This window comes from Modestobacter sp. Leaf380, from assembly GCF_001424485.1.
Lineage (GTDB): Bacteria > Actinomycetota > Actinomycetes > Mycobacteriales > Geodermatophilaceae > Klenkia.
In genome coordinates this window covers 1-453023 of sequence record NZ_LMQC01000012.1, presented here as the reverse complement: position 1 = coordinate 453023, position 453023 = coordinate 1, and the positions used below count along the sequence as shown (strand labels likewise).

The following is a 453023-nucleotide window of genomic DNA, read 5'->3' as shown; positions in this document are numbered from 1 at the left end:
TCCCGGTGCTCGCCGTCGGTTCGGTCGTCGAGGCCAACCTGCTCAACCTGGGCCACATCGACCTCAAGGCCAACGGCGCCCCCGAGGCCGACATGCCCGGTGACGTGAACCTGCCCGTCGACACCCTGGTCGTCCCCTCCGCCGGGGACACCTTCCGCATCCTGCGACCGGCCGGTCCGGTCGCCTCCCCCGAGGACCGCTCATGAGCTACAGCTCCAGGCTCGCCGCCCTGGCCGCCGAGCGCGGCCGTCCGGTCCGCATCGCCCTCGTCGGTGCCGGCCAGATGGGCCGCGGCTTCGCCGCCCAGGCGCACCGGATGACCGGCGTGCACGTCTCCGTCGTCGTGGACGTCGTCGCCGAGCGCGCGTCGGAGGCCCTCGAGGGCACCGGCCAGTCGCCGGTCGTCAGCCGGGACGTCGACGAGGTCGTCCGGGTCATCGAGTCCGGGGGCGCCGTCGCCCTCGACGACCTCTCGCTGCTCACCGAGCTGCCCGTCGACGTCGTCGTCGAGGCCACCGGCGTGCCCGAGATCGGCGCCCAGGTCGCCGTCCGCTGCCTGCTCGCCGGCATGGACATCGCCACCCTCAACGTCGAGTCCGACGTGACGATCGGCCGCCTGCTGCACGACCTCGCGACCTCGCAGAACGCGATCTACTCCATCTGCCGCGGCGACGAGCCGGTCGAGTGCAAGATCCTCGTCGACTACGCCCGGGACCTCTCGATGGAGGTGGTCATGGCCGGCAAGGGGAAGAACAACCCGCTGAACGCCCAGGCCACCCCCGCCTCGCTCGAGGAGGAGGCCGAGGCCAAGGGCATGAACCCGAAGATGCTCTGCAGCTTCGTGGACGGCTCCAAGGCCATGATCGAGATGGCCGCGCTGGCCAACACCACCGGCCTGGGCGTCTCCACCAAGGGCATGCACGGCCCGCCCTCCACGGTGGCGACCCTGCAGGACACCTTCGCCCTGGTCGAGGACGGCGGCGTGCTGGAGAAGGCCGGCGTCGTCGACTACTGCACCGGCCCGGTGGCCCCCGGCGTCTTCGTCGTCGTCCGCACCGACGACCCGTACGTCAACCACGAGCTCAGCTACCTGAAGATGGGCGCCGGCCCGTACTTCGCGCTGTACCGCCCGTACCACCTGGCCAGCGTCGAGGCGCCGCTCACGGTCGCCGAGATGGTCATCGACCGGCGGGCCAGCCTGACCTCGGAGTTCTGGACCGCCGAGGTCGGTGCGGTCACCAAGTCCGACCTCACCGCGGGCACCGTGCTCGAGGGCGTCGGCGGGTCACACGTGCACGGCATGATCGAGGACGCCGGCGACTTCGCCCGGGACGAGCGGGTGCCCCTCGGGGTCGTCGCGAACGCCCGGCTGGTCCGGGACGTGCCGGCCGGCACGTACCTGACCTACGCCGACGTCGAGCTGGCCGAGGACTCGGCCATCGTGGCGCTGCGTCGTCTGCAGGACGCGACCCCGGCCGGCACCGCGCCGTCCGAGGCCGACCTGGTCGCCGCGCTGGGCGGCGTCCGGGCCTGACCGGGGAGCCCTAGGCTGGCCGGGTGACCGGCCAGCCGACCCCGCCGCGGGCAGCCCTCGTGCTGCTCGCGGCGGGTTCGGGTTCCCGCACCGGCCACTCGACCAACAAGGTCTTCCTGTCCCTGGCCGGACGGCGGGTGTTCGTCTGGACGCTGGACGCCACCGCGGCCGACCCCGGCATCGGTCCGGTGGTGCTGGTGGTCCGGGCCGACGAGGTCGACGCGGCGCACGCCGTGCTCGCCCGGGAGGCCCCCGGCCGGGACGTGCGGGTCGTCGTCGGCGGGGCCAGCCGGCACGCCTCGGAGTGGAGCGCCGTCCAGGCGCTGCTGCCGATGATCGAGCAGGGGGAGGTCGACGTGGTGGTCGTGCACGACGCCGCCCGTCCGCTGAGCGGCCCCACGCTGTTCCGGCAGATCGTCGAGGCGGCCCGGGCGCACGGCGGCGCCGTCCCCGGCCGCCGGCAGTCCGTGCTGCTGGACCGGGCCGGGCTCTCGGTCCGCGACGGCGAGGCCGTCGGGGTGCAGACGCCGCAGGCGTTCGTGGCCCCGGTGCTGGTCGAGGCCTACCGGGCCGCGGCGCAGGCCGGCTTCGAGGGGTCGGACACCGCCGCGTCGGTCGAGCGGTTCGCCCCCGACGTGACCATCCAGAACGTGCCCGGCACGTCCACCAACATCAAGATCACCTACGCCGAGGACCTGTTCCTCGCCGAGGCCCTGCTGGCCCGGGTGTCCTTCGACCTGCGCCGGCTGGGCACTGCGTCGTCGGGTGGAGGGGGCTGACCGTGGAGCAGGAGTACGCCGAGCTGACCTGCACGGCCTGCGGACGCACGGTGGAGCACGAGCTGCGCCACGTCGGCCGGCTGCTGGCCACCACCACGTGCACCGCGTGCGGCCACGTGGTCGAGGTCGCCCCGCGCTCGATGGTGCCGGCCTACCTGCACGACCTGGAGCACCGGGTCACCAGCAAGCCGCAGCGGATGGTCCGCCGGGCCCGCCGCGACCCGGCCCGCTTCGTGCGCGAGCTGCCCGGTGCGCTGCTGCGCCAGCCGGCCAAGCTCACCGCCGAGCTCTGGGCGCTGGTCCGCGGCCGCTGAGCTGCCGCGGGTGGTTCACCGCTCCCGCAGGGTGCGACGCAGGCCGTGCAGGCACTCCATCAGGACGACGTCGTCGGCGTCGCTGAGCCGTCGTCCGGCCGAGGGCACCTCGTGCGGCACCAGCCTGGCCGACCCGTCCAGCGCGGCGAGCACCGCGGTGAGGTCGGTGAGCTGACCGGCCCGGGGCAGCCGCCGCGCGAGGCCGTCCAGCAGGTCCGCGCCGATGACCAGCGGGGAGGCCAGCGCGCTGAGCGCGTCCCGGTCGACGGTGCCCACGACGGCGCCGTCGACGACCTCCTTGATCGTGTCGGTGACCGGCCGGACGCCGACCAGCACCGCGCCCGGGCCCGCCGCGGACAGCAGCTGGACGGCCTCCCGGACCGCCGACCCGGGCAGCAGCGGGCAGTGCGCGTCGTGCAGCAGCAGCCCGCCGGTCGCCAGTTGCCGCCAGGGCCCGTCCGGGTCCAGTCCGCGGGCCCCGCCGGCGCCCCGGCCGAGCACCCGCACGTCCAGTCCGCGCACGGTGGCCAGCGCGTCGACGGCGTGCGCGAGCAGCGGGCGGCCCTGCAGCCGGAGCCCGTCGTCGTCAGGACCGGCCTGCACGACCAGTCCCAGCAGACCGGGGGACCGGTCGGGGCCGGGAGAGGGCGCGGGCGCGCCGGGTGCGGGCATCCCGTGCACGTTACCCAGGCGGCACCGGGGACCGGACGGGAGCGTCCGTACACTCCGCCCGGTGAGCCTCCGCCTGTACGACACGGCCGCGCGTGCCGTGCGCGACTTCACGCCCCTGCGTGCGGGACGGGTCTCCATGTACGTCTGCGGCCTCACCGTGCAGGGCCCCCCGCACATCGGGCACGTGCGTGCCGCGCTGGCCTTCGACGTGCTGCGGCGCTGGTTCACCCACGCCGGCCTCGACGTCACCTTCGTCCGCAACGTCACCGACGTCGACGACAAGATCCTGGCCAAGGCGGCCGCGGCCGGCGTCGAGTGGTGGGACTGGGCCTACCGCAACGAACTGGCCTGCACCCGGGCCTACGAGGTGCTGGGCACCCTGCCGCCCACCTACGAGCCGCGGGCCACCGGCCACGTGCCGGAGATGGTCGCTCTCATCGAGCGGTTGATCGAGCGCGGGCACGCCTACGCCGCCGGTGGCGACGTGTACTTCGACGTCCGGTCCTGGCCGGCCTACGGCGAGCTCACCGGCCAGGCGCTGGACGACCTGCTGCCCGCGGCGGACTCCGACAGCGAGGACCTCAAGAAGGACCCGCGGGACTTCGCGCTGTGGAAGGCGCACAAGCCCACCGACCCGGAGACGGCGTCCTGGGCGACGCCGTGGGGCCGCGGCCGGCCCGGCTGGCACCTGGAGTGCTCGGCGATGGCCGAGAAGTACCTGGGCGCCGAGTTCGACGTGCACGGCGGTGGGCTGGACCTGCGTTTCCCGCACCACGAGAACGAGCAGGCCCAGTCCAAGGCCGCCGGCGACGGGTTCACCCGGTACTGGCTGCACAACGGCTGGGTCACCCTGGGCGGGGAGAAGATGAGCAAGTCGATGGGCAACACCGCCCTCGTCGACGACGTCGTCACCCGCGTGCGGCCGGTCGAGCTGCGCTACTACCTGGTCGCCCCGCACTACCGCTCCACCATCGAGTTCACCGACGCCGCCCTGGCCGAGGCGGGACAGGCCTACCGTCGGGTGGAGTCCTTCGTCCGCCGCGCGGCCGAGCGGGTCGGGGCGGACGCCGGTCAGCCGGTGCTGCACCCCGACTTCACGGCCGCGCTCGACGACGACCTCGCCACCCCGGCGGCCATCGCCGCGGTGCACGAGGCCGTCACGGCGGGCAACTCGGCCCTGGCCGCCGGCGACGACGCCGCGGTCGCGGCTGCACTGGGCTCGGTGCGGGCCATGCTGGGGGTCCTCGGGCTCGACCCGCTGGACCCGCAGTGGACCGAGGCCGGCGGTGACGAGCGGCTCGCCGAGGTCACCGACGGCCTGGTCCGGCTCGCGCTGGACCAGCGCGCGGCCGCCCGGGCGCGCAAGGACTACGCGGCGGCCGACGCCATCCGCGACCAGTTGACCACCCTCGGCGTGAGCGTCGAGGACACCCCGTCCGGTCCCCGCTGGGAACTCACCCGGTGAGCGCGGCCGGACGGACTGCAGCACGGAGAGAGGTGACCCGCTGATGGCGGGCAACAGCCAACGACGCGGCCGCTCGGAAGGCGCCGGCAAGAAGACGGCGACCGGCGGGACCGGCGGCAAGAACCGGCGGTCCCTCGCCGGGCGGGGGGCGACCCCCAAGGCCGAGGACCGGCCCTACCACCCGGCGCACAAGAAGGCCCGGCAGGTCGCGGTCCGCCGCGAGGGCCGGGCCCGCGTGCAGCGGCGCAACGAGGAGACCCCCGAGCTGCTGCTGGGCCGCAACCCGGTCGTGGAGGCCCTGCGCGCCCGGATCCCGGCGACGGCGCTCTACGTCGTCACCGGCGACACCAGCCGCGGCGGCACCGACGAGCGCATCGCCGAGGCCGTGCAGCTCTCGGCCGCCCGCGGCCTCCCGCTGCTGGAGGTGGGCCGCGCCGAGTTCGACCGGATGAGCGACGGCGCCCTGCACCAGGGCATCGGCCTGATGGTCCCGCCCTACGAGTACGCGCACCCCGAGGACCTGCTCGACATCGCCCGGGACAGCCAGGTCGCCCCGCTGATCGTCGCCCTGGACGGGGTCACCGACCCGCGCAACCTGGGCGCCGTCGTCCGCTCCGCGGCGGCGTTCGGCGCGCACGGCGTCGTCGTCCCGCAGCGGCGTGCGGTCGGCATGACCGCCTCCGCCTGGCGCACCAGCGCCGGTGCCGCGGCCCGCATCCGGGTGGCCCGCGCGGTCAACCTGGCGCGCGCCGTCCAGGGGTACCAGGAGGCCGGCCTGCAGACCGTCGGCCTGGCCGCCGACGGCGACATGAGCCTGCACGACTACGACGGCCTGGCCGACCCGGTCGCGCTGGTCGTCGGCGCCGAGGGCGCCGGTCTCTCCCGGCTGGTCCGGGAGCGCTGCGACGTCGTCCTGTCGATCCCGATCACCAAGGACACCGAGTCGCTGAACGTCAGCGTCGCGGCCGGCATCGCCCTGTTCGCCGCGGCCTCCGCACGCCGCTGACGCCGGGGACGGCGGTGCGGCTCCGGCTGGAGCCGCACCCCGAGGGCGGCTGGTACCGGCGCACCTGGACCGGGCCGGCCGCCGAGGGCGGGCGGCCCGGGGCCACCGCGATCCTCTTCCTGCTGACGCCGGGGGAGTCCTCGGCCTGGCACACCGTCGACGCCGACGAGCTGTGGCTGTGGCACGGCCCCGGCCGGCTGGAGCTGCAGGTGGGTGACGACGTCCTGGTGCTGGGGCCCGACGCCGTCCAGGGTCTGGTCCCGGCCGGGGTCCGGCAGTGTGCTCGCCCGCTGGACGAGGACGAGGTGCTCGTCAGCTGCGTGGTGTCCCCGGGCTTCGAGTGGTCGGGTTTCGCGCTGGGCTGAGCCCGGTGCGCCTCAGCCCAGCAGCTGCGCGACCGTGTAGATGACCAGCCCCGCGAGCCCGCCGACGACGGTGCCGTTGACCCGGATCCACTGCAGGTCGCGGCCGACCTGCAGCTCGATGCGGCGGCTGGTCTCCTCGGTGTCCCAGCGGGCCACGGTGCTGCTGACCAGCTCGGCCAGGTCGCCGGAGAACCGGTCCACCACGTAGCCGGCGGCCCGGCGGGTCTGCCGCTGGACCTGGTCGCGGACGGTGGGGTCGGTCTGCAGCAGCGTCGCGGCCTGTCGGATCAGCCCGGCGACCCGGGCGCGCAGCTCGGAGTCCGGGTCGGCGGCCGCGGTGACGACGGCGTTCTTCGCGTTGGTCCACAGCGACCCCGACCAGGTGCGGACGGCGGGGTGGTCCAGCAGCTCGTCCTTGAGCGACTCGACCCGGGCGGCGGTGGCGGGGTCGGTGCGCAGGTCGTGCACGTAGGCGCGGAGGCGCTGGTCGTAGGAGACCCGCAGCTGGTGCCGGGGGTCCTCGCCGACCTCGGCGAAGAAGCCCTGCAGCAGCGAGAAGACCCGGTCGAACAGGCGGTCGTCGACCCAGATCGGCACCCAGGACGGCGAGGCGTCGCCGAGCTGGGCGCGGAAGACGGCCTGGTTCTCCTCCAGGAAGGCGGCCAGCGCCTTGAGCCCGGCGCTGAGCACCTCCTGGTGCCGGTCGCCCTCCACCACCAGCTCGATGGCCCGGGCCAGGGCGGGGGCGGCCGGGGTGTCCCGCAGTCGGCGGTCCACGAGAGCCGCGACCGCGGGCTGGACGTCCTCGTCGCGGAGCAGCTCGCCCAGGGCCCCGAGCGCCACCCCGGCGTCCCCGGCCAGCCGCTCGGCCCGGCCCGGGGAGGCCAGGAAGTCGCCCAGCTTCCCGGGCACGTCCACGGCGGCGACGCGCTCGTCGACGACGGCGCGGGTCAGGAAGTTCTCCTGCACGAAGGCGCCGAGGCTCTCCCCGATCTGGTCCTTCTTGCGCGGGATGATCGCGGTGTGCGGGATCGGCAGCCGCAGCGGGTGCCGGAAGAGCGCGGTGACGGCGAACCAGTCGGCCAGCGCGCCGACCATCGAGGCCTCGGCGGTCGCCCGGACGTAGCCGACCCAGGTGCGGTCGCCGCCGACGAGCACGCACGCCAGGAAGACCAGCGCGGCGACGACGAAGAGCCCGGTCGCCAGCCGCTTCATCTTCGCCAGGTCCCGGGCCCGGGCCGGGTCGTCGAGGGCGCCGGTCAGCGGGAGGGGGGCCGTCGTCACCGGGCCCAGCGTAGGAGGCCGGACACGCGAGGACCCCCGCACCCGGGTGGGGTGCGGAGGTCCTCGTCCGTCGTCGACGTCCCCGGCATGGGATCCCTCGCATACGGCAGGGAGCGCGCGTCGTATGCGAGGGATCCCATGCCGGGGCGGGCGGGGCCTCAGCTGGAGGCGGTGCCCAGCGTGACGTCGACGGTGCTGGTGCTGTCCCCGCGGCGGACGGTCAGGGTGACCTGGTCCCCCGGTGAGGCGCTGCGCACCGCGGCGGTGAGCTCGGTGGAGGTGGTGATGGCGCGGTCGCCGACGGCGGTGACGACGTCGCCGACCCGGATGCCGGCCTGGGCGGCGGGGCCGCCGTCGGCGACCTGCGCGACCTGGGCGCCCTCGCCGACCTCGGCGTTCTGGGCCGCGGTCTGGGCGCTGACGCCCAACAGCGCGTGGCTGGCCGACCCGGTGCGGATGATCTCCTGGGCGACCCGCTGGGCGGTGTTGGACGGGATGGCGAACCCGACGCCGATGTTCCCGCTCTGCGCGGACTCCTGGCCGGGCACGTCCGCGGCGGCCACCGAGGCGATCGCGGAGTTGATGCCGACGACCTCACCGGCGGCGTCGACCAGCGCGCCCCCGGAGTTGCCCGGGTTGATGGCGGCGTCGGTCTGGATGGCGTCGATGACGGTCACGTCAGTGTCCGAGCCGGTGGCGACGGCCCGGTCCGTGGCGCTGATGATCCCGTCGGTGACGGTGTTGGAGAGCCCCAGCGGGGCACCGATGGCCACCGCGAGGTCACCGACCTGGACGTCGTCGGAGTCGGCGAAGGCGGCCGGGGTGAGCCCGGAGGCGTCGGCCAGCTTCACCACCGCGAGGTCGGAGGAGGGGTCGGTGCCCACGACGCTGGCGTCGTAGAGCGTGCCGTCGGCGGTGCGCACCTGCACGGTGGCGTCCCCGGTGGAGCTGTCCAGGGTGACGACGTGGTTGTTGGTCAGCACGTAGCCGTCGTCGGTGAGGACGACGCCCGAGCCGGACCCGGCCCCCGAGGAGTCGGTGACGTAGACCGTGACGACGCTGGGGGCGGCCTTCGCGGCGGCGGCGGTGGCCGAGGTCGCCGTCTGCGGGTCGGTGATGACGACGTTCTGCGCGGAGGTGGCAGTGGGGGAGGAGCCGGCGCCCTGGTCGACCAGGCTCACCACGCCCGCCCCGGCGCCGCCGCCGATCAGCGCCCCCGCGACCAGCCCGGCGACGCCGAGCTTCCACCGGCCGGCCCGCCTGGTGGGCTGCGGCGGCTGGAAGGCGGGCGGCAGCTGGCCGCCGGCCGGGGCGCTCACGCCGGCGTGGGCCGGCTGCGGGTGCTGCCCCCACGCCTGGCCGGGGTGGGGGGTGGACTGCTGACCGGTCCAGCCCTGGTGCGGCGGCACCTGCTGCGGTCCGGGCGCCGGGAACTGCTGCGCCGGGAACTGCTGCGTCGAGGGCTGCTGGGCCGGGGGCTGCTGGGCCGGGAACTGCTGCGGCAGGCCCTGCGTCGGGTACCGGTCGCCGTTCTGCCCGGTCTCGTCCGCCGGGCGGTTCTGCTCGCTCACGTGGTTCCTCCGAGTCTGGCCGGGGGCCGGTGCCCCCGCTGGAGTCCACGGTGCGCCGCTGCCGTGGGCCGGAGCTGCACGTGGGCTGTGAGGTGTCTGGACGCGGTCAGCCGCCCGCGCGCACCCGGCCGGCGGCGACCAGCTCGGTGACCACCCAGACGGCGACGACCTCCGCGGCCAGCAGGCCCACGAGGACCAGCAGCTGGGCGGCGCCGGCCTGCACGGCGCTGCCGCCCCCGAGCAGGACGCCGACGAAGGCACCGGGCAGGGTCACCAGCCCGACCGTCCGGGTCTGGTCCAGCGCGGGCACCAGCGCGGTGGAGGCGACCGGGCGGGCCACCTCCAGCACGGCGTCGCGGCGCAGCAGCCCCAGGGCCAGGGCTGCCTCCACCTCACCGGCGCGCTGCTCCAGCTCGTCGAGCAGCCGCCGGCCGGCCAGCGAGGTGGCGGTCATGGTGCCGCCGATGACGATCCCGGCGATCGGCACGAGGGCCTCACCGCGCAGCGGCACGGCGCCGCTGGCGAGGACCAGGGTCAGCACGGGCAGCACGCCGGCCGCGATCGGCAGGCCCAGCAGGGCCGTGCGCCGGAGCAGTCCCGGCGAACGGACGCCGCGACCGGTGACCCGGCCGGCGGAGGTGGCCGAGGCGACGACCAGCATGACCAGGGCGAACGCCGCCGAGGACCACAGCGACCGCACCACGGCCACGACGAGCACCGACACGACGGCGAGCTGGACGGTGGCCCGCAGCGCGGCCTGGACCAGCGGCCGTTCCTGACCCAGCCCGGACACCCGTCCCGCCGCCGCGGCCAGCCCCACGAGCACGACGAGGACGACGGCCAGGCCCGGCCCCAGCTCCACCACCGACGACCCCACGGACGGCGATCCTGCCCGGTGCCGCCCCGGCGGGCGGACGAGGGCCACAGACCGCACCCTGGAGCCCATCCGGCGCGGGGGTCCGCTGCGAACACGGGCTGTCCCCGCAGGGTCCTCGGACCCTGCCCCGCGCCCCGACCGCCCCGGAGGTCCCGTGCCCGTCGCTGACCTCCCGGCACGGGCGCTGCGGGTGGTGCTGCTGACCCCGGCGGCGGCGGTGGCGGTCGTGGGTGGGCTCAGCCTGGCCGGTCACCAGCTGGTCACGGTGGGGCTGGCCGCGGCTGTGGCCGCGGTCGTCGGCGCCAGCATCGCCGGGGAGTCCCGGGTGCCCGACGCCCGTCGCCGCGCCGTCGAGGCCGCCTGGCGCTCGGCCGTGTGGACCGTGGGTGTGCTCCTGGGCCTGGCCGGGCTGGCCGCGATCGGCGGCGGCTGGCTGGCCGCGGTCGGGGGCCTGACCGGTGCGGGCGTGGCCCTCGTCGTCCTCGCGCTGCGGACCCGTCGGTCGGCGCCGGGGACCTCGGCGTCGCTGCCGCTGGGCCCGGGTGACGACGACGAGGCGCCCAGCCTGCCGCCGGTCGCCGAGCTGTCCACGGAGGCGCTGGGCCGGGAGTGGCAGCGCACCGCGAGTGCACTGTCCGCGGCGCTGGAGCCGACCACCCGTCAGCACGTGGTCCGACGGCGGCAGGACACCCTGGACGAGCTGGAGCGGCGCGACCCGGAGGGCTTCGCCCGCTGGCTGACCGCCGGTGCCCGCACCGACAGCGACCCGGCCGAGCACATCCAGGGTGACGCCGCCCCGGGCCCCGCCTGAGCGGGGTCAGGCCAGTCCGCGCACGATCCCGCCCAGGTCCACGGCGGAGGGGTCCTCGAAGCTGTCCGCGGCGGCGGTGAGGGTGTCCAGGACAGCGGCGGTCAGCCGGTCCTGCACGCCGGCCTCGCCGAGGGCGGCGACGATCAGCCGCGCGTCCTTCACGGCCCCGGTCAGCGCGAAGCTCACCGGGAACTCCCCGGCGGCCATCTGCGGGCCCTTGAGGTGGGCGTAGGGCGTGTCGACCGCGCCGCCCTCGATGGCCGCCAGCCAGTCGGCCGGGTCCAGCCCGAGCCCCTGGGCCATCGCGACGGACTGGGCGATGCCGGCGGTCACCGAGAGCACCCAGGCGTTGGCGACCAGCTTGAGCCGGCTGCCCCGCCCGGCCTCGCCCAGCCACAGCGTCCGGCTGCCGACCGCGTCCAGCACCGGGGCGAGCAGCTCCTCGACGTCGGCGCGGGGTCCGCTGGCCAGCATCACCAGCGTGCCGGTGTCCGCCGGCTGCCTGGTCCCCAGGACGGGGCAGTCGACCAGCACCAGGCCCAGCTCGCGGGCCACCTCGACGGTGCGGTCGGCGCCCTCGATGCCGACCGTGGTGGTCTGCAACCAGACCGTCCCGGGCGCCGGGGCGGCCTGCCGCACCACCTCGATCGCGGAGTCCGCGTCGAAGAGCATGGTGAGGACGACGTCGGCCCCGCGGACGGCCTCGGCGGCGTCGTCGAAGGCCTGCGCGCCGTCCCCGGCGAGGACGCGGGCCTTGGCTGCGTCCCGGTTCCAGGCCCGGACCGGGAGCCCTGCGCGCAGCAGCGAGCGGGCCATGCCGGCGCCCATGGTGCCGGTGCCCAGCACGGCCACGGTGGGGGTGGGGGAGGTCGTCATGCCCCGATCCTGCGGCGCCGCCGACGGGTCGGCCAGCGCGGGTGGGCCGGGGGCTGCCGGTAACCTCGGCGGCGCACCCGCCCCGTTAGCTCAGTGGTAGAGCACCCGCCTTGTAAGCGGAAGGTCGTCCGTTCAATCCGGACACGGGGCTCCGTCCGGGCCGGTCCGCGGGCCCGTCGTCACCGCGCGGACGCCGCGGTCCCGTGCCAGGGTCGGGGTCCCGCCACCGGGTCCGACCGGTGGCCCTGCGGTGGGAGAACCGTTGAGCGACCACGTGTACCGGCTGAGCGAGATCGTCGGCAGCAGCACCACCAGCGTCGACGACGCGATCAGGACCGCCGTCCGGAAGGCCTCGGAGACCGTCCGCAACATCGAGTGGTTCCAGACCCAGGAGATCCGCGGTCAGGTCGTCGACGGTGACGTCCAGTACTTCCAGGTGACGATGAAGATCGGTTTCCGCGTCGAGGACTGAGCTCAGCCCAGCACCACGTCGGCGCCGCGGACGGACACCGCCAGCGGCGTGAGGCCGGTGGTCGCCGGCCCGGCCAGCACGTCGCCGGTGTCCGGCGCGAACTCCGAGCCGTGACAGGGGCAGCCCAGACCGCCGCCCACGAGTGCCCGCACCCGGCAGCCCTGGTGCGGGCACTCGGCGTCCCAGGCCACGACGGCGTCCTCCCCGGTGCGCACCACCAGCACCCGGCGGCCGTCGACCTCGATGTCGAGGGCGCCCTCCTCGGGCACGTCGGCCAGGGCGGTGATCGGGTCCCCGGGGCCGGCCCCCTCGACGGAGGGGACGCCGCCGCACGCGGTGAGGGTCAGGGTCAGGCCGCCGGCGCCCAGCAGGGCTCGTCGGGACAGGCAGGGCGGGTGCACGGAGGACCTCCGGGGGAGCGGGCGGGGCCCCAGTCTGGCGGTCAGTCGTAGCTGCCGGCGCCGTCCCGGCGGTACCGGGCGTGCTTCTCCACCGAGTCGCGCTCCGCCCGCCGGGCGCGGACCCGGGCCGCGGTGCCCGGCGGCCAGCCGGCCTTCACCGCCCGGTGCTCGGTGGTCTCCACCATGTAGGCCGCGGAGAACAGCAGGCCCAGGAAGACCCCACCGCCGGCCGCGGCGGCCCGGAACCCGAAGGGCACCGGGACGGCGAGCAGGACCACCAGCAGGACCGGGGACAGCTGCACGAGCGCGCGGACCAGGTGTCGCACCGCCCAGGTGCGCCGGGTGGTGTCGGCGAGCACCCAGTCGCGGTGCTCCGCGGGCAGTCCACCGCCCAGGGCGTACCAGACCCACCGGACGGGGCCGGGACGCGTGGGCACGGGACCAACGGTAGGCGTTCTGTGCGCCCGCTGGGAGACCGGACGCGGGCCCATCCGGGCATGCCGGGGACCCCGAACGGCCCTCGGAGTTCCGCATCCGCCCGGTGCGGCTTGACTGAGCCCACTTGTGGCCGTAGACACACGCTGCATCGGTCGGTCGGGCGAGGAGGTCACGTGTACGCGGAGGAACGCCAGGAGCACATCCTGCGGGCCGCCCGGTCCGCCGGCCGGGTCGAGGTCACCGAGCTGGCGGCCGAGCTCGACGTCGCTCCGGAGACGATCCGCAAGGACCTCACCGCCCTGGAGCGGGTCGGCGTCGTCCGCCGGGTCCACGGCGGCGCCATCCCGGTCGAACGGCTGGGCTTCGAGCCCGCCGTCGCCGCCCGCGACGTGGTGCTCACCGCTGAGAAGGAGCGGATCGCCAAGGCCGCGATCGCCGAGCTGCCCGAGGACGGCGCGGTGCTGATCGACGCCGGCACCACGACCGCCCGGCTGGCCGACCTGATGCCGACCGACCGCGAGCTCACCATCGTGACCAACGCGCTGCCGCTGGCCTGCAAGCTGGCCGCGTTCCCCAACCTGAACGTGCTCCTGCTCGGTGGCCGGGTGCGGTCGCGCACGCTGGCCTCCGTCGACGCCTGGGCGCTGTCCGCGCTGGCCGGGGTCTACGTCGACGTCGCCCTGCTGGCCACCAACGGCGTCTCCGTCGAGCGCGGGCTGACCACCCCCGATCCGGCCGAGGCCGCGATCAAGACGGCCATGATCGCCGCCGCCCGCCGGGTCGTGCTGCTGGCAGACCACAGCAAGGTGGGCCACGACCACTTCGCGCACTTCGGCGACCTCGAGTCGGTCGACCTGCTCATCACCGACACCGGGCTCGACGAGCGCACCGCCGCCGAGCTCGCCGCGGTCGGGCCGCGCGTGACCCGGGTGTGACCCGTCGCGCACGGTGAGAGGCTGACGGCAACGCCGCACCACCCCAGACCAGAGGAGCGCCGTCCCATGGCGAGCATCGAAGGCAACGACGTCCGCAAGCTGGTCATCGCGTGTGACGCGGGCATGGGCAGCAGCGTGCTGCTGGCCAACCAGCTCAAGAAGCGGCTGCGGGGCAGCGACGTCGTCGTCGTGCACAGCCCGGTCGACTCGATCCCCGGGGACGCCGACCTGGTGCTGACCCACTCCAAGCTCGCCGACCGGGCCCGCGGCTTCGCCGGGCAGCGCCCCGTCGTCCCCTTCGACCTGTTCGTCGGTGACCCGGCCGTCGAGGGCGTCGTCACCGCGATCATCGCCGGCACCACCATCGAGGGCTGACCGGCGGTGACCGAGGACCTGGTCACCGGGCTGCTGCACCCCAGCCGGATCGTGCTGGACGGGCGCGCCGTCGACAAGGCCGACGCCGTCGGTCAGGCCGGGGCGATGATGCTGGCCGCCGGGGCCGTCGACCAGGCGTACGTGGACTCGATGCTCGAGCGCGAGGAGTCGGTCTCCACCTACATGGGCGAGGGCGTTGCGATCCCGCACGGCACCAACGCGGCCAAGGGCGGGGTCGCGGCCGACGTGCTGACCGTGGTCCGCTACCCGGCCGGGGTGGACTGGGGCAACGGCCGGGCCGAGATCGTCATCGGGATCGCAGCCACCGGCGAGGGCCACCTGCCGGTCCTCGCCGCGCTGGCCCACGTGCTGATGGACCCCGACCGGGCGGCCGCGTTGCGCGGTGCGACCACGGTCGACCAGGTGCTGGAGCTGCTCACCGCGTCGGAGGAGGACCAGGATTGACCGTCGCGGGGTGACCGCCGTCGGGTCCCGGGGGTGCCAGGATGCCGGCGTGCAGCCGCCCCAGCCCCCGTACGGCCAGCCCTCCGACGGCCAGCCCTCCTACGGTCAGCCCTCCTACGGCCAGCCGCCGTACGGGCAGTCGTTCCCCCAGCCCGCCCCGCTGGGACCCCCGCCGCGGGTGTCGGCCGGGGTGCGCGCGATCGGCCTGGTGGCCCTCGGCGTCGCCCTGGTCGGGCTGGCGGTCTTCGGCGGGTACGAGACCGCGCTGCACGAGGCCGGCAAGTTCGAGGCGGTGCTGTGGTTCCTGCCCGCGATCGCGGCGCTGCTGGCGATGACGGCGGTGTGGCAGGACACCGTGTTCGCCCTGCGCTGCGACGGGCGGGTCCTCGTCGGCACCGGGCTGCTGGGCAGGCAGGGCGTGGACCTCGCCCGGCTCACCGCGGTCACGTCCGCGGTGGCCGCCAGGTCGGTGACCGTGCAGCTGCGCGACGACGCCGGAGGGGTGTCCTTCGACGCCAAGCACCTCGTCAAGGCCGGGCAGCCGGCCTTCGACGCGGTCGGGCGCGCGGTGTGGGACGGCCAGCAGCAGCGCCGCTACGTGGTACCGGTCGGTGCGGCGGGGGTCTGGGGCATGCCGACGCTGCCGGGCGCACCGGCCAACGGGAAGAGCGGCGCCACGCCCAAGGCGCTGACGATCGTGGGTCTGCTGGTGGCCGGGCTCGTGGTCGGCCTGCTGCTGGGTCTCTGACACCCGGGGGTCAGAGCCGGCCGACCCAGGAGTTGGCGGTCGCGGCCTCCTCGTAGTCCAGCTCCTGCAGCACCGCCCGCATCACCTCGTCGTCCAGGTGGCCCTTGTCGCGCTCCTCCATCAGCACCCGGCGCTGCACCTCGATGATCTCCTGGCGCACCCGGTGGAACACCTGCGCGCGCGTGCGGCTGCGGTCGGCGTCCTCCCGCTCCTCGGCGCGGACCGAGGCCGACATCGACCGGGCCCGGGCCAGCAGCGGGCCGCGGATGCGCTCGGCCACGGCGTGGGCACGCTCGGGGCCGACCCGCTCGGCGAGCTCCTGCTCGACCTCGGCGATCCGCTCCATCGCCGCCGCGGTCGCCCGCTCGGCCAGGTGCACCTCGGCCTCGGCGTCCCGGCGGGCCTGGTCGGGGTCCTGCACGTCCAGGCGGCGGATCAGCCACGGCAGGGTCAGGCCCTGCAACAACAGGGTGCCGATCGCGGCGGTGAAGGCCAGCAGCTGCAGCACGTCGCGGTCGGGGAAGTCCGCCGGCACCGCGGCGGCCGCGGCCAGCGTCACCACCCCCCGCATGCCGGTCCAGGAGATGACCGCCTGGTGCCGCCAGCCGGGCCGGTGCGACCGGGAGGACCGCCGGGCCCACGGCCGGGGGAGCCGGCGCAGCGCCTCGACGGCGAAGACGAACAGCGGCCGGACGACGATCGCCGTCCCCAGCACCGCCAGCGCGGCCCCCACCAGGGCGCTGTTGGACCGCTGCGAGGCCTCCACCGACTCCACGACGTAGCGCAGCTGCAGCCCGATCAGCGCGAACACCACGGCCTGCAGCAGCAGGTCCAGCGAGCTCCACAGCGGGCGTTCCTGCAGCCGGCTGGCGTACCCGGCCTCGGGGGACTTGTGCCCCAGGTAGAGCCCCGCGGCGACCACCGCCAGCACACCGGACCCCTCCAGCTCCTCGGCGAGCAGGTAGGCGGCGAAGGGGACCACCAGACCCAGCACCGACGTCACCACCGGGTCGTTCAGGCGCAGCCGCAGGGCGTGCACGACGACGCCGATGAGCAGGCCGAGGGCGACGCCGACCCCGACCGCCAGCCCGAAGGTCTCCGCCGCCACGCCCCAGTCCAGCCCGAGCACCCCGCCGCCGACGCCGAACACCGCGGCCAGCGCCACCTTGTAGAAGGTGAGCGACGCGGCGTCGTTGATCAGGCTCTCGCCCGAGAGCACCGTCATCACCGGACGGGGCAGGCCCAGCTGGCGGCCGATCGCGGCGGCGGAGACGGCGTCCGGCGGGGCGACGACCGCGCCCAGCACCAGCGCCGCGGGCAGCGGCAGCCCGGGCACCACCCAGTGCGCGACGAGCGCCACCACCACCGCGGTGACGACGACGAGCACCACGCCCAGCTGCACGATCGGGCGCAGCAGGGCCCGGAAGTCGGCGTAGGAGACCTCGAGTGCCGCCGAGTACAGCAGTGGTGGCAGCACCACGGCCAGCAGCAGGTCGCCGTCGATGGCGAACTCCGGGACGCCGGGCACGTAGCTGGCCACGAAGCCGACCAGCACCAGCAGCAGCGGTGCCTGCCAGCCCAGTCGGCGGGCGGCCGCGGCCACCGCGATCGCACCCACGGCCAGTGCCAGCAGCTGTGCGCCCTCCACGGGGCCCCTCTCCTCGTGCGGTCGTGGCGCCGGGGCCGTCGTCGGGGGCGCCGCTGGTTTGGGGGTCCCCCTCGACGGTGCATCCCCGGGAGGAGTCCCGCAGCCCGTGGGGGCCACCGCCGTCAGGAGTCCAGCATGTCCGAGCACGAGCAGGTCCACGCGTGAGTGGTCAGGTGGTCGTCGTCACGGGCGCCAGCGGCGGCATCGGGCGGGCCACCGCGGTCGCGTTCGCCCGGCGTGGTGACCGGGTGGCGCTGCTGGCCCGCGGCGAGGTCGGGCTGGCCGCCGCGGCCGAGGAGGTCCGCGCCGCGGGTGGCACGCCGCTCGTCGTGCCGGTCGACGTCGCCGACGCCGACGCGGTCGAGGCCGCCGCGTCCCGGGTGGAGGCCGAGCTGGGCGAGATCGACGTCTGGGTCAACGTGGCCTTCACCGCGGTCTTCGCCCCGTTCGCCGAGCTCACCCCCGCCGAGTACGCCCGGGTGACCGAGGTCAGCTACCTGGGGTTCGTGCACGGCACGATGGCCGCGCTGCGCCGGATGCGCCCCCGGGACCGGGGCGTCGTGGTGCAGACCGGGTCGGCGCTGGGTCGCCGCGGCATCCCGCTGCAGAGCGCCTACTGCGGGGCCAAGCACGCGGTGAAGGGGTTCACCGAGTCGCTGCTGACCGAGCTGAGGGCGGAGGGCAGCAACGTGCACGTGACCCGGGTGGACCTGCCCGGGGTCAACACCCCGCAGTTCAGCTGGGTGCTGAACAAGATGCCGAAGCGGCCGCAGCCGGTGGCCCCCATCTACTCCCCGGAGCTGATGGGCCGGGTGATGGTGCACGCCGCGGAGCACCCGCGCCGGCGCGCCTGGTGGATCGGCACCCCGACGGTCTACACGGTGCTGGGCGCCGAGGTGTGGCCCCAGTTCATGGACTGGTACCTGGCCCGTGGCGGCATCGAGGGCCAGCTCACCGACGTCGACGCCTCGCCCGCGGACCCGGCGAACCTGTACGAGCCCGCCGACGGCGAGGGCGGCCGGGACTTCGGCGCCGAGGGCCGGTTCACCGACCAGCAGTGGACCTGGGACGCCCAGATCTGGGCCAGCAGGTACCACGGCACGGTCGCCGCGGTGGCCGGTGCGGGCCTGGCCGGGGGAGTGGCGGCGTTGCTGCGGCGGCGCCGCGGCTGACGACACCGGGCGCCTAGGGTGCGGCCGTGAGCGAGCAACGCGCCGGGGTCCTGATGGGCCTGGCCGCCTACGGGCTGTGGGGCCTCTTCCCGCTGTACTTCCCGCTGCTGGAACCCGCGCAGGGCGTGGAGATCGTGGCGCACCGGATCGTCTGGTCGCTGGTGTTCGTGGCCGTCCTGCTGACGGTGCTGCGCAAGTGGACCCTGGTGCGTCGGGCGGTGGTCGACCGGCGCACGATGCTGGTCCTCGCCGTCGCCGCGGTGCTGATCACCGGCAACTGGCTGACCTTCGTGATCGCGGTCAACTCCGGCCACGTGGTGGAGACCTCCCTCGGGTACTTCGTCAACCCGCTGGTGAGCGTCCTGCTGGGCGTGGCGGTCTTCCGGGAGCGGCTGCGCAAGCTCCAGTGGCTCGCCGTGGGGATCGCGGCGCTGGCGGTCGTGGTCCTCACCGTCGACCACGGCCGGCCGCCCTGGATCGCGCTGTTGCTGGCCGGCACCTTCGCCACCTACGGGCTGATGAAGAAGCTGGTCCGGGTGGAGGCCGCGCCGGGCCTGCTGCTGGAGACGCTGGTGCTCGTGGTCCCTGCGCTGGTGGTCATCGGGGTGCTGCAGACCCGGGGGACCGGCACCGTCGGCGACGCCGGGGGCGGGCACGTCCTGCTGCTGCTGAGCTCGGGGGTCGCCACCGCGATCCCGCTGCTGCTCTTCGCCGCGTCCACCCGGCGGGTCCCGCTGTCCACGGTGGGCCTGCTGCAGTACCTGACCCCGCTGATGCAGCTGGCCATCGGCGTGTTCGTCTACGGCGAGCCCATGCCGCCGGCCCGGCTGGTGGGTTTCGCCGTGGTCTGGCTGGCCCTGGCGGTCTTCACCGTCGACAGCCTGCGGGCGGCCCGCGCGCAGCGGCGGACAGCGCCCGAACCGGTGCCCGCCGGCCTCTGAGGCCGGAGTTGTCAGAGGGTCGTGGCACCGTCGTCAGCGGGTCGGGGACGGAGTCGTCCGATGGCTCTCGGTGACGCCACTGGGGGCCGTGGACCGGAGGGTGCGGGTGGTGCGGACGCGCACTCACCGGGTCCCTGCGGGCCCCCGCCGAGGGGGTTAGCGTCGGGTCTCACCCCCTCGGCGACCCCGGTCCCGCACGCCCTGCGACCGCCCGCCGAGCTTCCCCGCCAGACCTGGAGGACCCCCCACCGATGAGCAGCGACGCCGCCCCCGCCACCCCGCTCCACACCTCGCTCCACGCCTCGGACGCGACCGGTGACGTGGACGGCGACGGCCTCGTCGGCGAGTCCTCCGGGCTGCCGCGGCGGGAGCGCGACGTGCTGGCGTTCGAGCGGCAGTGGTGGCGGTACGCCGGGGCGAAGGAGGCCGCCATCAAGGAGCAGTTCGGCCTCTCGGCGACCCGGTACTACCAGGTGCTCAACACCGTCATCGACCGGCCCGAGGCGCTGGCCGCCGACCCGCTGCTGGTGCGCCGGCTGCGCCGGATGCGGGCCACCCGCCAGCGGCAGCGCTCGGCCCGCACCCTGGGCATCGACCTCTAGAGGCGACTAGGGTCGGTCACCGTGGGGAGGCATGGGACACCGGACGGTGAGCTGAGCCCGGCGGACGGTGACCCCGGTCGTCCGGTCGGCGACGACGACCCGTCCGCCCCTCGCCCCGACGACGACCAGCTGACCACCCTGGGGCGTCGCACCCGCGCCGAGCGGCGTCGCGAGGGACTGCTGCCCCCGGGGGAGGACCCGCTGTCCGGGCGTCCGGTGCGTGCTGTGCGGCCCACCCCGCCCCCGCCACCCTCCCGCAGCGCCGACGCCGCACCCGCCGTCCCCGCACCCGCCGTCCCCGCACCCGCCGGCCAGACACCGCCGCCGGGACGGCCGCCCGCCGCCGGTGGCCCGACCACCTCGGCCGTGCCGATCCCGCAGCCGGCCCCGCCGGGCCGCCGGGGCCCGGACACCACGCCGCCGGTGGCCGGCCCCAGCACCACGGTGGACCCGCTCGCCGCGGCCCGCCCCCCGGCCGGGCGCGCACCGGGCAGGTCGAGCCTGCCCACGTGGGCGGCGACCCCGGGGCCGCCCACCCCCGCCGAGCAGCCGGCGGCCACCGGCCCGGGCGGCCCGGGCACCCGGGCGACCGGTCCCCGGGCCGACGCGCGGCCCGCCCCGCCGCCACCGGCCCGAGCCGGTGGTGCCACCCGGGCAGGCGACCGGACCGCCACCACCGGTCCCACACCACCCGTGCCCCACCCCGCCTCCGGTCCCGCCACCGGTCCCGGCCCGGCGACGGGCCCCGGCCCCGCGACGGGCCCCGGGCCCTCGACGGGTCCGGGCACCGGACCGGTCGGCGGCCGTGCCGCGGGCCGGGCCGAGCGACAGGCCGCCGACGCCGTCCGGCGCCGCGAGGAACGCCGACGCGGCGTCACCGCGTTGCCGGTCCCGGACGAGGAGGACCGCCGCCGCGGGTCCCGTGGCCTGGTGATCGGGCTCGTCGCCGTCGTCGTCGTGGCCCTGGTGCTGCTGTCGGTGTGGTCGTTCTCCCGACCGGACACCGGCGAGGCCTCTGCCAGCCGGCCGGCGCCGACCACCTCCGCGGCCGCCACGACCACCCCGGCCCCGGCCGCCGCACCCGCACCGACCACGGCGGCGGCGCCGGTGGCCACCGGTCCGGTCTTCGCGCCGGTCTCGGTGCTCAACAGCGCCGGCATCTCCGGGTTGGCCGCCGACATCGGTGACGCCCTCACCGGCGGCGGCTGGGAGATCCGCACGCTGGGCGCCTACAGCTCGCAGGACGTCGCCACCACGACCGTCTACTACACCGAGGGCGACACCGCCCAGCAGCAGGCGGCGGAGTCCCTGGTGGCCCAGTTCCCCGAGGTCAGCGGCCCGGCGGTGCGGTTCTTCGAGATCCCCGACCTGCCCGACCCCGGGATCGTGGTCATCGCGACGGGCAGCTGGCAGCCCTGAGCGGGACCCTGCAGGCCTGACGCCGTCCCGCCCGAGGACGGGCCCGGCGCACAGTCCGGTCACAGGCTCGCCGTCCGCGGAACACAGCCCGTCCCCCGACCGTTCACCGCCCGTGCGTCCCACCCGCGGGCTCGTGCGACCCAGCCCGCGCCCCGGCGCACGCGCGACGGTCGCCGCCCTCACCACCGCCCTGCTCTCCGCCGCGCTGCTGGCCGTCCCGTTCGCGGGCACCGCCACGGCCGCCGACGACGTGACCACCGAGGACGCCACGGTGCCCTCGGGCACCGGCGCGGACGCCGTCGAGCTGGACACCACGGTCTACGTGCCGTCCTCGGCCACCGCGCAGGACCCGGCGCCGGCCGTCGTCCTGGCGCACGGCTTCGGCGGGAGCAAGGACTCGGTGGCCGGCGACGCCCAGGACCTGGCCGCCCGGGGCTACGTCGTGCTGGCGTACTCGGCGCGGGGGTTCGGCGACAGCACCGGGCAGATCGGCCTGGACGACCCGGACTTCGAGGTGGCCGACGTCTCGACCCTGCTCGACGTGCTCGCCGAGCGGGACGACGTGCTGCTCGACGGTCCCGGCGACCCGCGGGTCGGGCTGTCGGGTGTGAGCTACGGCGGGGCGGTGTCCCTGCTGGGCGCCGCCTACGACGACCGGGTCGACGCGATCGCCCCGCGGATCACCTGGAACTCCCTGACCAGCGCGCTGTTCCCCTCCCAGGCCGGTGCCGTGGACGGCAACACCGTGGCCGCGACCCCGGCCACCGGGGACGCCGGGGTGTTCAAGCGGCTGTGGTCCGGGCTGTTCTTCGGGGCGGGCTCCGTGCCCACCGGGGACGGCCTGCTGGCCTCGCTGACCGGCGGCGCCACCGCCGAGGGCGGGGCGGCCTCGCTGCCCCAGATCGACCCGAGCACGCTGGACTCCGCCGCTGTCGAGCAGGCGCTGACCTGCGGTCGGTTCCGCGCGGACGTCTGCGCGGCCTACCAGTCCGCGGCGGCCAGCGGCACGCTCACCCCGGAGATCGCCGCGATCCTGGACCGCTCGTCCCCGGCCGGCGTGCTGGACCGGATCACCGCGCCGACCCTGCTGGTGCAGGGCACCCAGGACTCGCTGTTCGGGCTGGGCCAGGCCGACGCCAACGCCCGCGGGATCGCCGCCAACGGCACCCCGGTGAGCGTGGTCTGGTACGACGGCGGCCACGACGAGAGCGCTTCGGAGGGCACCACCGAGGACCTGCGCGAACTCGTCGCCGGCTGGTTCGACTTCCACCTGCGCGGGCAGGGCGAGGACCCGGGCACCGGCTTCAGCTACCCGGTGCCCACCGGCGTCGGTGCCGCGGTCGGCAGCGTGCAGGGCGGGTCGCAGACCGAGGAGGCCGCGGCCTACCCGGGCATCGGTGACGCGCAGCCCGCCGAACGCGTCTCGGTGCCGTTGTCGGGCACCGTGTTCCCCGTCGTCACCCCGCCCGGGGGCAACCCGGCCGCGATCACCACGGTGCCCGGACTGGGCGCGGTGACCGCCGCCCTGGGCGGGACGACGGTGGAGATCCCCGGCCAGTTCGCCGCGTTCGACTCCGCGCCGCTCGACGCCGCCACCGACGTGGTCGGTGCCTCCACGGTGACGCTGGCCGTGTCCTCGCCGACCGGGACCGCGACGCTGTTCGCCAAGCTCTACGACGTGGCCGCCGACGGCTCGCAGACCCTGCCGTCGGGGCTGGTCGCTCCGCTGGCGCTGACCGGGCTGTCCACCGACCCGACCGCCCCCACCGAGGTCGAGGTGACGCTGCCCGGGATCGTGCACCGGTTCGAGACCGGTCACGTGATGCGCGTGCTGGTCTCCTCCACCGACCAGGCGTTCGCCGCCCCGGCCGAGGCCGGGGTCTACACCGTCGCGCTGGCCGACGGCGCGGCGCTGGCGGCACCGACCGTCGACGGCGCCGTGGTGGGGGAGTCCTCCTCCTCGCGCTGGTGGGTGCTGCTGGGCGTGCTGGCCGGCCTGGGCGTGCTGGGGGTGGTCGTGGCGAGGCTGTGGGGTGCCCGGCGCCGCCGGCAGCTCTCGGTCGTCGAGCCCGACGGTGAGGACGTGCCGCTGCGCTTCGAGGGCGTCACCAAGTCCTACAAGGACGGCTTCACCGCCGTCCGGGGCCTGTCCTTCGAGGTCCGCCGCGGCCAGGTGCTGGGCCTGCTGGGCCCCAACGGCGCCGGCAAGACCACCTCGCTGCGGATGCTCATGGGCCTCATCCGGCCGACGGAGGGCACCATCTCCGTCTTCGGCCACCCGGCGAGCCCGGGCGCTCCGGTGCTGTCCCGGCTCGGCTCCTTCGTGGAGGGCACCGGGCTGCAGCCGCACCTGAGCGGCCGGGACAACCTGGAGCTGTACTGGGCCGCGACCGGCCGGCCGGCCGAGGACGCCCACCTGGACGAGGCCATCGCGATCGCGGGCCTCGGGACGGCGCTGGACAAGCGGGTCCGGTCCTACTCCCAGGGCATGCGCCAGCGCGTGGCCATCGCCCAGGCCATGCTGGGGCTGCCGGACCTGCTGGTCCTCGACGAGCCCACCAACGGGCTGGACCCGCCGCAGATCCACGCCATGCGCGAGGTGCTGCAGGACTACGCGAAGACCGGTCGCACGGTCATCGTGAGCAGCCACCTGCTGGCCGAGATCGAGCAGACCTGCAGCCACGTCGTCGTGATGGCCAAGGGCCAGAAGGTCGCCGAGGGCACGGTCGAGGAGATCATCGGCACCGGCGGCGCCGTGCTGGTCGTGCTGGACGACCCGGCCGACACCGACCGCGCCGTCGAGGTGCTGGGCGTCCTGCCGGGGACCTCGGTCGAACGCTCGGACGAGGGCCTGGTGCTCGAGCTCGGCGGCACCAGCCGGGCGGCCGCCGTCACCGCCCTGGTGGGCGCCGGCATCGGCGTCGACCAGGTCACCCCGCGCCGCCGCCTGGAGGACGCGTTCCTGTCGTTGGTGGGGGAGAGCTCGTGAGCACCGTCCAGTCCACCGGGGCCGTCGCCGGCTACCGGCCCGAGCGCACCCTGCGTCTGTCGGTCGAGCTGCGCCGGCAGTTCAAACGGCGACGCACCATCGGCGTCTTCGCGCTGATGGTCGCGCTGCCGCTGCTGCTCATCGCCGCCCTCCAGCTGGGCGCCAGTGAGGACGCGCAGTCCAACAGCCGGCTCAACCTGGTGGACGTCGCGACGTCGTCCGGGCTGAACTTCACCCTCTTCGTGCTGTTCGCGACGACGTCGTTCTTCCTGGTCGTGGTGTACGCGTTGTTCTTCGGCGACACCGTGGCCAGCGAGGCCCAGTGGGGGTCGCTGCGCTACGCGCTGGCCACCCCGGTCCCGCGGATGCGGCTGCTCCGGCAGAAGTGGCTGGCCGCGTTGGTGATGTCGGTGGCGGCGCTGCTGACGGTGACCGTGGTGGCCGTCGTCGCGGGCGGGATCGCGTTCGGGTTCGAGGACATCCAGACGCCGATCGGCATCACCATCGGCCAGGGCGACGGGCTGCTCCGGCTGGCCGGGATGGTCGGCTACCTCGCCGTGCACCTGCTCGTCGTCGGCACGCTGGCGTTCTGGCTGTCCACGGTCACCGACGCGCCGCTGGCCGCCGTCGGCGGGTCGGTGTTCACGATGTTCGTCTTCGCGATCCTCGACCAGGTCGAGCAGCTGGGCAGCGTCCGGGACTACTTCCCGACGGCGGAGGAGTTCGCCTGGACGGACCTGCTGCAGACCCCGGTCGACAGCGGTGACCTCTACCGCGGCGTCATCCAGTCGCTGCTCTACGCCGCGGTGTTCACCGCGCTGGCCTTCCGGCACTTCGCCCGCCGCGACGTCACCAGCTGAGGGAGGGCCCCAGCGGGGTCAGAGCGAGGCGCGGACGGCCTGGGCCCAGCCCTCGCCCATCGGGGCGTGGGTGGCGGTGGCGTTCGGCAGGGCCGCGATGGCCGCCGGCATCCCCTCCACCGCGGCGCCGTTGGCCGTGATCCACAGCCGGCCGACCGACGGCGCCATCTCCAGGTCGCTGACGGAGTCCCCGACGGCGACGGCGTCGGCGGGGTCGATGCCCCGGCGGGCCAGGTCCCAGGCGATGGCCGCGCCCTTGTCGATGCCGCGCGGCATCAGGTGGTAGACGTGCGGGTCGGTGCCGTCGCCGTCGCCGTCGCCGTCGCCGTCGCCGTCCAGCGTCATCCGTGAGGTGCGCGGGACGCGGCCGTTGTCCTTGACCGTCAGCCAGCCCCAGCCACGTGCGGCCAGCCAGTCGTCGACCGCGACGGTGTCCAGCCAGCCGCGGAGCAGGGCGTCGGCAGAGTGCGTGGCGTGCCAGGGCGCGTGCCACTCCACCCGGCCGGGGTGCTCGGCCAGCAGGGCGTCGACCACCCCGAGCGAGGCGAGCACGTCCATCGGGGTGCGACCGGCGTGCTCCTCGGGCAGGGCACCGGTGAGCAGGTGGGTCTCCCGGCCGCCGTCCCAGCTGACCAGCGAGCCCAGCTCGGCGACGTGGCCGTCGACGGCGAAGACCCGGCCGGCCTCCAGCAGCTGGGCGTGGGTGCGCCCGGACACCAGCACCAGCGGCACCCCGGCCCGGTGCAGGTCCAGCAGGGCGGCGGCGGGGGAGTCGGTCAGCTCGCGGCCGGCGGTGTGGAAGAAGGAGCCCCGCGGCCCCACCATCGTGCCGTCGAGGTCGGTGTACACGATCGCGGCGGTCATGCAGGTCATCCTGCCGGAGTCCCTGGTCCGGTACGGTGGCCGACGTTCCACTCATCACGAGGGGCAGAGGGACACGGCCCGCTGAAGCCCCGGCAACCACCGCCCGCACCCACGCGGGCAGCAGGTGCCCCTTCCGTCCTGCGCGGCTCGACGGCCCGACGCGGGGAAGATGAGGAGGTAGTCGTCGTATGACCATGACCGCTCCCACTGCCACCGGCGCGATCGCGCAGCCGGTGCCCCCGAACCCCGCCCGCGGCCTGGTGTGCCGCAACTGCGGTGCCACGTTCGGCCTGATCGCCGAGCACGCGTGTGCCGAGTGCTTCGGTCCGCTGGAGGTCGACTACGACCCCGAGCTGATGCGCGCGGTGACCCGCGAGCAGATCGAGGCGGGCCCGCAGAACATCTGGCGCTACAGCGCGTTGCTGCCCACCGGTCAGGACCCGGACTCCCGGGTCAGCCTGGACCCGGGCATGACCCCGCTGGTGCGCGCCCAGCGCCTGGGTGACGAGCTGGGCTTCACCGCCCCGCTGTGGGTCAAGGACGACTCGGCCAACCCGACGCACTCCTTCAAGGACCGGGTGGTCAGCCTGGCCGCGACGGCGGCCAAGGGCTTCGGGTACGCCAAGATCGCCTGCGCCTCGACCGGCAACCTGGCGAACTCGGTGGCCGCGCACGCCGCCCGCAACGGGCTGCCCTCCTTCGTCTTCGTGCCCAGCGACCTGGAGCCGGGGAAGATCGTCCAGTCCGCGGTCTACGGCCAGGCGCTGATCGCCGTCGACGGCTCCTACGACGAGGTCAACCGGCTCACCAGCGAGCTCGCCGAGACCGACGAGTTCGAGGACTGCGCGTTCGTCAACCAGAACGTGCGCCCCTACTACGCCGAGGGGTCCAAGACCGTCGGCTACGAGATCGCCGAGCAGCTCGGCTGGCGGATCCCGGCCCAGGTGGTCATCCCGATGGCGTCGGGGTCGCTGCTGACCAAGGTGGACAAGGCCTTCCGCGAGCTGTCGGCCGCCGGGATCGTCGAGGCCACCGAGTGGAAGGTCTTCGGCGCGCAGTCCGCCGGTTGCGACCCGATCGCCACCGCGTTCGAGAACGGCTGGGACGTCGTCAAGCCGGTCAAGCCGACCGGGATCGCCAAGTCGCTGAACATCGGCAACCCCGCCGACGGGCCCTACGCCCTGGACGCCATCCGGCGCACCGGCGGCTCGGTCGGCCGGGTCGGGGACGCCGAGATCGTCGAGGGCATCCGGGACCTGGCCCGGACCACCGGGGTCTTCGCCGAGACCGCCGGCGGGGTGACGACGGCGGTGCTGCGCCAGCTGGTGGAGCGTGGCCTGCTGGACCCGGCCGCGGAGACCGTCGTGCTGAACACCGGGGAGGGTCTGAAGACCCTGGACCCGCTGATGCCCGTCGTGGGCCCCACCCACCGGGTGGACCCCTCGCTGCGCTCGCTGCGCCAGGCCGGCCTCATCTCCTGAGGTCGGCGGCACCCTCCCTCCTCGGGGGGAGGGTGCCCGCACTGCTCAAGACCGGCCTGCTCGTGTCGATGTAGAACGCATTCGTCCGGAATAGTTCCGGACGGTGAGGTGCGGGAGACGCGATGAGCATGTCCGGATGGTCCGTGGGCTCCACGCCCGTGCCGGCGCCGGTGTCCGACCGGCCCGGTCTGGGGCAGGCGTTCGCCGCCACCGCCGGGGTGGCGGTGTCCGACCTCGCCGGTACCGAGGACTTCGACGTCTTCACCGTGGCCCGGATGACCGACCGGTCCTGGACCGGTGTGACGTCCCGGTCCAGGACCGGGCCGGCCCTCGTGGGCCACCCGGTCCCGGTCGAGCAGAGCGCCTGCCACCACCTGCTGGTCGGCCGGCGGCCCGTGCTGGCCCGCGACCTGCGCCGGCACACCGACCCCGAGCTGCGGGCCGTCGGCCGCCAGCACGGCGTCTCCGCCTACGTCGGTGCCCCGCTCCGCCGGTTCGACGGGCAGCTGCTGGGCAGCGTGTGCGGGTACTCCGCGGCGCGCTGGACGGGCGTCGACCACGACCGGCTCGCGGCGCGCCTCGCGCTGGTCGCCGACGTCCTGGGCCGGGAGCTGGCCACCGCACTGGACGCCGTGGTCGACGACCGGCGGGCGGGCATCGAGCAGGCCCTCCGCAGCCGGGACGACGTCACCGGCCTGCCCGACCGGCGCGGCTGGGGCCTGCTGCTGCACGACGAGGCGGAGCGGGCGGTGCACCTGGCCGAGGACCTCTCCGTGGTGCTGGTCGACATCGGTCTGGTGCGCACCGCCCGCGGTCTGCGGCGCGCGGGGCACGTGCTCCGCGAGGCGCTCGGCGAGGTCGCGTTGAGCCGGGTCGGTGGCCGTCAGTTCGGCGTCGTCGGCGGGGACCTCGACGACCTCGACCCGGGCGCGACCGCCGTCCTCGCTCAGGACGCCCTGCGTGCGGCCGGGTACACGGCCACCGCGGGCTGGGCGGTCCGGGAACCCCAGGAGGACGTCGTCGGGACCTGGCGCCGGGCAGAGGACGCCCTGCTGCGGGTCCGGGCCGGGCGGGTCTCGGGCTGACCCCGCCACCCGGTGGTCGCACGCCCCGGATCACCTGCCGATAAGGCAGTTGTCGATCCGGAACGACGCGATACGGGAACAGAGGTGGGTCGTGGTGAGGCAGGTGCAGTCGTCCCCCGTGGCACCGGACTGGGACGACGACATGTCCGTCGCCCCGGCCGTGCAGGTGCTCGACACGAGATCGGCCGGTCCGGCGCTGCCGGTGTCGGGGTCGGTGTGGTCCCGTGGCGCGCTGCCCGGGGCCGACGCCGCCCTGGCCCTGCTGGGCAGCCTGGGTGGCGTCGACGCCTGGACCATCTGCCGGATCACCGAGGACACCTGGACCGGCCTCGCCGTCCAGCCGACGGCGCAGGCCACCGGCCCGCGGTCGGCGTGGTCGGGCACCCGGGCCGCCTCCTACCAGGCCGGCACCCCCGTGGCCCGGGACCGCTCCCTGTGCCACCACCTGCTCTCGGGTCCGCAGCCCGTCGTCGTCCCCGACCTCGGCCGCAGCCAGCACGCCGACCTGCGCCGGCTCGCCGACGGCTGGGGCCTCAACGGCTACCTGGGCATCGCGCTGCGGGCCCCGGACGGCCGGCAGCTGGGGTCGCTGGCCGGGTTCAGCGCCTCGCCCGTGGACCCGGGCCAGCGGGACTGGCCGGAGCTGCTGGCCGTGCAGGCCGCCGCCCTGCAGGCCTCCCTCAGCGCCGACATCGCCGCGCTGGACGACGCCCGCGAGGACGCCTTCGAGCGGAGCCTGGACAGCCACGACGACGTCACCCGGCTGCCCAACCGGCGCGGGTGGGCGATGTTGCTGGCCACCGAGGAGCAGCTGTCCACCCCGGTCGGCGACCCCGTCGGGCTCGCGCTGGTCGACCTGGGCGTCATCCGCACCGTGCGCTCGCTCCGGCGGGCCGTCTCGGTGGTCCGCGAGGCCGCCGGCGACGTCCGGCTCGCCCGCGTCGGCCCCCGCCAGATCGGCATCCTGGCCGGCGGGTACCAGACCTCCCAGGTGGCCCGGGTGGCCAACCTGGTGCAGGCCCGGCTCGAGGGTGCGGGCTTCCGCACCGCCACCGCGCACACCATGCGCGCCGGCCTGGAGCCGCTGGCCACGACCTGGGTCCGGGCCGAGAACGCCCTGGTGACCGCGCGCCGTGCGCAGGCCGGGAGCCGGAGCCGGTGAGCGCCGGCCCGGTGACCACCGGCGGGGCGGACGCCTGGGTGCTCTCCACCGACACCGACCGCACGCCCGACGTCGGCCTGGTCCGCCCCGGCATGATCGCCGGCGGCGTGCTGACCCTCGTGGCCATGCTCGTCGGGTCCTCCCGGCTGCAGGCCCTCGAGGCCGCGGCGGCCGTCCCGCTCGCCCGGGCGATCGGCCTGGAGGACGCCCGTCAGGTCGGCCGGTCGGTGCTGTTCACCGTCGACGGGCAGCCGACCGGCATCGACGTCACCGTCGGGTGCACCGCGGCCTTCCTGCTGCTGCCCTTCGTCGTCATCACCACCGTGCTGCTCGCCGTCCGCCGGATCCCCGTCCTGCGCGCGATGAGCGCGCTGGTCGCCGCCGTGCTCGTGGTCCTGGCGGTCAACCAGGCCCGGATGCTGGCCATCACCGCCGGGATGGCCACCTGGGGACCCGAGGTGGGGTACGCCCGCACCCACGTCCTCGTCGGGACCGCCGTCAGCACCCTGGGGGTGGTGCTCGCCGGCACCGCCTACCTGGTGGTCCTGTTGCACGGCACCTACCCCTCACCGGCGGTCGACCCCCAGGAGGGGGACCGCTGGTGAACCAGGACAACATCGCGCTGGCGGCGCTGAACACGACCGCGTTCATGCTCTGCGTCAGCTTCCTGCTCTACGTCGTGTTCATCATGCGGCCCTTCCTGGCCCGCGCGGACAGCGTGCCGGGCAGTCGGTACGGCTACGACTTCCACCTCGTCGTCCCCTGCCTGGACGAGGAGCTCGTCGTCGGCGGGACGGTCCGGCACCTGCTCGGGGCGTTCCCCGAGGCCACCGTCTGGGTCGTCGACGACGGTTCCACCGACCTCACCCCGGGCATCCTGGAGGACCTGCAGGACCAGTTCCCGCAGCTGCGCGTGGTCACCCGCACGCTCCCCGACGCCCAGCGCGGCAAGGGTGCAGCGCTCAACGCCGCGTGGCGGGCCATCGACGCCGCCCTCCCGGCCGAGGCCGACCGGCACCGCGTCGTCGTGGGCGTGCTGGACGCCGACGCCCGGCTGGAGCGGCTGGCCCCCGACGTCATCTGCGGCTACCTGGTCGACCCCCGGGTCACCGCCGTGCAGGTGCAGGTCCGGGTCACCGACGACGTCGACGGCCTCGCCGCCGCGGACCTGGCCTCCCTCGTCGACCTGGACGAGGTCCCGGTCCGGCGGCGGGACTCCTGGCTGGTGCAGCTGCAGGACCTGGAGTTCACCGGCCCCATCGCGGCGATGCAGAGCCTGCGCCGTCGGACCGGCAGCGTGGGCATGGGCGGCAACGGCCAGTTCACCCGCATGTCGGCGCTGGACCGGATCGCCGAGGAGTTCGGCACGCCGTGGCACGGCGCCCTGCTGGAGGACTTCGAGCTGGGCCTGCACGTGCTGCTCACCGGCGGTCGCACCGAGTACTGCGACGAGACCTTCGTGGCCCAGACCGGCCTCCCGCGCGTGCGGCCGCTGCTGCGCCAGCGCAGCCGCTGGGCGCAGGGTGGCATGCAGTGCTCGCGCTACCTGTGGCGCATCATCTGCTCCCCGCGGGTCAGCCTGCCCGGTGCCCTGGAGATCGCCTACTACCTCTGGGTCCCGTGGTCCCAGCTGCTGGGCTCGGTCGTGTTCCCGGCCGCGATGGCCGTGCAGGTCTGGTACATGACCCACACCGGGGACGGCGTCGGCTCCTGGTGGTCCGGCGGGGCCTGGGGCCTGGTGCCCCTCGCGGCGCTGTTCGGCGTCCTGCCGCACGTCGTCTGGGGTCCGGTCTACCGCTCCCGCAGCGGCGGGTCGGTGACCCGCCGGCGGGCCGTCGCCCTCGGGCTGCTCAACGTCGCCTACGCCTACCTGCTGCAGGTGGCCGTGTGGTGGGCGTTCACCCGGATCCTGCGCGGCCGCCGGGACTGGAAGAAGACCTCCCACGTCGCAGCCGCCGGGACGCCCCGGCCGGGCGCTCCGGCGCCGGGGCGGGCACCCGGACGGTCCGACGCCGCCGTGTTCGCCGCGCTGCCGGCCGAGGTGACCTGGCCCGGCCTGGACGTGCCCGGCCGGCACTCGACCGCCCGCCCGTCCTCCTCCCCGGGAGGAGCCGGCCGGGTGCAGACCCTGGACCCGGCGACCGCGGCCCGCCCCCCGGCGTCCGCCACCGACCGGCGTCGTCCGGCCGCCCGGCCCCCGTCGGCGGGGCCGACACTCGTCCCCCCGCTCGCACCCGCCCCGGTCCAGCGGGCCCGTCCGCCCGCGGAGCCCGCCGCGGCGCAGCCGGTGGTCGTCGCCACCACCGTCGAGCCCGCCCCCGCGCCGTCGGTCCCCGAGGGTCCCCGGACCGAACGCATCCCCGCGGTCCTCACCACCCGTCCCGAGTGGTCGGACGCCCCGCGACGTCGCCCCCAGCCCCCCGCGGCCACGCCCACCCCCGACGAGAGCGACGCACCGTGACCCGCACCTCCCTCCGCCGCCGAGCGGGCGTCGTCCTCGCCGCGACGACGGCCCTGGTGCTGCTGTGGACCGGCCCGGCGTCCGCCGACACCTCCCGGGCGTCGGCGATCGCGGCGTCCCTGGTGCTGGCCGGGGGCGGCGTCGCCTCCTCCGGGCAGGTCGCGGCCGACCACGACGGCCAGACCGGCACGTCGACCGGTGACAGCGCGCCCGCCCTGGGCGTCCTCGGCTCGCAGACGCTCATCACCTCCGGTGCGCTGGTGCAGAAGGCGGTGGCCCGGCCCGACGGGACCTCGGCCGCGTGCGCCGCGCTGGTCGGTGCCGGCGGCGGCATCACCATCGGTGCCGACGGTGCGTGCACCGTGGTCAAGGGCACCGGCGGGGTCCGGATCCGGCTGCTCGGGGTGGGTGGGGTGTCCCTGGGCGAGATCACCGCCGACGCCCTCTCCTCGCAGTGCACCGCCACCTCCGCCGGGGTCACGACCGCGAGCGCGGCCCTGGCCAACGCCAAGGCGACCGTCGTGCTGCCGATCGCGCTGGCCGCGAACCCGGTCGGCGGCGTCAGCGTGCCCCTGGGCGGGGTCGCCACCCTCCTGCTGGGTGGCCAGACCGCCCCGCAGGGCTCGGGCAGCGTCCGGGTCAGTGCCCTCTACGTGACACTGCTGGATTCGGTGGCCCGCATCGACATCGCCTCCGCGACCTGCGGGGTGAACGTGGCGACCCTGCCGGTCCCGGCCGTGCCCCTGTCGGGCTGGACCGCGGCCGCCGCCGGCGTGCTGGCCGTCTGGGGGGTGCTGGCGGCGCGCTGGGTACGCCGGCGCACCGGCGGTCCGGTGCTGCTCGCGTGACCCCCCGGGTGGCCGTGGTGATGGGCACCCGGCCGGAGATCATCAAGCTGGCCCCCGTCGTCGAGGCCCTGGGCCCCGCCGCGCGGCCGCTGTCCACCGGGCAGCACTGGGACGCCGACCTCACCGACGTCTTCTTCGCCGCGGTCGGCATGCACCGCCCGCCGCAGCCGGTGCGGGGCGTCGGCGGGCGGGACCGCGCCGACCAGCTGGCGCTGATGCTGACCGGGCTGACCGACTGGTTCCGGGCCGACCGGCCCGACGCCGTCGTCGTCCAGGGCGACACGAACTCGGCCAACGCCGGGGCGCAGGCCGCGCACCACCTGGGGATCCCGGTGGTGCACGTCGAGGCGGGCCTGCGATCGCACGACCGGGCGATGCCCGAGGAGGTCAACCGCCTGGTCATCGGAGCGGTCGCCGACGTGCACTGCGCCGCCACGGCGGGCAACGCCGAGCACCTGCTGCGCGCCGGCACCCCCGCCGGCGCCGTGCACGTCACCGGCAACACCATCGTCGAGGCCACCCGGCGTGCCCTCCCGGGGCCCGGCAAGCGGGCTGCGGTGCAGGCCGCCCACGGGGTGCTGGCGGGGGAGTACGTGCTGGCCACGGTGCACCGCCCGGAGAACACCGACGACCCGGTGCGGCTGCAGGCGCTGCTGGGCTCCCTCGGCGGGCTGGGCCTGCCGGTGCTGCTGCCGCTGCACCCCCGCACCCGGGCGGCGCTGCTCACCGGCGGGTGTCTCGTCCCGCCCGCGGTGCACTGCACCGGGCCGGTGGACCACGCGACGTTCCTGGCCCTGGCCGCCGACGCCCGGCTGCTCGTCTCGGACTCCGGGGGCGTCCAGGAGGAGGTCACCGTGCTGGGCAAGCCGCTCGTCGTGGTGCGCACCAGCACCGAACGCCCGGAGTCCGTGGACGCCGGGTTCAGCGTGCTCGCCGCCCCCGACGGCGTCCTCGAGGCCGCCCGGTGGCTGCTGCGGCCGGGCTGGGCGGCCGTGCTGGCCGGTCGCAGCAGCCCCTTCGGGGACGGCCGGGCCGCCGAGCGGATCGCCGCGCTGACCCTGGGCGCCGTCCGGGCCCGCCGGCCCCTGCCGCTGGCCGTCGCGGTCTGACCGAGCGGGCTCCGGGCCCCCCACTCCTTGCACTCACCGGGGTCGAGTGCCAGACTCGCAGCTGGCACTCGGAGCACCTGAGTGCCAATCAGGTCGGACCGGTGAGGCACCGGCGCGTGGGCCGCAGGAGCGTCCACGGCGCGGGTGTCGTCCGTCGCGGGCACCGCCCGGCCAGCAGCGAGCCACGCATGGAGGACACCACCACATGGCCAAGATGATCGCCTTCGACGAAGAGGCCCGCCGCGGCCTCGAGCGGGGCATGAACACCCTCGCCGACGCCGTCAAGGTCACCCTCGGCCCCAAGGGCCGCAACGTCGTGCTGGAGAAGAAGTGGGGTGCCCCCACCATCACCAACGACGGTGTGAGCATCGCCAAGGAGATCGAGCTCGAGGACCCGTACGAGAAGATCGGGGCCGAGCTCGTCAAGGAGGTCGCCAAGAAGACCGACGACGTCGCGGGTGACGGCACCACCACCGCCACCGTGCTCGCCCAGGCCCTCGTCCGCGAGGGGCTGCGCAACGTCGCCGCCGGCGCGAACCCGATGGCCCTCAAGAAGGGCATCGAGAAGGCCGTCGCCGCCGTCTCGGAGTACCTCCTCTCGACCGCCAAGGACGTGGAGACCAAGGAGCAGATCGCTGCCACCGCCTCCATCTCCGCCGCTGACCCGGCCATCGGCGAGCTCATCGCCGAGGCGATGGACAAGGTCGGCAAGGAAGGCGTCATCACCGTCGAGGAGAGCAACACCTTCGGCCTCGAGCTCGAGCTCACCGAGGGCATGCGCTTCGACAAGGGCTACACCTCGCCCTACTTCGTGACCGACACCGAGCGCATGGAGGCCGTCCTCGACGACCCGTACGTGCTCGTCGTCAACTCCAAGATCAGCTCGGTCAAGGACCTGCTGCCGCTGCTGGAGAAGGTCATGCAGTCCGGCAAGGCCCTCATGATCATCTCCGAGGACGTCGAGGGCGAGGCCCTCGCGACCCTGGTGGTCAACAAGATCCGTGGCACCTTCAAGTCCGTCGCCGTCAAGGCCCCGGGCTTCGGTGACCGCCGCAAGGCCATGCTCGGCGACATCGCCATCCTCACCGGTGGCCAGGTCATCTCCGAGGAGGTCGGCCTCAAGCTGGAGAACGCCGGTCTCGACCTGCTCGGCCGCGCCCGCAAGGTCGTCGTCACCAAGGACGAGACCACCATCGTCGAGGGCGCCGGCGACACCGACCAGATCGCCGGTCGGGTCAACCAGATCCGTGCCGAGATCGAGAAGTCGGACTCCGACTACGACCGCGAGAAGCTCCAGGAGCGTCTGGCCAAGCTCGCCGGTGGCGTCGCCGTCATCAAGGCCGGTGCCGCGACCGAGGTCGAGCTCAAGGAGCGCAAGCACCGCATCGAGGACGCGGTGCGCAACGCCAAGGCCGCCGTCGAGGAGGGCATCGTCGCCGGAGGTGGCGTCGCGCTCGCGCAGGCCAGCTCCGTCTTCGAGAAGCTCGAGCTCACCGGCGACGAGGCCACCGGGGCGAACATCGTCCGCGTGGCGCTCGAGGCCCCGCTCAAGCAGATCGCGATCAACGCCGGCCTCGAGGGCGGCGTCGTGGCGGAGAAGGTCCGCAACTCCGAGATCGGCTGGGGCCTGAACGCGGCCTCCGGCGAGTACGTCGACCTGGTCGCCGCCGGCATCATCGACCCGGCCAAGGTCACCCGCTCCGCCCTGCAGAACGCCGCCTCCATCGCGGCTCTGTTCCTCACCACCGAGGCCGTCATCGCCGACAAGCCGGAGAAGTCCGCGCCGGCGATGCCGGGTGGCGACGGCGGCATGGGCGGCATGGACTTCTGAGTCCCGCCGCACCACCGTCGGCGTGAGCTGACACCTGCACCACGCACTGCCCGGACGGGGCGGTCTCCGCGAGGAGGCCGCCCCGTTCGGCGTCTCCCGGTGCAGGAACCCCCAGAGCCGGAAGGGTGACAAGGGCAGGCTAACCTCACCTGGTATCCGTCGGACCCACCCTGGAGTGCACCCCCTCATGAGCCGTCGTCCCCTGGCTGCCCTCGCCACCGCCGCACTGGCGCTGACCCTGACCGCCTGCGGCAGCTCCGAGGAGGAGACCCCGGCCGCCGGCGGCTCCTCGTCGTCCTCCGACGGCGCCTTCCCGGTGACCATCGAGCACACCTTCGGCGAGACCACGATCGAGGCCGAGCCCGAGCGCGTGGTGACCATCGGCTTCAACGAGCAGGACTTCGCGCTCGCCCTGGGCGTCACCCCGGTCGGCGTCCGCGAGTACCTGAGCTACGACGCGAACACCCGCCCGTGGGCGGTGGACCTGCTGCCCGACGAGCCGCTGCCGACGGTCGGTGCCGAGGAGCTGGACCTCGAGGCGATCGCGGCCCTGCAGCCCGACCTGATCCTGGGCGTCTACTCCTTCATCGACGAGAGCACCTACGAGCTGCTGTCGGAGATCGCCCCCACGGTGGCCGAGTCCGCCGACTACGAGCTGGGCGCCACCCCGTGGCAGGAGCAGACCCGGATGGACGGCGCCGCGCTGGGCAAGGCCGAGGAGGCCGACGCGCTGGTCGCCGACGTCGAGGGTGCCTTCGCCGACGCCCGCAAGGCCAACCCCTCCTTCGAGGGCCAGACCCTCGCGCTGGACTACTGGTTCGAGGGCACGCACGGCGCGCTGCCCGACACCGACCTGCGCATGCAGTTCTTCACCGAGCTGGGCTTCGTGGCGCCGGCGACCACCGGTTCCCTGTCGGCGGAGTCCCTGGACGCCCTCGACGGCGACGTCCTGGTCGCGGCGGGCACCGACCAGGCGGCGCTGCTGTCCGAGCCGCTGTTCGCCGCGCTGCCCGTGGTCAGCGAGGACCGCACCGTCTTCGTCGGCGGGTTCGACAAGCAGTTCCCGGCCGCCCTGGGCTTCACCAGCCCGCTGTCGCTGCCCTACGCGCTGGACCTGATCGTCCCGCCGCTGGCCGCCGCCGCCGACGGCGACCCGGCCACCCCGGTGGAGCAGATCACCATCTGAGTCCATCACGCCGGCCAGGCCAGCCGGGCCGGGCCGGGCATAGGAACCTCTGCACCCCCTCCCACGCCGAGGACGGGGTGTAGAGGGCCCTATGCCCCTGCAGGGGCCTCGGCGAAGGTGACGCCGAGCTGGCCGGCGGCCTGCTCGAGCACCCGCATGACGGCGAGGGTGTCGGCCAGCGGCATGACGGCGGACTCGGTGCGGCCGGCCAGCACGCCTTCGTGCACCTCGGCGATCTCGTGGCTGTACCCGGTACCGGTGGCCGGCAGCGTGATCTCCTCGGGGTCCGCGCCGGCCCGGTGCAGCACGATCGTGGCCGGGTGGTGGAACCGGGGGAGCACGTCGACCCAGCCGCCGGTGCCGAACACCCGGGCCTGGCCGGGCAGGGCGTTGCGCAGCGAGGTGGTGAGGGTGGCGCTGCGGCCGTCGTCCCAGCCCAGCAGCAGGGCGGCCTCGGCGTCGACACCGGTGGGGAAGGTCGAGCCCACGGCGCGGACCTGGTCGGGGTCGCCGAGCAGCATCTGGGCGAAGGACACCACGTAGACCCCGAGGTCCAGCAGCGCGCCGCCGCCCAGCTCCTTGGCGAACAGCCGGTCCTCGGGGTCGAACTCGCGGGCCACGCCCAGGTCGGCCTGCACCGAGCGCACCTCGCCGATCGCGCCCTCGGCGATCAGCTCCCGCAGCCGGACGACGGCGGGCTGGAAGCGGGTCCACATCGCCTCCATGACGAAGACGCCGGCCTCGCGCGCGGCGTCCACGACCTGCTGGGTCCCGGCGACGGTGGCGGTGAACGACTTCTCCACCAGCAGCGACTTGCCCGCGGCGATCGCCCGCAGGGCGACGGCGTGGTGCTGGGGGTGCGGGGTCGCCAGGTACAGCACGTCGACGTCGGGGTCGGCGACCAGCTCGTCGTAGGAGCCGTACGCGGTGGGGACGTCGTGCCGGTCGGCGAAGGCCTGAGCCCGGTCCAGCGACCGGGAGCCGACGGCGGTCACCCGAGCGCCCGGCACGTGCGGGAAGTCCCGCACGACGTTCTCGGCGATCCGGCCCGGTCCGACGATGCCCCAGCGGGTCTCTGTGCTCACGGGGACGACGGTAGCGGGGACCCGAAGCGCAGGAGGTTCCCGTCCGGGTCGATGTGCCAGCCCTCGCGGATGCCGTAGTCGGTGTCGACCGGGCCGCCGGTCCGCGGCACCTGGGCCCAGCGCCGGACGAGGTCGTCGGCATCGGGCACGTGCAGGAACACCGCGGAGGCGCTCCGCAGCGGATCGTGGTCGGCCACGACGGACAGGTGCAGCTCCACCCCGGCCAGCCCGGCGAAGCCGTAGGTGTCGTCGTGCCGGCTCACCGTGCAGCCCAGGGCGGCGTAGTGCGCCAGCGCCCGGTCCAGGTCGGCCACCGGCAGGATCGGGCACGCCCGTACGTCGGTCATGCTGCGACGATGGCACGGTGGCCGTGCTGATCGACACCCCCGTGTGGCCCTGGCGTGGCCGGCTCTGGTCGCACCTGGTCAGCGACACCGACTACGACGAGCTGCACGCCTTCGTCGAGGCCGAGCTGGGCATCCCGCGGCGGGCGTTCCAGGGGGACCACTACGACGTCCCCGAGGAGCTGCACGCGGTCGCCGTCGCGGCCGGCGCAGAGTCGGTGTCGGCCCGGGAGCTGCTGTCCCGGCTGCTGGCCGCGGGTCTGCGGGTCAGGAAGCCGCGAGCGAGCGCAGCAGGGTGAGCTCGGCAGTCAGGTTGGCCCGGGCCGGCTCGGTCCACAGCGCCGCCGTCCGCTCCAGCCGGTACAGCCGGGGGAGGGCCAGCAGCTGCTCGATCACCGCGGTGCGCCCGGCGGTGAACACGTCGTCGTCCAGGTGCGCGTACTCCTCGCGGACCGCGGAGGCGTAGGCGGCGTAGTGCTCCGGGGGACCGGCCAGCACCGCCAGGTCGGCGTCGCACAGCACGGCGCCGTCCGCGTCGTCGTCGGCGGGGTCGTGGCTCGTGGTGAGCAGCACCAGTCGGACGACCTCCTCGACCACGGCGTCGGGCACCAGACCGAGCAGCCCGATCCTGGCCCGGTCGGCGCTGACCTGCTCGTTGTCCGAGCGGCGGGGGTCGTAGGCCACGTCGTGGTACCAGGCGGCGAGGGCGACGGCGGTCGGGTCGGTGGCCGCGTCCGCCAGCTCGCCGACGATGCCCAGCACCGCCGCCAGGTGCGCGACGTCGTGGTAGCGCCGGTGCGGTTCGGCCCAGGCGCCCAGCACGGCGGCCCACTCGGTGCGCGACGTCGCGGAGTCCCCGGCGAGGGCCGCCCAGTCCTCGAAGGTCACACCCACGAGTGCACCCCGCACTCCCGCAGCGCGGTCAGGGCCAGCACCCGGGCGACGTGCTCGACGTCGGCCAGCGGGACCTGCTCGCGGGGCGCGTGTGCCAGGGCCAGGTCGCCGGGCCCGTAGTGCAGCGTCGGGACGCCGGCCGCGGCGTACAACCGCAGGTCGGTACCGGCGGGGACGGCGCGCTCGGCCGGCCGGGGACGGCCGGCGTCCACGGCGGCCTGCTGGACGGCGGGCAGCAGCGGCGAGCCCTGCGGCAGCTGCCCGCTGGCGAAGCTGCCCCCGACCCAGTCGACCCGCACCGGGTGCTCGGCCAGCCAGGGGTGGCCCGCGCTGAACCGGGCCAGGTGGCTCTCCAGGACACCGCGGGCGGTCTCCACCGGCTCGCCGACCCGCACCCCGTAGCGGCCCTCGGCGACCAGCCGGTCGGGCACGGTCGAGGACCAGTCGCCGGCCTGCACCGTCCCGATGGAGATGCCGTAGGGCAGCCGGGTGCCCAGGAAGAGGTCGACGTCGTCCTGCCGCTCGGCCTCCAGGGCCCGCAGCGCGGCGTGCACCTCGGCGAACAGCTCGACGGCGCTGACCCCGGCGTCCCGCATCGCGCCGTGCGCGGCGAGCCCGGTGACGGTGAGCCGGAAGGTCAGCGCGCCGGCGTTGGCGGTCATCACCGACCCCGCGGTCGGTTCGGGGATGACGCAGGCGTCGCCGCGGTGCCCGCGCTCCAGCGTCGCCCAGGCGCCGAGCCCGCCGTCCTCCTCGCCGACCACGCTGTGCACCGCCAGCGGGCGGAGCAGCCGGACCCCCGCGGCGCGGACGGCGCGGACGGCGGCCAGCGCGGCCACCAGCCCGCCCTTCATGTCGCAGGTGCCGCGGCCGTGCAGGACGCCGTCGGCCAACCGCGGGGTGAACGGGTCACCGGGCCACAGGGCCGAGTCCCCGGCCGGGACGACGTCGGAGTGCCCGCACAGCACCAGGGCCGGGTCGCCGTCCTGCACCCCGGGCAGGGTGCCGACGACGCCCCACGCCTCGGACCGCACGACCTCCTGGCCGGGGGCGTCCGGCGCGGTCGCAGCGGCCACCAGGTCGATCGGCCAGCGGTCGACGTCGGTGCCGGTGTCCTCCAGCCAGCCGGCGACCAGGTGCTGGGCGTCGGACTCCGCGTCGGTGCCGCCCACCGAGGGCACTGCCACCAGCTCCCGGAGCCGGTCGAGCAGCCACCCGGTGTCCAGGGCGTCCAGGACCCGGGCCTCCACCTCGCTCAGACCGGTCACGCGCGCCAGTCTGGCAGCCGTCCGCGGCGGCACTACGGTGCCTGCCATGTCCTCTCCGCCGCCCCCGCCGGGCTGGTACCCCGACCCCGCAGGCACCCCCGGCACCCGCTGGTGGGACGGCAACGGCTGGACCGAGCACGTCCAGCAGGCGGCCGCGCCGCCGCCGCCGGCGGGCCAGCCGGCACCCGCCCCGGTGCAGGTGCAGCAGGCACCGGCACAGCCGCAGCCGGTCCAGTACGGCGGCGCGCCGCCCCGTTCGCCGCTCTTCGAGCAGCCGACGCTCGTGGTCAACCAGAAGACGAAGTTGATCGAGCTGACCAACGAGTACTCGGTCTTCGACGCCAACGGCCAGCAGATCGGCGCCGTCGTCCAGGTGGGCCAGTCCGCGGCCAAGAAGGCGCTGCGCTTCGTCTCCCAGCTCGACCAGTTCCTCACGCACCAGCTCGAGGTCCGCGACGCCCACGGGGTGGTGCTGCACCTGACCCGGCCGGCGAAGCTGGTGAAGTCCCGGGTGCAGGTCTCCCGCGGGGACGGCACCCCGGTCGGGGAGATCGTGCAGGCCAACGTCTTCGGCAAGATCCGCTTCGACCTCGTCGTGGGCGGTCAGGTGGCCGGGGCGATCCAGGCCGAGAACTGGCGGGCCTGGGACTTCTCGATCACCGACCACACCGGACAGGAGGTCGCCCGGATCACCAAGAAGTGGGAGGGCTTCCTGCGGACGTCGTTCACCACCGCGGACAACTACGTCGTCCAGGTGCACCGCCGGCTGGAGGACCCGCTGGCCAGCCTCGTCGTCGCCAGCGCCCTGACCGTGGACACCACGCTCAAGCAGGACGACCGCGGCTTCAACTGAGTCGAGGGCTCGGCGGGGCGTACCCTGGGAGACGTCCGGGCCGGGCGACCTGTGTCCCCGGGCTCCACTGGATAACTGCCGCCGGGGAATACCGCTCTCACGAGGCTGGAGCCCCGGATGCGCAACTCGCCGCGAGGCGACCAGCGTCCGGTCCGGACCCCACCGCACGACGAAGGCCCCCTCCCGCACCGGGAGGGGGCCTTCGTCGTCAGGCCATCTGCACGAGGGTCCTCTACTCGGTCTGGCCGAGCAGCCAGCCGTGCTCGCCGGCCAGCGCCGTCGCCTCGGCCGGACCCCACGAGTCCGGCTCGTAGGGGTGCACCTCGGGACGGTCGTCGAGGACCGGCTGCAGGGCCCGCCAGGTCTGGGCCAGGCCCTCGCTGGTGGTGAACAGCGACCGGTCGCCGGTGAGCACGTCGTGGATCAGCGAGACGTAGGGCGGCAGGGGGTCCCCGCCGGGGATCTTCGACAGGTCCAGCGAGACCCGGGCGGGGGCCATCGCCAGGTCGGGGCCGGGCCGCTTGGCCATCACGTCGATGTCGACGGCACCGGCGCCGGCCAGCGACAGGCTGATCACGTTGCCGTTGGCCGGCACGTCGTTGACCGGGCCCTTGGGCCGGTGCAGCACCAGGCTGACCCGCTGCTCCTTGGCCGCCATCCGCTTGCCGGTGCGCAGCAGGAACGGCACCCCGCGCCAGCGGCCGGAGTCGATGAACAGCCGCGCGGCCACGAAGGTGTCGGTGGTGCTGTCGTCCGGGACGCCGTCCAGGTCGCGGTAGCCCTCGAACTGGCCCAGGACGACGTCCTCGGGTGCCAGCGGCCGGAACGCGGCCAGCACGGACTCGCGGGCGGCGAGGATGTCGTCGGCGGCGAAGCTGACCGGCGGCTCCATGGCGACCTCGGCGGCGACCTGGAACAGGTGGGTGACCAGCATGTCCAGGGTGGCGCCGGTGCCGTCGTAGAAGTCGGCCCGGTCGGCGACGTCGAGGTCCTCGGGGACGTCGATCTGCACCTGGGCGACGTGCTCCCGGCTCCAGACGTGCTCGAAGAGGCCGTTGGCGAAGCGCAGCACGTGCAGGTCCTGGGTGCCCTCCTTGCCCAGGAAGTGGTCGATCCGGAAGACCTGCTGCTCGTCGAAGACCGAGTGCACGACCTCGTCGAGCTCGCGGAACCCGTCGGGGGAGGCGCCGTAGGGCTTCTCGTAGACCACCCGGGACCCCTCGGCGAGGCCGTGCTCACCCAGGGCCCTGGTGTAGTCCAGGAAGGCCTTGGGCGGCAGTGACAGGTAGTGCACCAGCTGCGCCTCCTCGCCCAGGTCGTCGCGCGCCGCGGACACCGCGTCGAGCAGTGCGCCGGGGTCCTCGACGGTGAAGCCGCCGCCGGCGAAGCGCAGCCGGGTGGCGAACTCGTCCCACGGGCCGTCGTCGGGCGAGGGGCCGAACTCCTCCAGGGCACCCCGGACGTGGTCGACGAAGTCCTCGTCGGAGCGCTCGCCGCGGCCGCTGCCGACCAACCGCCAGTCCGGGGGCAGCAGGCCGTGCTGGGCGAGCTGGAAGAAGGCCGGCAGCACCATCCGGCGCGCGAGGTCGCCGGTGGCCCCGAACAGCACGAAGACGGTGGGCGGGGACGTGCGGTCGCTCGTCGCGTTCTCGGTCACGGTGCTCCTCTCACGTCCACCGGCGGGCGGCCGGCGGACTCCGGGCCCACTGTGCCCCGCCCACCTGGGACTACGCGCAGCGCCTCCGATGAGACTGCTCTCATGTCGGGCTCATGTGGGTCTCGGGAGCGCTGCGCACGATCGGTGACATGACCTCCTCCCGCATGCTCCTCGCCCTGCCGGCCGTGGCCGGCCTGCTCGTCCTCTCCGCCTGCGGGTCCGACGACGACGCCGTGGGCGTCGCCTCCGTCGCCTCCAGCGGCTCCAGCAGCGCCTCCTCCGCGGCATCCTCGGCAGGTTCCTCCTCGGACGCCTCGGCCTCCCAGGGCGCCGGCGGCTCGGCCGCCGCCATCGACTTCCAGGACCAGTCCGGTGGCGGTGACACCGCCGTCGTCGCCCGTGTCTCTGCCCCCGAGGCCGGCTTCGTCGTCGTCCGCGTCGACGACGACGACCGCAGCGACGACAACACCGTGCTGGGCAGCACCTCCGTCGACGCCGGGGTGAGCACCGACGTGCAGGTCGACCTCGCCCCGCCGCTGGACGGTGACGCCGACCTCGAGGCGACCCTGTACGCCGACACCGACGGCAGCGGCAGCTTCGACGAGGGCACCGACCAGCCCGTCGCCGAGCCGGAGGACGCCGACGACGACAACGACGACGACGGCACCGACGACGACGTGGTCGACGACGGCGCGGAGTACGTCGTCAACTGAGCCACCCGGGCGGGAGCTGGGTCCCGTCGGTGAGCGAGCTGAGTCCTGGGTCACTACGGTGGCTCGCGACCCAGTGCCCACCGACGGGAGTCCCACCGTGAGCAGCACCGTCCAGCGGCAGCCCGACACCGAGCAGCACAAGCTGCCGGTGAAGACCCTGGTGTCGGCCAGCATCGGCAATGCCGTGGAGTGGTTCGACTGGACGGTCTACGCGACCTTCGTCGTCTACTTCGCGGGCCAGTTCTTCCCCGCCGAGAACGACGCGCTGGCCCTGATCGGTGCGACGTCGACGTACGCGCTGGCCTTCTTCTTCCGCCCGCTCGGCGGCTACGTGCTGGGCCGCTTCGCCGACCTCAAGGGCCGCAAGGCCGGCATGCTGGTCACGATCCTGCTGATGGCCGGCGGCTCGCTGGTCATCGCCGTCCTGCCGACCTACGAGCAGGTCGGCTGGCTGGCCCCGATCCTGCTGCTGCTGGCCCGCATCGCCCAGGGCATGAGCCTGGGCGGTGAGGTCTCCAACGCCTCGGCCTACCTCGCCGAGATCGCCCCGCCGGCCCGCCGCGGCCGCTACTCGGCGTTCTTCTACATCTCCACCGGCACCGCGCTGCTGCTGGCCTCGCTGATGGGCGTGCTGCTCACCACGGTGCTCACCGAGGACCAGCTGCAGGCCTACGGCTGGCGGATCGCGTTCGGCGTCGGTGGCCTGCTGGGCTTCGTGGGCCTGTGGCTGCGCCGGTCGCTGGCCGAGACCGACCAGTTCGAGGAGAACGCAGCCAAGGCCCGGGCCACCAAGAACCCGTTGATGCAGACCATCCGGGACCACCCGCGGGCGGTGTTGCAGCTGTGCGCCTTCACGCTGCTGTCCACGCTGAGCTACTACACGTTCTTCTCCGCGCTGACCCCGTTCGCTATCAACTTCCGCGGCGCCGACGGCAACCAGGTCTTCATCGCCCTCAGCATCGGCACGGCCCTGTTCGTCGCGTTGTGCTACCCGCTGGGCGCGCTGTCGGACCGGGTCGGGCGCAAGCCGCAGATGCTGGTGTGGTCCGGGGCGATGGCGGTGCTCATCATCCCGCTGTCGTTCCTGGTGCGCGACGACCTCTTCTCGCTGATCGTCGTCTTCTGCGTGGGCCTGGGGCTGTACGCGATGATGGCCTCGCTGGCCCCTGCGGTGATGAGCGAGCTGTTCCCCACGGAGCTGCGGGCCACCGGCATCGGGTCCTGGTACAACCTCACGGTCGCGCTCTTCGGCGGCACGGCACCGCTGGTGATCACGGCGCTGTCCGACGCCGGGCACCCGGTGTTCTTCTTCGTCTACGTGGCCGTCGCCGCAGCCATCGCCTTCGGCGTCATCCTCACCCTGCGCGAGACCAAGGGCACCGAGCTGACCTGACGCGGCATCGAGTGCGGAGCAGTGCCGGTCACGGGAGCCTGCTGACCGGCACTGCTCCGCACTCGACGACCGAGGGGACTGCCACCATGACGCGGTGAGCTCCCGGACGGCCGTGTGGGCCGGCACCCTGGCCGCGGCCCCGCTGTGGGCGGTCGTCGAGCGGGCCGAGGCCGGCCCGTACCTGCGCCGGGACGCCGACCGGTTCGCCGCCTGCCTGCGCCGTCCCGACGTCGCCGCGCTCTCGCCCCGCGCCCGGTTCGGCTGGCTGGTCGCCCGGCACCCGGAGTTCCGCTCGCTGGTGCACTACCGGCTGACCCCGCTGCCGTGGCCGGTGCGCGCCCTGCTGCGCGCGCTGTGGCGCCCGCTGCCCACGCTGCACCTGGGGGCCGCCGTCATCGGCCCGGGGCTGTTCATCGAGCACGGCTTCGCCACCACGCTGACCGCTTCGGCGGTCGGGGCCGACTGCTGGGTCAACCAGCAGGTGACCGTCGGGCACACCCGGCACGGTCAGCCCGTCATCGGCGACCGGGTGCGCATCGGGGCGGGGGCCGTCGTCGTCGGCCCGGTGCGCGTGGGGGACGACGCGGTGGTCGGGGCCAACGCCACCGTCGTGCAGGACGTGCCGGCCGGCGCCGTCATGCTCGCCCCGCTCGCCGTGCCCCGTCCCGAAAGCTGATCCGACGCGGGGAGGGAGCCGGGGTCAGAGCATCGTGCGCAGGCGCTCCCGGCGCATGCGCAGCACGTCCACCGACGCCGAGGCCGAGGGCGGCCCGGGCACCGACTGACGCAGCTGGGTGTGCACCACGGCGTGCGGGGTGGAGGTGCGGGCCGAGACGCGCGAGACCAGCCGGTTGATCTCGCGGCGGAGCTCGGCGGCGTCGCGCCAGCCCTTGGTCTCCTCTTCCAGCGGCTCGTCGACGACCATGAAGTCGCTGCCGTCGTCGTCCCGGTGGCTGGCCGCGATGCGGATCCGCAGGTCGTCGTCGCGCTTGCTCAGCAGCTCGGCGGTCTGCTCGGGGGTGAGCAGGCCGGGGATGCCGACGAAGTCCTCCTCGTCGGGGGCCAGCGCCGGCCGGTTGCCCGCCCCGGTGTGCGCGGTGCCGCCGTGCAGGACGTGCGCGAAGCGGGCGTCGGCCTCCAGGGCCTCCCACTTCTGCAGCTCGCCCTCGCGGGCCTCCTTCTCGGGGACGTCGAGGTCGAGGGCCTCGAGGTCCTCCTCGGTCCGCTTGGGCGGGGGCATGACGTGGTTGCGCTCGGTCTCCATCGCCGCGGCCAGCGCCAGCAGCGGCCGGACGGCGGGCAGGAAGACGGTGGCGGACTCGCGCGGGTCCCGGGCGCGGACGACGCGGCCGACGGCCTGGGCGAAGAACAGCGGCGTCCGGTAGGACGTCATCCAGGCCAGCACGGCGGCGCGGGGGATGTCGACGCCCTCGGAGACCATCCGCACGCAGACGGCGATCCGGGCCGAGCCGGTGGCGAACCGCTCGATCTTCTTCGAGGCCTTGGGGTCGTCGGACAGGATCAGTTCGGGCGCCTTGCCGGTGATCCGCCGGACGATCTTGGCGTAGGCACGGGCGTCGTCCTGGTCGGAGGCGAGCACCAGCCCGGCGGCGTCGGGGATGCCGTGCTCGCGCAGGTGGGTGATCCGCTCGTCCATCGCGGCGATGACGTGCGGCACCCACTGGCCCTTGGGGTCCAGCACGGTGCGCCAGGCGGCCATCTCGACGGACTTGGTGCCGGCCTCGGTGAGCGAGGCGGCGACGACCTCGCCGGCGGAGTTCCGCCAGCGCGCGGTGCCGGTGTAGGCGGCGAAGACGACCGGCCGGACGACGCTGTCGGCCAGCGCCTCCTTGTAGCCGTAGGTGTAGTCGGCGCGGGAGGCCAGCCCGACGCCGCGCTCGCCGTCATCGGCCTCGAAGACGTCCTCCTCGTAGCGCACGAAGGGGATCCGCTCGTCGGCCTTGGTGCGGAAGGGCGTCCCGGTCAGGCACAGCCGGCGGCGGGCGCTGCCGAAGGCCTCGGCGACGGCCTCGCCCCAGGACAGACCGTCCCCGGCGTGGTGGATCTCGTCCAGGATGACCAGCGTCTTCACCGAGGTGGACCGCGCCGCGTGCAGCATCGGCTTGCCGGCGACCTGGGCGTAGGTGGTCACGTAGCCCGAGGTGCCCGCGCGGACCGGGCCGACGGCGTTGGTCAGGCCGGGGTCCAGCACGATGCCCGCCCGGTCGGCGGCGTCGGCCCACTGCAGGCGCAGGTGGTCGGTCGGGGCGACGACGACGACCCGGGCGATCTCGCGGCGCTGCAGCAGCCGGGAGGCCAGCGTCAGGGCGAACGTCGTCTTGCCGGCGCCGGGGGTCGCGGTGACCAGGAAGTCCTTGGGGGAGGACTCCTCGTAGCGCTCGAGAGCCAGCTGCTGCCACGCGCGGAGCGGGCGTGCGCCGGCGGCGTAGACGGGTGCGGGGGAGGCCATGACGGCGTCCAATATGCCTGGCGATCGGGAGACACGCCCAGCCCGGGGCGGCCTTTCGTGTGCCGCCCCCGGTCGTGTACAGGCGTGCGCCGCAGCGCGCTGACCAGGCACTTCACCCGGGTCCCACCGCCGGTGTGGCCAGCGTCTCCTGCTCCCGGGCGAGCCGGACGGTCAGTCGGTGGTGGGCTCCTCCACCCAGTCGGGGCCGTTGACCTCGCCGCGGCCGGCCAGGTCGGCGGCGTCGACGATCGTGTAGGCGTAGCCCTGCTCGGCCAGGAAGCGCTGGCGGTGCGCGGAGTACTCGCTGTCCAGGGTGTCCCGGCTGACCACGGTGTAGAAGTGCGCCGTCCGGCCGTCGGCCTTGGGGCGCAGCACCCGGCCCAGCCGCTGGGCCTCCTCCTGCCGGGAGCCGAACGTGCCCGACACCTGGACGGCGACGGCGGCCTCGGGCAGGTCGATGGAGAAGTTCGCGACCTTGGAGACGACGAGGGTCTTGATCTCCCCGGTGCGGAAGTCGCCGAACAGGCGCTCGCGCTCCTTGTTCGTCGTCGACCCCTGGATCACCGGCGCGTCCAGCGCGACGCCGAGCTCCTCCAGCTGGTCCAGGTAGGCGCCGATGACCAGCTTCTGCTCCTCGGGGTGCCGCTCCAGGATGCGCCGGATGACCGGCATCTTGGACTGCGCGGTGGCCGCGATGCGGTACCGCTCCTCGGGCTCGGCGACCGCGTAGGTCATCCGCTCCTCGTCGTCCAGGGACACCCGGACCTCGATGCACTCGGCGGGGGCGATGTAGCCCTGCGCCTCGATGTCGCGCCACGGGGCGTCGTAGCGCTTGGGCCCGATCAGGGAGAAGACATCGTCCTCACGGCCGTCCTCGCGCACCAGCGTGGCGGTGAGGCCCAGCCGGCGGCGGGACTGCAGGTCGGCGGTGAGCCGGAAGATCGGCGCGGGGAGCAGGTGCACCTCGTCGTAGACGATCAGGCCCCAGTCCTGGGCGTCGAAGAGGTCCAGGTGCCGGTACTCGCCCTTCCGGCGGGTGGTGATCACCTGGTAGGTCGCGATGGTGACCGGCCGGATCTCCTTGCGCTCCCCGGAGTACTCGCCGATCTCGTCCTCGGTGAGCGTGGTGCGGGCGATGAGCTCGCGCTTCCACTGCCGCCCGGCCACGGTGTTGGTGACCAGGATCAGCGTCGTCGCCTTGGCCTGCGCCATGGCCGCGGCACCGACCAGGGTCTTCCCGGCCCCGCAGGGCAGCACGACGACACCGGACCCGCCGGCCCAGAAGCCGTCCACGGCCTCCTGCTGGTAGTCCCGCAGGTGCCAGTCGGCCTGGTCCAGCTCGATCGGGTGCGCCTGGCCGTCGACGTAGCCGGCGAGGTCCTCGGCCGGCCAGCCGACCTTGAGCAGCGCCTGCTTGAGCCGGCCGCGCTCGGAGGGGTTCACCACGAAGGTGTCGTCGTCGATGCGGTGGCTCAGCATCGGGGCGACCTTCTTGCTGCGCGAGACCTCGGTGAGCACAGCCCGGTCGGTGGTGGTCAGCACCAGGCCGTGCACCGGGTTGGTGGACAGCGTGAGCCGGCCGTAGCGGTCCATCGTGTCGGCGACGTCGACCAGCAGGGCGTGCGGCACCGGGTACCGGCTGTAGCGCACCAGGGCGTCCACGACCTGCTCGGCGTCGTGGCCCGCGGCGCGCGCGTTCCACAGCGCCAGCGGGGTGACCCGGTAGGTGTGCACGTGCTCCGGCGAGCGCTCCAGCTCGGCGAAGGGTGCGATCGCGGCCCGGCACTCCTTGGACTGGGGGTGGTCGACCTCCAGCAGCAGGGTCTTGTCGGACTGCACGATCAGGGGTCCGTCGCTCACGTGTGTCCTTCGGCTAGGAGCAGGTACTCCACGGTAACCACCGGTACCGACAGGTTGCTCCCGCCGCTTGCGGTGCCGCGGGTCACCGTGCCGTCATCGGGTCGCGTCACGACGCGACCCGATGACTGCCGAGTGACCCGCTGTGCGGTTCAGACCCAGGCGGTCCGGCGCAGCGGGGGCTGCGCCCCGCCGGGCTTGACCGCCAGCACCTGGTCCACGCCCATCGCGCCCTTCTCGAAGGCCAGCGCGCAGGCGGCCATGTACAGCCGCCAGACCCGGGCCCGCCCCTCGCTGGTGGCGGCGACGGCGGCGTCCCAGTGCTCCTCCAGCAGCGCCACCCAGGCGCGCAGGGTGAGCGCGTAGTGCCGGCGCAGCGCCTCGACGTCGACGACCTCCAGGCCGCCGGCCTCGACGGCGCCCACCATCTCGCCCAGCCCCAGCAGCTCGCCGTCGGGGAAGACGTAGCGGGCGATGAAGGAGTCCTCGTCCCAGGCGGCGTCCCCGGCGTTCCAGGCGATCGCGTGGTTGAGCAGCCGACCGCCCGGGCGCAGCAGCCCGGCCAGTCGCGCGACGTACTCGGGCAGTCGGGCCCGGCCGACGTGCTCGGCCATGCCGATGGAGCTGATCGCGTCGAAGGGGCCGTCCTCGACAGCGCGGTAGTCCTGCACCCGGATCTCGACCCTGTCGGTCAGCCCGGCCTCGGCGACCCGCTTGCGGGCCAGGGTGGCCTGCTCCTCGGAGATGGTGACGCCGACGACGGTGGCGCCGTACCGCCCGGCCGCGTGGACGGCCATCGAGCCCCAGCCGCACCCCACGTCCAGCAGCCGGCTGCCCTCGGTGAGCCCGAGCTTGCGGCAGACCAGGTCCAGCTTGGCCTCCTGCGCCGCGTCCAGCCCGACGTCGGGGCTGTCCCAGACCGCACAGCTGTAGACCATCGAGGGGCCCAGCACGAGCTCGTAGAAGTCGTTGCCGACGTCGTAGTGGTGGGCGATGGCCGCGGCGTCCCGGCGTCGGGTGTGCCGCCGGCCGTGCCGACCCAGGTCGGCCTCCTCGGCCGGGGGAGCGGGCTCCGGGCCGACGGCGCCGAGCCCCAGCGCGGTGCGCGCGAGCACCAGCCGGTCGGCCACCGTGGCCGGGCGCATCGTGCCGGTCTCGGACAGCTTGCCGACCGAGCTCAGTGCCGCGAACGTGTCGAAGACGTCGTCCTCGAGGTCGATGTCGCCGGCGACGTAGGCGCGCCCCAGGCCGAGCTGCCCGGGGGACCAGAGCAGGCGGCGCAACGCCCGTCGGTCGCGGACGGCGAGCACGGGCGCGCCGGGCGGCCCGGCCGTCGAGCCGTCCCACCCGCGCAGCCGCACCGGCAGCTCCGTGGTGTCCAGGACGGTGCCGAGCACCGTCGCCAACCGGTCTGCGACGGTCCGTCGCTGTGCCATGTCCGTGGTCCTTCGTCCGCGCTGGTCCCGCTTTGTTGCAAGCACCAACGACGTCCAAGTCGATCACGACCCCGGCCATTCCGACACCCGGTCAGTCGGTGGGGTCCTCCACCAGTGCGACCGAGGTGATCCGGTGGACGGCGAACGTCCGGGACTCCCCGCGGCCCTCGTCGAACCCCTGCAGGAACCCGCCCATCAGCGACGTGGGCCGCACGACGCGCTGGCTCCCGGTGCCCTGCGCGTCCACGTAGCCCAACCAGACCGCCAGCTGCTCGCGGACCGCGCGGGTCAGCAGCTCCAGCGTGCCCGCCGTCGTCACGCCCGGGGGGCGGCTCAGCGGCTCGACCCGCCGGGCGGCCAGTGCGGCGTCGCCGGCGCGGACCTCGCGGACGGTGGCCTCCACCTCGGCCGGGGCCAGTCCGCGCGGGCCGGCCGGCAGCGTCGTCCCGGGACGGCGGCCGGCGGCGCGCGGCTTGGCCGGCGGCCGGGTCAGGACCGCGCCGCCCGAGGACTCCCCGGCCGGGGCGTACCCGGCGGTGCGCAGCACGGCGAGCACCTCGTCGGCCTGCAGCCCGCTGACCAGCACGCCCGGGGCCAGCCGGCGCAGCTCGGCGCCGGCGCTGCGCTTGTCCGACAGCACCTGGGACAGCAGCCCGTGGTCGTCGCTGCGGACGTAGCACTCGATCGCACCGACCCGCAGCCGGCCGTGCTGGCGGGCGACGTCGTCGACGAGGAAGTCCAGCGCCTGGGGCACCGGGGTGCGGGAGGCGCGGGTGAAGAAGTCGTGCAGCTCGGTGGCCGACCAGCCGCTGTCCAGGGCGCGCCGGATGCTGGCGTCGCTGACCCGGTAGACCGTGGCGCCACCGGAGGACTCGACGTCGGCGACGGCGGACAGCGTGGTGGCCAGCTCCGCGACGAGCGGCCCCGGCGCGATGAGCGACAGGTCGGGTTGGGCGAGCACGTGGTCGACCGGCTCGGGCAGCAGGCCGCGCATGCCGTCGGCGGCGCCGTCGGCACCGCCGGTGAGCAGGCCCCGGCCACCGCTGGACAGCACCCCGCCCACGACGACGCCCAGGCGACCGGCCTCGGCCACCAGCGCGGGGACCGGGGCCAGCCGGTCGGCCCGCCGGGGGGTGCGCCAGCGCAGCATCGCGACCAGGTCGTCGGGACCCAGGCCGCGGCCGGGCGGGTACTCGGCCAGCGCGGCGAGGGCGGACCGGCGGATGGCGGGCGCCGTCTGCCGGACGACGTCGGGGGACAGCACGTTGACCGTCTTGCCCGCCACGTCCTTCTGCCCGACCAACGAGATCAGCCGGATCGAGTCCAGCCAGCCCTCGACGAGCACCGCCCACCGGTCGGGCAGGTCCAGCTCGCGCCAGGCGTCGTAGGCCCGGGTGGGCAGCCACTCGTCGCGCTGGGCGCCACCCACGTCCAGCAGGCCGGAGGCGTGCGCGAGCTCGACGTGGAACGCGGCCTCGGCCTCGCCGACGCCGAGCGCCTTGGCCAGCCGCTTGTGGTCGCGCACGCTGAGCCCGCCGCTGCGCAGCAGGCCGGCCGGCTCGTCCTCCAGGGCGACCAGCAGCTCGGTGACCCGCCCGACGACCTCCAGGGCGGCGCCGGCGGCCTGCCGGTCGACGACGGCGGGGTCCCGCTCCACGACGGCCGGCTCGGGGCGCACCCGGGGCGGGCCGTAGGGCCGGTCGCCACGCAGCGCCAGGCCCAGTTCGCGGGGCAGCTCCACGTTGACCGCGTCCACCCGGGCCAGCAGCCCGCGGCGCAGCAGCCGCCGGGCGGGGGAGTCCGCGCCCGCGCTGCGGTCCTCGGGCAGGTGGCCGACGGGTCGGTCGCCGGCCAGTCGCTCCAGCACGGCCAGCTCGTCCTCGTCGAGGGAGGCCAGCACCTCGGGGACGTCGGCCGGGGGCGGGGTGCGCAGGTCGCTGCCGCGCCGGCCCAGCCCGGCCGGGTGCCGGACCGCGCGGCGCACCGGCTCGGGGGCGTGCAGCTCGTCGTCGCCCCACAGCAGCGCGCGGTCGGTGAGCGTGGCCAGCGCGCCGTCCACGGTCGCGGCCGGGACGGCCGGCAGCGCGGCGGTTATCCCCGCCCGGGACAGCCCGTCGGTCTCGGCCAGCAGCACCACGTCGAGCACCTGGAGGGTGGCGGCGTCCAGGTCGTCCAGGGCGCGGTCCACCGACACCGGGACGGCGAGCCGGGTCGCCAGCGCCACGACGTCGGCCGGTGCCGGGCGGGCGACGTCGGGCCGCAGGGTCAGCAGGGTGGCCAGCTCGTCGTCCGAGCGGGTGCGCAGCCACGCGGCGAGCGTGGCGGGTCGGGCTGACTCCTCGGTCCTGGCCATCCCGTCCACGCTACGTGCCGGGCGGGGGTGACAGCATCGCGAGCGTGTCCAGCGCCCTCGACGACCCGCAGACCCGCACCGACCTGGCCGCCACCCGGGCCGGCGCGCTGCGCTGGCTCGGTGGCGGCGCGGTGGCCGTGGTGCTCGGGGTGCTGGTCGGCGTCGCCACGGCACGGGTGACCCGGGACGGCGGTGAACGCGTCCCCGGTGCCGGGCTCCTCGTGCTCGTCCTGGTGCTGCTGGGTCTGTGCGCCCTCGTGGTCGGCGTCGGCTCCTACGTCCGCGTCACCGCCTGGACCCGCGGCCTGGGCCGCACGACCTGGCAGCCGGGCCGGCTGCGGATCGCCGGACCCGCAGCCCTGCGCGTCGAGCCCACCGGCGGCGGCGAGGACGTCGACCTCCAGCTGCTGTCCACCGCCACCTGGCGCACCCGGGCCGTGCAGCGCCTGGCCGACGCCGACGTCCGGATCGCCCGGGTGGGGGACCGCCGGTGGGTGCTGACCGCGGACGGTGCGGGGACGGTCTACGGCGCGAAGGAACTGTGACCCGCCCCGGCGCGCAGGAGAAGGATGTGCAGGTGGATGCCGTGAGAGGGATCGTCACCGGGCTCGTCGTCTTCGTCGTCGTCTTCGTGCTGGCGGTCGTGATGAGCGTCGGTCCCGTGGGCACGGGCATCGCCGCCGCCGCAGCCCTCACCGCGGGGTTGATGACGGCCCGCGCGTCGCGCGGGACCGGCCGGGTGGACGGTCCCGACCCCGACTGAGCCGGTGTCCGGGCGTCAGCCGTCGCGTCTGCCGGGCGCGGGCGCCGCACCAGCGGGGTCTGGCACGCCCGTCCGACGGGCCTCTCGCCGCCGGGTCACAGGCCTGCGCAGCACGAGCACCGCGACGCCGATGAGCGCCAGGACGGTGAGGCCCACGACCAGGATCTCTCCGATGGGGACCATCGCCGCAGCGTAGGGCGCGTGCGCCGCTGCGCGGCCGGGCCGGCGAGGTCGTCGCCGTGCGAGTCGGTGGGGCCGCGCTCGGACCAGCACAGGCTGCCCGCGCTCGTCCCGGCCAGCACGACGCCGGCCTCCCAGCACCGCCGGAGCACCGACGGCAGGCCGTGCTCGCGTCAGGCGGACAGCGCGTGGGCGATGAGGTCCCAGACGGAGCCGTCGCCGGGGCGCGGGTCGAGCAGGCCGGAGAAGGCGAGGACCTGACGCCGCTCGGACTCCATGCCCGCATCCTCCGTCGCCTGGTGAGCAGCCGCACACCCGTCCGGCACGGGGATCCCCGCGCTGGCGACTTAGGGTCACCTAATGAAGTCGAGCAGTGCTCTGGTCCGTGTCTCGTCGGTCGCAGGTGTCGCCGTCGTCGTCCTCTCGGGGTGCTCGGCGGGCACGTCGGGGGAGAGCGCCGAACCGACGCGGACGGTCGCGACGAGCCTGGGGACGGTCCAGGTCCCCCTGGAGGTCGACTCGGTCGTGGTCGTCGAGGGCCGGCGTGACCTGGACGTCGTCCTGGCGCTGGAGCTGCCGCTGGTCGGCTTCCCGGTGGACAGCGACAGCGCGTCCTTCGACCTGGAGGCGCCCCTCGGGGACGCCCTGGACGAGGCGAGGGCCGAGGGCGCGCGAGAGCTGTTCAACCGCAACGAGGTCGACCTGGAGGCCATCGCCGCGGCCGACCCCGACCTGATCGTCGGCCGGGACGAGGACGTCGAGCGCGTCTACGACCAACTGAGTGCCATCGCGCCGGTCATCCCGCTGTCGTCGGTGGCCTCGGGCGGTGCCTGGCAGGACGACCTGCGCCTCGTCGCCGAGGCGACCGGCCGCGACGACCGCGCGGCCGAGCTCGTCGCCGCCTACGACGCCCGGGTGCAGGAGCTCTCCCGGCTGTACACGCAGCAGATCGCCGAGACCGTCGTGCTGCCGCTGGACTGGGCCCCGGAGGGCAGTGGTGTGGTCACCTCCCGCCTGCAGACCGAGGTCCTGACCGACCTCGGTGCCGTCTTCGGCTCGGCGGTCACCGCGGCCCGCGACGCCGGGGGGACGGCGGAGTACGGCCCGGAGGAGCTGGTCACCGCGGCCGGCGACGCCGATGCCCTGCTGCTGATCGTGGACACCCCGGAGGAGATGACGTCGCTGGCCGCGGACCCGCTGTGGCCGTTGCTGCCCGCGGCGGGCACCGACCGGGTGGTCCGCACCGACAAGTTCACGCACGAGGGCGGGCCGCTGACCGCGATGGCGGTGCTGGACCTGGCGGAGCAGCTGTACGCGGCCGGCTGACCGGGCCATCGACGACTTCGGCACCGGTCACTCCAGCTTCACCTACCTGAAGACCTCCCCGGTGGACGAGGTCGAGATCGACCGGTCCTTCGTCGCCGACCTGTGCACCGACGCCGGCGACCGGGCCATCGTCGCCAGCTGCATCCAGCTGGCCCGGGCGATGGGGGCGCGCTCGGTCGCCGAGGGCGTGGAGGACGTCGACCAGCTGCGCGAGCTGGTCGCCCTGGGCTGCGACCAGGCGCAGGGCTTCCACTGGGCGCCGGGGTTGCCGGCCCCGGAGCTGGCCACGTGGGTGGTCTCCCGCGACCACCCCTGACCGGGGGTGGCGTGGGGGCGTGCGCGGCCGGTCTACTGCGCGGGAAGATGTGTCCCGACGCGGCCCGCACCCTCGAGCGGGCTCGAGCACCGGAGGCGACCGTGGCCAAGAAGAACAGCAAGAACGCGCACCTGGTCGAGCCGACCTGGGGCCAGTCCGAGGACGGCGGCCCGCCGCTGACCGAGCTGGTCAGCGAGATGACCGGCTCGCTGTCCCCGTTCGGCGAGGACCACGCCTTCCCGCTGCCGGCCGACCGGCTGCGCTACGCCCACCCGACGGACAAGCCGAACCGGGCCGGCGTCCAGCTGCGCCCCGGCGAGCAGGCATGACCACCCCCGCGCTGCCGTCCTACAGCAGCGGCACCTCCACGGTGCCCCTGCTCGGCGACACCATCGGGGCCAACCTGGACCGGACGGCAGCGCGGGTGGGCGACCACGAGGCGCTGGTCGAGTGCGCCACGGGTCGCCGCTGGACCTACCCGCAGCTCGTCGACGACGTCGACGCCTGCGCGCTGGGCCTGGACGCGCTCGGCGTGCGCAAGGGCGACCGGGTCGGCATCTGGGCGCCCAACTGCGCCGAGTGGGTCTTCGTCCAGTACGGCACCGCCAAGCTGGGCGCCGTCCTGGTCAACATCAACCCGGCCTACCGCACCCACGAGCTGTCCTACGTGCTGGAGCAGGCCGGCATCTCCGTGCTGGTCGCCGCACCGTCGTTCAAGACCAGCGACTACCGGGCGATGGTCGCCGAGGTCCACGACAGCACCCCGGCGCTGCGCGAGGTGCTCTTCATCGGCGACCCGGGGTGGGACGCGCTGATGGCCACCGGTCGGGCCGCCGACCACGGGCTGCTCGCCGAGCGCGAGGCGCAGCTGTCCGCCGACGACCCGATCAACATCCAGTACACCTCGGGGACGACGGGCTTCCCCAAGGGCGCCACGCTCACCCACCACAACCTGCTCAACAACGGGTTCTTCGTCGGTGAGGGCTGCGGTTACACCGAGGCCGACCGGGTCTGCATCCCGGTGCCGTACTACCACTGCTTCGGCATGGGCATGGGCAACCTGGGCTGCACCTCGCACGGCTCCACGATGGTCGTCCCGGCCCCCGGCTTCGACCCCGCGCTGACCCTGCAGGCGGTGCAGGACGAGCGGTGCACGTCGCTGTACGGCGTCCCGACGATGTTCATCGCCGAACTCGCGCTGCCCGACTTCGCCGACTACGACCTGTCCAGCCTGCGGACCGGGATCATGGCCGGTTCGCCGTGCCCGGTCGAGGTCATGAAGCGGGTGGTCGACGAGATGGGCATGGCCGAGGTGACCATCTGCTACGGGATGACCGAGACCTCGCCGGTCTCCACCCAGACCGGTGCCGACGACGACCTGGACCGCCGCACGTCCACGGTCGGGCGCACGCACCCGCACCTGGAGAGCAAGGTCGTCGACCCCGAGACCGGGCTGACCGTGCCCCGGGGGACCACCGGTGAGCTGTGCACCCGGGGCTACTCGGTGATGCTGGGTTACTGGGACGAGCCGGCCAAGACCGCCGAGGTGCTCGACGCGGCGCGCTGGATGCACACCGGGGACCTCGCGGTGATGGACGCCGAGGGCTACGTGAACATCGTCGGCCGGATCAAGGACATGGTCATCCGCGGCGGGGAGAACGTGTACCCGCGGGAGATCGAGGAGTTCCTCTACAGCCACCCCGACATCGCCGACGTGCAGGTCATCGGCGTCCCGGACCAGCGCTACGGCGAGGAGCTGATGGCCTGGGTGCGGCTGCGCCCGGGTGCGCCCGAGCTGACCGCGGAGGGGCTGAAGGAGTTCTGCGCCGGCAAGCTGGCGCACTACAAGGTGCCCCGCTACGTCAAGGTCGTCGAGGAGTTCCCGATGACGGTGACGGGCAAGGTGCGCAAGGTCGAGATGCGCGAGACGTCGACGGCCGAGCTCGGCCTCGCCGAGGTCGCCACCGCCTAGGCCGCTCTCAGGCCTTCGCCGTGGTCCGGGGTGCCAGGCGGGTGATGGCCTTGGACAGCAGGCTGCCCACCAGCACCCAGACGATCGCGGCGATCAGCGCGTTGACCGTCTCGGCGATCTTCGGGTCCTCCGGGGCGAAGAGGCCGACGGTGAACGCGCCCAGGTCGTTGCGCACGCCGGCGGTGAACTCCACCAGCGGGTTGGCCGGGTTCGCCTCGAAGAGCACGAAGACCGCGTACAGCACGATCAGCCCGCCGACCACGGAGGACACCAGGCGCACCGCGGCGGCGAGGGAGGTGACGACGCGGGATGCTGCGTTGCGGGCGGCCATGCCGGAGATGGTCGCACCTCGGTGACCCACGTCGCTACCCGCCGGTAACTTGCCGGCGGCCCCGGTCAGCGGACCAGGAGCCCGGTCACCAGGCCCGCGCAGGCGGTGAGGACGACGACCGCGGTGACCGCCCGGGCCGCGGTGCGGGCACTGCCGGGGCCGCCCTGCTCTGCCGCCGCCCGGGCCGAGCCGGCCCGTCGCGGGGCCAGCACGCCCAGGACCGCCAGCCCCAGCAGGGCGACGGCGGCGGTCGGCACCACGGCGAGTGGTTCCCGGGCCACCGCGGCCGCCCGGGCCAGCAGGCCGGCGACGAGCAGCACGCCGAGCCCGGTGCGTTGCCAGGCCAGCGCCGTGCGCGCCGGCTGGGTCTCCCCGGCCCCACGGGCGGTGCTCAGCGCAGCGCCTCCACCACGACCAGGACCAGCACCACCGCGACCAGGACGGCCAGCCCGGCGGTGACCCGGCGGCCCAGCGGGCTGACCGGGAGCGGCAGGTCCGCGGCGATCGCCGCCTCGTTGCGCGACCACCGGCGGTAGCCGGCCAGCGCGGTCAGCAGCCCGCCCAGCAGCAGCCCGACCGACACCGCGACGCTCCCTCCGGGGATCCCCTGCTCGGGCACGAACTGGGCCACGGCGATGCCGCCGGCGACCATCGCCAGCGCCGTCCGCAACCAGGCCAGCAGGGTCCGCTCGTTGGCCAGGCTGAACCGGTAGTCCGGGTGCGGGGCGGGGTCCGGCGGGGGCACGGCGCCAGGGTAGGTGCGCCCTCCGCGAACTCGGGAGCCGTCGGGGGCCGGGCGCACTAGCCTGGTGGGTCCGGTGGGCCGAGCAGAGGCCCGCCGTCGTGCCCCGGCCACCGTCGGCCGGGGCGACCCCAGAGCAGAGCGAGGGACCGTCGTGCCCAGCGGCAAGGTGAAGTGGTTCAACCCGGAGAAGGGCTTCGGCTTCCTCTCCCAGGAGGACGGCCCGGACGTGTTCGTCCACCGGGACTCCCTCCCGGCGGGCACCACGGAGCTGACCCCCGGGCAGCGCGTGGAGTACGGGATCGTCCAGGGCCGCCGGGGGGACCAGGCGCTGCAGGTGCAGGTGCTCGACCCGCTGCCCTCGGCGGCGGCCGCCACCCGCACGGCGACCCGCAAGAAGCCCGAGGAGCTGGTCCCGATCATCGAGGACCTGATCACCCTGCTGGACTCCGTCGGCGAGGGCCTGCGGCACGGTCGCTACCCCGACCGGGAGTACGCCACCAAGGTCTCCTCGGTGCTGCGCGCGGTCGCCACCGACCTGGCGGGCTGAGCCCGCACGGACGACCCCGGTCGGCTCAGCCGGTCGGGGTCGGGGTGCTGCCGTCGGTCGGTGCGGTCTCCCCGGAGCGCACGAAGCCGACCGGCCACGCGCCGGACAACCCGTTGCAGTCGCCGTCGTCGGAGTCCTCGACCACGACCAGGTAGAAGGCCGCCGGGGCGACGTCGGAGCTGTTGATGCCGGTGAAGGTGCCGGTACCGGAGTCCACGTCGACCTCGCCGATGAGCTCGTCGAGCTGGTCGTCGAAGACCTGCACGCTCCACCCCTGCTCGGCGACGTCGCCGGCCACGGTGAGCCCGATCGTGCTGTCGGGGGAGACCTCGATGATCGGCGGCGTGCTGGTGTAGCGCTGGCCGTCGCCGTCCAGGCAGTACTGGGTGGGGGAGACCCGGACGTCCTGGCCGCCGGTCTGCACCCGCAGCGTGGGGGCGGTGTCCGAGCTGCCCGATGCGCCGCTGGCGCCGCCGGCGTTGCAGCCGGCCAGCAGGGCCGCCGCGCCCAGCACGGCTCCTGCGGTGCGTACCCGGCTCATGCCCACCCCTGCTCCTGCTGCTGTGTCCGGTCGGTCCGCCCGCCGCGGCGGCCCCGGCGGAGCAGGCCACGGCCCCCGGGGGCACGGTCCACCCGGGGGGCGGGCGCGTTCGGGCGGCCGCCCCAGAGAACCAGGCCGACCGCCAGCGTCAGCAGGGAGGCGGCCACGGTGAACCCCAGCCAGCCGATCGTGGGCAGCCCGATCCCCAGCGCGCCGCCGAAGACCCAGGTCAGCTGCAGCAGCGTCTCCGAGCGCGCGAACGCCGAGGCGCGCAGCTCCTCCCGCACCTCGCGCTGGATGATCGCGTCGAGGGCGACCTTGCCCAGCGCGTTCGCGATCGCGGACACCCCGGCGACGACGGCGGCCATCGCGAAGCTGTAGAACACCGCTGCCGCGACCGTGATGACCGCGGCCGACCCGGCGGCGGCGAGCACCAGCCTGTCCGGGCTGACCGCGTGCAGCCGGGAGCCGATCCCGGTGCCCACGACGCTGCCCACCCCGGCGGCCGCGGCGATCACGCCCAGCGACAGCGTCGCGTCCCAGGCGTCGGCGACGGTGGCCTGCACCAGGAACGCCGAGAAGATGGTGAGGAAGCCGGCCAGCCCGCGCAGTGCGGCCGTGGCCCGCAGCGCCGTCACCACGTGCGGGCCCAGGGCGCGCCTGGAGCGCCGTCCCTGGGCGTCGATCCCGTCGGTGAGGACGTCGGCCGGCAGCCCGGGCAACGGGGCGTCCACGTGTCCGGGCAGCCGGACGGCGAGCAGCCCGGACAGCACGAACACCGCAGCGGTGGCGTAGAGCAGCCAGTCGAACCCGGCGAACCGGGCGATCCCGGCGCCGATGCCACCGAGGACCCCGGCGGTGAGCAGGCCGAAGACCGACAGTCGGGCGTTGGCCGAGGTCAGCGACATCTGCGCCGGCAGCACCCGGGGGACGACGGCCGCGCGCAGCACGTTGAGCGCCTTGGACAGCACCAGCACGCCCAGCGCCGCCGGGTAGAGCGCGAGGTCGTCGTAGTGCGCTGCCATCACCACCGCCAGCACCGCGCGCCCGACCAGGGACCCGGCCAGCGCCCACCGGCGGCCGCGCTGCAGCCGGTCCAGCAGCGGCCCGATCACCGGCGCGACGACGGCGAAGGGCGCCATGGTGACCAGCAGGTAGAGCGCCACGTTGCCGCGCTGGGCGTCGGTGGAGGCGGCGAAGAAGAGGGTGCCGGCCAGCGAGACGGCGATCATCGCGTCCCCGGCCATGTGCAGGGCGTTGACCCACAGCAGCCCGGCCAGGCCGCTCTCCCCGGCTCCGTCGGCGCGGCTGGCGGCGTTCACCCGGCGGACCGCGGCGCCGGTGAGCTGGCGGGTGCGGTGCGCGGCGACCCGGGTGACGGTGAGCTTGGCCGGGCGGGCGCCGAGGCCGCGCACCGGTTCGGCGGGCGCCCCGGAGGGCGCCGCGGCGGGTGGCAGGACGGTGGTCGGCTGCGCGGGCTCGCGCGCGGCGGCGGGCACCGGCCGCCAGGTCTCGACCCGCGGGGAGGTGTCGCCGAGCGGGGCGACGACGGTGGGGGAGTCGTCCCCGGGCGGGGTGGTCGCTGCCGTCGGCAGCGGTCGGGTGTGCACCCGGGCGACCTGCAGCGGGCTCGTCGCAGCGCCTGCCGTGGACCCGGCGTCCCCGCGCCGTCCCCAGCGCCGCCGCGCACGGGGGGCGGGGTCGGCGGACACGGCGTCCATGGTGCCCCACCGTGGCGGTGCGACCGGTCACCCCGCGGGCGCTCCGGGCCCCCCGTGGGGGACGATGGTCACGTGTCCGACGCCGTGCCCGCCCCCGAACCCGACGCCCGCCCCGTCTCCGGGGAGTCGCTGGACGTGCTGACCGCCGCCGTGGAGACCGCCCGGGCCGCCGCCGTGGAGACCGCCGGTGCCGCTGCCGAGGTCGGCGCGCACCAGGGCACCCACCGCGAGCAGGTCACCGACCCCGGGGCGCTCGGTGAGGTGCTGACCCACTCCTTCGAGGCCGAGCTGCCCGGCTACGTCGGCTGGCACTGGGCCGTCACGCTGGCCCACGTCCCCGGCGACGCCGCGGTCACCGTCGACGAGGTCGTCCTGCTCCCGGGCGACGACGCGCTGCTGGCCCCGGCCTGGGTGCCGTGGCACGAGCGGCTGCGCCCGGGCGACCTGTCGGTCGGCGACGTGCTGCCCTCCACGGAGGACGACGTCCGCCTCGTCCCCTCCTACCTCGCCGACGACGACGCCGCGGACGACCCGGCCGGTCGCGTGGTCGCCGAGGAGATCGGCCTGGGCCGCGAGCGGGTGCTCTCCGTCGAGGGCCGCACGTCCGCGCTGGCCCGCTGGGCCGACGGCGACTTCGGGCCCCGCTCGGCGATGGCCCGGCACGCGCCGGGTCCGTGCGGCACCTGCGGGTTCTGGATGCCGCTGGCGGGCTCGCTGCGCTCCGAGCTCGGCGTCTGCGCCAACGCCTACGCCCCCGCCGACGGGCACGTCGTCACCGTCGACCACGGGTGCGGTGCGCACAGCCAGGCCTCCCTCGAGGTGCAGGACGGCCCGCCGGCCGAGGTGGTCACCTCCGCCCGCTACGACACCTCGGTGTACGACTCCATCTAGGCGTCGCTCAGCGCTGGTGCTGCCAGCGCATGATGCCCAGGCCGGCGACGGCGAGCACCACGCCGCAGACGCAGGTCCAGGTCCACACCCGGTCCAGCCGGTCGCCCAGCAGCAGCACGACGACCAGGGCCACCGCCCACAGGACCCCGCCGACCTGGACGACGCGGGCGGTGTCCACCCGCAGCGGGGGCGGTGAGGGGCGGGTCGGCGCGGGCACACCGGAGACTCTAGGAGGACCCGGGGGGCGCGGCGTGTGGCACGCTGTCGCCGCTCGTCGTCCGACGTGCCGGGTCGCGGTCAGCGTCCGGCGCCGCATCCGGGGGTCCACCTTGCCCGACACGTCCCGTCCCACCCCGCGCGAGACCGAGGACGCCGTCGAGGTGCCCCGCCCGGCGGGCAGCACCCGGCGCAGCCCCGGCCCGAGGGTCAAGCCGAAGAACGGCCTGGACCGGTACTTCTCCATCACCGAGCGCCGGTCGACCGTGGCCCGCGAGCTGCGTGGCGGGCTGGTCACCTTCTTCACGATGGCCTACATCGTGGTGCTCAACCCGATCATCCTGTCCGGCGTCGACGTCGACGGGAACAGCCTGCCCTTCGCCTCGGTGGCCGCCGTCACCGCGCTGGTGGCCGGGGTGCTGACCATCCTGATGGGCGTCGTGGGGCGGTACCCGTTCGCGCTGGCCGCGGGCCTGGGCATCAACGCGATCGTCGCGGTCTACGCCGCCACCCAGCTGAGCTGGCCCGAGGTGATGGGCCTGGTCGTGCTGGAGGGCCTGCTGATCACCGTGCTGGTGCTCACCGGGTTCCGGCGCGCGGTCTTCGAGGCGATCCCCGGTCAGCTGAAGACCGCGATCGCCGTGGGCATCGGGTTCTTCCTGACCATCATCGGTCTGGTGGACGCCGGCTTCGTCCGGCGGGCGCAGTCGGGCAGCGTGCCGCTGTCCTTCGGCATCGACGGGTCACTGGCCGGGTGGCCGCTGCTGACCTTCGTCGTCGGTCTGGCCCTGACCAGCGTGCTCGTCGTCCGCAGGGTGCGCGGCGGGCTGCTCATCGGCATCGTCGTGACAACGGTCTTCGCGATCGTCGTCGAGGCGATCGCGCAGGTGGGCGGGAGCAACGGTGGCACCAACCCGCGGGGCTGGGCGCTGCAGGTGCCCGCGCTGCCCGAGGACGTCGTGGCGCTGCCGGACTTCTCGATCATCGGGCACGTCTCGCTCATCGGCGGGTTCTCCCGCATCGGCGTCGTGGCCGCCCTGCTCATCGTCTTCGCGATCATGATCGCGGACTTCTTCGACACCGTCGGCACGGTCACCGCCGTCGGGGCCGAGGGCGAGATGCTCGACGAGGACCGCAACCTGCCCCGGTCCCAGCCGGTGCTGCTGGTGGACTCCCTGGCCGCCGCGGCCGGCGGCGCGGCGAGCGTCTCCTCCAACACGACCTACGTGGAGAGCACCGCGGGGGTCGCCGACGGCGCCCGCACGGGGCTGGCCAGCGTGGCCACGGGCGTGCTGTTCCTGGTCGCGGTGTTCTTCACCCCGCTGGTCCAGGTGGTGCCCTCGGAGGCCGCCGCCCCCGTGCTGGTCATCGTGGGCGCGCTGCTGATCAGCCAGATCCGGGACCTGGAGTGGGGCGACATGTCCCTGGTCATCCCGGCGTTCCTCACGATCACCCTGATGCCGTTCACGTACTCGATCACCAACGGCATCGGCGCAGGCGTGCTCAGCTACGTGCTGCTGCGGGTGGCCACCGGGCGGCGCCGCGACGTGCACCTGCTGATGTGGGTCGTCGCCGCGTTGTTCCTGGTCTACTTCGCGCTGGAGCCGCTCCAGCAGCTCTTCTGACCTGCTTTCCTTACCTCCTCTAAGTAGATAGGTTGTGCCCGTGGCTCGGACGACGCTGGACACCGCAGCGCTGGCCCACGACCTGCGGCTGGCGGTCATGCGGTTCTCCCGCCGGCTGCGGAACCAGCGGGTGGACACCTCGGTGACGCTGACCCACCTGGCGGCGCTGTCCACCCTCAAGCGGCACGGTGCGATGAGCCCGGGTGAGCTGGCCGGCCACGAGCGGGTGCAGCCCCCGTCGATGACCCGGGTCGTCGTCGCGCTCGAGGGCAAGGGACTGGTCACCCGCACGCCGCACCCCACCGACGGCCGGCAGGTCGTCATCGACCTCACCCCCGCGGCCGAGGCCCTGCTGACCGAGGAGGCCCGGGCTCGGGAGGCGTGGCTGTCCGGCCGGCTGCACGAGCTCTCGCCCGAGGACCGGGCCACCCTGCGGGAGGCCGCCCGGATCATGGACGACCTCGCCAGCGGGTGAGCCCAGGAGGAGACCCCCACGTCTGACACCGACAGCGCCCGCCCGGCCGGTGCGTTCCGCGCCCTCCGGGTGCACAACTTCCGGCTCTTCGTCTCGGCCAACCTGGTCTCGCTGACCGGGACCTGGATGCAGCGCATCGGGCAGGACTGGCTGGTGCTGCAGCTCTCGGGCGGCAGCGGGGTCGCGCTGGGCGCGATCACCGCGCTGCAGTTCGGGCCGACCCTGGTGTTCAGCTTCTACGGCGGGGTGCTCGCCGACCGGTACGACAAGCGCCGGATGCTGCTGGCCACCCAGGCGGTGATGGGCGTGCTGGCCCTGGGCCTGGCGGTCCTGGTGGCCACCGGTGGCATCGCGCTGTGGCACGTCTTCGCCCTGGCCCTGGGGCTCGGGGTGGTCAGCGCGCTGGACACCCCGGCCCGGCAGGCGTTCGTCTCGGAGATGGTGGGCCCGGCGAACCTGGCCAACGCGGTGAGCCTGAACTCGACGGTGTTCAACGGCGCCCGGCTGATCGGGCCGGCGGCCGCCGGCGGGCTGATCGCCGTCTCCGGCGGGGACACCGCACCGGCGTTCTTCGTCAACGCGGCCAGCTTCGCGGCCACCATCGTGGCGCTGTCGCTGATGCGCGACGCCGAGCTGCAGCACAGCCCGCCCGTCGCCCGGTCCCGCGGCCAGCTCCGGGAGGCCCTGGCCTACACCCGGGCGCACCCGGACCTGCAGCTGGCGATGCTGCTGGCCTTCGTCGTCGGCACGTTCGGGTTCAACAGCCAGATCACCATCGCGCTGATGGCCCGCGAGGTGTTCGGCCTGGGCGCCGGGGCGTTCGGGCTGCTGTCGACGATGTACGCCGTCGGCTCGCTGAGCGGGGCGCTGCTGTCCACCCGGCGCAGCCGCCGCCCGCTGCAGCGCTTCCTGCTGCTGGCCGCGATCGCCTTCGGGGTGCTGCTGGTGGTCGCCGGGCTGATGCCCACCTACTGGTCGTTCGCGCTGCTGCTGGTGCCCACCGGTGCGGCCGCGCTGGTGTTCAGCGTGGCCTGCAACTCCTTCGTCCAGCTCGGCGTCGAACCGCAGTTCCGCGGCCGGATCCTGGCCCTGTACTTCATGTGCTTCATGGGCGGGACGCCGATCGGTGCGCCGGCCATCGGCTGGGTCTCCGAGCACCTGGGCGCCCCGTGGGGGCTGATCTCCGGGGGCGTGGTCGTCGTGGTGGCCGCGGTGGTCGCCGGGGCGGTGCTGTCCCGTGGCCGCCACGTCCGGCTCGAGGCGCACGTCGCACCGCCCAGCGTGCACCTGCACGTCGACCCGCTGCCGGCCGCCCCGGCGCAGGCCGTCGCGGCCCGCCCGGCTGTCGCCGGCGTGGTCTCCGAGGCCGATGCGGAGGCGCCGGGCGAGCAGGTCGGACGGTCCCGGTGACGCTTGTGGCCCCCGTCACCGGGGCCTACCGTCGGCGCGTGCCCCCGCTCGCCGACGTGGTCCGCTCCTGGCCCGTGCAGCTGGGCCTCGTCGTCGCCATGGTGCTGGTCGGCGCGGCCCTGATGGACCTCGCGCTGCGCGCCTTCACCGGTCAGCTGCGCCGGCCCGTGCTGCGTCCGCCCGTGCTGCGGCTGCGGGCGCCCCGGCGGCGGCCGACCCGGGCCCGGTCCGCCGTCGGGAACGCCGTCCCCGAGCCGCGGCGCCGTCCCCTGCAGGCGGTCGCGCTGGACCTGCGGCGGCTCGGCCGGGAGATCGCCCTGGTCTCCGCCGGCACCCCGGCCGCGCACCGGGCCGGCCTGCAGGCCGCCTACGACGACGTGCTCGTCGAGGCCGCCGCCGCCCTGGAGGTCGGCCACCGGCTGCGCGGGTGCGCGCCGGGCGAGGAGCGCGAGCTGGAGCGGCTGCGCCTGGTCACCGCCCTCGTCGACGCCGGCCTCGTCCTCAGCCCCCCGGGAGCGCGCGGCTGAGCACCGGCAAGCTCTTCGTGGCGGTCAGCCCGCCGCCCCCCGTCGTCACCGCGCTGCGCGCCGCGGTGGACGACGTCCGCGACCTGCCCGGGGCGCCGCGCTGGACCGCGCCGGAGAGCTGGCACGTCACGCTGGCCTTCCTCGGCGACGTCCCAGGGTCCCGGCTGGCCGGGCTGCTGTCCGCGCTGGGCCCGGTGGTGGCCGGTGCGCCGCCGGTGACGGTGCAGCTGACCGGTGCCGGCCGGTTCGGGCGCCGTCGGCCGCGGGTGCTGTGGGCCGGGGTGGGCGGCGACGTCGATGGGCTCTCGGTCGTCGCCGACCGGCTGGCCGCGGCCGCCCGGCACGCCGGGGTGCCGGTGGACGAGCGCCCCTACGCCCCGCACCTGACGCTGGGCCGCTGGGCAGGGACCGGCGAGGCCGACCCGCAGCTGGTCGACCGCCTGGGCGGTGACCACGGGCCGGCCTGGCCGGTGACCGAGGTGGTGCTCTGGCGCTCCCCGCCGGGCCGTCCCCACGAGCGCGTCACCGGCTGGCCCTCAGCTCACCAGGCGTAGTCCTCCGGGGCCGTCCGGTGGCCCGGGAACACCTCGTCGAGCGCGGCGAGCTGGGAGTCGTCCAGGGTGATCTCGACGGCGGACAGCGAGGACTCGAACTGCTCCATCGTCCGCGGCCCGATGATCGGCGCGGTCACCGCCGGCCGGCTGAGCAGCCAGGCGATGCCGACGTCGGCGGGGGACAGGCCCCACTCGCCGCACAGGTCCTCGTAGCGCTGCAGCTGCGGGCGGACCTCCTCGATGCGGGCCTGGTTGCGCTCGCTGGTCCGGCGGTTGCCCTCCTGCTTCGCCAGGACACCGGCGAGCAGACCGCCCTGCAGCGGGCTCCACGGGATGATCCCGATGCCGTAGTGCTCGGCGGCCGGGACCACCTCGCGCTCGATGTCGCGGACCAGCAGGTTGTAGATCGACTGCTCGCTGACCAGGCCGGTGAAGTGCCGGTTGCGGGCGGCCTCCTGGGCGGCGGCGAGCTGCCAGCCGGCGTGGTTGGAGGACCCGACGTAGAGCACCTTGCCCTGCGCGACGAGGGTCTCGCAGGCCTGCCAGATCTCCTCCCACGGCGTCCTCAGGTCCACGTGGTGGAACTGGTAGAGGTCGATCCAGTCGGTCTGCATGCGCCGCAGGGACGCGTCGCAGGCCCGGACGAGGTTGCGGGCGGACAGGAACGTGTCGTTGGGCCAGTCGGTCATCGAGCCGTAGACCTTGGTGGCCAGCACGGTCTTCTCCCGGCGCTGCCCGCCTTGGGCGAACCAGGTGCCCAGGATCTCCTCGGTGCGGCCCTTGCCGGCGGCGAAGCCGTAGACGTTGGCGGTGTCGAAGAAGTTGACGCCCTCCGCGTGGGCGCGGTCCATGATCGCGTGCGAGTCGTCCTCGGGGGTCTCGGGTCCGAAGTTCATCGTCCCCAGGCAGAGCCGGGAGACCGAGAGACCACTGCGGCCCAGGTGTGTCTGATCCATGACGACCAGCCTGGCACCCTGTGGCCCGTGTCGCAGAGCTTCGAGACCGCCACCGCGCTGACCCCCGCCGAGGGCGGCTTCACCGCCACGCTGGACGCCGGCTGGGACGTCGGGGGCGGGGTGCTCAACGGCGGCTACCTGCTCTCCGTCGTCGCCCGGGCTGCCGTCGAGTCCTCCCCGCACGAGCACCCGGTCGCGCTGTCGGCCAGCTACCTGCGGGCCGCTGCGGCCGGTCCGGCGCAGCTGTCGGTCACCCCGGGACCCGGCGGCAGGACGCTGCAGCACGCCACCGTCGTGCTGTCCGACTCCGGTGGCCCGGCCGTCTCGGTCCAGGCGACGACGGCGACGCTCGTGCCCGGCGACTCGTCGTACTCGGTGCCACCGCCCGCGGCGACCCCGGTCGAGGACTGCTCCTCCATCGCCGAGCACGCCCACGTGGCTCCGCCCGGTGTCCAGGTGCCCGGGCTCTCGCAGCGGGTGGAGACCCGGCTGGACCCGGTGACGGCCGGGTGGGCGCTGGGGGAGCCGTCCGGGGAGCCGGTCATCCGCGCGTGGCTGCGCTTCGCCGACGGCCGCGAGCCCGACCCGCTGGGCCTGGTCGCGTTCGCCGACGCCCTGCCGCCCACCTCCTGGGCGACCGGCCGCTTCGGCTGGGCTCCCACGGTGCAGCTGCAGGTGCTGGTCCGCGCGCTGCCCGCGCCGGGCTGGTGCCTGGTCGAGGCCCGGGCCAGCGAGATCGCCGGCGGCTGGCTGGACGAGGACTACCGGATCTGGGACTCCACCGGCCGGCTGGTCGCCCAGTCCCGGCAGCTGGCCCGGGCCCCCCGCTAGACATCACAGCCAGGCGTCCTCGCGCAGGACGGTGGCGGGGTCGGCGCGGTCGGCGGCACGCTGGGCGTAGAGCGCGGCCAGCACCGCCGCGGCCGGCGTGAGGACGACGGTCGCGGCCAGCGCCGTCCACGGCACGTCCAGCAGCGGGGTGGGCGGCCGCAGCAGGTCGACGTCGAGCCGGCGGTACACCAGCGCCACGGCGCCGGCGGCCAGGACCCCGCCCACCACGGTGCCGGCCACGGCGACCCCGCCCAGCTCGACGACCAGCGAGGCCAGGTGCGTCCGCCGGGTGAGCCCGAGCCGGCGGGCCATCACGTAGCCCGACACGCGCACCCGGCTGCGGGCCTGCAGGTACAGCAGCAGCCCGCCCAGGGCGATGACGCCGACGAAGACGGCCAGTGCGGACAGGTAGCCGAACGTCCAGGTGATGCCGAGGAAGTCGGCCGTGGTCTGCACGTCGGCCGGCACGATCGTGCGGTTGCGCTGGCTGCCGGCGGCGGTGAGGGCCTCCTGCGCGGCGGCGGTCTCACCGTCGGTCCACAGCTCGGCGGTGCGGTCGGCCCCGGCGGTGCGGTCGACCTCGGGCAGCCGGTCGGCGTCCACGAGGACGACCGGGGCCGCGGTGCGCCGTCCGGGCAGCACGTCGGCGGTGCCGACCACCTGGGCGGGCACGGGCAGGCTGCCCAGTCGCAGGTCCGCGGGGCCGGCGGGCAGTCCGGCGGCGACCACGGGGAGCCGCCCGTCCACGTCGGGGCCCTCCAGCCGGGCCAGCAGGTCGGGCAGCGGCTCGTCGGCGAAGGAGTCCACCCAGGCGGCGGTGCCGGCGAGGTCGTCGGGGTCGACGGCGAGCACCTGGACGTCGGTGCGCCCGCCCTCGGGGTCGGTGACGCTCGCGCTGCCGTACCGCACGACGTACGCGCCGGCGGCGGTGACGGCCGGGGTGGGGTCGAACCGCGAGACGCTGAGCACCGCGGCGCCGGCGCCGATCTGGACGCCGACCTTCGCCTCCAGCGTGGCCCGCGAGCCGGCGGTCAGGGTCGCTGTGTACCCCAGCACGGCCACCGGCAGCGTGACGGCGACCAGCAGGGTCGCGGTGGCCGCGCGGGCGGCGGCCAGCCGGTTGACCGCCAGGAAGACCGTGGGGCGCCGGCGTGCGGCCCACCGCCTCAGCCGGGGGAGCAGGGCGGTGAGCAGCCGGGCCGTCAGCACGGCCGCGCCGGCGACGCCCAGCAGCGGGAACGCCACGAGCAGTCCGTCGACCTGGGCGACGCCGCGCTCGCTGACGACGGCGTCCCGGCCCTGCAGGAGCGCCCAGCACCAGCCCGCGGCCAGCAGCAGGCCCACCTCCCAGGGCACCCGGGCGGGCCGGTGGGGGGCGCTGCCCGGGGCACGCTCCGCGGTGCCGCGGGCCCGCAGCCCGGCGACGGCGGCGGCCGCGGCGAGCCCGGCGACGAACGCCGCGGCCCCGGCCCCGAGCGCGGTGGTGGTGGCGGCGGGGTCGAGGTCGTCGGCGGGGCCGAGTGCGGCGACGAGCAGCCGGGCGGCGCCCCAGCCCAGCGCGGCACCGGCGAGCGCGGGCAGCCCCAGCTCGAGCGCGGCCTTGCCGGCCAGCGGTACCGGGCCGACCCCGCGCGCGGCCAGCAGCCGCACCTCGGTGGCCCGCCGGTCGGCCCAGGAGCTGCCCGCGGCGGCGACCAGGACCAGGGCGAGCAGCGCCCCCGCGACGGCGACCGGGACGACCGGCCCGCGGAGCCCGGACTCGACGAGCTCGGCCCGGGCGACCGCCTCGGCCAGCCGGGTGCCGGGGACGGCCAGGTCGGCCGGGGCACCGGTCGCTGACAGGGCGGCGGCCTGGGCGCGGGCCTGGTCCCGGAGCAGGGCGGTGGCGTCGCTGACCGAGGTGTCGGCTGCGTCGACCGGCACCTGGCGGAGCAGCTCCGTGGCCGCGGTCCCGGGGGAGACGGCGTCCACCACGGCGGCGTCGGAGGCCAGGAGCAGGGCCGGCGGCGGGGTGTCCGCGCTGGCGTCGTTGGCGAACAGCGGGCGGTAGTCGCACCAGGTGGGGCCCGGGTCGTAGGCGAAGAGGTCGGTGTAGACGCCGACGACCGGCACGGTCGCGCCCCCCAGCCCGAGCGTGTCGCCCGGGGCGAGGCCGGCCGGCTCGGCCCAGCTGGCCGGGACGGCCACCCCTGCCGTCCCGGTCGCCGGGCCCTGCTCCCAGCGGACGTGGTCCAGGGCCCCGGTGCGGAAGAGGACCCGGGCCGGCAGCGACGTCCTCCCCCCGCCGGAGGTGGTGACCGGTCCCGGGGCCGTGATCGCGACGGCGACGGCCGCGTCCGCGCCCACGTCCGCCCAGCCGTCGGCCAGCGCCCGGTCGGTGCCGGCGCCGACCGGCTCGACACCGGTCGGGTCGCCGTTCTGGTCCAGCAGCCGGACGACGACGCCGGTCTGGCCCCAACCGGCCTCCGCGCAGCCGGCCGCCAGCTGCTGCTGCAGGGCCGCCGACCTCGCGGAGGACAGGAAGAGCGGCGCCGAGGCGAGCGCGCACGCCAGCACGGCCGTCGTCACCAGCACGGCGAGGACGGCGGCCGGCTGCCGCAGCCCCAGCAGCGGCGCCCGGGTCCACGGGGCGAGCCGCCACAGCGCCGGTCGGCTCACGAGGGCAGCCCGCCGGTGAGGCGCCCGTCGCGCAGCGTCAGCACCCGGTCGGCGCGCGCCCACGCGGTCTCGTCGTGGGTCGCCAACAGCACCGCTGAGCCCTCCCGGGTGGCGGCCTCGACGGCGTCCAGGAGCTGGTCGGCGTGCCCGCGGTCCTGGTGTGCGGTCGGCTCGTCGGCCAGCAGCACGGCGGGCCGGAGCAGCAGGGCCCGGGCGACGGCGGCCCGCTGCTGCTCGCCCAGCGAGCTCTGCTGCGGGTAGCGCCCGGCCAGGTGGCTCAAGCCGAAGTCGGCGAGCAGCAGCCCGGCCCGCGCGGTCTCGTCCTGGCCGCGCAACCGCGCGGGCAGCAGCACGTTGTCGGCGATGCTCAGGTCGGCGACGAGCCCGAGGGCCTGGGGCACGAGGGCCAGCTCGGGCCACCCCAGGTCGGCGGGACGGCGGCCGGTGAGCGGACCGCCCAGGGTCAGGCTGCCCTCGTCGGGGGTCTCCCAGCCGCACAGCAGCGCCAGCAGGGTGGACTTCCCCGACCCCGACGGGCCGACCAGGGCGACGAGCTCCCCGGCGGCGACGGTGAGGTCCACCCCGGCCAGCGCGGTCACCGTCTCGACGCCGCGGTGGAACCGCTTGGTCAGCCCGCGGGCGGCGAACCCGCTCACACCAGCCGCCCGTGGTCCAGGGCCAGCACCCCGTCGGCCACCGCCCGCACCCGCGGGTCGTGGCTGGAGACGACGAAGCCCACCCCACCCGCGGCCAGGTCGGTCATCGCGGCCAGCACCCGCTCGGCCGCCGCGGTGTCCAGCTCCGCGGTCGGCTCGTCGGCGACGACGAGGGCGGGGGAGCCCACCACCCCGCAGGCGACGGCGAGGCGCTGCTGCTCCCCACCCGACAGCCGGCCCGGGGTGTGGTCGGCCCGGTCGGCCAGCCCCAGCCGGTCCAGCAGCGCGAGCACCTCCTCGTCGGTGGTCGCGGTGCCGCGCAGCCGGGCCGCCAGCCGGACCTGGCCGACCGCGTCCAGGTAGGGGAGCAGGTTCTCCCCGGGGCGCTGGAAGAGGTAGGACACCTGCTGGCGGCGCAGCAGCCGGCGGCCGCGGGCGCCCCGGTCGTCGACCCGTCGTCCGCCGACCTCGACGTGCCCGGAGTCGGGGGTGTCCAGGCAGGCCAGCAGGCGCAGCAGGGTGGACTTGCCCGACCCGGACGGCCCGACGACGACGGTCACCCGGCCCCGGGGGAGGGACACTGAGACCCCGTCCAGCGCGGTGACCGACCCGGTCGCCGTGTGGTGGGTCTTGACCACCTCGTGGCAGCTCGCGGCCGCCCCGGGGCGCCCAGGGCCGGCCGCGGGTGCCTCGTCCATCGTCGGCAGCCTAGGGCCGCCCGCCCTGGGGCAGGCCCACCCGCGCGGGTGAGGAGCCCGCCGCTGGACCACAGCCGGGCCGGGCGGCGGCCGATGGTCACCCGACTCCAGCCCGCGGGTCGCCGCCGCCGATCGCTGGAGCGACCGTGTCCCTCCCGTCCCGTCACACCGCCGTCCGGGCGGTGTTCGTGCTGCTCGCGGTCCTCGCGGTCGGCCGCGTGCTGCTGCCCGGCGGTCAGCTGGCCCCCCTCGGCTACCTGACCGTGGTCGTCGGGGCGGCCGTGCTGGCCTGGACGGCGGTGCTGCGTGGGTGGCGGGCCGGGGTGTGGACCGCCGCGGGGGTGACCCTGTCCGCGGTGGGCGACGTGGTCTGGCAGGTCCGCGCCTGGGCCGGGCTGCCCGAGGTCGACGTGTCGGTCGCCGACGCCGCCTACCTGGCCTCCTACGTGGCCGTGGGCATCGGCCTGCGCAAGCTGCTGGGCCGGGTGCCCGGGGGGTCGCCGTTCGACCGGTTCGTCGACACCGCCGCGGTCTTCCTGGTCGTGGTCTACCTGGAGTGGGTGCTGGTGCTCGCCGACACCCTGGGCGACGACAGCCTGCCCCCGCTGGTCCGCACCGTCTGGGCCGCCTACCCGGTGCTCGACGCCTGGCTGCTGGCCCTCGTCGTCCGGGCGTGGTTCGTGCGGGCGGCGCTGCGTGCGGAGGCCGTCTGGGTGGCGGCCGGGGCGGTGACCTGGTTCCTCGCCGACCTCGGCTACCTGGTGGTCGCCGGGCAGAGCCTGCTGCTGGACACCGGGTGGTCGCTGGGCTCCCTGGCGCTGGCGGCGTCGCTGTGGGCGGCGCTGGGCGCGCGGCCGGCCCCGGCCCGGCCGTCGGCCCGGCCCGAGCGCCCGGTCTCCCGTGCCCAGATCGCCCTGGCGCTCTTCCCGCTCGCCCTGCCCGGTCTGGTCGAGCTGGTCTCCTGGAGCCGGGGCGTCGACGTGGACCCCACCGCCGGTCTGGTCGTCACCGTGGCGGTGCTGGTGCTGGCCTTCGCCCGGGCCGCCCGGCTGGCCCACCAGCAGGGCGAGCTGCGCCAGGCCCTGGAGCGGCGCGCCCGGCGGGCCGCCGCCCTGGCCGCCGACTCGGCCGACGCCCTGGTCGTCGTCGACGCGCTGGGCGTGCCGCTGACCGGGGTCGACGAACGGCCCCCGTCGGTGTTGTGGGCCGGGGTCGGGTCCGCCGACCCGGTCGGACGGCAGGAGCTGCTGGACCGGGCCCGGGCACACCCGGGGCGGGTCTGCCAGGCCGAGCTCCGCACCACCGAGGCCGACACCTGGGTGGAGGTCCGCGTCGTCGACCGCACCTCGGCCACCGACGTCGGCGGCCTGGTGGTCACCCTGCAGGACGTCAGCACCCGGCGCCGCGCCCAGGAGGAGCTGGCCCACCAGGCCTTCCACGACGGGCTCACCGGCCTGGCCAACCGGGCCCTGTTCGACGACCGGGTCGGGCACGCCCTGACCCGCACCGGGCGGACCGGTGCCGACCCGGCGGTCCTCTCCCTGGACCTGGACGGGTTCAAGAGCGTCAACGACACCCACGGCCACCCGGCGGGGGACGAGCTGCTGCGCCAGGTCGCCGGCCGGCTCACCGCGCACGTGCGCCCCGCGGACACGGTGGCCCGGCTCGGCGGGGACGAGTTCGCCGTCCTGCTGGAACAGCAGCCCGGTGGCGACCCGGAGGACCCCCACGCGGTCGCCGAGCGCATCCGGCGCGAGCTCTGCCGGCCCTACGAGGTCGCCGGCCGGCGGGTCCGGGTCGGGGCCAGCGCCGGGCTGGTCGTGGCCGACCCGGACGCGGCCTGCACCGCGGCGACCCTGCTGCGCGACGCGGACACGGCGCTCTACCGGGCCAAGGCCGCCGGCAAGGGGCGGGTGGTCCGCTTCGAGGTGGGCATGCGCGCCGAGCTGCTGCAGCACACCCGGCTGGTCGCCGACCTGCCCGAGGCCCTCGCAGCGGGCCAGTTCCGGCTGGTCTACCAGCCCGTCGTCCACCTGGACAGCGGGGCGCTGGAGGGCTTCGAGGCGCTGTTGCGCTGGGCGCACCCCGAGCTGGGCGAGGTGTCCCCGGCCACCTTCGTGCCCATCGCGGAGGAGAACGGGGCGATCGAGACCATCGGCCGGTGGGTGCTCCGGGAGGCCTGCGCGGCCGCCGCGGGGTGGCGGGGCGCCGGACCGGGACCGGCACCGACGGTGGCGGTCAACCTGTCGGTGCGCCAGCTGCGCTCCCCGCACCTGGTGGACGACGTCGCCGCCGCCCTGGCCGACAGCGGCCTGGACCCCGCCGCGCTGTGCCTGGAGCTGACCGAGACCGCCCTGGTCGACGACACCGAGCAGGCCGCCCTCGCCCTCGGGCGGCTGCGGCGGCTGGGCGTCCGGCTGGCCGTCGACGACTTCGGGACGGGCTACTCCTCGCTGACCCACCTCCGGCAGTTCCCGGTCGACGTGCTCAAGATCGACCGCTCGTTCGTCTCCGGCATCGGGCCCGACGGGCCGGCCCCGCGGATCGTCGAGGGCCTGCTCGGGCTGGCCCGGGTGATGGGTCTGGACGTCGTCGCCGAGGGGGTGGAGACCGTGCAGCAGCGCGACCACCTGCGCTCGGAGGGCTGCCGGTGGGCCCAGGGCTGGCTCTTCTCCGCCGCCCTCGAGCGCGCCGACGCCGACGCCCGGGTCGCCGGTGCGGCCGGGACAGTCGTCCCCGCAGCCCGCACGGCGCCACGGGCCCCCGTGGTCGCTGGCTGGACCCCGTAGCCGCGGGGTCCGGCTCAGCCCAGTCGGGCGGCCAGCTCCCGGCCCAGCTCGTGGCCCGACGTCCAGGCGCTCTCCACCTTGGAGGGCGCCGACCAGCCGTCCCCGCACGACCCGATGCCGTCGGCCAGCGAGAACGCCTGCTCCCGCGGCGACGTCGGCTTGGCGAAGGTCCAGCGGTGCACGTGGGTCCAGTCCGGCGGGGCGTCCAGGCCCAGCAGCCGGGTGACGGTCTCGGCGACCTCGGGCCCGGCCAGCGCCGGCTCCTCGAGGTGCCGGGCGGCGAACTCCGGGGTGGTGTGCGCGACGAGCACCGCGGCGCCGTCCCCGCGGCGGTCGCCGTCGTCGGCCAGCCACTCCACCGTCGGGTCGTCGTGCACGAAGGCGCCGTGCAGGTCGGCGTCCCAGCGGCGGGTGGACCAGCCCAGGGCGACGGCCAGCGTCGGCTGCCACCCCCGCGGGTCCAGCACGGTCTCCGGCGCCGAGCCGGGCTCCAGCAGCCGGCGGGCCTGCGGGTCGGGCAGGGCGAGGACGACGGCGTCGGCCCGCTCGCCGTCCACGGTCGGGCCGCCGTCCAGGCGCACCTGCTCGACGGTCCGCTGCTGCACCAGGTCCAGCCCCCGGGCCAGGTCGACGACCAGGGAACGGAGACCACCGGCGGCGCCGTAGCGCACCGGGCCGGTCTTGGTGTCGGTGACACCGTCCGGCCCGACCACGGAGAACGTGTCGGTCCACTCCCGGGCCAGGCCGCGGGCGACCCAGTCCTCGACGACGGGTGCGAAGGGGCTGTCCTGCCCGACGGTGAAGTACGAGGCGCCCAGGTCCACCACGCGCCCGTGCAGCGTGCGCCCGGCCATCCGTCCCCCGGGGGCACGTCCGCGGTCCAGGACCCGCACGGGCAGGCCGGCGTCGGACAGTGCTCGGGCGCAGGCGACCCCGGCGATGCCGGAGCCGATGACGGTGGTGCCGGGGGAGCTCACCGCCTGATCCTGCTGGCTGGGCGGCCCGCCCGCAGTGCGGCGGTGGGGGGACCGGGCATGATCGGTCGTCGTGCCCGAGCTGATCACCGACCCGCGGGACCCCCGGGTCGCCGACTTCCACGACCTGCACGCCGGTGACCGGCGCCCGGGGACCGAACGGGGCACCGGTCCGGTCGTCGTCGAGGGCGTGACCGCGGTCGAGCGGCTGCTGACCACGGGACTGCGCCTGCGGGCGGTCTACGGCGTGCCCGGACGGCTCGCCGCCCTCGACCTGCCGGCCGACGTGCCCGCCTACGAGGCGGACAAGTGGGTGGTGTCGGAGACCGTGGGCTTCCGGCTCACCCGCGGGGTGCTGGCCTCGGCCGAGCGTCCGGCGACCCCCGACCTGGACGAGCTGCTGGCCGGTCCGGACCCGACGGCGCCCCGGCGGATCGCCGTGCTGGAGGGTCTCAACGACCACGAGAACATCGGCTCGATCGGCCGGTCCGCGGTCGCGCTGGGCATCGACGCGCTGCTGCTGGACCCCACCTGCGCCGACCCGTACTACCGGCGGTCGGTGCGGGTCTCGATGGGCCACCTGCTGACCCTGCCGGTCCGGGTGCTGGGCGACTGGCCGGGGGACCTGGAGCGGGTGCGGTCCGCCGGGTACACCACCGTGGCCATGACGCCGGCCGCGGACGCCGTGGACCTGGCCTCGATCGACGTCACCGCGCACCCGCGGACGGCGCTGCTGCTGGGTGCCGAGGGGCCCGGTCTGAGCGCTGCGGCGCAGGCCGCGGTCGACGTGCGCGCGCGGATCCCGATGCGGTCGGGCGTCGACTCCCTCGGGGTGGCGGCCGCGGCCGCCGTCGCCTTCTCGACGCTGCGCTGACCGACTACCGTCCGGCCATGACGACCTTCTGGATCGTGGTGGGCGTGATCGTGGTGGCCGCCCTGGTGGCGATGCTGGTGCACGACCGCCGGGCCGGGGCGCGCGGTGCGGCCCTGCACGGCGGGGCGTCCGACGGCGTCCGTGGCACCGCCGTCACGGGCGACCCGGAGGCCTACCGCAGCAGCCCGGGGTCGCACCCGAACGGCTGGGGCGGCGGCAGCGGGAACTGACCCACCCGACCACCGCCGGGCCCCGGGGGCCCCGGCGGTGGTCGACGGGGGTCAGCCGCGCAGCGAGAGCCGGGCGAGGTGGGCGCGCGCCTGCTCGGCGAACTGCGGGTTGCACAGCACCTCGTAGCGGCCGGCGACGATCTGCCGGCCGCTGGTCGCGAAGTCCCGGCGGCCCCGGGTGGCGGCGAAGCCGGCCAGGCCGAACAGCGCACCGAAGACCAGCCCGATCACCAGGCCGGTGAGCACCGAGCTGACCCAGGAGCTGCCGTCGGGGGCGAAGATGCCCAGCAGCAGCCCGACGAAGAGACCGAACCAGGCACCCGACGCGGCACCGGCCATCGCGGCGCGGGCGAAGGTCAGCCGCCCGACGACCTGCTCGACCGAGCGGAGGTCACTGCCGACGATCTGCACGTTCTCCACCGGGAACTGCTCGTCGGAGAGGAAGTCGACGGCCCGCTGGGCCTGGGTGTAGTCGTCGTAGACGCCGACCTGCACCCCGCCGATGGGCATCGAGACCGATGCGGACATGGGGTTCTCCGTTCCGTGTGCGGACGGAGCGGCGCCGGGGGAGGCACCGGGGACCCCGTCGGGCACGTGGGTACCCCCGTGCGCAGGTCGGACACGTCGTCCGCGTCACGGTGGGGGTCCGGGGAGAGGGGACCTCAGCGGTGCCGACGAACCCCGAAGACGATGTCCTCCCAGGCCGGGATGGCCGCGCGGGGGTCCTCGTTCTCGCCTTCCATCCGCTCGAAGACCACGGTGTCGTGCTCGGGACCGCCGTCGCCGGACAGCAGCACGTCGACCGGGCTGCCGTCGGTGGGGACGACGTTGCGGACCTCGTCGTCGATCTCCTGCGCGGTGCGGGTGTCGACGTCGTCGGCCCGGTCCCCGGCGAGGTCGTCGACGTCGTCCTCGTCGTCCAGGACGGCGGCCCGGACGACGTTGATCGACCGGCGCGGCGTCGGCGTCGGCACCGGTGCGGGCAGACCGGCCGGGACGTCGGGGACGACGCGCACCAGGCGGGTGCCCTCGGCGAAGTCCATCGTGGTCGCGTCGACCGGGGTGACGGTGCGGGTGACCGTGTCGTAGCTCCACTTGGTGGTGCCCGACTTGTGCCCGGCGCGCCAGGCGGCCCGGACCTGCCAGGTGCCGTCCTCGGTGCGGTGGGCGTCCCAGCGGACGGCGTCCAGGTCCGCGCCCAGCAGTCGCAGCCGGTCGGACATGAACTGCTCCAGCGCCACGCTGGGGGTGCCCTCGGAGAGCCGGACCCGGGCGTTCTGGGCCTGCTCGGCCACCCGCTCCCGCTCCTGCAGGACCGGGTGGGCGAAGCGCATGATCCGCTCGACCGACGTGCCGGAGGCGTGCGCGACCTGCTCGGGGGTCTCGCCGGCCCGGATCCGGGCCTGGATGACCCGCGGCGGGAGGACGTTCCCGCGGTCGAGCTCGATCTGGCCCATCCGCTGGGCGTCGCCGCGGACGGCGGCCTTGAGCCGGTCGTCGATGGGGACGTGGAACCGCTCGCCGTTGTCGATGGAGTCCGGGACGTCGGCCGCGAGGACCAGGCTCCGGCCGTCGTCGGAGAGCGCCACGAGGCGCAGGGTGCGCATTCTGGCGACCTCCAGGGGAGCCGGTGGGAGCCCCGGACGTGGGACCTCGACCGAGGCTAACCGCGCCCGGGGACGGCCCGGGGCAGACACGCCCGGTCGGCCCTGTCCGGTCCGGCGTCACAGCGCACGGTCACCGGTGGACCGCCGGGAGCGACGACCAGGGCGGGGTCGTGACATGCCGTGGCAACACGGAGCGGGCAGGCTGACGGTTCGACACCGCCGGCCCGGGCCGGCGGGGAGGAGGCGCTCGTGTGCGGCATCTCGGCCGAGGTCCGGTTCGACGGAGGCGTCGCCGACGTGGCGGCGGTGGCCGCCATGTGCGACCAGCTGGCGCCCCGTGGGCCCGACGGGTCCGGCGTCTGGCAGTCCGGTCCGGTCGCGCTGGGCCACCGGCGACTGAAGATCATCGACCTCACCGACGCCGGCGCGCAGCCGATGGTGGACATCGAGCTGGGCCTGACCGTCGTGTTCAACGGGATCGTCTACAACTACCGCGAGCTGCGCGAGGAGCTGCACGCCGCGGGCTACCGGTTCGCCTCGACCAGCGACACCGAGGTGGTGCTGAAGGCCTACCACCGGTGGGGCGCGGCCTGTGTCGAGCGGTTCCTCGGCATGTTCGCCTTCGTGGTGGTGGAGCGCGGGTCGGGGCGGGTCGTCGTGGCCCGGGACCGGCTGGGCATCAAGCCGGTCTACCTCAGCCGTGGGCCCGGCCGGGTGCGGATCGCCTCCAGCCTGCCGGCGCTGGTCCGCGCGGGCGGGGTGGACACCTCGATCGACCCGGTCGCGCTGCACCACTACATGTCCTTCCACTCCGTGGTGCCCGCCCCGCGGACGATCCTGGCCGGCGTCGGCAAGCTGCCCCCGGCCACCGTGCGCACCTACGAGGCCGACGGCCGGGAGTCCGACTGGACCTACTGGGCGCCCACCCACGAGCGCCGCGCGGACCTCGCCGACCTGGACCCCGTGCAGTGGCAGGACCTGGTGCTCGAGCAGCTGCGGGTCGCCGTCCGCCGGCGGATGGTGTCCGACGTCCCGGTCGGGGTGCTGCTGTCCGGCGGGCTGGACTCCAGCCTGATCGTCGGGCTGCTGGCCGAGGAGGGCCAGCGCGACCTGGCCACCTTCTCCATCGGCTTCGAGGCCGTCGGTGGCCGCGAGGGTGACGAGTTCGCCTACTCCGACGTGGTCGCGGAGACATTCGGCACCGACCACCACCGGCTGCTGGTGCCCTCCAGCGACGTGCACGCCGGGCTGGACGGCGCGATCGCGGCGATGAGCGAGCCGATGGTCAGCCACGACTGCGTCGCCTTCTACCTGCTCTCCCAGCAGGTCAGCCAGCACGTGAAGGTCGTGCAGAGCGGGCAGGGCGCCGACGAGGTGCTGGCCGGCTACGACTGGTACCCGCCGCTGGACGGCGTCCCCCGCGACCGCGCCGTCGACGCGTACGCCTCGGTGTTCGTCGACCGCCCGCACGCCGAGCTGGCCGGGATCCTGGCCGACCGCTGGCTGGTCACCGACGACGTCAGCCGGGCCTTCGTGGCCGACCACTTCGCCCGCCCGGGCGCGGACACCACCCTGGACCGCGCGCTGCGCCTGGACTCCACGGTCATGCTCGTCGACGACCCGGTGAAGCGGGTGGACAACATGACGATGGCCTGGGGGCTGGAGGCCCGGGTGCCGTTCCTGGACCACGAGTTCGTCGAGCTCGCCGCCGCCGTCCCGCCGGAGCTGAAGCTGGCCCACGGCGGCAAGGGCGTCCTCAAGGACGCCGCCCGCAAGGTCGTCCCCGCCCACGTCATCGACCGGCCCAAGGGCTACTTCCCGGTGCCGGCGATCATCCACCTGGAGGGCGAGTACCTGGCCTCGGTCCGGGACGCGCTGCACGCCCCCGAGGCCCGCGAGCGCGGCCTGTTCCGCACCGACCACACCGAGCGCCTGCTGGCCGACCCCAACGGCGCCCGCACGACGCTGGGCAGCAACCAGCTGTGGCAGGTGGGGTTGCTGGAGCTCTGGCTGCAGCGGCACGGCATCCGCTGAGCGTGTCGCCGGTGACCCGGGTCACCGGTACGGAGAAGGTGGCGGACCGCGGAACAGCGGGGCGCCCCACCGCGCTGCAACCGGACTGACGCCCACGACCCCCGAGGAGGTGGCATGACCCGCCCCGACACCGGCCTGCGCCCTGCCGGCTCCGACCCGCACGGCCTCACCACCGACGTCCGCCTCGCGGTCACCGAGATCGCCGCGGCCGCCGGCGCCTGGTGCCCCGCGCTGGCACCCGACGGCGACCGGGTCGCCTTCGTCAGCGACCGCTCCGGCCGGCCCCGCCTCGAGGTCGCCACGCTGGACCAGCAGACCCCGCCGCTGGTGCTGTCGGGCCCCGAGCAGGAGGTCGTCTCTGTCGCCTGGTCCCCGGACGGGGAGTGGCTGGCCTACCTGGTGAGCCCCGGCGGCTCGATCTGCGCCCAGCTGTGGGTGGTCCGCCCCGACGGCTCCGACGCCCGGCTGGTCGCCGGTGAGGACCCCCGCGTCACCGTGTTCGCCGGGGGCTGGACCGGCCGACCCGGCCACTACGTGTGCACGATCGCCGACGGGCCCGGTGCCGACGTCGTGCTGGTCGACGTCGTCTCCGGGGCGCACCGCACGCTGGCCACCGGCGGGTTCCTCGCCGTCACCGCGGTGTCCCCGGACGAGGGCACCGTGCTGGCCCGGCGCGGCCCGCGCGGGCACCGGCACGTCGTGGTCATCGACGTCGCCACCGGCGAGCAGCGCCGCGTCGTCCCGCTCCGGCACGCCGGCGGGCAGGCCAGCGAGGACGGCCGTTTCGGCCCGGAGGGCCGGTCGGTCTGGCTGCGCGCGGCGCTGCCCGGGCCGCCCGGGGAGGACCGCACGGCGTTGCTGCAGGTCGACCTGTCCGCGGACGCCGTGCCGGGGGAGGCGCGGGTGCTGGTCCGCCGTCCCGACGCCGACCTCGACGGCTACGCCGTGCGGGCCGACGGCACCGTGCTCTGCCTGTGGAACGCCGAGGGCTGCACCGAGCTGGAACTGCGCCGGGTCTCCGACGGGTCCCTGGTCCGGGCGGTGCCGCTGCCGCTGCCGGTCATGCCGGGCTGGTCGCTGGCCGCCGACGGCACCTCGCTGGTCGCCGAGCTGACCGGCCCGGGCGCCCCCCGCGCGCTGCACCTGGTCTCCCTGGACGAGCGGGCCACCGCCCCGAGGCCGCTCCCGTCCAGCCCGCGGCTGCCCAACCCGGACCTGCTGGTCACCCCGGTCCGGCACCGCTACCGCGCCACCGACGGCCTGGCGCTGGAGGGCTGGCTCTACACCCCGCCCGACGTGCACGGACCCAACCGCACGGTGGTCAGCTTCCACGGCGGCCCCGAGGGCCAGGAGCGCCCGGCCTGGTCCCCGGTGGCCCAGGCGCTGGTCGCCGCCGGGCTGACCGTCTTCGCCCCCAACGTGCGCGGGTCCGGGGGGCGGGGCGGGGCGTTCATGGCCGCCGACGACGTCGACGCCCGCGAGGCCTCCTTCGCCGACGTCCCCGCCACCGTCGAGCACCTGGTCCGGGCCGGCATCGCCGTCCCCGGGGCCGTGGGTGCGCACGGGTGGTCCTACGGGGGCTACCTGAGCCTGGTCGCGCTGACCCGGTGGCCGGAGCTCTTCGCCGCCGGGGTGTCCCTGGCCGGGATGAGCGACCTGCGCAGCTTCTTCGCCGGCACCGAGCCGTGGATGGCCGCGGCGTCGGTGACCGAGTACGGCGACCCGGTGGCCGACCGGGAGATGCTCGCCACGATCAGCCCGATGACCTCGCTGGAGCGCTTGCGTTCCCCGGTCCTGCTGGCGCACGGTGACCGGGACACCAACGTGCCCGTCGCGGAGTCCGTGCAGGCCCACCAGGCGCTGACGGCCCTCGGCGCCCCCGCCGAGCTGCTGCTGCTGCCCGGTGAGGGCCACACCGTCGTGGGCCGGGAGAACCTGGTGACGCTGACCGAGCGGATCACCGCCTGGTTCGACCGCTGGCTGTGAGGGACACATGACCGAGGCGACCGGCGTCTTCGAGCGCTACCCGGGATCGGCCGTCGACGAGGCGGTCGGCCCCGACGGCACGCTGCACGAGGGGTACGCCCCGGTCGCCCCGGCCCTGGAGGAGCTCGGCGGCGTCGGACTGGCCTCGGTGGTCGGCGAGATGGGCCGCGAGCGCCGGGCCCGCGGCGTCGTCTTCGGCACCTTCGTCGACGGCGAGCTGCAGGAGCTGCCGTTCCCGATGGACCCGTTGCCCCGGGTGGTGACCGGCACGGACTGGGCGCACCTGAGCCGTGGCGTCGAGCAGCGCACCCGCGCGCTCAACGCCTTCCTCGCCGACGCCTACCGCCCGGTCGGGCGCCGGCGCGGTGACACCCGGGACACCCGCCCCGAGGCGGTGCAGGCCGGCGTCGTCCCCGAGTGGCTGGTCACCCGCAGCCCCGGCTACCGCGCCGCGGCCGCCTCCCTGGCCGTCCCCGGCCAGCAGCGGGTCACCGTCGCGGGGCTGGACCTGCTGCACGGCCGCGACGGGTGGGTCGTGCTGGAGGACAACCTGCGGGTGCCCTCCGGGCTGGGCTACGCCATCGTCAACCGGGACTCCAGCCGCACCGCGTTGCCCCAGCTGTTCGACGGGATGTCGCTGCCCGAGCCGCACGAGGCCGTCGCCGTGCTGCACGCCGCGCTCGCCGATGCGGCCCCGCCCGCCTGCACCGGCACCCCGCAGGTCGCGCTGCTCACCGACGGCCCGGTGAACACCGCCTGGTTCGAGCACCGGCTGCTCGCCGAGGCCATGGGCGTCCCCATCGCCACCCCCGACACCCTGTGGGCCACCCCGGCCGGCGGTGTGGCCGTGGAGGTCGACGGCGAGCGGGTGCCGGTCGACGTGCTCTACCGGCGCTTCGACGAGGACGAGCTCGCCGCCCACCTCAACCCCACGGGCACCCCGCTGGACGTGCTGCTCGGCGAGGCCGTGCGCGCCGGACGGCTGGCCCTGGCCAACGTGCCCGGCAACGGCGTCGCCGACGACAAGGCCACCTACTGCCACGTCCCGGCGATGATCCGGTTCTACCTGGGGGAGGAGCCGGTGCTGGACACCGTGCCCACCTGGGTGCTGGCCGACCCCGGTGACCACGCCGCGGTCCGCGACCGGCTGCACGAGCTGGTCGTCAAGCCCGTCGACGGGTACGGCGGGCAGGGAGTCGTCTTCGGCCCCACCTGCTCCGCGGCCGAGCTCGCCGCGCTGGCTGCCGAGGTGGCGGCGACCCCGCACCGGTTCGTCGCCCAGGAGCCGGTGGACTTCTCGACGGTGCCCACCCTGGTGGAGGGCGTCGTCGTCCCCCGGCGGGCGGACCTGCGGGTCTTCGCCGTGGCCGGGTCCACGACCCGCGTGGTGCCCGCACCGCTGACCCGGGTGGCCCTCGAGGAGGGCTCCCTGCTGGTCAACTCCAGCCGCGGCGGCGGCAGCAAGGACACCTGGCTGCTGCCGTGAGCGGGGTGTGGGGGCGCGGGTGCGCCCCCACACCCGCTACAGCGCCGCGACGACGTGGTCGATGCAGGCCGTCAGCGCGCTGACGTCGTCGGGGTCCACGGCGGGGAAGCAGCCCACCCGCAGCTGGTTGCGGCCCAGCTTGCGGTAGGGCTCGGTGTCCACGACGCCGTGCGCGCGCAGCGTCGCGGCGATCTGCGAGGCGTCCACGGACTCGTCGAAGTCGATGGTGGCCACCACGTAGGAGCGCTCGGCCTCCTCCTGCACGAACGGCGTCGCGAACTCCGAGGCCTGCGCCCAGTCGTAGAGCCGCGACGAGGAGTCCCGGGTGCGGGCGACCGCACCGGAGAGCCCGCCGAGGGAGTTCAGCCAGTCGACCTGCTCGGCCAGCAGGAAGAGCGTGGCCACCGCGGGGGTGTTGTAGGTCTGGTCCTTGGTGGAGTTGTCCACGGCGATCGAGAGGTCCAGGAAGCCCGGGATCCAGCGGTCGGAGGCCTTGATCTCGGCGACCCGTTCGAGTGCCTTGGGGCTCATCAGGGCCAGCCACAGGCCGCCGTCGGAACCGAAGCACTTCTGCGGGGCGAAGTAGTAGGCGTCGGTCTCCAGCACGTCGACGGGCAGGCCGCCGGCGCCGGAGGTGGCGTCGACCAGGACGAGGGCGTCCTCGTCGGCGCCCTCGGGGCGACGGACCGGGGCCATCACGCCGGTGGAGGTCTCGTTGTGCGCCCACCCGTAGACGTCGACGCCGGCCACCGCGGTGGGCAGGGCCAGCGAGCCGGGGGCGGCCTTGGTGACCACCGGGTCGGCCAGGAACGGGGCGTCGGCCACGCCGGAGGCGAACTTGGCGGAGAACTCGCCGTAGGTGCCGAAGGCAGCCCGGTCGCGCACCAGGCCGATGGTCGCGGCGTCCCAGAACGCCGTGGTGCCGCCGTTGCCCAGCACCACCTCGTAGCCCTCGGGCAGGTCGAAGAGCTGGGCCAGTCCCTCGCGGACCCGCTTCACCAGGCCCTTGACCGGGGCCTGCCGGTGCGAGGTGCCCATCAGGTCGACCCCGGAGGAGGCCAGCGCCGCCAGCGCCTCGGGACGCACCTTGGAGGGACCGCAGCCGAAGCGGCCGTCGGCGGGGAGCAGCTCGGTCGGGATGGTGATGCTCATCTGGGGTCCTCGGGTGGTGGGGGCGGGCGGGACGACGGCCCGGTCGCAGGGTGTGCGCCGGGCCGTCGGTGGTGCGGGGAGCGGTCCGCCTCAGGCGGGCTCGCTGATCTCCTTGGTCTTCACCGTGTCCCAGCCCTCGACGTCCTCGGGCTTGCGCGGGTCGGGGCCGATGTAGCGGGCGGACGGGCGGACGAGCCGGCCGGTCTGCTTCTGCTCCAGGATGTGCGCGCTCCATCCCGCGGTGCGGGCGCAGGTGAACATCGAGGTGAACATGTGGCTGGGCACCTCGGCGAAGTCCAGCACGATCGCGGCCCAGAACTCGACGTTGGTCTCGACCGGACGGTCGGGACGACGCTCGCGGAGTTCCTTCAGCGCAGCGTTCTCCAGGGCGAGAGCGGCGTCGAAGCGGGGGGCGGCGAGCTCCTTGGCGGCGCGGCGCAGCACGCGGGCGCGGGGGTCCTCGGCGCGGTAGACCCGGTGGCCGAAGCCCATCAACCGCTCCTTGCGGTCGAGCAGGTCCTTGACGTACTTCTCCGCGTCGCCGGTGCCCTCGACCTCGTCGAGCATGTGCAGCACGCGGGAGGGGGCTCCGCCGTGCAGCGGGCCGCTCATCGCGCCGATCGCGCCGGACAGCGACGCCGCGACGTCCGCGCCGGTGGAGGCGATGACCCGGGCGGTGAAGGTGGAGGCGTTCATGCCGTGCTCGGCGGCCGAGGTCCAGTAGGCGTCGACCGCGGCGACGTGCCGGGGGTCGGGCTCGCCGCGCCAGCGCACCATGAAGCGCTCGACGATCGTCGAGGCCTCGTCGACGCGCCGCTGCGGCACGGCCGGGACCCCGATGCCGCGGGCGGACTGCGCCACGTAGGACAGCGCCATGACCGCGGCGCGGGCCAGCTCGTCGCGGGCCTCGGTGTCGGTGATGTCCAGCAGCGGGCGGTAGCCCCAGATCGGGGTCAGCATCGCCAGCGCCGCCTGCACGTCGACCCGTACGTCGCCGGTGTGCACCGGGATCGGGAAGGGCTCGGCGGGCGGGAGGCCCTGGCCGAAGCGGCCGTCGACCAGGAGGCCGAAGACGTCGCCGAACGTCACCTTGCCGACGAGGTCCTCGATGTCGACGCCGCGGTAGCGGAGCGACCCGCCGTCCTTGTCCGGCTCGGCGATGGTGGTCTCGAAGGCGATGACGCCCTCGAGGCCGGGTACGAAGTCGTCCGCCATCCTGCATGCTCCTCTGCGCGCGGGACCCGCGCGCTGTCTACGAGCGCACGGCTGTCGAGAACATAGGCCGTCACCGGGGGACCGGCTCACCCGGACCGTCCCGCCCAGCGGGAGATGCGACGACGGTCACAGTGCCCGGGTGGGGTGGTTGCGGGGTGGGACGATGGCCGTCGTGCCCGACCTGACGACCATGCGCCGCGACTACGACGAGGGCTCCTTCTCCGAGGACACCCTCGCGCCCACCTGGCTCGAGCAGTTCCAGCGCTGGTTCGACGACGCCGTGGCCGCCGAGCTGGTCGAGCCCAACGCGATGGTGCTGGCCACCGCCGACCCCGACGGCGCCCCCGACGCCCGGGTCGTGCTGCTCAAGGGCCTGGACGCCGAGGGCTTCGTGTTCGTCACCAACGCGGCTTCGGCGAAGGGCGCCCAGCTGGCCCTGGACGACCGGGTGGCCCTGGTCTTCCCCTGGCACGCACTCCAGCGCCAGGTCCGGGTCACCGGCACCGCGCAGCGCCTGGACGACGCCGGCTCCGACGCGCTGTGGGACCCCCGGCCGCGGGGGGCCCAGCTGGCGGCCGCGGCCACCGTGCAGTCCTCCACCGTGGACTCCCGGGAGGAGCTGGTCCGGTCCTTCCACGAGCTCGGCGAGCAGACCGAGGGGAAGCTGCCCCGGCCGGCCAGCTGGGGCGGCTACCGGGTGACGCCGCAGACGGTGGAGTTCTGGCAGGGCGGGCACGACCGGCTGCACGACCGGCTCCGCTTCGAGCGGGACGACGCCGAGGGTGGCTGGGTGGTCCGGCGGCTCGCCCCGTGACGTCACCCGTCGACGGGCCGGCCCCCGAGGAGACCCCGGCGCGCAAGCGCCGGGGGTTCGCCATCGACACCACACCCCTGCGCAACCCGGCCTACCGGCGGCTGTTCGGCGGCATCACCGTCACCATGCTCGGCCAGCAGATGACGCTGGTCGCCGTCCCGTACCAGGTCTACGACCTGACCGGCTCCTCGTTCATGGTGGGCGTGACGTCGATCGTGGCGCTGGTCCCGCTGGTCGTCTTCGGCCTGCTCGGGGGCGCCATCGCCGACGCCATGGACCGCCGCCGGCTGATGCTCGTCACCTCGGTCGGCTCGGCGGCCGCCAGCGCCCTGCTGGCCGTGCAGGCCGGTCTCGGGCTGGACTCGCTGGCGGTGCTGTGGACGCTGACCGCGTTCGTCTCGGCGTTCAGCGCGGTCAACCAGCCCACCCGCAGCGCCGCCATCCCGGCCATCGTGGGCGCCGAGGCGGTGCCCGCGGCCAACGCGCTGGCGATGACGGTCCGCCAGATCGGCGTCATCGCCGGCCCGCTGCTGGCCGGGCTGCTGATCGGGCTGGGCGACCTCTTCCTGGCCTACGTCGTCGACGCGGTCGGGTTCGCCGTCGCGGTGCTGCTGGTCCGCGGGCTGCCCCCGCTGCCCCCGCTGGGGGTCGTGGGGAAGCTGCGCCTGTCGGCCGCCGTGCGCGGCGTGGGGGAGGGGTTCGCGTTCCTGCGCACCCAGCCGGTGCTGCTGATGACGTTGGTCGTCGACGTCATCGCGATGCTCTTCGCGTGGCCGCAGGCGGTCTTCCCGCAGCTGTCCCAGACCACCTACAGCGACAACGCCAACTCCCTGGGCTGGCTGTTCGCCGGCATCTCCATCGGCTCGCTGGTCATGGGCCTGACCTCGGGCTGGGTCAGCCGGGTCGACCGGCAGGGCGCCGTCGTGCTGGGTGCCATCGCGGTCTGGGGCGTGGCGATCGTCGGGTTCGGGTTCGCCGGGTCGCTGTGGGTGGCCGTGCTCTGCCTGGCCGTCGCGGGTGCCGGGGACATGGTGTCGGCGGTGCTGCGCTCCTCGATGCTGCAGCTGGCCGCCCCGGACGACATGCGCGGGCGCATGCAGGGCGTCTTCATCGTCGTCGTGGCCGGCGGGCCGCGGCTGGGCGACCTGCGGGCCGGAGCGGTCGCCAGCGGGTTCGGCGTCACCGCGGCGATGGTGTCCGGGGGTGTGCTGATCGTGGTGGCGATGGTGGTGGTCGCCGTCGCGGTGCCGTCGTTCTGGCTCTTCCGGGCCTCACGGGCCGCGGAGGCCACCCGGGACACCTGAGGTGGGCCCGTCGGTCACCGCCGGTCATCACCCTTTCGGTGGGGGCCCCTCGGGCGGGGGCTGTGCCCGCCGCCCCGGCCGGCCGATGGTGGTCTCGTGGTCACCCTCTTTCTCACCGCCTGGCTCCTGGGTGGTCTCGGTCTCGCCCTGGTGATCGGTGCCGCCGTGCGGCTGGCCGACGCCCGCGACCCGTCGGCGTGGTCGGGGCGGCCGATCACCACCGCGGACCTGCCCTGGGGCGAGCCCCTCGCGGTGGTCGTGCCCGAGCGCGACAGCACCGTCACGCCGCCGCTGCACTGACCCGTCGCGCTGCCTCCCCACTGGAGGGCTGCATGCACCCTGTGCGCGCGGGGTAGTCACCGGCATGGCCCTCTCCAAGATCCTCGTGCTCGTGCTGGCCGGCGGTGCCGGTGGCCGCCTGGAGCTGCTGACCGAGAACCGGGCCAAGCCCGCCGTCCCCTTCGCCGGGGTGTACCGGCTCATCGACTTCCCGCTGTCCAACTGCCAGCACGCCGGGATCGCCGACGTCTGGGTGGCCGTGCAGTTCCACCCGGCGTCGCTGTCGGAGCACCTGGCCAACGGCCGGCCGTGGGACCTGGACCGCACGTCGGGCGGGCTCATGACGCTGCCGCCCTTCCGCGGCACCGACCGCGGCGGGTGGGCCACCGGCACCGCCGACGTCCTCTGGCGGCAGGCCGACCTGGTGCGTGAGGCCCGCCCGGACGCCCTGGTCGTGGTCAGCTCCGACGCGGTCTACAAGCTGGACTACCGGGCCGTCGCCGAGGAGCACCTGGGGTCCGGCGCCGAGGTCACCATGGTCACCACCGAGGTCGCCGCGGACGACGCCGCCCGCTACGGGATCGTGCAGACCGAGGGCGAGAAGGTGACCGACTACGTCTACAAGCCCGACGAGCCGGCCACCACGACGGCGACCAACGAGGTCTTCGTGTTCTCCCCGCAGCAGACGCTGGACCGGCTGGAAGCCCTCGCCGCCGACTGCGGGGACGACGGCCTGGAGGACCTGGGCAGCCACCTGCTGCCCGCCCAGACCCGCGACGGCCTGGCCCGCGCGCACCGGCTGGAGGGCTACTGGCGCGACGTCGGCACCGTGCCGGCGTACTGGCAGGCCAACATGGACTTCCTGGCCGAGCACCCGCCGATCGACCTGGACGACCCGGCCTGGCGGCTGAGCACCCGCGGGGGCCGGCACAGCGCGGCCCGGCTGCTGCCCGGCGCCGAGGTCGAGGGCTCGCTGGTCTCCGGCGGCACCCGGGTCGCCGGCCGGGTCACCGGCTCCGTGCTGTCCCCGGGCGTGGTCGTCGAGGCCGGCGCGCAGGTCACCGACTCGGTGCTGCTCCCGGGGGTCCGGGTCCGCGCCGGGGCGCGGGTGCACCGGGCGGTGCTCGACGACGGCGTCGACGTCGGCGAACGCTCCTCGGTGGGTGGGGACGGCGACGTCGCCCTCGTCGGCCGCCGGGCCCGCATCGAGGCCGGCACCGAGCTGCCCGCCGGCGTCCGGCACCCCGACCCCGAGCAGGACTGACCCGCCGGGGTCAGGCCAGCACGGGGTCAGGCCAGCGCGGTGGCCACCACGCGCAGGTCGGCGACCATCGCGTCGAAGGCGGCCGCCCGGTCCTCCTCCGGGGTGCGCAGCACGGCCGAGGGGTGCGTGGTGGCCAGCACCCAGGTCTGGGCGGGGGCGCCGTCCTCGTCGTCCTCGCCGGGCGTGGTGCCCGGCGGGGTCCAGGGCAGCAGCTGCCCGCGCTCCCGGGTGATCCGGAACGAGGGCGAGATCAGTGCCTTGGCGGCCACGGCGCCCAGGCAGACGACGACCTCGGGCTGCAGGACGGCGAACTCGGCGGCCAGCCAGGGGCGGCAGGCGTGCAGGTGCTCTGCGCCCGGGGACTGGTGGATGCGCCGCTTGCCGGTCGGCGTGAACCGGAAGTGCTTGACGGCGTTGGTGACGTAGGCGTCCCGGCGGTCGATCCGGGCGGCCTCGAGGGCGCGGTCCAGCAGCTTGCCGCTGGGGCCCACGAACGGCTCGCCGGCCCGGTCCTCGGAGTCGCCGGGCTGCTCGCCGACGAAGACGATGCGGGCGGTCTCGGGCCCCTCGCCGAAGACGGTCTGGGTGGCCGGCTCCCACAGCTCGCAGGCGTGGCAGCCCGCGGCGGCCTCGCGCAGCTGGGGCAGGCCGGCGTCGTGCGGCACGGGTGCGGTCTCGCTCATCACCCGATGACACACCGGTGGCGCCCGCGCCGCAGGACGAGCGCACCGATACGGTCGCGTCACGGAACAGCTGCGGCGAGAGGGAGCACGTGCTCGAGTTCGACGGACTGGTCAAGGCCTACGGCGAGAACCGGGTGCTGGACGGGGTCGGCTTCACCGTCGCGCCCGGCCAGATGTTCGGTTTCTGCGGGTCCAACGGCGCCGGGAAGACCACCACGATGCGGATCGCGATGGGCCTGGCCCGCGCCGACGCCGGCCAGGTCCGCTGGCAGGGCACCCCGCTGGACGAGGCGGCCCGCCGCCGCATCGGCTACATGCCGGAGGAGCGCGGCCTCTACCCGAAGATGAAGGTCGTCGAGCAGCTCGTCTACTTCGCCCGGTTGCACGGCCTCACCGCCGGGGACGCCGCGGCCGCCGCGCAGCACTGGACCGAGCGGCTGGGTCTGGCCGACAAGCGCGACCAGCGCGTGGAGAAGCTGTCGCTGGGCAACCAGCAGCGCGTCCAGCTGGCCGCCGCCCTGGTCAGCCGGCCCGAGGTGCTCATCCTGGACGAGCCGTTCTCCGGCCTGGACCCGGTCGGCGTGGACTCCCTGGCCGACGCGCTGCTCGAGCAGTGCCGCCGCGGCGTGCCGGTCGTGTTCTCCAGCCACCAGCTGGACCTGGTCGAGCGGTTGTGCGACGCCGTCGGCATCCTGGCCCGCGGGCGCATCGTGGCCAGCGGGACCGTCGACGAGCTCCGCGCGGCCGAGGCCGGCCGTCAGCTGCGGGTCGTCGTCCACGACGCCCCGAACGGCTGGGCCGGCGCCGTCCCCGGGGTGCGCGTGGTGAGCGAGTCCCGCGGGGACACCGTGCTGGAGCTCGCCCCGGGCACCGACGACCAGGCGGTCCTGGCCGCGGCGCTGCGCGCCGGCCCGGTCCGGCACTTCGCCTGGCGCGAACCCACGCTCGTCGAGCTGTTCCGTGAGGCCGTCTCGACCCAGGAGGTGGCGGCGTGAGCGCGTTCGGTCAGGTCCGGCTGGTCGCCGGCCGGGAGATGTCCACCCGGGTCAAGGACAAGGGCTTCATCGTCAGCTCGGTCGTCATCGTGCTGCTGGTGCTGGGCCTGATGGTCTTCCAGCTCGTCTCCGGCTCCTCCACCCAGACGACCACCGTGGGCACCGTGGCCGGTGGCGCCCAGGTCGAGCAGGCCCTCGTGCGGTCCGGGGAGCAGGTCGGCACCGAGGTGACCGTCGTCGAGCTGGCCGACGAGGACGCCGCCCGGCAGGCCGTCGAGGACGGCGACGTCGAGGCCGTGCTCGTCGACGGCGCCGGCGACGCCCCGCGGGTGGTCGTCGAGTCCAGCGCGGACGAGGCGGCCGCGGCGATCGCCGAGACCGCCGTCGGGGCGCTCTCGGTCGCCCGCCAGCTCGGTGAGCAGGGCGTCGACCTGGTCGCTGCGCCCGCCATCTCCTACTCCGTGCTCGACCCCGACGACGACGGGGACACCACCGCCGTCCTGGTCGCGCTGCTGGGCGTGGTCGTGCTCTACGGCCTGCTGATCCTCTTCGGGCAGTTCGTCGCCCAGGGGGTGGTCGAGGAGAAGTCCTCCCGGGTCGTGGAGATCCTGCTGTCGACCATGAAGCCGTGGCAGCTGCTGACCGGCAAGATCATCGGCCTCGGGCTGCTGGGCCTGGCCCAGCTGGTGACCATCGCCGTCATCGGGGTGGTCGGCTCGCTGGCGCTGGACGTGGTGTCGGTGCCCTCGGCCGTCGTCCCGACCGTGGTGTCCGTCGTGGCCTGGTTCGTGCTGGGCTACACGTTCTACGCCGCGGTGTTCGCCGTCGCCGCCTCGCTGGTGAGCCGCCAGGAGGACCTGGGCAGCGTGCTGACCCCGACCACGCTGCTGCTGGTCGTCGGGTTCATCGTCTCCCTGCAGGCCGCCCAGGACCCGGGCAGCACGCTGGCCACGGTCACCTCGTTCGTGCCGGGGCTGTCCCCGCTGGTCATGCCGGTGCGGATGGCCGCGGGGGAGGCGGCCGTCTGGGAGGTCGCCGTCGCCGTGCTGCTCATGCTGGTCGCGATCGCCGTCGTCGTCCGGATCGGTGGGCGGGTCTACTCCGGGGCGCTGCTGCGCACCGGCGGCAAGACCAAGCTGCGCGAGGCGCTGGCCGCCGATCGGGGTTGACCTCCCCCCGCGGCGGGGTAGCGCTGCGGCCATGAGCATGCAGCTGGGCTACACGATGATGACCGAGCAGGCGGGTCCGAAGGACCTCGTCTCGCACGTCGTCGGCGCCGAGGAGGTCGGCTTCGACTTCGCGGTGTGCAGCGACCACTTCTCGCCGTGGCTGGACTCCATGGGCCACGCCCCGAACGCCTGGGTCACCCTCGGCGCGGCCGCCCACGCCACCAGCCGGATCGACCTGATGACGTACGTGACCTCGCCGATCCTGCGGTACCGGCCGGTCGTCGTCGCGCAGCAGGCGGCCACGCTGCAGCTGCTGGCCGACGGCCGGTTCACCCTGGGCCTGGGGTCGGGGGAGAACCTCAACGAGCACGTCGCCGGGGAGGGCTGGCCGGCCGTCGCCGTGCGGCAGGAGATGTTCACCGAGGCGGTGCAGCTGATCAAGGAGCTGCTCGCCGGGGACGGCTACACCACCTTCCACGGCGAGCACTTCCACGCCGACGGCGCCAAGATCTGGGACCTGCCCGAGGGCGGCGTGCCGATCGGCATCGCCGTGTCGGGGAAGAAGAGCTGCGAGCTGGCCGGGGAGTACGCCGACGTCATGATCGGCACCGAGCCCAGGCCCGAGCTCGGCGAGATGTTCGACGCCGCCGGCGGCGCGGGCAAGAACCGGGTCGGCCAGATGCCGATCAGCTACGACACCGACCAGGCCGCCGCGGTCACCCGCGCGCACGAGCTCTTCCGCTGGTTCGGGCTGGGCTGGAAGGTCAACGCCGACCTCCCCGGGACGGCGGGCTTCGAGGCCGCCAGCCAGTTCGTCCGGGAGTCCGACGTCGCGGAGTCCATCCCCTGCGGCAGCGACGTGGGCGCGGTGATCGAGGCGGCGCAGGCCTACGCCGACGCCGGCTACACCCACCTGGCCCTGGTGCAGATCGGCGGTGACCAGCAACAGCCCTACCTGGAGTGGACCCGGCGCGAGCTGATGCCGGCCTGGCGGGAGGCGTTCGGCGCATGAGCCTCGTCGACCCCCGCACCAAGCACACCGCCGACATCCCGGCCCTGCAGGTCGAGCACCCCGGCCGGACGGCGGAGCTCACCCCGCAGCCCGACCACGGCGAGGACTCCTACCGCGGCTCCGGCCGGCTCGCCGGCCGTCGGGCGCTGATCACCGGCGCCGACTCCGGCATCGGCCGGGCCGTGGCGATCGCCTACGCCCGGGAGGGCGCCGACGTGGCGATCTCCTACCTCTCCGAGCACGACGACGCCGAGGAGACCGCCCGGCTGGTCCGCGACGCCGGCCGGACGGCGGTGCTGCTGCCCGGCGACATCTCCGAGGAGACCGTCGCCAAGGGCCTGGTCGCGCAGACAGTCGAGGGCCTGGGCGGCATCGACCTGCTGGTGCACAACGCGGCGTTCCAGAACGTGGTGTCCGACGTGCTGGAGTTCTCCACCGCGGAGATCGACCGCACCTTCCGGACCAACGTCTACGCGTTCTTCTGGCTGCTGCAGGCCGCCAAGCCCGAGCTGGAGCCCGGCTCCTCGGTGATCGTGACCAGCTCGGTGCAGGCCTTCACGCCGTCCCCGGCGCTGGCCGCCTACGCCGCCACCAAGGCCGCGCTGGTCAACCTGACGACGTCGATGGCCGACGAGTTCGCCCAGGTCGGGGTGCGGGTCAACTGCGTGGCCCCCGGCCCGGTGTGGACGCCCCTCATCCCGGCGACCATGCCCGAGGACCAGGTCGAGGGCTTCGGCAAGGCAGCGCCGCTCCAGCGGGCCGCCCAGCCGGCCGAGCTGGCCGGCGCCTACGTCTACCTGGCCAGCGAGGACGCCAGCTTCACCAGCGGCGAGGTCATCGGCGTGACGGGCGGCTCCCCGATCAACTGACCGCCCTGGCATGGGATCCCCCGCATATCGGTGGACGCATCTGCCGTATGCGGGGGATCCCATGCCGAGACGGCTCAGGCGGACTGCGATCGGGTCATCCGTTGGCGGTGCACGGCGAGCACCGTGCGACGGACGCCAGCGGGGTCCCGGACGACGTCGGCGTAGGTGAAGCGGAGGACGAGCCAGCCGCGAGTGGCCAGGAGCCGGTCACGCTCCAGGTCGCGCGCCCGGTCCACCGGTGAGGTGTGGTGGTCCTTGCCGTCCAGCTCGACTGCCAGCATCGCCTCCTCCCAGCACCGGTCCAGGTAGAAGTGCCGGCCCGCGACATCGACCCGCTTCTGCCCCGTGCTCCTGGGGAGGTCGGGGTGGTCGAACACCGTGAGGACGCCCAGGGCCTCCAGCTCGCTGCGCACGCCGTCGCGCAGCAGGGCGATGGTGGTCGACAGCTCACGCCGACCCGCGACGTTGGGCCGTTGGGCGAACGCCGTCCCCAACAGGGTCGGGGTGGTGAGTCCCGTGCGGACGACCTCGATCGCGGCCGGACGTCGATCGGGACGGGGCAGGAGCGGCCAGGCATCCACGAGGGACCGGGCCGGTTCGGTGACCAGCACCCCCCCGCACCTCCTGGCACTGGGGAGCCGTGGTGGCGAAGTCCAGGCGACGGTGGACCACCAGCGCCGGGGCCCCGTGGAGCCGTCGCCCGTGGTCGATCGTGGCTCTCAGGGGCAGCGGCAAGGGGCGTCGCAGGTGCCAGTTGAGCGCGGTCGTGTGACTGAGCGCCGCCCCCGGCCCCAGGTGTCGCAGGGCCGCCCGCGCCCGGACGTCGTCCGTCGGGGCCGTCTCGGGTGCGAGGTAGGTGTGCGGCAGGTGCCTGACCAGCCACCGCAGCCGCAGCGCGGCGTCGACGACCTCGCGGGGGACGACCGCCAGCAGTTCACTGCGGGTGACGATGCCCCCGCTTCGTTCCAGGGCCGCACGGATGACCGGTCTCCACTCCATGCGCCGCATCGTGGCCAGGCGAGCCCCGCAGCGCCGACGCCCCTGTGGACGAGCGCCGTTCTCCACAGCCGTGGGGTCGAAGGAGCCACCACCCGCTCCGGCATGGGATCCCCTGCATACGGGTGGCGAGCCCACCGGTATGCGAGGGATCCCATGCCAGGGCGGGTCAGCGCACCTCGCGGAGGACGTCGGTCGGGCCGCGGTAGACACCCGCGGCGCGGCCGGTGACGCCGGGGCGGGCGGTGAAGAGCCGCCCGGCGTCGGGCTGGGCTGCGCGGTCGGCGTCGGTGAGGCCCTGGGTCGAGGTGCTGATGACCAGCAGGTCCCGGGCGGGGCCGGCGAAGGCGCAGCTCGAGGTGTTCGCCGCCGGCACGGTCACGACGGCGACCTGTTCGCCGGCGGGGGTGTACCGGCGGACCTGCCCGCCGCCCCAGACGGCGACCCAGAGGTGGTCCTCGTCGTCGACGGTCAGCCCGTCGGGGGCGCCGGCGTCGTCGTCGGACAGGTCGATCACGACCCGGCCCTCGCCGAACTCCCCGGTCGCGACGTCGTAGGGGTACGCGGTCACCGTGGCGGCCCCGGAGTCGGCGAGGAAGACGGTGCGGCCGTCGGCGGTCCACTCGATGCCGTTGCTGACGGTCAGGTCGCGCAGCACGGTGTGCACGCTGCCGTCGAGGTCCACCCGGTACAGCGAGCCCGCGCCCGGGGACTCGTCGAAGGCCATCGTGCCGGCGAGGAACCGGCCGGCCGGGTCGACGGCGCCGTCGTTCATCCGGGTGTTCGCGGCCGGGCCCTCGGCAGCCAGCTCGACCAGCACGGTGGCCCCGCCGGTGGGGGACAGGTGGGTGAACCCACCGTCGGCGCCCAGCAGCCAGCCGCCGTCGGCAGCCGGGACGACGACGCCCACGGCGTCCCCGCCGCGGTGCACGCCGACCTCGGCGAGTGCACCCTCGGCGGACGCCGTCGCGCGCCGGACCTGCCCGCGGGTGATGTCCACCCACAGCAGCTCCTGCCGGTCGGCGTCCCACGTGGGGCCCTCGCCGTGCACGGCCGGGTCGAGCGTCGTCACGGGGTCGGCGGGGAGCGTCAGCACCCGCTCATCCTCCCCGGGACACGTGCGCGTCACACCCACCAGGCAGGATGCGCCCGTGTCTGAAGCCACCGTGGACGTCGCCGACCTCCGTCCCGCCGCAGGTGAGGACGACGACCGGGCCGGTGACGCCCCGCTCCGGGAGGACATCCGGCTGCTGGGCCGGGTGCTCGGGGAGGTGGTCCGCGAGCAGGCCGGCCAGGAGGTCTTCGACGTCGTCGAGGCCGCCCGGGTCGAGGCCTTCCGGATCCGCCGCTCCGAGGTCGACCGCAGCGGGCTGGCCGAGACCCTCGCCGGGCTGGACGCGCGCAGCGCCAACCACGTGATCCGCGCGTTCAGCCACTTCTCCCTGCTGGCCAACCTGGCCGAGGACGTGCACCACGAGCGCCGTCGCCGGCACCACCGCCGGGAGGGGTCCCCGCCGCAGAAGGGCACGCTGGCGGCCAGCTTCGAGCTGCTGGACGCCGCCGACCTGGACCCGGCGGTCGTCGCGCACGAGCTGGAGGGCGCCCTCGTCGTCCCGGTCGTCACCGCACACCCCACCGAGGTCCGGCGGCGCACGGTGTCCCAGGTGCAGCGCCAGGTGACCGAGCTGATGCGCACCCGCGGGACCGCGCCGGACGAGCAGGCCTGGTCGGCGCACCTGTGGCGCGAGGTCCTCACGCTGTGGCAGACGGCGCTGCTGCGGCTGTCCCGGCTGCGGCTGGAGGACGAGATCGACGAGGCGCTGCGCTACTACGACCTGTCGCTGTTCGCCGTCGTCCCGGCGATCAACGCCGACCTGCGCGCCGCGCTGCGCCAGCGCTGGCCCGACGCGGACCTGCTGCCCACCCCGATGCTGCGCCCGGGGTCCTGGATCGGCGGGGACCGGGACGGCAACCCGTTCGTGACGGCGGCCGCGGTGCGCCGGGCGACGACCCGGGCCGCGGAGACGGCGCTGGGCCACCACCTGGCCGAGCTGGTCTGCCTGGCCGACGAGCTCTCCATGTCCGAGCGGCTGGTCTCCCCGACACCGGAGCTGGAGGCGCTGGCCGACGCCTCCCGGGACGACTCGCCGTTCCGCGCCGACGAGCCCTACCGCCGCGCCCTGCGAGGGGTCTACCGGCGGCTGGCCGCCACCTCCGTGCGGGTGCTCGGCCACGTGCCCGGCCCGCTCCCGGACGTCGAGCTGGAGCCCTACGACGAGCCCGGCCAGCTGATCGCCGACCTGGACGTGGTGGCCGCCTCGCTGCGCACCCACGGCGCCGGCGCGCTGGCCGACGACCGGCTGCGGCGGCTGCGCGACGCCGTCGAGGTCTTCGGGTTCCACCTGTCCGGGCTGGACATGCGGCAGAACAGCTCGGTGCACGAGGAGGTGCTGGCCGAGCTGCTGGCCTGGGCCGGCGTCTGCCCGGACTACACCGCGCTGGACGAGGCCGGCCGGCGCGAGGTGCTGCTGGGTGAGCTGCGGCTGCGCCGCCCGCTGGTGCGCGCGGACGCCGAGCTGTCGGAGCTGGCCCGCGGCGAGCTGGACCTGCTGGTGGCCGCGGCCGAGCAGGTCCGGCTGCTGGGTCCGCGGGCCATCCCGAACTACGTGATCAGCATGTGCGAGTCGGTGTCCGACGTGCTGGAGGTCGCCGTCCTGCTCAAGGAGGTCGGCCTGGTCACCCTGGACGAGGCCGGCCTGCCCGCCTCGCCGATCATGATCGCCCCGCTGTTCGAGACCATCGGGGACCTGCAGGGCGGCGGGGAGACCCTGGCCGCGATGCTGGCCGAGCCGCTCTACCGGTCGATGGTGGACGGCCGCGGTGGCACCCAGGAGGTCATGCTCGGGTACTCCGACTCCAACAAGGACGGCGGCTACCTGGCCGCCAACTGGGCGCTGTACCGGGCCGAGCTGGCCCTGGTCGAGGTCGCGGCGCAGGCCGGCGTCCGGCTGCGGCTGTTCCACGGCCGCGGCGGCACCGTGGGCCGGGGCGGTGGCCCCAGCTACGAGGCGGTCCGGGCGCAGCCCCCGGGGTCGGTGGCCGGGCAGCTGCGGATCACCGAGCAGGGCGAGGTCATCGCGGCCAAGTACGCCGAGCCCGACCTCGCCCGCCGCAACCTGGAGGCCTTGGTCGCGGCGACCCTGGAGTCCACGCTGCTCTCGCTGGAGGGCCTGGACGGCGACGCCGAGGAGGTCTACGCGCTCTTCGACGACCTGGCCGCGCGGGCCCAGGCCGCCTACGGGGCGCTGGTGCACGAGACGCCGGGCTTCGTGGAGTGGTTCCGGGCGGCGACGCCGGTGCGCGAGCTGGCCGAGCTGAACATCGGCTCCCGGCCGCCCTCGCGCAAGGCCGGGGACAAGATCAGCGACCTGCGGGCGATCCCGTGGGTGTTCAGCTGGTCCCAGGCCCGGATCATGCTGCCGGGCTGGTTCGGCACCGGGACGGCGCTGGAGTCCTGGGTGGACGGCGACCCGGTGCGGTTGGCCAGGCTGCAGGAGCTGCACACCCGCTGGCCGTTCCTGCGCACGGTGCTGTCGAACATGGGCATGGTGCTGGCCAAGACCGACCTGGAGCTGGCCGCCCGCTACGCCTCGCTGGTGCCCGACGAGGAGCTGCGGCACCGGGTCTTCGACGTGATCACCGCCGAGCACGAGCGGACCTGCCGGATGCTGCTGGCGATCACCGGCGACGACCACCTGCTGGCCGACAACCCCTCGCTGGCCCGCTCGATCCGCAACCGGTTCCCCTACCTGGAGCCCCTGCACCACCTGCAGGTGGAGATGCTGCGTCGTCGTCGCGAGGGCGACGACGACGAGCTGGTCAAGCGCTGCATCCAGCTGACCATCAACGGCGTGGCCACCGCCCTGCGCAACTCGGGCTGACCCCTCCCGCAGCCCGTCCCGAGAGCCCCGTGTCGCACGCCGACACGGGGCTCTCGCGCGTCCGGGACCGGCCCGGCCGGGTGCTGTGACCGATCGGTCACGGGTTCACCACATCGGATGCTCCCGCCCCCCGTTCGGAGTCCGTGTCGTTCCATCGACAAGTCGACACAGCTGACCCTCGTACCGAAACGGGACGAGTCGTATCCGTGCCGGCGGTGTGCCGGACGGGACGGCAGGACGACGGGTGGACCCTGTGACCTGGAAGAAGTGGTCGCGTGCTGGCGCGGCCGTGCTGGTCGGAGTGCTGGTGGCGCTGGGCACCGCGACGCCTGCGCAGGCGGCGCCGGGCCAGGCGCGGGCCCAGGCGCTGGACCTCGCCCTCGCCGCGAGCGTCACGCTCCCGGGGCTCCCCCCGGCCATCCCGGCGACCGTGGTCCCGGTGCTGGCCGCCGACGTGGACCTGGTCCGGTCCAGCGCACCTCCCAGCGGCTCCGCGGCACTCGTCGACCTCCGGGCCGGCCTGGGCGCGGGCCTGCTGGGGGTCACCGCGACGAACGGACTGCTGACGGCGTCCACCACCTCGACCCAGGCCGGCTCCTCCGGGACGTCGCGGGTCGAGGGTCTGGCGCTGTCGGTCCTGGGGCGCCCGATCACGGCGTCCGTGCTCGGCGCCACCGCGGCCTGCCCCGCGGGCGGAGCGCCCACGGCGGACACCGACGTGGTCGGGCTCAACGTCCTGGGGACCGCGGTCTCCGCCACCGCCGGAGCCGTCGTCGACGTGCCGGTCACCGTCGTCGGCATCCCCGCCGCCCGCCTCGTCGCCACCGTCACCCCGGCCACCGAGACCACGACCGCCGCCTCGGCCACCGCCACCGCACTGACGATCTCGCTGCGGCTGGACGTCCTCGGGCTCGCCTCGGTGCAGGCCGGCACGATCACCCTGGGCACGGCGGCCTGCGAGACCCCGGCGGCCGTCACGCCCACGGCCACCGGGCTCACCCCCGCGCAGGGGCCCGACGAGGGCGGCACGACGGTCACCGTCACCGGCTCCGGGTTCTCCCCGGGCCTGACGTCGGTGACCATCGGCGGGACCGTCGTCCCCGCCGCGCAGGTCACGGTGCTCAGCCCGACGTCGCTGCGGTTCACCACCCCCGCGGGTCCGGCCGGCCCCACCACGGTCAGCGTCACCAACACCCCGGGCGGCACGTCCACCCCCGGACTGCCCTACCGGTGGCTGGCCGTGCCCTCGCTGTCCGGGCTGACCCCCTCCGTCGGGCCGGTCGCCGGTGGCACCACGGTCACGCTCACCGGCACCGACCTCGTCCCCGGGGCCACCACGGTCAGCATCGGCGGCGACACGGTCGCTGCCGCGGACGTGACCGTGTCCTCCCCGACCCAGGCGTCCTTCGTGACGCCGGGCGACCCCGCCGGCCTCGTGCAGGTCCGGGTGTCCACGCCGGACGGGACGTCGGGCCCCCTGGGCTTCACCTACGTGCCGCCCGCCGTGCCGGCCGCCCCGGCCGTCACGGGCCTGCGCCCCGCGTCGGGCCCCTCCGTCGGCGGGACCCCGGTGACGGTGACCGGCTCGGGCTTCGTGGCCGGCGCGACCACGGTGTCGATCGGCTCGGACACCGTGGCCGCCGCGGGCGTGACGGTGCTGTCGCCCACGGAGCTCACCTTCGTGACCCCGGGTGACCCGCCGGGCCTGGTGGGGGTCGCGGTGACCACGACGGCGGGCTCGTCGGGCCCGGTGGGCTTCACCTACCTGGCGCCGGTGCGCCCGACCGTCGTCGGCCTCGCGCCTGCGTCGGGGCCGGAGGCCGGCGGCACCGCGGTGACCGTGACGGGCACCGGTTTCGTGGCCGGGCTGACCACGGTCACGATCGGCGCGGACACCGTCGCCGCGGCCGACGTGGCCGTCGCCTCGCCCACGGAGCTGTCGTTCACGACCCCCGGCGACCCGGCCGGCACCGTCGACGTGACGGTCACGGTGCCCGCGGGGACGTCGTCCCCGGCGGGCTTCACCTACCTCGCGCCGGTGGTCGTCCCGCCGGCCCTCACGGCGATCAGCCCGGCGTCGGGTCCGACCGTCGGCGGCACCCCGGTGACGGTGACGGGCACGGGGTTCGTGCCCGGTGCGACCACGGTGTCGATCGGCTCGGACACGGTGCCCGCAGGCGCGGTGACGGTGCTGTCGCCCACCGAGCTCACGTTCACGACCCCGGGTGACCCGGCGGGCCTGGTGGAGGTCTCGGTGACGACGGCGACGGGCACGTCGGGGCCGGTGGGCTTCACCTACGTGGCCCCGGTGCCCCCGGCGGTCGCCGGCATCGCGCCGGCGTCCGGTCCGGTCGCCGGCGGCACCCCGGTGACCCTGACCGGCAGCGGGTTCGTCGCCGGCGGCACCACGGTCACCATCGGGGCGGACACCGTCCCGGCGGCGGACGTCTCCGTCACCTCGCCGACGGAGCTGTCCTTCGTGACGCCCGGCGACCCGGCGGGTCTGGTCGGGGTCGCGGTGACCACGGCGACCGGGACCTCGGGCGAGGTGGGCTTCACCTACCTCGCGCCGGTGGTCCCGACGGTCTCCGGACTCACCCCGGCCTCCGGTCCGGCGGCCGGTGGCACCCCGGTGACGGTCACCGGTTCCGGCTTCGTCGACGGCGCCACCTCGGTCGTGATCGGCACCGACACGGTGGCGCTGGCCGACGTGACCGTGGTGTCCGCGACGGAGCTGTCGTTCCTGACCCCCGGCGACCCCGCGGGCCTGGTGCAGGTGACGGTCACCGCACCGGCCGGGACGTCGCCGCCGGCCGGCTTCACCTACCTCGCACCCGTCGCGCCGACGGTGGCGGCGCTCGCGCCGGCGTCCGGCCCCGCGGCCGGGGGCACCACGGTGACCGTCACGGGCACCGGCTTCGTGGACGGCGCGACGACGGTGTCGATCGGTGCGGACACGGTGGCCGCCGTCGACGTCACGGTGGTGTCGCCGACCGAGCTGTCCTTCCCGACCCCCGGTGACCCGGCGGGTGTGGTCGCGGTGACCGTCACGACCCCGGCCGGGGTCTCGGACCCCGCCGGGTTCACCTACCTCGCGCCGGTCGCGGTGGCGCCGACGGTGACCGACGTCAGCCCGGCGTCGGGCCCGGTGGCCGGTGGCACCGCGGTGACGCTGACCGGGACCGGTTTCGTGGACGGCGCGACGACGGTGTCGATCGGTGCGGACACGGTGCCGGCCGGCTCCGTGACCGTGGTGTCCCCGACCGAGCTGTCCTTCCCCACCCCGGGCGGCCCGGCCGGACTGGTGCAGGTGTCGGTGACGACGCCGGCCGGGACGTCGGGTCCGGTGGGCTTCACCTACGAGGCCGTCGCCGTCCCCGGAGCTCCGGCGGTGACGGGCATCGACCCGGCCTCGGGGCCGGTGACCGGTGGCACGCCGGTGACGCTGACGGGTTCCGGCTTCGAGGCCGGTGCGACCACGGTGTCCATCGGCGCGGACACCGTGCCCGCGGGCTCGGTGACGGTGCTGTCCCCGACGGAGCTGGCCTTCCTGACGCCCGGCGACCCGGCCGGGGTCGCCGCGGTGGCGGTGACGACGCCGGCCGGGACCTCGGGGCCGGTGGGCTTCACCTACCTGGCACCGCTCCCGGTGGCCCCGACCGCGACCGGCATCAGCCCGTCGTCCGGGCCGGCTGCCGGTGGTACGACGGTGACGCTGGCGGGCTCCGGCTTCGAGGCCGGTGCGACGACGGTGTCGATCGGCGCGGACACGGTGCCCGCGGGTCAGGTGACGGTGTCGTCCCCGACGGAGCTGACGTTCCTGACGCCGGGTGACCCGGCGGGGGTGGTCCCGGTGACGGTCACGACGTCCGGGGGGACCTCCGGGGCGGTGGGCTTCACCTACCTGGCGCCGGCCCCGCTGGCGCCCACCGCGACCGGCATCGACCCGGGGTCGGGTCCGGTCGCCGGTGGCACGACGGTGACGCTGACCGGGTCCGGCTTCGTGTCCGGCGCGACGAGCGTGGTCGTCGGCACCGACACGGTGGCCGCGGCCGACGTGACCGTGACGTCGGCGACCGAGCTGTCCTTCCTCACGCCGGGTGACCCGGCGGGCCTGGTCACGGTGACGGTCACGACGCCCGGGGGGACGTCGGGCCCGGTGGGCTTCACCTACCTGGCGCCGGCCCCCGTGGCGCCGACGGTGACCGGCCTGCTCCCCTCGTCGGGGCCGGCAGCCGGTGGGACCCCGGTGACGCTGACCGGCTCGGGGTTCGTGAGCGGGGCGACGGCCGTCGTCATCGGCGCCGACACGGTGGCCGCGGCCGACGTGACCGTGACGTCGGCGACCGAGCTGTCCTTCCTGACGCCGGGTGACCCGGCGGGCCTGGTCGAGGTCACCGTGACCACGACGGCGGGGACCTCGGGGCCGGCGGGCTTCACCTACCTGGCGCACGTGCCCGCCGCCCCGGTGGTGACCGGCATCGACCCGGCGTCCGGGCCGGTGGCCGGTGGCACGTCGGTGACCCTGACCGGTACCGGGTTCGTGGCCGGTGCCACGACCGTGACCATCGGGTCGGACACGCTGCCAGCCGGCGTCGTCACCGTCTCCTCGTCCACGGCGCTGTCCTTCCTGGCGCCCGGGGACCCGGCGGGGCTGGTCGAGGTCCGGGCCACCACCCCGGCGGGGACGTCGGGGCCGGTGGGCTTCACGTACGTGGCGGCGGCCCTCCCGACGGTCACCGGCCTCGACCCGGCCTCCGGCCCGGTGGCCGGCGGCACCGTGGTGACGCTGACCGGTACCGGCTTCCTGGCCGGCGCCACCACGGTCACGGTCGGCCCGGACACCGTGGCCGCCGGGGCCGTGACGGTCGTGTCCGCGACCGAGCTCCGGTTCACCACCCCCGGTGGCCCGGCCGGTCCGGTCGACGTGTCGGTGTCCACCGCCGGGGGGACGTCGGGCCCGGTGGCCTTCACGTACCTCGCCCCGGTGGTGGTCCTGCCGGCGGTGACCGGCCTCAGCCCGGCATCGGGTCCGGTGGCCGGTGGCACGCTGGTCACGCTCACCGGCACGGGGTTCCTGGCCGGTGCCACGAGCGTGCTCATCGGCACGGACACGGTCGCCGTCGCCGACGTGACCGTGGTGTCCCCGACGGAGCTGACGTTCGTGACGCCGGGTGACCCGGCCGGGCTGGTGCAGGTCCGGCTGACCACCCCGGCGGGCACCTCGGCCGCCGCGGGCTTCACCTACGTGGCTCCCGCGCTGCCGTCGGTGACGGGCATCAGCCCGGCGTCCGGCCCGGCGACCGGCGGCACCGCGGTGACGCTGACCGGGACCGGCTTCGTGGCCGGGGCGACGACGGTGTCGATCGGCTCGGACACGGTGCCCGCGGCCGACGTGACCGTGGTGTCCCCGACGGAGCTCACCTTCCTGACCCCGGGTGACCCGGCGGGCGTGGCGCCGGTGACGGTCACGACGCCGGGGGGCACGTCCGGGCCGGTGGGCTTCGGCTACACGGCCGTCGCCGTACCGGGCGCCCCGGTCCTCACCGGGATCAGCCCGGCCTCCGGCCCCGCGGCCGGGGGCACCGCGGTGACGCTGACCGGGTCCGGGTTCGTGGTCGGCGCCACCACGGTGACCGTCGGACCGACCACGGTGGCCGCCGGGGACGTCACGGTGGTCTCGCCCACCGAGCTGGTGTTCACCACCCCCGGTGGCCCGGCCGGGGTCGTCATCGTGACGGTGACGACGCCGGGTGGCACGTCGGGCCCGACGGGCTTCACCTACGTGGCCCCCGTCGTCCCGACGGCCACCTCGCTGACGCCGGCCACCGGGCCGGTGGGCGGGGGCACCACGGTCACCGTGGTCGGCACCGGGTTCGTGCCGGGCGCGACGACGGTGACGATCGGCGGGGTCGGCGTCCCGGTGACGGTCGTGTCGCCGACCGAGCTGACCGTCGTGACGCCTCCGGGCGCGCCGGGCACGGTCGACGTGGTGGTCACGACGCCGGGCGGCGTGACGGCGCCGTTGCCGTTCACCTACGGGGCGCAGGAGCCGGGCGCTCCCGGCGGCCCGGGTGCGGGGGGACCCGGTGCGGGCGGCCCCGGCTCGGGTGACCCCGGCTCGGGTGGTCCGGGGGTCAGCGGCACGACCACCACGGTCACGGTCTCCGGTCCGACCCGGGGCGGTGGGGGCCTGGCCTCCACCGGGTCCGAGCTGGGGGTGCCCGCCGGGCTGGGGGCGCTGGCGTTGCTGACCGGCCTGGGCCTGGTGCTCGCCGGGCGTCGCCGGCACGGCCGGGGGTGACCGCCCGCCGGGCGTGACCCGGCAGCCCGAGGACCGCGCCGTCCGACCCCACCGGGTCGGGCGGCGCGGCGGCGTTCAGCGCGGGGGGTGCGCCGCGGCCAGCAGGGCCGCGCGGTCGTGCATCGTGGTGCGGGCCCGGCCACGGGTCGCACCGAGGGCGACCTCGGCGTCGTCGATGGCCCGCCAGTGGTCCAGCAGCACCGGGTGCAGGCCGCGGTCCAGCAGGGCGGCGACCAGGTCGGGGCCGGTGCCGCGGGGGAGGCCTCCGGCGTCGGCGAGCAGGGCGTGCACGGTCTCCCGCGCGTCGTGCTTGTTGGTGCCCACGACCCCGGTCGGCCCGCGCTTGATCCACCCGGCCACGTACTCGCCGGGGCTCAGGACGCCGTCCCGCAGCACCCGGCCGGCCTCGTTGGCCACCACGCCGGTGCGGTCGTCGACCGGCAGTCCCGGCAGCCCGCGGCCCTGGTAGCCGATCGAGCGCACCACCAGGTCGGCCGGGACGACGTCGACCTCCCGGGTGCCGGTGAGCCGGTCCGCCGCGTCGACCTCGGTCCGCTCGACGACGACGCCGGTGACCCGGTCGGAGCCCTCGATCCGCACCGGCCGGGCGAAGAACCGCAGCCGGACGCTGGCCTTGCCCGGTTCCGGGGCGTGGTCGGCCCACTCGCGGAGCACGGCCAGGTTCCGGGCCACCGCCCGCACCTGGGACTCCTCGTCCAGCCCGACCGGGTCGACCAGGGCCACGGCGGCCTCCAGGTGGCCCAGCTCGCGCAGCTCCTGGGTGGTGAAGGTGGCCTGTGCCGGTCCTCGGCGGCCCAGCACGGTCACCCGCTCGACCGGGGCGGCGGCGAGGGCGTCGAGCACGTGCTGGGGCATGTCGGTGCCGGCCAGCTCGCCGGGGGAGCGGGCCAGCACCCGGGCGACGTCCAGGGCCACGTTGCCCACCCCGACCACGACGACGTCGCGGGCCCCGGCCAGCGCCGTCTCCACCAGCGCCCGGTCGGCGTCGGGGTGGCCGCAGTACCAGGCGACGACGTCGGTCGCGGCCAGGCTGCCGGGCAGGTCCTCCCCGTCGATCCCCAGCCGACGGTCCCCGGAGGCGCCGTGGGTCCAGACGACGGCGTCCACGTGGGCGCGCAGGTCGGCGACCGACAGGTCCACCCCGACGTCGACGTTGCCGACGAACCGGACGCAGGGGTGGTCCAGGGTGCGGCGCAGGGTCTCCGACAGCGCCCGCATCTTGGTGTGGTCGGGGGCGATGCCGTGCCGGACCAGCCCGAACGGGGTCGGCAGCCGGTCCAGCAGGTCCACCGCCACGGGCACCTCGCTCTGGTCGGCGAGCGCCTCCGCGGCGTAGACCCCGGCGGGGCCGGCGCCGACCACCGCCACCCGCAGCTGCCGCTCGGCGTCCATGGGCGCATCCTGCGCCCCCGCGGGCCCGCGCACCAGGTCTGCGCACCAGCTCTGGGCCGCAGGCCTGGGCACCGGGCGCGGGGACGGGCAGGCTGGGGGAGTGCGCGACACGGTGGTCGGCGAGTTCGAGGTGACCGGGCCGGTGGTGGAGTGGCGCGGGCCGGCCCCGCACCACTTCGTGACCGTGGACGGCGACCTGGCCGAGCAGGTCCGCGAGTGGGCACGCGAGGTCAGCTACGGCTGGGGCATGGTGCCGGTCCGGCTGCGGCTGGGGGCGACCACCGGCACGACGGCGCTGTGGCCGCGGGAGGGCGGGTACGTCGTCCCGCTGCGGCTGGCGGTGCGCCGGGCCGAGCAGGTGGAGCTCGGGGACGTGGTGACGGTGCACGTCGAGGTGCTGCGGCCGGGGTGACCGTCCAGGCGTGGGCCCCCTCCCGGGTGGGCAGTCCAGTCCCGACCCCAGCCGCACCCACCACCCGGAGGACGCCCGTGTCCATCACCGTCATCGCCACCATCACGCCGAAGCCGGACCGCTTCGACGCCGTCCGGCAGGCCTTCGAGCAGGCCGTCCCCGCCGTGCACGAGGAGCCGGGCTGCGAGCTCTACGCCCTGTACACCGGCAAGGGGGTGCTCGTGATGGTGGAGCGCTGGTCCGACGGCCAGGCGCTGGAGGCCCACGGCGCCGGCGAGACGTTCAACGCGCTGTCCCGCGGCGTGCAGGACGACCTGGCCGAGCCACTGGACGTGCAGATCCTCGAGCCGGTCGCCGTCGGCGACCCCGCCAAGGGCCAGATCCCCTGAGTCCCGTGCCGGGCCGACGGGTCAGACGGCCTGGCAGGTCGGGCACCAGAACAGGTTCCGGCCGACCATGACCTCGGTGCGGACCGGGGTGCCGCAGAGGCGGCAGGGCATCCCGGTCCGCCGGTAGACGTAGTGCGCGTCGGTGCGCGTCGCCGCCCCCCGGCGCTTGACGCGGTCCTCGGGCCGGGTGGTGACGATCCGCCCGGCCCGCACCCCGGCCCTCATCAGGGTCACCAGGTCGGCCCACATCGCCGTCCAGGTGTCGTGGGCCAGGGCCTTGCCGGGGCGGAACGGGGAGACCCCGTGCCGGAAGAGCAGCTCGGCCCGGTAGACGTTGCCGATGCCGGCGATCACCGCCTGGTCCATCAGCAGCGCGCCGATGGTCACCCGGCTGCGGGAGATCCGGGCGAAGGCCTTCTCCGGGTCCGAGCGGCGCAGCGGGTCCGGGCCGAGCCGGTCCAGGATCAGCTGGACCTCGCCGTCGGTGATCAGGTCGCAGGCCGTGGCGCCGCGCAGGTCGGTCCAGACGCCCTCGCCGTCGTGGCCCGGGCCCTCCCAGCGCATCCGCAGCGCCCCCCGGGGCTCGGGCGGCAGGCCGGTGCCCGACGTGTACTTGCCGTACAGGCCCAGGTGCACGTGGACGACGTCCGGGCCGAAGGCGGCGAACAGGTGCTTGCCCCAGCTGGTGACCTCGTCGAGCACCCGGCCGTCGATGAGCTCGGCCTGGCTGGTGAACCGGCCCTGCGGGCTGGTCACGTGCACCTCGCGGCCGGCGAACGCCTCGTGCTGCTCGCGGGCCAGACGGAACAGGGTGTGGCCCTCAGGCACGCGCACTCACGCCCACCAGTCTCCGGGTTGTCCCCGGCCGCGCGCGACCGCGGGCGGTGGGCCACCATCGGCGCGTGACCGTCACCCCCGCCCTCGCCCGCCGCGCCTGGGGCACGCTGGAGACCCTGCACGTCACCGGCTTCTTCGCCCCCCAGGTGCAGGCGGCCTACGACCGGTTCGGGGTGACCGCGACCCGGGCCGGCTACTTCGCCGCCCGCGGCTCCGCCTTCGGCCCGTGCGGCCCGGAGCTGGTGACGGCCACCTTCTACGTGTTCTCCCCGGCGCTGGTGGCCGGCGCCGTCCCGGTCGTGTGGGAGGCCGGCACCCCGCAGCAGTGGGCCGCGGCCCGTCGCGAGGGCGTCGCCGCGCTGCTGCACGACACGCTGGGCGAGCCCGACGTCGCCGAGGCGGTCGACCTGGCCCGGGAGGCCGTCGCCGGGCTGCCGCTGGCCGGGCGACCGCTCTACGGCGCGTGGTCGGCGGTCGAGTGGCCCGAGGACCCGCTGCTGCAGCTGTGGCACGCCGGGCTGCTGCTGCGCGAGCACCGCGGTGACGGCCACGTCACCGCTCTGCAGTCCGCCGGGCTCGACCCGGTCGAGGCGTTGGTCACCGGCGGGCTGGCGTCGGACTCCACCGAGTTCGTCCGGACGACGCGCGGCTGGACCGACGCCGAGTGGACCGCCGGCGTCGAGCGCCTGCGGGCCCGCGGCCTGGTCGACGACACCGGCCTCACCGACGCCGGCCGGGCGCTGCGGGACGACGTGGAGACCGTCACCGACTTCCTCGCCGTCGACGGCTGGGCGCACCTGGGCGCGCAGCGCACCGGGCGGCTGGTCGAGCTGGTCACCCCGCTGCGCCAGCGGGTGCTGGACGCCGGGGTGCTGCCGGACTGGATCCGCTCCCGCGGCTGAGGTGCCTCAGCGACCCTTGGCCGCCTGGTACCGGTCCAGGGCGACCTGCCGCTCGTGCGCGTGGTCGACGATCGGCTCGGGGTAGCCGTGCGGGACGCCGCCGGGCGCGGTCCACGGCTCGTGCACGTGCTTGCGGTCCAGGTCGCGCAGCTCGGGCACCCAGCGCTTGACGTAGACGCCGTCCGGGTCGAACTTCTTGCCCTGCGTCATCGGGTTGAACACCCGGTAGTAGGGCGAGGCGTCGGTACCGGTGCCGGCGACCCACTGCCAGCCGTGGTTGTTGCTGGCCAGGTCGCCGTCGACCAGGTGCTGCATGAAGTACCGCGCCCCGCGGGTCCACTCCTGGTGCAGGTCCTTGACCAGGAAGCTGCCCACGATCATCCGCAGCCGGTTGTGCATCCAGCCCTGGGCCAGCAGCTGACGCATCCCGGCGTCGACGATCGGGAAGCCGGTGCGGCCCTGAGCCCAGGCCTCGAAGTCCTCCTCGGCGCCCTCGCCGGCGGAGTAGCTGATGCCGGCCAGCTCGGGGTTGTAGTACTCCCGGGCGGTCTCGGGCCGGTGCCACAGCACGTCGGCGTAGAACTCCCGCCAGCACAGCTCGGAGACGTAGGTGTCCACGCCGGCCCCGCGCAGACCCGACCCGGCGATGTCGTGCAGCAGCGTGCGCGGGTGCACCGTGCCGAAGTGCAGGTGCGCCGACATCCGACTGGTGGCGTCCAGGTCGGGGCGGTCGCGCTGCCCGTCGTAGTCCTCCAGGCGCTCGTCCCGGAACTCCCGCCAGCGCTCGGCGGCGGCGGCCTCGCCGGGCTCCAGCACCTCGGTGTCGCCCAGGTCGGGGGCCTCGGGCAGGTCCTGCGAGTCCGCCTCGACCCAGTCCACGCTGCGCGGGCGGGGCGCCGGGTCGGGCCAGCCGTGCTCCAGCCACCGGCGCTTGAAGGGGGTGAAGACCTTCAGCGGGTCGCCGTCGTCCTTGGTGATGGTTCCGGGGGCGACGGCGTAGGCGGAGCCGGTGCGCACCAGGCCGACGTCGCCCAGGGCCTTCTCCACGGCGGCGTCGCGACGCCGTCCGTAGGGGCCGGTGTCCCCGGCGACGTGCACGCTGGTCGCGCCGACCTCCCGGGCCACCGCCGGGACGACGTCCTGAGGCCGGCCGTGCCGGACCACCAGCCGCCCGTCGGTGGCCTCGTGCAGCTGCGCGAGGCAGCCGGCCAGGAAGTGTCGCCGCGGGTCACCGGACTTCTCCCAGATCGCCGGGTCCAGCACGAAGAGCGGCAGCACGCCGTCCCCGGCGTCCCGGGCGGCCAGCAGGGCCGGGTTGTCGGCCAGGCGGAGGTCGCGGCGGAACCACATCACAGCAGGGGGCACCGGACGACCGTAAGGGGCGCTTGGCACGGTCGCGCGCTCAGCTGGCGGCGAGCTCCAGGCCGAAGTGCGGCCGGTCCGCCTCGGCGACGAGGTCGACGTCGGTGGGGTGCTCGTGCAGGTAGTGCCGGACGAACGAGCAGTAGGGGAGCACCGTGAGGTGCTGCTCGCGGGCGCTGGTGAGCACGGCCTCCACGAGGGTGGTGCCGATGCCGCGACCGGCGACGGAGGGGTCGACCTCGGTGTGCGGCAACGTCATGACGTCACCGTCGACGTGGTAGCTGGCCAGGCCGACGACGCGGTCGTCGACCGAGACCTCGAAGCGTCCCCGGGTGGGGACGTCCTCGACCCGGACCTGCTGCGTGCTGCTCATCTCGCTCTTCCGACCTCCCATCCCGGCGCCGTTGCCGGGCACGTACGCAGAGCCACGTCTCGGCCCCGGAGAGAAAAGGTAACCGTTTGGTCCGGTTCTCGCTCCTGTCTCTCTGACGATCTTCCTCGTCCGGGTGTTCCCGCCCCGGCGCGACGCGCCCACCCGCGGTCGGGCGTCCGCGGACCGCGCCGCTAACCTCGTCGGGCACCCCGAGCCCCCATAGCTCAGGGGATAGAGCATCGGTTTCCTAAACCGTGTGTCGCAGGTTCGAATCCTGCTGGGGGCACAACGGTTCTCGGTAGACCCGCAGGTGGGCGCTGACCAGCACGACAGCCTGTGCGGCGGTGTGCAGGGCGTATGAGTCCCGTGCCCCCACGACGGGTGGCGTTGCTGCACTGGACAGGTCCGCATCGCTACCCTCATCGCACGAGCCAGCCGCAGTCCACGAACGACCAGCAGCACCGCGATGCGCTCCTGGTCCGGCAGACGACCGCGCTGGAGAAGATCGCCCACAAGACCTCGAGCACCCAGACCCACATCGCGTGGGCGTTCTGGCTCACCGTGGGCGCCGTGGTGCTGTGGGTCCTGCTGGTCGCCTCGGCCGCCGGCCGCATGTTCTAGTCCCCGGCTGCGCGCCGGGCCACCCGCGGGTACGTCGACCGCGGTACCGAGGACTCGGTCATCGGCGGTGCCGAGGCCGTGCCGCGGCGCCCGAACCCACCAGAGGCCACCGAGGTGAGCAGGGACGCCAGTACACCGGTGCCGGTGGCGGCCAGGGCGCTGATCCAGTCGACGGTCAGCGCCGTCACACCTGCAGTGACGACGTGTGCCGCCAGGGTCGGCGCGCCGGTCTTGGTGGCCCTCTCGGCCGTGTTCAGCCAGAAGTCCCTCGCTGCCGGTCGTCTCCTCCCGTGGACGTGCCCCGGGAGCCCTCACGCATCTCTACAGTCTGCGTATGGATGCGGATAGCAGGACATGGCCGCCGGCGCTGCCGGAGGAGCAGGTCGACCTGGCGGTCGAGGTGTTCCGGATGCTGTCCGACGCCACCCGCATCCAGCTGCTCTGGGCGCTGATCGGCCACGAGCTGTCGGTCAACGAGCTCGCGGTGCACATCGGCAAGACCCCGGCGTCGGTGTCCCAGCACCTGGCCAAGCTGCGGATGACCCGCCTGGTGCAGACCCGCCGGGAGGGGACGTCGGTGTTCTACCGGCTGGAGAACGACCACATCGCGCAACTGGTCACCGACGCGGTCTACAACGCCGACCACGCCACCGCCGCCGTCCCCGACCACCACCGCCCCGACACCGGCCTCACCGCCCTGCCGACCCGACCCGCCGAGGCCACGTCATGACGACCCCCGCCGAGCACTCCGGCCACGACGACAGCCACGGACACGACCGCGAGGGTCACGGCCGCGCGCACGCCGACCACGACCACCCGCACGAAGAGCACGGCCACGACCACCCCACCGGCTCGAAGGGGTTCCTGCTGGGGGTGTTCCGCCCGCACAGCCCACGACTCCGCGGACTCCATCGACTCGGCCCTGGAGTCCAGCACCGAGGGCATCCGGGCGCTCAAGACCAGCCTCGTGGTGCTGCTGGTGACCGCCCTGGCCCAGGCCGTCGTCGTGTGGGCCACCGGGTCGGTGGCGCTGCTGGCCGACACCGTGCACAACTTCTCCGACGCACTGACCGCAGTCCCGCTGTGGATCGCGTTCCTGCTCGGCCGGCGCGCGGCCTCGCGGCGCTACACCTACGGCTACGACCGGGCCGAGGACCTCGCCGGGGTGTTCATCGTCGCGATGATCGCCCTGTCGGCGGTGCTGGCCGGCTACGAGTCGATCCGGCGCCTGCTGGACCCGCAGCCCATCACGAACGTCGGGGTCGTCATCGCCGCCGGGCTCATCGGCGCAGCCGGCAACGAGCTCGTCGCCCTGTACCGGATACGCGTCGGCCGCCGGATCGGCTCCGCCGCGCTGGTCGCCGACGGCCTGCACGCCCGCACCGACGGACTCACCTCGTTGGCCGTCGTGTTCGGGGCGCTGGGGGTGCTGGCCGGCTTCCCGCTGGCCGACCCGCTCGTCGGACTGGCCATCACCGTCGCCATCCTGCTGGTGCTCAGGAGCGCCGCCCGTGACGTCTACCGGCGGCTCATGGACGCTGTCGAGCCCGAGGTGCTCGACCTCGCCGAGGCGACCGTCCTCGCCACCCCCGGGGTGCTGGACGTCGAACGACTCCGGGTCCGCTGGACCGGCCACCGCATCCGGGTCGAGGCGGCCGTCACCGTCGATCCCGCCCTGTCGGTCACCGCCGGCCACGACATCGCCGTCGACGTCCACCACCGGTTGCTGCACGACGTCCCCAAGCTCGTCGACGCCACCGTCCACGTCAGCCCCGCCGCCCACGGCACCGACCCGCACCACGCGCTGGCCCACCACGCCTCGACAGGGTGGGCCCGGGGCGCCGGGCACCGGGCCGCCTGCTGAGTGACTGGTCTCCTCCGGTTTGCGCAGCTCACCCCGATGGCATCCACCAGGGGTGACTCGTTGTCTGGTGACAGGTTCCTCCGGCTACATCGGGTCCCGGCTGGTCGTGCAGCTCGACCGCGCCGGCCACGACGTGGTCGCCACCGCGCGCGACGTCGGCAAGCTGGCCGACTTCGACTGGTCCGACGCCGTCGACGAGGTGGCCCTGGACGTCTCCGACGCCGACTCCTGCCGCCAGGCGTTCGCCCGGGCCGGGGACGTCGAGGTGGCCTACTTCCTGGTGCACTCGATCGGGGAGGGCGACTTCGCCGCCCAGGACCTGGACAGCGCCCGGCAGTTCGCCGCCGCGGCCCGGGACGCCGGGGTCTCCCGGATCGTCTACCTGGGCGGCTTCGTGCCCCAGCAGGAGGAGCTGTCCGAGCACCTGGAGAGCCGGGCCGACGTCGGCGACGCCCTCGGGGAGGCCGGCGTCGAGCTGGTCTGGCTGCGCGCGGCGATCGTGCTGGGCGGCGGGTCGACGTCCTACGAGCTGGTGCGGCACATCGCCGACCGGGTGCCGGTCGTCCCGTTCCCCACCTGGATGCAGCACCCGGTCTCGCCGATCGCGGTCACCGACGTCCTGCACTACCTGGTGGCGGCGGCGGACCGGGACCTGCTCCCCGCCGGCGCCTACGAGGTGTCCAACGGGGAGAGCCCCACCTACGCCGAGCTGGTGAAGGCCTACGCGGCCGAGGCCGGGCTGCGCCGGGTGTGGCTGCCCTTCCCGCCGGTCCCGCCCAAGCTGGTCGCCACGGTGGCCTCCTGGCTGACGCCGCTGCCGCACGAGCTGGCCGCCGACCTGATCATGAGCCTGCCCAACAGCATGGGGTCCACCGACGACCGCATCCGTGGCATCGTGCCCGACCCCGAGGGCGGCCTGGTCAGTTCCCGGGAGGCCCTGCGCCGGGCGCACCAGGGCAGCCGGACCGCCGGCGTGGGCAGCAGCGAGGACCCCACGCACCGGGTGCGCACCGACCCCGACTGGTCGGCCTGACCCGGAGTCCCTGCAGCGTGGTGTCGGCGTGGTCGCCGAGCTGCCGCCACCGGGCCGCGTCCGGGGAGCCCTGGGCCGCGACCGGCGGGAGGTACCGGTGCACGGCGGTCGCCGGCCCCAGGTCCAGCCCGACGGTCCGGGCGGACCAGCACGCTGACGTGCACGTGGTCCAGCCGGACCACCTCCACGTCCGGGTCGACCGGCGTCGGCAGCGGCACCGCCGTGCCCAGCAGCAGCTCGTCCAGACCGGTGCGGGGCCACGTGGGGGAGGACACGGGGCGCAGCGTGGGGACGCCCTCCGACACCCGCCCGGGACGCCGCGGGCTCAGGCCGCCTGCGCCCCGCGGACGACGAACCGGTGCCCGCGGGCGGCGGCCCGGCGCGCGCACTGGTCCAGGGCCAGGCGGGCGCCCGGGGGCCAGGACTCCAGCCGGGCGGCGTCGAGCTCGACGTCGCCGCGGAAGACGGCCAGCTGCAGCTGGCGCAGCGCGGCGGCGATCTCGGGTCCGCGCGGGGCGGTGGGCCTGGTCGCGTCGTCCATGCACCCAGTCTCGGGACGCCGGGCCGCGCGCACATCGGTCCCGGGGACGACCCGGCGGTCCGACCTGGGGTGGACCCGATGAGTCCCGGCCGGCCGGCGGGTCCTGTCCTCGACCCGTCACCGCACACCGTCACCGCACACCAGGGAGCACGCCGTGGGGATCGTCCAGCTCGAGCTCTTCGCCACCCTCGACCTCGTCGCGCAGGGCCCCGGCGGTCCGCAGGAGGACACCGACGGCGGGTTCCCGTTCGGCGGCTGGCAGGCGCCGCTGGTCGACGAGGTGTCCGGGGCGCAGGTCGCCGCCGCCTACGAGGGCACCGACGCGCTGCTGCTGGGCCGGCGCACGCACGGGGTCTTCTCCGCGTACTGGCCGCACCAGGACGGCGACTTCGCCCGGCTGTTCAACCGGGTCCCCAAGTACGTCGCCTCCCGGGGCGCCCCGGACCTGTCCTGGGCCGGGTCGCGGCAGCTGGGCCCGGACCTGCCGGCCGCGGTCCGCGAGCTGCGCGAGCGGCACGAGAAGACGGTGGTCGTGGGCAGCCTGGACCTGGTGCAGACCCTGCTCCGGGAGCGGCTGGTCGACCGGCTGGACCTGTGGCTGCACCCGATCACCCTGGGCACCGGCAAGACCGTGTTCGCCGGCGGCGCGGTGCCCGCGGTCCTCGAGCTGCTCGCGCCCCCGGCCGCCGGCCCCGGCGGCACCGTGCACCTGCGCTACGGCCTGACCGACGCCGTCCCCGGCACCGGGGACATGACCGCCCCCGACCACGGGCTGTGACCTCCCCCTGCCGGCAGGCCGGGGAGCAGGGCGGTCGGTAGCGTCGCCAGCGACACCGCCCCCGCTCGCCGGTGCTCCCGCGCACCGAGAGCACAGCCCCGAGGGAGAGCCCGCCGTGGCCCGCAGCGTCTACGTGGCCTCCGTGGAGGGGCACTCCGGCAAGTCGATCGTCGCCCTGGGCCTGCTCACCACCCTCACCCGCGAGGTGGAGCGGGTCGGGGTGTTCCGGCCGATCGCCCGCGGTGCCACCGACCCGGTGCTGGCGACCCTGCTGGAGCGGGCCACCGCCGACGTCGCGCACGACGACGCCATCGGCGTCACCTACGACGACGTGCACAGCGACGGCGATGCCGCCCTGGCCCGCATCGTCGAGCGGTACGCGGCGGTCCAGGCGCGCTGCGACGCCGTCGTCGTGGTCGGCTCGGACTTCACCGACGTCAGCTCGCCCACCGAGCTGTCCTTCAACGCCCGGATCGCGGCCAACCTGGGCACCCCGGTCGTGCTGGTCCTGGGCGGGCGGGACCCGGCCGGGGCCGAGCACCTGGGCCAGGCCCCGGCACGCTCGCCCGAGCACCTGGCCGCCGTCGCCGAGCCGGCGCTGCGCGAGCTGGCTGCCGAGCACGCCGACGTCGTCGCGGTCGTGCTCAACCGGGCCGACCCGGACCGGCTCGCCGAGGGGGTCGCCGCGGTCAGCGCCGTCACCCCGCGCCCGGTGTGGGCGATCCCGGAGGAGCCGTTCCTCATCGCGCCGACGTTCGCCGCGGTCGCCGCAGCCGTGGACGGCGAGCTGGTCGCCGGGGACCCGGAGCTGATGGGCCGGGAGGCGATGGGCGTCGTCGTCGCCGCGATGTCGATGGTCAACGTGCTGCCCCGGCTCACCGAGGGCTCCGTGGTCGTCGTCCCCGGCGACCGGCCCGACGTCGTGCTGGGCGTGATGACCGCGCACGCCGCCGGCACCTACCCCTCGCCCACCGGCATCCTGCTCAACGGCGGCATCGACCTGCCCGAGCCCGTCGTCCAGCTCATCGCCGGGCTGGGCTCCTCGCTGCCCATCGTGCGCACCGACCTGGGCACCTTCGACACCACCGCCCGGGTCATCCACACCCGCGGGCTCATCGCCGCGGACTCCCCCCGCAAGACCGAGACCTCCATCGCGCTCTTCGACGAGGCCGTGGACACCCGCCGGCTGCTGGAGAGCCTGGACGTCGGCCGCTCCACCGTCGTCACGCCGCTGATGTTCGAGCACCTGCTCACCGAGCGCAGCCGCGCCGCGGCCCAGCACGTCGTCCTGCCCGAGGGGGACGACGACCGGGTGCTGCGCGCGGCGGCGATCGTGCTGTCCCGCCGGATCGCCCGGCTGACCCTGCTCGGGGACGAGGCCAAGGTGCGCGCCCGGGCCTCCGAGCTGGGCCTGGACCTGGCCGGTGCCGAGGTGGTCAGCCCGTTCGACGAGGAGCTGCGGACCCGGTTCGCGGAGGAGTACGCCCGGCTGCGGGCGCACCGCGGGATGACCGTGGAGGCAGCGCTCGACGTGGTCCCCGACGTGTCGTACTTCGGCACGATGATGGTGCAGCTCGGCCTGGTCGGCGGGATGGTGTCGGGCGCCGCGCACACCACCGCGCACACCATCCGGCCCGCCTTCGAGGTCATCCGCACCAGGCCCGGGGTGTCGGTGGTGTCCAGCGTCTTCCTGATGGCGCTGGCCGACCGGGTGCTGGTCTACGGCGACTGTGCGGTCAACCCGCTCCCGGACGCCGCCCAGCTGGCCGACATCGCGATCTCCTCCGCGGCCACCGCGGCCCGCTTCGGCATCGAGCCGCGGGTGGCGATGCTGTCCTACTCGACCGGCACCTCGGGCACCGGCGCCGACGTGGACAAGGTGCGGGAGGCCACCGCGCTGGTCCGCGAGCGGGCGCCGGAGCTCGTCGTGGACGGCCCGATGCAGTACGATGCCGCCGCCGACCCGGCGATCGGGGCCTCGAAGCTGCCCGGCTCCGCGGTCGCCGGGCAGGCCACCGTGTTCGTCTTCCCGGACCTCAACACCGGCAACAACACCTACAAGGCGGTGCAGCGCTCGGCGGGGGCCGTGGCCATCGGACCGGTGCTGCAGGGCCTCAACAAGCCGGTCAACGACCTCTCCCGGGGAGCCACCGTGCGCGACATCGTCAACACCATCGCGATCACCGCCATCCAGGCGGCCGGCGAGTGAGCACCGTGCTGGTCCTCAACAGCGGGTCCTCCTCGCTGAAGTACCGCCTGCTCGACGACGCCGAGACCGTGCTGGCGGCCGGCCTGGTCGAGCGGATCGGCACCGAGGGCGGTTCGCTGCGCCACCGCGGCCCGGCCGGCGAGGTCACCGTCACCGCCCCGCTGCCCGACCACACCGCCGCGCTGGCGCTGATGATGGCGACCTGCGCCGAGCACGGCCCGGAGCTGGCCCCGGACGTCGTCGGGCACCGGGTGGTGCACGGCGGTGCCCGGTTCAGCGCCCCCATCGTCGTGGACGCCGAGGTGGAGGCCGCCATCGAGGCGCTGTCCACCCTCGCCCCGCTGCACAACCCGCCGGGTCTGCTCGGCATCCGGGCGGCCCGCGCGGCGTTCCCCGACGTCCCGCAGGTCGCCGTCTTCGACACCGCCTTCCACGCCACGATGCCGCCCGAGGCCTCGACCTACGCCGTGGACGCCGAGCTCGCCGCCCGGTACGGGGTCCGCCGCTACGGCTTCCACGGCACCTCGCACGAGTACGTCTCCCGGGTCGCCGCGGACCACCTGGGCCGCCCGGACGCCAAGCTGGTGGTGCTGCACCTGGGCAACGGCGCCTCGGCCTGCGCGGTCGACGCCGGCCGGTCGATCGCCACCTCGATGGGGCTGACCCCGCTGGAGGGCTTGGTCATGGGCACCCGCGGGGGAGACCTGGACCCCGGCGCCCTGTTGCACCTGCTCCGCCAGGGCCTGGACGTCGACGGGCTGGACACCCTGCTCAACCGGCGCAGCGGCCTGGCCGGGCTGACCGGCACCGGCGACCTGCGCGACGTGCTGGCCGCCGCTGCGGCCGGTGACGCGCAGGCCGAGCTCGCGCTGGACGTGTACGCGCACCGGGTCCGCGGCTACGTCGGGGCCTACCTCGCCCACCTCGGTGGGCTGGACGGGCTGGTCTTCACCGCCGGGGTGGGGGAGAACAGCCCCGAGGTCCGGGCCCGGGTGGTCGCCGGGCTGGGGCACCTCGGGCTGGCCGTCGACCCCGCCCGCAACGGGGCCGCCGACCGCGGGGTCCGGGTGGTCAGCCCGGACGGCGCTGGGGTGCCGGTCCTCGTCGTCCCCACGGACGAGGAGCTGCAGATCGCCCGGCACGCGCTGGCCACCGTCGGGGGCTGAGCCACCGACGGGTCAGTCCGCGCCGACCTCCCGGCTGCGCGCCACCCAGGCGCTGAACACCGGCAGCCCGTGCCACGGCCCGCCGGTCTCGTCGACGGCCACCGCGACGACGGCGTGCGGGTGGCCGAACCGGAGCGTCACCTCGCGCAGCAGGCCCTCCTGGTGCCAGGGCATGCCGGCGGCGCGTACCCCGATGGCGGTGATCGCGGCTGCGCGGAACCCCTCGCGCGTGAAGGACCCGACGGCGGCCTGGACCGCCTCGGCTTCCAGTGGTGGCGGGTCCGGCTGGTCCCGCAGCAGGTCGGCGAGGGCGACGACGGCCGCGGGGACGCCGGGCCACTGCAGCTCCAGCAGGTCGTGACGGCTCTCCGCCCGCCAGGCCGGCAGGAACGCCTGGTGCTGGACGGCGTGGGTCTCCGGCACCGGCAGCTGGGCGACCCGTTCGGTGACCCCGACGACCGGACCGTCCGCCAGCGGCAGCTCGAAGGCATCGACCCGGTCGAGGGAGTCCGGGTCGCGAGCCAGGGTGACGGCCAGCTCGTGGGCGTCGGCCAGCACGTCGGCCGGGGCCACGTCCGGTGCCGCGGCCAGGGACACCACGAGCAGGCCGGTCGTCGAGGGGTGTGCGACCAGGGCGGCGACCCCGCTGCGGCGTGCGCGGACCACGGCGTGGTCGCTGTCCCAGGCTGCGGTCAGCACCTGGGTGCGGTCCCGGGCCAGTGGTGCGTCCGGGCCCAGCTCGGCGGCCGGCGCGGGCCGCAACGGCTCCCGCCAGCGGACGTCGGTGGCCAGCGCGGTGGCGATCAGCAGCAGCGTCGCCGGGGTGACCTCCAGCGGGAACCTGGGGATCTGGCCGCCGGTGGCCTCGTCGGCCCAGGCGTCCACCTGCGCCTGGGTGGGGACGACCGGGGTGTGCGGGGCGCCGGCCGGGAGTCCCTCGGCCCACCGTCGCAGGGCCGGCGTCTGCACCTCGGGGGCGGTCCACGCCGCGGCCGCGGCGGTCACCGCCGGGTGCGGGTCGCCCAGCAGCCGTGCGGCCAGCGCCCCGGCCTCCGCCGCCGGCATGCCCAGTGCGGCCTCCAGCTCGGCGGCCGCCGGGCTGCCCGGTGGCGCCGCCGGGGCGGCCAGGGCCACCAGCAGCCAGGCGCCCAGCGGGGAGTCGATCGCGTGCCCGCCGGTGTGCCCGGCGTGCAGCTGGGCGGCGTACCGGGTGACGGCCTGCGGCAGGGTCATGGCCTGACCCTGCCGCACCGGCTCAGCGGCCGTGCAGCGGGTTGGCCAGCTCGCCGACCAGCTGCAGCGCCGCGGACGGATCGGTCAGGTCGACCATCTGCCGGTTGTCCCGCAGCTGCAGCCGGTTCAGGCAGGACAGCGGGAACGTCGGCGCGGCCAGGTCCACCCGTCGTCCGGCCAGCTCCGGGGTGGCCTCGGCGTGCGCGCGCAGGCACTGCGCCACCTCTGCCCAGAACAGGTCCTGGGGCAGCACCCCGTCGGTGTGCAGTAGCGCCGAGAGGAACCGGAAGAAGCAGTCGAACACGTCGGTCTGCACCGACAGCGCGACGTGGGAGGTCGGCACGGTCACCCGGATCCGCTCCACCTCGGCCGGCAGCGGGACGTCGGTGTTCATCAGCACGACCTCTTCACCGACGTCCTTCATCACCGCCCGCACCGGCACGCCGTCCTCCAGGACCAACACCAGGTTCTCCCCGTGCGGCATGAACGCCAGGTCGTGCGCGGTCAGGCAGTGCACGACCGGCACGAGGTAGGCGTCCAGGTAGCGGCGCAGCCACTCCCGGGCCGGCAGCCCGGAACGCTCCACCAGCGCGGAGACGAAGGGGCGGCCCGCGTCGTCGACGTGCAGCAGCGCGGCCATGGTGGCCAGCTGCTGGCCCGGGCGCAGCGCCGGCACCGGGCTGTCCCGCCACAGCGCGGCCAGCATCTTGCGGTAGGGCGAGCCGGCGACGGTGGCCTGCTCCACCCACCGGGACCGGAACCCGACGGCGGCCCGCTCCCGCAGGATGCTGAACCCGCAGCGGGACAGCACCGGGTCGGAGGTGACCAGGTCGTGCACCCAGTCGTTGATCGCCGGGGTCACCGCCATGTACTCGGTGGACAGCCCGCGTAGGAAGCCCATGTTGAGCACCGACAGCGCGGTCTTCACGTAGTGCCGGTCAGGTCGGCTGCGGTTGAACAACGTGCGGATCGACTGCTGGGCCTGTAGCTCGTCGTCCCCCTCACCCAGGTGCACCAGCTCCCGGGTGGCCAGCTCCTGGGCGAAGGTGACGGCGACCCGGTTCTCCCACTGCCAGGGGTGCACCGGGATCCAGCGGTACGCGGCCGGCTCCAGGCCGAGCCCGGTGAGGACGGCGGTGAACCGGTCCCGGGTGGCCTGGTCCAGCTCGCCGGCGAGCAGGGCCTCTTCGGTGAGGTCGGCCGAGGCGGCGAAGGTGGACCGGTCCCGCCGGGCGGCCAGCCACACGAGCGCGACCGGCGCCGCGGCCTCGGGGGCGTAGGCCGGGTACTCCGCAGCGGAGAAGCCCAGCCGGCCGTTGTTGGCCACGAAGCACGGGTGCCCCTCGGTCATCGCGGCCTCGACGGTCTGCAGGTCGGCATCCACCAGCTCGGCGGCGCTCGGTCCCCCGCGGGCGGCCTTGAACGCCCGGGAGGCCAGGGTGGAGGAGACCTCCTCCAGGTAGACCGGCAGCACCGCGTCGGTGAGGTCCAGGGCGCCGCGCAGGTCGATCACGAACTGCAGCGCGTCCAGCTCGGCGACCTGCTCCCCGCGCAGCCGGACGACGGTGTCGGGCTCGACGACCCAGTGGTCCAGGGCCAGCACCCGGGCCGCGAAGTGGTACTCGGTGCCCCCGTCGTCACTGGTCACCCGCCAACGGTCACCCCCCAGGGGGTGCGGCACGAGCAGCCGCTCGTGGCTGAACTCGGCCAGCGCCTTCGCCACGACGTGCCGGGTCGCCGCAGCCCACGCCGCCGGCGTCAGGTGCGCGGTGGTGGACGGCGTCAGGGTGGTGGTCACGCCGTCATCTCCGAGGAGCGCAGCGAGGCCAGGAACTGCTCACGGGTGCAGGTGGACACCAGTGCCCGCTTGGTCGGCAGCTCGACCTCACCGACCACCACGAAGCCGGCCAGGGCGTTGAGCCGGTGCACCGCGGTGTTCGCCGCGTCGGGTTCGACGACGACCCGGTGCACGACCGGGTCGTCGAACAGCCAGGCCAGCACGGTGCGCATGACGGCGAGGGTGAAGCCGGGGACGGGCACGGTGGTCGGGCCGACGAGCAGGTGCATGCCGATGTCGCCGGGCTCGACCTCGAACACCTGGCTCACCGGGTCTGCGGCGGGGTCGTAGCGCTCGGTGAGGAACACCGGCTCGCCCTCCACCCGTCCCAGGAACGCGTCGTGGTGCGGGGAGGCGTCGATCTCGGCGTACGCGGCGACGACGTCGGCCTGGCTTGCGCCCTGCATCTGCCAGAACCGCGCCCGGGGCGCGGTGACCCAGGAGTGCAGCAGTGGGCCGTCCGCGGCCGGGTCGACGGGGGTCAGCTGGAAGCTCATGCGGGCACCTCTCGGGTGGCCGGCGCCGGGACGCCGAAGGTCTGGAAGGCGATGGAGCGCTCCACCGGGTAGGGCTCCCGGCCGGTCAGCGCGGCCAGGATCGCGGAGTTCCGGTGCGCGCCCATGCCCAGGTCGGGGGCGGTGAAGCCGTGCGTGTGGCTCTCCGCGTTCTGCACGAACACGGTCCGGTCGTGGTCCACCGACCAGTCGCGGCGGACGTCGAACCGGCCCCGGTCGTCCCAGCGGAACCGGTCGGCGACGGGGGTCAGGAAGTCCGGCACGCGGTGCCGGTACCCGGTGGCCAGCACCAGCGCGTCGGTGCGGGTGCTGAACGCCTCGCCGGTCTGGGTGTTGCGCAGGCCCAGGGTGAGGCCCTCGGCGTCCCGGGCTGCGGTCTCCAGCTCGGTGGCCGTCAGCAGCCGGGTGGGCGGCGGGCCGTCCAGGTCGAGCTCGTACAGCAACTCGTACACCTCATCGACGACGTCGCCGTCGATGCCCTTGTACAGCTGGGCCTGGCTGGCCAGCAGGGCGTCCCGGTCGGCCGCGGGGAGACCGTGGAAGTGGTCGATGTGGTCGGGGGAGGTGATCTCCAGGGTCAGCTTCGTGTACTCCAGCGGGAAGAACCGTGGGGAGCGGGTGACCCAGTCGACCCGGTAGCCGCCGTCCCGGGCGCCGGGCAGCAGGTCCCGGTAGACCTCGGCCGCGGACTGGCCGCTGCCCAGCACGGTGATCGTGCCGCCGTCGGCCGCGGCGGCGCGCAGCCGGTCGCGGGCGGGCAGGTAGCCGCTGGTGTGCACCACCGGCGGGCCACCGTCCACGGCGTCCAGCGGGAGGTCCGCGCAGGCCGGTGGCACGTGCGGTGGTGTGCCGGTGCCCAGCACCAGGGCCCGGGCGACGTCGGTGTGCCGGTCGCCGGTGACGGTGTCGATGGAGTGCACCACCCAGTGCGCGCCGTCGTGGGTGACGGTGTGCACGTGCCGGGAGAACCGGATCGAGGCGGCGAGCTCACCGGCCGCCCAGCGGCAGTACCGGTCGAACTCCGCACGCAGCGGGGCGAACTCCTCGCGGATGTAGAAGCGGTACAGCCGGCCGGTCTGCTTGAGCCAGGCGAGGAAGGACAAGCGGGACGTCGGGTCGGCCAGGCTGACCAGGTCGGCCAGGAAGGGCACCTGCAGGGTGGCCCGCTCCAGCAGCATCCCGGGGTGCCAGGAGAAGTCGTCGTGCTGCTCGAGGACCAGCACGTCCAGGTCGGGCAGTGGCTCGGCGAGCGCAGCCAGGCCCAGGTTGAACGGTCCCAGCCCGATGCCGACGACGTCGTGCACCCGGGTCACCGGGCCACCCCCGCCGGCACCCGTTGCGCCAGCCAGTCCTCGGCGTGCCCGGTGACCAGGCCCAGCACGGTGACCAGCTGGTCCAGCGTCGCCGTCGGGTTGAGCAGCGTGGTCTTCAGGTGGGCACGGCCGTGCACCGTCGTCCCGCCCAGCACCGCCTGCCCGGACGCCGCCACCGCCCGCCGGACGTGCCGGTTGAGCTCGTCGACGGCGTCATCGTCCAGGTGCCCGTCCAGCCCGCCCGCGGGGACGTACCGGAAGACCAGCGTCGACAGTTCGGGCCGGACGACGACCTCGATCCGGGGGTCGGCGTCCAGCAGCGGCCACGTCTCGGCGGCCAGGTCCACGACCCGGTCGACCAGCTCGCCGATGCCGTCGGCACCCAGCACCCGCAGCGTCGTCCAGAGCTTGAGTGCGTCGAAGCGCCGGGTGGTCTGCAGGCTCTTGTCGACCTGGTTGGGCTCGGGTGCCTCCTCCGGGTTGAGGTAGTCGGCGTGGTGCGTGACGTGCCGCAGGGTGTCGGCGTCGCGCACCAGCAGCACGCTGCAGGCCACCGGCTGGAAGAACGTCTTGTGCGGGTCGACGGTCACCGAGTCGGCGCGTTCGACCCCGGCCAGCAGGTGCCGGCGGGTGGGGGAGACGAGCAGACCACCGCCGTAGGCGGCGTCCACGTGCATCCAGGCGCCGTGGTCGGCGCACAGGTCGGCGATGGCCGCCAGTGGGTCGATGCTGCCGAAGTCCGTGGTGCCGGCGGTGCCGACGACGGCCATCGGGGTCAGCCCGGAGGCGCGGGCGCCGTCGAGCGCGGCGGCCAGCGCGTCGGGCCGCATCCGCATCCGCGCGTCGCAGGGCACCGCCACGACGGCGTCCTCGCCGAGGCCCAACAGGGCGGCCGAGGTCTGCACGCTGAAGTGGCCGACCTCGGAGGTGAACACCCGCAGGCCCGAGAGCAGCTCGGGCAGCCGGGCGTCGGGGCGGTGCCGCCGCTGCCGGGTGCAGGCTTCGTCCCGGGCCAGCAGCAGGGCCTGCAGGTTGGACTGCGTCCCGCCGCTGGTGAACACACCGTCGGCGTCGGGGCCCAGACCCGCGCGGTCGGCCAGCCAGCCGACCAGTCGCTGCTCGATCAGCGTGGCGCCGGCGGACTGGTCCCAGGTGTCCAGCGAGCTGTTCACCGCGCTGGCCAGCGCCTCGGCGGCCAGCGCCGGCAGCACGACCGGGCAGTTCAGGTGCGCCAGGTAGGTCGGCTCGTGGAACCAGACGGCGTCGTGGAGCCAGAGCCGGGACAGCTCGTCGAGGGCGGCGGTGGTGTCGGTGAGCGGGGTGTCCAGGTCGACGGCGGCGACCTGCGGGGCCAGCGCGGCGGGGCGGACACCGGTCTGCGGTGCGTCGACGGCGGCCAGCCGTCCGGCGACGAGTCCGACGGCCTGGGACATGGTGGCGCGGTAGGCCTCGCGGGTGTCGGCGGTCAGCAGCTGGTCCACCGACGTCCGGCCGGGGCTGGGCAGGGTGGCGCGGGGTGTGGTCACGGGGGTCGTCCTCGAGGGCTCGGGCCCGACCCCGTCAAGGGGCCGGACGGCGGCGCTGCGGGGGGGCAGCTCGGAGTCGCTCACTAAGGTGAGGCTCACCTAAGTCGGCTGACGCCGGCTCGTCAACCGGACTCCACAGTCCGGTGGCCCTGCCACCGGGCGGCTCCGCGCTGCCTGCTCAGGGCGGGGAGCTGCCCCGTCCCGGCCCTCCTCGCGACTGTGGCCGCCCCCCCACCCGCACCCGCGCCCGCGGTCAGGACGGCGGTGGGCTGGGCGTGTTCGGTGGCCCCGGTCGTGGCCCCGGTCCGACGTCCCGGCCGTCCCCGCGGGTGGGCAGGAACCAGTGCGCCTCCACGGTCGGCTCAGGAGGCCGCGGCCGCTGCCCCACCGGGCTGTCGCAGCGGCAGCCCGAGGTGCTCGCGCAGCGTCGTCCCCTCGTAGTCGGTGCGGAACACCCCGCGCTCCTGCAGCAGCGGCACGACCTGCTCGACGAAGGGCGCCAGGCCGCCGGGGGTGATGTGCGGGGCCAGCACGAAGCCGTCGCTGGCGTCGGCCTGCACGAACTCGTCGATGGTCGCCGCGACCGTGGCCGGGGTGCCGATGAAGGACTGCCGGCCGGTCACCTCGACGATCAGCTCGCGGCTGGTCAGCCCCTCGGCCTCGGCCTTGGCCCGCCACTCGTGCGCGGTGGCCACCGGGTCGCGGTGCATCCGCACGCTGGCCCGGCCCCGGGCGATGGTGTTCTCCCCGGCCACCGGGTCGACCGAGGGCAGCGGACCGTCGGGGTCGTGGTCGGAGAGGTCCCGGTTCCACAGCTGCTCCAGGAACGCCACCGCCGTCGCGGGGGAGACCTGAGCCATCCGGACCTCGTGCGCCAGCTCGGCCGCCTCGTCCTCGGTGTCACCGAGGACGAAGGTGGCCGCCGGCATGATCAGCAGCTCCTCGCGGGTGCGGCCGAACCGGGGCAACCGCCCCTTCACGTCCGCGTAGAAGGCCTGGCCGGCCTCCAGCGTGCTGTGCCGGGAGAAGATGACGTCGGCCGCGGCGGCGGCGAAGTCCCGGCCCTCGTCGGAGTCGCCGGCCTGGAAGACCACCGGGCGGCCCTGCGGGCTCCGGGGGACGTCGAACTGGCCGGCGATGTCGAAGAAGGCGTCCCGGTGCGCGAAGGCCCCGGGGTGCGGGTCGGCCAGGAACGTGCCGCGGTCCTTGTCCGCGACCACCTCGTCGCCCCGCCAGGAGTCGAAGAGCTCCAGCGCGGTCTGCAGGAAGGACCGCGCACGGTCGTACCGGTCGGCCTGGGCCAGGAAGCCGCCGCGCCGGAAGTTCTCGCCGGTGAACGCGTCCCAGGAGGTCACCACGTTCCAGGCGGCGCGGCCGTCGGAGAGGTGGTCGAGGGTGGCGAACTGCCGGGCCACCTCGTAGGGCTCGTTGAACGTGGAGTTGATCGTGCCGGTCAGCCCGATCCGCTCGGTGACGGCGGCCAGCGCGGCCAGCACGGTGAAGGTGTCGGGCCGGCCGACGACGTCCAGGTCGTAGATGCGGTCGTTCTGCTCGCGCAGTCGCAGGCCCTCGGCCAGGAAGACGAAGTCGAGCTTGCCGGCCTCGGCGATCTGCGCGAACTCGCGGAACGAGTCGAACTCGATGTGGCTGCCCGAGGCGGGATCGCTCCACACGGTGGTGTTGTTGACGCCGGGGAAGTGCGCGGCGAGGTGGATCTGCTTGGGCATCGCGGGCTCTTCAGGCGTTCGTGGGCTGGGCGGCGTAGCGGTTGGCCGGGCGGCCCAGGCCGAGCAGCCCGCGCAGGGTGTCGGCTTCGTACCCGGTGCGGAACAGGCCACGGCGCTGCAGCTCGGGCACCAGGCCGCGGGTGATCTGCTCCAGGTCGTGCGGGAGCGTCGCCGGGCGCAGCCGGAAGCCGGTCAGCCCGGCCTGCTGCCACTCACCGAGCAGGTCGGCCAGCTGGGACGGCGTCCCGGTGAACACGTGGGCGTCGCTGGTGAACGCGACGCCGGCCCACTCGTCCAGCCGCTGCAACCTCTCCCGGGCGGTGGCCTCGTCCTCGTCGAGCGCCACGACGAGGTCACCGAACACGTGCACGGTCTCCTCGGCGCGACCGGCGTCGGCCTGCTCGCTGCGCACCGCGGCCACCAGCCGGGCGGCGTCGGCGGCGTCGGTCGGGGTGACGAAGCCCAGGTCCGCGGAGCGGCCGATCAAGCGCCACGGCACCTCGGCGTGCCCGAGCGCGGCGACGACCGGCTGGCCCTGCGGCGGGCGCGGGGTGATCGAGGGCCCCCGCACCGAGAACGAACGGCCCTCGAAGTCGACGTGGTGCAGCTTGTCGACGTCGACGAACCGGCCGGTGGCGGCGTCCCGGATCTCGGCGTCGTCCTCCCAGCTGTCCCAGAGCCGGCGGAGCACCTCGACGTACTCGGCGGCCTCGTCGAACTGGTCGGCGACGAACCGCTGGACCTCCGGGTCGTCGTGGCGGTCCCGGCTGACGGTCGGCACCTCGCGGCGGCCGAAGTGCCCGGCGGTGTCGGCGCGGACCGCGACCTGCACCCGGACCCCGGCCCGCCCGGTGGACACGTGGTCCAGCGTGGCGACGGCCTTGCTCAGGTGGAAGGGCTCGGTGTGCGTGGTGACCGCCGTCGGGAGGAAGCCCAGGTGCCGGGTGGTCGGGGCGACCCGGGCGGCCAGCAGCACCGCGTCCAGGCGGCCGCGGACCCGGTCGGTGCGGTCGTCGGGGGCGAAGGGGTCCTCGGACTGCAGCTGCAGGGCGTCCTCGATGGTCACCGCGTCGAGCAGGCCACGTTCGGCCTCGGCGGCCAGGTCCACCCAGTACCGGGCGGTGAGCAGCTCGCGGGGGCGGGCGCCGGGCTCCCGCCAGGCGGCCGGGTGCCAGCCGGCGCCCTCCAGCGCGGCGACGAGGTGCAGGGGCGTGTGGGTCATGGCTCTCCTCGTGCTGTGTCTCCGCTTGCGGAGGTGGGCGCCTCCGCCGGGTCATCACCTGGGGCACCCCGCCGGGACGGGGGGTTGCCGGTCAGCAAGCCAGGGCTCGATGCTGACGCTCTCGACCGGCCACGACGCTAGCCAACGCCGCCGACCGTTGTCCACTTCCCTCATCGGTCTAGTAGGGATTGACGGTGCGATCGTCAGCCGAATGGGCGAGGGGCCTTCCATCCGGAGGCGTCGGTGGGGTGAGAACCCCCTCACACAAACCCCACCGGGTTTGTAGGGATAGCGCACGGCCGTGCACCATGGCGGGGTGCCCCGGCTCCTCCTGACGCGCGACCTCGCCGTCGACCACGCCGGCACCGCCAGCTGGCTCTGTCGCTGACCCCGTCGGCCCTCCCGTGGCCGTCCGCACCTCCGCTCCACCCCCGCGCCGCCGGGTCGGCCGTGCCCGTGTGCCGTCCCGCGGGCCCCCACAGCCAGGAGACCCCCTCCCCGTGATCGAACTGTCGAACGTCCGCAAGGTCTTCCCGGCCGCCCGCGGGGGCCAGGAGGTCGTCGCGCTGGACGGCGTCGACCTCGCCGTCCCCGCCGGTGACTTCGCCGGCGTCGTCGGTCCTTCCGGGTCGGGCAAGAGCACGCTGATCCGGCTGGTCAACCTGCTGGAGCGGCCCACCTCGGGCTCGGTGACCGTCGACGGCCGGGTGCTCACCGACCTGTCCGCCGAGGAGGTCCGGAAGGCCCGCAGCTCGATCGGCATGGTCTTCCAGCACTTCGAGCTGATGGACTCACGGACCGCGGCGGAGAACGTCGAGCACCCGCTGGAGCTGGCCGGTGTCGGCCGCGCGGAGCGGCGGCGCCGCTCGGGGGAGCTGCTGGACCTGGTCGGCCTGGCCGAGCGGGCCACGGCCCGGCCCGCGCAGCTGTCCGGCGGGCAGAAGCAGCGGGTGGCCATCGCCCGCGCGCTGGCCGCCCGGCCCACGGTGCTGCTCTGCGACGAGGCCACCTCAGCACTGGACCAGGCCAGCACCACCGGCGTGCTGCAGCTGCTGCGCCGGGTGCGCGACGAGCTGGGCCTCACCGTCCTGCTCATCACCCACGAGATGTCCGTGGTCAAGGCGGTCTGCGACTCCGCGGTGCTGCTGGAGGCCGGCCGGGTCGTCGACGGCGGCCGCCTCGACGAGGTGCTGTCGCGCGGGGACTCCCCACTGGCCGAGGCCCTGCTGCCGGCCCCGCTGGCCGACGACCGGGACACCGGGACCCTGGTGCGGGTCACCGTCACCGACGCGGCCCCCGAGACCCGGGTCCTGCAGGCGCTGGTCGGCGGGCTCGGCCTGGACGTCGAGGTCGCCGGCGGCTCGGTGGAGACCGTCGCCGGCGGCCGGCACGGCCGGCTGCTGCTGCGGGTCACCGGCGCCGACCAGAGCGGCCTGGACGGCGCCCTGGAACGGCTGCGCGGTGCCGGGTCCCGGGTCGAGCGCGTCGTGGCCGGGGCGGCCCGATGAGCGACTGGTCCCGGATCTGGCCGCAGCTGGCCGACGCCACCGGCGAGACCCTCTACATGGTCGCCGTCTCCGCGGTGGTCACCGTGCTTCTGGGCATCCCGCTCGGCGTGCTGCTCACCGTCACCGGACCCCGCGCGCTGGCCCCGCACCCGGTGCTGCACCGGGTCCTCGGCCTGGTCGTCAACCTGGGGCGCTCGCTGCCGTTCATCATCTTGCTGGTGCTGGTCGCCCCGCTGACCCGTGGCCTGGTCGGCACCACCATCGGCTCCACCGCCGCGATCGTCCCGCTGACCATCGGCGCCGTCCCGTTCCTGGCCCGGCTGGTCGAGACCAGCCTGCGCGAGGTCGCGCACGGCAAGGTCGAGGCGGCCCTGGCGATGGGCGCCCGCCGCCGGGACGTCGTCCGCACCGTGCTGCTGCCCGAAGCGCTGCCCTCGCTGGTCGCCGGCGTCACCGTCACCGTCGTCGCGCTGATCAGCTACTCGGCCATGGCCGGCGCCATCGGCGGCGGCGGCCTGGGCGACTTCGCCATCCGGTTCGGCTACCAGCAGTTCCGCACCGACATCACCCTGCTCACCGTCGCCCTGCTGCTCGTCGTCGTCCAGGCGCTGCAGTTCGGCGGCGACACCTGGGCGCGCCGACTGGCGCGTCGCTGACCACCCCATGGAGAACCTCGTGCGTCGCCTCGCCCTGACCCTGTCCGCCCTCACCACCACCGCGGTCCTCGCTGCCTGCGGCGGTGGGAACGCCGAGCTGTCCGGCGCCGACGAGCCGCTGCGCGTCGGTGCCTCGCCGGTCCCGCACGCGGAGATCCTGCGCTTCGTGGAGGAGAACCTGGCCGAGGACGCCGGGCTGGACCTCGACGTCGTCGAGTTCACCGACTACGTGCAGCCCAACGTCGCGCTGGACGACGGCTCGTTGGACGCCAACTTCTTCCAGACCGTGCCCTACCTGGAGGAGCAGGAGTCGACCGCGGGCTACGACTTCACCGCCCTGGAGCCGGTGCACGTCGAGCCGCTGGGCATCTACTCGCAGTCGCTGACCGACCTGTCGCAGCTGGAGCAGGGCGCGACCGTGGCGATCCCGAACGACCCCACCAACGCCGCCCGCGCGCTGCGGCTGCTGGAGGCCAACGACCTGGTCGTGCTGGCCGACACCGGTGACGCCGCCCCCACCTCGCTGGACGTGGAGAGCAGCCCGCTGGACCTGGAGATCTCCGAGGTCGAGGCGGCCCAGGTGCCCCGCTCGCTGGCCGACGTCGACATCGCGGTGATCAACGGCAACTACGCCATCGACGCCGACCTGTCCCCGGCGCAGGACGCCCTCGCGCTGGAGGAGGCCGAGGGCAACCCCAACGCCAACCTGGTGGTCGTGCGCGCCGGTGACGAGTCCGACGAGCGGATCCAGACCCTGGAGGAGCTGCTGCACTCCGACGAGGTGCGCCAGTTCATCCTCGACGAGTACGACGGCGCGGTCATCCCCGCGTTCTGACCCGCACGGCCCCGGGCCGGGCAGCTCCTCGCGGGGCTGTCCGGCCCGTGCCGTCTGTTCTCCACCACGTCGATCGGGATTGACGGGTAGCCCGGGGGTCTGCCAGGCTGGAACCAGGTCACGAGTACCAGCGCGAAGCCCCGGCTCGCTGGTCGGCAACCCTTCCACCGCGATGGGGTGCTCCGGGTGACGACCCGGCGGCTGCGCAGCGCAGCCGCAAGCGCCGGTCCCGCCTCGCGTGCGGGCCCTGACCCACCAGGAGTCCGAGCATGTCCACGACCCTCGCCTGCCGTCCCGTCCCCGCCCTGCTGCCCGCCGTCGGCGCCGACACCCGCGTGCCGCTGGTCACCGGCGGCACCGCGCAGTACGCCAATCTCGACGTCGCCGCGAGCGCCCCGGCACTGGCCGCGGTCGCCGCCCGGGTGGCCGAGGCGCTGCCGCTCTACGCCAGCGTGCACCGCGGCGCCGGCCACCTCTCCCAGGTCTCCACGGCCCTGTACGAGTCGGCGCGGGACACCGTCGCGGCCTTCGTCGGCGCCCGCCCGGACGACGTCTGCGTGCTGACCCGCAACACCACCGACGGCCTGGGACTGCTCGCCGGCTGCCTGCCCGCCGGTGGCGCGGTGCTGGTGCTGGACTGCGAGCACCACGCCGACCTGCTGCCGTGGCAGCAGCGCGAGCGGTCCGGCGGCGGCGCCTGCACCGTGCTGCCCACCCGGCCCACCGTCGCCGACACCCTGCGGGCGCTGGGCGAGGCGCTGGCCGCCCGGTGCTACGCCCTGGTCGCCGTCACCGGCGCCTCCAACGTCACCGGGGAGTCGCTGCCGTTGGCAGACGTCGTCGCGCTGGCGCACGCCGCGGGTGCCCGGGTGGTCGTCGACGGCGCCCAGTCCGTCCCGCACCGCCGGTTCTCCCTCGCCGACTCCGGTGCGGACTGGGTCGCCTTCTCCGGGCACAAGGCCTACGCACCCTTCGGCGTCGGCGCCCTGGTCGGGCGGCGGGACTGGCTGGACACCGGCCGCCCGCACCTGGCCGGTGGGGGAGCCGTCACCGAGGTCACGGTCGAGTCGACCGGCTGGGTGGCCGCCCCGCACCGGCACGAGGGCGGGTCGCCCAACGTCCTGGGCGCCGTCGCCCTCGCCGCCGCCTGCGACGCGCTCGCCGCGCTGGCCCCCGGCGAGCTCGAGGAGCACGAGCGGGCCCTCCGCGAGCAGCTCGTCGAGGGGCTGGACGCCGTGGACGGCGTGCGGCTGCTGCGCATCTGGTCGGACTCGGTGGAGCCCACCGGCGTCGTCGGCTTCACCGTCGCGGGCGCCGACCCGGGCCTGGTCGCGGCCTACCTGTCCGCCGAGCACGGCATCGGCGTGCGGGACGGCCGGTTCTGCGCGCACCCGCTGCTGGCCCGGCTCGGCGTCCCCGAGGGGGCGCTGCGGGCCAGTGTCGGGGTGGGCACCACCGGTGACGACGTCGCCCGGCTGGTGGCCGCCGTCGCCCGGTTCGTCGCCGACGGGCCGGCGGTGGACTACGCCGTGGTCGAGGGCCGCTGGCAGCCCGTGAGCGACCCGCGCCCGGTCGCCGGGCTGGCCGGCGCGGACCTGACCGCCGTCGCCCGCGGCGCCGGGTGTGGCGGCCCGGCGGCCTGACCGGGGGACGACGGGTGAGGGGGCGTGCGGCCGGTCCGCGCGTCCCCTCGCACCGGCGGGCGTGTCCGACGGCGCAGCGCCCGGGTCACCGCCGGCTGGCCGAGGGCGATGCCGCCGACGACGGCGGTGCCATGAGCAAGCGGCTGGACCGCCTGGAGCGCGACGGGCTCGTCGCCCGCAGTCGGGACGACGCCGACGGGCGCGGACGGGTGGTCCACCTGACCGATGCCGGGCGCCGGGTGATCGACGAGGCCTTCGCCGACCACGTGGCCAACGAGGCGCGGCTGCTGGCCGACCTCACCCCGCAGCAGGCCGTCGCCCTGGAGGAGCTGCTCACGGCCTGGCTCGCTCGGGTGGAGCCGCCGGCCCGGTGAACGGATGCGCCACAGGGCCCGGGACCGCGATGGTCCCGGGCCCCTGCCCCGGTGCCTACGACGCGACGGTGGGGTTCACCTCCGGGGCGTCGACGGCCTCGTCGGACAGGCCCCAGCGGGCCAGGGTCTGGGCGTAGCTGCCGTCGTCGAAGGCGTGCTGCAGCGACGCCTGCACCGCCTCCACCAGGCCGCTGCCCTTCAGGGTCGTCGCGGCCACGTAGGTGGTGTTCGGCCACCCGGCGTTGACCGTGCCGACGACCTCCAGGTCACCGACCGACGCCTGGTAGACCGCGTTGGGGTTGGGCCCGAGGTAGGTGTCCAGCCGACCGGACTGGATGGCCAGCAGGGCGTCCGCGGCGCTGACGTAGTAGTCCAGCGTCGCCGGCTCCTGCCCGTCGGCCTCCAGCTGGGCGTTCCAGTCCAGCAGGATCCGCTCCTGGTTGGTGCCCGACCCCACCCCGACGCGCTGGCCCGAGATCCCCGCAGCGTCGGTGATGTCCAGTCCACTGTCCGGAGCTGCGATGAAGGCCATGATCCCCTGCCGGTAGGTGGCGAAGTCGAAGAGCTGCAGCCGCTCGGCGTTGACCCCCACGTTGGAGAACACCGCCTCCAGGGCGCCGGACTGCACGGCCAGCGGCCAGCCCTCCCACGTCGTGTTGACCACCTCGAGCTCCAGGCCCAGGCCGTCGGCGACCAGCTGCGCGATGTCCACCTCGCTGCCCACCACCGTGCTGTTGTCGTCGGCCAGGAAGCCCAGTGGCGGGTCCCCGGCGCCGGTGACGCCGACGGTCAGCACGCCGTCCTCGGCGACGGAGTCCGGCAGCAGGGCGACCGCCTCGGCGGCCTCGTCACTGCGCACCCGGTCGGCCTGCCCGGGGGAGGTGTCGACCACCAGGGCCGCGCTCTCCCCGGCCTCGACGGTGTCGGCCCGCTGGTCGGCCTCGATCTCGGCCGAGCTGGTGCAGGCCGACAGCAGGATCACGGTCGCCAGCGGGACGGCGGAGACCAGGTGGGACAGCTTCACGGGGGTTCCTCTCGGACGGGGCGGGCGCGGGGCGCGAGGGCGGGCGGGCATCAGGAACCCAGCCCGGGCGGGTTGACCCGGGAGGCGTCGACGGCCTCGGCGCCCAGCCCCCAGCGGGCCAGCACCTCGGCGTAGCTGCCGTCGGCGATGGCGTGGTCGATGGCCGCGGCGAACGCCTCGGCGTACCCGTTGCCCTTCACCGTGGTGACGGCGATGTCCGCGGTCGCAGGCCAGCCGCCGTTCGTCGTCCCGGCGATGGCGAAGTCCTGCGGGGAGGTCGCGGCGCTGTAGGCCGCGGTCGGGTTGGGCCCGACGTAGGCGTCCAGTCGGCCCGACTGCAGCGCGAGGACGGCGTCGTTGTAGCTCTGGTGGTAGTCGATCGTCACCGGTTCCAGGCCCGCGGCGACGTTCTCCGCGTCCCAGCTGAGCAGGACCTGCTCCTGGTTGGTGCCCGAGGAGACCCCCACGGTCAGCCCGGCGACGTCGGGCGCCGCCGAGATCGACAACCCGGAGTCCGCACCGACCAGCCAGCCGAGCTGGTCGACCCGGTAGGTGGCGAAGTCGTAGAGCTGCTTGCGCTCCTCGGTCACCGTCACGTTGGACACGACGGCGTCCACCTCGCCGGACTGCACGGCCAGCGGCCAGTTCGACCAGTCGACGACCACCAGCTCCAGCTCCAGGCCCAGGGCGTCGGCGAACAGGGTGGCCAGGTCGGTCTCGCTGCCGATCACGGTGGTGTTGTCGTCGGCGTAGAACGCCAGCGGCACCGCGCCCTGGGTCACCGAGACGCGCAGCACGCCGTCGGGGAAGGCGCCCGGCGGGAGCAGCGCCACCGCCTCGTCGCTGACCGTGGTGTGCACGCGGTCCTGGTCGGGGGAGGTGTCGACGCTGACGGCCTGCGGGTCCGCCGTCCCCTCGCGGGCTTCGGCTTCGATGTCGGCGGAGCTGCTGCACGCCGCCAGGGCCAGGAGTGCGGCGGCGGCCAGGACGGAGACGGTGCGGCGGCGGCCACGGTGTCGGGGGCGTGCAGTCACGGTCGTTCTCTCTTCTGTGCGGGGCGGTGGTCCGGTCGCGGGCGCGCCGGACCGACGGACGGCGCGAGGTGCGCCGTCCGGGGTCAGGGGGTGGAGCGGCTGGGTCAGAGCACCCTGGCCAGGAAGGCGCGGGTCCGCTCGTGCTGCGGGTCGTCGAGGACCTGCTCGGGGGTGCCCTGCTCGACGACGCGCCCCTCGTCCATGAAGACGATCTGGTCGGCGGCCTGCCGGGCGAAGCCGATCTCGTGGGTGACGACGATCATCGTGGTGCCGGTCCGGGCCAGGTCCTCGATCACCTGGAGCACCTCACCCACCAGCTCGGGGTCCAGTGCGGAGGTCGGCTCGTCGAAGAGCAGGACCGCCGGGCGCATGGCAAGCGCGCGGGCGATCGCCACCCGCTGCTGCTGCCCGCCCGACAGCTGCCGCGGGTGTGCGTCGGCCTTGTCGGCCAGACCCACCCGGGCCAGCAGCTCGCGGGCCTCGGCCTCCACCTCCCGGCGCGGCCGGCCCTGCGCCGACACCGGTGCCTCGACGACGTTCTGCAGCGCCGTCAGGTGCGGGAAGAGGTTGAAGGACTGGAAGACGAAGCCGAACCGGGTGCGCTGGCGCAGCAGCTCGGCCTCCTTGAGCTCGTACAGCTTCTCACCCTTGCGGCTGTAGCCGACCAGCTCGCCGTCCAGCGCCACGAACCCGCGGTCGACGGTCTCCAGGTGGTTGATCGAGCGCAGCAGCGTCGACTTCCCCGACCCCGACGGCCCCAGGACGACGGTCACGCTGCCCGGCTCGACCACCAGGTCCACCCCGTGCAGCACCTCGTGCGCCCCGAACGACTTGTGCACGCCGTGCACCTCGACACGGCCCGCCGTGGGCACCTCGACACGGCCCGCCGTGCCCTGCACCGCGGTCACGGGAGCACCGGGTCCTGGCCGGAGGTGGACCGCACGCGCGAGAGGCCGGCGGTCAGGTTGCCGCGAAGCCGTTGCAGCGGCGTCGGTGGCAGCGTCCGGACCGCGCCCTTCGCATAGTGCCGCTCCACGTAGTACTGCAGCACCGTCACCACCGTGGTCAGCACGACGTACCAGACGGCGGCGACCACCAGCATCGGGAGCACCCGCTGGGTCCGGCCGTAGATGACGCTGACGGTGTAGAACAGCTCGCCCAGCGCCAGCACGTAGACGATCGAGGTGCCCTTGAACAGGCCGATGACCTCGTTGACCGCGGTGGGCACGATGGTCCGCATCGCCTGCGGCAGCACGATCTTCGTGGACTGCCGGCGACGCGGGATGCCGAGGCTGGCCGCGGCCTCGTGCTGGCCCTGGTCGACCGAGAGGATGCCGGCCCGGACGATCTCGGCGGAGTAGGCGGCCTGGTGCAGACCCAGCCCCAGGATCGCGGCACCGAACTTGTCGATCAGCGACAGCGTCTCGATGCTGGCGAAGGAGGGCCCGAACGGGATGCCCAGGTCGATGGTCTGGTACAGGTAGGCGAGGTTGTACCAGAGCAGGAGCTGCAGGATCAGCGGCACCGAGCGGAACACCCAGGTGTAGCCCCAGCTCACCGCCCGCAGCAGCGGCGAGCGGCTCAGCCGCATCAGCGCCAGCACCGTCCCCAGCGCGAAGCCGAGCACCGCGGTGATCAGCGTGAGCTGCACCGTGGTCAGCACGCCGCGGACGATCGACTCCTCGCCCAGGTACGCCCAGACCACGCCCCACTCCCAGCGCGGGTTGGTGACCAACGAGTTCACCACCATCGCCAGCAGCACGGCCACCACCGCGGTGGCCACCCACCGGCCAGGATGCCGGGCCCTGACCACGGTGAACGCGTCGTACGGGGTGCCGGCCGGGACGTCGGCCGCGACCTCCGGCCGGGTCTGCAGGGCGGTCATCGGGGTGCTCCAGGTGTGTGGTCGGGGAGGTGCTTGGTGAAGCCGTAGACGCGCTCGGCGACCGGGAGCGCACGCAGTGACTCCAGGTCGGTGGGGCGGGGGACGGCGGGGTCGAAGAGCGGGGTGTAGTCGGCGGCGAGGTAGAGGTCGCGGGCCTCGGGTTGGCGCGGGCCGGTGGTGAGGAAGACCCGCCGCGCGCCGCGCGCGGCGGCGAGCACCTCCAGCTCGGTGAGCACCCGGCGGGCCAGCCCGCGGCGGCGGTGGCCGGCTGCCGTCCACATCCGCTTGACCTCGACGGTGTCCTCGTTCGGGTGCGGCATGAAGGCGCCACCGGCGACGGCGGCGTCGTCCTCCAGCAGCAGCACGAACGCACCGTGCGGGGCGGTGAACAGGTGGGTGGGGTAGCGGGTCAGCTCCTGGGCGGCACCGCCGAACAGGTCGCCGTACCGGGCGTCGTACTCGACGGTCAGCGCGGCGAAGAGCGGCGCGGCGCGCTCGTCGTCGGGGTGCACGACGACGGCCTGCAGCAGGGAGGGCGGGGGCATGCGGGTGCTCCTGGGGGATCGGCTGAGGACCCCGTGTCTCGGGGTGGGGGCGCACGGGAGGGGCCGCTCGGTCGGGGGCGGCCGTCACCGGGCCGAGCGCTCGGCGCGGCCGGGTGTCGCTGGGGGAGGGCTGGGGGCCTGGCCCCGGGTCAGCTGCGGGTCAGCGACAGAGCGCGCTGTCGGTGCGGACCAGGTCGATGACCGGCCGGCCGACCAGCAGGAGGGCGTGCAGCACCGTGGACCGCGGGGCGGTCGTGGTGGTCTCCATGTCGTCTCCTCGTCCCCCGCCGTCGGGCGGGGCTGCACTTGCGACAGTCGTGCACCGTCGCCAGGTCGTCACCCGGGGCACCCCACCGCAGTGGAGGGTTGCCGGCCAGCGAGCCGGGGCTTGTCGCTGGCACTCAGGACCTGGGAGGAAGCTAGGAGACGAGAGGCCGATACGTCAAACCCGATCGACTTGGTAGACAATGGGTGTCGTCACCCCGTCCCGGAGAGGAGTCACCGTGTCCCGCACCCCGCTCGTGCGCCGTCGGCACGTGGACCTCCAGCGGACCGGGAGCGCGCTGTGTCGGTGCCGGCAGGTCCCCGCGCCCTGACCCACCGCACCCTCCCGGAGCACCCGTGACCAGCACGTCCCCCTCCGCCGTCGCCCTCGTCGGCGCCGGTCCCACCGCCCTCGGCGTCCTCGAACGGCTGGTCGGCCGCGCCGCCGGCCGCCCCCTGGTCGTGCACCTGGTCGACCCGCACCCGCCCGGCGGCGGACGGGTCTGGCGGACCGCCCAGTCCGAGCTGCTGTGGGCCAACTCACTGGCTGCCGACATCACCGTGCTGCCCGACGCCTCGGTCGCCGTCGAGGGCCGGATCGGGGCCGGCACGACGCTGTGGCATTGGGTCGAGCAGACCGGTCGCGGCCTGCCCGGGGACGTCGGGGTCGAGGCCCGGCGGCTGACGGCGACGTCCTTCCCCTCGCGCCGACTGGTCAACGGGTACCTGGGCTGGGTGCTCTCGACGCTGGCCGCGTCCCCGGGGGTGACCGTGCACCGGCACGCCACCCGTGCGGTCGACGTGCTCAGCGGCCCGCGGGTGGTGCTGGCCGACGGCCGACACCTGGACGTCGACGCGGTGGTGCTGGCCCAGGGCCACCTGGACGCACTGCCCTCCGACGCCGAGGCCGAGCTGGCGCGACGGGCCCGGGAGCACGGGCTGGGCTTCGTGCCCACCGGGTACACCGCCGACCTGGACCTGTCCGCCCTGCGGCCGGGGGAGGACGTGCTGGTCCGCGGAGCCGGACTGGCCTTCGTCGACCTGGTCACGCTGCTGACCGGCGGCCGCGGCGGCACGTACCACCGCGACGCCGACGGCCGGCTGGTCTACGCGCCCTCGGGGCGGGAGCCGGTGCTGCACGTGGGGTCCCGCCGCGGGGTGCCCTACCGGGCCAAGCTCGGCTACGCCTGGGCCGGCCCGCCGGTGCCGCTGCACGCCTTCACCCCCGACGCGGTCACCGCCCGGTTCGGCGACCGCCCGCTGGACCTGCGTGCCGACCTGGCCCCGATCCTCGCCCGGGAGCTGGAGTGGGCCCACCTCACCGAGCTCTTCCGCGCCCACCCCGACCGGGTGCGGGAGCCCTGGGAGGCCTTCGCGGTGCAGTGGCGAGCCACCGAGGAGCCCGCCGAGGCGGCCGCGCTGGTCGCGCGCGCGGTGCCCGACCCGGCCGACCGGTTCGACCTGGCCGCCCTGGACCGCCCGCTGGCCGGGCGCGCGTTCGCCGACGCCGGCGAGCTGCAAGGCTGGACCCGCGCGCACGTACGGGCCGACCTCGCCCGCGCCGCGGACCCGGCGTACTCGATGGACGCCGCGGTCTTCGTGGCCCTGCTGCAGTGCCACGGCACCATCGCCGCGCTGGCCCGCAGCGGCCGGCTCACAGACCGCTCCGCCCGCGAGGACGTCGCCGGCTGGTGGATGAACCTCTTCAGCTACCTGGCCAGCGGGCCGCCGTCCCCCCGGCTGGAGGAGCTGCTGGCGTTGTCGGAGGCCGGCGTCGTCCGGTTCACCGGCGCCGACACCGCCGTCACCCTGGAGGACGGCGCCTGGGTGGCCCGCTCCGTGAGCGTCCCCGGGACGACCAGCGGGACCGCGCTGGTGGAGGCCCGGGTGCCGGCGGTCGACGTCGAGCGCACCACCGACGAGCTGGTCCGCCGGTTGCTGGTGCGCGGGGTCGCGGCCGAGCAGCCCGGCACCGGCCGGCTGCACGTGGACGCCGGGCACCGGCTGGTCTCCGCGCTGGGGGAGCCTGCCGCCGATGTCTTCGCGGCCGGGTTCTGGACCTCCGGCGCCCCCGTCGCCGCGTTCGCCCGGCCGGGCACGAACGCCCCGTTCTTCGGTCAGAACGACGTCCTGGCCGCCGGGGTCTGGGCGGCGTTGGACCGGGTCTCGCGGGTCGCCGCGGCCTGAGGGGCGACCGTCCCGCCGTGGGCGGACGGCCGCGGTCTGTGGACGGCGCCCCGGTTGTGGACGACGGCGCCCGCGGGGTCCCCGTCGACTGCTGGGGTCGGGCCTCCACACCCCAGGAGGCACCCGTGACCCGCACCCCCGCCGACAGCGCCGAGGAGTTCGTCGCCGAGCTCGCCGCGCTGGGCCCGACGGTGGCGCGATGCCCGGGCGCCCCGGGCCACGGCCCTGCTGCGTCGCCTGCAGGAGCGGGGAGGGTGGTGCGACTGCGAGGTGTTCCTCAACGGCTGGCACCTGCGGGAGGACCTGCTGGTCGTGGACGAGGACACCGGCGAGCTGTGGCTGCCCGAGGCGGACCCGCCGTGCGAGGGCGTCCGGGCCGGGTCGGCCCAGCCCTGCGACCTGTGGCAGCCCCGCAGGCCGGGCTGGTGAGACAGCCGGGCAGACTCCGGTCATGGGTCAGGTCGTCGCCACCGCAGAACGGGTCGTCCACGCACCCGCCGACCGGGTGCAGGCCGCACTCGCCGACTACGCCGGCACCCGCCGGCGGATCGCCGGGCCGCAGTTCAGCGAGTACCGGGTCGAGTCCGGCGGGCAGGGCGCCGGCACCCGGGTGCACTGGAAGCTGGCCGCGACCGAGAAGCGGGTCCGCGACCAGGTCGTCTCGGTCTCCGAGCTGCCCGACGGCGGCGGGCTGGTCGAGTCCGACACCCACTCCTCCATGGTCACCACCTGGACCGTGCACCCGGCCGACGCCGGCGTCACCACGGTGCGGGTGCGCAGCACCTGGGACGGGGCCGGCGGCATCGGCGGGTTCTTCGAGCGCACCTTCGCGCCCCGGGGCCTGCGCCGGCTCTACGACGGCGTGCTCGACCGGCTGGACGCCGAGCTCGCCGGCAGCTGACCCGGCTCACGGGCGCGGGGCGCGCACACCGGGGACCATGGGCCGGGTGACCGCCCCCTCCGCCGTCGACCCCGCCGTCGCTGTCGCCGGGCTCGACGAGCTCGCCGCGCTGGTCGGCAACGGGAACACCGTGGTGCTCTCCGGCGCCGGGCTGTCCACCGACTCCGGCATCCCCGACTACCGGGGGGCCACGGGCGCGCGGCAGCGCCGGCACACCCCGATGACCTGGCAGACCTTCACCCGCGACCCGCAGGGCCGGCACCGGTACTGGGCACGCAGCTTCGTGGGCTGGCGGCAGATCGAGCAGGCCCGGCCCAACGCCGGCCACCGCGCGGTCGCCGCGCTGGAGCACGCCGGGCTGCTCGGCGGTCTGATCACCCAGAACGTCGACGGTCTCCACCAGGCCGGCGGGGCCACCGACGTCCTCGAGCTGCACGGCGGGCTGGACCGCACGGTCTGCCTGGCCTGCGGGGACGTCGCCGACCGGGCCGCCCTCGACGTGCGGCTGCGGGAGGCCAACCCCGGGTTCCGCCCGGAGCCGCTGGACGACCGGGTCAACCCCGACGGCGACGTCGAGCTGCCCGAGTCCGCCCTCGACGAGTTCGTGATGGTCGACTGCCTGGCCTGCGGGGGTGGGCCGCTCAAGCCCGACGTCGTCTTCTTCGGCGAGACCGTGCCGCCCGAGCGGGTGGCGCGGTCCTACGAGCTGGTCACGTGCGCCCGCTCGCTGGTCGTGCTGGGCTCCTCGTTGACAGTGATGAGCGGTTTCCGGTTCGTGCTGCGGGCGGCCAAGGAGGGCATCCCCGTGGCGATCGTGAACTCGGGCCCGACCCGCGGGGACGACAAGGCCGACGTCCGGGTGGACGCACCGCTGGGCACCGTGCTCCCCGCGCTCGCCCGCCGGCTCGTCCGGTGACCCGGGAGGTCGAGCACACCGCCGACGGTCGGTGGATCGTCGTGGACGGACGGCGGTGGCGGGCGCAGGACCCGCAGCTCCCCGACGAGGTCCGTGAGCAGTTGCTGCACCACCTGGGCCTGGGCCGCAGCGGCGTGCGGACGGCGAAGCGGGCCGGCGACGAGGACGCGGTACGCGCGGCCCGGATGGTCGTGCAGGCCGCGAAGACCGGGCTGGGGGAGCGCGGGCAGGCGTGGTGGGAGCAGTCCGACGACGCCCGGCGGGACCGCTGGGAGGCCGCGCTCGCCGCGCTGGACCGCACGGACTGACCCAGACTGGAGCGGGTGCAGACCTTCCTCCCCGTCGCCGACTTCGCCGGCAGCGCCCGGCTGCTGGACGCCCCCCGGCTGGGCAAGCAGCGGGTCGAGACGCTGCAGGTGCTGCGGGCCCTGGAGCTGCCCGACTACGGCTGGGCCACCCACCCGGCGGTCCGGATGTGGCGAGGGCGGACGCCGGGTCTGGTGCGCTACGGGCTGGAGATGGTGGCCGAGTGGACCGCGCGCGGGTTCGCCGACAGCACCGCCGCGCTGATCGGGGAGTTCGCCCCCGGGGTGGGCAGCCAGGCCGAGCTGGCGCTGGCCGGCCAGCTGCCGTCGTGGCTGGGTGACGAGGCGCTGCACCGCTCGCACCGGTCGAAGCTGCTGGCCAAGGAGCCGCAGACCTACCGGTCGCTGTTCCCCGACGACCCGGACGACCTGGACTACGTCTGGCCCGAGCCCGACGACCTGCCGCCGGCACCGGCACCGGAGGGCACCGCGGTGTGGGTCGTCCGGCCGCGGGCCCACCCGGAGCTGGGCGCCGCGCTGTCCGCCGGGGTCGTCGGGCTGGGCACCCAGGCCGGGGTGGACGTCGACGCGACGGGCCTGGAGCTGGCGGAGCTGCGCGCCCTGGCCCACGAGCTCACCGGCAAGCGGCCGGCCAAGGACCTCCGCCAGCTCGCCGCGCTCGTGCACGAGGTCGCACCCGGTGACCCGGTGGCGGTGCCCGTCGCCGGCGGCAACGGCCTGCTGCTGGGCGAGGTGACCGGCGACTACGCCCACCAGGGCCGCGAGCTGCTGCCGCACCGGCGGCCGGTCCGCTTCGACCGGGTGGTGCCGCGCTCGGCGGTCCGCCCGCCCGCCGCGATGCAGGACCCACGGGCGCTGTTCCGGGTCACCGTGGACCCGGCGGTCGTCACCGGGCGCTGACCTCGGCGACCGCGTCGCGCAGCTGTTCCCGGGCGGCGGGCAGGTCCTCGGGCAGCCGGACCGCGTGGACGAACCACCACGCCGCCGCGTGCAGTGCCCGCAGGCTCAGCCACGGGGCGAGCTCGGCGTCCGAGGGGGCGCCGGGGACGGCGTCCAAGGCAGCCCTACCGTCCAGCCGCCCGGTCCGGCGCAGACAGGCCAGGTCCCAGCCGACCGGCCCACGGCAGGTGTCCTCGAGGTCGGCCCAGACCCACCCGTCCGGTGAGTGCAGGAGGTTCCCCGGGTGTGCGTCGCCGTGCAGGACCTGCACCGGCCCTGCCAGCCGGGGCCGCAGCTCCTCGACCAGGACCGCGGTGCGCTCGACGAGGTCTGCGGGGGCGCCCAGGGAGACGCCCCGCCCGGCGAAGGCGGCGAGGTCCTGCAGCGGGGTGTCCAGCGGGTCGCCGTCCCAGCCGGGGTCGACGTCGCGCAGCACGGCGTGCAGGTCGGCCAGCGTGCGCCCCGCCTCGGCCGGGGTGGGCCGCCGGTCGGAGACGTCGACGCGTCGCCAGAAGGACAGCACCAGGCCGTCCCGGGTGTGCGGGCCGGCGGGCACCAGGTCCGAGGGTGCGAGCACGGGTGCCCCCGCCGCGACCAGGGCGCGGGCCAGTGCCAGGTCACGGAGGGGCTGGTGGGCGGCGTCCGGGCGCAGTAGCGGGGTCAGCGTGGCCACCCGGGCGACCACCGGTGCCGGACCGAGGGACACGACGACGTTGACGCCGTCGGCCAGCACCCGGGGCTCCCCGACGGGCAGGCCCAACGACCGGGCACACCCGGCTGCGGCAGCGACCGCCCGGGCGACCCGGTCGCTCACGCGCCCGGCAGCGGCACGTTCTGCAGGCGCACCTGGCCCCGGGCCACGGTCTTGCCGTCCTCGGCCCGGGTGAGGGTCACCAGCCACAACTGCAGGGTGCGGCCCTGCTGCACCGGCTCGGCCAGCACGTCGAGGCGGCCCTCGGTGGCCGGGCGGAGGAAGTCGGTCGAGTTGTTCACGCCGACGGCGAACTGGCCGCGGTCGGCGACGGCGGCGCTGGCCCCGATGCTCGCCGCGGACTCGACGACCGCCGCGTAGACGCCGCCGTGCACCACGCCCCACGGGGTGTGCTGGTCCGGGCCGAGCTCGACGGTGCCGGTGACCCGGGTGCCGGTCATCTCGTCGGGGGTGAACCCGGTGGCGGTGACGAAGGCGCTGGCGCTGGCGAGATCGGGGCCGGTCACGGGGTCTCCTCGGGGGCGGGGGGCGGGAGGGGGGCGTCCCAGACCAGGCAGAACGGGTGGCCGACCGGGTCGGCGTACACCCGGAAGTCCCCGCCGGCGCCGGGCAGCCGCCGGGCACCGAGGGCGAGCACGGCCGGTTCGGCGGCGTCGATGTCGGCGACCCGGACGTCGAGGTGGGCCTGTTGCGGCCGGGTCGGGTCGGGCCAGTCCGGCGGCTGCAGGTCCGGGGCCTGCTGGAAGGCCAGTCGGTAGCCGGCACCGGTGACCACGACCCAGTCGTCGCCGGGGCCACCGCGGACCTCCATGCCGAGCAGGTCCGCGTAGAAGGTGGCGAGCGCGTGCGGGTCGGGGGCGTCGATGACGAAGGAGTGCAGCTGGCCGATCACGAGCGCCATCCTGACCCGGCCGGCGGCCGCGGGACAGTCGGGGTCCGGTCGCGGACCGCCGTGATCGGGCCACCCGGGCTGCGGGAGGCGCGGCCGGTGTCGGACGATCGGGGCATGACCGCACCCGTGCTGGGCTCGCTGACCTGGGTCCCCGCGACCGATCGCGCCGACCTCCTGGCCGCCCCCGTGGCCGCCGTGCTGGCCGGGCTCACCGCCCCGGTCTGGGTCGCCGAGATCGACGACGACCTCGCCGACACCGCGGCCTTCACCGACGCCTACGGCGTGCCGGCCGCGGCATCGGCCAACTGCGTCGTCGTCGCGGCCCGCCGCGGCGCCGAGACCACGCTGGCCGCCTGCTTGGTGCTGGCCACCACCCGGGCCGACGTCAACGGACTGGTGCGCCGCCACCTGGGCGCCCGCAAGGCCTCCTTCGCCCCGCAGGACGTCGCCGTCGCCGAGAGCGGGATGGCCTACGGCGGCATCACCCCGGTGGGGCTGCCGTCGTCCTGGCCGGTGCTGGTCGACGCGGCCGTGGCCGAGGCCGAGCTGCTCGTCGTCGGCTCGGGGACCCGCGGGTCCAAGCTCGCCGTCCCCGGTGCGGTGCTCGCCGGCCTGCCCGGCGCCGTCGTGCTGGAGGGGCTGGGTCAGCCGGTCGGCTGAGCGGGGGACGACCAGCCGAGCCAGGCCGAGGCCACCATCTCCTCGACGTCGTGCCGGGCCCGCCAGCCGAGGGTGTCGCGCAGCGTGTCGGCAGAGGCCACCACGCGCGCCGGGTCCCCGGGGCGCCGGGGGTGCACCGTCGGGGTGGACCAGTCGGCGGTGTGCCCGGTGACCCGGCGGATGGTCTCGACCATCGCGCGCACGGACACCCCCTCGCCGCGTCCGACGTTCGCGGTGAGGGCGGTCTCGGCGCCCGAGAGCAACGCGGAGCCGACGGCCACGTGGGCCGAGGCGATGTCCGCGACGTGCACGAAGTCCCGCACGCAGGTGCCGTCGGGGGTGTCGTAGTCCTCCCCGAACACCCGGGGCGCCGAACGGGCGGTCAGCTGCTGGAAGACCATCGGCACCAGGTTGGCGGCGCCGCGGTCGGTGAGCTCGGGCGCGGCGGTGCCCGCGACGTTGAAGTACCGGAGCGAGGCGTGCCGCATGCCGGTGACGGCGGCGGCCTCGGCGACCATCCACTCACCGACCAGCTTCGTCGTCCCGTAGGGGTTCACCGGCGCGCAGGGCGTGGACTCGGTGACCAGGTCGACGTCGGGGGCGCCGTAGACGGCGGCACTGGAGGAGAAGACGAAGGCCTCGACCCCGTGCGCCTCCCCGGCCTCGAGCAGCCGGCGGAGGCCCTCCACGTTCTGCTCGTAGTAGTGCAGCGGCCGGGCCACGGACTCCCCGACCTGCTTCTTCGCCGCCAGGTGCACGACTCCGCGCACGCGGTGCGCGGCCATCGTGCGCCCGACGAGGTCGGTGTCCAGGGTGCTGCCCACCACCAGCGGCACCCCGGCCACGCGGGCGGCTTCCCCGGTCGAGAGGTCGTCGAGGACCACGACGTCGGCCCCGTCCGCGCACAGGGCCCGCACCACGTGGGCCCCGATGTAGCCGGCACCGCCCGTCACCAACCAGGTCATGGCCGCAGACCGTAGGCGACGCAGCTCGGTGGGTGACCCGACGCAGGCCGGTCGGCCTGGCTAGCGTGCGGGGCGTGTCGACCAGCCAGCACGCCGAGGAGCCAGCCGACGACGTCCCCGGGGAGAGGGCACCGGCACCTCCCGTCCGCCGCGAGCGGGCGCCCGACGACTCCGACGTCGGCTGGGGCGAGCGCCCCGACGAGCGCGACGAGGACCGCCGTTACCTGGAGGACCGCCCCCCGCACTGGGGCAGCGACTGACGGAGGCCCCCTCGCGGCCCGCCCGGCGGGCGGGGTGCGAGGAGGCCTCCGGCGCGGGTGCGGTCAGAGCTGGCCGGGCAGCACCGTGGTGCCGGGGCCGATCGGGTTCTCCTTCTGCGGCAGGTCCTGCTGGGAGCGGAGCAGGTCGCGGATCTCGACGAGCAGCTCGACCTGGGTCGGGCCGACGGGGCCGGCCTCCTCGCCGGACTTGCGGCGCTCGAGGAGCTTCTTCATCGGCAGGACGACGACGAAGTACACGACGGCCGCGGTCAGCGCGAAGGTGATCAGCTGGTTGACGAACGCCGCCCAGGTGAACTCCTGGCCGTCGACGACGAAGCTGCCACCGTCGACGCCACCGCCGCCGATGAGCCCGATGAGCGGCTCGAGGAAGGAGGTGGTGAAGGAGGTGACGACGGCGGTGAAGGCCGCGCCGATGACGACGGCGACCGCGAGGTCGACGATGTTGCCGCGGAGCAGGAAGTCCTTGAAGCCCTTGAGCATGGTGCGCACCTCAGTCGACGCAGGGTGACCGCCGGACCACGAGCGGTCCGGCCGGTCATGGCGGGCCGAGGGTAACGGTGAGTGTCGCATCGGTGGACGCCGCTGCGAGGTCGGCGGCGACGGGCCCGGGCACCGCGAGGACCAGCAGGCCCGAGCCGGTGTCGGACACCCCGGGAGCGGGGTCGGCGGGAGCACCGACCGCGAGGACCAGGGCGCCGGTGGCGACGACCTGCACCGGGACCCCGGGCCGTCCGGCGAGCACGTCGACCCGGTCGCCGGCCCGCAGCAGTGCGGCGACGCCGAGGTCGGCCAGGCGCACGGGGGCGGCCACCTGGCCGGCCGGCACCGCGGCCCAGAGCGCCGGGCCGACGAGCCGGACGTCGGTCACCGCCTCGCCCCGCCGGACCGGTGCGGCCAGCGTCCGCCCGACCAGCCCGTCCGGCGCCGCGGCCGAACCGGCAGCCGTCGTCCCGGCCGGCAGCTCGACAGCGGTCAGGTCACCGGCGGTGAGCACGGTGCCGGCGGGCAGGTCGGCCGAGGCGACCACGACGACGGTGACGGGTCCGACTGCGGCGGTCACGGTTGCCGGGGCCGGCGGACGCACGGCCAGCACCAGCGCGCCGCAGGCCAGCAGGGCGGCCGCCACCCGGCGCAGCAGGTGGGCCGGGTGGCGGGGACGGCGGGACCAGGGTGGGGGCACCGGGTGAGCCTCACCCGGTGCGGCCGGTCAGCCGGCGTCCGCGGGGGAGCTGTGGAGGACACCCCCGGGTGTGGACGACGGCCGGCGGACGGGCCGCCGGCCGTGCCTCAGGAGGAGGGCGTGCTGCTGCTGCTCGAGGACGAGCTGCTGGACGACCCGCTGGTCGAGGAGCTCGACGACGACTCCTTGCTCGGCGACGAGCTGCCGGAGGACTCCTTCGACCCCGACGACGAGGACTCCTTGGAGCCGCCGGACTCCTTGGACGCCGAGGAGGTGCTGGAGGTCTTCGAGCCCGACTCCCGGCTGTCGGTCCGGTAGAAGCCCGAGCCCTTGAAGACGACGCCGACCGACCCGTAGACCTTGCGCACCGGGGCGCCGCACTCGGGACAGACCGCGACCGCCGGGTCGGTGAACGACTGGACCACCTCGAACTCGTGCTTGGTCTCGGGGTTGGTGCAGGCGTACTGGTACGTGGGCACGGCGGTGTCACTCCTCGTCGGGCTGGGAGCCGGGCTGGCACTCCCACCCGGCGACTGCCAATCATGCGCCTCGGGGTGCGATGCGTCCACGACCGGTCGGCCACATCACGCCCGACGGGCAGCGGGCGGCCGGGATACCGTGCCGAGCGTGCCCTCTCCCTGGCTGGACGACCGGCAGCAGGAGACGTGGCGGGCGTGGCTGGCCGTCGCCGAACTGCTGCCGCGGTCGCTTGACGCCCAGCTGCAGCGTGACGCCGGCCTGACCCACGCCGCCTACGTGGTGCTGGCCATGCTCAGCGAGGCCCCCGGGCGCAGCCGGCGGATGAGCAGCCTGGCCCGGCAGGCCAACCAGTCCCAGAGCCGGTTGTCGCACACCGTGGCCCGGCTGGAGGACCGCGGCTGGGTCCGCCGCGAGCGCGCCGCCGACGACGGGCGGGGCAACGTCGCCGTCCTCACCGACGCCGGGTGGGACGTCGTCCGGCAGGTCGCGCCGGGGCACGTGCAGGCCGTCCGCGAGGGCCTGTTCGCCGCCCTGACCGAGGACCAGACCCGCCAGCTGCACGACGTGCTGGCCACCGTGCTGGAGCACCTGGATCCCGACGCCGGCCGGCGCACCGACGCCTGACCCCGGCCCGCCGTGGGGCGGACCGGGGCCGTGCGCCCGGCGGGGTCAGCGACCCAGGTGCCGGTAGCGCTGGGTCCGGCTGCGACGCCGCTCGACGTCGTCGCGGCCCAGCAGCCCGGCGAGCTCCTCGGCCAGCACCCGACCCAGCCGGCGGCAGAACTCGGTCGGCTCGTCGGCGGCGTCGGGCCGCTCTGGCACGACCCGGTCGACGATCCCGGCGCGCCAGAGGTCGGTGGCGCGCACGCCCTGGGCGGCGGCCATCTCCCCGGCGTGGTCGGTGTCGCGGTGCACGATCGCCGAGGCGCCCTCGGGGGGCAGCGGGCCCAGCCAGCCGTTGGCCGCGGCCAGCACCCGGTCGGCCGGCACCAGGGCCAGCGCGCCGCCGCCGGTGCCCTGGCCGAGCAGCACCGCCAGCGTCGGGGCCTGCAGCATCACCAGGTCGGCCAGGCAGCGGGCGATCTCGGCGGCCAGCCCGCCCTCCTCGGCCTCCACCGACAGCGCTGCGCCGGGGGTGTCGATGAGGGTGACCAGCGGCAGCCGCAGCTCGTCGGCCAGCCGCATCCCGCGCCGGGCCTCACGCAGCGCCGCCGGGCCCAGCGGCGCCGACAGCGACTGCCCGCGCCGGTCCTGCCCGAGGACGACGCAGGGCGCGCCGCCGAACCGGGCCAGGGCCAGCAGCAGCCCGGGGTCGGACTCCCCGGCCCCGGTGCCGTTGAGCGCGACGACGTCGGTGGCCGCGGTCCGCAGCAGCCGGCGGACGCCGGGCCGGTCGGTCCGCCGTGACGCGGTGACGACGTCCCACGCCGAGCGGCCGTCCTCCGGGTCGTCGGCGTCGGTGCCGTCGCCCTCGACCGGTCCCTCCACCTGGGCGCCGCGGTGCCAGGTGCCGCGGGCGGCGAGCACCCGCAGCGCCCGGTCGGCGACGTCGGCGATCTCCTCGGCCGGGACGACGGCGTCGATGAGGCCGCGCTCGGCCAGGTGCTCGGCGGTCTGCACGTCGGGCGGGAAGGGCTCGCCGTAAAGCGACTCGTAGACCCGCGGGCCGAGGAAGCCGATGGAGGCCCCGGGCTCGGCGATGGTCACGTGGCCCAGCGAGCCCCAGGAGGCCAGCACGCCGCCGAAGGTGGGGCTGCGCAGGTAGACCAGGTAGGGGAGCCCGGCCTCCTTGTGCCGGGCGATGGCGGCGGTGATGCCGATCATCTGCAGGAAGGCGACGGTGCCCTCCTGCATCCGGGTGCCGCCGGACACCGGGGCGGCCAGCAGCGGCAGGCCCTGCTCGGTGGCCCGCTCGACCGCGGCCATCAGCCGCTGCGCCGTCGCGACCCCGATGGAGCCGGCCAGGAAGCCGAACTCCCCGGCGACGACGGCGACCCGGCGCCCGCGCAGCAGGCCCTCCCCGGTGACGACGGCCTCGTCCTGCCCGGTCTTCTCCGCGGCGCGGGCCAGGTCACGGGCGTAGTCGTCGTCCACGGTGCGGGCCGGGACGGGGGTGTCCCAGCTCTTCCAGCTGCCCGGGTCCAGCACCAGGTCGCGCAGCGACCGGGCGTCCAGCCGCCGGGGCTTCGCCGGGGGCGGCGGGACGGCGGCGTCCAGGGCGCTCACGTGGCGTGCCCGTCCTCGACGTCGTCGCCCTCGGGCTGGGGGACGCCCTCGGTCGGCCCGGCCAGCCAGGCGCGGATCGCGTCGCCGTCGGCGCCCAGGACCGGGGGAGCGGTGTGCGTGCGGCGCGTGGTCTCGGTCTCGCCCTGGGCGGAGGGGGCGAAGAAGCGCAGCGGCGGCCCGGGCAGCTGCACGGTGCCGAGGGTCGGGTGGTCGACGTCCACGAGCAGGCCCTGGGACAGCGTCTGGTCCCAGCCGTAGACCTCGTCGATCGTGCGGACCTTGCCCGCCGGGACGCCGGCCGCCGACAGCCGGGCCAGCAGCGTCTCGGCGTCGATGTCGGCGAAGGCGGTCTCCAGCAGCTCGATGACCCGCTGCCGGTCGCCCACCCGCTCGGCGTTGGTGACCAGGCCGTCGGCCTCGGCGTCCAGGTCGAACTCGGCGCACAGCTTGCGCCACAGCGACTCGCTGCCGCAGGAGAGCTGGACGCTGCCGCCCTGGGCGCAGTGGAAGAGGCCGTAGGGGGCGATGGAGGGGTGGTGGTTGCCCTGGGCGTGGCCCACCTTGCCCGCCACCGTCCACGCGGTGCCCTGGAAGGCGTGCACGCCGACGACCGCGGCCAGCAGCGAGGTGCGCACGACCTGCCCGCGGCCCGTCTTCTCCCGCTCCAGCAGGGCGGCGAGCACGCCGTAGGCGCCGTACATGCCGGCCAGCAGGTCCCCGATCGGGACGCCGACCCGCTGCGGGTCCTCCGGTCCGGACCCGGTGAGCGACATCAGCCCGGCCTCGCCCTGGGCGATCTGGTCGTAGCCCGCGCGCCCGCCCTCGGGGCCGTCGTGGCCGAAGCCGCTGATCGCCAGGGTGACCAGCCGGGGGTTGAGCTCGGCGAGCACGTCGGTGCCGAAGCCCAGCCGGGCCAGGGTGCCGGGCCGGAAGTTCTCCAGCAGCACGTCGGCCCGGCGCAGCAGCTCGGTCAGCGTCGCCTTGTCCGCCTCGTCCTTGAGGTCGAGGGTGATCGACTCCTTGTTCTTGTTCGTCGACAGGAAGTACGTCGACTCCCGCGCGGCGCCCTCGGGCTCCATGAAGGGCGGGCCCCAGCCGCGGGTGTCGTCCCCGCTGCCGGGGTTCTCCACCTTGAGCACGCGGGCGCCGAGGTCGCCGAGCATCATCCCGGCGTGCGGGCCGGCGAGGGCCCGGGTGAGGTCGACGACGAGCACGCCGTCGAGGGGTCCTGCGCTCATGTTCTCTCCTGTCTGCGGGGTGGGTCAGAGCCAGCCGGGGACGACGAAGACCAGCCAGGCCACCAGCGGCCCGACCACCACGACGACGCCGGAGTAGGCGAGCATCTGCTTGTAGAAGCGGTCCCGGTCGACGTCCTGGGCGTTGGCCAGGACGAGTGCGCCGTTGGTGGAGAACGGGCTGACGTCGACGATCGTGGAGGCGATGGCCAGTGCCACGACGACGCCGACGGCGCCGATCTGGCCGGCCATCAGGAAGGGCACGGCCAGGGAGATGGCGACGCCGATGATGGCGGTGGAGCTGGCGAAGGCGCTGACCACGGCGCCGATGTAGGCCAGCAGCAGGGCCACGACGAGCGGGGCGCCGATCGAGGTGACGCTCTCACCGACGTAGGCGATGGTGCCGGCCTCCTGCAGCACGTAGACGAAGCTCAGCACGCCGGCGATGAGCAGCACGGTGGACCAGCTGATCTGCATGACCGCGCCCTTGTGCCGGGCGGCGGAGAACAGCGCCAGCACGGTGGCGATGGTGATCGAGACGAAGCCGATGTCCAGGTCGAAGACCAGCGCCAGGACGGCGAGGGCGACCAGGCCGACCAGGGTCAGCACCTGCTCGACGGTGACCCGGCCGGTCGCCGTCCGCTCGCTGGTGTCCACCGAGGACCCGGCCGAGGTGCCGTGCCCGCTGATCACCGGGTCGCCGGCGCTGCCGTCGGGGGCGGTGGTCTCCTCGGCGGGGAGCTCGTCGGTGACCTTGCGGCCGATCAGCTGCCGCCCGCCGAAGACGACGAACAGGACCGCCGCGATGGCCAGGTTGAAGAACAGGCTGGCCAGGAAGACGGTGATCGGGGAGGAGGGCAGGTCGTTGTCGGCGACGATGTTGTTGACCGTCACGCCGTAGACGCTGATCGGGGAGAACCCGCCGCCCTGCGCGCCGTGGACGACCATCATGCCCATCAGCAGCGGGTTGATCCGGTACTTCGCGGCGAAGCCCAGCGCGATCGGGGCGATGATCGCCACCGCCGCGGGGGACAGCGCGCCGATCGCGGTGAGCACCGCGGTGACCGCGAACATGATCCACGGGATGAAGGCGACCCGGCCGGCCACGAGCTTCACCGCCCCGCGGACCAGCAGGTCCACGGTGCCGTTGTTCTGGGCGATCGCGAAGAGGTAGGTGACCCCGATCAGGGTCAGCACCAGCTCCCCGGGGAACCCGGCCAGGATGTCGTCGGTGGTCATCCCGACGGCGAGGGTGCCGACCAGGAAGGCGGCCACGAACGCGAGGGCGCCCATGTTGATGGGCAGGAAGGTGGCGATCGCGAAGATCGCCACCAGCGCGAGGATCGAGATGATCTCGGGTGACACGGTCGGCTCCCACGTCGTCGGAGGGCGGTGCTGGATGGCTGTGTGCCGGGTGGCTGTGTGCCGGCTGTGATCGTGCTCGTGCTCGGGCCGGCGAGCACCTCGGACGAGGCGGCTCAGTGTCTCAGTGGCCTAGCCTCTCGACCACGAGGCTACTGTGTCAACCGTCACGCTGGATCGGCACGGGAGGTGCGGTGAGCAGCAGTCCCGCCCCGTTGCGGCGCAACCGGCTCTACGAGCAGGTGGTGCGCGAGCTGCTGACCTGGGCGTCCGCCGCCGGGCTGGGTCCCGGCGACCGGCTGCCGGCCGAACGCGAGCTGGCCGCCTCGCTGGGGGTCAGTCGCGCCACGCTGGCCCAGGCGCTCGTCGCCCTGGAGGTGACCGGGGTGGTCGCCGTCCGGCACGGCGACGGCACGGTGCTGCTCCTCCCGCCGCGGACCGAGTCGGTGCTGGCCGCGCTGAACGCCCGCCGTGAGGACCTCGGTGACGTCATCGAGGCCCGGGAGGCCCTGGAGGTCCGGCTCGCCGCGCTGGCCGCCCGCCGGCGCACGGCGGCCGACCTCGGCGAGATCGACGCGGCCCTGGCGGCGATGACCGCCGACGTCGACACCGGCGGCCGCGGGGTCGACGGCGACGAGCGGTTCCACGCCGCCGTCACCGCGGCCGGGCACTCGGCGCTGCTGGCCCGGTTCATGGCCGAGATCAGCGACCGGGTCCGCGAGAGCCGGATCGAGTCCCTGGCCCAGGAGGGCCGCCCGCACCGGTCGCTGGACGGGCACCGGGCGATCGCCGAGGCGGTCCGCGCCGGTGACGAGCAGGCTGCGGCGGCCGCGATGGCCGCGCACATCCGGATGGTCTCCGACGTCCCGCTGCTGGGCGGCGGTCAGCCCGGCAGCTGACGCCAGCCCGACGACGGGGTCACCACGGCGGTCAGCCGGACGTCGTGCGGCCCGCCCGGCACCGCGGGCAGCAGCTCCTCGTCGAAGACCACGCCGACCAGCACGGCGTCGGGACGGGCGTGGGTCAGGGCCCGGTCGTAGAACCCGCCGCCGCGGCCCAGTCGCGTGCCGTCGGCGCCCACCGCCAGCGCCGGGACGACGACGACGTCCGCCCCGCCGAGCGCTCCGGCGGGGAGCCGGGGCCCGACCGGTTCGAGCAGGCCGAACCGGCCGGCCGCCAGCCCGGCCCCCGACCAGGCCCAGCCCAGCGTCGCGCCCCGGTCGGGCACCACGGGCAGCAGGACCCGCCGGCCGAGCGCACCGAGCAGCTCGCCGTGTCCCGGTTCCTCGGCGGTGGGCACGTACCCCGCGACCACGACGCCGTCGACCAGTCGGGTGCCGAGGTGCGCGGCGACCGCCCGGGCCGCCGCGACCCGCCCCGCGGGTGTGCGGTCGGCACGTCCGGTGAGGAGCCGGGCGCGCAGTGACACCTTCGCGCTCACCACGTCGGGGGAGTCGGCCACGACCGGAGGCTAGCTAGGGTCGTGTCATGTCGAGCCCGACCCCTCGTCCCGCCCGCAAGGCAGTCATCCCGGTCGCCGGGATGGGCACCCGGTTCCTGCCGGCCACCAAGGCCGTGCCCAAGGAGCTGCTGCCCGTCGTCGACCGGCCGGCGCTGCAGTACATCGTCGAGGAGGCGGCCCGGGCCGGGCTCGGCGAGGTGCTCATGGTGACCGGCCGCAACAAGGCCGCCATCGAGGACTTCTTCGACCGCGCGCCCGAACTCGAGGCCGCGCTGGAGAAGAAGGGCGACCAGTCCCGGCTGGACGCCGTGCACGAGTCCACCGACGTGGCGCAGGTGCACTTCGTCCGCCAGGGCGAGGCCAAGGGCCTGGGCCACGCGGTCCTGCAGGCCGCCGCCTTCGTCGGTGACGAGCCCTTCGCGGTGCTGCTGGGCGACGACCTCATCGACGCCCGCGACCTGCTGCTGGAGCAGATGCTGGCCGTCCAGGCCGAGCACGGCGGCTGCGTCATCGCACTGCTGGACGTGGGCGCGGAGAACATCGACAAGTACGGTGCCGTCGCCATCGAGGACGCGCCGCAGACCCCCGCCGGTGACGGCGACGCCGTCGTCCGGATCACCGGCATGGTCGAGAAGCCCCCGAGGGAGGAGGCGCCCTCCTCCCTGGCGATCATCGGCCGCTACGTGCTGGCCCCCGAGGTCTTCGACGCCATCCGGGCCACCCCGCCCGGCCGCGGCGGGGAGATCCAGCTGACCGACGCCCTCCTGGCCCTCGTCGAGCAGGGCGTCCCGGTGCACGGCGTGGTGTTCTCCGGCCGCCGCTACGACACCGGGGACAAGCTGGACTACCTCAAGGCCGTCGTCCGGTTGGCCGTCGAGCGCGACGACCTGGGCCCGGCCCTGCGCCCGTGGTTGCGTGACTTCGTCGCCGACCTGCCCGCCGAGGGCGCGTCGCCGGCCTGACCGGGCGCCCGAGGGGGCACCATCGGTCACCGGTGCGGTCGGTCAGGACCCACCCCGCGCACGGACGACGTCGCGGCGACGCAGGCCCAGGAGCTCGCAGACGGTGGTGGGGATGACCGAGGACAAGTCACGCGGGTGGTTCCGGGGGTCCCGGGACACCACCCAGATCGACCTCGGCACCGGGGCGCCGGTCGGCGTCCAGCCCACCCAGCAGATCGGCGGCGTCCGGGGCCCGGCGACGACGCCGGCCCCGGCGCAGCACACCGTGCAGGTCGACCGGGACGTCGCCGTCCCGGCGCCCGCGGTGTCCTCCGGGGACCGTGACCCCGACCCGGCCGCGGACACCGGTGAGTTCGCCGCGGACCCGGGTCGGGTGCGCACCGTCGAGCAGCACCTGGACCTCATCCTCGCCGCGGCACCGACCCCGGACCCCATCGAGCTGGCCGTGCTCGACGCGCAGGGCCTGCTCTGCGCCGAGCACGTGGTCAGCAGCCGGGACCTGCCCGCCTTCGACCAGGCCGGTCTGGACGGCTACGCCGCCCGCGCCATCGACGTCCACGGTGCCTCCTTCGAGCAGCCGGTCACCCTGGCCGTGGTGGGGGAGTCCGTGGCCGGGGCCGCCGCGCCGACGTCCATCGGGCCGGGATTGACCCAGAAGGTCGCCGCCGGCGCGATGCTGCCGACCGGGGCCGACGTCGTCGTGCCCGCGGTCTGGACCGACCAGGGCGCGGCCCGGGTCGCCGTGCAGGCCGAGCTCGCGCCGGGCAGCTACGTCCGCCGCACCGGGGACGACGTCGCGGTCGGCGACACCGCCGTCGGTGTGGGCACCCCCATCGGCCCCGCCCAGATCGCCCTGCTGGCCGCCGTCGGCCGCGAGCGCGTGCTGGTGCGCCCCCGCCCCCGCGTCGCCGTGCTGTGCGCCGGCAGCGAGCTGGTCGACGTGGGCACCACGCCGGTCCCCGGCCAGGTCGTCGACGTCAACAGCTACGCCCTCGCCGCGGCCGCGCGCGACGCCGGCGCGGAGGCCTACCGCTCGGGCATCGTGCCGGCCGACCGGCGCCGGCTGGTGGAGCTGCTGGAGAGCCAGTTGCTGCGCAGCGACGTCGTCCTCATCGCCGGCACGTTCGCCGGGGGCGGGTTCGACCTGGTGCAGGAGGCGCTGGCCGAGCTGGGGCACGTCGAGTTCACCCAGGTCGCCATGCACCCCGGTCCGGTGCAGGCCTTCGGTCGGCTGGGTCGTGACGGCGTGCCGGTCATCTGCGTGCCCGGCGAGCCGGTGGCCGCGTTGGTCGCCTTCGAGGTCTTCGTCCGCCCGGCGATCCGGCTGATGCTGGGCAAGCGCCAGCTCTTCCGGCGCACCGTGCAGGCCGTGTCGGCCCAGCAGCTGCTCTCGCCCTTCGGCTACCGGCAGTACCTGCACGGCCAGGTCATGCGCCACCCCGACGGCGGGTACGTCGTCGAGCCCGTCGGTGGCGGGGACAGCGGCAGCGACGCGGTGCTGGCCCGGATGGCCCGGTCCAACTGCCTGATCGTGGTGGACGAGGACGTCACCGAGGTGTCTCCCGGCGGACTGGTGACGGTCATGCCGATGCTGCTGGGCGGCTGAGCCATCGGCGCGCTCTTCGGGGACCCGGTGCTGCACCCGGGGTGGCCCGCGGAGCTGGGTCACGGTGACGTCGAGCTGCACCCGCTGCGTCGCTCGGACGCCGACGCCTGGTCCCGGCTGCGCCGGGAGAACGAGGCCTGGCTGAGCCCCTGGGAGCCCTCCGCGCCGGCCGGGTGGGCGCAACGGCACACCCCGGCGGTGTACCGGGCCATGCGCCGGGCCGCCGGGCGCCGGGCCCGGCTGGGCAGCTCGCTGCCCTTCGCGATCCGGCACCGGGGCCGGCTGGTCGGTCAGGTGACGGTGGACAACGTGGTCCGCGGTGCGCTGCGGTCGGGTCACCTGGGTTACTGGATCGACCGCGCGGCGGCCGGCCAGGGCGTGGCGTCGCTGGCGGTGGCCCTGGTCTGCGACCACGCGTTCGGACCCGCCGGGCTGCACCGGCTGCAGGCCGACGTGCGACCGGAGAACGGGCCCAGCAGGCGGCTCGTGCAGCGCCTGGGGTTCACCGAGGAGGGCCTCCTCCGGTCCTACCTGGACATCGACGGCGCCTGGCGGGACCACCTGGCCCACGCCCTGCTCGCCGACGACCACCCGCACGGCGTGCTGGCCCACTGGCAGCGGTCCGCCCCGGCCTGACCGGGCCCGCACGACCCCTGCGACACGCCGGGAGGGACGACACGCCGTCGACACCCGACACGACACGACGAGAACGCGGTGCGCCTCCCTCGTCCGGGGGAGCGGGGGCCCTAACGTGCGTCCCGAGTGACCCGTGTGACTCGTGTGGCGCCAGGGATCGGCGCCGCACACACGGGTGCCAAGGACGGATGCGGGGTGGTTCGCGATGGGTTCGGGTGTTCTGCTGGCCGCTCTGGTCGTGCTGTGGTTCGTGGTGCTGGTGCCGATGGTGGTCACCCGCGGCGACGCAGCACCGGCCCGGGCCGGAGCGACGGGAGCGGGTCGGACGCTCCAGCGCCGACGTGTCGTCGACCCGGTCGTCCACGCCGACACCGAGCGTGTCGCCATCGACCGGTCCGCCCTGCGCAGCAGTGGTGAGCTGCAGGTCGACGTGCACGCCGTCCGGCGTCGCACGCTGGCCGGGCTGGCCGCGCTGGCGCTGCTGACCCTGGTCGGCGCGATCGCCTACCGCTCGTGGCTCTGGGCACCCCAGGTGCTGCTCGACCTCGCGGTCGTCGGCTACGTGATGGTCATCCGTGCCGCGGCTCAGCGGGAGCGGCGCACCGCCGTCCGCCGTCAGGCCCGGGTCGCCGCCCGCCCGCCGGTGCAGCGTCCCGCCGCCCGCCCGGCCCAGCGTCCGGCCGCCCAGCGTCCGGCCGCCCAGCGTCCGGCGGCCGCCCCGGCTCCCGTGGCCGTCCCCGTCCCCGTCCCCGTCCCCGTCGCCGCCCCGGCCGCAGCGCAGTGGGCCCCCCAGCCCAGCCTGCCGCTGGCCCCCGTGCACCCGATCCGCCCCGCCCGGGTGGTGGCGGCCCGCACCCCGGTCGCCGCCGGTTGGCAGCAGGGCGCCGTCGTCGGGCTGGACGACGAGGAGCTCGGCTTCGCCGACATCGACGTCTACCGGCCGCGCACCGCGACCGGCTGACCCGCACCCCGACACACGCGGGACCCCCTGCGAGTCCGGCGCCGGTGGACGGTAGAGTCACCGGGGCAAGGGGCTGTGGCGCAGTCCGGTAGCGCACCTCGTTCGCATCGAGGGGGTCAGGGGTTCAATTCCCCTCAGCTCCACCCCTGCAGCACAGTCAGGCCGGGCCCACCAGGGCCCGGCCTGACTGCTGTCAGGAGGGTCGACGGAAGTCCGCGGGCCGCTTCTCGGCGAATGCCCGGATGCCCTCGACGCCCTCCGGGTCGGCGGCGGACTCCACGATCAGCCGCGCCTCCTCGTCGAGCTGGTGGTCCAGGGTCGTGGTCGCCGCGCGCCGGACCAGCGCCCGGGTGCGCACCATCGCCCGCACCGGCCCGGCCGCCACCTGGTGGGCCAGTGCCGTGGCCGCGGCGGTGAGCTCGGCGTCGTCCACCAGGCGGCCGACCAGGCCGAACAGGTGCGCATCGGCGGCGGTGAGCGTGCCGTTGGTCAGCATCAGGTCCAGTGCCCGCGGCGCGCCCAGGGTGCGGGCCAGTGCCCAGGAGCTGCCGCCGTCCGGGGACAGGCCCAGCGCGCCGTAGGCGGGACGGAACTTCGTCGACCGCGCGGCGACCACCAGGTCGCAGGCCCCCACCAGGCCGACACCCGCACCGGCGACGGCGCCCTGCACCCCGGCCACCACCGGCACCGGGCAGCTGATCACGGCCCGGACGACGTCGTGCCAGCGTTGCGCGAGCGTCCCGATGAAGCCGGCCGTGTCCGCACTGGCCGCCATGCCCCGCACGTCGCCGCCCACGCAGAACCGCGGGCCCGTCCCGAGCAGCAGCACCGTCCGGGTCTCGGCAGGCCGGTCGGCGAAGGCGTGGACCAGGGCGTCGGCCAGGGCCAGGTCGATCGCGTTGCCCGCCTCGGGCCGGTCCAGGACCACCCGCCACACGTCGCCGTCCACCGCCGTGTCGACCCGTCGCGTCGTCGCGCTGCTCGTCATGGCCCGACCGTAGGGCCGCGGGCAGCACGACGCCCCCGGTCCGCGGGGACCGGGGGCGTCGGGCCGCTGCTCAGCTGTGACGGCGGGCCAGTTCGGGCTCGACCTCCCCGTCGATGGCGGCGGGGCGCCGCCGAACTCGTCGGCCACCTCACCGGCGACGTCCGCGGGGCTGCCGTGCTCGCTGGCCGGGTGGCCGTCCTCGTCCATCCCGGCGTCGGCCGCAGCCAGCATCCGGTGCCCGGTCGAGAGCACCGCGACCCCGGCCAGCACCGCGACGGCGGCGACGTAGAAGGGCACGTGCACGTCGAAGGCCTCGACGAGCTTGCCGGCGGCGAAGGGTGCCAGGCCGCCGCCCAGGAACCGGACGAAGCCGTAGGCGGCCGAGGCCACCGGCCGCTCGACCGGGCTGACCAGCATGACCGCCTGGGTGGTCAGGGTGTTGTTGATGCCGATGAACGCCCCCGCGACGACCACACAGGTGATCAGCGCCCACTTCGTGTCGGTGAACAGGGCGATCAGCAGCAGGTCGACGGCGAACAGGCCGAGTGCGCCGTAGAGGCTGCGGGCGGTGCCGAAGCGGGCCTGCAGGCGCGGGGCGCCGACGACGGAGAAGAAGGCGACCAGCAGGCCCCAGCCGAAGAACACGAAGCCGAGCTGGATCGCCGACAGCTCCATCGGGAAGGGGGCGTAACCCAGCATGGTGAAGAAGCCCCAGTTGTAGAGCAGGGCGGTGACGGCCATGATCAGCAGCCCGCGGTGCCGCAGCGCCTTGAGCGGGGCTGACAGCGGGGTCTTGTGCGTCGGCGTGGGGGTCTTCTCCAGCAGGACGACGGTCGCCAGCAGCGCGATGGCCATCAGCACGGCGACGCCGAAGAACGGGCCGCGCCAGCTGATGCTGCCCAGCAGGCCGCCGACCAGCGGACCGGCCGCGATGCCCAGGCCCAGGGCCGCCTCGTAGAGCACGATCGCGCCGGCGAACCCGCCCGAGGCGCTGGCCACGATGACCGCCAACGAGGTGGCGATGAACAGCGCGTTGCCCAGGCCCCAGCCGGCCCGGAACCCGACGATGCCGCCGATGGAGTCGCTGAGGCCGGCCAGGGCGGAGAACACCACGATGACCGCCAGTCCGGTGACCAGGGTCTGCTTGGCCCCGATCCGGCTGGACACCCAGTTCGTGCCCAGCATCGCGACGGCGGTGACCACCAGGTAGCTGGTGAACAGCAGCGTCACCTGGCTCTCGCTGGCGCCCAGCTGGGTCTTCAGCGAGGGCAGGATCGGGTCGACGAGCCCGATCCCCATGAAGCTGACGACGCAGGCGAAGGCGACCGCGTACACCGCCTTGGGCTGTCCGCGCATGCTGCTGGAGTGCGCGCTGGACGGGGTCGTGCTGGTCACCGGGTACCTCCGGGAGTGGGTGGGGAGCAGGGGGTGGGTCGGCACGCGGGCACGCCGGCCAGGCGGGCCAGGGCGGGCAGTGCCGCGGCGAGCGCGGCGACGTCGTCGTCCGTGAGGTCGGCGAGGGGCCCGGCCAGCCGGGCCGCCCGCTCGGTGCGGCGGCGGTCGAGGAGCTCGGCACCGGCCTCGGTCAGGCTGAGGACGACGACCCGGCCGTCGGTCGGGTCGCCGGCGCGCGCCACGAGGCCCTGACCGGTCAGCCGGGCGATCAGCGCGGTCATCGAGGGCTGGCTGACGCCCTCGGTGACGGCCAGCTCGGTGAGCCGGGCGGGTCCGGACCGCTGGAGCGTGGCCAGGGTCGCGGCGGCGGTGAGGCTGAGCTCCGTCCGGGTGCTGGTCAGCTGCCGCAGTCCGACGACGACGTCGTCCAGCTGCGCTGCGAGCTCGGCCCGGTCGACGTCCACATGTCAGTTGTACAACGCAACTATAAGAGATGCCACCGTGCCCCCCACGACGCGCTCCGCACGCCGCGGGCCCCTACACGGGGATCAAAACCAGGAGGGGAACCACATGCGCTGGAGCCACTCGGCGTAGGAGAGGGGCTGGCCGACGAGCACCGGGTAGAAGAAGACGAACGTCATCGCCACGACCGCCACGTAGAGGCTGACCGCGGCCAGGCCCAGCCGGCGGCGGGCGAGGGTGGCGCGGACGGGGCCCAGCACGTCCTGCAGGGCGAGGGTCACCGCGAGCACGAAGAACGGCAGCACCGGCGCCATGTAGAAGATGAACATGGTCCGCTCCAGGTTGACGAACCACGTCCCCCAACCGGCCGCGATGGCGACGACGACGACGAGCGCGGCCGGGTCCCGACGGGCCACCAGCCGCCAGCCCAGCCACAGCACCGCCGGGGCGAAGACCAGCCAGAGCGTCGGGGTGCCGACCATCAGGATGTAGCGGACCACCTGGTCGCCGGTGGAGTCGGTGAGGCCCTGCGGGTTCCACAGCAGGATCGGGCGACCGTCGACCAGCCAGGACCAGGGCCCGGACTCCCAGGGGTGCGGCGTGGACAGGCCGTTGTGGAAGGACAACCACTCCTCGTGCATGTGCCACAGCGACCGCAGCGCGCCGGGGACGAACGGGAACGCCGTGTCCGGGTTCTGGTCGGCCCAGTGCCGGCCCTGGGAGCTCTCGCCCAGGAACCAGCCGGTGAAGCTGGCCAGGTAGGTGAGGACCGGGAGCACGGCCAGCGCCCACACCGCACCGGGCAGGCCGCGCCGCAGCACCGTGCGGGTCGGGCTGGGCACCCCGGCCTCGCGCCACGCCGCCCGGTCCCAGAACAGGCTCAGGACGGCGAAGAAGGCCAGGAAGTAGACCCCCGACCACTTCACCGACGCGGCGCAGCCGAACAGCACGCCCGCCGCGATCCGCCAGCCCCGCGGACCCAGCGCGAACCCGGTGGCCGCGCCCGTCAGGCCGGCGGTGCGTTCCCGGACCCGCTGGCGCACCCGGTCCCGGTCCACCACCAGGCACGCCACGGCGCTGACCACGAACACCTGCAGGAAGACGTCGAGCAGCCCGATCCGGCCCAGGGTGAAGGAGAAGCCGTCCAGCGCCATCAGCAGCCCGGCGACCAGGCCCAGCAGCGTCGAACCGGTCAGCCGGCGGGCCAGCCGGGTCAGCACGACGACGGCGACCGTGCCCGCCACCAGCGACGGGAACCGCCACCCGAAGCCGTCGTAGCCGAAGACCCTGATCCCGCTCGCGATCAGCCACTTGCCCAGCGGCGGGTGCACGATGAACGTGTAGCCGCGGTTGTACTCGTAGCCCCACTCGAGCATCTCGTTCGCCTCGGGCGGGTAGTACGCCTCGTCGAAGAGCAGGTCCCCCGGGTAGCTGAGGTCCCACAGCCGGCTGACGAACGTCGCGATGCCCAGCACCGCGGCCAGCACCCAGGACAGCACCCGGTCGGTGGGCAGCGCCGGGGTGAGCTGCCGCGCCGGCCGGCGCGGGCGGCGGCGGGGGACCGGCGGCGCCGCCTCGTCGTCCACCCGCTCGGGGGCCAGCAGCGCCATGGCCTGGAGGGTAGGCGGCGGGTCCGACGGCCCCGGCGTGACAGGCTCGGGGGGTGGCGGGACGACTGGTGCTGGGTGGTGCGCCGCTGGGGCAACCCGGCGACGTCGGACCGCGACTGCGTGCGGTGATGGCCGAGGCCGACGTGCTGGCCTGCGAGGACACCCGCCGGCTGCACCGGCTGGCCCAGGACCTCGAGGTCACCTTCACCGGCCGCGTCGTCACCTTCCACGAGAACGTCGAGGCCTCCCGGCTGCCCGGCCTGGTCGCCGCCATGCAGGCCGGCCAGACCGTCCTGCTGCTCACCGACGCCGGCATGCCCTCGGTCTCCGACCCCGGCTACACCCTGGTGCGGGCGGCGGTGGAGGCCGGCGTCCTGGTGACGTCGGTGCCCGGTCCCTCCGCCGTCACCACTGCGCTGGCGGTGTCCGGACTGCCCTGCGACCGGTTCACCTTCGAGGGCTTCCTGCCCCGCCGCGGCCGGCAGACCGCCTTCACCGCGCTGGCCGCCGAGCCCCGCACGATGGTCTTCTTCGAGTCCCCCCACCGGCTCGCCGACGCCCTCGCCGACGCCGCCGCCGTGCTGGGCGAGGACCGCCCCGCCGTCGTCTGCCGGGAGCTGACCAAGACCCACGAGGAGGTCGTCCGCGGCACCCTGGGCTCGCTGGCCACCTGGGCGCAGGGCGGCGTCCGCGGCGAGATCACCCTCGTCGTCGCCGGCGCCCCCGCCGGGCCCGCGGACCTCAGCCCCGCCGAGCTCGCCGCCGAGGTCGCCCGCGAGGAAGCCGCCGGCGAGACCCGCAAGGACGCCATCCGCAACGTCGTCACCCGCACCGGGCTCCCCAAGCGCGTCGTCTTCGACGCCGTCGTCGCCGCCAAGCCCCCCACCCCCTGACCCGGCAAAGGAAGCTCTGCACCCCCTTCCGGGCTCGATCGGGGGTGCAGAGCTTCCTTTGCCGAGCGGATCCTCAGCTGGCGCGCAGCTGACGGACGCGGACCTGGTAGACGGCCAGGACCTTGGCGCGCACGGCCTCCGGGTCGCGCAGGACCTCCGCGTAGGTGAAGCGGAGCACCAACCAGCCGAGCGCGGCCAGGACCGCATCTCGGGCCAGGTCCTCGCGACGTTGCTGCGGTGAGGTGTGGAAGGCGGCGCCGTCCAGTTCGACGGCGAGCATGGCGTCCTCCCACGCCCGATCGAGGCGCCGGGTGACGCCGTCGGGACAACGGACGGCGAACTGGCCGACGCTGCGGGGCAGGGACCGGTGCCGGAAGACGGACAGGACGCCCATCGCCTCCAGCTCGCTCTGCACGCCGTCAGCGATGAGGCCGATGGTCTCGGCGAGCTGGCGGTGGCCCCCGACGTTGGGTCGCCGCGCCAGGGCCCGGACCAGCAGGTCGGGGTCCACGCCAGTGCGCCGGACGGCGTCGACCGTCGTCGGCCTGCGGACCGCCGGGGTGAGCAGCGGCCAGGCGGCGACGAGGCTGTCGGCCAGGGTCGTCACCGGCAGTCCCCGGACGAGCTGGCGGTCGTCCTCGCCGAACCGGCTGCGGCGGTGCACGCGGAGGGTGGGCGCTCCGGCATGGCGCCGCTCTTGTGCGATCGTGACGTGCACCGGTCCGTCGCCGTCGACGGCTCCGTGCACGGCCAGTGCGGTGGTGTGGCTGAGCACGACGTCACCGCCGACGCACATCAGCGCGGCGCGTAGCCGCCGGTCCCCGGCCGCGGGGTTGCCGCGGGCGGTGTAGACGTGCGGGAAGACCCGCCGCAGCCGGCCGCTCTCCACGTGGTTGTCGACGATGCTCCGGGGTGCCACGCGCAGCAGCTCCTGGCGAGTGGCGAGGCCGCCTCGGCGGACGAGCAGCGCGTCGATTGCGCGGTGGGAGGCGTCGGGCAGCACCAGCTGATGGTCGTGTCGTCGCGGCACCCGTGACCGGCCCGGCGGACATCTGTGGACAACCTCGCGGCGCCTCCATCAGCACCTCGGCAAAGGAAGCTCTACACCCCCTCAACGCCTGATGAGGGGGTGTAGAGCTTCCTATGCCCCTGGGGGCGGCGGGGTCAGAGCCAGCCGCTGCGCTTGAAGCCGCGCCAGAGGAGGGTGCAGGCCACCAGCATCACGATCAGCACCAGCGGGTAGCCGAAGGTCCAGTGCAGCTCGGGCATGTGGTCGAAGTTCATGCCGTAGACGCCGGCGATGGCGGTGGGGACGGCGATGATGCCGGCCCAGGCGGAGATCTTGCGCATGTCCTCGTTGTCCGACAGCGAGGTGCGGGCCAGGGAGGCCTGCAGGATCGAGGACAGCAGCTCGTCCAGCGAGGAGATCTGGTCGCGGACCCGGATGGTGTGGTCCTGGACGTCGCGAAAGTAGGAGCGCATCTCGTCCGGCACGATCTCCACCTGCCGTTCGGACAGCGCGTGCAGCGGCAGGTCCAGCGGGGTGACGGCGCGGCGCAGCTGCATCAGCTCGCGCTTGAGCTGGTAGAGCCGCGGGATGTCGTCGGTGCGCTGCGGGGAGAACACCGAGGCCTCGAGCTCGTCGACGTCCTCCTCGACGTCGGCGGCGACCTCCACGTAGTGGTCCACGACGAGGTCGGCGACGGCGTAGAGGACCGCGGACGGGCCGTGGCAGAGCAGGTCGGGCTGCTCCTCCAGCCGGTGCCGGAGCTCGGCGAGCCCGCCGTGCTGCCCGTGCCGGACGGTGATCACGTAGCAGGCGCCCAGGAAGACCATCACCTCGCCGGTGTCCACGACCTCGCTGGTGGAGGTCAGCTGCTCGTGCTCCACGTAGGAGGCGGTCTTGAGCACCATGAACAGGGCGTCGTCGTAGCGGTCCAGCTTGGGCCGCTGGTGGGCGTAGACGGCGTCCTCGACGGCGAGCGGGTGCAGCCCGTACTCGGCGGCGATCGACTCGAACTCGGCCTCGGAGGGCTCGTGGAGCCCCAGCCAGACGAAGCCCTCCCGTTCCCGGGCGACGCGCAGGGCGTCCCGGGGCTCGACGTCGGGCACCCGGTGCCCGCCGACGTAGACCCCGCAGCCCACGACCGGGTCGCCGTCGGGGCGTCGGGGGGCGTCGTGCAGGGGGAGTCCGGCCGGTCGGGGGGTGTGCCGGGGGCGCGGCCGGGGAGCCCGCGAGTCGGTGCTGGTCATGTCTCTCCTCCGCGGCACGGTCGAGCGAGAGCGTAGGCGTGCGGGCCGGGGTGACGCGTGGCACGCTCCGCACACCACACGTGATCAACAAGCAGGGCAGGGGGAACGCACATGGCCGTCGCCAACGGCAGGCGGGTCAAGAGCGTCGAGGACTCCATCAGCGACACCGAGGAGCCCGAACACCAGCTCAAGAAGAACCTGTCCGGCCTGGACCTCACGGTCTTCGGGGTCGGCGTCATCATCGGCACGGGCATCTTCGTGCTCACCGGGGAGGTCGCCCAGACGACCACCGGTCCGGCCGTCGCCATCTCCTTCGTCATCGCCGGCATCGTCTGCGGGCTGGCCGCGCTCTGCTACGCCGAGTTCGCCTCGACCGTCCCGGTGGCCGGCTCCGCGTACACGTTCTCCTACGCCACGTTCGGTGAGCTGATCGCCTGGATCATCGGCTGGGACCTGGTCCTGGAGCTGGCCCTGGGTGCTGCCACCGTGAGCGTGGGCTGGTCGGGCTACCTCAACCAGCTGCTCAGCGACATCGGCATCGGGCTGCCCGAGTCCATCGCCGGGGAGACCGCCAGCTTCAACATCCCGGCCATGTTCATCGCCCTGCTGATGACCGGCGTGCTCATCCTGGGCATCAAGCTGTCCTCGCGGATCACCTCGATCATCGTGGCGATCAAGGTCGTCATCGTGCTGCTGGTCATCGTGGTCGGCGTCTTCTACGTCAAGGCCGCGAACTACACGCCCTTCATCCCGCCGTCGGAGCCCGCCGAGGGCGGTGGCTCGGGGCTCACCCAGCCCTTCATCCAGCTGCTCACCGGGTTCGCCCCGGCCAGCTTCGGGGTCGAGGGCGTCATCGCCGGTGCCGCGATCGTCTTCTTCGCCTTCATCGGCTTCGACATCGTCGCCACCGCCGCCGAGGAGACCAAGGACCCGGCCAAGGACCTGCCGCGCGGGATCTTCGGCTCGCTCGCCGTCTGCACCCTGCTCTACGTCCTGGTCAGCCTGGTCGTCGTCGGCATGCAGAACTACACCGAGCTGAACGCCTCCGCGCCGCTGGCCGGGGCGTTCTCCAGCGTCGGGCTGCCGTTCTTCTCCGGCATCATCTCGGTGGGCGCCCTGGCGGGCCTCACCAGCGTCGTGATGATCCTGATGCTCGGGCAGTCCCGGGTGCTGTTCGCGATGAGCCGGGACCACCTGCTGCCCCCGGGGCTGGCCAAGGTGCACCCCACCTACGGCACGCCGTACCGGATCACCCTGATCACCGGGGTCGTCGTGGCGATCATGGCCGGGCTGATCCCGCTGGGCACGCTGGCCGAGCTGGTCAACATCGGCACCCTGTTCGCCTTCGTGCTGGTCTCGGTCGGCGTCGTGGTCCTGCGCCGTACCCGCCCGGACCTGCCCCGGGCCTTCCGGGTGCCGCTGATGCCGGTCATCCCGATCGTCGCGGCGCTGGCCAGCTTCTACCTGATGCTGAACCTGCCCACCGACACCTGGATCCGCTTCGCGGTGTGGATGGGCCTGGGCGTCGTCGTCTACTACGCCTACGGACGGCGGCACAGCCGGCTGGCCAAGGGCGGCGACCACGACCACAGCGTGGAGACCGGCGACGGCACCGTCGGGCAGGGCCACCAGCGCTGAGGCCCGCACGGCTCCCACGACGGGGCGACCGCGCACGTGACGACCTGACCAGTGACCACCCGTCACCGGTCAGGGGGCCCCGATGGCCAGCACAGCAGTCTGGGAGGACACCGCCGCGCTCCCGCGCGTCGTGGTCCGCACGCTCCCGCGCGCCCGGACGACGGGCCGCCGCCGCCCGCCGCCGGTCGTGCTCGCCGCCGGCACCCTGGCGGTGCTGGAGGCCGTCGGGCTGCTCGCGCTGGGTCTGACCTCCCTGGACGTCGTCTGGGGCACGGGCCTGCGCCCGCCCGGCCAGCTCGTCGCGCTCACCCTGCTCCTGCTGGCCGGGTGGGTCGTGCTCGCCGCCGGCGGGGGAGCGGGCCTGGTCGACGGCACCGGGTCCCGGCTGCTCGTCGGCGTCGCCGTCGGTGAGCTGGCCCTGCTCGGGGTCCTGCTGGTCGCCGGGGTCGGCGGCGCCGTCGTCCCCGACGTCGGCGTCGGCGGGGTCGCCCTGCCCGTCCCCGGGCTGGCGTTGCTGGCCAGCTCCGTCCCGCTCGCCAAGCTGGCGCTGGGCACCAGCCCCGCGGCCCGCGCCTGGACCGCCGGCAGCGCGGCTGCCGTCCGGGCCCCCCGCCCGCCGGTCCCGCACCGGGCCGTCCGCGCGGTGACCCTGGCCGGCATCGGTCTCGCACTCACCGCCGTCGCCGTCCTGGGCTCCCCGGCACCGGACGTCGCGCCGGCCCCGAGCGGCACCAGCACCGCCCCCTGACCGGCGCCCGGATCCCGGTGGACGGCGATCCGTAGGCTCGGGAGCGTGACTGACCGGCACATCCTCACCGCCGTCGCCTGGCCCTACGCCAACGGCCCGCGGCACATCGGGCACGTCTCGGGCTTCGGCGTCCCCTCCGACGTCTTCAGCCGCTACCACCGGATGGCCGGGGACCGGGTGCTGATGGTGAGCGGCACCGACGAGCACGGCACGCCGATCACCGTCGCGGCCGACGCCGAGGGCGTCACCCCGCAGGAGATCGCCGACCGGAACAACCGGGTGATCGTCGACGACCTGACCGGCCTGGGGCTCAGCTACGACCTGTTCACCCGGACGACGACGGCCAACCACGCCGCGGTCAGCCAGGAGATCTTCCTGGGGCTGCTGAAGAACGGCTACGTCTTCCCGCAGACGACGCTGGGCGCGATCAGCCCCTCCACCGGCCGCACGCTGCCCGACCGCTACATCGAGGGCACCTGCCCGATCTGCGGCTTCGACGGTGCGCGCGGCGACCAGTGCGACAACTGCGGCAACCAGCTCGACCCGGTCGACCTGGTCAACCCGGTCTCCAAGATCAACGGCGAGACGCCGAAGTTCGTGGAGAGCGAGCACTGGTTCCTGGACCTGCCGGCCTTCGCCAAGGCGCTGGGGGACTGGCTGGGCACCCGCAAGAGCTGGCGTCCCAACGTCCTGAACTTCAGCGTCAACCTGCTGGCCGACCTCAAGCCGCGCAGCTACACCCGCGACATCGACTGGGGGGTGCGCGTCCCGCTGCCGGACTGGCAGGACCGCGGTGACAAGCGCATCTACGTCTGGTTCGACGCCGTCGTGGGCTACCTGTCGGCGTCCATCGAGTGGGCCCGCCGGTCCGGTGACCCCGAGGCCTGGCGGCAGTGGTGGCAGTCCCCGGACTCCGACGCCTACTACTTCATGGGCAAGGACAACATCGTCTTCCACTCCGAGATCTGGCCCGCCCAGCTGCTCGGCTACAACGGCGAGGCCGCCAAGGGCGGGACGCCGGGGTCCTACGGGCGCCTGAACCTGCCCACCGAGGTGGTGTCGAGTGAGTTCCTGACCATGGAGGGCAAGAAGTTCTCCTCCTCGCGCCGGGTGGTCATCTACGTCAAGGACTTCCTGGCCCGCTACGACGCCGACGCGCTGCGCTACTTCATCGCCGTCGCCGGTCCGGAGAACCAGGACACCGACTTCACCTGGGCGGAGTTCCTGCGCCGCAACAACGACGAGCTCGTCGCCGGCTGGGGCAACCTGGTCAACCGGTCGATCTCGATGGCGGCCAAGAACGTGGGCGCGATCCCGCAGCCCGGTGACCTGACCGACGCCGACCGGGCCCTGCTGGCCACCACCTCCGGCGCCTTCGCGCCGGTCGGGGAGCTGCTGGGCCGCAACCGGCAGAAGGCCGCCGTCAACGAGGCCATGCGGGTCGTCGGCGAGGCCAACAAGTACCTGTCCGACCAGGCGCCGTGGAAGCTCAAGGAGGACCCGGCCCGCCGGGACTCGGTGCTGTACACCGCCCTGCAGGCGATCAAGGACTGCAACGGGCTGCTGTCCCCGTTCCTGCCGCACTCGGCCCAGCAGGTGCACGAGCTGCTCGGCGGGGAGGGCGTCTGGTCCGTGGCGCCGCGGGTCGAGGAGGTCACCGACCTCGACGACGGCCGGCCCTACCCGGTCATCACCGGGGACTACGGCACCGGTCAGGCCGTCTGGCAGTCCGTGCCGATCGTGCCGGGGACGCCGCTGTCGGCCCCCAGGCCGGTCTTCACCAAGCTGGACCCCTCGATCGTGGAGGAGGAGCTGGCCCGGTTCGCGGAGGGGTCCGAGTGAGCCGGTCGGCGTCCTCGCGGGCCAACCGGCGGGGTGAGCCGCCGCCGTCCCCGGAGCCGCTGCCGGCGCCCGCGCTGGACAGCCACACCCACCTCGACATCGCCGTCGGCGGGGAGGACCGGACGCCCACCGACGCCGAGGTGGACGACGAGATCGCCGCCGCGGCCGCCGTCGGGGTGACCCGGCTGGTGCAGGTGGGGGTCGACGTCGCCAGCTCGCAGTGGTCGGCGGCGCTGGCGGAGCGGCACCCCTCGGTGCTGGCCGCGGTCGCCCTGCACCCCAACGAGGCCGGGGACGGCGCGGCCACCCCGGAGGCGCTGGCCGAGATCGACCGGCTGGCCGCGCTGCCCCGGGTGCGCGCGGTGGGGGAGACCGGCCTGGACCGGTACCGCACCGGCGAGGACGGCTGGGCCGCGCAGGAGGAGTCCTTCCGGGCGCACATCCGCATCGCCAAGCGGCACGGCATCGCGCTGGTCATCCACGACCGGGACGCCCACGCCGAGGTGCTCCGGGTGCTCGACGACGAGGGCCTGCCCGAGCACACCGTCTTCCACTGCTTCTCCGGGGACGCCGCCTTCGCCCGGCAGTGCCTGGACCGCGGCGCCGTGCTGTCCTTCGCCGGCACGCTGACCTTCGCCAACGCCGGCTACCTGCGCGAGGCCGCCGCCCTGGCCCCGGTCGACCAGGTGCTGGTCGAGACCGACAGCCCGTTCCTCACCCCCGTCCCGCACCGGGGGCGCCCCAACGGCTCCCGGCTGGTGCCGCTGACCGTCCGCGCGCTGGCCGAGGTCACCGGGGTCGGGCTCGGCCAGCTGTGCGACACCCTGACCGCCACCGGGGAGCGCGTCTTCGGCCGGTGGTGAGGGCGGTGGTGAGGGCGCACGTGGCACCGGTGCCCTCAACAGGGGGACACTGACCCCGTGGGTCGCCTCATCGCCGTCGTGCTGTTCATCGCCGTGATGGTGCCCGCCGGGCTGTTGGCCCGCGGCTGGGCCCGGGCGACCGACCGTCGGGTCGTCGCCGGCGGCGGGGTGGAGCTGGTGCCGCCCTCCGAGGAGGGTGCCGCGGTGCTCGCCCGGCAGGCCCGGCACGGCCGCCGGGTCCGCCAGCTCGGCTTCGGGCTCGGCCTGGTCGCGGTGGTGGCCAGCGTCGTGCTCTTCGCCGAGGCCTCGGTCTTCCTCTGGCTGCCCGCGCTGGTGGTGGGGCTCCTGCTGGGCGTGCTGCTGGCCGAGGCCACCCGCCCCCGGCCGCGGTGGGCGCTGTCCTCCCCGGCCCGCCGTCCCCGGCGGGGGGACCAGGTCTCCCCGTGGCTGCTGTGGAGCGCCCGCGGTGCCGTGGTCGGCGAGCTCGCCGCGGCCGCGCTGCTGTGGCGGGCCGACAGCCTGGACGGCGGGGTCGCCACGGTGGCCCTCGTCGTGCCGGCGGCGGCCTGGCTGCTGGCCGAGGTGGCCCTGCTGCGGGTGCTGGTCCGGCCGCTCGCGGCCGAGGGGGCCGACGTCCCGGTCGACGAGGCGCTGCGCACCTGGACCGCCCACCTGGTGACGGCGGCCGTGAGCGTCGTGGCGCTGCTCCCGCTGGGGGCGCTGCTGCTGCTGGCCGGGGTGGACCTGGGGGACCGGGTGACCGACGGGGTCGACCTGCTGCCGGTGGCGCTGGTGGCCGGGGGGTTCTCCACGATCACCGCCGGCCTGGCCGTGGCCGGGTTCCTGCTGACCTGGCTGAAGCCGGTGCGCCACACCGCGCCCGCCCTCGCCGGCTGACCGCACCGCCCGCGGAGGGGTCCGGCGTCACAGGGTGGCGCTCGACACAGGCCCCGACCCCACTCGCCCCACGCTGACCAGCGTGGACGTGACGCGTGGTGTCGGCGTGGCGACCGCTTGTCGACTCGGAGACCTGCTTTCCTGAGTCGGCAGCATTGTCTTCCGTGCCAGGTTCGTTATCGTGTCGTGACCGACCAGTCGGGGTGGGGAACACCCGGACGGCGTCCGCTCCCCGCGGGCGCAGCCGTCGGACACCGCGTCGCAGGTCCCTCCGGGGACACGTGCGCGCCGGGTCCGGGGCACGCCCGCGTTCCCCTGCCCGGACCCCGTGACCCGTGGATGTGTTGTGCGCCGTTCCCTGAAGCTCAGTCTCTTCGCCCTCGTGCTCGTGGGCCTGCTGGGCGGCTCGTTCGCCTACGTCCTGGCCCAGAAGTCGGTGACGCTCACCGTCGACGGCGAGTCCCGCGAGGTCAGCACCTACGCCTCGACCGCCGGTGAGCTGCTCGCCGACGAGGGCCTCGAGGTCGCCTCGGCCGACGTCGTGCTGCCCTCGGGTGACGCCGAGGTCGCCGACGGCGACACCGTCGTGCTGTCCCGGGCCCGCCCGCTGGAGCTGACGGTGGACGGCGTGACCCGCGAGGTCACCACCACCGCGCTGTCGGTGGACGAGGCGCTGGAGCAGCTGGGCTACCGCGACCAGGACCTGGTCCTGTCGGCCTCGCGCAGCGAGCGCCTGCCCCTGGACGGGATGGCGCTGTCGGTGTCGACCCCCAAGGACGTCACCGTGATCGCCGACGGCGCCAGCCAGACCGTCACCACCACCGCGGCCACCGCCGGCGACCTGCTCGCCGAGCGCGGCCTCACCCTGGCCGGGACCGACCGGATGAGCCTCTACCCGACCGCGCCCCTGCTGGACCGGATGGTCCTGCAGGTGTGGCGCGTGCAGGTCAGCGAGGTCACCGAGACCCAGGTCGTGGACTACCAGACCGTGCAGACCGAGGACCCGGAGAGCCCCCGCGGCCGCGAGACGGTCACCACCGAGGGCGTCGAGGGCGAGCAGGCCGTCGTCTACACCGTCACGGTGACCGACGGCGTGGAGACCAGTCGGGTGCAGTCCAGCGTCACCGTGACCCGCGCCCCGGTCGACGAGCAGGTCAGCATCGGCACCCAGGTGCCCGCGGCCCCGGCCCCGGCCGCCGCCGCGGCCCCCGCCGAGGGCGGCAACACCGGCGCCTCGGCCCCGGCGTCCGGGAGCGGGCTGGACTGGGACGCCCTGGCGCAGTGCGAGGCCGGTGGCAACTGGTCGATCAACACCGGCAACGGCTACTACGGCGGGCTGCAGTACAACATCTCGACGTGGAACGCCTACGGCGGTCAGGACTTCGCCTCCCGGCCGGACCTCGCCACCCGCGAGCAGCAGATCGCCGTCGGCGAGCGGACCTACGCCGCCCGCGGTGCCTCCCCGTGGCCCTCCTGCGGCCGCCGGCTCTGATGCAGCAGGACCGCTGAGCACCACCCCCGACGTCGGGGACGGGCTGCTGGGCCCGGCTGCGATCCGCAGCCTGGCCCAGCAGCTCGACCTGCGTCCGACCAAGCAGCTCGGGCAGAACTTCCTGCACGACGCCAACACCATCCGCCGGATCGTGCGGACCGCGCAGCTGCGGCCCGACGACGTGGTCTGCGAGATCGGCCCCGGGCTGGGCTCGCTGACCCTGGGCCTGCTCCCGGCGGCCGCGCACGTCACCGCCGTGGAGGTCGACCCCCGGCTGGCACAGCTGCTGCCCTCGACGGTCGCCGAGCGGACCCCGGGGCTGGCCGACCGGCTGACCGTCGTCACCGCGGACGCCATGAAGGTGACCGAGCTGCCCGGCCCGGCGCCCACCGCGCTGGTCGCCAACCTGCCGTACAACATCTCGGTCCCGGTCCTGCTGCAGCTGCTGGAGCGGTTCCCGACGATCCGCACCGCGCTGGTGCTGGTGCAGCTCGAGGTCGCCGACCGGCTCGCCGCCGCCCCCGGCACCGACGCCTACGGCGTCCCCAGCGTCAAGGCCGCCTGGTACGCCGAGGTCACGCGGGCCGGCGCCGTGGGCCGGCCGGTCTTCTGGCCGGTGCCCAACGTGGACTCGGGCCTGGTCCGGCTCACCCGCCGCGAGCCGCCCGCCGGCGACCGGGCGGCCACCTTCGCCGTCGTGGACGCCGCCTTCGCCACCCGCCGCAAGGGGCTGCGGGCCGCCCTCGCCGGCTGGGCCGGCAGCCCGGCCGCCGCCGAGGTCCGGCTGCGGGCCGCGGGCATCGACCCGACCTGGCGGGGCGAGCGGCTCTCGGTCACCGACTTCGCCCGCCTCGCGGCCACCGATCGCGTCCCGGCGGGCTGACCCGGTGACCAGGACGTCGGCCGGACCGGGCCGCATCGCCGGGGACGGGTCGGTCGCCGCGCACGCCCCCGCCAAGGTCAACGTGCACCTGGCGGTCGGCCCGCTGCGGGCCGACGGCTTCCACGAGCTGACCACGGTCTACCTGGCCGTCTCGCTGCTGGACACCGTCACCGTGCGCCCGGGGGAGGGCCTGTCCCTGACCGTGGCTGGGGAGGGTGCAGCCGACGGCGCCGTCCCCACCGACGCCCGGAACCTGGTGTGGCGGGCGGCCCTGCTGCTGGCCGCCCACGCCGGCGTCCCGGCCGATGCCGCCATGCACGTGGACAAGACCATCCCGGCCGCCGCCGGGCTGGCCGGGGGCTCGGCCGACGCCGCGGCCGCGCTGGTCGCCCTGGACGCGCTCTGGGGCACCCGGGCGACGCGCGGGGACCTGTCGGAGCTGGCCGCGGAGCTGGGCAGCGACGTCCCGTTCAGCCTGCACGGCGGGGTGGCGCTGGGCACCGGCCGCGGCGAGCTGCTCTCGCCGGTGCTGGCCCGCCGGCGGACCGACTGGGTCCTGGGCATCGCCGGGGAGGGCCTGTCCACCCCGACGGTCTACCGCGAGCTGGACCGGTTGCGTGAGGAGGGCCGGGTGCCCGCCGAGTCGGCGGCCGGGACGCCGGACGCGGTCCTCACGGCCCTGCGCAGCGGACCGGCGGACGCGCTGGCCGCCGAACTGGCCAACGACCTGCAGGCTCCCGCCGTGGGGCTGCGGCCCGAGCTGCGCCGGGGGCTGCGGGCGGTCACCGACGCCGGTGCTCTGGCCGGCCTGGTGAGCGGCTCGGGGCCCACGGTCGCCGGTCTCGTCGCCGACGAGGACGCCGCGGCGCAGGTGGCCGCGACGCTGTCCGGGGACGGCGTCTTCCGGGCCGTCCGGGCGGTGCACGGGCCGGTGCCCGGGGCCCGGCTGGTCGGGTGAGCGTCGTCCCCGTGCTCGCCGCAGGCGCACCCGCGCCCTAGTCTCGGACCTGCTCCCGGCCCGGCCGGGGCAGTGGGGGATGGGGTAATCGGCAGCCCGCCGGCCTTTGGAGCCGTGCAGTCTCGGTTCGAGTCCGAGTCCCCCAGCTGGTGACCGTCGTCCCCGTCGTTGGAGGAACCCCCGCGTGAGCTCCCCGGAACCGTCCGTCCCCCCGACCGGCGGCGTCGTCGCCGCCGTCGTCGTCCTGGCCGCCGGACAGGGCACCCGGATGCGCTCGCGCCGTCCCAAGGTGCTGCACGCCCTCGGCGGGCGGTCGATGCTCGGGCACGTGCTCGCCGCGGCCGCCCCGCTCGGTGCCGGCCAGACCGTGGTCGTCGTCGGTTCGGGCCGGGACCAGGTCGAGGAGCACCTGGCCCGGATCGCCCCGCTGGCGCTGCCCGTCGTGCAGGAGCAGCAGAACGGCTCCGGCCACGCGGCGGCCGTGGCGCTGGACGCCGTCCCCGGGCTGGCCGGCCCGGTGCTCATCGTCAACGGCGACGCCCCGCTGCTTCGGGTCTCCACCGTGCAGGACCTGGTGCAGGCGCACCGGGACGCCGGTGACGTGCTCACCGTGCTGACCGCATCGGTGCCCGACCCCACCGGTCTGGGTCGGATCGTGCGCGACGACGCCGGCCGGGTCACCGCCATCGTCGAGGAGCGCGACGCCACCCCCGAGCAGCGGACGATCACCGAGGTCAACGCCGGGGTCTACGTCGGGGACGCGCAGGCCGTGCGGGAGGCGCTGACCCGGGTCGGGGCCGCCAACGACCAGGGGGAGCAGTACCTGACCGACGTGCTCGGTCTGCTCGTCGGCGACGGCGCCCCGGTCGGCGGCCACCGTGCCGCCGACGCCGACGACACCCTGGGCTGCAACGACCAGCGGGAGCTCGCCGCCCGCCGCCGCACGCTCAACGACCGGGTCCTCGACGACCTGATGCGCGGCGGGGTCACCGTCGTGGACCCCGACACCACCTGGGTCGACGTCACCGTCGAGGTCGCCGCCGACGCCGTCCTCCAGCCGGGCACCCAGCTGCTGGGTGCCACCACGGTGGCGACCGGTGCGGTCGTCGGGCCCGACAGCACGCTGACCGACTGCGAGGTGGGCGAGGGCGCCCGCGTCGTGCGCACCCACGCCGAGCTCGCCGTCGTCGGACCGGACGTGTCGGTGGGCCCCTTCGCCTACCTGCGGCCGGGCACCCGGCTGGCCCGCGGCTCGAAGGTGGGCACGTTCGTCGAGACCAAGAACGCCTCCCTGGGCGAGGGGTCGAAGATCCCGCACCTGTCCTACGTCGGGGACGCGACCATCGGCGAGGGCACGAACATCGGTGCGGCCACCGTCTTCGTCAACTACGACGGCGTCGCCAAGCACCACACGACGATCGGCAGCCACGCGCGCACCGGTGCCGACAACATGTTCGTCGCCCCGGTCACGGTGGGGGACGGCGCCTACACCGCGGCGGGTTCGGTGATCACCGCCGACGTCCCGCCGGGGGCCATGGGCGTGGCCCGGGCCACTCAGCGCAATGTGACAGGCTGGGTCGGCCGCCGCCGTCCCGGGACGCCTGCTGCCGCAGCCGCGGCAGCCGCAGCCCGGACCGCGGCCGCGGACAGCACCGACGAGCGGCAGGGGCCCCCCGCATGAGCGCCATCACCCAGACGCCCACCAAGAGCCTGATGCTCTTCTCCGGCCGGGCGTACCCCGAGCTGGCCGAGGAGATCGGCGGCTACCTGGGCGTACCCCCGACGCCGACCTCGAGCTACGAGTTCGCCAACGGCGAGCTCTACGTCCGCTTCGAGGAGTCCGTCCGCGGGTCCGACGCCTTCATCGTGCAGAGCCACACCTCGCCGATCAACACCTGGCTGATGGAGTCGCTGCTGATGGTGGACGCCGCCAAGCGCGCCTCGGCCAAGCGGATCACCGTCGTCGCCCCGTTCTTCCCCTACGCCCGGCAGGACAAGAAGCACCGCGGCCGCGAGCCCATCTCCGCCCGCCTGGTCGCCGACCTGTTCAAGACCGCCGGCGCCGACCGGCTGATGTCGGTGGACCTGCACACCGCGCAGGTGCAGGGCTTCTTCGACGGCCCCGTCGACCACCTCTTCGCGATGGACCTGCTCATCGAGGAGGTCAAGCGCAAGTGGGGCGACCGCGACCTCACCGTCGTCTCGCCCGACTCCGGGCGCGTCCGGGTCTCCGAGCGCTGGTCGGACAAGCTCGGCGGCACCCCGCTGGCCTTCATCCACAAGACCCGCGACATGACCCGCCCCAACGAGGTCGTCGCCAACCGCGTCGTCGGTGACGTCCGCGGCCGGGTCTGCATCCTGGTCGACGACATGATCGACACCGGCGGCACGATCGTGAAGGCCGCCGAGACGCTCTTCGCCGAGGGCGCTGCCGACGTCGTCATCGCCGCCACGCACGGCGTGCTGTCGGGCCCGGCGGTCGACCGGCTGAAGAACAGCCGGGCGTCGGAGGTGCTGATCACCAACACGCTGCCGATCCCGGACGATCGGCGCTTCGACAAGCTGACCGTGCTGTCCATCGCCCCGCTGCTGGCCCGGGCGATCCGCGAGGTCTTCGAGGACGGCTCCGTCACCAGCCTGTTCGACGGCGCCAGCTGAGGGCCGGTGTAGTCTGGCCAGCGTTGCCCGGCGAGGGAGGCGGACCCGTGTCCGCACTCCGTGATCGACGTGCGTGTGCCCCTTCCGGGCGTGCCGCGCCGCCCCGCCGGCCGCAGACCCGGATCTACTGAGGAGCACACCCACCGTGGCCGACTTCCGCCTCGCCGCCGAGCCCCGCACCGAGTTCGGCAAGGGCAGCGCCCGCCGCACCCGTCGTGCCGGCCGCGTCCCCGCCGTCCTGTACGGGCACGGCCAGGCCGTCCAGCACCTGTCCCTCCCCGCGCGCGAGTTCGCCGCGGCGCTGCGCAACGGCGGCACCAACGTGCTGCTGACCGTGACCCTCGAGGGCACCGAGCACCTGGCGCTGACCAAGTCCATCCAGCGGGACCCGCTGACCCGCGTCCACGAGCACGTGGACCTGCTGATCGTCCGTCGCGGCGAGAAGGTCACCGTCGACATCCCGATCATCACCACCGGCGACGTCGCGCCCGAGACGATCATCAACTTCGAGCTGAACACCATCTCGATCGAGGTCCCGGCCACGTCGATCCCCGAGAACATCGAGGTCGACATCTCCGGCCGCGCCGCGGGCGAGGGCTTCGCCGCCGCCGACCTGCCGCTGCCCGAGGGCGCGACGCTGCTCACCGACCCCGAGGCCCAGGTCATCGGCTTCCTGGCCGCCCCGACCGCCGAGGCCCTCGAGGCCGAGCTGGAGGCCGCCGAGGCCGAGGCCGGCATCGAGCGCGAGGAGTCCGACGCCGACGGCGACGTCGTCCCGGAGCCGCAGGACCAGGGCAGCGGCGAGTCGATGGACTCCGCCGAGAAGTCCAGCTGACTCCTCCCTTGACCGACAGCACGACCCGCGGGGGCGCCGGCACTGCCGGCGCCCCCGCGGCGTCCCCGCAGCCCCCCGCCGGCCCGTTCCTGGTCGTCGGCCTGGGCAACCCCGGCCCCGGCTACGCCGGCAACCGGCACAACGTGGGCGCCATGGTGCTGGCCGAGCTGGCCGCCCGCGCCGGGGCCAAGCTGTCCCCGGGCAAGGGCCCGCGGGCCCGCTCGGTGTCCGGCGATTGCCGGCTGGCCGGCCGGCGCGTCGTGCTGGCCCAGCCCACGACCTACATGAACGAGTCCGGCGGCCCGGTCCAGGGCCTGCTCGGCTACCACTCGATCGCCGCCACCGAGCTGGTGGTGGTGCACGACGAGCTGGACCTGGACTTCGACGTCGTCCGGCTCAAGCGCGGCGGGGGAGAGGGCGGGCACAACGGGCTGCGCTCGATCTCCCGGTCCACCGGCACCCGGGACTACCTGCGGGTGCGGGTCGGCATCGGCCGCCCCCCGGGTCGGCAGGACCCGGCGGACTTCGTGCTCAAGGACTTCTCGGCCACCGAGCGCAAGACGCTGGAACTGCTCGTCGGCGAGGCGGCCGACGCCGTCGAGCTGCTGCTGGAGAAGGGGCTCGAGGCCGCACAGAACGTGGTGCACCCGCGCAGCTGACCTCCTCCTCCTTCTGAGTGGTCTACCGCATCCGGGGTGGTCCTGAGGACCGGTCCTGCCGACGTCCTGGGAGTGCACAGCCGTGCACCTGGACCAGCAGGGGGACCGTTGCCGTCCGACGAGGGCCGACCGGCCGAGCACGAGGCGTCCATGGCGGAGGGCCCCGCCCGTCCGGCCGGGGACCGGCTCCGGCGCGGAGCGGAGGTCGCCCACGCGGCCGAGCTCGCCCGCGCCGCCGAGGCCGCCGCGGAGGCCGCGGCCCAGGGGTTGCTGGCCGACGGCGCCCTCGGGTCCGACGGCGTCCGGCCCATCCACGCCCCGCGCACCGTGCCCCGCACCCTGTCCTCCGGTTCCCCCGCGCTGGGCGGGTCCGACGTGCCCCGCCGCCGGGCCGGCGACGGCGCCCACGGCCCGCTCGTCGACCTGCCTATGTACGACCCGCTCTCGGCCCGCCGCCGGCGGCCGCCGGAGTGGCTGTCCACCTACACCGGGTTCGTGCTGCTGCTGGACGCCCTGGTCGCCGCCGGCTCGCTGGTCGCGGCCCTGCGCTGGTCCGGTGAGCCGGCCCCCGCGGCGGCGGCCACCGCGGTCGCCGCCGTGCTCTGGCTCGCCGCGCTGTGGGCCGCCGGCACCTACCGGGAACGCCGCTTCGGCGGTGGTCCCGAGGAGTACCGCCGGGTGGTCCTGGCCGCCGTGTCGCTGGCCGCGGCCACCGCCGTGGCGGTGACGCTGGAACTCGTCGTCCCCACGGTCCTGGCCCCGGTGACGACGGCCCTGGTCCTCGGCACGCCGCTCACCGTGCTGGTCCGGCGGCTGATGCGGGCCCGCATGCACGCCCTGCGCCGCCGGGGGCTGATGACCAAGCGGGTGGTCCTGGTCGGCCGTGAGGCCGCCCTGGTGGACATCGCGACCCGGCTGCGCAAGGACGTCAGCGCCGGCTGGTCGGTCGTCGGGGCCTGCGTCCCGGACCCCTCGGGTGCCGGCGGGCTCAGCCGCATCGGCGTCCCCGTGCTGGGCGGTCTGGGCTTCGTGCCGGCCGTCCTGGACCAGGCCCGGGCGGACGCCGTCATGGTCGCCTCGGCCAGCGACGGCGCCGCGGACTACCTGCGCCAGCTGGCCTGGCGGCTGGAGGGCACGAACATCGAGGTGCTGCTGGCCCCCGGGCTGGTCGAGGTGGCGGTGGACCGCCTGGAGGTGCGTCCGACGATCAGCTTCCCGGTGGTGCAGATCATCGAGCCCTCCTACCGCGGCCTGCGCCGGCTGGCCAAGACCGTCGTCGACCGGCTGGTGGCGATGCTGGTCCTGCTGCTGGCCTCCCCGGTGCTCATCGGGCTGGCCGTGTGGGTGCGCCGCGATGACGGCGGCCCCGTGCTGTACCGGCAGCGCCGCGTCGGCCGGCACGGCCGCCCCTTCGACGTCCTCAAGTTCCGCTCCATGCACGTCGACGCCGACGACCGGGTCGCCGACCTGGCCGCCGTCGACGAGGGCAACGGGGTGCTGTTCAAGATGCGCACCGACCCCCGGGTCACCCGGGCCGGCCGCGTCCTGCGCCGCTACTCGCTGGACGAGCTGCCCCAGCTGGTCAACGTGCTGCGCGGGGACATGTCCCTCGTGGGGCCCCGCCCGGCCCTGGCCCGGGAGGTGGAGACCTACGGCCCGGACATGCAGCGTCGGCTGCTCGTGCGGCCGGGCGTGACCGGGTTGTGGCAGGTCAGCGGCCGCTCGGACCTGTCGTGGGCGGAGACCGTCGAGCTGGACGTCCGCTACGTGGACAACTGGTCCTTCGGCCGCGACCTCGGCATCCTGGCCCGCACGCTGCGCGCGGTCCTGGCCGGGTCGGGCGCCTACTGACCCGGGCGGGCGGGGCAGCGGAGGACTAACCTGGTCCTCGGCCCCCCGCGCCCCCGTGCGTCCGCCCGGGAAGCGTGAGCGGTGCGGCCCGGACCCGATGGAGTACCCCCTCGTGACCCTGCGCGGCGTGCTCGACGTCGTCCTCACCGACCCCGGCCTGGCCCGGGTGGTCGAGCGGGCCGGCGCCGCCGACCTGGCGGTCACCGCCCCGCCGACCGTCCAGCCGCTGGTGGCCGCGGCCCTGGCGGCGGCGTCCCCCGGTGCGGGCGTCCCCGTGCTGGTCGTCACCGCCGGTGAGCGGGACGCCGACGCGACCGCCGCCCTGCTGCGCTGCTTCGTGCCCGACCGACGGGTCGAGGTGTTCCCGGCCTGGGAGACGCTGCCGCACGAGCGGCTGTCCCCGCGGGCGGACACCGTGGGCCGCCGGCTGGCCGTGCTGCGCGACCTGACCCACCCCGAGGCGAGCACCGGCCGGATCGACGTCCTGGTCGCCCCGGTCCGCAGCCTCCTGCAGCCGCTGGCCCCCGGCCTGGGCGACCTGGTGCCCGTCGAGCTCGCCCCCGGCGACGCCGCCGAGCTGGGCGAGATCAGCCGGCGGCTGGCCGACGCCGCCTACACCCGGGTCGAGCTGGTGGAGAAGCGGGGCGAGTTCGCCGTCCGCGGTGGGCTGCTCGACGTCTTCCCGCCGACCGAGCCGCACCCGGTGCGGGTCGAGTTCTGGGGCGACGAGGTCGACGAGATGCGGTACTTCTCCGCTGCCGACCAGCGCTCCCTCGACGAGCGCCCCGACCGGCTGTGGGCCCCGCCGTGCCGCGAGCTGCTGCTCACCCCCGAGGTCCGCGAGCGGGCCCGCGCGCTGGCGGTCGAGCACCCCGAGCTCGCCGAGGTCGCCGGCCAGCTGGCCGAGGGCATCGCGGTCGAGGGCATGGAGGCGCTCACCCCGGCGCTCATCGGCGCCGGCCGGATGGAGCTGCTCACCGACCTGGTGCCCCGCGGCACGCACGTGCTGGTCTGCGACCCCGAGCGGGTCCGCAGCCGCGCCGCGGACCTGGTCCGGACCGCCGAGGAGTTCCTCGCCGCGTCCTGGCAGACCGCCGCCGAGGCCGGTCAGGCCCCCATCGACCTGGGCGCCTCCTCCTTCCGCGACCTGGAGGACGTCGCCGACGACGCCCGTGGCCGCGGCCTGCCCTGGTGGACCACCGGCACGTTCACCCTGGCCAGCGAGGACGACGACACCCACGTGACGCTGGACGCCACCGGCGTCGAGCGCTTCCACGGCGACCAGGACGCCGCGATCGGGCAGCTGCGGTCCTGGGCTGCCGAGCAGTGGCGGGTCGTCGTCACCTTCGCCGGACCCGGCCCCGCCCAGCGGGCCGCCGACCAGCTCTCCGAGGCCGACCTCGGCGTCCGGCTGGTGCCCGACGTCGCCACCGGCCCCGAGGCCGGCGTCACGCACGTCACCCAGGGGAACCTGGAGGCCGGGTTCGCCTTCCCCGGCATCGGGCTGGCGCTGCTCACCGAGCACGACCTCACCGGTCAGCGCGGCACCTCGATGCGCGATGCCACCAAGATGCCCGCCCGGCGCCGCAACGCCGTGGACCTGGTGCAGCTGCAGCCCGGGGACCTCGTCGTCCACGAGCACCACGGCGTGGGCCGGTACCTGGAGATGGTCAGCCGCACCGTGCACGGCGGGCAGCGGGACTACCTGATCGTCGAGTACGCCCCGGGCAAGCGGAACCAGCCGCCGGACCGGCTCTTCGTGCCCACCGACGCCCTGGACCAGCTGACCCGCTACGTCGGCGGCGAGGCCCCGGCGCTGTCCAAGCTCGGCGGCAGCGACTGGGCCAAGACCAAGGGCCAGGCGCGAAAGGCGGTCAAGCAGATCGCCGCGGAGCTGATCCGGCTGTACTCCGCACGCATGGCCAGCAAGGGCCACGCCTTCGGCCCGGACACCGTCTGGCAGCGCGAGCTCGAGGACGCCTTCCCCTTCCAGGAGACGCCCGACCAGCTGGCCGCGATCGACGAGGTCAAGGCCGACATGTCCCAGCCGGTCCCGATGGACCGGATCATCTGCGGCGACGTCGGCTACGGGAAGACCGAGATCGCCATCCGGGCGGCGTTCAAGGCGGTGCAGGACGGCAAGCAGGTCGGTGTCCTGGTGCCGACGACGCTGCTGGCCAATCAGCACTTCAAGACCTTCTCCGAGCGGATGGCCCAGTTCCCGGTCACCGTGGCGGTGCTGTCCCGGTTCCAGTCCAAGGCCGAGTCCGACGAGACGCTGCGCAAGCTGGCCGACGGCGAGGTCGACGTCCTGGTCGGCACGCACCGGCTGCTGCAGCCGACCACCCGGTTCAAGGACCTGGGGCTGGTCATCGTCGATGAGGAGCAGCGCTTCGGGGTCGAGCACAAGGAGTACCTGAAGACGATGCGGACGGCGGTCGACGTGCTGTCGATGTCCGCGACCCCGATCCCGCGCACCCTGGAGATGTCACTGACCGGCATCCGGGAGATGTCGACGATCCTCACCCCGCCCGAGGAGCGGCACCCGGTGCTGACCTACGTCGGCGCGTGGGAGGACAAGCAGATGGCCGCGGCGATCCGCCGCGAGCTGCTGCGTGACGGCCAGGTCTTCGTCATCCACAACCGGGTGCAGTCCATCGACAAGGCCGCGGCGACGATCCGCCGGCTGGTGCCCGAGGCCCGGGTGGCCGTGGGCCACGGGCAGATGAAGGAGCACGAGCTCGAGAAGATCATGGTCGGCTTCTGGGAGAAGGAGTACGACGTCCTGATCGCCACGACCATCGTCGAGTCCGGGCTGGACATCCCCAACGCCAACACCCTGATCGTCGACCGGGCCGACACCTTCGGGCTCTCCCAGCTGCACCAGATCCGCGGGCGCGTGGGCCGTGGCCGGGAGCGGGCCTACGCCTACTTCACCTACGACCCGAACCGGCCGCTGACCGAGACCTCTGTCGACCGGCTCACCACGATCGCCAACAACACCGACCTCGGTGCCGGCATGGCCGTGGCGATGAAGGACCTGGAGATCCGCGGGTCGGGCAACCTGCTGGGCGGGGAGCAGTCCGGGCACATCGCCGGGGTGGGCTTCGACCTGTACGTGCGGCTGGTCGGCGAGGCGGTCAGCGACTACCGGGCCCAGGCGACGGGGGAGTCCCCGGCGGTGGAGCCGGCCGACGTCCGGGTCGACCTGCCGGTCGACGCGCACCTGCCGCACGACTACGTGCCCGGGGAGCGGCTGCGGATGGAGGCCTACCGCAAGGTCGCCTCCGTGCAGGACGACGACCAGGCCCAGGCCGTGCTCGACGAGCTCACCGACCGGTACGGCCCCGCGCCCGCCCCGGTGCTGAACCTGCTGGCGGTGGCCCGCTTCCGCGCGGCGATGCGCCGGCTGGGTGTCACCGAGGTGTCGATGGCCGGGCGCAACGTGCGCATCTCCCCGGTCGAGCTGCGGGAGTCCCAGCAGATGAAGCTGGGCCGCCTCGCCGAGGGCGTCACCTACAAGTCGACGGTGAACACCGTCTCGCTGAAGGTGCCGGTGGGCCCGGACCGCCGGACGCCGCTGCGCGACGTCGCCCTGCTGGAGAAGCTGCACGCCCTGATGACCTCGGTGCTCGAGCCGCCGGTCGTCGCTGCCGCGGGGTGATCGTCTCCGCGGTCGCGCTCGTTGCGGCGGTCGCCTGCTACGGCGTGGCCGGTGCCCGGCTGAGCGACGGCGCGCGCGAGGCGGGGCCGACGCTGCGCTCGCGGGCCTGGTGGACCGGCACCGCACTGCAGGCCGGTGGGTTCGGCACCTCGGCGGTGGCCCGGGCCGACCTGCCGCTGCTCGTGGTCCAGTGCGCCGTCGTCGCCGCCCTGGCGGTGACGGCGGTGCTGCAGCAGCTGGCCGGGGTGCGCCGGCCGACCCGGACCGACGCCCCCGCGCTGGTGGCCACCGTCGCCGGGCTCGGGCTGCTGGTCGCGGCGACCGTGCCGGGGCCGGCGGTGTCCGGCGGCACGGCGCTGCTGGTCGGCCTGGCCGCCGCGGTCGTCCTGGCCCTGGTCGCGGTCGGCGTCCCGGCCGGCACGTGGGTCTCCGGGGCCCTCGCCGGCATCGGGTTCTCGGTGGGCGCGGTCGGCGTCCGGGCGCTGGTGTCCCGGTTGCCCGACGCCTGGTGGCGGTTCTGGGACCTGCCGGGGGAGCTGTGGCTGCTCGGCGTGCTCACCGCCGCGGGCATGGTGCTGGGCCAGCTGCACCTGACCCGGGGCCTGGCCGCGGCACCGGCGGTGCCGGTCCTGGCGGTCATGTACGTGGTCAGCACCCTGCTCCCGGCAGCGGCGGGGCACTGGCTCCTGGACGAGCGGACCCGGGCCGGATGGGCGCCGGCGGCGGTGGCCGGGGCGGTGCTGGCCCTGGTCGGTGCGCTGTCGCTGCTGCGCGGCGAGCGCTCCCGGTCGCCCGCCTGAGCCCCGCGGTGTGGGAGGGTCCCGGTGTGACGCGGCGCACCCTGGGCACCCTGCTGGCACTGGGGGTGGCGCTGTCCGGGCTCACCGGCTGCCGCACCTCACCCGACGTCGCCGCCTACGTGGGCGAGGACCGGGTCCGGGTGGACGACCTCACCGCGGCCGTCGACGAGCGGCTGGCCGACGACGGCGTCGCCACGTACGCCGCGTCGCTGCCCTCGGGTGACTACACCCGGCAGGTGCTGGACCTGATGATCGGCGCCCGCGTCTACGACGTCGTCGAGGAGCGGTACGACGTCGAGGTCACCGGCGCCGACGTCCGGGAGCGGATCACCGAGTTGCTGGGCGGCGAGCCCGAGGACGAGCTGTTCGGTCAGCTGGCGCAGCAGCAGGGCCTGCTGCCCGACGACGCGCGGGAGATCATCCGCCAGCTGCTGGTCCGCGAGGAGGTCGCCCAGGCCGAGGGTCTGGCCGACCTGTCCGACGCGGGCATCGAGGCCGCCTACGAGCAGGCCCGCTCCTCCGGCGCCCAGTTCGAGCTGGGCTACCTGACCGTGCCCGACCAGGCCACCGCGGACGCCGTCGCCGCCCAGCTGCGCGCCGACCCGGCGGCCTACGGGACGCTGGCCGCGCAGTACGCCGGGACCTACACGCTGCCCGAGGCGCAGCTGCGCTCACTGGACCAGGTGCCGGGCGTGCTCGCCGACGCCGTGGCGGGCGTGCTGCCCGAGGGCGTCTTCTCCCTGCCGGTCGCCGAGACCGGCGGTGTGCTGGTCGGCCAGGTGGCCTTCCCGCCGATCGAGGACCTCACCGAGGACCTCACCGGCGCCGCCCGGCAGGACGCCTCCGACGCGGCGCAGCCGCTGGTCGACGCGGTGGCGTCGGGCCTGGACACCACGGTGAACCCCCGGTACGGCGCGCTGCAGGACGGCACCGTCGTGGCCCCCACCGACGGTGTGGTCCGGGTCCTGGAGGGGGACGACGCGGCCGCACCGGCGGCTGCCGGAGACTGAGCGGGTGCCTGCCCCGACCCCGCCCGGCCCGACCCCGCCCGCCCCGACCCTGGTCACCGTCAGCCCCCGTCTCCCCGGTCTGCTGGGCCCGGCCGGCTGGCGGGCCGTCGCCGGCGCGTCGGGCGTGCTCGCCCTCCCCGGTGCGGCCGCGACCGCCCGGGCGCTGCGCGAGGCCGGCACCGAGGTCCGCGACGTCGCCGCGGTCGACGCGGGCGGGCCGGGTGACGTCGTGCTGCTGACCGCGGAGGAGGCCGCCGGCGCCGGTGCGCCGGACGGGGTGCTGGACGGCGCCCCCGAGCCTGCCGGTGCCCACCTGCTGGACGTCGTGTCGGTGATGGACCGGCTGCGCTCGCCCGGCGGCTGCCCCTGGGACGCCGAGCAGACCCACGCCTCGCTGCGCGGCTACCTGCTGGAGGAGGCGCACGAGGCCTACGACGCGATCACCGACGAGGACCCGGTGGCGATGCGGGAGGAGCTCGGTGACGTGCTGCTGCAGGTCGCCTTCCACGCCCGGGTGGCCGCCGAGGCGCCCGGCGAGCGCCGCTTCGACGTCGACGACGTGGCCGACGAGCTGGTCGCCAAGCTGGTCCGCCGGCACCCGCACGTCTTCGGCGACGCCGGCCCCCGGGACGTCGCAGCCGTCGAACGCGGCTGGGACGAGATCAAGGCGGTGGAGAAGAAGCGCCGTTCGCCGACCGAGGGGGTCTCGAGCTCGCAGTCCGCGGCCGCCTGGGGGTCGGCGCTGGCCGGGCGGGCCCGCCGGGCCGACCTGCCCACGCCCCCGGCCGCGGAGCTGTCCGCCGGCACCCCCGAGGAGCTGGGGGAGCAGTTGCTGGCCACCGTGGTGGCCGCGCAGCAGCGCGGCTGGGACGCCGAGGACGCGCTGCGCACCGCCGTCCGCCGTTACGCCGGCCGGCTCGACGCCGCCGCGGCCGCCCGCGCGCAGGGCTAGCGGCTGGTCGCGGCCGGGTCGGACCCGAGGAACTGCGGCAGCCAGAACAGCACCGCCGCGGCCAGGGCGCCGGCGACGACGAAGCCGGCGGCGCCGCTGCCGTCGACGTAGGCCCACAGCAGGCCCAGCACCGGGGCCAGCACGACCGGCACGCCGTCGCTGCGGGCCTGACGGGCCAGCCCGACGTCGGGTGCCTCCGGGTCGACGCCGGCCTGCCGGACGTCGCCGCGGGGGGCGCTGCGCCGCACCCGGCCCGAGGGCCACACCTGCTGGCCGTCCAGGACCGGGAGCACCAGGGCGTCCGTGGCCGGGTCCCCGTGCACGAGGGCGGGGGAGTCGGGCCGGGCCCGGTCGACCTCGGGCGCCCAGTGCACGGGCACCCAGCGCACCCCGTGCGGGGTGACCAGCTCCAACCAGCTGCGCACCAGCAGGCCGCGCCGGACCACCAGGTGGGTCACGGTGACCGCCGTCGTCGGGCGGCCGGCCAGCCGGCGGCGGGACAGCAGCCGCAGGCCGGTCAGCACCGAGACGGCCAGCCCGACCAGGGCGACCAGCACCAGGCCGAAGACGACGTCGCCGACCGCCCCGTGCGCGGCGTCGCCGTCGGCGTAGACCCGGGACCCGTCGGCGGCGGCCGGGTCGTACTGCACGGTGACCGCGGCGTCGGGGGCCACGTCGACGGCGGTGCGGAGCACCAGCACCCCGGTCCGCTCCTCCCCGGCCGCGTCGGTGAAGGACACCCGCACGCCGCGCCCCGCCGGGTCCAGCCCGTCGCGCACCACGGTCGCCGACGCGGTGGCGTCCGCCGCGGCCAGCGGGGCCTGGGTGCCCGGCAGCCGGACCGCCAGCACGACCAGCAGCACGAGCCCGACGACGAGCACCGGCACCAGTCCCAGCAGCAGCTGGCGGACGGCGCGGGCGTGCGGGCGGGACGGCGCTGCGCTGGTCATCGGGGCCCATGCTCCCGCACCCGCGGCGCGGGGGTCCGGGACGCCGCCCGGGGTCGCTAGGCTGCCCCCGTGGCCAGCATCGATGCAGTAGGCGCGCGGGAGATCCTCGACTCGCGCGGAAACCCGACCGTGGAGGTCGAGGTCGCCCTCGACGACGGCACCATCACCCGGGCCGCCGTGCCCAGCGGTGCCTCCACCGGCGCCTTCGAGGCGGTGGAGTTGCGTGACGGCGGCGAGCGGTACGGCGGCAAGGGCGTGACCAAGGCCGTCGACGGCGTCCTGGACGTCATCGGCCCCGAGCTCGTGGGCTTCGAGGCCAGCGAGCAGCGCCTCGTCGACCAGGCGCTCATCGACCTCGACGGCACCCCCGACAAGTCCCGCCTGGGCGCGAACGCGATCCTCGGCGTCTCCCTGGCCGTGGCGAAGGCCGCGGCCGAGTCCTCCGGGCTCCCGCTCTTCCGCTACATCGGCGGACCCTCCGCGCACGTCCTGCCCGTCCCGATGATGAACATCCTCAACGGCGGTGCGCACGCCGACAGCAACGTCGACGTCCAGGAGTTCATGATCGCCCCGATCGGGGCCCCGACCTTCGTCGAGGCGCTCGCGATGGGCACCGAGGTCTACCACGCGCTGAAGTCGGTGCTGAAGGCCCGCGGGCTGTCCACCGGCCTGGGTGACGAGGGCGGCTTCGCCCCGTCGCTGCCCAGCAACCGGGACGCCCTGGACCTCATCACCGAGGCCGTGGAGAAGGCCGGCTACACCCCCGGCACCGACATCGGCTTCGCCCTGGACGTCGCGGCGACCGAGTTCCACTCCGAGGACGGCTACGCCTTCGAGGGCAAGACCCTCAGCGCCGGTGACCTCACCGAGTACTACGCCGGGCTGCTCGACGCCTACCCGATCGTCTCCATCGAGGACCCGCTGTCCGAGGAGGACTGGCAGGGCTGGATCGACCTGACCGCAGCCATCGGCGACCGCGTGCAGATCGTCGGCGACGACCTGTTCGTCACCAACCCGGTCCGGCTGGCCGACGGCATCGCCCGTGGCGCGGCCAACGCGCTGCTGGTCAAGGTCAACCAGATCGGCACGCTCACCGAGACCCTGGACGCGGTCAACCTGGCGCACCGCTCGGGCTACCGCTCGATGATGAGCCACCGCTCCGGGGAGACCGAGGACACCACGATCGCCGACCTCGCCGTCGCCACCGACTGCGGGCAGATCAAGACCGGTGCCCCGGCCCGGTCCGAGCGCGTCGCCAAGTACAACCAGCTGCTCCGCATCGAGGAGGAGCTCGACGACGCCGCCCGCTACGCCGGTGCCGCCGCCTTCCCGCGGCACACCGCCTGACGGCAGCGACACCGAGAGACCAGGAGAGCGCACCCCCGTGGCCACCGCCCGCACCCGGCGCAGCACGTCCGGCGGCCCCCGCCGCCGGACCGCCTCGCGTCCGGAGCGGCCGGGGGCCCGGGGGAGCGCCGACCTGCGGCAGGGGCGCCGGCGCACCCGTCGTCCCGCCCGGACGGCGACCAGCGCCCGGCGCACCCCGCTGTTCACCGGCCGCGCGGTCCTGCTGGGCGCGCTGGTCCTGCTGCTCCTGCTCACCCTGGCCGGCCCGGTCCGCTCCTACGTGGCCGGTCGCCAGGAGCTCGCCGAGCTCGCCGCGGAGAGCCAGGCGCTGTCCCTGCGCGAGGAGCAGCTGCGGGCCGAGCTGGAGCGCCAGTCCGATCCCGCCTACATCGCCCAGCAGGCCCGCGAACGGCTCAACTACGTGCTGCCCGGCGACCGGCTCGTCGTCATCGCCGACGGCGAGGTCGTCGAGGGCGAGCAGCCCGCGCAGACGCCCGACGCGGCGGTGCCGGAGGAGCAGCTGCCCTGGTACACCGGGCTCATGGAGTCCGTCACGACGGCCGACGGCACTCCCTAGCCCCTGCGCGGCATGGGGGAGACTCCTCCGGTGAGCACCCCCGTCAGCCCCGAGGACCGCGAGATCGTCGCCCGGCAGCTCGGCCGCCCCCCGCGGGCGCTGGTCGCCGTCGCGCACCGCTGCCCGTGCGGTCAGCCCGACGTCGTGCAGACCGCCCCGCGGCTGGAGGACGGCACGCCGTTCCCGACGCTGTACTACCTGACCTGCCCGCGGGCCTCGGCCGCCGCCAGCCGGCTGGAGTCCGAGGGCGCGATGAAGCAGTGGCAGGCCGACCTGGCCACCGACCCCGAGCTCGCGGCCGGTTACACCGCGGCCCACGAGGCGTTCCTGGCCACCCGGGACGCCGTCGACGTGCTGCCCACCCGGTCCAGTGCCGGGGGCATGCCCGAGCGGGTCAAGTGCCTGCACGCCCTGGCCGCGCACTCGCTGGCCGCCGGACCGGGCGTCAACCCGATCGGCGACCGCGCGCTGGCCGGCATGGGGGAGTGGTGGACGGCCGGCCCGTGCGCGGCACCGTCCCCGCAGGAGCCCGACGACGCGGCGGCCGGCCTGTGACCCGGGTCGCCGCGATCGACTGCGGCACCAACTCGATCCGGCTGCTGGTCGCCGACGTGCCGGCCGAGGGCGCGCACGTCGAGGTGCTCCGCCGGATGGAGGTCGTCCGGCTCGGCGAGGGCGTCGACGCCACCGGCCGGCTGGCGCCGCAGGCGGTCGAGCGGACCCGCCTGGTGCTGGCCGAGTACGCCGCCGCGGCCCGCCAGCTGGGCGCCGAGCGCGTCCGGATGGTGGCCACCAGCGCCAGCCGGGACGCCGCGAACCGGGCCGACTTCGAGGACATGGTCCAGGCCACGCTGGGCCAGCTGCCCGACGTCGTCCCCGGGCTAGAGGAGGCGCGGCTGTCCTTCCGGGGCGCCACCGGGTCGCTGGCCGCAGCGGCGGCGGCGCACGGTGGCCCGCCACCGGCCGCGCCGTACCTGGTGGTGGACATCGGCGGTGGCTCGACCGAGTTCGTCCTGGGCGACGTCGACGGGGTGCGCGCGGCCCGGTCGGTGGACATCGGCTGCGTGCGGCTCACCGAGCGGCACCTGCACTCCGACCCGCCGACGTCGGAGGAGATCCAGCGCGCCGAGTCCGACGTCCGGGCGGCGCTGGCAGTGGTCGTCGCGGACGTGCCCGTGGGCGAGGCCCGCACGCTGGTCGGCCTGGCCGGCTCGGTGACCACCGTGGCCGCGTTGGCGCTGGGCCTGCCCGGCTACGACCCGGCGGCCCTCCACGGCGCCCGGGTGTCGGTCTCCGCGGTCCGGTCGGTGACCGCCGGCCTGCTGACCGCCACCCGCGCCCGCCGTGCGGCCCTGCCGGTGATGCACCCCGGCCGGGTCGACGTCATCGGCGCGGGCGCGCTGGTGCTGCGGGTCGTCATGGACGCGCTCGCCCTGGACGAGGTCGTCGTCAGCGAGCACGACATCCTCGACGGCATCGCGCTCACCCTGGCCCGCGGCTGACACCCCCGCCCGGTGGGGCGGGGGTGTGCGCCGGTCAGGCTGCGCTGTCGGCGTTCGCGCCGGGCGGGAACTTGCCGGTGAGCTTGGTGTAGGCCTTGGCCGCGCCGCGGGCGGCGAACAGCCGGCCGAAGGCCACCAGCACACCGGAGACCGCGGCCCAGGCCAGCGCGTCGCCCCAGCCGACGCCGGGGACGTCGGGGTTCTTCGGCGGCGGGGTGCCGCGCACCTTCAGCCAGGCGGCGTCGGCCACCTTCTTCACCACGATGCCGGTCGGGATGGCCAGCGCCGGGCCGAGCAGCTTGTACAGCGCGGGGGTCTTGACCTTCTGGGTCTTGTTCTGGGTCTTCGCCACCGGACGATCATGCCGCGCACGGCTGTGCTCTGCTGGGTGGGTGGCACGTGACGACGACGGCTTCCCCGTCACCCGCACCCCGGCCGGCGTCGCGCGAGGCGCCCGGACCGCGCTGGACCTGGCGACCGTGGACGAGCGGGTCTCCGGCTGCCGTGCCTGCCCGCGGCTGGTGTCCTGGCGGGAGGAGGTCGCGGTGGTCAAGCGGGCCTCCTTCCGGGACGAGGACTACTGGGGCCGCCCGGTCCCCGGGCTCGGGCCGGCGGACGCCCGGATCGCCGTCGTCGGCCTGGCGCCGGCAGCGCACGGCGGCAACCGGACGGGGCGGGTCTTCACCGGGGACCGGTCCGGGGACTGGATCTTCGCCGCGCTCTGGCGGGCCGGGCTGGCCAACCAGCCCACGTCCGTCCACCGGGACGACGGGCTGGCGTTGACCGACGTCCGGGTGCTGGCCGCGGTGCGGTGCGCCCCGCCCGCCAACGCGCCCACCCCGGCCGAGCGGGACACGTGCGCGCCGTGGATGGCCCGGGAGCTGGCGCTGCTGCCCCGGCTGCGGGCCGTCGTGGTGCTCGGCGGGTTCGGGTGGACGGCGCTGTGGCCGGTGCTGGCCGCCGCCGGGGTCACCCTGCCCCGGCCCCGCCCGGCCTTCGGGCACGGGGTGGAGGTCGAGCTGACCGGCCCGAGGGGACCGCTGACCCTGCTGGGCAGCTACCACGTGAGCCAGCAGAACACCTTCACCGGACGGCTGACCGAGCCGATGCTGGACGCCGTCCTGAACCGGGCGGTGCAGGTCGCGGGAGGATGAGCCGGACAGCACCGCCCCCGTAGCCCAACCGGCAGAGGCAGGCCCCTTAAAAGGGTCCCAGTGTGGGTTCGAACCCCACCGGGGGCACGTCGTCGGCGGGACGGTTGCTGAGCGTCGGTGACCGTCTCGTCCAGGCGGGTCGAGTCTTGTTCTTCCGGCGGCGCCCGGACACGGTCGTCACAGCAGACCCACAGCGACGTGGGTCCGGGCGCAGGGACGACCGATGACCAGCACGGCAGGAACGACACGCCCCACCGGGCGTCGACGGGTGGTGTCGGCCGCTGCGGCGGGCGCCCTGGCCGTCTCCGGCGTGGTCCTGGTGGCCACCCCGGCCGAAGCCGGCCCGTCCACGCGGGGTTGCGAGAACCGGGTCAACGCCAGCATCGACAAGCTGCTCACCTGCGTTACAGCGGCCGGCGTCACCGAGCACCTGGCGGCCTTCCAGGCAGCCGCCGACGCCAACGGGGGCAACCGCGCGTCCGGTTCGACCGGGTACGCCGCCTCGGCCGACCACGTCGACGCGACCCTGACCGCCGCCGGCTACGACGTGGTCCGGCAGTCCTTCGAGTTCCCGTTCTTCGAGCAGACCTCGGCGGCCGGCTTCGCCCAGGTGGCGCCGGAGGCGGCCACGTACGCCGAGGGCACCGACTTCGCCGTCGCCACGTTCTCCGGGTCCGGCGACGTGACCGCGGTGGCCCAGGCGGTGGACACCGACTTCACCCCCACCGCCACCAGCACCAGCGGCTGCGAGGCCGCCGACTTCGCCGGGTTCACCGCGGGCAGCATCGCCCTGGTCCAGCGGGGCAGCTGCGACTTCGCGGTCAAGTCGGCCAACGCCGAGGCCGCGGGCGCCGCGGGTGTGGTCATCGTCAACCGCGGCACCTCCGACGACGGCGGTCTGATCAGCCCGACGCTGGGCGCGCCCGGCGTGGGCATCCCGGTCGTCGGCACCACCTCCGCCCTGGGCTCCACCCTGGCCGGGGACACCCTCGCGCTCACCGTGGACGCGGTCAGCGAGGTCCGGACGACGGAGAACCTCACCGCCGAGCTGCCGGGCCGGGTGGACGACGGCGTCGTCGTGGTCGGCGGGCACCTGGACTCGGTGCCCGAGGGACCGGGGATCAACGACAACGGCAGCGGGTCCGCCACGATCCTGGAGGTCGCGCAGAACCTGGCGCGCACCCAGCTGGAGCACCCGGTGCGCTTCGCGTTCTGGGGAGCCGAGGAGTTCGGCCTGCTGGGCTCGCAGGCCTACGTCGACAGCCTCACCGACGCCGAGCTGGCCCGGATCGGCAGCTACCTGAACTTCGACATGCTGGGCTCCCCGAACCACGCGAACTTCGTCTACGACAGCGACGCCTCCACGTTCCCGGCGCCCGAGGGCTACGTGAGCGCGGAGTCCGGTGCCATCGAGGCCACATTCGAGGCCTTCTACGACTCCCGCGGGATCGCCTACGAGGACACCGAGTTCGACGGCCGCAGCGACTACCAGGCCTTCGCCGACGCCGGCATCCCCTCCGGTGGGCTCTTCTCCGGGGCCGAGGACGTCAAGACCCCGGAGCAGGCCGCCCGTTACGGCGGTACGGCCGGTGTCGCCTACGACGCCTGCTACCACCAGGCCTGCGACGACCTGGACAACGTCAGCCAGCTGGCGTTGGACCAGAACTCCGACGCCGTCGCCTACGCCGTCCTGACCATCGCCGACGCCGGGACCGGCCCGGGGCAGGGCAACGGCTGACCGACCGCCGCCCACGCGGCACCCGTGACGAGGGCCGCCGGACACCCGTCCGGCGGCCCCCGCCGTGTCCAGCGCGCTCCCAGGAACCCATCCGGGGGGTCGGGCGTTGTGATGATCGAGTGGGGTGCACGACCTGCAGCCCACGCACCCGACCCGAGTCACCTCAGGGAGATGACGATGCCCAGCAGCAACCCGGCGTTCAGTCGGGGCTTCCCCGGCGCGGCGCAGGCAGGCCAGGCCTCCGCGTGGGGCCAGGCGCCGCAGCAGCAGTACGGCGCACCCGCCCAGCAGAACCCGTACGCCCAGCCCTCGCCGTACGCGGCCACGGGCGCCCAGTACATGACGATGGACGACGTCGTCACCAAGACCGGCGTGACCTTCCTGGTGACGGTGCTGACCGCCGCCGCCACGTGGGCGCTGCTGCCGCAGTCCGCGGCCTTGGGGCTGCTGATCCCGGCCCTGCTGGTGGGTCTGGGCCTGGGTCTGTTCATCTCCTTCAAGCAGATCGCCAACCCGGCGGCGACCCTGGCCTACGCGGCCATGCAGGGTGTCGTCGTCGGCGCGATCAGCGAGGTCTACGCCAACGCCTTCGACGGCAACCTCGTCTTCCAGGCGGTCATCGGCACCTTCGGTGTCTTCGCCGGGATGCTGGTGGTCTACAAGACCGGCGCCATCCGGGTCACCCCCAAGCTGACCCGCTGGATCGTCGGCGCCATGTTCGGTGTGCTGGCCCTGATGCTGGTCAACCTCGTCGGCGGCCTGTTCGGCGCCGACCTGGGCCTGCGCGACGGTGGCCCGATCGCCATCGTCTTCAGCCTCGTCGTCATCGGCGTCGCGGCGTTCTCGCTGCTGCTGGACTTCGACATGGCCGACGAGGCCATCCGTCGGGGCGTGGCCCCGAAGTTCGCCTGGTACATCGCCTTCGGCCTGCTGGTCACGGTCATCTGGCTGTACCTGGAGATCCTGCGTCTGCTCAGCTACTTCCGCGAGTGAGCTGACACGAGCACCGACAGAGGCCCGGCCCCCGCGAGGGGGCCGGGCCTCTGGCCGTTCCGGGGGACGTCAGCTCAGGCGCTCGAGCACCATCGCCATGCCCATGCCGCCGCCGACGCACATGGTCTCCAGACCGAACGTGCCGTCGGTGGAGCGCAGGCCGTTGAGCAGCGTGCCGGTGATCCGGGCGCCGGTCATGCCGAAGGGGTGGCCCACGGCGATGGCGCCGCCGTGCACGTTGAGCTTGTCGATGTCGATGCCCAGGTCGCGGTAGGACGGGATCACCTGCGCGGCGAACGCCTCGTTGATCTCCACCAGGTCCATGTCGGCGATGGTCATCCCGGCGCGGGCCAGGGCCTGCCTGGAGGCCTCCACCGGGCCGTAGCCCATGATCTCCGGCGACAGGCCGGTGACCCCGGTGGACACGATGCGGGCCAGCGGGGTGAGCCCCAGCTGTGCGGCCTTGGTGTCGCTCATGACGACCAGCGCGGCCGCCCCGTCGTTGAGCGGGCAGGCGTTGCCGGCGGTGACCCGGCCGTCGGGGCGGAAGACCGGCTTGAGGCCGGAGATGCCCTCCAGGGTGGTGCCCGCGCGCGGGCCGTCGTCGGTGGAGACGACGGTGCCGTCCGGGGTGGTCACCGGGGTGATCTCCCGGGCCCAGAAGCCGTCGGCGATGGCCTTCTCCGCCAGGTTCTGCGACCGGACGGCGAACTCGTCCATCTCGGCGCGCGAGACGTCGTTCAGCAGCGCCAGGTTCTCCGCCGTCTGGCCCATCGCGATGTACACGTCGGGCACCTGGCCCTCGCTGCGCGGGTCGACCCAGGAGTCGGCGCCGCTCTCGGCGACGGCGGCGACCTGGCCCTTGCGGTCGGCGAAGAGCGGGTTCTCGGTGTCCGGCAGCCCGTCGGAGTTGCCCTTGGCGAACCGGGACACCATCTCGACCCCGGCGGAGATGAACACGTCGCCCTCGCCGGCCTTGATGGCGTGCATGGCCATCCGGGTGGTCTGCAGCGAGGAGGAGCAGTAGCGGGTGATGGTGGTGCCGGGCAGGTGGTCCATGCCCAGCAGCACCGACACGACGCGGCCCATGTTGAAGCCCTGCTCGCCGCCGGGCAGGCCACAGCCCAGCATCAGGTCGGAGATGTCGGTCGGGTCCAGCTCGGGCACCTGGTCCAGTGCGGCGCGGACGATGGTGGCGGCCAGGTCGTCGGGACGCAGGTCCTTCAGCGAGCCCTTGAAGGCCCGTCCGATCGGGGATCGGGCAGCGGCGACGATGACGGCTTCGGGCACGGAGACCTCCACGGTGAGGCGCCACCCGCGTGGTGGCGTCGGGTCGGACCCGAAGCTACCCCCCGGTAACCAACGCCCGCGCTCAGGTGGCGGGGACCGGGTCCGGCGTCGTCTCGGCCGGGCTGGCGATGTCCGGGGGACGCCGCCGCCGCAGCCGCGCCCAGGGACCGCGCGGACCGGCCTCCTCGCCGTGCACCTCGGTGGCCTGCACCTCGGTGCCGGTGCGTCCCGCGGCCCGGGCGGCGGCCTGGGCGACCGGGCGGACGGTGTCCCGGCGCAGCGAGCGCAGACCCCGGTCGGCGGCGGCGGGCCAGACACCCAGGCAGTCGGCGATCGAGGGCAGCAGGGAGGCGGCCGCCGCGGCGTAGCCGGCGGCGGAGGGGTGGAACTCGTCGCTGGAGAACATGGTCCGGTCGGTGGCGAACGCCGGGCCGAGCACGGAGCCCAGCGACACGGTGCGCCCGCCCTCGGCGACGACGGCGATGGTCTGCGCGGCCGCCAGCTGGCGGCTCCACCGGCGGGCCAGGGTGCGCAGCGGCTGCGCGATGGGCCGGATCGTGCCCAGGTCCGGGCAGGTGCCGACGACGACCCGGGTGCCGGCGGCCTCCAGGGTGCGCACGGCCTCGGCCAGGTTGCGGACGGCGACGGCGGGCTTGGTGCGGCTGGTGACGTCGTTGGCGCCGATCATCATCATCGCCACGTCGGGGGACTCGACGAGCACCTTCTGCACCTGCGCGGGCAGGTCGGTCGAGCGGGCCCCGGACCGGGCGGCCTTGACCAGCCGGACCGGACGCTCGGCGAGCTCGGCCAGCGCGGCCGCCACCAGCACCCCCGGGGTCTCCCCGGCGGTCTCCACGCCCAGACCAACGGCGCTGGAGTCCCCGAGCACCGCGAGCACCAGCGGCGTCCCCCGGTGCGAGCCGTAGACGCCCTCGCCGGTGGGCGGGTCGGCCTTGGCGGTGTTGGCCTCGACGCGTCGTCGCGCGAGCCGGGCCTCCTCGCGGAGCACCGTCACCAGCGCCGCGCCGGCCAGTCCGACCCCGCCGCCGCCGTAGACGGCACCCGTCGCGAGCCGTCGCGCCCTGCTGGCCCGCGTCACCGCTGCCCCCGTCCCTCGTCCGTCGTGCGTGTCCGTCGTGATCTCCCCGCCGAGGCTATCCCCACCTACGGTGGGCCCGTGCCCGACCACCCGACCCTCGTCCCCGCCCCCGACGAGAGCGCCCGCCGCGGCCAGATCGTCGACGTCCTGGTGGAGGCCTTCGCCGACCTGATGGCCGCCGACGCGGACGCCTTCCGGACCAAGTTCCGCAAGATGGCCGCCGACCCGTTCGCGTTCTACCGCGGGTCGGCCTGCCTGTTCTACGCCGACGTGGCGACGCTGGAGGACCGCTGGTGTGACGAGCAGACGTCGCGGACGTGGATCCACGGCGACCTGCACGCCGCGAACTTCGGCACCTACATGGACGGGTCCGGCCGGATCGTCTTCGACGTCAACGACTTCGACGAGTCCTACCTGGGGCACCTGTCCTGGGACCTGCGCCGGTTCTGCGCCAGCTTCGCGCTGCTGGCCTGGCGCAAGGCGCTGTCCGACGACGTCATCGGCGCGGTGCTGCGGGTCTACCTGGAGGCCTACCTGGACCAGGTGGCCGCGTTCTCCCGCACGGACGCCGACCGGGAGTTCGCCCTGGACCGGCACACCACCTCCGGCGCGGTCCGCGAGCTGGTGCTGGCCACGGCGGAGCAGACCCGGGTCTCCCTGCTGGACCGGCTGACGGTCGTGGAGGACCACCAGCGCCGGTTCGCCGACACCCCGCGCCACCGCCGGCTGGCCGACGCCGAGCGGGAGGAGGTGCTGGCTGCCGTCGTGGCCTACCGGGAGTCGATCCCGCAGGGCGCCCGCCGCCGGGAGGTCGCCTACGACGTCAAGGACGTCGTCGGCACCGGTGGGTTCGGCATCGGCAGCGCCGGGTTGCCGGCGTACACGGTGCTGCTGGAGGGCTACGACCAGGCGTTGGAGAACGACGTCGTGCTGTCGCTCAAGCAGGCCGCCCGGGCCGCGCCGAGCCGGGTCGTCACCGACCCGGGGGTCCGCGCGCTGTTCCAGCACGAGGGCGAGCGGACGGTCTCCGCCCAGCGCGCCATGCAGTCCCACGCCTCGCCGTTCCTCGGGCACACGGTCGTCCGCGGTGTCGGGTTCCTGGTGTCGGAGCTCTCGCCCTACGAGGAGGACCTGGACTGGGAGGACCTCACCGAGCCCGAGGAGATCGTCACCGTCGTCGAGCAGCTGGGCCGGGCCACCGCCAAGATCCACTGCATCGGGGACGCCGACGCCGAGCACGAGGCGGTCGACGTGCAGGTCGAGGACGCGGTGCTGGCGATGGTGGGGGACCGGCGCGAGGAGCTCATCGCCGACCTCACCGGCTTCGCGCACGCCTACGCGGCGCGCGCCCGGGCCGACCACCGGCTCTTCGTGGACGCCTTCCGGGCCGGGGAGATCCCCGGGATCAGCTCCAGCGGGGACCACCCGCTCACCTGATCGGCAGCTCCACGACCATCCCGCGGTGCGGGCCGACCGCGGGCACGTCGTAGGTGTCGGTGACGACGGTGAAGCCCATCCGCTCGTAGAAGCCGACGGCAGCCTCCCGGGCGTCGCACCACACCAGGTCGGCACCGTCGGCAGCCAGCCGGGCCAGCCCCTCGGCCACCAGGGCCCGACCGGCCCCGGCGCCGCGGACCTCGGGGTCGGTGGCCATCCCGCGCAGCTGCCACGGCTGCTCGGCCGCACGCCAGGTGCACGCCGCGGGGTGGAACCGCACCACCCCGACGACCCGGCCGCCCGGGAGCCGGGCGGCCAGGTGCAGGGTCGCGGGGTCCTCGTCGCCCGGGATCGCCGCCGGGCGACCGGGCCGCAGGACCGAGGACCGCAGCGGGAGGGTCGTCTCCGCGTCGACCTGCTCGACGGTCACGGTGCCGGACGTGGTCATCGCTCCATCCTCGCTCAGCGGGCCCGGCGGCCCCGCCGTGCCTGCAGGTAGTCCGACACCACGTACTCCCCGAGCCGGTCGCTGTCGGGCATGAAGACCCGCCCGCCCGCGCGGGCGGTGATGTCGTGCACGAAGTGCACCAGGGCCGGCTCGGGGTCCAGTGCGAAGACGTTCATGGTCGCCCCCGACCGGGCCACCCGCTCCACCTCGGCGACGGTCTTGGCGATCGTCTGCGGCATCGGCGGCCAGCAGAAGAACGGCGTCCCGTCGGCCTCCAGGTGCGCGGTCGGTTCGCCGTCGGTGACCACCAGGACCACCGGCTCGGCGTCGTGGTGCCGGGCCAGGAACCGCCGGGCCAGCATCAGCCCGTGCTGCAGGTTGGTGCCCTGCAGGGTGTCCACGCTCAGCTCGGCCAGGGTCTCGGGACGGAGCACCTGCGCGGTCGAGGAGAACCCGATGATCTCGATGGCGTCCTGCGGGAAGCGGGTGGTCACCAGGGAGTGCAGGGCCATCGCGGTGGACTTCGCCGCGCCCCACGTGCCGCGCAGCGCCATCGAGTAGGACAGGTCGACCAGCAGCGCGACCGCGGCCCCGGTGCGGCGCTCGGTCTCGACCACCTCGAAGTCCTCGACACCGATCCGCACCGCCCGCTGGTCCTCGGGCCGGGGCGTGCCGGCGGTCCGCAGCACGGCGTTGCGGACGGTCTTGACCACGTCGAGGGGCTGCTCGTCGCCGAACCGCCACTCCCGGGAGGCGCCGGTCAGCTCGCCGTTGGCCCCGGCGTCAGCCACGTCGTGGTCGCCCCGGCCGGAGGCGTCCAGCTGGGCGAACACCCGGCGCAGCGCCGTGGCGCCCAGCCGGCGGACCGCCTTGGGGGAGAGCTCCAGCTTCCCCTCGGTGCGGGTCAGGTGGCCCTGCCGCTCCAGCTCGCGCTCCATCTGGCGCAGTGCGGCCAGGTCGTCGACGGCGGGCCGGCCCAGCGCCTGCTCCAGCAGCTCCTCGTCGACGTCGGCCAGGCTGGCGCCGGCATAGCCCTGGGAGAGCTGGTTGCTCAGTGCCTCGAGGTCGGCCAGCTCGGCCACCGCGGTGGTCGCGTCGCCCATCCCCAGACCCTGCTCGCCGTCGGGGACCTGCCCGCGCTGGCCCCACGGCAGGTCCGGGCGGGCCTGGCGCAGCGCGTCGTTCAGGTGGGCCATCTCGCTGGCCAGGCCCATGTCCTGCATGGCCTGGCCCATCAGGTCGCCCAGCTCGGCGCGCTGCTCGGGCGAGAGCCCGGCCATCATCCGCTCCTGCGCGGCCGCCCGGCGGGCCAGGGAGTCGACCAGCTCGTCGACGGTCTGCGGGTCGTCGGGGAAGAACTGCCCGTGCTTCCCCATGAAGTCCGCGAACTGCTGGTCGGTGTCCTCGCCGCGGTTGTGCGCGTCCAGGAGCGTCGACAGGTCCGCGACCATGTCCTTGACGGCGGCGGTGCCGTCCTCGCCCGCGGCGTTCATCTGCTGCAGGGCGGACTTCATGTGCTGGAACTGGCTGTCCAGCACCTCCTTCTGCAGCAGCTCCTGGATCTGCCGGTAGGCCTCGCCGGCCTCCGGCGAGCGCCACTGCTTGTCCTTGAGCGCCCGGACGGCGCCGGCGGTGTCCTCGGGCAGCGCGTCCAGCTCGGCCTCGGCCAGCCGGGCGGCGTCGTCCGGGTCGGGGAACAGCTCCCGCCGCTCGGCCTCCAGGGCGCGGTCCAGCAGCTCGCGGACCTCCTCCAGCGTCCCGTCCATCCGGCCGGCCTGCCTGGCCTGCCTCAACCGGTCGCGCACGGACCGGCGCAGGTCGTCCAGTCCCCGGCGGCCGTCCAGCCCCCGGCGCAGCAGGTCGCGCATCGCCTCGCGGACGCTGCTGCCGGCCAGCACCTGGTCGCCGATCTCGTCCACGGCGCTGCCCAGGTCGTAGGGCGGCGCCAGCGGGTCCGGCCCGCCGCGCCAGCGGCCGTACCGGTACCCGCGCGGCCCGCGTGCTCGTCCGCCGGTCATCTCAGGACCCGTAGACCGTGCGGTTGCCGTCGGTGTCCTTGGCCAGCCGGCGGGTCAGCCACAGGCCCTCGAGGGCGAACTCGACGGCGGCTGCGGCCTGCTCTGCGGACTCCTCGCCCTCGGGGACGCCGAGGCGGCCCAGCAGCTGGGCCAGGTTCGGGACGGTGCCCACCTGGCCCATCAGCTCCGGTGCGGACACCAGGTCGCCGGACTCGACGACCTCCCCGCCGGTGAAGTGCTCCTGCAGACCGGTGAGGTCCAGCCCGCCGCAACGGGCCCGGAAGGTCTGCGCGGTGGCCTGCCGGAGCAGGTGCTCGAGCACCTCGAGCTCGCGCTCGTCCTCCGGGTCGCTGCTGGCGTCGGCGAACTCGACCTTCCCGCGGCTGGCCGGGACGACGCAGGGCAGGTCGACGACCCGGGCGACCGGGCGGGTCTCCCCGGCGACGGCGGCCCGCCGGACGGCGGAGGCCGCGATGGTCTCCAGCCCGGCGATGGCGAACCGGGCGCTGACGCCCGAGCGCTGGTCGACCTGGCTGGACTCCCGGACGAGCCGGGTGAACCGGGCCATGATCTCCACCAGGTGCTCGGGCACCAGCGGGGCGTCCAGCCCGGTGCCGGCCAGCCCCCAGGAGGTCTGCGCCTCCTGGTGCAGCAGCCGGATCTCGTCGGCCAGCTCGATCGGGTAGTGGGTGCGCACCTCGGCGCCGAAGCGGTCCTTGAGCGGGGTGATGATCCGCCCGCGGTTGGTGTAGTCCTCGGGGTTGGCGCTGGCGACCAGCAGCAGGTCCAGGGGCAGCCGGACCCGGTAGCCCCGGATCTGGATGTCGCGCTCCTCCAGCACGTTGAGCAGCGCGACCTGGATGCGCTCGGCCAGGTCGGGGAGCTCGTTGATGCTGAACACGCCGCGGTTGGTGCGCGGCACGAGCCCGTAGTGCACGGTCTCCGGGTCGCCCAGGGTGCGGCCCTCGGCGACCTTGATCGGGTCGACGTCGCCGATCAGGTCGCCGACGCTGGTGTCCGGGGTGGCCAGCTTCTCCCCGAAGCGGTCGCTGCGGTGCAGCCAGCCGACCGGGGTGGCGTCGCCGTGCTCGGCGACCTGGCGGGTGCCCCACACGCTGATCGGGGCCAGCGGGTGCTCGTTGAGCTCGCTGCCGACCAGCACCGGGGTCCACTCGTCGAGCAGCCCGACCAGGGTGCGGATGAGGCGGGTCTTGCCCTGCCCGCGCTCACCGAGCAGGACCAGGTCGTGGCCGGCGATCAGGGCGCGCTCGACCTCGGGGACGACCGTGTCCTCGAACCCGACGATGCCGGGGAGGGAGGGCTCGCCGGCGGCGAGCCGGGCGAGCAGGTTGGCGCGGATCTCGGCCTTGACGCCGACGGGGGTGGCCCCGGTGGCGCGGAGCTCCCCGAGAGTGGTGGGGGCAGGGGCGTCGTGCAGTGCGGCTGGGGAGTGCGAGGCGGCGTCCACCTCGTCCACGGTACGACGGGGGTGTGACATCCGGGAGGCCTCGCCGGCGGCGGTCCCTGTCAGGATCGGGGCGTGACCGAACCCGCGGTACCCCTGGTGTCCGGCGCCGACGTGGAGTCCGCGGCGCAGCTGCTGGCCGGCGTCGTCCGGCGCACTCCGCTCGAGCACTCCCGGGCGCTGGCCGAACGTGTCGGCGGACCGGTGTGGCTCAAGTGCGAGAACCTGCAGCGCACCGGTTCCTTCAAGATCCGTGGCGCTTACACCCGGATCGCCCGGCTCACCGACGCCGAGCGGGCCACCGGGGTCGTGGCTGCCAGCGCCGGCAACCACGCCCAGGGGGTCGCCCTGGCGGCCCGCGAGCTGGGCGCCCAGGCCACGGTCTTCATGCCCGAGACGGCGCCGCTGCCCAAGCTGGCCGCCACCCGCGGCTACGGCGCGACCGTGCACCAGCTCGGCGACTCGCTCACCGAGCCGCTGGCGGCCGCGATCGCCCACGCCCGGGAGACCGGGTCGGTCCTCATCCACCCCTTCGACCACCCCGACGTCATCGCGGGGCAGGGCACGGTCGGCCTCGAGGTGCTCGAGCAGTGCCCGGACGTCGCCACCGTCGTCGTCTGCACCGGTGGGGGTGGGCTGGTGTCGGGCATCGCGGCCGCGGTGAAGGCCCGCCGGCCCGACGTGCGGGTGGTCGCCGTCCAGGCCGCGGCGGCGGCCGCCTTCCCGGCGTCGCTGGCGGCGGGTCGACCGGTGCCGCTGGCGGCGATGACCACGATGGCCGACGGCATCGCGGTGGCGGCCCCCGGCGACCTGACGCTCGCGCACGTCGCCGGCCTGGTCGACGCGGTCGTGACGGTCACGGAGGACCAGCTGTCCCGGGCGCTGCTGTTCTGCCTGGAGCGGGCCAAGCTGGTCGTGGAGCCCGCCGGGGTCGCCGCGGTGGCCGCGGTGCTCGCCGACCCCTCGGCCTTCCGGGCGCCCGTCGTGGCCGTCGTGTCCGGCGGGAACATCGACCCGGTGCTGATGCTCAAGGTGGTCCAGCACGGCATGGCCGCGGCCGACCGCTACATGTCGCTGCGGGTCCGGGTCCCCGACCGGCCGGGGTCGTTGGCCGCGCTGCTGCGCGAGCTGGCGTCGGTGTCGGCCAACGTGCTCTCCGTCGAGCACGAGCGGACGACGGCGCGGCTGGACCTGGGTGAGGTGGAGATCGCGGTGGTCCTGGAGACCCGGGGCCCCGACCACGCGCGGGAGGTCCTGGCGGTGCTCCACCGGGCGGGCTACCCGGTCACCGGGGGCGAGCCGATGAGTTCCCCGGTCGCGGACGGTCTCCCCAGCTGAGAGCCGCCCTCCCGGGCGGTCCGGGAGGAGACGGTCGTGCTGGAGCAGTTCTGTCGGACCCCTCGCCTACGGTGCGCGCCATGAGCAGAGGTGGCAGCCAGGACGCGGTGGTCGTCGAGGGCCTGGTCAAGCGGTTCGGGGGGAACACGGCGCTCGACGGCGTCGACCTCGCGGTGCCCGAGGGCACCGTGCTGGGCCTGCTGGGGCCCAACGGCGCCGGGAAGACCACGGTGGTGCGGATCCTGTCGACCCTGCTGCAGGCCGACGGCGGGCGGGCCACGGTGGCCGGGCTCGACGTGGCCACGCAGGCCGACCAGGTCCGCGGCGTCATCGGCCTCACCGGCCAGTACGCCGCGGTCGACGAGTACCTGACCGGGGTGGAGAACCTGGAGATGGTCGGCCGGCTCTACCGGCTGGGCAAGAAGGAGGCCCGCTCGCGGGCGGTGGACCTGCTGGACCGCTTCGACCTCAGCGACGCCGCGCGCCGCCCGGCCAAGACGTACTCCGGCGGGATGCGCCGGCGGCTGGACATCGCCGCCTCGCTGATCGCCCGGCCGCGGGTGCTCTTCCTCGACGAGCCGACCACCGGGCTGGACCCGCGCAGCCGGCTGGGCATGTGGGAGTTCATCGCCGACCTGGTCAGCGACGGCACGACCATCCTGCTCACCACCCAGTACCTGGAGGAGGCCGACCGGCTCGCCGACGCGATGGTGGTCATCGACCGGGGCCGGGTCATCGCCCGGGGCACCGCCGACGAGCTCAAGGCCCAGGTCGGCGGGGAGCGGCTCGAGCTCACCGTCGGGTCGGTCCCCGAGCTGGCCCGGGCCACGGAGGAACTGCGGTCCCTCGCGCTGGACGAGCCCCGCAGCGACGAGCAGACCCGCCGGCTGACCCTCCCGGTCAGCGGGGGAGCGGCCACCCTGGCCGAGGCGCTGCGCCGGCTGGAGCAGGCCGGGGTCACCCTGCTCGACGTCGGGCTGCGACGCCCCGACCTCGACGACGTCTTCCTCACCCTCACCGGCCGTCCCGCCGAGGACGCCGCGCCCTCCGGCGACGGTGCGTCCACCCCCGCCCGCACCGAGGAGACCGTCCGATGAGCGCGTTGACGAACACCGTCTCCGACAGCCTGGTCATCACCCGGCGCAACCTGATCAAGGTCAAGCGGGTGCCCGACCTGATCGTCTTCGCGACCCTGTCGCCGATCATGTTCGTGCTGCTGTTCCGCTACGTCTTCGGCGGCGCGATCAACCTGCCCGACGGCATCACCTACGCGGAGTTCCTGCTGCCCGGCATCTTCGCCCAGACGGTCGTCTTCGGCTCCACGACCACCGGTGCCAGCATCGCCGAGGACCTGCAGAAGGGCCTCATCGACCGGTTCCGCTCGCTGCCGATGTCCCGCTCGGCGGTGCTGATCGGCCGCACCGTCGCCGACCTGGGTCTCAACGCGATCTCCATCGTGGTCATGGCGCTGACCGGGCTGCTCGTCGGCTGGCGGATCAACAGCTCGGTGCCCGAGGCGATCGGCGGGTTCCTCATCCTGCTGGTCTTCGCCTTCGCGGTGAGCTGGATGATGGCGCTGGTCGGGCTGCTGGTCCGCACCCCCGAGGTGGTCAACAACGCCAGCTTCATCGTGATCTTCCCGCTGACGTTCGTGGCCAACACCTTCGTGCCGCTGGAGAGCTTCCCCTCGGTGCTGCGCACCTTCGCCGAGTGGAACCCGGTCTCCACCGTCGTGCAGGCGGCGCGCAACCTGTTCGGCAACCAGCCCGACAGCGTGCCGGTGGCCGACGCCTGGTCGCTGCAGAACCCGGTGCTCTACACGCTGATCTGGGCGGCGGTGATCCTCGCGGTCTTCGTGCCGCTGGCGGTCCGGGCGTACCTGGGCACCGCCAAGCGCTGAGGCCGGCCCGGCGGCCGACGCCGGACGCCGACACTGCGGCCGGGGCGGACGCGGGGAGAGGATGGACGGTGATGAGCACCGACCCGTCCTCCACCGCGTCCACCCCGCCGCTGCTGTCCGCGGACAACCCGCTGGCCGAGCCCTCGACGCTGCCCTTCGGCCTGCCGCCCTTCGCCGACACCACCCTCGAGCACTGCCGGGAGGCGCTGCTGTCCGGGATGGCCGAGCAGCGGGTCGAGGTCGACGCGATCACCGCGGCCCCGGGTCCGGCGACCTTCGCCGACACCGTGGTGGCCCTGGAGCGCTCGGGGGAGCTGCTGCACCGGGCGCAGGTGCTCTTCTACGCCCTGGCGTCGTCGAACTCCTCCGAGCGGCTGCGTGAGATCGAACGCGAGATCGCCCCGCTGGCCGCCGCGCACGCCGACGCGCTCCGGCTCGACCCGGCGCTGTTCGCCCGCATCGACGAGGTGCACACGGCCGTGCAGGCCGGGGAGCACGGCCTGGACGAGGAGTCGGTGCGGCTGGTCGAGCGGTACCACCTGGACTTCGTGCTGGCCGGCGCCCAGCTCGACGAGGCCGGCCGGGACGAGCTGCGGGCGCTGAACCTGCGGCTGTCGGAGCTGTCGACCGCGTTCGGGCAGAACCTGGTGGTGGCCACCGAGGCCGCCGCCGTCCTGGTCACCGACCGGGCCGAGCTCGCCGGCCTCAGCGACGCCGAGGTCGAGGCCGCCGCCGGTGCGGCCACCGAGCGCGGCCACGCCGAGGGGTGGCTGATCACGCTGGTGCTGCCCAGCGGCCAGCCGGTGCTGGCCAAGCTGCACGACCGGGGCCTGCGCCGCCGGGTGCACGAGGCATCGGTGGGCCGGGCCTCCTCCGGCGAGCAGGACAACGGCCCGGTCGCCGCCGAGATCGCGCACCTGCGCGCCGTCCGGGCCCGGCTGCTGGGCTTCCCCACCCACGCCGACCTGGTGGCCGCCGACCAGACCGCGAAGACCTCGGCGGCCGTCGACGAGCTGCTGGCCACCCTGGTGCCACCCTCGGTGGCCAACGCCCGGGCCGAGGGCGAGGTGCTCGCCGAGCTGGCCGCGGCCGACGGCGTCGAGCTGGCCGCCTGGGACTGGGCGTACTACTCCGAGCGGGTCCGGTCCCAGCGCTACGCCGTCGACAGCGCGGCCCTGCGCCCCTGGTTCGAACTCGACCGGGTGCTCGTCGACGGCGTCTTCCACGCCGCCCGGCTGCTCTACGGCTACACCTTCACCCCGCGCAGCGACCTGGCCGGCTACCACCCCGACGTCCGCGTCTGGGAGGTCACCGACGCCGCCGGTGAGCCGGTGGGGCTGTACCTGGGCGACTGGTTCGCCCGGGACGGCAAGCGCGGTGGGGCCTGGATGAGCTCGTTCGTCTCCCAGTCGCGGCTGCTGGAGACCCGGCCGGTGGTCTTCAACGTCCTCAACGTCACCCGGGCCGCGGGCGGTGCGCCCACGCTGCTGACCCTGGACGAGGTGACCACGCTCTTCCACGAGTTCGGCCACGTGCTGCACGGGCTGTCCTCCGCGGTCACCTACCCGCGGTTCTCCGGCACCAGCGTGCCCCGGGACTTCGTCGAGTTCCCCAGCCAGGTCAACGAGATGTGGGCGCTGTGGCCCGAGGTGCTGGCCCACTACGCCAAGCACACCGAGACCGGGGAGCCGCTGGGCGCCGACGTCGTCGCGGCCATCGAGGCGGCCGCGCTGTGGGGCGAGGGCCACGGCACCCTGGAGTACCTGGCCGCCACCCTGCTGGACCAGGCCTGGCACCGGATCGGCCCGGACACCGTGGTCGAGGACCCCATCGCCTTCGAGACCGCCGCCCTCGAGGCCGCCGGGGTGGCCTCGGACCTGGTGCCGCCGCGCTACCGGACGACGTACTTCCAGCACGTCTTCGCCGGGGGCTACGCGGCCGGCTACTACTCCTACATCTGGTCCGAGGTGCTCGACGCGGACACCGTGGAGTGGTTCAAGGCCAACGGCGGTCTCACCCGGGCCAACGGCGACGCCTTCCGCGGGAAGCTGCTGTCCCGTGGCGGGGCGGTGGATCCGCTGGGTGCCTTTCGCGACGTCGTCGGCCGGGACGCCGACACCGGGCCGCTGCTGCGCCGTCGGGGTCTGACCGCCCCCGCCTGACTGCCCGCGACCGGGGGCTCAGCGCCGCCGCCCACGACCTCTCGTCGCGGGCGGGGGCTGCTGGTCGGCCATCAACCCGGCGACGAGGTCCACGTCGTCGGGTGCGGTGCCCTCGACGACGAGCCGGTTGGGCTGGCGGTGGCCGCACGCCGTGCACAGGTGCACCACCTGCCAGCCCTTGCCCGACTTCTCCACCAGGCCGACCGGCTGCATGAGCTGCCGGCAGTCCGACGCGCGGTCGCCGGGCTTGTCGTCCACGTGGAGCGACCACAGGCAGAACGGGCAGTGGTTGCGGTAGTGCCCGTCGGTGTTGGCCGGGACCAGCACCTGGCAGTGGCCGCAGACGAAGTCGGTGTTCTCCGCCCGCCGGGAGCGACCCCGGGGGGCGGAGGACACCGGTCCGCCGTCGAGGGCGGTGTCGTGCTCGGTCACGCGACTCAGGGGACGAACGGCTCGACCGCGAGGACCTTCACCGAGATGTCCTTGCCGTTGGGTGCCTGGTACGTGACGGTGCTGCCGGGGGCCGCGCCCATGATCGCGGTGCCCAGCGCGGACTCGGGGGAGTAGACCGAGACGCCGGTGGTGCCGGCGATCTCCCGGGACCCGAGCAGGAACTTCTCGGTGTCGTCCTCGTCGCCGTCGAAGGCGATGGTGATGACGGTGCCCAGCGCGGCGTTGGTCGCCGTCTTGGGGGCGTCCCCGACGCGGGCCTTGCGCAGCAGGTCGGTCAGCTGGCGGATCCGGCCCTCCTGCTTGCCCTGCTCGTCCTTGGCGGCGTGGTAGCCGCCGTTCTCCTTGAGGTCGCCCTCCTCGCGGCGGGCGTTGATCTCCGCGGACATGGCCGGCCGGCCGGCCACCAGTGCGTCCAGCTCGCCCTTGAGGCGGTCGTGGGCCTCCTGGGTCAGCCAGACGCCCTGGTCCTGCTCGTCAGTGGTCGACACGATGTGACGGCTCCTGTGACTCGAAGAGCCGCCCCCCGATCGGGAGGCGGCTGCGTGATCGTCCAACCTAACACCGGACCGCATCGTCTCGCAGACCCGCCGGGGAGGGCCCCGGGCGGCGCTGTGGCCGGGGTCGCCGCCGTCCGCGCGCGGCTGGTGGGACGATGGACCCGTGACCCAACCGGACCAGCTGCGACTGCTCGCGGTGCACGCCCACCCCGACGACGAGTCGAGCAAGGGCGCCGCGACCATGGCCAAGTACGTCGCCGAGGGCGTGGACGTCCTCGTGGCCACCTGCACCGGCGGTGAGCGGGGGTCGGTGCTCAACCCCCGAATGGACCGCCCCGAGGTGTGGGAGCGGCTCCCGCAGATCCGCGCGGAGGAGATGGCCGCCGCCCGCGAGGTGCTGGGCGTGCGCCAGGAGTGGCTCGGCTTCGTCGACTCCGGCCTCCCCGAGGGCGACCCGCTGCCCCCGCTGCCCGAGGGCTGCTTCGCCCTCGTCCCGGTCGAGGAGGCCGCGGCCCCGCTGGTCGCGCTGATCCGCCGGTTCAAGCCCCAGGTCGTGACGACGTACGACGAGCGCGGCGGCTACCCGCACCCCGACCACATCAAGACCCACGACATCTCGGTGCACGCCTTCGAGGCAGCCGGCGACCCGGACCGGTACCCCGAGCTGGGGGAGCCCTGGCAGCCCAGCAAGCTCTACTACCAGATGAGCTTCACGCTGCCCCGGACGACGGCGATCCACGAGGCCCTGCTGGCCCGCGGGCTGGAGTCGCCCTACGCCGAGATGCTGGCGAACTGGGACCCGGCGAAGGACATCTCGCACCGGGTCACCACCCGCGTGCCGTGCGGGGAGTACTTCGACGTCCGGGACCGGGCGCTCATCGCGCACGCGACCCAGATCGACCCCGACGGCCGCTGGTTCTCCACCCCGATGGACCTGCAGCGCGAGGTCTGGCCGACCGAGGACTACGAGCTGGCCCGGTCACTGGTCGACAGCCCCACCCCCGAGGACGACCTGTTCGCCGGGATCCGCAGCGAGGTGGGCGTCCGATGACCACCGCCGGTCTGCTGGTCACCGCCGCCCAGGAGCAGCTGCCCGAGGACGTCGGCAAGTCCGGCCCCTTCGGCCTGCTGCTGGTCCTGCTGCTGCTGGTCGCGATCCTGCTGCTGGGCCGCTCCATGGGCAAGCACCTCAAGCGGCTCCCGCGCAGCTTCGACGCCCAGGACGCCCCGGTCGTCGTCCCCGACGACGCCTCGGAGCTGTTCGAGCAGCGACGTCCGGGCGAGGACCTGCTGGACACGTTGCGCCAGGCGCCGCTGGCCATCGAGGCGCCGCGCGCCGACCCCGACGAGGGGTCCGCCACCACCCGCTGAGCGGGCCGCCACGGCGTGGCCCATGATCACGCCGTGGCACACCCCGAGCACAGGGAACGCACAGCCGACCGTCCCATCCACCCCCCGGGCTTCGGGCGGTTCGGCACGCGGGTCCTCGAGCTGGCCGAGAACGTCGTGTACGCCGGGATCGCGCTGTTCCTGGTGGTCACCGCGCTGGTCCTGCTGGTGCTGGCCGGGAAGACCACCTACGGCCTGCTGGGGGACTTCTCGCAGGCCCCGGTGCTGGAGCTGCTCGACGTCCTGCTGCTGGTCTTCATCGTCGTCGAGCTGCTGTTCGCCGTCCGGACGACGGTGGAGAAGCGCGAGCTGATCGCCGAGCCGTTCCTGCTGGTCGGCATCCTCGCCTCGATCAAGGAGATCGTCGTGCTGTCGGTCGAGGCGGCCAGCAAGGTCGGCACCGACGGCTTCACCGACCGGATCGTGGAGATCGCGGTGCTCGGGGTCCTGGTGCTCCTGCTCGGGGTGACCAGCCTGCTGCTGCGGCGCAAGGAGCGGGAGCCCGACGAGGGCGAGAACGCACCGCCGGACCCGGAGCGCCCCGCCGCCTGACCGTTCGCCCTCGCGTGTTCGCCGTGGGCGGAGCGACCTCGTCCCCCGGGTGGTGATTACGGGATTACAGTGATGCACGTCGGACCTGAGGAGGACCCCGTGCACCCCCACCACCGTTTCCCCCCTGACCCCTTCCGTCGCGGACCCGGCGGCCCCGGCGGCCGAGGCGGGCCCTTCGGCGGCCGTGGCCCCGGCCGCGGCCGGGGCGCAGACGCGCCCCCGCCGCTGGACCGCGCCGAGGTCGCCGGCTGGCTGGCCGGCCGGCTGCCCGACGACTGGTTCGCCGGACCCGTCGAGCTGCAGGTCGACCGCGACGAGATCACCGTCGTCGGCACCGTGCCGACCCCCGACGCCGGCGAGGGCGACCCCGCAGCCGCCGCGGCCGGCCGGATCGCCCGCTTCCGCGAGCAGACCCGCGAGCAGCGCATGGCGATCGCGGACGCCGCCCAGGCCCGGTACGGCCGCGCCGTCGCCTGGGGCGCCGCCTGTGGTGACACCCGGGAGCTGTTCACCACGCTGTCGGTGCCGGTGATGACCCGGCTCCGCCAGCCCGAGCGCCAGGTGCTCGACACCCTCGTCGACGCCGGGGTCGCCCGGTCGCGGTCCGAGGCGCTGGCCTGGTCGGTGAAGCTGGTCGGCGAGCACGTCGAGGACTGGCTCACCGAGCTGCGCACCGCCATGGAGAGCGTCGAGGAGGTCCGCGGCCGCGGTCCCTCGGTGGGCTGAGCCGGGCCGGCGGTGCCAGGGTGGTCGGCGTGACCGACCCCCTGGCACTGCTGCGCCGGGCCTACGGCGACCTCGCCGGGCTCCTCGCCGGGCTGCCCGAGCACGACGCCTGGACCCCGAGCGGGTGCAGCGGCTGGACGCTGCTGGACCTCACCCAGCACCTGGTGTACGACGCCCAGCGCGGCCTCGTCGCCCTGTCCACCCCGGAGCCGGGGCCGCCGGACACCGACGCCGTCGGGTACTGGCGCGCCTGGCAGCCCGCACCCGGGGACGACGGGGTCTGGCGCACCCTGGTCGTGGCCAGCGCGGCCGAGGGCTTCGCCGACCTGGTCGGCACCTACACCGCCACCACCCGGGCCGTGCTCGTCGCGGCCGACCGGGTCGACCCCACGGACCTGGTGGGCACCCAGGGGCACGTGCTCACCGTCGCCGACCTGCTCTCCAGCCTCACCGTGGAGACCGCCGTGCACCACCTGGACGCGGTCCACCGCCTGGACCGGGAGGGGCCCGCCTCCGGCCCGCTGGCCGAGGTCCGCCGGGTGCTCGAGGGCCTGCACGGGGGACCGCTGCCCACCGACTGGGACGACGTCACGGCCGCACTGCGGGCCACCGGCCGGGCTCCGCTGACCGCGGGCGACCGGGCTGCCCTGGGGCCCGCCGCGGAGCGTCTCCCGCTCTTCGGCTGACCGTCTGCACACCAGGGACACTGGGCTGGTGAGCACCCCTGAGAGCACCGACGTCCTGGTCGTGGGAGCGGGCCCCGCAGGCTCGGCGGCCGCTGCCTGGGCGGCCCGCGCCGGCCACGACGTGGTGCTCGCCGACGCCGCCGTCTTCCCCCGGGACAAGACCTGCGGGGACGGCCTCACCCCCCGCGCCATCGCCGAGCTCGACCACCTGGGACTGGGTGACTGGGTGCGGTCGCACGGCCGCAACCGGGGGCTGCGGGCGGCGGGCTTCGGCCAGGAGCTGCTGCTGCCCTGGCCCGGCGGGTCGCTGCCCGACCACGGCGGCGCGGTGCCGCGCACCGAGCTCGACGCCCGGATCCGGCAGGTCGCCCTGGACGACGGCGCCACCGGGCTGGAGGGTGCCCGCGCCGTCGACGTCACCCGGGACGGCGACCGGGTCGCCGCCGTGGACTTCACCCGCGAGGACGGCTCCACCACCACCGTGCGCTGCCGGAAGCTGGTCGTCGCCGACGGGGTGCGCTCCCCGCTGGGTCGGGTGCTGGGCCGGGAGTGGCACCGGGAGACCGCCTACGGCGTGGCCGCCCGCGGCTACGTGACCAGCGGCCGCAGCGACGACGAGTGGATCTCCAGCCACCTCGAGCTGCGCGGCACCGAGGGTGAGCTGCTGTCGGGTTACGGCTGGGTCTTCCCGCTGTCCGACGGCGAGGTCAACATCGGCGTCGGGACGCTGGCCACCGCCAAGCGGCCGGCGGGGGTGCAGCTCAAGCCGCTGCTGGACTTCTACGCGCAGGCCCGCCGGGAGGAGTGGGAGCTGACCGGCCCGGTGCGGGCCAAGGCCTCGGCACTGCTGCCGATGGGCGGCGCCGTCTCCGGGGTGGCCGGGCGGAACTGGGCGCTGGTCGGGGACGCGGCGGGGTGCGTGAACCCGCTCAACGGCGAGGGCATCGACTACGGGATGGAGACCGGCCGGACGCTGGCCGGCATGCTCGCCGAGGACGACTGGTCGCTGGCGTGGCCGGCGACGCTGCGGGCCCAGTACGGCGAGGCGTTCTCCATCGCCCGCCGGCTGGCCGGGCTGCTGACCGTGCCGCGGCTGCTGCCCGCGGCCGGGCCGGTCGGCATGCGGTCGCGGGCGCTGATGACCGTCGCGCTGCGGGTGATGGGCAACCTGGTCACCGAGTCCGACCGGGACGTCGTGGCCCGGGCCTGGCGGCTGGCCGGCCGGCTCTCCGTCCGGCTGGACGACCGCCCGCCGTTCCCGGCGGCGGACCTCCGCACCGCCTGACCAGGTGGCCCCGGCGCGCCGGGTGTCGCCCTGTCCGCGCTAGTGCGGATCGCGCAGTAGTGTGCGGTCCACGCGACGAGGACCGGGAGGTCGGCGGATGGACACCACGCAACTGCTCAAGGGGGTGCTGGACCTCGCGGTCCTGGCCGTCCTGGACGGCGAGGACGGGTACGGCTACGACGTCGTCCGCCGACTGCGCGCCGGGGGACTGGACGACGTCGGCGACGCCTCGGTCTACGGCACCCTGCGCCGGCTCTACGCCGCCGGGCACCTGACCTCCTACGTGGTGCCCTCCGTCGAGGGGCCGCACCGCAAGTACTACGGCCTCAACCCCTCCGGGCGGGCCCAGCTGGAGAGCTCGACCAAGACGTGGTCGGGCTTCGCGGACACGATGGCCGCGCTCCTGGCGCGCCCGACGGAGGTGGCGGCATGAGCACGGCAGCGACGCAGCAGGTGACGGGCGACCCCGAGGTCGCCGCCTACGCCCGGCAGGTCCGGGAGGCCCTGGCCGACGTCCCCCCGGCCCGGCTGGAGGAGCTGCTGGAGGACCTGGAGGAGCACCTCGTCGAGGTGGCCGCCGAGACCCCGGGGCCGCTGAGCGACCGGCTCGGGCCGGCCGCGGAGTACGCCGACGAGCTGCGCCGGGCCGCCGGACTGCCCGAGGTCGCCACCGAGGTGGCCGAGCAGGAGCACTCGGGGTGGCGGGGTGACCTGCGCCGGTACCGGGAGCAGTACGGCGACCACCCGGCCGTCCTGGCGGTGCGCGGCTTCCTCCCCGAGCTGCGACCGGCCTGGTGGGTGGCGCGGGCGTGGGCGGCCGTCGCGGCGGTCGAGTACCTGTTCGTCGGCTCCGTGGGCCTCCCGTTGCCCACCCTGGGCCTGGGGGTGGTGGGCTGGGCCCTCACCGTCGCCGCGGTGGTCTGGTCGGTGCGGCTGGGTCTGCGGGCCCGGGCGGCCGCGGGACCGCTGAGCCACCGGGCCGCGTTCGCCGACCTCGCTCTGGCGGTGTGCGCGCTCATCGCGGTGATCGGCCTGAGCGACCGCTCGGGCGACGTCTTCTACCCCGACAGCGTCAGCTACGACAGCGGCCCGACCCCACTGACCCACGAGGACGGCACCCCGATCACCAACATCGTCCCGTACGGCCCGGACGGCGAGCCGCTCACCGGCGTCCTGCTCTACGACCAGGACGGGCGGCCGATCACCAACCTCTCGCCCTACGGTGCCGACGGCTCCGAGGTGACCCAGCTGCCCTCCGCGCTGCCGGACAACGCCTTCCCGCAGGAGCAGACGGTGGTGACCTGGGACGAGTACGGCACCCCCGTGACCGCGCAGCCGACGGCACCGACCGTCCCGTCGGCCGCCGTCCCCAGTGCTGCCCCGACCGGGTCGGTCGTCGTCCCCACCCCTGCCATCCCCACCCCTGCCATCCCCACCCCTGCCATCCCCACCCCTGCCATCCCCACCTCTGCAGAGCCCACCCCCGGCGAGGCCAGCACCGTCGAGCCGACCCCGGTGGTCCCCGCCCCCTGAGCGACACCCTCCGCGCCGGGCACCGGCCCGGCGCGGAGGGGCAGGACGGTCAGACGAACGGCGAGTTGAAGATCGCGAAGTACACGGCGATGTAGTGGCAGGCCGCCGCCACGATCGTCATGGCGTGGAAGACCTCGTGGTAGCCGAAGACGCCGGGCCACGGGTTGGGCTTCTTGATCGCGTAGGCGACCGCACCGATCGTGTACAGCACCCCGCCGGCGGCCAGCAGCACCATCGCGGTCACCCCGGCCAGCGCCAGGATGTCGGTGAGCACGAAGACCGCCACCCAGCCCAGCGCGACGTAGATCGGCACACCCAGCCAGCGCGGTGCGGTGGGCCAGGCCATCTTCAGCGCCACGCCGCCCAGCGCCCCGCCCCAGACGACGGCCAGGATCACCCAGTTCGTCGGAGCCGGGACGGCGAGGGCGGCGAACGGCGTGTACGTGCCGGCGATGAACACGAAGATCATCGAGTGGTCGAGCCGCTTCATCAGCTTCCAGCCGCGCGGCGACCAGCGCCGGCGGTGGTAGGCGGCGCTGATCCCGAACAGCCCCAGGATGGTGAGGCAGTAGATGCTCACCGGCAGCCCGGCGCGCACCCCGCCGTGCGTCCACGCCAGCGGGATCAGCACCGCCCCGGCGACGATCGACCCGAAGGCCGCGAACAGGTGCAGCCAGCCACGCAGCCGCGGCCGGGTGTCGGGGTGGTCGAAGTCGGCGTCGCCGTACTCGGCGTCGGCCCACTCGCCGTCGCGGAGGACGGCGTCGACCTGCTCGCCCTCCGCGACGACGGCGGTGGCGGCCTGTCCGGGGGGCGCCTGGACCTCGGAGCCGTCGGAGGCCACCCGCACGGTCTCCGCGGGGTCGTGCACTGCGCTCATGGTCCGAGGTTAGGGCGCGGTCGCCCCCCGTCGCACCCCACCCGGCTGTGAGGTCTCGGGGGACGGTGCCCCTGCGTCGACCGGGGCCCTCCCGGTCTGCGCAGCGGAGTCCTAGGGTGGCTCTCCGTGGGGGCCCGCGAGCAGGTGCGCACGGCGCTGACGTCGTTGTACGAGCGTCGACTGGTCCGTCGCCTGGACCGGGCCGCCGCCCCGCACCACGTCGGCGTGATCGTCGACGGCAACCGCCGCTGGGCCCGGGCGATCGGGCTGGAGGACGTCAACGACGGCCACCGCCGCGGGGCGGACAAGATCGCGGACTTCCTGGGCTGGTGCGACGAGACCGGCGTCGGCGTCGTCACCCTGTTCCTGCTGTCCACCGACAACCTGACCCGGCCCGAACCCGAGCTCACCCCGCTGCTGCGGATCATCGAGGGCGTGGCCTGCGACCTGTCCGGACCGGACCGGCGCTGGCAGCTCAACGCCGTCGGGGCGCTGGGCCTGCTGCCCGCGGAGACCGCCGCGGTGCTCAAGCAGGCCGAGGAGGACAGCCGTGGCCGGGCGGGCGCCACGGTCAACCTGGCGGTCGGCTACGGCGGCCGGCGCGAGATCGCCGACGCCGTCCGGTCGCTGCTGGCCGAGCACGCCGAGCGCGGGACGACGCTGGACGAGCTGGTCGAGGACCTGGACGTCGAGCACATCGCCGAGCACCTCTACACCCGCGGGCAGCCCGACCCCGACCTGGTGATCCGGACCAGCGGGGAGCAGCGGCTGTCGGGCTTCCTGCTGTGGCAGACGGCGCACTCGGAGTTCTACTTCACCGACGTCTACTGGCCCGAGTTCCGCCGGGTCGACTTCCTGCGCGCGCTGCGGGACTACGCGGCCCGTCAGCGCCGCTTCGGCGGCTGACCGCGCGGGTGTGAGACTGGGTGCCATGACAGCCGGCGCGGTCGACCTGCCCCTGGAGTACGTGAAGCTGGGGCTGCGGTTCGACCGCCTGGAGGAGGGGTTCGTCGACGCCTACACCGGCGACCGGCGGCTCCGGGCCCAGGTGCTCGACGAGCCGGCCCCCACCCCGCGCGGGGTGCGCGACCAGGCCCGGGGGCTGCTCCGTGAGCTGGACGCGACCGACCTGGCCGCCGACCGCGTCGAGCACCTGCGCGGCCAGCTCACCGCGCTGGAGTGCACCGCCCGGGTGATGGCGGGGGAGCCGGTCACCTACCGGGAGGAGGTCCGCTCCTACTTCCAGGTCGACGTCGACCTCGGGGACCCCGCCGACTACGCCGCCGCGCACGCCGAGCTGGAGGACCTGCTGCCGGGCACCGGCACGCTGGCCGAGCGGTACGCCCAGCACCGCCGCCGGGAGGAGTGCCCGCCCGAGCGCCTGGAGGCCGCGGTGCACGCGCTGTCCAGCGCGCTGCGCGACCGGGTGCGCGGGCAGTACGGCCTGCCCGAGGCCGAGACCGTGCAGTACGAGGTGGTCACCGACAAGCCCTGGTCGGGCTTCAACTACTACGAGGGCGGCTACCGCTCGCGGGTGGCGATCAACGCCGACCTCCCGCACCGGCTGGGTCAGCTGCCGCACCTGGTCGCGCACGAGGCCTACCCCGGCCACCACACCGAGCACTGCCGCAAGGAGCGCGGGCTGGTCGAGCGCGACCGGCACCTCGAGCACACCGTCTTCCTGGTCAACACCCCCGAGTGCCTGATGGCCGAGGGCCTGGCCGACCTGGGCCTGGAGGCAGCGGTCGGGCCGGGGTGGGGCCCATGGGCCCAGGAGGTCCTGGCCGACCTCGGGCTGCGACTGGACGGTGGGCTCTCCGAGCGGGTGTCGGCTGCGGCGGCCCCGCTCAACCGGGTCCGTCAGGACGCCGCGGTGATGCTGCACGACCGAGGCGCCCCCACCGAGGACGTCGTCGCGCACCTGCAGCGGTGGTCGCTGGTCAGCCGCGACCGGGCCGCCCAGCAGCTGCGGTTCCTCACCCACCCGCTGTGGCGGGCCTACATCACCACCTACGTCGAGGGCTACGACCTGCTCGCCGGCTGGTTGGCCGCCCGTCCGGCGGGGCAGTCGGCGGCCGACCGGTTCCTCCGGCTGCTGGACGAGCCGCTCACCCCGGCCCGGGTCACCGCCGAGCTCGCCGGATGAGGCGCACCGCGCGCGAGCGCCGGGTGCTCGGGCTGTGGTCGGCCGCCTGCCTGGCGCTGTTCCTGGTGCTCGGCCTGCTGTGGGTCGGCGACCTGTCGCTGCAGTGGCCGGTGCTGGTGGTGCCCGTGGTGTGGGCGCTGGTGGCCGCCCGGCCGCGACGCGCGGAACCCGCTCGACCCGACTGAGCCGCCGGGTCCATCATCTGGCCCGTGATCCACGCCCGCGGGTTGTCCCGCACGTTCGCAGCCAAGAAGCGCGGCAAGGCCTCCACCGAGGTGCGCGCCGTCGATGGGGTCGACCTGGACGTCGAGGCCGGCGAGATCGTCGGCTTCCTGGGCCCCAACGGGGCCGGCAAGACCACCACCATGCGGATGCTCACCACCCTGCTGGCCCCGACCGCGGGCACCGCCACCGTGGCCGGCTGCGACCTGCTCCGCGACCCGGTCGGTGTCCGGCGGCGGATCGGCTACGTCTCCCAGGCCGGCTCGACCGCGCCGGAGAACCGCGCGGGGGAGGAGCTGGTCTCCCACGCCCGGCTGTACGGGGTCAGCACCGCCGACGCCACCGCCCGCGGCCAGCAGCTCTTCGCCGAACTGGACCTGGACGGGCTGTGGGAACGCCAGCCCAAGGCCATGTCCGGCGGCCAGCGCCGCCGGCTGGACATCGCGATGGGCCTGGTGCACGTGCCCGGCCTGGTGTTCCTGGACGAGCCCACCACCGGCCTGGACCCGCAGGCCCGGGCCAACCTGTGGGGCCACATCGAGGGGCTCCGCAGGGACCGGGGGACGACGGTCTTCCTGACCACCCACTACCTGGACGAGGCCGATGCGCTCTGCGACCGGGTGCTGGTCATCGACAAGGGCGTCATCGTCGCCTCGGGCACCCCGGACGCGCTGAAGAGCTCCGTGGGCGGTGACCTGCTGACGGTCACCGCCACGCACGCCGACCGGGCCGGGGACGTCGCCGGCCGGATGGCCGCGCTGCCCGGCGCGGAGGCCGCCCAGGTCACCGGGGACCGGGTCACCTGCCGGGTCCCCGCCGGCGGCGCCGCCCTGGTCACCCTGCTGCGCGACCTGGACGCCGCCGGGATCGAGGTCGCCGGCGTGGAGAGCCGCCGTCCCAGCCTGGACGACGTCTTCCTGACCGTCACCGGCCGCTCGCTGCGCGACGGCGAGCAGACCACCGCTCAGACCACCGCGCAGACCGCGCCCGCCGAGGAGACCGCCCGATGAGCACCCTGGTCCGCGACACAGGGACCGTCTACACCCGGGCCCTGCGCACCTCGCTGCGCAACCCGGCCTGGCTGGTCATCAGCCTCATGCAGCCGGTGCTCTACATCGTGCTCTTCGGCCCGCTGCTGGAGCCGATCGCCGGGCAGCTGGGCGGCGCGAACGCCTACCAGGTCTTCGTGCCCGGGATCCTGGTCCAGCTGGGCCTGTTCGGCACCGCGTTCGTCGGGTTCAGCCTGATCGCCGAGTACCGGGCCGGGGTCATCGAGAGCCAGCGGGTCAGTCCCGCGCCCCGGGCCGCGCTGCTGCTGGGCCGGGTGCTGCGCGACGTGCTGGTCCTCGCCGTCCAGGGTGTCGTGCTGGTGCTCGTCGCCGTCCCGTTCGGGCTGGACGCCTCGGTCGGTGGGGTGGCCCTGACGATCGTGCTGGTGGCCGTCCTCGGCGGGTCGCTGGCCGCGGTGTCCTACGCGCTGGCCCTCACGCTGAAGAGCGAGGACGCCTTCGCCCCGCTGCTGAACGTGGTGCTCTTCCCGGTGCTGCTGCTGTCGGGGATCCTGCTGCCGATGACGCTGGCCCCGGGGTGGCTGCAGACGGTGTCGGACCTGGTGCCCTTCAAGCACATCGTGGACGGCGCCCGGGCGCTGTTCGCCGGCGACTTCGGCGCCCCCGACGTCGGCTGGGGCGTGCTGTTCACCGTCCTGCTGGCCGGGTTGGGCGCCTGGTACGGGACCTCGCAGTTCCGCAAGGAGTCCGGCTGAGGCCGCGACACGCCGGTCGGCGTAGGGCCGGAAGTCACCTGCCGGACACCTCACGGGCCTAGCGTCCGAGGTGTCCGGGGAGCCCGCCTCGCCGGACACGGGAGGCCCGGTTGGTGCGATGCGAGCTGTCGACCAGGGGGGCCGGACCACGGCCTCTGCGCCGGGGCCCGGCCACCTTCGAGCAGGGGTGCGCCAGCACCCCACCGGGAGTCGATCCGTGAGTTCTCGCCGCACGTACGTCCTCGACACCTCCGTCCTGCTCTCCGACCCGGGCGCCCTGCTGCGCTTCGAGGAGCACGACGTCGTCGTCCCCCTGGTCGTCATCGGGGAACTGGAGGAGAAGCGGCACCACCCGGAGCTGGGCTGGTTCGCCCGCCAGACGCTCCGCCTGCTCGACGACCTGCGGGTGCAGCACGGGCGGCTGGACGCGCCGATCCCGGTGGGTGACACCGGCGGGACGCTGCACGTCGAGCTGAACCACTCCGACGCCTCGGTGCTGCCGGCCGGGTTCCGCAACGACAGCAACGACAGCCGCATCATGGTGGTCGCGCTCAACCTGCGGGCCGAGGGCCGCGACGTCTGCCTGGTCACCAAGGACGTGCCGCTGCGGGTGAAGGCCGCGGCGGTGGGCCTGGACACCGACGAGTACCGCGCGCTGGGGGCCGTGGACGCCGGCTGGACCGGGATGGCGGAGGTCTCCCTCAGCGACGACGAGATCGCGGCGCTCTTCGACGGCGGCACCCTCTTCCTGCCCGCCGCGGCCGAGCTGCCCACCCACACCGGGCTGGTGCTGCTGTCCTCCCGCGGGTCGGCGCTGGGCCGGGTCACCGCGGACAAGCACGTGAAGCTCGTCCGCGGGGACCGGGAGGCCTTCGGGCTGCACGGGCGCTCGGCGGAGCAGCGGATCGCGCTGGACCTGCTGCTGGACCCCGAGGTCGGCATCGTGTCGATGGGCGGCCGGGCCGGGACCGGCAAGTCCGCGCTGGCGCTGTGCGCGGGCCTGGAGTCGGTCATGGAGCGGCGGGCGCACAAGAAGGTGGTCATCTTCCGGCCGCTGTACGCCGTCGGCGGGCAGGACCTGGGCTACCTGCCCGGCTCCGAGGGCGAGAAGATGGCGCCCTGGGCCCAGGCGGTCTTCGACACCCTGGGGGCGCTGGTCTCCGGCGAGGTGGTCACCGAGATCCTCGCCCGCGGGCTGATCGAGGTGCTGCCGCTGACCCACATCCGCGGCCGCTCGCTGCACGACTCCTTCGTCATCGTCGACGAGGCACAGTCCCTGGAGCGCGGCGTGCTGCTCACCGTGCTGTCCCGGCTGGGCACCAACTCCCGCGTCGTGCTCACCCACGACGTCGCCCAGCGGGACAACCTGCGGGTCGGCCGGCACGACGGCGTCACCGCGGTCATCGAGGCGCTCAAGGGCCACCCGCTGTTCGCACACGTGACGCTGACCCGGTCCGAGCGGTCGCCGATCGCGGCGCTGGTGACCGAGATGCTGGAGGACCTGCCGGTCTGAGCGCACCGACGGCCGGGGTCCGCGGGTGCGGGTCCCGGCCGTCGTGCGTGCGGGTCAGGAGTCGGTGGTCTCGTGTCCGGCGTCCGCGGTCACCCGGCCGCGGGCGGCCGGGCGCCGGGCAGCCGAGGGGCGGGGGGAGAACGCCGCGCGCAGCAGGGAGCTGGCGACCCAGCCGGCCAGGAGACACCAGGGCAGTCGCGCGGTCACCTCGTCCACGTCGAGCGAGCCCTGGGCCCCCATGAGCAGCACCGGGAGGGCGAAGAGCAGGGCTGCGCCGAGGACGTCCCAGCGCAGCGGGTTCACGGCCGGCCGGCCAACCGCTCACACAGCAGCGCGGCCCAGCGGTGCGCGGTGGCGCGGGCGCCGTCGACCACGGCCACCGGCACCGGGAGCCCGGCCAGCAGCGCGGCGGGGTCCGCCGAGGACTCGGTGTCGGTGACGACCACGGCGTCCACGCGGGGCAGGCCGGCCAGCCAGCCGGTGAGGTCGGCGGGCTTGCGGGTGGCGTCCAGGACACCCCAGACGGCGGTGGGGGCCCACGCCTGGAGCATCTGCGCGACCCACGCGGAACCGGCGTCCCGCAGCGGGACGTCGACGGCGACGACGGTCGGGACGCCGGCGCCCGCGGCGGCCTCGCGCCGGGTGGCCGCGACGGCCGCGGTGGGCACCCCGACGTCGGGGGTGGACAGCCCGGAGAGCTCCCCCCGGGTCGCCCACTGCACCCGGGCCGGGTCCAGCCGCAGCGACGTGGCCAGCACGCGGGCGGCGCCGAGGGCGTCCGCGCCGGGGCCGACGACGACCAGCACGTCACCGGGCTCGGCGGGCGCTGTGGGGGCGTCGGGCAGGGTGCGGGCCAGCACGGCGGTCAGCGCGGCGAAGGTGCCGCGGGCCGCGGCATCGGCACCGAAGTCCTCGCCGAGCAGGGCGGTGGGCAGGCCGAGCGCGGTCAGCCCGGCCGGGGCGGGGTCGACGACGGCAGCCGCGTCCGGGGCGGCCGGCAGCAGCTGGGTCACCGTGGCCAGGCCGTCGGCGGCCGCGGAACGCCCGCGGGTGGTCGGGTGCGGGGGAGCGGTGCGGGACCGGCCGGCACCGCGGGCGGGCGGGACCGGCGGGCGCGGACCGCGCACGCGCGGCGCGGCGGCCGGGGTGGTCAGCAGGCTGCTGAGCGGGGGCAGGACGGTGGTGGAGTCCATCGGCAGCGGCGCCGGGTCGCTGGCGGTGCGGGCGAGCTCGTCGGCCATCCCGGCGGCCATCTCCTGGGCCATCTCCTCCACGAGGAGGCCGCTGACCTCGGAGGCGAGCTCCGGGCGCGACGGGGCGTCGCCGAGGAAGTCGCTGTCGGCGACCGCGGTGATGACCTCGATGAAGCCGCTGGCGTGGTCGGGGGTGTGCAGCGGCTCGCTGCTGCCGACGACCGCGACGAGGGTGCCCTCGGCCTCCAGCGGCCCGGGGCGCACGGCGGACTGCAGGCCGGTGCCGGCGGTGCGGTGCCGGCCGGAGGCGTCGGCCCGGCGACGGCGCGGGGTGCTGCCGGTGCCCGAGAGGGCAGCCGCGCGCAGGGCCTCGAGCTGCTCGTCGACCGCGGGGGCCTCGGGCACGACGACGTCGGCCACCGGGTCCGCGGGCGCCTCGAGGGTGGCGTGCCCGGATCGGGCGGTCCGGTGTCGGCCGGAGGGGTCCGATGCCGGGGCGGGGGTCGGCGTGGGCGCACCCCAGAGGTCGTCGCCCGCCGACGGCGCGGCCGGGATCTCCTCGGCCTCGATGGCCCCGGCGACGGCCTCCTCGGCCGCCCGGCGGTCGGCGGCGCGCCGGCTGGCGCGTCCCCCGGCCTGCGGCGGGACGTCGGGCAGTCCCCGCCGTCGCGGGGTCTGGACCCCGGCGTCCTGGAGGGCGGACGACGCGACGACGTGCTGGTCCATGGACACCTGCTGGGCCTCTTCCCGGGGGGACGACTGGGTGGAGCGGAGGACGGGGGGCGCGGCGGGCTCGTCCGTCGGGACGGCGGCCTGCGGCGCGGTGGTGGGGGCGGGTGCGGGGTGCACCGGGGGCAGCGTCGTCACCACGGCGACCGGCACCGGGACGGCGACCGGGAGCGGGCGGGCGACCCGGCCGCGGGCCGGGCCCGGCGTGACCGCGGGGATCCGGCCGGTCCGTGCGGCGTCGGTCTCCGGTGCGGTTGCGCGGGAGACCGGGGGTGTTTGGACCCGGGATGCGGGGACCCGGGGTGCGGGGACCGCGGTGGGGGCCGCCGGGAGTGCGGCCAGCACGGAGCGCAGCCGGGCGGCCCGGTCGGCGGTGACGTCCGTGCCGTCCGTCGCGACCGGCTGGGCGGTCGCCTGCTGCTCGGCCCGGCGCCCTGCTGCGCGCAGCGCCTGCGCCCGCTGGGTGGCGGCCCGGTCCACCGGGGGCGGCCCGGCGCGGCGCGGGTCCCGGTGGGGGACCGCGCGCAGGGACGGGGCCTCGAAGCGGGCGGTCTCGTGCGCGGCGACGGCGCGCGCGGCCTCGGCGCGACCGGCGGCGGCAGCGTGCTCGGCAGCCTGCACGGCATCGAGCCGCGCCGCCTCCTGCAGCTCGGCGGCCTCCTGCTCCGCGGCCACCCGCTCGGCCTCGACCCGGAGGGCCTCGACGCGGGCGGTCTCGACGCGGGCGGCCTCGACACGGGCGGCCCGGACGCGGGCGTTCTCGCGCTGGGCCTGCAGCTCCCAGGCCTCGGCCTCGGCGCGGGCCAGCTCGACCCGGGCCAGCGCGGCGACCTCGGCCTCGCGGGCGGCGGCCCGGCGGGCGGTGGCCGCGGATCGGGCGGCGACCTCGGCCGCCCGGGCGACGGCGGTCTCGTGCGCCTCCTGCTGGGCGCGCAGCCGGGCCGCGGCCCGCCGCTCGGACGCCAGCACCGCGGCCTGGCGCAGCTCGCGCTCGGTCACGGCCGGGTCCTCCACCTCGTCCTCCACCTCGTCCTCGACGTCGTCCTGGGAGTCGTCCTCGACGTCGTCATGGAGGTCGGCCTCGTACCGGTCGTCTCCGGACAGGTCCTGCCCGTCCTCCGGCAGCACCTCGGCGGACGGGGCGGCGGCCCGGCGGGCGGCCCGCTCCTGGGCCAGGGCACGGGTCAGCTCCTCGACGGCGACCCGCTGCTGCTCGTCGGCGTCGTCCCGGGCGGCCAGCTCGGTCGCGCCGGCGACGGCGGACTGCACCTCGTCGTCCTGGGTGACCATGCGCATCAGCGCGGCGGTGAACGGCGACACCGGCGCGTCGTCGTCCTCGTCGGGCACGGAGGGTTCGGGAGGCACGGCGGCCGCGGCCGGGGCGCTGCGGCTGGTGCGCTCCCAGGCCGGTGCCTGCGGGCCGACCGGCTCCTCGGCCCGGCGCTGGGTGAGGGGCCGGGCGGCGCGCTCGACCGGTCGGGCCACGGACTCGGCGGTGGGCACGGCGGTGGGCGCGGCGGGTGCCGGGGCGGCCGCGCGGACGGCTGCGGCCCTGGCGGCGGCGGGCACCCGGGGTGCGGCCGCGGCGGCCGGGCGGGCCAGCGAGGTGGGGGAGTACACGTCGACGTCGGTGGGGCCGGCCGCACCGAGGAGGTCGGCCAGCTCGTCCACCGGGTCCACAGCGGGGTCCACGGCGGGGACGGCGGTGCGGGCAGCGCTCTGCTGGGCCCGGCTGACCTCCTGGGCGACCGCGAGCAGGTCGTCGACCGACAGGCCGCTGGTGGGCCAGGCGGCGAGCGCCTCGGCGGAGCTCAACGAGCCGGCCGGGACGGCGACGGGCCGGCCCGGGGTCACGGGGGTGGGCTCGCCGGGGCCGGGCGTGCCGGCGGGGTCCACGACGTCGGCGACGTAGCGCTCGGAGCTGAAGAACCCCGCGACCCCGCCGGAGCGGATCCGGCGGACGCCGCGGATCCGGACGTCGGGCCCGAACTCCTCGCGGGCAGCGGCGATGGCCTCGTCCCGGGTCGCCCCGGACGGCGGCTCAGGCGAGCGCGACGGCACCGTTCACCACCCCGATGGTCTCGATCTGGGCCGTGCGGGACACCTCGGTGTAGCTGATGACGGTGCAGCGGGTGACCACCTGGCGCATCAACCGGGACAGCGCCGGGCGGACCTGCGGGGAGCAGACCAGCAGGGCGGTGATGCCCAGCCGCTCGGCGTCGTCGAGCAGGTCGCTGGCGCCGCGGGCCAGCGCGTCGACCTGACCGGCGTTGAGCGCCAGCACGGCGCCGGACTCGGCCGGGCGCACCGACTCCAGCAGCCGCTGCTCGAAGCCCGGGTCCAGGGTCATCACGTAGAGCTTGTCGTCGGCGGTCACGTAGGGCTGGCTGATCGCCGGGCCCAGCGCCGCCCGGGCGGCCTCGACCAGGCTGTCCAGGTCGGTGGCGGTCTTGGCGCGCAGCGAGAGCGCCTCGAAGACCCGCACCAGGTCGCGGATGGAGACGCCCTCCTCCAGCAGCGCCTGCAGCACCTGCTGCACCTGGCCCAGCGACATCGACGCCGAGGTGAGCTCCTCGACCACGACCGGGTGCGTGCGGCGGACCATCTCGACCAGCAGCTTGACGTCCTCGCGGCCCAGCAGCTGGGCGGCGTTCTGCCGGACCACCTCGGCGAGGTGGGTGGTGATGACCGAGGAGCGGTCGACGACGGTCGCCCCGGCCATCTCGGCCTGGCGCTGCAGCTCGGCGGGCACCCACTTGGCGGCCAGCCCGAACACCGGCTCCCGGGTCGGCTTGCCGGGCAGGCCGTCGAGGGCGTCGCCGATGGCCAGCACGGTGCCGGCCGGGGAGATGCCCTTGGCGACGGGGACGCCGTTGAGCCAGACGACGTACTGGGAGGCGGGCAGGTCCAGGTTGTCCCGGGTGCGCACCAGCGGGATCACCAGGCCGGTGTCCATCGCGACCTTGCGGCGCAGCGCCTTCACCCGGTCCAGCAGGTCCCCGCCGCGCGCGGTGTCGACCAGCTCGACCAGGTCGAAGGCCACCTCGAGCTCCAGCGGGTCGACCCGCATCCGCTCGGCGATCGCCTCGGGGGAGTCGGGGGAGGGCTCGGCCGGGGCCAGCGCGGCCGCCTCGTCCTCCTCGCTGGGCAGCACCTCCTCCTGCACCCGCGTGGCCAGCACCAGGAAGAGGGCGCCGACGAGCAGGAAGGGCAGCTTGGGCAGGCCGGGGATCAGGCCCAGGGCGAGCAGGGCGCCACCGGCGATGCGCAGCGGCTGCTTCTTGCGCCCCAGCTGGGCGATCATGTCCTGGCCGAGCTCGCCGTCGGCGGCCGAGCGGGTGACCACGATGCCGGTCGCGGTGGACAGCAGCAGCGCCGGGACCATCGAGACCAGGCCGTCGCCGACGGCCAGCAGCGAGTAGGTGCTGACCGCCTCGCCGGCGGGCATGCCGTTCTGCACCATGCCGATGGTCAGGCCACCGATGAGATTGACCAGCACGATGATGATCGCGGCGATCGCGTCGCCCTTGACGAACTTGCTGGCACCGTCCATCGAGCCGTAGAAGTCGGCCTCGGCGGTGACGTCGGCGCGCCGCTTGCGGGCCTGGGACTCGTTGATCAGGCCGGCGTTCAGGTCGGCGTCGATGGCCATCTGCTTGCCGGGCATCGCGTCCAGGGTGAAGCGCGCGCCGACCTCGGCGACGCGCTCGGCGCCCTTGGTGATGACCACGAACTGGATGACCACGAGGATCAGGAAGACGACCAGGCCGACGACCAGCGAGCCGCCGATGACGAAGTGCCCGAAGGCCTCGATGACCTGTCCGGCGTAGCCGTCGGAGAGCACCAGCCGGGTCGAGGAGACGTTGAGCGCCAGCCGCAGCAGCGTCGCGATCAGGATCACCGAGGGGAAGACGGCGAAGTCCAGCGGCCGCTTGATCGACATGGCGACCAGCAGGATCAGCAGCGACACCGCGATGTTGACCCCGATGAGGAGGTCCAGCGCGATGGTCGGCATGGGCACGACCAGCATGAGGACGATCGAGACGACCCCGATGGGCACCGCGGCCGTCGTCCACTTCACGAAGACCACTCTCGGCAGTCCAGGTGCCGGTCGGTACCGCCTCAGGCCGCGGTGGCGTCCGCGGGGTCGGCGGCCGGGGCGCGCCGGCGGCCGGCGACGGGCAGCCCGGTGGTGTCCGGGGCGCTGAAGCCGGGGCGGTGCACGCCGCCACGGATGCCCTGGGCGCCCAGGTGCATCACGAAGGCCAGCACCCGGGCGACGGCGGTGAACAGCTGCGGCGGGACCTCCTGGCCCAGCTCGCAGCTGCCGTGCAGGGCGCGGGCCAGCGGGATGTCCTGCACCATCGGCACGTTCGAGGCCGCCGCCAGCTCGCGCAGCTTGCGGGCCACCTCCCCGGCGCCCTTGGCGACCACCCGGGGGGCACCGAACGCCGCGTCGTACTTCAGTGCGACCGCGACGTGGGTGGGGTTGGTGAGCAGCACGTCGGCCGTGGTCACGTCGGTCATCATCCGGTTGCGGGCCGCGGCGAGCATGGCCGAGCGGCGCTGGCCCTTCACGTGCGGGTCGCCCTCCTGCTGCTTGTGCTCCTGCTTGATCTCGTAGAGGCTCATCTTCAGCTTCTTCCGCGACTGCATCCGGACGACCATGTAGTCCGCGACCGCGAGCACGAGCCCGGTCATCGCGGCCACCCGCAGCATCAGCAGCGCCGAGTCGGTGAACACCGACGCCACGGCCGAGAGCGGCATGGACCCCGACGACGCCACCAGCGTCCGCGCCTTGTCGATGGTCAGCACGATCGTGACCCCGATGGCGGCGGTCTTGACCAGCGCCTTGGTGGTCTCCCACAGGCCGTGACCGCCGAACATGCGCTTGAACCCCGGGAACGGGTTGAGCTTGCTGAGCTTGGGCGCCATCGGCTTGGCGGAGAACACGATCCCGCCCTGGCTGGCCGAGGCGAGCACGCCGACGACCATGATCGCGGCGGCCATCGGCAGGACGGCGGTCAGGAACGCCGTCAGCGCCTCACCGAGCAGCACCTCGATCGAGCTGATCTCGGGCCGCCGGGCGACCGCGCCGATCTGCACGAAGAGGCGCTGCGCGCCGTCGAAGGACCGACCGGCCACGAACGGCAGCAGGAAGCTGGCCGTCACCACCCCCAGCCAGGTCCCCAGCTCCTGGGTGCGGGGGACGTCGCCGTCCCTGCGTGCCTTCTTGAGGCGTTCGGGAGTCGGTTTCTCTGTCTTCTCACCACCCGGTCCCTCCTTGGCCACGCCCTCAGCTCCGCAGGGCCAGGAACGCGGTGACGGCGGTCTCCATCAGCGCGTCCAGTGCGGTGGGCAGCAGCGGGAAGGTGAGCCCCAGCATCGCCAGGGTCAGCATGATCTTGACCGGGAAGCCGAGCGCGAAGACGTTCATCGCCGGGGAGGCCCGGGACAGCAACGCCAGCGCGACGTCGGCCAGCAGCAGCACCGCCACCATCGGCCCGGCGATCTGCATCGCGGCCAGGAACATCATCGAGACGGCGTGGACCAGGGTCTCCCCGAGCTGGTCGGTGGGCAGCACGGCGCCCAGCGGCAGCCCCTCGTAGGAGGTGTGCAGCCCGCGGACCAGCAGCAGGTGGCCGCCGCTGGTGAACAGCAGGGCGATCGCCAGCAGGTTGTGCAGCCGGCCCAGCGTGGAGCTGGTGCTCATCATCAGCGGGTCGTAGGCCGGCTGCAGGGAGAACCCGCCCGCCAGGTCCAGCACGTCCCCGGCCAGCTGCACGGCGCTGAAGAACAGCTGGACGACGAACCCCAAGGCCACCCCGATGACGACCTCGGTGAAGGCGGTGAGCACCAGGTACCCGACCGAGACGACCCCCAGCGTGGCCTGCACCTGGTTGAAGACCACCAGTGCCAGGGCGACCGACAGAGCGCCCTTGACCGGCGCGGGGATGGCCTTGGAGTTGAACGGCGGGGCGACCAGGACGAACCCGGCCGTGCGTGCAGTGGCCAGCAGCAGGGCCGCCAGGGTCGCCTCGGGGACCTGGAGGTCCACCGGGTCAGGTCCGGCCGAGGAGGGTCGGCAGGGAGGCGAACAGCGACTCGGTGAAGCTCACCAGCTCCGAGAGCACCCAGTTGCCGGTCAGCACCAGCGCGAGGGCCACCGCGATGATCTTGGGGACGAAGGAGAGCGTCTGCTCCTGGATCTGGGTCGCGGCCTGGAACAGCGAGATCGCGAAGCCGACCAGCAGGGCGGTGAGCAGGATCGGGGCCGACACCTTGGCGGCCACGATCATCGTCTGCACCGCGATGTCGGTGATCTGGGCGTCGTCCACTAGCCGTACGTCCCGTACGAGCCGACCAGGGCGGTGGTGATCAGCGCCCACCCGTCCACGACGACGAACAGCAGCAGCTTGAACGGCAGCGACACGATGACCGGCGGGACCATCATCATGCCCATCGCCATCAGTGCGGCGCTGACCAGCATGTCCAGCACCAGGAACGGGATGAAGACGACCAGCCCGATGATGAAGGCGCTCTTGAGCTCGCTGAGCACGAACGCCGGGACCAGGGTCAGCATCGTCACCGAGGCGGGGTCGGCGGGCATCTGCTCGCCGGACAGCCCGACCATCAGCTTGAGCTCGTCCCCGCGGGTGTTGGCCAGCAGGAAGTCCTTGAGCGGCTCCACCCCGACGTCGTAGGCCTGTCCGATGGACAGCTGGCCGTCCAGGTAGGGCTGGACCGCCAGGTCGTTGATGTCGGCGATCACCGGGCCCATGACGAAGACCGTCAGGAAGAAGGCCAGCCCGGTCAGCACCTGGTTGGGCGGGGAGTTCTGCAGGCCCAGGGCGTTGCGGGTCAGCGAGAGCACCACGATGATCTTGGTGAACGAGGTGACCAGCAGCAGCAGCGACGGCGCGATCGACAGCACCGTGATCGCCAGGATCAGGGTGATGGCGCTGGAGGGGCTGTTGCCCCCGATGTTGATGTCCAGCCCGCCGGTGGAGCCGTCCACCACGGGGGCGATCGGCGCGGTCGGGTCGGTCGGGTCCACGGGGGCGGCGAGCGCGGCGGTGGCCAGCAGGGTCAGCAGGGCGGTGCCGGCGGTGGCGACCACCCCGACCCGGGTGGCCCAGCGACCGGTGCGCTCGCGCGCCGTCACTTGCGGACCGTGCGTTCGCGCAGGCCCTCGACGACCGAGGTCCAGGCGCCGCGGTCGAACACCGAGCCGGCGAGCAGGCCGGTGCCGCCGGTGGCGCCCGTCGTCCCGCCGTGCCGGCCGACGGCCGGGGCGGCACCGCTGGGACGGCGCACGCCGGGGACCGGGGGCAGGCTGCGGGTGGCGGACGGGTCCTCGTCGAGCCCGGCGCCGACCGCGGCCGGACGGCGGGCGGCGCTGCGGGCGGCGGCCGCAGCGCGGCGGGCCGCCTGGGCCTGCTCGCGCTCGGACTCGATGTCGGCCAGGGCGTCCTCGACGACCTCGCCGTCCATCTCGGCGAGCAGGGTGACGTGCTCCTCGGTGGTGCCCACGACGAGCACCCGGTCGGCCACGCGCAGCACGCTGACCGTGCTGGACCGGCCCATCCGCTGCCGGGCGACGACCTCGATGAGCCCGTTCCCCCCGCCCAGGCCGCGCTTCTTGGCCAGCCGGGCGGCGAACCACAGCACGCCGCCCACGAAGGCCAGCGTCAGCACCAGCCGGATGACCATCCAGGTCATGCCGACTGCTGCCCCAGCTCGGCGGCGGCGGCGTCGGTGACCACCTCGGTGATCCGCAGCCCGAACTCCTCGTCGACGACGACGACCTCGCCGCGCGCGATGAGGGTGCCGTTGACCAGCAGGTCCGCCGGCGCGCTGGCGGCGCGGTCGAGCTCGACGATCTCCCCCGGGTAGAGCGAGAGCAGCTCCTGCACCGTCATGCGGGTCCGGCCGATCTCGACCGTGACCTCCATGGCCACGTTGCGCAGCAGCTCCAGGCTGCCGCGCTGGGTCTGGCCCTGGGGCCGGGGGAGGGTCACCTGCAGGGCGAAGGTGGCCAGGTGCTCGCCGCCGGCCAGCAGCGGGACGGCGAGGAAGACGCCCTTGTCGCGCAGGCCGTCCAGGGCCGCCTCGGGCTCCTCCATCCGCTCGCTGGTGACGGTGACCCGCCCCAGCACCGCGGCGGCCGCCTCCAGTGCCGGGCGCATCGCCGCGGCGACGTCCAGCTTGCCGACCGGGGAGTTGGCCAGCGCCTCGACCAGCGGGCCGGCCACGACGAGGACGACGTCCCCGCTGACCTCCCCGGACAGCCGGGCGGTGATCGCGGCCGGGCTGCTGCCGGGCAGCGGGGCGATGTCGGGGTCGTCGACGGCCGAGCCGGTGCTCAGCGGGGAGGGCGCCGGCAGCAGGGTGCCGGCGGCCTGGGCGGCGCTGACCACCGCGGCGCTGATGGTGGCGGCGTCGTCGGTGCGTCCGCTCGTGCTGGTGCTCACAGGGCGTCCCTCGATGCAGTGGTGGTGAGGCCGGGGGCGGCGACGATCTCGGCGGCCAGCCGCCGGCGGTGGTTGCTGGCGACGGCGTGGGCGAAGACGACGTCGTTGGTGGTGACCTCCAGCGGGCTGTCCCGCGGGTGCCGCAGCAGCAGCACGTCGCCGACGGCGAGGCTGAGCAGGTCGGCGCTGGGCACGGCCAGCGGCCGGAAGCGGGCGTTGACCTCCACGGGCACCGCGCCCAGCCGCGCCGACAGGGCCTCGCTGGCGGCCTTGCGGTCGCGGACCGCCTGGGCGGACAGCTGCGGGGAGGTGGCGTCGTGGAGGGCGGGGGCGAACGGGGCGAAGGGCAGCATGACCGTCGCCTCGGTCTCCCGGTCACCCAGCGACAGCGAGAACGAGGCGACGACGACGGTCTCCGAGCTCACCGCCAGCTGGGCCAGGTGCGGGTTGTACTCGAAGCCCTCGAGGCCGAAGTCGACGCGCACGATGGGACGCAGCGCCAGGGCGAGCTCGTGCAGCACCCGCTCGAGGGGGTAGCGCGCCAGCCGGGTCTCCATGCCCGTCATCGGTCGCTGCGGCTGCTCGGAGGCGCCCGACCCGCCCAGCAGCTGGTCGATCATCGCCATCGCCATGTCCAGCGACCAGGTCAGCAGACCGCGGCCCTGCAGCGGCTCGAAGTTGAGCACCGTCATGAACGAGGGGTTGTCCAGGTGCGCGACGTAGTCGTCGTAGGCGAACTGGTCGATGCCGCCGAGCTCCAGCTTGACCTCGGTGCGCAGCACCTGGGTCAGGTTGGTGGCGCACTGCCGCGCGAAGGTCTCCAGCGCGTTCTGCAGCACCCGGACGTGGTCCCGGGACAGCTTCGTGGGCCGTCGGAAGTCGTAGCTGCGGGGCTCGCCGCGGCGCCGTCGCGCCGCCATCAGCGCTGCCCCGCGGGGGGCGGGTGCGGCGTCGGCGAGGGTCACGCCCCCCTCATCGGCGGTGCCGGGGGGCAACCTGACCGTCCACCCCTGCCCCGGACGTCACACCCACCCGACGAGGCAGGGGAGGCCCGGCACCCCCTCTCGGCGTCCCGAGGGTGTGCTGGGCCTCCCCTGCCTGGGAGGTGGAGCGGGTTACTGGGTGACGTACTCGGTGTAGTAGATGCCCATCACCAGGTGCTCGCCGTCGACGTTGTAGGCCTCCTCGATGCGCTGCTCGAGCTCGGCCTTCATCGCCTCCCGGTTGCCGGTGACGTCGGCCAGCTGGGCGCCGGAGAACGTCTCGATGACGATGTCGGTGGCTCGGGACCCGTCGGGGGCCTCCTCGCCGGCCTCCTCGGTCAGCTGCAGGGTCACCCCGATCTTGAGGTAGCCGCTGCCGGCCAGGTTGACCGCCGTGGACTCCAGGGGGAGGACGGCGCCGGCGACCGGGGCGGGCTCGGCCTCGGCCTCGCCGCTGCCGGCGAAGAGGAAGAACCACGCCGCCGCACCGGCGGCCAGCAGCACCACCAGCACGATCGCGATGAGCTTCTTCTTGCCCCCGCCGGCGGACTCCTCGTCGACCGCGGCCTCGGCGGCTTTGGCGCTGGGCTTGGTCTTGGTGGGTGCGCTCACGGGGTGCTCTCCTGGGCGGTGACGGCGTTGACGGTGGCGGGCTCGACGGTGGTGGTGGGGGTGGCCCCGGCGGTGCGGGCGGCCTCGGCGGCGAGGCCGGGGAGCTGGGCGTTGGCCTCGGTGGAGGCGTCGGACAGGACGACGATGTCGACCCGTCGGTTGACCGAGACCGACGCGGGGTCGGAGTCGGCCAGCAGCGGCCGGGTGGCGGCGAAGCCGGCTGCGGACAGTCGGGCCTCGGGCAGCCCGTCGGTCTCGGCGAGGTGCCGGAGCACCGTCGTCGCCCGGGCGGTGGACAGCTCCCAGTTGCTGGGGAACGGACCGCCCGGCGTCACCGGCAGGGAGTTCGTGTGGCCCTCGATGCGCAGCTGGTTGGGCAGTGCGGCCAGCGTCGGGGCGAGGGCGTCGAGCACCCCGGCCCCCTCGGTGCGCAGGCCGGCCTGCTCGGGGCCGAAGAGCACCTGGTCGGCCACGACGTGCACGACCAGGCCGCGCTCGTCGATGGTGAACTCGACCGCGTCGGGCTGCCCCGCGGCGGCGAGTGCCGCCTCGATGGCCTGCTGTGCCGCGCGCAGCTGGTCGAAGGTGGCCTGCGCCTCGGCCTGCACCTGCTCGCTGTGGTCGGCGGCCGCCTGGGCGGCGGCCAGGTCCACCGAGCGCTGGTCGGCGCGCTCGGTCGGGTCGTAGTCCGTGGTCACCGGGATCGGCGCGGACATGGCGTCCAGCACACCCGGGTCGTTGGTGGGGGAGCCGTCGGTCAGCACGCTGGTCGGCGAGCCGAAGCTCTCCGACAGGCCCTCGGCCAGCGCGGCGAACTTGAGCTGGTCGACCTGGCTGATCGAGTAGAGGACGATGAACACGGCGGTCAGCAGCGTCATCATGTCGGCGAAGGAGACCAGCCACCGTTCGTGGTTCTCGTGCTCCTCCTCCTCGTGGGGCTTGGCCCGCCGGCGACCGGAGGGCGCGTGCCCGCTCACGCCGCCGCGGCCGCGGCAGCGGCCTCGCTCGGGGGCACGAGGCTGGTGAGCTTCTGCCGGACGGTGCGCGGGCTGGTGCCGGCCTGGATCTCCGAGATGCCCTCGACGAGCAGGGTCATCTGGGCGGCCTGCAGGTCGCTGGTACGGGTGATCTTGGCGGCCATGGGGAGCCAGAAGACGTTGGCCGACAGCACGCCCCACAGGGTCGCGACGAAGGCGGCGGCGATGAGGTGGCCCAGCGTCTCGGGCTTGTTCAGGTTCTCCAGCACGTGGATGAGCCCGATGACGGTGCCGATGATGCCGATGGTCGGGGCGTAGCCGCCCATCGCGGTGAAGAACTTGGCGGCGACCTTGTCCTCGGCCTTCTTGGCCGCGATCTCGCTCTCCAGGACCGTGCGCAGGTCCTCGGGGTCGGTGCCGTCCACGGCCATCTGCAGGCCGCGCTGCAGGAAGGCGTCCTCGATGGCCTTGATCGAGGCCTCCAGGGCCAGCAGGCCCTCCTTGCGTGCCTTCTCCGCCAGCGTCACCAGGGTCTGGATCTGCTCGGTGGCCGGGGGCACCGCGACCGGCATCAGGCCCATCTTGAACCAGCCGCCGAGCTTCTTGACGTCGGCCATGGTGGACCCGGCGATCGCGGCGCCGAAGGTGCCGACGAAGACCAGGATGATGGGCGGGAGCAGGATGATGGCCATGGGGGACGAGCCCTCCATGATCATCGAGGCCACGATCGCGACGAGCGCGACCGCGACACCGATCAGGGTTGCCGGGTCCATGTCAACGCTCCTGGCGGATCGGGAAGGCCAGGACCGAGTGGTCCGCGGTGGCCGTGGGACGGGGGGTCAGCTCCAGCACCGGGTAGGCGCCGCGGTCCATCGCGTAGGCCGTGGCGAGCACGTCGGCGCGGTAGTCGCGGATCGCGCGGAGGACGTCGTGGACGCTCTCGCGGACCAGGAAGCGGACGTCGTCGGTCAGGGTGACGACGGTGTCGGGGTGGGCCTCGACGCGCTCGATCAGATCGGGGTTGAGCGCGAAGGCCTCCCCGTTCAGGCGGGTCAGGCAGATCACCGGTTGCTCCTGGGTCGAAGGGCTGCCCGGGGTGGGCAGTTGTGTTGTCGGCCCTTGCGCGGAGGTGCTGAAGCCGAACGGCCCGGCCCCCCCGAAGGGGTGACCGGGCCGTCCTGGTACTGGCGCCGCAGCAGCGGCTGGGGGGTCAGCGCTTGAGGTTGACCAGGTCCTGCAGCAGCTCGTCGGAGGCGGTGATGACGCGGCTGTTCGCCTGGAACCCGCGCTGGGCGATGATCAGGCCGGTGAACTCCTCGGAGAGGTCCACGTTGCTCATCTCCAGGGCGCCGGAGGTCAGCGTGCCCAGCGAGCCGTTGCCGGCGGTGCCGATCAGCGCGACTCCGGAGTTGTCGCCCTTGGAGTAGGACGTGTTGCCCATGTTGACCAGGCCCGAGGGGTTGTCGAACGTGGCCAGCGCCAGCTTGCCCACCGAGCGCCGCTCGCCGTTGGTGTAGACGCCGGTGATGGTGCCGTCCTCCAGCAGCGAGAAGCTCTGCAGGCTGCCCGAGCCGTAGCCGTCCTGCTTGGTGGTGGCGACCGGGGTGCCGGCGGCGAACGCGGTGACCTGGCTCATGTCGAAGTCGACGTCGCCCCAGGGCATGGCCACGGTGAGGACGGAGTCGGCGGCCGAGCCGCTGGAGGTGCCGTTGGTGACCGCGCCGAAGGTCGGGTTCTGGCCGCCGGGGAACGAGACGGTCGTGGAGACGATCGGGGTGTTCGGGGTCTTCTCGTTGGCCACGGTCAGCGTCCAGTCGCTGTTCGCGCCGGCGGACGTGGCGGCCTGGGTGTAGGTGAGCACCATCCGCTGGGCGGTGCCGGCCTCGTCGTAGAGGGTGGCGACGGTGCTGACCGAGTTGCCCGTCGTCCCGGCCACGTACTGCACGTTGCGGCTCAGGGTGGCGGAGGTGGAGGCGTTGGGGGGCAGCGCGGCGCCGTACTGGATGGCCAGGTCGCCGAGCGCGCCGTTGGTGTTGACGACGCCGGAGGCATCGGCGGCCCAGCCCTGCACCCGGGCGCCGTCGGCGGTGATCAGCTTGCCGGAGCCGTCGAAGGTGAAGGAGCCCGCGCGGGTGTAGAGCTGCTGCCCGTCGGCCTCGGTGACGAAGAACCCGTCGCCCTGGATCATGAAGTCCAGTGCGCGGCCGGTGTTCTGGGTCTTGCCCTGGCCGAAGTCGGTGGTGATGGCGGCCAGCTTGACGCCGAGCCCGACCTGCGCCGGGTTGCTGCCGCCCTCGAGCCCGTCGGGGCTCTTGCCGCTGCGCAGCACCTGGGTCAGCGTGGTCTCGAAGACCGTGTTCTGGGTCTTGAACCCGACGGTGTTCACGTTCGCGATGTTGTTCGCGACGGTGTCCATCTTGGTCTGGTGGGCGCGCAGGCCGGAGATGGCCGAGAACATCGAACGCAGCACGGTGGCTCCTGGGGTGTCGGTCGGGCAGGTGGGTCAGGCGGAGATGGCGGTGAGCCGGCCGACGGGGACGGTGGTCCCGCCGATGGTCGCCACGGCCTCGGTGGAGGCGGTCGGGATCGTCACGGAGCTGATCTGCCCGGTGACCGTGCTGCCGTCGGTGTCGGTGTAGCTCACCGTCTTGCCGACCAGGGCGCCGGCACTGGAGGCCCGCTGCATCGCCAGCATCGCGGTGTTCTGCTCGGAGATGGTCTGCAGCGCCTCGACCTGGGAGTAGGTCGCGCTCTGCGAGATCAGCGCGCTGGAGTCCGTGGGGGCCTGCGGGTCCTGGTACTTCATCTGGGCGACCAGGAGCTTGAGGAACGTGTCCTTGTCCATCCCGGTGTCCCCGACCGAGGTGGTCGGGGTGCTGCCCATCAGGCTGGCGATGGGTGTGGCGTTGGTGATCGGGGTGGTCACGGTTCCTCCTCAGACGCGGACGTCGACACCGGTCGACGGCCCGCCGGTACGGGTGTGACGAGTGGTGCGTGTGGTGTCGGAGTCCTCATCGGCAGTCCCGGTGCCGGTCGGTACCGTCCCGGACCGCCGGTCGGTCCCCCAGGCCCGGTCGTCACGTCCCTGGGCCCAGCCCTGGGCGGTCGACTGCTGCCCGCCCGAGCTGCCCGACGGCGCCGAGGGGTCCGGTGCGTCGGGGGAGACCTCCGCCGAGGTGACCGTCAGGCCGGCCGCGGCGAGGTCCCGACGGAGCTCGGGGAGTGCCTCGGTCAGCGCCGCCCGGCCGTGCTCGTGGCCGGCCGCCAGGCTCAGGGTCACCTCGTCGCCGGTGACCACCAGCTGGACGTGCACCTCGCCGAGGGACTCGGGGGCCAGGACGACGGTGACCGTGTGGCTGCCGTCGGGGCCGGAGGCCATCGCCGTGAGCTGGGGGGCCAGCTGCGCGGCGACGGGGGGTGCGGGGGCGGCAGCGGGTGCCGCCGGGGTCGCGCCGGCGGTTGCACCGGCGGTGACGGTCGGCGCGGGCGCCGGGCCGGTGACGGTCTGCTCGTCGCCGGCCGGGGTGACGTCGGCGACGGCCGGCGGCGCTGCCGCGTCGCGCACGGGTCCCTCGGCGACCCGGACGACCGCGGTGTCGACCGGGAGGCCGGTGGCGGGGGCGCCGTCGCCCGGAGCGGAGGGCGCGGAGGCCCGGGCCGGGGCGGTCCCGGTGCCGGTGGGTGCCCCGTCCTGCTGCTGTCCGGTGCCGGCACCGGTGCCGGTCTGGGCGCCGGACGTCGGGGCGGCCGGCGCCGCGGTGCCGGCCGGGTCCGTGGTGGCCGTGCCGGGACCGCCGGTCGTGCCCTCGACGGGCTCCCCGGTGGTCGGGGCCGCGACCGGGACGGCGACCCCCTCGGTGACGGCGGCGGGCAGGGCGCCGGGGGCCGGCGTCGCGGGTGCTGCGGTCGGCTCGGCAGGCGCCGTCGCTGCCGGGGTGACTGGCAGGGTGACGGGCGGGGTGGCTGACGGGGTGGTGGTGGCGCCCGAGCCGCCGGCCGCGCCCAGCGCGGCGCGCAGCGCGGCCGCGAGCGGGCCGGAGAGCGGGTCCGGTCCGCCGACGGCGGTGCCCGGGGGATCGGCCGCGGGGGTGCCCGCGGGCCCCTCGGGCCGGGTGCCGGGCAGGTGCGCGGTCCGGGCGACGGCGACGGGGGAGGCCTGGTCGGGCAGCGTCCCCATCGCGCCGACCCCGGCGGGGGCCGGACCGGCCGGGGCAGCGCCGGGAGCACCGGAGGCGGGGACGGCGGGGACAGAGGCGGGGACGGAGGCGGGGACGGCCGTGCCGAGCACGCCGGCGACAGGTGCGGGGACCGCGGCCGGGTCGCCGGCGACGGGTCCCGTCGGTGCCTGCGCCGTGGGTGTCTGCGCCGTGGGTGTCTGCGCCGTCGGTGCCTGGGCCGCCAGCGCCAGCGCCAGCCAGGCCGGGACCAGGCTCGGGGCCGCGGGTGCGGTGGAGCCGTCCTCGGTGCGGGCGTCGTCGTCGCCGGGGGCGAGGACGGCGTCGGCGGTCTCCTCGGCCGGCTCCGTCCCGGCGGTCGTCGTCGGGGCGCCCCGCCCGGAGGGTGCCCGGTCGGCGACCTCGCCGCGCAGCAGGCCGGCGAAGCGGTCGGCGGACCCGGCGGTCGAGGACGGTGACGTGGGACGGGCGGAGGGTGCGGGGGTGGACGGTGCGCCCACGGACAGCGTCACGCGTACGCCGCCGCGGCCGCGGTGACCTTGCGGACGTAGGACTGCGTCTCCGGGTAGGGCGGGATGCCCCCGAACCGGGAGACCGTCCCCGGGCCGGCGTTGTAGGCGGCGAGCGCCAGGTCGGTCGAGCCGAACTGGGCGGTGAGCTGGCTGAGGTACCGGGCGGCACCGTCGACGGCGGAGGCCGGGTCCATCGCGTTGACGCCCAGGCCGGCGGCCGTGGCCGGCATGAACTGCATCAGCCCCTGCGCCCCGGCGCCGCTGGTGGCGGTGGAGTCGAAGCCGGACTCGGTCTTGGCGACCGCGGCGAGCAGGGCGGGGGAGACGCCGTGCCGGGCGCCCGCGGCGGTGAACAGGTCGCTGTAGGGCACCCCGGACAGGCCGGCGCCCGGGACCGGCGCCGCGGTGGTCGCGCCGTTGCTGGGCAGCACCCGGCGGATCACCGAGGGGTTGCCGACGTCCTGGATCTTGACCACGTCGCCGGCCTGCGGGGCGGCGATCATCTTGCCGCCGCCCAGGTAGAGCCCGACGTGGTCGATGCCGGAGCGGGAGGAGCTGTTGTCGAAGAAGACCAGGTCGCCGGGGCGGGCGTCGGCGAGGCCGGCGACCGCGGTGCCGGCGGTGGCCTGCTGGCTGGAGGTGCGGGGGATGCTGATCCCGAGGTCGGCGAAGACGCGCTGGGTGAACCCGGAGCAGTCCAGCCCCTTGGCCGGGTCGGTGCCGCCCCACACGTAGGGGACGCCGAGGTAGTTCTTCGCGGCGTCGACCACGGCGCTCTCGCTCGCGGCGTTGCCGGCGGTGGGGGTCGCGGCGGCCGTGGACGCGGTGGCCGTGGTGCCGAGCCCGGCCTGGGCCGCGGCGGCGATCCAGGCGCGCGCGGCCACCGGGTTGCTGCCGGCGAACGCGGCGACCCGGGTCTGGATCTCGGCGATCCGGCCCTGGACCGTGGTCAGTCCGTCCACGTGTCCTCCTCCCTGCTGCGGGTGTGACGGCCGGTGACGATGTCGTCGACGGCCCGCTCCTCGGCGGCCAGCTCGGCCCGGAGTGCACTGAGCCGGTGGCGCTCGGCCAGTCGTTCCAGTGCCGCGGTCCGCTGGGCGGCCGCGGTCCAGGCGGCTCGCACCGCGTCGGACTGCTGGGCGGTCGCGGTCGCGGCCGCCCGTGCCTCCCCTGCATCGGCAGCCAGGGCGCGCACCCCGACCACCGCGGCGAGGAAACCCGCGCCGGTGAGCCCCGACGGCAGCCCGGCACCGCCGAGCGCGGCGGCGACCTCGTCGGCGTGCTCGGCGCTGCGCAGCGCGCGGCGCTCGGCCTCTGCGGCGGCCAGGCCGGCGGTGCGTTCCTGGGCGCGGCGGAGCTCGAGCACCGGCTGCAGGCGGAAGGCGGTCCGCTTCACGCCGACCCGACGATGGCGTGCAGGCGGGCCCACGCCTCGTCGGGGGGCGTGCTGTCCTCGACGGTCTGCCGGAGGAACCCGGTGAGCTGGGGCTCCAGCGCACGGGCCCGGTCGACGAGCGGGTCGCTGCCGGCCTGGTAGGCGCCGATCTCGATCAGCTCCTTGACGTCGCGCAGCGCGCCGAGCAGCCGGCGGGCCTCGCGGGCGTCGGCCATCCGGTGCGGTGCCGTCACCGAGGAGGCGACCCGGGAGATCGACTCGAGCACGTCGATGGCCGGGAAGTGCCCGGCGGTGGCCATCGCCCGGGTGAGGACGACGTGCCCGTCCAGGATCGAGCGGGCGGTGTCGGCGATGGGCTCGTTGTGGTCGTCGCCCTCCACCAGCACCGTGTACAGCCCGGTGATGGAGCCGACCTGCCCGGTGCCGGCCTTCTCCAGCAGCCGCGGCATCATCGCGAAGACGCTCGGCGGGTAGCCGCGGGTCGCCGGGGGCTCCCCGGCGGACAGCCCGACCTCGCGCTGGGCCATGGCGGTGCGGGTGATGGAGTCCATCAGCAGCAGCACGTCGCGGCCCTGGTCGCGGAAGTCCTCGGCGATCCGGGTGGCCACGAAGGCCGCCCGCAGCCGGACCAGCGGCGGCTCGTCGGAGGTGGCGACGACGACGACGGTGTTGGCCATCCCCTCGGCGCCCAGGTTCTCCTCCAGGAACTCCCGGACCTCGCGGCCACGCTCGCCGATCAGGCCGATGACCCGGACGTCGGCGTCGGTGCCGCGGGTGATCTGGGCCAGCAGCGTGGACTTGCCCACGCCGGACCCGGCGAAGATGCCCAGCCGCTGGCCGCGGCCGGCGGGGACCAGGGTGTCCAGCGCCCGGACGCCGAAGGACAGCGGCTGGTCGACCCGGGTGCGGGTGAGCGCGTGCGGGGTCTGGGTGGCGAGGTCGACGTAGCGGGCGCGGCCGGCCAGCGGGGGACCGCCGTCCACCGGGCGGCCGAGCCCGTCCAGGACCCGGCCCAGCAGCGCGGTGCCGACCGGGACCTGGAGCGGGCGGCCGGTGGGGCGGACCCGGGAGCCGACGGTGACCCCGGCGACCTCGCCCAGGGGCATGCAGGTCAGCCGGTCCTTGTGCAGGGCGACGACCTCGGCCTGCAGCGGACGCACCCCGGACGGGCCGTCGCCGCCGATCTCGACGATGTCGCCGACGGCGGAGGTGACGCCCTCGACGGTGATGGTCAGGCCCATGGCGCCGGTGACGGCGCCGGTGCACAGCGGGCGGCCGGCGGCTCGTGCCCGGTCCAGGACGTCCTGCACGCTCACGCGCCGAGCACCTCGCGGACCCGCTGCAGCGCCGGGCCGAGCTGGGCGTCGACCCGGCTGACCCCGGCATCGGCGATCGCGCCGGCGGGCTCGACCGCGGGGTCGCCGACCACGCGCACGTGGTCGGGGACCTGGGCGAGGGCGGACTCGGGGATGCGCTCGAGGTCGGCCGGGTTCAGCCGGACGACGACCGGACCGTCGGTCGGGGACAGCGCCAGGGCGCGCCGCAGGGCGTCGATGCCGGGGCGGCGGGCGACCTGCAGCTCGCGGGCGAAGACCTCCTCGACCAGGGTCAGGGTGGCGCCCAGGACCAGGCCGTCGAAGGTCTCCCCGCCCAGCGGCGGGGTGGCGTCGACCTGCGCGCAGGCCGCGGTGAGCGCGGCGACGGCCGAGGCGGTGCGGGCCTCCCAGCGCTGCTGGGTGAGCGCCAGCCGCTGGGCGGCCTCTGCCTCCACCCGGTCGACGACGTCCGTGGCGGTGGCCAGGCCCTCGGCGTGCCCGGCGGCCCAGCCCTCGGCCCGGGCCTGCTGGCGCAGCCGGGCCAGCTCGGCGGCGTAGACCTCCTCGAGCCGGGGCGCGGGGGCGTCCCCGGCCCGGCGGCCGGTCGACCCGGGTGCCCGGCGGTCGACGGTCCGCTCGGCCGTCGGCCCGGGTGCCCACGCGGTGGCCCGGGCGGACCCGCCGCGCAGCACGCTGCGGACCGGGCCCAGCGCGTCGGTCGCCGCGTCGGCGGTGAGCTCGTCGAGCTGCACCGGGTCCGGCACGACCCGGACCGGACGGCCGGGGCGGACCGTGCGGTCCCAGGCGACGGCCCGCGCGGTCGACTCCCCGCGCAGCACCGCGCCCTCAGGCGATGAGGTCATCGTCGCCACCCCGGTCGATCACGATCTGCCCGGACTCCTCCATCGCCCGCAGGGCGGCGACCACGCGGGCCTGCGCCTCGCCGACGGCCGCGGCGCGGACCGGGCCGAGCAGCTCGATCTCGTCGCCCAGGTCCAGGGCCGCACGCTCGGACAGGTTGCGCATGACCTTGTCGCGGACGTCGTCCCGCACGCCCTTGAGGGCCGCGGCCAGGTCGGCCGTGGAGACCTCGCGCAGCACCAGCTGCATGGACCGGTCGTCGACGATGACGATGTCCTCGAAGACGAACATCTGCGAGCGGACCTTCTCGGCCAGCTCCGGGTCGCTGGCCGACAGCGACTCCAGGATCGACTTCTCGGTCGGCCGGGACGCCCGGTTGATGATCTCGACCAGGGTCTCGACGCCACCGGCCGAGGACAGCTCGGGGGAGGCCAGCAGGGAGCCCATCCGGCGGCTGATCTCGTCCTCGACGAGCCGGACGACCTCGGGGGAGGTCCGGTCCATCATGGCGATCCGCAGCGCGACGTCGGCCTGCCGCTGGGGCTCCAGGCGGCTCATCAGCTCCGCGCTCTGGGTCGCCGGCAGGTGGGCCAGGACCAGGGCGATGATCTGCGGGTGCTCCTCGCGCATGAAGGAGAGCAGCTGCCGGGTGTCGGCGTTGCGCAGCGAGGTGAACGGCGGGTCGACGTACACGGCCTGCAGCCGGCCCAGCACCGCCTCGGCCTCGGCGTCGCCCAGGCCGGCGGTCAGCGCGTCGCGGGCGAAGTCCATCCCCCCGGCACCGAGGTGGGTGGGGTTGACCATCCGCTCGTGGAACTCGTAGAGGACGTCGTCGACGTCGGTCGGCGCCACGTCCTTGAGCCGCATCAGCTCACCGGTCAGGGCGTCGATCTCGTCGGGGGTCAGCTGCGCCATGACCGCGCCGGCCTCCTCGCGGGACATCTGGGCGAGGAACAGCGCGGCCTTGCGCAGGCCGGACATGTCGCGGCGGGGGAGCCGGACGGGCGCCCGGTCCAGCTCGCTCCCGGGGCCCAGGCCGACCATCTGCTCGACGCTCGTCAGGCTCATGTGCGGCTCTCGGCCAACCAGCCGCGGAGGGTGGAGGCCACGGCGTCGGGCTGCGCCTCGATCATCGAGGTGATCTCACCGCGCAGCCGCTGCCGCTCCAGGGCCTCGATGGCCGCCGACGTGCGCAGGCCCAGGGCCTGGTCGCGGGTGCTGGACACCATGAGCGGGTCCAGGTCGTCGGCGCCCTCGAGCTCCAGGGCCTCGTAGTCCTCGTCGAACTCGTCCTTCTTCTTGCGGTTCTTCAGCCACACCAGCAGGACCAGCAGCAGCAGGCCGCCGACGATGGCGCCGGTCTTCACCAGCGACCACATCTGGGCGCTGGCCTCCGCGGCCTGCTGGGCGGCGATGTCGGCGGTGGCGGCGTCGGCGGCGCCGGTGTCGAAGGCGGCCGAGGCGACCGTGATGGCGTCGCCGCGGGCCGGGTCCAGGGACACGGCGTTGCCGACCAGGTCCTGCACGGTGCCCGGGGCGATGGTGGCGGCGCCGTCGGCGCTGTTGAGGACGACGGCGACGGTGAGCCGCTCGACCTGGCCGGGGGCCGCGATCGTCGTCCGCACCTCGGTGTTCACCGCGTTGTTGGAGGTGGTGTCCTCCTTGGTGTACGAGCCGTCTCCGCCGCCGGCGGTGGTGGCGGTGCCGTCGGTGCCCAGCACCCCGGCCGCGCCGGCGCCGCCGGTGCCGGTGTACTGCTCGGTCGTCGAGGCCTCGGCCAGCGCCGGGATCTCGGCCGGGTAGCTGTAGGTGGTGCTGGTGCTGTTGCTCTGGTCGAAGTTCATCGTCGCGGCGACGGTGACCATGGAGTTGTTGGGGCCCAGCACCCGGTCCAGCATCGCCTGGGCGTTGGCCTGCAGGGTCTGCTGGAACGTCGCGGTGGCGTCGGCCTGGCTGTCGGTGCTGGCGCCACCACCGGCGGCGGAGAGGACCCGGCCGGTGGTGTCGGAGACGGTGACGTCGGCGGGGTCCATGCCCTGGATGGAGCTGGAGACCAGGTTGACCACGGCCTGCACCTGCTCACCGGCCAGCGAGGTGCCCGGGGTGAGGGCCAGCAGCACGGCGGCGGTGGGGCGGCTCTCGTCGGTGACGAAGACCTCGTCCTTGGGCATCGCGATGTGCACCGAGGCGGTCCGGACGCCGTCCATCGCCTCGAGGGTGTTGTTGAGCTCGCCCTCGAGGGCCCGCTGGTAGGTGGTCTGCTGCTCGAACTCGCTGGTGGTGATGCCCTGCTCGTCGAGCAGGGAGTAGCCGGAGTCGCTGCCCTCCTGCGGGGTGAGGCCCTTGCCGGCGACCGACAGGCGCAGCGCGTAGACCCGGTCCTTGGGGACCAGGATCGTGCCGGCGCCCTGGAGCTGGTAGTCCACGCCCTCGGCGGTGAGCTCGTCGGTGATGGCCGAGGCGTCGGTGGCCGACAGGTTGGTGAACAGCGGCTCGTAGGTGGGGGCGGTCACCCAGCGCACGAAGAAGAAGCCGCCCAGGACCAGCACGAGCACGAGACCCACGAGGGTGGCCTTCTGGGCCGCCGTCATGGTGGCCAGGGCGGCGCGGGCGCGGTCCAGCGGACCGGCGAGGGCGGCGGGCATCAGACCGGCATCCGCATGATGTCGTTGAAGGCCTCGACGGCCTTGTTCTTGATCGTGACGACGGCCTCGGTGGACAGGCGGGCCTCGCTGGCGGCGATCATGTAGTCGTGCACGTCCTGCAGGTCGCCGGTGGCGGCCTGGGTGGCCATCGTGTCGGAGGTCTTCTGCAGGCCCTGCAGCTGCCCGATCGAGGCGGTGAGGACGTCGGCGAAGGTGCTGCCGTCGGCGTTGGTGGGTGCCTGCACCGCGGAGGTCGCCGAGCCGCCGCCCAGCGCGCCGGTGCCCTGGGTGAGCATCCCGCTGATGTCGGTGGCCGGCACGCTGTTGCTGGCGCCGTTGTTGTAGTAGCCGCTGTTGACGCCGATGCCGTAGCCGGTGGTCATCGCGACCGGGTTGATCGTCACAGGTTCTTCCCGAGCTGGAGAGCCGCCTGGTAGGCGTCGGTGGCCCGCGAGATCGCGCTGATGTTGGCCTGGTAGCCACGCTGCGCGATGAGCAGGTTGGTCATCTGGGTGCCGAGGTCGATGTCGGGCATCCGCACGTAGCCCTCGTCGTCGGCCAGCGGGTTGTCGGGGGAGTAGACGAGCTTGCCCTCGGCGCTGCCGAACGCGGCGCCGGCGACCCGGACGCCGCCGGTGCCCGAGCCGTAGTCCACGGCCTGGGCGACGATGAAGCGCTCCTTGAAGGCCTCCTGGTCCGGGGCTGCCGCGGTGTTGATGTTGGCGATGTTGTCCGAGACCGCGTCGAGGTACTTGCGGTGCAGCGTCATCCCGGAGCCCGAGATCGCGATGGAGTCGAAGACGGCCATCACTGCGTCCGGAGGGCGCTGCGCAGGAGGTCGTACTTGCCGTTGAGGGCCGACAGCGCCAGCTGGTAGCGCAGGCCGGTCTCGGTGGCGATGACGGTCTCGGAGTCCAGGTCGACGTTGTTGCCGTCGGTGCGCGTGGCGGCCAGCGAGCGGGACGTCGTGCCGGCGCCCACGGTGGGGGTGTCGCCGTCCTCGACCTGGCGGCGCAGCGTCGACTCGAAGTCGGTGCGCCCGGCCAGGTAGCCCGGGGTGTTGATGTTGGCGATGTTGTCGGCGCTGACGCGCTGCCGCTGGGAGAGGCCTGACAACGCTGCGTGCAGCGACGTCATGGTGGCGTCCGCGATCATCTCTTGCCTCCGACTGGTCCGCGGGAGGCCCCGGGGAAGGGGCCTTTCCTCGTGCGAGTCGTTCATCGGCAGTGCCTGACCGGGACGTGACCACCGGGGCCGATCTGACCCGTGTGACTCGTGGGTCGAAGGGGGCCGACGGGCCCGCCGGGGCTCCTGACCCCCGACGGGGCGGCCGGGGCGCGGGGGGTGGGACGCCGAGAGGGGGGAGGCCGGTGGCCTCCCCCCTCTCGGTGGGTCCGTGCTGGTGGGGCGCTGGGACGGTGCCGGCGCTCAAACCGGGCGGTCGATGAACGAGGACACCGGGCGGGTCGGGTTCTGGGACATCCGGGCGGCGACGTCGCGCTGGCGGCGGGACTGGGTGATGCCCTCCACGAGGGCCTCGGCGACGGCGAGCTGGTGCTGCAGCAGCCGGGCGGCCCGCTCGCGCAGGTCAGCCGGCAGCGGGCCCAGGCCCGAGGGCGGCACCCAGTCGGTGGACCGGCGTCCCCAGGCGGCGATCTCGTCGGGGGTGGCGCCGGCCAGGGTGCGCTCGGCGGCGTGGGTGTCGGCCTCGATGCCGTCCAGGGCCTCGGCCCAGGACTGCGCCGGGCGGTCGGACTGGCGCCGGCCCTGGCCGCCGTCCTCGGCGCGGGTGGCCGGGGCGGCGCGGTACTCGGTGGAGCTGATGGCCCGCAGGCCGGGCAGGCTCACACCGGGTCTGCGGCGAGGCTGGCGGCGGCAGCGACCCACGCGTCCCGGAGGGGCTCGACGACGGTGCGGCAGTCGGCCACCCGGCGGGCGTCGCCCTTGACGTTGGCCAGCACCAGCTCGCCGTAGACCCAGTTGTAGAGGGAGGACAGGGCCGGGCCGCCGTCCCAGTCCTCGACGTTGAGCGTGCTGTGCAGCTCCAGGACGATGTCCTGGGCGTGCATGAGCAGAGCGCTCGCGCCGGGCCGGTCGCCGGCCGACAGTGAGGCCTGGGCCCGCTCCAGGTCCAGTGCGAGGCGGTCGTACAGCATGACCAGCAGGCGCTGCGGGGACGCGGTGGCGACCGACTCGTTCACGTACCGGGCACGGAGGGCGGCGGTCATCGGGAGGACTCCTGGGCTTCGGGGGCGGTGGTGGTCACGATGCGTTGGGGTTGTAGAGCTGGTTGACCTGCGACGTCAGCCACGTCGACTGGTTCTTGATCCGGCTCAACGCCTGCTCGAGGGCCGTGAACTGCTTGGTCAACGTCTCCTGGCGGGCGGCCAGCCGGATCTCGAAGCCGTCGATCCGGTCCTTGATGGTGTCGGCCAGGGTCTCGCGCCCCTTGGCCAGCGCGACCAGCGTGCCGGTGGATGAGTCGCTCGCGGTCCTGGCGAGGGCGGCCAGCTTGCCGGCGATGCCGGTGACGGCGGGGGTCGTGACCCCGGCGGTGGTGCTCTCGGCGCTGCCGCTGAGCAGCTTCGCGACCCCGGCGGGATCGCTGGCCAGCTTCGCGGTGAGGACGGCGCTGTCGAAGGCGATCGTGCCGTCGCGGTTGAGCTGCAGGCCGATGGAGGCCGCGCTCTTGCCCCCGATGGCGGTGGAGACGGCGGACAGCAGGGAGTCCGACAACTGCACCAGGGCCCGGTCGCCCTGGAGGGTGGCGGTCGCGGCCCCCGCCGTGGACACCGTGAAGCCCTTGATGACGCCCAGCGCCCCGTTGGCCGCGTCGACGAGCGCCTTGACCTTGGTCGTGATGGCGGAGGTGTCGGCACCGATCCGCACGGTGGTGGCGTCGGCGGTGGGGTCGGCCTTGCTGACGGTGATGGACAGGCCGGTCAGCACGTCGGAGAAGGTGTTGGACGACGACGTGACGACGAGCCCGCCAGCGCCCTCGAGGGACAGCTTCGCGTCCTGGCCGGCTCGGCTGAGCAGAAAGCCGGTCTCGGCCGTGTCGGCGGTCTCGTCACTGCTCTGGAGGCGACGGGCGCCGCTCTGGCCGGTGGCGTCGCTGGTCAGCTGGAGCCGGAACTCGTCGGGCCCGAGCTGGAGGATCGCGGCGTGCACGCCGTAGCCGCTGGCGTTGATGGCCGAGACCGCGTCGGCGAGGGTCGCGCCGGCCGGCAGGTCGATGGTGCCCACGGTGAGCCCGGCGCTGTCGAGCACCGTGATCGGCCAGGCGGGCTTGCTCTGCTCGCGCACGGGCGCGGTCGCCGAGGTCCACTTCACGTCACTGGTGACCTGCTTGCTGGTGGCCAGCTGCTCCACCCGGAAGCTGACGCTGGACCCGGGGACGGCGGCCGGCGTGGCGCTGGCGGTCACCGAGCTGCTCGAGCTGGTCGCCGTCCGGGCGGCCGCGAGGCTGGTGCTGGTGAGCGCCTCGGCGGCCGTGCGGATCGCGTCGAAGCGGGTGTTGACCGCGCGGTACGCGGCGGCCTTGGCCTGCGTGGCCGACAGCTGGGTCTTCAGCAGAGCCTGCGGCTGTGCCTCGACCTTCATGATGTTCGTGATGATCGACGACGTCTCCAGCCCGGAGACCAGACCGTCGACTCCCAGGGTCACCATCTCGTCGTGTCCTCCTCCGTGCCGGTGGGTGTGTCGGGTGTGCCCTCCTGTGATCGGCTGCCCCGGGCGGGAGTTGAGCCGAGTGGGGTGACCACCCCCTCCGGGGGAGGAGGACGACAGCAGTGAGGGGGCGGCCGGATGGCCGCCCCCTCACCGGGAGTGCTGTGCTGCGGGTGTCTCTCCCGCGTCGGGTCAGCCCTGCAGCAGACGCAGGACACCCTGCGAGGACTGGTTCGCCTGGGCCAGCATCGCGGTGCCGGCCTGGACCAGGATCTGGTTCTTGCTGAACTCGGTCATCTCCGACGCCATGTCGACGTCGACGATGCGCGAGTTGCTGGCGGTCAGGTTCTCCACGGCCACGTTCAGGTTGGCCGTGGTGTGCTCGAACCGGTTCTGCAGCGCACCGAGGTCGGCCCGCGTGGAGGACACCTTCTGGATCGCCAGGTCGAGCTTGGCGATCGCCGAGTCGGCACCCGACGCCGACGCGAAGGTCGGGGTCGCGTCGCTGATGGCCTTGGCCGAGCCGGACGTCGCCGCCGCGGGGGCGGTGAAGGTCAGCTGGTTGGTGGCCGAGGCGAAGGGCGTGGACCCGGAGGTCAGACCCAGCGCAGCGACGGCGGCCTTGTTCAGCGCGGTGAGCGCCTCGCCGGCGGTGGTGACGCCATCGGCTCCACCGGCAGCAGCGCCGGAGTAGTCGACGGTGCCCAGGCTGAAGGACTTGCCACCGTAGGAGATGGTGCCGTCGAGCCGCTCGAACTCCGCGACGGCCTGGGCGTCGGTGGCCGAGGCGCCCTGGACGAAGGAGGAGTTCGTGGCAGCGGACGAGGTGAACTTGACCGTCGCCGCGGCCGCCGAGGTGGCGTTCGTGGTGAAGACGGTGCTGGCGACGCCGCTGGCCGCGTTGGCGTTGAACGAGCCGACACCGGTGACGTCGACGCCGTCGACACCCAGGCCCGTGCTGTTCATCGCGGTACCGACGCCGACGCTGATGGTCTCGTTGGCGTTGGCGCCCACCTGGAAGGTGCCGGTGTAGGAGCCGTCCAGCAGCTTCTTGCCGTTGAAGGTCGTCGAGGCAGCGATGCGGTTCAGCTCGGAGTTGAGCTGGCCGATCTCGGACTGGATGTTCTTCTTGGCGTCGGTGGAGAGCCCACCGTCGTTGCTGGCCTGCACCGACAGGTCACGCATGCGCTGGAGGATGCTCGTGGTCTCGGTGAGCGCGCCTTCAGCGGTCTGCACGACCGAGATGCCGTCCTGCACGTTCCGGACGGCGACCTTGAGGCCACCGATCTGGGACTTCATGCCCTCCGAGATGGCCAGACCGGCCGCGTCGTCCGCAGCGCGGTTGATGCGGAAGCCCGAGGACAGCTTCTCCAGCGACTTGTTCATCGCCGAGTCGTTGACCGACAGGTTGCGGTAGGCGTTCATCGCGGCGGTGTTGGTGTTGATGCGCATGCCCATGGTGATCCTCCTGGATAAAGGCTGTGCTGGTGGTTCCCGCTGCATCCGTGCTGCGGGGGTTGCAGAGCTGATAACGGCTGGTGGGGCCGACTTCTTGAGTCAAACCGCGGAGGATCTTCGAGATCCCCCGAGAGGGGGGTCAGGCCGGCTGGGTGAAGGCCGCGCGGACCTGTGCGGCCGAGCGGGGCGGTGGCGGCCACAGGGCCCGCGAGGCCCGGGGGCGGCTGCGGGTGGCGACCTGCTCCACGTAGGTGGCCTGCTGGTTGCGGGCCCGGACGCCGCCTTCGGCGGCCACCGGGCGCTCGTCCCACACCTCGCTCATCGCGGCGTGCAGCAGGGTCAGGGCCCGGGCCCGCATCTGGGAGACCCGGGAGAGCGTCACCCCGAGGTCGGCCGCGATGTCGGTCAGTGATTCGTCACCGAAGAAACTGCGCTCGACGACCTCGCCGAGCCGGTCGGGCAGCGCAGCCATGGCGGTGTGCAGGTGGCGGGCGCGCTCGTTCTTGACCACCGCCTTCTCGGGGGAGTCGGCGGCCGAGGGCAGGTCGAAGGTGCCGCCGTCGTCACCGGACTCTGCGTCGATGCTCACCATCACCGCGCGGTGCACGTCCACCTGCAGGGAGGACAGCTCCGCCACCGGCACGCCGAGCTCGGCGGCGAGCTCGGCCCGGGTCGGCGGCCGGCCCAGCCGGGCGGCCAGCACGTCGGCCGCGGCGTCGGAGCGACGGGCGGCGGCCCGCACCGAACGGCTGGCCCAGTCCCCGGACCGGAGCTCGTCGAGCACCGCACCCTGCAGTCGCGGCAGGGCGTAGGTGGCGAACGAGGCGCCGGCGGTCGCGTCGAAGCGGCGCGCGACCTCCACCAGGGCCACCTGGGCGCAGGAGGACAGGTCCTCGCGGCTGACGTGGCTGGGCAGCGAGATCCGGGCTGCCACCGCGTTGACCGCGTACTGGGCCAGGGCCAGGTGCTCGGTGACGAGGGCGTCGACGCTCCGACGGTCACGGACCGGAGCAGCCGGGGCACCCGCCTGGGGAGGCGACGGGCGAGGGGGGTTCACGAAGTCCTATCTCGGCGTCCCACGAGTCACACCTGACCCTTCCTCGGCAACTTCCCCCTTCGACTTGAGCGCCTGTCCGGGATGCCGAAGACACAGCCAGACCCGGGTGCACGTCGTGCACCGCGATCGGACGACGAGAGGAGCCAGCGGTGGACTACCAGCACCTGTCGACCCTGCTCTGGCGTGAGCAGGAACTCCTGGACCTGCTGCTCTTCAAGGCCGAGGAGAAGCAGTACCTGATCATCAGCGGCAAGAACCGCTGGCTGCCCAGGATCGCCCACGAGATCGAGGTCGTCCTGGACCAGATGCGCACCCTCGAGGTGGAGCGCGGCGCCGTCACCGAGGTGATCGCCACGAACCTGGGCCTGGAGCCCAACCCCTCGCTGCGGACCATCGCCGAGCACGCCGCCGCCCCGTGGAACGACCTGCTCGTCGGTCACCACGAGACCCTGCTGGGTCTGGTCACCGAGCTGCGCGGGCTGTCCGACGCCAACCGTGAGCTGATCACCAGCGGCCTGGCCGCCATCGACGAGGCGCTGCTCAGCGTCCGCCCGGACGAGGCCAAGACCTACACCGCCGCCGGCCGCACCGCGGGCCGCTCGCACCGCTCGGTCACCCTGGACGGTGCGATGTGAGCGGCTTCTCCGCCCTCAACCTGGCCAACAGCGCGCTCACCGCCAACCAGCGGGCGCTGGAGGTGACCGGTCAGAACATCGCCAACGTCAACACCGAGGGCTACACCCGTCAGCGCCTGGAGCTGCGCGCCGGCAACACCGCGCAGACCTACACCTTCTACTCCCAGTCCGACAACCTCGGGGACGGCGTCAACAGCGAGACCGTCTCCCGGATCCGGGACGCCTTCCTGGAGCGTCGCGGCCTGGCCGAGCGCGGCACGGTGGCCTCCACCACGGCCGTCGACACCGCGTTCGACCAGCTGGAGACCTCTTTCGGGGAGCCCAGCAAGACCGGTGTGCAGAGCCTGCTCACCGCCACCTCCTCGGCGTGGAGCCAGCTGTCGGCGACCCCGAAGGACTCCGCGGCCCGCGAGGCGGTGCTGGCCTCCAACCGGTCGCTGGCCTCGAGCCTCAACGGGCTCGCCGCTTCGGTTGACAAGCAGTGGTCCAACACCCGGGGCGGAACGGTGGACGTGCTCACCGAGGTCAACGCCTCCCTGCGCGAGGTCGCCGAGCTCAACGACGCCATCCGCACGGCCACCGTCCAGAACCTGAACACCAACGACCTGTTGGACCAGCGCGACCTGCTGGTCACCAAGCTGGCCGCCACCATCGGCGCATCGACCGTCGACGGTCCCGACGGCACGGTCAACGTCGTCGTGGGCAGCACCGCGGTCGTGACCGGCAACGGGGCCAGCACGGTGACCCTGGGTGGTGGCGTCTCCTTGGGTGCCGTGCCGGCCACGCCGGTCGTGCTCACGCTGGGGAACGGCGGTCCGCCGTTGTCGCCCGGGGGCAGCGTCGGTGGGCAGATCAAGGTCATGAACGAGGTGCTCCCGTCCTACCGCACCGCGCTGGACGGGGTGGCCGCCCAGCTGGCGAGCACCGTGAACACGGCGCTGAGCACCGGTTTCGACCAGACCGGCGGGGCCGGGGGACCGATGTTCACCGGCACCACGGCCGCCACGCTGACCGTCGCGCTCACCGACCCGGCCCGGATCGCCGCTGCCGCTGCCGGCCCGGTCGGTGCGGACGCCTCCTCCGACGGCCGGTTGGCCGACCGCCTCTCCGTGCTCGGGCAGGCCCCCGGCAGTGCCGAGACCCTCTACCGCGGTGCCGTCACCCGGCTCGGTGTCGAGGCCGGCAGTGCGACCCGGGCGGTGGCCTCGGCCTCCGCCGTGGCGGCTCAGGTCGACCTGGCCCGCGCCTCGGTCAGTGGCGTGAACCTGGACGAGGAGATGACCAACCTGATGGTCTTCAAGCAGTCCTACGCTGCGGCCGCACGACTCGTCACCGCGATCGACGAGATGCTCGACGTCCTGATCAACAGAACCGGATTGGTCGGTAGGTGACCCCGTGCGCATGACACACCGCTCCATCGCAGACAGCAACCTGCGCGGCATCAACGCCAACCTCGTGGCCGTGGCGAAGCTGCAGCAGCAGGCCACCTCGGGGGTGGCCCTGAACCGGCCCTCGGACTCCCCGTCGGGCACCGCGACCGCGATGCGCACCCAGGGAGACCTCGCGCTCAACGGCCGCTACGCCGCGAACGCCAGCCTGGCCAAGACCACGCTGTCCAGCGCGGACGCCGCTCTGGACGCCATGCACGACCAGCTGAGCATGGTCCGCGACCGGGTCGTGCAGGGTGCCAACACCGGGTCGCTGACCGCGTCGGGCTTCGAGGCCCTCGCTCTCGAGGTCGACTCCCTGGGGCAGGGGATCCTGGCCATGGCCAACCGCCAGGTGGGGGGGCGGCCGGTCTTCGGTGGCACCACGTCGGGCTCTCAGGCCTTCACCGCGGGCGCCGGTGGCGTGGTCACCTTCGGAGGCCGCCTGGACGTCCCCGAGGTCCGGGTCTCCCCGACCGAGGTGGTCCAGACCGGGGTGACCGGGACCTCGGCCCTCGGTCCCGACGGCGCCAACGTGTTCGACCTGGTGGCGGACATCGCCTCGGACCTGCGCACCGACCCTGGCGCGCTGTCGGCCAGACTGGCGCAGCTGGACCAGGCCCTGACCCGACTGTCGGACGCTCGCACGGTCGTCGGTGTCCGGGCCGCCCGGCTCGACACCGTCGTGGTCCTGAACGCCGAGACCGAGCTCGACCTGTCCGGGCAGCTCTCCTCTGTCATGAACATCGACCAGGCCAAGACCTACACCGAGTTGGCGATGCGGGAGTACGGCTACCAGGCCGCCCTGTCGGCCTCGGCGAAGACCCTGCAGACGTCCCTGGTGGACTACCTCCGCTGACTCATCTGCACCACCACGTCCCACCCACCCCAGGGGTGTACCGGCCGGTTGCCGGGCTGCCGATCATGGTGGGGAGGACGCAGCTCGCGCCCCACCCGGCCCGAGGACGGCCGGTCACCGAGACCCATGGAGGGGTACTGGTGCTCACGCTCACCCGCACGATCGGCGAGACCATCCGCATCGGCGACGACATCGAGGTGCACGTCGTCGAGGTCCGCGGCAACACCGTCCGGCTCGGGTTCAAGGCCCCCCGCGAGGTGTCCATCCACCGCGAAGAGGTGTACCGGCAGATCGCCGCGGCCCGCGCCCTGGCCGTCCGGGTCGCGGCCGACGCCGTCGGCGCGCTGACCGCCGCGCTCGGTGGGACCAAGGGGTCCGCCCCTGGCACACCGGCCGTCCGCGACGAGGACGACACGGCGGCGCGCGCCTTGGCGTGATCTGCCCACGAATCCGCTGGCGGTTGGGCGACACGAACCCCGTTTTGGCTCAACTCACGCCCCACGGTGCGCAATCCTCTCCTTGAGCACGTGACAGGGGGCAACGGAGATGGCACGCAGCGCGACGAACACCGCAGGCACGACGGTCCGGGAGGTGTCCTCCCGGGACACCGCCGTGGTCCTCGACCTGCCCGGCACCACCGAGGCCGAGCAGGCGAGCCTGCTGCTGTACGTCCAGCTGCGACCACGCCGCGCCGCGGCCCGCAAGTGCCTCGCGGCACTCGCGCAGCTGGCCACCGAGCACGCCGGCGTCCCGGTGACGCTGGCCGGTCTGAGCAAGGACGACCGCGTCCTGCGCATCACCGTGGCCGTCGACCTCGGCCCGCGCGCCGACGTGGCGCGCTTCTCGGCCTCGGCCCAGGCCGCCTACGGGTTCGTCAGCGACCTCTTCACGGTGCTGTACGACCACATGCCGGTCTACGCGGCTGAGCCGACCGTCGAGGAGAGCGCCGTCGTGGCGCCGTTCCTGCAGTCCGGCGACGTCGAGCGGGGCGGCTGGGCCAGCACCCCGGTGTGGCCCGCCGAGGTCCTCGAGGCCGTCAGCGCCTGACCACCGCTCCACCACCACGGCACGGCACCACTCGCAGCTCGTCCTCTCACCGAGACGCGATCCCGCGACGGACCACCGGCACCCGGCCCCGTCGTCTTCCCCCGAGATCCGACCCGACGACAGGAGTCCCCGGTGTCAGAACCGTCCCGACGACCGTCCGGCCCGCTCGTGTTCGGTGGCATCACCGAGGACGAGGCCTGGGCGACGACGCCGATCACGCTGCGCGACCGGGTGCACTTCCGCACCGAGCGGGAGCTGCCGCTGGCCGAGTTCCGCCAGGCCCTGCCCGAGGGCGTCACGGTCACCCTGGACGAGGGGGAGGGGCTCTACCGGGTCGACGGCGCCGCCGGCCAGGCCGCCGCCCTCTCCGCCCTGGTCAAGGCCTGGTGCGCGGTGCACGAGCACCGCACGGTGGGGCTGCGGGCCGAGAGCGGCGTGCGTCGACGCGCCCCGCGGGACCTGCCCCCGCAGTTCCTGGCCGACCTGTGCCGCCACTACGGGCCGGTCTCCCTCAAGCGCCTGCAGCGCAACATGAGCACCATCCGGCTGCACATCCCGGACAACGACGACGTCGTCCAGCAGGTCAGCGAGTGGGTGCTCAAGGCCGTCGCCCAGTACGACGAGAGCAAGGGCGTCCCGTTCGGGGCCTTCCTGGCCACCCAGCTGTCCAAGTGGGTGCACGACCTGGGCCGTGCCGCGTTCGGTCGCACCGCGACCGACACCGAGAACAAGCAGCAGAAGGCCATCGCCACCTTCGTGGCCACCCATCAGCGCCGTCCCTCCGAGCGCGAGCTCGCCGACCTGCTGGGGCAGAGCGTCGCGGTGCTGCGCAAGAACGCGCAGAGCGTCGCCACGCTCAACGGCCTGCGCAACCTGCAGTCCCTCGACGGCGTCCCCGACGGGGCCGACCACCTGCTGCCCGACACCGCCCAGGCGCCCGACGAGATCCTCGGGGAGGCCGAGCAGACCCTGCTCTCGCACGCCCTGACGGCCGCATGCGCCCCCGACCCGACCGCACGACCGGACCAGCGGGCCGGTCAGCCCAACGTGCTGGGCTGGGTGACCTGGTACCTGACGACCTGGGGTGGCCAGACCAAGACCCAGCTGTCGGCGGACCTGGGCACCTCCGTGCGCAACATGAACGTGCACGCCGACCGGGCGGAGCGGGTCCTCAAGGACCGGCTGCTGGAACTCGCCGGGTGACCTGACTCCACAATCCGGGTGAACTGCCGATACAGGTGTGACAGGAGAGACCAGGGCGACCCGCCCTCGTAGTGAGCAGGAGCATCCGATGACCATGGTGTCCGAGCCGATCACCCACGTGGTCCTGGTGCCCCACTGGCTGTCCTCCGCTGACCGCGACGGTCTCACCGACGCCCTCGAGGCCGCCCTCGTCCGCCCGGGCCTGCCGGCCTCCACGGCCGACCGGCTGGTCGACGTGCTGACCGAGCTGCACGTGGCCCGGGCCCGCGACGTCGTGTGGCCGACCTCGGCCGCCCGGGTCCGCCTGGTCACCGGCTGGGACTCCGACACCCTCCCGGTGCGGCTGTCGGCCATGGAGCTGGCCTGCACCCTGAGCCTGCCCGAACTCCCGGCGACGGTGCGCGAGTCGCTCACCGGTGGCCGCAGCTCCTCCTGACCGCCCGTCCATGACCCGGTTGGGCCCTGCCCTGCGCCTGCTGCCCCGACTCACCCGCCCCACCTGCGACCCGGCCGACCTGCTGGCCGCGGCCCGGAGGCTGTGTGCCGCCGGCCGCGCCGGCCTGCACCTGGAACTCCGGACCGACGACCGCGGCACCGCCCTGGTCGTCGAGGAGGCCGAGCGCTCCGCGCGGGCCGACCTGGACGACCTCGCCGTCGCCGTGGCCCGCAGCCAGCAGGACATGAGCCCCACCGGGCTGGACGCGGCCCTGCTCCGCTGGCTGGACACCCGCCCGGTCACCGACGCCGAGGCCCTGCGGCGCGGCATCGCCGTCCTCAGCTGGGCCGACGCGGCCGAGTCGGCCCTGGCCTGGCAGGTCGTCGTGCACCGCGGCGACGACGTCGTCGGCTGGGTGCCGCACCCCTTCACCCCCGCCGCCGAGGTGCTCACCGTCCGGGCCGCGGCCTCGGAGCGTGCCGCCGACGTCGTCGTGCGGTGCAGCGTCGAGGGCCCGGTGCTCCTGCTGGACGCCGACGACCCGCTGCTGGCCACCGCAGCGTGCAGTGCACCCGAGCACGTGCTGGCCCAGGCCTCCCGCGCCGGGCTCCGGCTCACCGACGCCCGGGTCGTGGTGACCCCCGGTCGACCCGTCGCGTGGGCCGACCCGGCCGTCGCCGCCCGGTTGGCCGGCGAGACGGTCGAGCCGTGCGCCGTGCTGCCTTGGCGGTCGCTGGCCGACCTCCCCTGGGTCTGAGCGGTCAGTCCCGCAGCATCCCGAACTCCCAGTGCCACGGTTCGGGGTTCTGCCCGCCCGGCTGGGCCCAGTCCGGGTGTACCCAGCCGAACTGCCCGGCGTAGCGGGCCATCCAGGCCGACTGCTGTGTCCCGGCGACGTTGATGCCCCCGCACAGGTCGACCGCCAGGCCCCAGCCGTGGTTCGAGGTGCCCGGCACCGCGGTGATCCGTGGCTTGCGCTCGTGCGCGTCGACCTGCGCGGCGAGGGACCGGTAGGAGTCGGTGAGGCACATCGGCGTGCCGAAGGCGTTCTGCCAGGCCTGCGCGAGCGACTGGAAGGCGGCCGCGGCGTCGCAGCGGAGCAGGTGCCCACCGCCGATCGGGCACAGGGCCGAGGTCGGCACCTGGCCGTTGGACCAACCGCCCCAGGCGGGGTCGACCGGGGCGCTGACCACGGGGGGTCGGACGGCCCCGCACAGGGTCGCGGCCGAGCCGTCGCCGGCCGGTGGCGTGTTGGGCGTCGTGGGCGGCAGGGTGACCCGCACGGCCGACGACCCGGCCGGCACCGGGAGGACGGCGACCTGGTGGGTCACCGCGGATGCGGTCACCACCTGGCCCTCGCCCACGTAGACGCCGACGTCGTCGAGGCCGGCGGTCGGGTCGGAGCCGAAGACGAGGTCCCCGACCTGCACCTGACCGGCCGGGACGACGGTCCCGACGGCCCACTGCTCGGCCAGGGTGGCACCGAGCGGCCGGCCGGCGGCGGTCCAGACGGCGGCGGTCAGCCCGGTGCAGTCGGTGCCGGCGGCGCCGCTCCCGCCGGGGACGTAGGGCGCCCCGAGCTGGGCCAGTGCGTAGCTGGTGGCGGTGGCGGTCTCCGCGGACGGCACGACGACCACCCGGCCGTCGACCACGCCCGCAGCCACGCCCGGCACCACCTGGCCGGTGGCGTCCCGGGCGGGGGTGAGGCCCTCGGGGAGGTCGCCGGTCGCGAGCTGCGCCGTGGTGGGCAGCGCGATCCCGGCCGTGGTCAGGCCGGCGAGCTGGGCCTGCCAGCGGTCGCGGGCGGCGGCGTCGGCGGCCTGCTGGTCCGGCGAGGTGGGTCCGGCGGTCAGTCCGGCGAGGGCGCCGGCGACGGTCAGGTCGGCGTCGGCGGCGCGCCGGCGCGCCTCGCGGGTCGCGGCGGTCACCCGGTCCTCGGCGGCCCGCAGGGCGACCCGGGCGGTGGCCACCCGCAGGCCCGCGCCGGACCCGGCGACGCCCTGGGTGCCGGCCGGCGGACCCGCGGCAGCGGACTGCTCGGACTCCGCGGCGGCCAGCTCGGCCCGCGCGGTGGCCACGGCCGTCCGGGCGTCCCGCAGGCCCGTGGCGGTGGCGGTCAGCGCGTCGCGCAGTTCACCGGCACGGGAGGCCAGGTCCAGGGCGACGGCGGTGGGGGAGGGGGTCTGCGGCCGGACACCGGCCACGGCGACGGCGGCGACGAGGACCAGGGCCAGGACCCCGGTGAGCGTCGCGGCGCGGCGGGTGGCGCGGGCCAGCGCGGCGCGCCGGCGGCGGCGGGCGGCCTCCTTGCGGGCCAGTGCAGCAGCTCGGGCGCGGGCTCGGGCGCGGGCCCGGGCGCGGGCCAGCTGCCGGGCTTCCTCGGCGGTGCGGGGGCGGGGGGTCGTGCCGGCCGGGGGGACGCGTGGCGGTGGCACGGCGCTCCCCTCGCAGACCGTGCCGTGCCCACGCCGGGGGTGGGCGGGGATCGGACGGTCCGCACGAGGGTCATCGGGAGCGCCGGGGCGCCGGTTGAGGCCGGGCCCCGATCAGGCGGTGCGCGTCACCCCTCCGGGGGAGCCCACCAGGCGCCGTGCTCCTGGCGCAGCCGGATCTCCCGCCGGCCGCCGTCCTCGGTGGTGACGACCAGGGCGACGCCGGCCACCCGGCGTCCGTCGGGGTCGGGCAGCCGCGACCCGGATGCCAGTGGGACAGGAGGTACGACGAAGGCGTCGACCTCGCCGTCGCGGTCGGGCATCGGGTCCTCCTCGGTCTCGTCCCCCGTGCGGCACGGTACGGCGTGTCGTGTCGTGTCGTGCAGTGGCGCCGTGCGCGGGCGCACGACGAGGCCCCGCCGTCCCGGTGGGGACGACGGGGCCTCGGGAGTGCGGTGTCGGCGAGCCGTCAGCGCTGGTCGAGCGGCACGAACGCGCGCTCGGTGGGCCCGGTGTAGAGCTGGCGGGGACGGCCGATCTTGGTGGCCGGGTCCTCGATCATCTCGCGCCACTGGGCGATCCAGCCGGGCAGGCGCCCCAGCGCGAAGAGCACGGTGAACATCCGGGTCGGGAAGCCCATCGCGCGGTAGATCAGGCCGGTGTAGAAGTCGACGTTCGGGTAGAGCTTGCGCTGGACGAAGTAGTCGTCGGTGAGGGCGACCTCCTCGAGCTGGCGGGCCAGGTCCAGCAGCTCGCTGTTGCCGCCGAGCTTGTCCAGCACGTTGTCCGCGGTCGCCTTCACGATCGCCGCGCGGGGGTCGTAGTTCTTGTAGACCCGGTGCCCGAAGCCCATCAGCTTGACGCCGGGCTCCTTGTCCTTGACCCGGCTGACGAACTTGCCGATGTCGCCGCCGTCGGCCTTGATGCCCTCGAGCATCTCCAGCACCGACTGGTTGGCCCCGCCGTGCAGCGGGCCGAAGAGCGCGTTGATGCCCGCGGACACCGAGGCGAAGAGGTTCGCGTGCGAGGAGCCGACCAGGCGCACCGTCGAGGTGGAGCAGTTCTGCTCGTGGTCGGCGTGCAGCACGAAGAGCATGTCCAGGGCCTTGACCAGCTCGGGGTCGGCCTCGTACGGCTCGGCGGGGAAGCCGAACGTCATCCGGAGGAAGTTCTCCACCAGGCCCTTGGAGTTGTCCGGGTACAGGAAGGGCTGCCCGACCGACTTCTTGTAGGCGTAGGCCGCGATGGTCGGCAGCTTGGCCAGCAGCCGGTACGTGCTCATCTCGACCTGGGCGTGGTCGAAGGGGTCCAGCGAGTCCTGGTAGAAGGTCGACAGCGCGCTGACCGCCGAGGACAGCACCGGCATGGGGTGCGCGTCCCGGGGGAAGCCGCGGAAGAAGGACTTCAGGTCCTCGTGCAGCAGGGTGTGCCGGCGGATCTTCTGGTCGAAGTCCTCCAGCTGCGACGGGGTGGGCAGCTCGCCGTGGATCAGCAGGTAGGAGACCTCGATGAAGCTGGCCTTGCCGGCCAGCTGGTCGATCGGGTAGCCGCGGTACCGCAGGATGCCGGCGTCACCGTCGATGTAGGTGATCGCCGAGCTGCAGGCGGCGGTGTTGACGAAGCCGATGTCCAGGGCGACCTTGCCGGTCGCGGCCAGCAGCTTGCTGGTGTCGATGCCGTCGGCGCCCTCGGTGGCCTGTCGCACCGGGAGTTCGAGTTCACCCCCCGCGTGGTGCAGCGTGGCCGGCCGGGGGGCGTCGGGGTCTGCTGTGGCGCTCATCAGACGGTGACGCTACTGCCTGCGGTCTGCACCGTGCACGGCGACGTGACCACCCACACGGCACCGGCCCGGCCCTGGTGCCAGGTGTCCCCGGGCTCGCACACCGCGAGGCAGTCCTCGGACAGGAGCGCCCGGGGTTCTGGCGTGGGCACCAGGTCCACGTCGATGTCGGGACCTGCCTCGATCGCCGCGCTGAGGACCGGGGCGAGCGCAGTGACGCCCTCCTCGGTCACGGCGACCACGAACTGGCGGGTCACACCGGCGGCACGGAGTCGGCGGAACTCCTCGACCACCCTCGTGACCTGCTCGTCCGTCGGCCCCGGCGCGGCCACGGCAACGGCGAACTCCCGCCCCCGGGTGTCGGCAGACTGGGTCCACCCGCGCAGGACGCTGGGGTGGTGGGCCCGGTACTGCAGGGGGAGGTCGACCGGGTCCGGGGTCGGGCCGTCGATCTCGGCGAGGCGGGACAAGGCCAGGAACGCAGCCTCCAGGGGGAGCGTGCGCCACGGGGAGTCGGTCAACTGAGCGTGCACGGCCGTGGCGTTGACCAACGCCCTCGCGTACGCCCGTCGCTCCTGGGACGGGTCGGTGAGGTAGCCGTGGCGTCGTCCCCAGTCGCACATCCTCGGCCAGTCGACGGCCGCGCCACCGCGCACGTCGGTCAGCCGCGAGCGCTGCGAGTCGTGGGAACGGAAGGAGCTCAGGGCGCGCGGCTCGTACCAGGCGTCGCCCTTCCTCAGCAGCCGGAGCCACAGGCTGAGGTCCTCCAGGGCATGGAGACGGCGGCCGTCCACGGTCCACAGCTCGTCCAGGTCGACGTCAGCGGTGCGGAAGAGCGCGGTCGTCACCTCGCCGACGACGTTGCACAACTGCTCGAGCATCGCGCTGCCGAGCGTGCGCCCGTCGATGACCCCGGCGTTCGTCGCCGGCACGGGGAACTGGTGGCCCGGGACGGCGCGCCCGTCCCCGTCGATGAGGGTGCGTTGGCTGAACGCCAGGGACACCTGGGGCGACCGCATGCCCTTGAGCAGCACCTGGATGCAGGCGGGTGACAGCAGGTCGTCGTGCAGCAGGTACTTCACGAAGGGGCCCCGCGCCGCGCGGAGGAGCAGTTCGGTGTTCGCCCGGGGCCCCACGTTGCGCTCGTGGCTCAGGACCCGGACGCGCGGGTCCCGCGCCGCGAACTCGGCCACGATCGCCGGGGTCGAGTCGGTCGAGCAGTCATCGCCCACCAGCACCTCGATGTTGCGGTGCGTCTGGGTCAGGGCCGAGTGCAGCGCCTGGGACAGGTACCGCTCGCCGTTGTACGTGGGGACCAGGACGCTGACCAGAGGGAGGCTCACGGCCGGAACCCCCGGACGGCCTCGATGACGACGTCCTGCTGGGCGTCGGTCAGGTGCGGGCCCATGGGGAGGCTCAACACCTGCCCGGCGAGCTCGTCCGCGCGTGGCAGGTCCGCGCTCGCTGCCGACGTGCCGGCGAACGCCCGCTGCCGGTGGGGAGGCACGGGGTAGTGCACGTTGCACTCGACGCCCTGGGAGGCCAGGTGGGCTGCGAGCTGGTCCCGGTGGGCGGAGGTGACGACGTACAGGTGCCACGCGGGGGTGGCCCACTCTGCGGTCTGCGGCAGGCCCAGGTCGTGGCCGACGTCGCTGAGGGCCTCGTCGTAGCGCTGGGCCGCGCGGGCGCGGCGCGCGTTGTGCGCCCCCAGGTGCTCCAGACGCACCGACAGCAGGGCTGCCTGCATCTCGTCCAGACGGCTGTTCCAGCCGATCTCCTCGTGCACGTACTTCTGGGTCGAACCGTAGTTGCGGAGGGAACGCAGTCGGCGGGCCGTCTCCGGATCCGATGTCGTGACCGCACCGCCGTCGCCGAAGGCGCCCAGGTTCTTCCCGGGGTAGAAGCTCCAGGCCGTGGCGTGGGTGAGCCCTCCGACCGGGCGGTCCCGGTAGCGGGCGCCGTGGGCCTGAGCAGCGTCGTCCAGGACGCACAGGCCGTGGCGTCGGGCCAGCTCGAGGACCGGGTCCAGGTCGACCGGGTGACCGTAGAGGTGGACCGGGACGACGGCCTTGGTCCGTGGGGTCACCGCGGCCTCCAGTGCACCGTGGGCCCAGTCCCCGACGGGGGTCTCGACGTCGACCGGGACCGGGACGGCGCCCACCTGCACGACGGCCAGCCAGGTGGCGATGAAGGTGTGCGACGGGACGAGCACCTCGTCACCGGGTCCGACACCCAGGGCGCGCAGCCCCAGCGTCAGGGCGTCGAGCCCGCTCCCGACGCCGACGGCGTGGTCCGCCCCCACGGCTGCCGCCCAGGCGACCTCGAACCCGGTCAGCTCCGGACCGAGCAGGAACCGTGCGCTGCGGATCACCCGCAGGGCTGCCGCCTCCAGCTCGGGTCCGAGCTCCGCGTGCAGCGCACCCAGGTCGAGGAACGGGACGGAGTCCCCGGACGTCGTCATCGCGGCGTGTCGGGGGCGGTCTCGTGGTCCACGACCCGGCGGGCGGCCAGGAACTCGTCGTAGTCCCGGTAGTAGTCGTCCTCGGTGTAGGGCAGGGAGGCCAGGACGAGGCACACGCTGCCCGAGGAGAAGTTGCCCAGTTCGCGCCACGTCAGCCTGGGGAGGAGCAGTCCGTTGTAGGACCGGTTCAGGTGGAACCGGGCGGTCTCGTGGCCGTCGTCGACCAGGACGTCGAAGCTGCCCGATGCCGCGATGACGAGCTGCTGGAGCTCCTTGTGGGCGTGCCCGCCCCGGGACTCACCGCCGGGTACGTCGTACAGGTAGTACACCCGGGCGATGTCGAAGGGCACCTGGGAGCGGCCCTCGACGAAGGTCAGGGCCCCGCGAGGGTCGCTGATGCGGGGGAAGTCGATCATGCGACACCCGGCACGCTCGCCCTGGGGCTGGTCGTCGAAGTCGGACAGCCGCCGGCCAGGGACCGCGGAACGGCGCTCGAGAGTGGTCACCCCGGGACTATCGGCAGCCCGGGAACGGCGCGGGCAGACGGGCACCCGCCTGGGTGGTCCGGCACGTCGGGCCGCTCGTCCCCGAACCCCGGGACGGACGTGTGAGCATCTCGGTCGTCGGCTCGGGCCCCCGGGGACGACGACGAGGAGGAGGACCTGTGACCGGTGACCGGGACGACCCCGCCGGTCGAGACCTCGAGGACTACGTCCGCCGGTACGAGACGATGCCCTTCGAACCCAGGCAGGCGGCCTTCCGTCGGCGGCGCGTGCTGCAGCAGGTGGCGGCGAGGTCGCCTCGCCGGGTGCTCGAGATCGGGTGCGGCCTCGCGCCGCTGTTCACGGACCTGCCAGGGACCCACTGCGTGGTCGTCGAGCCCAGTCCCGTGTTCGTCGAAGCCGCTCGCCGGCTGGTGGGCGGCCGGGAGGACGTGCTCGTCGTCCAGGACTTCGGTGAGCGGGTCACCCCGGACGCCGTCGGCGGTGTCTTCGACGTCGTGGTGCTGAGCTGCCTGCTGCACGAGGTGCCTGACCCGGGGGCTCTCCTGCGTGCAGCGCGGGCCCTGTGCGGCTCGGCGGGCGTGTTGCACGTCAACGTGCCCAACGCCCGTTCGCTGCACCGTCTGCTCGCGGTGGCGATGCGTCTCATCCCCGATGTCACCGCGCAGTCGGTGACCCAGCGGGACATGCAACAGGACCGCATCTACGACGCCGAGGCGCTCACCCGCACCGTGCAGGGAGCGGGCTTCGACGTCATCGACGCGGGGAGCATCTTCGTCAAGCCCTTCACCCACGCCCAGATGCAACGGCTCCTCGACGACGGGTTCCTGACCCCCGCTCTGCTCGACGGCCTCGATGCGCTGGCCCTCTCGTCCCCCGAGCTCGGCTCCGAGCTGTGGGTCGACGCCGTGCCGTCCCCGGCCTGACAGCCGCACCCGATCGCCCCACCCCCGACAGGAGCGCCCACCGTGGTGACCACCCGCACCGACGAGCTCGAACGCATCGCCCACCAGTACCACCTCAACGACGAGGTGCCGGACAAGTTCATCGAGGACGCCGCCCAGCTGCACTGCTGCGACTGGCTCGCGAGCCTGATCGACCCCGGCGACGCCGTCATCGAGCTGGGCTACGGCGAGGGTGTCACGCTCGGGCGGTTGGCGCCGCTGTCGCGGGAGTACGTGGTGGTGGAGGGGGCGCCGAGCCTGGCCGCGCTGGTGCGCGCCGAGCACCCCTCGGTCAGCGTGGTGGAGGCCCTCTTCGAAGACCACGTCCCGGATCGGCCGTGCGACAAGCTGATGGCTCTGCACGTGTTGGAGCACGTGGACGAGCCCGTTCCGCTCCTGCGACACCTGAGCACCTGGTTGTCGACGGACGGCGAGATCGTCGTCGTGGTCCCGAACAAGCGGTCGTTGCACCGGCGGCTGGCCGTGATCATGGGGTTGCAGCCAGAGCTGGACACGTTGAGTCCTCGGGACCACCTCGTGGGCCACCAGCGCGTCTACGACCTCGAGGGCCTCGAGGCGGACCTGCGGGCGGGTGGTTTCGAGGTGGTCGAACGGACCGGTCTGCAGTTCAAGCCCCTGCCCAACGGCATGATGCTGGACTTCTCGCCCGAGTTGGTCGCCGCGATGAACGTGCTGGGTGACGAGCTCCCGGCCGACACCGCCGCCAACATCGCCGTCCGGGCGCGTCGGGCCCGGTGACGGGCCGCCCGTCCGACGACCGGCTCCTGGGCGGAGGGCTGCTGTTCTGCCAGCAGGCCTTCCACGACCTGAACGGGGTCCCAGGTCCCTCCCGCCGCCGCTACGAGCACCGGGTCGAGGGCCGGCTGGTCGGGGTGCTGGACGGGGTCGTGGAGGGCGACGTCCTCGTCTCCGGTCACCGTGCCCCGTTCGGGGGTCTCGACGTCGTCCGCGAGGACCTGGGCGTCCCGGAGGCCGTCGGGCTGGTCCGCGCCGTGGTGCTCGCCGCCCGTGCCGACGGGCTCCGGCAGCTCCGCATCCGCGCCCGGCCGCCGGTGTACTCGGGGGTCGAACCGCTGCTGGAGTACGTGCTCCTGCACCTGGGCTTCCGGATCGAGCACTGCGACCTGAACCACCACCTGGACGTCTCTGGTGGCCGCGACCCCCTGACGCTGCTCAAGGACCGCAAGCGGCGCTACGTCCGTGCTGCGTCGGCCCGCCCGCACGAACTCCTGGACGTGGTGACCGGGGAGCCCTTGACCAGGCTGCACGAGGTCCTGGCCGCCAACAGGTCGGCGCACGGCCGCCCGCCTCCACTCCCGCGCGACTACCTGGAGGCGATCCGCCAGGCGTTCCCCGACCGGGTCCGCATGCGCCTGCTGCTGGTGGAGGGGGAGCCGGCCGCCGCAGCCGTCGTCTACCGCGTCCTGGACGGGATCGACCAGGTCGTCCACTGGGCCGACGTCGACGGAGTGCCCACCGCCGCGCCGGTGATGGAGCTGTTGGCCCACCTGGTCACGGTGGAGGCGATGGCCACCGGGGCGCGCCTGGTCGACCTCGGCCCGTCGAGTGAGAAGGACGGATCACCCAACTCCGGGCTCGCAGCCTTCAAGCGGTCCGTCGGTGCAGTGCCCGGGACGCGCAAGGTCTTCGTCCGGGACCTGGTGGACGAGCCGGACGACGACGGTGCGCGGTGAACCGGCCCGGGGAACGCGTGGTCGTCGGGGGGACGGTGGCCGCCCTGGTGGCAGCGGACGGGCTGGCTGCGCGCGGAGAGCCCGTGCGTCTGCTGCTCCCGCGCACGGGCGTCGGTGGTGGCTTCATGCCGCGCCAGCGCGGCGGCCGGTCGCTGGAGCTGGGCCTGCGGGCGCTGGAGCTCGACTACGAGGGGACGACGGCGCCCCCACTGGCGAGCTACCGGGTCCGCGACGGGGGACACCGGCCCTTCGTCTCGATGATCGATGCCTGGGTACGCGACCTGGTGCCCCCGGACGCCCTGGTCGAGCTCCCGCCGGCGCGGATGTTCCTGGCCGGCAGGTCCGTTCCGGAGGCCTTCATCAGCTCGGACCTGACGGGCGCACACCGTTGGGTGCCGGGCGCGGTGGCGCACCGGGTGGCTGCGGAGGCCGCGGCACGCGTCGCCGACGGGGGGGCAGCGGGGTGGTTGGCCCCTTCCGCGTCGGCGCAGCTGGCCGGCGCGGACCTGGAGACGGCATCGATCCACCAGCACGGGCCCACGTTCCACCGCCTCCTGATGGAGCCCTTCCTGGCCAAGCTCCGTCCCGCCGGTGGACGGGACGTCGCCGCCGAGCTGCGTCGCAAGCTGTGGGTGCCGCTCTTCTGGCCGGTCACCGTCGCAGAGGCCTTCGGCGGCGAACGACCTGCCTTCCGTCCCCACCGGCCGGCTGTCGTGGTGCGCGAGGGTGGGGGGATCGGCCCGGTGGTGGTCGCCCTGCTCGCGCGGTTGCGACGGCGCGGCGTCCACGTGCACCAGCACGACGGGGTCCGTGCGCTGGCGCCTTCGGGCTCGGCCGTCGCGATCACCCTGGCGGACGGGACCGACCTGCTCGCCACGCGCCCGGTCCTGGCGTTGTCGGCGGGCGAGCTGTTCGGCGCGCTGGACATCGACTACCGGCCGGCCCGCGTCCGGTCGGTGATCGCGTGGGTGGCGGCCCGTGAGGACGACGTCCGGGAGACGCCCGGGTTCGTGCACGTCGTGGACGCCGACGTGCCGGCCTACCGGGTCACGCCGGCCCCGGCTGACGACTCCGGTACCCGCGTCTTCTGCGTGGAGTTGGCCCACGACGTGGCCGAGGGCGCTGCCGCGGAGGTGGCGGCCGCGGTGGTGACGCGACTGGGGCTCGTCCGGGAGGGAACACAGCTGGTGGACGTCGCGGTCTTCGCCGGACCGACGTTCGCCGATCCCACCGCAGACACCCTGCGTGCCCACAGGGCGGCCGCCGAGCAGCTCGCTGGGCTCGAGCTGCCGGCGGCCGTGCTGGGCGGAGCGCTCGCCTTCGGGTCCGACACCTTCAACGAGCAGGTGGTCCAGGGGCTGCACGTGGCGGCCACCTGGTGAGGACCGGTGGGCCGAGCGGCGACCGGGTCAGGGGTGCGTCATCGACAGCACGTCCAGAGCCGCGTCGAGCTGGGCCTCGGTGAGCTTCCCGGCCTCGACGTAGCCGCGCTCGACCACGACCTGGCGGATCGTCTTCTGCTCCTTGAGCGAGGTCTTGGCCACGATGGCGGCCTCCTCGTAGCCGATGTACTTGTTCAGCGGCGTGACGATGGAGGGGCTGGACTCGGCGAGCTCCCGGCAGCGCTCGACGTTGGCGGTGATGCCGTCGATGCAGCGGTCGGCCAGCAGGTGCGAGACGTTGGCCAGCAGCCGGATGGACTCCAGCACGTTGCGGGCCATCATCGGCAGCGTCACGTTGAGCTCGAAGGAGCCGGTGCTCCCGCCGAAGGTGACGGCCGCGTCGTTGCCGATGACCTGGGCGGCGACCTGGATGGCCGCCTCGGGCAGCACCGGGTTCACCTTGCCCGGCATGATCGAGGAACCCGGCTGCAGGTCGGGCAGGGCGATCTCGCCCAGGCCGGTGCGCGGGCCCGAGCCCATCCAGCGCAGGTCGTTGCAGATCTTGACCAGGCCGACGGCGATCGTCTTGAGCTGCCCGGAGGCCTCGACCAGCCCGTCGCGGGAGCTCTGCGCCTCGAAGTGGTCACGGGCCTCGGTGAGCGGCAGGTCCATCTCGGTGGCCAGCGTGGAGATGATCTGCGCGGCGAACCCGGGCGGGGTGTTGATGCCGGTGCCGACGGCGGTGCCACCCAGCGGGAGCTCACCGATGCGGGGGAGCGAGGCCTGCAGGCGCTCGACCCCGTAGCGGATGGCGGCGGCGTACCCGCCGAACTCCTGCCCCAGGGTCACCGGGGTGGCGTCCATCAGGTGCGTGCGGCCGCTCTTGACGACGTCGGCGAACTCGGTGGCCTTGCGCTCCAGCGAGGCGGCCAGGTGCTCCAGTGCGGGCACCAGGACGACGACGACGGCCCGCGTCGTGGCGATGTGGATCGCGGAGGGGAACACGTCGTTGGAGGACTGCGAGGCGTTCACGTGGTCGTTGGGGTGGACCGACAGCCCGGAGGCCTCGCCGGCCAGCGTCGCGATGACCTCGTTGGTGTTCATGTTGCTCGAGGTCCCCGAGCCGGTCTGGAACACGTCGATCGGGAAGTGCTCGTCCCAGTCGCCGCGGGCGACCTGCTGGGCGGCGTCGTGGATCGCGCCGGCCACGTCCTCGGGCAGGACCCCCAGGGAGGCGTTGACCCGGGCGGCCGCGCCCTTGATCGCGGCGAGGGCACCGATGAGCTCGCGCTCGATCGGGGTGCCGCTGATCGGGAAGTTCTCCACCGCCCGCTGGGTCTGGGCGCGCCACTTGGCGTGTGCCGGCACGCGGACCTCGCCCATGGAGTCGTGCTCGATGCGGAAGTCCTGCTCGGTGGCCACGCTGCGCTCCCGGTGTGTCTGGCTGGATCCCGCCCGGGCGTCGTCCCCGCGGTCGGGAGGTGTCTCCCGAGACCCTAGACACCGGGTCGGACGCGCCGCCGGGAGACCGCCGCGGGCACCTGCCCCGCGGCCGCCGACCGCCCGGTCTGGTGGACCGGCCCGGTGGTCCCTACGCTGCGGACGACCACGTGCCGGATCGAGGAGTCCCGTCCGATGACGCAGCCGCCCCAGCCCCCGTCCGACGGTCAGCAGCCGTGGGGTCAGCAGCCCCGGTACGGACAGCAGCCTCCCTACGGTCAGCCCTCGTACGGCCAGCCCCAGTACGGCCAGCAGCCGCCCTACGGGCAGCCGCAGTACGGCCAGGACCAGTTCGGCCAGCAGCAGCCGCAGTACGGCCAGCCGGGGTACGGGCAGCCGGGGTACGGGCAGGACCAGTACGGCCAGCAGTTCGGGCATCAGCCGCCGAAGGGCAACAAGAACACGGTGATCGCGTTGTCGATCGCCGGTGTGGTGGTGGTCGCTGCGGTGGTGACGGCGTTGGTGGTGCTGCTGGGTGGTGAGGACGAGTCCACGACGACGGCGGGGTGTGGTGGTGGTCGCTGCGGTGGTGACGGCGTTGGTGGTGCTGCTGGGTGGTGAGGACGAGTCCACGACGACGGCGGACCCGACGACGTCCTCGGCGTCGACCACGTCCGCGGGCACGTCGAGCTCCAGCTCCAGCTCCAGCTCCTCGTCGTCGTCGAGCTCCAGCTCGTCGTCCTCGAGCAGCTCGGCGGGCACGTCGGAGGCCCCGCCGCCCGGCGGACTGCCCGCGCCGACGATCCCGCCGACCGGCCTGGGCACGGACCCGGACCTGGACGCGCTGGCCCAGTCCTGCTTCGACGGCAGCATGGACGACTGCGACGAGCTCTTCGGCGAGTCGGTCTTCGAGGACTCCCTGCAGGCCTACAACGACTACGGCGACTCCTGCGCGGGACGCCAGGAGGTCGGCACCGGGCTGCTGTGCACGGACGCGTTCCCGAGCTGAGGTCCGCAGGTCACTGATCGGTCACGGTCGGTCGCCGTACGTCGCTGGGCGTCGGCTGTGTCTCTAGCATGCGTGGGCCCGTCCGGAACCGAGGAGTACCCATGTCCCAGCCCCCCCACCCGCCCTCCGACGGTCAGCAGCCGTGGGGATCGTCCGGACAGGGGGACTTCTACGGGCAGCCCGGTCAGTACGGCCAGCAGCCCCAGTACGGCCAGCAGCCCCAGTACGGGCAACCCCAGTACGGCCAGCCCCAGTACGGCCAGCAGCCGCCCTACGGGCAGCCGCAGTACGGCCAGGACCAGTTCGGCCAGCAGCAGCCGCAGTACGGCCAGCCGGCGTACGGCCAGCCCCAGTACGGCCAGCAGCCGCCCTACGGGCAGCCGCAGTACGGCCAGGACCAGTTCGGCCAGCAGCAGCCGCAGTACGGCCAGCCGGGGTACGGGCAGCCGGGGTACGGGCAGGACCAGTACGGCCAGCAGTTCGGGCAGCAGCCGCCCAAGGGCAACAGGAACACGGTGATCGCGTTGTCGATCGCCGGTGTGGTGGTGGTCGCTGCGGTGGTGACGGCGTTGGTGGTGCTGCTGGGTGGTGAGGACGAGTCCACGACGACGGCGGACCCGACGACGTCCTCGGCGCGGTGTGGTGGTGGTCGCTGCGGTGGTGACGGCGTTGGTGGTGCTGCTGGGTGGTGAGGACGAGTCCACGACGACGGCGGACCCGACGACGTCCTCGGCGCCGACCACCTCGGCCGGCCCGTCCTCCAGCTCGTCGTCCTCGTCCTCGTCCTCGTCGTCGTCGTCGTCGAGCTCTGACGGCGGGTCCGGGACCAGCGGGGACAGCCCCTTCTTCAGCAGCGTCGGCGAGCCGACGTCCCCCGAGGGCCTCGGCGAGGACCCGGAGCTCGACAGCTACGCGCAGGCCTGCTTCGACGGTGACTGGGACGGGTGCACCGACCTCTACATCTACTCCGAGATCGACTCGCCCTACGAGGACTACGCCAACACGTGCGCGGGCCGGGTGCCCGCCGACGAGGGCTCGGCCCTGCTGTGCAGCAGCCTCGGCGAGTGACCTCCCGGGTGGGCTGACCCACCTCCCCGCGGTACGACGACGGCCCGGACCCCACGAGGGGGGCCGGGCCGTCGTCGTGCGGTCGGTCAGTCGCCGAAGGGCACCGCGGAGTACTGGTTGAGCTTCTCCAGGGAGTGCAGGCTCTCGATGGAGCGGATGGTGCCCGAGCGGGAGCGCATGACCAGCGACTGCGTCGTGCAGCCCCCGGAGCGGTACTGCACGCCGCGCAGCAGCTCGCCGTCGGTGATGCCGGTGGCCACGAAGAACACGTCCCCGCGGACCAGGTCGTCGATGTCCAGGACCCGGTCCAGGTCGTGTCCGGCGTCGATGGCCTTCTGCTTCTCGTCGTCGTCCTTGGGCATGAGGCGGCCCTGCAGCGCCCCGCCCATGCACTTGAGGGCGCAGGCGGTGATGATCCCCTCGGGGGTGCCGCCGATGCCCAGCAGCAGGTCGACCCCGGTGCCCTCGCGGGCCGCGGCGATGGCGCCGGCGACGTCGCCGTCGGTGATGAACTTGATCCGGGCGCCGGCGTCCCGGACCTCCTGGGCGAGCTGCTCGTGGCGGGGTCGGTCCAGGATCACGACGGTGACGTCGGCCGGCCAGGCCTTCTTCGCCTTGGCGACCCGGCGGATGTTCTCCTTCACCGGCAGCCGGATGTCGACCACGTCGGCCGCGATCGGCCCGGTCGCGATCTTGTCCATGTAGAACACCGCGGACGGGTCGTACATCGCCCCCCGGTCGGCCACGGCCAGCACCGAGACGGCGTTGGGCATGCCCTTGGCCATCAGCGTGGTGCCGTCCACGGGGTCGACGGCGACGTCGCACTCGGCCCCCGTGCCGTCGCCGACCTCCTCGCCGTTGAACAGCATGGGCGCCTCGTCCTTCTCGCCCTCGCCGATCACCACGGTCCCGCGCATGCTCACCGTCTGGATCAGGGCCCGCATGGCGTCGACCGCGGCGCCGTCACCACCGTTCTTGTCACCGCGGCCGACCCAGCGACCGGCGGCCATGGCGCCGGCCTCGGTGACCCGGACCAGCTCCATCGCCAGGTTGCGGTCCGGCCGGGGCCGCCCGTTGGACGGGGGCTGGCTGCCGTAGGCCGAGGGGTGGGCGGGGGGCGGACCGTCGGGGACGGGCAGGGACAACGAGACCTCCTCGGACGACCGCCGGGACGGCGGTGCGCCGGACCGGTCGACCGGCGCGGGAGCGCTCCGGACGCGGGACGGCGGGACTGTTGGAGCTGTGCTGCGATCCTAGGGCCATGGCCGACACCGCACCCCAGGGTCAGCAGACCCCCGACCCGGCCCCGGCCGCGCCCGCCGCGTCCTCCGCGGAGGTCCGCGCGGCGAAGTTCAACGCGGCCAACATGGTCCGCTCGCTGCTGCCGCTGACGGTGCTGGTCCTGCTGGTGGTCGGGCTGACGAGCCTGCGGCAGAACCCCGAGGACCCGATCCGCACGGTGGAGACCACGTCCTCCACCCAGCTCGCGGCGGCCCGGGCGTCCTACCCGCTGCTGGTGCCCCAGGGCCTGCCCGAGGACTGGCGCGCGACCAGCATCGAGACCGACGCGGGGGACGCCGTCGACGAGGGCGACCCGGTCACCCTGCAGATCGGCTGGTTCACCCCGGGCGAGGAGTACGCCGGCTACGTGGTCAGCGACGACGAGGGCTCCGACGCGCTGACCGACGTGCTGGCCGGGGCCACGGAGCAGGACGCGGTCGACATCGACGGTCGCACCTGGGAGCGGCTGACCACGACCCGCGAGGAGACGGCCTACCGGCTCGACGCGGGGGACGGCGTCACGGCCGTGGTGACCGGGTCGGCCGACGACGGGGAGCTGGAGACCCTGGCCGCCGCCGTGTCGGTCTACGAGGCGGACTGACTCAGGGCGCCGACGGGTCGGGGGCGGCGGCGGCCAGCCGTTCGCGGGCCTCGTCCAGCCAGTGCTGGCACACCCCGGCGAGCTCCTCCCCGCGCTCCCACAGCGCGAGCGACTCCTCCAGGGTGAGCCCGCCGCCCTCGAGCCGGCGGACGACGTCGGCCAGCTCCTCGCGGGCCTGCTCGTAGCCCTGGGTGGGAGCGGTGGCTGCCGTGGGTGCTCCGTCGGGGGTGCTCACGGGGTCCCATCCTGCCGGTCCACGCGCACCGGCAGGCGCCCACCGGCCACCCGGACCACCAGCGCCTCGCCGTCGGCGACCTCGGCGGGATCCCGGACCAGGGCGCCGTCGGCCCGCTGGACCAGCGCGTAGCCGCGGTCCAGGGTTGCCGCGGGGGAGAGGGCGGCCACCCGGGCGCGGGCGTGCTCCAGGTCCCGGCCGGCGACGTCGACCCGGTGGGTGACGGTGCGGGTGGCCCGCTGCCGCAGGGCGGCGACGTCCTCGGCGCGACCGGCCAGCAGGCGTTGCGGGTCGGCGAGGACGGGGCGGCTGCGGATCGACTCCAGCCAGCGCTCCTGCTGCTCCAGCCGGCCGGTGACCAGGGACCGGGCGCGGGCCCGCAGCCCGTCGACCAGCCGGCGCTGCTCCCCGATCTCGGGCACCACCCGGTGCGCGGCGTCGGTCGGGGTGGCGGCCCGCACGTCGGCCACGTGGTCGACCAGCGTCGTGTCGGTCTCGTGGCCGACGGCGGTCACGACCGGGGTGCGGCAGGCGGCGATGGCCCGGACCAGGCCCTCGTCGGAGAAGGGCAGCAGGTCCTCCACCGAGCCGCCGCCCCGGGCGATGACGATGACCTCGACGGCGGGGTCCCGGTCCAGCCGCTGCAGTCCCTCGATGACGCCGGCCGCGGCGGAGGGTCCCTGGACGACGCAGTGCTCGACGGCGAACCGCACGGCGGGCCACCGCCGGGCGGCGGTGACCAGCACGTCACGCTCGGCGGCGCTGTCCCGGCCGGTCACCAGCCCGACGACGGCGGGGGCGAAGGGCAGTGGCCGCTTGCGGTGGGACGCGAAGAGGCCCTCCGCGGCGAGCAGGGCACGGATGCGTTCGATCCGGGCCAGCAGCTCACCCAGCCCGACCGCGCGGATCTCGGTGGCCCGCAGGGAGAAGGAGCCACGGGCGACGTAGTAGTCCGGCCGGGCCCGCACGAGCACCCGCGCGCCCTCGGTCAGGGCCAGGCCCGGCCGGTCGGCGACGTCCCGGTGGCAGGTGACGGGCACCGACAGGTCGGCAGCGGTGTCGCGCAGGGTCAGGAAGACCGTCGCACCGCCCCGCCGGGACAGCTGGGCGACCTGGCCCTCGACCCACACCTCGCCGAGCCGGCCGATCCAGTCGGCGACCTTGCGGGCCACGGTGCGCACCGGCCACGGCTGGTCCGGCGACGACGGGGCGGTCACGGGTGCTCCAGTACCGGGTCAGCCGCGCTCGCGGTCCAGCTTCTCCTTGCGGTTGCGCAGCAGGGTGACGAACGGCGCCCGGTCGCGGGTGGCCTGCTCGTAGGCCAGCAGCTCCTCGACCGTCACCGGCTGGTAGCCGCGGAGCCGGCCGCGCAGCTGGGCGATCGTGAACCCGTCGTAGCCCTCGATCGGCTCGGTGGGCTGGTCGTCGTCGGCGGCGTGGCCGGCGTTGATCGCCATCTCGGAGGCGGCGATGACCGCGTCGTCCTCGGCGGCGTCGTCGCTCATGTTGACCGCGAGCTCGTCGACGGTGGCGGTGACCTCGTCGGCCTCCGGGTCGTCGGGGAGGCTGGCGACCTCGTCGTCGGTGAGGTCGGCGTCGCCCAGGTCGGCGGACAGGCCCTCGGCCAGCAGCTCCTCCTCGGCGAGGGTCTCCTCGGTCAGGTCGTCGTCCCCGACGGCGGCCGCCGCGTCGACGACCTGCAGCGGGGTCTGGGGCTCCGGCTCGTCCTCGGGCTCGTCCTCGGGCTCGTCCTCGGGCTCGTCCTCGGGCTCGTCGTCGTAGCCGTCGGGGGCGTCGACGACGCGGTCGAAGGCCGACTCGCGGGAGCCCAGGCCGCCCACGGTGGGGGTGGCCCGCGGGGTGGCCGGCTCGGCGGGGAGGTCCTCGTCGAAGGTGGCCAGGCCGGGCTCGCCGTCCCCGCGGAGACCGGTGAGCACCTCGTCGCCGCGGGCGACCAGCCCGGAGTACTCCTGCTGGAGCTTCAGCGAGGTCTGCATGGCCAGTCCCAGCGCGCGCACGGGCAGCGCCGGGAGGGTGCGGGGGAGCTTGCGCGCCTCGTCCAGCAGGGTCGCGGCCAGTCCGGCGGCGGCGCGGACGGGTTCGGGGATCTCACGGGCCATGCCTCCAGCCTGCCCCAACGGCAGGGGGCACGCTCCCCGGGAAGTGTGGGACCGGTCTCGGCGCCCGGTGCAGGTGGCGGGGCCGACCTACAGTGGGGGCATGGTTGCCGACCGCGGACGCGTGCTCCTCGCCGACCCCCGGGGCTACTGCGCCGGGGTGGACCGGGCGGTGATCGCGGTGGAGAAGGCCCTCGAGATCCACGGCGCACCGGTCTACGTGCGCAAGCAGATCGTCCACAACAAGCACGTCGTGGCCACCCTGGAGCGTCGCGGGGCGGTCTTCGTGGAGGAGACCGACGAGGTGCCCGAGGGTGCCGTCGTCGTCTTCAGCGCCCACGGGGTGTCCCCGGCGGTGCACGAGCAGGCGGCCGCTCGCTCGCTGCGCACCATCGACGCGACCTGCCCGCTGGTCACCAAGGTGCACAAGGAGGCCCAGCGGTTCGCCAAGGACGACTTCGACATCCTGCTGATCGGCCACCGTGGGCACGAGGAGGTCGAGGGCACGATGGGGGAGGCGCCCGAGCGCACCCAGCTCGTCGACGGCGCCGACGACATCGCCAACGTCCAGGTCCGTGACCCCGAGAAGGTGGTCTGGCTGTCCCAGACCACGCTCTCGGTCGACGAGACGCTGGAGACGGTGGAGGCGCTCAAGGGCCGGTTCCCCGGCCTGCAGGCCCCGCCCAGCGACGACATCTGCTACGCCACCCAGAACCGCCAGCAGGCCGTGAAGCAGATGGCCGGCCAGTGCGACCTGGTGCTGGTCGTGGGCAGCACGAACTCCTCGAACTCCGTCCGGCTGGTGGAGGTCGCCCTGGAGGCCGGCGCCCGGGCCTCCTACCTGGTCGACTACGCCTCCGAGGTCGACGAGGCCTGGTTGGACGGGGTGTCCACCGTGGGTGTGACCAGCGGGGCCTCGGTGCCCGAGATCCTGGTGAGCGAGCTGCTGGACTGGCTCAGCGAGCGCGGCTACCCCGACGTGGAGACGGTGAAGGCCGCCGAGGAGCGTCTGGTCTTCGCGCTGCCCCACGAGCTCAAGCAGCGCCGGCAGACCCTGGCCGTGGACACCTCCGCCGCCGAGTAGTCCCCGGACGCACCAGCGGCCCGTCCCCGGCAGGGGGCGGGCCGCTGGCGTCTGCGAGCCGGGTGGGTCAGCGGCGGGCGATGAGCCGCACGACGGTGACCACGAGCGCTGCGGCGACGGCGATGGCCATCGCCGGGAAGCCGCGGATCAGCAGGGTGGCCAGGGTCGGCAGGCTCAACGTCGCCGACGGCGCCAGCATGATGTTGACCAGCGCCACGCCGACGAAGACCAGCGGCGGTGCGACCACGATCGTGCCGAGGTCCCGGCGGCGGACCAGCAGGGCGGCCACCACGGAGCCGGCGATGAGCGTGATCAAGGTGAGCGTCCCGAGCCCGACGCCGAAGAACGAGTCGGCGGCGGCGCCGAGGACGGTGAGCAGGAAGACGCCCAGCACCCCCAGGGAGCCGCGTACCCCGCGGGCGGGGGCGGCGGGCCGTGCCGGCGCCCGGCGGTCCCGGGAGGCCGGCGGGGGGCCCTGACGCGGGCGGGGCGCCGAGGGGTCGGGCCGCCCCTCGCGGGCGGTGCGGCGGGCCTGCCGTTCGCGCTCGGCGCGTTCGGCGGCTCGACCGCGCGGCGCCCCCGCCCGCGGACGGGGGTCGACACCACCCAGGTCGTCGGGTCGGCCGTGTTCGACGCGCACAGCACCCTCCCGCCTGGACTCGACAGCACTGACCGGTGCGATGGTGCACCTCCCTCGCTCCGACGGGGTGCGCCCGTCGGTCGCGTCACGGTAACGGGCGGAGCTGTCACCGAGCTGGAGGTGACCAGGAGTGGCGGGTCACCACCTGAGGGTCAGCCGTGCCCCCCGCCCCGTGCGCCGTGTCGCGACAGCGGGGTCGGGGCGACCTCCGTCTCGTCCTCCCCGCGCTCGTCGTCCCGCACCGTGCGCAGGGTGCGGACCGGCAGCTCCAGGGCGGTGGGTGCGGGCACGGGTGTCTCGGCGACCCCCAGGTCGTCGAACCGGCGGGCGGCGACGAGCACCGACCGCTCGTAACTGCCGACGGTGTCGTTGTAGCGGCCCACCGCGGACCCGAGGGCGGAGCCGAGCCTGGTCAGGTGCGCGGACAGCGTGCCCAGTCGGGCGTGGACCGTCCGGCCGACCTCCAGCACGGCGGTGGCGTCGCGGGCCAGCCGCTCCTGCCGCCAGGAGTAGGCCACGGTGCGCAGCAGGGCCAGCAGCGTGCTCGGCGTGGCGATGACGACGTCACGGGCGAACCCGTGCTCCAGCAGCTGGGGCTCGGCCTCCAGCGCGGAGATCAGGAACCCGTCCGAGGGGACGAAGAGCACGGTGAAGGGTGCGGAGGGCTCGAAGGCACTGGGGTAGCGGCGCGCGGCGAGCTGGTCGACGTGGGCGCGCAGCTGGCGGGCGTGCTCGGCCACCCGCTGGAGTCGCACCGCCTCGTCGGTGGCCTGCACGGCCTCGATCCACCCGGCGAAGGGCACCTTGGCGTCGACCACCACCTGCTTGCCGTCGGCCAGGGTGACCACGAGGTCGGGCCGCACGCCGGTGCCGGCGTCGTTGACCGAGGCGGGCTGCTCGACGAAGTCGCAGTGCTCCAGCAGGCCGGACACCTCCACCAGCCGGCGCAGCTGCACCTCGCCCCAGCGGCCGCGGACGTGCGGGGTGCGCAGCGCCGTCACCAGCGCCGCCGTCTCCTGCCGGAGCTGCGCCGACGTCTGCCCCACGGTGCCGACCTGCTCACGCAGCTCCCCGTGGGCGGTGGCCCGGTCGCGCTCGATGCCGGCCAGCAGCCGGTGCAGGTGGTCCAGCGACTCGTGCACCGGCTCCAGCCCGTCACTGCGCGGGGTGCGCCGGCCCAGCAGCCCGACCACGCCCAGGGTCACCGCGGTGGCCAGCAGGGCGCCGAGCAGCAGGCCGATCAGCAGGGAGGTGGCGTCCATGCCCGGGAGACTGCCCCAGGGGTACGACAGTCCCGTTCAGACGCGTGCGGTGGCGTGCTCCGCCTCGTGGTCGAGCAGCCAGCGCTTCACCGTGGTCCCCCAGCGGAAGCCGCCCATCCCGCCCCCGGTCGCGGTCACCCGGTGGCAGGGCACGAAGAGCGCCGCGGCGTTCCGGGCGCACGCCCCGGCCGCCGCCCGCACCGCGGTGGGCCGGCCACAGCGGGCGGCGAACCCCGCGTAGCTGTCCGGCTCCCCGGCCGGGACCGTGCGCAGCACCTCCCACGCCTGCGTGAGGAACGGGCCCGAGAGCTGGCGGACCGCCACGCCGTCGATCGCGGCGAGGTCCCCGGCGTGGAAGGCCTCGACCACGTCGAGCACCGGCAGCCGGTCGACCGCCGTGACCGTGTCCGGACGCAGGGACCGGTGCACGACGGGCAGGAGGTCGCCGATGTCGGCGGTCCAGCCGCTGGCCAGCACGGCCCCGTCCTCGACCAGCACGGTGAACGGTCCGACCGGGGTGTCGGTGGTGGCGTGCTCTGCGGTCATGACGGGGTCTCCGGGGGCTCGGGGTGGCGGGTGAACAGTGCCGGGGCCGACATCGCCCACAGGTGCAGGACCGCGTAGGACCGCCACGGTCGCCAGCGGGTGGCGGCGTCGGCGTCGGTGCTGCCCAGCGCGGTGAGGCTCTTGCGCAGCGCCAGGTCGCCGGGCAGCCAGACGTCGGGGTCGCCGAGCCCGCGCAGCGCGACCAGCGCCACCGTCCACGGCCCGATGCCGGGCACCGCGAGCAGGGCGCGGCCGGCCTCCTCGCGGTCCGCGCCGGGTCCCAGGGCGATGGCGCCGTCGACCAGGCCGGCGGCCAGGGCGTGCACGGTCCGGCGGCGTGACCCGGTCAGCCCGACCGCGGTGAGGTCGGCGTCGACCAGCGCGGCGGCCCGGGGGAAGACGTGGGTCAGCGTGCCGACCGGCTCGGCCAGCGGGGTGCCGGCCGCGGTGAGCAGCCGGGCGGTGAAGGTCCGCGCGCCGCCCAGGGACACGTGCTGTCCCAGCACCGCCCGGACGGCGGCCTCGTCGGCGTCGGGGGCGGTCGGCACCCGGCGTCCCGGCGCGGCGCGGACCAGGCCGGTGAGCGCGGGGTCGGCGGCGAGCACGTCGTCGACGGCGGTCGGGTCGGCGTCCAGGTCCAGCAGGTGCCGGCAGCGGGCCACCGCCACCCCGAGGTCGCGCAGCCGGGTCAGCTGCAGGCGGGCGGTCACCGAGCTGCCGTCGGCGCCGGGGGACAGCCGGACGACGCCGGGACCGTGCGGGAGGTCCAGCACCCGGGAGAAGGTCTCGCCGTCCCACTCCTCGAGGCCGGCGACGGCGTGCGCCCCCAGGAAGAGCAGGACCTCCTCGGCGGCGAAGGGCGCCCGGGCGGCCAGCCGGAGGGTGAGCCACCCCGAGGGCCCGGTGGCCGGGGTGGCCGCCGCCCGCAGCGCCGTCGGCGTGGTCGCGAAGACCTCCCGCACCGTGTCGTTGAACTGCCGGATGCTGGCGAACCCGGCGGCCGTGGCGACCTCGGCCATCGGCAGGGTCGTCGTCTCCACCAGGACCCGGGCGGTCTGCGCACGCTGGGCGCGGGCCAGGGCCAGCGCGCCGACCCCCAACTCGGCGACCAGCTGGCGGTGGAGCTGGCGCTCGGAGTACCCGAGCCGGGCGGCGAGCCCGGTGACCCCGCTGCGCTCGACCTCGCCGTCCCCGATGAGCCGGACGGCGCGGGCGACGACGTCGGCGCGCACGTCCCACTCCGGCGACCCCGGGACGGCGTCGGGGCGGCAGCGGCGGCAGGCCCGGAACCCCGCGGACTGCGCACCCGCGGCCGTCGCGTGGAAGGACACGTTGCCCGGCAGCGGGGTGCGTGCCGGGCAGGAGGGCCGGCAGTAGATGCCGGTGGTGTGCACGGCGGTGACGAACCAGCCGTCGAAGCGGGCGTCCCGGCTGGACACGGCGCGGTAGCAGCGCTCGTCGTCCAGCGGGCGTCCGTCGAGCAGCTCGGTCACGGGACCGAGCATGCCAGCGGGCAGGACGTTGGTCTGGCGGGAATCGGACGTCGCCGTGCGGGCGGGTACGGCGGCTGCCGATAGGTGCAGTGCTCCCGTCGTCGCACAGTCAGGCCCGGTCATGGACGTCCTCATCTGCAAGACCAAGTACTCCGGGCTCAGCTACCACCGGGTGGAGGAGCCGGCGCGGGCGGTCACCGAGGCGGCCGTCGGGGTCACGGTCACCGTCGCCCAGGGCCTCGCGACCACGCTGAGCCGCGGTGCGGACTCCGTGGTCGTCGACGTGGACGACCAAGGTGCCGATGTCGTGGTGCTGCAGCTGCCCAAGACGGCGGAGCTGCTGCAGTGCGCCCGGATCCTGCAGGACCGGGGGGTGGCGGTCGTCGTCGAGGTCGACGATCTGCTGTCCGGGGTGCCCTTCGGTCAGCTGGGCCACGGGATCATCGCCAGCGGTGCCGCCGCACGGACCGCGGACTGTGCGCGCGAGGCCGACGTGGTGACAGTGACGACGCCGGCACTGCAGGTGGAGTACGGCAGGCACGGTCGCGCTGTCGTCGTCCCCAACGCGGTCCCTCGTCGCCTGGCGGAGCTGCCGCCGGCCTACGAGCGGACCGGGGACGTCGCGCAGATCGGCTGGACGGGCAACGTGCTGGGCCACCCCTACGACCTGCAGGAGCTGGGCTCGGGCCTGCAGCAGGCCCTGGAGGCGACCCGAGGGGCGAGCCGGTTCAGCGTGTTGGGTCAGAAGTGGGACCTTCAGCAGCGGCTGGGGCTGCGCGAGGAGCCCGGCGAGGTGGCGTGGCTCCCCGACGTGGACAGCTACGTGCAGGCGCTGGGGGAGCTGTTCGACATCGGCATCGCCCCGTTGCGCATCGACCGGTTCAACACGGCCAAGAGCTGGCTGAAGGTGCTCGAGTACTCCGCCCGTGGCGTGTACGCGGTCCGGTCGCCCAGCGCGGAGTACGAGCGGCTGGGCATCGGCTGGCGGGCCCGGTCGGCCCGGGACTGGGCCAAGGGGCTCACCAAGGCCGTGCAGGACCCGGACTGGCGTCGGGAGCAGGCCCGTGCCGCACACCAGCAGGTGCTCGACCGGCACCTCACCGAGCACACCGTGCCGCTGTGGGTGGCGGCCTGGGAGCGGGCCGCGGAGCACCGTGCCGCCCAGGGACGGCGTCGGAGCACCGCCTCGGTCTGAGCGGGTCCGTACTCTGGTCCGACGTGGCTCTCTCCATCGGCATCGTCGGTCTGCCCAACGTCGGCAAGTCGACCCTCTTCAACGCCCTGACCAAGAACGACGTGCTCGCCGCGAACTACCCGTTCGCGACCATCGAGCCCAACGTCGGCGTGGTCGGCGTCCCCGACGAGCGGCTCGGGAAGCTGGCCGAGGTCTTCGGCAGCGCCAAGCAGATCCCGGCGACGGTCTCCTTCGTCGACATCGCCGGCATCGTCCGCGGGGCCAGTGAGGGCCAGGGGCTGGGCAACAAGTTCCTGGCCAACATCCGGGAGTCCGACGCGATCTGCCAGGTCATCCGGGTCTTCACCGACCCCGACGTGGTGCACGTCGACGGCAAGGTCTCACCGGCCGACGACATCGAGACCATCAACACAGAGCTGCTGCTCGCGGACCTGCAGACCCTGGAGAAGGCCGTCCCGCGGCTGGAGAAGGAGATGCGCAAGGACAAGGACCGCAAGGCGCTGTACGACGCCGCGGTCGCCGCGCAGCAGGTGCTCGACAGCGGGAAGACGCTGTTCTCCGCGGGCGTGGACACCGAGCCGCTGCGCGAGCTGGGCCTGATGACCACCAAGCCGTTCCTCTACGTCTTCAACGTCGACAGCGACGAGCTGACCAACACCGAGCTGCTCGACGAGCTGCGCGCACTGGTCGCGCCGGCCGAGGCGATCGTGCTGGACGCGCAGACCGAGGCTGAGCTCGCCGAGCTGCCCGACGACGAGGCCGCCGAGCTGCTGGCCGCCGTCGGCCAGGACGAGCCCGGCCTGCACCAGCTGGCCCGCGTCGGCTTCGCCACCCTGGGCCTGCAGACCTACCTGACCGCCGGCCCCAAGGAGTCCCGGGCCTGGACCATCCCGATCGGTGCCACCGCGCCGCAAGCCGCCGGGGTCATCCACACCGACTTCCAGCGTGGCTTCATCAAGGCCGAGGTCGTCTCCTTCGACGACCTGATCGCCGCCGGGTCGATGGCCGCGGCCAAGACCAAGGGGCAGGTGCGCGTCGAGGGCAAGGAGTACGTGATGGCCGACGGCGACGTGGTGGAGTTCCGCTTCAACGTCTGAGGGGTCGGCCCGTCAGCGGACGCGGTCGCCCAGCAGCAGGTCGCGCACCGCCGCCCAGGTGGTGTCGGCGTCCTGGAGCCAGAAGTCGTGCCCGACCCCGGTCACCCGCCGGACGTCCCAGCCGAGTGCCTCCAGGCGGGCCGCCGTCGCGTCCGGGAGCACGGCGGGGGAGTCGTCGGACAGCACGATCGTCGAGGGGACCGCGGGCGGCGCGATCGGTGCCGGGTGGTGGGCGACGTCGCGGAAGACGCGCAGGGCCATCCCGCGGTCGAACCGCGCGGCCGCCGCGTCGCGCAGGACGGCGTCCGCGGGGGACGGGCCGGGACGGCCCCGGCTGCGCCACTCCTGGGCCAGCGCGGCCACCGCCAGGCCGACCGGGGCGGTGCCCCAGAACAGCCGCCCGGCGATCCCCTCGGTCGGGAGCCCGAGCCGGAAGCCGGGGTCGAGGTAGACCGCGGACGCCGGTGCCAGCCGCGCGACGGCGCACTCGAGCACGGAGCCGCCCAGGGAGTGGCCGACGACGACGTCCAGCCCGGCCGGCAGGGTCTCGACGAGGTCGTCGGCGAACGCGCGGAGGGAGTACTCCTCGGCCCGGTCGCTGTCCCCGTGTCCGCGCAGGTCGACCGCGGTGACGGTGACGCCGCCCGCGGCGACGAGACGGTCGGTGAGGCCGCGCCACGTCGCGCCGTCGGCGCCCAGCCCGTGGACCAGGGCCACCTGGCGTGGACCCGCGCCGTGGACCTGCGTCGCCAGCCTCACGATGCGCGTGGGCGGGTCGGGCGGAGGGTCGTCATGGGCCCGGACGCTAACCGGGTCCGGGCCGGCGGGGGATGGAGAGGTACTCCCTGGTGCAGCGGTGCGGGTGGAGGATTCAGTCGGTCCGTTCGGCGATCAGGCGGTGCAGGCGCAGCGCCACCTGCAGCTCCAGGGCCCGCCCCGGCTCCTTCCACCGCGCCCCCAGCACCTCGGTGATCCGGTCGAGCCGCTGGTACAGCGTGTTGGCGTGGATGTGCAGCGCCTCGCAGGTCCGCGCGTGGTGGCGGGCCAGCTCGAGGTAGGTCTCCAACGTCACCGCCAGGTCGCGCTGCCGATCGCGGTCGTGGTCGAGGAGGGGACCGACCGTGGCGCGGACGAACGACGTGACGTCGGCACGGCCGGAGCGGCTGAACAGCGACCGGTAGAGCCCCAGGTCGTCGGCGGTGGCGCAGGAGCCGGCCCGGTCGAGGGCGATGAGCAGGGCTGCGGTCTGCCGGGCCTCCTCGTGGCTGGCCCGGACCCCGGCGGGACCGCCCGCACCGGCGGCCAGTCCCGTCGTCGGCGTCGCGGCGCCTGCGGCGGACAGCCGCGACACGGCAGCTCGTGCCTGCTCGACGGTCGCGGGCAGGAGCACCACGACCTGTCCGGCGTGGGCGGCGGACCACCCGCGCAGCTCGGCGGCGAGACGGGCGGCGAACCCCCCGGCCGCAGCGGCCCCGGCCGGCTCGGCGTCCACCACGGCCACGGTGACGACCGCGTGCAGGTCGATCCCGTTGGCGCGGGCCCGACGCACCAGGCTGGCCTCGTCGGCATCGGAGGAGAGCAGGGCGTGCACGAACTCCCCGCGCGTGCGCAGTTCGGCCTCGGCGACGGCACGCTCGGACGCCAGCAGCACCGCCACCGTGGTGGCCCCGATCCGGAGCAGGCGCTCGGCCTCCTCCTCGGGCACCGTGGCCGGGGCCGCCGCGACCAGGTCACCACCATGACCGCCCGGCAGCTCGACGGGGACGACGAGCCCGCCGTCGGCAGCCGGCTCCCCGGCCAGGGTCCGGCCCTCGTGGTCGCGGACCGCCACGACGAGGCCGGCCGACCGCTCGAGCGCCGCCACGACCGCCGGGAGTCCTCCGCCGTGCAGCACCACCTCGTTGAGCACGTCACGCAGGTCGCTGGCGCGCTCGCGGCTCGCACTCACCTCCCGCAGCGCCGCGTTGGCCGCCCGGAGCTCGGTGGCCGCAGCCCGTTCCCGGTCGAAGAGGTCGGCCGTGCGCAGGGCCAGCGCCGCGTGCGCGGCGAGCCCGGCGAGGAGCTCGACGTCGTGCGCGACGAAGTCCCGGGCCCGGCGCTCCGCGGCGAGCAGGACACCGAGCGTGTCGTCCCCGACGACGAGGGGGACGCCGAGGATGCCGCCGAGCTGCTCGCTGCTCGCCGCCGAGTCGACGCCGTCGGTGTGCGGGAACCGACCGTCCTCGAGGTAGTCCCCGCTCCACAGCGGGCGACCCGTGGCCAGGACCTGCCCCCCGAGGCCCTGGCCACGTTCGAGCTCGATCCCGCGCATCGCCGAGCCCATGGCGCCGTCCACGACCTCGATCCGCAGCACGTCGCCGCGCAGCAGCATGATGTAGGCGACGTCGACGCCGAGCAGCCGCCGGGCCTGTCGCGCCACCTCGTCGAGCACGTCCCGGGTGTCGTGCAACGCGGCGAGCCGACGAGCCAGGTCGTTGAGCACGACCAGCTCGTCGGCTCGGCGACGCAGTTCGGCGACCGTCGGCGCGACGTCGGGGGCCATGTCCCCATCCTCGCCCGCGGGGGGTCAGGCCGCGCGCCTGCTCACCGCACGGCCTTGACCGGGCGGATGGCGACCGCACCGAGCATCACGAAGACGATGCCGGAGACGAAGAGGACCGGGTACCCACCGGTGAGCGTGACCAGGCCGGCGGCGATCGAGGGGCTCATCGCCTGCGGGAGGGTGGTGGCCAGGCCGAGGATGGCCAGGTCGCGGCCGGCGCTGCCGCCGCCGAGGCGGGCAGGAAGCACCTCGGTCATGAGGGCGAGGTCGATGGAGATGTAGGCCCCGAAGCCCAGGCCCAGCAGGAAGGCGTAGACCAGGACGCCGGTCGTGGTGGGCACGGCGAGGGGGACGGCCAGGGCGACCGACATGACGACCGAGGACCAGACGATGAAGGGCTTGCGCCGGCCGACGCGGTCGGAGAGCCAGCCGCTGACCGACGCTGAGAGCAGGACCCCCACGAGCAGGACGATGCCCATCGTGGCGGCGAAGGAGTTGGACTCCTCGTCGCCCAGGCCGATGTAGTCGCGCAGGATGTAGAGGCCGTACGTCTGGGCGCCGTAGAACCCGATCACCATGAGGAAGCGGGAGACGAAGGCCCAGGCGAAGTCGGGGTGCTGGCGGGGGCTGACCCAGAACCCGCGCAGGAACTCCCGCGCACCGGTGCGCTCGCAGGGCAGGTGGGTGCTGGACTCGTCGCGGTTGACCAGGACGAAGACGACCACGACCACGACCACGAGGGCGGCCAGGACGACGTAGGGCAGCGCGCCCTGCCCGGCGGTGCTGCCGGCCACGGTGACGCCGACCGCTTTGCCGATGGTGATGCCGACGCCGATCATCGCCGAGACCCCGCCGCGGCGGGCCGCCGGGTAGCGGTCGGGAACGATGGCCGTCGCGGCCGCCTGCAGCACGTTGACGCCGACCTGGACGACCAGCCACACCAGCGCGACGGTGAGCACCGATTGCGCCATCGGCAGGCCGACGAGGAAGCCGGCGGTCAGCAGGGCGCCGGCCACCATCCACGGGGTGCGGCGGCCGAAGCGGGACCGGGTGGCGTCGGACAGGGCGCCGGCCAGCGGCTGGGCGAAGATGTTGGCGACGAACGCGACCGTGGTGACGATCGCGAGGTTGCCGATCTTCCCGGCCTCGTCGATGCCCGCCACGATGTTGGGCAGCAGGATCCCGTTGCCCCCCGAGTTGACGGCGAGGATGGCGACGTAGACCAGCAGGAGCCCGAGGGACATCCGGCGCATCCGGGGGGCGGGTGCCGGGGAGGCCTCGGTCGGCTCGGCCGGCAGGGCGGTGGTGGGGATCTCGCTGGTCGCCATGGTGTGGGTGCTCTCCTGGTCCGGGTCGGCTCGCCGCCGCCGCTGGCTGTGACGCTAGGCACTCCGGGAGGGCCGCACGATGGGGATCCTCTCCACGGAACACCCTCCGGGACGGTGGGTGCGTCTACACCCCGAGGTTGGCGCGCAGAGCCGCCGCGCAGGCCGCGGCGCCGTGGTCGGTCATGACGATCGCCGCGTGGTCGACGCCGTGCACCAGCTCGGCGGAGGCGAGGGACGGCGTCGCGGCGACCAGGCGGGCCACGTGCGCGGCCGCGTACATCGGTGGCGAGCCGGCCCCGTTGCTCCACGGCGCGTGGACCAGCCTGACCGGCGCCCGCACGGCGGCGAGGGCCTGCGCCGGGGCGCCCGAGGCGAAGACCGAGACCGCGTCGTCGACCACCGTGTCGACGTCGCGGTGCACAGCCAGCCCGCCGTCGACCTGGGCGAGGTCGTGAGCCACCAGGGCGAGCATCCGTGGGTCGTCGGCCCCGGTCAGCGGGGCGACGGTGCTCCGGTAGTGCTCGAGGTACGCAGCCTCGTCGGCCCAGACCCGGTGGTCGGCGTACTGGGCGCGCAGCCGGGGCGCCACCGCGGCCGCCGGGGGCGGTCCCTGCTCGCCGACCTCGAGCGGCAGCCCGCCGTCGACCAGGGTGACGGTGCGGACGCGGTCCGGGTGCCGGGCGGCGAGTTCGGCGACGACGAAGCCGCCCAGCGACATGCCGAGCAGGTGGACCCGGTCGAGCCCGAGTGCGTCCAGCAGGGCCACGAGCTGCTCGGCGTGCGCGGGCACCGACGACGGGCCCGGGCGCGCCGGCGTCCCGCCACGGCCTGCCAGGTCGGGGGCGACCAGGTCGACCTCCGGCGCGGCGTCCAGCACCCAGGCCCACAGCCGGTTGTTGCTGGACACGCCGTGCACCGCGAGCACCGGCTCGGTGGTGCCGGGCCGGCTCAGCACCTCGAACGGTCCGGCCGCGGTCTCGACGACCTCGGTGGTGGCGCTCACGAGAAGACCTTGCCGGGGTTGAGCAGGTGGGCGGGGTCGAGGGCGGCCTTGACGGCGCGGTGCATCGCGAGCACCTCGGCGGACAGCTCGGCGGTCAGCCCGTCGCGCTTGAGCAGACCGACGCCGTGCTCGCCCGTGACGGTGCCGCCGAGCGCGAGGGCGTCGGCGATGATGTCGTCGAACGCGGCCTCGGCGCGGGCCCTGGCCTCCTCGTCGCCCGGGGGCGTCACCAGCAGCGGGTGCAGGTTGCCGTCGCCGGCGTGCGCGATGTTGGCGATCACGACGCCCCGGCGGACCGCAGTGCGCTCGATCCGAGCCAGCATCTCGGGCACCTGCTCCTTGGGGACGCACACGTCCTCGGTGAGCACCGGGCCCAGGCGTTCGAGTGCGGGGTAGGCCAGGCGGCGGGCGGCGAAGAGCGCCTCGGCCTCGGCCTCGTCGGTGGAGCGCTCGGCCCAGGTGGCGCCGGCGGCGCGGAAGCACGCGACCATCTGCTCGGCCAGGCCCTCGCCGAGCTCGCCCGGCTCGTCGAACCGGCCCAGCAGGACGACCTCGGCCTCGGTGGACAGACCCGTGTTCTTCCACTCGTCGACGGCCTCCAGGCAGTGGCGGTCGACCAGCTCGAGCGCCGACGGCACCAGGCCTGCCTCGCCCACCGCCCGCACCGCCGCGCCGGCGGCGACGACGGAGGAGAAGAAGCCGGCGACCGTCACGGCCGGGGCGGGCAGCGGGCGCAGGCGGACGGTGACCTCGGTGACGATCCCGAGCGTGCCCTCGGACCCGACGACCAGGCCCATCAGGTCGTAACCGGCCACGCCCTTGGCGGTGCGCCGGCCCAGCCGGACCACCTCGCCGCGGCCGGTGACGACCTCGAGCTGCAGCACGTAGTCGCGGGTGACGCCGTACTTGACGCAGCACAGGCCCCCGGCGTTCGTCGCCACGTTGCCGCCGATCGTGGACCAGGGCGAGCTCGCGGGGTCCGGGGGGTACCAGAGGCCGTGCTCGGCCACCGCCGCGCGCAGCGCGTCGTTGACGACACCGGGCTGCACGACGGCCAGGCGCTCCAGGGCGTTGATCTCCAGCACCCGGTCCATCCGCTCGAGCGACACGACGACGCAGCCCTCGAGCGCGTTCGCGCCGCCGGAGAGCCCGGTGCCGGCACCACGGGCGACGACCGGGACCCCGTGGCGCAGGCACGTCCGCACGACGTGGACGACGTCCTCGGTGCAGGTGGCGCGGACCACGGCGGCTGGCCGGCCGTGCGGCGCCCACGCGGCCTGGTCCCGGCTCATGCCCTCGACGACATCGGGGTCGGTCAGCACCGTGCCGGCCGGCAGCCCGGCGGCGAGCTCGGCGGTGAACGCGGTGCCTGCGGCGTCGTGGGTCGTCGTCGGTGTCGACGCCACGGGAGCTGTCATCGTCATGGGAGCACCGCACCACGGACGACGCCCCGACGACGTGGAGACAGTCCCCGTCACCACGGCGGTCCGATGGAGGGTCCGCCACCCCACCGGGGCGTCCGGCATCTGATCAGGCGCTCACGAAGACGTCGTCCAGGGTGACCGTCTGCAGCCCGCGGTCGGCGATCAGTTGGGCCAGCTGCGGGAACACCGTCGTCACCGGGGTGCAGTCCAGGTGCCCGATGACGATGTGCTGGGGCAGGAACCACTGGCTGGCGGAGTCGACCACCTGCTGCGGGGTGATCAGGCCCGAGTCCGACAGCGAGCCGTACCGGAGCACCGAGCAGGTGTAGCCGACCGCGGCCGCGTCCTGGTAACAGTAGGGCGGCCGGTAGAAGGGCCGGGGGTCCACGCCGTAGGTGGACTCGGTGACGTCGTGGTCGTGGCGGCCGGGGTGGCGGCCGAGGTGGCCGCCCGGCAACCGGTCAGGGCCAGGCCCCTGGTTGCACCGAGGGCCAGGAAGCGTCGTCGGTGCACGGCGGCACCGTACGTGCCCCGGACGGGGGAGACGGTGGAGGACCCGGAGTGCCGATAAGGGGTCCATGACGACGACGGTGTGCGATGCCGTGTGGTGTGCCGGGACCTCCGCGGCCACCCTGTCCTCGACCCCCGAGGGCCTGCTCGACGTGTTCCTGGCGGCCGGCTGGCTGTCCACCGCCGTCACCGAGGCCCTCGAGGCCGTCGACCTGCCGGTGCCGCTCCCGCTGTCCTGAGCCGTCGGGGCGGTGCGTACCGTCGTCCCCACGTCTCCCGCCCACTCGCCATGAGCGGGGGGAACAGGCCCCGCTCCCGGTCGTTTCACGCGTCCGGGGCGGGGCTGCTCCGTTCCCGGGTCAGGAACGCACGGGCGACTGCTGCACGGCCCAGCTGTTGCCGTCCGGGTCGTCGAAGAAGAAGAACGTCTCGAAGTCCCCGCCGGCTCCCGGCACGGTGCCGCCGCCCTCGAAGTGCACGACCTCGGTGACCGGGACCCCGCGCCCGGCCAGCTCGGCGTGGGCCGCGACGGCGTCGGTCACGCACAGCTGCAGGCCCTTCAGCGCGCCCGGTGCCATCGGGGCCAGGCCCTGACCGATCGTGATCGAGCACCCCGAGCCCGGTGGGGTCAGCTGGACCACCCGGAAGGACTCGGTCACCTGCCGGTCCACGTCGACGACGAACCCGCACCTGTCCGCGTAGAACGCCTTGGACGCGTCGACGTCGGAGACGGGCACCACGACCACTTCGAGACGGAAGTCCACGGGGGGCATCCTGCCCGACTACCGTCCTCGCCGTGGCCAACGTCTTCACCGACTACGCGGAGACCCACTGGGTGCCGATCAACACCGACATGGTGACGGTGCAGACCGTCGACGCCGGGGGGCGCCGGGAGACCCACGTGCTCTCCGTCGCCGACGCCCTCGCCCAGTTCAAGGTGAAGTACCCCTTCGTGGACGACGCCCAGGCCGCGGAGCTCTTCGCCCGCGGCGGGTGACCCGGCGCCGCCGACTCAGTGCGCGGCGGCCTTGCCGCCGCGCCGGGGCACCAGGTGCAGCACGGCGACGACGACCGCGCCCACGGCCACCCCGACGACGGCGGACAGCGCGGTGTTGGTGAGCCAGCCCAGGACCCCGCCCAGCGCGCCGGTGGCGTCGTGCACGATCTCCTCGACGTGGTGCACGAGGCCGTAGGGCCAGGTCCAGCCCAGCTCCTCGGCGCCCACGAGCAGGATGTGCCCGCCGACCCACAGCATCGCGGCGACCCCGACCGTGGACAGCGTCGCCAGCACGATCGGCATGGCCTTGACCAGCCCGCGGCCCAGCGCGGCGATGCCCTTCTGCGGCTTGGCGGCGAGTGCGACGCCGGCGTCGTCCATCTTCACGATGAGCGCGACGACGCCGTAGACCAGCGCGGTGATCAGCAGCGCGACGACGACCAGGATGATCGCCCGGGAGAGGAACGGCTCGTCCTCGACCTCGTTGAGGGCGATGACCATGATCTCCGCGGACAGGATGAAGTCGGTCCGCACGGCACCGGCGACGACGGTCTTCTCCCGCTCCGCCGGGTCGGTCTCGGTGTCCTCGGCCGCGGCGGCCTCCTCCGGGTGGTGGCCGGAGACCTTCTCCCACAGCTTCTCGGCGCCCTCGTAGCAGAGGTAGGCGCCACCGATCATCAGGATCGGGGTGAGCAGGAACGGCAGGAACTGGGACAGCAGCAGGATCGCCGGCAGGATGATCAGCAGCTTGTTGCGGATCGAGCCCTTGGCGATGCGGCCGATGATCGACAGCTCACGTGCGGGCTCCAGGCCCTGCACGTACCGCGGGGTCACCGCGGCGTCGTCCACGACCACGCCGGCGGCCTTGATGCCGGCCCGCCCGGCGGCGGCACCGATGTCGTCCAGGGAGGCCGCCGACAGCCGCACCAGGGCGGCGACGTCGTCGAAGAGGGCGAAGAGACCGCTGGCCATCAGACGGTCCGGGGCAGGCTCAGCGCGGTCACAGGGAGAGGCTAGGACACCTCAGCCCAGCTGGGCCTGCTTCGGCGCGAGTCCCCGCTCGGCCTCGCGCGCGACCTGGTCCCGGGTCGCGCCCCCCGCGGCGACGACGACCGCGCCCACCAGGCCCTCCACCAGGGGTGCCGCGGACAGCGTCACCCGGTCCGAGACGTCGTCGTCCAGGAGCTCCAGCGCGGTCTCGGCCGACAGCACGGCGCTGCCCAGGTCCATCAGGACGACGACGCCCTCGCCGGAGTCCGCGGCGGTGATCGCCTCGGACACCGCGACGGCGTCGGTGCCCAGCGAGCCGTCGTCCATCCCGGCGGCGACCTCGATGGCGAGCTCGCGGCCGGGCAGCATCTGCCGGGCCAGCTCGACCGCGGCGTCGGCCAGCGCGCGGCTGTGCGAGACGACGACGACGCCCACGCTCACGACAGCGTCTCCGCGGCCGCCTGCAGCAGGTACGCCGTCGAGGTGGCGCCCGGGTCGGCATGCCCCGCGCTGCGCTCGCCCAGGTAGCTGGCCCGGCCCTTGCGGGCGACCAGCGGCACGGTGGCGTCCCGGCCGTCGGCGGCGGCCTGGGCCGCCTCGGCGAGCGACCCCCCGGCGTCGAGGACGTCGCAGGCCGGCCCCAGCGCGTCGACCATCGTCTTGTCGCCCGGCTCGGCCTTGCCCCGGGCCAGCACACCCTCGAAGCCGGCCCGCAGTGCCGGCGCGAACCCCTCCTCGACTGCCCCTGCCATCCGCAGGAACAACGTCCCGTACAGCGGCCCGCTGGCCCCGCCGACCTTGCTGACCAGCGTCGCGCCGGTCTTCTTCAGCAGCGCCGCCGGGTCGGCCGGGGGAGCCTCGGTCACCGCGGCCACGACGGCGGTCATCCCGCGGTCCATGTTGGAGCCGTGGTCGGCGTCCCCGATGGCGGAGTCCAGGGCGGTCAGCTCGTCGCGGTGCTCGCGGACCAGCTCGGCGAACCGGGTGACCCAGGCGGTGAGCTGCTCGGTGGTGGGCGTGTCGCTCATGCGCCCCACCGGAGCCCGGGGGTGTCGACGGGGGCGTCCCACAGCCGCAGCAGCTCGTCGTCGGCCTGCAGCAGGGTGACCGAGCAGCCGGCCATCTCCAGGCTGGTCATGTACGGCCCGACCAGCGAGCGGGCGATGCCGATCCCGGACTCCTCCAAGATCGCCGCGACCTCGGCGTAGACCACGTACAGCTCGATCAGCGGGGTGCCGCCCAGGCCGTTGACGAAGCAGATGACGCCGTCGGTGAAGGCGTGGTCGGCCAGGATCGGCTCCACCAGCATCGCCGCCACCTCGCGGGCGGGGGCGATCGGCACGCGCCGGCGACCGGGTTCGCCGTGGATGCCGATGCCGATCTCCATCTCGCCCTCGGGGAGGTCGAAGGTCGGCTTGCCCGCGGCCGGCACGGTGCACGAGGTCAGCGCCATGCCCATGCTGCGGCCGGAGTCGTCGATGCGGCGGGCCAGGTCGGCCACCGCGGCCAGCGGCCGGCCCTCCGCGGCGGCTGCGCCGACGATCTTCTCCAGCAGCACCGTGGTGCCCACCCCACGCCGTCCGGCGGTGTAGAGGCTGTCCTGCACAGCGACGTCGTCGTCGACCACGACGGTGACCACCTCGGTGCCGGACTCGGCGGCGACCAGCTCGGCGGCCATCTCGAAGTTCATCACGTCGCCGGTGTAGTTCTTCACGATGTGCAGCACCCCGGCGCCGCCGTCGACGCCCTGGGTGGCCGCGACCATCTGGTAGGGCACCGGGGAGGTGAACACCTCGCCGGCGCAGGCCGCGTCGAGCATGCCGGGGCCGACGAAGCCGCCGTGCATGGGCTCGTGGCCGGCGCCGCCGCCCGAGACCAGCCCGACCTTGCCCTGCACGGGTGCATCACCCCGGAAGACGACGCGGTTCTCGTGGTCCACGCGGAGCCGGGGGTGGGCGGCCGCCATGCCCCGCAGGGCGTCGGCGACCACGTCGGCGGGGTCGTTGATGAGCTTCTTCACGGGGCTTCCTGACCTCGGGGGAGGGGCGGGTGCACCCGCAGGCTAGGACCGTCCGCAGGGCGGCACAACGCCCCGCGGATCAGGCGCCGGCCACCTCGGCGAACGCCGCCTCGATCACGTCGAGCGCCTCGTCGAGCAGGTCGTGCCCGATGACCAGGGGCGGCAGGAAGCGCAGCACGTTGCCGTAGGAGCCGGCGGTCAGCACGATCACGCCCTGCGCGTGGCAGGCCTTGGCGACCGCACCGGCCAGCGCGGCGTCGGGCTCGGTGGTCCCGGGGCGGACCAGCTCCAGGGCGATCATCGCCCCGCGGCCGCGGACCTCGCCGACGGCCGGGAAGCGCTCTGCCAGCGCCCGCAGGCGGGGCAGCATGCGCTCTCCGATCGCCCGGGCCGCGCCGTTGAGGTCCTCGGCCCGCATCGTCTCGATGGCACCCAGGGCGGCCGCGCAGGCGACCGGGTTGCCGCCGTAGGTGCCACCCAGGCCACCGGGGTGCACGGCGTCCATGATCTCGGCGCGGCCGGTGACCGCGGCCAGGGGCAGGCCGCCGGCCATGCCCTTCGCCGTCGTCACCAGGTCCGGGACGACGCCCTCGGCGTCGACGCCGAACCACTGCCCGGTGCGGCAGAAACCGGACTGGATCTCGTCGGCGATGAAGACCACGCCGTTGGCGGTGCACCACTGGCTGATCGCGGTGAGGAAACCGGGGGCCGGCTCGATGAAGCCGCCCTCGCCCTGCACGGGCTCGATGAGCACGGCGGCGGTGTTGCCCGCACCGACCTGGACCTCGATCTGGGAGATCGCGCGGGCGGCGGCGTCGGCTCCGGACAGACCGTCGCGGAAGGGGTAGCTCATCGGCACCCGGTAGACCTCGCCGGCGAAGGGGCCGAAGCGGTGCTTGTAGGGCATGTTCTTCGCCGTCAGCGCCATCGTGAGGTTGGTGCGGCCGTGGTAGGCGTGGTCGAAGACGACGACGCCCTGCCGGCCGGTGGCGTGCCGGGCGATCTTGACGGCGTTCTCGACGGCCTCGGAGCCGGAGTTGAACAGCGCGCTCTTCTTCGCGTGGGTGCCCGGGGTCAGCTCCGCGAGCGCCTCGCAGACGGCCACGTAGCCCTCGTAGGGCGTGACCATGAAGCAGGTGTGGGTGAAGTCGGCGACCTGGGCCTGCACGGCCTCGACCACCCGGGGAGCGGCGTTGCCGACGCTCACCACGGCGATGCCCGAGCCCAGGTCGATGAGGGTGTTGCCGTCGACGTCCTCGACGACACCGCCACCGGCGCGGGCCACGAAGACCGGCAGCGTGGTGCCCACACCGGCCGACACGGTCGCGTTGCGGCGGGCCATCAGCTCGCGGGAGCGCGGGCCGGGGATCTCGGTGACCAGCTGGCGCCGCTGCTGCAGCCCGGTCTGGTCCAGCACGTCGGTCATGGGTGTCTCCTCACGAGGGCTCGGTCCCCGCCATGGTGGCACCGATCGGCCGCGAATGGGGAATCCGTCGTGTGCGACCCCTCGGACGACGGAAAAGGGCGGTCGACCCGGAGGTCGACCGCCCTTTCCGGGGTGGATCAGGTCAGCTGGTCGGCACCGCGTTGGCGCGCAGGGCGCCGAGCAGGTCGTGGTTCAGCCGGGAGATCGTCTCCATCGAGATGCCCTTGGGGCAGACCGCGGAGCACTCACCGATGTTGGTGCAGCCACCGAAGTCCTCGGCGTCCTGCTGGGCGACCATCCGGACGACCCGGCTGTCCCGCTCGGGCTGGCCCTGGGGCAGCAGACCGAGGTGGGTCACCTTGGCGGCGGTGAAGAGCATCGCCGAGCCGTTGGGGCAGGCGGCGACGCAGGCACCGCAGCCGATGCAGGTGGCCGCGTCGAAGGCGGCGTCCGCGTCGACCTTGGGCACCGGGCTGGCGTGCGCGTCCGGGGCGGTCCCGGTCGGGGCGGAGATGAACCCACCGGCGGAGATGATCCGGTCGAAGGCGGACCGGTCGACGACGAGGTCCTTGACGACCGGGAAGCCCCCGGAGCGCCACGGCTCGATGTCGATGGTGTCGCCGTCGGAGAAGGACCGCATGTGCAGCTGGCAGGTGGTGGTCTGCTCCGGGCCGTGCGCGATCCCGTTGATCATCAGGCCGCAGCTGCCGCAGATGCCCTCGCGACAGTCGTGGTCGAAGGCGACGGGGTCCTCGCCCTCCAGGATCAGCTGCTCGTTGAGGACGTCGAGCATCTCCAGGAAGGACATGTCCGGGGAGACGTCGGTGAGGTGGTAGTTGGCCATCTTCCCCTTGACCTGCGGGGAGGGCTGGCGCCAGACCCTGAGGGTCAGCTTCATCACTTGTAGCTCCGCTGTGCGAGGTGGACGTACTCGTACTCGAGTGCTTCCTTGTGCAGGATCGGGGGCTCCCCCTCGGGGGTCCACCCCCAGGCCGCGACGTAGGCGAACTCCTCGTCGTTGCGCAGGGCCTCGCCCTCGGGGGTCTGGCTCTCGGCGCGGAAGTGCCCGCCGCAGCTCTCCTCGCGGTGCAGGGCGTCGATGCACATCAGCTCGGCGAGCTCGATGAAGTCGGCGACCCGGGCCGCGTGCTCGAGGTTCTGGTTGAAGGTGTTGGCGTCGCCGGCGACCTTGACGTTCGTCCAGAACTCCTTGCGGATCTCCGGGATGCGGTCCAGCGCCTTGCGCAGGCTCTCCGCCGTGCGCTCCATGCCGCAGTAGTCCCAGACCAAACGGCCGAGCTCGCGGTGGAAGGAGGCCACGGTGCGGGTGCCGTTGATCGACAGGAACTTCTCGACCTGGGCCTGCACGCCGGCCTCGGCCTCGACGATCGCCGGGTGGTCGGCGGGCACCTTCTCGAAGGGACCGGCCGACAGGTAGTCGGTGATCGTGTTCGGCAGCACGAAGTAGCCGTCGGACAGGCCCTGCATGAGGGCGCTGGCACCGAGGCGGTTGGCGCCGTGGTCGGAGAAGTTGGCCTCACCGATCACGAACAGGCCGGGGATCGTCGACTGGAGGTCGTAGTCGACCCACAGACCGCCCATCGTGTAGTGCACGGCCGGGTAGATCCGCATGGGCGCCGCGTACGGGTCCTCGCCGGTGATCCGGGCGTACATGTCGAAGAGGTTGCCGTACTTGGCCTCGACGGCCTTGCGGCCCAGCCGCTCGATCGCCTCGGCGAAGTCCAGGTAGACACCCAGGCCACCCGGGCCCACGCCGCGGCCCTCGTCGCAGACGTTCTTGGCCTGGCGGGAGGCGATGTCGCGGGGGACCAGGTTCCCGAACGCGGGGTACTTGCGCTCCAGGTAGTAGTCCCGCTCGTCCTCGGGGATGTCCTGGGGACGACGGCTGTCGCCGCGCTCCTTGGGCACCCACACGCGGCCGTCGTTGCGCAGCGACTCGCTCATCAGGGTCAGCTTCGACTGGTAGTCGCCGGAGACCGGGATGCAGGTGGGGTGGATCTGGGTGTAGCAGGGGTTGGCGAAGTACGCGCCCCGCTTGTGCGCCCGCCAGATCGCCGTGGTGTTGGAGCCCTTGGCGTTGGTGGACAGGTAGTAGACGTTGGAGTAGCCACCGGTGCCCAGCACGACCGCGTCGGCCAGGTGGGTGGTGACCTCGCCGTTGACCAGGTCACGGACGACGATCCCGCGGGCCTTGCCGTCCACGACGACCAGGTCGAGCATCTCGGTGCGCGAGTGGGTCTCGATGTTGCCGGCGGCGACCTGGCGCTCGAAGGCCTGGTAGGCGCCGATCAGCAGCTGCTGACCCGTCTGGCCGCGGGCGTAGAAGGTGCGCGAGACCTGGGCGCCACCGAAGGACCGGTTGTCCAGCAGGCCGCCGTACTCGCGGGCGAAGGGCACGCCCTGGGCCACGCACTGGTCGATGATCTGGGTGCTGACCTCGGCCAGGCGGTGGACGTTGTCCTCCCGCGAGCGGAAGTCCCCGCCCTTGACCGTGTCGTAGAAGAGGCGGTGCACGCTGTCGCCGTCGTTGCGGTAGTTCTTGGCGGCGTTGATGCCGCCCTGCGCTGCGATCGAGTGGGCGCGGCGCGGGCTGTCCTGGAACCAGAAGGACTTCACCCGGTAGCCGGCCTCGGCCAGGGTCGCGGCGGCGGCGCCACCGGCCAGGCCGGTGCCCACCACGATGATCGACATCTTGCGGCGGTTGGCCGGGTTCACCAGCTTGCCGCGGAACTTCCGCTCGCTCCACCGCTCCCCGATGGGGACGTCGCGGGGGGCCTTGGTGTCGGCGATGGGGTCGCCGTCGAAGTACAGCTCCAGTGCCATGTCTTCGTCCCTCTCAGTCGATGATGCCGAAGGTGACGGACAGCGGGATGAGCATGTACCCGCCGATCAGCACCACTGCGAAAGCGGTCGCGAACACGTTCAGTGCCCGCTCGCGTCGCTTGTTGCTGTGGCCCAGCGTCTGGGTCGCGCTCCAGACGCCGTGCCGGATGTGGAAGCCCAGGGCGAGCAGGGCCAGGAGGTACCAGACCGTCACGATCGGGTTCTGGAAGCCCTCGACCAGGCGCCCGTAGGGCAGCGAGTCGCGGCCGGCCGGGTTCACCGCACCGAGGGTGAGGTCCAGGATGTGCCAGATGATGAAGAGGATCAGGATGACGCCGCCCCAGCGCATGGTCCGCGAGGCGTAGCTCTGCTGGACCCGCTTCTTGGTGACGTAGCCGATCGGCCGGGCGCGCTTGGCCTGGCGCCACAGCGAGAACGCGGCCCAGATGTGCGCGGCCACCGCGACCAGCAGGACGATGCGGATGATCGTCAGCACCGTCAGGCGCGGGACGACCGGCTCACCGAGGTCGCGGAGGAACTCGGAGTAGGCGTTGAACGTCTCGGCACCGGCGAACGCCTTCAGGTTCCCCACCATGTGCGCGATGAGGTACAGCACGAAGATGATGCCGGTGACCGCCATGACGGCCTTCTTGAAGACCGACGAGCCGAACCGCCCGGTCTTCGGATCCCGCTTCGGACCGGGGTTCGCCCCCGCCGACTGCCCTGCCTGCTGCGTCGTCACTGTCGCCACGGACCCACGGTACGACCATGCACAGGTGAGACCCATGTGAACGCCGCGTGACACGGCTCATGTAAGGGGAGCCTCACCCGGGGAACGGGCGGGACCCGCTCCGTGTTCCCCGCACCAGGGACCGGTACACACCGGTCTCCACACCCGACCAGACAGGGGAGCACCGTGCCACCCACCACCCGCGGCTTTCTCGGCCGCAGCCGGCAGCCCCGCGACCCGCGGCTGCCCCCCGGCCAGTACGACGTCGGTGCGGACTGGCCCGTGCTGACCGCGGAGCCCACGCCCCGGATCAGCCCGGAGACCTGGTCCATCACCGTCGCCGGCCAGGTCGAGAGCCCGACGACCTGGGACTGGGACGGCGTGCACGCCCTGCCCGGCAGCGAGTACCGCGGCGACATCCACTGCGTCACCACCTGGTCCAAGTTCGACACCCGGTTCGCCGGGGTGTCCCTGGACGCGCTGTGGGACGTCGCGCGGCCGACCGAGGAGGGCCGCTTCGTGATGGCCACCTCGAAGTCGGGCTACACGACCAACCTGCCCATCGAGGACCTCACCGGTGGCAAGGCGTGGCTGGTCTGGGAGTTCGACGGGCAGCCGCTGTCCATCGAGCACGGCGGCCCCGTCCGGCTGCTGGTGCCGCACCTCTACTTCTGGAAGAGCGCGAAGTGGGTGACCAAGCTCGACGTCCTCGAGCGGGACCAGCAGGGCTTCTGGGAGCGCAACGGCTACCACGACCGGGGCGACCCGTGGCGTCAGCAGCGGTACCAGGGTGACTGACCCGGTCACGTCCTGGACGACGGCGACGGTCGCCGGGCTCACCCGGCCGATCGCCCGGGCGGTGGCGCTGCGGCTGGACGTCGTGGACCGGGTGGACCACCTGCCAGGCCAGCACTACGTGCTGCGCCTGACCGCGCCGGACGGCTACACCGCCCAGCGTTCCTACTCGGTGGCCTCGGCGCCCTCGGACCCGTTGGTGGAGCTCTTCGTCGAGCGGCTCGAGGACGGCGAGGTGTCCACCTACCTCGCCGACGTCGCCGAGCCGGGTGACGTCTTCGAGGTGCGCGGTCCCATCGGCGGCTGGTTCGCCTGGGACGGCGAGACCCCCGCGCTGCTGGTCGGCGGGGGCACCGGGGTCGTCCCCCTGGTGGCGATGGTCCGGCACGCCCGGGCGATCGGCCGGGAGGACCTGCTGCGGGTGGCCGTCTCGGCACGCACGCTGGCCGAGCTGCCCTACGCCGACGAGCTGGTCGCGGCGGGAGCGCTGGTGGTGACCACCCGGGAGGCGCACGGCATCCGCCCGGCCGCCCGGCTCACCGCGATGGACCTGCTCCCGCTGTGGGAGGAGGGCCAGACGGCGTTCGTCTGCGGTTCGACCGGGTTCGCCGAGTCGGCGAGCCAGCTGCTGGTCGGGCTCGGGTTCGCCCCCTCCGCCGTGCGGGTGGAGCGCTTCGGGCCCAGCGGCACCCCCGGCTGACCCGGTGGCTCAGCCCCGGGCGGCCCGGCGGACGGCGCCGGTGTAGCGGGTCAGCGCGACCGACTGCGCCAGCCGGCTGACCGGGCCGCCCAGCCGGGCGGCCCGGGTGGCCAGCCGGGAGAACGCCACCATCGCGAAGACGACGTCCCCGTCGGGTCGCAGCGTCACCAGGAACGACTCCTCGCCGCTCTCCGGGTGTCCGGGCAGGGTGCCGTAGGCGTAGCCCTGCTGGTCGCCCTCGGTGCGGGACCAGACCACCCGGCAGGGGATGCGCAGGCCCAGTGGTGGGAACCCGGCGGCCATCGAGACCACCGCGCCGAGCTCGCTGGCCGGCCCCGAGGCGTGCACCCGCAGGCCGGCGTGGCGCTGGGGCGCCCAGTCGAAGACGGCCGCGACCGCGCGGTCGAACGCGGCCCGCCCGGAGCCCACCACCGCCTCCCGCCGGACCACGTGCACGCCGTCCGGCACCGAGCCGTCCCGGGTGGCCCCGACCTCGGGGTAGGTGAAGGGGGCGTCGACGAGCGCGGCGAGGTCCGGGGGCACGCCCCCGAGTCTGTGCGCCGGTACCGTCCAGCGCACTGTGCTCGCCTCCGTCACCGCCACCCGCTACGTCCTCCCGCTGCGCGAGGGCGGGTCCCTGCCCGGCCTCATGGAGGCCGACGACCTGGGCACCTACGTGGTCAAGTGGCGCTCGGCCGGCCAGGGCGTCCCGGTGTTGGCCGCCGAGGTGGTCTGCGGCGAGCTGGCCCGCGCGCTGTCGCTGCCGGTCCCCGCACTGGTCACCGTCGAGGTCGCCCCGGAGCTGGCCGTGGGGGAGCCCGACCAGGAGGTGCAGGAGCTGCTGCGGCACTCCGCCGGCACCAACCTGGGGATGGACCACCTGCCCGGAGCGCTCGACTTCTCCGCCGGCAGCCCGGACGTCGACCCGGAGCTGGCCGGACGGGTGCTCTGGTTCGACGCGCTCATCGGCAACGTCGACCGCTCCTGGCGCAACCCCAACATGCTCTTCTGGCACGGCCGCCTGCAGCTGATCGACCACGGCGCCGCGCTGACCTTCCACCACCACTGGCCCGGTGCCCCGGCGGCCGTGGCCCGGCCCTACGACGCCGCGCAGCACGCGCTGATCGAGTCCCGGCCCGACGTCCGGGCGGCCGACGCGGCGCTGGGACCGCAGGTCACCCGCCCGCTGTTGGAGCGGGTCCTCGCCCAGGTGCCCGACGCCTGGTTGCGCGGACCGGACCCCGACGAGCCGGCCGGGACGACCCGGGAGCGCTACGTCGCCCAGCTGCTGGCCCGGCTCGACGCCCGGGACTCCTGGCTGCCCCCGCTGGTGCAGGCCGCGGCCGAGGGCTCCGCCGGCCGGCCGGCCGCGCCGCGTGGGCAGAACCGGCCGGGCTGGCTGGGCCCGCCGCCCCCGCCCGGGGTCACCCAGCGGTGAGCCGGGGCCTGGACACCTTCGAGTACGCCGTGCTGCGGGTGGTGCCGCGGGTCGAGCGGGGGGAGTGCCTCAACGCCGCGGTGCTCGTCTACTGCCGGCAGCGGGACTACCTCGGCTCCCGCGTGCACCTGGACGCCGACCGGCTCCGGGCCCTGGACCCGACAGCCGACCCGGTGGCCATCGCCTGGGCGCTGCAGGCAGCGGCCGACGTCTGCGCGGCGGCACCCGACGCCGGGGCCGCCGGTCGCGAGGCCCTGGGCCCCCGGTTCCGGTGGCTCACCGCGCCCCGGTCCACCGTCGTCCAGCCCTCGGCGGTGCACACCGGCCTGACAGCGGACCCGGACGCGGAGGCCGACCGGCTGCTGGACCTGCTGGTGCTCCCGCCCCGCTGACACAGCGGGGTGAACAGCGGGTGGTCCCCGGTTCACCCAGGGGACGGCTGTGTGTCACCGCTGCGCGGTGCGGGCTCCTTAGCGTCGCTGCCGACCGGGTGACAGCCATCGCCCCCCGCCCCGAGGAGCACCCATGGACTTCGACCGCCCCGAGCACTCCCCGACCAGCGACACCTTCGAGCAGCTGGTCGCCCGCCGGCTGAGCCGCCGTGACCTCTTCCGGGTCGGCGTCGTGGTCGGCGGTGCGGCCGCGGTGGCCGGGATCGCCGGCCCCGCCGCCGCCCTGCCCTCCCCGGCGTCCCCACCGGCCGGGCGCCCGGGCCCGGTGGGCCGGGACAACGCCTTCCGGCTGCCGATCACCCCGGTCGACCCGCCTGCCCCGGCGCCCTTCGACAGCCCGGTCGTGGCGGCCGGCTACACCCACGACGTCGTCATCCGCTGGGGCGACGACGTGTTCCCCGGCGGGACGCCGTTCGACGTGGACACCCAGACCGCCGCCTTGCAGCAGCGCCGGTTCGGCTTCAACGCCGACTACACCGCCTACTTCCCGCAGCGCCGCAACGACAACGGCACCAAGCGCGGCACCGAGGGCCTGCTGTGGGTCAACCACGAGTACACCGACGGCCGGATGATGTTCCGCGGCTACGACCCGGCCGCGCCCACCCGCGAGCAGGTCGACATCGAGCTCGCCGCGCACGGCGGCACGCTGGTGCGCATCGAGCAGGGCCGGGACGGCGTCTGGCGCCACGTCCCGCACCGGGACAACTTCCGGGTCACCGCGACCACCCCGATGACCCTCACCGGCCCGGTCGCCGGGGACCCCCGGGTCACGACCACGGCGGACCCCACGGGGCGTGCGGTGCTGGGCATGCTGAACAACTGCGGTGGCGGGGTCACCCCGTGGGGCACGCTGCTCACCGCGGAGGAGAACTTCGACCAGTACTTCGCCAACGCGGCAGCGGTGACCGACCCGCGCGCGAAGGAGGCGAACGCCCGCTTCGGCATCCCCGCCGGTGCCAGCGAGCGCAAGTGGGAGCGCTTCTACCCCCGCTTCGACCTGGCCCAGGAGCCCAACGAGCCCAACCGCTTCGGCTGGATCGTCGAGATCGACCCGTACGACCCGCGGGCGACGCCCAAGAAGCGCACCGCGATGGGCCGGTTCAAGCACGAGGCGGCGGCCGGGACGACGACCGCGGACGGCCGCTGGGCGGTCTACTCCGGGGACGACTCCCGCTTCGAGTTCGTCTACAAGTTCGTCACCCGGGACCGGGTCAACCGCAACGACCGGCGCAACGCCGACCTGCTGGACTCCGGCACGCTGTACGTGGCGCGCTTCGCCGCCGACGGGTCGGGGGAGTGGCTGCCGCTGGTGGCCGGACAGGGCCCGCTGACCGCGGCCAACGGCTTCGCCACCCAGGCCGACGTGCTGCTCCACACCCGGCAGGCGGCCACGCTGCTGGGCGCCACCCCGATGGACCGGCCCGAGGACATCGAGCCCAACCCGGTCACCGGCAGCGTGTACATCGCGCTGACCAACAACACCCGGCGCACCGAGGCCCAGGAGGACGCGGCCAACCCGCGCTCGGCCAACGCCGCCGGCCACGTCATCGAGCTCGTCGAGGACGGCAAGGACGCCGCGGCCACCCGGTTCGCCTGGAACATCCTGCTGCTGGCCGGTGACCGCACCACCCCCGAGGCCCGGTACGGGACCTTCAGCCCCGACCAGGTCAGCGAGCTGGCCTGTCCGGACAACCTGGCGGTGGACTCCCTCGGTCAGCTGTGGATCGCCACCGACGGGGCGCCCGGGGTGCTGGGCACCATGAACGACGCCGTCCTCGGGCTGACCGTCACCGGCCCCGAGCGCGGCCGGACCCAGCAGGTCTTCGGCGGGGTCTACGGCTCGGAGATGACCGGGGTGTTCTTCAACGCGACCGAGACCACGATGTTCGCCTCGGTCCAGCACCCGGGGGAGGGCGGCACCCTCGCGGCCCCGACCAGCAACTGGCCCGACGGCGGCAGCTCGGTCCCGCGGTCCTCGGTGGTCGCCATCCGGCGGGCCTGACCGGACCCGGCGGGGTCACGCAGCCGGGTCGGCGGGGAAGAGCCCGTCGACCCGGCGGGCCAGCTCGACGTCCAGGTCGGTGACCCCGCCGGCCGAGTGCGTGACCACGGCGATGCGCAGCGAGTCGTAGCGCAGGTCCAGGTCGGGGTGGTGGTCCATCTCCTCCGCGATGTCGGCGATGGCCACCACGGCATCGACGGCAGCGCGGAAGGAGGGCAGGTCCACCCGCCGGTAGATGCCCTGGGCGTCGCCGTCCCAGTGGGTCAGCTCGGCCACCGCGGCGGCGACCTCGTCGGCGGGCAGGGCCTGCGGGCGCGTCATGACGACACCCTGGCACTCAGGTGTGGAGTCCGCACTCCACCTTGTTGCGCCCGGCCCAGCGGCCGGCCCGGGGGTCCTCGCCGGGGGCGACGGGTCGGGTGCACGGGGCGCAGCCGATCGAGGCGTAGCCGATGTCCACCAGCGGGTTCACCGGGACGCCGTGCGCCGCGACGTAGCCGTCGACGTCGTCCTGGGTCCACGCCGCCAGCGGGTTGACCTTGACCATGCCGCGCTTGGCGTCCCAGTCGACCACCTTGGTGCCGCGACGGGTGTCGGCCTCGTCGCGCCGGACGCCGGAGCCCCAGGCGTCGAAGCCGGCCAGCGTGCGGGCCAGCGGCTGCACCTTGCGCATCGCGCAGCACAGGTCGGGGTCGCGGTCGTGCAGGGCGGGACCGAACTCGGCGTCCTGCTCGGCGACGGTCTTCTCCGCGGTCACCGACAGCACCCGGACGTCCATCACCGAGGCGATCCAGTCGCGGGTGCCGATGGTCTCGGCGAAGTGGTAGCCGGTCTCCAGGAAGACGACCTGCACACCGGGGTGCGCCCGGGACGCGAGGTGGGCCAGCAGCCCGTCGGCCATCGAGGAGGTGATCGCGAAGGAGTCGCCGAAGGTCTCCCCGGCCCAGCGCAGCACGGCGAGGGCCTGCTCGACCGGGTCGGCGATGCCCTCGAAGCGGGCGTCGGCCTCGGCGGCCAGCTCGGGCGTCGGTTCCACCAGCGTTGCGCTCACGGTCGCTGCACTCCTGTCCCGGTGGTGCGCAGGGCGAAGGTCCGCAGGCAGGACCCGCAGTGCCACTCGTCCTCGGTCTCCCGCGGCCGGAGGGTCTCCTCGCCGCAGTACGGGCAGTAGAACGGCGGCAGCTGGCGCGTTCTTCCCGGGGCGGTCAGCGGAGCCACTCCTCGTCCGCGCGGGTGGCGTAGGCGGCGAAGCGCTCGCCCTCCTCGCGGTGCTCGAGGTAGCCGCGCAGCACCCGCTCGACGTAGTCGGCGGTGTCGGTGGCGGCGACCTTGTGCCCGCGCAGCTTGCGGCCGATGGAGGACTCGAAGCCCAGGTGCCCGCCGAGGTGGACCTGGAAGCCCTCCTCACCTCCGACGACCATCCCCTTGAAGCCGATGTCGGCGGTCTGGAACCGGGCGCAGGAGTTCGGGCAGCCGTTGACGTTGATGGTGACGGGTTCGTCGAAGCCGGGCAGCCGGCGCTCCAGCTCCTCGGTCAGCTCACGGGCGCGGCCCTTGGTCTCCACGATCGCCAGCTTGCAGAACTCGATGCCGGTGCAGGCCATCGTCTGCCGGCGGAACACGCTGGGCCGGACCTGCAGGTCGTGCTCGGCCAGCGCCGCGACGAGGTCCTCCACCCGGTCGTCGGGGACGTCGAGGACGACGAGCTTCTGGTCCGCCGTCGTCCGGATGCGGCCCTGGCCGTGCTCCTCGGCGAGGTCGGCGACGGTGCTCAGCAGCTCCCCGCCGATCCGGCCGGTGTGCAGGGCGAACCCCACGGCGTTGAGACCGTCGCGCTGGCGCTGGACGCCGACGTGGTCGCGCTGGTCGGTGGCGGGGCGCTCGGGGGCCGGGCCGTCGGGGAGCGTCTCGTGCAGGTACTCGTCCTGCAGCACCTGGCGGAACTTCTCGGTGCCCCAGTCGGCGATCAGGAACTTGATCCGGGCGTGGGTGCGCGAGCGCCGGTAGCCGTAGTCGCGGAACACCGCGCAGACCCCGGCCCACACGTCCGAGACCTGGTCGGGCCGGACGAAGACGCCCAGCCGCTGGGCGAACATCGGGTTGGTGGACAGCCCACCACCGACCCACAGGTCGTAGCCGGCCTCGCCCGCGGCGTTGCGCACGCCGACGAAGGCGACGTCGTTGATCTCGTGGTTGGTGCAGTGGTGCGTGCACCCCGACACCGAGGACTTGAACTTGCGCGGCAGGTTGGAGAACTGCGGGTCACCGACGTACTTCTCCACCGTCTCGGCGATCACGTCGGTGGCGTCGAGCAGCTCGTCGTCCAGCACGCCGGCCAGCGGGCAGCCCAGCACCACGCGGGGGGTGTCGCCGCAGGCCTCGGTGGTGGACAGCCCGACGGCCTCCAGCCGCTCCCAGATCGTGGGCACGTCCTCGATGCGGATCCAGTGCAGCTGCACGTTCTGCCGGTCGGTGACGTCGGCGACGCCGCGGCCGAACTCCACCGAGATGCCGGCGACCACGCGCAGCTGCTCGGCCGACAGCTGTCCGCCGTCGATGCGCACCCGCAGCATGAAGTAGTGGTCCTCGAGCTCCTCGGGCTCCAGCACGGCGGTCTTGCCGCCGGGGATGCCCTGGGCGCGCTGGGTGTAGAGGCCCATCCAGCGCATCCGGCCGCGCAGGTCGCCGGGGTCGATGGAGTCGAACCCGCCCTTGGAGTAGACGTCGATGATCCGCTGCCGGACCTCCAGGCCGTCGGAGTCCTTCTTCATCCGCTCGTTGGGGTTCAGCGGCTCGCGGTAGCCCAGGGCCCACTGGCCCTGCCCCTTCTGCGGGGTGCGGCTGGTGCGGGTGGGTGTCGACACGTCGGGGCTCCAGGGGTGCGCGCGCGACCGCGGTGCGGTGGCGCCGGCGCTGCTGCGGGGGAGAGGGGTGCGCTGCTGCTCAGGAGGCAGGGCGACAGGCGGCGCTGGTGACGCGGCCCAGGTCGACGTGCAGGCGCGCGACGAGGAGCGCTCCGCAGTCGGTCACACCCGCGAGTCTCCCACACCGGCCATGGCGGCCCTGACCTGCGCGACCGCGTCGTCCAGCGGGGTCACCGAGGTGTCCACCCGCAGCTCTGCACGCACCGGCTCCTCGTAGGGGTCGCTGACGCCGGTGAAGGTGGGGATCTCCCCGCTGCGCGCCCTGGCGTAGAGCCCCTTCACGTCGCGGGCCTCGCAGACCTCCAGCGGCGTGGACAGGTGCACCAGCACGAAGCGGCCGTGCGCCTCCACCAGGGCCCGGGCCTGCTCGCGGGCCTCGTCGAAGGGCGCGATCGCGGCGATGACGACGGTGCCGCCGTGCCTGACCACCTCCCCGGCCACCCAGCCGATCCGGCGGATGTTGAGGTCCCGGTCGGCCCGGCTGAAGCCCAGCTCGCTGGACAGGTGCGTGCGGACGACGTCCCCGTCGAGCACGGTCACCGGGGTGCCCTCGGCGGTCAGGCCGGCCACCAGGGCGTCGGCGATGGTGGACTTCCCGGCGCCCGAGAGCCCGGTGAGGAGGACGGCGACACCACTCATGGCGTCGATCCTGTCAGTCGACCGGGACGGCGCCGAAGGACCGCCAGGCGCTCTCCACCTCGGCGAGCTCGGCCACCGCCGGCGGCAGCTTCCCCGCCACGACGTCGGCGAGGGTGACCTGCTCGAGCACCCGGCGGTAGGAGTCGCGGGCGGCGACCCACACGCTGGTCAGGTCCTGGGCGACACCGGGGTAGGAGGAGTCCTCGGGCCGCTGGCCGTGCACCTCGGCCAGGAAGCCCTGTTCGACGCGCATGACCCGGGCGATCGACACCTCCGACGCGGGCAGCGCCAGCCGGTAACCGCCGTCCCGGCCACGCTGGCTGGTCACCAGGCGGGCGTGCTGGAGGTCCCCGAGGATGGCCTGCAGGAACCGCGACGGGATGCCCTGGGACTGGGCGATGCGGTCACAGGTGAGGGCGTCGGGGCTCGCGGCGGCCAGCTCGAGAGCTGCCCGCACCGCGTAGTCGACCCGGGCAGAGATGCGCACGGACCCCATCCTGCCCGGTCTGGGAAGGTGGGGCCGTGTACCGGCTGCGATTCACCACGCTGGTGGAGGCGCCGCTGACCGTGGCGTTCGACGTCGCCCGCACCCTCGGGCGCCCGTGGCCGTGGTCGTTGACCGAGGTGGACAGCGTCCGGCCGTGGTCTGACGTGTACCGCGGCTCCGGTGGGCTGCTCGCCTCGGTGACCCACACCCGGTCGTTCCACCCCACCGGGGCCGGCACCCTGGTCGAGGAGCAGCTGGACTGGCGCAACAGGGTGCCCGGACCGCCCGGTCGGCTGCTGGACCAGACCGTGGTCCGCCGGCACGTCGTCGCGGCCATGCAGGCACACCAGGACCTCTACGCCGCGGCGGCCGCCCGGCGCGCCGATGACGTCGTCCAGGTGGTCGGCGCCGCGCTCGTCGACCACGACCGGGTGCTGGTCGCGCAGCGGGGGTCGGGACCCCTGGCCGGGCTGTGGGAGTTCCCCGGCGGCAAGGTCGAGCGCGGCGAGGACGAGCTGGCCGCGCTCGTGCGCGAGTGCCAGGAGGAGCTGGGGGTGCAGGTCGCCCCGCAGGCGTTCCTCGGTGAGGTGCCCTTGGACGGCGTCGTCGCGGGCGGGGTGCCGGGGGCGTCGTCCCTGCGGGTGTGGTGGGGCCGGGTCACCGAGGGTGAGCCGGTCGACCACGAGCACACCGAGCTGCGGTGGGTCCCCGCCGAGGACCTCGAGGCCCTGGACTGGATCCCGGCCGATCGGCCGCTGCTGCCCGCGGTCCGGGACCTGCTGGCCCGGCTGGGCTGAGCTGCCGACCGGGGCCCGCACGCGCGAGAGCGCCGCCCCGGTGTCCGGGACGGCGCTCTCGAGAGCGGGACGGCCTACTTGAAGACGTCCTTGACCTTCTCGCCGGCCTGCTTGGCGTTGCCGCTGGCCTGGTCGGCCTGGCCCTCGGCCTTGAGGTCGCGGTTGTCGGTCGCGTCGCCCGCGGCCTCCTTGCCCTGCCCGATCAGCTCTTCGGCCTTGTTCTTGATCTTGTCCATGGCGCTCATGACGGGCTCCTCACCTCGGCGGACTGTCGTTGTCGTGGCTACCCGGGACCGGTCGGGTCACACATCCGCCCACCTGTGGATCAGCTGGCAGTCCCCGCCGGGTCGCTCGCCGACCCGCGACACGCCGTCCCCTGAAGAGCTTCTCGTGTAGGCCGGGTACCACCGGAAGAAGTCCTGCTGTGACGCCTGTGTTGCCCCGTGGTTGCAGGCGTGAGGCCCGCTGTGAGGCAGGTCGTGAGCCCAGGTCACAAATCGGTGACGGTCGTGGACGGTCCCCAGGGGGGTGCCTAAGGTCCAGCGGGACGAGCCCGGCCGGCCAGCGGTCTGCCAGGCTCGCCGGAGCTCGTACCCAGCCCGCCCGGTCGCTCGCGCCCAGGGCGGCAGACCAGGTCAGTCCCCCCGCAGGTGCGGGTCGAGGGAGGCAATACAACGTGAAGTTGAGCAAGCGCAGCGCGATGCTCATCGCGACCGGCGTCGCCGGCGCGATGGCCTTGACCGCGTGTGGCGGCGGCAGCAGCAGCAGTGGTGGGGGTGACGGCGAGACCGGGACCGGGCGCGTCGTCTTCGGAGAGCCCACCGCCTTCCCGGAGAACATCTACCCGTTCATCGCCGCCGGTAACAGCACTGCCACCCAGACCATCATCGGGCGGGTGCTGCCCAGCGCGTACAACGTCGCGGCGGACTTCTCCGTGGCCTGGGACGAGAACGTCCTGGCCTCCGAGCCCACGCTGGACTCCGGCTCGGGCTCCCAGGTCAACACCTACGAGATCAACCCCGACGCGGTGTGGAGCGACGGCACCCCGATCACCGCCGACGACTTCGCCTTCACCTGGAAGGCCAACCGCAGCGCGGACCCGGCCGACGGTGGCTGCGCCTCGGTGCTGTCCACGAACGGCTACGCGAACATCGCCTCGGTCGAGGGCAGCGGGGACGACAACAAGACCGTCACCGTGACCTACGCCGAGCCGTACTCGGACTGGCAGTCGCTGTTCAGCACCTTCCTGCCGGCCCACCTGATGGACAGCGAGGACCCGACGGCCCTCTGCGACACCATCACCAACGGCTTCCCGATCGCCGAGGGCGTCATCGACGACATCTCCGCGGGGCCCTTCCAGGTCAAGCGCGAGAACATCGACGTCGGCAGCCAGATCGTGGTGCTGACGCCGAACCCCGAGTGGTGGGGCGAGCCGGCCGAGCTGGCGCAGCTGATCATCCAGAACATCGGCAACGACCCGACGACGACCGTCCAGGGCCTGTCCAACGGTGAGCTCGGGGTCGTCTACCCCCAGCCGCAGCTCGACCTGATCGACCAGCTCGACGGCCTGGCCCCCAACGTGGAGAACCAGATCACCTTCGGTCTGTCCTTCGAGCACGTGGACTTCAACACCTCGGACCCGCTGCTGAGCTCGCTGCCGGTGCGCCAGGCGTTCGCGATGGCGCTGGACCGGCAGGAGATCGTCGACCAGACCGTCGGCCAGTTCTCCTCCGACGCCCAGGTCCTGGACAACCGCCTGTACGTCAACAACCAGCCCGAGTACGTCGACAACGCCCCTGAGGAGTACAAGGAGCAGAACGTCGACCAGGCCCGCGCGCTGCTCGAGGGCGACGGCTGGGTCGCCGGGTCCGACGGCATCTACGCCAAGGGCGGCCAGCGACTGGCCATCCAGATCGACACCACCGCCAACAACCCGCTGCGTCAGACCACCATCGAGGTCATGATCCCGCAGCTGGCCGAGGCCGGCATCGAGGCCACGTTCAACGCCAACCCGGACATCTTCGCCGGTGCGGACAAGCCGACCTCGCTCGAGGCCGGTGGCTTCCAGGCCGCGCTCTTCGCCTGGGTGTCGACGCCGTTCGTCTCCTCGAACCAGTCGATCTACTACTCCCCGGAGAACGGCCTGGGCCAGAACTACTCCCGGATCGGCACCCCGGAGATCGACGACCTGCTGAGCCAGATGGTCTCCGAGCCCGACCCGGACGCGGCCGCCGACCTGGCCAACCAGGTGGACACGGCGCTGTGGGCCCAGATGGCCACGCTGCCGCTGTTCCAGAAGCCCACCGTCATCGCCTACCAGAGCACCATCACCGGCGTCGAGGACAACTCCTCGCAGACCGGGCCGCTCTGGAACTCCGAGACCTGGGCCGTCAGCCAGTGACCTGAGGGCCCGCTGACCTCGGTCCAGGGCCCTCACCGCACCACACCGAACCGCAGTCACGGCCCCCGGGGGCTCACCCCCGGGGGCCGTGCTGCGCCCGGGCTCGACCTGCCTCCTCACCACCCCGCTGGACTGGTCGCTCCGACAGGACGACTTCCGCTCTCGGCGTAAGGTCCCCGCATGTTCTTCTTCACGATCCGACGGATCCTGGCGTCCGTCCTCGTGTTGCTCGCCAGCTCGTTCCTGGTCTTCGCCCTCTGCGCGGCGAGCTTCGACCCGCTGTCCCGGTACCGGCAGCTGCGTCCTGCGCCGACACCGGAGTTCCTCGACGGCGTGCGCGAGCAGCTGGGTCTCAACGACCCGTTCTTCATCCGTTACTGGGACTGGCTCACCGGGGTCGTCCGCGGTGACTTCGGGGACACGATCGGTGGCACCGCCGTCGCCGACCAGCTGCCCGGCCGGCTGCTCATCACCGGCCGGATGATCGTGCTGGCCATCGTCATCGCCGTCGTGCTGGCGGTCCTGGTCGGTGTGATCGGCGCCGTCCGGCAGTACAAGCCCTCGGACTACGCCTTCACCTTCCTGGCCTACGTGCTGATCGCGCTGCCGACGTTCTGGTTCGCCGCGATCCTCAAGGAGTTCGTCGCCGGGGGTGTGAACGACCTCTTCGGACGGCAGGTGCTCTACACGATCGGCGAGGAGACGCCGGGACTCTCGCTGTACGCCAGCGGTTGGGAGCTCTGGTCGGACCGCATCGGCCACCTGGTGCTGCCCACCGTCAGCCTCGCGCTGCTGTCCTTCGCCGCGTGGAGCCGGTTCCAGCGCTCGGCGATGCTCGACGTGCTCGGCTCGGACTACATGCGCCTGGCCCGCGCCAAGGGCCTCACCTACCGCCGCACCGTCATGAAGCACGGCCTGCGCAACGCGCTGATCCCGCTCACCACGGTCGTCGCGCTGGGCATCGGCACGCTCTTCGGCGGCGCCGTCATCACCGAGCAGGTCTTCGTCTGGCACGGCATGGGCGAGTACCTGCTGCAGAACGGCATCGGTCAGAACGACATCAACGTCGTGCTCGGCTGGCTGCTCATCAGCGCCGTGTTCGTCGTGGTGTTCAACCTCGTCGCCGACGTCCTCTACGCGGTCCTCGACCCGCGCATCCGACTCGCCTGACCGGCAGAGGAGAAGCTCCCATGGCCACCACCCAGGCCGCCGCCGAGGCGGCCCTCCCGGCCGAGCCCGGATCGCCCTCCGGCGGCGGGGTCGAGCGCGAGTTCACCGTCCAGGCCCGCAGCCAGCGCCAGCAGATCGTCCGCCGCTTCACCCGCAACAAGGTGGGGATGACCGGACTGGTCGTCTTCGTCCTGCTGCTGGCCTTCGGCTTCCTCGGCCCGCTGCTCTACGGCACCGACTACGCCACCCAGGACCGCAACGCCCAGTCGGTGGCGCCCGGGGTCCAGGGCTACCCGTTGGGCAGCGACGCCATCGGGCGCGACCTGCTGGCCGGGATGATGCAGGGCGTGCAGCGCTCGCTGTTCATCGTGCTGCTCTTCGTCGTCATCGCCCTGCCGCTGGGCCTGCTCGTCGGCGCCCTCGCCGGCTACTTCGGCCGGTGGGTCGACAGCGTGCTGATGCGCCTGGTCGACCTCATCCTCACCGTGCCGCTGCTGGTCGTCCTCATCGTCGTCGCCAGCAACTTCCCCTCCAGCCGGACGCCGCTGGGCGTCGGCATCATCCTGGGTCTGTTCGGCTGGCTGGACCTGGCCCGCATCGTGCGCAGCCAGTTCCTCTCGTTGCGCGAGAAGGAGTACGTCGAGGCGGCGCACGCCCTGGGCGCCTCCAACAGCCGGATCATCTTCAAGCACCTGATCCCGAACGCGCTGGGGTCCCTGATCGTCTGGACGACGCTGGCCGCGGCCACCGCGATCATCCTGGAGGCGTCGCTGACCTACCTGGGGTTCGGCGTCAACGGGGCCAACCAGACCTCGCTGGGCCGCCTGGTCTCCGACGGGGTCCAGGCCACCACCACCCGGCCCTGGCTCTTCTACTTCCCGGGCGTGACCCTGCTGGTCATCGTGCTGTCGATCAACCTGATCGGCGACGGGATCCGGGACGCCTTCGACCCGAGCAACCGCCGCGTGCGGTCCTGAGGGAGGACACGTTGTCCACTGCAGTCTCGTCCTCGACCTCCAGCGGAGGGCTGTCCCAGGGCGGCACCCGCGCCACCAGCCTGCCCGGCTTCGACGCCTCGGCCCCGCTGCTGACCGTCTCCGACCTCAACGTCCGGTTCCCCACCGAGGACGGGCTGGTGCACGCCGTCCGCGGCGTGGACTACTCGCTGCGCTCCGGTGAGGTGCTGGGCATCGTGGGGGAGTCCGGTTCGGGCAAGTCGGTCACCTCGCTGGCCGTCATGGGCCTGCTGCCCGGCTCCGCCCGGGTGACCGGCTCGGTCAAGTACCGCGGCCAGGAGCTGCTCGGGCAGAGCGACCGCACCATGTCGCGGGTCCGCGGCAAGGGCGTGTCGATGATCTTCCAGGACCCGATGACCTCGCTGGACCCCGTCTACCGGGTGGGCTTCCAGATCGAGGAGACGCTGCGCTCGCACGACAAGGGCCTGTCCTCCAAGGCCGCCCAGGCCCGGGCCGGTGACCTGCTCGAGCTCGTCGGCATCCCCAACGCCCGGGAGCGGGTGCGGTCCTACCCGCACGAGTTCTCCGGCGGCATGCGCCAGCGCGTCGTCATCGCCATCGCGATGGCCAACCAGCCCGACGTGATCATCGCCGACGAGCCGACGACGGCCCTCGACGTCACCGTGCAGGCCCAGATCCTCGAGGTGCTGCAGACGGCGCTGACCGAGACCGGTGCCGCCATGGTCCTCATCACCCACGACCTCGGCGTCGTCGCCGGCATCGCCGACCGCGTGCTGGTCATGTACGCCGGCCGCCCGGTCGAGGTCGGCTCGGTCGAGGACATCTACTACGAGCCGCGGATGCCCTACACGCTGGGCCTGCTCGGCTCGCTGCCCCGCCTGGACGCCTCCACCAAGCAGCGCCTCACCCCGATCAAGGGGTCCCCGCCCTCGGTGGTCAACATGCCGCCGGGGTGCCCGTTCGCCCCGCGGTGCCCGCTGCACGTCGCCGAGTGCGACGTCGCCGAGCCCGAGCGCTTCGACGTCGGCGGCGGGCACACCGCGGCCTGCATCCGCACCGAGGAGGTGGCCCGCGCCCACGGCGAGGCCGCCCGCATCTTCGACGAGGCCGCGGACGACGCGGTGCTCGGCAGCGAGGTGCCCGCCGACCACTCGGCCGAGGTCGCGGACCAGAGCCAGACCCCTGCCGTGCCCCAGGACGGAGACCGTCGATGACCGCCACCCGTGAGCCCATCCTGTCCGTGCGCGGGCTGGAGAAGCACTTCCCGATCAAGGGCGGGGGGCTGCTCAAGCGCACCGTGGGGGCCGTCCGGGCCGTCGACGGGCTGGACCTGGACCTCTACCCGGGCGAGGTCCTGGGGCTGGTCGGGGAGTCCGGCTGCGGCAAGTCCACGACCGGCCGGGCGATCCTCAACCTGCAGCCGGCCACCGCGGGCTCCGTGGTCTTCCAGGGCCGGGAGATCGTCGGCCTGGACCGCAAGGCGATGCGTCCGCTGCGCCGGGACATCCAGATCGTCTTCCAGGACCCCTACGCCTCGCTCAACCCGCGGCTGCCGGTCTTCGACATCGTCGCCGAGCCGCTGATCATCCACGGGCTGACCAAGGACGAGGACGAGCTCCGCGAGCGCGTCCGGTCCCTCGTGGAGACCGTCGGGCTCAACCCCGAGCACACCAACCGCTACCCGGCCGAGTTCTCCGGTGGGCAGCGTCAGCGCATCGGCATCGCCCGCGCGCTGGCCCTGGAGCCCAAGGTGCTGGTGCTCGACGAGCCGGTGTCCGCGCTGGACGTCTCGATCCAGGCCGGCGTGATCAACCTGCTCGAGGACCTCAAGGACCGGCTGGGCCTGTCCTACCTGTTCATCGCCCACGACCTGTCGGTGGTCCGGCACATCTCCGACCGGGTCGCCGTCATGTACCTGGGCAAGATCATCGAGGTGGCCGACCGGGACGACCTCTTCGAGCGGCCCACCCACCCCTACACCCAGGCCCTGCTGTCGGCGATCCCGCTGCCCGACCCGCGGCTCGAGCGCAGCCGGCAGCGGATCATCATCACCGGCGACGTGCCCAGCCCGGCCAACCCGCCCTCGGGCTGCCGGTTCCGCACCCGGTGCCAGAAGTTCGCCAACGAGCTCGACGACACCCGCCGGGAGAAGTGCATGACGGTGGAGCCGCTGCTGGAGGACCGCGGGGTCGGCCACCAGAGCGCCTGCCACTACGCCGAGGTCGCCAAGGTCCTGTGAGCCGGTCGGGGATCATGGGGTCGTGACCCTGGACCCCGCCGACCGCAGCCTGCTGCTGGTGCACGCCCACCCCGACGACGAGGCCATCAACAACGGCGCCACGATGGCCCGCTACGTCGCCGAGGGAGCGCACGTCACCCTGCTCACCTGCACGCTGGGGGAGGAGGGCGAGGTGCTGGTGCCCGAGCTCGCCGGGCTGGCCGCCGACCAGGCCGACCAGCTGGGCGGGTACCGGATCGGCGAGCTGGCCGCGGCCATGGCGGCCCTGGGCGTGACCGACCACCGGTTCCTCGGCGGCACCGGCCGGTGGCGGGACTCCGGCATGGTCGGCACCCCCGCCAACGACCACCCGCGGGCTTTCTGGAACGCCGATCCCGACGAGGCCACCGCCGCCGCGGTCGCCGTGCTGCGCGAGGTGCGCCCGCAGGTCGTCGTCGGCTACGACGAGCACGGTGGCTACGGCCACCCCGACCACGTGCAGGCCCACCGGGTCGCGATGGCCGCCGTCGACGCGGCCGCCGACCCCGGCTACCGCCCCGACCTGGGGACGCCGCACGCCGTCGCGAAGGTGTACTGGACCGTCGTCCCGGTGTCGGTGCTGCAGCGCGGCATGGACGCCCTCGCCGCCGCCGACGCGGACTACGACGGCGTCACCGACGCCCGGGAGATCCCCTTCGCCGCCGAGGACGCCGACGTGACCTGCGAGCTGGACGGCGCGGCGTACCGGGCGCAGAAGACCGCGGCCATGCGCGCACACGCCACCCAGCTCACGCTGGACGGTGACTTCTACGCGCTGAGCAACAACCTGGGCCAGGAGGTGCTGGTGACCGAGTACTACCAGCTCGTCCGCGGCGAGCGCGGCCCCGGGCAGGGGGAGCACGGCTGGGAGACCGACCTGTTCGCCGGCCTGTGAGCGCACTGCGGCTGGTGGGCTGGGCGGTCCTCGCGGTCCTGGCCGCCGCCTGGCTGGCGGCGGTCGAGGTGTTCTGGCTGCCGCTGCGGGTGGGGCCGGTGCCGGTCCCGCTCTCGCTGCTGGTGGCAGCGGTCGGCAACCTGCTGCTGCCGGCCTGGGTGCACCGGCACTCGGGGTCCCGGGTGGTGGCGCTGCTGCCGGTGCTGGTCTGGGTGGTGGTGGCGATCGGTGCCTCGGTGCGGCGGCCCGAGGGGGACCTGCTGATCACCGGTCAGACCACGGCCGCCCAGCTGGTGGGGCTGGGCTTCCTGCTGGTCGGGGTGCTGGCCGGGTCGTTCTCGGTCGGGCGGGTGCTCAGCCGACCGGTCCCGCGACCGGCGCCGGTGCCTGCCGGTAGTGGTAGCGGTGGTGCTCGATGAAGCCCAGCCGGCGGTAGAGCGCCCGGGCCGGTGCGTTGTCGGCCAGCACCTGCAGGTGGCACCACCGGGCGCCCTCGTCGACCGCCCAGGACTGCAGCGCCCGGGTGAGCGCGGTGGCCAGGCCGCCGCGGCGGGCGGCGGGGTCCACGCCGACGGTGGCGATGCCGAGCCAGTCCTCGACGAGCACCCCACGGGCCACCCCGACGACCGTGCCCTCGTCGTCCCGGACCGAGGCGAAGGCCAGCCGGTCGGCGTGGGTCAACACCGCTTCGGCGTCGGCGGGCAACGGCTCACCGGCCCGGCGGGCGGCCGCCAGCCAGGCGTCGTCGGGCCGGGGGGCCGACGACACCGGGACCCCGGGCCCGGGCTCCTCGTCCTCCAGCGGGACGGTCAGCACGACGGTCTCGGCCTCCGGCGGGCCCCAGCCGGCGGCCGCCAGCGCCGCGTCGGCGGGGCGGGCCTGCCGACCGGGCAGTGCGACGACGGCGGGGAGAGCACGCCGGGCGTACCAGTCGGTGACGACGGCGACGGCGTCGGTGAGCGGGAGGCCGGGGTCACCGGTGGCCAGCGCGGAGTGTGCCCGGCGGGTGAAGCCGCCGCCGCCGGCGCGCAGCAACCACCCGCCCAGCGCCTCGGTCTCGGTGCCGCGCCAACCCCGTGCGGCCAGGTGTTCCAGCTCGACGACGTCGAGCGGACTGCGTCGTTGTCCCACCGGTCCTCCTCCTGCCCGCGCCGGGCTGCCCCCGACGGGGCGGGGTGAGGCGACCCTGACCTCCGCGCCGCGCCGGACCGCGCCATACTGGTCCCGACCCTAGAACTCTCTGGTCGTACCCCCGGAGGAACACCCGTGACCTACGTCATCACCCAGGCCTGCGTCGACGTCCTCGACAAGGCGTGCATCGACGAGTGTCCGGTGGACTGCATCTACGAGGGCGACCGGATGCTCTACATCCACCCCGACGAGTGCGTCGACTGCGGTGCGTGCGAGCCGGTCTGCCCGGTCGAGGCCATCTACTACGAGGACGACGTCCCGGACAAGTGGAAGGACTTCTACAACGCCAACGTGGAGTTCTTCTCCGACCTGGGCAGCCCCGGCGGTGCGGCCAAGACCGGCAAGATCGCCAAGGACCACCCGCTCGTGGCGGCCCTGCCGCCACAGGGGGAGTGACCGCCCGGTCGCTGCCGGACTTCCCCTGGGACTCGCTCCGGCCGGCCCGTGCGCGGGCGGCCGAGCACCCCGGGGGGACGGTCGACCTGTCCATCGGGACGCCGGTCGACCCCACCCCCGCGCTGCTGGGGGACGCCCTCGCCGCTGCCGGTGACGCGTCGGGCTACCCGACCGCGCTGGGCACGGCCGACGTCCGGACGGCGGCTGCGGGGTGGCTGTCCCGCCGGCTGGGCGTGACCCTCGCCGACCCGCTCGGTGCCGTGCCGTCGGTGGTCCCGACGGTCGGTTCCAAGGAGCTGGTGGCGCTGCTGCCCACGCTGCTCGGGCTGGCCGGCCGCGGCACCGTCGTCATCCCCGAGGTGGCCTACCCGACCTACGAGGTCGGCGCGGTCGTCGCCGGGCTGGACGTGCTGCGCAGCGACACCCCGCCCGAGGACGTCGCCGACCCGGTGCTGGTCTGGCTGAACTCCCCGGGCAACCCGCACGGCCGGGTGCTCACCGACCACCAGCTGCGCGCCTGGGTGGCCTGGGGCCGCGAGCGTGGCGTGCCCGTCGTCGCCGACGAGTGCTACGTCGAGCTGGGCTGGGACGTGCAGCCGCGCTCGGTGCTGCACCCCGCGATCGCGGGGGACTCCCACGAGGGCCTGCTGGCCGTGCACTCGCTGTCCAAGCAGTCCACCGCGGCGGGCTACCGGGCGGGGCTGCTGTCCGGCGATCCGGCCCTGGTGCAGCGGGCCTGGGAGGTCCGCCGGCACCTGGGCCTGCTGGTGCCCACCCCCGTGCAGGCCGCGATGGCCGCGGCGCTGGCCGACGACGCGCACGTCGAGCTGGCCCGGTCCCGCTACGGCACCCGCCGCGACCGGCTGCGCGCCGCCGTGGCCGCGGCCGGCTACCGGGTGGACCACTCCGAGGCCGGGCTGTACCTGTGGGTCACCCGCGACGAGGACTGCTGGGCGACCGTCGACCGGCTCGCCGGCCTCGGGATCGTCGTGGCGCCCGGTGCGTTCTACGGCCCTGCGGGGGAGCGGCACGTCCGGATGGCACTGACCGCCACCGACGAGCGGATCGACGCCGCGGTGGAGCGCCTCACCGCCTGAGCGGTCTCAGACGGCGAGCTGCAGCAGCAGCGAGCCGGCGTCCTCACCGGTCTGCGCCCAGCCGTCTCCCGGCGTCCAGGTCCAGTCGGCGATGCGGACCTGGGTGAGCTGCAGCCGCTCGGCGTGCGCGACCGCCCAGGTCGCCTCCGGCCAGCCGGCCGCGCCGACCGAGACGACACCTCCGGGCTGCACGCTCGGCGTCCCGGCCTCGCGGGCGACGACGTCGGCGACGGCAGCCGCGCGGTCGTCGACCGGCCCGGCGGCGTCAGGGGGGCTGAAGGTGCACGACAACCGCGCCGGGGACGTCGACAGCAGGGCAGCGGCGAGCGTCTGGGCCATCTCCTCGTGCTGCTGGTAGGCCTCGGGGAAGCCGGAGCGCTGGACAGCCTGGGCCACCTCGGTGAGCCGGCCGGTCTCCCAGCCGTCCACCTCGACCAGGCCGTCGAGGAACTCCCCGGTCGAGTAGACCGGGTCCTGCACCTCGGCCTCGGTGCCCCAGCCCTGCGAGGGTCGCTGCTGGAAGAGCCCGAGGGAGTCGCGGTCGCCGTAGGCCAGGTTCCGGATCCGGGACTCCTGCTGCGCGGTGGCCAGGGCGATCACGGTGGCCCGTTCGGGCAGGCCCCGGGACCGGGCGACGGCGGCGATGGTGGCGGCGTTGGCGGCGACCTCGGTGGTCGTGGTGAGTGCGGAGTCGGCGATCGTGCAGCGTCCGGACACGGCCGGGACCCCCTGGCTGTCGGTGTCCCAGGCCAACCCGACGACGGCGACGAGCACGACCACCAGCGGGGCCCACAGCCCGGCCATCCGGCCGGTGCTGCGGCGCTTGCGGGCCGGTCGGGGGCGGGCCCGTGCGCTGGTCATCCCGCTCAGGGTAGGTCGGCGCACGGGAGGGACCCGGGACCCGGCCGGGCTGGCTACGGTGTCCCCGACCACACCCGCCGCCCCGCACCACACCCACGGACAGGACGCGCCACCATGACCGACGGACTGCTGCCCGGCGTCGCCGCCACGCTGGTCGAGACCCCACGGCTGACCCAGCAGGTGCTGCACGCCGAGGGCGTCGACCCACGGGCCGGTGGCGAGGCCGCGCTCCTCGTGCACGGCAACGTCAGCTCGTCGCTGTTCTGGCAGCAGCCGCTGCTGGCGCTGCACGAGGCCGGGCGCCGGGTGCTGGCGGTCGACCTGCGCGGCTACGGCGGCACCGATCCCGAGCCGGTGGATGCCACCCGCGGGGTGCGTGACTGGTCCGAGGACCTGGCCGCGCTGGTGGAGGAGCTGGGACTGGAGCGGGTGCACCTGGTGGGCTGGAGCATGGGCGGTGGCGTCGTCCTGCAGCACCTGGTCGACGCACCCGGACGGGTCGCCTCGGTGGCGCTGGTCGCGCCGGTGTCGCCCTACGGCTTCGGCGGCACGACGGGCCTGGAGGGGCAGCGGGTGCACGAGGACGGCACCGGCTCCGGCGGCGGGGCCGCCAACCCGGACTTCGTCGCCGCCCTGGCCGCCGGGGACCGCACCGCCGACGCACCGACCAGCCCGCGCTCGATCCTGCGCACCTTCTACGTCGCGCCGGGCAGCCTGCCGCTGGACTCGGCGCTCGAGGACGTCTTCGTCACCTCGATGCTCACCACCCGGACGGGCCCGGACCACTACCCGGGCGACGCGACCCCCACCGACGCCTGGCCCGGTGCGGCACCCGGCGGCCGCGGGGTGCTGAACACGATGGCGCCCACGGTGCTCGACGTCTCGGGCATCACCGAGCTCGCGGTCAAGCCGCCGGTGCTGTGGGTGCGGGGGGACGCCGACCAGGTCGTCAGCGACACCTCCGCCTTCGACCTGGCGTTCCTGGGCCAGCTCGGCGCGGTGCCCGGCTGGCCGGGCGCCGAGGCGTTCCCGGCCCAGCCGATGGTGTCCCAGACCCGCGCCGTGCTGGACCGCTACGCCGCCAGCGGCGGCTCCTACCGGGAGGTCGTGCTGCCCGACGTCGGGCACGCACCGCACGTCGAGCGCCCGCAGGAGTTCGTCGCCGCGCTGCTGGAGCACCTGGACGCCCCGGCCGCCGAACCGGCCGGGCTCACCTGAGGCCTCAGTTGGCGTGCAGGGCGGCGTTCAGCGCACCCCAGTCGCCGTCCCGGGGCAGGGCCTCCAGCGCGCCGGACACCGAGTTCCGGCGGAAGAGCAGTCCCGGCTGACCGGACAGCGTCACGGCCTTGACCACCGAGCCGTCGGGGAGCGTGACGCGCGACCCGGCGGTGACGTAGCAGCCGGCCTCGACGACGGAGCGGTCACCCAGGGAGATGCCGACACCGGCGTTGGCGCCGAGCAGACACCCCGCGCCGATCGAGACGACCTGCTTCCCACCGCCGGACAGGGTCCCCATGATCGAGGCGCCGCCGCCGATGTCGGAGTCCGCGCCGACGACGACGCCGGCGGAGATGCGGCCCTCGACCATCGAGGCGCCCAGCGTGCCGGCGTTGAAGTTCACGAAGCCCTCGTGCATGACGGTGGTGCCCTCGGCCAGGTGTGCGCCCAGGCGGACCCGGTCGGCGTCGCCGATGCGCACGCCGGTGGGCAGCACGTAGTCGACCATCCGGGGGAACTTGTCGACGTGGGTGACGGTGACGTGGCCGTGCGCGGCGCGCAGCTTCGCGGCCCGCACCGGGGTCCAGTCGGCGGCCTCGACCGGGCCGGCCGATGTCCAGGCGACGTTGGCGAGCAGGCCGAACTGGCCGTCGAGGTTGAGCCCGTGCGGGCGGACCAGGCGGGCGGACAGCAGGTGCAGGCGCAGGTAGACGTCGTGGGCGTCGACGGGGGCGGCGGACAGGTCGGCGATCGTCGTCCGGACGCCGACCACCTCCACGCCGCGGGCGTCGTCGAAGCGGACCAGCGAGCCGAACTCACTGCCCAGCGCGGCCTCGACCTCCAGGGTGCCCAGCGGCTCGGTGCCGGTCGTGCCGGCCGAGCCCAGCTCGGGCGCCGGGTACCAGGTGTCCAGGACGACGCCTGCGGTGGTCACGGTGGCGAGTCCGACGGCGGTGGCTCCGGGAGTGGTCACGGCTGCCGAGGCTACCGGCGCACCCTCCGTAGGCTGCGGGCGTGACCGCCCCGCCCCTGGACCTGACCGCCGACGTGCTCGCGGTGACCCGCGCCCTGGTCGACACCCCGTCGGTCTCGGGCAGCGAGGGCCCGCTCGCCGATGCCGTCGAGGCCGCGCTGCGGGCGCTGGGCGGGCTGGAGGTCGAACGGATCGGCAACAACGTGCTGGCCCGCACCGACCTGGGCCGGGACACCCGGATCGTGCTGGCCGGCCACCTGGACACCGTGCCGATCGCGGACAACGTGCCCAGCCGGCTGGAGACCGTCGACGGCGTCGAGCACCTCCTGGGCTGCGGCACCAGCGACATGAAGGCCGGGGACGCGGTGATGCTGCGGCTGGCCGGGCTCTTCGGTGCCCCCGCCGACCAGGAGCGCCTGGCGCACGACGTCACCTTCGTCTTCTACGACAACGAGGAGGTCGAGGCCGTCAAGAACGGCCTCGGCCGGGTCGCCCGGGAGCGGCGCGGCTGGCTGTACGGCGACCTCGCGATCCTGCTCGAGCCCACCGACGGCGACGTCGAGGGCGGCTGCCAGGGCACCATGCGCGTCGTCCTCACCGTGCCGGGACGCCGGGCGCACAGCGCGCGCAGCTGGCTGGGCAGCAACGCCATCCACGGCGCCTCCTCGATCCTGGCCACGCTGGCCGGCTACGAGGCCCGCGAGGTCGACATCGACGGGCTGTCCTTCCACGAGGGCCTCAACGCGGTCGGCATCGAGGGCGGGGTCGCCGGCAACGTCGTCCCCGACGAGTGCCGGGTGACGGTGAACTTCCGGTTCGCCCCCGACCGCGACGAGGACGACGCCGAGGCGCACGTCCGCGAGGTCTTCGCCGAGGCGTTGGCCGCCGGGGTCACCCTGGAGGTCACCGACATGAGCGGGGGCGCGCTGCCGGGGCTGTCCGAGCCGGCCGCCGCGGCCTTCGTCGCCGCGGTCGGCCGCCCGGCCCGGGCGAAGCTGGGCTGGACCGACGTCGCCCGCTTCGCCGCCTTCGGCATCCCGGCGCTCAACTACGGCCCCGGGGACCCGCAGCAGGCCCACACCCGCGACGAGCACGTCGTCGTCGACCGGCTGCAGCCGGCCGAGGACGCACTCGTCGCCTACCTCACGGGGAGCAGCACATGAGCGACAACGGCACCCGACGGGCCCGCACCCGCGGCCCCGTCCAGCTGCGCGGCGGCGAGCCCGACCCGCGCCAGGAGGGCACCACCACCGACCAGCGGCTGCTGGACTCCCGCGGCCCGTCGGACTGGGTCCACGCCGACCCGTGGCGCGTGCTGCGGATCCAGGCCGAGTTCGTCGAGGGCTTCGGTCTGCTGGCCGACCTGCCGCGCGCGGTGAGCGTGTTCGGCAGTGCCCGCACCAAGCCCGAGGACCCGTTCTACGCCGCGGGCGTCGAGCTGGGTGCCGCGCTGGCCGACGCGGGGTACGCCGTCATCACCGGCGGTGGCCCGGGCGCGATGGAGGCGGCCAACAAGGGCGCCTGCGAGGCCGGCGGGATGTCGGTGGGGCTGGGCATCGAGCTGCCGTTCGAGCAGGAGCTCAACGAGTGGGTCGACGTCGGCATCGCCTTCCGCTACTTCTTCGTGCGCAAGACCATGTTCGTGAAGTACGCCCAGGCGTTCGTGATCCTGCCCGGCGGCTTCGGCACCCTCGACGAGCTCTTCGAGGCCCTCACCCTGGTGCAGACCACCAAGGTCACGAAGTTCCCGGTGATCCTGTTCGGGACGGCGTACTGGTCGGGCCTGCTGGACTGGATCCGCAGCACCCTGGTCGAGGCCGGCACCGTCTCGCCGAAGGACCTGGACCTGATCACCGTCACCGACGACGTCGCCGAGGCCGTCCGGGTCATCCAGCAGGCCGAGGCCGAGCGGGAGGCCGCGGGGCAGCCCAGCGGCGAGCCCGCGCCGACCGAGGGCTGAGGCCGGCGGTGGTGTCCTTCGTCGTCTTCGTGGTCGGGCTGCTGCTCGTGGGAGGCCTGCTCTTCCTGGGTGCCGCGGTGCTGCTCGGGCGCGGGGAGACCCAGCCCCCGGCCGAGTTGGACCGCTCCCCGGTGGAGCTGCCCGACGACCGCCCGGTGGTCGGGGACGACGTCCGGGCACTGCGGGTATCGGTGGCCGTGCGCGGCTACCGGATGACCGAGGTCGACTGGCTGCTGGACCAGCTGGCCCAGACCATCGACGAGCGCGACGTGCGGATCGCCGAGCTGGAGGCCGGTCCGGTCCCGGCCGGTGCCCACGCTGCGCCGCCGCCCGAGAACCCGCAGGCTGGGGCGTCGGTCGTGCCCTCGGCCGACACCGCACCCGAGACCGCCCCCAAGACCGAGGAGCAACCCCGTGCCTGAGCTGGTCGAGACCGTGGACGTCGACGCACCGCCGGAGCAGGTGTTCGCGGCCCTGGTGGACTGGACGACGCAGGGCGAGTGGATGCTGCTGACCGACGTCCGCACCGTGGACGGCGCGGCGCAGGGCGTGGGCGGCCGGATCGAGGCCACCACCGGCATCCCGCTGCCCGGTGGCCGCCGGCTGGGCGTCCTGGACGAGATGACGATCACCAGCTGGGACGCCCCGCACGCGGTGGACGTCGTGCACACCGGCCGAGTCGTCCGCGGGACCGGCAGCTTCCAGGTCCGCCCGCGTGGAACCGGGTCGACCTTCGTGTGGGTGGAGACGCTGGACCTGCCGCTGGGCGCGCTCGGCCGGCTGGGCTGGCCGCTGGTGAAGCCCGGGTTCGTCGCCGGGGTGCGGCTGTCGCTGAAGCGGTTCGCCCGCTACGCGGAGACGCGCCCGGCCTGAGCGCGGACGGCCAGCACCGCCCACACGGCGGTGACGGCCAGCACGACGCCGACGACGACGAGCAGCGTCTGCCCGTAGTCGCGGGGCAGGAACGAGCCGTCGCCGGGGTCGCCACCGATGCCCAGCACGAACGGCAGCGCGACCAGGGTCAGCGAGCCGCTGACCGCGGCGCCCACCACGACCGGGCCACGCGCCGGACGGGGGAGCACGCGGGCGGCCACCCAGCCCAGACCGATCCACACCGGGGCGATCACCAGGTCGTGCACCAGGGCCCCGCCGACGAACCAGGTCAGCCAGGAGCCCAGCGGGATGGCCCCGCCGGCGGTGAGCAGGCCGTAGGCCCCGAAGGCGACGGCGGCCAGACCGGGCGCCAGGAACAGCCAGCGCCACCACGGAGCCGTCACGAGCCGACCCCCGCAGCGCCCGGTGCGATCCGGGCCAGCCACTTGGTCTGCATCGCGCCGGGCCGGTTGGGGGCGATCAGGCGCACCGGGTAGCCGTGGTCCAGGGCGAGCTCCTGACCGTTCAGCCGCAGCGCCAGCAGCGTCTTCGCGCTGGCCGAGTGCGGTCCGGCGACCGTGGAGACCCGGTAGGAGCCCCCGGTCTGCAACGACTCGACGTGCACGACGGTGCCGCGGTCGAGGCCGGCGGCGTCGAGGACGTCCCGGAGCCGGGGGCCGGTCCAGTCCGCGTCCGAGCTCCAGCCCTCGACGCACGCGATCGGCAGCCGCTCGGTGTGCTGCGGGAACGCCTGCAGGTCCGCCAACGTCAGCTCCAGCCGCGTCGGGCCCTCGACGACGAGCCGCCAGGCAGGGTCGACGGCGGTCTCGGTGACCCCGGCACCGGCGCCGGTCTGGTTGACCGGCAGCCCCTGCGGGCCGTAGCCGGGGATGCGCGGGGCGAGCACCGACACCTGGGCGAGCGGGGAGATCGTCTGGCCCCACTGGGTGAGCGCTACGGCGCCGGTGCCCAGCACGGCCGCGGCGACGAACGCCCGCCGGCTGACGGCGCCGTCCTCCTCGCCGTCCTCCTCGCCGTCCCCCTCGCCGTCCGCGGCCGCCGTCCCCCGGCGGGCCAGGCCGCGCGCGATCTGCGGGGCGAAGGCCCCGACGTGGGTGAGGACTGCACCGACCGCGATCCAGCCGGTCCAGTAGTGCGCGGCCCGGAAGGAGAAGCCGAACGGGTACCACTGGCTGATGTTGAGCAGGCCGGTCAGCAGCTGGAAGACCGCGGCGCCGACCAGCACCAGCACCGACACCCGGGCCACGACCTGCGCGGGTGTGCGGGCCGGAGGCCAGCTGAAGAGCTTGGGGTAGACCGTCCACAGCTTGACCAGCAGCAGCGGGACGAGTGCCAGCCCGACCATGACGTGCGTGCCCTGGGTGACGCGGTACAGCCACACCGGCGAGGCCGGCCAGACGAACCAGCTCGGGGGCTGCTGCACCCAGTGGCTGATCAGCCCGGTCAGGAAGCAGACGACGAACCCGCTGCCGAGCCAGACGCCCACCCGGGACGCCCGCCGCTCGGTGTGCAGCGGGCTGGGGAAGGAGCCTTCGCGGAACGGCCCGCGGCGCAGCGCGTCGGGCGGGTCGGGCAGGCGGGCGCCGAGGACGCGGTCCAGCGGTCGGGTCACGGACGTCCTCTCGGGGGGAGTGGTGCACAGGGTCATCGGCAGTCCGGACCCGGTGCTGGAGTCCGCCCGGGGTTCGTGCCGAGACCGCCCGCCGGACGGGTCAGTCCTGGGGGAGCGCGGCGGCCACCTCGGCGACGACCCGGCGCATCCGGCTCCCCTCCGGGCACAGCTCGGCGACGGCCAGTGCGTCCGGGAAGTGGTCCACGTCGGTGAGCACGGGCAGGTCCAGCACCCGCAGCCCGGCGGACTCGAGCGCTGCCCGGGTGTTGACCGCGGTGTCCTCCCGGGACATCGGGACGTCGGGCAGCACCGCGGCGGCGTCGGGGGAGTGCACGCCCAGGGCCCACCACCCGCCGTCCGGCGCGATGCCCAGCGCGGCGGTCCCGGGGCCGGCGTCGACGAGCGCGTCCAGGCACGACGTCAGCAGCTCGGGGCTGATCTGCGGGGTGTCCATGCCGACCAGCAGCGTGGGGACGGCGCCGTCCGGGCCGGCCATGGCACCGGCGAACGCCGCGGCCAGCCGGGTGCCCAGGTCACCCTCGACCTGGGGGACGACGACGCAGCCGCTGAGGTCCAGTCCGCCCGGTGCACCGTCGAGGGCGACGACGCGGCGGTCGACCGGGGTGGCCCGGACGACGTCGAGGGTGTCCCCGACCGCGGCCTCGGCGATGGTGCTGGCCTGCAGTGGGGTGCACGGCGGGGTCAGCCGGGTCTTGCTCCTCCCGGGGACCGGGGCCTTGGTGATGACCAGCAGCTGCCTCACCGGTTCAGCACCCCGCTCATGTCCTTGATCGTCTTGACGGTGCCGAGCAGGGTGCCGGTGACCTTGGACTTCGTGCCCTCGGCGCGGGGGTGGTAGTCGACGTCGACCTCCAGGACGCGCCAGTCGGCGTCCGAGGCCCGCGTGACCATCTCCAGCGGGTAGCCGAAGCGCCGGTCGGTGATGCCCAGGGCGAGCAGGTCGGTGCGGCGGGCCGCGCGCATCGGGCCCAGGTCGTGCAGCCGCAGGCCGGTCCGGCGGCGCATCATGACGCTGAGGGCGGTGTTGGCGACCCGGGCGTGCACCGGCCAGGCGCCGCGCGAGCTGGGTCGGCGCCGGCCGAGCACCAGGTCGGCGTCGCCGGCCAGCACCGGGTCCGCGACGAGGGGCAGCTGGGCGGGGTCCATCGAGGCGTCGGCGTCGCAGAAGCAGACGACGTCGTCGGTGGCGGCCTCCAGCCCGGCGTGCGCGGCCGCGCCGAAGCCGCGCTGGGGGACGTGCACGACGGTCGCGCCGTGGTCGGCGGCGATCTGCGCGGAGCCGTCGGTCGAGCCGTTGTCGGCGACGATGGCCCGGTAGCCCTCGGGGAGGCGGGTGAGGACCCAGGGGAGCGCCCCGGCCTCGTCCAGGCAGGGGAAGACGACGTCAGGCACCCGTGGACGGTAACCGCGCCCGACCGGCCGCGCTCGTCCTCGGCACCTACGCTCCGACTCGATGAGCAGCGCCCCGCCGACCTCCCCGCTCCGACGCTGGCTCCCGGTGGCCGCCGTGCTCGCCGCCGCCGGCTTCGTCTGGCTGATGGCCACGATCGGCCGCCGGCTGGCCGAGGGCGGCACCGTGCTGCACCTGCTCGGCGGCTACGTGCTGCGCGGCGGGTGGGACGTCGTCCTCACGCCCCGGGTGCTGCTGCCGGCCGCGGTGGCACTGGCCGGGGTGCTGTGGGGCCCGGCGCTGGCGGCCCGGGTGCGGTTCGGGGCGCTGCTGGCCGGGTCCGCGGTCGCCTCGGGCGGGTGGGCCGTGGCGCTGGCGCTGTCCAGCGGCTGGCACCGGCTGCCCGAGCCACTGGCAGTGCGCTACGAGTACCCCCACGACGTCCCCCGCGTCGGGTCCATCGGGGAGTTCCTGTCCACGTTCACCGCCTCGGTGCCCGCCGACTCGGCCGATCCGTGGACGACGCACGTCGCCGGTCACCCGCCGGGTGCGCTGCTGTCCTTCGTGTTGCTGGACCGGCTCGGGCTGGACGGCCTGGGCTGGGACGCGGCGTTGTGCATCGTCGGCGGGGCGCTCGCCGTCCCTGCGGTGCTGCTGACCGTGCGTGCGGTCGCCGACGAGGCGCGCGCCCGGGTGGTCGCGCCCTTCCTGGTGCTGGCGCCGATCGCGTTGTGGGTGGCCACCAGCGCCGACTCGCTGTTCGCCGGGGTGGCCGCATGGGGAGTCGCCGGACTGGCGACGGCGGCCACCGCGGGCCCGGGGTGGCGTCGTGACGTCCGGGCGCTGGTCGGTGGACTGCTACTGGGTCTCGCCCTCTTCCTGAGCTTCGGACTCACCGCCCTGGGCCTGGTCGCGCTCGTCGTGGTGCTGGTGCACCGGTGTGAGCTGGGCTGGGGCGGCGTCGTGCGGGTCCTGGGGGTGGGCACCGCCGGGGTGGTCCTGGTCGTCGTCGCCTATGCGGTGGGCGGCTACTGGTGGCTGGACGGCTTCCACGCCGCCGGTGACCGGGTCCGTTCCGGCCCCTCCTACGCCAACCGGCCGCTGGGGTTCTTCCTGTTCGCCAACCTGGCCGCCGCCGCCCTCGCCCTGGGCCCGGCCGCGATCGCCGGGCTGGCCTCGCTGCGCCGGCACCGGCTCGCGTTGCTCCCGCTCGCGGCGCTGGTCGGCATCCTGGCCAGCGACGCCACCGGTCTGGTCCGCGGGGAGACCGAGCGCATCTGGCTGCCGTTCTACGTCTGGGTGCTCACCGCGACGGCGTTCCTCCCGGCCCGCCGGCGCCGGCTGTGGCTCGCGCTGGGCGCGGTCCTGGCGATCGGCATCGAGGTGACCGTCCGCACCGAGTGGTGACCGCCGCGGTTGGCAGGGAACCTGCGGACGTCGGCAGCCTCGGCTGCGGTCGGCGGCCCCGCGGCGGGCCATGATGTCGCGGTGAGTCGTCGGGGCTGGGCGCTGTTCGTCACCATGTCGGTCGTCTGGGGCGTGCCGTACCTGCTGATCAAGGTGGCCGTGGGGGAGCTGGACCCGGTCGTCGTCGTGTTCGGCCGGTGCGTGCTCGGCGCGGCGATCCTGCTGCCCTGGGTGGTCGCCCGCGGCCACCTGCGTGGGATCGCCCGCCACTGGAAGCCGCTGCTGGCCTTCACCGTGCTGGAGATGACCGGGCCCTGGCTGCTGCTCTCCATCGCCGAGCAGTCGCTGTCCTCCTCCCTCACCGGGCTGCTGGTCGCCACGGTGCCGTTCGTGGCCGCGCTGGCCGCCCGGCTGCTGGGGGAGGAGGAGCGGCTGTCGCCGGTGCGGATCGGCGGCATGGTGCTCGGGGTGCTCGGCATCGCGGCGCTGCTCGGGCTGGACGTCGCCGGCGCGCAGCTGCTGGCCATCGGCGCCGTCGTCCTCACCGTGATCGGTTACGGTACGGCGCCGTTGATCATCAGCCGGCAGCTGTCCCAGGTGAACGGGGTGGCGGCCAGCGCGGTGGCCCTGTCGATCACCACCGTCGTCTACGCGCCCTTCGCGCTGCCCCGGCTGGACCAGGTCCGCGACGCCTCGGCCGACGCCTTGCTGGCGGTTGCCGGCCTCGGGGTCGTGTGCACCGCGCTGGCCCTCGCGCTGTTCTTCCAGCTGATCCGTGAGGTCGGCCCACAGCGTGCGCTGGTCATCACGTTCGTCAACCCGGCGGTGGCCGTGCTGCTCGGGGTGTTGCTGCTGGGCGAGCCGTTCACCCTCGGCATCGCCGTCGGGCTGCCGCTGGTGCTCGTCGGCTGCGTGCTGGCGACCCGCCGCACCCGCACCGCAGACCCCGAGCCGCTGGCCGCACCCGTCGCCTGAGGCCCATCGCCCGAGGGCGTCCGTCGCAGGCCGGTCAGGCTGCGTCCGCGGTCGACGCTGGGGACCGCTCGGCCCGGCGCTGCCGGCGGAGGACGGCACGGTGGTCCAGGACGACACCGATGGCGTGCCGCAGGTCCAGGCGCTCCCCGTTGGCGCGCCAGGACGAGGGCAGGTCGACCGGCGGCCCCGGGTCCTCTCCCGCCGGTGTCAGCTGGGTCCACACGGCCGTCCCCTCCGTGGTGCGGACGACCAGCTGCCCGTCGTCCCGGTGCAGCAGCAGGTCGAGGTCGTGGACCAGCCCGTGGCACCGGTCGCAGAGCAGGACCAGGTTGTCGACGTCCGTGCGGCCGCCGGCCAGCCAGGACACCAGGTGGTGGGCGTGCAGTCGTTCGGGCCGGGTCTCGGTGCACCCGGGACGCACGCACCCGCCGTCGCGGACCAGCAGCGCGCGGCGTTGTGCTGCGCTGGCGTACCTGCGGCTGCGGCCCGCCGCCAGGACCTGGCCGTGGTCGACGAGCACCGTGGTGACGGCGGCGTCGCACGCCAGCCGGCGGGCCTGCGCCGGGCTGAGCGAGGCCACCCCGTCCAGGACCGCCTGTCCGGCCGCGGTGTCGTCGGCGAGCACGGCGGCGTCGACCCGGACGAGCAGCTCCCGGCGCGCCGGGTCGGTGGGCTGGCGGTCCGCCGCCACCGCGCCCGCTCGCACGAGGTCCAGCAGTGCCGCCGTGCGGGCGACGGTGACCCGGGCGCGGCGGAGTGCGGCGGCCTCGCGGCGACCCGGGGCGCCACCGTCGACCAGGTCCTGCCCGGCCGACCACTCGGCCCAGCGGAGCGGGACGACCCGGTCGCCGCCGCCCTCCGCTCGGCGGGCGGACCGATCCCGGCGGGTCAGCACCTCGGCCCGGTGCTCGACGGCCGCGATGACCTCGGCGGCGTCCTCCGCGGCCAGGCGCAGCCGGACGGTGACGCTGCCGTCGCCCTCGTCGGTCCAGTCCAGCCGCTGCTCCCACCGCGCCGGGGTGCGGTCGGGATCGGCACCGTCGGGCCACCACGAGGTCCACACCGCCGCGGCTGCGGCCCGGCCTGCCTCGGCGCCCTCGTCGTCGGTGCCGCCGGCCCTGACCGTGGCAGCCCGGGCGAGGGAGCGGGCGTCCTCGGCCTGGGCGCGGGCGGCCTCGGTCGCGGCGGTGTCGGCGCGCCGCCAGCCGGCGACCACGCGGTCGAGCTGGGCGGCCGTGCAGTTCCTCGCCAGCTCCAGCAACGCCGGCTCGCTGTCGGCGTCGGCCACCCGGGCGATGGCCCGGGCCTTCGCGTAGGAGATCCGTCCGGCGCCCAGGTCGGCCGTGACCCGGGGCAGACCGGGCAGTGCGCGGGCCAGCCGGACGTGGTCCCGCGCCGTGCCGGGGGCGATGCCGCACTGCCAGGACAGCCAGTGCGCGCACGAGGTGACGCCGGGGACGGCCCACCCCTCCCTGCGGTCGAACTCCGCGACCAGCAGCAGCCAAGCCGCCGTGGACGCCGAGATGGCCACGGCACCGGCACACAGGCGACCGGCCAGCTCGGGCAGCGCGAGGGCACCGTCCGGCGGGTCGTCGGTGGCGCAGTTCATCGCGTCCACCACGGGCTGCTCCGACATCGGCACGACCGACCACCTCTCATCGTTCGAACACGTGTTCGAACACCTGGGAGGAGCGTGGCACGAGGGTCCGACAGGACCCGGGGGCGTTTCCGCGGAAACGCCCCCGGGGCGGATCAGGGCTGCTGGGGGGCGGCCCGCAGCGGGGCGGTGGCGAACTCGCGCATGCCGTCCTCGAACGCCACGGCGGCCGAGTACCCCAGCTCCTCCTCGGCGCGGGACGGGCTGGCGACGACGTGCCGGACGTCGCCGATGCGGTACTGCCCCGTGACCTCGGCATCGGGACCGCCGAAGGCCTCGGCCAGGGCCTGCGCCATGTCCCCGACGGTGTGCGGCACGCCGCTGGCGACGTTGTAGACCCGCAGAGTCGACTCGGCCGGAGGGTGCTCCCAGGCGCGGAGGTTGGCCTGGGCGACATCGGTGACGTGCACGAAGTCGCGCATCTGGCCGCCGTCCTCGTACACCTGCGGCGGCTTCCCCGACTCCAGGGAGGACCGGAAGATCGAGGCCACGCCCGCGTAGAAGGTGTCCCGGGGCATGTGCGGGCCGTAGACGTTGTGGTACCTCAGCCCGACCGCGGTGCCACCGGTCGAGCGGGCCCACGCCGAGGACAGGTGCTCCTGGGCCAGCTTCGTGGCGGCGTAGGTGTTGCGCGGGTCCGGCGCGGTCTCCTCACCGACCCGGCCCCAGGTCAGCTGCCGGCCGCAGTGCGGGCACGGCGGGTCGAAGGTCCCGGCGTCCAGGTCGGCCTTGCGCCGCGGCGCCGCCGGGACGACACCGTGGTCGGGGCACTCGTAGCGGCCCTCTCCGTAGACGACCATCGAGCTGGCGAAGACCAGCTGCCCGACGTCGGCCCGTGCCATGCCGGCCAGCAGCACCGCCGTCCCCAGGTCGTTGATGCCGGCGTAGAGCGGCATGTCCTGGACGTCGATGCCCAGGCCGACCATGGCCGCCTGGTGGTTGACCGCGTCCACGCCGGCCAGCACCCGGTCCACGGTCGCGGCGTCCCGGACGTCGCCGACGACCAGCTCCACGCCGTCCAGGCCGGGCGGGCCGTCGGGGTAGGCGGGGTGCACGGCCGGCAGCAGGGCGTCGAGCACCCGCACCTCGTGCCCGGCCTCGAGGTGGGCGGCGACGATGTGCTGGCCGATGAAGCCGGCGCCGCCGGTCACGAGGATGCGCATGACCGGCGACGCTAGCCTCGGTCGGGTGGAGCTGCAGCGTTGCGCCTGGGCGACCAGCACGCCGGACTACGTGGCCTACCACGATGAGGAGTGGGGTGTCCCGGTCCACGGCGACGACGCCCTCTTCGAGCGGGTGTGCCTGGAGGCCTTCCAGTCCGGGCTGTCCTGGATCACCATCCTGCGCAAGCGGCCGGCCTTCCGGGCCGCCTTCGCCGGGTTCTCCATCGACGCCGTCGCGGACTTCGGTGACGACGACGTCGCCCGGTTGATGGCCGACGCGGGCATCGTGCGCAACCGGGCCAAGATCGAGGCGGCTCTCCGCAACGCCCGCGCGGCCCAGCAGCTCCCCGACGGCCTGTCGGCGCTGCTGTGGTCCTTCGCGCCGTCCGGGCCGCGGCCCGCCCCGGCCACGCTCGCCGACGTGCCGGCGACCACGCCCGAGTCCACGGCGCTGGCCACGGGGCTGAAGCGGGCCGGGTTCGCGTTCGTCGGACCGACCACCGCGTACGCCCTGATGCAGGCCACCGGGATGGTCGACGACCACGTCGCGGACTGTTTCCGGGCCGGCGCCGTACCGCTCGGTTGAGGGTTCATGTTGGTCCCCGGGGCGGCATGCGGGAGAATGGCTGTCAGCTCTGGTTCCACAAGGTCGGACAGCCACACCGCAGCCGTACGGGTCCTGCGGGTGGCCGGTGAAGGAGGCACGCATGGCGGCCATGAAGCCGCGCACGGGTGAAGGTCCCCTCGAGGTCACCAAGGAGGGCCGCGGCCTGGTCATGCGCGTTCCCCTGGAGGGCGGTGGTCGGCTCGTCGTCGAGCTGTCGCCCGACGAGGCAGCGGCGCTCTCCGAGGCGCTCCAGGGCGCGATCAGCTGACCAGCACCGCGACGCCGCCCCCGGGCAGCGCAGCGGGAGGACAGACGGCCCCGGCCGCCGGCACCACGCCGGCGACCGGGGCCGCTGCTCGTCCCAGGGTCCGGCTGGCCGCGACCCTGCCGGCGCTGGGACCCGCCGACGTGCTCGCCGTCCCGGTGGGCGCGCGCGGCGCGTTGCCGTCCTGGCTGGCCGAGGCCGCCGACCCCGTCGTCGACCCGGACTGGGTCGCCGGTGCGCTGGCCGACACCGGCAACGGCGGTCGGCCCGGTGGCATCACCAACCTGCCCGTGCCCGGGCGGCACCCACGGTCCCTCGTCGCGGTCGGGGTGGGGGACGGCACGCCCGCCGACCTGCGCTCCTACGTGTCGATCGCGGTGCGCCGGGCGCAGACCCTCGCCGAGCACGGCGCCACCCGCCTGGTGCTGCCGCTGCCCGAGGGCGCGGTCGCCGAGGACGTCCGGGTCGTCACCGAGGCCGTGCTGCTGGCCGGCCACCGGTTCCGGCTGACGAGCACCCCGCACCCGCCCCGGCTGGCCGACGTCCTGCTGGTCGCCCCGCCCGCGGCGGCGGCCGAGGTCGACGCCCTGCAGCGCGGCCTGGCGACGGCGGCCGCGGTCTGCTGGGCCCGCGACCTGGTCGCCACCCCCGGCGACACGGCGGACCCGGCCTGGATCGCCGACCGGGCCCGGGAACGCCTGGCCGAGCACCCCCGGGTGACGACGACGGTGCTGGGCCCGCGCCAGCTGCGCTCGGCCGGCTTCGGCGGCCTGCTCGCCGTCGGCGGGGGCTCGGACAGCGCGCCCCGGCTGGTCGTGGCCACGCACCGCCCGGACGACGCGACCGGGAGGCACGTCGTGCTCGTGGGCAAGGGCATCACCTTCGACACCGGGGGCGTCTCGGTGAAGAAGAACGCCGGCATGCGGGAGATGAAGACCGACATGGCCGGTGGCGCCGCGGTCCTCGCGGTCGTGGACGCCGTCGCCCGGCTCGGGCTGCCGGTGCACGTCAGCGCCGTCGTCCCACTGGCGGAGAACCACCTGTCCGGCTCGGCCTACCGACCGGGGGACGTGCTGACCCACGTCGGCGGGCGCACCACCGAGGTCCGCAACACCGACGCCGAGGGCCGGTTGGTCCTCGCCGACGCGCTCGCGCACGCCCGGCTGGCGCTGGCCGCCGACGTGCTGGTCGACGTCGCCACCCTGACCGGGGCCGCCCGGACGGCGCTCGGCGCGCGCACGGGTGCGCTCTGGGCCACCGACGACGTCCTCGCCGACGGGCTGCTCGCCGCCGGCGGACGCACCGGGGAGAGCTGGTGGCGGATGCCGCTGGGGGAGGACCACGTCGGGCACCTGCGGGCCCAGCTGGACAGCCCGGTCGCCGACGCGAACAACGCACCCGGTGACCCGGGCGCGACCACGGCGGCGCTGTTCCTGCAGCCCTTCGCCGGTGACCTGCCCTGGGCGCACCTGGACATCGCCGGCCCGGCGCGCTCGGCCGGTGACGTGGGCGAGTGGGTCAGGGGCGGGACTGGGTTCGCCGTCCGGACGCTGGTGCGGTGGTTGGAAGCCGGGGGTTGCTGACCGTGCGCAGCGGGCACGACCCCGGCAGAGCCGCGCCGCCGGACGCGACCGTGAGGGAGGAGAGACCCGTGGCTGGCATCGGAGACGAGGCCAAGGACTTCCTGGACAGCGACAAGGGCGAGAAGGCCAGCGACAGCGCGCTGGACAAGGGGTCCGACATGGCCGAGGGCAAGGCCGGCGGGCACGCCGACCAGGTCGCCAAGGGCCGCGACCTCGCCGACGGCAAGATCGGCGACGAGGGCCGCTGACCCCCTCCGTGGCCCGGTCGTCGAGACCGGGCCACGGGGCCCCGCCGTCGGGCAGGATGCGCGGGGTGAGCGAGCCCCAGCAGCACGGAGTCGTCTTCCCCACCGGCACGGACGGACGCCGGAGCACCGCGTCCCTCGGCCGGGCCGTCGTCGCCGACGCGCTGCGGCCGGTGGACCCGACCGGCGCGCGGGCCGCGGAGGCCGAGACGAACTGGCGCGGGGGCTACCTGCCGCACGTCCGACGGACGACGGAGGCAGGGCTCGCTTCCCGCGAGGCGGCGGTGGCGATCGCGACGTCGGGCCTGGACTCGCTGCACCAGCGCATGCGGGTGGTCGTGGACGGGTCGGAGGAGCCGCTCTCGACCCTGGCGTCGGCGCCGGCCGCCCGCGCGCTGTCCACCGAGACCGTCCGTGGCGGTGCCGAGCCCGAGCGCGAGCTGACCCTGCCGTGGCGGGGTCGTCGACTGGCCGGAGTCGAGCTGTCCGACCGGCTGGACGCCTGGGTCGCCGGCGGGGTGGTCGAGCCCAGCTGCGCCGACGCCGTCCGCGCCGTCGCCGCGCACCCGGAGTGGCTGGCCCTGCCCGGCCGGACCGTCGCCGTGCTGGGCGCCGGTGCCGAGATGGGCCCGCTCACCGCGCTGCTGCGCTGGGGCGCCACCGTCGCCGCGGTCGACCTGCCCCGCCCGCAGCTGTGGGACCGGGTGCTGGAGACCGCGCACCGCGGCGCCGGCACCCTGCTCGTCCCCACCGGGGACGGCGGCCGGGGCGCGGACCTGATCGGTGAGGTGCCCGCCGTCGCGGACTGGCTGGGCGGTCTGGACGGCGTCCCGGTGCTGGGCGACTACGTCTACGCCGACGGTGCCACCAACGTCCGGGTGTCCACCGCGGTCGACGTGCTCACCCTGCGCCTGCAGGCCCTGCGCCCCGACCTGGCGCTGAGCTTCCTGGCCACCCCGACCGACGTGTTCGTCGTCCCGGGGGAGGCGGTGGCGGCGTCGGTACAGGCCTACGCGGGCCGGTCGCGGTCGGCCAAGCTGGTGGGCCGGCCGCTGCGCACCCTGTCGGCGGGCCGGCTGCTGCAGCGGGCCCACGTGCCCGGCACCGACCCGGGGATCGCGGACATTCTGGTGCCGCAGCAGGGCCCGAACTACGCGCTGGCCAAGCGCCTGCAGCGCTGGCGGGCCACCGTGGCCCGGGCCGCCGGTGCCACGGTGTCGATGAACGTCGCACCGCCTACCCGGACCCGGTCGGTGCTGAAGAACCGGGCACTGGCCGCGGCCTACGCCGGTGCGCACCGGTTCGGCGTCGAGGTCTTCGAGCCGGCGACCTCCAACGTGCTGATGGCCGCGCTGCTCGTGCACGACCTGCACACCGACGGTGGCCCGCGGCACGAGCAGCCCTGGCAGGACGAGGCGTACGCGGCCGCGCACGGCGGGCTGTGGCGGACGCCGTACGCGCCGCGCAGCGCGCTGGGCCTGGCGGCGGTGATCGGCCTGGGCGCGGCCCGCGGCTAGGCCGGACCCACCAGCCCGGCGACGATCTCGGCGGACAGCGTCACCAGCGGCAGCCCGCCGCCGGGGTGGGCGGACCCGCCGACCAGGAACAGCCCGGGCAGCGGGGAGACGTTCGCCGGACGCAGGAACGCCGCCCGCGCGCCGTTGGACGACGTCCCGTAGATCGAGCCGCCGACGCTGCCGGTGGCCCGGGACAGGTCGGCCGGGGTGCGCACCTCGCGCCAGCGCACCCGGTCCCAGACGTCCAGGCCCCGGTCGGCCAGCACACCCAGCACGTGGTCGGCGTAGGAGTCGGCCAGCCCCGGGGCGTCCCAGTCGACGCCGCGGCCGGGCTCGTGCCGGGGGGCGTTGACCAGCACGAACCAGGACTCGCTGTCGGCGTCGGGGCGGGTGGCCGGGTCGTCGGGGGCGCTGACGTAGACGGCCGGGTCGGCCAGCGGTCGCGGCCGGGTGAACAGGCCGTCGAACTCGGCGTCGTAAACGGCGGGGAACAGCACCGTGTGGTGTCCCAGGTCCGGCGTCCGGCCGCGCAACGCCAGCAGCAGCACGAACCCCGACGAGGACGGCGTCGCCCGGGCCAGCGTCGCCCGCGCCTGGCGGACCGGGGCGTGCGCGGGGAGCAGCCGGTCGTAGAGCGCCGTCGCGTCGGCGTTGCTGACCACCACGTCGGCGGCCACCCGCGTGCCGTCGGCCAGCTCGACACCGCTCGCGCGGCCGCCCTCGACCAGCACCCGGCGCACCGGCGTCGAGGTGCGGATCTCCGCGCCCCGCTCGAGCGCCCGGTCGGCGACGGCGAGGGCCAGCCGCCGCAGTCCACCGCGGACGTACCAGGAGCCGAACGCCTGCTCGACCCAGGGCACGGTCGCCAGTGCCGCCGGGGCCCGGCGCGGGTCCGAGCCGGAGTAGGTGGCGTAGCGGTCCAGCAGCACCCGCAGCCGCGGGTCCGTGAGGTACTGCGCCCCCAGGGTGCGCAGCGAGGACCACGGGGCGACGGTGCGGACGTCGGCGGTCGAGCGGGCCAGCCGGGCCAGGGTGCGCGCGCCGTCCAGCGGGGAGCGCAGGAACGGCTGCTCGGTGACCCGCCACAGCTCGGCCGCCCGGTCCAGGAACGCCGACCACTCGGGCCCGAGCTCGGCGCGCACGCCCTCCAGGTCCCCGGGGACGGCGAGCCGGGTGCCGTCGGCGAAGCGGTAGGCCACCGCGGGGTCCAGCCGGACCAGGTCCAGCACGTCCTCCAGCGGGTCGCCGGTGGCGGCGAAGAGGTCGCGGAAGACCTGAGGCAGGGTGACCAGGCTCGGCCCGGTGTCGAAGCCGTGCCCGTCGCGGGCGAACCAGCCGAGCTTGCCGCCCACCTCGGGACCCTGCTCCAGCACGGTCACCCGGTGCCCGCCCGCGGCCAGCCGCGCGGCGGCCGCCAGACCGCCCAGTCCCGCACCGACGACCACCACCGTTGCCACGCGCCCACGGTAGGTGGGTGCGGTGGGTGGGCACGGCGGGGTCGCCTACGCTCCGCCGGTGCCCGAGGACCTGTGGACGCCCGTCGAGCTCGGCTCCGGGACGACGGTGCGGGTGCACCACCGGGAGGCCGGCCGGGGCGGCCGGCCGCTGGTGCTCGTGCACGGGCTGGGCATGTCCGGGCGCTCCATGCGCCCGGCGATGGCACTGCTCGCGCGCAGCCGGCGGGTGCTGGCACCGGACCTGCCCGGCTACGGCCGCACCCGCGGCGCCTCCCGCACGCTGGGCGTCCCCGGCCTGTCCGACGCCCTGGAGCGCTGGCTGGACGCCGTCGGCCTCCCCGAGGTCGACCTGGTCGGGCACTCCCTGGGCGCCCAGGTGGTCGCCGACCTGGCGCGTCGCCGTCCCGAGCGCGTCGCGCGCCTGGTCCTGTGCGGCCCCACCCGGGACCCCAGCGCCCCGACCTGGGTGGGCCAGGCGTGGCGGTTGCTGCTGGACGCTCCCCGGGAGCGGCCGGGCCTGCTGCTGGTGGCGGTCACCGACTACTTGCGCGCCGGGCCCCTCGCCATGGTGTCGGTGCTGCGGCACGCGATCCGCCGGCCCGAGGAGCAGGCGATGGGCGAGGTCGACGTCCCCACGCTGGTGCTGCGCGGGAGCCGCGACCCGGTCGCCGGTCAGCAGTGGTGCGAGGACCTGGCGGCGGTCCTGCCGCAGGGTCGTCTGCAGGTCGTGCCGGGCGGTGCGCACGGGCTGAACTTCTCCAGCCCCGACGAGTTCGCCGACGCCGTGGCAGGGTTCTGCCGGTGAGCTCGCTGCTGGGCCTGGCCTACCGCTTCGAGACCGGTCTGCGCGACGTCGCCTCCGGGATCGCCCGACGTCGTGGCTGGTCCCCGGCGGCCCTGCCGTTCCCCGGCTACGGCAGCGGTGGTCGGGTGCGCGCCCTGGGCCGGGTGGTGCTGGCCCCGGCCGGCACGCACCCCGAGTCCCGGCTGCGGATCCCCGGCTGGCAGCGCTTCCTGACCCTGGAGGCGCCGCGCACCGAGGTCGAGGTCAGCGTCGCCGGCACGACCGTGACGGTCGTCAGCGACGACGACGGCATCGTGGACACCGTCCTGGAGGTGGACCGCCCCCTCGCCGGCCGGCCCGAGGTCGACGTCCGGCTGCGGTCGGGGCACCGCTCGGCGTCCGCGCCGGCCTACCTGGCCTCGCTGGACGCCCACCGCGGCGTGGTCTGCGACATCGACGACACCGTGCTGGTCACCGAGATCGCGCACCCGCTGCGGGCCTTCTACCGGACCTTCCTGCAGCGCTCGGTCAACCGGCGGGCGGTGCCCGGGATGGCCGACCTGCTGCGTGAGCTGACCGCGGGACCGGAGCCGGTGCCGGTGCTCTACCTGTCCAACGGGCCGTGGAACCTGATCGGACCGCTGGCCCGCTTCCTGGAGCGCAACGGCTTCCCGCCGGGCCCGCTGCTGCTCACCGACTGGGGCCTGCAGCCCGACCGGTGGTTCCGCGACGGGCAGGCGCACAAGCGCGGGTCGCTGCTGCGGCTGGCCGAGGACATGCCCGGCGTGGACTGGACGCTGGTCGGTGACACCGGCGAGCACGACCCCGCCCTCTACGAGGAGTTCGCCACCGCCCACCCCGACCGGGTCGCCGAGATCCTGCTGCGCGACGTCACGGTCGGCGGTCCGGTGGTCGACCGGCTGGGGGACATCCCGGTGCTGCGGGCCCCCGACGGGGCCGGGCTCAGCCGCGCACGGGCGACCCTGCACGGCTGAGGACCTCGGCCAGCGCCGCGTCGGACTCGGCGAGGGCGCCCCGGTCGTGGGTGCTGGAGGAGGCCACCAGCTCGGCCGCGCCGGTCCGCTCCAGCAGCTGCGCCAGCTCCTCCGCCACCTGGGAGGGCGTACCGGTGACCGCACGGGACTGCTCGACGTAGCGCCGCTGGGTCGCCGTCATCTCCCCGATGGAGTCCACCGGCTGCAGCGCCGGGAACACCCCCGTCGTCCGGGCCCGGGCCATCGCCCAGGCCTCGGGCAGGGCCAGCTCCGCGGCGGCCGCGGCGGTGTCGGCGACCAGCACGTCGAGGGAGACGCCGACCCACGGCTCGGGCTGTGCGGCGGAGGGCACGAACGCCTGCCGGTAGCGGTCCAGGGCGTCCGGGTCGCGCAGCACCGGCCCCCCGACGACGACCGGCAGCCCGAGTGCCGCTGCGACGTCCAGACCCTGCCCGGTGGCCAGCACGAACAGCGGCACCGGGGACGCCGGCCGCGGGTGCGCGGTGATCTCCGCGGTGCCCTCCAGGTGGTCCCGCAGCTCGGCGACGTCGGCGGCGAAGTCGGTCTCGTGCTGGCGCAACGCCCGGCGGACCGGCGCGGTGAACCCGGGGGAGCGGCCCACCCCCAGGTCCACCCGGCCGGGTGCGACGGCGGCGAGGGTGGCGAACTGCTCGGCGACGACGAGAGGCTGGTGGTGCGGCAGCATCACCCCGGCCGACCCCAGCCGGATGCGCGACGTCACCCCGGCGAGGACGGCGAGCAGCACCGCCGGCGCCGACCCGGCCACCCCGGGGACGCCGTGGTGCTCGGCGACCCAGAACCGGTCGTAGCCCAGCGCCTCGGCGCGCTGGGCCCGCTGCACGGTGTGCCCGATGGCGTCCGCGTCGGTGTGCCCCACCCGGGTGCGGGTGCGGTCCAGCAGGGAGAGTCCGACGTCCATGCCCGGTGCAACAACGCCCGGCGCCGCGGGCGTCCCGTGGTAGGACGGACCGGTGAGCCGCATCAACGACGTCGGTGGCATGGCCGGGTTCCCGCCGATCGTGGAGGAGCCCGACGAGCCGCGCTTCCACGCCGACTGGGAGGCCCACGTCTTCGCGCTCAACGGCGCGCTGATCAAGCGAGGGGTGTACGACCTCGACGAGTTCCGCGACGCCCAGGAGCGGCTGCCGGTCGCGGAGTACCTCGGGTCCTCCTACTACGAGCGCTGGTTCGCCGCGATCACCACGCTGCTGGCGGAGAAGGGCATCGCCACGCCCGCGGAGCTGGAGCCGTGACCCCGTTCGCCACCGGCGACCGGGTCCGTACCCGCAGCGCCGACCCGGCCGGGCACACCCGGCTGCCGCGGTACGCCCGCGGCGCCACCGGCACCGTCGTCCAGGTCGCGGGGTCCCACCCGCTGGCCGACGACCGGGCACGGGGCCTGGTGGTCGACCCGCAGCCGGTCTACCACGTGCGCTTCGCGGCCCGGGACCTGTTCGGGGCGGGCGACCACACGGTCACCGTCGAGTTGTGGCACGACCACCTGGAGGGACCGGCATGAGCGAGGACCACGGCAGTTCGCTGATCTCGGCGCGGGTCCGGCACGTCGAGGCGCTGCTGGAGGCCCGCGGCCTGCTCGCCGACGGCGAGATCGACACCCGCATCGACGAGTTCGCCGCCGGCGGCACCCCGGCCAACGGCGCCCGCGTCGTCGCCCGGGCCTGGGTCGACGCCGGCTTCCGGGAGCGGCTGCTCGCCGACGCCAACGCCGCCCTGCCCGAGGTCGGGCTGTCGATGGCCGGTGGCCTGCAGGAGCAGCGGCTCAAGGTCGTCGCGAACGACGTGGACGAGCACCACGTGCTGGTCTGCACGCTGTGCAGCTGCTACCCGATCGCGCTCCTGGGGCCCTCGCCGAGCTGGTACAAGTCCGAGGCCTACCGATCACGCGTCGTCCGGGACCCCCGGTCGGTGCTCGCCGAGTTCGGGGTCACGCTGCCCGCGGACACCCGCATCTCGGTCTGGGACGCCTCGGCGGAGTCCCGGTACATGGTGCTGCCGCGCCGTCCCGAGGGCACCGCTGCGCTGGAGGAGGCCGCACTGGCCGCACTCGTCACGCGCAAGGGCCTCATCGGGACGGCGCTGCTCTGACTCAGGCCCGGGAGGCCAGCACCCGCTCGTAGACCTCCACGGTCTGCCGGGCGATGGCCGGCCAGCCGAACTCGGCCAGCACCCGCTCGCGCCCGGCCCGGCCCATGGCCGCTGCGCGGTCGGGGTCGGCGAGCAGCTCGGCCATCCGGGCGGCCAGGCCTGCGGCGAACGCGGCCGGGTCGGCCTCGTCGTAGGGCACCAGCAGCCCGGTGCGGCCGTCGTCGACGACCTCGGGGATGCCGCCCACGGCCGAGGCGACGACGGCGGTGCCGCACGCGGCGGCCTCCAGGTTCACGATGCCCAGCGGCTCGTAGACCGAGGGCACCACGAAGACGGTCGCGCCGGTGATCAGCGGGACCAGCTTCTCCTTGGGCAGCATCTCCTCGATCCAGACGACGCCGCTGCGGCGGGCCTGCAGCTCGGCGACGGCGTCGGCGACCTGCTGGCGCTCGGCCGGGGTGTCCGCGGCGCCGGCGCACAGCACCAGGCCGGCCTCGGGCGGCAGCTGCTCGGCGGCGGCCAGCAGGTGCACCAGGCCCTTCTGCCGGGTGATCCGCCCGACGAACAGCGCGTAGGGCCGGTCGGGGTCCACGCCCTGCGCCCGGACGACGTCGGGGTCCTCGATCGGCCGGTAGGCATGCGCGTCCACGCCGTTGCCGACGACGAGCACCGTGCCGGGGTCCAGCTCGGGGTAGGCGTCCAGCACGTCGGTGCGCATGCCGTTGCTGACCGCCACGACGGCGTCGGCGGCCAGGTAGGCGGTGCGCTCGACCCAGCTGGAGAGCCGGTAGCCCCCGCCCAGCTGCTCGGCCTTCCACGGCCGGCGCGGCTCCAGCGAGTGCGCGGTCACCACGTGCGGGATGCCGTGCACGAGGGAGGCCAGCTGGCCGGCGTGGTTGGCGTACCAGGTGTGCGAGTGCACCAGGTCCACCCCGCCCAGCGCCGCGGCGATCTCGACGTCGACGCCGACCGCCTGCAGTGCGCCGTTGGCCGAGGCCAGCCCCGCGGGGACGGCGTACCCGGTGGCGTCGGTGCGCGGCCCGCCGAAGCAGTGCACCTCGATCTCGGGTCCCGCCTCCAGCCCCCGCATCGCGGCGACCAGGTGCTCGACGTGGACGCCGGCACCCCCGTAGACGTCCGGCGGCCACTCTCGGGTGACGACTCCCACGCGCATGGGCCAGACCCTAGAGGGCCGCCCGGCTCCGGGCGGGGGGCGCCACGAAGCGCAGCAGGCCGGCCTCCTCGGCCAGGCGGGCCACGGCCAGCGGGGTGCGGTCGTCGAGGTAGGCGCCCAGCAGCTGCCCGCCGACCGGCAGCCCGCTGCGCATCCCGGGCCCGAGCGGGACGACGGTCGCGGGCAGCCGGCCCAGGCTGGACAGCCGGGACCAGTCCGAGACCGTGTCGATGGGCAGTCGCCGCCCGTCCACGGCGACGTGCTCGGGCGCGGTGAGCTCGGGGGTGTACGACGTCGCCACCCGCGAGGTCGCCGGGCACAGCACCACGTCGACGTCGGCGAAGACCGCGGCCCAGCGGGCCGTCGCGGCGCGCTGGGCCTCCAGGTCGCGCAGCGCGGACCACACCGACTGCCCGTACCGGGCGGCGACGGCGTCCCCGGCCTCGGCCCGGACGGCCATCGCGGCGAGGTCGTCGGCGCTGAACCCGTGCACCACCTCGGCGGCCTGCAGGCGCTGGAAGAGCTCCAGGTCCACAGCGCCGCCGACCGGCGGAGCGGTCAGCTCGGTGACCACCGCGCCGGCGTCCGCGAGCCGGTCGGCGAACCCGCGCACCGCGGCCCGGGTCTCGGCGTCCACCGGGCAGTCCGGGTCGTCGGTCCAGACCGCCACCCGGGCGTCGGCCAGCCGGGTGACCCGGGCCGGCGGCAGGTGCAGCTGCCAGCCCGCCGCGTCCAGCCCGTCGGCACCGAAGAGCACCTCGCTGACCAGCGCGGTGTCCGCCGCGGACCGGGCGAACGGGCCGATGGCCGACACCAGCGGCTCCAGCAGGCCGCCGGTGGGCCAGGGCATGTTGCCCAGCTTGGACACGGCGCCGTTGCTGGGGCGGTGGCCGAAGAGCCCGCACCAGGAGGCCGGCACCCGCAGCGACCCGGCCAGGTCGCTGCCCAGGTCGGTGACGGCCAGCCCGGCGGCGACCGCGGCACTCGCGCCCCCGCTGGACCCACCGCTGGAGCGGGTCGGGTCCCACGGGTTCACCGTCGCGCCGAAGAGCCCGTTGGCGCTGTGCATGCTGGCCAGCCACTCGGGCACGTTGGTCTTGCCCAGCACCACGCAGCCCTCGGCGCGCAGCCGGCGCACGGTGGGGGCGTCGACGTCTGCCACCCGGCGGTCCACCGCACGGCCGTGCGAGCTGGGCAGCCCGGCGGCGTCGACGGAGTCCTTGACGGTGACCGGCAGCCCGGCCAGTCGGCCCAGCGGGCGGCCCGCGGCGCGGTCGGCGTCGACCCGGGCGGCGGCGGCCAGCGCGCCCTCGGGGTCGACCACCACGACCGCGTTCAGCGCCGCGCCGGGTCCCGCGATCGCGTCCAGGTGCGCCCGGGTCAGCTCGACCGCGGACACCTCGCCGGTGGCCATCGCGGCCAGCATCGCCGTGCCGGTGGCGGTCGTGTCCATGGCGGCATCGTGCGGGGGGCACGTCACCGGTGTGGTTCGGGCAGGTGAACGCGCTGTGGACGGAGGCAACGTCGCCGTCACCTCCGGTCGGTACACCTGCGGCCATGACGCGACCCCGCACCCGCCGCTGGGACCGGATGACCGGACCCGAGATCGGCGCCGTCGACACCGCCGGCGCCCTGGCCGTCGTCCCGATCGGGGCGGTGGAGCAGCACGGCCCGCACCTGCCGCTGGTCACCGACTCGCTGGTCGCCGAGGCCGTCGCCACCCGTGCGGTGGCAGCGCTGCCCGACGACGTCGAGGCCTACGTCCTGCCCACCCTGACCATCGGCAAGTCCACCGAGCACCTGGGCTGGCCGGGCACGCTGTCCTTCAGCACCGAGACCCTGCTCGCGGTCTGCCGGGACGTCGGCCGGTCGGTGGCGGCCAGCGGGTTCCGCCGGCTCGTCTTCGTCAACGGCCACGGCGGCAACCCCTCGCTGCTGGACACCGTCTCCCGCGACATCCGGGTCGAGACCGGGCTGATGGTCTTCCCGGTCTCGGTCTTCCGGCTCGGGCTGCCCGAGGGCCTCCCCGTGCCCGACGAGGCGTTCAGCATCCACGGCGGGTACGTGGAGACGTCGGCGATGCTGGCGCTGGCCCCCGACGACGTGCACCTGGACCGCGCCGAGGCCGGCGGTCACGCGGTGCTCGACCTCTACGCCGACACGGTGCACCTCTCGCTGGAGGGCGCCGTCCCGACCGCGTGGGTGTCCGCCGACGTCACCGACAACGGGGTCGTGGGCGACCCGGCCGGGGCGACGGCGGAGGCCGGCGCGGCCATCGTGGACTGCTGGAGCACGCGGCTGACCGAGGCCCTCGTGGAGGTCGCCGCGTTCGAGTTCCCAGGCCGGGTGCGCGCCGGGCGTGTCCGGGCATTAGGTTGATCACATGCGTGGCAGCCCGCGGGTCCTCGGCATCGTCCTCGCCGGTGGAGAGGGCAAACGACTCTCCCCGCTGACCCAGGACCGGGCGAAACCGGCCGTCCCCTTCGGGGGCAACTACCGGCTCGTCGACTTCGTGCTGTCCAACCTCGTCAACGCCGAGATCCGGCAGATCGCCGTCCTCACCCAGTACAAGAGCCACTCGCTGGACCGGCACATCACCACCACGTGGCGGATGAGCAGCCTGCTGGGCAACTACGTGACCCCGGTGCCCGCGCAGCAGCGCCTGGGGCCGCGCTGGTTCACCGGCAGCGCCGACGCGATCTTCCAGTCGCTGAACCTGATCTACGACGCCCGGCCCGAGATCGTCGTCGTCTTCGGCGCCGACCACGTGTACCGGATGGACCCGGCGCAGATGATCGCCCAGCACCTGCAGACCGGGGCCGGCGTCACCGTCGCGGGTCTGCGCGTGCCCCGGCACGAGGCCACCGAGTTCGGCGTCATCGACGCCACGGCCGAGGGCAAGGTCAAGAGCTTCCTGGAGAAGCCGGCCGACCCGCCCGGCCTGCCGGACTCGCCGGAGGAGAGCTTCGCCTCCATGGGCAACTACGTCTTCACCACCGACGCCCTGCTCGAGGCCCTGCGCGCCGACGCCGAGGACGAGTCCTCCGTCCACGACATGGGCGGCTCGATCATGCCGATGCTCGCCGACAAGGGCGAGGCCTGGGTCTACGACTTCTCCACCAACGTCGTCCCCGGCGCCACCGAGCGCGACCACGGCTACTGGCGTGACGTGGGGACGATGGACAGCTACTACGACGCGCACATGGACCTGCGCTCGGTCACCCCGGTCTTCAACCTCTACAACGACCGCTGGCCGATCTACACGCTGCCCCCGCAGCTCCCGCCGGCCAAGTTCGTGCTGGGTGGGCGCGCCGAGGACTCCATGGTCAGCGCCGGGGTCATCGTCGGCGGTGGCTCGGTGCGCGGGTCGGTGCTCAGCCCCGGCGTGCGCGTGGACCGGGCCAGCAGCGTCGAGGACAGCGTGCTGATGGACGGCGTGCACATCGGCGAGGGCGCCGTCGTGCGGCGGGCGATCCTGGACAAGAACGTCGTCGTGCCCCCGTTCGCCCGGATCGGCGTGGACCTGGACGCCGACCGCGAGCGTTACCACGTCAGCGCCGGCGGGGTCACCGTCCTGGGCAAGGGCGCCCGCGCCATCCTGGAGTGACCGCCCCGCTGGTCGTCACGCTGCTGCTGGCCGACGAGGCCCAGCAGCGCTTCGACGACCTGCGGGCGCGGCACTTCCCGGCCGACCGGAACCACCTCGCCGCGCACGTCACGCTGTTCCACGCCGTGCCCGGGGAGCACGTGGGCCGGGTCCGGGACGACCTGCGGACGGCGGCCGACCGACCGGCCTTCGACGTCGAGGTCACCGGACTGCGGCTGCTGGGCCGGGGGGTCGCCTACGACCTGCGGGCGCCCGAGCTGAGTGCGCTGCGGGCCGACCTCGCCGCCTCGTGGGCGCCGTGGCTGACCCGGCAGGACTCGTCGTGGAGACACGCGCACGTCACGGTGCAGAACAAGGTCGAGCCCGCGGTGGCGCGGGCGCTGCACGAGGACCTGGCCGCCGGGTTCGCACCCGAGCGGGTGCCGGCGACAGGGCTCGGCCTCTGGCGCTACCTCGGCGGGCCGTGGGAGCCGGTGGCGGAGTTCCCCTACGGGGACTAGCTGCGCTTGGTCGCCACGAGCAGGCCGGCCCCGACCGGGACGACCGCGCAGACCAGGGCCTCGTCGTCCTTGACCGCCCGCACCATCTCCCGCCAGGCCACCGTCTGCGGGTCGCGCTGCTTGCGGTCGGCGACACCGGAGTCGGTGATGCCGTGCAGCACCAGCGAGCCACCCGGTCGGACCAGACCCAGGAGGGCGGCCAGCTGGGCGGAGTACTCCGCCGGCGGGCCGGCGCAGGTGACCAGGTCGTAGGCCTCCGTGGAGAGCCGGGGGAGCACCTCGCCCACCGTGCCGAAGATGAGCCGGGTGCGGCCGCTGGGCACCCCGGCGTCGGCGAACGTGCGCCGGGCGGCGCGCAGCTCGGTGGGGTCGGCGTCCAGTGCCGTCAGCACGCCGTCGGCCTTCATGCCCTGCAGCAGCCACAGCCCGGCGACACCGCCACCGCCGCCGATGGTCACCACCGACCGGGCGCCCACCCCGGCGGCGAGCACGGCCAGGGTGGCGCCCACGGCCGGCTCGACGGGGGCCACGGTGCCCAGTGCACCGACGGCCGCGGCGGCCCGGTGCCGGGCGGCGGCCAACGCCGGGGACTCCGCGGCGAAGGTGGCCGCGTAGGCCGCGGCGTCGGTCGGTGAGCCCCCCACGGGTGGCGGTCCGGCGGCGCTGGTCACCCGGCGAGGGTAGTGGCCCGGGCGGGGCCCGCGCCCCACGGTGGGTCCGGGACGTGTCGCGGGGCCTCCCTGTGGGGTGCCTGTGACCAGCCGTGACGGGGGAACACGGGGGCGCACCCCGACCGTTGTGACGGGTGTGCGGTTGAAGCGTGCCTCCTCCGGGTCGGGTCCCACCCCTGCGTCCAGCGTCGGGGAGGTCGGCTCGGGTGCTGTCTGCGATCCTGGAGCCGTGACCGAGCCCGCCACCGCCACCGACGTCTGGGTGGCCCCCACCTGGGAGCAGGTCGTCCGCGACCACTCCGCGCGGGTGTACCGGCTGGCCTACCGCCTCTCGGGCAACCCGCAGGACGCCGAGGACCTCACCCAGGAGACCTTCGTCCGGGTGTTCCGCTCGCTGGCGGACTTCTCCCCGGGCACCTTCGAGGGCTGGCTGCACCGGATCACCACGAACCTCTTCCTGGACATGGTCCGCCGCCGCCAGCGCATCCGCTTCGACGCGCTGCCCGAGGACACCGAGCGGCTGCCCGGCACCGCGCCCTCGCCCGAGCAGGTCTACGCCGACACCCACCTGGACCCGCAGGTGCAGGCCGCCCTGGACGCGCTGTCCCCGGAGTTCCGGGTCGCGGTCGTGCTGTGCGACATCGAGGGCCTCACCTACGAGGAGATCTCGGCCACGCTGGGCATCAAGCTGGGCACCGTGCGCAGCCGGATCCACCGCGGCCGGGTGCAGCTGCGCGAGGCGCTGGCCCACCTCGCGCCGCAGCGCCGGCCGGTCGCGGAGGGCGTGGCGTGAACGTCCCGGAGACCCACCTCGCGCAGGAGGCCATCGCCGCACTGGTCGACGGTGAGCTCTCCGGTGGTGCCGCCGGCCGCGCCGCCCGTCACCTGACCGGCTGTCTGCAGTGCCGGCTGGCCGTCCAGGCCCAGCGGGAGGCCAAGGACGCCCTGCACGGCAGCCACGACAGCCAGGACGTCGCCGTGCCCGGCGACCTGCTCTCCCGGCTGCGCGCGATCCCGTTCACCGCCGACGTGTCCGCCACCGGTCCCTTCGGCGGGGGCACGCTGCTCGCCTCGGCGCTGACCGCGCCGGAGACGCCCGAGCGCCCCGGCCAGGCCCGCTGGCTGCGTCGCGGGGTGGCCGCCGGCCTCACTGGGCTGGGCCTGGGCGTCGTCGCCCTGGCCGTCAGCCTGCCCGCCCCGGACAGCACCCCCGTCGCCCGCACCGGCCCGGACAGCGGCTCGGTCACCAGCACCACCGGTGACCGCACCGAGCTGGTGCCGCCCGTCGTCCGGACGGTCACCGTGGGCACCACCACCGAGCTCACCGGCGGGACCCCCTGACCGACACCCCCGACCGGCCCGGCGACGACGGCGGCTTCGGCCGTCCCGCGGGAGCCGACGGCTCCTTCGACCGTCCTGCCGCGGCCCCGGCCCCGGCCCCGCCGGCACCGCCCGCCTCGTCGGACCAGCAGGCCGCCTTCGGCCGCCCCCCGACCGTGAGCGGCTCCTTCGCCGCCGACCGGCCCGCGGGTCCGCGCCCGGCCCCCCCGCCGCCCCTGCCTCCCGAGGCCGTGCTGCGCGCCTTCGCCCCCCGGGACGGGCAGAGCGGGCTGGGGGAGCCCCCGTCCGGGCGGCCCGGTGCGCGCCGCACCGCCTCCGGACCGTGGTGGAAGTCCGACGCCGCCGCCGACCCGTGGCGCGACCCCCGCTCGGCCACCCACCTGGGCCCCCCGGCGCAGTACGCGGCCGACGACGAGCAGGAGGGCCCGGTCCTCCGCGACGCGCGCGGCCGCCGACGGCTGCGGCTGGGCGACGTCCCGGCCCGCCTGGGTGCCCTGGCCCTGATGGCGCTGGTCTTCGTCGCCGCCCTCGGCGGCACGCTGGGCTGGTTCCTGGGCCGCACCGCCGACGAGGAGCCGCTGCTGGCCCCGGGCACGCAGCTGTCCGAGGTCTCCCCGGGGATCAGCCGGGAGCCTGGCTCGGTCGCCGAGATCGCCGCCGCGGTGACCCCCGCGGTGGTGTCGATCGAGGTCCGGGTGGGCGAGTCGGGGGCCACCGGTTCCGGCGTCGTCGTCGACGCCGAGCAGGGCTACATCGTCACCAACAACCACGTCGTGTCCGGTGCCGACGGGGTGGACGGCGCCGAGATCCGCGCGGTCTTCAGCGACGGCAGCGGCTCGGCCGCCGAGATCGTCGGCCGGGACCCGGCCAGCGACATCGCCGTCATCAAGGTGGAGAAGCCGGGCCTGGTCGCGGCCTCGCTGGGCTCGGCGGGGGAGGTCGTCGTCGGCGACCCGGTGGTGGCCATCGGCTCCCCGCTGGGTCTGTCCGGCACGGTCACCACCGGCATCGTCAGCGCCCTGGACCGGCCCGTGCGGCTGTCCGGGGAGGGCACCGACACCAACGCCGTCATCAGCGCGGTGCAGACCGACGCCCCCATCAACCCGGGCAACTCCGGCGGTGCGCTCGTCGACGGCACCGGGGCGGTGATCGGCATCAACACCGCCATCGCCTCCCTCGGTGGCAACGGCACCACCGGGGGCTCCATCGGGCTGGGCTTCGCCATCCCCATCGACACCGTGCGGGGCATCGCCGAGCAGCTGATCGCCACCGGCTCGGCCGTGCACGCCTCGCTGGGCGTGCAGGCCCGCTCGGTGTCCGACGGCACCCGGGACGGCGCGCTGGTGGTCAACGTCGAGCCCGGCAGCCCGGCGGCGGAGGCCGGCATCGCCGAGCAGGACGTCCTCATCGCCGTGGACGGCGAGCCGGTGGGCAGCTCGGAGGAGCTGGTGGTCGCCATCGACCGCCGGGCCCCGGGCGACACGGTGACCGTCGAGCTCGTCCGCGCCGGCGCCGGTTCCTCGACCACGGTGCAGGCGACGCTCACCACGGCCTGACCGGGCGCTGGGCGCCGACCCAGGACGGCTGCCTAGGGTGGCCGGGGAACTCGACGGAGGGTGGGGCAGGTGTTCGACTCGATCGGCTGGGGCGAGATCATCGTCCTCGGGCTCGCGGCCCTGTTCATCTTCGGCCCGGAGCGGTTGCCCTCGTTGGCCAAGGACGCCGCCAACGGGCTCAAGCGGGTGCGCGAGGCGGTCACCGGGGTCCGGGGTCAGCTGCACGACAGCCTGGGCGAGGACTTCGACCAGCTCCGCGACCTGGACCTGCGGCAGTACAACCCCAAGACGTTCCTCCGCCAGCAGCTGATGGGTGAGGACGAGAGCCCGGTGAAGCGGGCCTCGGGCACCGGGTCGGCGACGGCTGCGGTGGCCGGCTCGGCCGCCGTGGCCGGTGCCGCTGCCGCTCGGCCCACCGGTCCGCGGGACCGGACGCAGCCCGCGCCCTACGACACCGACGCCACCTGACCCCGACCGCAGACACGACCGAGGCCCGGCCCCCAGTGGGGGCCGGGCCTCGGTCGTGTCGGGTCAGCGACGGACGGGGGTGAGCCCCAGCGACATCCCGGACAGGCCGCGCGAGCGCACCGCGAGCCCCTCGGCGATCTTCTCCAGCGCCTGCGCGGCCGGGGCGTCGGGCTGGGCCAGCACGATGGGCGCACCGGCGTCGCCGGCCTCGCGCAGCCGGGTGTCCAGCGGGATCTGGCCCAGCAGCGGGACGCGCGCACCCAGGGTCTTGGTCAGCGCGTCCGACACGGCCTGGCCACCGCCGGAGCCGAAGAGCTCCATCCGGGAGCCGTCGGGCAGCTCCAGCCACGACATGTTCTCCACGACCCCGACCACCTGCTGGTGGGTCTGCGTCGCGATGGCACCGGCGCGCTCGGCGACCTCGGCGGCGGCCTGCTGCGGCGTCGTCACCACCAGGATCTCGGCGTTGGGGACCAGCTGGGCCACCGAGATGGCGACGTCGCCGGTGCCCGGGGGGAGGTCCATGAGCAGGACGTCCAGGTCGCCCCACCACACGTCGGCGAGGAACTGCTGCAGCGCGCGGTGCAGCATCGGGCCACGCCACACGACCGGGGTGTTGCCCGGGGTGAACATGCCGATGGAGATGACCTTCACGCCGTAGGACTGCGGCGGCATGATCATCGCGTCGACCTGGGTGGGCTTGTCGTCGACGCCCAGCATGCGGGGGATCGAGTGGCCGTAGATGTCGGCGTCCACGACGCCGACCGACAGCCCGCGGCGGGCCAGCGAGGCGGCCAGGTTCACCGTGACGCTGGACTTGCCGACCCCGCCCTTGCCGGAGGCCACCGCGTAGACGCGGGTCAGCGAGCCGGGCTGGGCGAAGGGGATGACGGCGTCGGGGGCGTCGGTGCCGCGGACGGTCTTGCGCAGCTCGGTGCGCTGCTCGTCGTTCATCACGTCCAGGGCGACCTGGACGCGGGTCACGCCGGCGACGCCGGAGACGGCCTCGGTGACCCGGCTGGTGATCGTCTCGCGCATCGGGCAGCCCGACACGGTGAGGTAGACGTCGACCTCGACCAGGCCGTCGTCGCCGATGCGGACGTCTTTGATCATGCCGAGCTCGGGCAGCGGCCGGTTGATCTCGGGGTCCTGGACCGTGGCCAGGGCGGCGTTCACGGCGTCGAGCGCCGGGGAGCCGGTGAGCGTGTCGGACATGCGGTGGTGGGTCTCCTCGCATCGGGGGGCCCGCGGGCTGCACGGTCGGCCTCCCCGGGAGGGACGGCGACCCGCGCGGCGGACCGCTCTCCACTGTACGACCGCGCGCTCCCTAGGCTGCGGGCTCGTGGCCACCGACGCGACCCGCGGCTCCACCCTGCGGGACGCCGTCGGTCTCGGGGTCGCCGTCGGGCTGTACGGGGTGGCCTTCGGGGCGGCCGCGGTCACCGCCGGGCTGGACCCGTGGCAGGCCTGCGCGCTGAGCCTGCTGATGTTCACCGGTGCCTCGCAGTTCGCCCTGGTCGGCGTCATCGGGGCCGGCGGCGGGGCGCTGGCCGCTGTCGGCAGCGCGCTGCTGCTGGGCACCCGCAACACCGTCTACGGCGTGCGGCTGCTGCCGCTGCTGCGGCCACGGGGTGCCGTGCGCCGGGCCGCGACAGCGCACTGGGTGATCGACGAGACGACGGCGCTCGCCGTCGCCGCCCCGGACCGGCAGCTGGCGAAGCTGGCGTTCACCGCCGGCGGCGCGACGATCTACCTGGGCTGGAACGTGATGACCCTGGTCGGTGCGCTGGGCGCCGACGGCCTGGGCGGCACCGCGCAGGCCGCGCTGGACGCCGTCGTCCCGGCGGCGTTCCTGGCGTTGCTGTGGCCGCGGTTGCAGCGGGCCTGGGCCGAGCCGGCCGCGCAGCGCCGGGTCGCGCTCGGTGGCGCCGTCGTCGCGCTGGTGCTGACGCCCCTCGTCCCGGCCGGGGTCCAGGTGGTGGCCGCCGTCGTGGCCGTCGTGCTGGCCGGGCACTGGCGGCGGTCCCGGTGAGCGAGCTGTGGGTCGTGGTGCTGGCCGCCTCGCTGGGCTGCTACCTGCTCAAGCTGGCCGGGTTGAGCGTGCCGGCGAGCTGGGTGGAGCACCCCACGGTCCGCCGGGTGGTCGAGTTCGTGCCTGCCGCGCTGCTGGCTGCGCTCGTGGCGGTGCAGGCCGTCGCCGCGGGGGACGGGCTGGTCCTGGACGGCCGGCTGGTGGGGCTGGCCGTGGCGGCGCTGGCGTTGGCGCTGCGGGCGCCGTTCGTCGTGGTCCTGCTGCTGGCCGGTGCGGCGGGTGCCGGGGTGCACCTGCTCAGCTGAGGCCGCTCACCCCACGCGGCCGAGCACGGCGAGGTCGGCCTCGTCGAACGCGGCCACCGGACCGGTCTCGATCAGCTCGGCGAAACCGCCGTCGGAGGCCATCACGGTCAGCGTGTAGAGCCGGTCGGTGGCCGAGGTGTTGACGATGTGGTGCACGGAGCCCGTCGGCAGCACCAGCACGTCCCCGGCGGTCAGGTCCACGACGTGGTCGTCGCTGTGCGCCCGCGCCGTCCCCTGCAGGACGACGAAGGTCTCCGCGGAGTCCTCGTGGGAGTTGTCCGGCTGCGCGCCGCCGGGCTCCCAGATCTCGAACACCGTGGTGGTGGTCGAGCCGTCGGCCGGGCCGGCCAGGACGGCGAGCTTGACGGTGCGGTTGTCGCCGATGAAGTGCGGGGTGACGTCGGCGACGCGGCGCACGACGGGGGCGGGGACGGTCGTGGTCACGGGAGCTGCTCCAGCAGGTCGGGGGCGGTGACGGTGAAGCCGAAGCACTGGCGGACGTTGTAGAGCGTCGCGTCGGTGCAGAAGGACGGCGAGGTGGTGGCGCAGAGGTCCTCGACCAGGACGACGTCGTAGCCGGCGTTCGCGGCGTCCACGAGCGTGGCGTAGACGCACTGGTCGGTGTTGACGCCGGCCAGCAGCAGGGTGTCCACCCGCAGGTTGCGCAGCACCGAGTCCAGCGGGGTGTCCGGGAAGCCGCTCATCCGGTACTTGGACACCCGGACGTCGCCCGGGTGGGGGTCCAGCCCGTCGACGGGCGCGGCGGACCAGGAGCCCTCCTGGAGCACCGGGGAGCCGTTGGGCAGCGCGGTGCCGATGCCGGTCGAGGCGCCGTCGGGGTCGTAGACGTGCCGGACGCCGGGGGGCAGGTTGGCCCGGTCGGGCCGGTTGCCCCAGTTCAGCCAGACGACGGGGACGCCGGCCGCCCGGAGCGCGTCGACGGCCGGGGCCAGGCTCGCCACCAGGGCGCCCACCGCGGAGACGTCGACGCCGATCGAGGCCAGCCAGCCGTCGGGGTGCCCGAAGTCGTTCTGCACGTCGACGACGAGCAGCGCGGTGCGGGACAGGTCCAGCGTCAGCTGCTGGGGGAGTGCCGGGACGGTCACCGGGCGCGGCTCCAGCACCGGCCGGCGGAGGTCGACGGCGGTCGCGGACAGCCCCCACTCGTTGCGCACGGACCCATCCCACCCAGCGCCGGTTTCGCCCCGGTGACGGTCCCGTGACGGCCGCCGACACGTGCTCTGATGTGCGCCGTGCAGCCCACAGACACCGTGACCGCCGAGGTCGCCGAGGCCGTCGCCCGCTACGAGCAGGCCCTGCGCAGCAACGACCTCGACGTCCTGGACGAGCTCTTCCTGGACAGCCCGGCCACCGTGCGGGCCGACGCCACGGGCGTGCTGGTCGGGCACGCCGCCATCAGCGCGTTCCGCCGCGGCCGCGGGGGAGCCCCCGCCCGGGAGGTCGTCGCACTGCACGTCGTCCCGGTGTCCGGCGACGCGGCCACCGCGGTCGCGCAGACCCTGCGCCCCGACGGCACCCGGGGCCTGCAGACCCAGACCTGGGTGCGGACGCCGGCCGGCTGGCGGGTCGCGGCCGCGCACGTCTCCTCCGACGTCCGGTCCACCGTGGCCGGGGCGACCTGGCGGGTGCACGGGACGCCGCTGGTGCGGGGGAGCGGGTCCGGTCCGCTGGCCGGGGTGCGGGTGGCGGTCAAGGACCTCTTCGCGGTCGCCGGGCACGCCACCGGCGGCGGCAACCCGGTGTACCTGGCCGAGCAGGCGCCGCAGCCGGCGCACGCGCCGGTGGTCGCCGCGCTGCTGGCCGCCGGCGCCGACGTGACCGGCATCGCGCAGACCGACGAGTTCGCCTACTCCCTGGCCGGGCGCAACGTGCACTCCGGGAGCCCGGTCAACCCGGTCGCACCCGGCCGGCTCACCGGCGGGTCCTCCAGCGGGCCGGCCGCCGCGGTCGCCGCGGGGCAGGCCGACCTCGGCCTCGGCACCGACACCGCGGGCTCGATCCGGGTGCCGGCCGGCCACACCGGGCTGTTCTCGCTGCGGCCCACGCACGGCGCCGTGGACGACGGCGGGCTGCTGCCGCTGGCGCCGTCCTTCGACACCGTCGGCTTCCTGACCGGCGACGCGCAGCTGCTGGACCGGGTCGCCGCGCTCCTGCTGCCCGACGCGCCCGTCCCGACCCGGGTGCTGCTGGCCACCGACCTGCTGGGGCTGGCCGAGGCCGGGACCGCCGACGTGCTCCGGGCCGCCGCCGCGCGGTGGGACCCCGAGGAGGTCGAGCTGACCACGCCTGCCGAGCGGGAGGAGTGGTTCGCGGGCTTCCGCACCCAGCAGGCCGCCGAGGCCTGGGCGGTGCACGGCGACTGGGTCACCGAGCACCCCGGCGCCCTCGCCGACGACGTCGCGGGCCGGTTCGCCGCCGCCGCGCAGGTCACGCCCGACCAGCACGCCGCGGCCCGGGAGGTCGTCGCCGCGATGCGTGCGGCGCTGCGCGACCGGGTGCCGCCCGGGACCGTCGTGCTGATGCCCGCGGCCAGCGGGCCGGCGCCGTTCGTGGGCGCCGGGGGAGCGTCGGTCGAGTCCTCCCGGGCGGCGACACTGCGGCTCACCTCGCTGGCCAGCGGTGCCGGGCTGCCCGCCGTCGTCGTGCCGGCCGGGCGGGTCGACGGCGCCCCGGTCGGGCTGTGCCTGCTCGGCGGCGCCGGTGCCGACCGGGGCCTCACCGCCCTGGCCGCGTCGTGACCCTGCAGCCCGGCGAGGGCCTGCCCACCGGCGTCACCTACCTGCCGACGACGCCGGAGACCGCGCTGTGGGGCTGGCTGCCCGGCGCCGACGACCGGCCGGTGCTCACCGTGGACAGCGGTGACGTCGTCGTGGTCGACACGGTCAGCCACGAGGGCGTGCTGGAGGACCAGGGCCGCGACCCGCTGGCGTGGTTCGGCGGGCTCGGCGTGGCCGAGGGCGACGTGCTGCGGGACGCCGTCGCTCTCGCCGCGTCGTCCCTGCGCCCGGCCGGTCACGAGGGCGGGCCGCACGTGGTCACCGGTCCGATCGCGGTCCGCGGCACCCGGCCCGGCGACGTCGTCCGGGTGGACGTGCTGGACCTGCAGCTGCGGGCCGGGTACGGCGTGGTGTCCAACCGGCACGGCAAGGGCGCGCTGCCCGGGGAGATGCCGGTGCTGCCCGGCCTGGTGTCCACCTTCGCCACCGTCGACGGCGGCGAGGGCCGGATCCCGGTGCCCGGCCGCGACGGTCGCGGCTTCCGGTTCCCGCTGCGGCCCTTCCTGGGGCTGACCGGCGTCGCCGCCGCGCAGCGGCTGCACTCCACCCCGCCGGGCCGGCACGGCGGCAACCTCGACGTCAGCCTGCTCGGCGCGGGCAGCTCGCTGCACCTGACCGCGCAGGTGCCCGGCGGGAACGTCTACGTGGGCGACCCGCACTACGCCCAGGGCGACGGCGAGGTCGCGCTCACCGCCTTCGAGGCGCCGCTGCGGGCCACCCTGCGGCTGCGCGTCACCCCGGCCGAGCAGGTGCCCGAGGGCTTGCGGGCGGTGCTGCCGTTCGGGGAGACCCCGGACCTGTGGGTGCCGATCGGGCTCGACGAGGACCTCGGCGTCGCGATGCGGGACTGCGTGCGCCGGGCGCTGGGGTTCGTCGAGGCCGGCTTCGACGTCGACCGCGCCACGACGATGGCCTGGATGTCGGCGGCGGTGGACTTCTCGGTCTCCCAGGTCGTCGACGTCGTCAGCGGCGTGCACGCCAGCATCCGCAAGGCCGACCTGCGCGAGCTCCTCGACGAGCGGGTGGCGGCGTACCTGCGACGCTGAGCCGGTGGGTCTGCCCGAGCAGTGGGGTGTCAGCGCGGCCGAGGTGGCCGGGACGTACGGCTGCGACGAGCTGCGCCCGGACGCGCCGCTGCGGTGGCTGCGCGGTGTCGACGTCACCGCGCCGCCCGCGACGGCGTTTCGCTGGCTGTGCCAGCTGCGCGCCGCCCCGTACAGCTACGACCTGGTCGACAACCTGGGCCGGCGCTCCCCGCGGACGCTGAGCCCGGGCCTGGACGAGCTGGCGGTCGGCCAGCGGGTGGCCACGGTGTTCCGGCTGCACGGGTTCGTGCCCGGCCGGGAGCTCACCCTGGTCCTGCCGCCCGGTCCGGCGGCCCGGGCCAGCGGCGACATGGTCGTCAGCTACCTCGCCCTGCCCGGTGACCGGGAGGGCACCAGCCGGCTGCTCGCCGTCCTCCGGGTGCAGGCACTGCCCCGGCCGGTGGCCACCGCGCTGTGCTGGGGCGACCTGGTGATGATGCGGCGGCAGCTGCAGAACCTCGCTGGACTGGCGGCCGGCTGAGCTCAGTCGCCGGCCTTGTCCCGGGCGTCCCGGGCGTCCCGGGCCTGCTCACGCTTGCGCTTGCGCTCCTTCTTGCGGCGCTCCGCGGTCTCCTCGCTGAGGTCCTCGGGCACCAGCCGGGCCAGCTCGCCGCGGATGAAGTCCCGGGTCGCGAGCTCGCCGACCGAGACGCGCAGCGAGGCCAGTTCGCGGGCCAGGTACTCGGTGTCCGCGCGGGTCGAGGCGGCCCGGCTGCGGTCCTCCTCGGCCTGCACCCGGTCCCGGTCGGCCTGCCGGTTCTGGGCCAGCAGGATCAGCGGCGCGGCGTAGGCGGCCTGGGTGGAGAAGGCCAGGTTCAGCAGGATGAACGGGTAGGGGTCCCAGCGCAGCTGGACCGCCGTGACGTTCAGCGTGATCCAGACGATCACGATGATCGTCTGGACCGCCAGGAACCGGCCGGTGCCCAGGAAGCGGGCGATGCCCTCGGCGAACGCACCGACGGCGTCGGGGTCCAGCCGCAGGAAGCCGAACGCGCTCCGGCTGGTGCGCGGGACGTCGAGCCGGCCGGCCTCGGGCCGGCGGTCCTCAGCCACGTCGGGACCGCTCGCGCCAGTCGTCGGGCAGCAGGTGGTCCAGCACGTCGTCCACGCTCACCGCGCCGACCAGCCGGCCCTGCGGGTCGACGACGGGGGCCGCGACCAGGTTGTAGGTCGCGAAGTACCGGGTGACCTCGGCCAGCGGGGTCTCCGGGCGCAGCGGCTCCAGGTCGTCCAGCACGCCGGAGACCAGCGTCGAGGGGGGCTCGCGCAGCAGCCGCTGGATGTGCGCCAGGCCCAGGTACCGGCCGGTCGGGGTCGCCGACGGCGGGCGGCACACGTACACCTGGCTGGCCAGCGACGGCGTCAGGTCCGGCGCCCGCACCCGGGCCAGCGCCTCGGCGATCGTGGCGTCCGGGGCCAGGATCACCGGCTCGCTGGTCATCATGCCGCCGGCGGTGTCCTCGGAGTACTTCAGCAGCTGGCGGACCGGCTCGGCCTCGTCGGGCTCCATCAGCTCCAGCAGCCGGTTGCGGTCCACGTTGGGCAGCTCGGCCAGCAGGTCCGCGGCGTCGTCGGGGTCCATCGCCTCCAGCACGTCGGCGGCCCGCGGCTCGCTGAGCGTGCCCAGGATCGCGATCTGCTCGGCCTCGGGCAGCTCACCGAGCACGTCGGCCAGCCGGTCGTCGTCCAGGGACTCCGCGACCTCGTGCCGGCGCTTGGGCGGCAGGTCCTGCAGGGCGTGCGCCAGGTCGGCGGCGTTGAGGTCGCGGTAGGTGGCGATGAGCGTCTCGGCGGACTGCCCGGTCTGCGGCAGGGCGAGTCCGGCGACCTCGTCCCAGGCCAGCTGGTGCAGCTGGCCGCGGCGGCCCAGCCGGCCCGGCTCCTGGACGGCGAGGCGGGAGAGCACCCAGTCCCCGGTGCGGGTCTGCTCGATCGCGGCGTCCACGACGGCGGCGGCGTGGCCGTTCTCCAGCACGGTGACGCTGCGGTCGGCCAGCTCGCCGAGCACCAGGGTCTCCCCGGCGCGCTGCTCGAAGCGCTTGAGGTTGACCGTTCCGCTGGCCAGCATCACCGAGGACGCGTCGACGGCGGTCACCCGGCCCATCGGGCAGAAGATCCGGCGGCGGGCCACGACCTCGACGATCAGCCCGAGGACCCGGGGGGCGGCGGTGCCCACCCGCAGGGCCACCAGGACGTCGCGGACCTTGCCGACCCGGTCGCCGTTGGGGTCGAACACGGTCAGTCCGGCCAGGCGGGACACGTAGGCCCTCGTCACGGTGGTCACGGCGCCTCCACGGGGTCTCACGGCGGGGTGGCCACCACCGACGGGGGTGCCGTGGGAGGACGTTACCGTCGCGGCCGTGCGCTCCCCCCAACTCGAGCTCGCCTACGAGGTCGTCGACGTCTTCGCCGCGGCCGCCTTCGCCGGCAACCCGCTCGCCGTCGTCCTGGACGCCGCCGGTCTGAGCACCGCCCGGTGCCAGGCGCTGGCGCTGGAGTTCCACCTGTCGGAGACCACCTTCGTGACGGCGGTCGGCGACGGCGGCTACACGGTGCGGATCTTCACCCCGGACACCGAGCTGCCCTTCGCCGGGCACCCCAGCGTGGGCACGGCGCACACCCTGGTCCGGCTCGGCCTGCTCCCCGCGGGCACCGTGCAGCAGCACTGCGGCGTCGGCGTCGTCCCGGTCGAGGTGTCCGACACCGGCGCCCGGCTCACCGGCGGCCCGGTGCAGTTGCGCCCCGGCCCGGACCCGGCCGCGCTGGCCGCCGCCCTCGGGCTGGCCGCCGACGACGTCACCGGCCGGCCGGCCCACCTGGTCGGCTGCGGGATCGAGTTCGCCCAGCTGGAGGTGCACCCGGCGGCCCTGGACCGGGCCGTCCCGGACCGCCGGGCGCTGGCCGCGCTGCTGCCCGACGTGCAGGGCGGGGTCTCGCTGCTGGCCCGCGGGCCCGGCACCGAGCACACCGTGCGGGTCTTCGCCGGCGGCCTGGGCTGGGAGGAGGACCCGGCCACCGGGTCCGCCGCGCTGGGCACCGGTGTGTGGCTGGCCGCCGAGGGCCTGGTGGCCGACGGGACGACCGGCTACCGGCTGCACCAGGGGGCCGCGGTCCGCCGCCCCTCCGTGCTGGAGGGAACCGTCACCGTCGAGGCCGGCCGGGCCGTCTCGGCCACCGTCGCCGGCGACGTGCACCCGGTGGCCCGCGGCACGATCGCCGTCCCCGCGTGACGACGTCGGCGCCCGCGCCGGCGTGGGCGCTGCACCGCCCCGGCGGGCGCGACGTGGCCCTGATGGCGGTCGCGGTCGTCGGCATCTCGCTGTCCGGGCCGATGACGGCGCTGGTGGCCGCGCCCGCGCTGGCCATCGCGTTCTGGCGCAACGCGGCGGGGGCGGCGGCGCTGCTGCCGGTGCTGCTGACCACCCAGCGGCGGTCGCTGGCCGGCGTCCGGCTGCGGGACCTGCGCAGCTCGGTGGTCGCCGGGCTGTTCCTGGCCGCGCACTTCGCCGCCTGGCTGCCCAGTCTGTCCATGACGTCGGTGGCCGCCTCCATCGCGCTGGTCACCACCACCCCCGTCTGGACGGCGCTCGCGGCGCGGCTCACCGGGGTGCGGCTGCCGGCCCAGGTCTGGTGGGGGCTGGCGCTGGCGGTGGCCGGTGTCGTGCTGATCGCCGGGGTCGACGTCACCGTGTCGCTGCGGGCGCTGGCCGGTGACGGGCTGGCGCTGCTGGGCGCGATCGCCGCTGCCGGGTACGTGCTGGCCGGCGCCCGGGCCCGGGTGCGGCTGTCGACGTCGGCGTACTCGGTCGTCTGCTACTCCACCTGCGCGGTGGTGGTGGCCCTCGCCGCGCTGGTGGCCGGCATCCCGCTCGCCGGGTTCAGCGCCCGGGACTGGTGGCTGATCGCCGGCATCACCGTCGTGGCCCAGCTGCTGGGGCACACCGTGTTCAACCTGGTGCTGTCCTCGGTCGGGCCGACCGTCGTGGGGCTGGCGATCCTGCTCGAGGTGCCGGGTGCGCTGATCGTGGCGCTGGTCCTCCTGCAGCAGCTCCCGCCGCTGCTGGCGCTGCCCGGGATGGTGCTGGTCGTCGTCGGGGTGGCCCTGGTCGTGCGGGCCTCCCGGCCGCGGACGGTGACCGAGCCGGTCACCTGAGGCCGCTGGTCGGGGCCTTGGTTACTGTCCGGTAACCATCGTCGATCGTGGAGGCACCGTGGCCGAGCTCCGATCCCGCCGTTCCAACCTCGCCGTCCCGGGCAGCAACCCCCGGTTCCTGGAGAAGGCCAAGGGCCTGCCCGCAGACCAGGTGTTCCTGGACCTGGAGGACGCCTGCGCGCCGCTGGCCAAGCCCGGCGCCCGCAAGAACATCGTGGCTGCCCTCAACGAGGGCGGCTGGGGCGACAAGATCCGCACCGTCCGGGTCAACGACTGGACCACCGAGTGGACGTTCCAGGACGTCATCGAGGTCGTGGGCGGCGCCGGGGCCGAGCTGGACGCGATCATGCTGCCCAAGGTCCAGGACGCCGGTCAGGTGCAGGCGCTGGACATGCTGCTCACCCAGATCGAGAAGGCCAACGGCCTCGAGGTCGGGAGGATCGGCATCGAGGCGCAGATCGAGACGGCGCAGGGGCTGATCAACGTCAACCAGATCGCCTTCGCCAGCCCCCGGATCGAGACGATCATCTACGGCCCGGCCGACTTCATGGCCTCGATCAACATGGGCCGAGCTGGACGCGATCATGCTGCCCAAGGTCSMSGACGCCGGTCAGGTGCAGGCGCTGGACATGCTGCTCACCCAGATCGAGAAGGCCAACGGCCTCGAGGTCGGGAGGATCGGCATCGAGGCGCAGATCGAGACGGCGCAGGGGCTGATCAACGTCAACCAGATCGCCTTCGCCAGCCCCCGGATCGAGACGATCATCTACGGSCCGGCCGACTTCATGGCCTCGATCAACATGAAGTCCCTCGTGGTGGGCGCGCTGCACCCGGACTACCCGGGCGACCCCTTCCACTACATCCTCATGCAGATCCTGATGGCCGCCCGCGCCCGCGGCGTGCAGGCCATCGACGGGCCCTTCCTGCAGGTCCGCGACGTGCCGGCCTTCCTTCCACTACATCCTCATGCAGATCCTGATGGCCGCCCGCGCCCGCGGCGTGCAGGCCATCGACGGGCCCTTCCTGCAGGTCCGCGACGTGCCGGCCTTCCAGGAGGTCGCCAGGCGCTCGGCGATGCTGGGCTTCGACGGCAAGTGGGTGCTGCACCCGGGCCAGATCGACGCCGCGAACGAGATCTACGCGCCCTCCCAGGAGGACTACGACCACGCCGAGCTCATCCTGGACGCCTACGAGTGGGCCACCAGCGAGGCCGGCGGCAAGAAGGGCTCGGCGATGCTGGGCGAGGAGATGATCGACGAGGCCAGCCGCAAGATGTTCCACTACATCCTCATGCAGATCCTGATGGCCGCCCGCGCCCGCGGCGTGCAGGCCATCGACGGGCCCTTCCTGCAGGTCCGCGACGTGCCGGCCTTCGAGGAGGTCGCCAGGCGCTCGGCGATGCTCGGCTTCGACGGCAAGTGGGCCCTGCACCCGGACCAGATCGACGCCGCCAACGAGATCTACGCGCCCTCCCAGGCCGACTACGACCACGCCGAGCTGATCCTGGACGCCTACGAGTGGGCCACCAGCGAGGCCGGCGGCAAGAAGGGCTCGGCGATGCTGGGCGAGGAGATGATCGACGAGGCCAGCCGCAAGATGGCCCTGGTCATCGCCGGCAAGGGCGGAAGATGGCCCTGGTCATCGCCGGCAAGGGCGGTGTCGTGGGCCACCAGCGAGGCCGGCGGCAAGAAGGGCTCGGCGATGCTGGGCGAGGAGATGATCGACGAGGCCAGCCGCAAGATGGCCCTGGTCATCGCCGGCAAGGGCCGCGCTGCGGGGCTGCCACGCACCACCTCGTTCGATCCGCCGCAGGACTGAGCGAGGCCCCCCCGCTACGGCCGCTACGCGACGAGGACGACCGGGCGCCAGCGCAGCACGAGGCTTCCCGGTGCCTCGTCGTGGGCGGTGGTCGTCGACGTCGCCACGTCCAGGCCCAGCGCAGTCAACCCGCCGAGCCCCGGGTGCACCGACTCCACGGTGACGGTGGAGGTGAGCACGTCGCCCTCGTGCACGGGAGCCGTGTGGTCGCAGGAGTGCCAGCCGGCGACGGTGAGCACGCCGGGGACGGCCTGCGTGAGGTGGTGCAGGGCGATGCCGATCGTGTGCCCGCCGTAGACCAGTCGCGCGCCTCCCGCCGCGGAGGCGTCGTGGTGGACCCGCGCGAGGTTGCCGGTCAGGCGCGCCAGTTCGGGCGCGCTGGAGACCAGGTCTGCACCGAGCACGTCCCACGACCGGCCCACCGCCCAAGGGCCCGTGGGGCGGGCAGGCCACGCCCCGACGTCCCAGGTCGCCACGGAGCCGAAGAGATCCGCGGACCCCGGCAGGTCCGCGGCCGGCGGGAGCTCGTCGACGTGCCCGGTGGGGGTGGCGTCGGGGGAACACAGCAGCATGGCGCACCGGCGGTAGTCCAGCACTGCCCGCCCGAGCTGGTCGGTCGTGGTGATCCGCAGCAGCGCCAGTCCGGTCGCGGGGCGGCCGGGACGGCGGCCGTTCTCCCGCAGCGCCTGCACGGTGGTCGTGGTGTGCAGCGTGTCGCCCAGCAGCGGTTGGCGGGAGAACAGCAGGCCGCGGTAGGACAGGTTGGCCCGGACGTGCTGGGTGGCCAGGGTCGACTGTCCGATGGAGACGTCGCAGACCAGAGCCGGGCCGGCGAGCGGTCCGCCCGACACCCTCGTCGCCAGCTCGTGGTCCAGTGCCAGCGGGAGGCGGTTGCCCACCACGGCGGAGTGCTGGGCCTGCAGTCCGCTGGTGAGGGTCACCCCGGGTGCCGTGTCGAAGACCTGCCCCACCCGGAGCTCGTCGAAGAAAGGACCTCGGACACGCTCTGGTCCGCTGGGGTGACGTGGCACTGTTGCTGCAGCCATGATTACTGCCAGACTATTTGGGACATGCACTTCGGAGTCAAGTCGGGACACCCGAGTGCAGGCGCGAAGGTTGAGAACACGGCCTGGCGTGAGGTCCGAGATCCAGGAGGCGACGATGACCGCAGTTGAGGGCAAGACGTTCAAGGCGCAGGCGGTCACCCGACCGCGAGCGCAGGTCGAGAGGCAGCTCCGCGAGGCGATCCTGGACGGCCACTTCGCCCAGGGCGACAAGCTGCCGCCAGAGACGGAGCTCGCCCAGCAGTTCGGGGTGAGTCGGCCGACGGTGCGGGAGGCGCTCGGGGTCCTGGTGAGCGCGGGGCTGATCCGGAAGATCCCCGGGGTCGCCGGTGGCAGCTTCGTCAACTCGGTGACCCCGGACTCCCTCAGTCGCATGCTCAGCGAGTCGATGGACACGATCGTGCGGATCGGAGCCCTGGACATCGCCGAGATCACCGACGTGCGGCGGGTGCTCGAGGTGCCGGCTGCCGAGGCTGCTGCCCGCAACCGCAGCACCGAGGACGTCGCCGCCCTGCGGGCCGTCATCGCCAAGCAGAAGTCCATCACCCGGGACGACCCCGACATCCCCGAGTACGACCTGCAGTTCCACACCGCGATCGGGCAGGCCTCCGGCAACCGGCTGCTCGCGGCCTTCGTGGCAGCCGTGCACGACGCCACCCACCCGGCGCAGTTCCTCGACGTCACCCGCGAGGTGGCCCAGAAGACGGTCCGGCAGCACATCGCGATCGCCAACGCCATCGAGGCCGGCGACCCCGAGGCGGCCGGGGCGGCGATGCGGGAGCACCTGGACTTCGTGCTCCAGTACTCCCTGCCGTCCCAGGACTGAGTGGCGTCGTCGGCAGATCTCCTCAGCCGACGACGCCGGCAGCCCGCAGCCGGCCGATCTCCCGCCCGTCCAGGCCCAGGGTGTCGGCCAGCACTGCCTCGGTGTCCGCGGACAGCAGGGGTGCGGGCTGTGGCCGCTGGCGGGCATCATCCCACCGCCAGGGCTGGGAGGCCCCCAGCATGCGCCCGATCCCGGGCTGCTCGACCTCTGCCACGACGGACCCGGGGTCCGCTCGCGCCTGGGCCACGACTTCGGCCATGTCCCGGTAGGGCGCCCACAGGACCTTCGCGCCGTCCAGCAGACCCCGCAGGGTGGCCAGGTCCCGGGCGGCGAACCAGGGACGCAGGATCGACGCGATCGTCTCCCGCAGCCGGAACCTGTCGCCCTCGTCGTCGAGGTCGGCCTGCAGCGCCTCCTCCAGGGCGCTGAAGACGCGCTGGGTGCCGGTGACGTCGCGCAGCGCCGACCACTGGCCCTGGGTCAGGGCCACGACCATCACCCTGCGCCGGTCGGCGGTGGCGAAGTCCACCCCGAAACAGCCGTACATGTGGTTGCCCAGCGCCGCCCGCGCGACCCCGGCCTCGTCGGCCTCGGCGAGCCACCCCATCTCGGCGACCCCGGCCAGCGCGACGTCGGCCAGTGCGACGTCGACCTTGGCGCCCTGTCCGGTCCGGCGGCGTCCCAGCAACGCGGCCGACACGCATGTCGCGGCGAGCATGCCGGTCACCAGGTCCCAGGCGGGGAGCACGTGGTTGACCGGCACCAGACCCTCGCCGGACCCGGTCATCAGCGGCACGCCGACCTCGGCGTTGACCGTGTAGTCCACCGCCGGACGGCCGCCGCGGCGGCCCTCCACGTGCACGTGGATGACGTCGGGACGACGGTCGGCCAGTTCGGCGTGGGTCAGCCGCCGTCCGCCCACCATGTTGTCCAGGAAGACCCCGGTGTCATCCCCGGGTGCCGTGGCCAGGGCGATCAGCAGCTCCCGGCCCTCGGGTCGTCGGTGGTCGATGGTGACCGAGCGCTTGCCCTTGTTCAGGTTGGCCCAGAACAGGCTGGCGCCGGTGGAGGCCAGCGGCCACCGCCCGGCATCGCTGCCCCCGCCGGGCGGGTCGACCCGGATGACCTCGGCCCCCAGCTGCTGCAGCGTCATCCCCGCCGAGGGCACCGCGACGAACGAGGCGGCTTCCACCACCCGGACGCCGTGCAGCGGCCCTGCAGCGGGTCGGGCCACCGGGTGCGCGCTCAGCGGACCTGACCCGCGGCGAGCCGGATGTCCCGGGCGACGAGCATGCTCTGGATCTGGTTGGTGCCGTCGTAGATCTCGGCGATCTTGGCGTCGCGCAGGAGCCGCTCGGCCCCCAGCGACACCAGGTCACCGTCGGCGCCCAGCAGCTGCACGCAGGCCGCGGCGACCCGGGTGCCCAGCGCGGTGCAGTGCATCTTCGCCAGCGAGACCTCGGCCACCGGTTCGACCTCGCTGCCGTCCACGTCGTCGCAGATCGACAGCAGCATGGCCCGGGCGGCGGTGATCTCGCCGCGGAGCCGGGCGAGCTCGAACTGCAGGTCCTGGGCGTCGGGGTTGCGCGAGGAGAGCAGGTCCTGGGCGCCGGCCCACGCCACCACGGCGTCGAAGGCACCCTGGGCGAAACCGACGCCCTGCGCCGCGGCGCTGATCCGGGACCTGACGACCGACTGCAACAGCAGCGGGTAGCCCTCGCCCTCCTCGCCGAGGCGGGCCGAGACCGGGATCCGGCAGTCGACGAAGGACAGCGCCACGGTGGATGCGCCCTTCTGGCCCAGCTTGTGCAGCGGCGGGCCCGCCTCGAAGCCGGTCAGCGACCGGGTGTCGAGCAGGAAGGCGGTCACGCCGTCCTTGCCGAGCGAGCGGTCCACCGAGGCGAAGAGGACGACGACGTCGGCCCGGTCGCCGTTGGAGATGAAGACCTTCTCCCCGTCGACCACGTACTCGTCTCCGTCGCGGCGGGCCACGGTGCGCATCGCCGACACGTCCGAGCCTGCACTGGGCTCGGTGAGAGCGATCGACCCGATGGCCGACCCGTCGCACAACCGGGGCACCCAGGTGGCGACCTGGTCGGGGGTGCCGCGCAGGTGGATCGGGTGGGCGGCGTGCATCTGGGTCATGTACACCGTCGAGGTGGAGCCGCAGACGGCCGAGATGCGGGCCAGCGCCTCGGCGTAGGTGGCGCTGGAGGCACCGGCGCCCCCCACGTCGGTGGGCAGCTGCAGCACCCCCCAGCCGGCGGCGGCGAGCCCCTCGAGGCCCTCGGCGGGGAAGGTCGACCCACGGTCCACGCCGGCGGCGGCCGGGCCGATCACCCGCCGGACGACGTCGTCCACACTGGCGATGACGGCGGGGTCCACGGACGCCCAGGTGGTGGTCACGAGTTCTCCTCGGTGAAGACGGGTGGGCGGCGTTCGGCGAAGGAGGAGATGCCCTCCTGGCCGTCCCGGGAGGCGATGGACAGGGCGGCCAGGGCGGCCTCGTGGTCCAGGGCCGCGGGGTCCAGCGCGGCCCGGGCGGCGTCCAGGATGTTGGCCAGCCCCCCGCGGCTGCCGGAGGCGATCAGGTGGGCCAGTCGGTCCACCTCCCGTGCGGCGTCCTCGGCAGGCAGCGGGGGCACCGAGAGCAGGCCGAGCTGCCAGGCACGGTCGGCATCCACCGGCTCGCCGGAGAGCATGAGGTGCAGGGCGGCGGCCTTGCCGACCGCCTGGGGCAGGCGCTGGGTGCCGCCGAACCCGGGGATGCAGCCGATGCGCGCCTCGGGCAGGCCGAGACGGCTGCGGTCGGAGGCGACGACGAGGTGGCTGGCGAGCACCAGCTCGAAGCCCCCGCCCAGGGCGTAACCGTCCACGTGGGCGACCACCGGCACGGGGGAGTGGGCGACGGCGGTCATCGTCCGCTGGCCGTGCCGGATGAACGCCTGTGCGGCGGTCACGTCCAGCCCCCGGATCTCCTCGAGATCGGCGCCCGCGCAGAACGCCCGGTCACCGGCGCCGCGCAGGACGATGCACCCGATGCCAGCGGTGCTGGCCGCGCCCTCGACGACCTCGCGCAGCTCCTGCAGGACGGCGCTGTTGAGCGCGTTCAGACGCTCGGGCCGGGACAGCTCCGCAGTGAGCACCCGGCCCTCCTGGGAGGTGACGATCACGGCAGCCACACCGTCCGATCGGCGACCAGGGTGTCGGTCGCGGCGGCGTCCAGGCCGAGTTCGGCGAGGATCTCGTGGCCGTGCTCGCCACGCAGCGGGGCAGGCAGCCGCGGCCTGCGGTCGGCCGGGTCGGTGGCCAACCGCCACGGCGCACCCACGCCACGGAAGGGACCCGCGGTGGGGTGGTCGTACTCGACGATCGCCTCCCGGGCGGTGACCTGGGGGTCGGCGACCACCTCGGACAAGGAGTTGATCAGGGAGCACGGCACGCCCACCGACTGGAGCACCTCGAGTGCCTCGTCCGCGGTCATGGTCTGCAGTCTGGTCCGGTAGGCCTCGACGACCTCGGTCCGCCTCGAACGCCGGCCGGCGTTGGTGGCCAGGTCCTCCCGGGCGCCGAGGGCGTCCAGTCCCAGCGCGGCGCAGGCCTTCCGCCAGTGCCCGTCGTTGCCGATCGCGACCACGATGGGGCGGTCCGCGGTGGGCATCGACTGGTAGATCGCGACCACCGAGTCGGTTCCTGCGCAGGGGCTGGGCTCGGGGTCACCGGCGAGGTAGCTGGCGATGCGCGGGGACATGAAGGCGAGGTCGGCCTCCAGCAGCGCGATGTCGACGACCTCGCCCTCCCCGGTCCGCTGTTGGCGGACCAGCGCTGCGGCGATCGCGAAGGCCGCGACGGTCCCGGCGGCCACGTCGGACAGTGCCGTGCTGACCCGCTGGGGCACTCCGTCTGCGCCGGTCACGCTCATCATCCCGGAGCGGGCCTGGGCGATGAGGTCGTAGCCGGGCAGTGAGGTGTCGGGACCGTCCAGCCCGAAGCCGGAGAAGGCACACACCACCAGGTGCGGGAACCGGGCCCGCAGGTCATCGAGGTCCAGGCCCAGCTTGGCCAACTTGGAGGGGACGATGTTCTCGACGAACACGTCGGCGGTCGCCAGCAGGGAGAACAGCACCTCCCGGCCGGCCTCCTGCCGGATGTCCAGGCACAGGCTGCGCTTGTTCCGGTTGACCGACAGGAACCAGGCGGCCTCGCCGTTGAGGAACGGCGGACCCCAGCCCCGGGCGTCGTCCCCCCGGACCGGCTCGACCTTGACGACGTCGGCGCCCATGTCGGCCAGGTACATGGAGGCGGTCGGCGCCGCGTAGGACGAGGAGATGTCCACGACGCGGATGCCCTCCAGCGGCCGGCCGCCCCGCCGGGGAGCGCCGGTCGCCGGGTGCACGTCCTGGAGGGTCACGACGCCACACCCGAGCGTGCGCCCAGGCCGACGGTGGCCACCCGGGCGAGTGAGGCCCGCCGTCCGCCCGTCCGGGCCTGCAGGCTCGTCGCGTCCCGGAGCAGCCCGGTCAGCGGGTACTCGTCGCTGTACCCGTAGCCGCCGTGGGTCTGGATGCCGTCGACGCAGACGCTGACCGCGGCCCGGCCGGCGACCGAGACCAGTGCCGATTCGACCGGCTGACCGTCCAGGGCCGCGTCCAGGAGTGCGTCGACCCCCTCCACCGCCAGGCGCATCTCGGCGACGAGGGCACGCAGACCGGCGAAGTCCGCGATCGGGACGCCGAACTGGCGGCGTCCCTGCGCGTAGGCCTCACTCTCCTGCAGGGCACGACGGGCCACCCCGGCCAGGCAGGCGCCCAGGAGCACGTCCCAGGCGGCGGTGGTTCCTGCGGTCGTCGCCGGCAGAGCGGTGCCCGTGACGTCGGCGGGGTGCACCGCGACCAACCCGGCGGTGCCCAGTCCGGTGCGGGCGGCGTCGTCGACGGTCCCGGCCACCTCGGCCCAAGGCCACGTCCGCACCGCGCCCGGCCCGGTGACGACGAGAGCCTGCGGAGCCAGGGCGGTCGGGACGACGGGGCGGGCGCCGGGGGATGCCACCGCGAAGACCGCATCGGTGGCCGTGGTGTCGGGACCGAGGGCCAGGTCGGCGGCGTACCGCGACGCGAGCACGTAGGCCAGGGACGGCGAGGCGTGGGCGGTGACGCGCACCGTGTGCGCCAGCCAGGTCAGCCCGTCGGGCTCCTCGCGGGTGTCCCGGGCCAGGTCGAGCAGGCCGGTGGCCTCCAGGGCGACCCGCGACCCGGCCATCGGGCCGCTGGAGCCGGCGACCTGGCCGGCGATCCCGGCGACGGCGTCGAGGAAGTCGCGGAGGTCCGCGCCGACCGCCCTCACTGGTGGAAGGTCGTGCGGTCGGGCGCGCGACGCTCCTCGAAGGACCGGGACATCTCCTCGGCCTCCCTGGTGCTCCGGTAGGCGGTGAGCAGCAGGTCGTGGGCCATCCGGGCCTGTCCGGTGACACCGGTGTGGCGGCTGGAGAACGCGGTCTTGAGCGCGCCGAGGGCGAAGGGCCCGCGCTGGCGCAGTGTCTGGGCGATCTCCTGGGCCCGGGCGACCGGGTCCGCGGCGATCTCGTTGACCAGGCCCATCTCCAGGGCCTGCTCGGCGGAGTACTTGCGGTTGAGGTACCACATCTCCTTGGCCCGGCGGCGCCCGATGGTCTCCTCGAGGTACCAGGTCCCGTAGCCGGCGTCGAAGCTGCCGACCATGGGCCCCACCTGACGGAAGACGGCGTGTGGGGCGGCCACGCTCAGGTCGCAGACGACCTGCAGGACGTTGCCCCCACCGACGGCGAACCCGTTGACGGCGGCGATGACGGGCTTGGCCATCGTGTCGATGAACTCGTAGAGGTCGATCACCGGCATCACGCTGGAGTAGTCCAGGGAGCTGAGCTCCTCGTGCTCACCGCCGATGCAGAAGAACTTGTCCCCGGTGCCGGTGAGCACGACGACGTCGGTCGACGGTGTCTCACGCACGGTCCGGAAGGCGTCGAGCAGCTCTCGGGCGGTCTGGAACCGCAGCTTGTTCGCGTTGTCCGGGCGGTTGATGGCGATGGTCGCCACCCCGTCCCGGACCGCGACGTCGATGTCGTCGTACGTCATGTCGGACCACCCCACAGGAGCCAACCCGGGTCGGCTGACCGACGCTGGCTGATTGGAAAGAACTGAACAGCACCGTAGATTGTCAGACAGCCGTAGGCAAGGATCCGATCAGCAGGCACGGCCGTCGGACCCTCCGCGGCCCCAGGACAGCGAGGAGATGGTCGATGACCACCGCGAGCACACCGGTGTGCGTCATCGGGGCGGGCACGATGGGGCGTGGGATCGCCCAGGTGGCCCTCACCGCGGGGCACCTGGTGACCCTGGTCGACCCGGCCCAGGAGCAGCTGGACTCGGCCACCGCGGAGGTCGAGTCGCGGCTGGCCCGCAAGGCCCCCGAGATCGCCGACTCCCTGTCCGAGCGGTTGACGACGGTGACGTCGATCGACGCGGCTCCGGTGCGGCCGGGCACCCTGGTCGTCGAGGCCGTGCTGGAGTCCCTGCAGGTCAAGGGCGCGGTCCTGACGGCGGCGTACGAGCACTACGGCCCGGACGCGGTCCTGGCCACCAACACCTCCTCGCTGTCGATCACCGAGATCGCGACCGCGACCCCCGCGCCCGACCGGGTCGTCGGCATGCACTTCTTCAACCCGGTCCCGGTCATGCAGCTCGTCGAGGTCGTCACCGGACTCCAGACCGGGCCCGACGTCGCCGACCTGGTGGCCGAGCTCGCCGTCGCCTGGGGCAAGCAGGTCGCGCGGGTGCGGTCGGCGCCGGGCTTCATCGTCAACCGGGTGGCCCGGGCGTTCTACGGCGAGCCCCTGCGGCTGGTCGAGGAGCAGGTCGCCGGACCCCGGGTGCTCGACGAGGTCGTCCGCACCGCCGGTGGCTTCCGGATGGGCCCCTTCGAGCTGATGGACCTGATCGGCAACGACGTCAACGCCGCGGTCACCCGGTCGGTGTGGACGGCGTTCCACCACGACCCGCGCTTCCAGCCCTCACGGGTCCAGGACGAGTTGGTGTCCGCCGGGCGCTACGGGCGCAAGCGCGGGCACGGCTTCTTCCCCTACGGCCAGGACGTCCCGCGGGAGGCCCTGACTCCGGTGGTGCCGGGAGAGGCGCCTGCGGCGGTCGAGCTGTCGGGCTCGGACGGGCAGCTCTCCCAGCTGCTGGCGCGCACCGACGTCATCGTGACCACCGGGGACGGCGAGGGCGTCCTGTTGCCCGACGGCACACTCGTGCTGGTCACCCGCGGCCGCAGTGCCCGGGCGGAGTCCGCCGCCCGGGCCGGGGTGCCCGTCGTGCTCCTGGACCGGTGCCTGACACCGGGCACGGCGACCGGCCTGGCCGTGGCGACCTCGCACCCGGCTGCGCTGCCCGCGGTCGCAGCGCTCCTGCAGCCGGCCGGCGTCGCGCTGCACGAGGTGGCCGACGCACCCGGGCTGGTGCTCGCCCGCACCTTGGCGATGATCGCCAACGAGGCCTTCGAGACGGTCCTGCACGATGTGGCCGGTCGCGAGGACGTCGACGTGGCCATGCGGCTGGGGACCAACTACCCGGTGGGCCCGTTCGCTTGGACCGAGCAGTGGGGGCCGGCCGCAGTCGTGGAGCTGCTGGACGAGCTGCACGACACCTACCGCGACCCGCGGTACCGGGCCAGCCGCCTGCTCCGGGAGGACGCGGCCGCGACGATGTGACCGGTGCTCCGTCCCGGCCCCGGCGCCGGGACGGAGCACCGCTCAGGCCCGGCGGTCGGCGAGGCTGTGACGCTCCATCACCGCGAGGATGCTGCCGCGGACCTCCGGGCTGGCGATCAGCTCGACGTTGGCGGCCAGGCTCTCCCGCAGGGCGGTGTCCAGCTCGACGGTCTGGGTGGCCCGGGAGATCCGCTTGACGTGGGCGTAGGTCGCGGCCGGTCCGTGCGTCATCCCGCGGGCGACCTCGACGGCGCGGTGGATCAGTGCCTCCGGCTCGCAGACCTCGCTGACCATGCCCAGTGCCAGCGCCTCCTGGGCGGTCACGAAGGCGCCGGTCGCGGTCATCCGCGCCGCTGCCGCCGGCCCGATCAACCGGGGGAGCAGATAGGCCCCGCCCGCGACCGGGACCATGCCCAGGTTCACGTAGCTCTCGGCGAACCGGGCGGTGTCGGCGGCGATCCGCACGTCACAGGCCAGCCCGAAGTCCAGCCCGCCCGCGGTCGCCGCGCCGTTGTACGCCGCGACGACCGGTACCGGGGCCGCCCACAGCTGGCGCACCATGGCCTGGACCGCGGGCATCCAGGTGAGCGCGAGGTAGTCCATCAGCCCGTCGGCGCCCTCGGCGGTCCATACAGCGAACATCTCCCGGACGTCGGCTCCGGCGCAGAAGACCGAGCCGGTGCCGGTGAGTACGACGGCCCCGACGCCGTCGGTCTCGGCCAGGCCGCCGATGGCCTCGCCGAGCCGGGTGACCACGTCGGGGGTCACCGAGTTGCCGCGGTCGGGCCGGTTGAGCCGGACGGTGCCGACCCCGTCGGCCTGGGTGACGACGATGTCAGCCACGGGTCTTCTCCACTCTGCTCACGTCCGCCGGCACGGTGCCGGGTTCCTGCACCCACCCGCGCACCAGCGTGCGGATCTCCCCGCGCGCGACCTTGGACTCCCCGGACGCCCGGGGGATCGGGCTGGTGGAGAGGAAGACGTGCCCCGGCCGCTTGAACCCGGCCAGGCGGTCCCGCAGCCAGGCGTCGATCTGCCCGGCCGCCTCCGACGGCTCGGGCACCACGTGCACGTAGGCGGCGGGGGTCTCGCCCCACCGGGCGTCCGGCACGCCGACGACGACCGCCTCGCGCACCACCGGGCAGGACTCCAGGGCCCGCTCGATCTCGGCGGGCTGGATGTTCGTGCCGCCGGTGATGATCGTCTCGCTGGACCGGCCGACGATGCTGAACCGGCCCTCGTCGTCGACGTACCCCAGGTCCGAGGTCCGCCACCAGCCGTCGGGCAGCAGGCGGCGTTCCCGCTCGGCCTCGGCCCCCAGCAGTGCGGTGGCGATGCTCGGCGTCCGGATCACCAGCTCGCCGACCACACCGGGCTCGGGTCGGTCGGCGACCTCGTCGTCGACCAGCACGGAGAACTCCACGCCCGGGACGGGCCGGCCGATCGACGTCCAGAGCTCGGGGCGGGTCATCTCGGTGCGGCTGAGCCAGGTGGTGGAGGCCGGGGCCTCCGTCTGGCCCCAGCACTGCACGAGCGCGTCGGTGTGCTGGCCGACGACCTCCAGCGCGGGGAGCGCGGCGGCCTCGCCTGCCAGCATCAGGCAGCTCAACGAGGACGCGCGCAGCCGGTGCAGCTGCGAGGACGTGCTCAACCGGCGGAGCATCGTGGGCACCGCGAACAGCCAGGTGATGCCCCGGTCGGCGATGGTGTCCAGCATCTCGTCGGCGTCGAACCGGCGGGCCACGACGTTGGTGCCGCCGCACAACAGGGTCGGCAGCACGCTCCACCCGCCGGCGTAGACCAGCGGTGCCACCTGCAGCGTGCGGGGCGCCGCCACCGGACCGCTCGTCGACATCACCCAGGTGTTCCCGAGGATCGCCGCACGGGCGCCGCGGTGCGAGATCGCGATGCCCTTCGGGCTGCCGGTGGAACCCGAACTGAACCTGATGTGGTATGTGTCATCGGGTCCCACCGGGGCCTGCACCCGGGTCGGGGCCCCGGAGGCGACGAGGTCGGCGAAGCCGAGCCACCCCGGTCGAGAGCCGACGACGCAGCGCAGCACGTCGGAGCCCTCGAGGACCTCGTCGAGCACGGTGGCCGCCGGGTCGTCCGCCACCACGAGGCGGACCTCGGCGAGCTCCAGGCAGCGGCGCAGCTCCAGCGGTGCGAACCGGTGGTTCAGGGGCACCTTGACCAACCCGGCCTTGAGCAGCGCGAACTCCAGGACCACGTACTCGGGGTGGTTCTGCGCCACGTAGGCCACCCGGTCCCCGGGCCGCAGGCCCAGCCCGGTGAGGGCGTGCGCCAGCCGGTTGGCCGAGCCGGACAGCCCCGCGATGGTGAGTGGCCGCCCGCCGTCGGCGTCCTCGACGGCGACCTGGTGCCCGGGGCGGCGCTCGACCTGGCTGGCCAGCTGGGCGACCGTCTGGGCGAACGCCGTCCGATCTGTGCTCACGGGTCAGGCCTGGCCGAAGCCGATCGGCATGGTGGCGAGCGAGAGCCCGCCGTCCACGACGATCGTCTGGCCGTTGATCGCCGCGCTCTGCGGGGAGCACAGGAACGCCATCACGTCGCTGACCTCATCGGGGGTCGGGTAGGCACCCGACGGGGTCTGGGCCAGCCACTGGCGGGCGTAGTCGTCCCAGGCCGGGCCCGCGTAGTAGCGGAAGGAGTCGGTGTCGATCGGGCCGGGACAGACCCCGACGGCGGTCACGCCGTGACCGGCGAGTTCGATGGCCAGGTACTTCACGATGCTCTCCATCGCCGCCTTCGCCGCACCCAGCAGCCCGTGCCCGGGCAGCGCACGGAAGCTGTCCCACCCGCTGACCGCGAGCACCCGGCCGCCGGGCGGCATGTGCGGCAGCGAGGTGCGGACCAGGTCCAGGAAGCCCTGGACGGTGATGCCCATGGTCTTGTCGATGTGGTGCGCCCGGATGTCCATCAGCGGCTTGAAGGCACTGGCCGCGGCGTTGGCCACCACGACGTCGATGCGGCCGAACCGCTCAGCCGCCGCAGTCGCGAGCGCCTCGACCGCGGCGGTGTCGGCGACGTCGGCCTGCACGGCGATCGCCCGACCCCCCGCCGCTTCGACCGCGGCGACCGTCTCGGCCGCGGCGGCGTCGTCGCGTCGGTAGTTGACGACCACGTTGGCGCCCTCGGCGCCGAGCTTGAGGGCCAGTCGCTGGCCCATGCCCCGGGAGCCGCCGGTGATGACGACCGTCTTGTCGCGCATGCCCACTGCCTCGTCCTGTCCTCGGTGCTCTGGTCGGTCCTGCGGTGACCGGTCGGCCACGGTGCTGCTGCTCACGAGCTCATCGTCAGACCGCCGCCGACGCACAGCGTCTGGCCGGTGACGTAGCTGGACCGCGCCGACACCAGGTAGGCGATGGCATCGGCGATCTCGGAGGGGGCGCCTGCCCGGCGCAGGGGGATGCCGCGCACGATGCTGGACAGCAGCGCCTCCCCGCCCTGCTCGACCAGCAGCGGGGTCTCGGTCACCCCGGGGGCGACCACGTTGACCCGGATGCCGAAGCGGGCCCACTCGCGGGCCAGCGACTTGGCCAACGCGATCACCCCGCCCTTGGCCGCGGAGTAGACGGCTTCGCCCGAGGTGCCCACGACGCCGGCCTCCGAGGCGGTGAGCACGATGCTGCCCCCGGTCTCGCGCATGACCTCACCGGCCGCGGCAGCCAGGTGGATCGCCGACATCAGGTTGACGTCGATGATGCGACGCCAGTAGTCCGGGGTCTCGTCCAGGAACCGGGTGATGGCGGTCCACCCGACGGTGGTGACCAGGTGGTCCAGGCGGCCGGTCTCGGCGACGACGGCGGCCACCAGCGCACGGCACGCCTCGGGGTCGGTGGCGTCCCAGGCACCGCCGAGGTCGACGATCCCCTCGTGCTCGGCGGCCAGTGCGGTGACCGCGGCCGGGTTGAGGTCGGCGGCCACCACCCGGAGCCCGGCGTCGGCCAGGGTGATGGCGGTGGCTCGGCCGATGCCGGAACCGGCACCCACCACGAGCGCCGTCGGGGCAGGGGCAGGGTCGGTCACGGGTCCTCCTGGGGGTGGCACGGCGGTGTGCGCGGTCGTGTGTCGGGGTCGCGCTGGAGAGGGTCAGCCGAGCTCGTCGTGGGCCCAGCTGAGCGCCTCGACGGCGGGCGCCAGCCCGAGGGTGGTGCCCAGCAGCAGCAGCACGACCTGCTCGATCTCAGCCAGGCTGCCGCCGGCCTCCACGGCCCGGGTGCAGTGCACCCGGAACCCGCCCTCGTTCCTGGTCGAGGCGAAGCCGGCCAACAACGTCAGCTCCCGCTGCAGCGCGGACAGCGGCCCCGCGGCGTCGGCGGCGACCCGCAGGCCCCGGAAGGCGGTCGCCATCTCCGGGGAGGTCTCGCGCAACCGGTCCAGGTTGGACACGAACGTCGGCTGCTTGCTGAGCGGGTAGTCGTAGGCCATGGGTCAGTCCTCCGTGGGGGCGTCGGCGAGGCGCCGCAGCGCGGGCAGGTTGTAGTCGTCGGCGTACTGGGCGCCGGCCCGGGCGATGGAGGCCTGTGGCGCCCGGGCGTAGAGCCGTCGCCGGCTGACGAAGCTGCCCGACTGCCGGCGGATGCGTACCGCGGCCTCGGTCGCGGCGACCAGGGAGACGGTGCCGTCCAACAACGGCGCGCCGTCGACCTCGCGGATGCCGACGGCGTTGAGGAACGCGGTCAGCCGCCCGCCGGCGGGGACGACGACCTCGGCGCCCTTGTCCAGCGAGGCCCGTGCGGCGGTGGTGAAGGACTCGATGGCCCGGGCGCGGCCGTCCTCGTCGGAGAAGCAGGCGTCCAGCTCGTGCGGGGTCAGGCCCATGCACTCGATGCTGGACAGCCGGTTGCGCAACCCGTACTTGGCGACGTTCTCCTCGAAGCGACCGCCGAACCAGGGGTTCACCCCTACCAGGGAGAACGTGGCGCCCATCATGCAGCTGGTGAGCATGGAGGTCTCGCCCAGACCGAGGACGGGGATGTCCACCATCGACCGGGCCTCGCGCAGGGCGGGGTCCAGGATGTTGCCGATGGCGACGGCGTCGTAGCCCTGCTGCTCGGCGTCGAGCACGGAGTCCAGGATCGAGATCCAGTCCAGCGTCTCGAAGAACCGGTAGCTGTCGATGAGCCCGACCCGGGTGCCACGGAGGTCGATGGTGGTGTCCGGGGACTTGACCTGCTCCAGGTAGGACCGCAGGAAGGGGAAGTAGTTGGGCGAGTACTCCTCGCGCGACATGCTCAGGTACAGGATGCGGGTCACGTCAGGACAGCCGCTCGAAGACCGCGGCGAGGCCCTGGCCCCCGCCGATGCACATGGTCTCCATGCCGTACCGCGACCCGCGCCGGTCCATCTCGCGGAGCAGGTTGGCCAGGATGCGGCCCCCGGTGGCCCCGATCGGGTGGCCCAGGGAGATGCCCGAACCGTTGACGTTGACCCGGTCCAGGTCGGCGTCGGTGAGCTCCCAGCCGCGGAAGCAGCCCAGGACCTGCGCGGCGAAGGCCTCGTTGAGTTCGATGAGGTCCATGTCCGACCAGGACAGCCCGGCCCGGGCCAGGGCGCGCTGAGCGGCGGGCACCGGGCCCAGCCCCATCACCTCGGGCTCCACGCCGGCCAGCGACCAGCTGACCAACCGGGCCAGCGGACGCAGCCCGAGGGCGTCGGCCTTGGCCTGGGTCGTCACGATGGCGACGGCTGCGGCGTCGTTCTGCCCGCTGGAGTTGCCGGCGGTGACGGTGGCACCGTCGATCGTCCCGGCCAGGATCGGTCGGAGCCGGGCCAGCGACTCGACCGTCGTCCCGGGCCGCGGGTGCTCGTCGCGGGTGGTGAGCACCGGGTCGCCCTTGCGCTGCGGGACGGCGACCGGGATGGTCTCGGCCTCGAAGAGGCCGCCCTCGATCGCGGCGACCGCCCGTTCGTGCGAGCGCACCGCCCAGGCGTCCTGCTCCTCGCGGCTGATCCCGAACTGGGCGCGGACGTTCTCCGCGGTCTCGATCATCCCGCCGGGCACCGGGAAGCGGTGCCCGCCGGAGTTCGTCCGGGGAGCCGCGAGCCGGTCCTTGAGCTGGGGCGCGCCGCCGGCGTTCCACCGCATGTCCGGGACGTAGTACTCGGCCTGGCTCATGCTCTCGGCGCCACCGGCCAGCACGAGGTCCGAGCCACCGGTCGCCACCTGCATGCAGGCGTAGAGCACCGCCTGCAGCCCCGAGCCGCAGCGCCGGTCGATCTGCAGGCCCGGGACCGAGACGTCCAGGCCCGCGTCCAGGGCCGCGATGCGGCCGATCGCCGCGGCCTCGCCGTTGGCGTAGCCCTGGCCGAACACGACGTCGTCGACGTCCGCGCCGGTGATGCCGGTCCGCTCGACGAGGCCGCGGACGACGGTGGCTGCCAGCGTCGTCACCGGGACGTCCTTGTACATGCCGCCGTAGCGACCCACCGGGGTCCGCACCGGCTCACAGATGACCGCGTCCATCTCCACCACACCCGCTCGTCTAGACACTGGACTCGCCGCCGTCGAGGACGACGGTCTGACCGGTCAGGAAGTCCGGCGCGTCCAGCGCCAGGTACCCGACCACGTTCGCGAGCTCAGCCGGCTCGCCCATCCGGCGCGCCGGGATGCGCTGCAGGACGCGGGCCATCAGGGCCTCGTCCGCGCGCATCGCGGCGTTGATGTCGGTGGAGATGTAGCCCGGGGCGACGGCGTTGACCTGCGCACCGAAGCGGGACCACTCGCTGGCAACCGAGCGGGTGAAGTTGATGACCGCGCCCTTGGAGGCGCAGTAGGCGGAGAAGCCGGGGCGGCCCAGCAGACCGAAGACCGAGGCCACGTTCACCACCCGGCCCGAGCGGGCCTCGGCGAAGAGCCGCCCGGCGGCCCGGGTGCACAGGAACATGCCGCGCACGTTGGTGTCGAACACCCGGTCCCACTCGGTCTCGTCGAGGTCGACGACGTTGACCTGGGTGGTGATGCCTGCGTTGTTCACCAGCACGTCGACCCGGCCGAACGCCTCGTTGGCGGTGGCGAACAGGTGCGTCACCGAGTCGGCGTCGGTGACGTCGGTGGGCACCGCGACAGCCGTGCCGCCCGCGGCGGTGATGCCCGCGGCAGCGGACTCGAGGTGCTCCGAGGACCGTCCGGCGAGGACGACGCGCACTCCGCGGGCGGCGAGATCATCGGCGATGGCCAGCCCGAGCCCACGCCCGGCACCCGTGACGACAGCCACCTTGTTGGACATGTCTGCAATCTGTCTGACAGCCAGCCGACTTGTCAAGGAGTCCACCCCGAGACGGTCCCGGTCGACGCTCGCGCGGTGGAGGGGGGGAGCCGCGATGGGGGGAGAAACTGACCCCCTGTGAGCGGCTGCCCGGCCACCCGGCGGGCCCTACCGTCGAGACGCTCGATCTCGCATGCGAGGTCGAGCCCCGCCCCCGCCCGGTCGCGCCAGCCCCTCCGCGGGTGTGCGCGATCGTGCCGACCGGACTCCCCGTGCCGGCGCGGCCCGGCACCGACGAGCAGACCGACGAGCAGACCGAGGAGCACGACCGTGGAGTTGTCCCGCCCCCAGCCGACCACCAAGGGCCCGGCCGAGTGGTTCACCGGCGACGTGTACATGGACGTCCTGGTCCGCAACCCCCAGCCCTCGGCGGTGCGGATGAACCTGGTCCGCTTCATGCCCTGCGCCCGCACCGCCTGGCACTCGCACCCGCGCGGTCAGGTGCTGGTGGTCACCGACGGGGTCGGTCTGGTGCAGGCACGCGGGGGACAGGTGCAGGTGATCCGCCAGGGCGACGTCATCTGGACCCCGCCCGGCGAGGAGCACTGGCACGGCGCAGCCCCCGACCACGTGATGGCCCACCACGCGCTGTGGGAGGGCGACGAGACCGCCTGGGGCGAGCACGTGACCGATGCCGAGTACGGCTACCTGGCCTGACCCGACCGACCCACCACCCCTCCCGAACAGAGAGAAGACCACCATGCGCGCCACCGTCATGTACCGAGCCGGAGACGTCCGCGTCGAGGAGGTCCCCGACCCGGTCCTCACCGCGCCGACCGATGCGGTCGTCCGGGTCACGTACGCCTGCGTCTGCGGCTCGGACCTGCACCCGTACCACGACCTGCCGGACACGCCCGAGGGGCGGCGGATGGGCCACGAGGCGATCGGCGTCGTCGAGCAGGTCGGCTCCGACGTCTCGACCATCTCCGTCGGCGACACGGTCATCGTGCCGTTCGCCTGGTCGGACAACACCTGCGCCTACTGCCAGGACGGCATGACGACCTCGTGCGTGCACGGGGGCTTCTTCGACGGCGCCCCGTCGGCCACGCAGGCCGAGAAGCTGCTCGTGCCGCAGGCCGACGGCACCGCCGTCGTCATCCCGGCCGGCACCGACGAGTCGCTGATGCCCTCGCTGCTGACCTTGTCCGACGTGTACCTGACCGGCTACCACGCCGCCCGGCAGGGCGGCGTCGGGCCGGGGAAGACGGTCACCGTCATCGGCGACGGCGCGGTCGGCCTGTCCGCGGTCCTCGCCTCGGCCCAGCTGGGTGCCGAGACGATCATCTTGATGGGACGGCACACCGACCGCACCGACCTGGGCCGCCAGTTCGGCGCCACGCACGTCGTCGCCGCCCGTGGCGAGGAGGGCATCGCCGAGGTCATGGAGATCACCGGGGGCGAGGGGTCGCACGTGGTGCTCGAGGCCGTGGGCCACATGCCGGCCTACGAGCAGGCCTACGGCATCGTGCGGCCCGGGGGCACCATCAGCCGGGTCGGCGTCCCGCAGTACGAGGACGCCCCGATCGGCTTCACCAGCCTCTTCGGCAAGAACGCCACCCTCACTGGCGGGCCGGCCACCGTCCGTGCCTACCTCGAGACCGTCCTGCCCCAGGTCCTGGACGGGACGATCGACCCGGGCCGGGTCTTCGACCGCGAGCTGCCGCTGGCCGACATCGCCGAGGCCTACCGGCTGATGGACGAGCGCAAGGCGCTCAAGGTCCTGATCCGACCCTGATCTGGCCGGTAGGTGCTCATGGCGGTGGCCGTCCCGGGATGATCCCCGGGGTGGCCACCGCCGCTCCGGTGACCAGCACCGGTTCGGCACCGCCCGTCGTGTCCGCCCCCCCATATGCCGTACTCGCCAGAGGCGACGGAGTCCCAGGAGCCGCAGTGACCGCGCCCGACGACCGTCCCCGGTCCGCCGCCACGCCGACCCGGTGGTGAGGGCGCGCCGGATCCAGCTGAACCGCTCGGCCGGCTTCGCCGTCGCCGCGGCGTCCCTGGTGCTCGTCTTCGTCTCCGCAGGCTCACCCATCCCGCTCTACAACACCTACCGGGCGCAGGACGGGCTCTCCAACGCCGACCTGTCGGTGGTGACCGCGGTCTACCTGTCGATGGCGGCAGCGTCCCTGCTGGTGCTGGGTCGGTTGTCGGACCACCTGGGTCGTCGGGCCGTCGGGATCGCCGCCCTGGCGGCCTCGACGACCGGGTTGCTGGTGCTGTTGGACGTCGACGGGGTGGCAGAACTCGCCGCAGGACGCGCGTTCCAGGGCCTGGCCACCGGGCTCGCCTCCAGCGCGCTGGGCGCCTACGTCGTCGACATCGCCCCGCGGCGGCGGCCGTGGCTGCCGGCGGTGGTGACCAGTGCCTCGCCGATGCTCGGCATCCCGTTGGGGGCGCTGCTGTCCGGCGCGCTCGTCGACCACGGTCCCGCGCCCCGACACCTCAACTTCGTCGTGGTCGCTGTCCTCCTCGTGGTGGCGGCGGTCCTGGTGGCGCTGGGACCCGAGACAGTGCTGCCCGAGGCCGACCGGGCCCGCCGGGCTGTCGCGTCGCTGCGGCCCAGGGTCCTGGTCCCCGCCGGCGCTCGACGCCCCCTGCTGGCGATGGCCGGGCTGATCCTGGCGACGTGGTCGATGGGCGGCTTCTACCAGGCCTTCGGTCCCTCGATCGCCGAGGAGGAGCTGGGATCGACAGCGGCCCTGACGGCGGGGGCGGTGTTCGCCTCCTTCACCGTGCTGGCGTTCCTCGGTGGCCCGCTCACCGCCCGCGTCCGACCACACCGGGCGCTGCAGGCCGGGATGCTCGGCTACGCAGCCTGCATGGCCGGCGTCCTGTGGGCGCTCCACGCCGAGGCGACCGCGGCCTTCCTGGTGGTGAGCCTGGCCGCCGGCATCACCCAGGGAGTGGCGCAGACCGGTGGGATGCAGACCCTGCTGGCCCGGACGGCGCCGGGGGAGCGGGCCGGCCTGCTGTCCACCGTCTTCCTGCTGAACTACAGCAGCGCCGCGATCCCGAGTCTGGTGGCCGGTCGCCTCACGACGACGTTCACGCTGTTCCAGATCGCCTGTGGGTACGCCGTCCTGGTGGTGGTGGGGGTGGTGGCCGCGACCACTCTGGTGCGTCCGGTGCCGCCCCCTCCCGGGGCCGGTCGGCGCGGGCCGTCGACGCACGTGCGGCAGGGCTGACCGAGTCCTCGCCAGGGTCGGTGGGGACGGCCCGCGGCCAGGTCGGTCCCAGGAGAGGTCCTCGGCACGGCCGCGGCGATGGGACGGGTCCATGGGGGGACAGGTTCTCCCTCCCATCCGCATCGGAGGGGCTCTAACGTCGAGGCCATGGACAACCGGGCCGAGATCACCGACTTCCTGGCGACCCGCCGGGCCCGGCTCACCCCTGAGCAGGTGGGCCTGCCCACCTCGGGCCGACGACGGGTGCCCGGCCTGCGCCGGGAGGAGGTCGCCGTCCTGGCCGGGGTCAGCACCGACTGGTACACCCGGCTGGAGCGCGGCCACATCGCCGAGGTCTCCGACGACGTCCTGGCCTCGGTCTGCCGGGCGCTGCGCCTGGACGAGGCCGAGCGGTCCCACCTCGACGACCTGGCCCGCGCCGCCCGCCCCAGCAGGGCACCACGGCGCCGGGCCAGCCAGCGGGTGCGGCCCAGCGTCCAGTGGATGCTCGACGCGATGACCGGCGCTGCCGCCATCGTGCCCAACGGCAGCATGGACCTGGTCGCCGCCAACGCGTTGGGCCGCGCGCTGTACTCGCCGGTCTACGAGTTCGCCGCCGGCCGGACCGCCAACATCGCCCGCTTCCAGTTCCTGGACCCTCGCGCGCGGGACTTCCACGAGGACTGGCCTGCCGCGTTGAGCACCACCGTGGCGATCATGCGCACGGCGGCCGGGCGCGACCCGCACAACCGGGCACTCACCGACCTGGTGGGGGAGCTGGCGACCCGCAGCGAGGAGTTCCGCAGCCGGTGGGCCGGGCACGACGTGCGGCTGCACCACACCGGCGCCAAGACCTTCGTGCACCCCGTGGTCGGGCGCCTGGACCTGGCCTTCGACTCCATCGCGCTGCCCACCGACGAGCTCTGGGGCCTCAACCTGACCGTCTACACCGGCGAACCCGGCTCGCCGACTGCTGACGCCCTGTCCGTGCTGGCCAGCTGGGCCGCGACGGAGGCAGGCCGCCCGGTCGAGGACAGCGAGGAGCCCGCCGGACGCTGAGCCCGAGCCCACGAGGCAGGCAAACCCGCGGACGGCTGGCTCTGCTCGTTCGAGAGGGGCCATGGGGCGACCGTGTTCGTCGGACCCACCGGGAACGGTGACCGTTGAGCCGTTGCTCGAGGTGGTGCCCGTGGTGACTACGACCACGAGGCCCGGGATGCCGCCAGGGTCTACGCCGCTGGGTCCGGGTGGTGACCGACCTCTGGGATGTCCGCCTGCACGCAGTCTGAGTGGTGCGCTCTCACTCCCGGGACGTTGGTCGCCAGGGGACACCCTGGGGATCGACGCTCCCGTGCGCGCTGCGACGTGGGCGGTCGTGTCAGGTCCGCGAGGCCGGCTTGGCGTCTGAGCTGCGCCGCCCACGCGTCCGTCGTCCCGCCGGTACGCGCGGGACAGAGCGGGAGGGTGGCGGGGGATCGCGGGTGGCGGACCCCGCGCGTCGCAACGCAGGCTGCGGTGCGCCCAAGACGCGGAGGCAACATCGCTCGTGCAGTCAGTTCCTCGTCTACCTGGTCGGCGGAGCCGTCGACCAGGTAGATGAGAGATCCAGGTCGGTCGCGGCGACTCGGGTGAGCCCGGAGACTGCCCCCGCGGCGGCTCGGCTGACGTCGACTTCCTGGGAGGCGCGGTCGACCTGCGGTCGGTGCTCAGGTCCGGGGCTGACCAGAGCAGAGATGCGGACGGCGTAGACCCGGAACACACTCGAGCCCGTGACCCAGTCCCGGTCCGACCATCCGGGGAACCGGCACCCACCTCAATCGAATCGGGAACGGCTCGATCCCGTTCGCGCCCTTGAACCCTTCACGGGGGCGACTGGGGTCGGCTCGTGATCGGCCCTGGCGACGACGTCGAGGCAGCGATCATGCGAGCGCTCGGGCACCCGGCGGACAGTGCGGTGACGGCGTCGGGTCTCCCCGACCGGCTCGCGGCGGCGTGCGCCCAGGTGCTCCCGGTCGATGGGGCCTGTCTCAGCGGGGCACCCGGCGGACAGTGCGGTGACGGCGTCGGGTCTCCCCGACCGGCTCGCGGCGGCGTGCGCCCAGGTGCTCCCGGTCGATGGGGCCTGTCTCAGCGTCACCTTCGCCGTGGACCGTCGACTGCCGATCGGGGCCGCTGRCGGGGTCAGTGCGCTGGCCGAGCGGCTGGAGTTCGCCATGGGTGAGGGTCCCTGCTTCGACGCCCAGCACGGTGGGCGGCCGGTGAGCGCCTCGGCGGCGGTTCTGGCCCGTCGGTGGCCGGTGTACTGGTCGGGGCTGGTCGCCGGCACCCCGTATCGCAGTGCGGTGGCCGTGCCCGTGGGTCCGCCGCTGTCCGGGGTCGCGGTGCTGGGGCTCTTCCTGAAGTCCAGTGAGGACCCGCCCCGGGCGGTGGTGGCGGCCGCGGCGGCCGCCGGGTTCGCTGTCGGCGGGATCCTGGCCCGCGACCTGGGTGGCGGCGATGATCTGGTGCTGGGTGTCCCGACGTGGTTGGACACCCCGAGCACCCGGCGTCGGCAGCAGGTGTGGCARGCCATCGGGTACCTCAACGGGCAGCGCGGTGTCCGCAGCGATGAGTCCCTGGCCCTGYTCCGCAGCCACGCCTTCCACCACTCGGTGGACCTGGAGTCAGCAGCAGCCAGTGTCCTCGGTGGCGAGCTGCCCTCCATGTGAACCCGAACCMGGCGTACGCGGCCCAGAGGGCTACGGTGCTGGTCAGGCCGCTCCGGCGGTGCTCGTCCAATCAAGGGCGCACCCACGTCACACCCCTGCCGGGTGTGACCGTCACGGCGTAGCTGCCCGGCAGCACGCCGGGATCGGTGCGACCCCGATGAGCAGTCACATCCCCGCCGACGACACCGCCGATGACCGCGCCGCCGATGACCGGGTGTCTTCGGTGTCCGGTGATCCGGACATCGGTGCGACCCCGATGAGCAGTCACATCCCCGCCGACGACACCGCCGATGACCGCGCCGCCGATGACCGGGTGTCTTCGGTGTCCGGTGATCCGGACGCGCTGGACCGCGAGACGCATCGGGCAGCCGGGCAGCCGATCGCCTCACCGCAGCTGGGGTCGGTCGACGTCGCCGGCCTGGATGCCCTGGCGCGTCTGCTGCTGGGGTCGGAGTCGATCGCCTCGGTGCTGCACCGGGCGGCCAGCTACGCCCACCGGGCGTTGTCGATGGCCCAGGAGGTGTCGGTGTCGCTGATCTCGGGTGGGCACCGGGCATCGGCTGCCTGGACGGGGCTGTTGGCCTTCGAGCTGGATGAGTGCCAACACGGCACGGGGTACGGGCCGTGCCTGGAGGCCGCCCGCACCAACAGGGTCGTCGTCATCGAGGACACCGCCACCGAGACCCGGTGGCCGGAGTTCGTGGCCCTGGCGGCCCGGCAGGGGGTGGGGTCCACGCTGTCGGTGCCCATCGATCGCGAACATGCACGACCTGGAGACCGCCCGCAGCGAAGTCACCAACCTGCAGGCCGCGCTGCAGACCCGCGCCGGCATCGAGCAGGCCAAGGGCATCTTGATGGCCGTGCACGGGTGCAGCGCTCGGTGGACCGCCCCACCCGGGCCGCGACCTGCTCGGCGACCTCGCGCAGCTTGGTGTTGGTGTCCTGGGACTCCTTGGACAGGATCGCAAACGCCTCCTCGGGGGCTGTGAGCGGGTGATCAGGTGCCGCCGGGCCGGGGCTGCTCCGTTTCCACCGGTCGCAGGCGGCTGCAGGCTCTGGTCAGTCCTCGATGACGTCGCGGCCTTGCTCGCGGAGCTGGGCCAGGCCGGCGAGCATGCTCTGCACCGCCTTGGGTGGGTGTGGCGACCAGTCGGTGAGCTCGTCGACCACCCGGAGCGGGTGCCGTGTGCGGTAGCAGCCGGTGGGGTTGCCGGGGAACTTCTTGTCGGTCACGTTCGGGTCGTCCTGGAAGGGGCCGGTGGGCTCGACGACGTAGACGTGCCCGGCCCGTCGAGGCCGGCCAGCGCGCTCGCCAGCTGGGCACCCCACGACGCGGTGGGGCGCCTCGGTGGTCAGGTAGACGTGGTTCATCACCCGCCCGGTCCGGAAGTTCGATCCTCGGCCGGCCACCAGCTCCTCGCCGACGGACAACACCGCCTTCCTGCCGTGCACGAACGGGCCGGGAACGTGGTCACACCGGTCGTAGGTCACCGGCACTCGGTCGGCGTTGGGGACGTCATTGACCGCGTCGCGGTCCCCCGGGGCATCGCTCCCGCTCAGCACCCCAACCACGGTGCAGGCACTAGGGCCGCTCCCGAACCATCCAGACCGACCCCTCACGAACCATCGTTTTCCGCGCCCATCGCCCGGCGCCCGGCGCCCGGTAACCGTGGGGGCATGTCATGGCTCGGTACCCGCTGGTCGGGGCTTAGCCCTGTGTGGGAAGTTGTCGCGGTGCCTGACCGAGAGCGGACGTGGCCCCAGTGCTGGGCACTCGGGTTGCTGCTCGGATTCCTCGCGACCGTGGCCTATCACGCGCTGCTCGTCTTCGTCCTGGGCGAGGTGTTCTTATGGCGGCGCGCCGTCATCTGGTTCATCAGCATGTCGCTGATCGGCACGGTCGCCGGACGGTTCCCCAGACGAGCTGGCCCATGGCGACGGGGCTGACACCTCTCGAGTCCAACCTGGATGAGTGCCACATACCCCCGGTACTCGGATGTACAGATCATGTGTCACAACTTGGTCCGAAAAGGGTCAACTCCTTGAACCTGACGACGATGAGAGCGCCAGGCCCCGAAGACCTACAGCCCGTTGCCGCCGCTGAGGCCGCCCGCGTCGTCCCAGGCGAAGTGCAGACCATGCCGGCGAGGACGAACCCCACGCTGAGGCCGCCCCGGCGGGGCTGGGCGGCAGTGCCGATCAGGTGGATGATGCCGCTGCAGACCAGCTGGAGGCGATCCGGAGGAAGGAGTCGTCACGGCAGCCGTCGACCTGTCTCGTGGTGGAAGAGGTGCACCTGCCCGGGGTCGATCCCCAGCCGGACGTGGTCGCCCACGGCCGGGAGTCCGCGGCCGGGCACGCGGACGGTCAGCAGCTCGGAGACTGCCTGGACGGTGGCGTCCGACGGCCGGGCGAGCACCTGGCCCTCGGCCCCGAGTGACTCGACGACCTCGACCTGCGCCGGGATGCCGGCGGTGCCGGACAGGACGAGCGCCTCGGGGCGCACCCCGACGGTGACCCGTCGGTGTCCGGCACCGAGGACCCCGGCCAGGAGGTCGGGGGCGATGTCGAGGGGGCTGACGCCCCACTGCAGCCCGGTGGGGGTGACCGCAGCGTCGAGCATGTTCATCGCCGGCGAGCCGATGAAGCCGGCCACGAAGGTGTTCACCGGCCGGTCGTAGAGCGCCTGTGGTGTGTCGACCTGCTGGAGGACCCCGTCCGCCAGCACGGCGACCCGGTCGGCCATGGTCATGGCCTCCACCTGGTCGTGGGTGACGTACACGGTGGTGGTGCCCAGCTCCCGCTGCAGCCGGACGATCTCGGTGCGGGTCCGGGTGCGCAGTGCGGCGTCCAGGTTGGACAACGGTTCGTCCATCAGGAACACCTGGGGACGGCGGACGATCGCCCGCCCCATGGCCACCCGCTGTCGCTGCCCGCCGGACAGCGAGGACGGCTTGCGGTCGAGGTAGGGGGTGAGGTCCAGCATGGTCGCCGCCTGCTCGACCCGGCTGCGGACCTCGGGCTTCGCCAGCCCGGCGATCCTCAGCCCGAAGGTCATGTTCTGCCGCACGGTCATGTGCGGGTAGAGCGCGTAGGACTGGAAGACCATGGCGACGTCGCGCTGGTGCGCGGGGGTGGACGTCACGTCCTGGCCGCCGATCCTGATGCTGCCGGCAGTGACGGGGTCCAGGCCCGCCAGCATCCGCAGCGAGGTGGACTTCCCGCAGCCGGAGGGGCCGACCAGGACGAGGAACTCCCCGTCGGCGATCTCGAGGTCCAGACCGTCGACGGAGGGGCGCTCGGCTCCGGGGTGGGTCAGGGTGGCGCCGGCGTAGCTGATCGCAGCCATCAGGCCACCTCGTCCTCGGTCGGGCGCAACCGCCAGGTGCGCAGGTGCTGCCAGGTCAGGGTCTGCCACCAGCGGCCGGTCCAGTCGGCACTGGTCGTGCGGTAGAGCGCCACGGTGTCGCCGAGGAAGCCGGCGGGGTGGGCGACCGGGAGCCGGTCGATGAACTCCCGGACCTCACCGACCAGGTCCGGGCGGGTCAGCAGGTCGTGGGAGGCCAGCGACAGGTGGGCCGCCCAGGTGTCGGGGTCGTAGGGGTGCGGCTCGGGCGAGGCCGGGGCTCGGGTCAGGGGGGCGACCGCCCGGTCGACGGCGGAGGCCAGGTGCTGGAAGGCGGTGTTGCGGGAGCCGTCGGGGTGGTGGTCGACGTCGTAGACCGCGCCGTCCCCCATCGCCACCGGGCCGGCGTTGGTGACCGGGAAGGCCGGTCGGTCGCGCAGGACCTCGTCCAGGGCGGTGACGAGGTCCTCGACGGGGCCGGGGACGTGCTGGCTGCCCACCAGCGTGGCGTGCGGGGGGAAGGCCCCGGCCGACACGAGCCCGTACTGGGCGCGGACGGCGGCGGTCACCTGGGTCACCGCCCAGCAGGTGGCCGGGTCCGGACGCAGGTAGACCCCGTAGCGGTGCGGGTCGCCGGGGTCGGCGGGGAGTCGGCTGGGTCGTGGGGTGGTCATCGTCCGCCCATCTCGTGGTAGTCGGTGAGGATCTGGTCGGCGGCCTGCTGCGCCTGGTCCAGCGCTGCGGGCACCGAGGTGGTGCCGTCGAAGGCCGACTGCATGAGGTCGACGACCTCCAGTCGGATCGCGGTCATCGCCCCGGTCAGGCAGCCGGCGGTGGCCGTGGTGACGGGGGTGTCGGCGAACTGGTCGATGAGCACCTGGGTGGCCGGGTTGTCGTCCAGGAACGCCTGCTGGGTGGGGCTGTCGTCGACCGCGGTGTTGATCGGGGCGTAGCCGGAGATCTGGGAGAAGCCCTCCTGCACCTGCGCCGAGGCGAGGTGGGAGACCAGCTGCCAGGAAGCGACCTGCTCGGCGTCGGGGTGTCCGGGGCCCGACACCCACATCGCCGCACCGCCGATCAGCGCGCCGGCAACGGCCGGGTCACCGGACACCGGGTAGGGCAGTGCCGAGAACTCGGTGCCCCCGGCGGCCAGGCCGCCGATGGCGCCGCTGGAGTTGAACATCATCGCAACGTCCCCGGCTGCGAAGGCCGACACCGCGGAGTTGCCGTTGATGCCGGTGTCCAGGCCGGCACCGCTGGTGTAGAGGTCAGCCACCGCTTGGATGGCCGAGACCTGGGCCGGGTCGGTGAACGTGGCCCGGTCGGCGCCGGAGTCGGCGCGGCCGTTGTCCGGCCCGCACCACGTCGTCCCCGCGGCGGCGGTGAGCTGCTCGAACCACCAGCCGTCGAAGGGCTGGACGAGGCCGGCGACGCCGGGGACCCGGTCGGCCACCTGTCGGGCAGCCGCGGTGACCCCGGAGAGCGTGGACAGCGTGGCCCGGTCGACCCCGGCCCGGTCGAGCAGGTCGTCGTTGACGTAGAGCAGGGGCATCGACGTCGCCAGCGGGACCGCCAGCAGCTCTCCGTCGGCGCTGTAGTAGCTGCGCGCGGCCGGCCGCAGCTGGTCCAGGTCGAGTCCGTCGGGGTTGGCCGCCGCCAGGTCCTGCGCGGGGACGGTCTGGCCGACGTCCCGCAGGTACCCGGTGGTCACGTCGTTGATCACCAGGATGCTCGGCGTGGCCTGGTCCCGGACCGCCGACGTGTACTTGGCCAGCGTGTCCTGGTAGGTGCCCTGGAAGACAGCGGTGGCCTCGATGCGGCCCTCGTGCTGGGCGTTGAAGTCCGCGATCGCCGACTCCAGGGCCGTGCCCGCGGTGCTGCCCAGGCCGTGCCACACGGTGACCTGCACCGGCCCGTCCGCCTCGGCCAGGGCCTCGGGCCCGGGTGCTGCCCGACCGGTGGACGACGTCGGCGTCACGGCACCACCGGGGGCGCACGCGGCGAGGGTCAGCACGCCGACGGCGACGCCGGCCAGCAGTCGGGAACGGGACACGGGGACCTCGCGGGGTGAGTGGGGATGGGACGGGAGTGCCGGGGTGCGGGCCGGTTCACCGGGCACGGGTGGCCAGTCCTCGGACGAGGAAGCGCTGGCCCACGAGGACCAGCAGGAGCGTGGGCAGCAGGACGACCAGCGTCCCGGCGTAGACCACGGCCGGGGTGGTGGACTCCCCGGCGGCGAGCTGGGCCAGACCGACCTGCACGGTCCGCTGCTCGGGGGTGTCGGTGATCAGCAGCGGCCAGAAGTACCCGTTCCAGGCGGCCAACGCGCACCACAGCGCCGCCGTCACCACCTGGGGGGCGGCCATCGGGAGGACCACCCGGGTCAAGCAGCGCAGGTGCGAGGCGCCGTCGAGCCGGGCTGCTTCCCACACCTCGCGGGGCAGCTGACCGAAGGCCTGGCGGAGCAGGAAGACGGGGTAACCGACGGCCAGGAAGGGCAGCACGATGCCCAGCACCGTGTTGCGCAGTCCCAGGCTGCTGACCAGCTGGAAGTTGGGGATGACCGAGCTCTCCCCGGGGATGGCCAACGTCCCCAGGATGAGCACGAAGGCCACGGTGCGCCCCCGCCAGGTCGGGAAGACCAGGGCGTAGGCCGCGGCGGCGGCCAGCACCACCTGCGCCGTGGTCTGCAGTGCCGTGACCATCACGCTGACCCCGAACTGGCGGACCAGTGGGAAGCCGGCGAGGGCGGTCCGGACGTTGTCCAGGGTCAGGTCGCCGGGAGCCGGGAACATGGCGGCCAGACCCGTGCGTCCCGGGGGTGACACGGCGGTCGCCACGGTCACCCAGACCGGGAACACCACGACCGCGACGACCAGGGCGATCCACGTCCAGCGCAGCGCCGACCCCACGCGCAGCGCCGGGGCGGGGCGCCGGCGTGCGGGGGCGGTCATGCCCGGTCCCGGGTGAGCCGCATCTGGACCGCGGTGACCAGCACGACCAGCAGGAGCAGGGTCAGTGCGATGGTCGAGGCCTGGCCGTACTGGGGGAGGCCGGTGCCGAAGGCCCGCTGGTAGAGCTCGTACACCAACGTCGTGGTCGCCCCGGACGGCCCGCCGCGGGTGAGCACCTGCACCTGGGTGAACACCTGGAGGCCGGCGATGGTCTGGGTGACGACGAGGAACAGCAGGCTGGGCCGGATGGCGGGCACCACGATCGACCAGGCCGACCGCCACTCGCCGGCACCGTCGAGGGAGGCGGCCTCCAGCACGGACCGGTCGACCCGGGAGAGTGCGGCGAGCACGACGAGGAAGGCGAAGCCGAACTCGTACCAGGCCGTCGTCACCGCGATGCTGAGCACGGCCCAGCCCTGGGACTCCAGCCACGGTGGACCGGTGACCCCCAGGTCGGCGAGCAGCGCGTTGAGCTGGCCGACCGAGGGCGCCAGCAGTCCGGCGAACGCGGCGGACGCCGCCGCCGCGGAGTAGGCGAAGGGGAGGGACAGCAACACGGTCACCACCCGACCGCCGCGCTGGGAGGCCCGGCGCAGGGGGAGGGCGGCCAGCAGGGCACCGCCGGTGGCCATCACGACGACGAGGGCGGCGATGGTGAGGGTCGTCAGGAGGACCGACCGCAGGTCGGGGTCGGTGAGGAGGTCCGCGTAGTTCGACAGTCCCAGGAAGCCGGTGGCGTTCCCGACCAGGTCGCTGCCGTGCACGCTCAGCCACGCGCTGCGCACGACCGGCCAGTAGGAGAACACCGCCAGCAGGGCCAGGCACGGGAAGACGAAGACCACGCCGGCGCGCAGGTCCCGTCCCGCCGTCGGGGAGGAGGGTGATCGCATGTGTGGAACGTTCCACACCAACAAGTCTGATGTAGGCGGCTCAGACGGAACAGCAGGTGAACAACGTGTCAGTGCACGCGTGCCACCGTCCGGCCGGCCTGCAGCGTGCCCAGCAGGACCTGGTGCTGCGCGGCTGGTGCACCGCCGTCCAGGCGCGCCAGCAGGGCGTCGACAGCCCGCCGGCCCACCTCGCGCAGGGGCTGCGCCCAGCTGGTCAGTCCGATGGCCGGGCTGTCCAGCGGCGCGACCCCGTCGTAGCCCGAGACCGACACGTCCTCGGGTACGCGGACCCCCCGCCGTCGCAGGGCGGCCATGACCGCGAGCGCATCCCGGTCACTGGGGGCCATCACCGCCGTGCTCCCTCCCGACTCCAGGAGCCGGTCGACGGGCCCCTGGACGTCCTCGATCCGGACGTCGCGCACCGGGTCGACGGTGACGCCCAGTTCGAGCAGTCGGTCGGCCATCGCGCGGGCACGCGAGGACATCGTCAACGACTGGTGCTCCCCGGGCTGCAGCACGGTGACGCGCCGGTGCCCGAGGTCCGCGACGTGGTCGGCCAGTGATCGACCTCCGTGCACCTCGTCGCAGTAGACGCTGGTCACCGTCTCGGCGGTCTCCGGGCGGCCCGCGACGACCAGGGGGGTGCGGGCCGCCCGGATGACCAGGTCCGAGGAGGACAGCAGGCCGCTGCACACCAGCAGCCCCTCGACCTGCATCTCCACCAGGTGGTCCAGGGCGCGCAGCTCGTCGTCCAGGTCGAACGTGCCCGACCCGGTCGCGACCACGACCCGGTAGCCGACCTCGGCCGCCCGCTCGCTCATGGTGACCAGGAGGCGCCCGTAGAAGGGGGTCGAGGCGTCGCGGACGAAGACCCCCAGCGTGTTGGTCCGGGTGGACGACATCGATGCGGCCATGGCGTTGCGCACGTAACCCAGCTCCGCGGCCGCGGTCAGGACCTTCGACCGGGTGTCGGCAGAGACGCTCCCCCGACCGCTGTACACCCGCGACACCATCGACTTGGACACCCCAGCCCGGGCGGCGACGTCGATGATGGTCGGCGGCCGACCGTCACCTCTCACCGTGCGGCCAGTCCCAACACCTCGCGCGCGGCCGGGACCCCCGCCCACAGGTGGGCACCCCACCCGGCGGCCTGAGCACCGGCCACGTTGACCGGGCGGTCGTCGAAGAACACCAGCTCGGAGGGGTCACAGCCGTAGGCCTGCTCGGCGGCGGCGTAGACGGCGGCATCGGGCTTCATCAGGCCCAGGTCGGAGGAGAAGACGAGCTGGTCGATGCCTCGGCTCCAGTCGGCGGCCCGGACGGTCGCAGCCAGGGAGCGCGGTGCGTTGGACAGCACGACCACCCGGGAGCCTGCGGCGTTCAGATCGGCGATCAGCTCCACGACGCCGGGCGCCGGGGTCGACCACCGGGCGCAGTCGATGGCGTCCAGGACCTCAGGGTCGCCCTCGACCCCCACCCGGGCGAGCACCGCCGACCAGAACCCGCCCAGCGGGCCACCGCGGTCGTAGTCGTCCCGGAAGGCCCAGTAGGCAGGGGCGACATCGGTCTCGGCGCGCCCCAGGGACGCCGACACCGCCGTCGTCGCACCGTCGGTCGGCACGAGCACGCCGCCGAGGTCGAACACCGTCGTCTTGTCCATGCCCGGCAAGGTAGCGCTGGGACCCGTGCCGACCCCCGGTCGGGTGGGAACGTTCCACCCGATCGCCCTCCCGCGCGCGACCTGCGGCGGCGTCGGCCGTGGTCGACCCGACGCGAGCCCTCCCGTGCGCCGTCTCCCGCCGGCAACGGCACCGGGATCGACAGCGGTCCTGGGGTGCCTGCCGCGAGGATCGACGCACGGACCCAGGGAATGCGGACGGTCCCGGGACGTTCGACCTGACAGGAGCCGCGAGGCTCCGTGTTCCGACCAGAGAGGCCCGCCCCGTGTCCTTCCCGCTCTCCGTCCTCGACCTCGCCCCCGTCGCCCCGGGCGAGACCGTCACCGACAGCATCGCCCACAGCGTCGCCCTGGCGCAGGCCGCGGAGGAGCACGGCTACACCCGGGTCTGGTACGCCGAGCACCACAACATGGCCGCCATCGCGAGCTCGGCGACCAGCGTGCTGATCAGCCACGTCGGCGCGCACACGAAGGCGATCCGGCTCGGCGCGGGCGGCGTGATGCTGCCCAACCACTCGCCGCTGGTGATCGCCGAGCAGTTCGGCACCCTCGACGCGATGTACCCCGGCCGGATCGACCTGGGCCTGGGCCGCGCGCCCGGCTCGGACCAGAACACGATGCACGCGATGCGCACCGACCCGCGCTCCAGCGAGCGCTTCCCGCAGGACGTGCTGGAGCTGCAGGCCTACTTCGCCGGCGAGACCCGCGTCCCGGGCGTGGACGCCACCCCCGGCAAGGGCCGCCGCGTCCCGCTCTACATCCTGGGTTCCTCCACCTTCGGCGCCCAGCTCGCCGCCGCCCTGGGCCTGCCCTACGCGCACGCCTCGCACTTCGCCCCGCAGGCGCTGCAGGCTGCCGTGGAGATCTACCGCCGCGACTTCCAGCCCTCGCTGCAGCTGGACGCCCCGCACGTCATCGCCGGCGCGAACGTCATCGCCGCCGACACCGCCGAGGACGCTCGGGAGCAGTTCGAGGTCGTCCGCCGGGCCCGCGCGACCCTGCTCTTCGGCCGCGGCAAGACCTTCACCGACGAGGAGGCCCAGCTGCTGCTGGACTCCGGCGCCGGCGCCCAGATCGACTCGATGATGACCCACTCCGCCGTCGGCACCCCCGCCGAGGTGCGTGAGCAGCTGGTCGACTTCCGCCGGTTCGCCGACGCCGACGAGGTCATCGTCGGTCACGCCTCCGGCACGGTGGAGCAGCGGCTGCGCTCGGTGCAGCTGCTGGCCGAGGCGATGGAGACCGTCGCCGCCTAGTCAGGCGGTCATCTGCTCCCGCGGCCGGCTCGTCACCACTCGGCGAGCTGGCTGCAGGTCGGGCACAGGTGCGCGATCTCCTCGGGCTCCGGTGGCCACGCCACGTCGTCGTCGTGGGTGACGTAGGCGCCGCAGAGGGAGTTCCGGCGGCCGCCGGCGGAGCTGCCGATGGTGGCGTGCGCCGGGCCGATCAGGGTCGGGCGCGAGCCGGCACCGACGAGGGAGCCGACCATCATCTCGGCGCGCGCCGTCCGGTAGCGGAAACCCATGCGCCACAGGGTGACCGCTCATCGTGCCCCGGCCGGGCAGGCGGCGCCGTGTCCCAGACCCGGACGCCCCACCCGCCCCAGCCGTCACACGGTGGCGAGTGAGGCCGGCGCGGTCTGCCGGAACCAGGCCACCGTGCGGGCCAGCCCGTCGGCGAAGGACACCTGCGGCTCCCAGCCCAGCGCGGTGCGGATCGCGGTGATGTCCGGGCAGCGCACGGTGGGGTCGTCGACCGGGCGCCCGATGGACTCGACCGGGACGTCGACCCCGGCCGCGGCGGCCACCGCGCGCGCGATGTCCAGCACCGAGCGCTCCTCCGGGAAGCCCACGTTGAACGGCCCCGGCAGGTCCGAGCCGGCCACGGCGAGGACGCCGCGCACGGTGTCGTCGACGTAGCAGACCGACCGGGTCTGCGAGCCGTCCCCGGCGACCGTCATCGGCTGCCCGCTGAGCGCCTGGGCGATGAAGGTCGGGATGGCCCGGCCGTCCTCGCGGCGCATCCGCGGGCCGTAGGTGTTGAAGATCCGCACGATCGCGGTGTCCACGCCGTGCGCGGTCCGGTAGGCGGTGGTGATCGCCTCGCCGAAGCGCTTGGCCTCGTCGTAGACCCCGCGCGGGCCGACCGGGTTCACGTGCCCCCAGTAGCTCTCGGGTTGCGGGTGCACCTGCGGGTCGCCGTAGGTCTCCGACGTCGAGGCCAGCACCATGCGCGCGCCCGTCCGGCGGGCCGCCTCCAGCGCGTGCCAGGTGCCGACGCTGCCCACCCGCAGGGTCTCCACGGGCAGCCGCAGGTAGTCCGCGGGGGAGGCCGGGGAGGCGAAGTGCAGCACCAGGTCGACGTCGTCGGCGGTGGTGAAGGGCTCGCTGACGTCGTGGTGCACGAAGCTGAACCGCGGGTCGTCGCGCAGGTGGTCGACGTTGCTGCCGTCACTGGTGCACAGGTCGTCCATGCAGGTCACGCGGGCGCCGTCGGCGAGCAGCTGCTCGCACAGGTGGGAGCCGAGGAAGCCGGCGCCGCCGGTGACCAGGGCGTGCCGGGTGGGTCGTGCGCGCATCGGGGGGACCTCTCCGCCGACGACGGGGCCCGGATCTGGGGCCGTCGGCGACGGTAACCCCCTGCTGTGGCGCGGGCGACCCGGAGCCGACGTGCGGGGGTGGTGACGCCCGTGTTCTGATCATGGCGCGAGCCGAGCCAGAGCGCGCTGACGACCGGGGCCCACCCAGGTGGGGCCCCGTGACGCCTGCGAGGTGACGCGTGCGCGTGCTCGGCATCAACGCCCTGTTCCACGACCCGGCGGCAGCCCTCGTCGTCGACGGCACGATCGTGGCCGCCGCCGAGGAGGAGCGCTTCAGCCGGCGCAAGCACGGCAAGCGCCCGGTCCCGTTCTCCGCCTGGGAGACCCCCGACCTGGCTGCGGCCTGGTGCCTGCGGCAGGCCGGCGTCTGCGCGGAGGACCTGGACGCGATCGCCTACTCCTACGACCCGGCGCTGCACCTGAGCCCGGAGGAGGCCGGGGTGCACGACCCCTTCGACCACCTGCGGCTGACCTACGCGCAGCAGGCGCCGGGCTTCCTCGCCGAGGGGGTGCCCGGGCTGGACCCGGACAAGGTCCGCTTCGTCCCGCACCACGTCGCGCACGCGGCCTCGGCCGCGCTGGCCGCACCGTGGGGCGGCAGCTGCGCGGTGCTGGTGCTCGACGGCCGCGGCGAGCGGCACAGCCACCTGGCCGGCGTCTACCGGGACGGCGTGCTGGAGGTGCTGGCCTCCCAGCAGCTGCCGCACTCCCTGGGCCTGCTCTACGAGGACGTCACCGCGCACCTGGGCTTCCTGCGCAGCTCCGACGAGTTCAAGGTGATGGCGCTGGCCTCCTACGGGAAGCCCCGGCACGCCGAGGCGCTGCGCTCCCTGGTGCACGCCACCGGGGACGGCGGCTTCGTCACCGCCGGCGCCGACTTCGGCGCGCTGGCCAAGCCCCGGCACCCCGACGAGGAGTGGACCGCCGAGCACGCCGACCTCGCCGCCAGCGTCCAGCTGGTCACCGAGGAGGTGCTGCTGGACCTGGCCCGCTGGCTGCGGGAGACCACGGGGGAGACCCGGCTGGCGATGGCCGGCGGGGTGGCGCTGAACTGCGTGGCCAACAGCCGGCTGGCTGCGGGGTCCGGGTTCGCCGAGCTGTGGGTGCAGCCCGCCGCCGGGGACGCCGGCACCGCGCTGGGCGGTGCGCTGGAGCTGTCCTGGCGGGGCGGGGAGCCGACGGCGCCGTTCACGGGGGCGGACCTGGGCAGCGGCTGGTCCGACGCCGAGATCGAGGCCGTCCTGCAGACCGCGCGGGTGGCCTACCGGCGCAGCGACGACGTCGCCGAGGAGGTCGCCCAGTGCCTGGCCGAGGACGGCGTGGTGGCCTGGTACCAGGGCCGCAGCGAGTTCGGCCCGCGCGCGCTGGGCCACCGGTCGCTGCTCGCGCACCCCGGGCGCGCGGAGAACCTGGAGCGACTCAACGACGTCAAGGGCCGTGAGCAGTTCCGCCCGGTCGCCCCGATGGTGCGTCTGGACCGGGCCCGCGAGGTGTTCTCCTGCGGCCCGGTGCCCAGCCCGTACATGCTCTTCGTGCACGACGTCGCCGCGCAGTGGCGGGACCGCATCCCGGCCGTCGTGCACGTCGACGGCACCGCGCGCATCCAGTCCGTCGACCCGGCCACCGAGCCGCTGGTCGCGGCGATGCTGACCGGCTTCGAGCGGCGTACCGGGCTGCCGATCGTGGTCAACACCAGCCTGAACACCGCGGGCCGGCCGATGGTCGACAGCCCACGCGACGCCCTGGAGTGCTTCGGCTCCGGGCCGGTGGACCTGCTGGCGATCGGGCCGTTCGTGGTCCACCGGCGGTGGGCGCACGAGGGGCTGGCCCGGGAGTGAGCGCGCCCCGGTACGCCGTCGTCGTGCCCTCGCTGGGGCGTCCGTCCCTGCGGGTGCTGCTCGACGCGCTGGCCGCAGCGACAGGCCCGCGCCCGGAGTGGCTGGTCGTCGTCGACGACCGGGCCACGCCGGGGGAGACCCCGGTGGTCGACGTGCGCGACCTGCCCGACGACATCGCCGGGCACGTGCTGGTGCTGCACGGCGGCGGACGCGGGCCGGCCGCGGCCCGGAACACCGGCTGGCGGGCCGTCCCCGCCGACGTCGACTGGATCGCCTTCCTCGACGACGACGTGCTGGTCGGCCCGGACTGGTGCGCCGCGCTCGCCGCCGACCTCGCCGCCGCCGACCGGCACGGGCTGGCCGCCAGCCAGGCCGAGATCGACGTGCCGCTGCCGGCCGACCGCCGCCCCACCGACTGGGAGCGCGGCACCGCGGGCCTGTCCGGCGCCTGGTGGATCACCGCGGACATGGCCTACCGGCGGGACGCGCTGGTCGCCGTCGACGGGTTCGACGAGCGGTTCCCGCGTGCCTTCCGGGAGGACGCCGACCTGGCCCTGCGGGTGCAGGACACCGGCCGCCGGCTGGTCGTGGGCCGCCGGCACACCACCCACCCGGTTCGCCCGACCGGCCGCTGGACCAGCCTGCGCCAGCAGCGCGGCAACGCCGACGACGTGCTGATGGTCCGGGTGCACGGGCGGCTGTGGGCCGACCGGGCCGGTGCGACCACCGGCCGGCGTCCCCGGCACGTGGCGATCACCGCCGCCGGGCTGCTCGCGCTGACCACGCGCAGCCGGGTCGCTGCCGCGGTCTGGGCGGCGGGCACCGCCGAGTTCGCCTGGGCCCGCATCGCACCCGGCCCCCGGGACCGCGCCGAGGTGACCACGATGCTGGCCACCAGCCTCGCCATCCCGCCGGCCGCGACCTGGTGGTGGCTGCGCGCGCTGCTGCGCCGCACCCCGCCCCGGCCGGTCGCGGAGGCCGCCGAGGCCAAGGCGCTGCTGGTGGACCGGGACGGCACCCTGGTCGTCGACGTGCCCTACAACGGCGACCCCGACCGGGTGCAGCCGCTGCCCGGCGCGGTCGAGGCGGTGCACGCCGCACGGGCCGCCGGGCTCCCCGTCGGGGTGGTCACCAACCAGTCCGGGCTGGCCCGCGGCGCGTTCGACGAAGCCCAGCTGGCCGCCGTCCACGCCCGCGTCGAGGAGCTGTTCGGGGCCTTCGACGCGTGGTCGGTGTGCCCGCACGGGCCCGAGGACGGCTGTGCCTGCCGCAAGCCCGCGCCCGGTTCGGTCCGGGCCGCTGCGGAGACGCTCGGGGTCGAGCCGCAGGACTGCGTGCTGGTCGGCGACATCGGCGCCGACGTGCAGGCCGCCCGGGCGGCCGGGGCCCGCTCGGTGCTGGTGCCCACCGCGGTCACCCGCACCGCCGAGGTCGCCGCCGCACCGGTCGTCGCCCGGGACCTGCAGACCGCCGTCGCCACGGTGCTCGGCGGCCGGTCGTGACCCGCGCCCTGGTGGTGCGGCTGGACAGCCTGGGTGACGTCGTCGTCTGCGGGCCGGCGGTCCGCGCGGTCGCCGCGTCCGCCGACCGCGTCACCGTGCTGGCCGGCCCCCGCGGTGCCGCCGCCGCGGCGCTGCTGCCCGGGGTCGACGAGGTGCGGGTCTTCGACGCGCCCTGGATCACCGCCGACGCCGGGCCGGTCGACCCGGTGCTGGTGGCCCGGCTGGTCGGGGACCTGCGCGGCCGGTTCGACACCGCGCTGGTGCTGACCTCCTTCCACCAGAGCGCCCTGCCCACGGCGCTGCTGCTGCGCCTGGCCGGGGTGCCGCGGGTCGCCGCGGTGAGCACCGACTACCCGGGCAGCCTGCTCGACGTCCGGCTGCCCGAGCCGGGGGAGGACCCCGAGCCGGTCCGGATGACGGCGATCGCGCGGGGTGCCGGCTTCCACCTCCCACCGGGGGACGACGGCGCCCTCCGGCTGGTCGAGGACCTCCCGGCCGTCGCCGGCCTGCCCGCCCACCCCGTCGTCGTGCACCCCGGCGCCGACGCCGAGGCCCGCGCCTACCCGCGCTGGGCCGAGGTCGTCGCGCTGCTCACCGACCAGGGCCACGACGTCGTCGTCACCGGCGGGCCGGACGAGCGGGAGCTGACCGCCGCCGTGGCCGGGGGCCGGGCGCTGGACCTCGGGGGCCGGTTGTCGGTCGCCGAGCTGGCCGGCGTGCTGCGCGAGGCCGACGTCCTGGCCGTGGGCAACACCGGGCCCGCCCACCTGGCCGCCGCCGTCGGCACCCCCGTGGTGAGCCTGTTCTCCCCGGTCGTGCCGCTGACCCGATGGGCGCCGCACACCCCGCACCGGGTGGTGCTGGGCGACCAGTCCGCGCCCTGCGCCGGCAGCCGGGCGCGGGCCTGCCCGGTGCCGGGCCACCCGTGCCTGGCCGACGTCGCGCCGACCACCGTGGTCGCCGCGGTCGCGCAGCTGGTGGGGGTGGCGGCGTGAACGTCCTGGTCTGGCACGTGCACGGTTCCTGGCTGACCGCCCTCGTCCAGGGCCCGCACCGCTACCTGGTGCCGGTCGTCCCGGACCGCTCCGGCGACGGGCTGGGCCGGGCCCGCACCTGGGACTGGCCGTCCACCGTCGTCGAGGTGACCCCGGAGGAACTGCGCGACACCCCCGTGGACGTCGTGGTCCTGCAGCGCCCCCGCGACCTGGAGCTGCTGCGGGCCTGGACCGGCTGGGAGCCCGGCGTCGACGTCCCCGCCGTCTACGTCGAGCACGACACCCCGCCCGCCCCGGCGGACAGCCGCCATCTGCTGGCCGACCGCACCGACGTCCCGCTGGTGCACGTCACGCACTTCAACCGGGTCGCCTGGGACGCCGGCCGTGCACCGGTGCACGTCGTCGAGCACGGCGTGGTCGACCCCGGTCACCGGTGGACCGGGGAGCTGGCCCGCGCCGCCGTCGTCACCAACGACCCGGTGACCCGCGGGCGGACCGTCGGCACGGACCTGATCGCGCCGTTCGCGCCGCTCGGGGTGGACGTGTTCGGCATGCGGGTCACCGGGCTGTCCGACGCGCTGGGCGTGCCGGTCGGGGAGTTCGAGGACCTCCCGCAGGACGTGATGCACGACGAGCTCGCCCGACGCCGGGTCTACCTGCACCTCACGCGGTGGACCTCGCTCGGGCTGTCCCTGGTGGAGGCGATGACGATGGGGGTCCCCGTGGTGGTACTGGCCGCGACCGAGGCGCCGACGGTGGTGCCTGCGGGCGCCGGGGTGGTGGCCGCCGACGTGGACGCCCTGGTCGAGGGCGCCCGCCGGCTGCTGGCCGACCCGGACGCTGCCCGGGCCGCCGGCGAGGTGGCCCGCGCCGCGGCCCTGGAGCGGTTCGGGCTCGAGCGCTTCCTCACCGACCTGGACGCCGTGCTCGAGGGGGTGGCCCGGTGAGGATCGCGATGCTGTCGGAGCACGCCAGCCCGCTGGCCACCCTGGGCGGGGTCGACGCGGGCGGGCAGAACGTGCACGTCGCCATGCTGGCCCGCGCGCTGGCCGCCCGCGGCCACACCGTCACCGTCTACACCCGCCGCGACGCCCCCGACCTGCCGGTCAGCGTCGACTTCGCCCCCGGGGTCGTCGTCACCCACCTGGACGCCGGGCCGGCCGCGCCGGTGCCCAAGGACGACCTGTGGCCGCACGTCCGCGAGCTCGGCGCCGCACTGCGGGTGGAGCTGCTGGCCGACCCGCCGGACGTGCTGCACGCGCACTTCTGGATGAGCGGGCGGGCCGCGGTCGACGCCGTCCGCGGGCTGGGCATCCCGGTCGTGCAGACCTTCCACGCCCTCGGCTCGGTCAAGCGCCGCTGGCAGGGCGCAGCCGACACCAGCCCGGCCCCGCGGGTGCGGGTGGAGACCGCGGTCGCCCGCACCGCCGCCGGGGTCGTCGCCACCTGCGCCGACGAGGTGCGCGAGCTCGCCGAGCTGGGCGTGGACCCGGCCGGGGTCGCCGTCGTCCCCAGCGGGGTGGACACCACCGCCTTCACCCCCGAGGGCCCGCGCGCCCCGCGCACGGACGCCCCGCGGCTGCTGGTGATCGGCCGGCTGGTGCCGCGCAAGGGGGTCGGTGACGTGCTGGCCGCGCTGGCCGACGTCCCGGACGCCGAGCTGGTCGTGCTGGGCGGGCCCGACGCCGCCGAGCTGGTCGCCGACCCGGCCGCCGCGGAGCTGCTCGCCGAGGCCTCGGCCCGCGGCGTGCTGGACCGGGTGCGGCTGGCCGGGCGGGCCGACCGGGAGGAGGTCGCCGGCTGGATCCGGTCGGCCGACCTGGTGGTCTGCGCGCCCTGGTACGAGCCGTTCGGGATCGTGCCGCTGGAGGCGATGGCCTGCGGCGTGCCCGTCGTCGGCACCGCGGTCGGCGGGCTCACCGACACCGTCGTCGACGGCGTCACCGGCCTGCTCGTGCCCCCGCGCGAACCCGGGCAGCTGGCCGCCGCGATCCAGGCACTGCTCGCCGACCCCGACCGCCGCGCCGCGATGGGCGCCGCCGGGCGGGAGCGCGTCGTCACCACCTACGACTGGCAGGAGGTCGCCTCGATGACCGAGTCCGCGTACCGCCGCTTCACCCGGGCCGCCCGCCGTCCCGGCATCGCCGCGGCCCGGGCGGTGGCCCGGTGACCCGGCCGCCGACCCCCGTGGGGGCCGAGCACGTCGAGCACCTGACCGCCGCGCTGGCCGCCGTCGGCCCGGCCGTGGACACCGCGACCCGGTGGGGGCGCGAGCTGGCCGGGTTGCTGACCGGCGGCGCCCGGCTCGTCGCCGCCGGCAACGGCGGGAGCGCCGCGCAGGCCGCGCACCTGACCGCCGAGCTGGTCGGCCGCTACCGGGACGACCGGCGGCCCTTCTCCGCGGTCGCGCTGCACGCCGAGGTGTCCGCGCTGACCGCGATCACCAACGACTACGGCCTGGAGGAGGGCTTCGCCCGCCAGCTGGAGGCGCACGCCCGGCCCGGTGACGTCGCGGTGCTGATGTCCACCTCCGGCGGCAGCCCCAACGTGGTGCGCGCCGCCCAGCGGGCCCGGGAGTGCGGCGTCACCTGCTGGGCGATGACCGGCCGTGGCCCCAACCCGCTCACCGAGGTCGCCGACGAGTCGCTGACCGTCGAGTCGCCGTTCACCGCCACCGTGCAGGAGCTGCACCTGGTGCTGCTGCACGTGCTGTGCGCCGGTCTGGACGCCGAGCTCGATGCCCGGCTGATGGCGGGGACGTCGTGAGGACGCTGGTGGTCGTCGGCGACAGCCTGCTCGACGTCGACACCGTCGGCCGGGCGGCGAAGCTGTCGCCCGACGGCCCGGTGCCCGTCGTGCAGACCCAGTCCGAGGAGACCCGGGCCGGGGGAGCGGGCCTCACCGCCGCACTGGCCGCCGCCGACGGCGGCCGGGTCGTGCTGGTCACCCCGCTCGCCGACGACGCCGACGCCGCCACGCTGCGCGCGGTCCTCCCCGACGCCGTCGAGCTGGTGGCCGTGCCGTGGGCCGGGTCCACCCCGGTCAAGCACCGGATCCGGGCCGGCGGGCAGACCGTAGCCCGGGTCGACCGCGGCGGTGCGACCGGCGCCGTCGGTCCGCTGCCGCCCGCGGTGACCGCGGCCCTCGCCGGGGCGGACGCCGTCGTGGTCGCCGACTACGGCTACGGGACGACCGCCGACCCCGCGCTGCGCGAGCTGCTGACCGCGACCGCCCGCCGCCGTCCGGTCGTGTGGGACCCGCACCCCCGCGGTGCGGCCCCGGTGCCCGGCTGCCGGCTGGTCACCCCCAACGCACCCGAGGCGCTGGGCGCCGACCCGGGCCCCCGCCCGGACGTCGCCGCGGTCGCCGACCGGGCGTTGGAGCTGCGCCGGGAGTGGGCCGCCGGCACCGTCGTCGTCACCCTCGGGCCGGCCGGGGCGCTGGCCACCGTCGGTGAGGACGGCGTGCTCGCGGTGCCCGCGCCACCGGTCGTCGCCGGGGACACCTGCGGTGCCGGGGACCGGTTCGCCTCCGCCGCCGGCTGGGCGCTGGCCGCCGGGTCGCTGCCCACCGAGGCCGTCGCGGTCGCCGTCGCCGCCGCGTCGGCCTACGTCGCCGCCCCGGCCCCGGCGCCCGCCGGGAGCGGGGTGCTGGTGGCCAGCGGCGGCTGCTTCGACCTGCTGCACGCCGGCCACGTCGCCACCCTGGAGGCCGCCCGGGCGCTGGGCGACCGGCTGGTCGTCTGCGTGAACTCCGACGCCTCGGTCGCCCGGCTCAAGGGCCCGGGCCGGCCGCTGCAGCCGCAGGCCGACCGGGTCCGCATCCTGCGGGCACTGGCCTGCGTCGACGACGTCGTGGTGTTCGACGAGGACACCCCCGAGCAGGTGCTGCGCACCCTGCGCCCCCAGCTGTGGGTCAAGGGCGGCGACTACTCCGGCGTCGCCGTCCCGGAGGCCGCGGTGCTCGCCGGGTGGGGCGGGCGGGTCGTCACCGTGCCGTTCCTGGCCGGCCGCTCCACCACCCGGCTGGCCGAGCTGGCGGTCGCCCGCGCATGACCACCGCTGTCGTCCTCCGTGCCATCGGGCTCGGGGACATGCTCACCGGGCTGCCCGCGATGGCCCTGCTCCGCCAGGCCCTGCCCGGCTGGCGGCTGGTCGCCGCCGCGCCCGGGGCGTATGCCGACGTGCTCACCGGCGCCGGGCTGGTGGACGACGTCGTCCCGACCGCCGGGTTGTCCGACGTGTCCGGCCTGCCGTGGCGACCCGACCTCGCCGTCGACCTGCACGGCAACGGCCCGGCGTCCCGGGCGCCGCTGGAGGCCCTGGACCCGCGCCGGCTGATCGGGTTCGTCCGGCCCGGGGAGCCCGCCGCCCCGGACCGCTCCGTCTGGGACGACGACGAGCACGAGGTCGCCCGCTGGGGCCGACTGCTGGCCGAGCAGCTGCCCGGCGTCGGCCCCCCGCCACCGGTCTGGACCCTGCTGCCGCCGCCGGAGCCGGTGCTGCCCGGTGCCACCGTCGTGCACCCCGGTGCGGCGTCCGGCTCGCGCCGTTGGCCCGCGCAGCGGTGGTCGGCCGTGGCCCGGGCGCTGGTCGCCGACGGGCACCGGGTGGTGGTCACCGGGACGCCGGGGGAGCAGGCGCTGGTCGACGCGGTGGCCGGCCCGTCGGGTGCCGAGACCGCCACCGACCTCGGCGTGGACCGGCTGTTCGGGCTGGTCGCGGCCGCCCGCCTGGTGCTGTCCGGGGACACCGGCACCGCGCACGTGGCCTCGGCGTTCGGGACGCCGTCCGTGGTGCTCTCCGGGCCGGTCTCCCCGGCGCGCTGGGGCCCGCCGGCCCGCCGTCGGCACCGGGTGCTCTGGCCGACCGCGGACCCCGGGTACCGCGGCGACCCGCACGGCCGCGACGTCGACCCGGTGCTGCTGCGCACCACCGTCGACCAGGTGCTGGCCTGCGCGCGGGAGGTGTCGGCGTGACCGCGCTGGCCGACCGGCTCACCGTCGTGCTGCTCACCCACGACTGCACGGCCTGGCTGCCGCACACCCTGGACCGGCTCGCCGAGCTCGACCTGCCGGTGGTCGCGGTGGACAACGCCTCCACCGACGGCACCCGCGAGCTGCTCGCCGAGCGCCCGTTCGTGCAGCTGCGCGCGCTGTCGACGAACACCGGCGCGGCCGGGCGCAACGAGGGCGTCCGGGCGGCGCTGACGCCCTACGTGGTGTTCTGCGACGACGACGGCTGGTGGGAGCGGGCCGGCCTCGAGCGCGCCGTCGCCCTGCTGGACGCCCACCCCCGGCTGGCCCTGGTCAACGCCCGGATCGTGGTGGGCGAGGAGTGCGCACCGGACCCGATCTCCGCGGAGATGGCGGACAGCCCGCTCCCGGAGACCGAGGGCGTGCCCGGCACCGTGCTCCACAGCTTCATGGGCGGCGCCTCCGTCGTCCGGGTCGAGGCCTACGAGCAGGTCGGCGGCTACGCCCCGGCGTTCTTCATCGGCGGTGAGGAGGAGACCCTCGCGCACCCGCTGCTGCGGGAGGGCTGGCTGATGCGGTACGTCGACGACGTCGTCATGCACCACCACCCCAGCCAGGCCAACTTCGGCCGGATCCGGCACTTCGGCATCCGCAACACGCTGTGGAACGGCTGGCTGCACCGGCCCTGGCGCAGTGCGCTGCGCTGGACCGGCTTCGTGCTGCGGTCCTCCCCGCGGGACGCCGAGCTGGTCCGCGGGGTCGGGCTCGCACTGCGCGGCGTGCCGTGGGTGCTGGCCCGCCGCCGGCCGCTGCCCGACGACGTCGACGCCGGGCTGCGCACCCTGGAGGAGCGCCGCTTCGCCGCCTGGGACGCCGCCCGGCTCGCCGGCCTGCCGCCGGGGAGCGCGCCCAAGTACCCGGTGGCGACCGCGTGACCCGGGTGCTGGTCGCCGGGTGGTTCAGCTTCACCGAGGTCATCGCCACCGTCGGCGACGAGCGCGCCGCGCAGGTGGTCGGCGGCTGGTTGTCCAGCGCCGGCATCGACCACGACCTGGCCTACGCCGACTACCTGCACCGCGGCGTCGACCTGGCGCAGATGGACCCGGCCCCGTACAGCCACCTGGTGTGGGTCTGCGGGCCGGTGATGGCCAACGAGCTGCTGGACGGTCTGCTCGACCGGTTCGCCCACGCCTGCCGGTACGCCGTCGGGGTGTCGGTGGTCGAGCCCGCCGCGGCCGCCCGGTTCGACGCCGTCTGGTCGCGGGACGGCCAGGACACCGCACCCCGCCCGGACCTGGCGATCCACCCGGTCCAGGAGGGCCCGGCCGTGGTGGCGACCGTCTTCGCCCCGGTGCAGCCCGAGTACGGCGACCGCGGCCGGCACCTGGAGGTCCAGCGGGCGGTCGAGGAGTGGGTCGCCGACCGCGGACTGGGGTCCTTCGACGTCGCCACCGACCTGCTGACGCGCGCCGGCCTGCCGCGGCGAGTGGACCAGGTGCAGGCCACCCTGGGACGGGCCGACGTGGTGGTCAGCTCCCGGCTGCACGGCCTGGTGCTCGGGCTGGGCCGGGGCCGGCCGGTGATCGCGCTGGACCCGGTGCTGGGCGGGGCGAAGGTCACCGCCCAGGCGCACGCGCTGGGCTGGCCGGTGCTGCTGGGTGCCGACGAGGTCGACGCCGCCGCCCTGGACGCGGCGCTGGACCGCTGCCTGTGGCCGGGCAGCCCGGTGCTGCCGGACTGGAGCGGGGTGGCCCGGGCGCTGGCCGGCCAGCGGGAGGAGCTGGTGGCCCGGCTCACGTGAGCCATCACACCGCTAGCAGTGTGCTTGCTCTGGCGAGCAGTGGGCACGAGAGGTGCAGGCCCCACTGTCGAGACCCCCGGAGGTCACCATGGCCGACACCACCGTCCTCACCGCCCAGCTCCGCGCCCTGATGCTCCTGACCCAGACCGAGGAGCAGGTCGCCCGCACCCGCGTCGCCCAGGCCCGCACCGAGGCCGTCCGACGCGAGCTGACCCAGAACGCCGACAACGCCGCGTCCCGCACCGAGGCGATCACCGCCCAGCTGCGCGAGCTCGGCGGCGTCCCCGACGTCGTCACCCCGGCGCTGGGCCGCCTCGGCGCCATCGTCAAGGCCACCGTCGAGCAGGCCGGCCCGCTCGACGAGGCGCTGCTGGGCGACCTCGCCCTGGAGCACCAGCTGCTCGACCGCGCCACCTACCTCAAGGTGCTGGCCCAGACCGCCGAGCTGCCCCGCGTCGTCCGGCTGGCCGAGCGCCTGGTCACCGCGCACACCGCCACCGTCGAGTGGCTGACCGTCGTGCTGGCCGAGACCGCCCTCGGCGGCCCCGCCGCGCTCAAGGCCACCCCGCTGCAGCGCGTCACCGGCGGCGCCACCCGGCTGGCCTCGATGCCGGCCCGCTACGTCGCCGACTCGGTGAACAAGGTCATCGACTCGACCAGCCAGGCCACCGACGCCGTCCAGGCCAAGGTCGACGCCGCCGCCGCGCGGGCCACCACCTTCGCCGGCGCCGTCCGCGAGTCCCTGGCCGTGGGCCGCGACGCCTCCCTGCAGAAGGGCGAGAAGGTCGCCCGCCGCGAGGGCGAGCGCGAGGTCGCCGAGACCATCCACGAGACCCGCACCGAGCTGGGCGCCCTGGACGCCGCCGAGCTGCCGATCGCCGGCTACGACGCCCTCACCGGCGCCGACGCGGTCAAGGCCGTCAAGGAGCTGACCGCGGCCGGCGACATCGAGGCCGTCATCCGCTTCGAGGAGACCCACAAGGACCGCACCTCGGTCGTCTCCGCCGCGCAGACCCGGCTGGCCGCGCTGGCCAAGGAGGCCGTCGGCATCAGCTGACGCCGCCCGCACACGACGAACGCCCTCCCCGTCATCGACGGGGAGGGCGTTCGGCGTTCAGTCGCCCTTGACGTTCACGACCTGGCGCAGCGTGTGCCGGACCTCCACGAGGTCGGCGGCGTCGGCCATCACCTGGTCGATCGGCTTGTAGGCGTCGGGGTGCTCGTCGAGGAACGCGTCCGAGTGACCCCAGGCGACCCCGGCCATCCGGGTGTCCAGGTCGGCGCGGTCGAAGAGCTTGCGCGCCGCGGACCGCGAGTGGCTGCGGCCCGCGCCGTGCGGCGAGGAGTGCAGCGAGGGCACGTTGCCCTTGCCGACCACCACGTAGGACGCCGCCCCCATCGACCCGGGGATCAACCCGAGCTCACCGGCCCGGGCGGAGATGGCGCCCTTGCGGGACAGCCACACCTCCCGGCCGAAGTGGGTCTCCCGGGCGGTGTAGTTGTGGTGGCAACCCACCTCCTCCTCCCGGACGACGTCGACCGACAGGAAGCGCCCGAGCTGGTCCAGCACCCGGTCCATCATCTCCTCGCGGTTGAGGAAGGCGAAGCGCTGCGCCCAGAACAGCGCCTCCAGGTAGGCGTCGAACTCCGGCTCGCCCTCCACCAGGTAGGCGAGGTCCCGGTCGGGCAGCGGGATGAAGCGCGTGCGGCACTGCTCCTGGGCCACCGCGATGTGCCGGCCGGCGAGCTTGTTGCCGACCCCGCGGGAGCCCGAGTGCAGGAACGACCACACCCGGTCCTGCTCGTCCAGGGACACCTCGATGAAGTGGTTCCCCGAGCCGAGCGAGCCCAGCTGCAGCGGCCAGTGCCGGGCGACCGCGTCGGCCTGCTCGACCCCGGCCATCGCCCGCAGCTCCTCGACCCGCGGCGCGGCGCTCTCCCGCACGGACGTGTTCTGCCGCCCGGCCGACAGCGGCACGGAGCGGCTGATCTGCTCGTGCAGGACCGCGAGGTCGCGCCCGGCCAGGTCGGCGGCGGTGAACTGCGTGCGGACGGCGGCCATGCCGCAGCCGATGTCCACCCCCACAGCGGCCGGGATGATCGCGCCGTCGGTCGGCAGCACCGAGCCGACGGTCGCGCCCCGGCCCAGGTGGGCGTCGGGCATCAGGGCCACGTGCGGGTACACGAACGGCATGGTCGCGGTGCGCTCGGCCTGCTCCCGGGTGTTGTCCTCCAGGATGGACGCCCAGTTCACCAGGCGTGCGTTGATCTTCTCCATCGTCCTTCCACTCCTCAGGGGCTGTTGCGGGCCGGCGCCGGCCGAGGAGTGAGTGAACGCGAGAAGGGCAGGCAGCGCCTCCCCTTTTCAGGCGGGGCGCTCGCCCCGCAGCTCGTCGTCGTCGAAGGCATCGCGGTGCTGGTCCCAGGCGGTGGCCGGGTCGACACCCAGGGCCAGCCCGATGTCAGCCCAGTCGGCGCCCGCACGGCGGGCGGCGAGGACGGCGGCCGAGTCGTGCTCGTGCGCCTTGCGCGAGATCGCCTCGCCGAGGGCCAGCAGCTCGAGGGCCTCCTCGGAGTCCAGCGAGGTGTCCTGGGCGTGCACGTCGGCCCAGACGGCGGGCGGCGCGGCGTCGTCCTCGTCGGGCAGGACGGCGACGACGTTGCGGGAGGTGGCCTCGGCGTCCTTGCGCGTGAGGTACGACAGCCGGTTGGCGGCGGCGCTCAGGGACAGCTCGTCGTCGAGGACCTCGGGGGTGATGGTCACCGTCCCAGGGTCCGCGTGATCACCACAGGTCGCTCGTGGTGTCCAGCAGTTTCAGGCCATCGGGTGTCGCCACACCGTTCCAGCGTGGCCGCGCGTGGCCACCTGCTCACCCAGGCGGAGGAGTCGAGGAGCGTTCGAGGTGTAGAACGGCCCGCCGGAGCCGATGACCTCACCGTGAGCTGGGTGACGCGACGAGCGCCGGGACAGCTGGCGGCCGCCCTGGCCGACGGCGAGTCCGTCGTCGCCGTGTCCGACTGCGTCCCGCTCAGCGAGTCCCTCGAGGGACCGCCCGACCAGGCCGTGCGCACCGCGGTGCTCACCGACCGCTCGCTGTACTGCAGCGTCGGGGACGCCGACGTCGTCCCGCTGCCCTTCACCCGGATGCGCGAGCTGAGCCGGCGCGGGATCGCCCTGCTGTTCTTCCGCATCGACGACAGCCACGCGACCTGGGAGCTGCGGGACCCCCGCTTCGCCGCCCGCGCCGAGAAGCGCTTCGCCGCCCACGGCCTGGCCGCGCACCGCAGCTGGGTCGGCACCACCCGCGAACCCGGACGCGAACCCGCCGCGTTCCGCCACCAGGCCCACCTGGACCTGCTGCACCGGCTCTCCGCCGGCGCGGACCTCGCCGACGCGGTGCTCGAGCAGCGCACCGTGGTCGACCAGCTGGTCTTCGACACCACCGGCGACCGGGCCGCCTCCCGCGCGGCGATCAGCCGGCTGGCCAAGGTGCACCGTCAGCTGCACGCCGACCTGCTGGTGCTCGCCGAGGCCGCGCCCAGCCTCGCGCTGGCCCAGCACGCCATGGTGCTGCTGGCCCAGCCCTCCCCGTGGGAAGGCCCCCAGCTCGCCGAGCCCGACGAGGGCCCCAGCGCCGCCGAGCTCGCCGGCCTGCTGCCCGACGCGCCGCCGGTGTGGGTGCCTGCCGAGCGAGCCCCCGCCTGACCCCGCGGCCTGCGGTTCAGCCGACGAGGGTGACGACGTCCTCGGCGCAGCCGTAGGCCAGCGTCACCCCGGCACCGCCGTGGCCGTAGCAGTGCACGACCGGCCGCGCCCCGGCATCGACCCGTTCCACCCGTACCGCGGGGCGGGCCGGTCGCAGACCCACCTGGTGGGCCAGCACGCGTGCCCCGGCCAGCGCGGGCACCAGCGCGACCGCCCGGGCCCGCACCGCCTCCGCCGTCACCGGGCGGACGTCGCGGTCCTCGTCGCCCTCGTCGGCGCTGCCGCCGAGCACGATCGTCTGCAACCGGGGGACGACGTAGGTCAGCGGGTCGGACTGGTCCAGCAGCCACCGGGTCAGCCCCACCTGCTCGACGACGACGACCTGCCCCCGGACGGCCTGCACGCTGCGGTCACCGGCCAGCTCGCGGGCGCCGAGGCCCGCGCAGTCCACGACGACGTCCCCGGACAGCTCGTCCAGCGACCCCACCCGCTGACCGGCCACACGCACCCCGCGGGCGGCCAGGGTCTCCTCCAGCCAGGCCAGGTGCACGCCGGTGTCGACGACGGGGACCGTGAGGGTCCAGCCGTCGGCGTACCCCTCGGGCAGCTCGGCCGCCGGCACCCGGTCCAGGGTGGGGACGGCGTCGCGCCACCACGGGTCGGGGGAGACCTCGCGCAGCAGCTCGGTGCCGGTGCGCATCCGCACCCCGGCCGGGCCCTCGACCAGGCCGGCCAGGGCCGCGTAACCCAGGGCGGCCCACCGGGTCACCGCCCGCTCGGGGTGCGCGCGGTACGGGTACCAGAGCGCGGCGGCCACGCTGGACGTCGTCGCCGAACCCCGGGCGGCGGCCACGACCGACACCCGGTGCCCGGCCTCGGACAGCCGCAGCGCGCACGCCAGGCCGACGATCCCGGCACCCACCACGGTCACGCGCACGGCGCGATCATGCCGTGCGCGCAGCCTCCGCGGTCAGGAGACGACGACGCCCTTCCAGAACGCGACCCGGTCGGCGATCTCGGCGGCGGCCGCCTTGGGGGAGCGGTAGGTCCAGGCGGCGTCGGCGTTGGTCTGCCCGTCGGCCTGCACCGAGAAGTAGCTGGCCTCGCCCTTCCACGGGCAGCTGCTGGTCGCCGCGGACTCGACGAGCGCCCCGGGGGTCACCGAGGACAGCGGGAAGTAGGCGTTGCCCTCGACGGTGACGATGTCGTCGGACTCGGCGATGAGGGAACCGTTCCAGGTGGCAGTGGTCATGCCACCAGTGTCCGCCGCTACCAGCGCAGCGGCTGCACGGCGCGGGAGTCCGCCGTCCGGCAGGCCCGGCAGTGGCCCCAGGTCAGCAGATGCACCGGGGAAGCCTGACCGCCGCACTCGGGGCAGGACTCGGCCTCGTCGTTGGCCTCCTGGGCCAGCCGCACCTCGGTGGCCCGCGTCTGGTGGATGGTCTCGTCGCCCGCGCAGGGGCAGCCGAGGTGGTCGTCAACGCAGCGTCCAGGCCGTGCGGCCATGGGGTGCCTCCAGGTGTCCCGGACGACGCTACCGATCCTGCGGCAGCGGGTCGACCCGCCGCAGGAACGAACGCATCGACAGGTGGTGGGACAGCGGCTCCCGGTGCTCGTCGCACGCGGTCCAGGTCTTCTCCCGGTCCGGGGTGTGGATCTTCGGGTTGTTCCAGACCAGCGTGTGCCTCGCCGGTGCCCGGCAGCCCTTCGCGGAGCAGACGACGACGTCGGGTGCGTTCACCGGGCCGACACCTCGGGGACGGGCAGCGGGTGGGAGGCCATGGCCCTGATGGTGCGCCTACCCGCCCCGACCGCTCCGGCATGGGATCCCCCGCATACCGCTGGAGCCCCCAGCCGTATGCGGTGGATCCCCTGCCTCAGCGGGGTGCGGTTGGGTGTCGCGGGGCGCTGACCTGCACGGGAGCGGTGGCGCTGGCCTCCGCGTGGGGCATGATCACCGGGTGGTCGAGGTGGCGTTGTGGGGGACGTGGGCGCTGGGCGTGCTGCTGGTCGTCGCCGCGCACACGGCGGACGTGGCTCGCCCCTCCGCCTGGCAGGGCTCCCGGCTCTTCCTCGGCGTGCTGCTCCTGGCCGGTGCGCCGGGTCAGCTCGATCTCACGGATGACGCCCAGCTCACCGTGATGACCGGAGGCATCGCGCTGGCGGCCGTCGCGATCACGGCGGTCCGGCAACCCCCGCATCGGCCTTCGATGTCGTCGTTCGAGGGTGCCCGCCGGTGAAGCGGGGGGCGGCCTCGGCGGACGACGTCGCAGCGGCTCCTGGTCGGCTGCGCACCGGGCGACGCTGCGGTGTCCTCGCGGTCGGCGTCCACCTGGTCGCCATGGGCTGGGTGGCGTGGTCGTCCACCGGGCTGGTCGTGTCCGTACTGCTGGCCGCCGGGACGCTGCTGGGACTCGTCTCCCTGGTCTTCCTCCGACGGTCGTGGCAGGCACTCCCGGGGGAGGCCGGGGTGCGCGGCGACCGGTGGGCGCGGGTCACCGGGGTGGCGTGGGGCGCAGCGGTGGCGCTGAACGTCGTCGTCGTGGGGAACGGGGCACCGGCCTGGGTGCCGGTGCTGCAGGCCGGGCTCGTCGCCGTGGCAGCGGTGGCGTTCGTGGGAGTGCTGGTGGCTGCCCGGCCGTCCCGCGGACGCCGCCCGGCAGGGAGCAAGGACGCCGGTCCGGTCAACTCGACATCACCCACAGAGCCGCCGTCACCACGGCACTGACGACCGCGCCGGCCGCCAGGAGGGCGGCGTCCCTCGGGCGGTCCCAACGAGCGGCGAGGACCACCGCCACGAGGGGCAGGCCGACGCTGGCGGCACCCGACAGCAGTACGCGGGTGTGTGCCCGGGCGACGTCGGTGCTCGTGGGCGCCTGCCCCGAGGGCGCCCAGGGGGAGGTCACCGCCCAGCCCCACAGCACCAGTGCCAGGGTCAGCCACGCCACGGTGAGGGCAGCGAGCCACCGGTCCTTCGCCATCGCACGGTTCGGGTGGTCACCGGGGCCCGTCACCGTGCCACCTCCGGCCGCCCAGGCATGGGATCCCTTGCACATCGCAGGAGCGCCCAGCCGTATGCGGGGGATCCCATGCCACGGCGGGTGCCGGGGTCAGCGGGCGGGGGCGGCCACGGCCTGGCCCGCGCCGAACCAGGACGTCGGCGCCCCGGTCTCGACGACGCGCTTGCCGAGGGGGAAGAGCCCGACGAGGGCGAGCTTGAAGCTGGCGATGCCGAACGGGATGCCGATGACCGTCAGGCAGAACCCGATGCCGGCGAGGACGTGGATGAGGGCCAGCCACCAGCCGGCGACGAGGAACCACACCAGGTTGCCCAGGGCCGAGGCCAGGCCCGCACGGGGGTCGCGGACCGTGGTGCGGCCGAAGGGCCAGACGACGAAGGACGCCAGTCTGAACGAGGCGATGCCGAAGGGGATCGTCACGATGAAGACGCAGGCGATCACCCCCGCCAGCAGGTAGGCCAGGGCCAGCACCCAGCCCTGGAAGACCAGCCACACCAGGTTCAGCACGAGTCGCAGTCCGTCCACACCAGGACCACGAGCGGTGCGGCAGTGGTGTTCCCCGTGTCCGTGCCCCCACGGAGGGTGAGGCTGTGCGTACCCGGTGCGCCGACTGGGCGCGTGGTTGGGCATGATCAAGCGGATCATTCCCGTGTCGCAATGGAGGAACCCCGTGACCACGCCCCAGGACCCGAACTCCTCGCAGGGATGGGGCCAACAGCAGCCGGGCCCCGGTGGCCAGCCGCCGCAGGGGCAGCAGCCCCAGGGCCAGCAGCCGCAGGGTCAGCCGTGGGGTGCTCCCCAGCAGCCCGGCCAGTTCGGCGCCCCGCAGGGCCAGCCGGGTCAGCCGGGCCAGCAGTGGGACGGCCAGCAGCCGGGGCAGCCGTGGGCCGGAGCCGGCGCGTCGGGTCAGGTCGAGGAGCCGAAGAAGTCGGGTTGGAAGAAGCGTCTGCCCGCCGTCATCGGCGCCGTCGTCGCCGTCACGGTCTTCGCGCTCGTGCGCAACGGCCTCTTCGCCTCCGACCCGGAGGCCGGTGACTGCACCAACGGCAGCCTGACCTCCCTGGAGGTCGTGGACTGCGACGACTCCGAGGCCACCTACCGGATCGCCGGGGTCCTCGAGGACGTCAGCGGTGACGAGCTGCGCGCCGACGACTCGCTCTGCCTGACGGAGTGGCCGAACTCGGTCGCCTACGCGGTCGACGCGGACAGCCAGAGCGAAGAGGGCACCGGATACTGCTTGGAGTCCATCTCCTGACCCCGTCGCACGCCCCGACCTCGGAGGACGCATGACCACCCCCGACCAGCCCGAGGGCACGCCCCCGTCGGGCCAGCCCCAGGGACCCCAGCCCGGTCAGGGCTGGGGGCAGCCCCCGCAGTCGGGTCAGCCCGGCAGCGCCCAGCCCGGCCAGCCCGGCCAGCCCGGCCAGCCCTGGGGGCAGCCCGGGCAGCCACCCCAGCAGCCGTGGGGACAGCCCGGACCGCAGGGGCAGCAGCCGTGGGGTCAGCAGGGCGCACCCCAGCAGCCGTGGGGCCAGCAGGGGCAGCCCGGACCGGGGCAGCCGTGGGGACAGCAGGGCCAGCCCTGGGGGCAGCAGGGCCAACCCGGACCCGGTCAGCCCTGGTCGGGGCAGCAGGCCTTCCACCAGCTGGACCCGCAGAAGGCCGGTGCCCGCAAGTGGCTGCCGATCGTCGGGGGTCTGGTCGGGCTGCTGGTGGTGGTCAGCCTGCTCGTCAACGGCTTCGGGGGTGACCCGGAGCCCGGTGACTGCGTGCAGAACACCGCCGCCGACATCGAGGTCGTGGACTGCGACAGCGACGACGCCGACTACCGGGTCGTGGGTGAGGACGAGGAGCGCGACGACCTCACCCAGTCCGAGTTCATGAGCAACGACGACACCTGCTCCCAGTTCGACGGGGTCGTCTACCAGGTCTGGATCGGCGCCCTCGACGACGACGACGCCGAGGGCGACATCTACTGCCTGGGCCCCGTCTGACCCACCGGTCGCGCACCACCACCGACCCGTCCGGCAGCTGCCGGGCGGGTCGGTGGCGTCCCGGGGGAGGGCCGGGTCAGTTCTCCGCGACGGTGATCGCGGCGTTGACCAGCGCCAGGTGCGACAGCGCCTGCGGCAGGTTGCCCAGGAACGCGCCGGTGTCCGGGTCGACCATCTCGGCCAGCAGCCCGACGTCGTTGGGCACGTCCTGCAACCGGTCCATCAGCGCCACCGCCTCGTCCCGCCGTCCGCACAGGGTCAGCGCGGACACCATCCAGTACGAGCAGGCCAGGAAGACGCCCTCCTCGACGTCGACGCCGCTGTAGCGGTAGAGGTGCGGGCCGCAGCCCAGCTCGGCGCGCAGCGCGTCCAGGGTGGAGCTCATCCGCTCGCCGCGGTCGAAGCCGCTGATGGCGTGCAGCAGGATCGAGGCGTCGAGCATCCCGCTGCCGGGGTACCAGAGGTAGGCCCCCTTCTCGGCGTCCCAGGCGTTGTCCTGCACCCACGCGCTGATCCGGCCGGCCTCGGCGCGCCAGCGCGCCGGGTCGCCGGGGATCTGCCCGGCCTCGGCCAGCTCGACGGCCTTGGTGAGCGCCTGCCAGCAGCCCAGCTTGGACGTCGTGTAGTGCTGCGGGTCGTGCAGCTCCCACATGCCGGCGTCCTTCTGCTGCCACCGGTCGCAGGCGGTGTCGGCGATGGCGGCGAGCATCCGGCCGGTGTCGGCGTCCAGCACGTTCCCGTGCTCGACGTACAGCGCGACGATGGAGAACAGGTCCCCGTACACGCCCAGCTGCAGCTGGTGGGACGCACCGTTGCCCTCCTGGACCGGTGCGTTGCCGCGCCAGCCGGGGACGTCGGGTTCGTCCACGCCGTCGGGGACGTCGCCGCCCAGGGTGTAGCAGACGTGCGGCTCGGGGCCGTGCCGGCGGATGGTCGACAGCAGCCAGCCGATGGCGCCGTGCGTCTCCTCGCGCAGCCCGAAGCGGAACAGGGCGGTGAGGGCGTAGGCGGAGTCGCGCACCCAGGCGTACCGGTAGTCCCAGTTCTTGCCGCCGGCCAGGGACTCCGGCAGCGAGGTGGTGGCCGCGGCGACCATCGATCCGCTGGGGGAGTGGATGAGCAGCTTGAGCATCAACGCGCTGCGGCGCACCGCCTCGTCCCAGGGCCCGTCCCAGGAGAACGCGCGGTGCCAGGCCTGCCAGTTCGCCACGGTGCGGTCGATGCCCGCGTCGACGTCCTCGGCAGCGGCCAGGAAGAGCGGCTCGCGTTCGGTGGCGACCAGGCCCAGCAGGTGCCGTGAGCCCGGCGCGGTCGTGTACGCCACGTCGATGCGCTGGTCGGCGACCCGGACCTCGTCGGCGCCGCTGGTGCGCACGGCCATGGTCAGGCCGTCGACCCGCAGCACCGGGCCGTGCGCGGTGTCCTGCACCCAGGGGGAGAAGCGGTTCAGGCCGGTCCCCGGCCGGACGGCGGCCTGCAGGGTGACCGTGCCGGTCAGCCCCTCGATGCGCCGGCCCAGCTCGGCCCAGGGCAGCCGGCCGGCGACGCCGGTGTTGAGGGAGTCGGTGACCCGCACGCTGCCGGTCGCGGTGTGGAACGTCGTCGCCAGCACGTTGGTGTGGTCGACGTAGGCCCGCTGCACGGTGAAGTCGGTGGTGGGCCGCAGTTCGATGCACCCGCCGTTCTCGGCGTCCAGCAGGGCGCCGAAGGCGAGGGTGCGGTCCATCTCGGGCAGCGGCAGCCAGTCGATGGAGCCGTCGCGGGCGATGAGGGCGATGGTGCGGCCGTCGCCGATGGCTGCGTACGTGCGCAGGTCGGCGTAGCCGGCGTCGTCCCGTTCGGTGACGGCCGTGGTCTCGGCCGTGCCCCAGCGCAGGCGGGACGTGCCTGCGCCGGGGTCCGTCGTCGTCGTCACGGGGTCGGCATGCCGCCGTTGACGTTCAGGGTCTCCCCGATCGTGTAGCCGGACTCGGCCGACGCCAGGTAGACGTAGGCGCCGGCGAGCTCGGCGGGCTGCCCGGCGCGACCCAGCGGGGTCTCCTTGCCGAACTCGGGCAGGTTCTCCGGGGGCTGCCCGCCGGAGGCCTGCAGCGGGGTCCAGAACGGGCCGGGGGCCACGGTGTTGACGCGGATGCCCTGGGGCGCGAGCTGCTGGGCCAGCGCCTTGCTGATCGTGTTGATCGCGGCCTTGGTGGTCGCGTAGTCGACCAGCCCGGGGGCGGGAGAGTAGGCCTGGATCGAGCTGGTGGTGATGATCGTGGAGCCGGCGGGCAGGTGCGGCACGGCCTCCTGGACGACCCAGAACACCGAGTAGACGTTGGTCTTGAACGTCGCGTCGAACTGCTCGCTGGTCAGGTCGGCCAGGTCGTCGACCCAGGTCTGCTTGCCGGCGACGAGCACCAGCGCGTCGAGCCCGCCGAGGGCCTCGACGGCGGTGCGCACCAGGGCGCGCGCCTCGGACTCCACGGACAGGTCGGCGGGGGCGAGCACGGCCTTCCGGCCGGCCTCCTCGACGAGCTTCGCGACGTCCTCGGCGTCGGACTGCTCCGCGGGCAGGTAGTTCAGGACGACGTCGGCGCCCTCGCGGGCGTAGGCGATGGCGGCGGCCCGGCCGATGCCGGAGTCGGCGCCGGTGATCAGGGCCTTGCGGCCCTCGAGGCGGCCGGACCCGCGGTAGGTCTTCTCCCCGTGGTCGGCGCGAACGTCGAGCTCGGTCTCCAGGCCGGGGGCGTCGATGCCCTTCTCCGGGTAGCCGTCGGTGCGGTACTGGTCGACAGGGTTGGTGAAGGTGTACTGGTCGGACACGGGTGTCTGCCTCCGGTGCTGAGCGGGTGGGGCGGGCCGCTGGTGGCTGAACGACCAAGCGCTGCTTGCCCTGGTGGGGAGGGGCTCAACCGGTGTCGCCGCACACCCCGGCCTACCGTCGGGGCAGTCGTCGTCACCGATCCAGAGAGGCCCCGATGAGCACCCTGCCCGCAGGACCCCCGGCACCGCGTCCCCCGGCGGCGGGCCCGTCGCGGTTCCTGGTCCCGGTCGCGCTGGCCGTCATCGTGGCGTCGGTGGTCGGGCTGTTCCTGATCAGCGACTCGCCCGCCGCCGGGGTCGACGACTGCATCGCCCAGGCCGGGGACGGCGGGATCGAGGTGGTGGGCTGCGATGAGCCGGCCGCGGCCTACCGGGTGGTCGGGGTCCTGGAGGACACCCGCGGCGCGCAGTCCCAGCCGGCCTGCGCGGCCGCCTACCCGCAGACGACGGCCAGCTACTTCGACGGCGAGGCCACCACGCTGCCGGGCCGGGTGCTCTGCCTGATCGCCGCCTGATCGGACCCGTCTGATCGGACGCGTCTGATCCGAGCCGCCACGGCCCCGGCCGTGGCAGGGTCGCGGGCATGGACTCCGGACCCGACTCGGTCGTCATCTGCTCCCCGCTGCGCACCCCGGTCGGCCGGTTCGGCGGCGTCTTCGCCGGGCTGACCGCGACGTCGCTGGCGGCCACCGTGCTGCGCGAGCTCGTGGCCCGCACCGGGCTGGGGGAGGGCGAGGTCGACGACGTCGTCCTGGGGCAGTGCTACCCCAACGGCGAGGCCCCGGCGATCGGCCGGGTCGCCGCGCTGGACGCGGGCCTGGGGGTCGACGTGCCCGGGCTGCAGGTGGACCGGCGCTGCGGCTCGGGCTTGCAGGCGGTGCTGTACGCCTGCATGCAGGTCGCCTCGGGTGCCGGCCGGGTCGTCGTCGCCGGCGGGGTCGAGTCGATGAGCCAGGTCGAGCACTACGCGCTGGGCCTGCGCACCGGGGTGCGCGGCGACGGCACGATGCTGCACGACCGGCTGGCCCGGGCCAGGGAGACCGCCGGCGGGGTCCACCACCCGGTGCCCGGCGGCATGCTGGAGACGGCGGAGAACGTGCGGCGTGAGCACGACATCGACCGGCTCGCGCAGGACGCCTGGGCGCTGCGCTCGCAGCAGGCCGCCGGCGCGGCGGTGCGGGAGGGCCGGTTCGCCGACGAGATCGTCGGCGTCGAGGTGCCGGGCACCCGGAAGGTCCCGGCCCGCACCGTCACCGAGGACGAGCACCCCCGCCCGGACACCACGATGGCCGACCTCGCGGCGCTCCGGCCGGTCATGGGCCGGGTCGACCCGGGCGCGACCGTCACCGCGGGCAACGCCTCCGGGCAGAACGACGGCGCCGCGATGTGCGTCGTCACCACCCGGGCCGAGGCCGACCGCCGCGGCTGGGAGCCGTTCCTGGCGCTGCGCGGCTGGGCGGTCGCCGGGGTGCCGCCGGAGACGATGGGCATCGGCCCGGTGCCCGCGGTGGCGAAGGTCCTGGAGCGCACCGGCCTGACGCTGGCCGACATGGACCTGATCGAGCTCAACGAGGCCTTCGCCAGCCAGGTGCTGGCCTGCCTGGGCGCCTGGGGCCTGGAGGGCGGCGACCGGGGCCGGGTCAACGTCAACGGCTCGGGCATCTCGCTGGGTCACCCGGTCGGTGCCACGGGCGCCCGGATCCTGGCCACGATGGCGCACGAGCTCAAGCGCCGGGAGGCCCGCTTCGGCCTGGAGACGATGTGCATCGGCGGCGGCCAGGGTCTGGCCGCCGTGTTCGAGCGGGTGGTCTGACCGCGGGTCTCAGCCCGGCGGCGGGGCGGTGGAGCCGCGCTCGCGCAGGACGGGAGCGATGAGGTCCTCGGTGGCCTCGGGCTCGTTGTCGTCGCCGGTGCCCAGCTGGGTCAGCAGCAGGTCGGCGGCGCGGCTGGCCAGCACGTCAGCCCGGTTGTCGACCACGGTCAGCGGCGGGGACCAGAAGCCCCAGAACGGCTCGTCCTCGGTGAGCACCACCGACAACCGGCCCGGCACGTCGATCCCGAACTCGCCCAGCACCGGTAGCACCCCGAAGGACGCCTCGTGGTTGGTGACGACGAGACCGGTCGGCGGGTCGGCCAGCTGCAGCATGCGCCGGGTGGAGTCCACCCCGAAGGTCGTGTGGAAGGCGCCGCGGCAGACCAGGTCGTCGTCCACCGGCAGGCCGGCGTCGGCCATCGCGCCGGCGAAGCCCTCGTGGTGGAGCCGGCCGGAGGTGACGTCCGGGGGACCCTCGATGGCCGCGATCCGGGTGTGCCCCAGGGCGATCAGGTGCTCGGTGGCCAGCCGCGCAGCCGTTGCGTAGTCGCTCATGACCGAGGGGGCCCGGGCGCCGGGGACCTCGCGGTTCATCGTCACCACGGCGCAGCCGGCGCCGACCAGGCCGTTGACCAGGTCGCCGTTGGCCCCGGACCCGGCGACGACGACGCCGTCGAGCCGGTGGGTCCGGACGGTGTGCAGGAAGGCGGCCTCGCGGACCGGGTCGCCGCCGGTGGTGCAGATGAGCACCTGCTGGCCGTTCTCGGCGCCCCAGGCCTGCAGCGTCTCGGCGATGACGTGGAAGGTCGCGTTGCGCAGGTTGTTGACCACCAGCCCGACGAGGCCCGAGCGGCGGGTGCGCAGGGCGCTGGCCATCCGGTTGGGGTGGTAGCCCAGCTCGACCGCCGAGGCGGCGACCCGCCGCCGGGTGTCGGGCAGGACGGCGGGGTGGCCGGACAGCGCGCGGCTGGCGGTGCTGGTGCTGACACCGGCGTGCGCCGCCACGGCGTTGAGGGTGACGGGCACGGGTCCTTCTTACCGGTCCCCGTGATCTCCCAAACCCCCAGGAGATGCGAAACCCGCTGGTCATGGTGTGGATCCGAGGTCCGGACCGTCGTACCCCCGGTCCACCATCACCGGGTCGGAGCACCCCGTTCGAGCAGGAGGCACCGTGTCGGCACCGAACCCGGACGAGCCCGTCGTGGACCTCTCCCGCGCGCCGGCCGCGTCCTCGGTCGCCGTCCGGGACCGGTTCCGCCGCCAGGGACGCCGGGACACCGCACCCGAGCTCGCCGTGCGCCGCCGGCTGCACGCCCGCGGGGTCCGGTACCGGGTCGACGTCCGACCCGGCCGGGGCACCCGGGCCCGTGGGGACCTGGTGTGGAAGGGCCGCCGGCTGGTGGTCTTCCTCGACGGCTGCTTCTGGCACGCCTGCCCGACGTGCGGCCACCTGCCGCGGGCCAACGCCGGGTGGTGGGCGGCGAAGCTGGCGGCGAGCTCCGCGCGGGACGCCCGCACCGACGCGGTGCTCCGCGCCGAGGGCTGGCGCGTGCTCCGGTTCTGGGAGCACGAGGACCCCGAGCAGGTGGCCGATGCGATCTGCGCGGCACTCGGTCGTGGGTGAGGCGACCGGCGGCCGGGGGAGAGACCTCCCGGCCGCCGGGCACCGGACCCCCCACAGAGGCCCACCGTGCTCGCGGTGGAGAACGGCTGCCCGGGGTTCGCCCCCGGGCCGGTGATCGGTTCACCTCCGGCGGGGGGCTGCCCAGGACCAGTTGGTTAGGCTAGCCTCAGTTGAACGCCCCCGTCGTCCGCGAGCCCCGCAGCCCCCAGCCGAGGAGCGGCCATGAGCACCGCCACCGAGACCACTGTCGCCGAGACCGCCGCCGCAGTCCCGATGAGCTACCGGTTCTTCACCGCCTCCGTGGTGCGCACCGAACGGCTCTCGCCGAGCTTCCTGCGGATCACGCTGACCGGTCCGGACATGGCCGGTTTCGGGTTCGCCGGGGACGACCAGCGGTTCAAGCTGATCCTGGCCAACGGCGGGGCGTCGGTGGCCGACCTCCTCGCCTCGGCCGGCCCGGACTGGTACGCCCGCTACTGCGCGATGCCCGAGGACAGCCGGCCGTACCTGCGCACCTACACCGCGCGGGCCTTCCGTCCCGAGGTCGCCGAGCTCGACGTGGACGTCGTGCTGCACGGCATCGCCGAGGACGGCACCCCCGACCCGCACGCCGGCCCGGCCGCCACCTGGGCCGCGACCGCCGTCCCCGGCTCGGAGGTCGTGCTGCTGGGCCCCGACCGGCCGGGCACCGGCCGGATGTGGGGTGTGGAGTGGGCGCCGCCGGTCGAGGCGGACACCCTCTTCCTGGCCGGTGACGAGACCGCGGTGCCGGCCATCGCCGGGATCATCGAGAACCTGACCGGCGGGCAGCGCGTCGTCGCCGTCCTCGAGGTGCCGGGGGCCGCGGACTTCCTGTCGCTGCGGCTGCCGCCGGGCGTGGACGTGCGCTGGCTGGCCCGCGGCAGCCGCGCCCGCGGGGAGCTGATGGAGCCCGCGGTGCACAAGGCGCTGACCGAGCTGGGCATCGCCCGGCCGGCGTCCGGCGCCGAGGTGGAGGACGTCGAGGACGAGATGGTCTGGGAGGTCCCGGAGGCCGGCGCGCACACCCGCTGCTACGCCTGGCTGGCCGGTGAGGCGGGGGTGGTCAAGGCGCTGCGCCGCCGCCTGGTCCGCGACCTGGGCGTCGACCGGGACTCGGTCGCGTTCATGGGCTACTGGAAGGTCGGTGCGCGCGGCTGACCGTGCTGCTGATCGACACCGCCAACGTGCTGGGCTCCCGGCCCGACGGCTGGTGGCGGGACCGCGCCGGGGCCACCGCGCGGTTGCTGGACCGGGTGGCGGGCGTCGACTGGCCCGCCGTGGCGACGCCGTCCGGGTCACCGGTCGACGCGGTCGTGGCGGTGGTCGAGGGCCGGGCGCGGGACGTGCCCGAGCCGGCCGGCGTCCGCCTGGTCCGGGCGCCCGGCAGCGGGGACGACGCGATCGTCGCCACCGCCGCCGGGGAGTCCGACGTCCTGCTGGTCACCGCCGACCGGGGTTTGCGGGCCCGGCTGCCCGGGGCCGAGACGGTCGGCCCCGGGTGGCTGTGGGCGGTGCTGGACTAGACCGCGGTCAGCGTGACCCGGCGCGGCGCCGGGCGGCGTCCGGGCAGGGTGGCGACGAGGGCCAGGGTGAGCGCGACGCCGTCCTCGAGGAGGCCGGCCTGCCAGTCGGGCACCCGGTTGCCCGCCCAGCGGCGGAAGCCCAGCCCGCCCCACGACCCGGCGGCGGCACCGGCCAGCCCGGCGAGCATCGGGACGGCGGCGTTGGCGTCGGCGCGGGCGGACAGCGCCCCGGCACCCGCGGCGGCCGAGGCCAGCCGGACCGGCAGGCCGGAGGCGCTGGTGCGCTCGGGCACGCCGGGCTGCTTGTCGCCGTAGAGCTCGGCGCCGATGGCCGCCAGCGCCCCGACCTTGCGGACGGCGCCCGCGGCCGGGTTGGTCAGCGCGGGTGCCGACAGGCCCAGCGAGCTGCGGCACCCGGTGGCGACGCCGAGCAGCGCGGAGCGCAGCGTCAGCCCGGCGGAGGCCTTGAGCTTCGGCTTGTCCGAGGGGGAGGGGATGGCCTCGACGACGGCGTGCACGGCGGCGCCGTAGGCCAGGTGCGGGAGGGCGTCGGAGACCCAGTCGGTGCCCGACCAGTCGCGCGGGTCGCTGACGCCCAGGGCCGTCGTCGTCCCGTCGGTGAGGGCCATCGCGGCGGCGCCCACGGCGACCGCGCCGACCGGGGCGGGCAGCCGGACGCCGGCGGTGCGGGCCAGGCTGGCGAGCACGCCCACCGCGACGCCGTTGCCGATGCCCGACAGTGCGCCCAGCGCGGTGCGCCGGTTGTCCTTCTCGCCGCGCTTGCCCGGGACCTTGCGCCCGGCCGCGTCGGCGAGGGCGTCGATGGTCTCCTCCGGGGTGCTGCTGGCGTCGCGGCCGCGGAGGGCCATGTCGAGGTGGGTGACGGCATTGAGGACGGTGGTGCCGGCCGCGCCCGCGGCCAACCCCCGTGTGAAGGACCCGGTCATGGTCCGACCGTGCGGTCGCCGGGGCCGCTCGGCAACCCGGTGGGCGCCGTCACGTGCGGACGATCACGGGCCGGATGAGGGCGTTTCGGGGGCGCCGTCCAGGTCCGGCTGGCACGGTGGAGTCAGCGCCCGAGGTCGTGTGCCGCCCCCGCCACCCGCGCCCCTCCTTCTTCTCTGTCGAGGTACCCCCGTGTCTGCTCCCTCCTTCCTGCGTGCCCGCGAACCGGTCGCCGGGCTCGTGCGCACGGCCGCCGGCCGGGCGCCGCTGCCCTCGCTGGGCCGGCTGCGCACCGCCGTCTGCGCGCTGTTCGCCCTGGACGGCTTCGTCTTCGGCTCCTGGGCCGCCCGGGTGCCCGGGGTCAGCGCGCAGGTCGGCGCCGACCACACCGCACTGGGCATCGCGCTGCTGTGCCTGTCGGTCGGCGCGCTGGCCTGCATGCAGCTCACCGGTGCGCTCGCCGCCCGGCTGGGCGCCGGCCTGGTGGCGTCGCTGGCGGCGATCGCGTTGTGCGTGGGCGCGGTGCTGCCCGGCCTGGCGACGTCGGTCGCCGGGCTCTGCGCCGCGCTGCTGGCGTTCGGTGCGGTGACCGGGATGGTCAACGTCGCGGCCAACAGCGTCGGCGTGCAGGTGGAGGCCCGCGCGGGCCGGCCGCTGCTGTCGGGCATGCACGCCGCGTTCAGCTTCGGCGGGCTGGGCGGTGCCCTCCTCGGCGGGGCGGCCGCCTCCTTCCTCGACGTGCTGCCGCACTTCGTCGTCGTCGCGGGGCTGGGGCTGCTGGTCACCGCCTGGGTGGTCCCGGTCCTGGTGGGTGCGGACGCCGACCCCGCCGTCGCCCGGCAGCCCGTCGTCCGCCGGGCCGCGGCTGCCTCCCGGCCCACCGCGGCACTGGTCGTGCTCGGCGCGATCGCCGGGGCCACCGCCTACGGCGAGGGCGCGCTGACCGACTGGGGTGCCCTGCACCTGCGCGAGGACCTCGCCGCCTCTCCGGTGCTCGGAGCCGCCGGGTACGCCGGGTTCGCGCTGACCATGGCGCTGGGCCGCCTGGCCGGCGGCACGCTGGTCACGCGGATCGGTGAGCGCCGGCTGCTGGTGGGCGGTTCGCTGCTGGCCGCCGTCGGTGCGTTGGTCGTGGTGACGACGTCCTCGGTGCCGGTCGCGCTGGCCGGCTTCGGCGTCGTCGGGCTCGGCCTGGCCAACGTGTTCCCGCTGGCGATCGCCCGGGCCGGCGCCCTCGGCGGCGCCTCGGGGATCGCGCTGTCCACGACCGTCGGCTACACCGGGCTGCTCGGCGGGCCGCCGGTCATCGGGTTCCTGGCCTCGCACGCCGGGCTGCCGGTCGCGCTGGGCACGGTGGCGCTGCTGGCCCTGGTCGCCGCGGTGCTGGTGCTCTGCCTGGACGGCGCCCGGGTGCGGCTGCCCGCGCTCCCGGCGCTGCCCGCCCTGCCGGTGCTGGACCTGGCCCCGGTGCACCGCGCCGCGGGGGACCTGCGGCTGCTCGCGGTCAGCTGACCCCGGGGCCCGGGTAGAAGCCGTTGGAGACGCCGAGTCGTGCCTGGGCGACCTGGTCGGCGGTGGGCAGCCGGTGCACGCTGTCGCGCAGCGCCTCCAGGGTCGCCGCCCGGTTGGCGTGGAAGACGGCGTCCGCGTCGCCGGCGGCGGGGTTGACCCACACGGCGGCGATGACGACGTCGTCGTCGCACTGCTCGGGGGCGAGCACCCCCTCGGCCACGGCGTCCGCGACCCCGGCGGCGACGCCGGCCTGCGCAGCACCCCAGGTCAGCCGCTGGTGGGTCTCGCTCTGCGGCGCGGACTTGGTGACGAAGAGGGTGAACGGCTTGACCGCCGTCCCGGGCCGCAGGCAGACGACGAACGGCGCGTGCCCCTGCGACGGGGTGGCCAGCGCCGTCGCCCAGGCGGTGCCGACCGGGCCCGTCCGCGGGCCGAGCACGGTGTTGACGTGCGCGGCGTCGACGCCCTCGCCCTGGAAGCTCTCACCGATCAGCACGCGCGACCTCCGGGTCCGGTGACCCGGCCGCCGACACCCTACTTTGGTGCCCTGAACATATCGACCGGGGAAAGGTGAAACGCTACATCGCTGGAAATCCCTCCTTGCGCAGGACGCGCTGCCACTCCCCCCTTAGTCGCAGCGCCCAGGGGGATTCGACGCTCTCGGCGAAAGCCAAACACCCATCCACATGATTGATGAACGAAAATACGGACCGAAAGCGCCGAAACTCCGCGTGTGCAAGTAGTCCGAAAGTCGAGACGCCATGCACATGCACTTCAATACGCCGGCGAAACTCGGGCGTCAACCTGACGCCGTCGTCGCTAAGCATGAGGCCTAGTACGATGTGCCGCGCACCGGGCGGAATGATGCGTGTCTTCTTGGCGTGAAGGCGGAATCCCTGACCGCTAACACATCTTCTCACCGCATTGATTATTGCCCGCGCCACAGTTCGATCAAACTTGTTTGCCGAGGAAAAGACGAGGTCGTCTGAGTAGCGGGTGTAGGTGAAGCCGTGGTCGTGTGACAGATCGCTTAAAGAGTTGTCGAGGGGTGTAGCCACCGCGTTTGCGAGAGCCCCGCTCGTGGGTCCACCCTGGGGTAGGGAGCCGAGGGTACGGCCATTGTAAGATTGAATCACCGGGTATCGGACTTGATGGCGGGTGGACCAACTTGGCATGGTTGTTGAGCGGGTGCAAAGTCGAGCGAGCTCGAAAGAAACGAGCGGCTCATAGCCACGTGAGCGGAAGACTTTATAGACCTGCACTTCTGTGATGGACCCAAAAAAGTCATGAAGATCAAACTTGAGCATCCATCTCGCGCCAACGTGTTGTTGCGCGCACATCAGGGTGGAGCGCTTCCTGCGATATGCGAAGCTCGCTGGGTGCATAGGTGTGCCCGTCAGGGCTCGTTCTAGGATCAGCCGTTGCACGTCCATCAAGACGGGCTCGGGGGCCGATATCAGCCGACTTCCGCCGGTCTGCTTCTTGCGCATGATGTCGTCGTAAGGGTCAGATGTCCGCTGAACAATACCCCGCAGGTAGAGATACGGTGCGCCCGTGAGATGAGACAAGTGACCCAAGCTGAGAATCGACAGCGCATCATGCGCATCGGTCTTGGTCGTGTTTTTAACCGCTGCGCGGAGGACGGTTTCGGATACCCCGTCGGCTCTTCCGCGAGCAAGATATCGGTGAGGTGGCGGTTGGCTCATCTACTTTTGGTGTATTCCCGAAGGGATGGGCGAGTGCACAGCCAGTCGTCGTCGGCGAAGTGTGCTCGCCCAGCCACGCGTAGCGGCAGCTCGTCCGATGACCACGCCAAGGCGTGGTCCTCGGGCCAGAAGGCCCGACCGACCGGTGCAAGGCACCGGCTTCACTAGGTGCGCCTCCCGCCACCTCACCTTAAGGACTGAGGGTAGTAGGGATCTTGGGACCCGTCTAGGCCTGCCGTCGCGATGCGTTTGAGTCGTTTCGAGTTCTTGAGTTCGTCTCGGCCCCGTTTGGTCACTGTCAAGTCCTCCGAGAGGAAACCAACGTGTTCCAAGAATGCCACCATAGCTTGCAACTGTGTCTCACTTAGGCCCATGATGCGTGAAAGGTCGAGAACCGCGTGATTCCGGTGGGCAAGCAGAGCGAGGAGTGCGAGTAGCTGATCAGCGGGCGCTCTCAGGCGACCGGATTTCAAGGCGCGTGACAGGCGAAGTTGGTTAGCTGCTTCCGCGATGTCCGCGGGATCACGGTGCGAGGGGGCAAAATCCGCAAGTTCTTCAATGAGCTCGCGGGGCACAATCCTTCCTGTGGGGCCGTCCAGAAAGGGCTGCCAGCCCGGAGGTTGGCGGCTCAGCACTTTGGGCAGATTATTCGGCACCGAGATGTGGGTCATGAACAGGCCTCCACTTCCCTTGTGGCCCAATGCCGAATTCCGCTGCCTTCGAGGCGCGTACTGACGGCATACCCGTTCAATCTCCTTGCGCTCGCCATCTGTCCACGGGGCATTATTCAGGGATTGTGCGGGCACAGTGACCGATATCTGATCGATGAACCCCGACTTGACGATAGCTGCGCGTGCGGTCTGCGATATTGCATAACTAGCAACTGCGACTCGGAGCCACCCGAGCGACCGCCAACTTCTAATCCGTGGATTGCGCAGAATGGTGCGGGCAAATTCCACGACTTGTCTCCCGGACCCAGAGTAGTCGGTGACCAGAACGACGAGGCGACAGTGCTGCCGCCTCAATGTCGCAATGCTGCTCGCGGGGTGGAGCCAGCAACTTGGCTCGCGGCCGGGTCGATCACCGGTGAGTTCGCGAATCAAGTTGCCGGTGGCGCCCTCGCTTCCCGGAGTGGAAAGGATAGGCATTCCTGGTTGATAAGTTTCCCAGGCGGTATGCACGTTGCCTGACGCGCTCCGTCCACGAGTGCCGGGTTGCGCGCTCGACTCCAAGGGTGTCGGACTGTTAAGTCGAGCAAGCTCTGCCAAGGATCGTTCGAGATCCTCGATAGAAAGAACTGGCAAGAGCAACCCGGTTCCGTCCTGGAGATTGGTTTCGAGTAATTCAAGTTGCGTTCGAACACCGACGTGAGTTTGACTGGGACTGGCAATCTGGAGGCTGTCGATCAACAACCGCATACTTGGCTGATCTAAGGCGGAGAAATTTGTTAACCACGCGCGGCCACGGGTTGTCTCGCTTGGCAGCATGGCGCTCCTCCGGGGTTTGACGCAAGTGGCTGGTCTCAGGCTAAGCCCGATACGCGCTTTCCGTCACTTCGGCTAATGCGGGTCACCGAACCCATCTGGGAATGGCGCAGAACGGTGTGCATCCTCGACGACCCAGACCGCGGTGTCCGCGGGCAACGCGAGAGTCCCGGCGGTCGCCTTCACGTGCGTGGACGACGCCAGCAGGACGGTGCCGGGGTTCGCAGTCAGCACGGTCTCGGTGCCCATGTTGAGCAGGCAGACGACGGTCTCGTCGTCCCCGGTGCTGCGGATGACGAGGACGTCGCCGGCGGTGCTGACGGTGGCCTGCCCGGAGCCGAGGGCGGGGTGCGCGGCGCGCAGGGCCAGGGCCCGGCGGTAGAGGGTGAGGGTGGAGCTGCCGTCGCGGGCCTGCCGGGAGACGGCGTGCTGCGCCCAGTCGGCGGGGATCGGCAGCCACGGCTGGGAGGCGCCCTCGGGGGAGAAGCCGACGCCCTCGGTGTCGTTCCACGGCATCGGCACGCGGCAGCCGTCGCGGCCGGCGCGGGCGCCGCCGCTGCGGTGGAAGATCGGGTCGAGCTTGGCCTCGTCGGGCACGACGGCCTGCGGCAGGGCCAGCTCGTCGCCGGCGTACAGGTAGGGCGAGCCGGGCAGCGACAGCATCAGCAGCGCCGCGGCCCGGGCGCGGGCGGTGCCGAGCGCGCCGCCGCCGAACCGGCTGACCTGACGGTCCTTGTCGTGGTTGCCGAGCACCCAGGAGACCGGGGCGCCGACGGTGGCGAAGGCGTCCAGGGCGGTCTGCACGCCGTCGGCGAAGGCGGCGGTGTCCCAGCCGGACTTGATCAGCCGGAAGGAGAAGGACTGGTGCAGCTCGTCGGGGCGGGAGTACTTCGCGACCTGGTCGAGGTCGGCCAGGCAGACCTCGCCGACCAGCATGCTGCCGGGGTACTCGTCGCAGATCGCGCGCCACCGGCGCCACACGTCGTGCACCTCGGGCTGGTTCCAGGTCATGGCCTGCTCGGGGCCGTGCCCGAAGAGGGTGGGGGAGTAGGCGCCGGGGTTGTCCCGCAGGCCGGCGTCCTTGATCAGGCCGTAGGCGACGTCGACCCGGAAGCCGGAGACGCCGCGGTCCAGCCAGAACCGCAGGGTGGTGTCGAAGTCGTCGGCGACGGCGGGGTCGCGCCAGTTCAGGTCGGGCTGCTCGGGGGCGAACAGGTGCAGGTACCAGCGGCCGTCGGGGGTGCGTGACCAGGCCGGCCCGCCGAAGAGGGACTGCCAGTTGTTCGGCGGCTCCTCCGAGGGCGGTGCGAAGTGGTACCTGGACGCCTCGGGGGCGTCGGGGTCGGCCAGTGCGGCCTGGAACCAGGCGTGCTGGTCGGAGGTGTGGTTGGGGACGACGTCCAGGACCACGCGCAGGCCCAGTTGCCGGGCGTCGGCGATGACCGCCTCGAGGTCGGCGAGGTCGCCGTAGTCGGGGTCGACGGCCCGGTAGTCGCTGATGTCGTAGCCGCCGTCGGCACCGCCGGAGGGGTAGTGCGGGTTGATCCACAGCGCGTCCACGCCCAGCCAGGACAGGTAGGGCAGCCGGGACCGTAGGCCCGCCAGGTCACCGATGCCGTCGCCGTTGGAGTCGGCGAAGGAGCGCAGGTAGACCTGGTAGACGACGGCGGAGCGCCACCACTCCAGCTCGGACGCGGGCGCTGTGGGGGACGGCAGCGCTGCCAGCCGGGGTGCCATGACTCCGTCATCGGCAGCCCGGGCCGACAACCTGTGGCCCAGCTCACCAGAAGGGTGAGACGGATTCTGGCGGATCTCGCCAGCGCTGAACGGCGCCTACATTCGCGGCATGCCTCTCGGGCGCAGGCCACTGGACGAACTCCGCGAGACCGTCGGCCGCCTGGGCGAGCAGCTCCCGCGGCCCGGCGGACGGGGTGTGGACGAGTTCGTGGGCGACCTCTTCGGCGGCCGGACGCCGCCGGGGCGGCCCCTGGAGGTCGTCCAGTCCGAGCTCGACGGGCTCGTCGGCCTCGCCGCGGTGAAGGAGCAGGTGCAGGCGCTCGTGGCGTTCCTGCAGGTGCAGGCCCGCCGCAAGGAGCACGGTCTGCCGGAGGCGGCGACGTCCCAACACCTGGTGTTCCTCGGGAACCCGGGCACGGGGAAGACGACGGTCGCCCGGCTGCTGGCCGAGATGTACCGGGCGGTCGGGCTGCTGCAGAAGGGCCACCTGGTGGAGGTGGACCGGGCCGCGCTGGTCGGCCAGCACGTCGGCGCGACGGCGATCAAGACCGACCGGGTGGTGCGCAGCGCCCTGGACGGCGTGTTGTTCATCGACGAGGCCTACTCGCTGGCCCCCGAGGGCGACGGGCGGCAGGACTTCGGGCCCGAGGCGATCGAGGTGCTGCTCAAGCGCATGGAGGACCACCGGCACCGGCTGGTGGTCATCGTGGCCGGCTACCCCCGGCTCATGGAGTCGTTCCTGCTGTCCAACCCGGGTCTGCGCTCGCGCTTCGCCCGCGAGGTCCGGTTCCCCGACTACTCCACGGCCGAGCTCGAGGCGATCTTCGTGAGCATCGTGGCCCAGCAGGAGTACGTCCTGGAGGCCGGCGCGCTGGACACCCTCCGCCGCACCCTGGCGGGCGTCCAGGCCGGTGAGGACACCGGCAACGCGCGCTTCGCCCGCACCCTGTTCGAGCAGGCGCTGAACCGCCAGGCGCTGCGGCTGGCCCGCGACGAGAGCCGGGACATGGGGTCGCTGGACCGGTCCGACGTCACCACCCTGACCGCCGAGGACGTCGCCGAGGCCTCCCGCTCGCTGGGCGGTGAGCCGGGGACGGCGCCCGAGCTGTCGCGCTGGCAGCGCTGGCTCACCTGAGGGCCCCGGTCCGCCGGGCCGGGTGCCGGCAAGGCAGCCTGGGTCGGTGACCGACGACCGTGACCCCTTCGTCCGGGTGCGCGGGGCCCGGGAGCACAACCTGCGCGACGTGGACGTCGCCGTCCCGCGGGACTCGCTGGTCGTGTTCACCGGGGTGTCGGGGTCGGGGAAGTCCTCGCTGGCGTTCGGCACGATCTACGCGGAGGCGCAGCGCCGGTACTTCGAGTCGGTGGCGCCCTACGCGCGGCGGCTGATCCAGCAGGTGGGTGCCCCGGCGGTGGAGGAGATCACCGGCCTGCCGCCGGCGGTGGCGCTGCAACAGAGCCGGGGGACGCCCAGCAGCCGCTCGACGGTGGGCACGGTGACGACGCTGTCGAACTCGCTGCGGATGCTGCTGTCCCGGGCGGGCACCTACCCGGCCGGTGCCGGGCGGCTGGACTCCGACGCGTTCTCCCCGAACACCGCGGCCGGTGCGTGCCCGGAGTGCTCGGGGCTGGGCTCGGTGCACGAGGTCACCGAGCAGACGCTGGTGCCCGATCCGTCGCTGAGCATCCGGGACGGCGCGGTCGCGGCCTGGCCCGGTGCCTGGCACGGCAAGAACCTGCGCGACATCCTCACCGAGCTGGGCCACGACATCGACCGGCCGTGGCGGGACATCCCCGCGCAGGAGCGGGACTGGATCCTGTTCACCGACGAGCAGCCCGAGGTCACCGTGCACCCGGTGCGCGGGCCGGGTCAGATCCAGCGCGACTACGTCGGCCGCTACCAGGGCGCCCGGGCCTACGTGATGCACACGCTGGCGGCGACGAAGAGCCCGACGCTGCGCCGCCGGGTGATGCAGTACGTGACGACGCGGCCGTGCCCGGTGTGCGGCGGCGGCCGGCTGCGGCCGGACTCCCTCGCCGTCACCGTGGCGGGGCGGAGCATCGCCGAGCTGACCGAGCTGCCGATGACCGAGCTGACCCCGGTGCTGGAGTCGGCGGAGCTGCCCGAGGTGGGGCGGGGCATCGTCGCGGACCTGGTGGCCCGGATGGCGGTGCTGATCGACCTGGGCCTGGGCTACCTGGCGCTGGACCGGACGACGCCCACGCTGTCGCCGGGGGAGCTGCAGCGGCTGCGGATCGCCACCCAGCTGCGCTCGGGGTTGTTCGGCGTGGTCTACGTGCTGGACGAGCCGTCGGCGGGTCTGCACCCGGCGGACACCGAGCAGCTGCTCACCGTGCTGGACCAGCTGACCGCGGCGGGCAACTCGTTGTTCGTCATCGAGCACGACATGGCGATCGCCCGCCGGGCGGACTGGATCGTCGACGTCGGCCCCGCAGCCGGGGTGCACGGTGGGCGGGTGCTCTACAGCGGCCCGGTCGCCGGCCTGGCCGACGTGGCGGAGTCGGTGACGCGACCGTTCCTGGTCGACCGGCCGCCGGTCTCCCGGGTCCGGCGCTCGTCGTCGGGCGAGCTGGTGCTGAGGGGGATCACCCGGCACAACCTGCGCGAGGTCGAGCTGGTGCTGCCGCTGGGCGTGCTCACCGCGGTGACCGGGGTGTCCGGGTCGGGGAAGTCGACGCTGGTGAGCCAGGTGCTCGCCGACGTGGTGGCCCGACACCTGGGCACCCCGTCGGACGACGAGGAGCACGAGGTGCTCGACATCGGGGGTGTCGAGGCGCGAGGGCTGGAGCAGATCGACCGGCTGGTGCGGGTGGACCAGAAGCCGATCGGCCGGACGCCGAGGTCGAACCTGGCGACCTACACCGGACTGTTCGACGTCGTCCGCAAGCTGTTCGCGGGCACCGCCGAGGCCCGGGCGCGGGGCTGGTCAGCGGGCCGGTTCTCCTTCAACGTCGTCGAGGGCCGCTGCCCGACGTGCCAGGGGGAGGGTGCGGTGACCGTCGAGCTGCTGTTCCTCCCCGGCACCTACGCGCCCTGCCCGACGTGCGGGGGAGCCCGGTACAACGCCGAGACGCTCGAGGTCACGCTGGACGACAAGACCATCGCCGAGGTGCTCGACCTGACCGTCGAGGCCGCGCAGGGGTTCTTCGCCGATGTGCCCGCGGCCGCCCGCAGCCTGGCCGCGCTGGCCGAGGTCGGCCTGGGCTACCTGCGGCTGGGCCAGCCGGCGACCGAGCTGTCCGGCGGGGAGGCGCAGCGGGTGAAGCTGGCGAGCGAGCTGCAGCGCGCCCGGCGCGGGCACACGCTCTACGTGCTGGACGAGCCGACGTCGGGGCTGCACCCCGCTGACGTCGAGGTGCTGATGCGGCAGCTGCAGTCGCTCGTGGAAGCCGGCAACACGGTGGTGCTGGTCGAGCACGACATGGACGTCGTCGCCCAGGCGGACTGGGTGGTGGACATGGGGCCGGGTGGTGGCGACGCCGGCGGCCGCGTCGTCGCCCGCGGGGCACCGGAGCAGGTGGCCGCGGCGGGGAGCCCGACCGCCCGGTTCCTCACTCCGCGTCTGCCGACATCGGGCTGACCGACCAGTCCACCGATGAGTTCCCCGGCCCGTACGGGTCTCACCGTCATCGACGCCTGCTGACCGATGGAGGAGACCGTGGACGACGTCTGGCCGCTGGTGCACGCTGAGCGTGCCGCGCTGATCGCCGACCTCGCCGAGGTCGACCCGGCACGGTGGGACGAGCCTTCCCTCTGCGAGGGCTGGACGGTGCACGACGTCGTCGCCCATCTGATCGACTCGGCCCGGACGACCCGGCTCGGGTTCGTGGGCGGTCTCGTCCGATCGCGCTTCGACTTCGACCGGCTCAACGCCCGCGGCGTGCAGCGCGAGCGCGGCGCCACGCCGCAGCAGACGCTCGACCGGTTGCGCCAGGTCGCGTCACGGCGGTCGACCCCGCCGGCTCCGTTGGACAGTCGGCTGGTGGAGGAGGTCGTCCACGGGGAGGACATCCGGCAACCCCTCGGCCTCTCCCGCACCCATCCGTCAGAGGTCCTCACCCGGGCCCTCCTCCTGCAGGCCCGCACCCCGGCCTCGCTCGGCGGCGCGAAGGACCTGGTGGCGGCCGTCCGCCTGCGCGCGATTGATGCCGACGTAGCGGTGGGCGGCGGGCCGGAGGTGCAGGGCCCGGTGTTGACGCTGCTGCTGGTGGCCTGCGCGCGGCGGGTCTCGCTGGACGACCTGCGCGGACCGGGGGTCAGCGTGCTCGCAGCCGCGAGTCGATCCGCCGCTGGGTCAGCCGGTCGTCCCCAGGCAGCTGCGGAAGGTCTGGACCATCAGCGGGACGTCCTCGGCTGACGCCAGTTCCCGTACGGAGTGCATGGCCAGCTGCGGAGCGCCCACGTCCACCGTCGACAGCCCCAGCCGCGTGGCCGTCAGGGGTCCGATCGTGGAGCCGCAGGGCAGGTCGGCGCGGGTGACGAAGTGCTGCACCGGCACCCCGGCCGCCTCGCACCGCTCGGTGAACCACCCACCCGACACCGCATCCGTCGCGTAGGCCTGGTTTGCGTTCAGCTTGAGCACCGGCCCACCACCCAGCACCGGCTGGTGCGAGGGCTCGTGCCGCTCCGAGCGGGTCGGGTGCACCGCGTGCGCCATGTCCGCACTGACCAACTTGGACGCCGCGATGGTCCGGGCGAACGCCTGCGGCTCCGGTCCGGCCAGCCGGCCGATCACGTCCTCCAGGAACGAGCCGCGCGCACCGGACGCCGAGCCGGAGCCGACCTCCTCGTGGTCGTTGCAGACCAGCACCTGGGTGTGACGCGTTTCCGCGGAAACGCCCAGCAGCGCCAGCAGCCCCGAGTGGCAGCAGGCCAGGTCGTCCAGCCGGGGCGCGGCGATCCACGAGCCGTCTGCCCCGGCGCGGGCCGCGGGCTGGGTGTCGGCGAGCACCAGGTCGTGGCCGACGACGTCCCCGGCCGAGACGCCGGCGGCAGTCGACAGGGCCTCCAGCAGGCCGGGCTCGGTGCCCAGGTCGGCGCCCCACACGGGCTGCAGGTGGCGCTGCGGGTCGAGGGTCAGGCCCTCCCGCACCGAGCGGTCCAGGTGGATCGCCAGAGAGGGCAGCCGCAGCGGTGCACCGGGGAGCGTGACCAGCGTCGTCGTCCCACCGCGCAGCGCCAGCCGGCCGGCGACGGTGAGGTCGCGGTCCAGCCAGGTGTGCCACAGGCCGCCGCCGTAGGGCTCCACGCCGACCAGTCGGTAGCCGGCCTGCCGCACGTCCCACCGCGGGCGCACCTTGAACGTGGGGGAGTCGGTGTGCGCGCCGATGATCCGCAGCCCGGCCTCCGCCGTGGGCTCGGTGCCCACCCGCACGGCCACCACGCTCGCCCCGCGCACCGTGAACACGGCGGCCCCGGGCGACAGCTCCCACAGGTCGGTCTCGGCCAGCTCTCGGAACCCGCCCGCGGTCAACCGGCGGGCGATCTCGGCGGCCGCGTGGCCGGGGGAGGGCGAGGCGTCGACGAACGCGCGGAGGTCGTCACCGAGGGAGAGGTCCACGTCACCAGTCTCGCGCACCCCGTACCGTTCCCCGCCGCGCCCTGCACGATCACCTGGAGTCCCCGCATGACCGGTTCCACCCTGGGCGTCGAGGAGGAGTTCCACCTCGTCGACCCCACCACCGGCGCGCTGGCCGCCAGTTCCGCCGTCGCCGACGCCGCCGTCCGCGGCGAGGCCGGCCCGCACGTCCAGCCCGAGATCTCCACGACCCAGCTGGAGACGGCGACCGGCGTGTGCCGCACCCTCGACGAGGTCCGCGCCGCCCTGGTCGCCACCCGCCTGGAGGCCGTCGCCGCCGCGCAGACCGACGGGCTCACCGTCCTCGCCGCCAGCACCCACCCCACGGCCGCCGTCAGCGACCTCGTCCTCACCGACGCCCCCCGCTACCGCGCGATGGTCCAGCGCTGGGCCGGCCTCGCGCTCGGCCAGGACATCTGCGGCACCCACGTGCACGTCGGCGTCGACTCCCTCGACGTCGCCGTCGGCGTCATGGACCGGGCCCGCCCGTATCTCCCGCTGCTGCTGGCGATGACCGGCAGCTCGCCGTTCCACACCGGCGCCGACACCGGCCACGAGTCCTGGCGCACCGTCTGGTGGTCCCGCTGGCCGGTGTCCGGCCCGCCCGAGCCGATGGGGGACGCCGACGGCTACCGCGCCGTCATCGCCTCCCTCGTCGGCACCGGCATGGTCCCCGACGGCTCGCAGGTCTACTGGGACCTGCGTCCCTCCACCCACGTGCCCACCGTCGAGTTCCGGATGGGCGACGTCTGCACCGACCCCGACGACGCCGTCCTGCACGCCGCGCTGTGCCGCTCCCTGGTCAGCACCCTGGCCGGCCGGCTGGACACCCCGGCACCGGTCGTCCGGCCCGAGCTGCTGCGCGCGGCCCGCTGGCACGCCGCCCGGCACGGCCTCGGCGGCCAGCTCGTCGACCCGCTCACCGGCACCCGCGTGCACGCCGCGGACGCCGTCCGGGCACTGCTCGCCGAACTGCGCGAGGACCTGGACAGCCGCGGCGAGCTGGCCGAGGTCACCGCGCTGGCCGAGCAGCTCCTCGCCCGCGGGACGTCGGCCGCCCGCCAGCGGCGGGTCCTCGCCGAGGACGGCGACCCCGGCGCCGTCGTCCGGGACCTGCTGCGGGTGGGGCGCACCGCCGTCTGAGGCGGGCCCGGCTACTCCTCCCCGTACGCCTCGATCCGTGGGTCGTCCGGCGGCACCTGGCGCAGCGAGCCCAGCATGGCCTCCACCGAAGCCAGGTCGCCGGGGACGAATCGGCTGATGGCCGTGACGCCGGGTTCGACGTCCACCGCGAGGGTGATGTACCCAGGGGAGCCCGGAGGCCCGCCCTCGGCCTCGCTGCCGCGGACCGGGCTGACCACAGCCGGCCGTCCGTCCAGCTCGGTCAGCCGGTCGTCGACCCAGGCGGACGCGGCCGCAGGCACGTGCGGCTCGGGGTTGCTGTGGACGTCGAAGCCACGACCCCCGAGCCCGCCGTCAGCGCCGACGGTCCAGCTGGTCCCACCGGTCGGGAGCACGTACGGGTCGCCGGTGCGGAGGTGGATCAGCGACCAGGCGGAATCGACCGCCTGCCAGGTGACGTCCGGTCCATCGACCGTGACACCGTCCAGTTGGCGGCGCGCCTCCTCCAGTCCGAGACCGACGACCTCAGCGGTCCACTGCCGACCGCTGGAGTCGGTCCACAACCACCGGTGGATCTCGGCGTCGATCGGGCCGGCAGGGTCGACGGCGTAGTCGAAACGGCGGGCCGACGCGCCGAAGACGGTGTCGGGGACCGAGTCCCGATCGACCACCGGTGCGTTCACGTAGGCCTCCACCGGACCTCGGATCGCGAGCCGACCGGTCACCACGCCAGTGGAGTCGAGCTGCAGCGCCACCAAGGACGGGACGTCGCAGTTCTGTGACCTCTCGTGCCGGACGAAGATCTCGCTGTACTCCCAACCGGGTGGCAGCTCGTCCGGCAGCAGGCGGACCTCAGCCTGCGCCGGGTCGACGGCGGTGGCGAAGCCGTTCGCGCAGGCGAACTCGCCGTTCTGCGCGACCGCGACCGCCAGGGACAGGCCGGGTGGCGCGGTGCCGTCCTCGTCCTGGCCCACGACGTCCACCACGATGGGGACCGCCGTCAGCACGGCCGCCGCAGCCGCGACCAGGGCCAGTCGGGTGCGGGGGCGCAGCCGTCGCGCCCCGGACCGGGGAGCGGCTGTGCGTCCGGCGTCGACCCGGGCCCGTGCTCGGGTCAGGAGTGCGCTCAGCTCGGCGGTGTCCAGGTCGGCGGGTGCGTGGTGGGTCAGCCGGTCGATGAGGGGGTCGGTCACGGGGTGCCTCCACGGTGCGGGGCTGGGGTCCGGTCGAAGTCGATCTCGCCTGCCACGTCGACGAGCTGGGTGAAGCGGCGGCGGGCCCGGTGCAGTCGCACCCGCAGTGCCCCGCGGGAGCAACCCAGGGCCTCCGCCGCCTCCTCGGGGGTGAGGCCGTTCCAGGCGAGCAGCGTGAGCAGCTCGCGGTCGGCATCAGACAGGGCGCGCAACGCGGCGAAGGTGGCGCTGTCGGTGTCCAGCAGCGGCCAGACGTCGTCCGCGACGTCGCCACCATGGGCGCCGTCGGCCAACGCGAGCAGCCGCTCGGACAGCGCGCCCTGACGCCGACGGGTCCGGCGGGCGTTGGCCGCCACCCCGCGCGCCACCCCCAACAGCCACGGGAGCCCGAACTCGGGCACCTCCTCCAGCCGCCGCCACGCGACGGTGAAGGTGTCGGCCACGACGTCCTCGACGTCGTCGGGCAGGACACGGGACCGGGCGTAGCGGACGACGGCTGCCGCGTGGTCGGCCCACAGGCGGTCGAACCGCGCGTCGCCGGACTCAGCCACGGAGACCTCTCAGCGTGCTCACACCCGGGGAGTGTCCGGCTCCCGCGGAACGGTTACACACCTCGACGGGACGGCGTCGCGCGCCCGCTCCGGAGTCCGTAACACCGGGGCATTGCCCCTGTGACGTCGGCGGTCCAAGGTGAGCCGCATCCGGTCCGAGGGGGCCGGCGTCCCGGAGGCCCGACGTGACCGCTGAACCCACCGCCCCGCCCAGCACCACCACCGGGACCAGCGAGTACCTGGCGAAACGACAGCTGCGCACCGGCACCGCCGGGTGGGTGCTGCTGGCCGGCCTCGGCGTCGCTGCCGTCATCTCCGGGGACTACGCCGGCTGGAACTTCGGCCTGGCCGAGGGCGGGTTCGGCGGGCTGCTGATCGCCGTCGTCCTGATGGGGGTCATGTACACCGCGATGGTGTTCGGCCTGGCCGAGCTCGGCGCCGCGCTGCCGACCGCGGGCGGCGGCTACACCTTCGCCCGCCGCGCACTGGGCCCGTGGGGCGGCTACGCCACCGGCATCGCCGTCCTCATCGAGTACGCCATCGCCCCGGCCGCCATCGCCACCTTCATCGGCGGCTACGTGGAGTCCCTCGGGCTGTTCGGCATCACCGACGGCTGGTGGGTCTACCTGGCCGTCTACGCCCTGTTCATCGGCATCCACCTGATGGGCGTCGGCGAGGCGCTCAAGGTGATGATGGCCATCGCCGCGGTCGCCGTCGTCGGCCTGGTGCTCTTCCTGCTCGGCGCGATCCCCGCCTTCGACGCCGCCAACCTCACCGACATCGCCCCCACCGACGCCGCCGGCGCCTCCGAGTGGCTGCCCTTCGGCATCCTCGGCGTCTGGGCCGCGTTCCCCTTCGCGATCTGGTTCTTCCTCGCCGTCGAGTGCGTGCCGCTGGCCAGCGAGGAGGCCAAGGACCCGGCCCGGTCCATGCCCAAGGGCATCGTCGCGGCCATGGCGGTGCTGGCCACCCTCGCCGTCCTGATGCTGGTCTTCACCACCGGCGCCGGCGGTGCGCAGGTCATCTCCACCTCCGCCAACCCGCCGGTCGACGGGCTCGCCCCCGGCACCCTGCAGACCGTCGTGAACTACATGGGCCTCGTCGGCCTGGTCGCCAGCTTCTTCTCCATCGTCTACGCCTACAGCCGGCAGACCTTCGCCCTCTCCCGCGCCGGCTACCTGCCGCGCTCGCTGTCGGTGACCAACAGCCGCAAGGCCCCGGTGCTCGCGCTGATCGTCCCCGGCGTCATCGGCTTCCTGCTCACCCTCACCGGCCAGGGCGCCGTGCTGCTCAACATGGCGGTCTTCGGGGCGGCGGTGTCCTACGTCTTGATGATGGTCAGCCACATCGTCCTGCGCCGCCGCGAGCCCGACCTCGAGCGGCCCTACCGGACCCCCGGCGGCACCGTCACCACCGGCATCGCGCTGGTGCTCGCCGTCCTCGCCGTGCTGGCCACCTTCCTGGTCGACCCGCTCGCCGCCGGGCTCACCCTGCTCGCGCTGCTCGCCTTCCTGGCCTACTTCGCCCTCTACAGCCGGCACCACCTGGTCGCGTCGGCCCCCGAGGAGGAGTTCGAGGCACTCGCCGCCGCCGCGGACGACGTCCGATGACCGCGCGCCGGACGACGCTGTCGGGCCACACCCACGAGTTCCCGTCCCTGGTCGAGGTCATGGCCAAGGCGACGCCGGCGCGCTCCGGCGACGTCCTCGCCGGGTGTGCGGCCTCCTCGGAGGCCGAACGGGTCGCCGCCCAGGTGGTGCTCGCCGACCTGCCGCTCACCACGTTCCTCGACGAGCAGGTCGTCGGCTACGACGAGGACGACGTCACCCGCCTCGTCCTGGACACCCTGGACGTCGACGCCCTGGCGCCGGTCCGCTCGCTGACCGTCGGCGGGTTCCGGGAGTGGCTGCTGGCCCGCGCGGCCGAGGGCGACGAGGCGGCCATCACCGGGCTGGCCCGCGGTCTCACCCCGGAGATGGTCGCCGCCGTCTCCAAGTTGATGCGCAACGCCGACCTGATCGCCGTCGGCCGGCGGGCCCGGGTGGTCACCGGGCTGCGCTCCACGATCGGGCTGCCCGGCCGGTTGGCGTCCCGGCTGCAGCCCAACCACCCCACCGACGACGCGGTCGGCGTCACCGCCTCGCTGCTGGACGGGCTGCTGCACGGCTGCGGGGACGCCGTCATCGGGATCAACCCGGCGACCGACTCCCCGGCGCAGACCATCGCGCTGCTCGAGCTCATCGACGCCGTCATCACCCGGTACGAGATCCCCACGCAGTCCTGCGTCCTCGCCCACGTGACGACGACGCTGCGGGCCATCGAGCAGGGCGCGCCGGTCGACCTGGTGTTCCAGTCCGTCGCCGGCACCCAGGGCGGCAACGAGGGCTTCGGGGTGACCCTCGCGCTGCTCGACGAGGCGGTCACCGCTGCCCGCGAGCTCAAGCGGGGCACGGTCGGGACCAACGTCAGCTACTTCGAGACCGGGCAGGGCTCGGCGCTGTCGGCCGGTGCGCACCTGGGCGTGGGCGGGGCGCCGGTGGACCAGCAGACCCTGGAGTGCCGGGCCTACGGCGTCGCCCGCCACTACGACCCGCTGCTGGTCAACACCGTCGTCGGGTTCATCGGGCCGGAGTACCTGTACGACGCCAAGCAGGTCATCCGGGCCGGCCTGGAGGACCACTTCTGCGGCAAGCTGCTCGGCCTGCCGATGGGCGTCGACGTCTGCTACACGAACCACACCGACGTCGACGGCGACGACACCGACACCTTGACCCTGCTGCTCGGGGCCGCGGGCTGCTCGTTCGTCATCGCCGTCCCGGGCTCGGACGACGTGATGCTGCACTACCAGTCGCTGTCCTTCCAGGACGTGCTCACCGCCCGCCAGGTGCTCGACCTGCGGCCCGCGCCGGAGTTCGAGGCGTGGCTGCAGCGGATGGACCTCGTGGACGGCGCCGGCCGGGTCCGCGAGCTCACCGCCGACGCCCCGCAGGCCCGCGCGCTGCTGGCGGCCGCCCGGTGAGCCGGCGGCACCCGCACCAGGCGGGGGAGTGGCGCGTGGTCTGGCGGCTGCTGGTCAGCACCCTGCGTCCGCTGCGGAGGACCCGGTGAACGTCGTGCCCTCCTCGCACCCCAAGGACCCCGACCCGTGGGACGTGCTGCGCAACGCCACCCGGGCCCGGGTCGCGCTCGGCCGCGCCGGGGACGGCCTGCCCACCGCGCGGCTGCTGGAGTTCAAGGCCGCGCACGCCGCCGCCCGGGACGCCGTCCACTCACCGCTGGACGCCGCCTCCGTCGTGGCGGGCCTGCGGCAGACCGGGCTCGACGTGCTGGAGGTGCGCTCGGCCGCCCCCGACCGGGCCACCTACCTGCAGCGCCCCGACCTCGGCCGGCGGCTGGCTGAGGACACCGAGCTGCCCGCCGGCGACCACGACCTCGCCCTCGTGGTGGCCGACGGGCTGTCCCCGCGGGCCGTCGAGGAGCACGCCGCCGGGACCGTCGCCGCCGTGCTGGAGCGGTTGCCCGGCTGGTCGATCGCGCCGATCGTCGTCGCGCACCAGGCCCGGGTGGCCCTGGGCGACCCGGTCGGCGAGGCGCTCGGTGCGCGGATGGTCGTCGTCCTGGTGGGGGAGCGGCCCGGCCTGTCCTCGGCGGACAGCCTGGGGCTGTACCTGACCTTCGGCCCGCGCACCGGCCGCGCCGACAGCGAGCGAAACTGCATCTCCAACGTGCGCCCGCCGCACGGGCTGGGCTACGCGCAGGCCGCGGACACCCTGGTCGGGCTGCTGCAGGCCAGTCGGGAGCTGGGTGCCTCCGGGGTCGTGCTCAAGGACGAGGGGATCGCGCTGCCGCCGGGCGCCGGCTGAGCTGGCACGCTTCCCGACGTGGCGAACAACGCGGTGAGCACGGTGACGGTCTGGTCGCCCGACCCGGGCGCGCTGGCCCGGGTCGAGGCCGCGGTCGCCGCGCCCGACGTCGACCGACGCGGGCTGCTGCGGCGGACGACGTCCCCCGGGAGCGTGTTCTCCCTGGAGACGATCGTGCCCAGCGGCATGGACGTCGACGCCTGGGACTGGGAGCGGGCGGTGCAGCTGTGGGGCACCGCCCGCCCTGAGACCGACGCGACCCTCGACGTCCGGACGCCCGACCGGCTCGTCTACCGGCTGGTGACCGCGTTCGCCCCGCCGTCGGACGTGCTGCGGGCGCTGTCGGCGGCCCACCCCGGGGTCGTGGTGCACGTGGTGACCACCTGCGAGAGCGAGTACGCCAGCACCGCCTGGTACCTCCGCGGGACGACGCTTCGCGAGGAGGAGACCGGCCTGGACCTCACCGACGAGCAGTGGGAGGACTGGGACGGCGAGTGGGACCTGCCGCCGCGCTGGGCCTTCGCCGCCGCGACCGCCCGGGAACTGGCCGGCTGAGATGCTCCTATGCCTCGTCAAGTGGTCAGGACGTGGTGGATCTCGCGGGCGATGTAGCGCTTGAGGCAGCGGATGATCTCGAGGTTGCTGACCAGCACAGCGCCGACACCCGCGACGACGACTCCCGCGGCACCGTCGGGCGGGACACCTCCGGCCCCACGACGGACGACGCGATGACCCGCTCCGAGGAGCGGCTCGACGTCGGGACCGAGTCGGTCGAGGCGGGCCGGGCCCGGCTGCGCAAGCACGTCGTCACCGAGAACGTGACCCGCACCGTGCCGGTCTCCCACGAGGAGGGCCGGAGCTGACCCGGGCAGTGGGCTGAGATGCTCCTATGCCTCGTCAAGTGGTCAGGACGTGGTGGATCTCGCGGGCGATGTAGCGCTTGAGGCAGCGGATGATCTCGAGGTTGCTGAGGCCTTGGGCTCGTCGTCGTTCGGCGTAGTCGCGGGTGGGTTGGTGGGCGGAGAGCCTGACCAGGGCGATGACGTGCAGCGCGTAGTTGGCGTGCCGGTCACCGCCGCGGTTGAGCCGGTGCCGTGTGGTGCGGCCGCTGCTSGCSGGTAGCGGTGCGGTGCCGCAGAGCTGGGCGAAGGCTGCCTCCGAGCGCAGCCGGTCCGGGTTGTCCCCGGTGGTGACCAGCAGCTGGGCGGCGACTTCGGTGCCCACGCCGTAGACGGCCAGCAGCGCCGGGGCTGTCACCTGGACCAGGGGCCGCAGGTCGCTGTCGGCTTCGGTGATCTCCTCGGTGAGAGCGAGGATGCGTCGGGCCAGTCGACGCAGGGTGATCTTGGTGGCCGCGGTGACCGGGTCGGTAGCCCGGGCTGGCTGGTCGGTGGTGCGCAGCCGCCTGCACGTGGCCAGCAGTTCTCGGGTGGACTGCCYGGCCAGGGCCTGGCGCAGCTCGGCCGGGCCGGTGAGCACGACCGCCTTGAGCTGGTTGATCGCCTGGGTGCGGGCCTTGATCGCGCTGCGCCGGGCCACCCGCAGAGTGCGGATGGCCTCGACCCGCCCGTCGCGGGTCTTCGGGGTGCCGGCGGCAGCACCGGAGAGCACGGCGGCCGCAGCGGCGTAGGCATCGATCGGATCGCTCTTGCCCCGCTGCCGGCGGGTCTTGCGGTCGGGCCGGTCGACCTCGATGACCAACAGACCGGCAGCCCGAAGGTCTCGAGCAAGGCCGGCGCCGTAGGCGCCGGTGCCCTCCACCCCGAACGCGGCGACCTCACCGTGTTCACTGGCCCACGCCCGCAGCGCCCGGTAACCCTCCGGGGTCGTGGCGAACCCGGCGTCGGCCACAGGTCGCCCGACCTCGTCGATGACTGCCGCGTGGTGGGTGTCGCTGTGGGTGTCCACCCCGACGGTGACAACCCGCCGGGTGCTGGTCATGCTCGTCATGTCGTCTCCCGCTCGCACCGGTGATGGCGAYGCGCGTCCGGGCGGGCCGGTCGGACAAGACAGTGATGGGTGCCTCTTGCACAGGCTCCTATGAGGTCACGGCCACCCGCCCGGACGTGCGCAACAGCGCCACCGAGAGCCGCCGACAGATCTCAGCCAAGACAGCAACCGCGTCGGTCAGCACACCGGGTCAGACGACCCCCGATGACGCCGCACACCGGGTCAGACGACCCCCGATGACGCC

General features: G+C 74.5%; 457 protein-coding genes, 5 tRNA genes, 7 pseudogenes and 4 riboswitches (1 of these 473 running past the window's edge). Of the genes and pseudogenes, 256 read left to right on the top strand and 213 right to left on the bottom strand.

The features are described 5' to 3' along the window. The 4 genes in view from ASG41_RS10220 to ASG41_RS10205 are tightly spaced (at most 23 nt apart) and all read left to right on the top strand, a layout consistent with a single transcriptional unit that may run on beyond the window. On the top strand, window positions 1-206 hold the end of the coding sequence (locus ASG41_RS10220; protein WP_056293479.1) for a PTS glucitol/sorbitol transporter subunit IIA. It extends 235 nt beyond the left edge of the window; the window shows 206 of its 441 coding nt (coding positions 236-441); the start codon falls outside the window, past its left edge; the stop codon is at window positions 204-206. After that, window positions 203-1534, top strand: coding sequence for an NAD(P)H-dependent oxidoreductase (locus ASG41_RS10215; RefSeq protein ID WP_056293475.1), 1332 nt, complete (start codon window positions 203-205; stop codon window positions 1532-1534). Before ASG41_RS10220 ends, ASG41_RS10215 begins: the two co-directional genes overlap by 4 nt. Before the next feature lie 23 nt (window positions 1535-1557). Further along, window positions 1558-2313, top strand: a complete 756-nt coding sequence (locus ASG41_RS10210) for a 2-C-methyl-D-erythritol 4-phosphate cytidylyltransferase (protein WP_056293470.1) — start codon at window positions 1558-1560, stop codon at window positions 2311-2313. Window positions 2314-2315: 2 nt separating this feature from the next. Beyond that, window positions 2316-2627 carry a hypothetical protein gene (locus ASG41_RS10205; protein WP_056293466.1) on the top strand — a complete coding sequence of 104 codons (312 nt, stop codon included), beginning with the start codon at window positions 2316-2318 and terminating at the stop codon, window positions 2625-2627. A 15-nt stretch (window positions 2628-2642) separates the two neighbouring features. Here ASG41_RS10205 and ASG41_RS10200 read toward each other — a convergent pair whose 3' ends face one another. Continuing rightward, window positions 2643-3299 (bottom strand): 2-C-methyl-D-erythritol 4-phosphate cytidylyltransferase, encoded by a 657-nt coding sequence (locus ASG41_RS10200; RefSeq protein ID WP_056293463.1) that lies wholly within the window; start codon window positions 3297-3299, stop codon window positions 2643-2645. A 61-nt stretch (window positions 3300-3360) separates the two neighbouring features. Between ASG41_RS10200 and cysS the strand changes: the two genes are divergently transcribed. Genes cysS through ASG41_RS10185 form a run of 3 tightly spaced genes read left to right on the top strand, consistent with a single transcriptional unit; the run spans window position 3361 to window position 6135 of the window. Then, on the top strand, window positions 3361-4764 hold the full coding sequence (gene cysS / locus ASG41_RS10195) for a cysteine--tRNA ligase (protein ID WP_056293460.1): 1404 nt from the start codon (window positions 3361-3363) through the stop codon (window positions 4762-4764). Window positions 4765-4807: 43 nt separating this feature from the next. Then, the gene (rlmB, locus tag ASG41_RS10190; RefSeq protein ID WP_056293456.1) at window positions 4808-5770 is read left to right on the top strand and encodes a 23S rRNA (guanosine(2251)-2'-O)-methyltransferase RlmB; all 963 of its coding nucleotides are present in this window, start codon (window positions 4808-4810) and stop codon (window positions 5768-5770) included. 14 nt (window positions 5771-5784) lie between these two features. Continuing rightward, window positions 5785-6135, top strand: a complete 351-nt coding sequence (locus ASG41_RS10185; protein WP_235564694.1) for a cupin domain-containing protein — start codon at window positions 5785-5787, stop codon at window positions 6133-6135. 12 nt (window positions 6136-6147) lie between these two features. Here ASG41_RS10185 and ASG41_RS10180 read toward each other — a convergent pair whose 3' ends face one another. The 3 genes from ASG41_RS10180 to ASG41_RS10170 all read right to left on the bottom strand — a co-directional run bounded on the left by ASG41_RS10180 (window position 6148) and on the right by ASG41_RS10170 (window position 9867). Next, on the bottom strand, window positions 6148-7419 hold the full coding sequence (locus tag ASG41_RS10180; RefSeq protein WP_056293451.1) for a DUF445 domain-containing protein: 1272 nt from the start codon (window positions 7417-7419) through the stop codon (window positions 6148-6150). Window positions 7420-7577: 158 nt separating this feature from the next. After that, complete coding sequence (locus ASG41_RS10175; RefSeq protein ID WP_082556761.1) at window positions 7578-8990, bottom strand: trypsin-like peptidase domain-containing protein; 1413 nt, start codon at window positions 8988-8990, stop codon at window positions 7578-7580. Window positions 8991-9096: 106 nt separating this feature from the next. After that, window positions 9097-9867: an ABC transporter permease gene (locus tag ASG41_RS10170; protein ID WP_200938816.1), complete on the bottom strand. Its 771-nt coding sequence runs from the start codon at window positions 9865-9867 to the stop codon at window positions 9097-9099. A 154-nt stretch (window positions 9868-10021) separates the two neighbouring features. Here ASG41_RS10170 and ASG41_RS10165 point away from each other — a divergent pair, with 154 nt between their 5' ends. Then, window positions 10022-10678: a hypothetical protein gene (locus tag ASG41_RS10165; RefSeq protein WP_056293448.1), complete on the top strand. Its 657-nt coding sequence runs from the start codon at window positions 10022-10024 to the stop codon at window positions 10676-10678. Window positions 10679-10684: 6 nt separating this feature from the next. Here the strand turns inward: ASG41_RS10165 and ASG41_RS10160 are convergent, their stop codons facing one another. Further along, window positions 10685-11554, bottom strand: a complete 870-nt coding sequence (locus ASG41_RS10160; RefSeq protein ID WP_056293444.1) for an NAD(P)-dependent oxidoreductase — start codon at window positions 11552-11554, stop codon at window positions 10685-10687. A gap of 79 nt (window positions 11555-11633) precedes the next feature. Here ASG41_RS10160 and ASG41_RS10155 point away from each other — a divergent pair. Then, a tRNA-Thr gene (locus tag ASG41_RS10155) sits at window positions 11634-11705 on the top strand. 111 nt (window positions 11706-11816) lie between these two features. Further along, window positions 11817-12026, top strand: a complete 210-nt coding sequence (locus ASG41_RS10150; RefSeq protein ID WP_056293440.1) for a dodecin — start codon at window positions 11817-11819, stop codon at window positions 12024-12026. Window positions 12027-12028: 2 nt separating this feature from the next. Here the strand turns inward: ASG41_RS10150 and ASG41_RS10145 are convergent, their stop codons facing one another. Further along, window positions 12029-12427 carry a Rieske (2Fe-2S) protein gene (locus ASG41_RS10145; RefSeq protein ID WP_056293436.1) on the bottom strand — a complete coding sequence of 133 codons (399 nt, stop codon included), beginning with the start codon at window positions 12425-12427 and terminating at the stop codon, window positions 12029-12031. 41 nt (window positions 12428-12468) lie between these two features. Then, window positions 12469-12864: a DUF5313 family protein gene (locus tag ASG41_RS10140; protein WP_056293433.1), complete on the bottom strand. Its 396-nt coding sequence runs from the start codon at window positions 12862-12864 to the stop codon at window positions 12469-12471. A gap of 174 nt (window positions 12865-13038) precedes the next feature. On the opposite strand from ASG41_RS10140, the gene ASG41_RS10135 reads away from it, so the two are divergent. The 4 genes from ASG41_RS10135 (at window position 13039) to ASG41_RS10120 (ending at window position 15388) form a co-directional block, all read left to right on the top strand. Beyond that, a complete protein-coding gene (locus ASG41_RS10135; protein ID WP_056293431.1) occupies window positions 13039-13800 on the top strand; it encodes a DeoR/GlpR family DNA-binding transcription regulator in 762 nt (253 codons plus the stop codon). Between the two features lie 66 nt (window positions 13801-13866). Further along, window positions 13867-14175 (top strand): PTS lactose transporter subunit IIB, encoded by a 309-nt coding sequence (locus ASG41_RS10130; RefSeq protein WP_056293428.1) that lies wholly within the window; start codon window positions 13867-13869, stop codon window positions 14173-14175. A gap of 6 nt (window positions 14176-14181) precedes the next feature. Continuing rightward, window positions 14182-14640 (top strand): PTS sugar transporter subunit IIA, encoded by a 459-nt coding sequence (locus tag ASG41_RS10125; RefSeq protein WP_200938815.1) that lies wholly within the window; start codon window positions 14182-14184, stop codon window positions 14638-14640. Window positions 14641-14689: 49 nt separating this feature from the next. Continuing rightward, window positions 14690-15388 (top strand): hypothetical protein, encoded by a 699-nt coding sequence (locus ASG41_RS10120; RefSeq protein WP_157519252.1) that lies wholly within the window; start codon window positions 14690-14692, stop codon window positions 15386-15388. A 10-nt stretch (window positions 15389-15398) separates the two neighbouring features. On the opposite strand, the gene ASG41_RS10115 is transcribed toward ASG41_RS10120, so the two are convergent. Continuing rightward, window positions 15399-17036, bottom strand: coding sequence for a Na+/H+ antiporter (locus tag ASG41_RS10115; protein ID WP_056293422.1), 1638 nt, complete (start codon window positions 17034-17036; stop codon window positions 15399-15401). 161 nt (window positions 17037-17197) lie between these two features. Here ASG41_RS10115 and ASG41_RS10110 point away from each other — a divergent pair, with 161 nt between their 5' ends. From ASG41_RS10110 to ASG41_RS10085, 6 genes are all read left to right on the top strand, one after another. Further along, complete coding sequence (locus tag ASG41_RS10110; protein ID WP_056293418.1) at window positions 17198-18208, top strand: SDR family oxidoreductase; 1011 nt, start codon at window positions 17198-17200, stop codon at window positions 18206-18208. A 26-nt stretch (window positions 18209-18234) separates the two neighbouring features. Then, window positions 18235-19149 (top strand): EamA family transporter RarD, encoded by a 915-nt coding sequence (rarD, locus tag ASG41_RS10105; RefSeq protein WP_056293410.1) that lies wholly within the window; start codon window positions 18235-18237, stop codon window positions 19147-19149. Window positions 19150-19400: 251 nt separating this feature from the next. Beyond that, window positions 19401-19751: a DUF3263 domain-containing protein gene (locus ASG41_RS10100; RefSeq protein ID WP_056293405.1), complete on the top strand. Its 351-nt coding sequence runs from the start codon at window positions 19401-19403 to the stop codon at window positions 19749-19751. Between the two features lie 21 nt (window positions 19752-19772). Further along, window positions 19773-21170, top strand: a complete 1398-nt coding sequence (locus ASG41_RS25255) for a LytR C-terminal domain-containing protein (RefSeq protein WP_056293402.1) — start codon at window positions 19773-19775, stop codon at window positions 21168-21170. 133 nt (window positions 21171-21303) lie between these two features. Further along, on the top strand, window positions 21304-24159 hold the full coding sequence (locus ASG41_RS10090) for an alpha/beta fold hydrolase (protein WP_056294800.1): 2856 nt from the start codon (window positions 21304-21306) through the stop codon (window positions 24157-24159). After that, window positions 24156-25019, top strand: a complete 864-nt coding sequence (locus ASG41_RS10085; protein ID WP_056293399.1) for an ABC transporter permease — start codon at window positions 24156-24158, stop codon at window positions 25017-25019. The genes ASG41_RS10090 and ASG41_RS10085 overlap by 4 nt, the downstream gene beginning before the upstream one ends. An 18-nt stretch (window positions 25020-25037) precedes the next feature. On the opposite strand, the gene ASG41_RS10080 is transcribed toward ASG41_RS10085, so the two are convergent. Beyond that, window positions 25038-25883, bottom strand: coding sequence for an HAD hydrolase family protein (locus ASG41_RS10080; protein ID WP_056293395.1), 846 nt, complete (start codon window positions 25881-25883; stop codon window positions 25038-25040). A 48-nt stretch (window positions 25884-25931) separates the two neighbouring features. Continuing rightward, window positions 25932-26059, top strand: a riboswitch (SAM riboswitch). 18 nt (window positions 26060-26077) lie between these two features. On the opposite strand from ASG41_RS10080, the gene thrC reads away from it, so the two are divergent. The 9 genes from thrC (at window position 26078) to ASG41_RS10035 (ending at window position 37046) form a co-directional block, all read left to right on the top strand. After that, entirely contained in the window at window positions 26078-27364 is a 1287-nt protein-coding gene (thrC, locus tag ASG41_RS10075) for a threonine synthase (RefSeq protein WP_056294796.1), read from the top strand. A gap of 122 nt (window positions 27365-27486) precedes the next feature. After that, window positions 27487-28449, top strand: coding sequence for a GAF domain-containing protein (locus ASG41_RS10070; protein ID WP_157519248.1), 963 nt, complete (start codon window positions 27487-27489; stop codon window positions 28447-28449). 103 nt (window positions 28450-28552) lie between these two features. Continuing rightward, a complete protein-coding gene (locus tag ASG41_RS10065) occupies window positions 28553-29611 on the top strand; it encodes a GAF domain-containing protein (protein WP_056293390.1) in 1059 nt (352 codons plus the stop codon). Continuing rightward, window positions 29608-30216, top strand: coding sequence for a hypothetical protein (locus tag ASG41_RS10060; RefSeq protein WP_056293387.1), 609 nt, complete (start codon window positions 29608-29610; stop codon window positions 30214-30216). The genes ASG41_RS10065 and ASG41_RS10060 overlap by 4 nt, the downstream gene beginning before the upstream one ends. Further along, on the top strand, window positions 30213-32072 hold the full coding sequence (locus ASG41_RS10055; protein ID WP_056293384.1) for a glycosyltransferase family 2 protein: 1860 nt from the start codon (window positions 30213-30215) through the stop codon (window positions 32070-32072). The genes ASG41_RS10060 and ASG41_RS10055 overlap by 4 nt, the downstream gene beginning before the upstream one ends. Beyond that, window positions 32069-32920: a hypothetical protein gene (locus ASG41_RS10050; protein WP_056293380.1), complete on the top strand. Its 852-nt coding sequence runs from the start codon at window positions 32069-32071 to the stop codon at window positions 32918-32920. The genes ASG41_RS10055 and ASG41_RS10050 overlap by 4 nt, the downstream gene beginning before the upstream one ends. Then, window positions 32917-34029, top strand: a complete 1113-nt coding sequence (wecB, locus tag ASG41_RS10045; protein WP_200938814.1) for a non-hydrolyzing UDP-N-acetylglucosamine 2-epimerase — start codon at window positions 32917-32919, stop codon at window positions 34027-34029. The genes ASG41_RS10050 and wecB overlap by 4 nt, the downstream gene beginning before the upstream one ends. A gap of 205 nt (window positions 34030-34234) precedes the next feature. Beyond that, a complete protein-coding gene (groL, locus tag ASG41_RS10040) occupies window positions 34235-35860 on the top strand; it encodes a chaperonin GroEL (protein ID WP_056293375.1) in 1626 nt (541 codons plus the stop codon). 187 nt (window positions 35861-36047) lie between these two features. Then, on the top strand, window positions 36048-37046 hold the full coding sequence (locus ASG41_RS10035) for an iron-siderophore ABC transporter substrate-binding protein (RefSeq protein WP_056293372.1): 999 nt from the start codon (window positions 36048-36050) through the stop codon (window positions 37044-37046). An 89-nt stretch (window positions 37047-37135) separates the two neighbouring features. Here the strand turns inward: ASG41_RS10035 and ASG41_RS10030 are convergent, their stop codons facing one another. Together ASG41_RS10030 and ASG41_RS10025 are read right to left on the bottom strand one after the other, a co-directional pair. Next, window positions 37136-38131, bottom strand: a complete 996-nt coding sequence (locus ASG41_RS10030) for a Gfo/Idh/MocA family protein (RefSeq protein WP_056293368.1) — start codon at window positions 38129-38131, stop codon at window positions 37136-37138. Beyond that, window positions 38128-38478: a VOC family protein gene (locus tag ASG41_RS10025; protein WP_056293364.1), complete on the bottom strand. Its 351-nt coding sequence runs from the start codon at window positions 38476-38478 to the stop codon at window positions 38128-38130. Before ASG41_RS10025 ends, ASG41_RS10030 begins: the two co-directional genes overlap by 4 nt. Window positions 38479-38495: 17 nt before the next feature. Between ASG41_RS10025 and ASG41_RS10020 the strand changes: the two genes are divergently transcribed. After that, the gene (locus ASG41_RS10020; RefSeq protein ID WP_056293361.1) at window positions 38496-38774 is read left to right on the top strand and encodes a DUF4031 domain-containing protein; all 279 of its coding nucleotides are present in this window, start codon (window positions 38496-38498) and stop codon (window positions 38772-38774) included. On the opposite strand, the gene ASG41_RS10015 is transcribed toward ASG41_RS10020, so the two are convergent. Further along, a complete protein-coding gene (locus tag ASG41_RS10015; RefSeq protein WP_235564693.1) occupies window positions 38743-39363 on the bottom strand; it encodes a metal-dependent phosphohydrolase in 621 nt (206 codons plus the stop codon). The two genes, ASG41_RS10020 and ASG41_RS10015, sit on opposite strands and share 32 nt — an antisense overlap. After that, window positions 39360-40637 (bottom strand): ArgE/DapE family deacylase, encoded by a 1278-nt coding sequence (locus ASG41_RS10010; RefSeq protein ID WP_200938813.1) that lies wholly within the window; start codon window positions 40635-40637, stop codon window positions 39360-39362. Before ASG41_RS10010 ends, ASG41_RS10015 begins: the two co-directional genes overlap by 4 nt. 46 nt (window positions 40638-40683) lie before the next feature. Here ASG41_RS10010 and ASG41_RS10005 point away from each other — a divergent pair, with 46 nt between their 5' ends. Beyond that, entirely contained in the window at window positions 40684-41490 is an 807-nt protein-coding gene (locus ASG41_RS10005; protein ID WP_056293352.1) for a phospholipid scramblase-related protein, read from the top strand. A 232-nt stretch (window positions 41491-41722) separates the two neighbouring features. On the opposite strand, the gene ASG41_RS10000 is transcribed toward ASG41_RS10005, so the two are convergent. Continuing rightward, window positions 41723-43147 carry a glucose-6-phosphate dehydrogenase (NADP(+)) gene (locus tag ASG41_RS10000; protein WP_056293348.1) on the bottom strand — a complete coding sequence of 475 codons (1425 nt, stop codon included), beginning with the start codon at window positions 43145-43147 and terminating at the stop codon, window positions 41723-41725. Window positions 43148-43296: 149 nt separating this feature from the next. On the opposite strand from ASG41_RS10000, the gene ASG41_RS09995 reads away from it, so the two are divergent. From ASG41_RS09995 to ASG41_RS09985, 3 genes are all read left to right on the top strand, one after another. Next, on the top strand, window positions 43297-43860 hold the full coding sequence (locus tag ASG41_RS09995) for a hypothetical protein (protein WP_157519246.1): 564 nt from the start codon (window positions 43297-43299) through the stop codon (window positions 43858-43860). A 97-nt stretch (window positions 43861-43957) separates the two neighbouring features. Next, a complete protein-coding gene (locus tag ASG41_RS09990) occupies window positions 43958-45253 on the top strand; it encodes an MFS transporter (RefSeq protein WP_056293342.1) in 1296 nt (431 codons plus the stop codon). A 94-nt stretch (window positions 45254-45347) separates the two neighbouring features. Then, the gene (locus tag ASG41_RS09985) at window positions 45348-45929 is read left to right on the top strand and encodes a serine acetyltransferase (protein ID WP_157519244.1); all 582 of its coding nucleotides are present in this window, start codon (window positions 45348-45350) and stop codon (window positions 45927-45929) included. Window positions 45930-45953: 24 nt separating this feature from the next. On the opposite strand, the gene ASG41_RS09980 is transcribed toward ASG41_RS09985, so the two are convergent. The 4 genes from ASG41_RS09980 to ASG41_RS09965 all read right to left on the bottom strand — a co-directional run bounded on the left by ASG41_RS09980 (window position 45954) and on the right by ASG41_RS09965 (window position 53369). Beyond that, window positions 45954-47723, bottom strand: coding sequence for a DEAD/DEAH box helicase (locus ASG41_RS09980; protein WP_056293339.1), 1770 nt, complete (start codon window positions 47721-47723; stop codon window positions 45954-45956). A 171-nt stretch (window positions 47724-47894) separates the two neighbouring features. Next, on the bottom strand, window positions 47895-49583 hold the full coding sequence (locus tag ASG41_RS09975) for a DNA repair helicase XPB (RefSeq protein WP_056293336.1): 1689 nt from the start codon (window positions 49581-49583) through the stop codon (window positions 47895-47897). Between the two features lie 149 nt (window positions 49584-49732). Further along, entirely contained in the window at window positions 49733-51016 is a 1284-nt protein-coding gene (locus ASG41_RS09970) for a cyclopropane-fatty-acyl-phospholipid synthase family protein (RefSeq protein ID WP_082556758.1), read from the bottom strand. A gap of 91 nt (window positions 51017-51107) precedes the next feature. Next, on the bottom strand, window positions 51108-53369 hold the full coding sequence (locus ASG41_RS09965; RefSeq protein WP_056293334.1) for a helicase C-terminal domain-containing protein: 2262 nt from the start codon (window positions 53367-53369) through the stop codon (window positions 51108-51110). 44 nt (window positions 53370-53413) lie between these two features. On the opposite strand from ASG41_RS09965, the gene ASG41_RS09960 reads away from it, so the two are divergent. Further along, on the top strand, window positions 53414-53914 hold the full coding sequence (locus ASG41_RS09960; protein WP_056294784.1) for a hypothetical protein: 501 nt from the start codon (window positions 53414-53416) through the stop codon (window positions 53912-53914). Between the two features lie 41 nt (window positions 53915-53955). Beyond that, window positions 53956-54132, top strand: coding sequence for a hypothetical protein (locus ASG41_RS09955; protein ID WP_162245549.1), 177 nt, complete (start codon window positions 53956-53958; stop codon window positions 54130-54132). 95 nt (window positions 54133-54227) lie between these two features. Here the strand turns inward: ASG41_RS09955 and ASG41_RS25460 are convergent, their stop codons facing one another. Continuing rightward, window positions 54228-54473: a Type 1 glutamine amidotransferase-like domain-containing protein gene (locus ASG41_RS25460; RefSeq protein WP_369800022.1), complete on the bottom strand. Its 246-nt coding sequence runs from the start codon at window positions 54471-54473 to the stop codon at window positions 54228-54230. Between the two features lie 199 nt (window positions 54474-54672). On the opposite strand from ASG41_RS25460, the gene ASG41_RS09950 reads away from it, so the two are divergent. From ASG41_RS09950 to ASG41_RS09935, 4 genes are all read left to right on the top strand, one after another. Further along, window positions 54673-55638, top strand: a complete 966-nt coding sequence (locus tag ASG41_RS09950; protein WP_056293327.1) for an ABC transporter substrate-binding protein — start codon at window positions 54673-54675, stop codon at window positions 55636-55638. A 7-nt stretch (window positions 55639-55645) separates the two neighbouring features. Further along, window positions 55646-55954 carry an EAL domain-containing protein gene (locus ASG41_RS09945; protein WP_082556757.1) on the top strand — a complete coding sequence of 103 codons (309 nt, stop codon included), beginning with the start codon at window positions 55646-55648 and terminating at the stop codon, window positions 55952-55954. A 101-nt stretch (window positions 55955-56055) separates the two neighbouring features. Beyond that, window positions 56056-56283 (top strand): hypothetical protein, encoded by a 228-nt coding sequence (locus ASG41_RS09940; protein WP_056293321.1) that lies wholly within the window; start codon window positions 56056-56058, stop codon window positions 56281-56283. Next, window positions 56280-57926, top strand: a complete 1647-nt coding sequence (locus tag ASG41_RS09935) for an AMP-binding protein (protein WP_056293317.1) — start codon at window positions 56280-56282, stop codon at window positions 57924-57926. Before ASG41_RS09940 ends, ASG41_RS09935 begins: the two co-directional genes overlap by 4 nt. A gap of 7 nt (window positions 57927-57933) precedes the next feature. Here the strand turns inward: ASG41_RS09935 and ASG41_RS09930 are convergent, their stop codons facing one another. The 3 genes from ASG41_RS09930 to ASG41_RS09920 form a co-directional block, all read right to left on the bottom strand. Beyond that, the gene (locus tag ASG41_RS09930) at window positions 57934-58257 is read right to left on the bottom strand and encodes a hypothetical protein (RefSeq protein WP_056293313.1); all 324 of its coding nucleotides are present in this window, start codon (window positions 58255-58257) and stop codon (window positions 57934-57936) included. A 65-nt stretch (window positions 58258-58322) separates the two neighbouring features. Next, the gene (locus tag ASG41_RS09925) at window positions 58323-58577 is read right to left on the bottom strand and encodes a hypothetical protein (protein ID WP_235564691.1); all 255 of its coding nucleotides are present in this window, start codon (window positions 58575-58577) and stop codon (window positions 58323-58325) included. A gap of 71 nt (window positions 58578-58648) precedes the next feature. Then, a complete protein-coding gene (locus tag ASG41_RS09920; protein WP_056293310.1) occupies window positions 58649-59002 on the bottom strand; it encodes a YidH family protein in 354 nt (117 codons plus the stop codon). A gap of 151 nt (window positions 59003-59153) precedes the next feature. Between ASG41_RS09920 and ASG41_RS24740 the strand changes: the two are divergent. Then, a pseudogene (locus tag ASG41_RS24740) lies at window positions 59154-59339 on the top strand (cold-shock protein); the annotation flags it as partial. Window positions 59340-59574: 235 nt separating this feature from the next. Here ASG41_RS24740 and ASG41_RS09910 read toward each other — a convergent pair. Continuing rightward, on the bottom strand, window positions 59575-60090 hold the full coding sequence (locus tag ASG41_RS09910) for a DUF2771 family protein (RefSeq protein WP_056294778.1): 516 nt from the start codon (window positions 60088-60090) through the stop codon (window positions 59575-59577). Further along, complete coding sequence (locus ASG41_RS09905; protein WP_235564689.1) at window positions 60087-61811, bottom strand: MFS transporter; 1725 nt, start codon at window positions 61809-61811, stop codon at window positions 60087-60089. Before ASG41_RS09905 ends, ASG41_RS09910 begins: the two co-directional genes overlap by 4 nt. Before the next feature lie 72 nt (window positions 61812-61883). Between ASG41_RS09905 and ASG41_RS09900 the strand changes: the two genes are divergently transcribed. Beyond that, window positions 61884-62702, top strand: coding sequence for a DUF3027 domain-containing protein (locus ASG41_RS09900; protein WP_056293305.1), 819 nt, complete (start codon window positions 61884-61886; stop codon window positions 62700-62702). 7 nt (window positions 62703-62709) lie between these two features. On the opposite strand, the gene ASG41_RS09895 is transcribed toward ASG41_RS09900, so the two are convergent. Continuing rightward, window positions 62710-62919, bottom strand: coding sequence for a DUF2530 domain-containing protein (locus tag ASG41_RS09895; RefSeq protein WP_056293301.1), 210 nt, complete (start codon window positions 62917-62919; stop codon window positions 62710-62712). A gap of 112 nt (window positions 62920-63031) precedes the next feature. Here ASG41_RS09895 and ASG41_RS09890 point away from each other — a divergent pair, with 112 nt between their 5' ends. From ASG41_RS09890 to thpR, 5 genes are all read left to right on the top strand, one after another. Beyond that, window positions 63032-64543 carry an NCS2 family permease gene (locus ASG41_RS09890; protein ID WP_082556756.1) on the top strand — a complete coding sequence of 504 codons (1512 nt, stop codon included), beginning with the start codon at window positions 63032-63034 and terminating at the stop codon, window positions 64541-64543. 40 nt (window positions 64544-64583) lie between these two features. Next, window positions 64584-65018, top strand: a complete 435-nt coding sequence (locus tag ASG41_RS09885; protein ID WP_082556755.1) for a MarR family winged helix-turn-helix transcriptional regulator — start codon at window positions 64584-64586, stop codon at window positions 65016-65018. 69 nt (window positions 65019-65087) lie between these two features. Continuing rightward, entirely contained in the window at window positions 65088-66428 is a 1341-nt protein-coding gene (locus ASG41_RS09880) for an MFS transporter (protein WP_056293299.1), read from the top strand. Window positions 66429-66466: 38 nt separating this feature from the next. Next, window positions 66467-66955, top strand: coding sequence for a hypothetical protein (locus tag ASG41_RS24735; RefSeq protein ID WP_162245548.1), 489 nt, complete (start codon window positions 66467-66469; stop codon window positions 66953-66955). 17 nt (window positions 66956-66972) lie between these two features. Continuing rightward, window positions 66973-67509, top strand: coding sequence for an RNA 2',3'-cyclic phosphodiesterase (thpR, locus tag ASG41_RS24730; RefSeq protein WP_162245547.1), 537 nt, complete (start codon window positions 66973-66975; stop codon window positions 67507-67509). On the opposite strand, the gene ASG41_RS09865 is transcribed toward thpR, so the two are convergent. Then, window positions 67497-68465 carry an aldo/keto reductase gene (locus ASG41_RS09865; RefSeq protein ID WP_056293293.1) on the bottom strand — a complete coding sequence of 323 codons (969 nt, stop codon included), beginning with the start codon at window positions 68463-68465 and terminating at the stop codon, window positions 67497-67499. The two genes, thpR and ASG41_RS09865, sit on opposite strands and share 13 nt — an antisense overlap. A gap of 27 nt (window positions 68466-68492) precedes the next feature. Between ASG41_RS09865 and ASG41_RS09860 the strand changes: the two genes are divergently transcribed. Continuing rightward, a complete protein-coding gene (locus ASG41_RS09860; protein WP_235564687.1) occupies window positions 68493-69296 on the top strand; it encodes a thioesterase family protein in 804 nt (267 codons plus the stop codon). Between the two features lie 3 nt (window positions 69297-69299). Here ASG41_RS09860 and ASG41_RS09855 read toward each other — a convergent pair whose 3' ends face one another. The 3 genes from ASG41_RS09855 to ASG41_RS09845 are packed head-to-tail and all read right to left on the bottom strand — an operon-like array spanning window position 69300 to window position 73308. Next, entirely contained in the window at window positions 69300-71954 is a 2655-nt protein-coding gene (locus ASG41_RS09855; RefSeq protein WP_056293290.1) for an FtsX-like permease family protein, read from the bottom strand. Continuing rightward, window positions 71951-72610: an ABC transporter ATP-binding protein gene (locus tag ASG41_RS09850; protein ID WP_056293287.1), complete on the bottom strand. Its 660-nt coding sequence runs from the start codon at window positions 72608-72610 to the stop codon at window positions 71951-71953. Before ASG41_RS09850 ends, ASG41_RS09855 begins: the two co-directional genes overlap by 4 nt. Next, the gene (locus ASG41_RS09845; protein ID WP_056293284.1) at window positions 72607-73308 is read right to left on the bottom strand and encodes an ABC transporter ATP-binding protein; all 702 of its coding nucleotides are present in this window, start codon (window positions 73306-73308) and stop codon (window positions 72607-72609) included. The genes ASG41_RS09850 and ASG41_RS09845 overlap by 4 nt, the downstream gene beginning before the upstream one ends. Window positions 73309-73454: 146 nt before the next feature. Here ASG41_RS09845 and ASG41_RS09840 point away from each other — a divergent pair, with 146 nt between their 5' ends. Further along, window positions 73455-76097, top strand: coding sequence for a bifunctional diguanylate cyclase/phosphodiesterase (locus ASG41_RS09840; RefSeq protein WP_056293281.1), 2643 nt, complete (start codon window positions 73455-73457; stop codon window positions 76095-76097). A gap of 14 nt (window positions 76098-76111) precedes the next feature. Here the strand turns inward: ASG41_RS09840 and ASG41_RS09835 are convergent, their stop codons facing one another. Beyond that, window positions 76112-77074, bottom strand: coding sequence for an NAD(P)/FAD-dependent oxidoreductase (locus ASG41_RS09835; RefSeq protein ID WP_056293277.1), 963 nt, complete (start codon window positions 77072-77074; stop codon window positions 76112-76114). A gap of 70 nt (window positions 77075-77144) precedes the next feature. On the opposite strand from ASG41_RS09835, the gene ASG41_RS09830 reads away from it, so the two are divergent. Both ASG41_RS09830 and ASG41_RS09825 read left to right on the top strand, forming a co-directional pair. Then, complete coding sequence (locus ASG41_RS09830; protein ID WP_056293274.1) at window positions 77145-77945, top strand: RNA methyltransferase; 801 nt, start codon at window positions 77145-77147, stop codon at window positions 77943-77945. A gap of 17 nt (window positions 77946-77962) precedes the next feature. After that, complete coding sequence (locus tag ASG41_RS09825) at window positions 77963-78175, top strand: hypothetical protein (RefSeq protein WP_056293271.1); 213 nt, start codon at window positions 77963-77965, stop codon at window positions 78173-78175. 51 nt (window positions 78176-78226) lie between these two features. On the opposite strand, the gene ASG41_RS09820 is transcribed toward ASG41_RS09825, so the two are convergent. Together ASG41_RS09820 and sepH are read right to left on the bottom strand one after the other, a co-directional pair. Further along, complete coding sequence (locus ASG41_RS09820) at window positions 78227-78703, bottom strand: general stress protein (protein ID WP_056294764.1); 477 nt, start codon at window positions 78701-78703, stop codon at window positions 78227-78229. 134 nt (window positions 78704-78837) lie between these two features. After that, window positions 78838-79782, bottom strand: a complete 945-nt coding sequence (sepH, locus tag ASG41_RS09815) for a septation protein SepH (RefSeq protein ID WP_056293268.1) — start codon at window positions 79780-79782, stop codon at window positions 78838-78840. Window positions 79783-80031: 249 nt separating this feature from the next. On the opposite strand from sepH, the gene ASG41_RS09810 reads away from it, so the two are divergent. The 3 genes from ASG41_RS09810 to ASG41_RS09800 all read left to right on the top strand — a co-directional run bounded on the left by ASG41_RS09810 (window position 80032) and on the right by ASG41_RS09800 (window position 85288). After that, on the top strand, window positions 80032-81816 hold the full coding sequence (locus ASG41_RS09810; protein ID WP_056293262.1) for an N-acetylglutaminylglutamine amidotransferase: 1785 nt from the start codon (window positions 80032-80034) through the stop codon (window positions 81814-81816). A gap of 114 nt (window positions 81817-81930) precedes the next feature. Continuing rightward, complete coding sequence (locus tag ASG41_RS09805) at window positions 81931-83802, top strand: prolyl oligopeptidase family serine peptidase (protein WP_056293259.1); 1872 nt, start codon at window positions 81931-81933, stop codon at window positions 83800-83802. A 7-nt stretch (window positions 83803-83809) separates the two neighbouring features. Beyond that, window positions 83810-85288 carry a circularly permuted type 2 ATP-grasp protein gene (locus ASG41_RS09800; RefSeq protein WP_056293256.1) on the top strand — a complete coding sequence of 493 codons (1479 nt, stop codon included), beginning with the start codon at window positions 83810-83812 and terminating at the stop codon, window positions 85286-85288. Window positions 85289-85324: 36 nt separating this feature from the next. Here ASG41_RS09800 and serC read toward each other — a convergent pair whose 3' ends face one another. Together serC and ASG41_RS09790 are read right to left on the bottom strand one after the other, a co-directional pair. Continuing rightward, window positions 85325-86440 carry a phosphoserine transaminase gene (gene serC, locus ASG41_RS09795; protein WP_056293253.1) on the bottom strand — a complete coding sequence of 372 codons (1116 nt, stop codon included), beginning with the start codon at window positions 86438-86440 and terminating at the stop codon, window positions 85325-85327. A 90-nt stretch (window positions 86441-86530) separates the two neighbouring features. Then, entirely contained in the window at window positions 86531-87655 is a 1125-nt protein-coding gene (locus ASG41_RS09790; RefSeq protein ID WP_056293250.1) for a citrate synthase 2, read from the bottom strand. Between the two features lie 163 nt (window positions 87656-87818). Between ASG41_RS09790 and pdxH the strand changes: the two genes are divergently transcribed. From pdxH to ASG41_RS09770, 4 genes are all read left to right on the top strand, one after another. Continuing rightward, window positions 87819-88469: a pyridoxamine 5'-phosphate oxidase gene (pdxH, locus tag ASG41_RS09785; RefSeq protein ID WP_056293249.1), complete on the top strand. Its 651-nt coding sequence runs from the start codon at window positions 87819-87821 to the stop codon at window positions 88467-88469. Then, on the top strand, window positions 88466-89773 hold the full coding sequence (locus ASG41_RS09780) for an MFS transporter (protein WP_056293246.1): 1308 nt from the start codon (window positions 88466-88468) through the stop codon (window positions 89771-89773). Before pdxH ends, ASG41_RS09780 begins: the two co-directional genes overlap by 4 nt. A gap of 96 nt (window positions 89774-89869) precedes the next feature. Further along, complete coding sequence (locus tag ASG41_RS09775) at window positions 89870-90073, top strand: hypothetical protein (RefSeq protein ID WP_056293243.1); 204 nt, start codon at window positions 89870-89872, stop codon at window positions 90071-90073. Window positions 90074-90137: 64 nt separating this feature from the next. Next, window positions 90138-91316 carry a glucose-1-phosphate adenylyltransferase family protein gene (locus tag ASG41_RS09770; protein ID WP_056293239.1) on the top strand — a complete coding sequence of 393 codons (1179 nt, stop codon included), beginning with the start codon at window positions 90138-90140 and terminating at the stop codon, window positions 91314-91316. A gap of 26 nt (window positions 91317-91342) precedes the next feature. Here the strand turns inward: ASG41_RS09770 and ASG41_RS09765 are convergent, their stop codons facing one another. Further along, window positions 91343-91999, bottom strand: a complete 657-nt coding sequence (locus tag ASG41_RS09765) for a UdgX family uracil-DNA binding protein (RefSeq protein ID WP_056294761.1) — start codon at window positions 91997-91999, stop codon at window positions 91343-91345. Between the two features lie 89 nt (window positions 92000-92088). Between ASG41_RS09765 and ASG41_RS09760 the strand changes: the two genes are divergently transcribed. Genes ASG41_RS09760 through ASG41_RS09745 form a run of 4 tightly spaced genes read left to right on the top strand, consistent with a single transcriptional unit; the run spans window position 92089 to window position 96044 of the window. Continuing rightward, on the top strand, window positions 92089-92994 hold the full coding sequence (locus ASG41_RS09760) for an ABC transporter ATP-binding protein (RefSeq protein WP_056294758.1): 906 nt from the start codon (window positions 92089-92091) through the stop codon (window positions 92992-92994). After that, window positions 92991-94163, top strand: a complete 1173-nt coding sequence (locus ASG41_RS09755) for an ABC transporter permease (RefSeq protein ID WP_056293236.1) — start codon at window positions 92991-92993, stop codon at window positions 94161-94163. Before ASG41_RS09760 ends, ASG41_RS09755 begins: the two co-directional genes overlap by 4 nt. A gap of 31 nt (window positions 94164-94194) precedes the next feature. Continuing rightward, on the top strand, window positions 94195-95175 hold the full coding sequence (locus ASG41_RS09750; RefSeq protein ID WP_082556754.1) for a TIGR03557 family F420-dependent LLM class oxidoreductase: 981 nt from the start codon (window positions 94195-94197) through the stop codon (window positions 95173-95175). Beyond that, on the top strand, window positions 95172-96044 hold the full coding sequence (locus ASG41_RS09745; protein WP_056293233.1) for an SDR family oxidoreductase: 873 nt from the start codon (window positions 95172-95174) through the stop codon (window positions 96042-96044). The genes ASG41_RS09750 and ASG41_RS09745 overlap by 4 nt, the downstream gene beginning before the upstream one ends. Window positions 96045-96118: 74 nt before the next feature. On the opposite strand, the gene ASG41_RS24725 is transcribed toward ASG41_RS09745, so the two are convergent. Further along, window positions 96119-96655, bottom strand: a complete 537-nt coding sequence (locus ASG41_RS24725) for an endonuclease domain-containing protein (RefSeq protein ID WP_056293230.1) — start codon at window positions 96653-96655, stop codon at window positions 96119-96121. A gap of 554 nt (window positions 96656-97209) precedes the next feature. After that, window positions 97210-98136, bottom strand: coding sequence for an SMP-30/gluconolactonase/LRE family protein (locus ASG41_RS09735; RefSeq protein ID WP_157519240.1), 927 nt, complete (start codon window positions 98134-98136; stop codon window positions 97210-97212). A 55-nt stretch (window positions 98137-98191) separates the two neighbouring features. Between ASG41_RS09735 and ppc the strand changes: the two genes are divergently transcribed. Next, window positions 98192-100981, top strand: coding sequence for a phosphoenolpyruvate carboxylase (gene ppc / locus ASG41_RS09730; protein WP_082556753.1), 2790 nt, complete (start codon window positions 98192-98194; stop codon window positions 100979-100981). Between the two features lie 244 nt (window positions 100982-101225). Then, window positions 101226-107285 (top strand): IPT/TIG domain-containing protein, encoded by a 6060-nt coding sequence (locus tag ASG41_RS09725; protein WP_157519238.1) that lies wholly within the window; start codon window positions 101226-101228, stop codon window positions 107283-107285. Window positions 107286-107360: 75 nt separating this feature from the next. On the opposite strand, the gene ASG41_RS09720 is transcribed toward ASG41_RS09725, so the two are convergent. Beyond that, window positions 107361-108698: an FAD-dependent oxidoreductase gene (locus tag ASG41_RS09720; RefSeq protein WP_056293215.1), complete on the bottom strand. Its 1338-nt coding sequence runs from the start codon at window positions 108696-108698 to the stop codon at window positions 107361-107363. A gap of 100 nt (window positions 108699-108798) precedes the next feature. On the opposite strand from ASG41_RS09720, the gene ASG41_RS09715 reads away from it, so the two are divergent. Continuing rightward, window positions 108799-109110: a DUF1905 domain-containing protein gene (locus tag ASG41_RS09715; RefSeq protein WP_200938811.1), complete on the top strand. Its 312-nt coding sequence runs from the start codon at window positions 108799-108801 to the stop codon at window positions 109108-109110. A gap of 77 nt (window positions 109111-109187) precedes the next feature. Continuing rightward, entirely contained in the window at window positions 109188-109499 is a 312-nt protein-coding gene (locus ASG41_RS09710; RefSeq protein WP_056293212.1) for a putative quinol monooxygenase, read from the top strand. Between the two features lie 21 nt (window positions 109500-109520). On the opposite strand, the gene ASG41_RS09705 is transcribed toward ASG41_RS09710, so the two are convergent. Continuing rightward, a complete protein-coding gene (locus ASG41_RS09705) occupies window positions 109521-110327 on the bottom strand; it encodes an Fpg/Nei family DNA glycosylase (protein WP_056293208.1) in 807 nt (268 codons plus the stop codon). 74 nt (window positions 110328-110401) lie between these two features. On the opposite strand from ASG41_RS09705, the gene ASG41_RS09700 reads away from it, so the two are divergent. Beyond that, window positions 110402-111238 (top strand): hypothetical protein, encoded by an 837-nt coding sequence (locus ASG41_RS09700; protein WP_056293204.1) that lies wholly within the window; start codon window positions 110402-110404, stop codon window positions 111236-111238. A gap of 6 nt (window positions 111239-111244) precedes the next feature. Here the strand turns inward: ASG41_RS09700 and ASG41_RS09695 are convergent, their stop codons facing one another. Both ASG41_RS09695 and ASG41_RS23960 read right to left on the bottom strand, forming a co-directional pair. Then, on the bottom strand, window positions 111245-112603 hold the full coding sequence (locus tag ASG41_RS09695) for a deoxyribodipyrimidine photo-lyase (RefSeq protein WP_200938810.1): 1359 nt from the start codon (window positions 112601-112603) through the stop codon (window positions 111245-111247). A gap of 37 nt (window positions 112604-112640) precedes the next feature. Next, window positions 112641-112973, bottom strand: coding sequence for a GNAT family N-acetyltransferase (locus ASG41_RS23960; protein ID WP_056293201.1), 333 nt, complete (start codon window positions 112971-112973; stop codon window positions 112641-112643). Window positions 112974-113186: 213 nt separating this feature from the next. Between ASG41_RS23960 and ASG41_RS09685 the strand changes: the two genes are divergently transcribed. Continuing rightward, window positions 113187-113259: transfer RNA gene (locus ASG41_RS09685), tRNA-Arg, on the top strand. 71 nt (window positions 113260-113330) lie between these two features. Beyond that, window positions 113331-113594: a hypothetical protein gene (locus ASG41_RS09680; RefSeq protein ID WP_235564684.1), complete on the top strand. Its 264-nt coding sequence runs from the start codon at window positions 113331-113333 to the stop codon at window positions 113592-113594. Here the strand turns inward: ASG41_RS09680 and ASG41_RS09675 are convergent. Then, on the bottom strand, window positions 113591-113851 hold the full coding sequence (locus ASG41_RS09675; protein WP_082556750.1) for a holin: 261 nt from the start codon (window positions 113849-113851) through the stop codon (window positions 113591-113593). The two genes, ASG41_RS09680 and ASG41_RS09675, sit on opposite strands and share 4 nt — an antisense overlap. 77 nt (window positions 113852-113928) lie before the next feature. Between ASG41_RS09675 and ASG41_RS09670 the strand changes: the two genes are divergently transcribed. The 3 genes and pseudogenes from ASG41_RS09670 to ASG41_RS25455 form a co-directional block, all read left to right on the top strand. Next, a complete protein-coding gene (locus tag ASG41_RS09670; protein ID WP_056293195.1) occupies window positions 113929-114324 on the top strand; it encodes a metalloregulator ArsR/SmtB family transcription factor in 396 nt (131 codons plus the stop codon). 237 nt (window positions 114325-114561) lie between these two features. Next, window positions 114562-115458, top strand: coding sequence for a cation diffusion facilitator family transporter (locus tag ASG41_RS09665; protein ID WP_200938809.1), 897 nt, complete (start codon window positions 114562-114564; stop codon window positions 115456-115458). 52 nt (window positions 115459-115510) lie between these two features. Then, a pseudogene (locus ASG41_RS25455) lies at window positions 115511-115936 on the top strand (NAD(P)H-binding protein); the annotation flags it as partial. Between the two features lie 880 nt (window positions 115937-116816). On the opposite strand, the gene ASG41_RS09655 reads toward ASG41_RS25455, so the two are convergent. Next, window positions 116817-117032 (bottom strand): hypothetical protein, encoded by a 216-nt coding sequence (locus tag ASG41_RS09655; RefSeq protein WP_056293190.1) that lies wholly within the window; start codon window positions 117030-117032, stop codon window positions 116817-116819. A 154-nt stretch (window positions 117033-117186) separates the two neighbouring features. Here ASG41_RS09655 and ASG41_RS09650 point away from each other — a divergent pair, with 154 nt between their 5' ends. The 3 genes from ASG41_RS09650 (at window position 117187) to ASG41_RS09640 (ending at window position 121185) form a co-directional block, all read left to right on the top strand. Beyond that, window positions 117187-117810 (top strand): dihydrofolate reductase family protein, encoded by a 624-nt coding sequence (locus tag ASG41_RS09650; protein ID WP_056293186.1) that lies wholly within the window; start codon window positions 117187-117189, stop codon window positions 117808-117810. Between the two features lie 115 nt (window positions 117811-117925). Further along, window positions 117926-120019 (top strand): phosphate acetyltransferase, encoded by a 2094-nt coding sequence (gene pta / locus ASG41_RS09645; protein ID WP_056293181.1) that lies wholly within the window; start codon window positions 117926-117928, stop codon window positions 120017-120019. Then, on the top strand, window positions 120016-121185 hold the full coding sequence (locus ASG41_RS09640) for an acetate/propionate family kinase (protein ID WP_056293177.1): 1170 nt from the start codon (window positions 120016-120018) through the stop codon (window positions 121183-121185). The genes pta and ASG41_RS09640 overlap by 4 nt, the downstream gene beginning before the upstream one ends. Window positions 121186-121197: 12 nt before the next feature. Here the strand turns inward: ASG41_RS09640 and ASG41_RS09635 are convergent, their stop codons facing one another. The 7 genes from ASG41_RS09635 to ASG41_RS09605 all read right to left on the bottom strand — a co-directional run bounded on the left by ASG41_RS09635 (window position 121198) and on the right by ASG41_RS09605 (window position 130558). Continuing rightward, complete coding sequence (locus ASG41_RS09635; RefSeq protein ID WP_157519236.1) at window positions 121198-122418, bottom strand: hypothetical protein; 1221 nt, start codon at window positions 122416-122418, stop codon at window positions 121198-121200. Between the two features lie 22 nt (window positions 122419-122440). Continuing rightward, window positions 122441-124216 carry an IucA/IucC family siderophore biosynthesis protein gene (locus tag ASG41_RS09630; protein ID WP_056293170.1) on the bottom strand — a complete coding sequence of 592 codons (1776 nt, stop codon included), beginning with the start codon at window positions 124214-124216 and terminating at the stop codon, window positions 122441-122443. Next, complete coding sequence (locus tag ASG41_RS09625; RefSeq protein WP_056293168.1) at window positions 124213-124752, bottom strand: GNAT family N-acetyltransferase; 540 nt, start codon at window positions 124750-124752, stop codon at window positions 124213-124215. Before ASG41_RS09625 ends, ASG41_RS09630 begins: the two co-directional genes overlap by 4 nt. Then, complete coding sequence (locus ASG41_RS09620) at window positions 124749-126083, bottom strand: lysine N(6)-hydroxylase/L-ornithine N(5)-oxygenase family protein (protein WP_056293166.1); 1335 nt, start codon at window positions 126081-126083, stop codon at window positions 124749-124751. Before ASG41_RS09620 ends, ASG41_RS09625 begins: the two co-directional genes overlap by 4 nt. Then, the gene (locus tag ASG41_RS09615; protein ID WP_304438018.1) at window positions 126080-127609 is read right to left on the bottom strand and encodes an aspartate aminotransferase family protein; all 1530 of its coding nucleotides are present in this window, start codon (window positions 127607-127609) and stop codon (window positions 126080-126082) included. Before ASG41_RS09615 ends, ASG41_RS09620 begins: the two co-directional genes overlap by 4 nt. Before the next feature lie 362 nt (window positions 127610-127971). After that, window positions 127972-129336: an NtaA/DmoA family FMN-dependent monooxygenase gene (locus tag ASG41_RS09610; protein WP_056293162.1), complete on the bottom strand. Its 1365-nt coding sequence runs from the start codon at window positions 129334-129336 to the stop codon at window positions 127972-127974. Between the two features lie 10 nt (window positions 129337-129346). Next, entirely contained in the window at window positions 129347-130558 is a 1212-nt protein-coding gene (locus ASG41_RS09605) for an LLM class flavin-dependent oxidoreductase (protein ID WP_056293160.1), read from the bottom strand. 16 nt (window positions 130559-130574) lie between these two features. Further along, window positions 130575-130685, bottom strand: a riboswitch (SAM riboswitch). A gap of 373 nt (window positions 130686-131058) precedes the next feature. Here ASG41_RS09605 and ASG41_RS09600 point away from each other — a divergent pair. The 5 genes from ASG41_RS09600 (at window position 131059) to ASG41_RS09580 (ending at window position 135574) form a co-directional block, all read left to right on the top strand. Continuing rightward, window positions 131059-132066 carry a methionine ABC transporter ATP-binding protein gene (locus ASG41_RS09600; RefSeq protein WP_056293155.1) on the top strand — a complete coding sequence of 336 codons (1008 nt, stop codon included), beginning with the start codon at window positions 131059-131061 and terminating at the stop codon, window positions 132064-132066. Further along, window positions 132063-132722 carry a methionine ABC transporter permease gene (locus ASG41_RS09595; RefSeq protein WP_056293152.1) on the top strand — a complete coding sequence of 220 codons (660 nt, stop codon included), beginning with the start codon at window positions 132063-132065 and terminating at the stop codon, window positions 132720-132722. The genes ASG41_RS09600 and ASG41_RS09595 overlap by 4 nt, the downstream gene beginning before the upstream one ends. A 19-nt stretch (window positions 132723-132741) precedes the next feature. Next, window positions 132742-133557, top strand: a complete 816-nt coding sequence (locus tag ASG41_RS09590; RefSeq protein WP_235564683.1) for a MetQ/NlpA family ABC transporter substrate-binding protein — start codon at window positions 132742-132744, stop codon at window positions 133555-133557. Between the two features lie 116 nt (window positions 133558-133673). Beyond that, window positions 133674-133786: riboswitch (SAM riboswitch) on the top strand. 40 nt (window positions 133787-133826) lie between these two features. Continuing rightward, window positions 133827-135200, top strand: a complete 1374-nt coding sequence (locus tag ASG41_RS09585; RefSeq protein WP_056293146.1) for an aminotransferase class V-fold PLP-dependent enzyme — start codon at window positions 133827-133829, stop codon at window positions 135198-135200. Window positions 135201-135214: 14 nt separating this feature from the next. Continuing rightward, window positions 135215-135574: a MarR family winged helix-turn-helix transcriptional regulator gene (locus ASG41_RS09580; protein WP_200938808.1), complete on the top strand. Its 360-nt coding sequence runs from the start codon at window positions 135215-135217 to the stop codon at window positions 135572-135574. Window positions 135575-135629: 55 nt separating this feature from the next. Here ASG41_RS09580 and ASG41_RS09575 read toward each other — a convergent pair whose 3' ends face one another. From ASG41_RS09575 to ASG41_RS09555, 5 genes are all read right to left on the bottom strand, one after another. After that, entirely contained in the window at window positions 135630-136598 is a 969-nt protein-coding gene (locus ASG41_RS09575) for an ABC transporter substrate-binding protein (RefSeq protein WP_056293138.1), read from the bottom strand. Between the two features lie 50 nt (window positions 136599-136648). After that, entirely contained in the window at window positions 136649-137632 is a 984-nt protein-coding gene (locus tag ASG41_RS09570; protein ID WP_056293133.1) for a transporter substrate-binding domain-containing protein, read from the bottom strand. Between the two features lie 104 nt (window positions 137633-137736). Beyond that, window positions 137737-138540: an amino acid ABC transporter ATP-binding protein gene (locus tag ASG41_RS09565; protein ID WP_369800010.1), complete on the bottom strand. Its 804-nt coding sequence runs from the start codon at window positions 138538-138540 to the stop codon at window positions 137737-137739. Continuing rightward, window positions 138537-139517 (bottom strand): amino acid ABC transporter permease, encoded by a 981-nt coding sequence (locus tag ASG41_RS09560; RefSeq protein WP_056293129.1) that lies wholly within the window; start codon window positions 139515-139517, stop codon window positions 138537-138539. Before ASG41_RS09560 ends, ASG41_RS09565 begins: the two co-directional genes overlap by 4 nt. Beyond that, on the bottom strand, window positions 139514-140062 hold the full coding sequence (locus ASG41_RS09555; RefSeq protein ID WP_056293126.1) for a GNAT family N-acetyltransferase: 549 nt from the start codon (window positions 140060-140062) through the stop codon (window positions 139514-139516). Before ASG41_RS09555 ends, ASG41_RS09560 begins: the two co-directional genes overlap by 4 nt. Before the next feature lie 297 nt (window positions 140063-140359). After that, a riboswitch (SAM riboswitch) is annotated at window positions 140360-140471 on the bottom strand. Window positions 140472-140529: 58 nt separating this feature from the next. Here ASG41_RS09555 and ASG41_RS25450 point away from each other — a divergent pair. The 8 genes and pseudogenes from ASG41_RS25450 to ASG41_RS09530 all read left to right on the top strand — a co-directional run bounded on the left by ASG41_RS25450 (window position 140530) and on the right by ASG41_RS09530 (window position 145556). Continuing rightward, window positions 140530-140658, top strand: coding sequence for a putative leader peptide (locus ASG41_RS25450; protein ID WP_369800009.1), 129 nt, complete (start codon window positions 140530-140532; stop codon window positions 140656-140658). Between the two features lie 25 nt (window positions 140659-140683). Next, complete coding sequence (locus ASG41_RS09550; protein ID WP_056293123.1) at window positions 140684-142513, top strand: FAD/NAD(P)-binding domain-containing protein; 1830 nt, start codon at window positions 140684-140686, stop codon at window positions 142511-142513. Between the two features lie 183 nt (window positions 142514-142696). Next, window positions 142697-142783 (top strand): annotated as a pseudogene (locus tag ASG41_RS25070) (DUF2695 domain-containing protein); the annotation flags it as partial. Continuing rightward, window positions 142784-142942, top strand: a complete 159-nt coding sequence (locus ASG41_RS24720; protein WP_235564682.1) for a hypothetical protein — start codon at window positions 142784-142786, stop codon at window positions 142940-142942. It begins immediately after the preceding pseudogene. Between the two features lie 22 nt (window positions 142943-142964). Beyond that, complete coding sequence (locus tag ASG41_RS09545) at window positions 142965-143414, top strand: SRPBCC family protein (RefSeq protein ID WP_056293120.1); 450 nt, start codon at window positions 142965-142967, stop codon at window positions 143412-143414. A gap of 37 nt (window positions 143415-143451) precedes the next feature. Then, the gene (locus tag ASG41_RS09540) at window positions 143452-144330 is read left to right on the top strand and encodes an NAD-dependent protein deacetylase (RefSeq protein WP_056293117.1); all 879 of its coding nucleotides are present in this window, start codon (window positions 143452-143454) and stop codon (window positions 144328-144330) included. Beyond that, window positions 144327-144638 carry a hypothetical protein gene (locus ASG41_RS09535; protein WP_056293114.1) on the top strand — a complete coding sequence of 104 codons (312 nt, stop codon included), beginning with the start codon at window positions 144327-144329 and terminating at the stop codon, window positions 144636-144638. Before ASG41_RS09540 ends, ASG41_RS09535 begins: the two co-directional genes overlap by 4 nt. 15 nt (window positions 144639-144653) lie before the next feature. Further along, window positions 144654-145556, top strand: coding sequence for an MSMEG_6728 family protein (locus ASG41_RS09530; protein ID WP_056293111.1), 903 nt, complete (start codon window positions 144654-144656; stop codon window positions 145554-145556). Here the strand turns inward: ASG41_RS09530 and ASG41_RS09525 are convergent. The 3 genes from ASG41_RS09525 to ASG41_RS09515 are packed head-to-tail and all read right to left on the bottom strand — an operon-like array spanning window position 145543 to window position 147199. Further along, window positions 145543-146409: an aminoglycoside phosphotransferase family protein gene (locus ASG41_RS09525; RefSeq protein WP_056293108.1), complete on the bottom strand. Its 867-nt coding sequence runs from the start codon at window positions 146407-146409 to the stop codon at window positions 145543-145545. The genes ASG41_RS09530 and ASG41_RS09525 overlap by 14 nt on opposite strands. Beyond that, complete coding sequence (locus ASG41_RS09520) at window positions 146406-146813, bottom strand: PaaI family thioesterase (RefSeq protein ID WP_056293106.1); 408 nt, start codon at window positions 146811-146813, stop codon at window positions 146406-146408. Before ASG41_RS09520 ends, ASG41_RS09525 begins: the two co-directional genes overlap by 4 nt. Then, on the bottom strand, window positions 146810-147199 hold the full coding sequence (locus ASG41_RS09515) for a VOC family protein (protein ID WP_200938807.1): 390 nt from the start codon (window positions 147197-147199) through the stop codon (window positions 146810-146812). Before ASG41_RS09515 ends, ASG41_RS09520 begins: the two co-directional genes overlap by 4 nt. A gap of 114 nt (window positions 147200-147313) precedes the next feature. On the opposite strand from ASG41_RS09515, the gene ASG41_RS09510 reads away from it, so the two are divergent. Then, entirely contained in the window at window positions 147314-147859 is a 546-nt protein-coding gene (locus ASG41_RS09510; protein ID WP_056293101.1) for a YbaK/EbsC family protein, read from the top strand. On the opposite strand, the gene galE is transcribed toward ASG41_RS09510, so the two are convergent. Further along, on the bottom strand, window positions 147844-148824 hold the full coding sequence (gene galE / locus ASG41_RS09505) for a UDP-glucose 4-epimerase GalE (RefSeq protein ID WP_056293097.1): 981 nt from the start codon (window positions 148822-148824) through the stop codon (window positions 147844-147846). The two genes, ASG41_RS09510 and galE, sit on opposite strands and share 16 nt — an antisense overlap. Before the next feature lie 74 nt (window positions 148825-148898). Between galE and ASG41_RS09500 the strand changes: the two genes are divergently transcribed. After that, window positions 148899-149084, top strand: a complete 186-nt coding sequence (locus ASG41_RS09500; RefSeq protein ID WP_157519234.1) for a hypothetical protein — start codon at window positions 148899-148901, stop codon at window positions 149082-149084. Window positions 149085-149147: 63 nt separating this feature from the next. On the opposite strand, the gene mscL is transcribed toward ASG41_RS09500, so the two are convergent. Together mscL and cpaB are read right to left on the bottom strand one after the other, a co-directional pair. Beyond that, the gene (gene mscL, locus ASG41_RS09495) at window positions 149148-149585 is read right to left on the bottom strand and encodes a large conductance mechanosensitive channel protein MscL (RefSeq protein ID WP_056294737.1); all 438 of its coding nucleotides are present in this window, start codon (window positions 149583-149585) and stop codon (window positions 149148-149150) included. Window positions 149586-149640: 55 nt separating this feature from the next. Then, window positions 149641-150285 (bottom strand): Flp pilus assembly protein CpaB, encoded by a 645-nt coding sequence (cpaB, locus tag ASG41_RS09490; protein ID WP_056293089.1) that lies wholly within the window; start codon window positions 150283-150285, stop codon window positions 149641-149643. A gap of 120 nt (window positions 150286-150405) precedes the next feature. Here cpaB and ASG41_RS24715 point away from each other — a divergent pair, with 120 nt between their 5' ends. After that, complete coding sequence (locus ASG41_RS24715; protein WP_056293086.1) at window positions 150406-150603, top strand: hypothetical protein; 198 nt, start codon at window positions 150406-150408, stop codon at window positions 150601-150603. Window positions 150604-150617: 14 nt separating this feature from the next. Here ASG41_RS24715 and ASG41_RS25065 read toward each other — a convergent pair. Continuing rightward, window positions 150618-150764 (bottom strand): annotated as a pseudogene (locus tag ASG41_RS25065) (FmdB family zinc ribbon protein); the annotation flags it as partial. A gap of 148 nt (window positions 150765-150912) precedes the next feature. Here ASG41_RS25065 and ASG41_RS09480 point away from each other — a divergent pair. Next, entirely contained in the window at window positions 150913-151389 is a 477-nt protein-coding gene (locus tag ASG41_RS09480) for a MarR family winged helix-turn-helix transcriptional regulator (RefSeq protein ID WP_056294733.1), read from the top strand. A gap of 45 nt (window positions 151390-151434) precedes the next feature. On the opposite strand, the gene ASG41_RS09475 is transcribed toward ASG41_RS09480, so the two are convergent. The 3 genes from ASG41_RS09475 to ASG41_RS09465 are packed head-to-tail and all read right to left on the bottom strand — an operon-like array spanning window position 151435 to window position 155591. Beyond that, window positions 151435-152991, bottom strand: a complete 1557-nt coding sequence (locus tag ASG41_RS09475; RefSeq protein ID WP_235564681.1) for an acetyl-CoA carboxylase carboxyltransferase subunit alpha/beta — start codon at window positions 152989-152991, stop codon at window positions 151435-151437. Next, window positions 152988-154229, bottom strand: coding sequence for a CaiB/BaiF CoA-transferase family protein (locus tag ASG41_RS09470; RefSeq protein ID WP_056293080.1), 1242 nt, complete (start codon window positions 154227-154229; stop codon window positions 152988-152990). The genes ASG41_RS09475 and ASG41_RS09470 overlap by 4 nt, the downstream gene beginning before the upstream one ends. Before the next feature lie 24 nt (window positions 154230-154253). Next, window positions 154254-155591, bottom strand: coding sequence for an SLC13 family permease (locus tag ASG41_RS09465; protein ID WP_056293076.1), 1338 nt, complete (start codon window positions 155589-155591; stop codon window positions 154254-154256). A 191-nt stretch (window positions 155592-155782) separates the two neighbouring features. Between ASG41_RS09465 and ASG41_RS09460 the strand changes: the two genes are divergently transcribed. After that, window positions 155783-156487: a FadR/GntR family transcriptional regulator gene (locus tag ASG41_RS09460; protein WP_082556746.1), complete on the top strand. Its 705-nt coding sequence runs from the start codon at window positions 155783-155785 to the stop codon at window positions 156485-156487. On the opposite strand, the gene ASG41_RS09455 is transcribed toward ASG41_RS09460, so the two are convergent. Next, window positions 156472-157050 (bottom strand): 5-formyltetrahydrofolate cyclo-ligase, encoded by a 579-nt coding sequence (locus tag ASG41_RS09455; protein ID WP_056293073.1) that lies wholly within the window; start codon window positions 157048-157050, stop codon window positions 156472-156474. The two genes, ASG41_RS09460 and ASG41_RS09455, sit on opposite strands and share 16 nt — an antisense overlap. A 26-nt stretch (window positions 157051-157076) precedes the next feature. Between ASG41_RS09455 and ASG41_RS09450 the strand changes: the two genes are divergently transcribed. The 5 genes from ASG41_RS09450 to ASG41_RS09430 all read left to right on the top strand — a co-directional run bounded on the left by ASG41_RS09450 (window position 157077) and on the right by ASG41_RS09430 (window position 161358). Continuing rightward, complete coding sequence (locus ASG41_RS09450) at window positions 157077-158012, top strand: UTP--glucose-1-phosphate uridylyltransferase (protein WP_056293069.1); 936 nt, start codon at window positions 157077-157079, stop codon at window positions 158010-158012. A 112-nt stretch (window positions 158013-158124) separates the two neighbouring features. After that, window positions 158125-159618, top strand: coding sequence for a gephyrin-like molybdotransferase Glp (gene glp, locus ASG41_RS09445; RefSeq protein ID WP_200938806.1), 1494 nt, complete (start codon window positions 158125-158127; stop codon window positions 159616-159618). A gap of 27 nt (window positions 159619-159645) precedes the next feature. Continuing rightward, on the top strand, window positions 159646-160254 hold the full coding sequence (locus tag ASG41_RS09440) for a GNAT family N-acetyltransferase (RefSeq protein WP_157519232.1): 609 nt from the start codon (window positions 159646-159648) through the stop codon (window positions 160252-160254). Window positions 160255-160459: 205 nt separating this feature from the next. Next, entirely contained in the window at window positions 160460-161215 is a 756-nt protein-coding gene (locus ASG41_RS09435) for a hypothetical protein (RefSeq protein WP_056293066.1), read from the top strand. 69 nt (window positions 161216-161284) lie between these two features. Beyond that, a tRNA-Ala gene (locus ASG41_RS09430) sits at window positions 161285-161358 on the top strand. A gap of 50 nt (window positions 161359-161408) precedes the next feature. On the opposite strand, the gene ASG41_RS24705 is transcribed toward ASG41_RS09430, so the two are convergent. The 3 genes from ASG41_RS24705 to ASG41_RS09410 all read right to left on the bottom strand — a co-directional run bounded on the left by ASG41_RS24705 (window position 161409) and on the right by ASG41_RS09410 (window position 165670). After that, entirely contained in the window at window positions 161409-163598 is a 2190-nt protein-coding gene (locus ASG41_RS24705) for an MFS transporter (protein ID WP_235564680.1), read from the bottom strand. After that, entirely contained in the window at window positions 163595-164062 is a 468-nt protein-coding gene (locus tag ASG41_RS09415) for a MarR family transcriptional regulator (protein WP_056293059.1), read from the bottom strand. The genes ASG41_RS24705 and ASG41_RS09415 overlap by 4 nt, the downstream gene beginning before the upstream one ends. 84 nt (window positions 164063-164146) lie before the next feature. Then, window positions 164147-165670: a dolichyl-phosphate-mannose--protein mannosyltransferase gene (locus ASG41_RS09410; RefSeq protein ID WP_056293056.1), complete on the bottom strand. Its 1524-nt coding sequence runs from the start codon at window positions 165668-165670 to the stop codon at window positions 164147-164149. A 53-nt stretch (window positions 165671-165723) separates the two neighbouring features. On the opposite strand from ASG41_RS09410, the gene rsmI reads away from it, so the two are divergent. Then, window positions 165724-166563: a 16S rRNA (cytidine(1402)-2'-O)-methyltransferase gene (gene rsmI / locus ASG41_RS09405; protein ID WP_056293052.1), complete on the top strand. Its 840-nt coding sequence runs from the start codon at window positions 165724-165726 to the stop codon at window positions 166561-166563. 73 nt (window positions 166564-166636) lie between these two features. On the opposite strand, the gene ASG41_RS09400 is transcribed toward rsmI, so the two are convergent. Both ASG41_RS09400 and corA read right to left on the bottom strand, forming a co-directional pair. Next, complete coding sequence (locus ASG41_RS09400; RefSeq protein WP_235564676.1) at window positions 166637-167566, bottom strand: DUF559 domain-containing protein; 930 nt, start codon at window positions 167564-167566, stop codon at window positions 166637-166639. 161 nt (window positions 167567-167727) lie between these two features. Beyond that, window positions 167728-168816: a magnesium/cobalt transporter CorA gene (gene corA, locus ASG41_RS09395; protein ID WP_056293049.1), complete on the bottom strand. Its 1089-nt coding sequence runs from the start codon at window positions 168814-168816 to the stop codon at window positions 167728-167730. Window positions 168817-168927: 111 nt separating this feature from the next. Between corA and ASG41_RS09390 the strand changes: the two genes are divergently transcribed. From ASG41_RS09390 to ASG41_RS09305, 18 genes are all read left to right on the top strand, one after another. Further along, complete coding sequence (locus ASG41_RS09390; protein WP_056293046.1) at window positions 168928-170454, top strand: amino acid permease; 1527 nt, start codon at window positions 168928-168930, stop codon at window positions 170452-170454. A gap of 82 nt (window positions 170455-170536) precedes the next feature. Further along, a complete protein-coding gene (locus ASG41_RS09385; protein WP_157519230.1) occupies window positions 170537-171202 on the top strand; it encodes a hypothetical protein in 666 nt (221 codons plus the stop codon). A gap of 45 nt (window positions 171203-171247) precedes the next feature. Further along, complete coding sequence (gene metG / locus ASG41_RS09380; protein WP_056293038.1) at window positions 171248-173044, top strand: methionine--tRNA ligase; 1797 nt, start codon at window positions 171248-171250, stop codon at window positions 173042-173044. Then, a complete protein-coding gene (locus tag ASG41_RS09375) occupies window positions 173041-173907 on the top strand; it encodes a TatD family hydrolase (protein WP_056293035.1) in 867 nt (288 codons plus the stop codon). Before metG ends, ASG41_RS09375 begins: the two co-directional genes overlap by 4 nt. A 57-nt stretch (window positions 173908-173964) precedes the next feature. Then, on the top strand, window positions 173965-174804 hold the full coding sequence (locus tag ASG41_RS09370; RefSeq protein WP_056293032.1) for a hypothetical protein: 840 nt from the start codon (window positions 173965-173967) through the stop codon (window positions 174802-174804). A gap of 346 nt (window positions 174805-175150) precedes the next feature. Continuing rightward, the gene (locus ASG41_RS25250) at window positions 175151-176296 is read left to right on the top strand and encodes a resuscitation-promoting factor (RefSeq protein ID WP_056293029.1); all 1146 of its coding nucleotides are present in this window, start codon (window positions 175151-175153) and stop codon (window positions 176294-176296) included. After that, window positions 176259-177179 (top strand): 16S rRNA (adenine(1518)-N(6)/adenine(1519)-N(6))-dimethyltransferase RsmA, encoded by a 921-nt coding sequence (gene rsmA / locus ASG41_RS09360; RefSeq protein WP_082556744.1) that lies wholly within the window; start codon window positions 176259-176261, stop codon window positions 177177-177179. The genes ASG41_RS25250 and rsmA overlap by 38 nt, the downstream gene beginning before the upstream one ends. Window positions 177180-177183: 4 nt before the next feature. Next, window positions 177184-178137, top strand: coding sequence for a 4-(cytidine 5'-diphospho)-2-C-methyl-D-erythritol kinase (locus ASG41_RS09355; RefSeq protein ID WP_235564674.1), 954 nt, complete (start codon window positions 177184-177186; stop codon window positions 178135-178137). 73 nt (window positions 178138-178210) lie between these two features. After that, window positions 178211-178283, top strand: a tRNA-Gln gene (locus ASG41_RS09350). A gap of 38 nt (window positions 178284-178321) precedes the next feature. Next, window positions 178322-179818: a bifunctional UDP-N-acetylglucosamine diphosphorylase/glucosamine-1-phosphate N-acetyltransferase GlmU gene (gene glmU / locus ASG41_RS09345; RefSeq protein ID WP_082556743.1), complete on the top strand. Its 1497-nt coding sequence runs from the start codon at window positions 178322-178324 to the stop codon at window positions 179816-179818. Then, on the top strand, window positions 179815-180795 hold the full coding sequence (locus ASG41_RS09340) for a ribose-phosphate diphosphokinase (RefSeq protein WP_056293027.1): 981 nt from the start codon (window positions 179815-179817) through the stop codon (window positions 180793-180795). Before glmU ends, ASG41_RS09340 begins: the two co-directional genes overlap by 4 nt. Window positions 180796-180940: 145 nt before the next feature. Beyond that, a complete protein-coding gene (locus ASG41_RS09335; RefSeq protein ID WP_056293023.1) occupies window positions 180941-181630 on the top strand; it encodes a 50S ribosomal protein L25/general stress protein Ctc in 690 nt (229 codons plus the stop codon). An 8-nt stretch (window positions 181631-181638) separates the two neighbouring features. Beyond that, window positions 181639-182289, top strand: a complete 651-nt coding sequence (gene pth / locus ASG41_RS09330; protein WP_235564673.1) for an aminoacyl-tRNA hydrolase — start codon at window positions 181639-181641, stop codon at window positions 182287-182289. A 150-nt stretch (window positions 182290-182439) separates the two neighbouring features. After that, window positions 182440-184140 (top strand): sugar transferase, encoded by a 1701-nt coding sequence (locus ASG41_RS09325; protein ID WP_157519228.1) that lies wholly within the window; start codon window positions 182440-182442, stop codon window positions 184138-184140. A 97-nt stretch (window positions 184141-184237) separates the two neighbouring features. Further along, the gene (gene mfd, locus ASG41_RS09320; RefSeq protein WP_056294705.1) at window positions 184238-187804 is read left to right on the top strand and encodes a transcription-repair coupling factor; all 3567 of its coding nucleotides are present in this window, start codon (window positions 184238-184240) and stop codon (window positions 187802-187804) included. Then, entirely contained in the window at window positions 187801-188604 is an 804-nt protein-coding gene (locus tag ASG41_RS09315; RefSeq protein WP_056293016.1) for a hypothetical protein, read from the top strand. The genes mfd and ASG41_RS09315 overlap by 4 nt, the downstream gene beginning before the upstream one ends. 26 nt (window positions 188605-188630) lie before the next feature. Beyond that, a complete protein-coding gene (locus ASG41_RS09310; RefSeq protein WP_056293014.1) occupies window positions 188631-189614 on the top strand; it encodes a peptidylprolyl isomerase in 984 nt (327 codons plus the stop codon). Between the two features lie 4 nt (window positions 189615-189618). Continuing rightward, entirely contained in the window at window positions 189619-190566 is a 948-nt protein-coding gene (locus ASG41_RS09305; protein ID WP_082556742.1) for a MazG family protein, read from the top strand. Here the strand turns inward: ASG41_RS09305 and ASG41_RS09300 are convergent. Beyond that, the gene (locus ASG41_RS09300) at window positions 190563-191516 is read right to left on the bottom strand and encodes a hypothetical protein (protein WP_056293011.1); all 954 of its coding nucleotides are present in this window, start codon (window positions 191514-191516) and stop codon (window positions 190563-190565) included. The two genes, ASG41_RS09305 and ASG41_RS09300, sit on opposite strands and share 4 nt — an antisense overlap. A gap of 69 nt (window positions 191517-191585) precedes the next feature. Here ASG41_RS09300 and eno point away from each other — a divergent pair, with 69 nt between their 5' ends. Genes eno through ASG41_RS09280 form a run of 4 tightly spaced genes read left to right on the top strand, consistent with a single transcriptional unit; the run spans window position 191586 to window position 194942 of the window. Continuing rightward, window positions 191586-192863, top strand: a complete 1278-nt coding sequence (eno, locus tag ASG41_RS09295; RefSeq protein WP_056293007.1) for a phosphopyruvate hydratase — start codon at window positions 191586-191588, stop codon at window positions 192861-192863. Window positions 192864-192900: 37 nt separating this feature from the next. Next, a complete protein-coding gene (locus ASG41_RS09290; protein ID WP_056293004.1) occupies window positions 192901-193440 on the top strand; it encodes a septum formation initiator family protein in 540 nt (179 codons plus the stop codon). 30 nt (window positions 193441-193470) lie between these two features. Further along, window positions 193471-193995: a DUF501 domain-containing protein gene (locus ASG41_RS09285; RefSeq protein WP_235564671.1), complete on the top strand. Its 525-nt coding sequence runs from the start codon at window positions 193471-193473 to the stop codon at window positions 193993-193995. Continuing rightward, window positions 193992-194942, top strand: coding sequence for a Ppx/GppA phosphatase family protein (locus tag ASG41_RS09280; RefSeq protein WP_056292998.1), 951 nt, complete (start codon window positions 193992-193994; stop codon window positions 194940-194942). The genes ASG41_RS09285 and ASG41_RS09280 overlap by 4 nt, the downstream gene beginning before the upstream one ends. Window positions 194943-194976: 34 nt before the next feature. Here the strand turns inward: ASG41_RS09280 and ASG41_RS09275 are convergent, their stop codons facing one another. Then, complete coding sequence (locus tag ASG41_RS09275; RefSeq protein WP_056292994.1) at window positions 194977-195294, bottom strand: DUF4235 domain-containing protein; 318 nt, start codon at window positions 195292-195294, stop codon at window positions 194977-194979. Window positions 195295-195334: 40 nt separating this feature from the next. Between ASG41_RS09275 and ASG41_RS09270 the strand changes: the two genes are divergently transcribed. The 4 genes from ASG41_RS09270 to ASG41_RS09255 all read left to right on the top strand — a co-directional run bounded on the left by ASG41_RS09270 (window position 195335) and on the right by ASG41_RS09255 (window position 198827). Continuing rightward, window positions 195335-196096 carry a uracil-DNA glycosylase gene (locus tag ASG41_RS09270; protein ID WP_082556741.1) on the top strand — a complete coding sequence of 254 codons (762 nt, stop codon included), beginning with the start codon at window positions 195335-195337 and terminating at the stop codon, window positions 196094-196096. A 13-nt stretch (window positions 196097-196109) separates the two neighbouring features. Further along, a tRNA-Leu gene (locus ASG41_RS09265) sits at window positions 196110-196183 on the top strand. A 136-nt stretch (window positions 196184-196319) separates the two neighbouring features. Beyond that, window positions 196320-197834, top strand: coding sequence for a M20/M25/M40 family metallo-hydrolase (locus ASG41_RS09260; RefSeq protein WP_082556740.1), 1515 nt, complete (start codon window positions 196320-196322; stop codon window positions 197832-197834). 177 nt (window positions 197835-198011) lie between these two features. Further along, a complete protein-coding gene (locus ASG41_RS09255; protein WP_056292985.1) occupies window positions 198012-198827 on the top strand; it encodes a Bax inhibitor-1/YccA family protein in 816 nt (271 codons plus the stop codon). A 69-nt stretch (window positions 198828-198896) separates the two neighbouring features. On the opposite strand, the gene ASG41_RS09250 is transcribed toward ASG41_RS09255, so the two are convergent. Then, window positions 198897-200117: an acetyl-CoA C-acetyltransferase gene (locus ASG41_RS09250; protein WP_056294698.1), complete on the bottom strand. Its 1221-nt coding sequence runs from the start codon at window positions 200115-200117 to the stop codon at window positions 198897-198899. Between the two features lie 82 nt (window positions 200118-200199). Further along, complete coding sequence (locus tag ASG41_RS09245) at window positions 200200-201216, bottom strand: SGNH/GDSL hydrolase family protein (protein WP_056292983.1); 1017 nt, start codon at window positions 201214-201216, stop codon at window positions 200200-200202. A 78-nt stretch (window positions 201217-201294) separates the two neighbouring features. Here ASG41_RS09245 and ASG41_RS09240 point away from each other — a divergent pair, with 78 nt between their 5' ends. Beyond that, on the top strand, window positions 201295-202653 hold the full coding sequence (locus ASG41_RS09240; RefSeq protein ID WP_056292978.1) for a DUF2252 domain-containing protein: 1359 nt from the start codon (window positions 201295-201297) through the stop codon (window positions 202651-202653). On the opposite strand, the gene ASG41_RS09235 is transcribed toward ASG41_RS09240, so the two are convergent. The 3 genes from ASG41_RS09235 to ASG41_RS09225 are packed head-to-tail and all read right to left on the bottom strand — an operon-like array spanning window position 202646 to window position 206587. After that, window positions 202646-203101, bottom strand: a complete 456-nt coding sequence (locus ASG41_RS09235) for a GNAT family N-acetyltransferase (protein WP_056292974.1) — start codon at window positions 203099-203101, stop codon at window positions 202646-202648. The genes ASG41_RS09240 and ASG41_RS09235 overlap by 8 nt on opposite strands. A gap of 14 nt (window positions 203102-203115) precedes the next feature. Further along, window positions 203116-205119 (bottom strand): VWA domain-containing protein, encoded by a 2004-nt coding sequence (locus ASG41_RS09230; RefSeq protein ID WP_056292972.1) that lies wholly within the window; start codon window positions 205117-205119, stop codon window positions 203116-203118. A gap of 1 nt (window position 205120) precedes the next feature. Beyond that, complete coding sequence (locus tag ASG41_RS09225) at window positions 205121-206587, bottom strand: sigma 54-interacting transcriptional regulator (RefSeq protein ID WP_056294695.1); 1467 nt, start codon at window positions 206585-206587, stop codon at window positions 205121-205123. A 72-nt stretch (window positions 206588-206659) separates the two neighbouring features. On the opposite strand from ASG41_RS09225, the gene ilvA reads away from it, so the two are divergent. The 4 genes from ilvA to ASG41_RS09205 all read left to right on the top strand — a co-directional run bounded on the left by ilvA (window position 206660) and on the right by ASG41_RS09205 (window position 211984). Next, the gene (gene ilvA / locus ASG41_RS09220; protein WP_056292969.1) at window positions 206660-207922 is read left to right on the top strand and encodes a threonine ammonia-lyase; all 1263 of its coding nucleotides are present in this window, start codon (window positions 206660-206662) and stop codon (window positions 207920-207922) included. An 80-nt stretch (window positions 207923-208002) separates the two neighbouring features. Continuing rightward, a complete protein-coding gene (locus ASG41_RS09215; protein WP_056294692.1) occupies window positions 208003-209019 on the top strand; it encodes an ATP-binding cassette domain-containing protein in 1017 nt (338 codons plus the stop codon). Further along, the gene (locus ASG41_RS09210; RefSeq protein WP_056292965.1) at window positions 209016-209822 is read left to right on the top strand and encodes an ABC transporter permease; all 807 of its coding nucleotides are present in this window, start codon (window positions 209016-209018) and stop codon (window positions 209820-209822) included. Before ASG41_RS09215 ends, ASG41_RS09210 begins: the two co-directional genes overlap by 4 nt. Before the next feature lie 71 nt (window positions 209823-209893). Next, window positions 209894-211984: a M3 family metallopeptidase gene (locus ASG41_RS09205; RefSeq protein ID WP_056294688.1), complete on the top strand. Its 2091-nt coding sequence runs from the start codon at window positions 209894-209896 to the stop codon at window positions 211982-211984. An 18-nt stretch (window positions 211985-212002) separates the two neighbouring features. Here ASG41_RS09205 and ASG41_RS09200 read toward each other — a convergent pair whose 3' ends face one another. Together ASG41_RS09200 and greA are read right to left on the bottom strand one after the other, a co-directional pair. After that, window positions 212003-212416 (bottom strand): RNHCP domain-containing protein, encoded by a 414-nt coding sequence (locus ASG41_RS09200; RefSeq protein ID WP_082556739.1) that lies wholly within the window; start codon window positions 212414-212416, stop codon window positions 212003-212005. 5 nt (window positions 212417-212421) lie between these two features. Further along, on the bottom strand, window positions 212422-212925 hold the full coding sequence (greA, locus tag ASG41_RS09195; protein WP_056292954.1) for a transcription elongation factor GreA: 504 nt from the start codon (window positions 212923-212925) through the stop codon (window positions 212422-212424). Window positions 212926-213097: 172 nt separating this feature from the next. Here greA and mca point away from each other — a divergent pair, with 172 nt between their 5' ends. From mca to ASG41_RS25245, 8 genes are all read left to right on the top strand, one after another. After that, window positions 213098-213985 (top strand): mycothiol conjugate amidase Mca, encoded by an 888-nt coding sequence (gene mca, locus ASG41_RS09190; RefSeq protein ID WP_056292952.1) that lies wholly within the window; start codon window positions 213098-213100, stop codon window positions 213983-213985. Continuing rightward, the gene (locus tag ASG41_RS09185; RefSeq protein ID WP_056292942.1) at window positions 213982-214305 is read left to right on the top strand and encodes a hypothetical protein; all 324 of its coding nucleotides are present in this window, start codon (window positions 213982-213984) and stop codon (window positions 214303-214305) included. Before mca ends, ASG41_RS09185 begins: the two co-directional genes overlap by 4 nt. A 33-nt stretch (window positions 214306-214338) precedes the next feature. Continuing rightward, window positions 214339-214875 (top strand): phosphate-starvation-inducible PsiE family protein, encoded by a 537-nt coding sequence (locus ASG41_RS09180; protein ID WP_082556737.1) that lies wholly within the window; start codon window positions 214339-214341, stop codon window positions 214873-214875. A gap of 99 nt (window positions 214876-214974) precedes the next feature. Next, entirely contained in the window at window positions 214975-215601 is a 627-nt protein-coding gene (locus ASG41_RS09175; protein WP_056292940.1) for a hypothetical protein, read from the top strand. 29 nt (window positions 215602-215630) lie between these two features. Beyond that, on the top strand, window positions 215631-216287 hold the full coding sequence (locus ASG41_RS09170; protein WP_200938804.1) for a maleylpyruvate isomerase N-terminal domain-containing protein: 657 nt from the start codon (window positions 215631-215633) through the stop codon (window positions 216285-216287). A gap of 28 nt (window positions 216288-216315) precedes the next feature. Further along, window positions 216316-217572 (top strand): geranylgeranyl reductase family protein, encoded by a 1257-nt coding sequence (locus tag ASG41_RS09165; RefSeq protein ID WP_056292936.1) that lies wholly within the window; start codon window positions 216316-216318, stop codon window positions 217570-217572. Between the two features lie 97 nt (window positions 217573-217669). Continuing rightward, window positions 217670-218005 (top strand): PadR family transcriptional regulator, encoded by a 336-nt coding sequence (locus tag ASG41_RS09160; protein WP_056292934.1) that lies wholly within the window; start codon window positions 217670-217672, stop codon window positions 218003-218005. After that, window positions 218002-219105: a hypothetical protein gene (locus ASG41_RS25245; RefSeq protein WP_056292932.1), complete on the top strand. Its 1104-nt coding sequence runs from the start codon at window positions 218002-218004 to the stop codon at window positions 219103-219105. The genes ASG41_RS09160 and ASG41_RS25245 overlap by 4 nt, the downstream gene beginning before the upstream one ends. Window positions 219106-219154: 49 nt before the next feature. On the opposite strand, the gene ASG41_RS09150 is transcribed toward ASG41_RS25245, so the two are convergent. Next, window positions 219155-219985, bottom strand: coding sequence for a hemolysin III family protein (locus ASG41_RS09150; protein WP_082556736.1), 831 nt, complete (start codon window positions 219983-219985; stop codon window positions 219155-219157). Between the two features lie 126 nt (window positions 219986-220111). On the opposite strand from ASG41_RS09150, the gene ASG41_RS09145 reads away from it, so the two are divergent. The 6 genes from ASG41_RS09145 to ASG41_RS09120 all read left to right on the top strand — a co-directional run bounded on the left by ASG41_RS09145 (window position 220112) and on the right by ASG41_RS09120 (window position 225631). Next, the gene (locus tag ASG41_RS09145; RefSeq protein ID WP_056292929.1) at window positions 220112-220891 is read left to right on the top strand and encodes an isoprenyl transferase; all 780 of its coding nucleotides are present in this window, start codon (window positions 220112-220114) and stop codon (window positions 220889-220891) included. Window positions 220892-220916: 25 nt separating this feature from the next. After that, complete coding sequence (locus tag ASG41_RS09140; RefSeq protein WP_056292928.1) at window positions 220917-222131, top strand: hypothetical protein; 1215 nt, start codon at window positions 220917-220919, stop codon at window positions 222129-222131. Continuing rightward, the gene (locus tag ASG41_RS09135; protein ID WP_056292923.1) at window positions 222128-222316 is read left to right on the top strand and encodes a hypothetical protein; all 189 of its coding nucleotides are present in this window, start codon (window positions 222128-222130) and stop codon (window positions 222314-222316) included. Before ASG41_RS09140 ends, ASG41_RS09135 begins: the two co-directional genes overlap by 4 nt. 24 nt (window positions 222317-222340) lie before the next feature. Then, a complete protein-coding gene (locus ASG41_RS09130) occupies window positions 222341-223363 on the top strand; it encodes an ATP-binding cassette domain-containing protein (protein ID WP_056292921.1) in 1023 nt (340 codons plus the stop codon). Then, window positions 223360-224118: an ABC transporter permease gene (locus ASG41_RS09125; protein WP_056292920.1), complete on the top strand. Its 759-nt coding sequence runs from the start codon at window positions 223360-223362 to the stop codon at window positions 224116-224118. Before ASG41_RS09130 ends, ASG41_RS09125 begins: the two co-directional genes overlap by 4 nt. Window positions 224119-224335: 217 nt before the next feature. Further along, a complete protein-coding gene (locus ASG41_RS09120) occupies window positions 224336-225631 on the top strand; it encodes a PhoH family protein (RefSeq protein WP_056292914.1) in 1296 nt (431 codons plus the stop codon). 54 nt (window positions 225632-225685) lie between these two features. On the opposite strand, the gene ASG41_RS09115 is transcribed toward ASG41_RS09120, so the two are convergent. The 31 genes from ASG41_RS09115 to ASG41_RS08965 all read right to left on the bottom strand — a co-directional run bounded on the left by ASG41_RS09115 (window position 225686) and on the right by ASG41_RS08965 (window position 255688). Continuing rightward, on the bottom strand, window positions 225686-225934 hold the full coding sequence (locus ASG41_RS09115) for a hypothetical protein (protein ID WP_056292910.1): 249 nt from the start codon (window positions 225932-225934) through the stop codon (window positions 225686-225688). After that, window positions 225931-229614, bottom strand: coding sequence for a hypothetical protein (locus ASG41_RS25240; RefSeq protein WP_056292908.1), 3684 nt, complete (start codon window positions 229612-229614; stop codon window positions 225931-225933). The genes ASG41_RS09115 and ASG41_RS25240 overlap by 4 nt, the downstream gene beginning before the upstream one ends. After that, window positions 229595-231634 (bottom strand): flagellar biosynthesis protein FlhA, encoded by a 2040-nt coding sequence (gene flhA / locus ASG41_RS09105; protein WP_200938803.1) that lies wholly within the window; start codon window positions 231632-231634, stop codon window positions 229595-229597. The genes ASG41_RS25240 and flhA overlap by 20 nt, the downstream gene beginning before the upstream one ends. A 41-nt stretch (window positions 231635-231675) precedes the next feature. Beyond that, window positions 231676-232845: a flagellar biosynthesis protein FlhB gene (locus ASG41_RS09100; RefSeq protein WP_056292905.1), complete on the bottom strand. Its 1170-nt coding sequence runs from the start codon at window positions 232843-232845 to the stop codon at window positions 231676-231678. Between the two features lie 4 nt (window positions 232846-232849). Beyond that, window positions 232850-233611, bottom strand: coding sequence for a flagellar biosynthetic protein FliR (gene fliR / locus ASG41_RS09095; RefSeq protein WP_056292900.1), 762 nt, complete (start codon window positions 233609-233611; stop codon window positions 232850-232852). Window positions 233612-233615: 4 nt separating this feature from the next. Next, entirely contained in the window at window positions 233616-233891 is a 276-nt protein-coding gene (fliQ, locus tag ASG41_RS09090; RefSeq protein WP_056292895.1) for a flagellar biosynthesis protein FliQ, read from the bottom strand. Continuing rightward, window positions 233891-234718, bottom strand: coding sequence for a flagellar type III secretion system pore protein FliP (fliP, locus tag ASG41_RS09085; protein WP_082556734.1), 828 nt, complete (start codon window positions 234716-234718; stop codon window positions 233891-233893). The genes fliQ and fliP overlap by 1 nt, the downstream gene beginning before the upstream one ends. Beyond that, a complete protein-coding gene (locus ASG41_RS09080; protein WP_056292892.1) occupies window positions 234715-235275 on the bottom strand; it encodes a flagellar biosynthetic protein FliO in 561 nt (186 codons plus the stop codon). Before ASG41_RS09080 ends, fliP begins: the two co-directional genes overlap by 4 nt. After that, a complete protein-coding gene (gene fliN / locus ASG41_RS09075) occupies window positions 235272-236027 on the bottom strand; it encodes a flagellar motor switch protein FliN (protein WP_056292890.1) in 756 nt (251 codons plus the stop codon). The genes ASG41_RS09080 and fliN overlap by 4 nt, the downstream gene beginning before the upstream one ends. Further along, window positions 236024-236992: a flagellar motor switch protein FliM gene (locus tag ASG41_RS09070; RefSeq protein WP_056292883.1), complete on the bottom strand. Its 969-nt coding sequence runs from the start codon at window positions 236990-236992 to the stop codon at window positions 236024-236026. The genes fliN and ASG41_RS09070 overlap by 4 nt, the downstream gene beginning before the upstream one ends. A gap of 150 nt (window positions 236993-237142) precedes the next feature. Further along, window positions 237143-237622 (bottom strand): flagellar basal body-associated protein FliL, encoded by a 480-nt coding sequence (gene fliL, locus ASG41_RS09065; RefSeq protein ID WP_056292882.1) that lies wholly within the window; start codon window positions 237620-237622, stop codon window positions 237143-237145. Beyond that, the gene (locus ASG41_RS09060; protein WP_082556733.1) at window positions 237619-238599 is read right to left on the bottom strand and encodes a flagellar motor protein MotB; all 981 of its coding nucleotides are present in this window, start codon (window positions 238597-238599) and stop codon (window positions 237619-237621) included. Before ASG41_RS09060 ends, fliL begins: the two co-directional genes overlap by 4 nt. After that, complete coding sequence (locus ASG41_RS09055; RefSeq protein ID WP_056292881.1) at window positions 238596-239372, bottom strand: motility protein A; 777 nt, start codon at window positions 239370-239372, stop codon at window positions 238596-238598. Before ASG41_RS09055 ends, ASG41_RS09060 begins: the two co-directional genes overlap by 4 nt. Before the next feature lies 1 nt (window position 239373). Beyond that, window positions 239374-239664: a flagellar FlbD family protein gene (locus ASG41_RS09050; RefSeq protein WP_056292880.1), complete on the bottom strand. Its 291-nt coding sequence runs from the start codon at window positions 239662-239664 to the stop codon at window positions 239374-239376. A gap of 145 nt (window positions 239665-239809) precedes the next feature. Continuing rightward, on the bottom strand, window positions 239810-241069 hold the full coding sequence (locus ASG41_RS09045) for a flagellar hook protein FlgE (RefSeq protein WP_056292878.1): 1260 nt from the start codon (window positions 241067-241069) through the stop codon (window positions 239810-239812). 33 nt (window positions 241070-241102) lie between these two features. After that, window positions 241103-241525 (bottom strand): flagellar hook assembly protein FlgD, encoded by a 423-nt coding sequence (locus ASG41_RS09040; protein WP_082556732.1) that lies wholly within the window; start codon window positions 241523-241525, stop codon window positions 241103-241105. Window positions 241526-241534: 9 nt separating this feature from the next. Further along, the gene (locus ASG41_RS09035) at window positions 241535-243286 is read right to left on the bottom strand and encodes a flagellar hook-length control protein FliK (protein ID WP_056292876.1); all 1752 of its coding nucleotides are present in this window, start codon (window positions 243284-243286) and stop codon (window positions 241535-241537) included. Further along, on the bottom strand, window positions 243283-244248 hold the full coding sequence (locus ASG41_RS09030; RefSeq protein WP_056292874.1) for an NlpC/P60 family protein: 966 nt from the start codon (window positions 244246-244248) through the stop codon (window positions 243283-243285). Before ASG41_RS09030 ends, ASG41_RS09035 begins: the two co-directional genes overlap by 4 nt. Continuing rightward, complete coding sequence (locus ASG41_RS09025) at window positions 244236-244682, bottom strand: flagellar FliJ family protein (protein ID WP_056292872.1); 447 nt, start codon at window positions 244680-244682, stop codon at window positions 244236-244238. Before ASG41_RS09025 ends, ASG41_RS09030 begins: the two co-directional genes overlap by 13 nt. After that, window positions 244679-245998, bottom strand: coding sequence for a FliI/YscN family ATPase (locus ASG41_RS09020; protein WP_056292870.1), 1320 nt, complete (start codon window positions 245996-245998; stop codon window positions 244679-244681). Before ASG41_RS09020 ends, ASG41_RS09025 begins: the two co-directional genes overlap by 4 nt. Further along, window positions 245995-246861: a FliH/SctL family protein gene (locus ASG41_RS09015; RefSeq protein ID WP_082556837.1), complete on the bottom strand. Its 867-nt coding sequence runs from the start codon at window positions 246859-246861 to the stop codon at window positions 245995-245997. The genes ASG41_RS09020 and ASG41_RS09015 overlap by 4 nt, the downstream gene beginning before the upstream one ends. Then, complete coding sequence (fliG, locus tag ASG41_RS09010) at window positions 246845-247927, bottom strand: flagellar motor switch protein FliG (protein ID WP_082556731.1); 1083 nt, start codon at window positions 247925-247927, stop codon at window positions 246845-246847. The genes ASG41_RS09015 and fliG overlap by 17 nt, the downstream gene beginning before the upstream one ends. Further along, entirely contained in the window at window positions 247924-249504 is a 1581-nt protein-coding gene (gene fliF, locus ASG41_RS09005) for a flagellar basal-body MS-ring/collar protein FliF (RefSeq protein WP_056292868.1), read from the bottom strand. The genes fliG and fliF overlap by 4 nt, the downstream gene beginning before the upstream one ends. Beyond that, window positions 249504-249908: a flagellar hook-basal body complex protein FliE gene (fliE, locus tag ASG41_RS09000; protein WP_235564669.1), complete on the bottom strand. Its 405-nt coding sequence runs from the start codon at window positions 249906-249908 to the stop codon at window positions 249504-249506. Before fliE ends, fliF begins: the two co-directional genes overlap by 1 nt. Then, entirely contained in the window at window positions 249905-250312 is a 408-nt protein-coding gene (locus ASG41_RS08995; RefSeq protein ID WP_056292866.1) for a flagellar basal body rod protein FlgC, read from the bottom strand. The genes fliE and ASG41_RS08995 overlap by 4 nt, the downstream gene beginning before the upstream one ends. Continuing rightward, the gene (gene flgB, locus ASG41_RS08990; RefSeq protein ID WP_235564668.1) at window positions 250312-250641 is read right to left on the bottom strand and encodes a flagellar basal body rod protein FlgB; all 330 of its coding nucleotides are present in this window, start codon (window positions 250639-250641) and stop codon (window positions 250312-250314) included. Before flgB ends, ASG41_RS08995 begins: the two co-directional genes overlap by 1 nt. A gap of 291 nt (window positions 250642-250932) precedes the next feature. Further along, the gene (locus tag ASG41_RS08985; protein WP_235564666.1) at window positions 250933-251352 is read right to left on the bottom strand and encodes a hypothetical protein; all 420 of its coding nucleotides are present in this window, start codon (window positions 251350-251352) and stop codon (window positions 250933-250935) included. Next, entirely contained in the window at window positions 251349-251732 is a 384-nt protein-coding gene (gene fliS, locus ASG41_RS08980) for a flagellar export chaperone FliS (RefSeq protein WP_056292861.1), read from the bottom strand. The genes ASG41_RS08985 and fliS overlap by 4 nt, the downstream gene beginning before the upstream one ends. Window positions 251733-251766: 34 nt before the next feature. Continuing rightward, window positions 251767-253173 (bottom strand): flagellar filament capping protein FliD, encoded by a 1407-nt coding sequence (gene fliD, locus ASG41_RS08975; protein WP_056292859.1) that lies wholly within the window; start codon window positions 253171-253173, stop codon window positions 251767-251769. A gap of 192 nt (window positions 253174-253365) precedes the next feature. Further along, a complete protein-coding gene (locus ASG41_RS25235; protein ID WP_056292857.1) occupies window positions 253366-254631 on the bottom strand; it encodes a flagellin in 1266 nt (421 codons plus the stop codon). 139 nt (window positions 254632-254770) lie between these two features. Beyond that, window positions 254771-255688: a sigma-70 family RNA polymerase sigma factor gene (locus tag ASG41_RS08965; RefSeq protein WP_056292854.1), complete on the bottom strand. Its 918-nt coding sequence runs from the start codon at window positions 255686-255688 to the stop codon at window positions 254771-254773. Between the two features lie 149 nt (window positions 255689-255837). Here ASG41_RS08965 and ASG41_RS08960 point away from each other — a divergent pair, with 149 nt between their 5' ends. From ASG41_RS08960 to ASG41_RS08925, 8 genes and pseudogenes are all read left to right on the top strand, one after another. Beyond that, entirely contained in the window at window positions 255838-256323 is a 486-nt protein-coding gene (locus tag ASG41_RS08960; protein WP_056292852.1) for a flagellar protein FlgN, read from the top strand. Further along, the gene (gene flgK, locus ASG41_RS08955) at window positions 256320-257714 is read left to right on the top strand and encodes a flagellar hook-associated protein FlgK (protein ID WP_056292850.1); all 1395 of its coding nucleotides are present in this window, start codon (window positions 256320-256322) and stop codon (window positions 257712-257714) included. Before ASG41_RS08960 ends, flgK begins: the two co-directional genes overlap by 4 nt. Window positions 257715-257724: 10 nt before the next feature. Further along, window positions 257725-258609, top strand: coding sequence for a hypothetical protein (locus tag ASG41_RS08950; RefSeq protein WP_056292849.1), 885 nt, complete (start codon window positions 257725-257727; stop codon window positions 258607-258609). Window positions 258610-258749: 140 nt separating this feature from the next. Further along, window positions 258750-258914: pseudogene (gene csrA, locus ASG41_RS24665) on the top strand (carbon storage regulator CsrA); the annotation flags it as partial. Between the two features lie 241 nt (window positions 258915-259155). Then, window positions 259156-259656 carry a hypothetical protein gene (locus tag ASG41_RS08940; RefSeq protein WP_157519223.1) on the top strand — a complete coding sequence of 167 codons (501 nt, stop codon included), beginning with the start codon at window positions 259156-259158 and terminating at the stop codon, window positions 259654-259656. Between the two features lie 132 nt (window positions 259657-259788). Further along, window positions 259789-260859: a hypothetical protein gene (locus ASG41_RS08935; protein ID WP_056292842.1), complete on the top strand. Its 1071-nt coding sequence runs from the start codon at window positions 259789-259791 to the stop codon at window positions 260857-260859. A gap of 88 nt (window positions 260860-260947) precedes the next feature. Continuing rightward, the gene (locus ASG41_RS08930) at window positions 260948-261295 is read left to right on the top strand and encodes a hypothetical protein (RefSeq protein WP_056292840.1); all 348 of its coding nucleotides are present in this window, start codon (window positions 260948-260950) and stop codon (window positions 261293-261295) included. 10 nt (window positions 261296-261305) lie between these two features. Continuing rightward, window positions 261306-262052, top strand: a complete 747-nt coding sequence (locus tag ASG41_RS08925; RefSeq protein WP_157519221.1) for a hypothetical protein — start codon at window positions 261306-261308, stop codon at window positions 262050-262052. Between the two features lie 4 nt (window positions 262053-262056). On the opposite strand, the gene ASG41_RS08920 is transcribed toward ASG41_RS08925, so the two are convergent. The 6 genes from ASG41_RS08920 to ASG41_RS08895 all read right to left on the bottom strand — a co-directional run bounded on the left by ASG41_RS08920 (window position 262057) and on the right by ASG41_RS08895 (window position 268474). After that, window positions 262057-263730 (bottom strand): NlpC/P60 family protein, encoded by a 1674-nt coding sequence (locus tag ASG41_RS08920; protein WP_056292835.1) that lies wholly within the window; start codon window positions 263728-263730, stop codon window positions 262057-262059. A gap of 125 nt (window positions 263731-263855) precedes the next feature. Next, window positions 263856-264050: a hypothetical protein gene (locus ASG41_RS08915; protein ID WP_056292833.1), complete on the bottom strand. Its 195-nt coding sequence runs from the start codon at window positions 264048-264050 to the stop codon at window positions 263856-263858. A 146-nt stretch (window positions 264051-264196) separates the two neighbouring features. After that, entirely contained in the window at window positions 264197-265507 is a 1311-nt protein-coding gene (locus ASG41_RS08910) for a citrate synthase (protein ID WP_056292831.1), read from the bottom strand. Next, window positions 265507-266850: a glycosyltransferase family 2 protein gene (locus ASG41_RS08905; protein ID WP_056292829.1), complete on the bottom strand. Its 1344-nt coding sequence runs from the start codon at window positions 266848-266850 to the stop codon at window positions 265507-265509. Before ASG41_RS08905 ends, ASG41_RS08910 begins: the two co-directional genes overlap by 1 nt. Further along, the gene (locus tag ASG41_RS08900; RefSeq protein WP_056292827.1) at window positions 266847-267968 is read right to left on the bottom strand and encodes a DegT/DnrJ/EryC1/StrS aminotransferase family protein; all 1122 of its coding nucleotides are present in this window, start codon (window positions 267966-267968) and stop codon (window positions 266847-266849) included. The genes ASG41_RS08905 and ASG41_RS08900 overlap by 4 nt, the downstream gene beginning before the upstream one ends. After that, window positions 267965-268474 carry an FdtA/QdtA family cupin domain-containing protein gene (locus tag ASG41_RS08895; RefSeq protein WP_235564665.1) on the bottom strand — a complete coding sequence of 170 codons (510 nt, stop codon included), beginning with the start codon at window positions 268472-268474 and terminating at the stop codon, window positions 267965-267967. Before ASG41_RS08895 ends, ASG41_RS08900 begins: the two co-directional genes overlap by 4 nt. Before the next feature lie 158 nt (window positions 268475-268632). On the opposite strand from ASG41_RS08895, the gene ASG41_RS08890 reads away from it, so the two are divergent. The 4 genes from ASG41_RS08890 to ASG41_RS08875 all read left to right on the top strand — a co-directional run bounded on the left by ASG41_RS08890 (window position 268633) and on the right by ASG41_RS08875 (window position 272512). Then, window positions 268633-269397, top strand: a complete 765-nt coding sequence (locus ASG41_RS08890; protein WP_056292821.1) for a bifunctional 2-polyprenyl-6-hydroxyphenol methylase/3-demethylubiquinol 3-O-methyltransferase UbiG — start codon at window positions 268633-268635, stop codon at window positions 269395-269397. 45 nt (window positions 269398-269442) lie between these two features. Further along, entirely contained in the window at window positions 269443-270174 is a 732-nt protein-coding gene (locus ASG41_RS08885; protein WP_162245546.1) for a bifunctional 2-polyprenyl-6-hydroxyphenol methylase/3-demethylubiquinol 3-O-methyltransferase UbiG, read from the top strand. Then, complete coding sequence (locus ASG41_RS08880; protein ID WP_056292818.1) at window positions 270171-271130, top strand: GNAT family N-acetyltransferase; 960 nt, start codon at window positions 270171-270173, stop codon at window positions 271128-271130. Before ASG41_RS08885 ends, ASG41_RS08880 begins: the two co-directional genes overlap by 4 nt. Before the next feature lie 83 nt (window positions 271131-271213). Next, on the top strand, window positions 271214-272512 hold the full coding sequence (locus ASG41_RS08875) for a hypothetical protein (protein WP_157519219.1): 1299 nt from the start codon (window positions 271214-271216) through the stop codon (window positions 272510-272512). A gap of 27 nt (window positions 272513-272539) precedes the next feature. Here ASG41_RS08875 and ASG41_RS08870 read toward each other — a convergent pair whose 3' ends face one another. Further along, a complete protein-coding gene (locus ASG41_RS08870; RefSeq protein WP_082556729.1) occupies window positions 272540-273934 on the bottom strand; it encodes an aspartate ammonia-lyase in 1395 nt (464 codons plus the stop codon). A 213-nt stretch (window positions 273935-274147) separates the two neighbouring features. Here ASG41_RS08870 and ASG41_RS24240 point away from each other — a divergent pair, with 213 nt between their 5' ends. The 4 genes from ASG41_RS24240 (at window position 274148) to ASG41_RS08850 (ending at window position 276029) form a co-directional block, all read left to right on the top strand. Then, window positions 274148-274573: a hypothetical protein gene (locus ASG41_RS24240; protein WP_200938802.1), complete on the top strand. Its 426-nt coding sequence runs from the start codon at window positions 274148-274150 to the stop codon at window positions 274571-274573. Then, on the top strand, window positions 274527-274961 hold the full coding sequence (locus ASG41_RS08860; protein WP_157519217.1) for a hypothetical protein: 435 nt from the start codon (window positions 274527-274529) through the stop codon (window positions 274959-274961). The genes ASG41_RS24240 and ASG41_RS08860 overlap by 47 nt, the downstream gene beginning before the upstream one ends. A gap of 101 nt (window positions 274962-275062) precedes the next feature. Beyond that, window positions 275063-275653, top strand: coding sequence for a hypothetical protein (locus ASG41_RS24235; protein ID WP_056292810.1), 591 nt, complete (start codon window positions 275063-275065; stop codon window positions 275651-275653). Beyond that, window positions 275622-276029 (top strand): hypothetical protein, encoded by a 408-nt coding sequence (locus tag ASG41_RS08850; protein ID WP_162245544.1) that lies wholly within the window; start codon window positions 275622-275624, stop codon window positions 276027-276029. Before ASG41_RS24235 ends, ASG41_RS08850 begins: the two co-directional genes overlap by 32 nt. A gap of 86 nt (window positions 276030-276115) precedes the next feature. On the opposite strand, the gene glpX is transcribed toward ASG41_RS08850, so the two are convergent. Beyond that, the gene (glpX, locus tag ASG41_RS08845) at window positions 276116-277174 is read right to left on the bottom strand and encodes a class II fructose-bisphosphatase (RefSeq protein WP_255352974.1); all 1059 of its coding nucleotides are present in this window, start codon (window positions 277172-277174) and stop codon (window positions 276116-276118) included. A gap of 116 nt (window positions 277175-277290) precedes the next feature. Between glpX and ASG41_RS08840 the strand changes: the two genes are divergently transcribed. Then, on the top strand, window positions 277291-277911 hold the full coding sequence (locus tag ASG41_RS08840; RefSeq protein ID WP_056292803.1) for a DUF4245 domain-containing protein: 621 nt from the start codon (window positions 277291-277293) through the stop codon (window positions 277909-277911). Between the two features lies 1 nt (window position 277912). Here the strand turns inward: ASG41_RS08840 and ASG41_RS08835 are convergent, their stop codons facing one another. Genes ASG41_RS08835 through ASG41_RS08825 form a run of 3 tightly spaced genes read right to left on the bottom strand, consistent with a single transcriptional unit; the run spans window position 277913 to window position 280266 of the window. Further along, window positions 277913-278146 (bottom strand): exodeoxyribonuclease VII small subunit, encoded by a 234-nt coding sequence (locus tag ASG41_RS08835; protein ID WP_056292801.1) that lies wholly within the window; start codon window positions 278144-278146, stop codon window positions 277913-277915. Then, window positions 278143-279363 carry an exodeoxyribonuclease VII large subunit gene (xseA, locus tag ASG41_RS08830; protein WP_056292799.1) on the bottom strand — a complete coding sequence of 407 codons (1221 nt, stop codon included), beginning with the start codon at window positions 279361-279363 and terminating at the stop codon, window positions 278143-278145. Before xseA ends, ASG41_RS08835 begins: the two co-directional genes overlap by 4 nt. Before the next feature lie 18 nt (window positions 279364-279381). After that, window positions 279382-280266 carry a lipid droplet-associated protein gene (locus ASG41_RS08825; RefSeq protein ID WP_056292797.1) on the bottom strand — a complete coding sequence of 295 codons (885 nt, stop codon included), beginning with the start codon at window positions 280264-280266 and terminating at the stop codon, window positions 279382-279384. A 100-nt stretch (window positions 280267-280366) separates the two neighbouring features. Between ASG41_RS08825 and ASG41_RS08820 the strand changes: the two genes are divergently transcribed. Beyond that, window positions 280367-281347 carry a 4-hydroxy-3-methylbut-2-enyl diphosphate reductase gene (locus ASG41_RS08820; RefSeq protein ID WP_056292796.1) on the top strand — a complete coding sequence of 327 codons (981 nt, stop codon included), beginning with the start codon at window positions 280367-280369 and terminating at the stop codon, window positions 281345-281347. Window positions 281348-281414: 67 nt separating this feature from the next. Here ASG41_RS08820 and ASG41_RS23555 read toward each other — a convergent pair whose 3' ends face one another. The 4 genes from ASG41_RS23555 to ASG41_RS08800 all read right to left on the bottom strand — a co-directional run bounded on the left by ASG41_RS23555 (window position 281415) and on the right by ASG41_RS08800 (window position 285288). Beyond that, window positions 281415-281987 (bottom strand): DUF6542 domain-containing protein, encoded by a 573-nt coding sequence (locus ASG41_RS23555; RefSeq protein ID WP_056292794.1) that lies wholly within the window; start codon window positions 281985-281987, stop codon window positions 281415-281417. Window positions 281988-282139: 152 nt separating this feature from the next. Then, the gene (locus tag ASG41_RS08810) at window positions 282140-283249 is read right to left on the bottom strand and encodes a DNA recombination protein RmuC (RefSeq protein WP_082556726.1); all 1110 of its coding nucleotides are present in this window, start codon (window positions 283247-283249) and stop codon (window positions 282140-282142) included. Between the two features lie 36 nt (window positions 283250-283285). Further along, window positions 283286-283795, bottom strand: coding sequence for a methylated-DNA--[protein]-cysteine S-methyltransferase (locus ASG41_RS08805; protein WP_056292792.1), 510 nt, complete (start codon window positions 283793-283795; stop codon window positions 283286-283288). Further along, window positions 283792-285288: an AlkA N-terminal domain-containing protein gene (locus tag ASG41_RS08800; protein WP_304438017.1), complete on the bottom strand. Its 1497-nt coding sequence runs from the start codon at window positions 285286-285288 to the stop codon at window positions 283792-283794. The genes ASG41_RS08805 and ASG41_RS08800 overlap by 4 nt, the downstream gene beginning before the upstream one ends. A gap of 121 nt (window positions 285289-285409) precedes the next feature. On the opposite strand from ASG41_RS08800, the gene ASG41_RS08795 reads away from it, so the two are divergent. Continuing rightward, window positions 285410-286483 carry a glycosyltransferase gene (locus ASG41_RS08795; RefSeq protein ID WP_056292788.1) on the top strand — a complete coding sequence of 358 codons (1074 nt, stop codon included), beginning with the start codon at window positions 285410-285412 and terminating at the stop codon, window positions 286481-286483. Between the two features lie 23 nt (window positions 286484-286506). Then, window positions 286507-287580 carry a redox-regulated ATPase YchF gene (gene ychF, locus ASG41_RS08790; RefSeq protein WP_056292786.1) on the top strand — a complete coding sequence of 358 codons (1074 nt, stop codon included), beginning with the start codon at window positions 286507-286509 and terminating at the stop codon, window positions 287578-287580. A gap of 12 nt (window positions 287581-287592) precedes the next feature. Here ychF and ASG41_RS08785 read toward each other — a convergent pair whose 3' ends face one another. From ASG41_RS08785 to ASG41_RS08760, 6 genes are all read right to left on the bottom strand, one after another. Further along, on the bottom strand, window positions 287593-288297 hold the full coding sequence (locus ASG41_RS08785; RefSeq protein WP_200938801.1) for an alpha/beta fold hydrolase: 705 nt from the start codon (window positions 288295-288297) through the stop codon (window positions 287593-287595). A gap of 154 nt (window positions 288298-288451) precedes the next feature. Then, entirely contained in the window at window positions 288452-290122 is a 1671-nt protein-coding gene (locus ASG41_RS08780) for a GAF domain-containing protein (RefSeq protein WP_056292782.1), read from the bottom strand. A 41-nt stretch (window positions 290123-290163) separates the two neighbouring features. After that, on the bottom strand, window positions 290164-291450 hold the full coding sequence (locus ASG41_RS08775) for an MFS transporter (protein WP_056292780.1): 1287 nt from the start codon (window positions 291448-291450) through the stop codon (window positions 290164-290166). A gap of 124 nt (window positions 291451-291574) precedes the next feature. Beyond that, window positions 291575-292453 carry an alpha/beta fold hydrolase gene (locus tag ASG41_RS08770; RefSeq protein ID WP_200938800.1) on the bottom strand — a complete coding sequence of 293 codons (879 nt, stop codon included), beginning with the start codon at window positions 292451-292453 and terminating at the stop codon, window positions 291575-291577. Further along, a complete protein-coding gene (locus ASG41_RS08765) occupies window positions 292450-293877 on the bottom strand; it encodes an FAD-binding oxidoreductase (protein WP_235564664.1) in 1428 nt (475 codons plus the stop codon). Before ASG41_RS08765 ends, ASG41_RS08770 begins: the two co-directional genes overlap by 4 nt. 106 nt (window positions 293878-293983) lie before the next feature. Next, complete coding sequence (locus ASG41_RS08760) at window positions 293984-294334, bottom strand: hypothetical protein (protein WP_056292776.1); 351 nt, start codon at window positions 294332-294334, stop codon at window positions 293984-293986. Window positions 294335-294455: 121 nt separating this feature from the next. Between ASG41_RS08760 and ASG41_RS23550 the strand changes: the two genes are divergently transcribed. After that, a complete protein-coding gene (locus ASG41_RS23550) occupies window positions 294456-294626 on the top strand; it encodes a hypothetical protein (RefSeq protein ID WP_157519213.1) in 171 nt (56 codons plus the stop codon). Between the two features lie 120 nt (window positions 294627-294746). Here the strand turns inward: ASG41_RS23550 and ASG41_RS08755 are convergent, their stop codons facing one another. Next, window positions 294747-295151 (bottom strand): VOC family protein, encoded by a 405-nt coding sequence (locus tag ASG41_RS08755; RefSeq protein ID WP_056292774.1) that lies wholly within the window; start codon window positions 295149-295151, stop codon window positions 294747-294749. A gap of 32 nt (window positions 295152-295183) precedes the next feature. Between ASG41_RS08755 and ASG41_RS08750 the strand changes: the two genes are divergently transcribed. Next, on the top strand, window positions 295184-295384 hold the full coding sequence (locus ASG41_RS08750; protein ID WP_056292772.1) for a hypothetical protein: 201 nt from the start codon (window positions 295184-295186) through the stop codon (window positions 295382-295384). Window positions 295385-295399: 15 nt separating this feature from the next. Here ASG41_RS08750 and ASG41_RS08745 read toward each other — a convergent pair whose 3' ends face one another. The 8 genes from ASG41_RS08745 to ASG41_RS08710 form a co-directional block, all read right to left on the bottom strand. Next, on the bottom strand, window positions 295400-296356 hold the full coding sequence (locus tag ASG41_RS08745) for a DUF808 domain-containing protein (protein WP_056292770.1): 957 nt from the start codon (window positions 296354-296356) through the stop codon (window positions 295400-295402). Window positions 296357-296407: 51 nt separating this feature from the next. Next, window positions 296408-296815 (bottom strand): dihydroxyacetone kinase phosphoryl donor subunit DhaM, encoded by a 408-nt coding sequence (gene dhaM / locus ASG41_RS08740; RefSeq protein WP_056292768.1) that lies wholly within the window; start codon window positions 296813-296815, stop codon window positions 296408-296410. Beyond that, window positions 296812-297402, bottom strand: coding sequence for a dihydroxyacetone kinase subunit DhaL (gene dhaL / locus ASG41_RS08735; protein ID WP_056294651.1), 591 nt, complete (start codon window positions 297400-297402; stop codon window positions 296812-296814). The genes dhaM and dhaL overlap by 4 nt, the downstream gene beginning before the upstream one ends. After that, the gene (dhaK, locus tag ASG41_RS08730) at window positions 297399-298394 is read right to left on the bottom strand and encodes a dihydroxyacetone kinase subunit DhaK (protein ID WP_056292766.1); all 996 of its coding nucleotides are present in this window, start codon (window positions 298392-298394) and stop codon (window positions 297399-297401) included. The genes dhaL and dhaK overlap by 4 nt, the downstream gene beginning before the upstream one ends. Before the next feature lie 79 nt (window positions 298395-298473). Continuing rightward, window positions 298474-299820 carry a 4-aminobutyrate--2-oxoglutarate transaminase gene (gabT, locus tag ASG41_RS08725; RefSeq protein ID WP_056292764.1) on the bottom strand — a complete coding sequence of 449 codons (1347 nt, stop codon included), beginning with the start codon at window positions 299818-299820 and terminating at the stop codon, window positions 298474-298476. Window positions 299821-299962: 142 nt separating this feature from the next. Further along, window positions 299963-300718, bottom strand: a complete 756-nt coding sequence (locus ASG41_RS08720) for a succinate dehydrogenase/fumarate reductase iron-sulfur subunit (protein ID WP_056294648.1) — start codon at window positions 300716-300718, stop codon at window positions 299963-299965. Then, window positions 300718-302664, bottom strand: coding sequence for a fumarate reductase/succinate dehydrogenase flavoprotein subunit (locus ASG41_RS08715; protein ID WP_200938799.1), 1947 nt, complete (start codon window positions 302662-302664; stop codon window positions 300718-300720). Before ASG41_RS08715 ends, ASG41_RS08720 begins: the two co-directional genes overlap by 1 nt. A gap of 13 nt (window positions 302665-302677) precedes the next feature. After that, complete coding sequence (locus ASG41_RS08710) at window positions 302678-303415, bottom strand: succinate dehydrogenase cytochrome b subunit (protein WP_235564660.1); 738 nt, start codon at window positions 303413-303415, stop codon at window positions 302678-302680. 165 nt (window positions 303416-303580) lie between these two features. Between ASG41_RS08710 and ASG41_RS08705 the strand changes: the two genes are divergently transcribed. Together ASG41_RS08705 and ASG41_RS08700 are read left to right on the top strand one after the other, a co-directional pair. Then, the gene (locus ASG41_RS08705) at window positions 303581-304192 is read left to right on the top strand and encodes a sulfite oxidase-like oxidoreductase (protein ID WP_056292762.1); all 612 of its coding nucleotides are present in this window, start codon (window positions 303581-303583) and stop codon (window positions 304190-304192) included. Further along, window positions 304185-304889: an FAD-binding oxidoreductase gene (locus ASG41_RS08700; RefSeq protein WP_235564658.1), complete on the top strand. Its 705-nt coding sequence runs from the start codon at window positions 304185-304187 to the stop codon at window positions 304887-304889. The genes ASG41_RS08705 and ASG41_RS08700 overlap by 8 nt, the downstream gene beginning before the upstream one ends. A gap of 9 nt (window positions 304890-304898) precedes the next feature. On the opposite strand, the gene ASG41_RS08695 is transcribed toward ASG41_RS08700, so the two are convergent. After that, window positions 304899-305432 carry a DUF1990 family protein gene (locus ASG41_RS08695; protein ID WP_056292760.1) on the bottom strand — a complete coding sequence of 178 codons (534 nt, stop codon included), beginning with the start codon at window positions 305430-305432 and terminating at the stop codon, window positions 304899-304901. Between the two features lie 37 nt (window positions 305433-305469). Here ASG41_RS08695 and ASG41_RS08690 point away from each other — a divergent pair, with 37 nt between their 5' ends. The 3 genes from ASG41_RS08690 to ASG41_RS08680 all read left to right on the top strand — a co-directional run bounded on the left by ASG41_RS08690 (window position 305470) and on the right by ASG41_RS08680 (window position 308781). After that, entirely contained in the window at window positions 305470-306327 is an 858-nt protein-coding gene (locus tag ASG41_RS08690; protein WP_056292758.1) for a HipA family kinase, read from the top strand. Continuing rightward, complete coding sequence (locus ASG41_RS08685) at window positions 306324-306719, top strand: DUF3037 domain-containing protein (protein WP_056292756.1); 396 nt, start codon at window positions 306324-306326, stop codon at window positions 306717-306719. Before ASG41_RS08690 ends, ASG41_RS08685 begins: the two co-directional genes overlap by 4 nt. 133 nt (window positions 306720-306852) lie before the next feature. After that, window positions 306853-308781 (top strand): PhoX family phosphatase, encoded by a 1929-nt coding sequence (locus ASG41_RS08680; RefSeq protein ID WP_056292753.1) that lies wholly within the window; start codon window positions 306853-306855, stop codon window positions 308779-308781. A gap of 15 nt (window positions 308782-308796) precedes the next feature. On the opposite strand, the gene ASG41_RS08675 is transcribed toward ASG41_RS08680, so the two are convergent. From ASG41_RS08675 to ASG41_RS08655, 6 genes are all read right to left on the bottom strand, one after another. Further along, window positions 308797-309102, bottom strand: coding sequence for a 4a-hydroxytetrahydrobiopterin dehydratase (locus ASG41_RS08675; RefSeq protein ID WP_056292751.1), 306 nt, complete (start codon window positions 309100-309102; stop codon window positions 308797-308799). Window positions 309103-309118: 16 nt separating this feature from the next. Next, complete coding sequence (locus ASG41_RS08670) at window positions 309119-309832, bottom strand: phosphoadenylyl-sulfate reductase (RefSeq protein WP_056292749.1); 714 nt, start codon at window positions 309830-309832, stop codon at window positions 309119-309121. Next, window positions 309829-309999, bottom strand: coding sequence for a hypothetical protein (locus tag ASG41_RS23545; protein WP_200938798.1), 171 nt, complete (start codon window positions 309997-309999; stop codon window positions 309829-309831). The genes ASG41_RS08670 and ASG41_RS23545 overlap by 4 nt, the downstream gene beginning before the upstream one ends. Further along, window positions 309987-311645, bottom strand: a complete 1659-nt coding sequence (locus tag ASG41_RS08665; protein WP_056292744.1) for a nitrite/sulfite reductase — start codon at window positions 311643-311645, stop codon at window positions 309987-309989. The genes ASG41_RS23545 and ASG41_RS08665 overlap by 13 nt, the downstream gene beginning before the upstream one ends. Before the next feature lie 162 nt (window positions 311646-311807). Beyond that, a complete protein-coding gene (gene cysC, locus ASG41_RS08660) occupies window positions 311808-312344 on the bottom strand; it encodes an adenylyl-sulfate kinase (RefSeq protein ID WP_056292741.1) in 537 nt (178 codons plus the stop codon). A gap of 13 nt (window positions 312345-312357) precedes the next feature. Beyond that, window positions 312358-312840: an Rrf2 family transcriptional regulator gene (locus tag ASG41_RS08655; RefSeq protein WP_056292739.1), complete on the bottom strand. Its 483-nt coding sequence runs from the start codon at window positions 312838-312840 to the stop codon at window positions 312358-312360. Between the two features lie 26 nt (window positions 312841-312866). Between ASG41_RS08655 and ASG41_RS08650 the strand changes: the two genes are divergently transcribed. After that, on the top strand, window positions 312867-313628 hold the full coding sequence (locus tag ASG41_RS08650; protein ID WP_056292737.1) for a (deoxy)nucleoside triphosphate pyrophosphohydrolase: 762 nt from the start codon (window positions 312867-312869) through the stop codon (window positions 313626-313628). Window positions 313629-313702: 74 nt separating this feature from the next. Here the strand turns inward: ASG41_RS08650 and ASG41_RS08645 are convergent, their stop codons facing one another. Continuing rightward, window positions 313703-313873 (bottom strand): CsbD family protein, encoded by a 171-nt coding sequence (locus ASG41_RS08645; RefSeq protein ID WP_056292734.1) that lies wholly within the window; start codon window positions 313871-313873, stop codon window positions 313703-313705. Between the two features lie 431 nt (window positions 313874-314304). Between ASG41_RS08645 and ASG41_RS08640 the strand changes: the two genes are divergently transcribed. The 7 genes from ASG41_RS08640 (at window position 314305) to ASG41_RS08610 (ending at window position 321747) form a co-directional block, all read left to right on the top strand. Continuing rightward, window positions 314305-316029 carry an ABC transporter family substrate-binding protein gene (locus ASG41_RS08640; protein WP_235564654.1) on the top strand — a complete coding sequence of 575 codons (1725 nt, stop codon included), beginning with the start codon at window positions 314305-314307 and terminating at the stop codon, window positions 316027-316029. A gap of 180 nt (window positions 316030-316209) precedes the next feature. Then, window positions 316210-317199 (top strand): ABC transporter permease, encoded by a 990-nt coding sequence (locus tag ASG41_RS08635; RefSeq protein WP_056292729.1) that lies wholly within the window; start codon window positions 316210-316212, stop codon window positions 317197-317199. A 20-nt stretch (window positions 317200-317219) separates the two neighbouring features. Further along, on the top strand, window positions 317220-318176 hold the full coding sequence (locus ASG41_RS08630; protein ID WP_056292727.1) for an ABC transporter permease: 957 nt from the start codon (window positions 317220-317222) through the stop codon (window positions 318174-318176). 11 nt (window positions 318177-318187) lie between these two features. Next, complete coding sequence (locus tag ASG41_RS08625) at window positions 318188-319390, top strand: ABC transporter ATP-binding protein (RefSeq protein ID WP_200938796.1); 1203 nt, start codon at window positions 318188-318190, stop codon at window positions 319388-319390. Further along, the gene (locus ASG41_RS08620) at window positions 319387-320415 is read left to right on the top strand and encodes an ABC transporter ATP-binding protein (RefSeq protein ID WP_056292725.1); all 1029 of its coding nucleotides are present in this window, start codon (window positions 319387-319389) and stop codon (window positions 320413-320415) included. The genes ASG41_RS08625 and ASG41_RS08620 overlap by 4 nt, the downstream gene beginning before the upstream one ends. A 22-nt stretch (window positions 320416-320437) precedes the next feature. Next, window positions 320438-321328, top strand: coding sequence for an N-acetyl-1-D-myo-inositol-2-amino-2-deoxy-alpha-D-glucopyranoside deacetylase (mshB, locus tag ASG41_RS08615; protein WP_235564653.1), 891 nt, complete (start codon window positions 320438-320440; stop codon window positions 321326-321328). Next, window positions 321325-321747 carry a hypothetical protein gene (locus ASG41_RS08610; protein WP_056292723.1) on the top strand — a complete coding sequence of 141 codons (423 nt, stop codon included), beginning with the start codon at window positions 321325-321327 and terminating at the stop codon, window positions 321745-321747. The genes mshB and ASG41_RS08610 overlap by 4 nt, the downstream gene beginning before the upstream one ends. On the opposite strand, the gene ASG41_RS08605 is transcribed toward ASG41_RS08610, so the two are convergent. After that, window positions 321683-322459 (bottom strand): N-acetyltransferase, encoded by a 777-nt coding sequence (locus ASG41_RS08605; protein ID WP_056292721.1) that lies wholly within the window; start codon window positions 322457-322459, stop codon window positions 321683-321685. The genes ASG41_RS08610 and ASG41_RS08605 overlap by 65 nt on opposite strands. 135 nt (window positions 322460-322594) lie before the next feature. On the opposite strand from ASG41_RS08605, the gene fdxA reads away from it, so the two are divergent. Both fdxA and dapC read left to right on the top strand, forming a co-directional pair. Continuing rightward, complete coding sequence (gene fdxA / locus ASG41_RS08600; protein ID WP_055759918.1) at window positions 322595-322915, top strand: ferredoxin; 321 nt, start codon at window positions 322595-322597, stop codon at window positions 322913-322915. Continuing rightward, a complete protein-coding gene (dapC, locus tag ASG41_RS08595) occupies window positions 322912-324012 on the top strand; it encodes a succinyldiaminopimelate transaminase (protein ID WP_056292719.1) in 1101 nt (366 codons plus the stop codon). The genes fdxA and dapC overlap by 4 nt, the downstream gene beginning before the upstream one ends. A 6-nt stretch (window positions 324013-324018) precedes the next feature. On the opposite strand, the gene ASG41_RS08590 is transcribed toward dapC, so the two are convergent. Continuing rightward, complete coding sequence (locus tag ASG41_RS08590; protein WP_056292717.1) at window positions 324019-324873, bottom strand: hypothetical protein; 855 nt, start codon at window positions 324871-324873, stop codon at window positions 324019-324021. Window positions 324874-324987: 114 nt separating this feature from the next. Here ASG41_RS08590 and ASG41_RS08585 point away from each other — a divergent pair, with 114 nt between their 5' ends. Beyond that, on the top strand, window positions 324988-326091 hold the full coding sequence (locus ASG41_RS08585) for an alpha/beta fold hydrolase (RefSeq protein ID WP_056292716.1): 1104 nt from the start codon (window positions 324988-324990) through the stop codon (window positions 326089-326091). A gap of 4 nt (window positions 326092-326095) precedes the next feature. Here ASG41_RS08585 and dapD read toward each other — a convergent pair whose 3' ends face one another. Further along, window positions 326096-327064, bottom strand: coding sequence for a 2,3,4,5-tetrahydropyridine-2,6-dicarboxylate N-succinyltransferase (dapD, locus tag ASG41_RS08580; protein ID WP_056292714.1), 969 nt, complete (start codon window positions 327062-327064; stop codon window positions 326096-326098). 41 nt (window positions 327065-327105) lie between these two features. Between dapD and dapE the strand changes: the two genes are divergently transcribed. Genes dapE through ASG41_RS08560 form a run of 4 tightly spaced genes read left to right on the top strand, consistent with a single transcriptional unit; the run spans window position 327106 to window position 329897 of the window. Beyond that, a complete protein-coding gene (gene dapE, locus ASG41_RS08575) occupies window positions 327106-328227 on the top strand; it encodes a succinyl-diaminopimelate desuccinylase (protein ID WP_056292712.1) in 1122 nt (373 codons plus the stop codon). After that, window positions 328224-329024: a TIGR00730 family Rossman fold protein gene (locus tag ASG41_RS08570; RefSeq protein WP_056292710.1), complete on the top strand. Its 801-nt coding sequence runs from the start codon at window positions 328224-328226 to the stop codon at window positions 329022-329024. The genes dapE and ASG41_RS08570 overlap by 4 nt, the downstream gene beginning before the upstream one ends. Before the next feature lie 11 nt (window positions 329025-329035). Next, on the top strand, window positions 329036-329446 hold the full coding sequence (locus ASG41_RS22965) for a DivIVA domain-containing protein (protein WP_082556831.1): 411 nt from the start codon (window positions 329036-329038) through the stop codon (window positions 329444-329446). Continuing rightward, window positions 329439-329897, top strand: coding sequence for an SRPBCC family protein (locus ASG41_RS08560; protein WP_056292708.1), 459 nt, complete (start codon window positions 329439-329441; stop codon window positions 329895-329897). Before ASG41_RS22965 ends, ASG41_RS08560 begins: the two co-directional genes overlap by 8 nt. Here the strand turns inward: ASG41_RS08560 and ASG41_RS08555 are convergent. The 4 genes from ASG41_RS08555 to ASG41_RS08540 form a co-directional block, all read right to left on the bottom strand. Beyond that, complete coding sequence (locus tag ASG41_RS08555; RefSeq protein ID WP_056292707.1) at window positions 329873-330301, bottom strand: hypothetical protein; 429 nt, start codon at window positions 330299-330301, stop codon at window positions 329873-329875. The two genes, ASG41_RS08560 and ASG41_RS08555, sit on opposite strands and share 25 nt — an antisense overlap. Next, window positions 330298-331530 (bottom strand): molybdopterin-dependent oxidoreductase, encoded by a 1233-nt coding sequence (locus ASG41_RS08550; RefSeq protein ID WP_082556723.1) that lies wholly within the window; start codon window positions 331528-331530, stop codon window positions 330298-330300. Before ASG41_RS08550 ends, ASG41_RS08555 begins: the two co-directional genes overlap by 4 nt. A gap of 100 nt (window positions 331531-331630) precedes the next feature. Continuing rightward, on the bottom strand, window positions 331631-332293 hold the full coding sequence (locus tag ASG41_RS08545; protein ID WP_056292703.1) for a DUF2064 domain-containing protein: 663 nt from the start codon (window positions 332291-332293) through the stop codon (window positions 331631-331633). Further along, window positions 332290-332943: a glycosyltransferase family 2 protein gene (locus ASG41_RS08540; protein WP_056292700.1), complete on the bottom strand. Its 654-nt coding sequence runs from the start codon at window positions 332941-332943 to the stop codon at window positions 332290-332292. Before ASG41_RS08540 ends, ASG41_RS08545 begins: the two co-directional genes overlap by 4 nt. A 61-nt stretch (window positions 332944-333004) precedes the next feature. Between ASG41_RS08540 and ASG41_RS08535 the strand changes: the two genes are divergently transcribed. Next, on the top strand, window positions 333005-334348 hold the full coding sequence (locus tag ASG41_RS08535) for a hypothetical protein (RefSeq protein WP_056292697.1): 1344 nt from the start codon (window positions 333005-333007) through the stop codon (window positions 334346-334348). 81 nt (window positions 334349-334429) lie between these two features. Continuing rightward, on the top strand, window positions 334430-335323 hold the full coding sequence (locus ASG41_RS08530; protein WP_056292695.1) for a DMT family transporter: 894 nt from the start codon (window positions 334430-334432) through the stop codon (window positions 335321-335323). A gap of 34 nt (window positions 335324-335357) precedes the next feature. Here ASG41_RS08530 and ASG41_RS08525 read toward each other — a convergent pair whose 3' ends face one another. Beyond that, entirely contained in the window at window positions 335358-336959 is a 1602-nt protein-coding gene (locus ASG41_RS08525) for an HNH endonuclease signature motif containing protein (protein WP_235564747.1), read from the bottom strand. A gap of 116 nt (window positions 336960-337075) precedes the next feature. Continuing rightward, window positions 337076-338143, bottom strand: coding sequence for an NAD-dependent epimerase/dehydratase family protein (locus ASG41_RS08520; protein WP_056292690.1), 1068 nt, complete (start codon window positions 338141-338143; stop codon window positions 337076-337078). Window positions 338144-338168: 25 nt separating this feature from the next. On the opposite strand from ASG41_RS08520, the gene ASG41_RS08515 reads away from it, so the two are divergent. The 5 genes from ASG41_RS08515 to ASG41_RS08500 all read left to right on the top strand — a co-directional run bounded on the left by ASG41_RS08515 (window position 338169) and on the right by ASG41_RS08500 (window position 342360). Next, window positions 338169-338729, top strand: a complete 561-nt coding sequence (locus tag ASG41_RS08515; RefSeq protein WP_304438016.1) for a DNA-3-methyladenine glycosylase I — start codon at window positions 338169-338171, stop codon at window positions 338727-338729. 121 nt (window positions 338730-338850) lie between these two features. Then, complete coding sequence (locus ASG41_RS22960; protein WP_082556722.1) at window positions 338851-339018, top strand: DUF3117 domain-containing protein; 168 nt, start codon at window positions 338851-338853, stop codon at window positions 339016-339018. A gap of 140 nt (window positions 339019-339158) precedes the next feature. After that, entirely contained in the window at window positions 339159-340598 is a 1440-nt protein-coding gene (locus ASG41_RS08510) for a M17 family metallopeptidase (RefSeq protein WP_056292682.1), read from the top strand. A 68-nt stretch (window positions 340599-340666) separates the two neighbouring features. Next, complete coding sequence (locus ASG41_RS08505; protein WP_056292677.1) at window positions 340667-340846, top strand: Rv0909 family putative TA system antitoxin; 180 nt, start codon at window positions 340667-340669, stop codon at window positions 340844-340846. Between the two features lie 65 nt (window positions 340847-340911). Continuing rightward, window positions 340912-342360 carry a hypothetical protein gene (locus ASG41_RS08500; protein WP_235564652.1) on the top strand — a complete coding sequence of 483 codons (1449 nt, stop codon included), beginning with the start codon at window positions 340912-340914 and terminating at the stop codon, window positions 342358-342360. On the opposite strand, the gene ASG41_RS08495 is transcribed toward ASG41_RS08500, so the two are convergent. Next, window positions 342357-343817: an NAD(P)/FAD-dependent oxidoreductase gene (locus ASG41_RS08495; RefSeq protein WP_056292666.1), complete on the bottom strand. Its 1461-nt coding sequence runs from the start codon at window positions 343815-343817 to the stop codon at window positions 342357-342359. The genes ASG41_RS08500 and ASG41_RS08495 overlap by 4 nt on opposite strands. Window positions 343818-343875: 58 nt before the next feature. On the opposite strand from ASG41_RS08495, the gene ASG41_RS08490 reads away from it, so the two are divergent. Together ASG41_RS08490 and ASG41_RS08485 are read left to right on the top strand one after the other, a co-directional pair. Continuing rightward, entirely contained in the window at window positions 343876-344622 is a 747-nt protein-coding gene (locus ASG41_RS08490) for an alpha/beta fold hydrolase (RefSeq protein ID WP_157519207.1), read from the top strand. Continuing rightward, window positions 344619-345596, top strand: coding sequence for an App1 family protein (locus ASG41_RS08485; protein WP_056292660.1), 978 nt, complete (start codon window positions 344619-344621; stop codon window positions 345594-345596). Before ASG41_RS08490 ends, ASG41_RS08485 begins: the two co-directional genes overlap by 4 nt. Here ASG41_RS08485 and ASG41_RS08480 read toward each other — a convergent pair. Next, window positions 345565-346536, bottom strand: coding sequence for an MsnO8 family LLM class oxidoreductase (locus ASG41_RS08480; RefSeq protein WP_056292656.1), 972 nt, complete (start codon window positions 346534-346536; stop codon window positions 345565-345567). The genes ASG41_RS08485 and ASG41_RS08480 overlap by 32 nt on opposite strands. A gap of 52 nt (window positions 346537-346588) precedes the next feature. On the opposite strand from ASG41_RS08480, the gene ASG41_RS25445 reads away from it, so the two are divergent. Genes ASG41_RS25445 through ASG41_RS08465 form a run of 3 tightly spaced genes read left to right on the top strand, consistent with a single transcriptional unit; the run spans window position 346589 to window position 347723 of the window. Then, window positions 346589-346870, top strand: coding sequence for an SH3-like domain-containing protein (locus ASG41_RS25445; protein ID WP_056292653.1), 282 nt, complete (start codon window positions 346589-346591; stop codon window positions 346868-346870). Further along, entirely contained in the window at window positions 346867-347136 is a 270-nt protein-coding gene (locus ASG41_RS25440; RefSeq protein ID WP_056292652.1) for an SH3-like domain-containing protein, read from the top strand. The genes ASG41_RS25445 and ASG41_RS25440 overlap by 4 nt, the downstream gene beginning before the upstream one ends. Then, entirely contained in the window at window positions 347133-347723 is a 591-nt protein-coding gene (locus ASG41_RS08465) for a nitrile hydratase subunit alpha (RefSeq protein ID WP_056292650.1), read from the top strand. Before ASG41_RS25440 ends, ASG41_RS08465 begins: the two co-directional genes overlap by 4 nt. A gap of 1 nt (window position 347724) precedes the next feature. On the opposite strand, the gene glgA is transcribed toward ASG41_RS08465, so the two are convergent. Both glgA and ASG41_RS08455 read right to left on the bottom strand, forming a co-directional pair. After that, the gene (gene glgA, locus ASG41_RS08460; protein ID WP_056292648.1) at window positions 347725-348897 is read right to left on the bottom strand and encodes a glycogen synthase; all 1173 of its coding nucleotides are present in this window, start codon (window positions 348895-348897) and stop codon (window positions 347725-347727) included. A gap of 10 nt (window positions 348898-348907) precedes the next feature. Continuing rightward, the gene (locus tag ASG41_RS08455) at window positions 348908-350350 is read right to left on the bottom strand and encodes an amidase family protein (protein ID WP_056292644.1); all 1443 of its coding nucleotides are present in this window, start codon (window positions 350348-350350) and stop codon (window positions 348908-348910) included. Window positions 350351-350454: 104 nt separating this feature from the next. Here ASG41_RS08455 and ASG41_RS08450 point away from each other — a divergent pair, with 104 nt between their 5' ends. From ASG41_RS08450 to ASG41_RS08440, 3 genes are read left to right on the top strand one after another with little or no spacing between them, the layout of a single operon-like run. Continuing rightward, window positions 350455-351276 carry a creatininase family protein gene (locus tag ASG41_RS08450; protein WP_056292642.1) on the top strand — a complete coding sequence of 274 codons (822 nt, stop codon included), beginning with the start codon at window positions 350455-350457 and terminating at the stop codon, window positions 351274-351276. Window positions 351277-351280: 4 nt separating this feature from the next. After that, window positions 351281-352504, top strand: coding sequence for a glucose-1-phosphate adenylyltransferase (gene glgC / locus ASG41_RS08445; RefSeq protein ID WP_056292639.1), 1224 nt, complete (start codon window positions 351281-351283; stop codon window positions 352502-352504). Continuing rightward, window positions 352501-353004 (top strand): 2'-5' RNA ligase family protein, encoded by a 504-nt coding sequence (locus ASG41_RS08440; RefSeq protein WP_056292637.1) that lies wholly within the window; start codon window positions 352501-352503, stop codon window positions 353002-353004. Before glgC ends, ASG41_RS08440 begins: the two co-directional genes overlap by 4 nt. Here ASG41_RS08440 and ASG41_RS08435 read toward each other — a convergent pair. Then, the gene (locus tag ASG41_RS08435) at window positions 353001-353675 is read right to left on the bottom strand and encodes an O-methyltransferase (RefSeq protein WP_082556720.1); all 675 of its coding nucleotides are present in this window, start codon (window positions 353673-353675) and stop codon (window positions 353001-353003) included. The two genes, ASG41_RS08440 and ASG41_RS08435, sit on opposite strands and share 4 nt — an antisense overlap. A gap of 229 nt (window positions 353676-353904) precedes the next feature. On the opposite strand from ASG41_RS08435, the gene sigE reads away from it, so the two are divergent. From sigE to ASG41_RS08415, 4 genes are all read left to right on the top strand, one after another. Continuing rightward, window positions 353905-354468 (top strand): RNA polymerase sigma factor SigE, encoded by a 564-nt coding sequence (sigE, locus tag ASG41_RS08430; protein WP_056292632.1) that lies wholly within the window; start codon window positions 353905-353907, stop codon window positions 354466-354468. Continuing rightward, window positions 354465-355016 (top strand): zf-HC2 domain-containing protein, encoded by a 552-nt coding sequence (locus tag ASG41_RS25230; RefSeq protein ID WP_056292629.1) that lies wholly within the window; start codon window positions 354465-354467, stop codon window positions 355014-355016. The genes sigE and ASG41_RS25230 overlap by 4 nt, the downstream gene beginning before the upstream one ends. Window positions 355017-355171: 155 nt before the next feature. Further along, window positions 355172-356572, top strand: a complete 1401-nt coding sequence (locus ASG41_RS08420; RefSeq protein WP_235564651.1) for a S1C family serine protease — start codon at window positions 355172-355174, stop codon at window positions 356570-356572. Window positions 356573-356641: 69 nt separating this feature from the next. After that, complete coding sequence (locus ASG41_RS08415; RefSeq protein WP_056294625.1) at window positions 356642-357040, top strand: twin-arginine translocase TatA/TatE family subunit; 399 nt, start codon at window positions 356642-356644, stop codon at window positions 357038-357040. A gap of 63 nt (window positions 357041-357103) precedes the next feature. On the opposite strand, the gene ASG41_RS08410 is transcribed toward ASG41_RS08415, so the two are convergent. Further along, on the bottom strand, window positions 357104-358255 hold the full coding sequence (locus ASG41_RS08410) for an Mrp/NBP35 family ATP-binding protein (protein ID WP_056292627.1): 1152 nt from the start codon (window positions 358253-358255) through the stop codon (window positions 357104-357106). 127 nt (window positions 358256-358382) lie between these two features. Between ASG41_RS08410 and ASG41_RS08405 the strand changes: the two genes are divergently transcribed. Next, on the top strand, window positions 358383-359072 hold the full coding sequence (locus ASG41_RS08405; RefSeq protein ID WP_056292625.1) for an AzlC family ABC transporter permease: 690 nt from the start codon (window positions 358383-358385) through the stop codon (window positions 359070-359072). Then, a complete protein-coding gene (locus tag ASG41_RS08400; protein ID WP_082556718.1) occupies window positions 359069-359377 on the top strand; it encodes an AzlD domain-containing protein in 309 nt (102 codons plus the stop codon). The genes ASG41_RS08405 and ASG41_RS08400 overlap by 4 nt, the downstream gene beginning before the upstream one ends. Before the next feature lie 6 nt (window positions 359378-359383). On the opposite strand, the gene ASG41_RS08395 is transcribed toward ASG41_RS08400, so the two are convergent. Both ASG41_RS08395 and ASG41_RS08390 read right to left on the bottom strand, forming a co-directional pair. Next, window positions 359384-359821, bottom strand: a complete 438-nt coding sequence (locus ASG41_RS08395) for a cupin domain-containing protein (RefSeq protein ID WP_056292623.1) — start codon at window positions 359819-359821, stop codon at window positions 359384-359386. Continuing rightward, a complete protein-coding gene (locus tag ASG41_RS08390) occupies window positions 359818-360552 on the bottom strand; it encodes a cysteine hydrolase family protein (protein WP_056292621.1) in 735 nt (244 codons plus the stop codon). Before ASG41_RS08390 ends, ASG41_RS08395 begins: the two co-directional genes overlap by 4 nt. Before the next feature lie 69 nt (window positions 360553-360621). On the opposite strand from ASG41_RS08390, the gene ASG41_RS08385 reads away from it, so the two are divergent. From ASG41_RS08385 to ASG41_RS08375, 3 genes are read left to right on the top strand one after another with little or no spacing between them, the layout of a single operon-like run. Then, entirely contained in the window at window positions 360622-362136 is a 1515-nt protein-coding gene (locus ASG41_RS08385) for an AtzH-like domain-containing protein (protein WP_056292618.1), read from the top strand. Beyond that, window positions 362133-363221, top strand: a complete 1089-nt coding sequence (locus tag ASG41_RS08380) for an acetamidase/formamidase family protein (RefSeq protein WP_056292616.1) — start codon at window positions 362133-362135, stop codon at window positions 363219-363221. The genes ASG41_RS08385 and ASG41_RS08380 overlap by 4 nt, the downstream gene beginning before the upstream one ends. A gap of 4 nt (window positions 363222-363225) precedes the next feature. After that, on the top strand, window positions 363226-363741 hold the full coding sequence (locus ASG41_RS08375) for a hypothetical protein (RefSeq protein ID WP_056292613.1): 516 nt from the start codon (window positions 363226-363228) through the stop codon (window positions 363739-363741). 2 nt (window positions 363742-363743) lie between these two features. Here the strand turns inward: ASG41_RS08375 and ASG41_RS08370 are convergent, their stop codons facing one another. Then, window positions 363744-364313, bottom strand: a complete 570-nt coding sequence (locus ASG41_RS08370) for a DUF1003 domain-containing protein (protein WP_056292611.1) — start codon at window positions 364311-364313, stop codon at window positions 363744-363746. Continuing rightward, on the bottom strand, window positions 364306-365544 hold the full coding sequence (locus ASG41_RS08365; RefSeq protein ID WP_056292610.1) for a magnesium transporter MgtE N-terminal domain-containing protein: 1239 nt from the start codon (window positions 365542-365544) through the stop codon (window positions 364306-364308). Before ASG41_RS08365 ends, ASG41_RS08370 begins: the two co-directional genes overlap by 8 nt. Before the next feature lie 76 nt (window positions 365545-365620). On the opposite strand from ASG41_RS08365, the gene ASG41_RS08360 reads away from it, so the two are divergent. The 5 genes from ASG41_RS08360 to ASG41_RS08330 are packed head-to-tail and all read left to right on the top strand — an operon-like array spanning window position 365621 to window position 371121. Beyond that, window positions 365621-366490 (top strand): PhzF family phenazine biosynthesis protein, encoded by an 870-nt coding sequence (locus tag ASG41_RS08360; RefSeq protein WP_056292608.1) that lies wholly within the window; start codon window positions 365621-365623, stop codon window positions 366488-366490. Next, complete coding sequence (locus ASG41_RS08355; RefSeq protein WP_056292605.1) at window positions 366487-367413, top strand: DMT family transporter; 927 nt, start codon at window positions 366487-366489, stop codon at window positions 367411-367413. Before ASG41_RS08360 ends, ASG41_RS08355 begins: the two co-directional genes overlap by 4 nt. A gap of 58 nt (window positions 367414-367471) precedes the next feature. After that, entirely contained in the window at window positions 367472-368392 is a 921-nt protein-coding gene (locus ASG41_RS25435; RefSeq protein WP_369800003.1) for an aldolase/citrate lyase family protein, read from the top strand. Next, window positions 368280-370406: a hypothetical protein gene (locus ASG41_RS25430; protein ID WP_369800021.1), complete on the top strand. Its 2127-nt coding sequence runs from the start codon at window positions 368280-368282 to the stop codon at window positions 370404-370406. The genes ASG41_RS25435 and ASG41_RS25430 overlap by 113 nt, the downstream gene beginning before the upstream one ends. Further along, window positions 370393-371121 carry a FadR/GntR family transcriptional regulator gene (locus tag ASG41_RS08330; RefSeq protein WP_056292598.1) on the top strand — a complete coding sequence of 243 codons (729 nt, stop codon included), beginning with the start codon at window positions 370393-370395 and terminating at the stop codon, window positions 371119-371121. The genes ASG41_RS25430 and ASG41_RS08330 overlap by 14 nt, the downstream gene beginning before the upstream one ends. A 22-nt stretch (window positions 371122-371143) precedes the next feature. On the opposite strand, the gene ASG41_RS08325 is transcribed toward ASG41_RS08330, so the two are convergent. The 6 genes from ASG41_RS08325 to ASG41_RS08300 are packed head-to-tail and all read right to left on the bottom strand — an operon-like array spanning window position 371144 to window position 377231. Continuing rightward, window positions 371144-372355, bottom strand: a complete 1212-nt coding sequence (locus tag ASG41_RS08325; RefSeq protein WP_056292596.1) for a CoA transferase — start codon at window positions 372353-372355, stop codon at window positions 371144-371146. 11 nt (window positions 372356-372366) lie between these two features. Next, window positions 372367-373527 (bottom strand): acyl-CoA dehydrogenase family protein, encoded by a 1161-nt coding sequence (locus tag ASG41_RS08320; RefSeq protein WP_056292594.1) that lies wholly within the window; start codon window positions 373525-373527, stop codon window positions 372367-372369. Further along, entirely contained in the window at window positions 373524-374294 is a 771-nt protein-coding gene (locus tag ASG41_RS08315; RefSeq protein ID WP_200938792.1) for an enoyl-CoA hydratase/isomerase family protein, read from the bottom strand. The genes ASG41_RS08320 and ASG41_RS08315 overlap by 4 nt, the downstream gene beginning before the upstream one ends. Further along, complete coding sequence (locus tag ASG41_RS08310) at window positions 374291-375532, bottom strand: CaiB/BaiF CoA-transferase family protein (RefSeq protein ID WP_200938791.1); 1242 nt, start codon at window positions 375530-375532, stop codon at window positions 374291-374293. The genes ASG41_RS08315 and ASG41_RS08310 overlap by 4 nt, the downstream gene beginning before the upstream one ends. After that, window positions 375529-376464: an acyl-CoA dehydrogenase family protein gene (locus ASG41_RS08305; RefSeq protein ID WP_056292587.1), complete on the bottom strand. Its 936-nt coding sequence runs from the start codon at window positions 376462-376464 to the stop codon at window positions 375529-375531. Before ASG41_RS08305 ends, ASG41_RS08310 begins: the two co-directional genes overlap by 4 nt. Further along, on the bottom strand, window positions 376461-377231 hold the full coding sequence (locus ASG41_RS08300; RefSeq protein ID WP_056292585.1) for an enoyl-CoA hydratase-related protein: 771 nt from the start codon (window positions 377229-377231) through the stop codon (window positions 376461-376463). The genes ASG41_RS08305 and ASG41_RS08300 overlap by 4 nt, the downstream gene beginning before the upstream one ends. A gap of 164 nt (window positions 377232-377395) precedes the next feature. Between ASG41_RS08300 and ASG41_RS08295 the strand changes: the two genes are divergently transcribed. Further along, a complete protein-coding gene (locus ASG41_RS08295; protein ID WP_056292583.1) occupies window positions 377396-378865 on the top strand; it encodes a 3-hydroxyacyl-CoA dehydrogenase in 1470 nt (489 codons plus the stop codon). A gap of 42 nt (window positions 378866-378907) precedes the next feature. Here ASG41_RS08295 and ASG41_RS08290 read toward each other — a convergent pair whose 3' ends face one another. The 8 genes from ASG41_RS08290 to ASG41_RS08255 all read right to left on the bottom strand — a co-directional run bounded on the left by ASG41_RS08290 (window position 378908) and on the right by ASG41_RS08255 (window position 386118). Beyond that, complete coding sequence (locus ASG41_RS08290) at window positions 378908-379708, bottom strand: enoyl-CoA hydratase/isomerase family protein (RefSeq protein ID WP_056292577.1); 801 nt, start codon at window positions 379706-379708, stop codon at window positions 378908-378910. After that, window positions 379701-381320, bottom strand: a complete 1620-nt coding sequence (locus tag ASG41_RS08285; RefSeq protein WP_082556717.1) for a class I adenylate-forming enzyme family protein — start codon at window positions 381318-381320, stop codon at window positions 379701-379703. The genes ASG41_RS08290 and ASG41_RS08285 overlap by 8 nt, the downstream gene beginning before the upstream one ends. 3 nt (window positions 381321-381323) lie before the next feature. Continuing rightward, window positions 381324-382097: an SDR family oxidoreductase gene (locus ASG41_RS08280; protein WP_056294611.1), complete on the bottom strand. Its 774-nt coding sequence runs from the start codon at window positions 382095-382097 to the stop codon at window positions 381324-381326. 71 nt (window positions 382098-382168) lie between these two features. Continuing rightward, window positions 382169-382915 carry an SDR family NAD(P)-dependent oxidoreductase gene (locus ASG41_RS08275; protein WP_082556716.1) on the bottom strand — a complete coding sequence of 249 codons (747 nt, stop codon included), beginning with the start codon at window positions 382913-382915 and terminating at the stop codon, window positions 382169-382171. Window positions 382916-382978: 63 nt separating this feature from the next. Then, entirely contained in the window at window positions 382979-383317 is a 339-nt protein-coding gene (locus ASG41_RS08270) for a carboxymuconolactone decarboxylase family protein (protein ID WP_056292575.1), read from the bottom strand. A gap of 3 nt (window positions 383318-383320) precedes the next feature. Further along, window positions 383321-384145, bottom strand: a complete 825-nt coding sequence (locus tag ASG41_RS08265; protein WP_200938790.1) for an aspartate/glutamate racemase family protein — start codon at window positions 384143-384145, stop codon at window positions 383321-383323. A 1-nt stretch (window position 384146) separates the two neighbouring features. After that, window positions 384147-385355 (bottom strand): acetyl-CoA C-acetyltransferase, encoded by a 1209-nt coding sequence (locus ASG41_RS08260; RefSeq protein ID WP_056294600.1) that lies wholly within the window; start codon window positions 385353-385355, stop codon window positions 384147-384149. A gap of 19 nt (window positions 385356-385374) precedes the next feature. After that, complete coding sequence (locus ASG41_RS08255; protein WP_056292573.1) at window positions 385375-386118, bottom strand: SDR family NAD(P)-dependent oxidoreductase; 744 nt, start codon at window positions 386116-386118, stop codon at window positions 385375-385377. 309 nt (window positions 386119-386427) lie between these two features. On the opposite strand from ASG41_RS08255, the gene ASG41_RS08250 reads away from it, so the two are divergent. From ASG41_RS08250 to ASG41_RS25425, 7 genes and pseudogenes are all read left to right on the top strand, one after another. Further along, the gene (locus ASG41_RS08250; protein ID WP_056292570.1) at window positions 386428-386814 is read left to right on the top strand and encodes a cupin domain-containing protein; all 387 of its coding nucleotides are present in this window, start codon (window positions 386428-386430) and stop codon (window positions 386812-386814) included. A 43-nt stretch (window positions 386815-386857) separates the two neighbouring features. After that, a complete protein-coding gene (locus ASG41_RS08245; RefSeq protein WP_200938789.1) occupies window positions 386858-387892 on the top strand; it encodes an alcohol dehydrogenase catalytic domain-containing protein in 1035 nt (344 codons plus the stop codon). 202 nt (window positions 387893-388094) lie between these two features. Next, window positions 388095-389345 carry an MFS transporter gene (locus ASG41_RS08240; RefSeq protein ID WP_056292568.1) on the top strand — a complete coding sequence of 417 codons (1251 nt, stop codon included), beginning with the start codon at window positions 388095-388097 and terminating at the stop codon, window positions 389343-389345. A gap of 147 nt (window positions 389346-389492) precedes the next feature. Next, complete coding sequence (locus tag ASG41_RS08235) at window positions 389493-390383, top strand: helix-turn-helix transcriptional regulator (protein WP_056292566.1); 891 nt, start codon at window positions 389493-389495, stop codon at window positions 390381-390383. Window positions 390384-391378: 995 nt separating this feature from the next. Continuing rightward, entirely contained in the window at window positions 391379-392032 is a 654-nt protein-coding gene (locus tag ASG41_RS23945) for a hypothetical protein (RefSeq protein ID WP_056292565.1), read from the top strand. Next, window positions 391932-392771, top strand: a pseudogene (locus tag ASG41_RS24225) (GAF domain-containing protein); the annotation flags it as partial. The gene ASG41_RS23945 and the pseudogene ASG41_RS24225, both read left to right, overlap by 101 nt. Window positions 392772-392793: 22 nt before the next feature. Then, window positions 392794-392874: pseudogene (locus ASG41_RS25425) on the top strand (hypothetical protein); the annotation flags it as partial. A gap of 217 nt (window positions 392875-393091) precedes the next feature. Here ASG41_RS25425 and arr read toward each other — a convergent pair. Next, window positions 393092-393595: an NAD(+)--rifampin ADP-ribosyltransferase gene (gene arr, locus ASG41_RS08220; RefSeq protein WP_235564646.1), complete on the bottom strand. Its 504-nt coding sequence runs from the start codon at window positions 393593-393595 to the stop codon at window positions 393092-393094. Window positions 393596-393811: 216 nt separating this feature from the next. On the opposite strand from arr, the gene ASG41_RS08215 reads away from it, so the two are divergent. Continuing rightward, complete coding sequence (locus ASG41_RS08215) at window positions 393812-393979, top strand: hypothetical protein (protein WP_157519201.1); 168 nt, start codon at window positions 393812-393814, stop codon at window positions 393977-393979. A 307-nt stretch (window positions 393980-394286) separates the two neighbouring features. Here the strand turns inward: ASG41_RS08215 and ASG41_RS08210 are convergent, their stop codons facing one another. The 7 genes from ASG41_RS08210 to ASG41_RS08180 form a co-directional block, all read right to left on the bottom strand. Further along, window positions 394287-395381 (bottom strand): ABC transporter ATP-binding protein, encoded by a 1095-nt coding sequence (locus tag ASG41_RS08210; RefSeq protein WP_056292559.1) that lies wholly within the window; start codon window positions 395379-395381, stop codon window positions 394287-394289. After that, window positions 395381-396052: a 2'-5' RNA ligase family protein gene (locus ASG41_RS08205; RefSeq protein ID WP_056292557.1), complete on the bottom strand. Its 672-nt coding sequence runs from the start codon at window positions 396050-396052 to the stop codon at window positions 395381-395383. The genes ASG41_RS08210 and ASG41_RS08205 overlap by 1 nt, the downstream gene beginning before the upstream one ends. Further along, window positions 396049-397431: an extracellular solute-binding protein gene (locus ASG41_RS08200; RefSeq protein WP_056292554.1), complete on the bottom strand. Its 1383-nt coding sequence runs from the start codon at window positions 397429-397431 to the stop codon at window positions 396049-396051. Before ASG41_RS08200 ends, ASG41_RS08205 begins: the two co-directional genes overlap by 4 nt. Window positions 397432-397486: 55 nt before the next feature. Continuing rightward, window positions 397487-398332, bottom strand: coding sequence for a carbohydrate ABC transporter permease (locus ASG41_RS08195; protein ID WP_056292552.1), 846 nt, complete (start codon window positions 398330-398332; stop codon window positions 397487-397489). Then, window positions 398329-399222 (bottom strand): carbohydrate ABC transporter permease, encoded by an 894-nt coding sequence (locus ASG41_RS08190; RefSeq protein ID WP_082556711.1) that lies wholly within the window; start codon window positions 399220-399222, stop codon window positions 398329-398331. The genes ASG41_RS08195 and ASG41_RS08190 overlap by 4 nt, the downstream gene beginning before the upstream one ends. Window positions 399223-399290: 68 nt before the next feature. After that, complete coding sequence (locus ASG41_RS08185; RefSeq protein ID WP_056292548.1) at window positions 399291-400301, bottom strand: LacI family DNA-binding transcriptional regulator; 1011 nt, start codon at window positions 400299-400301, stop codon at window positions 399291-399293. Beyond that, window positions 400298-400882 (bottom strand): HAD-IA family hydrolase, encoded by a 585-nt coding sequence (locus ASG41_RS08180; RefSeq protein WP_056292546.1) that lies wholly within the window; start codon window positions 400880-400882, stop codon window positions 400298-400300. Before ASG41_RS08180 ends, ASG41_RS08185 begins: the two co-directional genes overlap by 4 nt. 284 nt (window positions 400883-401166) lie before the next feature. Between ASG41_RS08180 and ASG41_RS08175 the strand changes: the two genes are divergently transcribed. Next, a complete protein-coding gene (locus tag ASG41_RS08175) occupies window positions 401167-402156 on the top strand; it encodes an LLM class flavin-dependent oxidoreductase (RefSeq protein ID WP_056292543.1) in 990 nt (329 codons plus the stop codon). A gap of 32 nt (window positions 402157-402188) precedes the next feature. On the opposite strand, the gene ASG41_RS08170 is transcribed toward ASG41_RS08175, so the two are convergent. Continuing rightward, window positions 402189-402425 (bottom strand): hypothetical protein, encoded by a 237-nt coding sequence (locus tag ASG41_RS08170; protein WP_056292540.1) that lies wholly within the window; start codon window positions 402423-402425, stop codon window positions 402189-402191. 84 nt (window positions 402426-402509) lie between these two features. Continuing rightward, complete coding sequence (locus tag ASG41_RS08165) at window positions 402510-403478, bottom strand: NAD-dependent epimerase/dehydratase family protein (RefSeq protein ID WP_056292537.1); 969 nt, start codon at window positions 403476-403478, stop codon at window positions 402510-402512. A gap of 200 nt (window positions 403479-403678) precedes the next feature. On the opposite strand from ASG41_RS08165, the gene ASG41_RS08160 reads away from it, so the two are divergent. From ASG41_RS08160 to ASG41_RS08110, 11 genes are all read left to right on the top strand, one after another. Next, window positions 403679-405337 (top strand): carbamoyltransferase C-terminal domain-containing protein, encoded by a 1659-nt coding sequence (locus ASG41_RS08160; RefSeq protein WP_056292535.1) that lies wholly within the window; start codon window positions 403679-403681, stop codon window positions 405335-405337. After that, the gene (locus ASG41_RS08155; RefSeq protein WP_056292533.1) at window positions 405334-406839 is read left to right on the top strand and encodes an HAD-IIIA family hydrolase; all 1506 of its coding nucleotides are present in this window, start codon (window positions 405334-405336) and stop codon (window positions 406837-406839) included. Before ASG41_RS08160 ends, ASG41_RS08155 begins: the two co-directional genes overlap by 4 nt. Further along, window positions 406836-407834 (top strand): glycosyltransferase family 9 protein, encoded by a 999-nt coding sequence (locus ASG41_RS08150; protein WP_056292531.1) that lies wholly within the window; start codon window positions 406836-406838, stop codon window positions 407832-407834. Before ASG41_RS08155 ends, ASG41_RS08150 begins: the two co-directional genes overlap by 4 nt. Next, a complete protein-coding gene (locus tag ASG41_RS08145) occupies window positions 407831-408781 on the top strand; it encodes a glycosyltransferase (protein ID WP_056292529.1) in 951 nt (316 codons plus the stop codon). Before ASG41_RS08150 ends, ASG41_RS08145 begins: the two co-directional genes overlap by 4 nt. Further along, the gene (locus ASG41_RS08140) at window positions 408778-410004 is read left to right on the top strand and encodes a glycosyltransferase (protein ID WP_235564643.1); all 1227 of its coding nucleotides are present in this window, start codon (window positions 408778-408780) and stop codon (window positions 410002-410004) included. Before ASG41_RS08145 ends, ASG41_RS08140 begins: the two co-directional genes overlap by 4 nt. Further along, window positions 410001-410600, top strand: a complete 600-nt coding sequence (locus ASG41_RS08135; protein ID WP_056292526.1) for an SIS domain-containing protein — start codon at window positions 410001-410003, stop codon at window positions 410598-410600. The genes ASG41_RS08140 and ASG41_RS08135 overlap by 4 nt, the downstream gene beginning before the upstream one ends. Beyond that, on the top strand, window positions 410597-411889 hold the full coding sequence (locus ASG41_RS08130) for a PfkB family carbohydrate kinase (RefSeq protein WP_056292524.1): 1293 nt from the start codon (window positions 410597-410599) through the stop codon (window positions 411887-411889). Before ASG41_RS08135 ends, ASG41_RS08130 begins: the two co-directional genes overlap by 4 nt. Then, window positions 411886-412812: a glycosyltransferase family 9 protein gene (locus ASG41_RS08125; RefSeq protein WP_056292523.1), complete on the top strand. Its 927-nt coding sequence runs from the start codon at window positions 411886-411888 to the stop codon at window positions 412810-412812. The genes ASG41_RS08130 and ASG41_RS08125 overlap by 4 nt, the downstream gene beginning before the upstream one ends. Next, entirely contained in the window at window positions 412809-413744 is a 936-nt protein-coding gene (locus ASG41_RS08120) for a glycosyltransferase family 2 protein (RefSeq protein ID WP_056292518.1), read from the top strand. The genes ASG41_RS08125 and ASG41_RS08120 overlap by 4 nt, the downstream gene beginning before the upstream one ends. Then, window positions 413741-414610: a polysaccharide pyruvyl transferase family protein gene (locus ASG41_RS25225; protein ID WP_056292516.1), complete on the top strand. Its 870-nt coding sequence runs from the start codon at window positions 413741-413743 to the stop codon at window positions 414608-414610. Before ASG41_RS08120 ends, ASG41_RS25225 begins: the two co-directional genes overlap by 4 nt. A gap of 88 nt (window positions 414611-414698) precedes the next feature. After that, window positions 414699-415667: a hypothetical protein gene (locus ASG41_RS08110; RefSeq protein WP_056292513.1), complete on the top strand. Its 969-nt coding sequence runs from the start codon at window positions 414699-414701 to the stop codon at window positions 415665-415667. A gap of 57 nt (window positions 415668-415724) precedes the next feature. Here ASG41_RS08110 and ASG41_RS08105 read toward each other — a convergent pair whose 3' ends face one another. Both ASG41_RS08105 and ASG41_RS08100 read right to left on the bottom strand, forming a co-directional pair. Further along, entirely contained in the window at window positions 415725-416888 is a 1164-nt protein-coding gene (locus ASG41_RS08105; RefSeq protein WP_056292510.1) for an RtcB family protein, read from the bottom strand. Between the two features lie 87 nt (window positions 416889-416975). Then, the gene (locus ASG41_RS08100; protein WP_056292508.1) at window positions 416976-417374 is read right to left on the bottom strand and encodes a hypothetical protein; all 399 of its coding nucleotides are present in this window, start codon (window positions 417372-417374) and stop codon (window positions 416976-416978) included. A gap of 183 nt (window positions 417375-417557) precedes the next feature. On the opposite strand from ASG41_RS08100, the gene ASG41_RS08095 reads away from it, so the two are divergent. Then, entirely contained in the window at window positions 417558-418316 is a 759-nt protein-coding gene (locus tag ASG41_RS08095; RefSeq protein WP_157519197.1) for a hypothetical protein, read from the top strand. A 16-nt stretch (window positions 418317-418332) separates the two neighbouring features. Here the strand turns inward: ASG41_RS08095 and ASG41_RS08090 are convergent, their stop codons facing one another. From ASG41_RS08090 to ASG41_RS08075, 4 genes are read right to left on the bottom strand one after another with little or no spacing between them, the layout of a single operon-like run. After that, window positions 418333-419253: an FAD-dependent oxidoreductase gene (locus tag ASG41_RS08090; protein WP_056292480.1), complete on the bottom strand. Its 921-nt coding sequence runs from the start codon at window positions 419251-419253 to the stop codon at window positions 418333-418335. A 33-nt stretch (window positions 419254-419286) separates the two neighbouring features. Beyond that, window positions 419287-419568, bottom strand: coding sequence for a DUF427 domain-containing protein (locus ASG41_RS08085; protein WP_056292477.1), 282 nt, complete (start codon window positions 419566-419568; stop codon window positions 419287-419289). Between the two features lie 17 nt (window positions 419569-419585). Further along, on the bottom strand, window positions 419586-419822 hold the full coding sequence (locus ASG41_RS08080) for a hypothetical protein (protein WP_056292474.1): 237 nt from the start codon (window positions 419820-419822) through the stop codon (window positions 419586-419588). A gap of 28 nt (window positions 419823-419850) precedes the next feature. Then, window positions 419851-420057, bottom strand: coding sequence for a hypothetical protein (locus tag ASG41_RS08075; protein ID WP_056292472.1), 207 nt, complete (start codon window positions 420055-420057; stop codon window positions 419851-419853). 220 nt (window positions 420058-420277) lie between these two features. Between ASG41_RS08075 and ASG41_RS08070 the strand changes: the two genes are divergently transcribed. Next, window positions 420278-420556 (top strand): hypothetical protein, encoded by a 279-nt coding sequence (locus ASG41_RS08070; RefSeq protein WP_056292468.1) that lies wholly within the window; start codon window positions 420278-420280, stop codon window positions 420554-420556. Next, window positions 420553-421044: a hypothetical protein gene (locus tag ASG41_RS08065; protein ID WP_056292466.1), complete on the top strand. Its 492-nt coding sequence runs from the start codon at window positions 420553-420555 to the stop codon at window positions 421042-421044. The genes ASG41_RS08070 and ASG41_RS08065 overlap by 4 nt, the downstream gene beginning before the upstream one ends. Here ASG41_RS08065 and ASG41_RS08060 read toward each other — a convergent pair. Together ASG41_RS08060 and ASG41_RS08055 are read right to left on the bottom strand one after the other, a co-directional pair. After that, window positions 421001-421330, bottom strand: coding sequence for a hypothetical protein (locus tag ASG41_RS08060; protein ID WP_056292464.1), 330 nt, complete (start codon window positions 421328-421330; stop codon window positions 421001-421003). The two genes, ASG41_RS08065 and ASG41_RS08060, sit on opposite strands and share 44 nt — an antisense overlap. A 96-nt stretch (window positions 421331-421426) precedes the next feature. Then, window positions 421427-421861 carry a YccF domain-containing protein gene (locus ASG41_RS08055; RefSeq protein WP_235564641.1) on the bottom strand — a complete coding sequence of 145 codons (435 nt, stop codon included), beginning with the start codon at window positions 421859-421861 and terminating at the stop codon, window positions 421427-421429. A 145-nt stretch (window positions 421862-422006) separates the two neighbouring features. Between ASG41_RS08055 and ASG41_RS24220 the strand changes: the two genes are divergently transcribed. Both ASG41_RS24220 and ASG41_RS24215 read left to right on the top strand, forming a co-directional pair. Next, complete coding sequence (locus ASG41_RS24220) at window positions 422007-422591, top strand: hypothetical protein (RefSeq protein WP_056292461.1); 585 nt, start codon at window positions 422007-422009, stop codon at window positions 422589-422591. Window positions 422592-422622: 31 nt separating this feature from the next. Next, complete coding sequence (locus ASG41_RS24215) at window positions 422623-423330, top strand: hypothetical protein (protein ID WP_056292459.1); 708 nt, start codon at window positions 422623-422625, stop codon at window positions 423328-423330. 76 nt (window positions 423331-423406) lie between these two features. Here ASG41_RS24215 and ASG41_RS08040 read toward each other — a convergent pair whose 3' ends face one another. Together ASG41_RS08040 and ASG41_RS08035 are read right to left on the bottom strand one after the other, a co-directional pair. Then, window positions 423407-425245 carry a glycoside hydrolase family 15 protein gene (locus ASG41_RS08040; RefSeq protein WP_235564639.1) on the bottom strand — a complete coding sequence of 613 codons (1839 nt, stop codon included), beginning with the start codon at window positions 425243-425245 and terminating at the stop codon, window positions 423407-423409. Continuing rightward, window positions 425242-426135 carry an SDR family oxidoreductase gene (locus ASG41_RS08035; RefSeq protein ID WP_056292457.1) on the bottom strand — a complete coding sequence of 298 codons (894 nt, stop codon included), beginning with the start codon at window positions 426133-426135 and terminating at the stop codon, window positions 425242-425244. Before ASG41_RS08035 ends, ASG41_RS08040 begins: the two co-directional genes overlap by 4 nt. Window positions 426136-426290: 155 nt before the next feature. On the opposite strand from ASG41_RS08035, the gene ASG41_RS08030 reads away from it, so the two are divergent. Both ASG41_RS08030 and ASG41_RS08025 read left to right on the top strand, forming a co-directional pair. Further along, window positions 426291-426650, top strand: coding sequence for a hypothetical protein (locus ASG41_RS08030; protein WP_056292455.1), 360 nt, complete (start codon window positions 426291-426293; stop codon window positions 426648-426650). A gap of 68 nt (window positions 426651-426718) precedes the next feature. Beyond that, window positions 426719-427948, top strand: a complete 1230-nt coding sequence (locus tag ASG41_RS08025; RefSeq protein ID WP_056292453.1) for an acetyl-CoA C-acetyltransferase — start codon at window positions 426719-426721, stop codon at window positions 427946-427948. 9 nt (window positions 427949-427957) lie between these two features. Here ASG41_RS08025 and ASG41_RS08020 read toward each other — a convergent pair whose 3' ends face one another. Further along, on the bottom strand, window positions 427958-428974 hold the full coding sequence (locus ASG41_RS08020; RefSeq protein ID WP_056292451.1) for a LacI family DNA-binding transcriptional regulator: 1017 nt from the start codon (window positions 428972-428974) through the stop codon (window positions 427958-427960). 145 nt (window positions 428975-429119) lie between these two features. Here ASG41_RS08020 and ASG41_RS08015 point away from each other — a divergent pair, with 145 nt between their 5' ends. The 3 genes from ASG41_RS08015 to ASG41_RS08005 all read left to right on the top strand — a co-directional run bounded on the left by ASG41_RS08015 (window position 429120) and on the right by ASG41_RS08005 (window position 431116). Beyond that, entirely contained in the window at window positions 429120-429572 is a 453-nt protein-coding gene (locus tag ASG41_RS08015) for a very short patch repair endonuclease (RefSeq protein ID WP_200938788.1), read from the top strand. 222 nt (window positions 429573-429794) lie between these two features. Continuing rightward, window positions 429795-430751 carry a siderophore-interacting protein gene (locus tag ASG41_RS08010; RefSeq protein ID WP_056292449.1) on the top strand — a complete coding sequence of 319 codons (957 nt, stop codon included), beginning with the start codon at window positions 429795-429797 and terminating at the stop codon, window positions 430749-430751. Window positions 430752-430753: 2 nt separating this feature from the next. Beyond that, window positions 430754-431116 carry a hypothetical protein gene (locus ASG41_RS08005; protein ID WP_235564638.1) on the top strand — a complete coding sequence of 121 codons (363 nt, stop codon included), beginning with the start codon at window positions 430754-430756 and terminating at the stop codon, window positions 431114-431116. Here ASG41_RS08005 and ASG41_RS08000 read toward each other — a convergent pair. Further along, window positions 431113-432063, bottom strand: a complete 951-nt coding sequence (locus tag ASG41_RS08000; protein WP_056292444.1) for a hypothetical protein — start codon at window positions 432061-432063, stop codon at window positions 431113-431115. The two genes, ASG41_RS08005 and ASG41_RS08000, sit on opposite strands and share 4 nt — an antisense overlap. 190 nt (window positions 432064-432253) lie before the next feature. Between ASG41_RS08000 and ASG41_RS07995 the strand changes: the two genes are divergently transcribed. After that, window positions 432254-433573, top strand: coding sequence for an MFS transporter (locus ASG41_RS07995; RefSeq protein ID WP_235564636.1), 1320 nt, complete (start codon window positions 432254-432256; stop codon window positions 433571-433573). On the opposite strand, the gene fae is transcribed toward ASG41_RS07995, so the two are convergent. The 4 genes from fae to ASG41_RS07985 all read right to left on the bottom strand — a co-directional run bounded on the left by fae (window position 433566) and on the right by ASG41_RS07985 (window position 438500). Beyond that, window positions 433566-434069, bottom strand: coding sequence for a formaldehyde-activating enzyme (gene fae, locus ASG41_RS07990; RefSeq protein WP_056292442.1), 504 nt, complete (start codon window positions 434067-434069; stop codon window positions 433566-433568). The genes ASG41_RS07995 and fae overlap by 8 nt on opposite strands. Before the next feature lie 82 nt (window positions 434070-434151). Then, window positions 434152-435279 carry a reverse transcriptase family protein gene (locus tag ASG41_RS22925; RefSeq protein ID WP_082556710.1) on the bottom strand — a complete coding sequence of 376 codons (1128 nt, stop codon included), beginning with the start codon at window positions 435277-435279 and terminating at the stop codon, window positions 434152-434154. 185 nt (window positions 435280-435464) lie between these two features. Next, window positions 435465-435950 carry a hypothetical protein gene (locus tag ASG41_RS23520; protein ID WP_157519195.1) on the bottom strand — a complete coding sequence of 162 codons (486 nt, stop codon included), beginning with the start codon at window positions 435948-435950 and terminating at the stop codon, window positions 435465-435467. Between the two features lie 888 nt (window positions 435951-436838). Then, complete coding sequence (locus tag ASG41_RS07985; protein WP_056292440.1) at window positions 436839-438500, bottom strand: glycoside hydrolase family 13 protein; 1662 nt, start codon at window positions 438498-438500, stop codon at window positions 436839-436841. A 109-nt stretch (window positions 438501-438609) separates the two neighbouring features. On the opposite strand from ASG41_RS07985, the gene ASG41_RS07980 reads away from it, so the two are divergent. The 3 genes from ASG41_RS07980 (at window position 438610) to ASG41_RS07970 (ending at window position 442879) form a co-directional block, all read left to right on the top strand. Then, window positions 438610-439635, top strand: coding sequence for an AAA family ATPase (locus ASG41_RS07980; RefSeq protein WP_056292438.1), 1026 nt, complete (start codon window positions 438610-438612; stop codon window positions 439633-439635). A gap of 46 nt (window positions 439636-439681) precedes the next feature. Next, window positions 439682-442102, top strand: coding sequence for an excinuclease ABC subunit UvrA (uvrA, locus tag ASG41_RS07975; RefSeq protein WP_056292432.1), 2421 nt, complete (start codon window positions 439682-439684; stop codon window positions 442100-442102). 78 nt (window positions 442103-442180) lie between these two features. Further along, window positions 442181-442879, top strand: coding sequence for a maleylpyruvate isomerase family mycothiol-dependent enzyme (locus ASG41_RS07970; protein ID WP_082556709.1), 699 nt, complete (start codon window positions 442181-442183; stop codon window positions 442877-442879). Here ASG41_RS07970 and ASG41_RS07965 read toward each other — a convergent pair. After that, window positions 442817-444082 carry a M18 family aminopeptidase gene (locus ASG41_RS07965; protein ID WP_235564635.1) on the bottom strand — a complete coding sequence of 422 codons (1266 nt, stop codon included), beginning with the start codon at window positions 444080-444082 and terminating at the stop codon, window positions 442817-442819. The two genes, ASG41_RS07970 and ASG41_RS07965, sit on opposite strands and share 63 nt — an antisense overlap. Before the next feature lie 66 nt (window positions 444083-444148). Between ASG41_RS07965 and ASG41_RS07960 the strand changes: the two genes are divergently transcribed. Continuing rightward, entirely contained in the window at window positions 444149-445243 is a 1095-nt protein-coding gene (locus tag ASG41_RS07960; RefSeq protein WP_056292429.1) for a glutamate--cysteine ligase, read from the top strand. 11 nt (window positions 445244-445254) lie between these two features. Here ASG41_RS07960 and ASG41_RS07955 read toward each other — a convergent pair whose 3' ends face one another. Continuing rightward, window positions 445255-446415 (bottom strand): hypothetical protein, encoded by a 1161-nt coding sequence (locus ASG41_RS07955; RefSeq protein WP_056292427.1) that lies wholly within the window; start codon window positions 446413-446415, stop codon window positions 445255-445257. Further along, window positions 446412-446966 carry an RNA polymerase sigma factor gene (locus ASG41_RS07950; protein WP_056292424.1) on the bottom strand — a complete coding sequence of 185 codons (555 nt, stop codon included), beginning with the start codon at window positions 446964-446966 and terminating at the stop codon, window positions 446412-446414. The genes ASG41_RS07955 and ASG41_RS07950 overlap by 4 nt, the downstream gene beginning before the upstream one ends. A 185-nt stretch (window positions 446967-447151) precedes the next feature. Here ASG41_RS07950 and eat point away from each other — a divergent pair, with 185 nt between their 5' ends. From eat to ASG41_RS23515, 5 genes are all read left to right on the top strand, one after another. Continuing rightward, window positions 447152-448576 (top strand): ethanolamine permease, encoded by a 1425-nt coding sequence (eat, locus tag ASG41_RS07945; RefSeq protein WP_056292422.1) that lies wholly within the window; start codon window positions 447152-447154, stop codon window positions 448574-448576. Next, complete coding sequence (locus ASG41_RS07940; protein ID WP_056292420.1) at window positions 448573-449985, top strand: ethanolamine ammonia-lyase subunit EutB; 1413 nt, start codon at window positions 448573-448575, stop codon at window positions 449983-449985. Before eat ends, ASG41_RS07940 begins: the two co-directional genes overlap by 4 nt. 85 nt (window positions 449986-450070) lie before the next feature. Further along, window positions 450071-450829, top strand: a complete 759-nt coding sequence (gene eutC / locus ASG41_RS07935) for an ethanolamine ammonia-lyase subunit EutC (RefSeq protein WP_235564633.1) — start codon at window positions 450071-450073, stop codon at window positions 450827-450829. A gap of 18 nt (window positions 450830-450847) precedes the next feature. Next, complete coding sequence (locus ASG41_RS07930; RefSeq protein WP_157519193.1) at window positions 450848-451384, top strand: hypothetical protein; 537 nt, start codon at window positions 450848-450850, stop codon at window positions 451382-451384. A 173-nt stretch (window positions 451385-451557) separates the two neighbouring features. Then, the gene (locus ASG41_RS23515; RefSeq protein WP_369800001.1) at window positions 451558-451692 is read left to right on the top strand and encodes a DUF2382 domain-containing protein; all 135 of its coding nucleotides are present in this window, start codon (window positions 451558-451560) and stop codon (window positions 451690-451692) included. 34 nt (window positions 451693-451726) lie between these two features. Here ASG41_RS23515 and ASG41_RS07925 read toward each other — a convergent pair whose 3' ends face one another. Continuing rightward, the gene (locus ASG41_RS07925; protein ID WP_056292415.1) at window positions 451727-452779 is read right to left on the bottom strand and encodes an IS110 family transposase; all 1053 of its coding nucleotides are present in this window, start codon (window positions 452777-452779) and stop codon (window positions 451727-451729) included. Between the last annotated feature and the right edge of the window lie 244 nt (window positions 452780-453023).

What these genes read in the sequence shown, in the direction of transcription:
- ASG41_RS10215 (WP_056293475.1), top strand. Translation starts at nt 203, where the DNA reads ATGAGCTACAGCTCCAGGCTCGCCGCCCTGGCCGCCGAGCGCGGCCGT.
- ASG41_RS10200 (WP_056293463.1), bottom strand. Translation starts at nt 3,299, where the DNA reads ATGCCCGCACCCGGCGCGCCCGCGCCCTCTCCCGGCCCCGACCGGTCC.
- rlmB (WP_056293456.1), top strand. Translation starts at nt 4,808, where the DNA reads ATGGCGGGCAACAGCCAACGACGCGGCCGCTCGGAAGGCGCCGGCAAG.
- ASG41_RS10160 (WP_056293444.1), bottom strand. Translation starts at nt 11,554, where the DNA reads ATGACGACCTCCCCCACCCCCACCGTGGCCGTGCTGGGCACCGGCACC.
- ASG41_RS10130 (WP_056293428.1), top strand. Translation starts at nt 13,867, where the DNA reads ATGGCGAGCATCGAAGGCAACGACGTCCGCAAGCTGGTCATCGCGTGT.
- ASG41_RS10100 (WP_056293405.1), top strand. Translation starts at nt 19,401, where the DNA reads ATGAGCAGCGACGCCGCCCCCGCCACCCCGCTCCACACCTCGCTCCAC.
- ASG41_RS10080 (WP_056293395.1), bottom strand. Translation starts at nt 25,883, where the DNA reads ATGACCGCCGCGATCGTGTACACCGACCTCGACGGCACGATGGTGGGG.
- thrC (WP_056294796.1), top strand. Translation starts at nt 26,078, where the DNA reads ATGACCGCTCCCACTGCCACCGGCGCGATCGCGCAGCCGGTGCCCCCG.
- ASG41_RS10070 (WP_157519248.1), top strand. Translation starts at nt 27,487, where the DNA reads ATGAGCATGTCCGGATGGTCCGTGGGCTCCACGCCCGTGCCGGCGCCG.
- groL (WP_056293375.1), top strand. Translation starts at nt 34,235, where the DNA reads ATGGCCAAGATGATCGCCTTCGACGAAGAGGCCCGCCGCGGCCTCGAG.
- ASG41_RS10035 (WP_056293372.1), top strand. Translation starts at nt 36,048, where the DNA reads ATGAGCCGTCGTCCCCTGGCTGCCCTCGCCACCGCCGCACTGGCGCTG.
- ASG41_RS10025 (WP_056293364.1), bottom strand. Translation starts at nt 38,478, where the DNA reads ATGACCGACGTACGGGCGTGCCCGATCCTGCCGGTGGCCGACCTGGAC.
- ASG41_RS10005 (WP_056293352.1), top strand. Translation starts at nt 40,684, where the DNA reads ATGTCCTCTCCGCCGCCCCCGCCGGGCTGGTACCCCGACCCCGCAGGC.
- ASG41_RS09995 (WP_157519246.1), top strand. Translation starts at nt 43,297, where the DNA reads ATGACCTCCTCCCGCATGCTCCTCGCCCTGCCGGCCGTGGCCGGCCTG.
- ASG41_RS09980 (WP_056293339.1), bottom strand. Translation starts at nt 47,723, where the DNA reads ATGGCCTCCCCCGCACCCGTCTACGCCGCCGGCGCACGCCCGCTCCGC.
- ASG41_RS09970 (WP_082556758.1), bottom strand. Translation starts at nt 51,016, where the DNA reads ATGGCACAGCGACGGACCGTCGCAGACCGGTTGGCGACGGTGCTCGGC.
- ASG41_RS09965 (WP_056293334.1), bottom strand. Translation starts at nt 53,369, where the DNA reads ATGGCCAGGACCGAGGAGTCAGCCCGACCCGCCACGCTCGCCGCGTGG.
- ASG41_RS09950 (WP_056293327.1), top strand. Translation starts at nt 54,673, where the DNA reads ATGAAGTCGAGCAGTGCTCTGGTCCGTGTCTCGTCGGTCGCAGGTGTC.
- ASG41_RS09935 (WP_056293317.1), top strand. Translation starts at nt 56,280, where the DNA reads ATGACCACCCCCGCGCTGCCGTCCTACAGCAGCGGCACCTCCACGGTG.
- ASG41_RS09930 (WP_056293313.1), bottom strand. Translation starts at nt 58,257, where the DNA reads ATGGCCGCCCGCAACGCAGCATCCCGCGTCGTCACCTCCCTCGCCGCC.
- ASG41_RS09910 (WP_056294778.1), bottom strand. Translation starts at nt 60,090, where the DNA reads ATGAGCCGGGTACGCACCGCAGGAGCCGTGCTGGGCGCGGCGGCCCTG.
- ASG41_RS09905 (WP_235564689.1), bottom strand. Translation starts at nt 61,811, where the DNA reads ATGGACGCCGTGTCCGCCGACCCCGCCCCCCGTGCGCGGCGGCGCTGG.
- ASG41_RS09865 (WP_056293293.1), bottom strand. Translation starts at nt 68,465, where the DNA reads ATGGATCAGACACACCTGGGCCGCAGTGGTCTCTCGGTCTCCCGGCTC.
- ASG41_RS09845 (WP_056293284.1), bottom strand. Translation starts at nt 73,308, where the DNA reads ATGGACGAGGCACCCGCGGCCGGCCCTGGGCGCCCCGGGGCGGCCGCG.
- ASG41_RS09825 (WP_056293271.1), top strand. Translation starts at nt 77,963, where the DNA reads ATGACGACCTTCTGGATCGTGGTGGGCGTGATCGTGGTGGCCGCCCTG.
- ASG41_RS09820 (WP_056294764.1), bottom strand. Translation starts at nt 78,703, where the DNA reads ATGTCCGCATCGGTCTCGATGCCCATCGGCGGGGTGCAGGTCGGCGTC.
- sepH (WP_056293268.1), bottom strand. Translation starts at nt 79,782, where the DNA reads ATGCGCACCCTGCGCCTCGTGGCGCTCTCCGACGACGGCCGGAGCCTG.
- ASG41_RS09805 (WP_056293259.1), top strand. Translation starts at nt 81,931, where the DNA reads ATGACCCGCCCCGACACCGGCCTGCGCCCTGCCGGCTCCGACCCGCAC.
- ASG41_RS09800 (WP_056293256.1), top strand. Translation starts at nt 83,810, where the DNA reads ATGACCGAGGCGACCGGCGTCTTCGAGCGCTACCCGGGATCGGCCGTC.
- serC (WP_056293253.1), bottom strand. Translation starts at nt 86,440, where the DNA reads ATGAGCATCACCATCCCGACCGAGCTGCTCCCCGCCGACGGCCGCTTC.
- ASG41_RS09790 (WP_056293250.1), bottom strand. Translation starts at nt 87,655, where the DNA reads ATGGCGGACGACTTCGTACCCGGCCTCGAGGGCGTCATCGCCTTCGAG.
- pdxH (WP_056293249.1), top strand. Translation starts at nt 87,819, where the DNA reads ATGGCCGTCGTGCCCGACCTGACGACCATGCGCCGCGACTACGACGAG.
- ASG41_RS09770 (WP_056293239.1), top strand. Translation starts at nt 90,138, where the DNA reads ATGGCCCTCTCCAAGATCCTCGTGCTCGTGCTGGCCGGCGGTGCCGGT.
- ASG41_RS09765 (WP_056294761.1), bottom strand. Translation starts at nt 91,999, where the DNA reads ATGAGCGAGACCGCACCCGTGCCGCACGACGCCGGCCTGCCCCAGCTG.
- ASG41_RS09750 (WP_082556754.1), top strand. Translation starts at nt 94,195, where the DNA reads ATGAGCATGCAGCTGGGCTACACGATGATGACCGAGCAGGCGGGTCCG.
- ASG41_RS09745 (WP_056293233.1), top strand. Translation starts at nt 95,172, where the DNA reads ATGAGCCTCGTCGACCCCCGCACCAAGCACACCGCCGACATCCCGGCC.
- ASG41_RS09720 (WP_056293215.1), bottom strand. Translation starts at nt 108,698, where the DNA reads ATGGACGCCGAGCGGCAGCTGCGGGTGGCGGTGGTCGGCGCCGGCCCC.
- ASG41_RS23960 (WP_056293201.1), bottom strand. Translation starts at nt 112,973, where the DNA reads ATGAGCAGCACGCAGCAGGTCCGGGTCGAGGACGTCCCCACCCGGGGA.
- ASG41_RS09680 (WP_235564684.1), top strand. Translation starts at nt 113,331, where the DNA reads ATGAGTCCCGTGCCCCCACGACGGGTGGCGTTGCTGCACTGGACAGGT.
- ASG41_RS09670 (WP_056293195.1), top strand. Translation starts at nt 113,929, where the DNA reads ATGGATGCGGATAGCAGGACATGGCCGCCGGCGCTGCCGGAGGAGCAG.
- ASG41_RS09655 (WP_056293190.1), bottom strand. Translation starts at nt 117,032, where the DNA reads ATGGACGACGCGACCAGGCCCACCGCCCCGCGCGGACCCGAGATCGCC.
- ASG41_RS09635 (WP_157519236.1), bottom strand. Translation starts at nt 122,418, where the DNA reads ATGACCCTGCCGCAGGCCGTCACCCGGTACGCCGCCCAGCTGCACGCC.
- ASG41_RS09625 (WP_056293168.1), bottom strand. Translation starts at nt 124,752, where the DNA reads ATGAGCTTCCAGCTGACCCCCGTCGACCCGGCCGCGGACGGCCCACTG.
- ASG41_RS09610 (WP_056293162.1), bottom strand. Translation starts at nt 129,336, where the DNA reads ATGCCCAAGCAGATCCACCTCGCCGCGCACTTCCCCGGCGTCAACAAC.
- ASG41_RS09605 (WP_056293160.1), bottom strand. Translation starts at nt 130,558, where the DNA reads ATGACCCACACGCCCCTGCACCTCGTCGCCGCGCTGGAGGGCGCCGGC.
- ASG41_RS09595 (WP_056293152.1), top strand. Translation starts at nt 132,063, where the DNA reads ATGAGCGACTGGTCCCGGATCTGGCCGCAGCTGGCCGACGCCACCGGC.
- ASG41_RS09585 (WP_056293146.1), top strand. Translation starts at nt 133,827, where the DNA reads ATGTCCACGACCCTCGCCTGCCGTCCCGTCCCCGCCCTGCTGCCCGCC.
- ASG41_RS09560 (WP_056293129.1), bottom strand. Translation starts at nt 139,517, where the DNA reads ATGACCGCCCTGCAGACCCGGCCGGAGGTCGCGGCCGACGTCCCGGCC.
- ASG41_RS09555 (WP_056293126.1), bottom strand. Translation starts at nt 140,062, where the DNA reads ATGCCCCCGCCCTCCCTGCTGCAGGCCGTCGTCGTGCACCCCGACGAC.
- ASG41_RS25450 (WP_369800009.1), top strand. Translation starts at nt 140,530, where the DNA reads ATGGGTGTCGTCACCCCGTCCCGGAGAGGAGTCACCGTGTCCCGCACC.
- ASG41_RS09545 (WP_056293120.1), top strand. Translation starts at nt 142,965, where the DNA reads ATGGGTCAGGTCGTCGCCACCGCAGAACGGGTCGTCCACGCACCCGCC.
- ASG41_RS09540 (WP_056293117.1), top strand. Translation starts at nt 143,452, where the DNA reads ATGGGCCGGGTGACCGCCCCCTCCGCCGTCGACCCCGCCGTCGCTGTC.
- ASG41_RS09510 (WP_056293101.1), top strand. Translation starts at nt 147,314, where the DNA reads ATGACCGCACCCGTGCTGGGCTCGCTGACCTGGGTCCCCGCGACCGAT.
- galE (WP_056293097.1), bottom strand. Translation starts at nt 148,824, where the DNA reads ATGACCTGGTTGGTGACGGGCGGTGCCGGCTACATCGGGGCCCACGTG.
- mscL (WP_056294737.1), bottom strand. Translation starts at nt 149,585, where the DNA reads ATGCTCAAGGGCTTCAAGGACTTCCTGCTCCGCGGCAACATCGTCGAC.
- ASG41_RS09470 (WP_056293080.1), bottom strand. Translation starts at nt 154,229, where the DNA reads ATGAGCGCAGGACCCCTCGACGGCGTGCTCGTCGTCGACCTCACCCGG.
- ASG41_RS09450 (WP_056293069.1), top strand. Translation starts at nt 157,077, where the DNA reads ATGTCGAGCCCGACCCCTCGTCCCGCCCGCAAGGCAGTCATCCCGGTC.
- glp (WP_200938806.1), top strand. Translation starts at nt 158,125, where the DNA reads ATGACCGAGGACAAGTCACGCGGGTGGTTCCGGGGGTCCCGGGACACC.
- ASG41_RS09435 (WP_056293066.1), top strand. Translation starts at nt 160,460, where the DNA reads ATGGGTTCGGGTGTTCTGCTGGCCGCTCTGGTCGTGCTGTGGTTCGTG.
- ASG41_RS09410 (WP_056293056.1), bottom strand. Translation starts at nt 165,670, where the DNA reads ATGGCGCTGCTGGCCCCCGAGCGGGTGGACGACGAGGCGGCGCCGCCG.
- corA (WP_056293049.1), bottom strand. Translation starts at nt 168,816, where the DNA reads ATGACCAGCACCGACTCGCGGGCTCCCCGGCCGCGCCCCCGGCACACC.
- ASG41_RS09390 (WP_056293046.1), top strand. Translation starts at nt 168,928, where the DNA reads ATGGCCGTCGCCAACGGCAGGCGGGTCAAGAGCGTCGAGGACTCCATC.
- ASG41_RS09385 (WP_157519230.1), top strand. Translation starts at nt 170,537, where the DNA reads ATGGCCAGCACAGCAGTCTGGGAGGACACCGCCGCGCTCCCGCGCGTC.
- ASG41_RS09340 (WP_056293027.1), top strand. Translation starts at nt 179,815, where the DNA reads ATGAGCGCCATCACCCAGACGCCCACCAAGAGCCTGATGCTCTTCTCC.
- ASG41_RS09325 (WP_157519228.1), top strand. Translation starts at nt 182,440, where the DNA reads ATGGCGGAGGGCCCCGCCCGTCCGGCCGGGGACCGGCTCCGGCGCGGA.
- mfd (WP_056294705.1), top strand. Translation starts at nt 184,238, where the DNA reads ATGGAGTACCCCCTCGTGACCCTGCGCGGCGTGCTCGACGTCGTCCTC.
- ASG41_RS09300 (WP_056293011.1), bottom strand. Translation starts at nt 191,516, where the DNA reads ATGACCAGCGCAGCGCCGTCCCGCCCGCACGCCCGCGCCGTCCGCCAG.
- ASG41_RS09260 (WP_082556740.1), top strand. Translation starts at nt 196,320, where the DNA reads ATGACCAGCACGGCAGGAACGACACGCCCCACCGGGCGTCGACGGGTG.
- ASG41_RS09255 (WP_056292985.1), top strand. Translation starts at nt 198,012, where the DNA reads ATGCCCAGCAGCAACCCGGCGTTCAGTCGGGGCTTCCCCGGCGCGGCG.
- ASG41_RS09235 (WP_056292974.1), bottom strand. Translation starts at nt 203,101, where the DNA reads ATGACCACGTCCGGCACCGTGACCGTCGAGCAGGTCGACGCGGAGACG.
- ASG41_RS09230 (WP_056292972.1), bottom strand. Translation starts at nt 205,119, where the DNA reads ATGACCGGCGGACGAGCACGCGGGCCGCGCGGGTACCGGTACGGCCGC.
- ASG41_RS09215 (WP_056294692.1), top strand. Translation starts at nt 208,003, where the DNA reads ATGAGCAGAGGTGGCAGCCAGGACGCGGTGGTCGTCGAGGGCCTGGTC.
- ASG41_RS09210 (WP_056292965.1), top strand. Translation starts at nt 209,016, where the DNA reads ATGAGCGCGTTGACGAACACCGTCTCCGACAGCCTGGTCATCACCCGG.
- ASG41_RS09205 (WP_056294688.1), top strand. Translation starts at nt 209,894, where the DNA reads ATGAGCACCGACCCGTCCTCCACCGCGTCCACCCCGCCGCTGCTGTCC.
- ASG41_RS09185 (WP_056292942.1), top strand. Translation starts at nt 213,982, where the DNA reads ATGACCACCGCCGGTCTGCTGGTCACCGCCGCCCAGGAGCAGCTGCCC.
- ASG41_RS09160 (WP_056292934.1), top strand. Translation starts at nt 217,670, where the DNA reads ATGGACACCACGCAACTGCTCAAGGGGGTGCTGGACCTCGCGGTCCTG.
- ASG41_RS25245 (WP_056292932.1), top strand. Translation starts at nt 218,002, where the DNA reads ATGAGCACGGCAGCGACGCAGCAGGTGACGGGCGACCCCGAGGTCGCC.
- ASG41_RS09150 (WP_082556736.1), bottom strand. Translation starts at nt 219,985, where the DNA reads ATGAGCGCAGTGCACGACCCCGCGGAGACCGTGCGGGTGGCCTCCGAC.
- ASG41_RS09140 (WP_056292928.1), top strand. Translation starts at nt 220,917, where the DNA reads ATGACAGCCGGCGCGGTCGACCTGCCCCTGGAGTACGTGAAGCTGGGG.
- ASG41_RS09135 (WP_056292923.1), top strand. Translation starts at nt 222,128, where the DNA reads ATGAGGCGCACCGCGCGCGAGCGCCGGGTGCTCGGGCTGTGGTCGGCC.
- ASG41_RS09125 (WP_056292920.1), top strand. Translation starts at nt 223,360, where the DNA reads ATGAGCACCCTGGTCCGCGACACAGGGACCGTCTACACCCGGGCCCTG.
- ASG41_RS09080 (WP_056292892.1), bottom strand. Translation starts at nt 235,275, where the DNA reads ATGACCTGGATGGTCATCCGGCTGGTGCTGACGCTGGCCTTCGTGGGC.
- ASG41_RS09055 (WP_056292881.1), bottom strand. Translation starts at nt 239,372, where the DNA reads ATGGACCCGGCAACCCTGATCGGTGTCGCGGTCGCGCTCGTCGCGATC.
- ASG41_RS09015 (WP_082556837.1), bottom strand. Translation starts at nt 246,861, where the DNA reads ATGACCTCATCGCCTGAGGGCGCGGTGCTGCGCGGGGAGTCGACCGCG.
- fliG (WP_082556731.1), bottom strand. Translation starts at nt 247,927, where the DNA reads ATGAGCCTGACGAGCGTCGAGCAGATGGTCGGCCTGGGCCCCGGGAGC.
- fliF (WP_056292868.1), bottom strand. Translation starts at nt 249,504, where the DNA reads ATGCCCGCCGCCCTCGCCGGTCCGCTGGACCGCGCCCGCGCCGCCCTG.
- ASG41_RS08995 (WP_056292866.1), bottom strand. Translation starts at nt 250,312, where the DNA reads ATGGCCGTCTTCGACTCCATCGCGATCTCGGGCTCCGGGATGACGCTG.
- flgB (WP_235564668.1), bottom strand. Translation starts at nt 250,641, where the DNA reads ATGACGTCGCTGCACGCAGCGTTGTCAGGCCTCTCCCAGCGGCAGCGC.
- fliS (WP_056292861.1), bottom strand. Translation starts at nt 251,732, where the DNA reads ATGACCGCCGCCCTCCGTGCCCGGTACGTGAACGAGTCGGTCGCCACC.
- fliD (WP_056292859.1), bottom strand. Translation starts at nt 253,173, where the DNA reads ATGGTGACCCTGGGAGTCGACGGTCTGGTCTCCGGGCTGGAGACGTCG.
- ASG41_RS25235 (WP_056292857.1), bottom strand. Translation starts at nt 254,631, where the DNA reads ATGGGCATGCGCATCAACACCAACACCGCCGCGATGAACGCCTACCGC.
- ASG41_RS08950 (WP_056292849.1), top strand. Translation starts at nt 257,725, where the DNA reads ATGACACACCGCTCCATCGCAGACAGCAACCTGCGCGGCATCAACGCC.
- ASG41_RS08940 (WP_157519223.1), top strand. Translation starts at nt 259,156, where the DNA reads ATGGCACGCAGCGCGACGAACACCGCAGGCACGACGGTCCGGGAGGTG.
- ASG41_RS08930 (WP_056292840.1), top strand. Translation starts at nt 260,948, where the DNA reads ATGACCATGGTGTCCGAGCCGATCACCCACGTGGTCCTGGTGCCCCAC.
- ASG41_RS08925 (WP_157519221.1), top strand. Translation starts at nt 261,306, where the DNA reads ATGACCCGGTTGGGCCCTGCCCTGCGCCTGCTGCCCCGACTCACCCGC.
- ASG41_RS08915 (WP_056292833.1), bottom strand. Translation starts at nt 264,050, where the DNA reads ATGCCCGACCGCGACGGCGAGGTCGACGCCTTCGTCGTACCTCCTGTC.
- ASG41_RS08910 (WP_056292831.1), bottom strand. Translation starts at nt 265,507, where the DNA reads ATGAGCGCCACAGCAGACCCCGACGCCCCCCGGCCGGCCACGCTGCAC.
- ASG41_RS08900 (WP_056292827.1), bottom strand. Translation starts at nt 267,968, where the DNA reads ATGACGACGTCCGGGGACTCCGTCCCGTTCCTCGACCTGGGTGCGCTG.
- ASG41_RS24240 (WP_200938802.1), top strand. Translation starts at nt 274,148, where the DNA reads ATGACGCAGCCGCCCCAGCCCCCGTCCGACGGTCAGCAGCCGTGGGGT.
- ASG41_RS24235 (WP_056292810.1), top strand. Translation starts at nt 275,063, where the DNA reads ATGTCCCAGCCCCCCCACCCGCCCTCCGACGGTCAGCAGCCGTGGGGA.
- ASG41_RS08840 (WP_056292803.1), top strand. Translation starts at nt 277,291, where the DNA reads ATGGCCGACACCGCACCCCAGGGTCAGCAGACCCCCGACCCGGCCCCG.
- ASG41_RS08825 (WP_056292797.1), bottom strand. Translation starts at nt 280,266, where the DNA reads ATGGCCCGTGAGATCCCCGAACCCGTCCGCGCCGCCGCCGGACTGGCC.
- ASG41_RS08820 (WP_056292796.1), top strand. Translation starts at nt 280,367, where the DNA reads ATGGTTGCCGACCGCGGACGCGTGCTCCTCGCCGACCCCCGGGGCTAC.
- ASG41_RS08810 (WP_082556726.1), bottom strand. Translation starts at nt 283,249, where the DNA reads ATGGACGCCACCTCCCTGCTGATCGGCCTGCTGCTCGGCGCCCTGCTG.
- ASG41_RS08805 (WP_056292792.1), bottom strand. Translation starts at nt 283,795, where the DNA reads ATGACCGCAGAGCACGCCACCACCGACACCCCGGTCGGACCGTTCACC.
- ASG41_RS08795 (WP_056292788.1), top strand. Translation starts at nt 285,410, where the DNA reads ATGGACGTCCTCATCTGCAAGACCAAGTACTCCGGGCTCAGCTACCAC.
- ASG41_RS08780 (WP_056292782.1), bottom strand. Translation starts at nt 290,122, where the DNA reads ATGGCCCCCGACGTCGCGCCGACGGTCGCCGAACTGCGTCGCCGAGCC.
- ASG41_RS08775 (WP_056292780.1), bottom strand. Translation starts at nt 291,450, where the DNA reads ATGGCGACCAGCGAGATCCCCACCACCGCCCTGCCGGCCGAGCCGACC.
- ASG41_RS08765 (WP_235564664.1), bottom strand. Translation starts at nt 293,877, where the DNA reads ATGACGATGACAGCTCCCGTGGCGTCGACACCGACGACGACCCACGAC.
- ASG41_RS23550 (WP_157519213.1), top strand. Translation starts at nt 294,456, where the DNA reads ATGACGACGACGGTGTGCGATGCCGTGTGGTGTGCCGGGACCTCCGCG.
- ASG41_RS08745 (WP_056292770.1), bottom strand. Translation starts at nt 296,356, where the DNA reads ATGGCCAGCGGTCTCTTCGCCCTCTTCGACGACGTCGCCGCCCTGGTG.
- dhaL (WP_056294651.1), bottom strand. Translation starts at nt 297,402, where the DNA reads ATGAGCGACACGCCCACCACCGAGCAGCTCACCGCCTGGGTCACCCGG.
- gabT (WP_056292764.1), bottom strand. Translation starts at nt 299,820, where the DNA reads ATGACCGACGTGCTGGACCAGACCGGGCTGCAGCAGCGGCGCCAGCTG.
- ASG41_RS08720 (WP_056294648.1), bottom strand. Translation starts at nt 300,718, where the DNA reads ATGAAGCTGACCCTCAGGGTCTGGCGCCAGCCCTCCCCGCAGGTCAAG.
- ASG41_RS08715 (WP_200938799.1), bottom strand. Translation starts at nt 302,664, where the DNA reads ATGGCACTGGAGCTGTACTTCGACGGCGACCCCATCGCCGACACCAAG.
- ASG41_RS08680 (WP_056292753.1), top strand. Translation starts at nt 306,853, where the DNA reads ATGGACTTCGACCGCCCCGAGCACTCCCCGACCAGCGACACCTTCGAG.
- ASG41_RS08675 (WP_056292751.1), bottom strand. Translation starts at nt 309,102, where the DNA reads ATGACGCGCCCGCAGGCCCTGCCCGCCGACGAGGTCGCCGCCGCGGTG.
- cysC (WP_056292741.1), bottom strand. Translation starts at nt 312,344, where the DNA reads ATGAGTGGTGTCGCCGTCCTCCTCACCGGGCTCTCGGGCGCCGGGAAG.
- ASG41_RS08655 (WP_056292739.1), bottom strand. Translation starts at nt 312,840, where the DNA reads ATGGGGTCCGTGCGCATCTCTGCCCGGGTCGACTACGCGGTGCGGGCA.
- ASG41_RS08645 (WP_056292734.1), bottom strand. Translation starts at nt 313,873, where the DNA reads ATGAGCGCCATGGACAAGATCAAGAACAAGGCCGAAGAGCTGATCGGG.
- ASG41_RS08635 (WP_056292729.1), top strand. Translation starts at nt 316,210, where the DNA reads ATGTTCTTCTTCACGATCCGACGGATCCTGGCGTCCGTCCTCGTGTTG.
- ASG41_RS08630 (WP_056292727.1), top strand. Translation starts at nt 317,220, where the DNA reads ATGGCCACCACCCAGGCCGCCGCCGAGGCGGCCCTCCCGGCCGAGCCC.
- ASG41_RS08620 (WP_056292725.1), top strand. Translation starts at nt 319,387, where the DNA reads ATGACCGCCACCCGTGAGCCCATCCTGTCCGTGCGCGGGCTGGAGAAG.
- ASG41_RS08590 (WP_056292717.1), bottom strand. Translation starts at nt 324,873, where the DNA reads ATGACCAGCGCACGGGCCCGCCCCCGACCGGCCCGCAAGCGCCGCAGC.
- ASG41_RS08585 (WP_056292716.1), top strand. Translation starts at nt 324,988, where the DNA reads ATGACCGACGGACTGCTGCCCGGCGTCGCCGCCACGCTGGTCGAGACC.
- ASG41_RS08570 (WP_056292710.1), top strand. Translation starts at nt 328,224, where the DNA reads ATGAGCGACAACGGCACCCGACGGGCCCGCACCCGCGGCCCCGTCCAG.
- ASG41_RS08535 (WP_056292697.1), top strand. Translation starts at nt 333,005, where the DNA reads ATGAGCAGCGCCCCGCCGACCTCCCCGCTCCGACGCTGGCTCCCGGTG.
- ASG41_RS08525 (WP_235564747.1), bottom strand. Translation starts at nt 336,959, where the DNA reads ATGTCGGAGCAGCCCGTGGTGGACGCGATGAACTGCGCCACCGACGAC.
- ASG41_RS08520 (WP_056292690.1), bottom strand. Translation starts at nt 338,143, where the DNA reads ATGCGCATCCTCGTGACCGGCGGCGCCGGCTTCATCGGCCAGCACATC.
- ASG41_RS22960 (WP_082556722.1), top strand. Translation starts at nt 338,851, where the DNA reads ATGGCGGCCATGAAGCCGCGCACGGGTGAAGGTCCCCTCGAGGTCACC.
- ASG41_RS08480 (WP_056292656.1), bottom strand. Translation starts at nt 346,536, where the DNA reads ATGGACGTCGGACTCTCCCTGCTGGACCGCACCCGCACCCGGGTGGGG.
- ASG41_RS08465 (WP_056292650.1), top strand. Translation starts at nt 347,133, where the DNA reads ATGAGCGAGGACCACGGCAGTTCGCTGATCTCGGCGCGGGTCCGGCAC.
- glgA (WP_056292648.1), bottom strand. Translation starts at nt 348,897, where the DNA reads ATGCGCGTGGGAGTCGTCACCCGAGAGTGGCCGCCGGACGTCTACGGG.
- ASG41_RS08455 (WP_056292644.1), bottom strand. Translation starts at nt 350,350, where the DNA reads ATGGACACGACCGCCACCGGCACGGCGATGCTGGCCGCGATGGCCACC.
- ASG41_RS08450 (WP_056292642.1), top strand. Translation starts at nt 350,455, where the DNA reads ATGACGCGACCCCGCACCCGCCGCTGGGACCGGATGACCGGACCCGAG.
- glgC (WP_056292639.1), top strand. Translation starts at nt 351,281, where the DNA reads ATGCGTGGCAGCCCGCGGGTCCTCGGCATCGTCCTCGCCGGTGGAGAG.
- ASG41_RS08410 (WP_056292627.1), bottom strand. Translation starts at nt 358,255, where the DNA reads ATGTCCGACACGCTCACCGGCTCCCCGGCGCTCGACGCCGTGAACGCC.
- ASG41_RS08385 (WP_056292618.1), top strand. Translation starts at nt 360,622, where the DNA reads ATGTGCGCCGTGCAGCCCACAGACACCGTGACCGCCGAGGTCGCCGAG.
- ASG41_RS25430 (WP_369800021.1), top strand. Translation starts at nt 368,280, where the DNA reads ATGCAGATCCTGATGGCCGCCCGCGCCCGCGGCGTGCAGGCCATCGAC.
- ASG41_RS08330 (WP_056292598.1), top strand. Translation starts at nt 370,393, where the DNA reads ATGACCGCAGTTGAGGGCAAGACGTTCAAGGCGCAGGCGGTCACCCGA.
- ASG41_RS08300 (WP_056292585.1), bottom strand. Translation starts at nt 377,231, where the DNA reads ATGACGTACGACGACATCGACGTCGCGGTCCGGGACGGGGTGGCGACC.
- ASG41_RS08295 (WP_056292583.1), top strand. Translation starts at nt 377,396, where the DNA reads ATGACCACCGCGAGCACACCGGTGTGCGTCATCGGGGCGGGCACGATG.
- ASG41_RS08280 (WP_056294611.1), bottom strand. Translation starts at nt 382,097, where the DNA reads ATGCGCGACAAGACGGTCGTCATCACCGGCGGCTCCCGGGGCATGGGC.
- ASG41_RS08270 (WP_056292575.1), bottom strand. Translation starts at nt 383,317, where the DNA reads ATGGCCTACGACTACCCGCTCAGCAAGCAGCCGACGTTCGTGTCCAAC.
- ASG41_RS08260 (WP_056294600.1), bottom strand. Translation starts at nt 385,355, where the DNA reads ATGGACGCGGTCATCTGTGAGCCGGTGCGGACCCCGGTGGGTCGCTAC.
- ASG41_RS08255 (WP_056292573.1), bottom strand. Translation starts at nt 386,118, where the DNA reads ATGTCCAACAAGGTGGCTGTCGTCACGGGTGCCGGGCGTGGGCTCGGG.
- ASG41_RS08245 (WP_200938789.1), top strand. Translation starts at nt 386,858, where the DNA reads ATGCGCGCCACCGTCATGTACCGAGCCGGAGACGTCCGCGTCGAGGAG.
- ASG41_RS08235 (WP_056292566.1), top strand. Translation starts at nt 389,493, where the DNA reads ATGGACAACCGGGCCGAGATCACCGACTTCCTGGCGACCCGCCGGGCC.
- ASG41_RS08210 (WP_056292559.1), bottom strand. Translation starts at nt 395,381, where the DNA reads ATGGCTGCGATCAGCTACGCCGGCGCCACCCTGACCCACCCCGGAGCC.
- ASG41_RS08205 (WP_056292557.1), bottom strand. Translation starts at nt 396,052, where the DNA reads ATGACCACCCCACGACCCAGCCGACTCCCCGCCGACCCCGGCGACCCG.
- ASG41_RS08195 (WP_056292552.1), bottom strand. Translation starts at nt 398,332, where the DNA reads ATGACCGCCCCCGCACGCCGGCGCCCCGCCCCGGCGCTGCGCGTGGGG.
- ASG41_RS08190 (WP_082556711.1), bottom strand. Translation starts at nt 399,222, where the DNA reads ATGCGATCACCCTCCTCCCCGACGGCGGGACGGGACCTGCGCGCCGGC.
- ASG41_RS08180 (WP_056292546.1), bottom strand. Translation starts at nt 400,882, where the DNA reads ATGGACAAGACGACGGTGTTCGACCTCGGCGGCGTGCTCGTGCCGACC.
- ASG41_RS08170 (WP_056292540.1), bottom strand. Translation starts at nt 402,425, where the DNA reads ATGGGTTTCCGCTACCGGACGGCGCGCGCCGAGATGATGGTCGGCTCC.
- ASG41_RS08165 (WP_056292537.1), bottom strand. Translation starts at nt 403,478, where the DNA reads ATGCGCGCACGACCCACCCGGCACGCCCTGGTCACCGGCGGCGCCGGC.
- ASG41_RS08125 (WP_056292523.1), top strand. Translation starts at nt 411,886, where the DNA reads ATGACCACCGCTGTCGTCCTCCGTGCCATCGGGCTCGGGGACATGCTC.
- ASG41_RS08110 (WP_056292513.1), top strand. Translation starts at nt 414,699, where the DNA reads ATGGCCGACACCACCGTCCTCACCGCCCAGCTCCGCGCCCTGATGCTC.
- ASG41_RS08105 (WP_056292510.1), bottom strand. Translation starts at nt 416,888, where the DNA reads ATGGAGAAGATCAACGCACGCCTGGTGAACTGGGCGTCCATCCTGGAG.
- ASG41_RS08085 (WP_056292477.1), bottom strand. Translation starts at nt 419,568, where the DNA reads ATGACCACTGCCACCTGGAACGGTTCCCTCATCGCCGAGTCCGACGAC.
- ASG41_RS08080 (WP_056292474.1), bottom strand. Translation starts at nt 419,822, where the DNA reads ATGGCCGCACGGCCTGGACGCTGCGTTGACGACCACCTCGGCTGCCCC.
- ASG41_RS24215 (WP_056292459.1), top strand. Translation starts at nt 422,623, where the DNA reads ATGACCACCCCCGACCAGCCCGAGGGCACGCCCCCGTCGGGCCAGCCC.
- ASG41_RS08030 (WP_056292455.1), top strand. Translation starts at nt 426,291, where the DNA reads ATGAGCACCCTGCCCGCAGGACCCCCGGCACCGCGTCCCCCGGCGGCG.
- ASG41_RS08025 (WP_056292453.1), top strand. Translation starts at nt 426,719, where the DNA reads ATGGACTCCGGACCCGACTCGGTCGTCATCTGCTCCCCGCTGCGCACC.
- ASG41_RS08010 (WP_056292449.1), top strand. Translation starts at nt 429,795, where the DNA reads ATGAGCACCGCCACCGAGACCACTGTCGCCGAGACCGCCGCCGCAGTC.
- ASG41_RS08000 (WP_056292444.1), bottom strand. Translation starts at nt 432,063, where the DNA reads ATGACCGGGTCCTTCACACGGGGGTTGGCCGCGGGCGCGGCCGGCACC.
- ASG41_RS22925 (WP_082556710.1), bottom strand. Translation starts at nt 435,279, where the DNA reads ATGAGCCAACCGCCACCTCACCGATATCTTGCTCGCGGAAGAGCCGAC.
- ASG41_RS23520 (WP_157519195.1), bottom strand. Translation starts at nt 435,950, where the DNA reads ATGACCCACATCTCGGTGCCGAATAATCTGCCCAAAGTGCTGAGCCGC.
- ASG41_RS07985 (WP_056292440.1), bottom strand. Translation starts at nt 438,500, where the DNA reads ATGGCACCCCGGCTGGCAGCGCTGCCGTCCCCCACAGCGCCCGCGTCC.
- ASG41_RS07980 (WP_056292438.1), top strand. Translation starts at nt 438,610, where the DNA reads ATGCCTCTCGGGCGCAGGCCACTGGACGAACTCCGCGAGACCGTCGGC.
- ASG41_RS07960 (WP_056292429.1), top strand. Translation starts at nt 444,149, where the DNA reads ATGACCGGTTCCACCCTGGGCGTCGAGGAGGAGTTCCACCTCGTCGAC.
- ASG41_RS07940 (WP_056292420.1), top strand. Translation starts at nt 448,573, where the DNA reads ATGACCGCGCGCCGGACGACGCTGTCGGGCCACACCCACGAGTTCCCG.
- ASG41_RS23515 (WP_369800001.1), top strand. Translation starts at nt 451,558, where the DNA reads ATGACCCGCTCCGAGGAGCGGCTCGACGTCGGGACCGAGTCGGTCGAG.